Genomic DNA, 418673 nt, shown 5'->3' on the forward strand with positions numbered 1-418673 from the left:
CCGGCCTCGCCCAATTGCCTGACTACGTGACTGCCTATATAGCCGGCTCCGCCGGTTACCAGAACTTTCATGATCGGTACTCACTCCTTCCCTGAAAACAACTGCCTCCGGCGACGGATATCTGCCCGCCGTCGTGCGAAAAAATCACTGATAATACCACTGCACTGCTCGGCCAGAACGCCGCCAGTAGACTCAACACGCCAGTTCAGGTGTCCTTCTTCGAGCGTTTGCCGGGCAGATTCAACAGCGCCGGCTTTGGGCTCGGCCGCGCCATAAACAAGACGGCTGACGCGGCTGTGGACGATAGCGCCCACACACATGGTACAAGGCTCAAGGGTGACGTAAAGCGTGGCACCCGGCAACCGGTAATTTGCTACCCGGCGGGCGGCATCACGCAGCGCCCGGATTTCAGCGTGGGCAGTGGGGTCGCACCCACTGATCGGGGCGTTAAACCCTGAGCCGATTTCCTTACCGTCGAGAACCACCACGGCACCAACCGGAACCTCTCCGGCGGATGCTGCCTGCCCTGCCAGCTGCAGGGCCCGGGCCATCCAGGCCTCATCGTCATCCTTATTGATCATGATTTACTGCCTTGAAGACCCAGTAGTCGAGGCTCCGGAAAACTGCGTGGCACGGCTACAAAGATAAAAACCGTCAGGATTTTTTACATTACGCAGCCAGCCTGTAGGAGCGGCGCATGAGCAATAACTTGAATCTATTGGACTATTTTCAAGGCTGGGATCGATTGGCCCAAACCTTGCCTCATTAACTACGCATACTCATGCAGTAATGAGCCGCCGTTCTGTTACGTGAGGGTGACACAGTGCCGACAGATTTTCCCACAAACTCCGCGCAAGACAAAGTCCTGTGCGTGGTGAGTGTGGCGGCTTTGGTTATGGTGTCTGGGGGGGCAGAAAAATGAAGCATACACTTATCGTTGCCATTCTGGCCACGGCGAGCTTCACAATGTCCAGCTGCAGAACAATGGAAACTGTTTCCAAGGAGGACATCGGAACTGTGGCCGGCGCCATTGGTGGCGCCTGGGTTGGACATAGAGTCGGGGGCGACAACAAGACACTGGCAACAGCTGTTGGTGCTGCCGGGGGAGCCCTTATTGGCAGGACCATTGGTCGAATGCTTGATGAGCGTGACCGGCAACGCCTGTCGGCTTCAACCCATGAAACCATTCGCACCGGCCAGCCCCGCAGCTGGCACAACCCCGAAACCGGTGTAAGCGCGAAGACTTCTGTCAAACAGACGACAACCCAACAGGAGCAAACTCAGGTCAGAGTGCTCAAGGGTAAGGTCAAGGAAGTGCCACCCCTGGAGTTTATTGGTGAGGAATACAGCCCGGGAGGCAATGTCAATGTGCGCGGCGGACCGGGCACAGATTATGTTGTTGTCGACACGCTTCGGGCTGGAGAACACATCAATGTCGTGGGCAAGGTCAAAGACAAGCCCTGGTACATGGTATCCCGGGGGGGCGTCGGTAGCGGCTTTGTCTATTCAACATTATTGACGTCCGTGCCGGAAGAAAACCGGACTGGCGACGCAAATCAAGACCCTGTTCCGGAATCTCAAGTCCAGCGTGCAGCGGTGAGCGCCACTCGGGATTGCCGCGTGGTTACTCAGGAAGTAACACTGGATAACGGTAAAACAACCGCTGAGGAGGTTACCGCCTGCCGTGGTCCCGACGGCTGGGAAATCGTGTAACGCCCCAAAAACTGAAGGCAGGGAGCTTGCCTCAAAGACCTGCTGCCCCGCCCTGTTGTCTGTCGCAAACCGTTCCGGGGGGACCTGTCAGTGCCTTACAACAACGATATACCACTTGCAGCTGGTTTTTTTCTTTCGCTGGTTATTATCGGGCTGATCCTACCCCAGGCAGTCCACGCCAGCCAGCGACAGTTGCTGACACATCAGGGTATCCGGGTGGTGGTTGACGAGGGCGAAGACTGGTGCGGCGAATCCGTTGATGTCCGCTTGCTGTCCGATAGCAAGGCGGACTTTTCCGATAATCGTAGAATGCTGGAAAAGCTCCTGGGCGGAATACGCGCGACCATGGGATTCGAATGCCCTCAGGTTAGCCACATCAATCTGGTTGGTATGGTCGATACGCTCAGGGTTTATGAAGGTTACGCGTCCGCGACTGAGGGGTGGCGGTTAAACAGCGAGTATCTTCCGGAGCAACCCGAGCCCTCAGCCTCGCCCAGTGCTTCGTCTCAATCAGAGCCGGAGCCTGAAACCGCTCCCGCGTCTACTCAGCCCGGCGTAGAAGTTTCTCCGACGACTGCGCCACGCTCTCAGGACAACGGGCCAGGCAGCACAGGTAGTAGTTGGTGGATCTGGTTTTTTCTACTGATTCCTGCAGGTGGCGCAATCTGGTGGTACGTATTCCGAAAACCTGCAGCAGCCACCCCATCCGACACTCAACCAGGCGAACAGTCTGTTAACCAGCCCCGTTCTGCGGACGCTCGTGAGGCCCCCTCGAAAGAAATGGAGGACCTTCCGGAAGAAGAGGACGAGCAATGGGAGTCGAATTCTTCAAGTGCAACTTACCTGACAGAAGCAGACGCCGATGACTTGTTATCGGTGCAGCGAGCCAAGTACCAGGCCCGCCTGTCAGAGGCCGCGGACAAACTCACCCAGGCCAGAATGGAGTACCAGAAACGCCAGTCCGGTACCAAAGAAATTCAGAAGGCTATCCAGAAATTTGGCGATGCATTATCTGCCAACACTCGCAGCGCACTGGCGGCTCGTTTTGGCAGTGCCAGAAAGGCCTTGTTGCGCGCGGTCACCTTGTCAGCACTGTGGCGACTCTTCCGGCGCCTGCCAATTGGTTTCAAGCTCGTCATTGTTGGTGCGATCCTATGGGCGACTTACGGAACCTATGATCAATACAAGTATTATTCACCAGAATACCTCGCCCAAGAGGCACTGGGCCTGCTTCTGGTGATCCTGGCAATTTATGCTGCAACTGTCGCCCTCTTGTTCTTTTACGAAAAGCGCGCTCTGGTGACAGGAGGTTACAAGGCCATGAAGATGCATGCAGGCAACCTGAAAAAGGTTGAGCTGTGGCATTTCTATAGATCCCAGGGTTTTCAGGATCAACACTACAAGGCGATGTCCCTGTCTCCCAGCAGGAGCACCGGCCCTGAAACCGAGCGACTATTCCCGGTCAATGGAACTGTGGCAAAGCAGAGCCTTGCCGGCCGGGGCATGATTAATCTTCTGAACGATAAATCATTCTGCTGTTACGCATTGTCTGACGAAAAACTGGCTGGCGGCCTACTGTCGTGGGACACTGAAAACGAATTCATGAAAAGCTACGGCCAGGTGCTGGTCGACAGTCTTTCTGAAATTGAGTCGCAGATCCACGAAGATTACCAGCAACTGAGAGGGCTTGCGGAGGCCCTCTGGAAGATCCGGCGCCTCGAGGATGAAATCCCCCGGATTGAAAATCTCATCCGTAACGTTGAAACGCTGGAACAGATCTGGCGCAACATCAGCGTCAGTGATGACGTCTTTGATTTCCTGTTGAAACGTATCGACCTGTTTAATCTCGGCGACAAAGCTGTTCCGGCCGGCATTCTGCTTTACGGGTATCCGGGCAATGGCAAACGTTTCCTGGCAGAAATGATCGCCCGATCCGTTGGCGCCAGTTTTGTTGAGATCACGGCTTCGGATATGCGCAATGCCGATGAGGTTAAAGGCATCTGGGAAAAGTACCGCAACGCGCTGAATACGGTGCTTTTTATCGATAATGCCGAGCAGATATTTGCAAAGCCCGGGTCAGAGCATGCCGATGGCGCGTCCAAGGAAATTACCCTGGCCTGGACAGATGAATGGGCCAGACTGAACCCCGCACAGCAACGGGTGTGGATCGTGCTGTCAGCCCAGAATGAACAGGATCTGCATTCTTCCATACTATCCCGCCTGGGCAGCTCGAAGATCGAGATCAAGGCCCCGGATGAAGCTGGTCGCCGCCTGATCCTCCAGCAGGCCTGCAAGGAGCACGAGGTTCCGCTCCCGGTTCCTGACGATGTGGTGAAGAACACCAATGGCGCTTCAGTGCGTGAATTGCGCGACATCGTTGCTGAAGTCCGACTGCAATCCTATCCCGGCACTCCGACTCCGGACCAATGGAAACAATCGATCGTCAGCGTCAGGGGTGCCGATGCGTCGATAAGGGATGAAACCAAGACCTGGGACCGCCTCATACTGCCCGCCGCAATCAAGGAGCAGCTCAGGTCCATAACCAGAATCCTGGTCCAGGCCGAACAATTCAGGAAACATGGTATCGAGCCACCCAAAGGGCTGCTGCTTTATGGCCCTCCCGGTACGGGTAAAACCGAGATCGCACGGACGCTGGCCAACGAAAGCGGATTACAGTTTATTGCCGCTAGCACCGCGGATATGAAAGGCCAGTATATTGGCCAGTCCGGCCAGATGGTGCGGGAAGTTTTCGCCAGGGCACGCGCGAATGCACCGAGCATTCTGTTTATCGATGAGATCGAATCTATTGCCGCCAACCGTAGCTCCAGCGACGCTGACACTTTCACCAAAGAGATCGTAACCCAGCTGCTACAGGAAATGGATGGCATCCAGAAGAACGAACGTCATGTGTTTGTGCTGGCCGCAACCAATATTCCTGACTCTATTGATGCTGCCATCCTGTCCCGCTTTCGCAACAAGCTTGAGATCCCTTTGCCAGATGTGGAAGGCCGCCGCGAGATACTGCGCGCTATGCTGCAATCGCGCCTTAACAATCCGACTTTCGATATTGATGAGGCTGCTATCAAACTCGCCCGGCAACTCAGAAACAAAAGTGGTCGCGATCTGAGGAACTTTATTGACCGTGCATTGGAGCGCGAAGTCATGCGAGCTGGCAGCCCGGACGATATTAACCTCTCCATTGAATCGCTGATAGAAGAAGCCATTGCCATGCAGGGCGATAACGCTTTCAAGGATGCCAGTAAAACCTGGGATCGCCTGGTGCTGCCTGTCGATATCAAGGAACAGCTACAGAACATCACACGCATTCTGGTGGATGCGGAAAAGTTCCAGCAAAAGGGTGTGGAAGCGCCCAAGGCAATACTGCTATTTGGCCCTCCCGGCACTGGTAAGACCGAGATTGCGCGCACCCTCGCCAATGAGAGTGGCCTTGAATTCATGAGTGCCAGCACAGCGGATATGAAGGCGGGTTATATCGGACAGTCGGGGCAATTGGTCAAGAATGTATTTGCCAATGCGCGCGCCAATGCGCCCTGCATACTGTTTATCGACGAGATTGAGTCGATTGCTGCCAAACGCGGCTCCCGTCTTGCCGATCAGTTTACCCAGGAAATCGTGACTCAGATGCTGCAGGAGATGGATGGAATCCAGAAACAGGGCGGTAAAGAAGCGCACGTTTTCGTGCTGGCGGCGACCAATATGCCAGAGACAATTGATAGTGCCATCAACTCGCGTTTCACTGCACGGATCGAGATACCTCTACCAGATGAAGCCGGGCGCCGTGACATTCTCCGTGGGTTATTGGGGACGCGCGTCTTCAATGCCAGCTTTGATATTGACGAAGCTGCCGAAAAGCTGGCGTCGGTACTCAAAGGCAAAAGTGGCCGGGACCTCAAAAACTTTGTCAATCGAGCACTCGAACGTGAAGCATTACGCGCTGGCAGCCCCGATGAAATCAACCTGACCCTTGCGGGGCTGATGGATGAGGCCATGCCCAAGGCCAATGAAATAACCGATGATGAGCTGAGCCGGGTCTGGTCCAGGATGGTATTGCCGCCCACGGTGAAAGATTCGGTGATCAACAAGATCCGTATGTTCAACCGCGCAGACCCGGCAGCGCCAAAAGGGCTGTTGCTGTATGGCCCGCCCGGGACGGGAAAAACCGAAATTGCACGCAGGATCGCCGACTCGACCGGTGGTCATTTCATGTCATTATCGATTCCTGATCTCAAGGCGGGTCATGTCGGCGGCAGCGGCGAACGTGTTCGCAAGATCTGGGAGGAGGCCCGGGACCGTGGGCGTGCCGTGATTTTTGTTGATGAATGTGAAGGCATGTTTGCTCGGCGCGGTTCTGTGAATTCCGACGCGGCTTCTGATGAGCTGGTGCAGGCTTTCCTGGCAGAGTGGGATGGGGTCGCTTCTTCCGATCAAATCTGGGTGGTGGGCGCCACCAACCGACGTGACCTTCTGGATGAGGCCATTGTGTCGCGTTTTGGCGCAGCAGTGGAAATTGGCCTACCGGACGCGGATGGTCGCAAGCAGATCCTTAAGCTTGAGATGGAGAAGCTCGGCCGTGAACCCGATATACCCGAGCATGTCGGCAACGCCACAAACGGGTTCTCTGGTCGCAACCTGGCCACATTGGCACGCGATATATGTACCCTCGCGGCAGAGAAAGGTGAAATCGGCGACGATGACTGGAATGCCACAATCAGACAGCAGACTGGCGCGATCAGCGACAAGGTATCTGATGATGCGCATTGGGATTCCCTGATAATAGACAATGAAACTCTGGACAAGCTTCAGACCGTGTGCGGCATGCTGCAACATATTGAAGTATTGCAGGAACAAGGCGTCAAGCCGCCCCGCGGCATGTTGCTCTATGGGCCGCCCGGTACCGGAAAAACCCAGATTGCACGTACTCTGGCCAATGAAAGTGGGGTGCAGTTTATCGCTGCGGCGACTGCAGATCTTAAAGCAGGCTATGTGGGCCAGTCAGGACAGAAAGTGAAGGAAGTCTTCGAGCGGGCCCGCAGCCGTGCTCCATCCATACTGTTTATTGATGAGATGGAATCAGTAGCCCCCAGTCGTAACAGTTCGGGGTCGGATCAGTTTACCCAGGAAATTGTGACCCAGATGCTGCAGGAGCTGGATGGCGTCAAATCGAACGATGCTCATGTGTTCCTGCTGGCGGCAACCAACATTCCGGATGCCATCGACTCCGCCATCCTGTCCCGGTTACCGGAAAAAATCCAGATTCCACTGCCTGGTGAGGCCGAGCGCGAACGCCTGTTTGCACTGTTCCTCAAAGACATCAAGAACACCCGGTTTGATGTGGAAACCGCAACACGCATACTCGCCAGCCATTATTCCCGGGTCAGCGGTCGCGATATCCGCGGTATCGTGGACAACGCGCAACAGAAAGCAGTGCGCCGTGCACTGCAGGAAGGAACGCCAGATAACATTGTGGTGTTCATGGAGGATCTGGGAATTGACCAGCAAACGGCGGATGAATCATGAGTACAGAGTCTGGAGGTCGACCCAGGAATCAGGAGCGGACACGCCAGCCGGCAAAGGGTCAACGGCACCACAACCAGCAGGACAAGAGGAACCGGCAGAAGCAGGCAGCCCCAGAGCTGAAACCACTTCCCGAGACAGTATCCTCGAGCACGGCCAGCAAGAAAAGCCGGCAGGAAGCACAGGTTATCAGCGACGTTGTCAGTCAGGGCAGCAGTGGAGAGCAGAACATTACGGTGGAGTGGTATTGGGAGCAGATTGGCAACAACATGCCCTGTGGCTGGATTATCGGCACAGCAACGGGTAATGGGCTTGAGGCAACTGTTACTCAGCTTTCTTACGTTAAGGTTTATAGCGCCGCCTCAAGCCTGAAAACCGGCCTTGTGCCACTGGCGCCCGAGGGTACAAAAGGCACGGTCGAGATTATCGATACCACAACCAGCGAGAAACGCGAGATCGAGTTCTACTGGTACTCCTTCGGACTGTTCGGCATGTTGCGGCGTTTTATCAAGAAACTTTTCACCAGTAAAAAGAATTGAACGACAAAAAACGCATGCCAGACATGATCACGCGCCACTCGCTCTGGAGGTATTTGGGCTATGAATCCTCTGATGCACTGGATATCCGAAAACGTCATTCTTACGATGATCATTCTGGTGGTCATTGTGGCGGCATTATGGCGTTACCGTTTTATTACCATTGGGGGTGTGGTGCTCATTCTTGCGCTAGGCCATTATGCCCAGCTATTCAGTGGGATGGAGAAAAGGGCCAGTGAAACAGAATCCGCCTATGTGAGCTGCCTGCACAGGGAATTATGCGCAACAGGGTCAGCGCGTTGTCCGGTATGTAACGGCTTGCCCGATTCTGATCGGGAGGAGTGTCTGCAGGCACAGATTGATATGGAAGGCCTGGATACATCCAACCGCATTCTAGCCACTTGCCTGGCATCCCACGAAAAATCCTATATCAGGGATGCTCTGGATAATATCTGGAATGCCATCAAGCCATTATAGGGATGCACCACTTCAGCGCAATTCAGGCATTTATTCCACACTCCGTGATGCTCCGCTACATCATCGGCGCATAGCGCCTGGACCGGTCAGAGATGGTCACTCCCATTCGATGGTAGCAGGCGGCTTAGAGGAAATATCGTAGGTTACCCGTGAAACCCCCTCAATCTCATTGATAATACGGTTGGAAACCGTTTCCAGCAGATCATAAGGCAGATGCGCCCAGCGTGCGGTCATGAAGTCGATGGTTTCCACTGCACGCAGTGCCACCACGTATTCATACCGACGTGCGTCCCCCACAACTCCCACTGACTTGACCGGCAGGAAGACAGCAAAGGCCTGGCTGGTTTTGTGATAGAAGTCGGCCCGGTGCAGTTCTTCCAGGAAGATGGCATCGGCACGGCGGAGAATCTCGGCGTATTCCTTCTTGACCTCACCCAGAATCCGCACGCCCAGGCCAGGTCCGGGGAATGGGTGGCGGTACACCATGTCATAAGGAAGACCCAGTTCAAGCCCGATGCGACGCACCTCGTCCTTGAACAGCTCCCGCAAGGGCTCCACGAGTTTCATTTTCATGGTTTCCGGCAGCCCGCCCACATTGTGGTGGGATTTGATGACATGGGCCTTACCGGTCTTGGAGGCGGCAGACTCGATGACATCCGGATAAATGGTGCCCTGGGCCAGCCAGTTCACATCGCGAATATTGGCGGCCTCCTCATCGAATACATCAATAAAGGTGTTGCCGATAATCTTGCGCTTCTTCTCCGGGTCATCAACACCCTTCAGCTTGGACAGGAACAGGTCTTCCGCATCCACACGGATAACCTTGACGCCCATGTTACTGGCGAACATGTCCATCACCTGGTCGCCCTCATGCAGGCGCAGCAGGCCATTGTCCACGAACACGCAGGTTAACTGGTCGCCGATGGCCTTGTGCAACAACGCGGCAGTAACTGAGGAATCAACACCGCCGGAGAGCCCAAGCAACACCTTGTCTTCACCAACCTGGTTACGAATCTGCTCAACAGCATCTTCAACAATCTTGGCGGGAGTCCACAAGGCTTCACACCGGCAGATGTTCAGCACGAAATGCTCGAGAATACGCTTGCCCTGCAGCGTGTGGGTCACTTCCGGGTGAAACTGGACACCGTAAAGGTTGCGACTGACATCCTGCATGGCGGAAATGGGCGCGCTTTCTGTGGATGCCAGCAGCTCAAAGCCCTCGGGCATGACCACAACCTTGTCACCGTGGCTCATCCACACATCCAGGAGGGAATCGCCGTTAGCCGTCAGGTGGTCGGTTATATCCTGGAGCAATGGCCCCTTGGCACGCACCTTGACCTGGGAGTAGCCGAATTCACGTTTCTCGGAACTGGCCACGCGTCCTCCGAGCTGTTCCGCCATGGTCTGCATGCCGTAGCAGATACCGAGTACCGGAATGCCTTTTTCAAACAGACCTTCGGGTGCGCGCGGGCCACCCAGCTTGGTAACCGACTCGGGGCCGCCGGCCAGGATGATGCCCTGGGGATTGAAGTCCTTCAGTTCCTGATCAGTGATATCAAAAGGCTTGATCTCACAATAGACACCGATTTCCCGAACGCGACGTGCAATGAGCTGGGTGTACTGGGAGCCAAAATCGAGAATCAGAATGCGGTGGTCGTGGATGTTGTGGGCCATGAAATCCTCGGATCAGAAAGAAAAAGCGCGGCTCATACCGTGAGCCGCGCCTGGAACGACAATAATCAGCCGATACGGTAGTTGGGGGCTTCCTTGGTGATGGTCACGTCATGGACGTGGCTTTCACGCATGCCGGCATTGGTGATGCGAACAAACTCCGGCTTGGTGCGCATTTCTTCCATGGTGGCACAACCGGTGTAACCCATGGACGCCCGCAGGCCTCCCATCAACTGGTGAACAATGTTCCGCATTGGCCCTTTGCAGGCCACTCGGCCTTCAATACCTTCAGGGACCAGCTTCTCAATGCCTTTGCTGGCGTCCTGGAAATACCGGTCGCTGGAACCCTGCCCCATGGCTCCCAGAGACCCCATGCCCCGGTACGCCTTGTAACTGCGGCCCTGGAACAGCTCGATTTCACCCGGCGCCTCGTCAGTACCGGCAAGCAGGCTTCCAATCATCACGCTGTAGGCACCAGCGGCAATCGCCTTGGAAATATCACCAGAGAAGCGCACACCGCCATCGGCGATCACCGGGACACCCCGGTCTTTCAGCGCTGCGGCAACGTTCGAAACTGCGGTAATCTGGGGCACACCAATGCCGGCAACAATACGGGTAGTACAGATTGAACCAGGGCCGATACCAACCTTGACGGCGTCCGCACCAGCGTCTGCCAGGTCAATTGCCGCCGCCGAAGTGGCGATGTTACCGCCGATTACCTGAACCTCGGGAAAATGCTCCTTGATCCAGCGAACCCGGTCAATAACGCCCTTGGAGTGGCCGTGTGCGGTATCCACAACAATCACGTCCACGCCGGCCTCAACCAGTGCAGCAACCCGGGCCTCCGTGTCAGCGCCGGTACCGACTGCTGCACCGGCCCGGAGACGACCCTGATCGTCTTTGCACGCCAGCGGATAATCTTTGGCTTTCTGGATATCCTTTACGGTGATCAGGCCCCGTAACTCAAAATCATCGTTCACCACCAGCACTTTCTCGATACGGTGGCGATGCAGCAGTTCCTTGACATCTTCCAGGTCCGCCCCTTCCCTCACCGTCACCAGCTTGTCCTTGCCGGTCATGATGTCTGAAACAGGGGTATCGAGGCGGCTCTCAAAACGGATATCCCGACCGGTCACAATGCCTACCAGGTCGCGACCATCCACCACCGGCAGACCGGAAATGCTGTTGGCCATGGTGATATCGACCAGTTCACGGACAGTGGTGTCCGGCGTTACGGTGATGGGATCCTTGACGACACCGCTTTCGAATTTCTTTACCTTACGGACCGCTGCTGCCTGCTGCTCCACAGACATACTCTTGTGCATGATGCCAATGCCGCCTTCCTGGGCCATGGCAATGGCCAGATCTGCCTCGGTAACGGTATCCATCGCCGATGACAGCAGCGGAATATTCAGGGTGATAGCTTTGGTCAGTTGCGTTTGCAGGCTGACCTGGTGAGGAAGAACCTCTGAATGTCCAGGAACGAGTAGTACATCGTCAAAGGTGAGGGCTTCTTCGGCAATTCGCAGCATTGGGATCCGCCTTTTGAACATGCTAGATTGGAGGATTCCGGTGCCGCACCCTGAGGGCGACGGCAAAGCAAAATCCTTAATCGACCTATTATAAATGGGCCTTGGTTGACAGTAAACCGGCGTTGTTTGATACCCGGGTTGCATCTTTTTGAATTTTCGCTATTTTTACCCTCCACTTTCGGCTTGTGCGTATACATCAACACGGAGCACCCCTTTGGACAGCGGTTTTCAGGATTCCCGGCCCCGGGCACTGAGTGTCAGCGAACTGAATCATCAGGCCCGCCACCTGCTTGAGGCCAGCTTCATGCAGGTCTGGGTTGAAGGGGAGCTGTCCGGCTTCTCCCGACCTTCCTCCGGTCACTGGTATTTCTCACTGAAAGACCGCAAGTGCCAGATTCGCTGCGCCATGTTCCGGGGCTTTAATCAGCGGGTCAGGGAAATTCCGAAGGAAGGCGATCAGGTACGCATTCGGGGCAAGGTGACTCTCTACGAGAATCGGGGCGACTTCCAGATCATTGTGGAACATATCGAGCCGGCCGGGCTGGGAGCACTGCAACAGGCTTTTGAGGAGCTGAAGCGGAAACTGCAGCAGGAAGGACTGTTTGATACCGCCCGCAAGAAACCCCTACCCACAACACCGAGGCATATCGGGGTGGTCACTTCACCGACCGGTGCCGCCATTCACGATATCCTGACGGTGCTCGCACGTCGATGCCCGGCCATACCGGTAACCCTTTACCCGACAGCCGTTCAGGGTAAACCCGCTACCGCCGATATTGTCCGCGCCATTGACCGGGCTGTGCGCCACGGTGTCGCCGATGTACTGATTATTGGCCGTGGCGGGGGTTCCCTGGAGGATCTGTGGTGTTTTAATGAAGAAGCTGTGGCCAGGGCAATCGCGGAATGCCCGTTGCCGACCGTCAGTGCAGTGGGCCACGAAGTGGACGTCACCATCGCTGATTTCGTGGCTGACCTGCGCGCGCCGACACCGTCCGCTGCTGCCGAAAAGATCTCCCCCGACCAGAATGACTGGTTGCGACAACTCCGGGAGCGCGAACTGAGACTCGCGAGTGCGGCCAGCCGCGCCCTCAAACGCATGCAAACCCGGCTGGAGCACCTGTCTGTGCGGCTCCGGGATCCCCGCCGGGAGCTTATGGATAAAGCCCAGCGCCTGGACGAACTGGACCTGCGACTGGGCAAGGCCGTGGCACGCCGTCTGGAGCGGGACCGGGTCAGGGTTGAACATCTGGGCCAGCGCCTGGCGATGCAGTCTCCGGCCAGACAGCTCAGTGACAGCCAGGCCAATATCACCCTGCTTGCCGATCGACTGATCCGGGCCATGCGGGAAACCATCACCCGGCAACGGGAGCGACTGGAGCATATCGGCCAGACCCTCCACGTGGTCAGCCCCCTGGCTACCCTGGGGCGCGGGTATGCGATTGTCCAGCAGGAAAATGGCGACATTGTTCGCCGGGCGGAAAACCTTCGCCCCGGTGAAAAAATCACCGCCCGGGTTGCCAGCGGAGAGCTCGAAGCAAAGGTGATTTCAATCAATTCCGGCAGCCAATAACCACCAAAAAGACAGAAACTTAGCCTATGGTCTAGTAGTCCTCCACCTCAAACCGCTTACAGTTGTGGGTAGTATCAACAAAACAACAACAGCACTACGAGGTGGATGTTATGGACTACCACTCCGAATTCAGGCGATCCATCGACCGGCCTGATGAATTCTGGCGGGAAAAGGCGTCTGCCATTGACTGGATTGAGCCGCCGAAGACCATCTGGCAGCCCACTGACAACGGCCACGGCCAATGGTTTCCGGATGGCGTTCTGAACACGTCGGATATCGCACTGGACGCCAACATCCGCGCCGGCCGTGGCGAACAGAAAGCGCTGATCTACGATTCCCCGGTTACCGGCACCACCGAATCCTATACCTACAACGAGCTGACCCGAGCAGTCGCAACCTTTGCCGGTGCGCTTCAGGACCGTGGCGTCACCAAAGGGGACCGGGTCGTCATTTATATGCCAATGGTGCCGCAAGCCGTCATTGCCATGCTTGGCTGCGCCCGTATTGGCGCCATTCACTCCGTAGTGTTCGGGGGCTTTGCCTCCCATGAACTGGCGGTTCGCATCAACGACGCGACACCCAAGGCTGTGATTACCGCCTCCTGTGGCATCGAGGTAAAGAAGGTTATTGAGTACAAGCCACTGGTAGACAAGGCAATCGACCAGGCAGACCACAAACCGGAGTGCTGCATCGTGTTTCAGCGCCCACAGGTTCGGGCTGAACTCAAGGACGGCCGGGATTATGACTGGAATGAGCTGGTCGCCCAGGCGAAACCGGTGGACCCTGTTCCGGTAAAAGCCACCGACCCGCTCTACATCCTTTACACCTCCGGTACCACCGGCAAACCCAAGGGGGTTGTCCGGGACAACGGTGGCCATGCCGTTGCACTTCGCTACAGCATGCAACTGGTTTATGACGCCAGTCCGGGTGACGTTTACTGGGCCGCATCCGACGTAGGCTGGGTGGTTGGCCACAGTTATATTGTTTACGCCCCTCTCTTTGCCGGGTGCACCACAATCCTCTACGAAGGAAAACCGGTAAAAACGCCAGATGCCGGCGCTTTCTGGCGCGTGGTTCAGGACCACGGCGTCAATCTGCTGTTTACGGCGCCCACGGCCTTCCGCGCGGTACGAAAGGAAGACCCGGAGGCCGACGAGCTGTCCCGCTACGACATCAGCTCCCTCAAACGGATTTTCCTGGCGGGAGAGCGGCTCGATCCGCCCACCTACGAGTGGCTGAAGGAACATACCCGCCTGCCAATCCTTGATCACTGGTGGCAGACGGAAACCGGCTGGGCAATCTGCTGCAACCCGGTTGGCATTGAGATGATGGAGACCAAACCCGGCTCCGCCACAGTCCCCTCACCGGGTTACAACGTTCAGGTGGTGGATATGGAAGGAAGCCAGGTTCCGGCCGGCGAACAGGGCCAGATTGCTGTCAAGCTGCCGCTGCCCCCGGGGTGCATGACAACGGTGTGGGGCGACGATGCCCGCTTCTGCAAGACCTACCTGGAGCCCATCCCGGGATTCTACAGTTCTGGCGACGGTGGTTATATCGATGACGACGGCTATGTGTTCGTCATGGGGCGCACCGATGATGTTATCAATGTCGCCGGTCACCGGCTCTCTACTGGCGAAATGGAGGAAGTTGTGGCTGCACACCCTGCCATTGCCGAGTGCTGCGTGGTTGGCGCCCATGATGAAATGAAGGGCCAGATTCCCATCGGACTGGTGCTGATCAAGGATGGGGCTACCATTGATCATGACGAGCTGGAGGAAGAACTGGTCGAGATGGTTCGGGAGAAGATTGGCGCCATCGCCTGTTTTCGCCGGGCGCTGGTGGTGGATCGCCTACCGAAAACCCGGTCCGGCAAGATTCTGCGTCGGGTTATCCGCCAGATTGCCGACGGCGAACAGTATTCCGTGCCCAGCACCATTGATGACCCCTCGATACTGGAAGAGATCAGCCAGCAGTTCAAACATCGATAACACGGCAGGATCCCAAGGCGCCGTCGCCAGTTGAAGCCTGCCAGTCGGCAGCGCTTCGATTGGCGACGGTCGCATTACAACCTGTTGTTTTCTGGGCTTAAAAAACTTGAATAAAGTTTGAAAAAAAGCGTTGACGCACTCCCAGCTCGGTCTATACTGAAAATGCTGTGAAAATACAGCGGTATTTGGTGAATGCGTTCCAACGTCCTGCCCAAGCGCTCTTCGTTGCCTCTTTCCTCAGTACTTTCTGGATTTTTACAGCATCGGTAATTCCACAGGAATACCGACGGTCCCGTGAGGGCAAAATCTCGGAAATACAGGAAAGATCAATGTCAGATGATACAAAAACAGGCCACGTGAAGTGGTTCAACGAGTCCAAGGGCTTTGGTTTCATCGCCCAGGACGGCGGCAGTGACGTTTTCGTTCACTACAGTGCAATCAACGCAAGCGGATTCCGCACCCTGACAGAAGGTCAGCAGGTGCAGTTTACCGTTACACAGGGTCCGAAAGGCCCGCAGGCGGAAAATGTAACCCCGGTCTGAGGTTTACGTGTCCCCGCCCTATGCCCCTCACGGGCACAGGGAATTCGAGAAAGCCGGCAGCCGCCGGCTTTCTCTATCTCAGGCATCTGCCACGGCTGTCTCTTCACGGCCAACCCGGTGCTGGTCATCCTCACCCACCACCTGGGCGACCGCTGAAAAAAGCGCCTGGAGCGTGGCCGACGTGGTATCTTCCGCCAATGCCGCCGCACTGCAGTGCTGGCCATTAACGGTGACCCGTATACAGGCAAGTGCATTGGCGTTGGTGCCCTCTCCCAGAGCAAATTCGTCGTACGCCTCTACCGCCAGGGACAGACCATATTCGGATTCGAGCGCTGCGGAAACAGCCTCCACAGCACCCAGGCCATGCCCCTTCAGTGTGACAGGCTCCTCGGCCGAGCCAATGCTGACTGTCGCCGCAACCCCCTCATCATCACGATGCAGATCGTAGGACCTGAGTTCCCAGGCCCGGCTTACCTTCAGGTAACGATCTTCAAACAGGCGGTGAATGGTCAGTGAGTCGATTTCCCCACCGTTGGTTTCTGCTTCACGCTGAACCAGCTTACTGAACTCGATCTGCAACCAGCGCGGCAGGCTGATGTTGTAGTCACGCTCAAGTACATAAGCAACGCCACCTTTACCCGACTGGCTATTGATGCGGACCACCTCCTCGTATCGGCGGCCAAGATCCCGCGGGTCGATAGGCAGATACGCCACGTGCCAGGTATCGCCTTCCTTGCGTTTGGCCAGGCACTTGCGTATGGCGTCCTGGTGGCTCCCGGAAAACGCCGTGAACACAAGTTCGCCGGCATAGGGATGACGCGGATGGGTGGATATTTCGGTACAGGCTTCCACCACGTCGGTAATCTCGGCCATACCGGAAAGGTCCAGGGTAGGGTCCACGCCCTGGGAGTAGAGGTTCATGGCCATGGTTACCAGGTCCATGTTGCCCGTACGCTCACCATTACCCATCAACGTACCTTCCACCCGGTCAGCACCGGCCATCACCGCCAGTTCCGCCGCTGCAACGGCACAGCCGCGATCGTTATGGGTATGAACGCTGATGCTGATGTGCTCCCGGTAACGGACCCTGTCACAGATCCATTCAATCTGGTCGGCAAACACATTGGGAGTGGCCATTTCCACGGTGGCCGGCAGGTTGATCACTACTGGCTGCCCCTGGTCGGGACGCCAGACATCGTTCACCGCGTCTATCACCTCCGCTGCATACTCCAGTTCCGTGCCGGTGAAGCTCTCCGGTGAGTACTGGAAGGTCCACTCAGTATCAGGGTATTTCTCGGCATTCGCCTTGACGATGCGGGCACCGTTAACAGCGATGTCCCTGATACCGGCCCGGTCCATGCCAAACACCTGCTCCCGCTGGACTGTCGAGGTTGAGTTATACACATGGACGATGGCCTTGCGAGCACCTTTCAGGGCCTCATAGGTACGCTCGATCAGTTCCGGTCGCGCCTGGGTAAGCACCTGGATATGGACGTCCTCGGGAATCCTGTCTTCCTCAATCAGCTTGCGGCAGAAATCGAAATCCGGCTGGCTTGCAGCGGGAAAGCCGATCTCGATTTCCTTGAACCCCAGTTTCACCAGCAAATCGAACATCCGCTGCTTCTGGGCCACCGACATCGGCTTCACCAGCGCCTGGTTGCCATCGCGGAGGTCTACAGCACAAAACCGCGGTGCGCGGATGATGGTCTTGTCCGGCCAGCGACGATCCGTTTTTGCCACCGGTGTAAACGCAACGTATTTACGATGATCAAATGCCATTGGGGTGATTCCTTGCTGTTCTGACTGGGAATTCATTGATTATGCGTCAGGATAACGCGTCAACCGGGGAAAATGATTGCTTTTTTGCCTTTTAAACGCCAAGAATAGCTATATTATTTCAACAGAATCCGCTGGAGTGGCATTTTATGTCAGGTTCCGAGAAAACACTTGTCAAAATCGACAGAATTGACCGCAACCTCCTTGAGCAATTGCAACGGGACGGTTCCCTGACCAACCAGGAGCTGGCAGACAAGGTAGGGCTCTCACCTTCTCCCTGCCTGCGACGGGTTCGCGCCCTGGAAGATGCGGGCGTCATTGTCCGCAAGGTAACCATTCTCGACCACAAGAAACTGGGCCTGTCCCTCACCGCTATTATCCTCATCGGAATGGACAGGCACACACCCGAGCGATTTGCCGAATTTGAAAAACAGGTGGGCGAGTACCCGGAAGTGCAGGAGTGTTACCTGATTACCGGCCAGGATGCCGACTACATGTTAAAGGTTGTGGTACCAGACATGGACCATTATCACCACTTCCTGCTCAATCGAATTACCCGTATCCAGGGTGTCAGTGGTGTTCACTCCAGCTTTGTCTTGAGACGGGTTATCGACAGCACGGCCCTGCCTCTGGGGTATCTTTCCTGACGGGCTAGCTTACCAGCTCTGCCAGATAGGCCCGAGCCATGCACTTCAACTCCGCGACCATCGACTGGGCCTGCTCCTCGGGCAATGTGGCCGCAAGCCTGAGCACGGTCCCGGTTGACCGGGGCAGCATCAGGCTCGCTGTCCAGCGACGGTCCGCGGGTATGCCTGGGCAGTCATCCTTGAGGCGGTTGTCCAGATCCCGGGCGTGGCTGTATAACTCGCGGGTATCCAGTTCGCGCAACTCAGGCATTGATTCAACGCCACTCCAGATGGCGGAATAGGCAGGCTCAGTGCGATAGAACTCGTAGAACAGGTCGATCAGCACATCCACCGCGTCTACAAGGTCCAGGGTTTCAAGCCGTTCCCGTAATGCAGCTTCCATGCGCTCGACATGTTCCTCAGCAATGGCCTTGACGATGGCGGTCTTGTTGGGGAAGTATCGGTAAAGAGACGCGAGTGACATGCCCGAACGACGGGCAATCGCAGACATACTGGTAGCGTCCACTCCGAGTTCGTGAAAGATCGAAGCTGCATGGCGGAGAATGCTTCTGACCCGCTCCCGACTCCTGGCCTGCACGGGACGGCGGCGGGGTGTCACGTTTACGGATTCTTCGGTCATATCTCCTACTTTATTCGCCATTGTAAGGTAAAGCATAGCTGCCAGTGACGTGGGCGACCAGTTTCTGCTCCTCTCCTTCCCCGGACAGTAATCGGACTTCGCAAAAAGCAATCCTTCTTCCCCGCCGCAATACCGTGGCCTCGGCAAACAGATCGGCAGGCGCCGGCTTCTGCAGGAAATTGATGGAAAGGTTGCTGGTTACCGCCATTTCCACCCTACCGATGGCGGCCATCACGGCGGCATACATGGACGCGTCAGCCAGCGCCATCTGCACCGGCCCGGACAGGGTGCCGCCCGGGCGAATCAGCCGCTCCGAAAATACCAGTCGGGTGCGGGCATAGCCCTGGCTCCCAGCTTCGTCGACAGTAAAGCCGATATCCTCTGCCATGGGCACGCCAGCCCGTATTACTGCTTCAACTTCAGCGGCTGTCAGGGTCACTCGCTACTCTCCATATGTCCATCTGTACCTCGTGGCGATCGCTCCGTACAATAGCGGCCACTACATGATAAATAAAGAATCCTCTCTCAACTGTCTACGGATAACACAATGCGAGCAAGCCGTTACCTGATTGCCACCCAGAAAGAAACGCCTGCAGATGCCGAGATCATCAGCCACCAGATGATGCTCAGGGCCGGAATGATCCGAAAACTGGCCGCCGGCCTCTACTCCTGGTTACCGATGGGGCTGAGGGTACTGCGCAAGGTTGAACGCATTGTGCGGGAGGAAATGGACAAGAGCGGCGCCCAGGAGGTGCTGATGCCTGCGGTACAGCCTGCTGAACTGTGGCAGGAATCCGGGCGCTGGGAGCAGTACGGCGGTGAATTGCTGCGAATGAACGACCGCCATGGCCGTGACTTCTGCTTTGGACCGACTCACGAAGAGGTTATCACCGACCTGATCCGTAACGAGCTGAAAAGCTACAAGGAACTGCCAGCCAACTTCTACCAGATCCAGACCAAGTTCCGGGATGAGCGGCGCCCCCGGTTTGGCGTCATGCGCGCCCGGGAATTCATCATGAAGGATGCCTATTCCTTCCACGTGAATGCCGAGTCCCTGAACGAAACCTATCAGGTAATGCATCGCACCTATTGTGCCATTTTCGATCGCCTTGGCCTGGATTATCGTCCGGTTGAGGCAGACTCCGGAGCCATCGGTGGCAGTGCTTCCCATGAATTCCATGTGCTGGCCTCGTCCGGAGAAGACGCCATCGTGTTCAGCACTGACAGCGACTACGCCGCCAATATCGAAAAAGCCGAAGCCGTGGCACCCGCCGGTGACCGGCCATCACCCTCCAGGGCGATGGAAGAAGTCGCCACACCGGAACAACGCACCATTGAAGCCGTTGCCGGCTTCCTCAAGGTGGATGCCAGCGAGACCATCAAGACCCTGATGGTCAAGGCAGAGGAGGACGAAAATGGTGATGCCGGCCTGGTGGCGCTGATTCTGCGCGGGGATCATACCCTCAACGACATCAAGGCAGAGCAGCTAGACGGCGTGGCCGAGCCACTGACCATGGCCACAGACGAGGAAATCGAAAAGGCCATTGGCTGTAAGGCCGGCTCCATTGGCCCTGTCAACCTGCCGGTTCCGGTGATTGTTGACCGCAGTGCCGCTCACCTGGCGGACTTTGTCTGTGGCGCCAACAAAGAAGGCTACCACCTGACCGGTGTGAACTGGGAACGGGATGTCGCCCTGCCCCGTGTGGAAGATCTCCGCAATGTGGTGGAGGGTGATGCCAGCCCTGATGGCAAAGGCACCCTGGAGATCCGCCGTGGTATCGAGGTTGGTCATATTTTCAAACTGGGGAACAAGTACAGCAAGGCCATGAATGCCACTGTACTGGACGAGAACGGCAAGAGCGCGATTCTGGAAATGGGCTGCTATGGCATTGGCGTTTCGCGGATTGTTGCCGCCTCCATTGAGCAGAACCACGACGACAAAGGGATTATCTGGCCCGAGGCCATTGCTCCGTTCGAAGTCGCCATCGTGACACTCAACGCCCACAAATCACCGGCGGTCATGGCCGCCGGGGAAAAGCTCTATGAACAACTTCGCCAGGCCGGCTTTGACGTCCTGCTGGATGATCGCAACGAACGGCCTGGTGTAAAGTTTGCGGATATGGAGCTGATCGGCATACCTCACCGCTTCGTGGTCTCTGAACGGGGTCTGGCGGCAGAAACTCTTGAATACAAGGGCCGCAGGGATGAAGACAAGAAAGATGTGCCGCTGACTGAAGCCCTTCCGTTCCTCATCAACGCCTCGCCCCGCAACGGCCTCTGAGGCGTTACCCCACCGGGGGATGAGCCGGGGGCCTGATGTTACGGGCTGCCGACCACCCCCGGCTCCATTTCCAGAGCGATACCGAAGCGGGCCTCGACATCGCTGCGAATCCGGTCCGCCAGTGCCAGTATGTCCTGGCCACTGCCACCGGAGTGGTTCACCAACACCAGCGCCTGGCGGTTGTGAACGCCAACCCTGCCATTGCGGTAGCCCTTCCAGCCACACTGATCAATCAGCCACGCGGCGGCAACCTTGGCGCTGTCATCGCCCGGGTAGCCGGCAATGTCGGGATAAGACTGCTTCAGGGCATGCCAGGTTGCCAGCGGGACCACGGGATTCTTGAAGAAACTGCCAGCATTGGGTAGCTGGGCCGGATCTGGCAGCTTGCGCCGCCTCACCGCCATGACTCCATTGGCCACATCCAGTGGGGTCAGGTTGCGCGTGTCCCGACCATCAAAATAGTCCGCCAGGTCGCGATAATCCAGGGAGAATGGACGGGAACGGGACAGCCTCAGGCGGACGGTGGTGATGACGTAGCGGCCCGGCTCATGCTTGAATACGCTGTCCCGGTAGCTGAAATGGCACAAACTGTTGGTCAGCACGACTTCATGGCCGGTATGCCGGTCCAGAGCATTGACCTCCAGCAGGGTATCCCGCAGTTCGGTACCATAGGCACCGATGTTCTGGACCGGCGCTGCGCCGACCGTACCCGGTATTAGCGCCAGGTTCTCAATGCCACGATAGCCTACAGAAGCGGCATACATAACCACATCGTGCCAGTTCTCACCAGCACCCAGTACCAGCGTTGCCTCATCCCCTTCAATATGTTCCCAGCAGCGTCGGGCGATAGCCATGCGGATTACCAGCCCCGGGTAGTTGCCGGCGAAGACAATGTTACTGCCACCCCCGAGAATCAGTGGTTCCAGGGATTTTTCAGACGCCCAGTGTAACGCCTGCTGAACTTCCTCCAGGGATGACACGGAGACAAAGTATTGCGCCCTGGCGCCAATCCCCAGGCTGTTCATGTCGCCCAGAAAGACGTTCTCGCGAATCTTGACCGGACACCTCAAGCCGACCGCTCCTGAATATGATGCAGCAGCCCCTCGCTGGCCTCGGTAATCAGGTCCAGCACATGTTCGAAACCGTGATTACCACCGTAATAGGGGTCGGGCACCTCGTCATAACCGGAATTGCCGAACCGCAGGAACAGGACTGGCTCGGTGCCTCCGTTCTGGCGCCACACTTCCCGCACATCCGCCAGGTTCTGGCGGTCCATCACCAGAACATAGTCATACTCGTCCAGGTCCTCACTGCGGAACTGGCGCGCCCGGAGATCAGCAATATCAACGCCGCGCTGCCGTGCTGCCGCAATGGCGCGACTGTCGGGGCTCTTGCCCACATGCCAGTCGCCAGTGCCGCAGGAGTCGATCATGATCCGGTCATCAAGCCCGGCCTGATGAACCACCTTGCGGAAAACACCCTCGGCACTTGGTGAGCGACAGATGTTTCCGAGGCAGACAAAAAGTACCTTTACCGGCTCCGTCATGGTTTCTGGTTCTCCTTATTATCTGGCGGCCATGGTTTGGCGCAGACGCTCAAGATCCTGCTGGGTATCGACCCCTGAGGGGGGCACGCGGCAAGCCTCTTCCACATGAATGCGAGCACCGTTATAAAGAGCCCGCAACTGCTCCAGGGATTCCGTTACTTCCGTAGGCGCTGGTGACCAGTTGACGAAGTCCCGCAGAAGGCTGACGCGGTAACCATAGATACCAATATGGCGGTAATAGCCTACGCCCTCCGGTAACTGTCGATCGTAGTTCGGTTCCCCCGCCAGAGCCTGCCACGCATCCCTGGCCCAGGGAATCGGTGCACGACTGAAGTAGTGAGCCATGCCGCGGTGATCAAATACCACTTTCACCACATTGGGATTGAACACACTGGCCGTGTCCGAGATGCGTTCACACAGCGTGGCAATGGCGGCATCGGGATGGGCCTCCAGGTTAGCCGCCACCTGATCAATCAGTTCCGGAGGTATCAGCGGTTCATCGCCCTGAACATTGACCACGCGTTCGTCCGGGCCGAAATTCATCACCCGTGCCACCTCTTCAAGGCGGTCAGTGCCACTGGCGTGCCCGGCGGACGTCATCACCACTTCCGCCCCGAAGGCCTTGCAGGCGGCTTCAATACGGGGGTCATCCGTGGCGATGATAACGCGGCTGGCCTGGCTTTCCCGGGCGCGGTCATAGACATGCGCGACCATGGGTTTACCACCAATGTCCGCTAGCGGTTTCCCCGGCAGCCGGGTGGACGCATAGCGAGCCGGAATAACAACGGTATAGGACATACAGGCTTCCTGTCAGCGTTTATCCAGGCGCTCATCGGTGGTCAGTGTGCGGGCCTCGGTAGCAAGCATGACCGGTATACCCTCCCGGATTGGAAAGGCCATCGCATCCTGATAGCAGATCAGTTCGGTCCTGTCCTTATTGAGTTTCAGATCCCCTTTGCAAACCGGGCATGCCAGCAGGGCCATCAGTTTTTTATCCATGGTGTGTTCTCACAGTTTCGTTGGAATCCAGTGATTGACGACATTGGTTGACGCTGGCCATAAACGCTTCCCTGAATGCCTCTGGAAGCCTGGCTTTTACGGCCAGAACCCAGGTGTTGTCCGGAGCAAATTTGTGGCATTTGACCGCATCTTTTGCCGTCATGACCAGCCACTCTCCCTTTTCTGAGTGCAGGTCTTCCGGGGTAAAATGGTGATGATCCGGCAAGGCACGGGGCCTGACCTGTGCGCCCAGGTCTCCTAGTGTATCGAAAAAACGGCCGGGGTTGCCGATACCCGCCACCGCCCTCACCGACTTCCCTTGAAGGCGCTCCGGTGAGAGGGTTTCGCCGGTCACAAGATTACGCAGCTCGGACGGAGCCAGCGTCATGGTGAACTGGTGGTCATGTTCAATCTCATCCAGATAACCACCATTGGTGATGACAAAATCAACCGAGCCGAGCCTTTCCAATGGCTCGCGCAACGGCCCTACGGGAATCAGGGCGCCATTACCAAGGCCCCGGGCAGCATCGAACACCGCCAGCTCTATGTCTCTGGGCAAGCGGTAGTGCTGGAGCCCGTCATCGCAGACAAGGATAGTGCCCAGCTTCTGATCCAGAGCCCAGAGGGCGCCGCGCTTACGATCCGGGTCGACCACGACTGGACAGCCAGACTCGGCAGCCAGCATGACGGGTTCATCGCCGGCCACGTCGGGGTCGGTGTCCGGGGTAACCAGCAAGGGATAGCCTTCAGCCTTGCCTCCATAACCCCGGCTCAGGATCACCGGCTGCCAGCCATGCTCCCGCAGCAGACCGGTAAGCGCTGCCGTTAAAGGCGATTTACCGGTACCCCCCGCAGTGATGTTGCCCACCACCACGACCGGCACGGGAATACTTTCCTCGCGGGCCTGCCACGCCCGTCGCCGTCGGTTCTCGGCAACCGCGCGATAGAGCCAGACCAGAGGATACAATGGCCACAGGGGCCGATTGCGCCCGTACCACAACCGGTCCACCAGCCCCGTCATGCCTGCTCGCTGAATTGCATCTGGTGGAGCTGGGCATAGGCACCGCCCTGGGCAAGCAGTTCATCATGCCGCCCGGATTCGACAATCCTGCCGCCGTCCATCACCAGAATGCGATCCGCACTTTCGATAGTGGACAGGCGATGAGCAATGACCAGGGTCGTTCTGCCCTTCATCACCGTTTCAAGTGCGTCCTGAATATGGCGTTCCGACTCCGTATCAAGAGCCGAAGTAGCCTCATCGAGAATCAGCACCGGTGCGTCCTTCAGCAGCGCACGGGCAATCGCCAGACGTTGGCGCTGGCCGCCGGACAACATCACACCGTTATCACCAATCATGGTGTCGAGACCGTCCGGCATGCGCTCGATAAACTCCATTGCATGGGCCTTGGCGGCGGCATCAACGATCTGTTCCCGGCTGTGGTGTCGAAGGGCGCCATAGGCAATATTGGCGGCGATAGTGTCGTTAAAGAGCACTACATTCTGGGTTACCAGGGCTATTTGCGCCCGCAGGGCTTCCAAAGTGAACTCTTTCAGGGAGTGACCGTCCAGCCGGATATCGCCGTCGGTGTATTCATAGAATCTCGGCAGCAGACTGACCAGGGTGGATTTGCCACTGCCGGAGCGCCCCACCAGCGCCACACTCTGGCCTGCGGGAATACTCAGTGAGATGCCCTTGAGTACATCCTCAAGCTGGTCACGATAGCGGAACGACACATTATCGAACTCAATATTGCCGTCGACGCGCTCAGGTGCGTAGGTGCCCGGGTCATGCTCAGGCTCCTCGTCCATGGTGCCGAATACGTCGAGGGCTGCAGCCACCCCCTTCTGGATCTTGGCATGCACGGATGTAACCTGGCGGATGGGTTTGGCCATGGTGGTCGCGGCGGTGATAAAGGCCACCAGCTTGCCGGTGCTCATGTCGCCCCGGAGCTCGGGGGCCAGCATGAACCAGACCAGCGCGGCTATGGCAATGGCAACCAGGACCTGGATCACCGGTATGCTGATAGCCTGGGTCGAAGCCATTTTCAGGCTCTGTTCAAGGTTTTTCTCGCTCACCTTGCGGAATCTGTCGCGCTCGTAGTGTTCACCACCGAAGGTGCGGACTACCCGATAGCCGCTGATGGACTCCGAAGCCACATGGGTTATGTCGCCCATGGACCCCTGGATCCGCTTGCTGATCTTGCGGAAACGCTTGCTGGCATAGCTGACCACCAGCGCAATCAGCGGCCCTACGGCCAGAAAAACCAGCGTCAGCTTCCAGTTGGTGTAGATCATGAAGCCGAGCAGGCCAACAATTGTCAGGCCTTCCCGGAGGGTGATCGTGACCGCGTTCGTGGTGGCCTCGGCAACCTGTTCCACGTTGAAGGTGAGCTTGGATACCAGCCGGCCCGAAGCGTTTTCGTCAAAATAGCGGGAAGGCAGGTTCAGCAGGCGGTCAAATACCTGCTTGCGCAGGGCATTGATAACCTGTCTGCCGACATAGCTTATGAAGTATTGGCTCATGAAGGTGCCCACCCCACGAAAGGCGAACACACCGACAATCAGCAGGGTCAGCTGGATACGGTTCTCGTCAGTGGGGTTTTCCAGCGCGGCAATAACGTATTCCATTGCAGCAGCCATGCCGGTGGAAGCGGCCGCATAGATAACGTTCCCCACCACTGCCAGGGAAAAGGCCAGCCAGAACGGTTTTACATACCCCAGCAGGCGCTTGTAGGTTGCCCAGTTTGATGCCGGCTGCTTAACCGGCTCTGGCGTCGGGTTCGGCTCACTCACTGCCCTTGTGCCTCACGCTCGGTCGTGATGCTGAGTTTGGCAAAGCCCAGACGGCCGGCAACGTCCATGGCCCGAACCACGAACTCATGGGGTGTACGGGCATCGGCAGTAATAATGAAGGGCAAGGTGGTATCGTCACCCGCAAGCTCGCTTACGGCGCGCTCGAGTGTTTCCCGGCGGTTATTGACCAGCGTCCTGTCATTGAGGATGTACTGCCCTTCGGCATTGATGACAACGTCAATCAGCGTCGCTTCAGACTCCGACCGCTCTCCGTTGGCTTCCGGTAGTTCGATATTGAGATGGCTTTCACGGGTAAACGTGGTGGAAACCATAAAGAATATCAGCAGCAGGAAGACCACATCGATCAGCGGTGTCAGGTCAACCCCGACTTCCTGACTTCTCTGGCGCTTGAACTTCACGGTGTTCAGGCTCCTTCCACGTCAATTTCGCGGTCGCCATGCACTACCTCAACCAGTTTGATGGCTTCCTGCTCCATACCTACAACCAGCTCGTCAACGCGGCGGATAAAGTAGCGGTGACATATGAGGGCCGGGATGGCTACGCTGAGGCCTGAGGCCGTAGTGATAAGGGCCTCGGAAATACCACCGGCGAGATTGCCGGCATCACCGACACCAGCGAGCTGGATTTCGGCAAACACCTTGATCATGCCGATAACCGTGCCGAGCAGACCCAGCAACGGTGTAATGGTCGCAACGGTACCCAGCGGGTTAAGGAAGCGTTCCAGTTCATGAATGACCTGGCTGGCCTCGTGTTCAATACTTTCTTTCATGATCTCCCGACCATGCTTCGCATTCATCAGCCCGCCCGCAAGGATTCGGCCCAAAGGAGACGATGCCTGCAACGCCTTGAGCTTTCGCCCGTTAAGCTCTTTTTTCTTGATCCAGCGCCACAACTCATTGATGGTGTGTTGCGGCGTTACCCTGGACGGCCTGAGTGTCCAGAAACGCTCGAGGATGATGGCAAGTGCAAGAATGGAACAGGCAAGAATCGGCACCATGAGGATGCCACCGGCTTTCAAGAGCTCGAACACGCTTGGTCTCCCTGATTGTTAGCAAGCCGCGCTACTTTAGCATAGCTACCGGTGTAGGCCACACCCGCAATGTCACGGTTTTAAAAGGTCGATTCAGCGGATTTCCGGTTTGCTTATCCAGAAAGGCGTTTCGGCCCTTGCCTCCTTTACCGACACTCCACCCTGCCGGAATATCATCTTCAGCGCGCCGGATGTGGCGGTGTTCAGCACCTGGCTGCCAGCAGACAGGTACCGGCCCACCACATCCGGATGGGGATGTCCGAAGCGGTGCCTGTAACCGGCACTGAACACGACAAGATCCGGCGCCATCTGCCCTACCCACTGTTCCGACGACGACGTTTTGCTGCCATGATGAGGCGCAAGGATCACACGGTAATGGGCTGGCGCCTGGCCGCGATCCGCGATGAACAGACTTTCTGCCCGCCGGGTGATATCTCCAGGCAGCACCACCTCCACGCCCGTGAAGCCGGAGCGGACTGTCAGCACGCATGACGCGTCATTGCCCTCAACCTTGCCAGGACTGCGCCAGAATGACAGCTGCAGACTGCCCATGTCGTGAGCCTCGTGCCGGGTGCAGGGCTTCACTTTCGTGGCGGAACCTGCAGGCAACAGATCCGCCACCCGGCCAGGTTCACCAGCAACAACCTGCCCAACGTCGAGGCTGTCAAACAAAAGGGACAATCCGCCAGCATGGTCGCCATCGCCATGACTGATAACCAGAGTATTGATATGTCGGACACCCAGGTCTCTGAGGTTGGGCAGTAACACGGAATCCACTGCGGAATACACGCCCTCCAGCGCCGGGCCGGTGTCGTATACCAGTACCTGATCCTGATTCCGTACCATCACGGAAAGCCCCTGACCGACATCCCACACCCAGAGTTCCGGGTGATCCACCGAGGTGTTCCGGGCGTCAGTTCGCGATCCGTTAACCAGAGTCACCGCCACCCACAATGCAACCACACAGGCCGTTACCTGACGAAAACCACGAAAGGGCACCAACAGAGCCACCAGGACCACAACAGATAACAGCACGAGTGCCGGCAGGCCAGGCACCGGCATGACAACGTCAATAGCGGCCAACCTGGACAGTCCCTGCCAGAGCACCCCGAATACTCCATCAAAAGCTGCAATAACAGGACCATCGGCTACCGGCGAGATCGCCATAGAAAGCGCCCCTGCCACCAGAACCGGCATGACCACCAGGGACACCCAGGGTATGGCAAACAGGTTCGCCACAAAGCCAACAACCACCTGCGACTGCCCAAGAATCTCAAGGATGGGCCAGAGCGCGGCGAACACTGCAAGCTGCGCAAGCAGCAACCCCTGAAGCCACCCGGCCTGCCGCACACGAAGGCTAAACAGAAGCACAAGCACCGAGACCGCGCCGAATGAGAGCCAGAAGCCCTGGTCAAGAGGTGAAAAGGGATCACTTAGCAACACCAGGAAGAGCGCCCCCAGTAACCCGGTAAAGGGTCCGGTTTTCCGTGCCCCCAACACAATCCACCCGGCGATGATCACCATGATCAGCGCGCGTCGTGTGGGCACGGAAAAACCGGCCGCAAGCGCATAGGCGAGACTGGCCGCAGACACACAGACAAATACCATCCCTCGCAGTCTCCCGGGAGATACGCGGCCCTGAGGCAGGCGAAGCAGTAATCGCCGGCAGACGAAGCCGGCACCAACCGCAACAAGGCCCAGGTGCAGCCCGGAAATGGCAACCAGATGAATCGTGCCGGTCGCCTTGAGAACCTCCCAGTGACCGGGCTCCATATGCCCACGGTAACCGATCATCAGGGATGTAATAAGCGGGAAGTACCGTGCGTCGGACAACCTTTCTGACGACTTGCTGACAAGACTGTGGCGCCATTGGTGGTAGCGGCAACGGAGCCTGCACTCAATACTGTCGTCAGGGGCCAGATCACGGATGGTGCCGGTGGCACCGAACCCTTTTCGATACAACCAGGATTCGTAGCGAAAGCCCACCGGATTGACGGAGCCATGTGGTCGTTTGAGAACCACCTTGAGCCGGAGCCTTTGAGCAAGCCTGGTTGTCGCTTCATCCCCATACCAGGCGAGACGCAGCTTCCCTGGCATACCAGGCAGTTTATGACGGTCGACATGCTCTGGCAGATGCCATTGCTCAACGCAGAGGGAAAAACGCACACTACTGAAACTGCCCGCGGAAGGGACATTACAGAGGAAGCCGGAAACCTCCAGAACCTCCCCTTCCAGACTTGCCGGAAGCATGGTCTGGTGACGGATACCAGCCTGCCAAACCGCCCAGGACAGGCCGGCAAGTCCGCACGCCAGCAACACTGCCACGGCCCTGAGGGACGGGACAGTCGTTCTCACCAAGACCAGAAACGGGACCGCCATCGCGGAAATCACCCAGGGCAGAGGTGGCAAGACCGCAAGGCTATACAGTAAGATAACGCCGCAGGCGAAGCCCGCGAGGCCAACCCTGGCCACAAAACTTCCGGACAATCCTTGTCCTCCTTATTTGTTGGTTCTCTCCGGGCACTGAAAACTCCCGGAACCATTGTCCTGAGCAGGCAGAACTTCCCGATGCCAAAGAAGTTCATGAAACGATACCTACCATCGCCGGAAAAGGTGCGCGCAATCGAATCGCTGCACTTCCTTGGCGATATCCTTCATGAACCCAACCTGTGGCACATTAACCGGCACAGTGTTGCCCGCGCATTCCTTGTGGGGATTTTCCTTGCGTTCATCCCCATGCCCTTCCAGATGCTCGCCGCGGCCTTTATTGCGATCTGGTTTAACGCCAACCTGCCACTGTCCGTCGTGCTGGTGTGGATCAGCAATCCGGTGACCATGCCGCCGGTGTTCTACTTCAACTACAAGATCGGAGCCTGGATCCTCGACCGGCCAGTGCTGAATTTCGAGTTCCAGCTGTCCTGGTCGTGGCTCAGCGGCCGCATTGTGGACATCGGTATTCCTCTGTATCTCGGATCGCTACTGGTGGCCACCCTGTCGGCGTGCCTGGCCTATCTCATCATCCAGTTTCTGTGGCGACGCAAGGTTCGCTCAGACTGGCAGGAACGCCGATCGGTCCGCATCCGCCACCGCCGGCTGGCCAGGCAGACCCGGCGGGAGCAGAAAAGCGACAGTCAGAGTTCCTGAAACAGCTCGCCCTGCTCAAGCCGCAATACGCGCCCCAGGCTTTTGGCCATTTTCATATCATGGGTTACAAGAACAAAGGCAATACCAATCTGATCCCGCAGTGACTCAATAAGGTCACGAACACCCTCTCCTGTCTGCTCGTCCAGGTTGCCCGTGGGTTCATCCATCAGCACACATTCAGGCTCGTTCACCAGAGCGCGGGCAATGGCAACTCGTTGGCGCTCCCCGCCAGACAGTTCACCGGGCTTGTGGGCCAGGCGATGCCCCAGACCCACACGCTCGAGAATGGCGCTTGCTTTCTCGGAAGCCGGTTTTACCCCGAGACCTCCGAGGGCACAGGGCATCATGACGTTTTCCAACGCGGAAAATTCGGGGAGCAGGTGGTGAAACTGATAGACAAACCCCAGGTGGCGGTTCCGGAAACGGGCACGCCCGGCTTCACTCATGCGATGGATGTCCTGACCGCAGATATCAATATGTCCAGAGGATGGCTTGTCCAGCCCGCCAAGAAGATTCAGCAGGGTTGTCTTGCCAGCGCCACTGCTACCGACAATACCAACGCTTTCCCCGGCGGATATCCGCAGCGAAATATCCGAGAAAATCGTGAGCTTTCCGGGGCCCTCATTGTAGGTGCGGGTGACCTTCTCACAGTCAATCACCAGTGGCCTGTTATCGTTCAGGGATGCTGAATCACTCATAGCGCAAAGCCTCCGCCGGATCGACGCGTGATGCACGCCAGGCCGGATAAATCGTTGCCAGCAGGCTCAGGGCAAGGCCGGCTCCGCTGATAATCCACACGTCCTGCCACTGCAACTGGGACGGCAGGTAACTGATGAAGTACACATCCGCACTGAGGAACTGGTGCCCCATGAATTCTTCCAGCCAGGCGATAAACCCACTGATATTGTAGGCGCCAAACACGCCCAGGGCCGTCCCGACAATGGTCCCGGTGATACCGATAACAGCCCCCTGGACAATAAAGATGCGCATGATCCGGCCAGGTGTGGCGCCCATGGTTCGCAGAATGGCAATGTCCGCGGTTTTGTCAGTGACCACCATTACCAGGGTGGATACGATATTGAACGCGGCCACTGCAACAATAAACATCAGCAACAGGCCGATCATGGTCTTTTCCATGCGAATGGCCTGGAACAGGTTACCGTGAGTACGGGTCCAGTCCGAAATATAGTGGCGACCACTGAGTCCTGTTGCTACATCCCGGGCCACCCTGGGAGCCTGGAAAAGATCATCCACCAGCAGGCGCACACCTTCCGCCTTGCCTGCAGTTCGCATGAGCTTTGCCGCATCGTCCATATGTATCAGGGTATAGTTGCCATCAAGTTCCGCCCCGACACTGAACACACCCTTCACCGTGAACCGCTTCAGCCGCGGCAGTACGCCAGCAGGCGTCACAGAGGCCTCAGGCAATACTACGGTAACCTTGTCACCAATCTGGAGCCGTAGCGCGGATGCCATAAGTTTGCCGATGATCATCCCGAAGTCCCCTGACTTCAGATCATCCAGACTACCCTCGATCATGTGATCCTCGATAATCGATACGCTTCGCTCCTGCTCCGGCAGGATGCCATTGAGCAGCACGCCGCGCACGTCTCCGCCGCCGGTCACCATGCCCTGTCCCTGGATGTAGGGCGCCGCAGCAATCACCGACGGATGCTGTTCGACCTGACGATCAACATCTTCCCAGTCCTGAAGCACACCGTCCGCCTCAATGGTGGCATGGGGCACCATGCCCAGGATTCGCTGCTTGAGTTCGCGGTCAAAGCCATTCATCACCGAAAGCACAATGATCAGAACCGCTACGCCGAGCATCAATCCAATCATGGAGGTGAGTGAAATAAACGAAATAAAGTGGTTACGTCGTTTGGCCGCGGTGTACCGCAGACCAACATACAATGATAAGGGTCTGAACATTGGGAGGAGCCTGTCGCTACCTTCTGGTCTGTCGAAATTCCTGCCCCGATACGGAGCGGCAGGAAGCTGCTAAACTGCTATCAGGAAACAATAATACCGCGTTCTGGAGCTCCGATGGCTGCAACGACACCTCACAATAACCCGGCACATATTCCGTCTGACCGCAGAGACTATTTTCGCATCAGCGATCACATCGGCCTTGAGATTCGAAAGCTCGATTCCGATGACGCCAGCAGGGACAACCCCTTTAATGGCAGCCACATGGAAACTCTGCGCTCGGAGTACCGGCGCCTTGATCAGGACGTCCGGGCCCAACTGACCACCCTGGCCGAACGGGACCGCCTGCTGACCTCACTGATCAAGTCGCTCAACGGGAAGCTGGATACGCTGGCGCGCATTATGGCCTTTGAGCAAAATCCGTTGCAACCTGAAGACTGGCAGGACGTCACCCTCAGCGAGGGCGGCCTGGCTTTCCATGCTGCAACCAACAGCTTCGTGGCAGATGAGATTCTGGCCCTGAGAATGACCCTGCCCCCGGAGCTGTACCAGCCCATTGCCATTGCCCGGGTCGTCAGCGTTGAGCCGGACGGAAGCGGAGGTGCCACTGTTCATACGGAATTCACCGACATCCATGACAGTGACCGCCAGCAGATCGCCCGCCATGTGATGCGGTGGCAGGTTCGGCAACGGCAAAAAGAATAAACTGTCCACAAATCGCCGAATCCGGGCTGACTTTTGCTAGTCTTTATCGGATATTACGTTTTATCAATGTGGTACTAGGGAGTAAGTCACTGATGAAAAAATGCACAATGAGAGCAGTCTGTGCTTCCGCCGCCCTCGCCGCGCTGGCAATGGGGCCCTTCACCAGCACTGTCGCCGAGGAAGTCCGGGTGCCGGTCGCGGTGCACGCAGAGCGCAGCGCCCAGGAAAACCTGCCCCGCACCGGCATGACCCAGTCCAGCGTTCGCAATGGCTGGGGCGATCCCCGGGAAACCACGGGGCCGGTGGGTGAGCCGCCAATCTCCCAGTGGCACTACGAGGATTTTGTCGTGTACTTCGAGGGTGACAGGGTCATTCACGCCGTGCTAAAACCCCAACGTTGAAAAATCATTCAATTATGTCCTGACTCAAACCCGCCTGTTCGTTAGAATATCGGCTTTTGCATTAAAGGTGTTCGCAACTTGACTTCCAGACCTGTGATGCCCGCAGAGTGGGCAGCCCAAAGTGCCGTAATGCTGACCTGGCCCCACCCCGGGACCGACTGGAGCGACAGCCTCGCAGAGGTAGAGCCGGTGTTCATGGACATCGCCAGGGCCGTGCTTCGCTTCGAGCACGTCGTTCTGAGCTGTGAACACGTGTTTCGCGTGCAGGAACTGGAACGGGACCTTAACGCTTACGCCCGGGAACAAGAGCTTCCCGGCCGTGTTATCGCCGTACCCGCACCGGCCAACGACACCTGGGCCCGTGACCATGGACCCATCGCCATTTGCGGTGCGGATGGTCCGGAATTGCTGGACTTCCGATTCAACGCCTGGGGCGGCAAGTTTCCGTGGGAAAAGGATGATGCGCTGAACCGCCACCTGGCGAACTTTGGCAGTTTTGGCGCCACCCGGCTGGTTCCCGTGGAATTCGTGCTGGAAGGCGGCTCCATCGAGTCCGACGGTCAGGGGACCATACTGACCACCAGTGAATGCCTGCTAACGCCGTCCCGTAACCCCACCATGGACCGTACCGCCATAGAACACCTGCTGGCTGAAACCCTGGGAACCGAGCGAATTCTCTGGCTCAACCACGGCTATCTTGCGGGTGATGACACGGACAGCCACATCGATACCCTCGCCCGTTTCTGCGCGGTGGATCACATCTGTTACGTGGCCTGCCCGGATGTCGGCGATGAGCATTACAGCGCCCTGGCGGCCATGGAAGAAGAGCTTCAACAGTTCCATCAGCCCAATGGCAAGCCCTACAGACTTACGCCACTACCCTGGCCCGACGCCATTTACGGCGACGATGGCGAACGCCTTCCAGCCACCTATGCCAACTTCCTCATCATCAATGGGGCTGTTCTGGTTCCGGTGTACGGTGTGCCCCAGGATGACGACGCCGTGAACATCCTGGCTGGAATTTTCCCCGACCGGGAAATCATCCCGGTTAACTGTCGCCCGCTAATCAGGCAACATGGCAGCCTTCATTGCGTCACCATGCAGATACCCGCAGGAGTTGTGCAGGTATGAATCGCCCCACCCCGGCCGGTGCTCTGGCCATTGCCGCCATTCAACAATCATGCAGCGCCAACAAGGACACCAGCCTGGCCACCAGCGAGCGCCTTGTCCGACAGGCAGCGAAAGACGGCGCCCAGCTGGTTGTTCTTCAGGAACTGCACGCCACCCTGTATTTCTGCCAGACCGAAGACACTTCGGTATTTGAGCTGGCGGAATCCATACCGGGCCCCACCAGCGACCGGCTGTCTGCACTGGCAGCAGAGCTCGGAATTGTCCTTGTCGGCTCCATATTCGAGCGGCGGATGAACGGCGTCTATCACAATACTGCCGTGGTGTTCGAACGTGATGGAAGCATTGCCGGCCTGTACCGCAAAATGCATATCCCGGACGACCCGGGCTTTTACGAGAAGTTCTACTTCACCCCCGGTGACGCCAGCTTCAACGACGGCAGCAGCGGCTTCACGCCCATCGATACGTCGGTAGGCCGCCTGGGAGTGCTGGTGTGCTGGGATCAATGGTATCCGGAAGCCGCACGTCTGATGGCACTGGCTGGCGCCGAAGTGCTGATCTATCCAACGGCCATCGGATGGGATGTCACTGATGACCCGGACGAGCAGGCCCGGCAGCTGGAAGCCTGGGTCACCGTCCAGCGCGGCCATGCCGTGGCCAACAACCTGCCCGTCATTGCCCCCAACCGCGTCGGCACAGAGCCGGACCCCTCAGGGCTGTCAGACGGCATCCGCTTCTGGGGCAACAGCTTTATCTGCGGACCCCAGGGGGAATTCCTGACCCGGGCCGACGATCACTCGGAAACCATACTGTCCACAACCATCAACCGCTCGCGTAGTGAATCGATTCGACGGATCTGGCCGTATTTCAGGGACCGACGCATAGACGCCTATAGCGACATTCTCAAGCGGGTGAGGGACTGAGCCTTTCATGAAGAAGCTGACGGATACGGTTATCCGCGAACTGAACAGCATACTCCTGGGAAAGGATCACCAGGTACGCCTTGCGCTGTGCGGCCTCCTGGCGAGGGGTCACCTGTTGATTGAAGACATCCCCGGCATGGGCAAGACCACCCTGTCCCATGCCCTGGCAAAAGTGATGGGCCTCAGTTACCAGCGCATCCAGTTTACCAACGACTTGCTGCCGGCGGACGTACTGGGCTTTTCCATGTACGACAAGGAAGCCGGTAGCCTGGTATTCCATCCGGGGCCAATTTTTGCCCAGGTGGTGCTGGCCGACGAGATCAACCGAGCCTCCCCCAGGACCCAGAGCGCACTGCTCGAAGCCATGGAGGAACGGCAGGTTTCCATTGAAGGCGAAACCCGGCCGCTGCCACACCCGTTCTTTGTGATCGCCACCCAGAATCCCATTGAACAGGGCGGCACCTATCCTCTGCCAGAATCCCAGCTTGACCGGTTCCTGATGCGCATCCGGCTTGGCTACCCCGACCCGCGAGCCGAGCGGGAATTGCTTGAAGGAGAAGACCGGCGGGCAATGACCGACCGTCTTCAGCCTATCCTCTCTGCAGAGGACCTGCAGACCCTGCAGGATGCGGTCAACCGTGTGACCACCAGCCCGGCATTGCTGGACTACGTACAACGCCTGCTGGAGCAGAGCCGCCGCATGCCGGGCCTGCTTTACGGCCTGTCTCCTCGCGCCGGCCTCGGGCTGATACGGGCCGCCAGGGCCTGGGCATTGATGGACGGCCGGCACCACGTGCTGCCGGATGACATCCAGGCCGTATTTCCCGCAGTTGCAGAACACCGCCTTGAACAGGGAGAATCCGGAAAAAGCGCTGAACGAATCAGGCAACTTCTGACCTCCGTATCTGTCATTGAATAAATCGTTAACGAGAGACCACCAATGAGCGAAACCAAGCACTCCCGACTGATCATCCTCGGCTCCGGCCCGGCCGGCTACACCGCAGCGGTCTACGCGGCCCGCGCCAACCTGAAGCCGACGCTGATCACTGGCATCGAGGTGGGTGGACAGCTAACCACCACCACGGACGTCGATAACTGGCCTGGTGATAACGACGGTGTGCAGGGTCCTGAGCTGATGCAGCGCATGCTCAAGCACGCCGAGCGATTCGAAACCAACGTGGTCTACGACACCATCAACGAGGCCGACCTGCGCAACCGCCCCTTCCGTCTCAAGGGCGACAACGGCGAATACACCTGCGACGCGCTGATTATCGCCACCGGCGCCTCCGCCATGTACCTCGGCCTGGAATCGGAAGAGAAATTCAAGGGCCAGGGCGTCTCCGCCTGCGCCACCTGCGACGGTTTCTTCTACAAGAAACAGAAAGTCGCCGTCATCGGCGGCGGCAACACCGCCGTTGAAGAGGCCCTGTATCTCTCCAACATCGCCGACGAAGTCACCCTGGTACACCGTCGAGACAGCCTGCGAGCCGAAAAAATCCTGCAGGACAAACTGTTCGAAAAAGCCGAAAACGGCAACGTTAACATCGTCTGGGATCACACCCTCGACGAAGTCCTGGGCGACGGCACCGGCGTCACCGGCATGCGCATCAAAAGCACCAAAGACGATTCCACCCGGGAACTGGACCTGGCGGGCGTCTTCATCGCCATCGGCCACAAACCCAACACCGACCTTTTCCAGGGCCAACTGGACATGGAAAACGGCTACATCAGAATCCGCTCCGGCCTGGAAGGCATGGCCACCCAGAGCAGCGTACCGGGCGTCTTCGCCGCCGGCGACGTAGCCGACCACGTTTATCGTCAAGCTGTTACCTCCGCAGGTTTTGGCTGCATGGCAGCACTCGATGCAGAAAAATTCCTGGATCAAGACTGAACAACGGAATTAGATCGAAACCAAGGCAGGTAACTCCCAGGCCTGAAAAGGCGGGTGGAACCGGATGTCTGAAACTGTGCGGAGCCATGGATGGCGGAGCCCAAGCGCCACACGGACGTGCTCGAGCGTGTTTCAGACATCCGGTTCCACCCGCCGACACCCCCAAGGCCAAAACCACCAAGGCCGGACCCAGATGACCACACTTCCCTGGCTAGACCAAGACCACCTCTGGTTCCCCCCCGCCGAACAGGCCCTGGACGACCCCGACGGCCTGCTTGCCCTCGGCGGCGACCTCTCCACCGAGCGCCTGATACTGGCCTACCGAAGCGGCATCTTCCCATGGTATAGCGACGACCAACCCATACTCTGGTGGTCACCCGATCCCCGTTGTGTCCTTTTCCCGGAGGAAATCCATGTTTCCAGAAGCCTCCGACGCACGCTCAACAGGGGTTACTTCACAATCACCTCCGACAGGGCTTTCCCCCGGGTTATACGCCTGTGCGCCAACACCCGTGCAGAGGGAACCTGGATCACCCAGGACATGATCGACAGCTACAGCCAGCTTCACAAACAGGGTGTCGCCCACTCCATCGAAGCCTGGAACCCCCGGGGAGAACTGGTCGGAGGCATGTACGGGCTGGCCATTGGGCGCTGCTTTTTCGGCGAGTCCATGTTTTCACTGGAAACCGATGCCTCCAAGGTCCTGATGGTGCACCTGGCCAATCAGCTGAGAATATGGGGCTACCAGATAATGGATTGCCAGGTGGAGAGTGGTCACCTTCTCAGAATGGGTGCGCGGAGTATCCAACGTAGCGAATTTTTATCTATACTCAGGACATGCGTCGACAGTAGCCCGGACCATAGTCACTGGGACCTCCAGTGGCAGTGGCCCGGCCCGGAGGTGTAAATGAGCAATCTCAGGACCCTGGTATTTTTTGCCACGCCGGCCCATGACTGCAGCTATCTGCCCGATCGCGAAGCCACCACCATGTTCGTCGACCCACGGGCCCAGGTTGATAAAAGGCTTTACAGCCAGCTGACGGCATTGGGTTTCCGTCGCAGCGGGTCTCACTATTACCGCCCCCACTGTGAAAACTGCAACGCATGCATACCAGTCAGGCTGAAAGTGGATCAATTCCAGCCTGACCGGAGTCAACGCCGGGTAATGAAGAAGAATTCCGACCTCAGTTGCAAAATGGTCCGGGCTACATTCTCGGAACGGTACTACAGCCTTTACGCCCATTATATTGAACAACGACACGCAGACGGCGACATGTATCCTCCTTCACGGGAGCAGTTCATCTCCTTCCTGGTGGAGGGGGCCACCGACTCCTGGTTTATTGAAATCATGGATGATGAGAAGCTGGTTGGCCTTGCCGCAGTGGACAAGCTTGATGAGGGGCTTTCAGCAATTTATACGGTCTTTGATCCGGCGTACGAACGCCGAAGCCTTGGCACGTTTGCGGTACTCTGGCAAATTGAAGAGGCGAAACGGCTGGGGCTGCCCCATCTGTATCTGGGATACTGGATCAGAGAGTGCCGGAAAATGAATTACAAGACCCGTTTTCGTCCCATTGAAGCTCTCCGGGATGGTCAGTGGCGGGCGATGACAGATAACTGATTTTGCCAAATGGCGACAAATCAGGCAGAATTGCGCAATTTAAAATCACAGCAAGCCAATTTACGAGGTTTTTACTGAATGGCAAAGTCCGATGCTATTGAAATGGAAGGCGTTATTGTAGATACGCTTCCAAATACCATGTTCCGTGTTGAACTTGAGAACGGCCATATCGTTACCGCTCATATCTCCGGCAAGATGCGCAAGAATTATATCCGCATCCTGACGGGCGACAAGGTCAAGGTAGAACTGACCCCTTACGATCTGAGCAAGGGACGCATCGTTTATCGTGCCCGTTAATAGCTTGTGACATAAACTTGTGACATAAAAAAGCCCCGTTTCCGGGGCTTTTTTATTGCACGACCGAAAATACTTCGGTCTTTATCAGACGGCTTCGGCGGGCTCGTCCTCGTACTCGAATTGCAGTTCGTCGTCCTTGAGGTGAATGTGGACGTCGCCGCCATGATCCGACAAGCGACCAAACAGGATCTGCTCAGCCAGCGGCCGCTTGATCTTGTCCTGAATCAGGCGGGCCATCGGGCGTGCGCCCATGGTGACATCGTAGCCTTTCTTGGCCAGCCATTCCTTCGCGGCATCATCCACATGAAGCACAACATGCTTCTCATCAAGCTGGGCCTGCAGTTCGGTCAGGAACTTGTCCACCACGTAGGTGATGGTACCCGGCTGGAGATCACCGAACTGGATAATTCCGTCCAGACGGTTGCGGAACTCCGGAGTGAAGGTTTTGGAAATGATTTCCATACCGTCACTGCTGTGGTCCTGCTCACTGAAGCCAATGGAACGACGGGCCATGCTCTCGGCACCGGCGTTGGTGGTCATCACCAGGATCACATGGCGGAAGTCCGCCTTGCGGCCATTGTTGTCCGTGAGGGTACCGTGGTCCATGACCTGCAGTAGCAGGTTGAAGACTTCCGGATGCGCCTTTTCAATCTCATCAAGCAGCAGAACACAGTGCGGATGCTTGCTGACGGACTCTGTCAGCAGACCGCCCTGGTCATATCCGACATAACCCGGAGGCGCACCTATCAGCCTTGATACGGTGTGACGCTCCATGTACTCCGACATGTCGAACCGCACCAGTTCAATGCCCAGCACCTTGGCAAGCTGCTTGGTGACCTCGGTTTTACCAACACCCGTGGGACCGGCAAACAGGAAGGCGCCTTCAGGCTTCTCCGGTGCTTTAAGCCCGGCACGGGCAAGTTTGATGGCTGTGGACAGGGATTCGATAGCCGGGTCCTGCCCGAACACCACCATCTTGAGATCCCGCTCCAGATTGCGCAGCAGGTCCTTGTCGCTGGTGGACACGTTCTTCGGCGGAATGCGGGCAATGTTGGCCACCACATCCTCGATTTCCGATACGTCGATTGTCTTCTTGCGCTTGGACACAGCCAGCAGACGCTGATGAGCGCCGGCTTCGTCGATCACATCAATGGCCTTATCCGGCAGATGACGGTCGGTGATGTAACGCTCCGAAAGCTCCGCCGCCACGCGTAGCGCCTGATCGGTGTACTTCAGGTCGTGGTGCTTCTCGAAGTGGGACTTCAGCCCCTTCAGGATCTGATAGGTATCCTCGACACTGGGCTCGTTCACATCAATTTTCTGGAAGCGACGGGCCAGTGCACTGTCTTTTTCGAAAATGCCCCGGAATTCCTGGAACGTAGTGGAACCGATGCAGCGTATTTCTCCCGAACTCAGCATGGGTTTAAGCAGGTTGGAAGCGTCCATGACCCCACCAGAGGCGGAACCGGCACCGATGATGGTGTGGATCTCGTCAATGAACAGGATTGCGTGTTTCTCTTTCTTCAGCTCTGCCAGCAGGCCCTTCAGGCGTTTCTCGAAATCGCCCCGGTACTTGGTTCCGGCTAGCAGTGCGCCAAGATCCAGTGAGTAGACCACGGCGTCCGAGATAATGTCCGGCACCTGACCGTCCACAATGCGCTTGGCCAGGCCTTCGGCAATCGCAGTCTTGCCCACGCCGGCTTCACCCACCAGCAGCGGGTTGTTCTTGCGACGGCGAACCAGGATCTGCACCACCCTCTCAACTTCATGTTCACGGCCGATCAACGGATCAATGCGGCCCTGCCGGGCCTGTTCATTGAGGTTGGTTGCGTAGCTTTCCAGCGGGCGCGAGGCACCGCCCTCCTCACCGGCTTCCTCGTGGGAAGCCTGGTCATGACCTTCCTGATCCTCGGCACCCTGAACGCGGGAGATGCCATGGGAAACAAAGTTCACCACGTCAATACGGGCAATGCTCTGTTTCTTGAGCACGTAGACCGCCTGGCTTTCCTGTTCACTGAAAATGGCCACCAGTACGTTGGCACCGGTCACCTCTTTCTTGCCAGAGGATTGCACGTGAAAGACAGCACGCTGCAACACGCGCTGGAATCCGAGCGTGGGTTGTGTTTCCCGCTCGCTGTCGTTGCTGGGGATCAGTGGTGTGGTTGAATCCACAAACTCTACGAGTTCTTCCTGAAGCCGGGCCAGATCTGCACCGCATGCTTTCAGGACGCCCACTGCCGAATCGTTATCGAGCAAGGCCAGCAAAAGATGCTCCACCGTCATGAATTCATGACGCTTGTCACGGGCACTTTTAAAAGCCGTATTCAGTGTAATTTCAAGATCTTTGCTCAGCATGGGCCACCCCAAGGTCTATCAGTCCGCACGTTCAATCTCGCAAAGGAGCGGATGCTCGCATTCCGAAGAATACTGGTTCACCTGTGCCGCCTTTGTTTCCGCGATGTCCCGGGTATATACCCCGCATACGGCTTTTCCTTGCGTATGGACGAGCAGCATCACCTGCGTCGCCTTTTCTTCGTTCATTCCGAAGAACTTCATTAACACCTCCACGACAAAGTCCATGGGTGTGTAATCATCGTTCAGAAGCAACACTCTGAAGCGTGCTGGACGCTTGAGAGCGGGCTTCTCGGGAGCAACACTGACATCGTCCTGACGCCCGGGTTGTTCGTCCTCTCCCTGATTTAATACTAGTAGAGAATTCTGGATAGTCCGCATGATTCTTACCGGAAATCGGTGCCTTTGCCTAAAGATGGTTGTCTGCCGCCCGGTTTTCAAGGTACCGCCTGTAACCGGGCGTGCGCTGGTTATCAATAATGTCATGATACAGGCTCGGGGCCCGGTTCAACCATACATTCCCGCTATTACCGCTATTGACTCTGAGCGATTATTGGTCAACAGTACGATAGCAATGTAAAATATTGTAAATTGGCGTAAGGGCCCGTAACAGGTCTATATCCGTGTAAGGCAAAACACTCGGTAAAAATACCAACAACAAAGACACTGACAGTGAAAGAACAGGGGAGTTCATCATGCCAAGAGGCAAGGTAAAGTGGTTCAACAATGCCAAGGGTTATGGCTTCATAATCGAGGAAGGCTGCAGTGACGATCTGTTTGCTCACTTCTCTTCAGTGCAAATGGAAGGTTACAAAACTTTAAAGGCTGGCCAGCCCGTCACTTTTGACAAAAAGCCAAGTGACAAGGGGATCCACGCCGTCAACATTGTCCCTGAAGAGCAGCCCGGCAAGCAGGCTTCGTCACAAAGCGACTCGGTACAGAAACCTGCGAGTGACGGTACCCATCAGAATAAGGGTAGCGACTATCAGGACCAGCCTCGCGCCGCGAATGCCTGATCCGTAGCTCGTGGCCATAGCTACCGGACAACGCCTGACAGTTGCGAGATACTGCATCTGCCGGGCGCATCGCCACCTCTGAATAAGTGGTCATTGGCGCCGTATTGCTGAAATTCCAATCCTGAACAACGGCCGGCGTGAACGGCACAGGGTTTCCAACGGCCCACCTTTACCCCCGGCGCCCTGCTCTGCGCCTGATTCTGGCATAATATCCCCTGATCCCAATTCACTTTACCCAATACCGAAGGTTATCCGCTTCAATGGCAACGCTGATCCTGTTCAACAAGCCTTTTCAGGTACTGTGCCAGTTTACCGACGGGAAAGGCGACACGAACGGCAGTCGCCGCGCAACCCTGGCGGACTGGATCACCACCCCCAATGTTTATCCCGCCGGCCGCCTGGATTTCGATTCCGAGGGGCTGCTGCTACTGACAGACAATGGTCATTTACAGCATCGTATTGCATCGCCACGGCAGAAAATGCCGAAGACCTATTGGGTTCAGGTTGAAGGCAGGATTACTGAAACAGCCCTGAATCAACTTCGCGACGGCATAACATTGAAGGATGGGAAAACCCGACCGGCCGACGTGTCGGCCATGGCACCACCGGATATCTGGCCCAGGAACCCACCCGTGAGGCACCGGGAGTCAGTGCCGACGAGCTGGATAAAAATGACCATCACCGAAGGCAGGAACCGACAGGTCAGACGCATGACTGCAGCGGCGGGCTTCCCTACGTTGCGGTTGGTTCGCTATGGTATTGGCGAATGGACCTTGGATGGACTCTCCCCTGGGGAATTCAGGACAATGACTGTCCATACGCCGATGCCCGCGACGAGGAAATCAGCGCGGAAGCCAGTCAGATTTTCCAAACACTCATCCCGGAGAGGCACCCGCCCATGACCTGGACACCCCACGCTACTGTCGCCGTTATTGTTGAGGATAACGAGGGCCGCTTTCTCCTGGTGGAAGAACTCAGTCACGGCGAGGTGGTGTTCAACCAGCCAGCGGGGCATGTCGAGGAAGGTGAGAAGATTATTGATGCTGCGCTTCGCGAGACCCTGGAAGAAACTGGTTGGGAGGTGGAACCACAGCACTTTCTGGGGATATACACCTACACGGCACCGGCCAATGGCGTTACCTACTACCGCTTCTGTTTCTCCGCACGAGCCCTCAGCAGGGTAACCCGGGAGCTGGATGATGGCATCATCGCTGCTCACTGGCTGACGCCGGATGAAATCAGGCAGCAATCCGACAAACTCCGCAGCCCGCTGGTGATGCAGTGTATAGAAGATTACCGAAACGGGCGCCGCTTTCCCCTGGACGTGATTGTCGAGCCGCAGACGTAACCCGGCTTAGATGCTAGAATCCGCCCCTTTGAACCCGACAGACCCAGACATGACTAAAGCACCTGAAAATACCCGAGTGATTGTCGGCATGTCCGGCGGCGTGGACTCTTCCGTAGCAGCCTGGCTCCTGAAAGACCAGGGCTACCAGGTGGAAGGCCTGTTCATGAAAAACTGGGACGAGGACGATGGCACCGAATACTGCACCGCCATGACAGACCTGGCGGATGCACAAGCGGTAGCGGATTCCATCGGCATTACCCTGCACACCGCCAGTTTCGCAGCGGAATACTGGGACCGGGTGTTTGAACATTTCCTGTCTGAATACAGAGCCGGCCGCACCCCGAACCCGGACATCCTGTGCAATAAGGAAGTGAAGTTCCGCGCCTTTCTGGACTATGCCATCACCCTGGGCGCAGATTACATTGCCACCGGCCACTATGCCCGCCAGCGGCCGCTGAACGACGGCAGTGGGAAAGCCCAGCTTCTCAAGGGTCTGGATCCGAACAAGGATCAGAGTTACTTCCTTCACGCAGTCTCCGGTGAACGTATCGCCCGCACGCTGTTCCCGGTGGGCGAACTTGAGAAACCGGAAGTGCGGCGCATTGCCGCCGAACAGGGGTTCATTACCCATGACAAGAAAGACTCCACCGGGATCTGTTTTATTGGCGAGCGCAAATTCCGCGATTTCCTGAAACAGTACATTCCGGCTCAGCCCGGCAACATTGAAACCCCGGATGGCAAGGTTATCGGCCGCCACCAGGGCCTGATGTACCACACTATCGGTCAGCGCCAGGGTCTGGGCATTGGCGGTCTGAGCGAGTTCGGCGATGAGCCCTGGTACGTGGCGGAAAAGGATCTTTCCCGCAATGTGCTGATTGCGGTTCAGGGCAAGCATCATCCGCTGTTATTCTCCCGCGGCCTGATCAGCGGCCCGGTAGACTGGATTGCTGGCGAACCGCCGGCGGCAGAATTCCGCTGCAAGGCCAAGACCCGTTACCGCCAGCCGGACCAGGATTGCGTGGTAACTTCCCTGGGCACAGGCTTCCGGGTGGTCTTTGATGATGCCCAGCGGGCCGTGACACCGGGCCAGTCTGTGGTCTTCTACGACGGTGAAGTCTGCCTTGGCGGTGGCGTGATCGAAAAAACCTGGCGGGACGGTGAACAGGAACCGGCACCGACTGACAACAAGGCGGAGGGAGCCGGCGCATGAGCCGTTCAATACATGACCAGACCCTGGCTCTGGCGGGGGTCTTTCAGGCGTCGGCACTGGTGCAGCAGGTGGCCCATTCCGGACAATGCGCGGAATCCAGCTTTGAAACCTGCATGCGCTCGCTTTTCGCCACTCAACCGGAAACAACCCTGGATGTCTTCGGTGGCGAACTGAAGGACCTGCGCGAGGGTCTCGCGACCCTGGCCAGCGTTCTCAGCCAGCAGAGCAAGCAGCAGGACATCGAAGTGCTGCGCTACGCACTGAACCTGATAAATCTGTCCTCAAAGCTGCGTCGCAACAAAGACATGCTGGAGGTGATTGGCAGCCGAATTGACCAGGCCCGGCACACCGCAGGCCATTTCGGATACAGTCACGGCAACCTGATTGCCAACGTGGCATCGATCTACACGGACACCATCAGCACCTTTCGGCAACGCATCCAGGTTACGGGCGAACCCACCACCCTCCAGCGCGAGGAAAACGCCGCCAAGGTGCGCGCCCTGCTGTTGGCGGGAGTCCGCTCCTCAATACTCTGGCACCAGACTGGTGGACGCCGCTGGCAGCTCATTTTTGCCCGCCGCAAGGTCATCATGACGGCCCGGGAGCTGGCAGAGAAGGCAAACCGGTCGGTTTACGACTGAATCCCGGCCGCCGCTGGTGTATCATATGCGCCCCCAATATTTTCTTTTGACCGTATCTTTGATGACTTGAGAGGTTTTCGATGGAACTCAACGCCCTGACCGCCATTTCCCCGGTCGATGGACGCTATGGCAGCAAAGTCAGCGTTTTCCGTGACATTTTCAGTGAATATGGCCTGATCAGGAACCGTGTCACCGTCGAACTCCGCTGGCTGCAGAAGCTGGCCTCGCACCCTGATATTGCAGAGATACCGGCTTTCTCCACAGAAGCGAACCAGTTTCTGGATGCGATGATCTCCGGTTTCAGCCTTGCGGATGCCGAGCGGATCAAGGACATCGAACGCACCACCAACCACGACGTGAAGGCGGTCGAGTACTTCATCAAGGAGAAGATCTCGGAAGTGCCGGAACTGCACGCAGTTACCGAATTCGTGCACTTCGCCTGCACCTCCGAAGACATCAACAATCTGTCCCACGCGCTGATGCTGCGTGAAGGCCTGGACCACGGTCTGCTGCCGGCCATGGACCGGGTGATCGAACGGCTGGCCGAACTGGCCCATGAACACGCCGACCAGCCCATGCTGTCCCGCACCCATGGCCAGACCGCATCGCCGTCGACCGTGGGCAAGGAGCTGGCCAACGTGGTTTACCGCCTGCGCCGCCAGATAAAACAGATTCGTGCGGTTGAACTGATGGGCAAGATCAACGGCGCGGTAGGCAACTATAATGCCCACCTGTCAGCCTACCCCACCGTTGACTGGGCACAGAACGCGAAGGACTTTATCGAAGGCCTGGGTCTTGACTGGAATCCGTACACCACCCAGATCGAGCCTCATGATTACATTGCCGAACTTTACGATGCCATTGCCCGGTTCAATACCATCCTCATTGACCTTGACCGGGATATCTGGGGCTACATCTCCCTGGGCTATTTCAAGCAGAAGACCGTGGAAGGCGAAGTTGGCTCGTCCACCATGCCCCACAAAGTGAACCCTATCGATTTCGAGAACTCAGAGGGCAACCTGGGCATCGCCAATGCACTGTTCAGCCACCTGTCTGCCAAGCTGCCGATTTCCCGCTGGCAGCGCGACCTGACTGATTCCACTGTCCTGCGCAACCTGGGCGTCGGTTTCGCCCATAGTCTGATTGCCTACGAAGCCTCGCTGAAAGGCCTGAACAAACTTGAAATCAACCCGGCCCGCCTTGACGAAGACCTCGACCACGCCTGGGAGGTACTGGCGGAACCCATCCAGACCGTCATGCGCCGCTACAACATCGAAAAGCCCTACGAGAAACTCAAGGACCTGACCCGTGGCAAGGCCATGACGCCGGATGTGATCAAGGCCTTTGTCGACTCCCTGGACATTCCAGACGCCGCCAAGGCGGAACTGATGGAACTGACACCCGGCACCTACATCGGCAACGCCACTCAACAGGCACGGGATATCTGATCCATGAAACTGCCCGGCGGGATGCCCGCACAGGAGTTCCTGCGAGATTACTGGCAGAAAAAGCCGCTGGTGATCCGCCAGGCGTTCCCGGGCTTCGAGTGCCCGGTGTCGGCGGATGAGCTGGCGGGACTGGCCTGCGAAGAAGCGGTTGAGTCCCGTATTGTCATCGAGAATGACGACGGCAAACCCTGGCAGCTGCACAACGGCCCCTTCAACCCCGAGCGTTTCGAAAAGCTGCCGGAATATGACTGGACACTTCTGGTGCAGGGACTCGACCACTGGGTTCCTGACATTGCCGACCTGCTGGACGAATTCCGCTTCGTGCCCAACTGGCGGCTGGACGATATCATGGCCAGCTATGCGCCGCAGGGCGGCAGCGTGGGGCCCCATTACGATCAGTACGATGTATTCCTGCTGCAGGCCCAGGGCCATCGGCGCTGGACCTTTGGCGGCCACTGCGATCACACCTCACCCAGGGTGGACGGTACGCCATTGCGGATCCTCAGTAGCTGGGAAGGCGAGGAAACCGTTACCCTGGCGCCGGGAGACATGCTCTACCTGCCGCCAGGCATTGGCCACCACGGCGTTGCCGAAGACGACTGCATTACCCTGTCTGTAGGCTTCCGTGCGCCCACCGTTGACGATGTCCTGACCGGCTTCACCGACTTTCTCTGCAGCCACTCCGATGCCTCTGAACACCTGAATGATCCGGATCTGCAGGTGCAGGACAACCCCGGCACCATCGCACCGGGGGTTATTGACCGCCTGGAAGGCGTTATTCGAGACAAGCTTACCGACAAACGCCAGCTGGCGCTCTGGTTCGGCCAGTACGCCACCGCACCGAAAAGCCTCGACATTGTGGTTCCAGCGGACGAACCGGTAACGCCGGACTCCTTGAGTGAGTGGATTGCAGCGGGCAATCCGTTACGCTGGAACGAAGGCTCCCGTTTCGCCTACCATGAATTTACTGAGGAAACGGCACTGTTCGTCGATGGCGAGCAATTCCTGCTCCGTGGAGACGCCCGGCCCCTGGCTCCCCTGCTCTGCGCCGGCGCCAGACTGGATATGGCGGCTCTGTCAGAATTTGTCGGTGACGATGCCATCTGCGGGCTATTGAGCAATCTGGTCAACCAGGGCTCGTTGTACTTCGAGTGAAGAGCGTGAGTGAAACCGGAATGAATGTGCGGATTCGTAAATACACCTGGCAACTGGCGCCGGCCGACGTCCGGAACATACGTCAGGCTGTGTTTGTGGAAGAGCAGAAAGTGCCGCCAGAGCTGGAATGGGACGACACCGACGAGATTGCTGACCATTATCTCGTGGTACTGCCAGACAATACTCCCGTCGGAGTCGGCCGCCTGTTCTCCACTCTGGAGGAAACTGCCCATATCGGCCGCATGGCCATCCTGCCCGGCTATCGCGGAAAAGGCATCGGTGAGATCCTGCTGCGCCACCTGGTGTGTGAGGCAGCCAGCCAGTTCAGCGAACTGCAGCTTTCCGCACAGGAACACGCCATACCCTTCTATCAGCGGTGCGGCTTCCACGTGTGCTCGGACCCGTATGATGATGCTGGCATCCCTCACGTAGACATGCGCTGTCTGGCACCACAACTGGTCAGTAACACTTTCGGAACCCGTCAGAACCCCATGTTGCTTGGCGAAGACCAGGATGCGTGGCTTTTCGACAGCCAGCACTCCATGACGGCACTGATGGATTCCGTGGCCGGCCAGGCCCGTCAGCGACTCTGGCTTTACGATCGCCTGCTGGACCACGAGCTGTATGATCGCCTGCGCTTCCGTGAGCTGATCTCCAGCCTTGCACGCCGCCATCGACTCAGCGACGTGCGGCTGTTGATTCACGATGACAGACCCCTGGTAAAACGCCGGCATCAGATTGTCGAGCTGATGCGCCGTCTTCCCAGCCGCATCGAGTTGAAACTGATCAACGAGGACTACCCGATTGAAGACCAGCCTTTCCTGCTGGCTGATCGGGAAGGCGTCGTCTACCGTCACGACTTCTACAAGCCCGAGGGTTTCGCAACGTTCTCCAACAGTGGTCGGGTAAAGCTTCTTGCCGAGTCTTTCCAGCGTATGTGGGACGCCGGGAGGAGTTCACTGGAGCTGAGGGAGCTACCGCTCTGAATGATGAATGCCGGGAACCTCGGCGGATTCAAACTGGGCTCCGAACGGTGCAAACTCCGCATCCACTTCCCCGGCCACCTCTGCAATCAGCTTCCTCAGCCACTGGTGATCGGTATTGTGCTGTAGCAGCGGGCTCCAGGCCATTTTCAGTTCAAACGGCGGAATTTCAAAGGGCGGCACCTTGACCACCAGATTGGCATTGTCCTTCTGAAGCCAGGCAGCCCGCGATGGCAGTGTGGCAATCAGATCGTGCTGTTCAGCAAGCAGCATCGCCACCTGGTAATGCCGCGTAAAGACCGAGATCTGACGTTTTCGGCCCATCAGTGACAAGGCTTCATCCACCCACCCCAGGCGCTGGACATCCTTCGGATTCACCCCTACGCCGACACCAAAACCGGTTTTGCTGACCCAGATATGGCTGGCATCCAGGTATGTATCCAGTGTGAACGGCTCCTTCAGAATCGGGTTGCGCACGTTCATAAGGCAGGCGAAGTACTCGATCCACAGGGTTTTCTGGTGAAACGACTGTGGAATCTTGTCGAAACGGTTAATGGCCATGTCGAGCCGGCCCTGCTCCACGTCGAGGAAGCTCACATCACTGGGCGTCAGGACGTCCAGCGTGACATGGGGCGCTTCCTGGCGAAGCCGCCGGAGCACACGGGGCATCAGGCAGGATTCGGCGTAATCACTGGCCATGATACGGAATACCCGCTGGCTTTCCATGGCGGCAAAGGCGGTTTTCTCATGCACAGCCTGCTCTATATCGGAGAGGATGCTCCTCACCAGGGGCTGGAGCTCCGTGGCACGCTCCGTTGCCGTCATGCCCTCGCTGGTTCTGACCAGCAATGGATCACCAAACAGGTCCCGTAAGCGGCGCAGGCCATTACTCATCGCAGGCTGGGTGATGCCCAGGTGATTCGCCGCCTTGGTCACATTCCGCTCCCGGAGAAGCACATCAAGGTAAACAAGCAGATTAAGATCGACCCGGGAAATATCCATGCATCAGCACCTGGCAGAAGACCGGCATTGTTTGCGATGGGATCAAAGCCCATGGCCACAGCGCCAGCTTTATTCACAGAAATAATAGGTTTAAGCGTAACAATTCACCGGAGTGATATAAAGCGGAAATCGTTCACATTTCAAAACGGAATCGTTTCCGGTTTTCTGCTAGTCTTTCGGATACTTGCTGGATATCTCCGGTTTAATAAGGGCACCGGAGACATCAGTTGCCGCCCATTAGCCGGAGCTTTTGCAACAGAATGGATACCACAATGATTGTGCTGCTACTGGCAGCTATCGTTACCGTTTCGATCATCATTATTGTGGCCAGCCAGATGCGGGAACGGGCCCGCATTGAGCGAGCACGCAAGATCACGGCCCTGGAAGACAGCTATAACCGGGCCAGCCGCCTGCTTTCAGAGATTCCGGGCCAGTATCTGACCAGTGACCTCAAGCTGCTGTTGATCAAACGGATGGAGGAGTCCTGCAAGGAGCTTCAGGCCCTCAAATCTGACCAGCCTGTCAGCGAGTGGCTCAGCAACGCCCGGGAGCTGGAAAAGAAAGTACGGGCCAACGAGGATCAGCGCCCACCGGTCAAGATCGATTCCCCCGAAAAATCCAGCTATGTCAAAGAGCTGTTGCAGAACCTTTTCAAGATGATTGAGGGAATGCACAAAGCCGGGAAAATCGACAGCGCCACCGCCAAGAAGAACCTTAAATTTGTCCTGTTCCTGGTGCACAAGACCCATGCCGACCTTCACGTGTTTCAGGCCCGCGATTATGTGAAGCAGAACCAGATTCGCAAGGCGATTCATGCCTATCATCTGGCCAGCACCGAAATGGGTAAATCCAGCGACAATCCCATGGCCATGAAGGCAGTCAAGAGTTTCCGCACCCGAATCAAAGAACTTGAAGCCCTCAAGGGTGACGAAGTAAAGGGCAGCAGTGCTGACGGACAATCCCGCCTGGACCGCGAATGGGACACCTTCCTGCACGATGAAGAGTGGCGCAAGAAAGCAGATTACGATGATTAGTCCGGATGTTAGCGGGTTAGCGACTGGCCGACATTAACCGACACTCAGACAAACAGGGACTGTGGACATACTGTGACAACTCCATTCAAAAAACGGCTCTCCTATCGCCTGACCCGGGACACCGTTTTGATTGCAATGGTGTTGGGCCTCATACTCAATATCGCCCAGGTCACACTTGATTTCTTCAGCGCCCGGGATTCCATGGAGCAGGAAATCCGCGCCCTCATCGATATAAGCCACAGCCCCGCATCCCAGATTGCCTATAATATCGACATTCGTCTGGCGGAGGAGTTGCTCGATGGCCTGCTTCGCCATCCCGCCACCATTGATGCCCGCATAATCGATAACAATGGCCAGACCATGGCTGCAGCCAGCCAGAGCAGCCCGGACTCACGTTATCGATGGATCAGTGACCTGCTGTTCGGCGACAGCCGCGTATTCAGTCAGGAACTGGTGGTTCCGCAACTGAGTGACCTGCCCCTTGGCAACCTTACGGTCACCATTGACACCTACCACTACGGGCTGCTTTTCCTGGAGAGAGCAGCCTATACCCTGATAAGCGGATTACTGAAAAGCCTGGTACTGACAGCCGCTCTGCTCACCGTTTTCTATTTTGTGCTTACACGCCCCATGCTCAATGTGATTGGCGCATTAAGCCGGGTAAGGGCCGATTCTCCGGAGAAGGTCCGGTTGCCAGTACCGCACAACCACCGTGAAGATGAAATCGGGCAGATGGTGGGCATTATCAACCAGCACCTGGAAACCATCGATTCCAGCCTTGTCCAACTGCGCGATGCCGAAAGTGCCATGAAGAACTATTCCAGCCAGCTGGAACAGGAGGTAGAAGACCGCACACGGGAAATCTCGGCAAAAAACGAGGCGCTGCAAAGGGGTAACCGCGCGCTGGTCCGGGCCAAGGAGGATGCTGTGCGACGCGCCAGGTCCAGAGCCAACTTCCTCGCCACCATGAGCCACGAAATCCGTACTCCGCTCAACGGTGTTCTGGGCATGCTTGGGCTGGCCCTGGAAGGGGATCTGGAGCCGGCCCAACGTAATCGCATCGAAATCGCTCTTAACGCAGGGCAGAGTCTGCTGAGCCTGCTCAACGATATTCTCGACATCTCCAAGGTAGAGGCAGGAAAGCTAAGCCTTGAGAACATCCCGTTCAGTGTCCGTAACCTGATCGAGGAGTGCGCCACACTGCACGCGCAGCAGGCCCGTCGAAAAAATATCGATGTGGTGACAGATATCGAGTGCGACCTGCCTGAAACCTTCCTCGGAGACCCGACCAGAACCCGTCAGATTCTCAATAACCTGTTGAGTAACGCCATAAAGTTCACTGACCAGGGAAGCGTTCGGATTCGTGCAACCCGATTCAATGCCAATCTTCGGATCGATGTGATTGATACCGGCATTGGCATGTCCAAGGAAGGCCTGCACCGCATTTTTTCACCCTTTTCCCAAGCGGATACCGACACCACAAGGCTTTACGGTGGAACCGGGCTCGGCCTGACGCTGTGTCGACAGTTGGTAGAGCGCATGCACGGCCAGATTCTGGTGGATTCGGATGAAGGCCGGGGGACGCATTTTACCGTCAACCTGCCCCTGCCATTACACGATCAGTACAGTGGCGGGATTTCTTCGGCCGATATACCGGAGTCTGTAAGAACAGCAGGTGTGGACCTGAGCATTCCCCATGATTATCCACATCGCCTGCCCATTGAGAGTCAGTTGCGGGCCTGGAGCATTCCTGTAAGGGAAGCATCTCGCAACAACGGCGGCATCCTGCTCGTCGCTGTCGACAAAGACGATGACCCCGCACGGAAACTGGCGGACCAATGGACTGGAACCGGCGTTGTATTGGTGGACAGAAATGGCACGGTGGATGCGTCCGGTGAACAACAGGTTCTGTCTATGCCGCTGAGGCGTGACCAGCTGTTTCGTACACTCTGCGCGGCGGCCGGTCTTCGTCCGGTGGCCAAAGGCGAGAATGAGGATTCAATATCAGGCAAGGTGGTTACCAGGCCGCTGAACCTGTTGCTGGTGGAAGACAATCAGGTCAACCAGGTGGTCGCCAGCAGCATGCTCAGGAAGCTTGGGCATTGGGTTACCCTGGCGGAAAATGGCAAACGGGCTCTGGAGGCCCTGACGTCAGGCGAATTCGATATTGTGCTGATGGATTGCCAGATGCCGGTCATGGATGGTTACCAGGCCACCCGTAAAATTCGCGAAAATCCGGAATGGCAGGATCTGCCAGTGATCGCCGTAACGGCGAATGTCATGCAGGGGGACCGGGACGATTGCCTTGAATCCGGGATGAATGATTACATCACCAAGCCTTACAACCGTGCCGACCTGAAGTCGGTTATAGATCGCTGGGCTCCCCCTGAGCCTCAAGAAGACTGAGAACCGAACGCAATTCGTCACGAAGAGCCACAATGCGCTCCTGCCCTACGCCCGTGCCGCACATCAGTCGTCCGGGAATGTCCTTTGCCTGCTGGCGCATGGCCGCCCCCTTATCGGTAGGAGCCACCGTCACCACCCGCTCGTCATCGGTGTCACGCTGACGGGTCACCAGCCCCCGCTCAGCCAGGCGCTTCAGCAGCGGCGTCAGGGTGCCCGAATCCAGGCGCAACCGTTTGCACAGATCAGAGACCCTTACCGTTCTTCCGTCCTGCCCGGCTTCCCAGAGCACCAGCATGACAAGGTACTGGGGATAGGTCAGCTTGAGCTCCGCCAGCAACGGCCGGTAACGGGCGGTAATAGCCCGGTTGGCCGCGTAGAGGGCAAAGCACAGCTGATTATCCAGCGCCAGCATGTCATCTTCTGTTGCCATGGCTACAGCAGCTTCTCTATGTCGGCACGAATGGCTGAAGGCTTGGTCGTGGGCGGATAACGACCCACGACTTCGCCATCTCGATTCACCAGGAACTTGGTAAAGTTCCATTTCACGGCTTCTGACCCCAGCAGGCCCTTTGCGTTGCGCTTCAGGTGTTCAAACAGGGGGTGAGCGTTTGGCCCATTCACTTCAACCTTGGCAAACATCGGAAAATCCACACCATAGTTCAGGCTGCAGAATTCACTGATGGCCTTGTCATCTGCCGGATCCTGGTTGCGAAACTGATTACAGGGAAAACCCAGTACCTCCAGCCCCTTTTCTTTGAGGTCAGTATACAGCGCCTGCAGCCCTTCGAACTGGGGGGTAAAACCACATTTGCTGGCCGTATTAACGATCAGCAGCACCTTGCCGCGGAATTCCTCCAGTGAATGCTCCTGGCCACGAATATCAGTTGCTCTGAAATCGTAAATACTTTCGGCACTCATAGCTCTGCTCCTTTTGATTTTTCCCCATTATATTGTGCACAACCTGACTTGCAACCAATTCCGGGGCTTCAAGCTCTTCCAGTTCATGGAATCTGTGAGGTATTGCCGTTAAATCTCCGCTTCCTTGCCACAATTCATCACAATTGGCCTGTTGTTGCCGGGCTTTGCTCCGCTAGAATACAGGCTTGTGTCTTTTACTGAGGAAACCCGGGGCTTATGCAGAACTATCTCAAATCCGCCAAGCTGGATAACGTGTGTTACGAGATACGTGGAGTGGTTCTGCGTGAAGCCCGTAGACTCGAGGAAGAAGGCCACCGGGTTCTCAAGCTCAACATCGGTAACCCTGCCGCCTTTGAGCTGGACGTTCCCGAGGAGATCCAGCAGGACGTGATCTACAATATGCACCTGGCCCAGGGTTATGTTGAGTCCAAGGGGCTGTTTTCTGCCCGTAAGGCAGTGATGCACTATTGCCAGCAACGGGGCATCGACAAGGTGGATATTGACGATATCTTCCTTGGCAATGGCGTAAGCGAGATGATCGTTATGTCCATGCAGGCCATGCTCAATACAGGCGACGAAGTGCTGATTCCTGCTCCCGACTACCCTCTCTGGACCGCTGCTGTGACCCTGTCCAGTGGCAAACCGGTGCACTACCGTTGTGACGAGCAACAGGACTGGTTCCCGGACATTGATGATATCCGCAAGAAAATCACCCGCCGGACCCGGGCCATCGTGCTCATCAATCCCAACAACCCGACAGGTGCGGTCTATTCCCGGGAATTGCTGGAACAGGTGGTGGAGCTGGCCCGACAACACAACCTGATCGTGCTCTCGGACGAGATCTACGACAAGATCCTATACGATGGCACTGAGCACATTCCCACTGCCTCACTGGCCGACGACGTGCTGTTTTTCACCTATAACGGGTTGTCCAAGAACTACCGGGCTGCGGGCTATCGTTCAGGCTGGATGATTATCAGCGGCGCCAAGCACCGTGCACGGGACCTGATCGAGGGCATAGAAATGCTTTCCAACATGCGACTGTGCGCCAATGTTCCGGCCCAGCTTGCCATCCAGACCGCCCTGGGCGGCTACCAGTCTATTGACGACCTGGTAGCACCGGGGGGGCGCCTGTTCGAGCAACGGGAAACCGCCTGGAACCTGCTCAATGACATTCCCGGTGTCAGTTGCGTAAAGCCAAAGGGCGCTCTCTATCTGTTTCCGAAGCTGGACCCGAAACGCTTCCCCATCGTCAACGACGAGAAGCTGGTACTGGATCTTTTGCTACAGGAACGCATTCTGCTGGTTCAGGGCTCGGCCTTCAATATCGACGACAAGCAGCATCTGCGCGTTGTATTCCTGCCCCGGGAGGATGCCCTGGAGGATGCCATGAAGCGTCTGGCACACTTCCTGTCTTCCTACCAGCTGTAAAGGGGGCTTCATGGCGGACATTCATATTGAGGAGTTCTACAAGGACGCCGCAATCGCACTGGTGCAGCTTTACAATGCCTTTCCCCGCCGCATCAATCTGTTTGTGGAAGACATCGCAGGGCCCGATGAGCCGGACGAATTCGGGCTGCACAGCAAACGTCACATGGCCTGCTTCGGTACCCTGCTCTGGCTGGCCGAGGAAGACCTGCTACGTTATGTGGACACAATCCGCCAGGAAGCACTCGACCAGGCGGTACTGAGCCACCGGGCTTTTGTGCGGATGAGCTCTCCCGCCAGCCCGGACCTTCAGGAACAGGTAACAGCTGACAGCGGCGACGACCTGCCGCCAGCCATCCGGGAGGACTTCTCCACCCATATCCACATGCTCCGCACCGCACTTCGAAGTGGCAGTTCCGCAAAGATCAGCCGGGTGATGCAGGCAACTTTCTTCCGCGACAGCGCCGATCATTAAATTGGCGTAAGCCTGTTGAAGCCGGAAACGCTGGCCACATATAGCTGTCAGATACACACGCTGCCTGTAGCTGATGATTCAACAAGGAATTCTAGATGCGCATTCTGCTGTTTCTTGCCACCAACCTGGCTGTCATTCTTGTCGCCAGCTTCACCCTCAGGTTGCTGGGGGTCGACAGTTTCCTTGCCCAGAACGGGATTCAGTATGGCTCACTGCTGGCCTTTGCCGCTGTTTTCGGCTTCGCCGGTGCGATCATCTCACTACTGATTTCCAAGAAGATGGCCAAATGGAGCACCAAGGCCAGGGTGATCGAATCCCCGCGAACTCCTGCGGAACGCTGGCTGGTGGATACCGTACGCGAACTGGCAAAGAATGCCGGCATCGGCATGCCTGAAGTAGCCATATTTCCCGCGTCCCAGTCCAACGCTTTTGCCACGGGCTGGAACAGGAACAATGCCCTGGTGGCGGTCAGTGAAGGCCTGTTGCACCGCTTCAACAAGGACGAAATCCGCGCAGTACTGGGCCATGAAATCGGCCACGTTGCCAACGGAGACATGGTGACACTGGCCCTGATCCAGGGCGTGGTGAACACCTTCGTGATTTTTGCATCCCGGGTAATCGGCTCGTTTGTGGACCGCGTGGTGTTCAAGAATGAGAGCGGACATGGCATTGGTTTTTTCGTGGTGAGCATTGCTGCGGAAATCGTTCTGGGCATTCTTGCCAGCACCATTGTGTTCTGGTTCTCACGCCGCCGGGAATTCCGGGCTGATATTGCCGGGGCCCAGCTGGCAGGCCGGGGCGCGATGATCAATGCGCTGGCGCGGCTGAAACAGGAAAGCGAAGTGCCGGACCAGATGCCGGACAGTCTTCAGGCGTTCGGTATTAACCGGGGTGCACGTGGCGGGCTCAGTGCACTGTTCATGACCCACCCTCCCCTGGAGAAACGGATCGAAGCCCTGCAGACAGCTCAGCTGTGACCAGAAGGGACACTAGAGCTTGAGCTTGAACCCAAGGGCCCGGAAAGTATCCTGCATGGACTTGCTGGTGCCCTTTAGCTGTATCTTGACACTGGAAAACTCCCGACGAACGGGGTACTCCCTGCGCAGCCGGTCAAACGCCTGGCCGCGCTCCTCCGCAGGCAGCGCCATAGCCAGGCGCATGCGGGCATCATCCCGGCGTGGATCGTAACAGGACCGCATGGCAATATTTGCCGAATCCATTTCAACCGCTGCGCTGGTGAACGACAGCTTGCTTAACGCCGGCTCTGGCAGGAATTGACCAGCCTTCTTCCGGACGGGAAGCCCCATATTGCGGCTCAACGCCTGATAGACCAGTTCGCTGCCCTGCACTTTGCCCTCCAGGCTGTAGCCGGCAATATGAGGTGTTGCAAGCCAGACTCTGTCGAGCAATTCGGTATGGATGCGGGGCTCGTGCTCCCAGACATCGAGCACAACGGTGGGTGCATTGGGCTCGTCCAGACGCGCCAGCAAGGCCGAGGTATCGATCACCTCGCCGCGACTGGTATTGATTAGCAACTGGTGCTCCCTCAACGCGGAGAGCTTCTCCTGATCGAACATGTGAAGTGTGGCATGGCCTCCCTCCCGGCTCAGCGGCGTATGCAGCGTTACCACGTCGCAGGCCATGACTTCACTGAGACTGGCAAACTCCTGTCCTTCGTCACCCTCCCGTTCGGCCCGTGGCGGGTCGCACAGCAGAACATCAAAACCCAGTCGGTCCAGTTTGTGAGCCAGCTCTCCACCCACATTGCCAGCACCCACTATACCGACACTGAGTTTCGACCAATCGGCCACACCCCGCCTTTCGGCATGCAGCGAGATCACTGACAGCACATATTCCACCACGCTGTTGGCGTTACAGCCGGGAGCTGCGGAAAATGCGATACCACTGGATTCCAGCCATTCAAGGTCGACGTGATCGGTGCCGATGGTGCAGGTGCCCACGAAGCGGACACGACTCCCCTCCAGCAACGCCCGGTTAACCCGGGTAACTGAGCGGACCAGCAGTATATCGGCGTTCTGCACGTCTGCCGCTGTCATGGTGCGACCGGATACCGGGCGTATATCGCCGATGTCGCCGAAAAACGAATCCAGTAAGGGTATGTTCTCGTCTGCTACAATCAGCATGATCCTGCTTCCCTAACCATCAGTTCCTGCGCTGGCGCTGGTTACCACTCCGGGCACCCTGGCTGCGGCCGCCCTGGGGGCGCCGACTGCCCCGTTTGCGGGTAATCGGCGGTTTAGCGAGTTCCGTCATCAGTTCTTCATCCGGCACTGCCGTGGTGAGCTTCTGACTGATGTAGGATTCTATGGCCGGCAGTGAGAAGGCATCGTCCTCACTGGCAAAACTTATGGATACGCCGTGCTTCCCTGCCCGGCCGGTACGCCCAATCCGGTGGACGTAATCCTCGGCATTATCCGGCAGATTATAGTTGAATACGTGGGTCACACCATCAACATGAATGCCGCGCCCGGCGACATCAGTGGCCACCAGTACCTGGATGCTGCCATTCTTGAACTGTTCCAGTGTCTTGAGGCGTTTATTCTGGGCAATTTCACCGGACATCAGCGCCACCTTTATGCCCTGATTGCGCAGGTCCTCGTCCAGATCGCGACACTGATCACGACGATTGGCGAATACAAGGGCCTTTTCAACCTCGGGGCGCTGGAGGTAGTTCACCAGTACCGGCAGTTTTTCGTCCTCACCCACCAGGTAAACAGTCTGTTTAACCCGTTCAGCGGTTTTCTGCTCCGGTTCAATCTCGACAAATTCAGCGTTCCGGGTCCACATGGAAGCCAGGTTGAGAACGTCCTGGTTGAAGGTGGCACTGAATAGCAGGGTCTGGCGTTCTTCCTTGGGGGTGCACTTGCGGATAATCCGCTTTACATCCGGGATAAAGCCCATGTCCAGCATTCTGTCCGCTTCGTCGAGTATGAGAATATCGATCTGGTCCAGAAAGACGTCCTGGGAGCCCAGAAAATCAATCAGCCGCCCGGGCGTTGCCACCAGGATATCGACGATTTCGTTCTGCAACTGGTCCCGCTGTTTGTCGTAGTTCATACCGCCAACCACGGTCACCACGTTGTGGCCGGTATATCCGCAAAGCTGCTCTGCGTCCTTGGCAATCTGCATGGCCAACTCCCGGGTTGGCGCCAGTGCAAGTACCCGTGGCTCGGAAGCGAAACGGTCCTCCTCGGGGATTGGCGTTTCCAGCATGCTCTGAATGGCGGTAATGAGGAAGGCGGCGGTTTTGCCAGTTCCGGTCTGCGCCTGGCCGATCAGATCCTGGCAGGCAAGAGTGAACGGAAGGGTTTCTGCCTGGATTGGCGTGCAATGCTCAAATCCGATATCGGTGATGGCGTCGAGTACTCGCTGGTCAAGGTTCAGATCCTTGAAAAGCGTTTTTCCGGGTACGGGTGCGTCAGATGTCATATTACTTCAATCTACCTCGGTTTCTGTGGCGGAACATTCGGGCATCAGGCGCCTGGTCTCTTTCTTCCAGACTTCGTTGAAATCAGCCTCGGTTCCATAAAATGTCCTGAGCGTTTGAAAGAACATGCCAGCGCGGACCGGCAAGCCGTGCTCCAGGTAATCATTGGCCTGCGCTGTCACATTTCTGCGAAAAGCGTGTTCGTCCCATGCTCCGTTACCGGACAGGTTGTCGACGCTGACATGAAACCGGGCACCTGCGGCCACTGAAAAAAGCCATTCCAGGGCCTGGGGCTTGATCTCAGCCTTTTCAAAGGCCCGCTGTTGCTCCACGCTGCGACCATCGGGGCAGTACCAATAACCGAAATCCCTGAGTGTGCGACGGTGCTCACCGGCGATACACCAGTGACTGATTTCATGCAGCGCACTGGCATAATAGCCGTGAGCAAAGATAATCTGTGCGAAGCCGTCAGGCTCCGTCGCTGGCAAATACTCGGGTTCATCGCCGCCCCTGACCAGTACAGTCCGGTATTTTGCCCGGAACAGGTCATTAAACAGCATGATAAGATCGTCTGGATCATGTCTCATGGGACGAGTATTGTGCGACTTTAGACCGTTCAATACCAGAGGGAACTTTTGCCTGGCAACTGTGTCCACTGCAACCTGAGACAATGCTTTCCAATGTCCCTGGCGTCAACGCCGGACGGACCCGGATCCACCAACGGTAATCGATTGACTATGACAGGCAGCACAACGACCTCATGCAGTATTGCCCCCATCAGGGTTCTGAGCCGCTTATTCCTGCTTCTGGCGTTGTCCGTCTTCCCGGCAATCACCTTCGGTGCCGGCAACTCCCTGTTCGGCAATGGGAACGACTTCCTCCCCGTTGATGAAGCCCTGCCATTCAGCTTTACCACCGATACTGACGCTGTTGTATTGTCCTGGGACATAGCGCCCGGCCACTACCTGTATCAAGGGCGTATCAGCATCACAACCAATGCCGAGGGTGTCGAACTGGGCGAGCCGGCGTTTTCCTACACCGGTACCGACACGGAAGATGAGTTCTTTGGCAAGGTCACGGTCTTCTATGACCCGGTCGAGGCCCGGGTACCGGTAAATCTTCCCGAGGGGGTCCGCGAAGCAGAGCTACAGGTGACCTATCAGGGCTGTGCCAAGGCCGGGCTCTGCTACCCACCCCAGACCCGGGATGTACTCTATTACGCCAGCGCAGGAAGTGATGGCGGGCCAACGGCCGCTGGCAGCTCAGGCTCAGGGGGATCGGTATCTTCCGGCATCAGCCCGACGACGCCCGACGACACTTCCACGGCAACTGGCCTGGCCGGTTTTCTCGCCAATCAGTCCACCCTGGTCATTGCCGGACTGTTTCTGTTGCTGGGGCTCGGGCTGACGTTTACACCCTGCGTACTGCCCATGGTGCCGATCATTTCATCCCTGGTTTCCTCCCGTAACACCAGCACAACCGGCCATGCATTACTGCTTTCCGGTAGTTATGTGCTGGGCATGGCGCTGACCTATGCCGCGGCAGGTGTCATTACCGGGTTACTGGGGGCAAGCTTCAACCTGCAGGCCCAACTCCAATCCCCCTGGGTACTGGGCGTTTTTGCGGCGCTGTTTGTGTTGTTTGCTCTATCCATGTTCAATCTGTTTGAAATCCAGCTGCCACGGTTTATTCGCGAACCGCTTGATAATGCCAGTCACCGCCTCACCGGAACCCGCGTAGCCAGCATTTTTGGCATTGGGTCTCTCTCGGCCCTGATTGTTTCTCCCTGCGTTTCCGCCCCCCTTGCCGGCAGCCTGTTATATATCAGCACCACTCAGGATGCGGTGATCGGCGGTGTCGCCCTGTTCGCCCTCGGGCTGGGCATGGGTATTCCGCTGATACTGGTGGCTGTGGGTGGCCGCAAACTGCTCCCCACCACTGGCCCCTGGATGAATGTCGTCAAATCCTTTTATGGCGTCATGCTGTTGGCGGTTGCCATCTGGCTCGTGGAAAGGATGGTGCCCGCGTGGCTGGCGCTGACCCTGTGGGGCCTGTTGGTGGCAATTACCGGCGTTCAACTGGGCGCTTTTGACGCCGCAAAAGCTGGATGGGAGCGTACCCGCAAGGGAATGGGGCTGGTCATGTTTGCCTACGGCATGGCCCTGCTTGCCGGGGCTGTGTCCGGGGCAAACGATCCTCTCAAGCCCCTGGCAGCGTTTACGGCGTCGAGCCAACCCGTGGTTGGAAGCGCCTCGGCCGGGGCAGCCGCCACTCACGCGGAATTTATCCGACTGGAATCTCCGGCTGATATTCGCAGTGAACTCAGACAGGCCAGCCGGAATGGCACACCAGTGATGCTCGACTTTTATGCCGACTGGTGCATCTCCTGCAAGGTGATGGAACGCAACGTATTCAGTGACAGCACAGTTATCCAGGCGTTGGCCCCCTATAAGCTCCTGCAGCTGGATATGACGGACAATACGCCGGAACAACAGGCCTTACTGGATGAACTCGGCCTGTTCGGACCGCCTGCGATCCTGTTTTACAGAGACAACGGCACAGAAATCGGAACGGCCCGTGTACTCGGAGAAATGGACCGTGACCAGTTTCTGACCCATCTCAACACACTTGGCTATTCCTCCGAATCCTGAACACCAGGTTCAGCCACCCCGACGGATAAAGAACACGAACCCCTCTTCATCCTCGGCGCTGTAGACCAATTCGTGATCAAGAAACTGGCAGAATCGCGGAATATCCCGGGTTGTGGAAGGATCAGTTGCCACTACCTTCAACACTGCACCCGGACTGATCTCAACGATCCGGTTGTGCAGCATCATCACCGGTTCCGGGCAAAATAGCCCCCGGGCATCCAGCTCTGCGTCAAAATCCGGCTGTCCCAATGTCGTTCCTCCTGAAATTCCACCTGAAATTTACAAAATTCGTGCTAAATTATTGTTTATAGTTGTCAAAAAACAAACGAGGTAAGCAATGATCCGGGTGCTGATTGAACGCCATATCGCCGAATCACTTGAACCTGTCTATGAGGAGCGATCCCGCAGGGTCCTTCAGAACGCTGTGGCCGCGCCTGGCTTTGTGTCCGGTGAGACTCTCGTGGACACCAGTGATCCTAACCATCGGTTTACCCTTGCCAACTGGCGCTCAGAAGCAGACTGGCAACGCTGGTACCTGTCTGATGAACGCCGCGAGCTGATGGCTGAACTGATTCCGATGATGGATCGCGACGAAATCATCACCGTGCTCAAGCACAGCGACTGACAACGGAACCCGGGCGCTCAGGCCAGTCGCTCGATAAAACAGGTGATCTCCTCACGGTCATGATAGAGGTGGCGGGCCCGGATACGAAAGTTCATTTCGGTCCGGGCCAGTCCCTGCTCCAGGATATCCCGGCAAATCAACCACTCGTCATAACGCTTTTTCATTGGCAGTTTGAGGTTGAACACCGTATAGCGACACAACTTCTGATTCAGCCAGTCCACGGCAAGTGCGGCGGTACGGCGAGGGTGATCGACAATGTCGCAGACCATCCAGTCCACGCCCCGCCTGGGTTTCCACTGGTAGCCATCTGCCTCGATATGCTCAACATGGCCGGATGCCATCAGCTCACTGTTCATCGGCCCGTTATCAACCGCCGTTACCATCATGCCCTGCCTGACCAGTTGCCATGTCCAGCCTCCCGGTGCCGCACCGAGATCCACGGCCTGTTTTCCGCCACCCAAGTAATCAAGCTCCTCGCCGGGCGGCAGAAATACCTTCCAGGCTTCTTCGAGCTTCAGGGCCGAGCGACTGGGAGCCGAGGCAGGCAGCCGCAGGCGGGGAATCCCGCTGACGAAACGGGCCCGATTGCCCGATACGCTTACCCCGGCAATGACCCGGTCAAATCCCAGAAGCAGCAGTTCAAGCCTTGCCGGTGCGTCGGCCTGAGGTTCGGACTGCAGCAAACCCGCTCCCCGCAGTCCCCGTGAAAGCGGTGACACCCATTTGCGTGCAAAATTACCCAGGTCCGCATCGGCGTTGTTTTCCGGTAACCGGATTTCCACCCGGGCACAGGTCGGAAACTCCGCATCCACCGACTTCAGACTATCGATAACGGCACCCACCCGGTCGGCCGGGGGCAACGCCACGTCTGCCAGAACAACAAACCAGTCCCTGACAAACACCAGCGTGTGGACAGACAGCCGCGCCAGCAGCGTGTCCGCCAATGCCGGCCCCGGAAGATTGAAGATGACAAAGCCCTGGGCAGCGGCTGGTTCGAAGTAGCCATATACCCCCAGGGCCGCGGCTGTATCGGTTAGCTCCCGGCCTGCTTCAGTCTCGAAGCCTGGCCGGCAGAAGGCAATCAGTTGTTCCATCCATCACCTGAACAGGACCCGTTTCGGGAACCCTTAAATTTGAAACTGTTTAACATCCACACGGCTCGCAATTGACTACACTATTGGGCTTTCCGCTGGCAGGAATACCCTTAATGCTGCTGTACCTGCGTCATCTCACAATACTTGCCATGCTGCTACTCACTACCAGTGCGACTATGGCAGCCTACCCGGCAAAAACGGCAAACTGTCCGACTCTTGATGCCAGCAGCCCGGAGCAGAGAGAGGCGCTGATGGACCATGTCTGCTACCTCAGTGCCCCGCCCGGATCACCAACCCACGATGCCGGAACGCCGGCAGAACTCCCTGCCGAGGCCCAATGGAAAGCGGCGAATGGTCACGATCTGGTCTTCAGTCACACCAACGCGGTCTACTGGGTCCGCCTTAATCTGCACAACTCCAGCGATGTACGACGGCTCTGGTACCTGAAACTCAACTACCCACTGCTGGATGAAGTCACCTTCTGGCATTCCGGCAACCATGGCACTGCTGTCATTGCCACCGGCGACCAGCACCCATTCATGTCGCGGGGCATAGATTACCGGTATTTCCTGCTTCCCGTCACGCTTGGCAGCAAGGAGCATGCAACCATTACCGTCAGAGTTCACAGTAGCGGTGCGTTGAATGTCCCCCTGTCCCTGGATACTCCCGAGGCAACCATCGCCCAGAGCAATCACCTGACGCTGACTCATGGGTTGTTCTACGGTGCCCTGCTGGTGTTTGCGGCGTTCAACCTGCTGCTTTTTTTCAGCTCCGGCACCGGATACTACTTTTACAATGCCTTTTATATGGCTTCACTGGGCCTTTTCCTGTTTGCCATGGGGGGCTTTGCCAATCAGTATTTCTGGCCAGACAGTACCGGTTTTGCCAACACCTCCATTCCCATGCTTATGTCAATCAGCACCCTGGCCATGACCCTTTTCGGTCGGTCTTTCCTGGAAATCCGGCCTGACTCGGCAACAGACCGGGTACTCAAGGGGCAAGCACTGGCCAGCCTGAGTCTGATTGCCATGGCGTTTGTCCTGCCCTACAACAAGTCCATCGTGCTCAGCACCACCGTTGCCCTGATCATTATCGGCAGCCTGTTTGTAATCGGGCTTATTCGCTGGCGTCAGGGTTATCTGCCGGCCAAGTGGTATGTCATGGCGTGGTCCGGAATGCTGGCTGGCGCGCTTATATACGCTCTTGCCGCATTCGGCTACCTTGCCGACTTCCTGGCCCGTGAGATCTTTATGCAGGCTGCTGTAGGCGCACAGGTGATCCTGCTCAACTATGCCATGGTTCAACGCTGGAGGCTGTTGAACCAGAAGCTGTTGAATGTGGAGCAGAACGCCCGTACCGAGCTGGAGCTGAAAGTGCACGAACGCACCGCGCAACTCCGTAACACCATGCGGGAACTGGAGAGAGCCAACCGACAGTTGGCCACGCTTAGCCTCAACGACGCGCTGACCGGGTTACACAACCGACGACACCTGGACAACCTGCTACCTGAGCTGTGCGCCGAATCTCGCCGCAACGGCCAGCCATTGACCATCGCACTGCTTGATGCTGACCATTTCAAGGCGGTGAATGATGCCTGGGGACATGACTTTGGCGACCAATGCCTCCAGCACATCGCCGATATACTCAGACGCCATGTCAAAAGGCCAAGAGATGTGACCATCCGGTTTGGGGGCGAGGAATTCGCGATATTGTTACCTGGCACCAGCGCGGACGGAGCGATGAGACTCTGCGAGCGCATACTGGAAGACTTGGCAAGCGCTCCGGTAAAAACCGACAACGGCAAGTCGGTTACCCTGACCATGAGCGCAGGCGTTGCCGGGTTGGTGCCGGGCGAAGATGAAAGGGATCTGTTCCGCAGGGCTGATGACGCTCTTTACCGGGCCAAGGCGGCCGGCCGGAATCGGACTGAACTGTCAGCGCCTGTGCAATCCTGACTCACATCCATCGATGCATAAACCCCGCCGCCAGTCCGGCCGCCTGACGGATCATCTCCTCATGGCTTTCGGCCTGCCGCGCCAAGGGCCGATAATCGTGGTCGCCACCCTCCAGCCAGGCCAGGTGCAACGGAGCCGCCCCGTCCAGCCCCTGCTCCTCGACCTCCTGCCTTCTTCCGAATGGATCTCGCGTGCCCTGAATGATCTGCATTGGACGCCCCAGATCACCAAAATGGCCTGTCCGCCAGCGATCCGGTTTACCCGGCGGGTGAAACGGATACCCGAAACAGACCACGCCGCAGACCTCAGCATGCAGGTCCGCCTGCGCGATAACGTGACTGGCCATTCTGCCACCCATGGACTTGCCTCCGATGAAAACAGGGCCCCTCTGTCCGGCCTCAGCCAGAGACTCCGCAATGGCCTGGCGAAAATGCGCCAGCAACACGGGTTGCCGGTCGGGCGGCCTTTTTTTGCCATCCCGCCTGCGCCTCTCCATGTAGGGGAACTCGAACCGCAGGGTCGCCACACCTTCTGCAGACAATGCTGAAGCCAGCATTTCCATAAACGCCGAATCTGCCGGTGCTCCAGCTCCATGGGCCAGCACCAGCTGCGGTCCCTGGAGCTTTCCCGGTGGCTCTGCCCTGTAAAATGTTACTGAATCCACTGGACCTCCAGAATGAAGCTATAATAGGTACCGCACCCAACCACACGTCGGGAAGGTTTGCAGACCGCTCCAGAGCATTTGCAAATACTCCAATCTATTCGCCATGTTACTGATTTAGACGCATTTGACAGGGCTGCCGAGTTGATCTGTGTCATTGCAAACAGCTAATGCTTTCTCCATACTTGCGCCCGCATCTTTCCCCATTCTAAACCCATTGGTAAGGCTATGAGCACAGTAAATGCAAACCTGACATACAACTACAAGGTGGTAAGGCAGTTTGCCATCATGACAGTGGTATGGGGGATTGTAGGTATGGCCCTGGGCGTGCTGATTGCAGCACAACTGGTCTGGCCGTCCCTCAACCTCGACCTGCCCTGGACCCACTTCGGCCGTTTACGGCCGCTGCATACGAACGCCGTCATCTTCGGCTTCGGCGGAAGCGCATTGTTCGCTACAGCCTACTATGTGGTGCAACGCACCTGTCAGGCACGTCTGTTTTCGGATGCTCTGGCTGCGTTTACCTTCTGGGGCTGGCAGGCCATCATCGTGGCGGCAGCCATAACTTTGCCATTGGGGTTGACCACCTCAAAGGAATACGCAGAACTGGAATGGCCCATCGACATCGCAATCACCGTGGTATGGGTATGCTATGCGCTGGTGTTCTTCGGTACTGTCATGAAACGCAGCACACCGCACATCTATGTGGCCAACTGGTTCTATGGCGCCTTTATTATCACCGTTGCCGTACTGCATATCGGCAACAGCATGGCGCTGCCGGCAACCGCCTTCAAGTCGTACTCGGCCTACGCCGGTGTTACCGATGCGATGATTCAGTGGTGGTACGGCCACAATGCCGTTGGTTTCTTCCTGACTGCCGGCTTCCTCGGCATGATGTACTATTTTGTGCCCAAGCAGGCTAACCGCCCTGTCTATTCCTATCGTCTGTCGATCGTCCACTTCTGGGCACTGATCGCGACCTACGTATGGGCCGGTGGCCACCACCTGCACTATTCGGCTCTGCCTGACTGGGCGCAAACTGCCGGCATGGTGATGTCCCTGATTCTGCTGGCGCCATCCTGGGGCGGCATGATCAACGGCATGATGACCCTGTCTGGCGCCTGGCACAAACTGCGCACCGATCCCATCCTGCGTTTCCTGGTGGTCTCCCTGTCGTTCTACGGCATGTCCACCTTTGAAGGCCCGATGATGTCCATCAAGACCGTAAACGCCCTCTCCCACAATACTGACTGGACCATCGGTCACGTCCACTCCGGTGCTCTGGGCTGGGTTGCCATGATCAGTATTGGTGCCGTCTATCACCTGATCCCCAAACTGTGGGGCGTCCAGGCCATGTACAGCACCGCCATGATCAACGCGCACTTCTGGCTGGCAACGGTCGGCACCGTGCTCTATATCGTCGCCATGTGGGTCAACGGTATCATGCAGGGCCTGATGTGGCGCGCGGTCAACGAGGACGGCACGCTGACCTACAGTTTTGTTGAAGCACTCGAAGCGTCCTACCCGGGCTACTTTGTACGGTTCCTTGGCGGCGTGATTTTCCTGACCGGTATGCTGGTAATGGCCTACAACGTCTACATGACCGTGCGTCAGAAAGATGCCGTTGCTCAAGACAACACAGCAGCGCAAGCGGCGTAACGGGAGACATACCTGATGAAGCACGACATTATTGAAAAGAACCTCGGGATCATGATCGTACTGATCATCCTGACCATCAGTGGCGGCTTCCTTGCGGAAGTTGTGCCCTTGTTCTTCCAGAAAAGCGTCAACGAGCCGGTAGAAGGCCTCACGCCGCTGTCTGCGCTGGAGCTGGAAGGCCGGGACATATACATACGTGAGGGTTGCCACGTCTGCCATACCCAGCAGATCCGTCCGTTCCGGGCTGAAACCGAACGCTACGGCCATTACTCCGTTGCGGGCGAATTCGTTTACGATCGCCCGTTCCTGTGGGGCTCCAAGCGCACCGGCCCTGACCTCGCCCGTGTTGGTGGTCGCTACTCCGATGCCTGGCAGCGCCAGCATCTGTACGACCCGCGCAGCGTGGTTCCGGAGTCCAACATGCCGGCTTTCCCCTGGCTGTTTGAGGACCGCGTTGACCACACAGACACCGAGGCGAAGATGAAAACACTCCAGACACTGGGTGTGCCATACACTGACGAGCAGGTTGCAGGCGCAGCTGACGAAGTGCGGGGCAAATTTGAAATCGAAGCTCTGGTCGCGTACCTGCAACAGCTCGGTACCGTCATTTCAGAGAAGCGGTGATTCCCATGGATCTTAACGAGTTACGCGGCATTCAAACACTGGTCATCATGGCCATGTTCTTCGGCATCATCTGGTGGGCTTTCAGCAAGCACCGCAAGAAAGCCAATGAAGAAGCGGCCCATCTACCCTTCGATGATGATGAGGTGGAAAAGCGTACTCTTGAACAGGAAAAAACGGAGAAAAAACGATGAGTACCTTCTGGAGCATCTGGATCAGCGTGATCGTGCTCGGTACTGTGTTTGGCTGCTGGTGGCTGCTATTCGCCACGCGCAAGGGCCAGACAAGCGATACTGAGACTGACCGGACGGTGGGCCATTCCTTCGACGGCATTGAAGAATACGATAACCCGCTACCGAAGTGGTGGTACTACCTGTTCGTAGCGACCTGCGTTTTTGGTCTGGGCTACCTGGCGCTGTATCCCGGTCTGGGTAACTTCCAGGGCCTGTTGGGTTGGTCATCCACCAATCAGTGGGAAGCCGAGGTCCAGCAGGCTGAAGCCAAATACGGCGAGCTCTACGCCAAATTCGGTGACACACCGGTTCCGGAACTGGCGGAAAATGACGACGCCATGAAAATGGGACAGCGGCTTTTTGCCAACAACTGTGCCACCTGTCATGGGTCGGCCGGCCGGGGGGCCCTGGGCTTCCCGAACCTGACCGACGATGCCTGGCTTTATGGCGGAGATCCTGACTCGATCCTCACAACACTTCGTGAAGGCCGGAATGGCAACATGCCCGCCATGGGCACCATGCCGAACATGACCAACGAACAGGTCGACCAGGTTGTCAACTACGTGCTCAGCTTCAGCGGCCGGGAAAAGGACGCCGAGGCGGCAAAGCAAGGCGAAGAGGTTTATGCCCAGGCCTGCGTTGCCTGTCATGGTCCGGATGGCAAGGGTAATCAGGCTCTTGGCGCCCCGAATCTGACCGATGACGCCTGGCTTTACGGTTCCACCTATGACTGGATCCGGGAAACCGTTGTTAACGGCCGTCAGAACCAGATGCCCGCCCAAGGCGGTCGGCTTTCTGATGATCAGATCCAGATTCTGGCTGCGTACGTCTACAGCCTGTCAAACTGAGTATCGGGCCAGAGCCGCGAATGCTCTGGCCAGGTCTGCTCAACCCTGTGTCTGCCCTTGCGGGCACAGGCTTGAGAAGATCCCCTGCCCCGCACTCCACTGAGATACGGGCGACACATCATCGGGAGGTTAACGATGAACAGTGAGATTCCGGTCAAGCAGGTTGACCCATCCTCTGACGCCTCCGACAACAACAACAAAAACACCGGAACTGTCGAGTTATACGCCAGCCGCAAAAAGATCTACGTGAAAGAGGTCAAGGGCTTCTTTCAGCGTATTCGCAATGTCAGCCTGACGGCTCTGATGGGCATGTATTTTCTGTTCGTCTGGATAACCGTGGATGGCCAGCCACTGATTCACTTTGACCTGCCAGCCCGTGAATTCCATCTGTTCAGTGCCACCTTCTATCCCCAGGATTTCATCCTGCTGTCCGGGATGCTGATCATCTGTGCCTTTGGCCTGTTCTTTATTACCACCCTGTTTGGCAGGGTCTGGTGTGGTTACACCTGCCCACAGACAGTGTGGACGTTTATCTTCATGTGGGTGGAAGAGCGCATAGAAGGCGGCCGTAACAAGCGCATAAAGCTCGACAAGGCCCCCCGTTCCGCGGAAAAGATCGCCAAGAAGTCCGCAAAACACTCTGCATGGCTGCTTATCGCGCTGGCTACTGGTCTGACTTTTGTAGGTTACTTCTATCCCATCCGGGAGCTGATCGCAGACCTTTTCACGTTACAGGCCAATGGTTGGGCCTACTTCTGGGTGGCCTTCTTCACGGTCGCCACTTACCTGAACGCAGGCTGGATGCGTGAGCAGGTCTGCCTGTACATGTGCCCGTATGCCCGATTCCAGTCAGTGATGTTCGACCCCAATACCCGGATTGTGTCCTACGATCCTAACCGGGGAGAGCCTCGGGGTAGTCGCAAGAAGGGGGTAGACCCGGCAGAGCTGGGACTGGGCGACTGTATAGACTGTGGGCAATGTGTCCAGGTCTGCCCTACCGGTATCGATATCCGTGACGGTCTGCAATATGAGTGTATTGGTTGCGCCCTGTGCATCGACGCCTGTGACGAGGTCATGGACAAGATGAATTATCCGCGGGGGCTTATTCGCTACACCACAGAAAATGAACTGGAAGGGAAAACGTCAAAACTCCTTCGACCACGGACATTTGGCTACGGGCTGGTATTGCTGGCCATGATGGCGGCCATTACTGTCACCATCATGACCCGGGTTCCCGCGGAACTGGATGTAATCAAGGATCGCGGCGCGCCCTTTGGTTACAACGGCGACGGTCGCATCGAAAACAGCTATACCCTGAAAATCGCCAATATGACCGAGGTGCCGCAAACGTTTACAATTTCAGCGTCAGGACTGGAGGGTATGAGGATACTGACCGAGAACACCGTAACGGTCGATAGCGGCGAAAACCGCTCCGTGCCAACGGTAGTGGACGTCGATCCAGAAGTCATCTCGGAAAGCAACAATGCCATCGTATTCCGGATTGAATCACAATCCGACGAATCACTGGTACTTGAAACTGAAAGCCGTTTTATCGGTCCTAATCGCTGACCTTCCAACTCCGGAGTCAGCACTGAGAGACAGAACTATGACTGAAAACACCTCCGTAGGCCCGTGGTACCGTCAGCCCTGGCTGTTGTTCCTGCTGATCTTCCCGGGCGCGGCCATTATCTGGTGCACAATTGCTATCACGGTAGCACTCAACACCGACAACTCGATGGTGACCGACGACTATTCCAAGGAAGGCCGCGGCATCAACATGGAAATTGCCCGGGACCAGGCAGCAAAAGACCTCGGCCTCAGGGCGGAAATGGCCTTCGACGAACGGGAAATCAGCCTGACCGTTGACACCAACGAAGGCAGCGCTGATTACCCCTACCTGATTCTTAACCTGTTCCACCCGACCATCGCCGAGCGGGATCGTACCGTTCAGTTTCGCGCGGTGGGTGACGGTCACTATACGGCGAGCCTGAACCAGTCTATTGAGGGTCGCTGGTACTTTGACCTGCGGGGCCCGGACAACGACTGGCGGCTGAAGGGCGAGTCCAACCTGCCGGCGGAACGCCGGCTGACCCTGGGTGCAGGCACTGAAGACCGCGGGTGAAACCCTTGCATTGCTTTCACTGTGGCGAGCCAGCGCCTGGCAAGCCGGCGATTACGCTCGAGCTTGACGGTGATTTGCGCCATTTTTGCTGCCAGGGCTGCAAAGCCGTTTGCGAGACCATCCGCGCCGAAGGTCTTGATGGCTTCTATCAGTTCCGGACCGAGCCAGCTGTTACCCCCAGACAGCTGACAACCTCCGAGCTCAACCGCATAAGGGAACTGGACCATCCCCTGGTGCAGAAGTCGTTTGTATCGCCAGTCAAGGCAGGGCAGGAAGCCACTCTGCTGATCAGCGATATTACCTGCGCTGCCTGCATTTGGTTGCTGGAAAACCACATGGCCAAGCAGCCAGGGGTGATCTCTTTCTCCGTGAACCATAGCACTCAGCGGGCTCGCCTGGTGTGGAACCCGGAGCAGGTCAGACTCAGCGACCTGCTGATCGCGATTTACGAACTTGGGTACCGTGCCCGCCCCTATCAGGCCGATGAAGCGGAGCAGGCACTGAAAGCCGAACACCGGTCGGCACTGATCCGTCTCGCCGTCGCCGGTATCGGTTCCTTCCAGACCATGATGCTGGCCTTCCCGCTGTATTTTGAACTGGTCAGCGAACTGTCTCCGGAGTTTGTCAGTTTTTTCCGCTGGTTCAGTCTTCTGGTGGCGACCCCGGTGGTGTTCTACAGCGCCCGCCCCTTTTTTACCAACGCGCTGAGAGATCTGCGCAGCCGACACCTGACCATGGATGTGCCGGTCGCCACCGCCATTGGCCTGGCCTATGTTGCGAGCGCCTGGGTTACTGTGTTCGGGGGCGAGGAAGTCTATTTTGAATCCGTTTGCATGTTTACTTTCTTCCTGCAGCTTGGCCGGTATATCGAAATGCAGGCGAGGTACCGGGCGGGGCTGACCGGCAATGCCCTCGCCGGCTTCCAGCCCATGGTCGCCAGTCGTGTCAGGGGCAATGAAAGCGAGATTATCTCGACTCACGACCTGGTTACTGGTGATGTCATCAGGGTACGGCCAGGAGAAACCCTGCCAGCCGATGGCGTGATTGTAAGCGGCCACTCCACCCTGAACGAAGCCGCCCTGACCGGGGAATACCTGCCAGAAACCCGGAATCCCGGTGATGAGGTGCACGCCGGCAGCGTGAACGGTGAAAACCCGCTGGAAGTCGAGGTCCGCCGCGCTGGCGCCCAGACCCGGCTGTCGGGTATTCTTCGCATTCTTGACCGGGTTCAGTCGGAAAAGCCGCCGGTGGCGTTGATGGCGGACCGTATTGCCGGTGTTTTCGTCAGTCGTGTTCTGATCCTCGCACCGGTTATCTGGATTGGCTGGTGGCTGGCAGGAGCAGATAACGCCTTCGACATCACCCTGTCGGTGCTGGTGGTTACCTGCCCCTGCGCCCTTTCCCTGGCGACTCCCACGGCGATTACTTCGGCGACCATGCGCCTGCGCAAGCTTGGCCTGCTCCCTACTCGCGGTCATACCCTGGAATCCCTCAACACGATCGACACGGTGATTTTCGATAAAACCGGCACCCTGACAAGGGGCGAGCTCAGTCTTGTGGAAGCAAGGGTGTTCGGGGCCCTGAACCGGGAGCAGTGCCTGGAAGCTGCTGCCAGCCTGGAAAAGCATTCCGAGCATCCCATTGCAAGAGTGTTTCATGACTTCCGCGGCGACTCGGCCCGGAATGTTCAGAACCACCTTGGCGGTGGGCTTAGCGGCGAGTCAGAGGGACAGCGTCTGTATATTGGCCACAGGGATTTCGTTGAGGACAATATTGGCCATCCACCACCGGTAACAGACGAGCATCACGGCATGGAAATCTGGCTGGCAAGCGACACCCAGTGGCTGGCCCGATTCATCCTGGATGACGAACCCAGGCCCGATGCCCGTGAAGCCGTGCAGGCTCTGCAACAGGCAGGCCTTAGAACGATTCTGCTTAGCGGAGATCGCTCCGGCCATGTGGAGCAGATTGCAGAAGCATTGGGAATCGACGAAGCCATTGGCCAGGCATCGCCTGAGGACAAGCTTCAGGTACTGGAATCACTGCGGGAACATGGACGCCACATCATGATGGTGGGTGACGGACTTAACGATCTCCCTTCCATGGCAGGGGCCGGCGTGTCAGTGGCCATGGGCAGCGCCGCCGATCTCACCCAGCTCAAGGCAGATGCCGTGCTGCTTAGCGGACAGCTGACCCAACTGACCGAAGCCCTGAAAACCGCCCGGCGCACCCGGCACATCATTCGTCAGAACATGGCCTGGGCTCTCGGTTATAACCTGTGCGCCCTGCCCCTGGCGGCTGCCGGCCTGGTTCCGCCGTGGCTCGCCGCGATCGGTATGTCCATCAGCTCACTGGTTGTGGTGCTCAATGCCATGAGGCTGGGGCGTTCACCAGGCAGGACCGAATCGCCCGTACCGGCTATTGGCGCCGAGGCGACGTCCTGATACCGTGAACAACGACTCACTTACACTGCTTGAGGTAGGCCCGTGAAAATCGTAATGATCCTGGTTCCGGTCATGCTGATACTCGTAGCCTTGGGTATTGTGCTGTTTTCGTGGGCCGTGAAGAGCGGCCAATACGACGACCTGGATGGACCGGCTCATCGCATTCTCTACGACGATGACAAGGACATGATTCCGGACGACGCAAAGCAGCCCGGGCAGGAATCCGCCTCCCGTAACAAATCGTTATCCAAACGCAACGCAGCGGATGAAGATCCCGGGGACGACCAGACATCCTGATGGGCGAAGAACTGTATCTGAGTTATTCCAGTGCCTTCCTGATCGGTTTTCTGGGCAGCACCCATTGCCTGAGCATGTGCGGCGGGATCAGTGCCTCCCTGTCCATGGCGTTACCAGTGGGGCGGGGATTCCGCTTTCGACAGACAGCAATGCTGCTGGCCTTCAATGGCGGCCGCATTGGCAGCTACGCCCTCATTGCGGCGTTGATTGCCCTGCTCAGCACCAGTGCGACAGGTTACTGGACGCAACTGGGGCCGGTTCTGCGAACACTGGCGGGCGTGTTGCTGATTCTGATGGGACTTTCCATGGCACAGTGGTGGCAGGGAATACGCCATGTGGAGCGCATCGGCGCCCCGATCTGGAAACGCCTTTCGCCCCTTACCCAGCGGGTGCTTCCGGTACGGCACGCGGGGCAGGCACTGGCGTTGGGTGCGCTCTGGGGCTGGCTACCCTGTGGTCTGGTCTATAGCACCCTGGGGTGGGCCGCCCTGCAGCCCACTGTGGGCAGCGCCGCCGCCACGATGCTGTTCTTCGGACTGGGCACCCTGCCATCCATGCTGGCAACCGGGTACGCTGCCACATGGATTCGCAAGCTCCGGGACCAGAAATATTTTCGCCAGCTTGCCGGCCTGCTGCTGATCGGTTTTGGGGTATGGACACTGCCAATCACCACCATGCTGCATTCAGGACACTAACGTCACGGGGCCGGGATTTGCTCAGATGTTGAGCACGTCCAGCCGCCCGAAATCCGATGCTTCCGGCTCAACGGTTCCAACTGCCTGCCCGCCACCTGCGCGCCGGGAGCCCTCACGGAAATCATAAAGGGCGGTATCGGCCAGGTGTGACGGCTCCACGTTACACAGGGCACGGAACATGGTCTCCAGCCGCCCCGGGTGCTGCCTGTCCCAGGTCTGAAACATATCCTTGATCACCTGGCGTTGCAGATTTTCCTGGGAACCGCAGAGATTGCAGGGAATGATCGGGAACTCCCGCAGCCTGGCATATCGGGCAATGTCTTTTTCACGGCTGTAGGCCAGCGGCCGAATAACGGTGTTGCGCCCGTCGTCACTGTGCAAAACCGGCGGCATGGACTTGAGCTTGCCACCGTAGAACATGTTCAGGAACAGCGTTTCCAGCAGATCATCCCGGTGATGGCCCAGCGCGATCTTGGTCACACCATGTTCTTCAGCAAAATTATAGAGAATTCCGCGACGTAGACGGGAACAAAGTCCGCAGGTGGTCTTCCCTTCCGGCACTTTTTCCTTAACAATACTGTAGGTGTCCTTCTCGATGATGTGATACTCAATGCCGAGTGCCGAAAGGTAATCCGGCAACACCTCTTCCGGGAAGCCCGGTTGCTTCTGGTCCAGGTTTACGGCAATCAATTCAAAGCGCACCGGTGCGCTTTTCTGAAGATTGAGCAGGATATCAAGCATGGCGTAAGAGTCTTTGCCGCCGGAGAGGCAACACATGACTTTATCGCCTGCTTCAATCATCGAGAAATCAGCAATCGCCTGCCCCATTTCCCGGCGCAGGCGCTTCTGCAGCTTGTTGAATTCCAGTTTCTGCCTGCGCTCTGCTTCAGAGGACAGGACAGCATCAGAGTTGGCAGTTATTGCTTCGGACATAGAAAAAAGTCGTTCAAAGGGTCAGTGAGCGTCGGATTATACGCGTGCAAATGTTCCAGGGACAGGATACAGACATGGATATGTTAGAGACAAAAAAGGAAGCAACCGGCAAGCGGGAATACAACCGCATTCGTAACCGCAAGGCAATACTGGACGCCGCGCGGGAATGTTTCCGCCACCGCGGCTACGACAACTCCACCATTCGCGATATTGTGCGCCGCACCGGTCTGGCAGCCGGAACCTTCTATAATTATTTTTCCAGCAAGCAGGACATCTTTGCCGCCCTGTTGACGGACTTCCTCGGCCAGCTCAATCACAACCTGACCGAGAGCCGGCAGGCCGCCAACTCGGCGGAAGACTTTATCTACTCTGCCTATCTCGCACTATTCAGGGCAACAGCCAGTGACCCGCTGGTGTATGAACTGGCCCATCGCAATGACAGGGCCATTCGTGAGCTGTTCGGCTCGGACATTCTTGGCCTCACCATGCTCTCCCTTGAGGAGGACGTTAAAGGCGCAATCGATCACGGGCTGCTGCCAGATCTTGACCAGGAGTACCTGTGCGCAGCCTTTTTTGGTGTTGGCTACGAACTCAGCCTGCGCCTTGCCCGTCGTGCTCACCGGCATCCTGACAAGGCTGAAGCCGAAGCCAGGAACGCTACCCGGTTCGCAACCGATCTGTTTCTCGGGGGGCTGCGACTGGACCCCCCTCTTCCGTAACAGCGCCCTGTCACCTACCATAACGGGATGAATCAAGCTGATACGGAAACACAGACCGCTCGAACGCCCGCTGCTGGCAGACAGGAGGATAAGCTGGATTTTCAGATCCAGCACCTGTTGGTGGCCATTGAGCACATCCTCAGGCAGAACCCTGCCGGGATAAATGAACTCGGCCTTATCAAAACCCTGCAGAAGGAACCCTGGGAACTGATCGGCACGGTGAATTTCGCGGAGCCGGACAAGCTCTATCCGGTGCACTTTCTCCTGTTCCACGTGCTATACCGTCTGCGTGATCAACTCGCAGCCAGCGGAGAAACGCTCACTATTTCACCGCTCGTTATCCGGCTTCGGCAGAGCACTGTGGTGAGCGGGATCGGGGTTCCGGACCAGCCGGACGAGCTGAGAAACTTCTACCTGGATCTGTCCAAGTACGAGATGCCTGAGGACTCCATTAACCGGATGATGGAGGACTTCTGGGCCGGGCGTAGCGGTTACCGACCCGAGCTTTCAGAAACCCGGGAAGCGGCAGCCACCCTGGGCTTTGACCACATGCCCGTTGGGTTCGACGAAGTCAAACAACGGTTCCGCAGGGCGGTCATGCATGCCCACCCGGACCGCGGCGGAGAAACCGAAGCCATCCAGGACCTGAACCAGGCTTTTTCTGTGCTGAAGGCACATTTCCGGACCTGATTGTTCCGTATATTCAGATTGCAGAGGACAACCCAATGCTAAAACGATTGACGAGCCGATCACTCCTGATGGTATCTCTTGCGGTGTTTACCCTGGGCGCAAAGGCCGACCTGGTGGTTCTCCAGTATCACCACGTCAGTGATTCCACGCCTCCTTCCACCAGCACTTCAGTGTCCCTGTTCGAGGGCCAGTTGGACATGATCAGTGAACTCGGAATTGAGGTTGTACCTCTGGAGTCGGGTACGCGAGACGCGCTGGCGGGAAAGCTGGATGGTCAGAAGCAGGTCGCCATTACCTTTGACGATGCCTACGAATCTGTCTATTCCACTGCCATACCCGAACTTGAGAAACGCGACTACCCCTACACAATATTCGTTAACACCAAGGCCATAGGCAGTCATGGCTACATGACCTGGAAGCAACTGGAGAAAGTTCGCGACAGGAGCGGTGTGACCATCGCCAACCATAGTGAAGATCATGGCCACCTGGCAAAGCGCCCCGATGAAAGCCAGGACAACTGGGCACAGCGGGTGGAAAGCAGCCTGGATACCGCCCAGGAAACCCTTGCCAATCGGCTTGGTATTAATGTCCCCATGTTCGCCTATCCCTATGGAGAATTCGATAACGCACTGGAGAGCAAGATTGAGAAACGTGGCTGGCTGGGCTATGGCCAGCAGTCAGGAGCAATCGGTGCCACATCCGGCGCCACCCGCCTACCCCGCTTTCCAATGGCCAATGCCTACGGACAACTCAACAGTCTGAAGAACAAGTTGCTCAGCAAGGCGCTACCCGTAGACGCGAACGAGCTGCCTGACGGGGTTATCGACGAGAACCCACCGACACTGTCGTTCACTGTTCCTGATTCCATCAGCGTTGGCAGGTTGACTTGCTTTGCTTCAGGGCAGGGTCGCATTGACTTCGAGGCTTCCGGGGACCGAGTCTCATTGACAGCACCGGAAAGGTTCAGCAGCCGTCGTTTCCGCTACAACTGCACCCATCCCGCTCCTGACGGAAGTTACTACTGGCTGTCACAGCAATGGCTGGACCTGAGCAAGCCTGAAGACTGACCGTCCGGTTATTCTGCTTCCCGTGACAGCCCCAGTTCACCAGTGCGGGTATGAGGAATTGCCTCAGGCCCGTATTCCCCCTCAATGACGGTTTGGCCGGCAAGATCACTGTCCCTGGTGAAGATTACCATCCAGCGTTCACCCCGGCCGGGAAATACCGGAATATAAGCATGGAGATAGCCATGCCGGTGCCAGGACTCCGGCACATACTCCGCGACCAGGTCGGTGACTATGCGCAGGGGCGCGAAGGCGTCATCCAGAAAAGCGACAGAAGGAACAAAAACTCCGTCTTTGGCATAGGATCTGAGGTGAAGGATAAAGTCATTGTGCACTTTCGCTGACGGCAGCCTAACCAGGCGATAGGGGCTGTTGCCGGTACTGAAGGAATGGACGGGTGCTGTTTCGTCCATATCGACACCGAATTCCCGACCCCGCTGCCACTCTTCCAGTTCTTTCCGATCCATACTCTGACAGCACTGGCGGGACCATTTTTCAAAGAAGGATTCGCTCTCCGACTCCATGTCCAGAACCGCCAGCGCCGCGGGATCGGCACCCTCCGGAAGCCCGGCTGCCCCGGTGCCCTCTGCGGCCTGATAAATACTGGCCTCTGTCAGTTGGACAGGTGGTTTGATACGGCCTTTTTCAACCGCGGAACGGGTGTCCGGCACATAATAGCTGACGCGGAAATTACCCTGAGCATCCTGCCAGGTGAAATAGGGCTGGGGTTCACCGGGGCGAATATAGCCGTCTTTTTCCAGCTGATTGCCGTCCGGGTAGTTCTCCAGGTTGAACTCATCGTGGTCAGCCCCCGATGAGGCCGACTCAGCGTCATCAGTACCAGCCGACTTGGCGTCACTCCCCTGACTCTTGTCTCCGTTGTTATCCACGGACGCTTTCGGTATCGGGGTGTGCCTTACCTGTCCCTGCTCATCGACCCATGTGAAATACCCTTCACGGGCGCCTGATGAATCCCGCCCTGAGAGCTGGCACCCCACCAGAGGAAGGGCCAGAAACAGGACAACCAGGAAATGGCATTTATACATCGGGGCTAATCACCCTTTTCGCGGCGCTTTCGCGTCAGAATTTGGTGCGGAAACTGAGGCCCGCCATTACAACCCGCAGCGACGTTTTTACATCCAGCCCCGCGTATGGGTTATAGATAATATTGGTTATGTTGTCACAGTTCAGGTTACAACTGCCATTGGCCGGAATCGTCTCAATGGACTGCAGGTAACTCAGGTTCATGTCAATTTCGGTATCCTTGTCCCACTGATAGCCCATGCCAATACTGTAGAGATTGGCACCCCCGAATGGCGCCATGATACTGCGCTGGTCATCCGGGATGACCGAATCCCGGATTTCCACGCCCGCCCGGAGATCCAGGCGGGATGAGGCGTGGAATTCCAGTCCGAAGCCCCAGTTCCACTGGTCTGTAAAACCAAGCGGCAACCGCAAGGTGCTGGGCGTTGCGTTCTCCGGTGACAGGATTCTGGCCGCATTGAGGAACTCCAGGTTGCGGTCGAACCTGAACACGAACGCGTCCCACTGTTTGTAGTCGGTCCAGCCCACGTCTACGTTTACGGTCAATTTGGGGTGCACGTCCACGCTGATACCAGTCTGGAAGTGCTGGGGGTAGGTCAGATCCATGGAGACGTTACCCGCCTCCCTGGGCGCGCCGGAAGGCAGGCTCAGAATTGCCGAAGTGATGGCACCCAGTACCGAACCATTCACACTCTGCCAGAAACCGGACCAGTCCTCCGTGTATTCAATCTCAAAGGTACCTTTGAGATTCATGTCCGCTTCCGAGGTGTAGCTTGCGCCCCAGGTGAACCAGTCGTTAGGTTCCCACATCACCCCGAGGGCATAAGTGGGTGACAGGGTTTCCTGCACATTGATGCTGAGCGCGCCAATGTCATCCCACGGCCCGACATTACCGCCGCAAAGCGCCAGCCAGGGCTGGAGGGGTTCATCTCCGCTTTCACAGTTAAAGGCATCCTGGAGTACTTCTGCGACACCCAGCAGCATGTTGGGGGCACGCATGTACTGATCGGCGGCTATCCCCATGTGAGACAGGTGGATACCGGCGCCCACCGCCCATTCGTCATTGATCTTATAGCCGACCGTCGGAGACAGGTAAGTTGTCCGTTGAAGCGCTGTGGCCTGTGGCATGTAGCGACCCGGGTCATCCTTGTCGCGATAGAAACCGGCGGCCAGAGGCAGATAGAAGGCATTACCGAACGTCAGCTTCGAGCCCGGAGGATTGATACTGATACCGGCAGACGGCGCCAGCGCAGGGCCGGGTGGAGCCCGCAGAATACCGAACCCGGGCACATACAGCGCAACATTGTTGGTGTGGCTGTGTGTATTGGCAACCGGGTCCCGCTGTTTACCGGTCAGTGGATCCGTTTCGAGGCCATCTATGCCGAAGATCTCGTAGCCCTCGGGAGCATGGAAATCCGCATCAATGTCCAGATAGACACTCATCAGGTTCACTTCAAGCTGACGGCCATCGAGCCTTGTCAGACCCGCTGGATTGTAGTGAATGGCCATGATGCCCGGCGGATCTGCAGTAACCGCGTTCCCCAGCGCCAGGGCCTTGGGGTGAATGGTCAGGTTCTGTGCCAGCTGCGCCTCGACACCACAGGTTACCGAGGCCGCCATGATGGCACCGGCAATCCGTTTTTTGTGGCTGGTTATACCCATGAAATCTTCCCTTCCCGTAAAACGTCAGAGGCTGAATTCACTCTTTGAGACCTGAAAATCTGATGGGCAGGGACACGCCCAGCGAGAAATCAGGTGCGTCTTCGGTCAGGCCAATACCAAGGCTGGTATTAACAATGGTGGTATCGCTAACACGGGTACCCAGCGACATACTGAGAAAGCCGCTCATCTGGTCCTGGGCCACAGCCTCGGAGCCGTCACTGAAAGACAGGATGGTTTCGTCGGAATAACTCAGCTGCGCAGAAATACTGAGGGAAATGTCATAGGAGAGAGAGTAGGCAAAACCGCCAGACGCAGAGAGCCCGAAGCCTGCTTCAACCTCTTCCAGAACCCGTGCGCCGCGTACCTGCTGAAGCCCGGTTTCGGGGAGATTGTAGGTAGCACTCGTGGAACCAAACACCACCACCGGATCCAGCACTTTCGAAAAACTCAAACCACCGGCAAACGAGTAATATCCGCTGCCGGTGGAAAGCTGTTCATCGATATCGATTTCATAGGGACTGACGCCGGTCTTGGAGGTAAAGGTACCAAATACCGTGGTGGACATCTTACCCGGGACATAGGAGAACGGCTGCCAGCGAGCGGTGGCCGATATGTCTCCGAAATCGTAAACGCTGAGTTCGTCCTGGGTGTCGTGCTTGACGACGAGCGGAATGCGAGTACCCACGGTCAGGTTATCCAGCAACCCATAATCGTAGGAAAACGCGTTGGTGAAGCTGTGGGTGGCAGAGGGAACAACGTCCAGATTACGAACCGAGCCATCGGTGATAGCCAGATCCAGACGCTGGTCGCCAGTGTAGGAATAGTCAAAGGAGTAATTAAGCGCGTGAGTACCCTCCTTCTGAAGCGAATAACTCGTCTCCGCAGACTGGAAAACCTCTTCCAGCTGCTTCGAGGAGTCTTCATCACCCTCCTGTTTCGCAAGCGCCTCCCTGGCCTGATCTACGTTTCCTTCCTGCGACAGCGCCACGCTTGGGTAAAGGCCGGTCACGGAAACAAGGATAAAACCTCGCACTAACCAACGATTCATCCTGACTCCCTTATTTTACTTGTAATGGTTCCTGTGCCAGGGCTTTGCGCCCCGGACGCTAATTACGGCGGTAGAACAGCTGCTTTCTGGTGTTCTCGACACTGCCGTCCGGGTTGTTTTTCTGGCGTTCCAGCATGTTCCGGATCCGGCGTTCGGTAGATTCGTGAAATTCGGGAATCTTCTGAAGTGCCAGCAATGTCATTGTCTGGTCATCCACAAACCGCAGGTCCTCTTCCTTCAACTCAAGGTAATCCAGAGGCTTGTCGCTACCGGGAAACACAATGAAAAGGACGTTGTCGTCCCACTTTTCCTCGAACTGGGCGAGGGTAAAGGAAATGTTGCCGACTGCGGGGTCAGCCAGGTAAACACGCCCGTCACGGATGGTTCTCAGCACCACGAAATGCTTGAAGCCGGCATGTTCGATGGGCACGATAGCCGGATGGTCAAGATCGATAAGGTCTTCAATCGTGGCGCGGAAGCCTCCGGACGGGTAACCCAGAGCCGTCACCAGCCGCTTCATATCGAGCATGGAGAAGGCCCGGCGCTGGACGATGCGCTCACTTTCTCCATAATGAAGCAGGCCTTCCATCACCTGCCGCTCCCCAAGGTTCCTGCCGAGATAGAAATTGAGAACGGTGGTCAGGGCGGCACTGCCGCAACTGTAGTCATAGGCCTGGCGAACAATATTGCGGAACTGCTGTTCTACCAGTGGCTCCACTCGTGTGTCGGTTCGCAACTCAATGGGGCTGGTGTCGAAATCCTGCTCAATCACGACAGTACCCTGCTGATAAGGCTCAACAACAACTGCCTCCTGGGCCATGGTGAATGTGAGTATGGATCCGGCGAGTACCAGCAGCATGGTCAGATGAAGTCCCTGTTGTTATCAGACATGACGTTTCCCGAGTTACATCTTGTTACGGTAAGATACCGAAATCGCTAACCCCTTAAAGATAACTGTGCCTCAAATCTGCCGCTGCAGAAGAGGCCCTTCCTGCCAGTTTTGAGAACTGGTTCATGCACGTCAAAACACACCAGAGAGAAGTTGACGCCGACAGTGAAAGCCGGTATCACATCCTTTGCCATTGTCTGACACCAATTACTGAAGATCCTGATGACAACAACACTGAAGCCGGGACAACTGACGTTTATTGCCGCCAAGAACCAGAGCCCCCAACCACCCCCTGCCTTATTACCCCGGGAAAAATTCAATGACCTCCTCCATGACCTGGAGCCGGTGAGCCTGCTTCTGGTTCATGCCCCGGCCGGTTATGGCAAGACAACTACGGTGGCCGACCGGCTTCAGGCACTTGAGGCGACCACCGCATGGTATCGGCTGGAGACTGGAGACAACGACCCGGCCCGGTTCGCAGGCTATCTGGCCAATGCGTTGGAAATGGCGGTACCCGGTAGCTGTTCAGCCACACTGCGTAAATTGCAGGGTGAAGGTTACGACGACCTCGAAGAGTTCCTCACGGACCTTCTCGCGGAGCTCCAGCTGGACGAAGCTCCGCTGTACCTGGTTCTTGACGACTACCATGTGATTGACAGCCCTGAGATACACAATGCCTTGCGCTTCCTGCTCCGGCATCAGCCCGCCTGCCTCACGCTGGTACTGAATACCCGGACCATCCCACCCATTGGTGTCGCCCAGTTGCGCATGCAGGGCAGGATGTCTGAAATCACCTCCCGGGACCTGGCCTTTGGCGCCGATGAGGCACAACACTATTTCGACAGCCGACTGCCGTTCGAGATTTCCCGGGAGAGTATTGAAAGGGCTGTGAGGCGTGTTGAGGGTTGGGTGTCCGCACTCCAGCTTCTGTCAGCCTCGGCAATGACCAGTGTTGAGTTCAACGATTTTGTGGATCAACTGGAGTTCGGCAACCAGCATATCTTCGACTATTTCGACGAACTGGTTGGCCACGGTCTCACCGAGCAGCAGCGGAAGTTCCTGTTACGCACCAGCATACTGGACCGTTTCAACGCGCGAATGGTGATGCGGGTCATGGATGACAGCGACGGCCAGGCGCTACTCAGCAGCCTGCTTGCCATGGGGCTGTTTATCACACCAGTGGACAATTCGGCGCTGTGGTTCCGCTATCACCCGTTGTTCTCCGTGTACCTCCGGCATCTGCTGAGCTGCACAACCGAGGAAAACCGACATCGGCTGCACCAACGTGCCTGCGATGCCTGGCTGGAACTGGACCACGCAGAGGAGGCGGCACGGCACGCCATCGAAGCGGATGACGCGGAGCGGATTACCCGCGTATTGACCCAGCACGGGCGCAAGTTTTTCACCGAGGGGCAGTTTATCCTGCTGCAACGATGCCTCGACGCCCTGCCTCAGGACATCATTGCCCGGGATCCCACCCTGACGCTGCTCCGGGCCTGGGTGGCCCAGGGCCAGTACCAGTTCGACGACGTGGAAAACTGGCTGTCCGCGGCCGAATCCAGGCTGGAAACATCCATGACCGAGGACACCCAGCGGGCTGTCTACGGCGAGTTCAGCGCCATCAGGGCGCAAGTCGCGATGAATTATGGTGATGGTGAGCGGGCGCTTGCATTGGCGCGGGAAGCCATTGACCAGGAAGCTCGTTACCTTCCCACCTCTCGCGTTGCCGCCGCTTCGGTAATCGGAGAGGCACTGTTTGTTCAGGGCGAACTCGAGGAAGCCCTGGCCCGCATGCAGGAAACCGAGCACCTTGCCCGTGCCCACCAGGCCCACCAGAACGTGATCTGGGCCCTGTGCCAGCAATCCGAAATCAGCGTGGCCATGGGCCTGCTGCAAAAGGCCTACAATATCCAGGAACGTGGTTTCCAGTATGCCGAGGAAAACAACCTCAACCACCTTCCGATCCTGGAGTTCCTGTTCCGGATCCGCAGCCAGATCATGTGGGAATGGCACCACCTGGAAAATGCCGAACGCTGCGCTTTGCAGGGCATCGAGATTCTTGAGGCGCAGGGCGAACGCTGGCATGTGCAGAGCTACACATCCCTGGCCAAGGTCGCCCATGCCCGGGGCCGCCAGAGCCTTTGCGCTGACTACATTGCCAAGATACAGAAAATGCTGGCCTCAGGTGATTATCATCTGGACTGGGTTGCCAATGCCCACGCCACCATGCTGGCCTACTGGGACGCCGTCAAAGACTATGAGGCCATCCAGCGCTGGCTGACCATCGCACCACCGGTGAATCCCGACAGCGCCACCAACCATTTTAATCAATGTAACGGCCGCAATCGGGCCCGGGCCTATATGAGCCTTGGCCTGCACAGCAAGGCACAGCCCCTGCTGTCCGGGCTGCAGGCTGTCGCGGAGCGGGTTGGGCTGAAGACCGACCTGAACCGCAATCACATTGCACTGGCCCTGTTGTACTGGGATACCGATGATCGGGAAAATGCCCTCAGGCACATGGTGGTGGCGCTCCAACTGGCCAGCACCACCGGCGCTGTTGGTAGTTTTCTTCGCATGGGCAAGGTGCTGATTGTCATTCTTAAGGCACTGATCAATGATGACGCCATCGACGGCATGGAGCTACAACGTGCCGAACGGCTGATTCAACTCGCACAGCAGCAACGGGACTTCAGTCGCGCCATTCGCATCTCCCTGGATGAAGCGATCATTCAGGACATAATCGACCGCCCCGATGTACCAGAACTGATCCGGACGTCACCGCTAACCCGTCGCGAGTGGCAGATACTGAGCCTGATCCATGCCGGCCTGTCGAACGACCAGATTGCCGAGCACCTGAAGGTGGCCTCAACAACCGTCAAGACTCATATCCGCAGCCTCTACCAGAAGCAGAACATCAGCCACCGGTCCGAGGCTATCGAACTGGCCAAGGACCTGCTCAGCAAGATTCAGGGAGAATAGTGCCGGCGCCCCCGGCACCTGGTGGCTTACAGTGAGAACACCACCCCCAGCAACAGATAGCTGAGCCCTGTCACGACAACGATGCCAAGCACATTCAGGGCGAATCCGGCGCGGATCATGTCTTGAATGCGCATGTGGCCGCTGGAGAAAACAATGGCGTTGGGTGGGGTCGCCACCGGCATCATGAACGCACAGCTGGCAGCAACCGCGGCCGGGACCGTCAGCAACAGCACCGACAACTCCTGGGACATTGCCAGCGCGCCCAGCAACGGCAGGAACGCCGCTGCTGTGGCGGTATTGCTGGTCACCTCGGTGAGGAAAATGATAACCGCCACCACCAGGGCGATCATCACCAGAACCGGCAGATGGCCCGCCACTGACAGGCTCTCGGCTATCCATTCCGCCAGGCCTGAGCTGCTGATCACCCCGGCCATGGCAAGGCCACCACCGAACAACAGCAATACGCCCCAGGGAATACCCTGGGCCGTCTCCCAGTCAAGCACAAACACCCGCTCTTTAAGGTTCACCGGTATCAGGAACATGGCGATGGCAGCTGCAATGGCAATGCCGGTATCGCTGAGCCAGGGCATCAGGCCATCGGACAGAAGAGGCCGGAAAATCCATGTAGCGGCGGTCACCACAAACACCAGCGCCACCAGTTTTTCGCCTTTCTGCAATGGGCCAAGGGATTTCAGTTCGTCCCGTATCATGTCACCACTGCCGGCCTGGCTACCCAGGGCGAAATCCCTGCGACACAGCCACCACCATGTCAGCGTCAGCATGACCAGCGACACCGGCACCCCCAGCAGCATCCATTGGGCAAAGCCAACGGAGATACCCTGATTCTCGCTCAGGTAGGCAGCCAGCAGGGCATTTGGAGGGGTGCCAATCAGGGTAGCAATACCGCCAATACTGGCAGAATAGGCGATGGCCAGGAGCAATGCTGTGGCATAACGCCGCACACCCTCCGGGTTGGACGAATCCATCATTGCAATGACTGACAGGCCAATTGGCAGCATCATGATTGATGTGGCGGTGTTACTGACCCACATACTGAGAAAGGCCGTGGCAATCATGAATCCGGCAATCTGGCGACGGGGCCTGTCGCCCACACCTCTGAGAGTCAGCAGGGCAATGCGCCGGTGAAGATTCCACCGCTGCATGGCCAGCCCAAGCGTAAAGCCGCCAAGAAACAGGAAGATAATGGGGTTGGCGTAGGGCGTAGTCGCGTCCTTGATGCCACCCAGACCCAACGCCGGTATCAATACAATCGGAACCAGCGCCGTAGCCGGGATGGGAATTGCTTCAGTGGACCACCATGTGGCCATCAACAGCATCAAACCAAATGCCGCCCAGGCTTCCGCCCCCATTCCCTCCGGAGCCGGCAGTGCCAGTGTCATGAGCAGGAACAAGGGGCCCAGAATCAGCCCGATCACCCTGCTCCGTGGTAACCCGTCAGGTTTGTCATCGGATCTGATATCTTCAGACATCTGGTCTCCTTTTTCCGGATTATTCGTCAGCGCATTTCACACAGACAGTGGTGTAAGGAAGTACCTGTAACCGTCGCGGATCTATTTCCTCCCCGCAACGTTCGCATTCGTCCCCCAACCCGTTGGCCAGCCGATCCAGCGCGTGCTCAATCTGGGCCAGTTCACTGCGAGTCTCGGTTTCCAGAGAATCCACTACCTCATCATTCTGGGTCTGAACCGCCTGCTCTTCGAAGTCCTTCTCAAGAGCGCCATCCTGGCGATGCTGATGGGCCTCGTACTTTGCCAGTCGCGCTTTCAGATCAGCACGCAGGGTTTCCAGTTCCGACTTGCGATTACTCATAGCACCTCCCGTATCGGGGTTATCCCCGGATAATTACCGCTTACAATAAAGCATAAGCCTGACAGGCATTTGATGCTTGTCAAAATTGCCGGACCTGATCGAGTCCACAATAATGCCAGTCAACTCTGTGAAAAATGAAAATAAAGGAGTCTTAATGGGGCGGCAAATTCCCATTTCCCGCATCATGCATAGCGGCATGCTGCTCCAGTGCGCGCCCGATACCACCATTGCGCAGGCTGCAGCGCGTATGGCGGACCAGGCGGTAAGCTCCATTCTGATCGTTGAGGGTGGACAGGTTGCCGGCATCTGGACCGAACATGATGCATTGGCCGTTGACTTTTCAGACTCTGCCGTCCTCCAGCAGCCGGTGGCATCGGTAATGAGCACAACGGTTGCAACGCTGCCTCATTCCATGGAGATCGGAGCGGCAGCCGTTGAGTTCCGGGAACAGGGCCGGCGGCATTTTCTCGTTGTAGACGACCAGGACTCACCGGTTGGTATTCTCTCCCAGACCGACATGGCCCTGAACCAGGGGCTTGAGCCCTATCTTCGGCTCAGGGAAGTGAAAGCCGTCATCCCGCGCCCGGCGGTAGTCGTGGACGGAGCACTGCCGGTAACGGAGGTGGCCCGCCGCATGCACAGTCAACATACCGATGCGGTTGTGGTGAAGTGCGATACCGGGCTGGGAATACTCACCGAACGTGACATTGTCCGTTTTATCGCCCGTCATGTGGGCAATAGCCCCGCATCACAGCTTGCCACACAGCCACTGCTTTCCGTGCACGAAGCCGAGCCGCTGATCCATGCCAGGGACCTGCTGCTTGAAAAACACATCAGGCATCTGGCTGTCACCGGCAACAATGGCGACGTCATCGGGCTGATCGGCTATCACGACATGCTGTCGGGGGCTGAGCAGATGTACCTGGACGACCTGCGCACTGCCCTGGAACAGCGGGATCAGGCGCTGGCCAAGTCCCGCAGGACATTACAACTGGCTGAGCGGGTTATTGAGTCGTCGTTTGAAGGCATTATGGTGACCGATGCCAATGTCACCATCGAGTTCGTCAATCCCGCATTTACCCAGCTCACCGGCTATTCACCCGAGGAAGTTATCGGGAAGACACCGGAAATACTGTCATCCGGCCGTCACGACGCGGACTTCTACCAGCGGATGTGGCACTCGCTCACGACCCACGGCTACTGGCGCGGCGAGATCTGGAACCGTCGCAAAACCGGTGAATTGTATCTGGAATTGCTGACCATCACGGCGATTACCAACGACGACGGCGAGACCACCCATTACGCAGGGCTTTTCACCGATATTACCCAGCACCGCAGGGATGAGGAACAGATCAGACAGCTGGCCTACTACGATGCGCTTACAGGCGTGCCCAACCGGCGCCTGCTTGAAGACCGGCTCGAACACGCCATCCGTCATGCACATCGCAAGGAAATGTTGTTGGCTGTCATGTTTCTGGATCTGGATCATTTCAAACAGATCAACGACACTCTCGGCCATGCCATCGGTGATGAACTGCTTTTGCAGTTCACCCACCGGGTTCAGGATTGCCTGCGGGAAGACGACACGCTTGCAAGACTGGGCGGAGACGAATTTATCGTGCTGCTACCGGAAATAGAGCATGTGAAAGACGTACACCATGTCGCGTCCCGTCTTCTCGAGATCGCGGTCCACCCCTACCTTGTTGGTGGCCAACAGGTAACCGTTGGCGCCAGCATCGGAGTGAGTCTTTATCCGCATGACGGCACCAGTGCCGGCGAGCTGATGGAGTCTGCCGATATTGCCATGTATCGTGCCAAGCGTGATGGCCGCAACCTGTATTGCTTCTTCCACCCCGAAGCCACCGCAACCGCCTGAAGTGCCCTCTGTTTCTGAAGGCAGGTTATCGCAGCGCTTCCCGTAATGTGTCAAGATTCCGGACTTTACGACTGGCGGGGAGTACCACCATGCTTTACACCACCGTAGCTGCCCTCGCAGCTGCCCTGATTCTTTTCACCTGGCTCGGGCTGCGTGCACGCCTTGCTGATGGCGGCCTGGACGATTATGTGACTGCCCGCAACAGTCAGGGCGCCAGGGCTCTGGGGTTGTCGTTCCTGGCCTCCGGCATGGGTGGCTGGATTTTGTTCGCACCCCCGGAAGTGGGGGCTCTGGTGGGGCCCGTTGCCCTGGCCGGTTACGCCCTGGGAGCCGCACTCCCCTTCATTGTTTTTGCGTTCTGCGGCCCGGCCATTCGCCGCTACCTGCCCCAGGGCCGCAGTATCGGTGAATTTGCCCAAGCCTGCTATGGCAATGCCGTTCGCCGCTATGTGTCACTGGTTTCCGTGCTTTACATGTTGTGTTTCGTGACGGCTGAACTGACCGCTATCGGAGCCATCACCTCACTCCTGTCAGGGGTGAACGGCAACGTCGCGGTGCTGGGAGTCGCCATCGCCACACTGATTTACACGGCATGGGGTGGCCTGCGAGCCAGCATTGTGACCGATCAGTGGCAGGCGTTTCTGTTAATCGGCCTGCTGGCCATTGTCGGATTCGTGGCCATGGAGCGATTGCCCGAACTGAACACAGCCAACGCACCATCCGCCCCCGTTGGCAGCGCACTGAGTGTCGCCCTGACACTGGTTATCGCGGTAACGGCGGCCAATTTGTTTCACCAGGGATACTGGCAGCGCCTCTGGTCCGCTCGCGACACCTCGGCGTTGCGCCAGGGAGCGCTTTTTGGAGGCGTAATCACCATCGCCGTGGTTGCCGTGGTGGGTGGCCTGGGCATTGCCGCCGCCATGAGTGGGGCGGATCTGGGATCACCTCCGATTCCCTTCTTTGCCCTTCTCTCTGACGCCCCGGCCTGGCTGACCATTCCCGCCCTTGTGCTGGCATTGACACTGGTGGCGTCTTCAGTGGACACCCTGCAGAACGCCCTGGCGTCCCTGGCCGTGACTGAAAAACAGGGGCTCTCCATCACCTCGGCAAGATGGATTACCGTCATCCTGATGATTCCTGTCGTGATTGTCTCGCTGCAGGGTATTTCGGTACTGAGGCTGTTCCTGATTGCCGACCTGCTCTGCGCTACCGCGGTTATACCGGTACTGATGGGGCTGTGGAAGAAAATGACCACCACAGCAGCTGTATTGGGTGGCCTGGCTGGCCTGGTGGGCGCCATCATTCCCGGATGGGTCACCGGAGGAACCCTGATGGCCGGATTGGAACTTGCGAGCTTCCCGGGCGGCATCCCAACCCTGCTGCCCTTTGTGGGCGCACTCGCCGGGTCTACCCTTGTAAGCCTGGTCCTGGCCCTGGCTGCCGGGGAGCGGTAACCCCACCTAGCCTTTCTCCCCACCCTCTGTCGATCATGGTATCGGCAGGGGGACAGCCACTCTCCCTTGCTCCCCGGTTTTCGACTCATCCCCTCTACGCCCCCCTCATCCCCCGGGCTACGCCAACAAAAAGTCCGGCAGGAGGATGAACGGTCTGTTGCTTGATCGCACTATGCATGAAAGCAATTTCCACGGAAATCTTCCGTTCCCGACAAAAACAATCTTTCACCGCCAGGGTGTTAAGCGAGGCATGATGATCAAAAACCCGGACTGGTGGCGTGGCGCCGTCATTTACCAAGTCTATCCACGCAGCTTCTACGATTCCAACGGCGATGGTATCGGTGATTTGCCCGGGGTTACCGCCAAGCTGGATTACATCGCCAGCCTGAATGTAGATGCAATCTGGCTGTCGCCATTCTTTACTTCGCCAATGAAAGATTTCGGTTATGACGTCTCGGACTATCGTGACGTGGATCCGATATTCGGCACCATCGAAGATTTCGACGAACTGATTACCGAGGCCCACAAGCGCGACCTCAAGATCATGATTGACCAGGTTCTGAGCCACTCCTCCGACCAGCATCGCTGGTTTATTGAAAGCCGCGCCAGCCGTGACAACCCCAGATCGGACTGGTACGTGTGGGCGGATCCCAGAAAGGATGGCACGCCTCCCAACAACTGGCTGTCAGTTTTTGGCGGCTCGGCCTGGGCCTGGGACAGCCGGCGCAAGCAGTATTATCTGCACAATTTTCTGACCAGCCAGCCGGACCTCAACTTTCATAATCCTGAAGTTGTGGAGCAGGTGCTGTCGGACGTGAAATTCTGGCTGGACCGGGGCGTGGATGGCTTCCGCCTGGATGCCATCAACTTCTGCTTCCACGACCCCAAACTGCGTGACAATCCTTCCAGCGATGCCGTGGCCGAAGGCTCCATTGGCGTGCGCAAGGAAAACCCCTACGCCTACCAGTTCCACAAATACGACAAGACCCGCCCGGAGAACCTGGCCTTCCTGCAGCGCCTGCGCGCCCTGCTCGACCAGTATCCGGGCACCACCACGGTGGGTGAAATCGGGGACGACAATTCCCTGCAGACCATGGCGGAATACACCAGTGGCGGCGACAAGCTGCACATGGCCTACTCCTTCGACCTGCTGACCGAGCAACGGGGCGCCGACTTTTTCCGAAAGACCGTCGACTCCATCGAGAGGAAACTCACCGACGGCTGGCCCTGCTGGGCCATAGGCAACCACGACGTAGCCCGCGTGGCAAGCCGCTGGGAAGCCCGTTCAGCCCAGCAACTGAAAGCCTACATGGCCATGCTGCTGACCCTCCGCGGAAGCGTCTGTATCTACCAGGGCGAGGAGCTCGGCCTGACAGAAGCAGAGCTGGAATACCACGATCTGGTCGACCCCTACGGCATCAACTTCTGGCCGGAATACAAGGGCCGGGACGGCTGCCGCACACCGATGGTGTGGCATCACCGGGAAACCCACGGCGGTTTCTCCGATGCACGCCCGTGGCTGCCGGTTTATGATGAGCACTATAACGCTGCGGTTGCGGTCCAGCATGATGAAGATAATTCCATCCTGGAGGCGTATCGCGCTTTTCTGGGATGGCGGGCCCAGCAGCCAGTTCTGCTCAAGGGCGATATCCAGTTTCATAAAAGCCCGAAAGATACCCTGGTATACACCCGAAGCTACCAGGGTGAAACCCTGTTGGTGACCCTGAACCTGGCAGACAGACCCGTTCATATCACCACACTGGCTCCCGCACAACCACTGAGAGGCACCCCTGACTTTGTGGGTGGTAGCTGGAACGGCAGGCAACTGGAGCTTCAGGCATGGGGCGTCGAGATTGCAACACTCTGATCCCCGACACTGAAAAAACCGGCCCGGTCACTCTGCGCGATGATTGCCGGGCTCTTGAGCTTCCATAGATCAAACAAGAAGACATACGTTATGGCCAGCGTCACACTACGAAACATCTGCAAGAGTTATGACGAGACCCAGGTAACCCGCGACGTAAACCTGGACATCAATGACGGTGAGTTTGTGGTCTTTGTCGGCCCGTCCGGGTGCGGCAAATCCACCCTGCTACGCATGATCGCAGGGCTGGAGGACATCACCTCCGGCGACCTGTACATTGGTAACGACAGGGTCAACAACCTGCCACCCAAAGAGCGTGAAGTGGGCATGGTGTTCCAGTCCTATGCCCTGTACCCCCACATGAACGTGGCGGAGAACATGGCCTTCGGCCTCAAACTGGCCAAGACCAACAAGACCGAAATTGACCGTCGTGTTAACGATGCCGCCAGGCTGCTCCAGCTCGACAACCTGCTGGAGCGTAAGCCGAAAGACCTGTCTGGTGGGCAGCGCCAGCGAGTTGCCATTGGCCGCACCATTGTGCGGGAACCCACGGTATTCCTGTTCGACGAGCCATTATCCAACCTGGATGCTTCGCTTCGGGTACAGATGCGTATCGAAATCTCACGCCTGCACAAGCGCCTGGACGCCACCATGGTGTACGTCACCCATGACCAGGTGGAGGCCATGACCATGGCCGACAAAATCGTCGCCCTGGACAACGGCACCATCGCACAGGTGGGCAGGCCCATGGAGCTGTACCACTACCCTGCCACACGGTTTGTGGCTGGATTTATCGGTTCTCCAAAGATGAACTTCATTGACTGCACGGTTGAGAAGGCCAGCAGCCAGTCCGTTACGGTGACCCTGCCAGGCAATCACTCCCTGGAAATTGCCATCAACGGTCATGAACTGTCTGCCGGTGAGTCCGTCAGTCTTGGCGTGCGCCCGGAGCACCTGACGACCGGTGACGAAGCCGATATGTACATGGACGGGGAAGTCACTGTGGTTGAACGGCTTGGATACCAGACCCTGGTGCACATGGACGTCAACGGTGTGGACGGTGTCATCACCATGCGCACCGACGGCAGCGACCCGGTCCAGGAAGGCACCAAAGTCACCCTGGGCTTCAACGCCATCAAATGCCACCTGTTCCGCCAGGACGGCAACGCCTGCCCTCGCCTTTACCGCGAGCCCTGCATTGATTTCTGATCTGCTCTGACACCTTTCCAGGGGCCGGTTCGTCACGTACCGGCCCCTTTTTTTGCCTTTCTCCTTTTGTCTTTCTCCTTTCCGACCGCTGAGCAGGCCGGGGGGATACTCCTGAAACACCCTGTGAATACCACCCCAATTAATCGACTATTCCCCAGCTAGCTGGACAGTGGCGGCGGGCCTCCCGAAACCGTGCGGAGCCATGGATGGCGGAGCCGAGCGTACACGGACGTATTCACAGCGTGTTTCGGGAGGCCCGCCGCCACTGTTCAGCGATCAGGTAACTGTGAGGAAAAAAAGCCCGGTCAGCAGGGGGGGGGTATTAGCCTGACCGGGTCGCGAAGTGCAAAATGGAAGACGCAATGCTCGCGGAAGGGCCGCCCGGGATCATCCGTGGCGGCGAAGGAGAACTTGCAGAGTCACTCCAGTGGCATCATCCCTTGACGCCACCGGCAGTTAACCCGCCAACAATCCATTTCTGGCAGTACAGGAATATGAGTGTGATGGGCAATCCGGAGAGCACTGCTGCAGCCGCAAAGTCGCCCCACAGATAGTTCTGCTCATAAAGGTACTGTTGCGCCCCCACCGCCAGAGTCAGCTTGTCGGTGTCCACCAGCAACACGGACGCCATCGGGTATTCCATGATGGTCATGATGAACGCAAGGATGAACACGACGACCAGGATCGGCACGGACAGTGGCAGCAGGATGTAGCGGAACGCCTGCCAGGTTGTTGCCCCATCCACGATGGCCGCTTCCTCCAGGGAGCGGTCGATGGAATCGAAGTAGCCCTTGATGGTCCAGATGTGCAGCGCCATGCCCCCGAGGGATGCAACGATGACCGCACCGTGGGTATTCAGCCCCAGCCAACTGACGTGATTGCCTATCTTGTCGAACAGGGCGTACAGCGCCACCAGGGACAGCACCGGTGGAAACATCTGGAAGATCAGCATCGACTTGAGCACAAAGCCCTTGCCCGCAAACCGCATGCGGGCGAACGCGTAGGCGCTGGTGGTGGACAGTGCCAGGATCAGCACAGCAGATACCACCGCAATCTTGATGGAGTTCCACAGCCACAACAGTACCGGGAACGGGGGCTGGGTAATCGTGCCATCCTCACCTGTATAGGGAATGCCAAGCGCCAGATACCAGTGTTCCAGCGAGGGGTTCTCCGGCAGCAGGCTGCCGGAGGCGAAGTTACCGCTGCGGAAGGAGATGGAAATCACCATCAATAGCGGGAAGAGTATGATCGCAATGAACCCCAGCATCCCCAAATGGGATGCCAGAACGCGATACTTGGTGGAGCGGGGTTGTACCATCGCCATGGGAAGCTCCTTATACTTTTACTTTGGACAGTTTCAGGTTGATCAGCGACAGGGCGCCCACCACCAGGAATATGGCTGTGGCGATAGCGGCCGCCAGGCCAAAGTTCTGTCCGGAATCCTGGAACGCAATGCGGTAGGTGTAGCTCACCAGCAGGTCTGTGGTGCCTGCAGGCGTACTGGCCCCGATTATATCGGGCGCACCACCGGTCAGCAGGGCGATCAGGACGAAATTGTTGAAATTGAAAGCAAAACTTGCGATGAGCAGCGGCATCAGCGGCTTAATAATCAGGGGCAGTGTGACATTGAACAGGTTGTTCACCGGCCCTGCCCCGTCCATGGCGGAAGCTTCGTAAAGGTCCCGTGGAATGGCCTGCAGCAGACCCATGGTAAGCAGCATCATGTAGGGGTAACCCAGCCAGGTATTCACAATCAGAATCATGGTCCGGGCCAGCGCCGGGTCACTGAACCAGTCCGGGCGTATCCCGAACAGACCCTCCAGCACCAGGTTGATCTCGCCGAAGTTCTGATTGAACAGGCCTTTGAACACCAGTATCGAGATAAAGGCAGGTACGGCATAGGGCAGAATCAGCATGGTGCGATAGAAGCCCTTGCCCCGGATCTGGTCCCACTGCAGCAGATTCGCCAGCAGCAGCCCCAGGGCCAGGGTGAACACCACCGTCGCCACAGCAAAAGACAACGTCCAGACAAAGATCTCGAAGAACGGTCCGCGAATGCTCGGATCGGATACCACCTTGAGGTAATTGTCCCAGCCAATATTCACCGTCCAGCCGGGCGATAGTGTTTCACCATCGGCACTGCGATAGAACCCGGTTTCGTGATCGGGAAAATAGGTCACATCGGTCTGGTTATTGGTAATACTGCCATTGTCATGAAGCGTGAACTGGTCCCGAATGGCGGCAAACGACCGCAGGCTTGCCATGCTCAGCTCACGTCCATCCTCGGTCAGCAGGTCAATGCCGCTCAGTTCCGAACGCAGCTGGATTATGTCACGCATGGACAAGGGCTCGCCCGCTGGTTTCCGTGACGCAGGCAGAACCGGAACCTCAGCCTCGGAGCCATCCAGCTTCAGGGGCGGAGTGACCAGGTCCTGATGCTTTCCTTCAAGGTAGATCACATAACCTTCACCAGTGTCGTACAGGCCGTAGTTGTAGCGGATGGAGTCTGACTGATAGGTCCTATCCAGCAGGTTCTCCTGCACCTGCTCGAAGCTCAGCAGGTTACTGGCGCTGTAATTGGTGAAGCCAATGCCGACGGTGTACATCAGCGGGAATATGACAAACAGCCCCATGCCGGCGACAGCAGGAAAAATGTAGCGGTGGGCATACAGCTTCTTGTGAACAAAGACAAAAACTGCGGAAGCCGTCAACACCAGGAACAGCATCGCGAACACGATTTCCCGCTGGGCATAGAGTGCCAGTATCAGGTAGAGCGCCATCGCAACCAATGCGGCCAGGGCGCCCCATTTAAGAATCATTCGGATCATTGGAGGTCTGCTTTCGGGTCCGTAGGAGGACAGGGATTCCGTTATCATTGTAGTCAGCCCGTTTAAAGCCGCCGCCGCAACCGGCAACGGCAGAGTTACAACAACAGGTCGGCGCAACGGGAAACTCCGCCAGCCGGTTAGCTGACGGCATTTCCGGTTCCGGCATTATCTGGTAATGCGCTGCGCCGCGGAGTTCAGGGCATCCTCAACCGATTGTCTTCCAGAAGTGATGTTCTGCAGGGCCGGCCCCATCGATGACCAGAAAGCACCCATGGCGGGCACACTCGGCATCGGCTCACCCAACTCAGCATTTTCAAAAGTTGCTGCAATGTTGGGGTCGGACGACAACTCATCCATGAACTCTTTGTTGGCGACGGCACCCAGGGGTACGTCATTGTTCACCATTTTCAGCCCTTTGACCGACAGGGCGTAGTTTTCCAGGAACTCAACGGCCAGATCCTTGTTCGGGCTTGCGGAATTCAGGGTGGCAGCCATAACGCCGACCATCGGTTTGCTGGGCTCGCCATCAACCGTGGGCAAGGTGGCAACGCCGAAATCAATATCACTCTTCTTCAGGTTGCCCCAGGCCCAGGGGCCATTAATCATCATGGCCACTTCGCCCTTGTTGAAGCCGGATTCCATGGCGCTGTAGTCTGCACCACGGGGCATCACCTCTTCTTCAATCAGGGTTGCCAGCATGTTGGCGCCTTTCATGGCACCTTCATTGTTCACGCCGGTATCCGTTACGTCGTAGCTCCCGTCCTCGTTCTGGGCAAAGATATAGCCACCCGCTGCAGCAAGCATTGGCCAGGTGAAATAGGTATTGTTGTAGTCCCACAGAATGGCGCGCTTGCCATCTTTCGCCAGCTCCGCATGGATGGCGGGAATCTCTTCAAAGGTCTTTGGCGGCTCGGGCAACAGATCCTTGTTGTAGATCAGGCCGATAGACTCGACAGCCATGGGATAGCCATACATCTTGCCGTCGACGGTCACAGCATCCCAGGTAAAATCGAAATTGGCATCAACCACCTTCTGCGATGGCTTGATTTCGGAGATTATGCCGCTCTGGGCCCATTCGCCAAAACGGTCGTGAGCCCAGATAAAGATATCAGGGCCATTGCCGGTGGCGGCAGATTGCTGAAACTTGTCGGTCGCGCTATCCGGGTGGGCCACTTCAACCGGGATGCCGGTTTCCTCGGTAAACCAGTCTCCCACTTCCTGCAGACCATCATAGCCCTTATCACCGTTGATCCAGACCAGGAGCTTTCCCTCCTCGATCTCGGCGTGGGCAGGTGCTGACAGTCCAAAAGATGCTGCAACAATGGAGGCAGCGAGGGTGCTATGGATAAAAGTTCGACGATTCATCAGGTGATTCCTCTACTTGTTCTTGCCTTATTCTTGTTGTCCGTCCTGACACGAGGTTGGCCGGGCGGGCTTAACGCAAATCTTTCTATTGCGAGTAACCGAACTGTGTTGCAATTTGCCGTTGCTGGCATCAGCCCTGATTTCATTCCCTGAGGCGTAGAATGGGGGAGTAGGCAGGCGTAGTGAATTCCGTCTACCACCCACCGTCCGGGTCTGGTTTGATTGCGGTACGACAACAATAAATGGAACCGGAGCCCATTGCATGAATCCATACCAGAAAAAGTTCAGGTTAACCGCCAGCCTTGTGACGTGCCTCTCGCTTGTGGGCTGCGCCAACAGCCAGTTCGAGACATCCGCCCCACCCCCTGGCAACCCGGCTGCCTCAACCAGCGACGGCTTCTGTACGGCTACCCAGTCTGCAATAACAGTAAACGTGGGAGATACGTTTGCAGAGGATGAATGGGTACGGGATTTCTACAGCGGCGAAAAGGCCCGGGTGGCAAACGGCAAAGTCACACTATCCCCCGCCCCGGAAGCCGATGGCCTGTTATTGCTTGAGGCCGCGGATGCACCACGGCAAAACTTCAACTGGGCCGGCGCCACAGTCTATTTTGCCGTCACCGACCGCTTCGCCAACGGCCGCACCGACAACGACCAGAGCTATGGCCGCCAACCTGACGGCAAGGACGAGATAGGCACCTTCCACGGAGGCGACTTCGCCGGCCTGACGGAAAAACTGGACTACCTGGAAGAACTGGGGGTCAATGCGATCTGGATAACTCCGCCCTTCGAGCAGATCCACGGTTGGGTTGGTGGCGGCGATCGGGGCGATTTCCAGCATTATGCTTACCATGGCTACTACGCGCAGGACTTCACCCGGCCCGACGCCAATTTCGGTACCCGCAACGAATTCCGTACTCTGGTAGAAGAAGCCCACGCCCGCGACATTCGCGTGGTAATGGATGTTGTTATGAACCACCCGGGCTACGCCACACTCCAGGATATGCAGACCTTCGGCTTCGGTGGCCTGCGGGACGGCTTCGAGAAACACCTGCCGGAGCGGTGGGGCAGCTGGCAACCGGAATCCTGGGAGGACTTCCACGCCTACCATGCACTGATCGATTACGATCACCCGGACTGGGTCAACTGGTGGGGCAAGGACTGGGTTCGCGCCGGCATCGGCGACTACGACACACCGCCCAATGCCTCCATTGACCCGGTACGGGGATCGCTGGCTTTCCTGCCGGACTTCAAGACCGGATCCGACAAGGTGGTCGACCTGCCAGCGTTCCTCCGGAACAAGGAAAACACCCTCGCCGAGCAGCTTGATAATGCCACTGTTCGGGATTACCTGATTACCTGGCTGACGGACTGGGTGCGTGAATTCGGTGTCGACGGTTTCCGGGTGGATACCGCCAAACACGTTGAACCGGAGGCCTGGCAGGCGCTGAAAACAGAAGCCCAGAAAGCTCTGGAGAGCTATCGCAGCAATAACCCGGGGCAACCGCTGCCGGCGGAAGACTTCTGGATGGTGGCAGAGGTCTTTCCCCACACCGTCAGCCACAGCAGTTACTTTGATGCCGGCTTTGATGCCGTCATCAATTTTGACCTTCAGGAAGAGGCCCGCGCCGGTGCCTCGTGCCTTCCGGCGATGGAACCCATCTATCGCGATTATGCAGAAAAGATGGGCGGCGAAAAACCCTTCAATGTGATGAGCTACATCTCATCCCACGACACCCAGTTGTTCAGTCGTATTGTCGATAACAATCCGGCCATGCAAAAGCGAGTGGCCAGCGCCCTGCTGTTTACACCGGGCACAAGCCAGATCTTCTACGGCGACGAGAGTGGGCGCAGGTTCGGACCCACCGGTTCAGATGGTCATCAGGGCACCCGTTCCGATATGAACTGGACTGATATTGAGAGTGGTGAGGCGGAACCGGTAGTGTCTCACTGGAGGAAGCTCGGGCAGTTCCGGGCTCGCCACCCTGCCATTGGCGCGGGCGAGCACAGACGCCTAAGCGCCGATCCCTACGTTTTCTCAAGAATCCACGGCAACGACCGCGTTGTCATCGCCTTCGGCAAGGAGTAATCATGCAAACCAGCGATACTGGCGGATTTACATTGGATACCCCCCTGATACTGGGGATGATGCGACTCCACGATCATCCCCAACTGACCCGAACGGCAAGGCTTGCTGACTGGATTGCTGAGCGGCTGGATGAAGGGCTGAATGTATTTGACCACGCAGACATTTACGGAGCTGGAGAGTGTGAGCAACTATTCGGGGCCGCACTGAGAGCTTCTCCGGCGCTGGCCGGGCGAGTCCGGGTCATCACCAAGGCGGGCATTGTTCCGGCTGACCAGGATTGCTCGACATGGCGGGTAAAGCATTACCGGGCCGAAGCCGGTTATCTGCAGAATGCCATAGACAAAGCCCTCGATTCACTGGCGGTGGAGCAGATTGATACCTTCCTGATCCACCGACCGGACCCCCTGATGCAGGCTGAGGATGTGGTAAGGATTCTGGAAGCATCGGTATCCGCAGGCAAGGTACGCCAGATCGGCGTATCCAACTTCCTGCCAGAACAGTGGCGATGGCTGGCGCGAAACACCGCGCTTCCACTGGCGTGCAACCAGAGCCAGTTGTCGCTCGCCCATACCGACCCACTATTTGATGGCACTCTGGAGGCACACCTTGGTGACGGGATACGCTGGCTTGCATGGTCTCCATTAGGTGGGGGCGGCCTCACCAGCCACATTCCCGCAGACCTGCGGAACCAGGCCAGTGAGGAAACCGGGCTGGATGACACAGCGCTGGCCATCGCCTGGCTCCACCAGATACCGGGAGCGCCGGTACCGGTACTCGGCTCCTTGAACCGGCACCGTATTCATTCAGCGCTTCAGGGCGTCCGCAGCCAGCTACCCCGCCCGCTCTGGTACCGCCTCCTGGAGTCTGTTCGCAAGAGTGCTGTCGCATGAATCACAGTAGTATTGCGACAGCCATCAACGTCTGACAAATCGTTACACAACCTTCCACCTTAGTACGATTGTTACCCTTGTAGGCACCCGCGACACTGATACGCTTCACAACAACAATATCAGGGCCCGCATTTCCGGCCCGGCGCGACCATGGAGGCCTTGCCAATGCTCTGCAAGAAGCTGTTCATCTCTCTCTTACTGACCCTGCTGGTAACAACTACCGCTGCGGCGGAAGCTCTCAGGATCGGTCTCAACTACCCCCAGACCGGGCGTTACAAGGACCAGGGGCTGCAACAGCGCCTTGGTGCGTTTCTGGCGGTTGATGAAATCAACAAAGCAGGCGGCATCATGGGTCGCGACGTCGAGCTGGTGATCCGAAATACCTCAGGCGAGCCTGACAAGGGCGCAAAGAACACCGCCGAACTGATCGACCGCGAGGGTGTACAAATGGTGTTCGGCGGTGTTTCCAGTGCCGTTGCCATATCATCAGGAAGGGCGGCAAGGGACAGAGACAGGATCTACTTCGGGACCCTGACCTACTCCAATGCCACCACCGGAGCCGCGGGCCACACCCACATGTTCCGGGAACCCTACAATGCCTGGATGACCGCCAAGGCACTCAGTCAGTACCTCAATGCCCAGCATGCCAATGACGAGTACTTCTACATCACCGCGGATTACACCTGGGGCTGGTCGGTGGAAGAGTCTGTCAGGAAGTTCACCAACACAGACGACACCGATGCCCACCAGGGGGTAAAAACCCCCTTCCCCCGTGCCCTGATCACCGATTTCCGCAAAGCCCTTGAAGAGGCGGAAAAGAGCGGCGCAAAAGTGCTGATGATGGTCCTCTTCGGGGACGACATGGTGCGGGCACTGAACGTAGCCTATGAGATGGGACTGACCGAGCAAATGCAGGTAGTGGTTCCCAACCTCACACTGGGGATGGCCCGTCAGGTGGGTCCCACCATTATGGAAGGGGTCATCGGTGGCTCCCCCTGGGTATGGAGTGTGCCCTACGAATACGACTACCCCAGGGGCAAAGCGTTCGTGGAGGCCTTCTCCAGCCGCTATGAGATGCGGCCCTCTACTGCAGCGGCTTCGGCCTACAGCATTGTCTATCAGTACAAGGACGCTGTTGAGCGCGCGGGCACCACCAATACCAGCCAGATCATCCGGGCCCTGGAGGGCCACCGGTACACCTTCCTGAAAGACGAACAGTACTGGCGGGAGTTTGACCACCAGAACGTTCAGACTGTGTATGTGGTACGGGTGAAACCGCGGAACGAGATCATGGCGGATGAATACTCCAGTGACTATTTCGAGATCATCGATTCCATGCCGGGCGACGAAGCCGCCCAGACCCGGGAGGAATGGGAGGCCCGCCGCAGGGAAGCAGGCCAACCAACGTCTCTTTAGGTCAGAGGATGTAGTCGGTGGTCAGGAACCCTGAGTGCCGGCTCTTCACAATATCGTTGATCAGTTCCTTGTTGCGCTCCGTCGCTTTGGTGGCAACCGTGGTACGGATGGAGAACACCCTCAGGGCATCGGTCACCGACAGGGTGCCCTCGGCCGAATCCTTGCGCCCATTGAACGGGAGCGTGTCCGGGCCGCGCTGGCACTGGGCATTGAGATTGATCCTGCCTACCTGGTTGGCAAGCACATCCACCAGGTGGGCGACCTGCTCCGGATCGGATCCGAAAATGCTCAGCTGCTGGCCAAAATCAGACTGCCGGACATGGTCAATCACCTCACTGATATCGGAATAGCGCACCACCGGTATTACCGGCCCGAACTGCTCTTCCCGGTATACCCTCATGGCGGCGCTTACCGGATACAGCACAGCAGGGTGAAAATAGGTGCCATGCACTTCGCCACCGTTACGATTGCAGATCCTCGCCCCACCTGCGACGGCATCGTCCACCAGACTGCTGAGATACAGGGTTTTGCCCGGCTCCGGGAGCGGTGTCAGCTTGACGTCGGGGTCCCATGGCATACCTGACGCCAGCTCATCCACGGCAACCGCAAGCTTCTCCACGAAAGTATCCGCCACGCTCTCGTGAACAAACAGCAGCTTGAGGGCGGTACAGCGCTGGCCATTAAAGGACAGGGCGCCGGTGACACATTCATGGACGGCCGCGTCCAGTTCGGCGTCCGGCATCACGATACCCGGATTGTTGGCATCCAGCCCCAGTACGGCTTTCAGGCGATGGGGTTTGGGGTGCATCTGCTTGAGGGCGGAGGCGCCTCGGTGAGTGCCGATAAAGGCAAACATATCGACCTTCCCGCTTTCCATCAGCGGCCCGACGGTGTCCCGGCCGCGGCCGAAGATGATGTTGATCACCCCCGGAGGAAAGCTCTCCTGGAAGGCTTTCAACAGGGGGCCTATCAATAACACGCCGTATTTGGCCGGCTTGAACACCACGGTATTACCCATGATCAGTGCGGGAATCAGTGTGGTGAAGGTTTCATTAAGGGGATAGTTGAAAGGCCCCATGCATAGCGCCACGCCCACCGGCAGACGACGAATCTGGGCCACGACACCCCCCACCAGCTCAAACCTGTTGGAGCGGCGTTCCAGTTCCTTCAGTTCATGAATGGTGTGGGCAATGTAATCACAGGTACGGTCAAACTCTTTGCAGGAATCGTTGTAGCTCTTGCCAATCTCCCACATCAAAAGCTCAACCACTGCTTCACGCTGCTCACGCATGGCGACCAGAAAAGATTCCACATGGCCGATCCGCTCTTCCACCGACAACCGTGGCCAGTAACCACTGCCCTGCCCATAGGCTTCCACCGCCGCATCCAGCGCAGCCAACGCATGATGCCTGTTCATCAACGGCGTTCGGCCTATCACCAGCGCCTCGGGCCGGCCATCATCACCACGCAGGCATATCGGGCTGACCACATCGGCGTACTCACCCTGCCAGGGTTTCATCAATCCCGACACCAGGTAGTGATCAAGGGTCACCCCCTTCCCTGGCCGGAATCTGTCCGGAATATCTTCGATAACCGGGAAAAAATCACGCATTCGTGCTGCCATATCCAAAAGCAAACTCCTCCAATTAGTCCAGTGCGTCGCATTCGCTGTCGGGTTCCGCCAGGGTGTCTGCCAGTGCAGTCCCAATGTCGGAAAATTCGTCGGCCTGCAGAGAAGCATCGCCGATCAGACCACCGTCCACTTCAGGAGACTGGAAGAGTTCCGCTGCATTACCTGCCTTGACACTACCGCCATATACGATACGTATGGCCTCGCCCATACCCGGGTAATGGCTTTCCAGGAACTGGCGGAGAGCACGGTGCGTGTCCGAGACCTGCTCCGGGGTTGCCGTCCGTCCTGTACCAATAGCCCAGACCGGCTCATAGGCAATGATGCTGCCCTCAAGGCCCGTTACTCCGGTTTCGTCGATGACTGCCTGTACCTGGCTCTCAATCGCCGCCATCGCCTGTCCTTGCTCCCGTTCTTCGAGGGTTTCGCCCACACACAGAACCGGAGTCATTCCAGCAGAGCGAACCTGCCTGAAACGGGCGGCGACGTCGGCGTTGGATTCGTGGTAAAGCGATCGGCGCTCCGAATGACCCACAAGAACATAGCGGCAACCCATTTCCTGAAGCATGGTTGCACTTACCTCACCGGTGTGGGCGCCGGAAGTGGCAGAGCTGGCATTCTGGGCACCAAGCGCAATGCCGGTGTACCCCAACAGATCCCTGACCTGAAAGAGATAGGGAAATGGCGGGCAAATGGCCAGATCAACGGCTTTCCTGAAAGGTCTGAGCTTCGCCAGCATGCGCACCAGCAATGCCTGGTTGGCATGCAGACTGCCGTTCATTTTCCAGTTCGCGATCAGAATGGGTTTTCTCATGGTCTGCCTCCTGTCATTCCGTACATTGCTGGCTCAGGTATCCAGAGCACAACGAATTGCTCCCACACCGGGGTAGAAGGCATGGGCGCCCAGATCCTGCTCGATACGAAGCAGCCGGTTGTATTTCGCAACGCGGTCCGAGCGGCACAGCGAACCGGTCTTGATCTGGCCGGCCCTCGTTGCTACTGCAAGATCGGCAATAAAGGTGTCTTCGGTTTCGCCACTACGGTGCGAGATCACGGCGGTATAACCCGCATCCTGGGCCATGCCGATGGCTTCAAAGGTTTCCGAGAGGGTTCCTATCTGGTTGAGTTTGATGAGTACGGAATTGCCGATTTCCTGGCGAATTCCCTCAGAGATAAGACCGGTGTTGGTGACAAACAGATCATCACCCACCAGTTGAACCCGCTCGCCCAGCTTTTCCGTAAGCAGTTTCCAGCCGGCCCAGTCATCTTCGTCCATGCCGTCTTCGATGGACGCTATGGGGTACTGCATGGCCAGTGACAGAAGATAATCGGCAAAGCCGGCGGAGTCGTAGCTTTCACCGGCGCCGGTCAAACGGTAGAGGCCATCCTGGTAGAACTCGGAAGCAGCACAGTCCAGCGCCAGCACCACATCGGTGCCAGGCCGATACCCCGCCCTGGCCACGGCTTCCAGAATGAAATCGAGAGCCTCCTCACTGGAACGCAGATTGGGTGCAAAGCCACCCTCATCACCGATGGTTGTGGAAAGGCCCTTCTTTTTCAGGAGTGACTTCAACGCATGAAATATTTCAACGCCCATGCGGAGCGCTTCGCTGTAACTTGGCGCACCCACAGGCTGGATCATGAATTCCTGTATATCCACATTGTTGTCGGCATGGGCACCACCATTGATGATGTTCATCATCGGTACAGGAAGAACGCACGGGCCGGAACAGCCATAGAGTTCAGCGAGATAGCGATAGAGAGGCTGCTGTCTGTAGTTTGCAGCAGCGTTTGCAACCGCAAGCGATACCGCGAGGATACCGTTGGCACCAAAGCCCGCCTTATTGTCGGTCCCGTCCAGGTGGCGCATCAGGCGATCAATCACTAACTGGTCAAACACCACCCTGCCTTCAAGGGCTGGCGCAATATGTCGATTTACCGATTCAACCGCCCCCAGCACGCCCTTGCCGTTGTATCGGGCAGGGTCGCCATCACGTTTTTCCAGAGCTTCCCTGGACCCTGTGGAGGCGCCGGATGGTGAGCGACCGTATCCAACCACACCGTTTTCCAACGTGACATCCACTTCCACTGTGGGAAAACCCCGGGAATCCAGGATCTCCCGGGCGAACACTGACTGAATACGCTCCATAATAATAAACCTGTCTGGTCTGTTGTTTTTGTTGATGCACCGGTTCCGTGCACTATCGAACAGCAATACGATTGTAATATTCGTTTGCGAACATTAACAAGCGAAAAAGAACAATTATTCAATATGATTTTGTTATATCGAAAATCGGGATATGAATTTCCGGGCGGAACTGCTAAATCCGAAACCGGCCCATCAGCGCTTCGATATCCGCCATGGATGCCTTGAGCTGGTCGCTGGTTGCTACAAGCTGTTCGATCTGCATCAGGTTCTCCGACGACGAACCGCTGATCTCCGTCACGTTATGCGAAACCGAACGGCTGACGTCCTCCTGCTCATCCATCCCGGAACGAACATGTTCCGCGCTGTTGCGAATCTGATCCACGGTCTCGCGGATGGCTTCGACGCCCCTGGATGCGTCAGTGATCAACGTCTTCACCGACTCCAGACGATGGAAGCTGTCTTCCATGGAGCCTACAGCCTCCCCTGCCTCGCCCTGGAGTCGGGTAACCAGACCACGAATAGTCTCGGTGCTGTTGGTGGTTTTCCGGGCCAGCTGTCTCACCTCGTCTGCCACAACCGCGAAACCACGACCAAACTCGCCGGCGCGCGCAGATTCGATAGCAGCATTCAACGCCAACAGATTGGTCTGATTGGCAATTTCATCTATGGACTGGGTAATCCGACCAATGTCATGGGAAGCACTTTCCAGCCTCTTGAGCTTGCCGGACGTTTGCTGGATCTGCTCCTCCAGTTCATCCACGCACGCCATATTGGAACGTGCCGTCTCCTGGCTTTCGTCCACCCGACTGTTGACGGACTCCACCAGACGATGGGTGTCCCGGACTGCTTCTGCCACCTGATGGCAGGAGGCTTCCATCTCGTTCATGGCCGTGGCAATGGAATCGAGCTCGTCAGCCTGGCCGCCGATACGCTGGCTCAGGTCGTGGGAAAAGTTCGCATTCGAAGCTGCAACTCCGGCGAGTTCCCCACCGGTCCTCTGCAGACTACCCAGAACCTCCCGCATCGCCACTGCAAGCTGGTTGGCCGAATTCTTAAGCTCGACAAATTCGCCCCTCGCCTTGAAGGTCAGTTCACGACTGTAATCTCCTGAGGCCATGGCGGACAGATGACTGACCGTTGCCCTGAGTGGAACACTGATCATGCGCCCGAGCCAAGCCGATATTACAATGGCAATCAACAGAATCATCGGCACCAGGTAATACACCAACTGCTCGGACAAACGTGCGGTCTCATCCAGATTATCGATCGTTTGCACCGCTGCCTCGCCAGCGGCCCTGACCATGTCCTCAATGTTGGTGTTGAGAATGCCAAGCTCACGTTCCACTTCTGCCACTGTGGTGTTCACTTCCAGCAGGTTGCGGCGGTAATCGTAATACTGACTGACAATACCGGTTTCGCTGCTTACTGATTCGAAGAAGGCCTGTGCAATGGGAGCAAGGTCTGCCAGCGGGGCGATTTCGTCAATAATGGCTTCGATATCCTGCTCCACCGTCACGGTATTGAAGCGCAGGTTCTCGACCACGTCTTTCAGCCGTTGGGCATCTTCCGTGCTGACCAGCTGCATAATCAGTAATTCCATATTTGAAAGGCTGCCCATAACCGACATCAGCAGATCTTTAAGGTAAATATCAGACCCGGCCGGTGTCGCGCCCTCGCGCAGCAACAGCTGTTTCATTTCGGAAGCCAGGGCAAGAAAGTCAGACAGGTCTCCGTTAACCGAATCCGATACCCTGATCACTTCAGCCTGATGCTCGCTGAGTCTGCCCGCCTGTTGCCGCAGCACCCCCAGCTGCTGCTGGAATTTCTGCGCAGGCTGATCAAAACCCTCAAGCAACGGGATGTTACCGGCCTGTCCAGCCAGTGCAGCTACCTGAACCTCAAGCCCGGAGATCATGGAGGCGAGTTTCCCGTAGCGAGACTCCAGTTCCTCGTTATCCCTGACCCTCGCCATGGAAATAACCGCCATAACACTGGTGCCAGTCATTGCCTCAACGGACTGAACGGAACGCTGGAATGGGAATATCCTTTCCTTTACCTCGGATGTGCCATCCGAGATGGACATCATCATATTGCCATTGAACAGGCCCCAGCCGGCGATGATCGCACAGAGAAGCCCGAAGCCCAGGTAAAGACGGTGGATCACTGAAATGTTTTTCATGCCCTATAAGCTCCCTACAACATACCCGGAGGCTCCGGGTATCCAAGGACAATACAGGTACCGAAAGGCGGAAAAAGGGCCGGCAGGAATCTACCCGCAAAGCACGGGGAAACACCTGAAATGCTAGTTAGGGGGGGTATGAAAGCAACCGGCCAAGACCCACCGACCTGACGGTGTTGGATCTGCCGCTGCCCGGGAGAGCGGGGGGCAGCGGCAGAGGACTACAGGTAAGTATCGATCAACTCTCGCGAGCCTCTTCCCATGTCTTCAGTAGTTCGTCATAGCGGACGGTCTTGCCTTGCGGCTTTTCGTTGTCCAGCTTCGGTTTCGGAGCACCCGGCTGATCGAGCCAGTACTGGGGATCACGAGGCTCATTCAGCTTGGGACCACAATTGGGCATGACATTGGCGCGTTCCAGACGCTCCATCACACGATCCTGTGCTTGCGCCAGACCGTCCAGAGCTTTCTGTGGTGTCGCTTCACCACTTGCAGCCTGGGCAATGTACTGCCACCACAGCTGAGCCAGCTTCGGGTAATCCGGTACGTTGGTGCCGGTTGGTGACCACTGCACGCGGGCCGGGCTGCGGTAAAACTCGACCAGACCACCAAGCTTCGGAGCCATCTCGGTCATCACGTCCGACTCGATGTCAGATTCGCGGATGGGGGTAAGGCCAGCAATGGTTTTCTCCAGGGAGACGGTCTTGGAGACAGTGAACTGGGCATACAGCCAGGCGGCAAGACGACGCTCTTTCGGAGTGGACTTCATGAAGGTCCAGGAACCTACGTCCTGATAGCCCAGCTTCATGCCTTCTTCCCAGTAGGGTCCACGTGGCGAGGGTGCCATGCGCCACTTCGGTGTGCCGTCTTCGTTAACGACCGGCAGGCCGTCCTCAATCATGCTGGCGGTGAACGCCGTGTACCAGAAGATTTGCTGGGCCACATTACCCTGCGCAGGCACCGGGCCGGCTTCAGAGAAAGTCATGCCCTGCGCTTCAGGCGGAGCATACTTTTCAAGCCAGTCCACGTATTTGGTGGTTGCATAGACGGCAGCCGGGCCATTGGTGGCACCACCACGACTCACACTGGAGCCCACCGGATGACACTCTTCTACACGGATGCCCCACTCATCCACAGGCAGACCGTTCGGTAGCCCCTTGTCGCCGGCACCGGCCATGGAGAACCAGGCATCAGTGAAACGCCAACCCAGAGAAGGGTCTTTCTTGCCGTAGTCCATGTGGCCATAGACGCGCTCACCGTCAATTTCCTTGACGTGAACCGAGAAGAACTCTGCGATGTCTTCATACGCAGACCAGTTGACTGGCACACCCAACTCATAGCCATAGATATCCATGAACTGCTTTTTCAGGTCTTCACGCTCAAACCAGTCCGCACGGAACCAGTAAAGGTTGGCAAACTGCTGGTCCGGCAACTGATAAAGCTTACCATCCGGAGCTGTCGTGAAATCCAGACCGATAAAATCGTCCAGATCCAGTGTCGGCAGGGTCAGATCCTTGCCTTCACCGTTCATGATGTCCTCAACGGGCATAACCTTGCCGTACCGGAAATGCGTGCCGATCAGGTCGGAATCGTTAACCCAGCCATCATAAATGTTGCGGCCAGATTGCATCTGGGTCTGCAGTTTCTCGATGACATCCCCTTCCTGGATCAGGGTATGGGTAAGTTCGATACCGGTGATCTCGCTGAAAGCCTCAGCCAGAACCTTGGATTCGTATTCGTGTGTGGCGATGGTTTCGGAGACGACATTAATCTCCATACCACGGAAAGGCTCAGCAGCTTTGATAAACCACTCCAGCTCTTTCATCTGCTCTTCTTTGCTCAGGGTCGAATTCTTGAACTCCTGGTCAAGCCATTTTTTGGCCGCATCCGAATACTCATCGGCGCTGGCCTGAACGCTGAGCCCCATACTGACTGCGCCGATTGCGGCGCTGAGCAGCAGGGTTTTCGGATATTTATTGTTGTTGAACATATCCAACCTCGTTTGTCTTGTTTTGGTTTGTACGGAGCGCGACTGCGGACTGCGTCCCGATTTTCCCTGTATAGCGTTTTCGTCGCTATTCCTGTGTTGGAACCCAACCAGCATGTTCGATTCCGATCATGTTGTAAAAAATAGTTCGTTATGGAAATTTTTACAACCGTTTCAAGAGTGATTTCTGAAAGTTTTTTATTGCCATCCCTGGCAAACGAAAATGTCCTTTCCTAACCCCAGCGCAACAACACCGCAAGCCACACCACTGAAACGGCGAGTGCAACCCAGAGCGTTATGTCGGACGCTGCAAGGAACGCCAGGTGAATATACGCTGCGGACAGCAGACCGATAAACAGCCTATCCCCGCGGGTTGTCGCGATCGGCAGAAAGCCTTTGCGCTCCGTACACGGTGATACGATTTCGTAAACGGTCATCACAGCCAGTATTCCGGCAATCACTGCAAAGAAAACGGCGACGGTAGGTGTCCAGTTCATCCACGCAATCATGATAAATCTCCTTATACCCGACCCAGTGCGAAGCCTTTGGCGATATGGTTGCGAACAAACCAGACCACGAGCACGCCAGGAATAATGGTGAGAACGCCTGCTGCAGCCAGCACGCCCCAGTCAATGCCACTGGCCCCGATCGTTCGCGTCATGATGGCGCCTATGGGCTGCGCGTCCACGGAGGTCAGGGTTCTTGCCAGCAGCAGCTCCACCCACGAGAACATGAAGGCAAAGAAGGCAGCGACACCAATCCCTGAGCGGATCATCGGGAGGAAAATCTTCACGAAGAACTTCGGGAAACTGTAGCCATCAATATAGGCCATTTCGTCATACTCGCGCGGCACGCCAGACATGAAGCCTTCCAGAATCCAGACCGCCAGCGGCACGTTGAACAGACAGTGCGCGAGTGCCACGGCGATGTGGGTATCAAACAGTCCTATTGACGAATAGAGCTGGAAAAATGGCAGCAGGAATACTGCCGGGGGCGCCATACGGTTGCTGAGCAGCCAGAAGAACAGGTGCTTGTCGCCGACAAACTTGTAACGGCTGAAAGCGTAGGCAGCCGGCAGGGCAACCAGCAGGGTGATCGTCATGTTCATGGACACGTAGATCATCGAGTTGATGTAACCCGAATACCAGCTTGAATCCGAAAAGATCACGGCGTAATTAGCCAGGGTGAAGTTCTGCGGCCAGAGCGTCAGACCGCCAAGAATTTCCTGGTTGGTCTTGAACGACATGTTCAGAAGCCAGTAGATCGGGGTCAGCAGGAGCACGATAAACAGTGTCATCCCCATGCCCTTGGAACGTGAATAGTTCATCACTCTCTCCTTATTTTTCTTTGTCGAGGTGAGTTATGGCGGTAAAGAACAACCAGGACACCAACAGCACGATCAGGAAGTAGATCAGTGAGAAGGCTGCAGCCCGGCCGATATCAAACTGGCCGATCGCCATGGTAGTCAGGGTCTGGCTGAGGAATGTGGTGGAGCTGCCCGGGCCACCCCCGGTCAGTACAAAGGGCTCGGTATAGATCATGAAGCTGTCCATGAATCGCAGCAGCACCGCAATCACCAGGACGCTCTTGAGTCTTGGCAACTGGATGTAGCGGAATACGGCCCACCTGGATGCCCGGTCAATTTCCGCTGCCTGATAGAAGGCTTCGGGAATTGCGCGAAGGCCGGAATAGCACAGCAGTGCCACCAGAGGAGTCCAGTGCCAGACGTCCATTAACAGCACCGTCAGCCAGGCATCCACCGTGTTGCCGGTATAGTTGTAATCAAGACCTAGGGCGTTCAGGCCCCAGCCGAACAGGCCGATATCGCCCCGGCCGAAGATCTGCCAGATGGTTCCTACCACGTTCCAGGGAATCAGCAAGGGTATGGCCAGCAGAATCAGACACAGAGATGCCTTGATTCCCGACTTTGGCATCATCAGGGCAACGCTGATACCCAGGGGTATCTGGATAGCGAGTACCGCCCCGGAGAATGCAAACTGTCGCAGCAACGAATCCTGCAGCCGCTCATCATTAAGCACTTCCTTGAACCACTCAGTACCAACGTAATAGGCATTACCCGGACCGAAGATGTCCTGAACCGAATAGTTCACCACCGTCATCAGAGGTATCAATGCCGAAAATGCAACAAGAATAAAGACTGGCAGAACGAGCCACCAGGCACGGTTATTGGGAACCTTGTTCATTGGTTCTTCTCCTCTACCAGAAACTCGTCCACGTAAAGCTTCAGCCATTTCTCGGGAAAACTGAGCTGAACCTGACGGCCGATCTCGAATTGCTGATCCTCCGTCAGACGGACTTTCAGCGTCTCGCAATCAAGCTTTACGGTCATGATCTTGTAGGTTCCCAGGTCTTCCAGATCCAGGACCTCGGCCTCGAACGTGTCATCAGCGGGAACATCCGATGCCTGAATGAACTCCGGGCGGATACCAATCCTGATGTTGTTGGATTGAACCCGTTGTAAAACCTCAACCTGGTGAGCACTCATTGGCACAACCGTGCTGCCAAAGCACACCCCACGGGGGCATCGCTGAACTTCGATCAGATTCATGCCCGGGCTACCAATGAAGTAGCCGACAAAGGTGTGATTGGGTTGCTCAAAGAGCTCGGTTGGCGTGCCAAACTGAACAATCTGTCCGCCGTACATCACCGCGATCTTGTCCGCGAAGGTGGATGCTTCCAGCTGATCGTGGGTGACATACACCATGGTGATATCGAACTGTTCGTGGATCTGCTTGAGCTTGCGGCGCAGTTTCCACTTGAGCTGGGGGTCTATCACCGTCAATGGCTCATCAAAAAGAATGGCAGAGACATCGCCACGAACCAGGCCCCGTCCCATGGAGACTTTCTGTTTCTGGTCTGCCGAAAGATTCTTGGCCTTCTTGTGAAGCTCTCCTTCGATCTCCAGAATCTCTGCAATCTCGTGAACCTTGGCCTTGATCTGTGAGGAAGGGACACCGGTATTCTTGAGAGGAAATGCCAGGTTCTGGAACACCGTCATTGAGTCGTAGATAACGGGAAACTGAAACACCTGCGCGATATTCCGGTCGCGGGGAGACAGTTCGTTAACGCGTTTGCCATCAAACAGCACATCACCTTCGGAAGGCTGGAGCAGGCCCGAAATGATGTTCAGCATCGTGCTCTTTCCACAACCGGAAGGTCCGAGCAAGGCATAGGCACCGCCTTTCTCCCAGACATGGTCAAGATGGCGGATGGCGTAATCATCCGGCCCGGTCGGAGTATCGCTGTAACTGTGAGCCAGGGACTTCAAATGAATTTCAGCCATCAGATCGACCCTCCTGTCAGCTTTGCAGGGGTATGCACCAGGTTTTCGTTTTCATCAAAGACGAACAGCTTATTGATGGGAAGATAGATCTTGATGGGCGCCTCAGTGCGATACTGATGAACCCCCATAAGCTGCATAACCATCTCGAAATGCCGGTTACGAACATGCATGAAGGTTTCCGAACCGCTTATCTCGCTGAGCTCCACCTCCATTGACATCTCAAGGTCGTCTTCATTGGCAGGCACCAGGCCAATGTGGCTCGGACGTATTCCGAACCAGTAGTCACCGGGCTCAAGCTTTGCGAGCTCCTGGGTCAACGCATGGTGAGAGTATTCGTCAAAGGTAACTTCCGTGTCCGTGACACGCCCCTTGATCATGTTCATCGGTGGCTCGCTGAACAGCTGCGCCGCCAGGGTATTCACCGGGTTGCGGTAGACATCCATTACCGGACCGGACTGAACAATACGCCCCTCATTCAGGAGCGTTGTAACACCCCCAAGAGCCAGTGCCTCATTGGCTTCGGTGGTGGCATAGACGGCAATGCACTGGCGCTCGCGGAACAGCTCTCTCAACTCAGCCCGCAGCTCTTCCCGGAGCTTGTAATCCAGGTTTACCAGAGGCTCGTCGAACAGAATGAGCGTGGCATCCTTCACCAGCGCCCGTGCCATTGCCGTTCGCTGCTGCTGCCCGCCTGAAAGCTCAAGCGGATGCCGTTTCAGCAACGGATCGATCTGCAGCATGTTGGCAGTTTCTTTCACACGCCGATCAATCTCGCTCTCCTTCATCTTTGCCAGACGCAGGGGCGAGGCGATGTTCTCGTAGACCGTAAGGTTGGGATAGTTGATGAATTGCTGATAGATCATCGAGACGTTACGTTGCTGAACACTCTGCCCCGTCACATCGTTGCCGTTATAGATGAGGCGGCCTTCGTCGGGCTTGTCGAGCCCGGCCATCATCCGCATAAGGGAAGTCTTCCCGGCAAGAGTGCGTCCGAGCAGGACGTTGAACGAACCAGCCTCAAACGTGATATTCGCGTCCCGGATGTAATCCACACCATCCACGACACGGGAGAGGTTCTCCAGTGTTAAGGACATAGGCTTTCCTTTGTTGTTGTTGTAGCAACATCATTCACTGATGCACGCTGGCCACCAGTGAAAATTCGGTTTCGAATATTGAAAGGCAATGAGCATACCAATATAGGCAAAAACCACATGTAAAAACCCACCCAATTGTTTTTAAACACATTATTTGCTTAGTTGATTTCTAATATGAAAACCTTGATGTTCGTTATCAAACTTTTTGTTCATTCTGAACATTGACCTGAACAGGCATTGAGCACATTATTGAACAACGCCATGAACACAGACGCGCTCCAGAAGGACTCTGGTGGCAGTAAAAAAACAAAACGAAACTTCAGATTCGCGGAGGATTCAGGTGAAGCGACAGCACGAACAGCGAGAGTATCGTTCAGTTATTGCTGACTCCTGGAATCGCTGTATCGGGTACGGCCTCCATCATGACCATGAGCCAGAACCAGCCAGTCTCGATGAGACGGCCATTCTGGGTCTTGAGCAGGAGTACGAGACCCTGCTGAGCACAACCGAAACCGAGGTACTGCCTTACTACAACAACATCATGTCTAACAGTCGCTGTCTTATACTCCTTGCGGATTCCGGGGCACAGGTTCTGAAAGGATGGGGAGACCGACGAATCACCGAGACCCGCCTTCGCCCCTACTTCTGCGCGGGTTCAAGCTGGCATGAACGCTACGCCGGGACCAACGCCATCGGGACAGCAGTTGCCACCGGCTCACCAATCCAGGTCCAGAGAAACGAGCACTTTCTCAAGCTGAACCGCAGCATTATTGGTTCCGCTGCCCCGATTTTTGATACCGACCGGACCCTCATCGGAGTTCTCAGCGCTTTCAGTGATGCATACCTGCCCCAGGCTCATACCCTGGGCATGGTCAGACTGCTTTCCCAGTCCGTTGAGAACCGCCTCATTGTCAGGCAACTGGGAAGTGACCACTTCATTCTTACCCTCAACGCCACGGCTGATAATATCGATAGCCCATGGTCCGGCCTGATTGCTTTCGATCACACCGGACGAATCGCCGCATCCAATCAGCGTGCTGATCAACTGCTGGGAGATGCATTACAGGGCCGGAACCTGAGCTCACTCTTCATGGAAAGCAGGAATCTGATCCTCAACCACTCCGAAACAGCTGCTATCCAGCTGACAACTACCAAACGGGTGCGACTGTCTGGCCTTCTCAAACGACCAGGTCGAATAAAAACACCGCATCAGAAGCCCACGACACGACCCACAGAACGAACCAGGCCCACCGGGCCGCACCTTGAAACTGTCTCAATTGATGATATAGAGCATGGAGAGCCTTCAGTCCGTCGCTGCGCGGACCAGGCTGGCAAGGTGCTCGAGCGCGGTGTTCCGATACTGATCTGCGGGGAAACCGGTGTTGGCAAGGAAGTGCTGGTAAAGGCCCTACACCAGGGCAGTAAAAGACGGGACCAGCCACTGGTATCCGTAAACTGTGCCGCCATTCCACCGGAACTGGTGGAGTCGGAGCTGTTTGGTTACGAGCCAGGTGCTTTCACCGGTGCACGGGCCCAGGGCTCACTCGGCCTGATCAGGAAGGCGGATAAGGGCATCCTGTTTCTGGATGAGATTGGCGAAATGCCGCTGGCCGCGCAGTCGAGGCTGCTGCGGGTTTTACAGGAGCGGGAAGTAATGCCGGTGGGCTCTACAGAACACATTCCGGTGGACATTCTGCTGGTATCGGCCACCAACCGTCCATTGTCCACCCGCATCGAGAGTGCCGAGTTCCGTGCAGACCTCTATTACCGCATCAATGGGCTATCGGTTGAACTCCCGCCACTGCGGGAACGTGAAGACAGACGGCAACTGATTCATCGGATCTATCAACAGCACCGCGACGGTAACCAGGCAGACACCCTTAAGCCGGAAGTCATGGCAGCCCTGGAAAACCACCCCTGGCCAGGCAACATCCGCCAACTGGTGAATATAATCCGTGTCGCCGTTGCTATTGCCGATGGCGAAGAGATCGAACTCTGGCATCTTCCGAAAGAGTTCCTGGGTGAATATGGGAACCGTGAAGAGCCCGCACAAAAACCGGTATTCGACCCCTCCTCCTTCAGTGAGGCCCCACAGGCGAATGACAATTCCCGGACCGACATTATGAAGCACACACTGGTAGTCTATCAGCAGTGTATGGGGAACGTGTCCAGAGCAGCGAGGGAACTGGCTGTCAGCCGCAACACCCTGTACAAACGCCTGAGGGATCTTGGAGTGCGGTAAACCTTGCTCAAAGCTTACTGATAGCCTTGATCCAGCCTTCATAAAGACTGTCCCGCTGCGCCTTGGTCATCACTGGATCGAAGCTCCGATCGCATCGCCACATGGCACTCAGCTCATCGAGTGACTTGTAAACGCCAGCCTGCAGCCCCGCCAGGTAAGCTGCCCCAAGCGCCGTGGTTTCTACCAGAGCAGGCCTGTCAACTCTTGCTCCGAGAATGTCTGCGAGGAACTGCAATACCCAGCTGTTTGCAACCATGCCCCCATCCACCCGCAGCGTAATGGGTCTCAGGCCATCTTTTTCCATTGCCTTTTGCAGGTCCTTGGTCTGGTAACACACCGACTGCAAGCCAGCGGTGACAATTTCCTTGATGCCGGTGTCCCTGGTCAGTCCGAATATGGCGCCGCGGGCGTTGGGATCCCAGTAGGGAGCGCCCAGGCCGGTGAATGCCGGAACCAGGTACACCCCGTGGTCTACCGGCGTACCCTCCGCCAACGGCTCTGTCTCGCACGCATTCCTGATCAGCTGGAGGCCATCGCGCAACCACTGAATGGCGGCACCGGCAATAAAGATACTGCCCTCCAGCGCATAGACCGGCTTGCCGTTGAGGCGGTAGGCAACGGTTGTCAGTAAACGGTGCTCAGAAGTCAGGGCCTTGTCGCCCGTGTTCAGCATCAGAAAGCAGCCGGTGCCGTAAGTGCTTTTTGCCATGCCGGTTTCAAAGCAGGTCTGGCCGAAAAGAGCCGCCTGCTGGTCACCCGCAATACCCATAACCGGGACGCCGTCCAGGCGTCCGTTACCTACAATCTGACCGAAGTCGGCCGCTGAATCCATAACTTCAGGCAACAGCGATTCAGGAATACCGAAAAGATCCAACAGTTCCTGATCCCACTCCTGACTGTGAATATTGAACAGCATGGTGCGGCTGGCATTGGTGGCATCCGTACGATGCTCCCTGCCGTCAGTCAGTCGCCAGAGCAAAAAGCTGTCGATGGTGCCGAACGCCAGCTCACCCTTCTCTGCACGCTGCCTGGCCCCTGGAACATTGTCGAGAACCCAGCGAATTTTCGTCGCCGAAAAATAGGGGTCAATCAGAAGCCCGGTCTTGTTATTCACCGACGGCTCCAGGCTCTGTTTTTTCAGGGTTTCACACCAGCCGGCGGTTCTGCGGTCCTGCCAGACGATGGCCGGATACACCGCTTCGCCAGTCGCCCTGTCCCAGAGCACGGTCGTCTCTCTTTGATTGGTGATCCCAACTGCAACCACTTCGTCTTTTTCGCCACAGCCCTCGGCCATGACCTCATCGCAGACTTCTCTGACGCTGCGCCAGATGTCTTCAGGGTTATGCTCTACCCAGCCACTGGCGGGAAAATGCTGGGGGAACTCCTGTTGACTGGTTGCGTGTATATTGCCATCCAGAGTAAAGAGAATCGCGCGGGAGCTGGTGGTTCCCTGATCGATCGAAAGTATGTATTGAGTCATGGTTATATTGCCTCGGGTGTTCTTATTTTTTCGTATTTTTACTTTTTTGAAAACAAAAGCCAACCCTTTTCATCAGCGAGAAATTACCCGAACTCCACAACTCCCTAAAAAGGCTGCACAAAGAGACAAAACACTCTAAACTGAACACGGATGTGAGATAGCCATTTCGTTCGTTACAGAAAAACCCGATGCCGGAGGAGGTTGAATGGCACAGCGACGCAGACAGGATCTGATCATGGAGCTGATCCAGCAAAACGGCTTTGTGACTACAGAACAGCTGGTAGATCAGTTCAAAGTCACGCCGCAGACCATTCGCCGGGATCTGAATGAGCTGGCCAGCCAGAAAAAGCTCCGCCGTCATCACGGTGGCGCCGGTATCGACTCCAGTACCGTGAACACGGCCTACCAGGCACGCAAGATCATGGATCTGGAAGCGAAAGAGCGTATTGCCGAAGCCCTGGTACAGATGATTCCCGACAACTCCTCCATGTTCATCAACATCGGTACGACCACTGAAACCATCGCCAAGGCACTGCTTGAAAAGAACAACCTCCAGGTGGTGACCAACAACCTGCACGTCGCTTCCATTCTCTCCGCAAAGGAAGACTTCCATATCATTATTGCCGGAGGCGAAGTGCGTAATCGGGATGGTGGTATTGTGGGTGAAGCAACCCGGGACTTTATCAATCAGTTCAAGATGGATTTTGGCATTATCGGGATCAGCGGCATTCACACCGATGGATCACTGCTCGATTTCGATTACCGGGAAGTCCGCGTTGCCCAGGCCATTATCGAGAACTCAGGTCAGGTGCTGCTGGCAGCCGACCACTCCAAGTTTGGCCGCAATGCCATGGTTCGTCTTGGCAGCATTGCCCAGGCCGATCACGTATTCACGGACGAGCCACCTCCCGTTGAGATCCGCCAGTTACTGCGCGAAAACAACGTGGAACTGCACCTCGTCTAACCTTCCCCGCCGGTAACCCCTTTCGCTCCCTGGAACCATTCAGGGAATCCTGACTTTACTCGCTCACACTTTTTCGTTTTTTTTCTGTTTTTTCCTTTACGAATATATTTTGCTTTCGCATAATATACGCATACGTTTCTGTTAAAACCGGAAAGAGCGCCAGGAAGCGTCCTTTCGTTGGCGTCAGGAGATGACACAAGATGACTGAGGAGAACAATAAATTTGACGTTGTCGTTGTTGGCGGCGGTGTCAACGGAACGGGGATCGCAATGGATGCTGCAGGCAGAGGCCTCAAGGTATTGCTTTGCGAAATGAACGACCTTGCCTCGGCGACGTCCTCCAACAGCAGCAAGCTGATCCACGGCGGCCTGCGTTATCTGGAGCACTATGAGTTCCGGCTGGTGAGAGAAGCCCTTGCAGAGCGTGAGTCTCTGCTGCGGAACTCTCCTCACATCATGTGGCCAATGCGTTTCCGGCTACCACACCGCCCTCACCTCCGCCCCGCCTGGATGATCAGAATGGGACTGTTCCTTTACGACCATCTGGCCAAACGGGAGGTTCTGCCCGGCTCACGGTCTATCCGGTTCGATGAAAAGGATCCGCTCAAATCTGACATCACCAAGGGATTCGAATATTCCGACGGCTGGGTGGACGACGCGCGTCTGGTGGTGCTAACGGCCAAAAAGGCACAGGAGTGCGGCGCTACAATCCTCACGAGGACCAAGTGCATCAATGCCGAGCGCGGTGAGAAGTCCTGGGACATCTCGCTCCAGGACATGAACGATGACAGCATTCACCACGTGTCGGCAAAGGTTATTGTTAATGCCTCAGGCCCCTGGGTAAGCCGCCTGTTCAGCGAAAGCCTGGCCATGAAGGCCCCAAAAAACATTCGCATGGTCAAGGGCAGCCACATAGTCGTTCCTCGCCTTAACCGGGATACCGAAGCCTACATTCTTCAGAATGAAGACGAGCGCATTGTTTTTGTGATCCCTTATGAAGACGAGTTCTCCCTTGTCGGTACAACCGACGTTGATTACGAGGGTGACCCGAAGAAGGCAAAGATTTCGCCGGAAGAAACCGAATACCTGCTCAACATTGTCAACGCCCACTTCAAACGGCAGCTCACGGAAGCTGACGTGGTCTGGTCCTATTCCGGCGTTCGTCCGCTGATGGATGACGAGGAAGGCGATGCCAAGAAGGCCTCCCGGGATTATTCGTTCGAAGTCAGCAAGGAAAAAGGCAAGGCGCCGGTTATTTCAGTATTTGGCGGCAAGATCACGACCTATCGCAAACTGGCGGAGGCAGCCACAGACAAGCTCTGCCAGTTCTTCCCCCATGCCCGGGGGCCTTGGACCAAGAAGGGTATTCTGCCGGGCGGTGATTTTGAAAATCACGAGACCCTCGAAGCCCGGTTATCGGCGGACTATCCCTGGCTTCCCGAGGCCGTCTGCAGCCGCTATGTGCGCACCTACGGAACCAACGCCTACCACATTCTGGATGACGCCAAGTCGGTTCAGGATCTGGGCTACCGGTTTGCCGGAACACTCTATGAACGGGAAGTGGAATATCTGGTCAAACATGAATGGGCGATGACGTCGGAGGATATTCTCTGGCGTCGCACCAAACAGGGCCTGTATGCCACAGAAGAAGATGTCCGGGAGCTGGACCGCTATATGTCCACTCACGCAACCCCGCAACCGCAGACTGTTGCTCTCCACCACAGCGCCTGAATCACTCTCTCAGGCATTTGCTCCGGCCGGTTCTCCGCCCGGAGCTTTTTTGTGGATTCAATACAAAAAGCCGGGTGTCTTTCGACACCCGGCTTTCTGGCTGACTCCCTCTTCCCGCAAAGGAGAAAGGTATCAATGCCCTTTAGAAGGTAAGCTGTGAGCCTACGATGAAGGCATCGTATTCGCCCTGGCCGCCCTCTGTGCCCAGAGTGGTGTACTCGGCCATCAGGGTCAGTGCATCTGTTGCAGCGTAACGGGCAAAGATCATGGTCAGATCTGTGTCGTTAGCGCTTGAGTTGATGTCATCTTCACCCTCGCCATAGCTGGCACCCAAGGTGGTGCGATTGATCCTGTAGGTGGTCTCGACGTACCACTGGCTGGCATCTTCCTCATTCGGGTCGAGGCGCGCAGCGAATACCCCATTGCCAGTGCCTGAGGTCATGGAGTAGTTACCCCGGACATTCAGGTCACCAAGGGATACCGACCCGCCAAAATCAATGCCGGACATGGTGTAGTCGTCAAAGGTTCCGGTTTTCGAATCCACGTCCTGGGTAAAGGCGCTTGACCACACGGAGAACATGTCCGCGGAGTACACCACGTTGCCCTCGATACGTGGGGTGGTGTATTCGGCGTCTGCAACACCATCAACTTTGGAAGGGCTGAACACACCCACTTTGAACTGCAAACCGCCAAGGTTGTTGGAGGTGTACATCACGCGAGGCGTGAAGTTCGCGTAGAAGTAGCCATTGCCGATCCGACCGGCCGTGGCTGCCACCTGGTCAGGACCACCGATCAGGCCGACACCCAGACCACTGCCGTTATCACCGATAGCAGGCACACCAAAGATACCGAAGCCCTTACCAATATTGACTGTACCGAAGTCCCCGGCGACCGCAATTTCCGAAACCCGGCTGCGGAAGCTGGCATTGGCATCACCCGGAGCAATATCTGCGTTCATCTGGAAATGACCGGATACTTCCAGCCCGTTCTGGGTGGGGGCATAGAGGTTGGTCTGCAGAGTGGCGGGATTGAAGCCGGTTGTGATCGTGAAGGAGTCTTCATCGGTCGGATCATCATAGCTACCGAGTACGGCGAAAATGGGAATGTGACCGTTGAAACCTGCCTTCCAGCCACTATCGGACTCGAATGTCGGCCCCGCAGAAGCCGGCGCAGCAAAAGCTCCGGCAACCAGAGCAATACTGGCGGTCAGCGCAGATATCTTGAAAGATTTTGCATTCGAACATTTGTTGTTTTCGATCATGATAGCTTCCTATTATTGTTTGAGATTTTCCGGTCCATCTTTTCTGCCTCTCGTTGGCACCCGGTTTTAGCCTTTTATCTGTGTTTTAAAGCAGTTACCGGGTTCGACGGACGCTGTCATCCCGAACATTCATTGCGGTCAGAGACCGTCTTCTGTTTTCGAGACACGACAAATTTAGCGCGAGATAGAAAAAATGGAAAGTTTTAGAACATATTTTTTTCGGATTTATTATGTCATGAAATGCACCATCCTGGACCAAAATACTCTATCTACTTGTTATATATGAGCTATAATTTGTCACAGAACTTTTTCGATATTTTCGTTGACGAACCATAAAGCGAACATTAGGCTCATTTATGTAGGTAAACAAACAACAAAAACAGGTGTCACATGAAGAGTTGGCCGGTTGCTGCTGGGATTTTCTGTCTGTTTTTCTTCAACGCTGTCAGTCACGGATCCGACACTTTCAATGCGCTACCGGAAGCGCGCCAACAGATTATCGAACGATGGGTTTCAAACCATTTTCAGGCGTCTACCCTGCCACCTCAGGAGCAGACAGAGGAGCTCGCCTGGTTTGCCCGGGCGGCCGCTCCTCTGGAGGGTCTCGAAATCTCGGTGCTATCCGAGGATCTCGCAACCCATCGTTATGAAGCCAGTGTTCTCGCCCGGGCTTTTTCGGAGATTACCGGAATCAGGGTCACTCACGACCTGAAACCGGAAGGCGAAGTTATCCGGCAGGTGAACCTGCAGCGCATCATGGCCGCTAAAGGGCGATACGATGCCTTCGTGAACGATTCGGACCTGATAGGCACCCACTCCCGCACCGGATGGGCACTGTCTCTGAGCGATTACATGGAGGGAGAGGGTAAGGCCTTTACCCTCCCTACCCTCGATCTGGAAGACTTTATCGGCCTGAGCTTTGTCACCGGCCCGGATGGCAAGATCTACCAATTACCCGACCAGCAGTTCGCGAACCTGTACTGGTTCCGTTACGACTGGTTCCAGCGCCCGGAGTTGCGTGCGAAATTTCTTGAGCGGTACGGCTACGAACTTGGGGTGCCACTGAATTGGTCGGCGTACGAAGACATTGCTGAGTTCTTCACGCTTCATGTGAGGGAAATTGATGGCAAGCGTGTTTACGGGCATATGGACTACGGCAAGCGCGATCCGTCGCTGGGATGGCGTTTCACGGATGCCTGGTTATCCATGGCGGGCGCCGGGGACGCCGGCCTGCCCAATGGTCTGCCGGTAGACGAATGGGGCATCCGCATGGAGGAGTGCCGTCCCGTCGGCTCGTCTGTCAGGAGAGGAGGCGCAACCAATGGGCCTGCTGCCGTCTACGCGCTACAAAAGTACATTGACTGGCTTGAACGCTATGCCCCGCCGGAGGCATCCGGAATGAATTTCTCCGAAGCAGGCCCGGTACCTGCCCAGGGACAGATAGCGCAACAGATTTTCTGGTACACCGCCTTTACTTCCGATATGACAGAGCCGGGCCTTCCGGTGGTTAACGAAGACGGTACTCCAAAATGGCGAATGGCACCCTCTCCCTACGGCGCCTATTGGTCTGATGGTATGAAGCTGGGTTACCAGGACGTGGGCGCCTGGACTATTCCCCGCGTAATGAGCGATCGCAGGCAAAAAGCCGCATGGCTTTACGCCCAGTTTACGGTGTCGAAATCCGTCTCGTTGCAGAAGACCCTGGTGGGCCTGACCCCCATTCGCGAATCCGATCTGGATTCACCGGAGATGCAGGCGAGGAGCGCAGAGCTTGGCGGGCTGGTGGAATTCTATCGCAGCCCGGCTCGCGAGGCCTGGACGCCGACCGGCGTGAACATCGCCGATTACCCAAAGCTGGCAGAGCTGTGGTGGCCGAACATTGCCGATGCCATATCGGGAGAGCGCACAGCGCAACAGGCAATGGACAAACTGGCCGAAAGCCAGGACCGGGCGATGGCTGTTATGGAGAGAAACTTTACGGTAAACAACTGTCCACCCCGTATAACCGCGGACGGCAAGGCGAAAGGTCGTGACTGGTGGCTGGCCCAACCCGGCGCACCGAAACCGAAACTGCAGAACGAGAAGCCGCCGGGGAAGACCATCCGCTATGAGGACCTGCTATCCCGCTGGGAAGCAACCCGCTAGACCCATCAGCGTGGTAGCCGGACCTAGCGCCGGAGAATATCCCCGACCCGTTGTCGCAACTCGGGGATCACCTCCTGCTCGAACCACGGATTACGTCTTAACCACAGGTTATTTCTGGGGCTGGGATGCGGCAACGGCAGCATCCCGGGCCACACCTCCCGCCAGCGTCTTACCCGCTTGGTGACGGATGTCTTGCCTCCCGGTAGGTGCCAGGCATGGGCGTACTGGCCAATGGCCAGCGTCAGCTCAATGTGTTCCAGGCGCTCAAGCAACAGGTCCCGCCAGGCCGGCGCACATTCCGGACGCGGTGGCAGGTCGCCAGACTTCCCGGTACCGGGGTAGCAGAACCCCATCGGCAGTATGGCCAGCTGTTTTTCATCGTAAAAGGTGGCCCGGTCGATTCCCATCCAGTCCCTCAGGCGATCACCACTGGGGTCATTGAATGGCAGGCCGGTCTCATGCACTCGTCGCCCCGGAGCCTGCCCCACTACCAGAATGCGGGAGGATCGGGAAATCTGGATAATCGGGCGGGGGCCCAGCGGGAGATGAGGCTCGCAGATTCTGCACTGGCGAACCTCCGCCACAAGCTCTTCAAACGGCATTCGGGAATAACTACTGGTCATTTGTGCCAACCACTCCTGATAAAAAGGCCATTGCATAAACAGCCGGTTACCGTAACCTTAAAGCCTGTTTCCATGACCAACAAATGAGCCATTCCAGGCCTGGCCACGATATCACCACCTGCAACAGGGACTGCCCGTCATGAATGCCAAGTCAGACATTGCACCCAACCCGACTCTGGACGAGTTCCGCAAGGTAGTGCGCAGCCGGCGCTCGGTGAGAAGGTTTACCGACGAGCCGGTACCGGAACACGTCCTGGACGACTGCCTGGAGCTGGCCATGCTGGCACCCAACTCCAGCAATCTCCAGCCCTGGGAATTTTTTGTGGTCAGAACACCAAAGCTGAAAGCACAACTGGCCGAAGCCTGCCTGGGGCAGAATGCCGCAAAAACGGCGCCGGTGCTGATTGCCGTGGTCGCCCGAACGGATACCTGGCGTCAGCATTCGCGCATGGCACTGGAGCAGTGGCCAGAAGAAAAGCTGCCGGGAATAGTGGAGAAGTATTACTCTAAAATTGCGCCGATCCACTACAATCAGGGGCCTTTCGGATTATTCGGCGCTGCCAAGAAAGCCGCGGGATTGTTTGTGGGCCTCACGCGGCCAGTTCCCCGGGGGCCATACTCTCCCAATGAAATGAAAATCTGGGCTACCAAGTCCACCGCCCTGGCTGCGGAGAATCTGATGCTGGCGCTCAGGGCACACGGTTACGACTCATGCCCCATGGAAGGCTTCGATGAATGCCGGGTACGGCGCCTGCTGAAACTGCCGAAAAAGGGTCTGGTAACCATGGTACTGGCGGCTGGAAAACGTTCCGAGAGAGGGGTTTACAACCGCCAGTACCGCTTTGACAAAGAACAGCTGGTTCATTACCTGTAAGCGGCATTGCGCAGCATCCTGAAGGAACTGCGGTCGCGGCTGAATTCTACACTTCGGGGTTGGTCAGCGCTTCTGCCGCGCCCAACAGACCAGTGTACCCTTCAGTGACGATGTAAACCGGGGTTGCCTCCAGCAATGGCCGCATACGGCCCTTGTCCTCGAAGCCTTTCTGGAATGGGCTCTCCAGGAAAAAATCGATGAATCGCGGGAGGATGCCGCCACACAGGTAGACACCGCCGGTGCCGCCCAGTGTCAGCACTCCATTGCCGGCAACACGGCCCAGAATTTCGCAGAAGTGGCGAAGGGTCTGCCGCGCAAGAGCATCGGAATTGTCGAGCGCTGCCGCGGTTATCTTCTCCGGCGCATCCAGAGGTGCCGCCACGTCCTGTATCTCGGCGTGGGCCTGGTACAGGTTCAGCAACCCCTGGCCGCAGAGAATCCGCTCCACCGACACGCGACCGAACCGGGCCTTGAGAATCCGCAGTATGGCCATCTCGGTATCGTCGGTGGGCGCAAAATCCACATGGCCGCCCTCGGTCATCAGGGGAATCCAGCCGGCCTGCAACGGCACCAGGCCGGAAACACCAAGCCCCGTACCCGGCCCGATTACCAGGCGCGGCCGGCGAGCGTCACCCGGCCCCCCGCAAACATGAATCAGCTTCTCGGCGCCTACATGGGGAACGCCAAGGGCCATGGCGGTAAAATCATTGATGACCTTGAACTTGCCCCAGCCGAACTGGCGTCGAACTTCCTCACTGTCAAAACGCCAGTGGTTATTCGTCATTCTCACCTGTGTACCCGAAACCGGGGAGGCAACCGCCAGGCATACGTCCTGTACTTCCTCTACTCCCGATCGTTTCAGGTAATCGGCAATGGCGGAATCGAGGTTGTCATACTGACTGCAGGCCAGAACCTCCACGGCTTCCGGTGTTACGTCACCGGAACGAACCAGGGCAAACCGTGCATTGGTACCCCCGATATCCCCTACCAGTGAGTAATTCGTTATTGTCATGCGTCATGATTCCAGAAAAAGCTGGCTCCCTCTTCCGGGGTGCTGGCCGCTTTACGCATCCAGCCAAACAGCTCCCGGCCCAATCCATGATGATAGCTGGTCAGGTCTGCCTTTTCCGGTTCACGGGCAGCAAACTCCTCTGCAGGCACATCAACCTCAAGTTTACCGGAGACTGCATCCAGCGTAATGATATCGCCATTCTTCACCCGTGTCAGAGGGCCACCGTTGGCGGCTTCAGGATAGACGTGAATCGCAGCCGGCACCTTGCCAGAGGCGCCAGACATCCGTCCATCCGTTACCAGGCCTACCTTGAAACCACGATCCTGTAGTACGCCGAGATAAGGGGTGAGCTTGTGTAACTCCGGCATACCATTGGCTTTCGGGCCCTGGAAGCGGACCACAACGATACAGTCCCTGTCCAGATCACCTGCTTCAAACGCGGCTTTGAGTTCATTCTGATCGTTCAGAACCACCGCGGGCGCCTTGACCGTGCGATGCTTCTCGGCAACCGCGGAAACCTTGATCACACCCCGACCAAGGTTACCGTCCAGAACCCGGAGGCCACCGTCCGGAGCAAAAGGTTCTTTCGCGGTGCTCAGCACATCCGGCTTGGCACTTTTCTCGGGGGCGGGCTTCCACACAAGCCTGTCATCTTCCATCTCGGGCATCCGGGTGTACTGTTCCAGACCGCGCCCCACCACTGTCTCCACATCATTATGGAGAAAGCCGGCATCAAGCAGCTCCCGGATGAGAAACGGCGTGCCGCCAGCTTCATGGAAGGCATTCACATCTTCCTGACCATTGGGGTAAATGCGGGTCATTGAAGGCACAACCGAAGATAGTTCAGCGTAGTCATTCCAGTCGATAATGATGCCGGCCGCCCGCGCGATGGCAATCCAGTGAATGGTGTGATTGGTTGAGCCACCGGTGACCAGTAGCGCCACCAGGGCGTTCACGATGCTCTTTTCATCAACCATGTCACCCAGGCCAAGCGTGCCTCCATTGGGCTTGGAGAGACGGACCACCTGTTCGGTCGCCGCGCGGGTCAACTCATCCCGCAATGGTGTGCCCGGGTTTACGAAGGCTGCGCCCGGCAGGTGCAGCCCCATGACCTCCACCAGAAGCTGGTTGCTGTTGGCGGTGCCATAGAAGGTGCAGGTACCCGGGCTGTGGTAGGACTTTGACTCCGCTTCAAGCAGTTCGTCCTTGCCAATCTTGCCTTCGGCGTACAGTTGGCGGATACGCTGCTTTTCCTTGTTCGGCAATCCAGAAGGCATGGGCCCCGCCGGTATCAGTACCGTTGGCAGGTAGCCGAAACTGAGGGAACCAATCAGCAGGCCGGGCACAATCTTGTCACAGATGCCCAGCAGCACGGTGGCATCAAACATATTATGGCTGAGGGCAACCGACGTACTCATGGCAATGGTGTCGCGGGAGAACAGGCTGAGCTCCATGCCCGGCTGCCCCTGGGTCACGCCATCGCACATGGCGGGCGTGCCTCCGGCAAACTGCGCGACCGACCCCATACCGTGGGCTGCTTCACGAATCACATCGGGAAAATCCTTGTAAGGCTGGTGGGCGGACAGCATGTCGTTATAGGCAGACACAATAGCCACGTTCGCCTTGTTCATCAGTTTGAGCGTGTCTTTGTCTGACTGGTTGCAGGCTGCAAACCCATGCGCAAGATTGCCGCAGGACAAGGTACTGCGTTGTGGCGACTGCGCCTTGAGCTCTTCCATCCGGCCCAGATAATCCTGACGGGTTTTGCGACTGCGCTCGATGATCCGCTGGGTAACCGCGTCTACAGTCGGGTGCATAGTGGGTCTCCTGAAATGTCGTTATTAATTGCTTTTCTAATTCCCGTAAGTTTACTTACTTTTTTTACCGCTTTCACCCGCACATCATTCATTTTTCCATTTTTTGTTGTTATATTTACTACATCAACAACCGATATGAACAAAAAACAACCAGAATTGGAGCCAGAACATGACTATCCGCATCGCAATTAACGGCTTCGGACGCATTGGCCGCAATGTTCTCCGCGCACTTTACGAGAATGAATACCGCAACCAGATGCAGGTTGTCGCCATCAACGACCTGGGCGACGCCGAAACCAACGCCCATCTGCTGAAGTACGACAGCGTGCACGGCCGCTTCAGTGGCATTGTAAACCACGACTCCGAGTCCCTGTCCGTCAACGGTGATCGCATCGCCATTACCGCCATCCGCAACCCGGAAGAACTGCCCTGGAAAGACTATCATGTGGATGTGGTATTCGAGTGCACAGGCCTGTTTACCTCCCGCCAAAAGGCCGAGGGTCACCTGAATGCGGGCGCTCGCAAGGTCATCATCTCCGCACCCTCCCCGGACGCAGACGCCATGGTGGTGTACGGTGTCAACGACAACATCCTGACTGCGGAACACGACATCATTTCCAACGCCTCCTGCACCACCAACTGCCTGGCACCGGTTGTCAAAGCGCTGCACGAAAAAATCGGCATCGAGAGTGGATTGATGACTACCATCCACTCCTACACCAATGACCAGAAGCTGAGCGACGTCTATCACTCCGACCTTTACCGCGCGCGCTCAGCCACTCAATCGATGATTCCCACCAAAACCGGCGCTGCCGCAGCTATTGGCAAAGTGATTCCGGAACTGGCCGGCAAATTTGACGGACTGGCGGTGAGAGTTCCTACTATCAACGTATCACTGGTGGATTTCGGCTTTATTGCCAGCCGTGACACCACGGTGGAAGAGATCAACGAAGCCGTCCGGGAGGCCGCAGAAAGCAGCTCTGTTCTGGGCTACAATGCTGAAAAACTGGTCAGCGTGGACTTCAATCACAATGCCCTTTCCAGCATTTTCGACGCCAACCACACACGGGCCATGGGCCGTCATGCAAAAGTCATGGCCTGGTACGATAATGAATGGGGCTTCTCCAACCGGATGCTCGATAATGCCGCAGCGCTGATGAAAAAGGCGAACCAGTAACACTGGCCGCCTGCCAGGCAGTTATTGACCATAAAGCTCCACCGGAAAACAAATAAGGAAACAGGAATCATGCTAAGGCGTACCAAGATCGTCGCCACCCTCGGCCCCGCCACCGACTCGCCGGAATCACTGTCGGCGATCATCGCCGCCGGCGTGGACGTTACCCGCTTGAACTTTTCCCACGGTAGCGCGGAGGATCACATGGAACGCGCCCGCCGGGTGCGGGAAAGCGCTGCCGCCAACGGCCGCTTCGTAGCCCTTCTGGCGGACCTGCAGGGGCCGAAACTGCGTATTGCCCGCTTCTCGGCAAACAAGGTCACTCTCAAGGCTGGCCAGCGCTTCATCCTTGACGCCGCCATGGACAAGGAAGCCGGCAATGAGGAGCGGGTCGGGATCGATTACGAGCAGTTGATCGAGGACGTCAAACCAGGCGACATCCTGGTACTCGACGATGGCCGCATCGAAATGGAAGTCGAATCCGTCGACGGCACCAGCATTTCTTCCCGCGTTCTTATCGGCGGCCCCCTGTCCAACAACAAGGGCCTGAACAAGCGCGGTGGCGGTCTGTCTGCCGAAGCGCTTACCGAGAAAGACAAACAGGACATCAAGACCGCTGCCCGCCTGGGCGCCGACTACGTGGCCGTGTCCTTCGTGCGCACCGCCGAAGACATGCATGTTGCCCGTCGCCTGCTGAAAGAAGCAGGGTCGGAAGCCCGCCTGGTTGCCAAAATCGAGCGCGCAGAACTGGCCCACGATAATGCCGCCCTGGACGCAGTGATAGAAGCTTCGGATGCCGTCATGGTGGCCCGCGGCGACCTGGCCGTGGAAATCGGTGATGCCGAACTGGTCGGTGTACAGAAACACATCATCAACCGTGCACGGGCCCTCAATACGGTGGTGATCACTGCGACCCAGATGATGGAGTCGATGATTGAGAACCCCATGCCCACCCGGGCAGAGGTCTCTGATGTGGCCAATGCGGTGATGGATTACACCGACGCGGTCATGCTGTCTGCGGAAACCGCCGTTGGTGACTATCCCGTGGAAGCGGTGGAGGCGATGGTACGCATTTGTATCGGTGCGGAGAAGCAGCCTTCGATGCACCAGTCAAAGCACCGGATTCACGAAAGCATGGAGCACGTGGACGAGGCCATTGCCCTGTCTGCGATGTATGCAGCGAATCACCTGGAAGGCGTAACGTCGATCATCTGCATGTCAGAAACCGGCGCCACTCCCCTACTGATGTCCCGCATCAAGTCGAGCCTGCCGATTTTTACCTTCTCCCGCCATCATTCCACCCAGCACCGGGTGACCATGTTCCGCGGCGTGCAGACGGTGCCGTTTGATTCGGCAGCGATTCCTAATGAACAGACGAACTCGCGCGCGGTGGCAGAGCTGGTTCGTATGGGTGTCGTCAAGGACGGTGATCTGGTGGTGATTACCAAGGGTGATTACGTGAATGCCCAGGGCGGCACCAACACCATGAAGATTGTTCGTGTTGGGGCGGATATTCGCTAGTTAAGATTTGGGAGGCTTCGTCTTCGTAGCCTACGAGGTTGGTGCCTGGAGGCTGCGGGGCGGGGTGTCCCAAAACCGCTACGAGCACGTCCATGTGCGCTTGTAATTGGCCATCCCTGGCCAATTACATTTTGGGACACCCCGCCCCGCAGCCTCTGTTTGAACCTTTCTGATATCGCTGGATAACACTGTTTTTGTAGGTCGGATTAGCGAAGCGTAATCCGACGTTGTGCTTCGTATTGCTGCCATTTTGTCGGATTACGCTTCGCTAATCCGACCTACGTTTGGGGGGAAGCACCCAAGGCGTTATCTTCGGAGCCCGATCAAGCGACTGGTGGGCCGGACTTTCGGGAATGTAATTGGCCAAGGATGGCCAATTACAAGCGCACATGGAGGTGCTTGTAGCGTTTCCCGAAAGACCGGCCCACCAACCGCGCTGGCACCAAAAAAAAACAGGCTACAGAGGAAAACTCACAAGTCCAGAAGACTCCCCCGAACAATCTCCGAAATCTGCCCCCAGTCACCGGCGTCAACCGCTTCACCCGGAGTCAACCAGGTACCGCCAACAGCAGCCACGTTCTCCAGGGCCAGATAGTCTTTGGCAGTGTTGCGGCGAATACCGCCCGTCGGGCAGAAGGTGACGTCCGGGAATGGGCCGGAGAAGGCCTTGAGGGCCGGGATGCCTCCGGCGACTTCTGCCGGGAAGAACTTGAACTCCCGGTAGCCCAGGTTGTAGCCCACCATCAGCTCGGAAATCGTCGAGATGCCCGGCAGCAATGGTGCCTCGGAAGTAACACCAAATTCCAGAATCGCCTCGGTAACACCCGGGGTAATGACAAACTGGGCGCCAGCGGCTTCCACCTGGCGGTACTGGGCAATACTGGTTACCGTGCCGGCACCCACCCAGGCGTCGGGTATGGCTTTTCTTACCTGCTCAATGGCTTTGACCCCGTGGGGCGTGCGCAGAGTGATTTCCAGAACGCGGATACCGCCGTCAACCAGGGCCTGGCACAGAGGCACCGCCTGGTCGGGGTGGTTGATGGTAATCACCGGAACGAGGGGGGAGGCGCTCAGTATCGACCGGACCCGATCGCGGTGAAAGTCAGACAGTTGATTCATAATCTTCTCCGGTAAACGATTCATTGGTCGGCGACGCTCAGGCGCTCCAGAAAATCTGCAGGCCGGGCCTGAGAAAAGCGCGAATTGGCATTTCCTTAACCTGGTCGATGTCACGACAGGCAGCCTGCAAGGTCTCCAGCTTGTCATCGCCCTTCAGATGCAGTGCTGTAAAGCCAGCCTGGCCCAGGGCCCGGAGCGTCAGCGTGATGCGCTTCTGAGGCTGGGAAGGCGGCGTCATCGGGGCGACAATGGCTGCCGAATCGGTATCCAGGGCATTGTCCAGCTCTGGCGCATCCGGAAACAGAGAGGCCGTATGGCCGTCGTTACCCATGCCCAGAATCACCACATCCAGCGGCAGATGCAGGTCAGCGAGCGCCGCTTCCACGGCAGCAAGGCCATCAGCCGGTGTATCACCGGGCTGCTTGAGTGACAGGTAGTTCGCTTCCGATGCCGGGCCCTGCAACAGGTTTTCCTTCACCAGGCGAGTATTACTGGCCTCATCGTCTTCCGGCACCCAGCGTTCGTCCGCCAACAACACATCAATTCGTGCCCAGTCCAGCGGCTTTTCCCGCACGGCCTTGAAAAATGGCAATGGTGTGGAACCGCCGGAGACCACAAGGCTGGCCCTGGGGGCGATCAACAGCCGCTCGGCAAGGTGGTTGGCGACGGCATCCGCCAGCGCTACGCCGGTATCGTCAGGGGTGTCGAAAAAATGCGCATCCACCGCTTCCGGTAGACCAAGGTCATGCATCTTCATACCAGCTCCTCCCATCCCGTGTGATCATGGCAATAGAGGCAACCGGTCCCCAGGTGCCAGCAGCGTATCGCTTGGGTGGCACTCCGCTGTCCTCCCAGTTACGCATGATCTGATCGACCCACTGCCAGGCATGCTCTACTTCATCACGGCGGACAAACAGGTACTGGTTGCCTTTCATGACCTCCCAGAGCAGACGCTCGTAGGCGTCAGGAATACGGTCGGTTTCGAAGGTTTCCGAGAAGGTCAGTTCCAGCGGGCCCTGACGCAGCCGCATGCCCTTGTCCAGCCCTTGATCCTTGGTGAGAATCTGCAGAGACATGCCTTCGTCCGGCTGCAAACGGATAATGAGCTTGTTGTTGGCCAGGTGCTTCTGGTCAGGATCAAAAATATAGTGTGGCGCCGGTTTGAAGTGGATGATGATCTGGGACAGCTTCTCCGGCAGTCGCTTGCCTGTGCGGATATAGAAAGGCACGCCGGACCAGCGCCAGTTATCGATCTCGGCTTTCAGGGCCACAAAGGTTTCAGTCTTGCTACCCTTGATGGCCCCCTCCTCCTCGAGGTATCCGGGAACAGGTTTGCCGCCACTCGTGCCTGCCGTGTACTGCCCACGGACGACATGGGTATCCATCAGGTCCGGTGTAATCCGGCGCAATGCCTTTAACACCTTCACTTTCTCGTTACGGATACTGTCCGCGGACAGGTCCGATGGTGGGTCCATGGCGATCAGACACAGTAACTGCAACAGGTGATTCTGCACCATGTCACGAACCTGGCCGGCCTTGTCGAAATAGCCCCAACGGCCTTCGATACCCACACTCTCCGCCACGGAAATCTCGACATGGGAGATATGGTTCTGGTCCCACTGGGAGGCAAAAAGGTTGTTGGCAAAACGCAGGGCAATCAGGTTCTGGACGGTTTCCTTGCCCAGATAGTGGTCGATTCGGAACAACTGGTTCTCGTTGAAGACTTCACCCAGCTCGTCGTTGATCACCTTGGATGATTCCAGATCGTGGCCAATGGGCTTTTCTACCACTACCCGCGTGTCCTGATCACAACACCCCTTGCTACGAAGGTTGCGGGCGATCAGGCCGTACATGGAGGGCGGCGTTGCCATGTAAACGATCAGGTTGCTGGACTCTTCGCTGCGCCAGTCATTGAGGGCGCTGTATCCATCCGGGTCAGTGAAATCAAGGAACTGGTAATCCACACGCTGCAGGAAGCTCTCGGCAACCTCCGCATCAAACTCATCCTTCTTTACATGCTCCCTGAGCTTGTCGAGAAGAATCTTGCGAACTTCCTCTGTGTCGGCCCTGTTTCTGGCGATGGCGAGAATACGGCTGCCTTTATGCAGCAGTCCGGCCAGTTCCAGCTGGTACAGCGCGGGAAACAGCTTCCGTTGCGCCAGATCCCCCAGCGCTCCAAACATCATCAGGTCACAGCGGGTATTGATTGGGTCAGCCATCGGTTCCTTTCTCTCTTTGTTTTCGTGCTGAATGCCACATCTCGCACGATTCGAGGCGTCAATGTAGTAATTTTAGCCAAATAATGACACCGCAAACGAAATTTTCCAAGGATATTTTCCAATTAATGATACTTTTACTACCACAAATCCCCACAAAACACGCTATAATCAGCGCGGATTTTGACAAGAATGCCGATCAATCAGGGAGAATCCTAAATGGCTGCCAATCAGGCGCAACGCGACGACAATCTGCTCGAAGATATCCAGCTGCGGCTGGACACTCTCAACAAATCCGAGCGCAAGGTTGCCGAAGCAATTCTTCGCGACCCCAGCGCCGCAACCCGATACAGTATTGCTGCATTGGCCAGGGCTGCTGACGTCAGCGAGCCAACCGTCAACCGCTTCTGTCGGGGTTTTTCCGCCACCGGCTTCCCTGATTTCAAGATCCGCCTTGCCCAAAGCATAGCCACCGGCACACCGTACATCGGACAAAATGTAGAGCCAGATGACACGGTGGCAGAGTTCGCCGACAAAATCATGCTGAGCACCATTGCCAGTCTGGACAAAGCGCGCCAGGCACTGGACCCCAAGGCACTGTCTGCAGCTATTGATTACCTGATTCAGGCCAAGCAGATCAACTTCTTTGGCATGGGCGGATCGGCACCCGTTGCCATGGATGCCCAGCACAAATTCTTTCGGTTCAATATCCCGGTGATGTCCTACGATGATGCACTGATGCAGCGGATGGTCGCCGCAGGCAGCACCACGGGGGATGTTATCGTGCTCATCTCCTACACCGGTCGCACACGTGAAACGGTAGAGATTGCCCAGCAGGCCAGAGCCAATGGCGCCACAGTTATCGGAATCACCATGCCCGGCTCACCGCTTGCCGAGACCTGCACCGTGGTGATAGAGGTCACTGCCCCCGAAGACACTGAAGTCTACATGCCCATGTCATCACGCATCATCCACCTGACGGTGATCGACATTCTGGCTACCGGCGTCACGCTCAAGCGAGGAGCTGATTTCCTGGGCCACCTGAAGAAGATCAAGGAAAGCCTGAAACCAACGCGTTTTCCAGTCTAGCCGCTCTTTCGTTTCATGCCCCCGTGGCTGGGGCTCCGCCACTTCATCCTTCTACGCCCCTCCTCCCCCTGAAAACTCACCCCCCTTTTTCTTCAGGGCGGAGGATGTACTCATCTTCCGGTTACAGGACTATGACATCCGGTTTCCCAATGTCTGGTTGGCAGAAGCTGCAATCAAGGGAGCCGGAGGCCTGATCCGGAACCAGGTGTCCCCTGGCAGAAGCCCGGAACTCCGCTTCTCTGACATTCAAAAAAGACAAAAAGCACAGGACACAGACGATGCAAAACAATAAGCGCTTTTTCCCGAACAAACTCCCCCTTGCTGCCGCAGTCACAGCAGCCATCATGGCCACCCCGGCCATTGCGGTAGATTTTCATGGTTACTCTCGCGCCGGCGTATCAACAAACATCGGCAGTGGCGGCGAACAGACCTGCTTCGGCAGCGGTGCTACCGGTCACTACGTCGGCCGCCTTGCAGATGAGTGCGACACTTACGCAGAGCTGGGCCTGGGTGATGAACTCTTCAGTCAGGACGGCAAGACCTTCCGCTTTGACTCCATGCTGGCATACAGCGCCAACAATCAGGGCAATGACTACCAGGCCCTGAACGGCGGAAACAACATTAACAATGTGGACTTCGGCAGTAACGAAGTCGGACGTAACAGCTCCGACCCCTACGGTGGCGGCGACATTGCTCTGCGCCAGCTTTATGTGTCGGCCAATAACGTGATTGAGTCCCTGCCCGGCGCAACACTCTGGGCCGGTAAGCGCTTCTACAAGCGTAAGGATATCCACCAGCTCGACCTTTTCTACCTCAGCAACTCCGGCTATGGCGCGGGCATTGAGAACATTCAGGCGGGTGCCGGTCAGCTGTCTGTTGCCTACACCAACTCTGACACCAGTGATGGCGACAACCTGGTCCAGAACAACAAACTGGATGTCCGGTATGCATTCCCAGTAACGGGCGGCCACACTCTCGAGCTGATTGGCATCTATGCCATGTCGGATCTCACCGACGCCCAGCAGGACGCAGGCATTGAAGATGAAGATGGCTACTTCGTCATGGCGGAGGTTTCATCCGGCGTCATGGGCGGCTTCAACAAGTTTGCGCTTCAGTACGGCGCCGATTCCATGGGCTTTACCAATGCCGAGAACGCCAGCGGCGGTCGGGTTGATAATGCCAATGTGGCAGGCTACTTCGAGTCCAGCTGGCGCATCCTGAACCATGGCGTTATCAAACTGGGCGGCGACTGGGAACTGGGACATTCGGTCGTGTATGAAGAGGCCGAGTCTCACGATCCCGCTGCCAAAGACGGTGAACGACTGAGCATTGTTGCCCGACCGATCTATAACTGGTCATCGGTAATGAGCACCGCCATCGAAGTGGGCTACAGCGACACTGATCGTCCATGGTTCGCCGAATCCCAGGACCTTGGCAAGTTCGCAGTAGCTCAGCAGTGGCAGGCCGGCCCCGGTTACTGGGCACGTCCGGTCATTCGCGCCTACGCAGCCACTTTCTTCGGTGACGAAGCCGAGAATGCCCGTGGCGGCGAAGGCATCGACGGTGACATCCAGGTCGGTGCCCAGATCGAAGCCTGGTGGTAAGGCTCTAAACTCCACACTCTCTCGTTGGACCTCCTTGGGCCGGCTTTCAAGCCGGCCCTTTTTTGTCTTTTTCACCCCTCTTTTTTCTACTCCCCATTTGCCTCACCGACTACGCCTCCAAAAGTTGAGCGCCGAAGGATGTGCCCCGTCGCCCTTCGCGCAACCATGGATCCGGTACGTTCGTGTGCCGGCCTCGCCGGCACACGAGGTACGTTTCAAACAACAACAATGGAAAAAGGATATCCGTTATGCCTGACCATAAACGGGTTGCAGGCGGCTGGGCCCTGGCGCTTTCGCTGGCCCTTGTCGGTTGCAATTCCGGTAACAGCAGCTCGCCTTCCGATACCGACGACAGCAGCAGCGGAGACTCATCCGCCCTGCTGGAGCCCGGTGAGAACGAAGCAATCCTCTACTACAAACGCCCTGACGCTGATTACGACGGCTGGGGTCTGCACCTCTGGAACGACCCGGCCTCCGGATGTGATGGAATGGCCGAGGATGTGCCAACCGAGTGGAACGACCCTCGCGCCCACAACGGCGTGAACGAAACCTACGGCGCCTACTACATCATCCCCATGCGCGAAAGCGGGGACTGCATGAACTTCATCATGCACAAGGGCGATGACAAGGACCTGGGAGGGAAAGACCACCGCTGGCACTTCGGCGCGCTGGGCAACCGCATATTTACGATCAGCGGCAGAGAGCTGTTGTCCCCCGAGCCGATCGAAGCCGAGGGAGTGACCATTGATGGCGCCAAAGCCCACTGGCTGAATGCCAATACCCTGGTGTTTGCAGATACCGGCAACGCAGCAAGAGTGGAGCTCCGCTTCGATGCCAACGCAGGTATCACCATTGACGACGCCGATGGCAGCCTGGATGGCGGAAACACTATTGAACTGAACGCCACAACCCTATCCCCCGAACTGGAGCAGGCGTTCCCGCACCTGGCGGGCTGGCCAGCCTATTCGGTCAATGCCGACACCCAAACCAGGGCCGAAGCATTGCGCGGCCAGCTGGTGGCAGCTGCCTATAACAGCGACGATGAGCTGGTATCCGCCACTCGCCTCCAGATCCCCGGCATACTGGACGACCAGTTTGCTTACGATGGCATTCTGGGAGCCACGGTTGACGGTGCCGATACTGAGTTTGCCGTCTGGGCGCCAACCGCACAGACCATGCGCCTGCATGTGTTCAACGCAGACGGCAGCCTGGTCAATGGGTATCCGGTGGACATGACACGCAATGGCGGCATCTGGAAACACACCGGCAATACCGCTGATGTAGACCGCAAGTTCTACCACTACGAGGTCACGGTTTACCATCCCCGCACCGACGCCATTGAGACCACCATGACCTCGGACCCCTACGCCCTGAGTCTGTCGGAAAATGGTGTGTATGCGCAGGTAGTCAACCTGAATGACAGCGACCTGAAGCCGGCAGACTGGGACAGCCTGGCGCCACCCCCAATGCTCGCTCCGGAAGACGTGGTGGTGTACGAAACCCACATCCGGGATTTCAGCGCAACCGATGAAACGGTAACCGCAGCAAACCGTGGCAAGTACGCCGCCTTTACGGAGTCTGCGAGTGCGGGTGTCACCCACCTGCAGGCCATGGCCAACGCCGGCATCACCCACCTGCACCTGCTGCCGGCTTTCGATATTGCCACCGTCAACGAAGACCCGGCAGATGTGGTCAACATAGACGACGATTTCAGCAGGCTTTGTGACCTGTCAGAAGAAGCTGCGGAAAGCTACGCCAGTTATTGCAACAGTGGCGACACTATCCGTGCGGTACTGGAGTCGTTCGACCCCACAACCGGTGACGCCCAGGCGCTGTATGGCACGTTTCGGGGACTGGACGGCTTCAACTGGGGCTACGACCCAGTGCATTACACGGTTCCCGAAGGCAGCTATGCGTCCGACGCAAACGGTGTAGCCAGGATTCTGGAGTTCCGCCAGATGGTGCAGGCGGCAAGCAGTCTGGGCCTGAACGTGGTTCTAGATGTGGTCTACAACCACACCAATGCTTCCGGTCTTGCCGACAAGTCGGTTCTGGACAAGCTGGTGCCTGGCTATTATCACCGCCAGAACCCGAAAACCGGCGTGGTTGAGCAGTCCACCTGTTGCGAAAACACCGCATCCGAACACCGGATGATGGAAAAGCTGATGATTGACTCGCTGGTCACCTGGGCCTCCGAATACGGCATCTCCGGTTTCCGGTTCGATCTGATGGGGCATCACATGCTGTCCAATATGGAAAGAGCGCTGGACGCAGTAAAGGCTGTCGACCCGGACACCTATTTCTACGGTGAAGCCTGGAACTTTGGCGAAGTGGCCAATAACGCCCGTGGAACCAATGCCATCCAGGCCAATATGGCCGGCACCGGTATCGGTTCTTTCAACGACAGACTGCGCGATGCCGTGCGCGGAGGCGGCCCCTTCGATGGCGGTGATGCACTGCGAGCCAACCAGGGTTTTGCCAATGGTCTTTTCAGCATTCCCAACGATCGCAACAGCGGCAGCCACACCGAAAAAGAGCGCCTGCTACAGATCAGCGACTGGATCCGTATCGGCATTGCCGGCAGCCTCAGCGACTATGCGCTGGTGACAGCCGACGGCTCTACCCGCACCGGCACGGAGATTGACTACAACGGTCAGAACGCCGGATACACCAGCGATCCACAGGAAGTCATCAACTATGTCTCCAAGCACGACAACCAGACGCTCTGGGACAACAACCAATACAAGGCGGATTTTGCCACCACGCGCCAGGAGCGTGCCCGGATGCAGGTGGTGGGCCTGGCGGTGCCCATTCTCAGCCAGGGGATCCCGTTCATCCATATGGGCTCGGAATTGCTCAGGTCCAAGTCTATGGAGCGTGACAGCTACGACTCCGGAGACTGGTTCAACGAGGTGGACTTCAGCTACCAGGAAAGCGCCTGGAACCGGGGCCTGCCGCGGCAGGACAAGGACGGAGCCAACTGGGAGCTGATTGCAGAAATCATCGGCCAGTTTGAGACCGGCCCCACGCCGGGCGACATCGACTACACCCGCCAACAGGTGCAAAAACTGTTGGCGGTTCGCAGCGGGAGCGAGCTGTTCAGACTGCAAACAGCTGAAGAGATCAGCGAGCGTCTGGATTTCCACAACACCGGCGCCGGCCAGCAACCAGGCGTGATTCTCTTCAGCCTGGATGACGGCCCGGAAAACGGGTTGGCCGACCTGGACAGCGATGTCGAGCAGATTGTGGTGGTCATCAACGGCACTGGTTCAGAACAATCCCTGGACACCAGTCTGACCGAGTCCTTCACAGTCCTGGCTGATACCTCACCGAACGAAAATGCAGCGGCAGTCAACGGCACCTTTACGGTACCCGGTCTATCAGTCGCTGTGTTCAGCAGATAGTCGCACTACAGCGACAGTAAAGCATCCCCCGGCAGGCTGCACCATGTGCCTGCCGGGGGAGCAACCAAAAAGGGAGAAAACCATGAACAAGAAACTCATAACGCTGGCCATGGCCTCTGTGCTGGCCGTCACTGCTGGCTGCGCCACATCAGGCGGAAGAGATTACAGCGACTCACTCTATCTGCGGGGACAGTTTGCCTGGTGGGATGCACTGCCGGAATACAAGGTGAAGCAGGTGGAAGACGGCCTGTATCGAACCGAGGTCGAACTCAAGGCCGACGGCCAACCGTATGAGTTCAAATTTGGTGATGCGAACTGGTCTTCAGGCACCAACTGCGGCTACCTCTCGGAGGAGGACAAAGATGTGGAATTGAATAAACCGGTAAAAGCAAACTGCTCTGCCGTCTTCGAAAATTTCCGCTTCACGCCCCCTGAAACCAGCACCTACGGTTTCTACTTCGATACTCGAGGCGAGACACCCGAGGTGTACATCAAAAACACAAAATAAAAGGCCCGGAACATTGACCGGGCCTTGCTCACAACTGCAGAAGGGCACCCATACCGGGTGCCTTTTTCGTCAGGGGCGCTCTACGTCTGCGTTATCCCTGAGATACTGTTGATACGCACGGTACTCACGCTGCCCTTCAAGGGACGCGAGGAAACCGCGGAGCTGAAGGAACTCCTCACCATCTCTTTTGACCTCGCCTTCATTGACCTCATCCAGAGCGACAATAACCACTCTGTCTTCCGAGACCACCGAACCATAGGCGTTGCCACCGTCATCAGGACGCTGCAGTGAAAATACCTCGGACATCACAGCGCCACCAAGTACGCGGTTGCTTCGGGACTGGTCCTCATAGGTTTGCCACGCCTCAAGCCCAAGCTCTTCAGCACTCTTGCCAGACCTGAGGTCGGCGATGATGGCCTCCGCACGGTCACTGAGTGCGTCACGGGTTTTCTGACGGGTCAGTGCTGTGCGGATTTCGTCGGCAACTTCTTCCAGTGGCTGTTGCTGGGCTTCGTGGTACTCGGCAACCCTGGCCACCACGGACATATTATCGCCAACATCAATCAGCTCGGTGTTAAAACCGTCTTTCAGCACATCCTCGGAAAACAGCTGGCGAACAAGACCATCGTGGTCAAAGGGCGCCTCGCCGCCGTCCCTGGTAATGCCGCTTTTTTCCCGCACCTCAAGACCAAGCTCTTCAGCGGGCCCGGTCAGGTCATCGGCCGCATAGGCCAGATCCGCAAGTTCGGAGCGTACTTCAGCAAAGCGCTCAGTTGCCTCACGCTGCGCCAGTTCACGGCGGAGTTCATCCTCCACCTCGTCCAGCGGGGGCGGATCCACTCTCTGCACATCCTCAAGCCTGATCAGGTGAACCCCAAAACTAGTGGATACCGGATCTGATATCTCGCCTTCCTCGAGGGCAAACAGGGCATCTTCAAAGGCGGGGTCATAAACACCACGCCCTGCGAAACCGAGGTCGCCCCCCTGCTCCGCGGAGACGGTATCTATGGAAAATTCCTCCGCAAGCGAGGCAAAAGACTCACCCTCGGCCAGACGCTGCTGGATGGTAGCCATGATCTCGTCGGCATTGTCGCCGCCTTCAATCAGGATGTGGGAGGCACGACGCTCTTCCCTTGCCAACTCGGCGGAGCGCTGTTCATAGAAGTCCCGCAACTGCTCATCACTGATTTCAACGGTTTCCGCAAGCGCTTCCAGCGACAGTACGATGTACCTGGCATCCACGCTCTCTGGCTGCTGGAAAGCCTGCTGATTCTCCTCATAATAGGATTCAACATCCGCATCCGTGACCTTGACCTCGTCGCTTACCGAGTCCGCTGAGAGTGTGGTCATACGGAAGTCACGGGTCTGATTCTGAATGCGCAGAAGCTGGGCTACATTCTCATCCGTAACCACACCACTCTGTGCGATACCCGCGCGAATCTGATTGACCACATACTGCTGGCGCATGGTTTCGCGGAATTCGGAAACACCCATTCCCATGTTTCGAACCGCGGAAACAAAGCGGTCACGGTTAAACGTGCCATCCACCTGGAACTGGGGCATCTGGGTGATGAGAGCGTCAATATCCGCATCGGACAACTCCAGACCCTGGCGGGCGGCATCCTGGGTCATAACCTCCTGCTGGATCAGGGAATCGAGCACATCCTGGCGGATCTGGTCTTCGTTCAACAGAGAAGGATCAGGAGTATCCATCTCCGACAGACGGCGCTGACTCTCCAGTTGAACAACGCGGAGAAATTCCCGTTCTGTAATATCTTCTCCGTTAACTGTCGCAACCTCGGGCTCGCCGGAAAAACCGCCGACTATCGCGTCCATTCCCCAGATCGAAAGTGAAACAATCAGTAGGCCAATGATGACTTTGGCAATGGTGCCCTGGGCATTTTCCCGAATATCTTGAAGCATGTTTCTCCCGGATCCCTGATCAGAGTCTGTAAGGGTCACTTAACGTAAAAAGGCGCATTCATTCAGGAATGCGCCTTGAATTCATCAGAGCCGGCTGACTGCGGTATTGCCACCGGGCCAACCGCTCCGGCAACCCCCGTCATTCCGGGCGTTGCCAAATGAAAGATTCCGTTACTTAACGGCGTCCTTCAGGGCCTTGCCTGCCTTGAACCCAGGCACTTTGGAAGCTGGGATCTTGATCTCGGCACCAGTCTGCGGGTTACGGCCAGTACGTGCGGCACGCTCTTTCACAGAGAAAGTGCCAAAACCAATCAGAGTTACCTGATCACCTTTTTTGAGAGCACCGGTAATGGAGGTAGTCATGGCATCCAGAGCACGGCCTGCGGCGGCTTTGGAGATATCAGCGGATTCTGCAATTGCATCGATCAGTTCGGACTTATTCACACTAAACCCCTTCGATTTCAGGTTGAAGATGTTATAGGTTGGATTGTTGTTTCCTGGACGTTCCCGACTATCGCATAAGCGGTCAGAGAATTCCATTCTTCACTATTTTTATTCCTTTCGGCTACTAACCGGCGTTCGGAATAGGCATTAACTGCGCGGGAGCCCTTGATATTGGCTGCTTCACGGCGAAACAGTTATACCAATGGGCTCTCTAGCGTGTCAACAACACAGCGCGGGTTTAATGTGTATTTATGCGCTCTGCCGCCTCACCTTCATCATCCCGGGGGCTGCCTGCAGCCTTTTCCGTAGACGCATCTTCAGTGCGTGGTTCCGGCGGATAGGCCAGTGCAATGTCCAGAACTTCATCGATCCACTTCACCGGACGGATCTCCAGAGATTCCTTGATATTATCCGGTATCTCCTTGAGATCACGGACATTTTCATCAGGAATGATCACTGTCTTGATGCCCCCACGGTGGGCTGCCAGGAGCTTTTCCTTGAGCCCTCCGATGGCGAGCACCCGTCCACGCAGGGTGATCTCACCGGTCATTGCCACGTCGGCCCGAACCGGAATCTGGGTCAATGAAGAAACCAGTGCTGTGCACATGCCAATACCGGCGCTGGGGCCATCTTTTGGTGTGGCGCCCTCGGGAACGTGCACGTGAAGATCATGCTTTTCGTGAAAATCATCACTGATGCCAAGCCCAAGAGCCCGGCTTCTGACCACTGTCAGTGCAGCCTGAATAGATTCCTGCATGACATCACCGAGGGAGCCAGTCTTGATGACCCTGCCCTTACCCTTGGTCAATGCACACTCCAGGGTGAGCAACTCGCCGCCGACCTGGGTCCATGCCAGCCCGGTTACCTGCCCGACCTGGTTTTTCTCTTCAGCCAGGCCATACTTGAACTTCTTGACGCCCGAGTAGTCCTCGAGCATCTCCGGTGTCAGGGTCACAGAGGCCTTGTCACCGCTTTCAACGTGATCACGCACCACCTTGCGGCAAAGCTTGGCGATCTCCCGCTCCAGGCTACGTACGCCGGCCTCACGGGTGTAGTAGCGGATCAGGTCGCGGATCGTTTCTTCCGGCACATCAAGTTCGTTCTTGCGCAGGCCGTTGGCCTTGATCTGTTTGGGCAACAGATACTTGAGCGCAATGTTGACCTTCTCGTCCTCGGTATAGCCCGGAATACGGATGATTTCCATACGGTCCAGCAGGGCCGGCGGGATGTCCATGGAGTTGGACGTGCACACAAACATTACGTCCGAGAGATCGTAATCCACTTCCAGGTAATGGTCGTTGAAGGTGTGGTTCTGTTCCGGATCCAACACCTCAAGAAGCGCCGATGCCGGGTCACCACGGTGGTCCATTCCCATCTTGTCGATTTCATCAAACAGGAACAGCGGGTTTTTCACGCCCACCTTGGACAGCTTCTGCAACAGCTTACCCGGCAGCGCGCCAATGTAGGTCTTGCGGTGACCACGAATCTCGGCCTCATCACGCACCCCACCCAAAGCCATACGGGTGTACTTGCGGTTTGTCGCCCGTGCAATGGACTGCCCCAGTGACGTTTTACCAACGCCCGGAGGGCCTACCAGACAGAGTACAGGGCCTTTTACCTTTTTCACCCGGCTCTGGACTGCCAGATACTCCAGGATACGCTTCTTGACTTCATCCAGTCCGTAATGGTCTTCGTCCAGAATCTGCCGGGCCTTTTCAATATCATGGCGAACGCGGCTGCGTTTCTTCCAGGGAATGGCGAGCATCCAGTCAATATAGCCCCTCACGACGGTTGCTTCCGCCGACATGGGAGACATCATTTTGAGCTTGTTGAGCTCGGCTTCTGTCTTCTTGCGGGCCTCTTCCGGCAGGCCTGCTTCTTCAAGCTTCTGCTCAAGCTCTTCGAAGTCGTTATTGCCTTCGCCAAGGTTACCCATTTCCTTCTGGATCGCTTTCATCTGCTCGTTGAGGTAATACTCACGCTGGCTACGCTCCATCTGTTTCTTGACGCGGCCGCGGATACGCTTCTCAACCTCGATCAGGTCAATCTCACCATCCAGTTTGCCCAGCAGCAGATCCACACGCTGGCGGATTTCCAGCGCTTCCAACAGTTCCTGCTTTTCAGGAATCTTCAGTTCCAGGTGCGCGGCCATGGTATCCGCCAGGCGCTCAAGCTCGTTGATGCCGGTCAGCGCATTGGACACTTCCGACGGTACCTTTCTGGAAAGTTTGACGTACTTTTCAAACTCGTCCATCAGGGTTTTGACCAGCACCTCTTCTTCCCGTGCCGGCAGTGAGTCCTCGTCCATCAGCATGGCCTTGCCGGCCAGGTACTCACCGTCACTTATATCGGTGATAGTCGCACGGGCGTTGCCTTCAACGAGAACCTTGACAGTGCCGTCGGGCAGCCGAAGCATTTGCAGTACGGTCGCCACTGTGCCCATGGCAAACACGTCATCCGGGCCGGGCTCGTCGGTTGAAGCGTCCCTCTGGGCAACCAGCAGGATTTCCTTACTGCCCTCCATGGCCGCTTCCAGCGCCTGTATGGACTTTTCGCGGCCCACGAACAGCGGCACCACCATGTGCGGGAACACCACCACATCTCTCAGTGGCAACAGCGGGTATTCTTGCACAGATTCTTCAGGTATCAGGGTCATAGAAAATCCTCTGATGATATTTGTTTCAGCATATCACCCTTCATTGGGGCGACAGCAAAAATTGCAATCTTTTTACAGCTCAGGTGTCGGAACATCGCGTCATTCACAGGCATAAAAAAAGGGCGTCGCCGCCCTTTTTTAAACGCTGACATTCCGGACTCTCAGTCCTCAGGAACCGCTTTGGCGTGGTCACTGCTGTCATAGATCTTGAAAGGCTCGGACTGGCCATTGATTACGCTTTCATCAATGACAACCTTGGAGACATCATGCTCAGACGGAATCTGGTACATGGTATCCAACAGGGTTGCCTCCATAATGGAACGCAGCCCCCGGGCACCTGTTTTACGGATCATGGCCTTGCGGGCAACAGCACGAAGCGCGTCTTCACGGAAATCCAGCTCAACACCTTCCATATCAAACAGCTTCTGATACTGTTTTGTGAGTGCGTTTTTGGGCTCTGTGAGAATTTGGACAAGCGCATCCTCGTCCAGTTCCGTCAGCGTCGCTACAACCGGCAGGCGGCCGACGAATTCGGGAATCAGTCCGTACTTGACCAGATCTTCCGTTTCCACGTCCTTGATGATGTCACCGGTATTCTTGATGTCTTCCGGGCTCTTTACCGTCGCCGAAAACCCGATGCTGCTGCGATCAGAACGCTCCTGGATCACCTTGTCCAGGCCTGCAAAAGCGCCGCCACATATGAACAGCATATTACCGGTATCCACCTGCAGGAACTCCTGCTGCGGATGCTTACGGCCTCCCTGTGGCGGAACCGACGCTACCGTGCCTTCAATCAGCTTGAGCAGAGCCTGCTGGACACCCTCGCCGGATACGTCCCGGGTAATGGAGGGGTTGTCCGACTTGCGTGAGATCTTGTCGATCTCATCAATGTAGACAATGCCGCGCTGGGCCTTATCGACATCATAATCACACTTCTGCAACAGCTTCTGGATAATGTTCTCAACGTCTTCACCAACGTAGCCCGCTTCAGTCAGCGTAGTGGCATCGGCAATAGTGAAGGGGACATTGAGCATGCGCGCCAGTGTCTCCGCAAGCAGCGTCTTACCGCTACCAGTGGGACCGATCAGCAGAATATTACTCTTGCCAAGCTCCACTTCAGCCTTGCCCTCGCCATAGCGCAGACGCTTGTAGTGGTTATAAACCGCTACTGACAGCACGACCTTGGCCCGATCCTGACCAATTACGTATTCATTGAGCGTAGCGCGGATTTCGGCGGGTGTCGGAAGACGATCACTGGCTTCTTCCTGGGCATTCTCCTGGATTTCCTCCCGGATAATATCGTTGCACAGGTCGACGCACTCGTCGCAGATGAACACCGAGGGCCCTGCAATGAGCTTACGGACTTCATGCTGGCTCTTTCCACAAAACGAGCAGTACAGCAACTTGCCGTTATCGTCGCCTCTGCCGTTTCTTTCATCTGCCATTGAAATACCTCTGAGCTTGGTTTACCGACGTATTCACCTAAATACGCCGGCAGGGAATGTTGCGATTACCTTCAGTATTATTTATTCGGTACACGCTTATCAAGTATAGAATCAATCAGGCCATAGTCCTTCGCCTGCTGGGGATCCATAAAGTTGTCACGGTCCGTGTCCTTGGCGATCGTCTCCAGCTTCTGCCCGGTGTGGTGGGCGAGAATGGAATTCAGTGTGTGACGGATCTTCAGTATCTCACGTGTGTGGATTTCGATATCCGTCGCCTGACCCTGATAACCGCCCAGCGGCTGGTGGATCATGACCCGTGAATTCGGCAGGCAGGCACGCTTGCCCTCCGCACCACCAGCCAGCAGAAAGGCACCCATGCTGGCCGCCTGGCCTACACAGAGAGTCGCCACGTCCGGCTTGATGAACTGCATGGTGTCATAGATGGACATACCAGCAGTAACAGAACCACCCGGGCTGTTGATATACAGGTGGATGTCCTTGTCCGGGTTCTCGGATTCAAGGAACAGCAACTGGGCCACAATCAGGTTGGCCATGTGATCTTCAACCGGCCCCACCAGAAATATGACCCGTTCCTTGAGCAGACGGGAAAAGATATCAAACGAACGCTCACCTCGTGCGGTCTGCTCGATAACGATTGGCACCAGGCCGGAATTGGTAACCATTGCGGGACCATCGATTGGTTTCTGCGTCATGATGCGCGTGAACTCCTTCTGGACAATGGAGTGGCGTTCGTCCGCCACAGCGTTATAAATCGGCTACGTCTCATATTACCCGTTACTCTGCCAGCACCGCGCCAAGATGAAAACAGCCGGACGTGCCGGCTGTTTTCCCACTCAGGCGTGCCGGGGCCACTTTACACGCCCCTGCAGCCTTTAACGCTGCTGCTGACCGGCCTGAATAGCCTCTTCGTACTTGACCTTCTTTTCCTTGACCGTGGCCTGATCCAGAATCAGATCAACAACTGCATCTTCCAGCACAGACGACTCGATCTGCTGCTTCTGCTCCGGGCTGCTATTGAAGTGCGCCACAACCTCCTCTGGCTGTTCATACGTTGACGCGATTTCCTGGATCTTTTCATCCACTTTAGCAGGGTCTGCCTTCAGATCATTCTGTTTGACCACTTCCTGGAACAGCAGGCCGGTTTTGACACGACGACGCGCCTGCTCTTCAAAGATTTCCTTCGGCAACTGCTGCGGATCAATCTGGCCGCCAAAGCGCTGCACAGCGTCCTGACGCAGGCGATCGATTTCCTGGTCCACCAGGGCTGCAGGAACTTCCAGCTCAGTGCTCTCAAGCAGCCCTTCAACAACGTCGTTCTTGACCTTGTTAGAGACAGCCTGCTTGAGTTCACGTTCCATGTTCTTTTGCACTTCCTCGCGGAACGTCGCTTCGTCTTCCGCGTCAATGCCGAATTTCTTGAAGAATTCGGTATCCAGCTCAGGCAACTGCGGCTCCTGAACGTCGTGGATCTTGATCTCGAATTTTGCCGGTTTGCCCGCCAGATCTTCGTTCTGGTAGTCCTCAGGGAAGGTCACCTCAATCTCGAACTCTTCACCAGCCTTGCCGCCAACGATGGCTTTCTCGAAGCCGGGAATCATCTGGCCTGACCCCAAGGTCAGCTTGTGGTTCTCGGCGGAGCCACCTTCAAATTCCTCGCCGTCGACGAAGCCTTTGAAATCAATCAGCACAACATCCTTGTTCTTGGACTTTCGCTTGACAGACTTCATGGTGGCCTGCTGGCGACGCAGGTTGTCGATCATGGTGTCGACATCTTTCTCGGTAATCTCGGCCTTCGGCTTTTCAACAGAGATCTTGCTGAAATCACCGAGCTCCACTTCCGGCAACACTTCGAAGATAGCCACGAATTCCAGGTCTTTGCCCTCTTCCATGGTCTTTGGCTCAAATTTCGGCCAGCCCGCCGGGTTGATGTCGTGCTCCTGAAGCGCCTTGATGTAGTTGTCGCGCATAACCTCGCCGACAATCTCCTGGCGGACACTGTCACCAAAACGACGCTTCACCACACTCATGGGCACCTTGCCCGGACGAAAACCGTTCATCTTCACTGTGCGTGCGGTTTCCTGCAGGCGCTTCTGGACCGCCTGGTCGATTTCCTGGGCGGGCACACCAATCGTCATCCGACGTTCGATGTTGGAGGTCGTTTCAACAGACACTTGCATGGAAGATCCTCAAATTACAGGTTCGGTATGTGAATGAAAATAAAACCAAAAATCCGATTCAGGGTGAACTCCCGGAAAAGGACGCAAATTTAAAAGCGGGTAGTTTATCATGGTTTGCCATGCCGAGAGAATCACCCGGTGCAGGCTCTTTTTCCGGAACAGGATCGCAGAAAGAATCAGGAGAGGAAATCAGAGAACACAAAAAACGGGAAATGGTGCGAGAGGAGAGACTCGAACTCTCACGGGTTGCCCCACTGGAACCTAAATCCAGCGCGTCTACCAGTTCCGCCACTCTCGCAAACGGTTTGTGAACACTCTCCTGCCAGGGCAGACGAAGAATTCAGATATTGCGGAAATTAACAACGAACGATTGAGGAGAAAATTGGGGTGGACGAAGGGGATCGAACCCTCGACCGCAGGAGTCACAATCCTGAGCTCTACCAACTGAGCTACGTCCACCATATCCAGATTATTGCCAGGCAACTCCCGGCAAGTACTCCAAACTAACTTTGCTGATTCGGTGTCTCCGGGACGGATCAAACCGTCTGCGGTATGGCGCGCCCGGCAGGACTCGAACCTGCGACCACCGGCTTAGAAGGCCGATGCTCTATCCAGCTGAGCTACGGGCGCATAAACCTTTCGCCCACCTGAATATTCAGAAAGTGGTCGGGGTAGAGAGATTCGAACTCCCGACATCCTGCTCCCAAAGCAGGCGCGCTACCAGACTGCGCTATACCCCGTCTGAACTGAACAACAGATACCTCAGCAAAGTTGGCGCGCATATTACCGGCGCCGGACCTGTCCGTCAACACGCATTTTGGCTTTTCCACCTCTGATTGGCGGAGAGGCCCAAGCATGAGACAATGCGACGCCTTTATTTTCGCATAACCGACAAGACAATGACATGAGCGCCAAACTGATTAACGGAAAAGAAATTGCCGCTGCCGTACGACAGCAGGTCGCGGCGGGAACTGAAGCCCGAAAGCAGAAGGGGCTTCGCGCTCCGGGACTGGCTGTGGTGCTGGTGGGCAATGACCCTGCCTCCCATGTGTATGTAGGCAACAAGCGCAAGGCCTGCGACGAGGCGGGCATCATGTCGCTCTCCTACGACCTGCCTGAGGACACCTCACAGGAGGCACTGGAAGCCCTGATCGACGAGTTGAACGAAAACCCGGACGTGGACGGCATTCTGGTTCAGCTTCCGCTGCCGGCCCACATGGACGCTGACCCTATCCTGCTGAAAATTCGGCCGGACAAGGATGTGGATGGCTTCCACCCCTATAATATCGGCCGCCTGGTTCAGCGTAAGCCTGCCCTGAGGCCCTGCACGCCTGCAGGGGTCATCACCCTACTGGACAGCATTAACACCCCCTACAAGGGCCAGCACGCCGTTATAGTGGGTGCATCCAACATTGTCGGCCGGCCAATGACCATGGAACTTCTCCTCAAAGGCGCCACCGTGACGGTATGCCACCGCTTTACCGACGACCTGCAAAAGTTTGTCGGGGAAGCGGACATCCTGATTGCTGCGGTTGGCAAGCCCGGCCTGATCAAGGGTGAGTGGGTCAAGCCCGGAGCGACCGTGATTGATGTGGGCATCAACCGGATGGAAGACGGCAAATTGCGCGGGGATGTGGATTTTGCGGCTGCTTCTGAGCGGGCGGCCTATATTACGCCGGTGCCGGGTGGCGTGGGGCCGATGACGATTGCGACGTTGTTGCAGAATACGTTGTATGCGGCGAATGAGTTGCATAAGGATTGATCGGAAGTTGGGTTGTCGGATTACGGCTTCGCCTAATCCGACCTACATTATCACTCCGTAGGTCGGATAGAGCGTAGCGAAATCCGACAACCTCCCACAAAAAACCCCGCAAATGCGGGGTTTTTTGATGGCCGGGTGCTTACTGCCCGTACTTCTCTTTCGCCTTAAGGCGATAGGCGTGCAGAAGCGGCTCGGTGTATCCATTTGGCTGCTCGCGACCTTTCAGCACCAGATCCATGGCCGCCTGGAAGGCGATGCTGCCATCAAAGTCCGGCGCCATGGCGCGATAGGACGGGTCGCTGGCATTCTGACGATCCACAATCGCGGCCATGCGCTTCATGGTCTCGTGGATCTGTTCTTCCGTACAGATGCCATGGTAAAGCCAATTGGTCAACAACTGCGAGGCGATACGCAGGGTGGCGCGGTCTTCCATGAGGCCTACATCGTTGATATCAGGCACCTTGGAACAGCCTACACCACTGTCGATCCAGCGCACCACGTAACCCAGAATCCCCTGGGCGTTGTTGTCCAGCTCCTGCTGAATCTCTTCAGCCGACAGCGACTTCGGATCATCCATCACCGGAACAGTCAGGATGTCGTCCAGGCTGGCACGTGGGCGGCTTTCCAGTTCTTTCTGGATATCGGCAACGCTCACCTGATGGTAATGAGTAGCGTGCAGGGTGGCCGCAGTCGGTGAAGGTACCCAGGCAGTATTGGCGCCGGCTTTCGGATGGCCGATCTTGGCCTCCAGCATACCCGCCATCAGATCCGGCATTGCCCACATGCCTTTACCTATCTGGGCAACACCACGGAAACCGGTCTCCAGACCGATGTCTACGTTCCACTGCTCATAGGCCTGAATCCAGGTGGCCTGCTTCATCGGCCCCTTACGGATAAACGGCCCCAGTTCCATGGAGGTATGGATTTCATCCCCGGTGCGGTCCAGGAAGCCGGTGTTGATGAACACGGCACGTTCCTTGGCAGCATGGATACAGGATTTGAGATTGACCGTTGTGCGGCGCTCCTCGTCCATGATACCCACTTTCAGGGTAAAGGCCGGGAGACCAAGAGCATCTTCAACGCGGCCAAAGAATTCGTTGGTGAACGCCACTTCTTCCGGGCCGTGCATCTTCGGCTTGACGATATAAACCGAACCAGTGGTGCTGTTCTGCAGCTTGCCGGTGCCCTTCAGGTCATGGATCGCGATCAGCGAAGTCAGCAGGCCATCCATCAGACCTTCAGGCACTTCGCTGCCGTCTTTCAGCAGGATGGCCGGATTGGTCATCAGATGGCCGACATTGCGCACAAACATCAGGCTGCGGCCTTTCAGTACCAGCTCGCCACCATCAGCTTTCGTGTAGGCACGGTCTTCGTGCATTTTGCGGGTCATCTGCTGCCCGCCCTTCTCGAAAGTCTCTTCCAGGTCGCCCTTCATCAGGCCCAGCCAGTTGCGATACGCCAGTGCCTTGTCGTCTGCATCGACAGCAGCAACGGAGTCTTCGCAGTCCATGATGGTGGTCAGGGCGGACTCCATCAGCACGTCTTTGACGTGGGCGCCGTCGTCCTTGCCAATTGGATGGCTGGCGTCGATCTGGATTTCGAAGTGCATGCCGTTCTTCACCAGCAACACACCGGTGGGCGCATCGGCTGCACCGGTATAACCGACAAAACCGGACTCGTCTTTCAGGCCGGTGGATTCGCCGTTCTGCAGCTTGACCACCAGCTTGCCGCTCTCAACCAGGTACTGCGCGGCATCCTTGTGGCTGCCGGAAGCCAGGGGCGCAGAGCTGTCAAGCAGGTTGCGTGCAAATTCGATAACCTTGGCGCCGCGCACAGGGTTGTAACCACGGCCCTTTTCAGCACCGTCTTCCTCGGAAATGGCATCAGTACCATAAAGCGCATCGTACAGGCTGCCCCACCGGGCGTTCGCTGCGTTCAGGGCGAAACGGGCATTCATGACCGGGACCACAAGCTGGGGACCAGCCATGGTGGCCACTTCAGGATCCACATTCGAGGTAGAAATCTTGAAGTCGCCCGGCTCGTCCACCAGATAGCCGATGTCTTTCAGGAACGACTTGTACTCAGCCATGTCGAGCTTCTGGCCTTTGTGGTCACGGTTCCAGGCATCCATTTTCTCCTGGATGGCGTCGCGCTTGGCAAGCAGCTCTTTGTTGCGGGGAGCCAGCTCGTGAACAATCTTGTCAAACTCGCCCCAGAATTTGTCAGCATCGACACCGGTGCCCGGGATCGCTTCATTATTAACGAAATCGAACAGGTTCTTTGCGACCTGAAGGCCGCCGACTTGTACGCGTTCTGTCATCGTTGTTTGCCTCAGTGGGTTACTGTATTCCCTGCCCTGTCGGCGGGTTTCCCCGGAAGGGCCGTTATAATTCGAGGGCGGTATTGTACGGGAAATTCCCTACAAGGTCATTCCCGCGCCTACAACCCGACTTCTGGTTAGACCTTGCACCCCGTCAAACGGGACATCAGCCGCGGCGCCAGCTGGTTCCCTCACGGCTGTCGTCAAGAATAATGCCTTTGTCCGCCAGCTCATCACGGATACGATCTGCTTCCGCGAAATCTTTCCTTTTCCGCGCATCGGCCCGGGCCTGAATCATGGCCTCAATGTCTTCTGCGCTGAGTTCGCTGCCCGTGTCGGCCTGGAAGAAGGCTTCCGGATCCTGCTGCAGCAGCCCAAGAATGCGGCCAAGCCGAACCAGAACAGCGGCGCTTTCAGCAGCCCGCTCATCATCCCCGTCGCGACGGAACTGATTGATCTCGTGGACCACAGCATGCAGCACGGCGATGGCCCCCGCGGTATTGAAATCATCATCCATGGCCTCGGCGAATTGGCGGTCATGCGCGGTTTCCGCAACATCCTTGGCGGGCACCAAGCCCCGCAGTGCGTGGTAGAATCGGGTCAGTGTGTGTCCCGCCTCGGCCAGATTCTCTTCCGAGTAATCCACCTGGCTGCGGTAATGACTGGAAACCAGGAAGTAGCGCACCACTTCCGGCGCGTACTTTTCGAAGATTTCCCGAATGGTGAAAAAATTGCCGAGGGACTTGGACATTTTCTCCTTGTTCACCCGAATGGCACCGGCGTGCATCCAGAGATTCACAAAGGTATGGCCGTTGGCACACTCGGACTGGGCGATTTCGTTTTCATGGTGCGGAAACAGCAGGTCCGGCCCGCCGCCGTGAATATCGAAGGTCTCACCCAGGCACTGGTTGGACATGGCTGAACACTCAATGTGCCATCCCGGCCGGCCATCACCCCATGGCGACGGCCAGCTCACCTCACCCGGCTTTGCGGCTTTCCACAGCACAAAGTCGGCAGGGCTGCGCTTGGCCTCCTGAACATCCACCCGGGCACCGGCTACCAAGTCCTCCAGCTTTTTCTTGCTGAGTTTGCCGTAGTCCGGATAGGACTCCACAGAAAAGTAGACGTCGCCGTTATCTGCAGCATAGGCATGGCCACTTGAGACCAGCTTGTGAATCATGGCAACGATTTCGTTGATGTAGGCTGTCGCACACGGCTCTTCTGTTGGCGAAAGAACACCCAACTTTGCCTCATCCTCATGCATTGCCTTGATCATGCGAGCAGTGAGATCGGTATATACCTCACCATTTTCGTCTGCCCTGCGAAGAATCTTGTCGTCAATATCTGTGATATTACGAACGTAGTGAACGTCGTACCCACTGTGACGCAGATACCGCGTGATCACATCAAACGCCACCAAAACCCTCGCATGTCCAAGGTGACAGTAATCGTAGACCGTCATACCACAGACATACATGCGAACCTTCCCAGGCTCTATAGGCTTGAACTCTTCCTTCTGCTGACTAAGGGTGTTGTAGATTCTAATCACGCTTTGCTCTTTGTTTGCCTGAAGTATCGTTTTGGTGAAGGTCGCCGCCAGGGCGGGGCATCTATCCGGGACACGCCGTGAATACGTCCATGTAGGCTCGTAAAAAACATCCCTGTTTTTTACGGTCCCGGATAGATGCCCCGCCCTGGCGACTCCCCCGACTTTGTTCGTGCCTTCCGCTCTTACTTGCCCTTTCCCCAGGAGTCCCGCAGGGTTACTGTGCGGTTGAAGACCGGGCGGCCTGCTGCGGCGGTCAGTTCCTGGTCGCAAAAGAAATACCCTTCACGCTCGAACTGATACGGTAAGTCTGTCCTAGGCGTGGCCAGGCTCTTCTCTACCCTCGCACCTTTGAGGACCACCAGAGAGTCCGGGTTGATCGACTCAACAAAGTCTGTCTCTTTATCACTATCCGGGGATTCATGGTTGAACAGACGGTCGTACTGGTTGATGTCCGTTTCAATGCTGTCTGTTGCCGATACCCAGTGCACGACACCATTCGGTTTATACCCTTCAGGATTAACCCCCAGAGTATTCGGATCGTACTCACATTTGAGTTCTACAATTTCGCCACTGTCGTCGCGAATAACCTCGCGACAGGTCATTACATAACCACCCCGCAGACGCACTGCCTGATCCGGAGCAAGGCGTTTCCACTTGCGCGGGGGCTCCTCCGCGAAGTCTTCCCGGTCGATAAACAGAGTCCGGGTCCAGGTCACTTCCCGCTCGCCCATATCCGGATTCTGCGGGTGAACGGGCAACACCAGGGTTTCGGTCTTGTCTTCCGGATAGTTGGTCAGGGTCACCTTCAGTGGGCGCATCACGCACATGGCGCGGGGTGCGCGGGTGTTCAGGTCTTCGCGGATGGCGTGCTCCAGCATCCCCATATCCACGGTACCACCGGCCTTGTTAACACCGATCATGTCGCAAAAGGTGCGGATGGAGTCGGGGGTGTAGCCACGGCGGCGCAGGCCGGAAATGGTGGGCATGCGCGGGTCGTTCCAGCCGTCCACAAAGCCTTCATCCACCAGGCGCCTGAGTTTGCGCTTACTGGTGATGGTGTAGTTCAGGTTCAGCCGGGCGAATTCGATCTGGCGGGGCTGGCAGGGAGCGGAGATGTTCTCCAATACCCAGTCATAAAGGGGCCGATGGTCTTCGAATTCCAGAGTGCACAGGGAGTGGGTAATCCCCTCCATGGCGTCGGAAATCGGATGGGTGAAGTCGTACATCGGGTAGATGCACCACTTGTCGCCGGTCTGATGGTGGTCGGCATAGCGAATCCGGTACAGGATCGGGTCCCGCATGTTGATGTTCGGGGATGCCATATCGATCTTGGCGCGAAGCACCAGTTCACCGTTCTGGAACTTGCCGTCGCGCATGTCGCGGAACAGCTTAAGATTCTCGTCCACAGGGCGATCCCGGTAGGGGCTGTTCTGTCCGGGTTCTTTCAGGGTGCCCCGGTATTCGGCCATCTGGTCAGCTGTCAGCGCGCACACATAGGCCTTGCCCCTTTCGATCAACTCGACGGCAAAATCATAGATGGCGTCGAAATAATCCGAGGCGTAGCGCACTTCCCCTGCCCACTCATAGCCGAGCCAATGAACGTCCTGCTTGATGGCGTCGATGTACTCCTGGGATTCCTTCTCCGGGTTGGTATCGTCAAACCGCAGAGTGCAAACGCCATCAAATGTTTCGGCGATGCCGAAGTTCAGGCAGATAGACTTGGCGTGACCAATATGCAGGTAACCGTTAGGCTCCGGCGGAAACCGTGTCACCACCTTCCCCGTGTGCTCGCCTTTGGCAATGGCGTCTTCAATCAGGCTCTGGATGAAGTTATGGGCTTTCTTGGACTCGGCGCTCATACAATCTCAATCATAGGGTGTGGGTCTGAAACCGCGTATTATACTCATAAATCCTTGCCTAACTCATGCACGCGCTCAAACTCTTCAGTACAATACCTGCCACGTGGCTTTTTATACCCATTTGAACAGGAAACCCTGATGATTCTGCTGAAAACTTCTCACGGTGATATTAAACTGGAACTGGATTACGACAAGGCCCCTGAAACAGCAAAGAACTTTGAAGAATATGTTCGCGAAGGCTTTTATGATGGGCTGATTTTTCACCGGGTCATCAGCAATTTCATGATTCAGGGCGGCGGTTTCGAACCTGGAATGAACCCGCGTAAAACCCGTGAGCCTATCCGCAATGAGGCCAACAACGGCCTCAGCAACATGCAGGGCACCGTTGCCATGGCCCGGACCATGGACCCCCACTCCGCTACCGCGCAGTTCTTTATCAATGTTGAAAACAATGGTTTCCTGGACCATACCGCGGAAAACGCGGAAGGCTGGGGTTACTGCGTGTTCGGCAGGGTTGTAGAAGGCATGGACACGGTTAACGCCATCCGTTCGGTACGTACCACCATGCGTTCAGGTCACCAGGACGTCCCTGCAGAGGATGTGGTGATCGAGAAAGCCGAAGTTGTAGAGGATGGAGGCGCGGCGTGACCACGCTGTTTATCTCCGACCTGCACCTGGAAGAATCCCGGCCCGACATCACCAGGGCCTTCCTGGCTTTTCTGGACGACAGGGCCCGGGGCGTTGAGCAGCTCTACATTCTTGGCGACTTTTTTGAAGCCTGGATTGGTGATGACGAACGAACACCGCTCCAGGAACAGGTGGCAGAAGCCTTACGGGCAGTAACCGCGTCTGGTACGGAACTGTTCCTGATGCACGGCAACCGCGACTTCCTGATTGGTGAAGATTACTGCAACCGCATCGGCGCCACCCTGCTGGACGACCCGACAGTGGTAGATCTGTATGGCACGCCCACCCTGCTCATGCACGGTGACAGTCTGTGCACTGCCGATACGGAATACCAGAAGTTCCGTGCCAACATGCGCAACCCGCAGTGGCAGCAGATGATTCTCCAGCGGCCCCTGGCGGAGCGTCAGCAGATGGCGCGCCAGTTGCGTGAAATCAGCATGGCCAAGAACAAGGGTAAGGAAGAATTCATCATGGACGTCACCCCGGACGAGGTGGTGAAGGAAATGGAAGCCCACGGGGTACAACGCCTGATCCACGGTCATACCCATCGCCCTGCGGTTCACGAGCTCGAGGCCAACGGCAAGCCGGCAAGGCGTATCGTCCTGGGCGACTGGGACGAGAACGTCTGGTGGCTGGAAGTCACTCCAAACCAACCACCAACCCTTAAAAAGCACCGCCTATAAACAAAGGGCTTCTGCCCCATAGCTGGAACTCGGCTATGGGGCGGGGTGCCTTTTCTGCCGGGAAAAAGGTGTCTGAGCAAAGCGAGTTCTTTTTCCCGGCAGAAAAGGCACCCCGCCCCATGGCCAGCCCCCCAGGGTTAATGCTGCAGAATCTGCTCCAGGAACTTCTGGGTTCTCGGCTCCCGGGGATTGGTGAAAAATTCGTGGGGAGGTGCCTCTTCCACAATTTCGCCGCTATCCATGAATATTACCCGGTCTGCTACCGTTTTCGCGAAGCCCATCTCGTGGGTCACGCAAATCATGGTCATGCCACTACCCGCCAGCTCGATCATGACATCGAGCACTTCCTTGATCATCTCCGGATCCAGTGCAGAAGTGGGCTCATCAAACAGCATAATCTTCGGCTTCATGCACAGCGCCCGGGCAATCGCGACCCGCTGCTGCTGTCCACCGGATAACTGACCAGGAAACTTGCTCGCCTGTTCCGGAATCCGCACCCGCTCCAGATATTCCATCGCCGTAGCCTCAGCCTCCCTCCTTGGCACCTTTCTGACCCATATGGGAGACAGGCAGCAATTTTCCAGCACCGTCAGGTGCGGGAAGAGATTGAAGTGCTGAAACACCATGCCGACTTCTCGGCGTACCGTATCAATGTGGCGGATATCGTCCGTCAACTCGATGTTGTCGACAATAATCCTGCCCTGCTGATGCTCTTCCAGCCGGTTAATGCAGCGGATAAACGTCGACTTTCCCGATCCGGACGGGCCACAGATCACGATCCGCTCTCCCTGCCGGACATTAAGATTCAGATTCTTGAGTACATGAAAGTCGCCATACCATTTGTTCATCCCTTCAACACGGATGATGGCAGAGCTATTGTCGTCTTTCTGACTCGGAACAGTTTTTTTGGGATCCGTTGCCTGGGTCTGTTCTGTCATAGTGTTACCCATCAGGTCTTGTGACCGGTGTCTAGTTTGCGTTCAAGGTTCTGGCTGTAACGGGAAATGCCAAAGCAGAAGACCCAGAAACAGAAGGCCACAAACACGTAGCCCTCTATGGCAACGTTCTGCCATGCCGGGTCCGTAATCGTGGACTGGACGGTACCCAGAATATCGAACAGGCCGATAATCAGCACCAGCGTGGTGTCCTTGAACAGTGAAATAAAGGTATTCACGATCCCGGGAATGACCATTTTCAGGGCCTGGGGCAGAATAATCAGCCCGGTTTTCTTCCAGTAACCCAGCCCGAGTGCGTCCGCCGCTTCATATTGCCCCCTCGGAATAGCCTGAAGGCCACCACGGATCACCTCAGCCATATACGCCGACTGCCAGAGCGTTATGCCGATCAGCGCTCTCATAAGCTTTTCAAAGTTCATACCATCCGGCAGGAACAGCGGGAGCATGACAGAGGCCATGAACAGCACCGTAATCAGCGGAACCGCCCGCCAGACCTCAATGAATACGACGCAAATCCCGCGAATGATCGGCATTTCCGAACGCCGACCGAGCGCCAGCACTATTCCTATGGGCAGGGAAGCAATGATCCCGATGTAGGCAAGGATCAGTGTCAGCATCAGCCCGCCCCACTTGCTGCTTTCCACGGCTTCCAGGCCAAAGCTGCCGCCCGGAACCAGAAAGTAGCCGACAACCGGCAAGCCGGTCAGCCCGAACAGCCCGAACCACTTGCGCCAAGGAAAACCCTCGATAAACTGGGGAACAAAGCAGACGGCCAGCAGCCCGAACATGATGTTCACCCGCCACTGAAATTCATCCGGATAGAATCCGTAGATGAAGAAATTCAGTCGCTGGCTGATAAACAGCCAGCAGGCGCCGGTCCCGGTGCAGTCGCTGGAATCGGTGCCCAGAAACGTCGCCTCAAAAAACAGCCAGCTGAATACTGGGCCCACGCTGGTAACCACCAGATAACCCACAACAATAGTCAGCAGGCTGTTGTACCAGCTTGAGAACAGGTTCCTGCGCATCCAGTCCACGGGGCTGATCGCAATTTTCGGTGGTTTTAACATTGGCTCAGCCATCATCGCTCCTTAATTGCCACAGCCCTGTTATAGATGTTCATGAACAGGGAAATTAACAGACTGATGGTGAGGTACACCGCCATGGTAATGGCCACGACTTCCACCGCCTGACCGGTCTGGTTCAGGGTCGTGCCCATGAATACAGCCACCAGGTCTGGATATCCGATCGCAGTGGCCAGCGAGGAATTCTTTGTCAGGTTCAGGTACTGACTGGTCAGTGGAGGAATGATGACCCGCATGGCCTGCGGGATCACTACCAGCCGCAGGGTCAGCCCACCGGGCAATCCCAGAGCCTTCGCAGCCTCGGTCTGCCCTTTACTTACCGAAAGAATGCCAGAACGGACGATCTCGGCGATGAAGCTCGCGGTGTAGAGGGATAGCGCAATCCAGAGGGCCGCCAGCTCCGGAATGATGGTAATCCCACCGGCAAAGTTGAAACCTTTGAGAGCGGGCAATTCCCACTCCAGGGGTGCACCGGCAGACAGGTAAGCCACAACGGGAAGAATCACCAGAATGGCAATGCCCACTCTGAAAGTGGGAAATATCTGGCCGGTGGCAAGCTGGCGTTTCTTCGCCCAGGCTCGCAGACCGATAACTGCAACAATCGCCACGATGACGGCGCCCCAGACCAGCCCGAAGCCTTCCTGGGTCATTGGCTCCGGCAGATAGAGACCACGATTGTTCAGGAAAAAGCTGCCGCCTACCTCAACGCTCTGCCGTGGCGAAGGCAGGCTGCCGAGAACGGCGAAATACCAGAAAAAGATCTGAAGCAGCAACGGAATATTGCGAATAACTTCTATATAGACAAGCGCAAGCTTGGCCACAAGCCAGTTTCTGGACAACCTGGCGACGCCAATAATAAAGCCGAGAATAGTGGCCGTTACAACGCCCATTGCCGAGACCAGCAAGGTATTCATGAGGCCCACGAAAAACGTTCGACCGTAGGTCATGGTGGCGTCATAGGGCACCAGCGACATGATGATGCCAAAACCTGCGGTCTCTTTCAGAAACCCGAAGCCGGTACTGATGCCGCGGTTTTCCATGTTCGAAAGGGTGTTATCTACCAGTGTCCAGCCGCCCCAGAACACAAGGGCAATGGCAACGACCTGGAAAACCAGTGAGCGTACCCGTGGGTCATACCAGGGTTTGGGCCCCGCGGGTCTCGATTCAGTTGTCTGTTTTTTCATGTATTTTCCCGGAAAGCTGAACCGCGATGACACGAATCACGAATACAGCGGCGGGCCCGCGATCCGGGCCCGCCGCTGAACGCTTTCAGGCGTTAACGAAGCGGTGGCGCGTACATAATGCCGCCTTCAGTCCACAACGCGTTCAGACCACGATCCAGCCCGAGGGGGGTATCCGGGCCAACATTGCGGTTGTACATTTCGCCGTAGTTGCCGACCAGTTTGACGATCTGATAGCCAAAATCGTCAGGAAGCCCGAGTTTGGCGCCCATGTCTCCATCCGTACCCAGCAGGCGCTGAACATTCGGGTTGTCTGACTTGAGCATCTTGTCCACGTTATCGGAGGTTATACCCAGCTCCTCTGCATTGATCTGGGCAAACAGTACCCACTTGACGATATTGAACCACTGGTCATCGCCCTGACGCACCACGGGGCCCAGCGGCTCCTTGGAAATCGTGTTAGGCAGAATCTTGGCGGAACTCGGATCGGTCAGCTTGGAACGCAGAGCTGCCAATTGTGAACGGTCTGAGGTCAGGACGTCGCAGCGGCCGGCGGCAAATCCCTGAACCGTCTGTTCAGAAGTATCAAAAACGATCGGCTGGTACTCCATGCCCTTGGCACGGAAATAGTCCGACAGATTCAGCTCTGTGGTGGTACCTGCCTGAATACAGATGGTCGCCCCGTTCAGCTCTGTTGCGTCATCGACCCCGAGTTCTTTGTTGATCAGAAAACCCTGGCCGTCGTAATAGTTGGTGCCTGTGAAATTCAGGCCCAGAGACGCGTCGCGTGTCAGCGTCCAGGTGGTATTCCGGGACAGCACGTCGATCTCGCCGGACTGGAGCGCAGTCAGACGCTCCTTGGCGGTCAGCGGGGTAAACTCCACGGCTTGCGCATCACCAAAGATGGCAGCTGCAACTGCACGACAGGTATCAACGTCGATACCAGTCCAGTTGCCTTTGTCATCGGGCTGGGAGAACCCTGGCAGACCACTGGTCACACCACACTGCAAATGTCCCTTCTCTTTAACGCTTTCGAGAGTTGTCGCAGCGCTGGCGAATGGTGCAGCAAGAACGCCGCACAGCATCACGGCACCAGCAGCAATAGACTTGGTGTTGTTCATTATCATTTCTCCGAAATCCATGGGTTTGAGGCACATCGGATCTGTCGGCAATTTACAAGCCAATGATCCACCTCATTGTTTTTGTTAATTTTTCCTTTTCACGCCGCATTGGTACATGGTTCCGGGCCACAAAATCGGGCACTGAACGCCTCAGTTCGGAGCACAGGTTTTCGCCGCTCACTCACCTGCCAATACGTCTTATTACAAAGTAGAAGCGTTGAGCTGAATCAACCAGTTTTCCGACCGTTTTCTTTGCATTTTCGTTTAATTCGGAGCCAAGTCCGCCTCAAGGCTGGTCCGGCTCGCGGTAGGTATCCAGACGGTTCAACCAGCCGGGCAGCCAGCGCTCTTTCTCGATGGGTTTACCAGCGTTTTCGGCACGACGCGTCAATATCAATGCCGCTGAATCACGAAACGCCTGCAATAACGTTTCGCCCCCGTTGATGTCCATCGCCTGAAATACCTGCAGCAAGCCCCAGCCCTGCCCGTTATACCTTTCGGAGTCAGCAAGCCCTTCGCCTTTGAAACTGACGTAGTCAATCACCGCATACATACCACCCGGTGTGCTGGTTAGCGCTTCGATGGTGTCAGAAAGCCGGGATCGTTCGGAGCTGGGGGCAGCATTAACCACGCGATCAAGTCCCTTTGCTGCCCGCTGGACAAGAAACCCCGCCTGATGATCTTTGGTGCTGGAGAGGAGCTGTCGCAACTCCGCAAGTCGCCGGGTATCCGTTGCCTGGAGAAAGGCTTCCCGGTCTGCCCAGGGCGCGTCGAAGGGGACCAGTCCTGCGAGCCAGTCTGGCAGCTCAACTCCCTGCCTTGTCAGGTAATCAATCATCGCCGGAAAACTTTCGACAAACGGGCCGTCGACCGCTGTTGGATACCAGATGAAGTGTCCGATCCCCAACGAGGGGAATGCCTCTCCCTCGTTCCAGTGGACCAGACAGGCCTCTCGCCCCGCGCATTCATTCCGGAAAACCTGGTCACCAATCCAGTTGAGCTCGGCGGGACCAAGCACAATATCCAGTCCAGGAAGTGCACTGGCCTGCTGACTACCTGAGAGAAAAACCACAAGCACCAGCCCGATTAACAGAGATTCATAATCAATCCGTAACATTGCCAGCCTCCAACCGGTGGGGATACCCTGTTTTACATCAATGTTGCCACGCAACAAAGCACTGGCAGCCTGAATCCGTGGCCAGACACCGGAACACACCATGACATTTTTCTCAGGGCTTACCTCCAGGCACTTTGCGCAAACGCTGCTATTGGCGCTTTGCTGGCTGCTGATTGTGAGGGCAAGCTACATATTGCAAAGCGGTATCTGGCCACACCCAGCCGGAATGGTGGCAAGTGATCTTGCCGGTGCGCTGATTCTCGGTGTACTACTCAGTATAACCGCCGGTGCCGCAAGAGCGCTGATGGTCATCCTGTTGGGCTGCGCCGCCTTCGTGGCGGGCATGCATCTGACGGTTCATGGCACGCTTTTTCAGTTGTCGCTTATCGGCAAGGGAGTCGACCCCACTTTTGTAACCGGAAGCCTGATCAACCGGCACTCTCTGCTGCTACCGGTGTACCTTGCCTTCGCCTGGCTGCTGCACCGCATGCACCGCAGGCTGACGACCTACCCCGTAACCGGTGGCAAGGGGCTGGTAGTGTGCGCCGCCCTTGTAGTAGTGATCTACGGGGTAAGCTTTCAGAGCCTGACCACGCCCACAAACAACCTGGTGGCCAGCTTTTTTTCACAGATTCCCGGAGCTCTGGCCAGCCCTTTCACGGCTGCAGTAAGTCGGGATGATAATGTACAGGGGGAAAACGGGCAGGAGGTTCGGGACGATACCAATTTTTTTCATCAGCAGGTGGCCATTCCCTACGTGGAAAGTCCGCCCAACGTATTACTGATTATGGTTGAGGGGCTGTCCGGAGGCTATTTCCCCAGCTTGAGTGACTATCATGGACTCGCCCCCTCTGTTGAGTTGGAGAGTCTTGAGAAGAATCTGAAACGGCACGATTTCCGCATCTACCGGAATGCCTTGAGCATGGATCGGCAGACAGACCGGGGAACGTTCTCCATTCTCTGCGGTGAATACCCGGATTACAGCAGACAGTCCCGCAAAATGATTGAAGTGGCCGAAGGCCGGGCCAAGGTTGACTGCATGCCCGAGAAACTTCTGGAACATGGCTATAGCACGGCGTACTGGCAGGCGGCGCCCCTTCATTACATGCGCAAAGGGGAATTTATGCCGAGGGTCGGGTTCCAGGACGTCACCGGGGCCGAAGTCTTCACCAGCCAGGGCGACAAGGTGGAAGGCTGGGGGCCACCCGACCCAGCGTATTTCGACAATATCGGCGAACGTATCCGCAAGCTGGATGCCAGCGCGGCCCCATGGATGGTGACCCTGTTGAATGTGGGCACACACCACCCCTTCAAAGTCGAAGAAGAACGGGCAACTGACGATACGTTTGACACCCCGGACATTAAAGATCTGGCCCGGGTAGAACCTCAGGAAGCCCGTCGAAAAGCCATGAAGACCATGGAAAAGTCACTGAACCGGTTTCTGGATGGTCTGGCATCCGATGGCCTCCTTGATGACACATTGGTGATTCTCACATCCGACGAATCCGGAGGATTTATACGACAGGGCCCTGAGACACTTCCCCTGAACAACAACGTTGGAGTGCTCGCCATCCGACCTCCAGATGTGGATGACCTGAACCGGTTTGCGCCACGGAACCAGATCGTCGCACAGATAGATGTCCCTGTGACGGTACTGGATTTCACAGGACTGGGCACAATGATCGGCGACATGATCGGCCGCAGCCTTCTGGTCAAGCCGAAGAATATTGACCGCGACCTCCTGCTCGCGGACACCTACACAGGACTGAAATATTTCCTCCGGGAGTCGGGTCAGCTGCTGAGCTGCAGTGAACTGATGACCCGTTGCAGTACGTGGAATTTCAACCCGGAGCGATTGTTCGGCACACTCGAGAAGACCGATACTGAGCCCTTTCTTACATTTGAGGAACGCACCGCACTGTTCAACAACACCGCACCTACAAAAGTGGTTGAGAACCCATAATGCAGAAGCTTCAAACCGGGAGACCCTCGCCTGAATGAAGACCCTTTCACTGCAGACCCTGGCATATCTGCACATTCACCGCCGGAGCTTACTGACGTTTTACCTGTTCTTTGCTGGCCTGACCGTTGCGGCGCTGATGCCTCTTTTTTCCGGCGCACTGGCCGCTCTCCGCCCGGTGACCGGCCAGGCCGCCATCAGTACCGGCGGGCTTGTGCAGTTCGTTATCTCACCGGGAGGTGTCGTTTGGTTAGTCGCTACTGCCACCATTGCCACACTGCTGGTGATTCTGCAGCAGGCAGGCATGACCTGGATTGCTGCGGCTGGCGGGCACCGGGAATACCGGATAGCGATATCAGCACTCTGGGCAGTTGCCCGTCATTTCAGGAAACTTTCAGCTCTTGCCCTGCTACAGGTCACGGGGCACCTTCTGCTAGCAATGCCCTTTCTGCTTGGCGTAATCCTCGCCTATCAGCTTCTGCTTTCACCCCACGACCTGTATTACCTGAGTCTGGAACGGCCACCGGTGGTCTGGTGGTTCATGGGCATCTCTGCTATCGCGGCTCTTGGCATCGCTGTATGTAACGGCTGGCTCTATCTGCGATGGATACTCTCGGTTCCCCTGGTATTGCTGGATGGCCATGGGGCCAGGGAAGCCCTGAGGCTAAGCAACCATTATGTTCACGGTCAGCGCTTGCCCGCCACAGGTGCGCTGCTGGCAGGCCTTGCTGGGCTGGTGGTACTGCCTGTACTGGTTACTCTTGGATTCCAGATGGCCGGGAGCCAGATGCTACCCCGCTTGCCAGAGCGGATGGACATACTCATGCCCGTCACCCTGACGTTCGTCGCACTGTACATTCTCTTCACAATCACACTGGCATTTGCAGGCATAGCTGCCTACAGCATGCTTATCTACAGCGTCTATCGCAGGGCAACCGGCCACTACCAGCGCGTGTCCATAAAGGATCTGCCAAAACAGGCGGGCCCCAAGGCCTGGGCTGCGGAAATACTGGTCATCGTTCTGGCGGTTGGCCAGGCCTGGTTTGTACTCCAGTCTTTCGAACAACGGGACGAGGTTTCGATAACAGCACACAGGGGCAGCGCCTTCAAGGCACCGGAAAACACCCTGAGCGCCATTGAGCAGGCCATTGAGGATGGAGCTGACTACATCGAGATTGATGTTCGCATGACAGCCGATGGCGTGCCCGTGCTCTGGCACGACGCCGATATGAGGCGGGTATTCGGGCTGAATGGCAAAATATCCGATATTACTCTGGAAGAGGCCCGCGAGCGGGATGCGGGCTCCTGGTTCGGGCCCGACTTCAGTAACGAGCGAATAGCCACGCTGGAGGAGGTTATCGCCACCACTCGCGGCAGAGCCGGCCTGTATGTCGACATAAAACCTGATCCGGCCACTCCCGAACTGACCAGCGACGTCGTTCGCCTGCTACAACAAATGGATGCTGTTGAAGGCACCGTGATCGCAGCCGCCGAGTGGTACGTTCTGGCGGAAGTACGAAGCCTGGAACCCGCACTGAAAACCACACTGCTGGCGCAATTCATTGTTGGCCCACTATGGGAACAGAGCTTCGACATCCTCGGCCTGCGGCAGAACAGGGTTACACCCGCTACCGTGGCTCAAACTCACCAGTCCGGCAATGAACTTCATGTGTGGACGGTCAACAATCCCGTCGCCATGTCGCGTTTCATCGACATGGGTGTGGACAATATCATCACTGATCGGCCGGATGTCCTGGCGGAACTGCTTGAGCGCCGAAGCGAACTTACCGACGCCGAAGTGCTGGTGGTCAAGTTGCGTAACTGGTTACGCTAGTCCGGCATAGTCTCACCAGAACCACCCATCTCCGCGGGTACATCCCTGAACTTTACGATACCGTCGCGGACAGGCAAGACACGCTCCTGATAATGCACATGAACACCGGGACTGAATTTGACATCGGGAATAATGGCCGCATACACATCAACCAGACCCAATGACGGGTGGTCGGTGAGAACATGACCGCCACAGATACGACACCACTTTCGATAGCTCTGAGATGTTTTTCTATAGGTACCCAGCTTGTCCTCACCTTGAATCACAGACGCGGCTTCAGGCTTCCACAAGGTAAAAGCGTTAACAGGCCCTGCCGACCAGTGTCGACATGATTCGCAGTGGCAGTACCCCATTGCTTCGGGCACTCCCCTTACCTCAATCTCGACAGTACCGCAAAAACAGGAACCACGGGCAATCTGTTCGTTGTTCATGGATGGCACCCCCTTGCTATTCAACCCAGCAGCAAAATGCCGCCCCGGTTCATAACTCAGTGTCCTGCAGCTGGAATTGCCCGGAAAGTGGTGAAAATGACATTATTAACGGGTCATCCAGCCACAGGGAGGCAAAGCCAGTGATCAATGTCACTGTGGTACTGGTTGAGGGTGGAATGCCTTCAACAGCCGTTGCACCGGTAGAGATATTCGACAGCGCCGGCAAGCTCTGGAACACTATGCGAGGGGAGCCCGCACGGCCATTTTTCAGGGTGCGGACCGCCTCACTTGATGGTGCTCCGGTGAAAACCGGGGTTTGCCTGAATCTGACTCCCGATGGCTGCCTCGATGACATCAGATCGGCTGATGTCATCATCGTTTCTGCAGTAGGCGCAGACATTGACGCTGCGTCTCAGGCCAACAGACCGCTATATCCCTGGCTACGCTACTGGCACACCCACGGGGCAATCATCGCCGGCGTTTGTGCGGGGGTGGCCCTGGTGGCGGAAGCCGGGCTGCTTGACGGGCACCCCGCCACCACTCACTGGGGCGTTGTGGAAGCCTGCCGGCGACGATACCCAGAAGTGCAGTGGCAGCCGGAGCGGTTGCTGACCGAATCTGACAGGCGCCTGTGCAGCGGGGGAGTCTATGCCTCGGTAGACCTCAGCCTGTATCTGGTGGAAAAATTCTGTGGTCATCAGGTAGCCATGGAAACCGCGAAAGCACTGCTGCTGGAAACACCACGAACCTGGCAAATCGGCTATGCAGCGGAACCGCCACAATCCCGACATGAAGACGCCCGAATCCTGAAGGCCCAGGAGTGGCTGTTCCATCATTTTGACACCGACATACGCCTCGAAGACGTTGCAGAGCAGGTAGCCCTCACCCCCCGTACTTTCGCTCGACGATTCAAGCTGGCCACCGGAGAGACACCGATGAATTACCTGCATCGAATACGAATCAACGCAGCGCGCCATATGCTGGAAAACGACGCCCGTGGCATCCACAGCATCAGTGAAGCTGTTGGCTACGATGACACAGCCTTCTTCAGACGCATTTTCAAGCGCCATACCGGCCAGTCGCCCGGGCAGTACCGCCAGAGATTTGGGATCAGCCCACCTGAATCCGTTGCTATCAGTGCCAGGACGCCGCACCGTTGATGGGTACAAACAAGGCCATCAGGGCTCTCTCAGTCGATACCCGACACCGGTGACGGTTTCAATGCGATCAGCCTGGCCGCCCAGTTTCCGCCGCAGGGTCCTCACTACGGCGTCAACCACGTTGCTACCACCTTCATAACGAGTTCCCCATACTTCTCTGAGCAGTTCGCTGCGAGATACGGCTTTACCGCGCCGGGCAACCAGGTAGCGCGTTACCCCGAACTCCAGTGGCGTCAGTGCCACCCTGCCCTCATCAAGCACCAGTTCCCTGGCATCCACGTCAAGCAACCCGATTTCCTGTTGCACGCCAAGTTCCGCAGCTGCAAGATCCGCCAGCCACCCATCCACCGAGGCCGGGCCGAAATCGAGCACAGCGGAGTGGTATTGACGACCATCCAGCACGACCGTTCTCTCAGCCAGCACCTCAAAGCCCAGGCGCCGGGCAACGGGCGCATAGGCCTCAAGATCCGTGACCGTCAGGTAAACCCGACGTAGCCTGGGGCGCAGTTCCATGTAGGCCCTTTTCAGATCGAGCCAGACCGCCGCCTGAGCCTCGCCAGGAGAATCACCGTCACCAAGGCTCAACCAGCGGCGACAAAACAGAGCAATTGAGTCCTTTGGCATGGGGTATCGTTTCAGGTGGGAGTACCATTGCTCCATGATAGGGTCGTCCAGCATCCAGCCAGACTCCAACTCGTCTGACCGGAACTTGCAGTAGAAACCGACAGTGCGCCCCGCACTGTCGCGAACCACTGAAAATGCCCTTGGTATACGATGCCACCACCGCAGGATCGACTCAGTGGCTTCCCGGCCTTCGCAGGCATGAAGAATATCTGTCAGTGCTGTCTCATCAACCACACTTGCCATTTCCACGGTCAGGGCTGCCGGTGATCCACTGGGGAAAAAAGCTTCCCGCACAATCGGATTTTCAATCATGAAAAGCACATCTGCGGTATAACGCCAGAGGTCACCACCACCAACAGACCCTGCCTCACGGGTCAGTTGTCGCCAGGCGGCCCGCCGGTATTCGAGATAACGCTCAGGATCACTTGCATGAAGAGACCGTGCGATTGCCTCACGCACTGCATCATGAATCATCAGTCCGTCACTGGTAGCGTCCACAAACGGCAAGCGGCGCAGTCGCTCGAGGGCGTCCCGGGGCGCCAGGTCGGGAAACAGCACCTGCAGCAATGACAGGGTCACCCGACGAACGACCGCAGAACCTTCAAGCACCCGCCTGGTGACCGCATCGTTCACATCCTCCAGGAAAATGTGCGTCAACTCATCCAGGGCGTGCTGCAGTGGTGTGTCGGTTGGCCACTGTTCCGGTGTTACCTCCCGCAAGGCAGCTGCTGCCAGTTTCAGTGCCAATGGGTGGCCGTGGGTGGAACGGGCAATGATAGCCCCATGCTTCTCGCTGATTCCCAGAGTGAGCAAGAAATCCCGGGCCTCGTTTTCAGTCAGCGACGAGACGGGCACAGCACGCATCAACTGTCCCCATCCGGGGCTCGTATACCAGGCCGCAGCCGGTGGCTGACGGCCACCAAGCACAACCCTTACATTCTCCGGAAGCGATGGAATGAACACCTGTCTCAGCCATGTGTCCAACAGCCTGAAAACCTCGAACGCATCGAAAGCCAGGACAACGATACCCCCAAGACCGCCCAGGCGATCCACGACCACGCCGGTATCCTGAGCAGCTACACCGATTGCCTCACTCAGTGCACTGAGCACACCCTGCTCTGTGGGTTCCACATGGCGGCAGTCAAGCTGGATCACGGTGGCGCCATGGGTGCGGGCGATACTCGCAAAGCGAGCCAGCAGCGTCGTTTTGCCAATACCGGCGATTCCGTGAACGTGCATTACCCGCGGGCCCTGCGGCTCCAGCAGGGTTCCCAGAATGGTCAATTCGGCAATACGGCCTACGAAGTTCTGGTGAGCGCAGGCCGTCAGCAAGTCGGACATCCTTTGCGGCATGGCAGATCTCTCCCGCTACATTCTCATAATATTCTCATCCCCTCATCACCTCCAACCACGCATTCAGGGCTATAACTAACAGTAGCAGTAACAACAGACAAACCCGCAACCACGAAAGGAGCAGGATATGACTACTGAATGGAAAATGCAGGGGGAATACCTTGAAAGCTGCACATGCAAGGGCGCCTGCCCCTGTGTCTACCTGGAAGCACCGACAGAGGGTGACTGCACAGCCATGGTCGGCTGGCACATTGAGAAAGGCCATTACGGCGACGTTACGCTTGATGACCTGAACATCGCGGTGGCACTGAACTCGCCAGGGCCAATGTCTGAAGGCAACTGGAAGGCGGTGCTTTACCTTGACCAGCGCGCAAGTGAACAGCAGCAAGAGGCGCTGGGCAATGTTTTCGGCGGCAAGGCTGGGGGCCATCCCGAATTGCTGGCATCAATGATTGGTGAGGTACTTGCTGTAGAGACACAGCCCATTGGCTTCGTGGTCGAAAACGGTCGCAGACACCTCACCATAGGCGACTCCCATGAAGCCAACATTAACGCCATTGAAGGACAGGATGGCCAGGATGTGACGATCAACAACCATCCGTTTGCCGTTGCTCCCGGTTACTCACTGGTGGTTGCAAAGTCCCGGTCTCTGCGGCACCAGAATCATGGCCTGCAAATGAACCTGAGCGAACGGGCAGCTCTCTACTCGCCTTTCGAGTACACCGGCCCCTGACCCTGGAGGCAGCCGTTATGGAACTGACAATGGCGAAACTTCACTCGCTGGAACGAGCCCTGATAGCAACTGCTGTTGTCTTGCTCACGTTATTGGCATGGTCTTATATGGCCATGCCAATGCCAGCGACCGTAGCCGATGGATCGAAACCGCATCTGCCTGCTCTCATCCTGATCATGTGGACTGTCATGATGGTTGCCATGATGCTACCCAGCGCGACACCGATGATCATGACCTATATGAAAGTCTGCCAGCGGCGCAGGGCATCAAATAGGTCCATGTCACCCACCTGGGTGTTCCTGGCCGGGTATCTGACTGTCTGGACAGGCTTTGGTGTCCTGGCTGCACTGTTACAGTGGAGCCTGAACAAGACGGCCTTGCTGAGCCCGGCGATAGGGCATGTGGGGCCGGTGACAGGGGGTGTTCTGCTGATAATGGCAGGAGCGTACCAGTTCAGCCGCCTCAAACAGGCGTGTCTCGGCAAGTGCCAGTCGCCGCTGGGCTTTCTGATGACGGAATGGCGGGAAGGCCTGGCCGGTGCTTTTGTCATGGGTATTCGGCACGGTGCATTCTGTACCGGATGTTGCTGGGCCCTGATGCTCTTGATGTTCGTGGGTGGCGTGATGAACCTGGTCTGGATGATCGGACTGGCCCTCTATTTCCTGGCCGAGAAACTGGTGCCCTGGCAGCGGTTGTTCAGCCACATCACCGGTAGCATATTGATCGCCTCTGGAACACTGATCCTCGGCATCCAGTGACATTTCCGGATGCGCATGAAACCGGATGATCGGCATCCTGTTACCGTGATGCGCCGGGCTCAAACAACAGCTTGATGTAACTTCGTAGCAGCAACAGCTGGTGCGGCAGGATAGCCCGCTCTCCAGTGGCCCGTCCCAGCACAAGGCCACCTTCAATGACTGTTGAGACCATATCCGCCAGGGCATCCCGATCGATGGCATCACGGGGTTCGTAGTGTTCGTAAATCGAGTCCAGCAATCCGCGAAACCGTACGCGCCAGTTCAGGACAATGCGACGATTCAGTTCCCGCACATCCCTGTCAAACAGGCTTTCCTGATAGCAGTAGGTAGCCACCAGGCATCCGGGATGAGCCTGTGGCAGGTTCTCCATGATTTCCGCCAACAGCTTGAGTCCCACCAGGAACCCCTGTAGTGGATCCTCAGTCAGTTCCCTCCCCCTGGCAAACACATCATCCAGCAAAGAGTCTTCCCTGGCCATATAACGTAACAGTAATGCCCGGGCTAACGCGTTCTTGTTGGCAAAATGGTACAGGAAGCCACTTTTGGTTATGCCGGCCTCAGCGATCACTTCTTCGATCGACGTCGCACCAAACCCCTTCTTCAGTACTGAACTTTCAGTTATGTCAAGCAACCGCTCACGGGTAGCCTGTCCCTTCTCCATTTGCCACCTCCGGTGAACCATACCCTGAGTATGGTTTAACCTGCGGGAGCTTCGATCACCAGTGCCCAGGGCAGCACCGAACACCTTCTACACCCTTGTTTTAAAGAGACAAATTTCCCCTCAAAAAAACCACACCATGCGCTCTCTGGTTGCCGTTTGCTTCCAGACACATACTGGTTGCAACTGGAAACGACCGGTTGTCACCTATAGGGAGGATAGCATCATGACACGCAACGCTGAGACCATCGCATGCGCGGACCATGAAGCAGACCCGGCGCTGGCAGAGACATTCAGTGAACGCATGGTGGAGGTGCTCAACTCCGGGGCACTGGCACTGATGCTCTCAGTCGGCCACCGTACCGGACTGCTCGACGCCATGGCAGACATGCCTCCGGCCACCAGTGCCGGCATTGCCGAAAAGGCAGGCCTTGATGAGCGCTATGTCAGGGAATGGCTGGGCGCAATGACAGTCGGTGGGATTGTTGATCATGACCCTGTGACGGAGGACTACTACCTTCCACCTGAGCATGCCGCCAGTCTCTGCCGGAAGTCACCGACAGACAATATAGCGGTGTTCGCCCAGTATATCCCGCTGCTGGGCTCCGTGGAGGATGACATTGTTCACTGCTTTCGACACGGCGGTGGGGTCCCATACGAACGCTTTGATCGTTTTCACGATGTCATGGCCGAAGACAGCGGACAGTCCGTCGTTCCTGCCCTGGAAACCCACATTCTGCCGCTCGTGCCGGGGCTTACCGAGCGTCTGGAACAGGGCATTGATGTCCTTGACGTTGGGTGTGGCAGGGGGCGGGCCCTGAACAGGCTGGCCAGATTGTTCCCCCGGAGCCGGTTTACCGGATACGACATATCCGAGGACGCCATCAGGTATGCCGCGCAGGAAGCCAGGGCAATCAGCAACGACAACGTAACGTTCAAGGTGTTTGACGCCGGTAACCTGGAACGCAATGGCAATCCCGGCGCCTACGAGCTAATCACCACCTTCGATGCCGTGCACGATCAGAAAGATCCCCTCACGGTACTCAGGGGTATCCGGAAATCGCTTGCGGACGAGGGTGTCTATCTGGCCCAGGACATCAAGGGATCAAGCCACCATCACAGTGACAGAGACCATCCTATAGGCCCCCTTCTCTACACCATATCCTGCATGCATTGCATGACCGTTTCCCTGGCTCAGGACGGTGAGGGCCTGGGCGCCATGTGGGGGCGGGAAAAAGCCGTTGAGTATTTCAAGGCGGCGGGCTTCCGGAATATTGATGTTCATGAGCTTGACCACGATTTCCAGAATTACTGGTATGTATGCCGCCCCTGAACCGTTCGGGGGCGAACGGCTATCACTGCAGGCCCGGATATCCGGGTTTTCTGCCTGAAAGCCGGTACAAAGCCGCAAGAAGTCCCTGGAGCAGGGCAATTGTGGGCCATAACAACCAGCTGAGGATGTACAGGGCCGGAACAAGAATGACTAACCAGCCAGCGATCTGCATGATCAGCGGAGAAACGCCAAGCACATCCGCCACACCGGCAAAGAAATCATTGATCAGGCTGGGGTGGGTAACTACCAGGTACCCTGCCCCGAGAATAACCGGCCATTTCGCGTATCGGGCACTGCTGAGAATAAGTCGTCCACTGCCGGTAATACGGGCCGCCAGAGCCGCCGACCGGGTTGAAAGCCTGGCACCCTGAGTGGCCTTTGCCGCTGTGCGACCGGCACGAAGAACCTTGACGGCGCTGGCAAATACCAGCACATCCACCGAGGCCCAGCCGATATCACTGGCGGAAATGTCGTCACCAGTGCGGTAATCCGCTTCCAGTTGCCGCACACCACTGGTAAAGAACTGTGCAATACCTTCGGTCACCCGTTCGGTCTGAACCCACTGGGTCTGACCACTGGCATCCACCACAAACTGTCCCAGAAAATCGTGTCCCTCGTTACGTATGAAGTTCACCGCATACCAGCCGCGCTCCTCCGGGGAGAGCGGCTCGGCACTTTCCGGTTGACCGGGCTCCTTGCCTCTCAACTCAGCAATGTATCCCCTGGCCCGCTCGTACTGGCGGGCCGCTTTGTTCATCCATTCGATCGAGCTGACGGGGTTACGGATGAAGTAGTGAATCGGCAGCAGTACATGCTCACCGTAGGTACGTAAAACGTCACGAAATTCTGGCTCGGCGGCATAGAGCGGGAGAATGGTTCGGGCCATTTCAGGATAGGCCAGCAGAGCGGCCCTGGCCTTGAGCAGTGTCAGGGGATCATCGCCGAGGTCCAGGATTGCGGCCTGGACCTCGATCGGTTCGTGCTTGATGTTGTCAAAACCGGGCAAAGCTTCCCGGGCCTGGATCGAGATGAGCCTCTGCTCAACGGGCACAGGCCGGGAAGCATGACTGACAAGGGCAGCAACCAGTAGCGCCACCCCCAGAATCACCATCGCTTTTTTCAAACACCCACCTCTGGCTGGTGCTGATGGAGCCTTTGATTTACTGCTCCACAAACGCCCTTTCGATCACATAATGCCCGAGGTTACCATGGCGTGCTTCCTTGAAGCCCATATTGTTGAGAATGGAACAGGTATCTTTGAGCATGCTCGGGCTGCCGCAGACCATGAAACGATCGTTCTCAAGGTCAAATTCCGGCAGGCCCAGATCGCTGGTGAGCTTACCGTTCTCCATGGCGTCCGTCAGACGCCCGGTATTGCGGAACTCTTCACGCGTAACCGTTGGATAGTAGAGGAGCTTGCCCTCGACCATTTCACCGAAAAACTCGTTATTCGGCAGTTCCTCAATCTCTTCCTGATACGCCAGTTCTGACTTGTAGCGCACCCCGTGGGTTACGATGACCTTGTCAAATGCCTCGTACACCTCTGGATCCTTGATGATGCTGATGAAGGGCGCAAGACCGGTGCCGGTGCTGATCAGCCAGAGATTTTTCCCTGGCAGAAGGTTGTCCATAATCAGGGTACCGGTAGGCTTGCGGCTCACCATGATCTCGTCGCCAACCTGGATTTTCTGCAGGCGCGACGTCAGGGGACCGTCCTGTACCTTGATGGAGAAGAACTCCAGTTCCTCTTCGTAGTTGGCACTGGCAATGCTGTAGGCGCGCATCAGCGGCTTACCGTCGGTTTCCAGGCCAATCATGGTGAAATGGCCATTCTTGAACCGGAATCCGGGATCACGGGTGGTGGTGAAGCTGAAGAGGGTGTCGTTCCAGTGACGAACACTTGTTACACGCTCTTTATTCAGGTTACTCATGTACACCTCTTGCCGGTTCGTTACGCGTTTTACGGCGAATATTTCAATTCTAGACTAATTCAATTCTAACGCGGCACAACCTATCGGTAAAATGGGATATTCTCATAACCTTATTCGAGAAATTCGATTATAACTTTTCCCAGCAAGTACGGGTCGTCCCCTGACCGAAACGAGGGCCGGCATTGAATAAACACCAGCAGGAGGCTAACGTACCGACTTAATCGAACATATTAATAAATCCATTCGAGTCGATCGATTATGAGGTACAGCTTCCGACAGCTTGAGGTATTCCTCGCAGCAGCTCACTTCCAGAACATCACCCGGGCTGCGGATTCCCTGGCCATGTCCCAGTCCGCCGCCAGCAGCGCCCTTAAAGAACTGGAGAACCAGTTCAATATCCAGCTTTTTGACCGCGTCGGCAAACGGTTACAGCTCAACGAGCTGGGCCGCCTGTACCGCCCGAAAGTGGAAGCCCTGCTCGCCCGGGCTGGTGAGCTGGAGCAGGCCTTCAGCAAGCATACCGAAGTCGGAGCCCTGAAGGTTGGCGCCACCCTCACGATCGGCAACTATCTGGCCGTAGGCGTTATGGCCCAGTATATGAAAACGCCCACTCACCCCAAGGTGTCCCTTGAAGTGGCGAACACGCGCACCATTGCCAAACGGGTCAGTGACTTTGAGCTGGATATCGGGCTGATCGAGGGTGAATTACAGTCGTCGGAACTGGAAGTCATCCCCTGGCGGGGCGATGAACTGGTGGTTTTCTGCTCTCCGGACCACCCCTATGCCAACAAGGGGAGGCTTTCGGACTCCGACCTGCGATCCGCGACCTGGGTAATGCGGGAGCAAGGCTCGGGAACCCGCCAGACCTTTGAAAGGGGCATGCATGGCCTGCTACCGGATCTGGACATTCTGCTTGAACTGGAGCATACCGAAGCCATCAAACGCGCTGTGGAAGCCAACCTCGGTATTGGCTGCCTGTCACGGGTGTGCCTCGCAGATGCGTTTCGAAGAGGTAGCCTGGTGCCGCTGGAGGTTCCTGAGGAAAGACAGTTCGACCGGACCTTTTACTTCATCCTGCACAAGCAGAAGTACCGTAGCGCGGGTATCGATCGCTGGATAGAGCTCTGTGAACAGCTTCAGGACCCGCCACTGGCAGGTCCGTAACCATCAGACCGGCCCGCTGTGAAACCGGAATTCAGTATCCGGTGACTCGATCAGCTGCTTTTCCAGTGCGAGGAAAGTGGTAACACGATCAGTCACCGGGCCGGCTGCGGCCTGCTCAGCCAGGGCGAGGTAATCCCGGTAATGACGGGCCTCGGATTTCAGCAACCCGTTGTAAAAACTGGCCAGCTCGTCGTCCAGGTGCGGCGCCAGGGCGGCGAAGCGCTCACAGGAACGAGCCTCAATAATGGCCCCGACGATCAGAACATCCACAAGTCGACCGGGATCTTCCGCCCTCACCTCTTTGCGCAGGCCTGCGGCATAACGCGCCGGGGTCAGATGATCGTAGCGCACTCCACGCTTGCTCATTATGGCCAGCACCTGCTCAAAATGACGCAGTTCTTCCCGGGCCAGACGGGACATCCTGTTGAGTAGATCGGTGTTGTCCACATAGCGATACATAAGGCTCAGTGCCGTGGAGGCAGCCTTTTTCTCACAATGGGCGTGGTCGATCAGCAGCAGGTCCTGATTGGCAAGGGCATTTTCAATCCAGCGCTGGGGGGTTCTGCAAGGGAGGAATTCGTGAATGGCGCTCAACGGGTCGGTCATGGTTCACAGCGGGTCGGCTAATTGGGCCACGCAGTATACACGACCTAACAGATGCCTCCGACCTCTGTCCAACTTAACTTTGTAAGGGGTTTCCTATAGAATGCAGCGCCAACTTAACGCCTTTTCGCCATAAAACTCCCGCCGGGCAACGACGCCCAGGGCGCGGAACATTCCAACTGATGAGGGTCCATATCGTGTTAGAAGCCTATCGTGAACACGTTGCAGAACGCGAAGCTCTGGGTATTCCCCCCAAGCCTCTGAACGCTGAACAGACCGCCGCGCTGGTCGAGCTCCTGAAGAATCCCCCTGCAGGTGAAGAAGAAACGCTGGTTTACCTACTTGAAAACCGTATCCCGCCAGGCGTTGACGAAGCGGCCTACGTAAAAGCAGCTTTCCTTTCTGCCATTGTAAAAGGTGAAGCCACATCTCCGCTGATTGACAAAAAGAAGGCTGTCCAGCTGCTGGGCATGATGCAGGGTGGCTACAACATCGCCACTCTGGTTGACCTTCTGGACGACAGCGAACTGGCCGAGATGGCTGGCGAAGAGCTCAAACACACGCTGCTGATGTTCGACGCGTTCAACGACGTCAAAGAAAAAATGGACGCCGGAAACGCTATCGCCAAGTCTGTGGTTGAATCCTGGGCCAATGCCGAGTGGTTCACCAACAAGAAGAAGGTTCCCGAGAGCACCAAGATGGTGGTGTTCAAGGTTACCGGCGAAACTAACACTGATGACCTGTCCCCTGCGCCGGATGCCTGGTCCCGTCCGGATATCCCGCTGCATGCCCGCGCTGCCTACAAAATGGAGCGTGACGGCCTGAAGCCGGACGAACCCGGCGTCACCGGCCCGATGAGCCAGATCGACGAAATCAAGTCGAAAGGCCTGCCTGTTGCCTTCGTCGGCGATGTTGTGGGTACCGGTTCCTCCCGTAAGTCTGCCACCAACTCCGTGCTGTGGTTCTTCGGTGACGACATCCCCGGCGTACCCAACAAGCGCGCCGGTGGTGTGTGTATCGGCAACAAAGTTGCCCCGATCTTCTTCAACACCATGGAAGATGCCGGCGCCCTGGTATTCGAAGCTCCGGTCGACGACATGAACATGGGCGATGTGATCGAAATCCGCCCCTACGAAGGCAAGATCCTGAACGAAGCCGGGGAGACCATCTCCGAGTTCAACTTCAAGTCCGATGTGATCCTGGACGAAGTCCAGGCCGGCGGTCGTATCCCGCTGATTATCGGACGTGGCCTGACCAACAAGGCCCGTACCGCACTGGGCATGGGCGCCACTGATGTCTTCCGTCTTCCGAATGACCCGGAAGAAGGCACCAAGGGCTTCACCCTGGGCCAGAAGATGGTCGGCAAGGCCTGCGGCCTGGAAGAAGGCAAAGGCGTTCGTCCTGGCACCTACTGCGAGCCGCACATGACCACCGTGGGTTCCCAGGATACTACTGGCCCGATGACTCGTGACGAGCTGAAAGACCTGGCGTGCCTGGGCTTCCAGGCCGACCTGGTGATGCAGTCCTTCTGCCACACCGCTGCTTACCCCAAGCCGGTTGACGTGGAAATGCAGCACACCATGCCGGACTTCATCCGCACCCGTGGCGGTGTCTCCCTGCGTCCGGGCGACGGCATCATCCACTCCTGGCTGAACCGCATGCTGCTGCCTGACACCGTAGGTACTGGTGGTGACTCCCACACCCGTTTCCCCATGGGCATTTCCTTCCCGGCCGGTTCCGGCCTGGTGGCGTTTGCCGCCGCCACCGGCGTTATGCCCCTGGATATGCCGGAATCCGTTCTGGTTCGCTTCAAAGGCGAAATGCAGCCAGGCATCACACTGCGCGATCTGGTACACGCGATTCCGCTGTATGGCATCAAACAGGGTCTGCTGACCGTTGAGAAGAAAGGCAAGATCAACGAGTTCTCCGGTCGCATCCTGGAAATCGAAGGCCTTGAACACCTGACAGTTGAGCAGGCGTTCGAACTGTCCGACGCCTCCGCCGAGCGTTCCGCTGCCGGTTGTACCATCAACCTGTCTGAAGAGTCTGTAGCCGAGTACCTGCGCTCCAACATCACCATGCTGCGCTGGATGATCGCCGAAGGTTATGGCGACCCACGCACTCTGGAGCGTCGCGCCCAGCAGATGGAAGAGTGGATCGCCGATCCGAAGCTGATGCGAGCTGACAAGGACGCCGAGTACTCCCACGTGGTTGAAATCGACCTGGCCGACATCAAAGAGCCCATCGTGTGCTGCCCGAACGATCCGGACGATGCCCGCACCCTGTCCGAAGTGGCTGGCGACAAGGTAGACGAAGTATTCATCGGCTCCTGCATGACTAACATCGGTCACTTCCGTGCCGCGGGTAAACTGCTGGCACAGAACAAGGAACCCCTGAAGACCCGTCTGTGGATGTCTCCTCCCACCAAGATGGACCAGGCCCAGTTGATGGAAGAAGGTTACTTCAACATCTACGGCACCGCCGGTGTACGCACCGAGATGCCGGGCTGCTCCCTGTGCATGGGTAACCAGGCACGTGTGGCAGCGAAGAGCACGGTTCTGTCCACCTCCACCCGTAACTTCCCCAACCGCCTGGGCGATGGTGCCAACGTGTACCTGACCTCTGCGGAACTGGCGGCTGTAGGCGCGGTACTGGGCAAGCTGCCGACAACGGCAGAGTACATGGAGTACGCCAAGGACCTGAACAGCATGTCTGCAGAGATCTACAAGTATCTCAACTTTGACCAGATGGAGAACTACACCAACAAGGCGTCTGAAGCGACCGTTGCTTAAGACCTTAAAGGTTTAGCTCCATGAAAACGCCAGCCTTCGGGCTGGCGTTTTTTTTGGTTCGTTGCTGGCTTAGGAGCCTGCCAGTTTTGTGGCTGGGCCCGTCGCGGGGTACCTTTTCTGTCGGGAAAAAGAACTCGCTGCGCTCAGACACCTTTTTCCCGACAGAAAAGGTACCCCACACCGTGCCCGATCTGACTGACTGGATATATCCCGCGGCGGCCCCAGACTCCAAAAAAAAGGGGCCCCCGCAGGAGCCCCTTTTCAACAGTCCAGAGACTGTTTACGGCAGATCACGTGCTCCGCGACCCATGGCACGCTGGAACTGGTCCAGGATGGTCTGGTGAGGCTCACCAGAGAGCTTGGACACAACGATTACCGCAATGGTAGCGAAGATGAAGCCGGGTACGATCTCGTAGAGGTCAAACAGACCACCGGAGAGATTGCCCCAGACAACAACCGTCACACCACCAACAACGATACCGGCGATGGCGCCCGCGCGGTTCATCTTGTTCCAGAACAGCGACAGGATCAGTGCCGGACCGAAGGCTGCGCCGAAGCCTGCCCAGGCGTAGGACACCAGATCCAGCACCTTGCTGTCAGGGTCGAGACCCAGCAACAACGCAAGGATAGCGATGCCGACAACAGCAAAGCGGCCAACCCATACCAGTTCGGTCTGGGACGCTTCCTTGCGGAAGAGCGCCTTGTAGAAGTCCTCGGCCAGTGCGGATGAAGACACCAGCAACTGGGAGTCAGCCGTACTCATGATTGCGGCCAGGATGGCGGCCAGCAGGATACCGGCGATCACCGGATGGAACATGGCATCAACCAGCAGCATGAATGCACGCTCACCGTCATCCAGCGGCGTGTCGAAGTAGCCAATGGCAGAGAAGCCGACCAGCAGTGCACCAAGCAGACCCAGACCACTCCAGATTACGGCAATGCGGCGGGCCGCCGGCACGTCATCTTCGGAACGAATGGCCTTGAAACGCGCCAGGATGTGAGGCTGGCCAAAATAACCCAGACCCCAGGCAAGCAACGATACGATCGACAGTATTCCAAGCGCTTCGCCGTCCGTGCCGGTAAAGGCGTTGAGGAACTCGGGGTTCTTTGCCTCCATGGCAGCCTGGGTTTCGCCCCAGCCACCCGCTGCGTTCATGGCCATGATTGGTACCAGCAGCAATGCTGCAAACATTAGCAGGCCCTGAATGACGTCCGTCCAGGATACCGCGAGGAAACCACCGAAGAAGGTGTAGGACACCACCGCGAGCGTGCCGATAACAACGGCCGTGGTGTAGTCAATGCCGAATACGGTTTCAAACAGCTTGCCCCCTGCAACCAGACCGGAACTGGTGTAGAACAGGAAGAACAGCAGGATGAAGAACGCACATACCACCCGCAGGATACGACTGGTGTCGTTGAATCGATTCTCGAAGTAGGAAGGCAGCGTCAGCGAGTCACCAGCGGCCAGGGAGTAGGTCCGCAGGCGACGGGCAACAAACAGCCAGTTCAGCCAGGTGCCCGCCAGCAGACCAACGGCAATCCAGATGGCTTCGTAACCGGCTGCGTAGGCATAGCCAGGCAGACCCAGCAGCAGCCAGCCGCTCATGTCGGAAGCACCAGCACTCAGTGCAGATGGCAGTGGCCCCAGACTGCGGCCACCGAGAATATAGTCTGAAAGATTCGTGGTTCGTTTCCAGGCGACATAACCTACTCCCAACATCAAAAAGATGTATAAGATAAAGGTTATGGTCACCCCTACGCTATTTCCTATCATTTTGGTTTTCTCCCCGTGCGCTATCTGGGTTCATTATTGTTGACTTCAGACTCCTTTACCTCATCCGTTGCGCTGGATGAGGTAAGGAAGCCCCTTAATGGGTGTAAACACCCCGGCTCATCACGGCTTCCATGCCGCTTATGTTTTTCCTAAACCTTTTCAATACCAAGTGACAACAGCGATGCGTTTCCACCCACCGCTGTTGTGTTAATGGTGCGGGTTCTCTCGGTGGCAAACCGAAGCAGGTAATGAGGACCACCGGCCTTGGGTCCAGTACCGGAAAGGCCACGGCCACCGAATGGCTGCACACCGACCACAGCCCCAATCTGGTTACGATTTACGTAGGTATTGCCCACTTTTACCCGCCTCTCAATATAGGCTGCCGTGGACTCACTCCGGCTGTGAATGCCCAGGGTTAGCCCATACCCCGTGGCGTTAATCTCATCAATCACCTCATCCAGCTTCTCTGCAGTGTAGTGGACAACATGAAGAATGGGCCCGAAATGCTCGTTTTTAAGCTCATTTATGCCGGAAATGCCGTAGGCCGATGGTGGGACGAAGTAGCCTGACTGACACGCTTCCGATAGCGGTACCCTGGCAATAAGGCGCGAGCCCCTGTCCAGCTCCTCCAGGTGCGACTGCAACCCGGACAGCGCCTCGCCATCAATTACCGGGCCGACATCAGTGCTGTGTAACTCCGGATTACCGATGGATAACTCCTGCATGGCGCCTGCCAGCAGTTCTTCCATGCGTCCGGCCACATCTTTCTGGATATAGAGCACACGCAACGCCGAGCAGCGCTGCCCGGCACTGACAAAGGCAGACTGGATAACATCCCTGACCACCTGTTCCGGTAACGCACTGCTGTCCACAATCATGGCGTTCTGCCCCCCTGTCTCTGCAATCAGGGGCACAATGGCGCCCTCCCGCTGAGCCAGTGTGCGATTGAGGATATGCGCCACCTCTGTAGAACCGGTGAAGGCCACGCCGGCAATTCTGGGGTCCGGGGTCAGTTTGCCGCCGATTGTTGCGCCATCACCGGGTAAAAGCTGAATCACATCTGGCGGGAAGCCGGCCTCGAGCATCAGCTCAAAGGCACGGCCTGCCACCAGGCTTGTCTGTTCCGCCGGCTTGGCAATGACTGCATTACCTGCAACCAGAGCTGCCATGATCTGGCCAGTAAAGATGGCCAGCGGAAAATTCCAGGGACTGATGCATAGAAACACACCGCGCCCTTCCATATAGAGCTCGTTACTTTCGCCGGTCGGCCCCGGCAGTGCCATGGCATCGCCAAAGCGGGCCCTTCCCTGAATGGCGTAGTAGCGACAGAAATCAACGGCTTCGCGAACCTCATCAATACCGTCCTGCATGGTCTTTCCCGCTTCCCGGCAACAGATCGCCATGAGCTCTTCCATGTGGGATTCCATCAGGTCCGCATACCTTTCCAGGCACCGGGCGCGGTCCTCCACCGGGCGATCCCGCCAGGCGGGGAAGCCGGCGGCAGCAACACTGAGGGCTTCAGCAGCCTGGGCTTCACTGCTCCAGTAAACCTGCCCTACGGGTCGGGTCATGTCGTAGGGAGCCGTGATTTCCCCGGGGTTCCCTTCACGCCTTTTTTCCCCACCGATTACCGGCGCAGCCTCCCAACTGGTCGCTGACCACTGGGAGAGATGATTCAGTAACGGGTCGAGATCGGCAGCAACGTGAATATTCATGCCCCTGGAATTACGGCGCTCATCCCCATACAGATGGGTTGGTGCCGGAATCCGGTCATTGGGAAGGGAGTCGTATTTCTGGAGTTCGTGAACCGGGTTCTGCACCAGGTCCTCGATGGGGGTGGCGGCGTCCACCAGCCGGTGCACGAACGAGGAGTTAGCCCCGTTCTCCAGCAGACGACGGACCAGGTACGGCAACAGATCCTTGTGGGCGCCAACCGGCGCATAAATACGCACCGGAATGTCGTTCTCTTCAAGAATACCGTTGTACAGCGCATCGCCCATGCCATGGAGACGCTGGAACTCAATCCTGCGGCGCTTGTTCTTCGCCATGGCCAGGACTGAAGCGACTGTGTGGGCATTATGACTGGCCAGCTGGGGGTACAACGCCCCTTCTGTATAGTCGCTGAGCAGGAATCGAAGGCACGCCAGATACGATGTATCGGTCGCTTCCTTGCGGGTGAACACAGGATAGCTTTCCAACCCCAGTTGCTGGCAGATCTTGATTTCCGTATCCCAATAGGCGCCCTTCACCAGCCTGACGGGGATCTCATCACCCTGCTCTTTCGCCAGCTTGGTAAGCCAGCACAACACCGGAAGCGCCCGTTTGGAGTAAGCTTGAATGACCAGCCCGAATCCACCCCACCCTCTCACAGCCGGCGCTGCGAACACCTTTTCGAACAGCTTCAGGGATAACTCCAGGCGGTCCATTTCCTCAGCATCAATGGTAATGGCTACGTTTCGTTGCCGCGCAACAGTCAGGAGATCAATCAACGTGCAGTACAGTTCGTCCAGAACACGCGCTTCCTGAGATGCCTCGTATCTGGGATGGAGCGCAGAGAGTTTGATTGAAATGGAGGGGGCCAGGGTCTCGCCACCGGAATAGCTATCGCTTCCAACCGATTCAATGGCATCCAGATAGTCCTTCAGGTAGCGAGCAGCATCATCACGGGTCATAGCCGCTTCGCCAAGCATGTCGAACGAATAGGTGTACCCCATGTCCCGGTATTCACGGGCATTCCTGAGGGCTTCGTCGATATCACGGCCAAGAACGAACTGCTTGCCCATGATGGCCATGGCCTGGTACATGGCACTTCGAATGACGGGCTCGCCGCTTCGTTTTACCAGACGGCGCCAGATGCTGGACGGTGAGCCGTCCAGCCGCTTGTCCATCCTGACCACTCGCCCGGTCAGCAGAAGCCCCCATGTGGAGGCATTGACAAGTGTTGATTCACTGCGGCCAACGTGCTTTTTCCAGTCAGCATCGGACAGTTTGTCCTGGATCAGGGCATCGGCGGTGAACTTGTCGGGAATGCGCATCAGCGCTTCGGCCAGGCACATCAACAGGATACCTTCCTGTGTATCGAGACTGTATTCCTGAAGCAGCGCATCGATCATGTGGACAGAGCTGTCCTGCTCCCTGACCTTTTTGATCAGGCCGGTAGCAGCCTCGGTAACGGCGCGATGTTCTGCGGCATCGCTCTGGGCAAGAGGGATCAGTTCATTGAGGTAGCGTGTTTCATCGACGGCGTAGTTGGCGACAACTCCCTGCCAGAAGAAGGATCTTGGCTGCTCCTGGAATGCAGGCTCCAATACCTTGCTTGCATTGAACATGTTAGCGCCCCGTCGATGGCACCGGCAATGCGCCGTATACCCGAATTCGTCATTCTGTTTGGGTCAGACAACACGCACAGATCCATCCAGCGCCCTGACGATGACCAGCTACCTCCATAAGTTAGTATTACTACGGATCACAAGCTTACAAAATCCTACGATTTTTTTGTAAATTCATCCTGAAATGGGCTTTTTTTAGCAAATCAGGCGACTTTGCCATCAATTCGTAACCTGGAGGGTGTTGTGCCTTTGTGTTTTCTGAGGGCGTTGGTCAGGGCACTCTGAGAGGAAAATCCGGTCCGGTAACTCACTTCCGATACCGACAGCGGCGTCATTGTCAGTAACTGCACTGCCTGCTCAAGGCGGGTCTGCAGCAGGAACTGGTGCGGCGTAACGCCGACCACCTCGCGGAACATTTCGTGAAAACGGCTGACGCTGAGGCAGGCCACGCCGGCAAGATCGTTGACGGTGATCTTGCGCTGAATGTTTTCCATGATGTAGCGCCGGATGGTATCCGGGCTTATGGCGTGGCGATTCGGGCGCACATCCCGCCCATCGTTCAATCGCTCCGCCATACAGTGCAGGATACTGGCGCCCATATGGCGCTTCATGCCCTCATTGTCCGGCGAACGGTCAAACTCTCCGGCCACAAACTGCACCAAACCCTGCAACTTGCTGTCCAGCACCAGCGTACGAGGCTTCTCGAATAACGGGGCAAGTGTCTCGTATTCACTATGAGCAGGGCTGTTGAAGGCCGGTAGATAGGGATCCAGGTTGATCACCAGAACATGGTTCTGAAGGTCACCACAGTAATCATGCCTGGCTTCAGTGGGCACCAGACAGGCGCGCCAGGTATCGAGATGGGAGCCGGTTCCGTCCACGCTGAGATCAGCCTCTCCGCGAACGCCCACAACGATCTGGTGGTGTTCGTGACGGTGGTGATGAGAAGCCGTTGGAAGCTTGAGCAAACGTGCGTTCAACATGCCCGCGGTCCGGAAGTTGATTGAGAATATTACTCAATTAAAGCAGAACATCGCGCAACATGCACGATCAAGGCCTAGTTACCAACCCACGGATCAGGCTGGTAACGTCCCTGCTTACCACTTCCAGAGGCTGTGCGGCATCCACAATGTGGTATCGATCAGGGTCTGTGGCAGCGCGGTCCAGGTAAGCCTGGCGTATGCGCTCAAAGAAGTCCACGGCTTCCCGTTCGAACCGGTCCAGCTCGCCTCTGTGACGGGCACGGGTCATGCCGGTTTCGACCGGCGCATCCAGCAAAACAATATGATCCGGCCGAAACGCCCCCTGCACCAGGTTTTCCAGCTGGGCTATATGCTCAACGGGCACACCACGCCCTCCCCCCTGATAGGCGAAGGTGGCGTCGGTAAAGCGGTCGCACAGTACCCAGCGTCCCGCTTCCAGTTCCGGAAGGATCAGGGTCTGGAGGTGCTGCGCGCGGGCGGCGAACATCAGCAGCAGTTCTGTCATGTCATTGACCGGCTCGTCCCGGGGTGCCAGCAACAGCTCGCGAATGGACTCCGCCATTGGAGTACCGCCGGGTTCCCGGGTGACAACGACGTCAACGCCCAGTGATTTCAGGGTATCCGCCGCATTCTCGAGCTGTGTGGACTTGCCAACCCCTTCTGTACCTTCAAAGGTAATAAACTGCCCGTGACTGGTCATTGCTCGTCTTCCCCGGTCTCAGGGTCAGAATCGGGAACTGGCGCCGGGGAGGAGCGGTAGTCAGAGCGCCGGTTGAGCTGGAATTCCCGCACCGCTTTCTGATGCTCCTGCAGGGTTCGGGAAAACTTGTGGGTGCCATCACCCCGTGCGACAAAATACAGTGCATCACCGTCGGCAGGATTCAGGGCTGCATGAATGGCCTCCCTCCCGGGCAGCGCTATGGGTGTCGGCGGCAAGCCGTCAATCCGGTAGGTGTTGTAGTCCGTGGGGGTTTGCAGGTCGCTGCGGGTGATTCGCCCTTTATACTTCTCCCCCATGCCATAGATTACCGTGGGATCTGTCTGCAGCCTCATCCCCTTCTCCAGGCGGCGGACAAAAACACCGGCCACCTCTTCCCGTTCGTGGGCAGCGCCGGTTTCCCGCTCAACGATAGAGGCCATGATCAGAGCTTCATAGGGCGAATCATAGGGCAGATCATCAGCCCTGGATTGCCATTCCGCCGCCAACACCTCTTCCATCTTCTCAAAGGCGCGGCGTAACAGATCCAGATCGGTTTCGCTGCTGGTGAACAGATAGGTATCCGGGAAAAAGCGTCCTTCTGGGTGCTCGCCTTCAGCGCCCATCGCTTTCATGATCTGTTCATCACTCCAGTCGGTGGTTATCTGTTCAATGCGCTCGCTGTTGGCCAGCGCCCGGCGCATATCCTGGAAGGTCCAGCCTTCTATGAACTGGATCTGCCAGTGCTTGGTGGCTCCGGCCACCATCACGGCGATCATATCCAGGGTACTCATCCCGGAGGTAAATTCGTACTCCCCGGCCTTCAGGCGTGTCTGCTCCGGAAAGAGCCTGCCATGAACCCTCAGCCACAGGCTGTCCGCCACGAGACCATCGGCCTCCAGCTTGCGGGCAACCTGCCCGTAACCGCTTCCGGAAGGGACAGTGAACAGAACCGGCTCATCCAGTGCCACCGGTTGCTCAAGGGTCTTCAGCCCCTGCCATACCCAGAGACTACTCCCCGCAACAGCCAGAACGAGGATGCAAAACAGACTGATTAATAACTTCTTGACCAAGCGATTTATTCCAAAGTTTTCAGAGGGTCGCAGATTGTCTCAAGCCCGCCATCCACTGGCAACTCGACACCGGCCAATCTGCGAACACACACAATGCCCACAACACTGTTGACCAGATACAGCCCCCGAAAACCAGACCGGGAAACCACTGACGGAGGCACCGCTTCCTCGCGGACTTCGCTCCCTGTTTCACGAAGACAATCAATTACATACTTCCGCATTACCCCCGCCACGGCCAGACTGCTGACCGGCGGCGTGGTCCATACATTCCCGTGCCTGACAAACAGGTTTGTCCGTGTGCCCTCAACCAGGTTTCCCGAGGCATCGCGCATGATCAACTCGAACTCCCTACCGGTAAAATCACGGCTTGCCATCACCTGTTCGAGCCGGTTAAGCGTTTTTATACCGGCCAGTTGCGGATTTACCGTCAGCGGGAACTGCGAGAAGTCAGCCACAACACCGCGACTGTCAGGAAATGGTGGCATGGCCGAGACAGACACGATGAGGTTGGGCCGGCAGTTCTTCTCGGGCAATCGATACCCCCGCCCGCCGCTACCACGGGTAAGGATCAGCTTGAGCACCCAGTCTGAAGCGCCGTAAGCATCCCCGTGGATGATTCCGGCCCGCTCCACTTCCGCATCCAGTTGATCACGATGAACCGGTATTGCCAGCCGGCCGGCGTCTGCCACCATGCGGTCAAGGTGGAGCGAACGCAAGACCGCCTGACGACCGCGCATGCGTATGGTTTCAAACAGGCCGTCACCATAGGCCAATCCGCGATCGGCGGCGGGTACATCGTTGCTGTCAGCCTGGATAACGTTCAGCACGGCCCTGCTCAGTCCTCATAACGCTGGAAAATCAGGGTGCCATTGGTACCGCCAAACCCAAAGGAGTTTGACAGGGCAACGCGGATGTCGGCCTTACGGCTGCTCCCCGGTACAAAGTCCAGGTCGCAGCCATCGTCCGGATCTTCCAGGTTGATGGTAGGGGGCAGGACACCATCGCGAATCGCCAATACCGAGAAAATGGCTTCAATTGCACCCGCTGCGCCGAGCAGATGTCCTGTCATGGATTTGGTGCTGCTGACAGACAGCTTGTAGGCATGCTCTGCAAACACCGATTTCACAGCGGCAACCTCGGCAACGTCCCCCACCTGGGTGGAGGTGCCATGGGCATTGATATAATCCACAGCCCCGGGCTCAAGCCCGGCATCGCGTATTGCATTCCTCATGGACCGGGCCGCGCCCTCTCCATCTTCCGGTGGGGCTGTGATGTGAAAGGCATCGTCACTCATGCCGAAGCCGGTGATTTCACCATGAATGGTCGCGCCCCTGCGCTTCGCATGCTCAAGGTCCTCAAGCACTACAACCCCGGCGCCGTCGCTGAGCACAAAACCATCCCTGCCACGATCCCAGGGCCGGCTCGCCTTTTCAGGCTCGTCGTTGCGGGTAGACAGAGCCCTTGCCGCCGAAAACGCAGCGATGGAGCTGCGAGTGGTGGCCATTTCCGACCCCCCAGCCAGCATTACATCGGCATCCCCATAGGCAATCGTCCGGGCTGCATAGCCTATATTGTGAGTTCCCGTGGTGCAGGCAGTCACAATGGCGATATTCGGTCCCTGGTAACCAAAGCGAATAGCCACGTTGCCAGCGATCATGTTGATGACGGAGGCCGGCACAAAGAAAGGCGACACCTTCCTCGGCCCCGACTTCTCCATGGTGATCACATTCTTTTCAATGTATTCAAGACCACCGATACCTGAGCCAATGGCAACGCCGACTCTTTCCTTGTCCAGGTGTTCATAACCTTCCAGGCCGCTTGCATCCACCGCCTGCTGCGCCGCAATGAGGCCGTAATGAATAAACGCGTCCAGCTTTCTGGCGTCTTTGGTAGACAGGTAGGGTTCAATATCCAGATTCTTGATACCGCCGCCGATCCTTGTGTTGTATCCGGTGGTATCAAAGCGCTCGATCTCCGCAATGCCGCTGCGACCGGCGCAAATCCCCTGCCAGGAAGAATCCACGTCGTTCCCGAGCGGCGAAAGCATTCCCATGCCTGTTATTACAACACGTCGTTTAGCCATACCCCTTCACCTGAGTCCCTTGCTGGTAATGAACTGGAAAAACAGCCAATAAAAAAGCCGTCCGATGTCACATCACATGGACGGCTTCTTGCCTGGCTTATAAAGCGTGTAGAGTATCAGGTGTGCGCGACGATGTAGTCGATCGCGTCCTGAACACTCGCCAGCTTTTCCGCTTCTTCGTCCGGAATTTCGGTCTCGAACTCTTCCTCGAGTGCCATGACCAGCTCAACGGTGTCCAGTGAGTCAGCGCCAAGGTCCTCTACAAAAGAAGATGTGTTCTGAACTTCGGACTCTTTAACGCCCAACTGCTCACAAACGATCTTCTTCACGCGCTCTTCAACTGTACTCATAATGTCCTCACTTTTGTGTCAACCAAGCAACTTAAGTGCTGCCAGTTTAGTTTAAACCATACCTGCAGACAAGCAGGGGCTCCATTCAAACATGTTGTGCAACAAGGGTTTGCGCACACATCCCCGCAGGGACTATCCCATGTACATTCCGCCATTGACGTGAATCGTTTCGCCCGTCACGTAACCAGCGGCCTCCGAGGCCAGGAAGGCAACAACCGCTGCCACTTCTTCCGGCTCACCCAGACGACCGGCGGGTATGACTTCCATCATAGCCTCGCGCTGCTTGTCGTCCAGTTTTCGGGTCATATCCGTGTCAATAAATCCCGGGGCAACACAGTTTGCGGTGATCCCACGGTTCGACATCTCTTTTGCCAGGCTACGGGTGAAGCCCTCTACACCGGCCTTTGCCGCGCAATAGTTGGCCTGCCCCGGATTACCCATACCAGCCACGACAGAGCTGATGTTGATAACCCGACCCCATCGCGCCTTTGCCATGCCACGCAACACAGCCTTGCTGGTGCGGTAGACGCTCGAGAGGTTGGTCTCGATAACCGAAGACCAGTCATCGTCCTTCAAACGCATCAGAAGGTTATCACGGGTAATCCCTGCATTGTTGACAAGAATCACCGGCACGCCAGCCTTTTCATTCACCTCTTTCAGCCCGGCCTCGATGCTGTCCGGGTCGGCGACATTCATTACGATACCGAAACCCTTGGCATCCATCGCCTTCAGGTCGGCCGAGATTGACTCCGCACCCGCCGCACTCGTTGCAGTGCCGACAACTGTCGCACCCTGATCAGCCAACGCCCTGGCTATGGCTTTTCCGATACCGCGCGTTGCACCGGTTACCAGTGCAGTCTTGCCTTCAAGAGACATGCATTGCTCCTATCCTTTTTGTCCGAATGCCTCGGAGGCCTTTGCCAGGGCATCCGGATCTTCAATTCCATAGACCGAAAGGTCGCGATCTATCCGCTTCGCCAGGCCGGCTAGCACCTTGCCAGCGCCGCACTCTACAGCGACCTTCACATCATTTGCCACCAGTTTCCGAACCGTATCGGTCCACAACACTGGAGAGTATAGCTGTTTAACCAGATTGGACTTGAGAGTATCACTGTCCTGGGCAACGGAAGCCGTCACATTCTGTACCACGGGGATGACAGCGTCGTTAAAATCAACGTTGTCCAGTGCCGTTGCCAGCTCCTCTGCGGCGCCTTTCATCAGCGCACAATGGGACGGCACACTCACTGGCAGCGGCATGGCTTTACGGGCACCACGAGCCTTGCAGGCCTCAATGGCACGCTCCACTGCTGCGGCAGACCCGGCAATCACCACCTGCCCCGGAGCGTTGAAGTTGACGGCAGAAACCACGTCACCGTTCGCAGCCTCGGCACAGGCCGCTGTCACGTCGTCGTCCTCCAGACCAATAATAGCCGCCATTTTGCCCTCACCAGCCGGGACAGCTGTCTGCATAAGCTCTCCGCGCAGCTGCACCAGCTTGATGGCATCGAAAAAATTCAGGCTCTCGGCAGCCACCAGCGCGCTGTACTCGCCCAGGCTGTGGCCTGCGACATAATCAGGCGCTTTGCCTCCTGCCACAAACCATTGACGCCAGAGCGCCACACTTGCTGTCAGAAGTGCCGGCTGCGTCACTGTGGTCTGATTCAGATCGTCCGCAGGCCCATGTTGGCAAAGATGCCAGAGGTCATAGCCCAGTACATCCGAGGCCTCGGAAAAGGTTTTCTCTATGATCGGCCAGTTCTCGGCTGCTGTCGCCAGCATGCCAACAGACTGCGATCCTTGTCCGGGAAAAATAAAGGCTGATTTCATAGTGGGAATCTTACCGTTAATGACGGGTTACGGGAGATTAGCCAATAGTACAACCTGGGGCGCAATCCGGCCAATCTAGCAAAAATGGGGAGAGACTTTAGTCTCATGACGGGGCAGGAAGGGTGAATTCAGATCATGAGATCGTCGAGGCGTTCATTGATCCGGCTGGGAACCTCCAGCTCCACCTCGCGGACCGCCTGGCGAATAGCCGCGAGCATAGCCCGTTCGTTCGCATTACCGTGGCTTTTGATAACCACTCCCTGGAGCCCCAGAAGGCTGGCGCCATTATGACGCGAGGGGTCCATCAACCTGAGCAGGCGCCCGATAATGGGCCGGGCAAGAAGGCCTACAAACCTTCCGTACAGTGTCCGCGTAAAGGCCTGCTCCAGCAACTCGATCAACAGACCTGCAACACCCTCACCGGTCTTCAGCGCAATGTTGCCGACAAAACCATCGCAGACCACGACATCGGCTACATCCCTGAAAAGGTCGCTACCTTCAATGTAACCGATGTAGTTGATCGTATCGCACTGGGCCAGCATGTGAGAGGCGAGCCGGACCTGTTCGTTGCCCTTGATCTCCTCTTCGCCAACATTGAGCAATGCCACTCGTGGCTCGGGCTGGCTACAGATGGCCGAGGCCATCAGCGAGCCCATAAGCGCATACTGATAGAGGTTTTCCGCCGTGGAGTCTACGTTCGCGCCCAGATCGAGCACATGACAACGACCACGGAGAGACGGTATCAGTTTGGCGATGGCTGGCCGCTCAATACCCGGATACATACGGATAACGGACCTTCCGAATGCCATAAGGGCCCCGGTATTACCGGCACTGACGCAACCCTGGGCAACACCATCACGAACCAGTCCGAGGGCAACCGCCATGGAGGAATTGCGCTTATGGCGGAGCGCATGGGACGGCCGCTCATTCATGCGAACGACGTCTGCCGCTTCGACGATGCGTATTCGAGGGTGCCCTTCATGCAACAAAGCCTCGAGCTCACTCCGGATTCCCACCAGAACAAGACTCAAGGCTTCATTTTCTTTCACCGCATCCAGTGCAGCGGAAACCACCACTTCGGCTCCGCGATCACCACTCATGGCGTCAATAGCGATGGTGACCGGTTTCACCGTTCCTCCATCTGTCACTGGCGGATAAATGCTCGCGACGGCTTACTCGTCGCGAGCCTCAATTACCTGCTTGCCACGGTAGAATCCGTCCGGGGACACATGGTGACGAAGATGAACTTCACCGGTGGTGGTGTCAGTGGACAGAGCTGCAGTGCTCAGGGCGTCGTGTGAACGGCGCATGCCGCGCTTTGAGCGGGTCTTTCGGTTTTTCTGTACAGCCATGATTATGCTCCTGACCTGATAAACGTATGTTCGTGAAATTCGTGTCGATTTTCCGTGAAAAACGACACATGTTTAGTGTTTCTTTGTCTTGAGATCCGCCAACACACTGAACGGGTTGTCTCCAGACTTTTTCACCGGCTCGTCACCGGAATCAACCGGCTCAAATGCTTCCAGCTCCTCCCTGGCGGGACACTCGTCACGCTCATGAAGTGGGAACGGAGGCAGAACCAGCAGCAGCTCGTCTTCGGTCATGGACCATAAATTCGCGCTGAATTCATCCGTCAGAAACGGCTCAAGCTCTTTCGGCAACTGCTGCGCCTGCTCGTCGCTGGTTACCAGTCCCAGAGTAAATCTGGAAACCAGCGTTTTCTGCATAGGACCCATGCAACGCTGGCACTCAAGGGTTACCGGCGTTTCCAGCTCACCTTCCACCATGCGCCGGCGCTCGCTGTCCATGGAAAACGACAGCTTTACATGGCACACCGCTCCGTCCTCAAATCCGTAAACGGAATCACCAAAGCGATGCAGTGCCTTCAGAGGAATATCTCCCTCCAACACAATCTTTTGCTCTGCCAAACGGTAAGGATCGACAGTTTTGGGAAGCTCGGCGCTTGAGGCTTTTGACATAGGCGCGCAATTTTAGGGGCCCGGCACGCCGCTGTCAAAGACTTCATGAGCTTTTGCCCGGAGTTACAGGAGGGATAGGTGTAATTTACGATAATATATCAGCTAACGGCCCTGCCCTAAACAACGGCTGCACCTCAAAAAAAGGAACCCTATGGACCCGCGCCCATTGCTTCTCGCTTCCTCATCGCCATATCGGCGACAACTTCTGACAAGGCTCGGCATACCCTTCGAAGCTGTTTCGCCAGAGATCGACGAATCGCCTGCACGCCACGAAAGCCCGGAACAACTGGCCACCCGGCTGGCAACAGCAAAGGCCGAAGCGCTGGCACCGGCCTGGCCCGACCACTGGATTATCGGCTCGGACCAGGTGGCCTGCCTGCAGGATGGCACCCTGCTGAACAAGCCCGGAAACCACGAGCTCGCAGTGCAGCAGCTTACCCGGAGCAGCGGCCAGCGCGTCTCCTTCATGACCGGCCTGACACTGCTTGATGCCACTTCAGGAAAACGACAGAGCCATTGCGAACTCTTTCACGCCCACTTTCGCAAGCTTGGCGCGGAAGAAATTGAAAATTACCTGAAGGTGGAACAACCCTATGACTGTGCCGGCAGTTTTAAAATGGAGGGCCTGGGCATCGCACTGTTCACAAAGCTGGAAGGCAGAGACCCCAACAGCCTGGTGGGGCTGCCGCTGATCGCGCTTACGGACATGTTGCGGAACTGGGGGCTGAATCCGCTGCTTCAGCCCCCGGGTCGGTCAGCGAAGCTCGAAACGTGACTCGGTAACGTAGCGGGCAATACCGCTACCCACAGACACACCAAACTGGTCCACGATATCCTGGAACGGTGATTTGCGGCGGCTGTAATCCACCAGGTCTTCCTGACCAATTACCTGCCTGGCGACGTGGGATGAGCTGCCCAGACCATCCACCAGACCCAGCTCAAGCGCCTGCTCACCACTCCAGATCAACCCGGAGAAAAGGCGCTCATCATCAGCGAGCCGATCACCACGCCCCTTGCGCACACTTTCTATGAACTGACTGTGGGTGGTTTCCAGCACTTTCTCCCAGAACTGCACCTCTTCTTCCTCCTCCGGTGAGAAGGGATCCAGAAATGCCTTGTTCTCGCCGGCAGTATACAGACGGCGGTCGACACCTACCTTTTCCATAATGCCAGTAAACCCGAAGCCGCCGGCAACCACACCGATCGAACCAACGAGGCTGGCCTTGTCGGCATAGATTTCATCTGCAGCAGCGGCGATATAGTACGCACCGGAAGCACCGATGTCGGAAATGACGGCGTACAGCTTCTTGTCGGGATACTCTTCCCGCAGACGGACGATTTCATCGTAGATGTACCCTGACTGCACCGGGCTCCCCCCCGGACTGTTTATCCTCAGGATGACACCCACCGAATTATCCGCCTCAAACGCCTTGCGCAGGGCACCGACAATATTATCGGCACTTGCCAGCTCATCGGCAGCAATGGTGCCCTCGACTTCCACAATCGCCGTGTGCTTGCCCTTGGCGGCAGATTCCAGCGCTCCTCCGAGAGGAAACTGGATCATGAACAGCAGCGCGAAAAGATACCCGAACGTCAGCAACTTGAAGAAAATGCCCCAGCGCCGGCTCTTTCTCTGCTCCGACTGAAGAGACATGACAAGTTTCTCAATCAACTTCCAGTCACGGTTCGATTCCGGAGGTATCGCCGGCTTTTTGCGACTGCCGGACGCCCCACTCCCGCCTTTATCCGCTCCAGCCTCCGGCTCGCTTCCCCAGCCGGGATTCCTGTCTGACTCCCAATCGCTCATTAGTGCATCCTGTTGCTGTTACGGCTCAAAGACCAAGTACGTCCCGCAGATCCTTTACCGAATCAACGATCGCGTGTGGTGAATAATGCCCAAGCACATCTCGCTTGTGCACCCCCCATTCCACGCCGATCGAAGGCATGCCAATGCGCTGCGCCATATCGAGATCGTACCGCGTATCGCCAATCATCACCGCCTGGGAAGGCTCAATCCCGTAAAAGCGAATGATTTCACCCAGCATCGCCGGATCCGGCTTGGAGCGGGTTTCGTCGGCACAACGGGTGATGTCGAAGTGCGCGCCCAACCCACTGGAGACAAGCGCACCCTCAAGGCCACGACGGCTCTTGCCGGTGGCAACCGAGCAGCCGCGCCCGCCACTGCGGAGATCGGCCAGCACATCCGCCATCCCCTCGAAGACGTTCTGCGGTGTGGTCACCTTGGCAAAAAAATAACGGGCATATCCCTCGCGGATGGTGTTCATTTCCTGACGACTGATACCCGGATACAGTTTTTCCAGCGCCTCGATCATACCCAGACCAATAATGTCGCGATAGGCTTCGCGCTCCAGTTCCGGGTAACCCAGCTCGGTGGCTGCCTGGTGAAGACTGTCAGCGATGTGATCAACGGAATCCACCAATGTTCCGTCCCAGTCAAAGATTACGACCTTTACGTCCATTCGTACTACCCTGCTATGGTCGTGCTGCCTTTACCCGGCAACACAACCGGTTATTCGGATGCCTCCCGACGGGCTGCCAGCTTGGCTATGGTATCGCCAAACGCCTCGTCATAGGGCGCCTCAAGGTGAACAGCCTCGCCGGTAACCGGCAATGTAAAATCCAGCGCGCGGGCATGCAGCATGAGACGATGACCACCAACGGAGCGGAAAGCCCGAAGACTCACATCATCCATATACTTGTCATCCCCGGCAATCGGATGACCCGCCCAGGCACTATGGACACGAATCTGATGCGTTCGGCCTGTAACCGGCGAAGCTTCCACCAGACTGTAACCACTGTAGAGCTCCAGACACCGGAACAGCGTAAGAGACTCCTTGCCCGCACTGTCTACCCGCACCCGACGCTCACCTGAGCTCAACTCAAACCGCAATAGCGGCTCATTCACTCTTTTGACCGTCCGCGGCCAGTCTCCGGCCACCAGGGCATGATACCTCTTGCGAATGCGCTTGTGGCGAAGTTCATCCTGAAGGTATCGCAGCGCAGAGCGTTTTTTCGCCACCATCACCAGCCCCGAGGTATCCCTGTCCAGACGATGCACCAGCTCAAGGAACTTAGATTCGGGCCTGGCAGCTCTCAACACCTCAATCAGACCAAAATCCAGACCGCTGCCTCCATGAACCGCGATACCGGAGGGCTTGTTTACCACCAGCATCTCACTGTTCTCGAAAATGACCGCATCCTGCATCACACCCTGAACACGGGACCCGGGCACAACCTGCTCAGGCTTCTCCTTGCGCGTCACCGGCGGGATGCGGACTTCGTCACCCGTGTTGAGGCGGGTGTCAGGCTTGACCCGGCCCTTGTTCACCCTTACTTCACCCTTGCGAATAATGCGATAGATAATACTGCGTGGCACATCACGGATCTGCGCCATCAGGTAATTATCCACCCGCTGTCCGGCGTTGTCCTCATCCACTACCACTTTCCTTACACCCTGCCTGAGCCCGGTACTCCGGTTACCGGGAACCTGCTCGCCCGCCGCAGCCCTTGCCGAGTGGTTAGAAGGGTGAGATCGTTTGTGCCTGGGAGATCTGGACATGGTTACCTTACCGCTGAACGGTCTGCGGGATTGAAGGGTCGGGCGAATACTGTTATATTCCGGCGTGCTCTACCGTTTGTCTACGGCCTGGCCAGTATGTCAGAAGCCGGAGCGGCAGAAGTATACCGACACTATTTGAGAGTTTGAACGCCGAAAGCCCAATCATTACCGGGCACGGCGACCGAATCCTCCCGGGTTGAAACGGAAGAAGCCGATAACGGCAACTGACCGGGCGCCGGGAGAACAAGAAACCGTACGGAAAACCGACGGGCGACATCGCGAAGAATCTTTACCAGCACGCAGGGCCGGGCCGTCCAGCATACGAATACGACGTGAGACCCAGGCACCCGCGTGAACCTGAAAACGGATAACATGCGTCAACAGACATTAACCCTACACGACACCTCCCTGCCTTCGGGCAGTCGAACTGTCGGCGGTGGCCTCGGAACCCCGGGAAGACTTCCCGCAGGGATCTGATTCGTCTGGCCGCCGGCTTGCTCCCGAACCAGGGGGCCCGCGGCACGCAAGTTCTGCTTCGCTGATGCCATTCCCCGGGTTTTCTGTCCAAACCAAACGACAGGAACCACTTCTTTCCATGAAAAGAATGCTGATCAATGCAACTCATCCTGAAGAGTTGCGCGTAGCCCTGGTTGACGGCCAGCGTCTGTTTGACCTCGACATCGAATCAAGCTCCCGTGAGCAGAAAAAAGCCAACATCTACAAGGGTCGCATCACCCGTGTAGAGCCCAGCCTGGAAGCCGCATTTGTGGACTTCGGTGCTGACCGCCACGGATTCCTCCCCCTCAAGGAAATCTCCAAGGAGTATTTCAAGAAGTCGCCTGGCCAGATCGAAGGCAAAATCAACATCAAGGATGTTGTTGCCGAAGGCCAGGAAGTGATTATCCAGGTGGATAAGGAAGAACGGGGCAATAAAGGCGCGGCACTCACCACCTTCATCTCCCTGGCCGGTCGCTATCTGGTGCTGATGCCCAACAACCCACGTGCCGGCGGCATTTCCCGCCGCATCGAGGGTGACGAGCGTGCTCAGCTCAAAGAGGCCATGAATGATGTCCAGGTACCGAAATCCATGGGCATCATTGTTCGCACTGCTGGCATCGGTCGCACCACTGAAGAACTGCAATGGGACCTGGACTACCTGGTCCAGTTCTGGGAGGCCATTACCCAGGCTGCGGGCGAGCGCAAAGCACCATTCCTGATTCATCAGGAAAGCAACGTGATCATCCGCGCTGTGCGCGACTACCTCCGCCAGGACATTGGCGAAGTATTGATCGATGCCAGCACGGTTTACGAGGATGTGCTGAACTTTGTCCGCGCCGTGATGCCCTCTTTCGAGAACAAGATCAAGCTGTACAAGGACGAAATCCCCCTGTTCAGCCGCTACCAGATCGAAGGCCAGATCGAAACCGCGTTCCAGCGGGAAGTGAAACTGCCCTCCGGCGGTTCGATCGTAATCGATCCCACCGAAGCATTGGTATCGATAGACATCAACTCCTCCCGCGCCACCAAGGGCCACGACATCGAGGAAACAGCCTTCCAGACCAATCTGGAAGCGGCGGAAGAAATCGCCCGCCAACTGCGACTGCGGGATATGGGCGGCCTGATCGTTATCGACTTTATCGACATGACCCCGGCCAAGCACCAGCGGGAAGTCGAACAGAAAATGCGTGAGGCGCTGGAAATCGACCGTGCCCGGGTCCAGGTGGGGAAGATTTCCCGCTTTGGCCTGCTGGAAATGTCACGTCAACGACTGCGCCCGTCTCTCGGTGAAACCCGTAGCGAAGTCTGCCCTCGCTGTGAGGGCCAGGGCACCATCCGGGGAATCGAATCACTGGCACTGAGCATCATGCGCCTGATCTACGAGGAGTCTTCCAAGGAGAAGACCGGCCAGGTTCGCGCCGTTGTGCCTGTTGCAGTCGCGACCTTCCTGCTCAATGAGAAGCGCAAGCAATTGGCTGACATCGAAGCTCGCCAGGAAGTGGAAGTGGTGGTGGTACCAGCACCCCACATGGAAACGCCACACTTTGAAATCCTGCGCATGCGAGACGATGAGGCTGGCGTGGAGCATGTTTCCAGCTACCAGGTAGCCCAGGAATACAGCGAGCGGGAAGAGGAGATATTCGAAGCCCCTGCGGCCCAACCGCCGGTTCGCGAGCAGGCAGCCGTGAAAGCCATTCGCCCGGTTGCCCCGGCTCCAACACCGGCGCCGACGCCTGAGAAGTCGACGGCGGCCGCTCCTGCCGAACCGACTGAAAGCGTGTTCCGTAAACTTGGCCGCAAGATTGCCGACTTTTTCAGTGGTGAGGAAGTCATTGGTGAGCCGCCAGTGAAGCGCGAACAACCCAGCCGTCCAGAACGCGACGAGCGCCGCACCCAGGGCCGTCAGGAACGACGCAAGTCCCGGGTGGCAAGGGACGACAGCCGCTCTGGCAACCGCAGCGGTGCCGACCGCCAGGCCAGCAGCAACCGCAGCGACAGCGGCCGCAGCGAGGAGAGCCGAAACCGCAATCGTGGCGCAAACCGGACTCGCGGGGAAGGTCAGAGCCGAGGCAACCAGCCACAGCAGAGTGGCGCCGAGAAATCGGCCGAGGGCCGCAAGGAAGGCAGCCGCAAGGACAGCCAGCCTCAGGGCCGGAGCCAGGGCCAGGGTCGTGGCAAGCCTCAGGGACGCGACCAGAAAGATACCCGGGAGCAGAAAGACAAACCAGACCAGCAGGAGGCTACCCCCCAGAAGGCGCCTGCTGCCGAGAAGCCTGCCTCCGATGAGAAACGCCGCAAGCCAAGGCGCAATCGTAATCGTGACGGCTCGCCTGCTGAAACGCCGGCCTCCACCCCTGCGGATCGTAAAACTGCCCGCAGCGAAAAGCATCAGACAGATACCCAGCCGGAAGATCAGCCCGAGAAGCCATCTTCAGTGCAACCTGCTGGAGCGCCAGACGTAGCGCCTGCCCACGCGGCGGACAACAAGCCGGAAGAAAAAGCGGCAGAGAAACCGGTACCGGTAGAGAAACCAGCCGGACAAGAGGCCGACACCAAAGCTGGCCCGGAGGAGGCATCGCCGGAACAAACCACGGCGCAGCCTTCCGAGCCCGTCACAACAGAGTCGACCGAGTCGGTGAAAACTGATCAGCAGGATGCGCCTGCCGAGTCGCCGGTTGCGGAAGACGTGTCCGGCGCAGACAAAGCAGACGATACTGTGGCCGATACTGCGGAAAAGACCAGCCAGGGTAAAACGTCCACCGAGACCAAGGCCGACGTCGATACCCAGGGCGAGGAAAAACCGAAGCGGCCGGCTCGTCCCCGCAGGTCCTCTGCCAGAAAGCCCGCCGCGAAGAAGACAGAGGCAGCTACTGACGCGGCCACTGATTCTGCGGACAAGGCTGCCACAAAACCGGCAGAAACCGGAGTCGAGACGCCCGCCCCGAAACCGGCAGAACCGGAACAGTCCGCCACGCAGGCTCCGGCACCAGAACCGGCGACAACCGACGAGCCCGCAAAGGCCGACGCGAAGTCCGAGACTGACGCTGGCGATCGTAGCTCCGACAAGCCGAAGTCTGAGCAGGAAGAGCCCGGGCCTGAGAAGGAAGAGCCGAAGTCCGAGAAGGAAGAGTCTAAGTCCGAGCAGGAAGAGCCGAAGCCTGAGAGGGAAGAGAAAGAAAAGCCAGCTGACAAGGCTGAAGAGCCGGCTGCAGAGCCGGAAGAGCCAACCCATCAGGAAGTACCGGTAACCCCGGGACGAGCCTACAATGATCCGAGGGAAGTCCGTAAACGTCAGCGGGCAGCCGAAGAGGCCAAAAAGGCCGGGAGTAACTGACGAATGCTATCAGATTCGGATATCGAAGCGCTGGAAGACATCTTGTTCGCGGAACCCTGGGGCGACGAAGCCCTGGATTTCTTCGGTCTTCACGGGGTTGTCTGCGCCAGCGTGGTAGGCCCGACATCACTGAGCACTGAAGACATTTTCAGGCTGGCCACTGGCGCCGACCAGGCGCCTGCTGGCGGCATTCCGGACACGTTCCGGGAGGCCGTGGAAAAGCTTGGCAGGGATATGGCCCATTCTCTGGATATGGGTCAGCCCCTGGAATTACCGGAGCCCGAAGATGGCGACCCGATGAACGCACTGGAAAACTGGTGCGCAGGATTTGTGGACACATTCCTGGAAAATGAGGACGCCTGGCTGGAAGCGGGAGAGGAAGAAACAGCGGACCTGCTGGTGCCTATGCTGACGTTGTCAGGCCTGTTCGAGGATGAAGACTTCCAGAATGTCCGCAACAGCCCGAAACTGTCGCGGGATATGGCGGACGCCATTCCCGACTCACTGACGGATCTGTACCTGTTGTTCCACGCTCCGGATTAAACCGGCGCGGGAACTCCCACAGGTTGCCTGAAATGATGCCAGACCGGCTCAAGCCCGTCTGGCATTTTCATGATAGACCCAAGCTCACACCAGGGTGCTCCGGGAAAGTGAAAATCGCTGCCCTGGGAGGCCAGCAGGTTTTCGCGTCGGCATAACTCCGCCAGAAAACCCAGATCACCGCTGGACTGCCCCGAGGTTGAAACCTCAATACCGCGCCCACCGGCCTGACGGAAATCACCAACAAGTGCTCGCAGTTTGGTAGCGGTCAACCTGTACTTCCGTGGATGCGCCAACACAGCAATCCCGCCGGCCTCGGTAATCCACCGGACCACTTCCGGCAATTCTGGCCAGAAGCCCTTTACATCACCTGCCTTGCCGGCGCCCAGGTAACGCTTGAATGCCTGTGCCGAATCCTTGACCGCTCCTTCATCCACCAACACCCTGGCAAAATGCGGACGCCCCGGTACGTCGCCACCAGCCTTCTGTGTGGCTTTCTCAACCATATCTTCAATTCTTAGCTTGGCCAGCTTTTCCGCAATGGTACGGGCACGTCGCCAGCGATTATCGTTCTGTCGTTCCAGAGCCACGTTCAGGTTGTTATCTGAAGCATCAAAATCCAGTCCGACGATATGTATCGTGTGGCTTTTCCAGAGACAGGAAAGCTCGGTGCCGGCAATCAGGGAAACACCAAGCTCCTGCGCCGCGCTCGCTGCATCCTTCAGTCCGGCGATGGTGTCATGGTCCGTCAGCGCCAGATGGGTTACGCCTTTATCACTGGCCCTGTAAACAAGTTCCTGCGGCGGCAGGGCGCCGTCTGATGCTGTACTGTGGCAGTGCAGATCAATGCAGAACTCAGCTTCTTGCGTTATAGTCACATCGGTTCCGATTTCAGAGTTATCAGGATGGGGCCAGTGTATCAGCCAGGCACTGCCCCGTGTCAGCAATATCTGGAGAATGCCATGTATTACGCCATCATCAGCGAAGACGTCGAGAACAGCCTGCCACTGAGAGCCTCGGCGCGCCCTGACCATATCGCCCGTCTCAATGCCCTGAAAGATGAAGGGCGCCTGCTGGTTGCCGGTCCGCATCCGGCACTCGACACCCCGGAACCCGGTGACGCCGGCTTCACCGGCAGCCTGGTCATCGCTGAATTTGATTCGCTGGAGGCTGCCCAGGCGTGGGCGGATGCCGATCCCTATGTGGAGGCGGGCGTCTATCAGCACGTCACCGTGAAGCCGTTCAAGGCGGTTCTCCCGTGATACAGGCATCCGCGCCGCTATCCATGAGTTTTTTGTAATGAAAGCTACCTTGTATGACCCGGTATCTGTGACAAAATTGCGCCTCAAATTGCTGTTTCAGGGAACAAAACCAGTGACGCCTTTACGTCTGTTTATCTGCTTTATAGTACTGATGGTCGCAGCAGCCTCGGCACATGCGAAAACCGTCTATGTCGACGATACCCTCTACGCTCCAATTCGAAGCGGTGAAGGCACACAGTACCGAATACTTCATTCCGGTGTCCGCAGCGGCACAGCCCTTGAACTTCTGGAAACCTCCGAATCAGGCTATAGCCGGGTACGCACACCCGACGGCATAGAGGGTTGGATGGTGAGCCGGTACATCACCGAGACTCCGATTGCCAGGCAACGCCTTGAACAGGCCAACCGGCAACTTGAGCAGGCCCGCAATGAACTGGCCGAGCTGAAGGCGAAGCTGCAGGAAGTCACCAGCGAGCGGGACGAACTCAGAAAATCTGAGGAAGCTCTCCAGTCACGGGCCGGAAGACTTAGCGAAGAGCTCAGCAATATCAAGGAAGTCGCTGCCGACTCCATTAATCTTGACCGGCGAAACAGCGAACTTCGAGAAGAGAATCAGAAACTACGCAATGAGCTGGAAGTACTCACCGCAGAAAAAGAAAGGCTGGAGGCAAAGAAAGAATCCGACTTCATGCTGCTGGGTGCTGCCCTCGTTCTGCTGGGTGTGATTCTGGCGCTGATTATTCCATTGCTTAAGCCAACACGGAAGACCGACAACTGGGCATAGTCACGGACGTATTCTTTGACGCCCATGCTCCTAGCCATTATAAAGAATAAAACACAAAGGTGAGGTGCCCAGGATGTCGGAGTTCATGAAGAACTATTCAGAAAAGCGTGATTTCCATCGCATGAAGATGAACTCGGAAATTGAGCTCACCGACAGTAATGGAGTGGCATTTCCGGGTATCTGCAGGGACCTTAGCGGCACCGGCATGCAGCTGTTCGTAGAGAAACCATTTTCGGAAGGTGACGAGATTCACACCCTTCTACCGTCGACCAACGAACAGTTTCCTCCGTTCGAAACTGTCTGCCGAGTGCTTCGATGCGAGCCGGAGGGGGACGGTTTCTTGCTGGGAGTCGAGATTGTGAAGGTAAAACGCTGATCAGGGAGGTCAGACAGGAAAGCCCGGTAGTCGCATAGGACTACCGGGAATATCGTAGCATCAATCGGTCTTGAGCGGTTTCTCGGAGACGACAATACCGTTATTGTCAGCGTAGACATAGTGCCCCGGATGGAACGTCACGCCACCAAATGTCACCGGGATATTCAGGTCGCCCACCCCCCGTTTTTCAGTTTTACGCGGATGCGTCCCGAGGGCCTGGACACCCAGAGCGGTCTTGCCGAGTACGTCCACGTCCCGGATACAGCCGTAGATAATCAGCCCGGCCCACCCATTGTCCGCCGCTTTTTCGGCAAGCATATCGCCGAGCAAGGCGGCGCGCTTTGAACCGCCGCCGTCAACGACCATCACCCGGCCGTTGCCGGGAAGAGCAACTTGCTCTTTGACAATCGAGTTATCCTCAAAACATTTGACTGTCACAATCTCGCCACCAAAGGCCTTCGTGGCACCAAAATTGCGAAATCCCGGCTCTACCACGAGCACTTCCGGATAATCATCACACAGATCAGGGGTTACGATAGGCACGCTTGCGCTCTCCTTTTCTAGAAGTGGTCAGTCGATTTTCTCGTCAGCCAGGAAGAACCAGGTGTCCAGCACCGAGTCCGGGTTCAGCGACACAGAATCGATGCCCTGATCCATCAGCCATTTGGCCAGGTCCGGATGGTCTGACGGCCCCTGGCCACAGATGCCGATGTATTTGTTGGCCTTCTTGCAGGCCTGAATGGCACTGGCCAGCAACGCCTTGACTGCGTCGTTCCGCTCATCGAACAGATGCGCGATGATGCCAGAATCCCTGTCCAGACCAAGAGTCAGCTGCGTCAGGTCGTTTGAGCCGATCGAAAATCCATCAAAGTGCTCAAGGAACTGATCCGCCAGCAACGCGTTTGCCGGAAGCTCACACATCATGATCACACGCAGGCCGTTGTCGCCACGCTTGAGTCCGTTCTCCGCCAACAGGTTCACCACCTGCTCCGCCTCACCCACAGTACGTACAAATGGCACCATGATCTCTACGTTGGTCAGGCCCATCTCATTACGGACTTTCTTGAGAGCCCGGCATTCAAGCTCAAAACAATCACGGAAAGTTTCAGAGATATAGCGGGAGGCACCGCGGAAGCCCAGCATCGGGTTTTCCTCGTCGGGCTCGTACAGAGTGCCGCCGATGAGGTTGGCGTATTCGTTGGACTTGAAGTCCGAGAGGCGCACAATCACTTTCTTCGGAGCAAAGGCGGCCGCCAGAGTGGAAATACCTTCAACCAGCTTGTCGACATAGAAGTCCACCGGCGAGCTGTATCCGGAGATCCGCTTCTCCACTGTCTGTCGAATATCACGGGGCAAGCCATCGAAATTCAGCAGTGCCTTGGGGTGCACGCCAATCATACGATTGATAATGAACTCCAGACGCGCCAGGCCGACGCCTTCGTTGGGCAGTGCCTGGAAGTCAAAGGCCCGGTCCGGGTTACCCACGTTCATCATGATCTTGAACGGAATATTGGGCATGGAGTCCACGGTATTCTCTTTCAGCTCGAAATCCAGGCTACCTTCGTAGATCAGCCCGGTATCGCCTTCTGCGCAGGAGACAGTCACTTCCTGGCCATCTTTCAGCACTTCCGTGGCATCGCCGCAACCGACCACCGCCGGTATACCCAACTCCCGGGCAATAATAGCGGCATGGCAGGTACGCCCACCACGATCCGTGACAATCGCTGAGGCCCGCTTCATAACCGGTTCCCAGTCAGGATCGGTCATGTCCGTGACAAGCACATCGCCGGCCTGTACGCGGTCCATTTCCTTGATGCTGGTAATGATCTTGACGGGGCCACTACCGATTTTGTGACCGATGCTGCGACCTTCCACCAGAACAGTCCCGGTTTCATTCAGCAGATAGCGCTCCATCACATTGGCGGAGGCACGGCTCTTGACGGTTTCCGGGCGGGCCTGGACGATGTAGATACGACCATCGTCGCCGTCTTTTGCCCATTCGATATCCATCGGGCGCTGGTAGTGCTTTTCGATGATCATGGCCTGCTTGGCCAGCTCTTCCACTTCCGCATCAGTGATACAGAACCGATTGCGATCTTCCTGATCGACTTTGACGGTTTCCACAAACTGCCCGGCAGACGGGTCGGTGTGGTAAACCATCTTGATGGCCTTGCTACCCAGATTGCGGCGTAGAACCGCCGGCCGGCCGGCCTCAAGGGTCGGTTTATGGACATAGAACTCATCCGGGTTCACCGCACCCTGCACAACCGTTTCGCCAAGACCGTAGGAGCCGGTAATAAATACCACATCCCGGAACCCGGATTCAGTGTCGAGTGTAAACATGACGCCACTGGCCGCTGTTTCACTGCGGACCATTTTCTGGATGCCCGCGGACAGGGCTACCTGTTTGTGGTCAAAGCCGTGGTGAACACGATAGGAAATGGCGCGATCATTGAATAGCGAGGCAAACACTTCCTTGACTGATGTGCGAACCTGCTCGAGGCCTACCACGTTGAGAAAGGTTTCCTGCTGACCCGCAAATGAGGCATCCGGCAGGTCTTCCGCCGTCGCGGAGGAGCGGACCGCCACGGCCATATTGTCGTTGCCATCGCGCAATTTCGCGTAAGCGTCTTCCAGCGGTTTTTCCAGCGCATCCGGAAATGGAGTGTCAAGAATCCACTGGCGAATCTGCGAGCCAACCCGCGCCAGCTCGTTCACATCGTTAATATCAAGAGCATCCAGGGCGTTGTCGATCTTCTCCCTGAGGCCGTCTTTGGCAAGAAACTCACGATAGGCATGAGCTGTGGTGGCAAAGCCACCAGGCACGGTAACACCTGCATTGGCGAGATTACTGATCATTTCACCGAGAGAGGCGTTCTTCCCCCCCACCCGGTCAACGTCCGACATTCCCAGGTGATCAAACCAGATAATGTAATCTTCCAAAGCGTGTCTCCCTTAAATCGTTGTAGCAAAGAGCGAAACCGGACTGGTGGAGCTGACCTTGCCCCTGCAATTCCTGCATTCTCCACTGCGGGCTCTCGAACTTGGCGTGTATGATACTGTAACCTGTGGGAATTACCTAGGGAACCTGCCAAAAACGGAGCCTGACTGCACACCATGAAACGAACCGCTTTCTTTATATCCGATGGCACTGGCCTGACTGCCGAGGCTCTGGGGCACAGCTTGCTGGCACAATTCGAGAAAATCGATTTCGAACGCATTACGGTGCCATACATTGATGATGCTGACAAAGCCCGGGAAATGGTCAAACGTATAGAAAAGGCCGCGGAAACCGACGGCGCCAGACCGCTGGTTTTTGACACCATCGTTGACAGTAACATTCGTGAGGTTATTGCCGGGGCCAGTGGCTTCATGGTGGATATCTTCGGCACCTTCCTCAACCCGCTGGAGCAGGAGCTGCAATCTTCATCCTCGTATACGGTTGGCAAGTCCCACGCCATCAACAACGAGGGCAGCTACGAGCGGCGGATCAAGGCGGTGAACTTCGCACTGGATAATGACGACGGCGCCCGCACCCGCCACTACGACGAAGCCGACCTGATTCTGGTGGGTGCGTCCCGTAGCGGCAAAACCCCAACCTGCCTGTACCTGGCGCTGCAGTACGGCATCAAGGCGGCCAACTATCCCATTACCGAAGAGGACCTGGAGGACCAGAAAATGCCTGCTGCCCTCCGCGGGCATAAAGAAAAGATTTTCGGGCTGACCATCGACCCGGAACGCCTGGCGACAATCCGCAACGAGCGCCGTCCGAACTCCCGGTACTCGTCGCTGAAACAGTGCATGCACGAAATCGAAGAAATCGAACTGATGTATCGTCGGGAAAGGATCCCCTACCTCAACACCACGGCCTATTCGGTGGAAGAGATATCGACTCGCATCATGGTCAGCACAGGACTCAAACGGAACCGCTAGCCCGTGAATGACTGGCCCTTGAATGAAAAGGACCGGCCTCCTGTTATGGATAGCCGGTCCTTATGTGCTGCGGAAATGCTTCAGGGCTCCCGGATTTAAAGCTCCTGTATCTCCAGCCCCAGGTCAGTTGCCTTGTCCCTGTTCTCAAAGCTGGTGACAACCGCGACATTGGCATTCTCCGGCTTCAGCCACTCCCTGGCCACCCGTTTCATATCTTCCAGGGTCACGGCCAGCACCCGTTCCCGGAACCGCGCGCGCTGTTCGGGTGTACGCCCGAACAGGTGGTTATGAAAGGCATGACGGGCCGCGCCTGCGGGCGAGCGAGGACGATCCAGCTGACCTATGACACCGAGAATTGACTCCTCCAGTTCCTGGGGATCATGCTGCTCTTTCTGCAACCAGTCCAGGGCCTTGTCAAAATCCTCAAGGGTGTCTCCCAGCCGGGGGTCACGGTAGGAAAAGAACCGGAAGGTTCCATTCACGCTATCCTGGCCAGCACCACCTCCGTAGGCCCCACCTTTTTCACGTATTGCCCGGTGCAGATATCCATTGCGCAGGAAGCCACCCAGCACTGTCAACGCAGCGGCGTCGGGGTGATCAATGGCAACCGTGCTATAGGCCTTGGCACAGAAATTCACCTGGGTAGAGGTCAGCCAGGCTTGGCGTGTCTGATAGCTGACTGGCGTCAGCTTCCAGGAATCCCCACCGTCAGAGTTGGTGTCGCCCCACACGGACTTCAGTTCCCCAAGCATGGGATCAAGCTGCTCTTCCTCACCAATCAGCAGGAATTGCCGCGGCTGTTGGCGGATGCGTTCGTGCAACGCCGCCAGTTGCTCACACAGCCGGTCGAGTTCCGCAGGATCACCAAGGGATTTGTCGAGGGCCTTCACCCCGCGAATCGCCTCCAGGCCACCGAGCCGGAAAGACAGCCAGGCGCCGGGGCTGATCCCCTGGGACGCCGCCCCCATGGCCAGAGCATGTCCGCTGCCAGTGACACCCTGTTCCCTGCGGGAACGAATCTGGGCAATGAGTTCGCGAACCCGCTCTTTCTCATCAAACCGGGCGCCATTGAACACATCACTCAGCAAGCGGGTCAACGCCTCGCGATTCCGCGCCAGAGCCTTGCCATTGAAAATGATATAGCCCGACAGGTCCTGGACATCATCAATCCTTCCCTTGGCGGAGAAGGACGCGCTGATGCCGCCGGACTCCGCTGAAATACGATCCTGCATCTGCAGGTAATCCAGCTTGCCGCATCCCACTTCCGGGATAAGGGTGGTGTAGTACGGCAACAACAGCAGCTCGTCCTCAGAAAGATTCGGTACCGGCACAACCACCTGCTCATAAACCAGGCCATTGGTGCCCCGGGCATAGATGGTTGCCGACATATCCCCTGCAAATCGCGCCTCTGGTTCCGGCAGCTGCAGTGGCACATCGGACAGATCCACCTTGGGCAGGATGGAATCGTCATCCTTGCGGGTCTGACGCTCTTCCAGTGCACGGGCCCGGTCAATGATCTGCTGAACCTCTTCGTCAGTCAGAGCGGCCTTGCGGCGGGCCAGGGCATCACGGATCGCCGCCTGGCGCCGGCTTTCCAGCTTGTCGTCAGGGCGTAATGTCAAGGTTACGCGGTGTGGGTTTTCCAGCAGCTTGCGGCGAATCAGGTCAGGTACATATTGCGGATCACGGATTTTCTCGCGCATATCCGCCAGTACCGGCTCCAGGTCCAGCAGTTCCACCGGATCGCCGCCGTGCACCATGGGCGAGATTGCGGTCATGATCAGTTGCAGACCATACGGGAAGCTGTCGCCGGCAATTTCACGCTGATGCAGTTCAAGCTGGTGCAGGATGGCTTCCAGGCGGTCCTGACTGACCCCTTCTTGCACCACCTTTGCCAGAGTCTGTTCGATCAGTTGCTCAAGTTCACCCTGCTTCTCCGGCTCGCTGCCTTCAATGCCACACACGAACGTCATCTCACGATTGGAGTCTTCCAGGCCACACATAGGCGAAGGAGAATGCCCGATATCCGTGGTCTCCAGAGCGCGCATCAGTGGCGACGCGCTGTTTTCCAGCAACACGCTGACCAGCAGCTGGCCCTCCAGATTTTCCTGCAGGTCGAAACTGTGCCCCAGCAGCCAGCCCATCACGATATGGGTCTTGTGGCTGGTTTCCTCGCCTTCACTGACGGCGTAGCTCTGGTCGACCCGTACCGGGGAAAACATTCGTTTCTCATCCCGCACCGGCAATTCCACATCCAGGTGGTCAAACCGCTTGAGGGCAAGCTCTTCAAACCGTTCATGGTGTTCATGAGCCGGAATGTCCCCATAGGTGGCGAAGATGGCATTGCTGGGGTGGTAATGATGGCGATAGAAACGCAGCAGATCGTCGTAGCTCAGGTCTACGATATGGTCGGGCTCACCACCACTGTTGTAGTGATAGGTGGTCGTCGGAAACAGGTGGCTGGACAGGTTCTGCCACAGCTGGGATGTAGGCGCACTCATGGCGCCTTTCATCTCGTTGTAAACCACACCGCGGTAGACCAGATCCGTGGACGGGTCTTCCGGTGTGTCGAATTCAAGACGATGGCCTTCCTGAGCGAAATCCAGCGGATCAAGCGAGGAGAAAAATACCGAGTCCAGATACACCGTCAACAGGTTATCGAAATCCTTGCGGTTCATGCTGGCAAACGGGTAAGCCGTCCAGTCGCTGCTGGTGAAAGCATTCATGAACGTGTTCAGGGACCGGCGAATCATCATGAAAAACGGATCACGCACCGGAAAACGCTCGCTGCCGCAAAGCGCTGTATGTTCGAGGATATGGGCAACCCCGGTGGAATCCATGGGAAACGTCCGCAGGGCCACAAAAAACACGTTCTCGTCATTGTCTGCCGCCAGGTGCAGATGGCGGGCACCGGTCTTGCGGTGACGATATTCCTCGACTGTCACATTCAGCGTGCTGATCCGGTGACTGCGTAGCTTTTCAAAAGCCGGATGGACGGCGTTCTCGATCACTGCGGCCATTCAAACTATCCTGTCTTTAACCAAATGGGGATTGTAGGGTAACACGTACTTTCTATTATCATGCACTAACCCGAAGCCACAAGGCAGCACCTGATTCCATGACCACTGAACCCCATGCTGACATGACACCGGACACTCCGCCCGAACCCACCGGGCCTGGCCAGGCTTCCGCCAGCAAACGCCGGAAGATCCAGGCCCCGGAAGTGGCGGCCTACTGGGCAGAACGCCGCCGGTATCTGGATCGCATACGCCGGGTTCCCGAGATCCGCCAACGTTACTGGCGGGCCATCGGCATTTATCTGCTGCGGAGAGTATTGTGGTCTTTCGGCTTCTTTCCGGTGTTCATCGCTTTCTGGGTGCCATTTGTGCTTTCCAGCTTTAACCCCGTGGTCATGGCTTCGGACCTGATTCCCCTGCTGGAGAACTTCGTCAACGCCAACCCGGAAGTTCAGGCCAACACTATAAGTACGCTGGCTATTGCCTGGGGATCTGTCGGCTTCTTTTTTCTGGTGTTTGATTTCGTACTCACCCCTTTCAAATCTCCCTATCAGTACGAAGCAGATGTTTACATGCGCGCCTGGGAGCAACTCAACCATGATCAGCTTCCGGACAAAGTGTGATATGTCCTGCATTCTCGTTAACTTCAGTGACTTTGTGTTACATAAGATTGCCCCGACTGGGTAAGATAAGGCTGTGTAATCCCTGAATCCCGTTGAACAATGACAAGGAAACGGGCGGGGCATCGGCAGTAACACACGAATGCAGCATTGAGAGGTTGCCCATGGTCGATTTCAGACCACTTCTGTTCATCAACGCGCTGGCACTGATGCTTCTGGTAACGGCCGGCTTCGCCTCTATGCGCGATGAGCTGTCCGTGGGTACAGGTAAGGCAGTCACTGAACCGGAAATCGAAGAAACCATCGCCACCGCGTCTTCGGATTCTGCAGACACCACGACGGAAGAGCTCTACCGCAAAGACAGCACCTCCGAGGTCACTGCCCTGGAAACGCCACTGGAGGAACCCGCCACTGACCAGCCTCGCCGCCCGATCAACGCTGAGCCCTTCTCAATTCCCGAAGTGCCGGAAGACCCGAAGATGCTGGCCGTGGCCGAGCCAATGTCTGCAATGCCCGAGTCACGCACAATTGCTCCCCAGGAGTCCCCGGCTGAACCGACTACCCGGCAGAAGCCGGAAGAACCACGCCCGACAACCGGCCTGCTGGTGCTGCGCTCAAACGTGGTCGGTGATGAGGTCACCATCAATGGCAAGGACTACGGCGCCACCCGCCTCGACCTGGAGCTGGAACCCGGCAGATACGAGGTCGTCATCAGCAAGGAAGGCTACAAGCCCTGGCAACAGACGGTGGCGGTGGCCGCTGGTAATGAAAAGACACTGGTCGGCAGACTGGAGGCCTACACCCGGGTCGAATACCGTAACGGCACCTGGATTGGTGGCGTCAGGACTGGTGACGGCACCTATGAAGACGCCGATGGCCTGCGCTATGAAGGCCACTTCGTTGACGGTGAGTTTGATGGTAAAGGCACCGCCTGGTACCCCGACGGCAGCCGCTATGAAGGCGACTGGCGTGAAGGTCAGCGGCATGGCGAGGGTACCTGGCGGGGTGCTGACGACACCCGCTATACAGGCCAGTTCCGCAACAACCAGTTTGACGGACAGGGCACGCTGACCATGGCCAACGGCGACATACTGACGGGGCAATGGTCCGCAGGCCAGCTGAACGGGCATGGCTCCCTCACTACCTCGGATGGCATGCTGTATGTTGGCGGGTTCCGAAATGACGAGTTCCATGGTGAAGGCACTCTCACCTATCCGGACGGTCGCCATTATGAAGGCGGCTTCTCCAATGGCGAGTTCCATGGCAAGGGCAAGGAAGTGTTTGCCGATGGCAAGAAATACGAAGGCGAGTATATTGAAGGTTCGTTCCACGGTAAGGGGCTGCTTCGCAATCCCAACGGCAGCTCGATCGCGGCAACCTTCCGGTACGGCGAACCCTATGGACAGGTACGCCTGACAACGGCGGCCGGGGAGGTATTCACTGCCCGGACCAAGGAACCCGGTGTTTGTTATCGGGAAAAGAGCTATCGGGCAACCCAGTGCCCGAAACTGGAAGGCTGGTAAGCATCAGCCCGATGATGAACACACATGCAGTAAAGGTTGAGGTTGTGACATGGCGATCAAGAATGCACTCCTGGTAGACGATTCGAAAGTGGCTCGATTTGCCCTGAGCAAACTGCTGGAGGGCCGGGATATGGAAGTCAACATGGCCGGGTCGGCAGAGGAGGCACTGGACTTCCTCAACTCGAACCATCGGCCCGACGTGATCTTCATGGATCACCTGATGCCGGGCATGAACGGTGTGGAAGCAACGAAAGCCATAAAAGGCAACCCGGAAACCGCTGCCATTCCCATCATCATGTGCACGTCCAAGAAGTCGCCATCGTTCATGGAGGAAGCCCGCAACTTCGGCGTCTACAATATCCTCACCAAGCCACCTCACACAGAGGGGCTCAGCCTGGTTCTCGAGCAACTCGCCAGTGATGTGACCGAGGGCAACCTGCCCGAGCCGCCGGAACAGGAGCCTGGCGCACGGCCTGTGGAAGAGGAGTCTCTGGACATCCCCACCGATGCCTCCCTGGAAATGTCCCCCAAAGCCGATGACGGATCGCAGGCCGGCGATGGCGGCGGCAGTCCGCAGGTGGTTCCCCTGACCAGTGACCTGATCGAACAGATTGCCCGTTCGGCGGTAAAAACCCACATCAACAACCGCCTCCATGAGCTTCTCAGCTCTCTGTTCGACGAACAGTTCGACCACCTCAAGCGGGCACTGGACGAATCCGGCAAGAAACAGGAAGCGGTTGTCGATGAACGCCTGAACGCTGTTACCGAGATGATTGAAGAGCGTACACGCAATCTCCGTGATGATGTGGCAGCGGAAGTGAACCTGAATCTGGGCCGCGAACTGGCCGACCTGCGCAAGGATCTGTCTCGCAACACGGGCTTCACCAGCGAGCACATGGCGGAGCTGAAGGATCACATCACCAGTGTGCAGACCATCGATACCGAGTTCTGGCAGACGCTGCAATCAGAGGCCATTCAGCAGGCCCATGAGATTTCCCGGGAAACCGCCGAGGACATCGCCCAGCGCACCATCGACCTGTTTGTAGCCCAGCAGCGCTCAGCCACTTCACGCATTTACACCATGGGCCTGGCAGCAAGCCTGGGTATTTTCGCAGTGGGTATTGCCTGGCTCTCAGGGCTTTTCGGCTAGCTGACGCCTGATACGGCGCCAGTCAGCGGGTGTATCCACATCCGATCCGGCGCCGGCCATCGCAATCCTGGTCGCGCCATCTCTTGCGAGCACCGCAGCGGCTCCCCTGTCTCCCTCCAGCGCCATGACCTGAGGCCACAGGCGCCTGGGAATGTAGGCCGGCGCACCCGGTTTGCCATTGATATCCGCGGCACAAGCCTGCGCGGGGTCGCCTCTGGCCGCTTCGCCCAGCGCCACCAGTGACTCCGTTCCAATCAGAGGCTGGTCCAGCAGTACGATAAAAACTCCCTTGGCATGCGGCCCCAGACTGGCCACCCCCGCTTTTAGCGATGCTGACATACCGTCACACCAGTCCCGGGCAATAACCCAGGTGGATGGCTGAGCCCTGCAGCGAAAACGTACGATGGGGTACCAGGCACCGCTCACCACTGTGACGGGACCACCAAGCCGCTTTGCCTGACCGATGGCGTGATCCATCAGCGTACCCGAGTTCAGTGGCAACAGGGCTTTTGCGCGGCCCAACCGCCGGGAGGCCCCTGCGGCCAGCACCAACACGGGAAAGGCGTTGCGATCGTCTGTTCTGGTAGGTTCCATTGCCGCCTGCTCCATTGATTCCGCCACTCCAACCACGCGAGGCTGCTAGCGTTGGCGGATTTTTGCTAGAATTGGCCAATCAATCAACCTCTTCTTGCCAGGCGCCTCCGATGAACCACCTTTTCGTAGACAATCTGACGGTTATCGACTTCGCCTATCTGGACGCCGCACGAGGGCTCGTGGGTGAAAGCTGGATTGTGGACGTGGTTCTTGGCGGTGAACTGGATGATCAGGGCATGGTGTTTGATTTCAGCAACGTCAAACGCACGATCAAGCGGGTCATCGACGAACGGGTGGATCACCGGCTGGTGATTCCCCGTGGCTATAGCGGCCTCGAATTGAACGAAGATGAGCCGGACCGCTTCACGTGGCATCTGAAAGACGGCGCACATATTTTTCATCAGTCGCCGGACGAAGCGGTGGTCTGGCTGTCCTCCGAGAGGGTTGTACCGTCAGCAGTCGCCACCCTTCTTGAGCACGAGCTGCGAACAGTTCTGCCGGCAAATGTGACGGACGTGGAGATCTCACTGCGGGAAGATGTTATCGAAGGCGCTTACTACCATTATGTTCATGGCCTGAAGAAACACCTGGGTAACTGCCAGCGGATTGCCCACGGGCATCGCTCCCCCATCCGGATTGACCGCAATGGGCACCGGGACAGGGACCTGGAGAATCGCTGGGCGAAGCTTTGGCAGGATATCTACGTGGGGTCTGAGGAAGACGTGACCCGGCGCTGGGTGGCGGGAGATGGTATGGCGTATGTCACCTTCGAGTATGAGGCGAACCAGGGGGAGTTTGCGCTGACCCTGCCCGAGAGTCGGGTTTATATGCTGGACTCGGATACCACGGTAGAGCTGATTGCAGCACACATTGCTGAGCGACTGAAATCCGAGTTTCCGGAAGACACGATTCGGGTCAAGGCTTATGAGGGAGTCGGCAAAGGGGCTATTGCTTCGCGCTGAGTTTCCACAGGATGCAGGCCCCCGTCCATGGGGGCCTGGCCTCACTAGATCAGGTTGTCTAGATCAGGTTGTAGAGGAACACCACAGCGATGCCGGCGGGCGCCAGGTATCGAAGTACGAACATAAAGGCCTTGAATGTGCCGCCCTCCAGGCCAATATCCTCCGGCAGACCTTCCCGCTTCATGGCCCAGCCAGCAAACAGGGCAATAGCGAGTCCGCCCAGCGGCATCATCAGGTTGGAGACCAGAAAATCGAGCAGGTCGAACACCGTCTTGCCTTCAAAGAAGGCGATGAAGCCCAATGGATGCACGTTTTCCCACACGTTGAACGACAGCACCGTGCCAATGCCGATGAACCAGATCGCCAGTCCGCCACCCAGAGCACTTTTGGCCCGGCTGACCCCCCTGTGTTCTTCCAGCCATTCCACCACCGGTTCCAGCATTGAAATGGCGGAGGTGATGGCCGCTACCAGCAGCAGGGCGAAGAAAATGGTGCCGAAAAGCGCGCCGCCACTCATCTGACCGAACGCCAGCGGCAGGGTCACGAAGATCAGGCCGGGACCTGTGCCGGGTTCCAGACCGTTGGCAAACACCAGCGGAAAGATGGCAAGCCCGGCAAGCAGTGCAACACTGGTATCAAGAACGGCGATGGTCATCGCGGTTCTGGCAATATTGACGTTCTTCGGCAGGTAAGACCCATAAGCCATGAGCACGCCAATACCGATACTGAGAGTGAATGCCGCATGGCCCAGGGCCGTCAGGACCCCGCCCGTGGTCAGCTTGCTGAAATCCGGTGAGAACATGAAGTTCACAGCACGACCAAAGCTGCCGCTGTTCATGGCGTAGAACACCATGGCAATCAGCAGGACAAACAGCAGTGGCATCAGGGTGTTCACCGCTTTTTCAAGGCCGGAACGGATTCCCCGGCCGACAATAAACACCACAATTGCCATGAACACCGAGTGCCAGAGCAACAGTTCCCAGGGGTTCGCCAGCAGCCCACCAAACTGACCGCCAATGGCCTCGGCATCCGCGCCGGTAAATACCCCTGCTGCGGCCTTGCCGATATAGACCAGGGCCCAGCCACCAATGACCGCGTAAAACGACAGCACCAGGAATGAGGCGATAACACCGTTCCAGCCGATCGCTCTCCAGCCCCTGGCAGTGCCCTCGGTTCTGGTCAGGGTGCGCATGGTCGCCACGGGACTCTGACCGCCGCGACGACCAATCATGGTCTCTGCAATCAGAACCGGCACGCCGATCAGGAAGATGCATGCGAGGTATATCAGAACGAAGGCGCCGCCGCCGTTTTCTCCGGTAATGTAGGGAAACTTCCAGATGTTCCCGAGGCCGACGGCTGAGCCAGCGGCAGCCAGAATAAAGGCCATCCGTGAAGACCAGAGGTTATTGGCCTGCTGGTGTGGTTGGGTACTCTCACTCATTCTTCTCTCCGGCTAATTGTTTTTGTCGGATTGATTGGTTGTTGTCAAAAAAAGGCTTACTTGCCGAGAACTTCGCGCAGGGCTGAAGCCACTTGTGGCAAAACGCGGTCGTTCAGGCCGGCGACGTTTACGCGGCTGCTCTCCAGCATGTAGATGCCGTGTTCCTTCCGTAACCGGCCAACCTGCTCCGGGCTGATGCCCAGAAACGAGAACATGCCTCGCTGACGGGCGATGAAGTTGAAGTCGCCCACCGGTGAGAGCGCGCCGGCGAACGCATGCCGCAGGTGCAGGATGCGCTCGCACATGCCGCCAAGCTCTTTTTGCCACTGGGCCCGCAGGTCGTCATCGCCCAGGATGGCCTCCACGATCGCGGCACCATGGGCCGGCGGCATCGAATAATGAGACCGGATAACACTCAGCAACTGACTGGTGGCGGCTGCGTTCACGGTTGCGGTTCCCGAAATCAGAGCGAGGGCGCCTGTGCGCTCCCGGTAGAGGCCGAAGTTCTTGGAACACGACGCTGCGATCAGCATTTCCGGTACCGCACCTGCCAGATGCCTCAGGCCGGCCGCATCCGCATCCAGGCCTTCGCCAAGGCCCTGATAGGCCATGTCCACAAAGGGCAACAGACCCTTTCTCTGGATCAGGCTGGTCACTTCCTGCCACTGGGCCAGGCTCAGGTCCGCCCCTGACGGGTTGTGGCAGCACCCGTGAAGCAACACCACATCGCCCGCGTCGGCCTGTTCCAGGGTCTCCAGCATGGCTCCAAATTCTACCTGCAGCGTCTGTGGATTAAGGTACGGATATTCGCGAATAGTCAGGCCGGCGCCACCAAGAAGCGGCAAGTGGTTGGCCCAAGTGGGCGTGCTGACCCAGACTTTTGTGTCCGCCTTGCACAGGCGCAGAAACTCGGCGGCCATCCGCAGGGCGCCACAGCCGCCCGGTGTCTGGATGACCGATACACGGCCGTCACGGACCAGCGGGCTGTTGCTGCCCAGGATCAGCTCGGCCATGGCGCTGTTGAAGCCGGCGGAACCGGCGGGCCCCACGTAGCTCTTGGTGGTTTCCCCTTCAAGCAGGCGACGCTCCGCTTCGTGAACGGCGGCCATGATGGGTGTATTGCCCGCATCATCCTTGTAAACACCGATGCCCAGATCCACCTTGTCCGGCCGGTTGTCCTCACGGAAGGTCTGCATCAGCTGCAGGATCGGATCCTGGGGCAAGGGCTGGAGTGCTTCAAACATGGTTTGCCTCCTCATCGGCCTGTTGGGTGCGGATCAGAGTCGGGCGACCGGTGTCGAGCGCCTTGATCAGCTGCGTCTGTTTTTCACGGATACTCTCTGCCGCTTGTTCCCTGACCGGGCCATAGCCCCGGACATCAGCAGGAAGTTCGGCAAGCTGCAGGAACGTCTCGTAGTTGCTGGCGTTGAGTTCACGGCCAATTCGCGCAACCAGGTTCTGGTAGTCCTTCAGCATGGCGCGATCGAGCTTGCGGTCTGCGGAGTAGCTGAACGGGTCCACCGCGGTTCCACGCAGGCCGCGAAGCCTGGCCAGCAGCCGGAAGGCCCGGAACATCCAGGGACCGAACCGACGCTTTTTCGGGCGACCCTGGGCATCGGTTTCGCCGCTAAGCAGGGGTGGGGCCAGGTGGAAATGGACCTTGAAGTCGCCCTCGAAGGTTTCATTTACCTCTTTCATGAAGTCGGTTTCGGCAAACAGCCGGGCCACTTCGTACTCGTCCTTGTAGGCCATGAACCGGTATAGCTGCTGGGCCACTGCACGGGTCAGCAGAAGATTGGTTTCGTCGAGGGCTTCCTCGGCCTTGCGGACTCCGGCAACAGTGTCACGGTATTGGTCGGCCCAACGCTGGTTCTGGTAGTTGACCAGGTGCCTGTGACGGATGCTGATCAGTTCGTCCAGGGTTGGTTCGGGTTTGACCTCAACAACCTGGGCCTTGTTGTCGTCCAGCAGATCCGTGACTGCGCTCAGATCCACGGCCGCCAGTCGGCCCCATCCGAAGGCTTCCTTGTTCCGCTCGATGGCGACGCCATTGAGCTCGATGGCCTTCATCAGAGCCGCCTCTGAGAGAGGCAGCAAGCCCTTTTGCCAGGCGAACCCGAGCATCATCACGTTGGAGAATACGGTGTCGCCCATCAGCTTTTCGGCGATGCCATTGGCGTCCAGCTGATCAAAATGATCTTTTCCAACTGCATCCTGCAGCAGGCCAAGTCGTTTGTCGGCCTTCATATCGGCGTCCCGGAAAAGCACATAATCGGCGGTCGGAAGCTCCGCTTCATTGGCGACAATCCGGGTATGGTTTGGCCTCAGTACGCTCAGGGCTTTCTGGGAAGACGCCACCACCAGGTCACAGGCAATGACCGCATCGGCCTGGCCATTGCTGATCCGCACCTGGTGGAGCTTGTCCGGAGACGGAGCCATACGCACGTAGCTCAGCACTGTGCCGCCTTTCTGGGCAAATCCCATGAAATCCAGTACCGAGGCACCACGGGATTCCAAATGGGCCGCCATGGTGATCAGCTGTCCCACAGTCACCACGCCAGTGCCGCCAACACCGCCCACGAGCAGATCGTAGGAGCCTGTCATTTCCGGCAACCTGGGGGCTGGGATATCAGCCAGCTTGCGGGTGAGCACGGAGCCTGTGTCAACGCCCCGGGATTTGCGCAACTGACCGCCTTCAATGGTCACGAAGCTGGGGCAGAAACCGTTGACGCAGGAGAAGTCCTTGTTGCAGGAGGACTGGTCGATCTTCCGCTTGCGGCCCAGTTCCGTTTTGCGCGGCACAACCGAGAGACAGTTGGACTGAACCGAACAGTCGCCGCAACCTTCGCAGACATGGTGGTTGATGAACGCCCGTTTGGCCGGATCCGGGAACTGATTGCGTTTGCGCCGGCGGCGTTTTTCGGCGGCACAGGTCTGGTCATAGATCAGCACGGTACAGCCAGGGATGTCACGCAATTCACGCTGCACCTGGTCGAGTTCAGACCGATCGTGGAAGGTCACGTCTTTCGGGAACTGGTCTTTATGGCCATCGTACTTTTCGGGTTCATCACTGAGCACCACGACCCGGCGAACGCCCTCGGCTGCCATCTGCTGGGCAATCATCGGCACGGTGATCTGACCATCAACCGGCTGGCCGCCAGTCATGGCCACGGCATCGTTGAACAGAATTTTGTAGGTGATGTTGATGCCTGCCGCCACAGCCTGGCGGATGGCCATGGAGCCGGAGTGGAAATAGGTGCCCTCACCCAGGTTCTGAAACACGTGGGGATTGCCAATATAACGGCTCTTGCCGATCCAGTTGACCCCTTCGCCACCCATCTGGATGAGGGATTCCGTGTTTCTGCCCATCCATGAGGCCATGAAGTGGCAGCCGATGCCCGCCAGAGCCTTGCTGCCCTCAGGGACTTTGGTGGACGTATTGTGGGGACAGCCAGAGCAGAAATAGGGCATGCGCTTGACGCCACCCGGATCCTGGGCGGTGGACATGGCACTGATTTCAGCCATGCGCTCGCTGAAGTCCACCGAGAAGAAGCGACCAAGGCGGGCTGCCAGGAAGCCGGCAACCAGCTTCGGGCTTAACTCTCCAACGTAGGGGATCAGCGGACGGCCCAGCTCATCCTGTTTGCCGGTAATCAGAACCTCGCCAGGGCGGTCCGGCTCGGACATGGTTTCCTTGATCTGGCTCTCGATAATGCCGCGCTTCTCTTCAATGACCAGAACTTCCTCTTTGCCATGAACGAAGTTGAGAATGCCGCGGCGCTCCAATGGCCAGACCATACCGATTTTGTAGATATCCAGCCCCATCTCCCGGGCCCTGTCTTCATCAATGCCCAGCAGATCCAGGGCTTCGAGCAGGTCCAGATGGCCCTTGCCTGTGGTCACAATGCCGAAGCGGGCTTCAGTATTGTTAAACAGGCAGCGATCAATAGGGTTGGCCCGGGCAAACGCCTGCACGGCAGCCAGCTTGTGCTCGATACGCGTTTCCAGCTGGGGCCCGGGCAGGTCCGGCCAGCGGTAGTGGAGGCCACTTTCAGGTGCCGTAAAGTCATCGGGAGTTATAAACTCCGGTTCTGGAGGCAGCTCTACAGATGCCGCGCTTTCAACTGTTTCGGAAATTGCCTTGAAACCCACCCAGCAGCCACTGTACCGGGACAACGCGTAGCCCCAGAGGCCGAACTCCAGATACTCAGCGATGCTCGCCGGGTTGATGGTGGGCATGAAGAAACTCATGAACGCCACGTCCGACTGGTGGGGCATCGAGGACGACACGCAGCCGTGGTCATCACCGGCTACAACGAGAACGCCGCCATGGGGAGACGAACCATAGGTAGTGCCATGCTTGAGGGCGTCGCCGGCGCGATCCACTCCCGGCCCCTTGCCATACCAGAGACCGAATACACCATCCACCTGCCGGTCATCATCGGTTTCCACCTGCTGGGTACCCAGCATGATGGTGGCAGCCAGGTCTTCGTTGATGGCTGGCACGAAGTCGATGCGGTTGTCATCAAGCAGGGTTTTCGCCTGCCAGAGCGCCTGGTCGTATGCACCCAGGGGCGATCCCCGGTAACCGCTGACCAGGCCCGCCGTGTTCAGTCCCTGCTTACGATCCAGGGCTGCCTGCATCAGAGGTATTCGCACCAGAGCCTGGGTTCCGGTCAGGAAAACCCGACCAGACTCCCGAAGGTAGCGATCTTCCAGCTTGTAGTTGTCGAGTTGGGGGGTATCGGCGGACATGGCGCCCTCCTTGTTGTCGATTTTATGACCAGAATTCTAGAGGGAAGTCCGCAAAAGGTGCTTGCTTATTGGGTTAGGGTTTACGGTGTTTGCGCAAGATTGTTTGATAAATGACAATGACAGGAAAGATCCTTTGACAAATATCAGGTGTTACCAAATGAAACAGGTTGATCTGGACAAGCTTGACCGGCGGATCCTGTCGGTGCTGCAGCAGGACGGGCGTATCAGTAATCAGTTATTGGCGGAACAGGTGGGCCTGTCACCGGCAGCCTGCTGGCGACGGGTAAGAGCTCTTGAGGAAAGCGGCATCATCCGGGGATACAGTGCACGAGTGGATCCGGAACGGATCGGTCAGGGGCTGTGCGTGCTGGTCAACCTGTCGTTGCAGAGGCACACCATAGACAGCACCGAAGGCATTGAACAGCAGGTAAGCAGTTACCCGGAGGTACTCCAGTGTTTCGCGGTTACCGGTAATGCAGATTTCGTGCTCCGGGTTGTCGTACCGGATATGGTCAGCTACGACCGCTTCCTGAACGAAAAGATCTTTACCTTGCAGGGTATTGCGCAGGTGAATTCCAACTTTGCCTTGCGGGAAATAAAGAATACCGAGACCATCCCGGTGGAAGGGCTGACATAAGAAGTCACAGCACCCCACGCCGATATCCGTGGGGTTACAAACAAAAAAACCGCCCGAAGGCGGTTTTTCTGATGGCTTATCGGCGGACTAAACCGAGTAAGCCTTATTGGCGTCCCCTACCGGGTTCGAACCGGTGTTGCCGCCGTGAAAGGGCGGAGTCCTAGGCCACTAGACGAAGGGGACTAGAAATTGGTGGAGCCAAGCGGGATCGAACCGCTGACCTCAACACTGCCAGTGTTGCGCTCTCCCAGCTGAGCTATGGCCCCTCAACGGCTGCGTATATTAAGGATCGGCCCCTGAGGCGTCAACCTTTTTTCCAACGTTTTTTCAGTTTGGTGAACATCCCTGCCCAGGCCGTATACTATTTCACCAACATGGTCACTCAGCGAGCAGCGCTGCATATTCCTTTTCAACCCGCTTGGTTTCCTTCTTGGAGAAACCGCCCATCACATCAAGCGCATGGCGCAGGCGTGAGCGGGTCATGTCCGGACCGAGGATAGCCATGGAGTCCATCACTGACCAGGAGTTGGGCGTGCCGGCGATTGCCACGAAGATGGCAAACATGAAGTCACCCATTTTCAGCCCCATGGCCTTGGCAAGGGTCTTGATGTCAGCAAATATATTTTCCTTGCTCCAGTGGCGCTGGGCTTCCAGTTTCCAAAGGGTGAACTGGAGCACCCGTTTCACCTGAGCCTCATCAAGCTTGTTGTGGCTGAAGTCTTCCGGCTTGAGGTTGAGCATACCGGAGAACATGAAGGAGGCCATGGTGGCCACATCACTGAACACTTCCGCCCTGCCCTTGATGTGTGGCACCAGCTCCCTCAGGGCCTCTTCGTTGAACCACCACCGGCGCATGCGCTCGATGAACTGGTCGTCGCTGAGCTCGTCGCGAATCCACTGGCCGTTGAGCCAGCGCAGTTTCTCCACGTCGAAAACCGGGCCACCCAGGGAAACACGCTGGATATCGAAGTTCTCGATCATTTCGTCCAGGGTGAACTTTTCCCGTTCGTCGGGCATGGACCAGCCCATGCGACCGAGGTAGTTGGTCACCGCTTCCGGGAGAAAGCCCATGCGCTCATAGAAGTTGATGCTGGTAGGGTTCTTGCGCTTGGACAGCTTGCTCTTGTCCGGATTGCGCAGCAGCGGCAGGTGGCACAGCACCGGCATGTCCCAGCCAAAATACTCGTACAGCAATTTGTGCTTGGGCGCGGAGTTGATCCACTCCTCACCACGCAGCACGTGGGTGATTTCCATCAGGTGGTCGTCCACCACGTTCGCCAGATGGTACGTGGGCATGCCATCGGATTTCAGCAGGATCTGGCTGTCCACCTGGGACCAGTCGATCTCGATAGTGCCTCGCAGCATATCCTCGATTTCACAGACGCCATTTTCCGGCACTTTCATACGGATCACGTAGGGATCGCCCGCCTCCAGCCGGCGCTTGACCTCTTCCTCGGGCAGCTCCAGATCTCCCTTGATACCCGGATTCAGGCCCTTGGCCTTACGCTCTTCGCGGATGGCATCCAGCTCTTCCGGGGTGCGGAAACAGTAAAACGCATGCCCCTTGGTCACCAGATCAAGCGCATACTGACGGTATGAATCCTTGCGCTCCGACTGCCTGTAGGGCCCGTGAGGGCCGCCCACATCCGGCCCCTCGTCCCACTCGAGACCAAGCCACCGCAGGGCCTGCAGAATGTCCTGTTCGGATTCTTCGGTGCTGCGGACCTGATCCGTATCTTCAATCCGCAGGATAAACTGGCCGCCGTGTTGCCGGGCAAAGCACAGGTTAAACAGCGCCACGTAGGCGGTACCAACGTGGGGATCACCGGTGGGAGACGGTGCGATTCGGGTACGTACGGTCATGAAAGCATCCTGAAGGTTACTGCCTGATGAAGGCTGTGCGTTGAAAGCCACGCATTATACCGGCCACGACGGGATTTCGCATGGTCGAGCCACAATCCACTTCATCTACAGGCAACATTGTTATATTATAACGTATCATTAATTTTCGAGGACTTACCTACTATGTTCGCCAAACGCTATGCAGGAGCCACCGCATTCGGTCTTGCCGCCCTGCTGGGATCTGCCAGTGCACTGGCGGCCAGCCAGGTTGTCACCTCCCTCAAACCCATTGAACTGCTGGTAAAGGCCGTGGCTGCCGATGACGTGGAAGTCACTACCCTGGTGCCTCCCGGCTCCAGCCCCCACAACTACACCATGAAGCCCTCCCAGCGCCGGGCTCTGGAAAATGCCGACGCCATATTCTGGGTGGGTCCGGAGATGGAAACCTTTCTGACACGACTGCTCGGCGGTAGCGAATTCCAGGGTCGCACCTACTCATTGATGCATGGGGAAGATGTACCCGAGATTGATACCGAAGATGGCCACGACGATCACGGCCATGACGACCACGGTCACGGTCATGAAAAAGAAGAAGATCACGATGCCCATGATCACGGCGACGGCGACGACCCCCATATCTGGCTGGACCCGGCCCTGGCGCTGGGTATGACAAAGGACATACACAGGGTACTGTCACAGCTGGAGGGTGCAGACACAGAAGCGCTTGACGCCAACCTGCAACGGTTCGAACAGAACCTGTCCGCTGCTGAACGCGACATCACCACCCGGCTGAAGCCGGTAGCAGAGATCAGCCTGTTCACCTATCACGATGCGTTCACGCAGTTCGTTGAGCACTATGGCCTGAAACTGGAGGGCATTCTGACCCTGAACCCGGAGTTGTCTCCGGGCGCCCGGCATATTGCCGAAGTACAACAGAAACTGCGCAACGCCAACCAGCCCTGCCTGCTGACGGAACCCCAGTTCAATCGCCAGTGGTGGCGCTCGATCACCGAAGGGCTGAACATCACCTTCAGCACCTGGGACCCGCTGGCCACAGACATTGAGCCCGACCGCGACGGCTATATCAGCTTCCAGCACGGTCTGGCTGACGCGGTACTCAAGTGCCTACCAGAGAACACCCAGTAACAGCGGAATGGTCACCATGGCCAGCAATGTCTGGCCACTGATGATTCCCGCCATCAATGGCGCGTCGCCACCCAGCTGACGCGCCAGGATGTAGGACGAAGTGGCTGTCGGCAGGGCCGCCAGCAATATGGTCACCTGGACCATCAACCCCTCCATACCCAACAGCATCGCCAGAACGGCCGTCAGCAGCGGGAAACCCACCAGTTTGGCGGCCGAGGACACCAGAAACGGCGTTGATGCACCACGCAGTGCCTTCAGTTGCAGGCCAGCGCCAACAGTCATCAGGCCAAGCGGCAGGGCCAGGTCACTCAAGGGTTCAAGAATGCCGGCCACCAGCGGATGAAAACCTATCTGGAAATAACTCCAGACCATCCCTGCAACAGAACCGATAATCAACGGGTTGGAGGCAATTGCCTTGAGAACGGGTTTCAGTCTTGCCTTACCGTTACCTGCCACCAGCGAAAACATCAGAATGCACAACAGGTTGAGCAAAGGGACTTTTACGGCGACGGCTATGGCGATCAGCGACAGGCCTTCATCGCCGAGCAACATTCCAGCCGCTGCCAGGGCGACGTAGGAGTTAAACCGGATGCCACCCTGGAACACAGACGAGAACACCGGCCCTGGCCAGCGCCAGACCAGCTGGAGCACCCCGAGCAATAAACTCATGGTCACCAGCATGGCAACAATCAGTAAGAGGATGTCGCCATAGGCAGACGGCGGTACCCTCGCCTGCCCCAGCTTGAAAATCAGCATGGCCGGAAACAGCACGTAATAGGTAAACCGTTCCGCCTGGATCCAGAAGTCGTCCCCCGGGAAATGCCAGCGCCGGAACAGGTAACCCAGCAGGATCAACGCAAACACAGGCGTGAGTGCCTGCACCATTACCGGCATTAAAACTTACTCTCTGGTGAGGTTTTCCCGCATCAATTGCGCGGTGCTCGACGAGAGCTTACTGTAGACTTCCAGCAACGCCGAAATCAACTCCCCCACACTGCCGCCCAACTGGTCATCAACCTGCCGCCTGGCTTCCTCCAGGGTAAAGCCTTCCTCGACAGCCCTCACCGTCATTGCCATCCGCCGATCCGACTCCAGAATATGAAACGCCAGCCATCGGGCGAGAAAATCAAAAAGATCCGACATTATCTGGGCCTTGGGCTGACCGCTACTTCGGAAAGCCTGAACCTGGGCAAAAAACATCTGGTGAGAGTCGTGATGGTTACGGGCAATATCCCTGTCCCCAAACACCGAATCCCAGATACGCTCTTCTGACCTGAAATGATGGTGGGCGTACGACAACAACTCATCGAGAATCTGATCACACCGGGACTGCGGAACATCAGACACCGAGTGCCACACAAGCCGGTTGACAATTTTCACCAGGGTTTTGTGCTGCTCATCAATCTCCTCGATGCCGACTTCGAAATGTCGACTCCACGGAAAGAATTCCAATGCCGCCAATGCATCGCCAGAACCGGGCATGACTGACCTCCTGAACGCCAAGCTGTTGCAGCCCTGTCCAACCTAGCGGATTGGGAAAACCAATTCGTTGTCATAAGTCATTTCCGGGAAACTGAAGCCTCTAATCGTTTTTCCATAGCCGTTTCATCACCGCCCGGGTGACACCTGTTGGCGCAGAGCGGGTAATGGGCCACAGAGCGCGGAACTGCAAGGAAACCGGACGGTGCAACCGATGCTTGCGGACCTGCTCAAGAACCGCAACTGCAACCGTTTCCGGGGTCAGGTTAACCCCCATGCTGGCAAACAACGCCGACTGCCCCTCATTGGACTGGACCATACCGGTATTTACAAACGGCGGCATCAGGTCACCGACCTTTATATCGTATTGCTCCCACTCAATATCCAGCGCCTCGGTCATTGCACGGACGGCGTGTTTGCTGGCGGAATAGGACGCAAAGTCGGGAATTCCATAGGAGGCCGATGCAGAGCTCATGTTGACCACCTGCGCGCCAGGCGTTGCCTTGAGATAGGGAAAGGCCGCATGAAGCACATTCATCAGACCAATAACATTCACTTCCACCAGACTGCGGTGGACTTCCGGACTGATCTTTTCAAAGGGACCAACTTTCAGTATGCCGGCATTGTTATGCAGCACCTTGAGCCTCCCTCCGGTATGCGCGGCAAACTCCTCCAGCGCCAGTGTTACCGCCGACGAGTCGGTTACGTCGGCAACATGGATACTGCATCTTTCAGCCCCGAGTTCATTCCGCAAGGCTTCAAGAGCCTCGGCGTCCCTGTCTGCCGCGCCAATAAACCAGCCTTCTGCCGCAAAAAGCCTGGCCGTCGCCCGGCCGATACCCGCGCCGGCGCCGGTAATAAATATACATTCGTTCATAAAGTGCCCTGTGTTTCGCCAAAGCCCTACGGCCAGGTGCGCAGTTTTCCTGATAGAATAGCAGCTCTTTTCATTCGACCCGTTGACCCCAGCGACGAGTGACAGACAGATTCGGATTGGGCAGTAAATGAGCACGAGTATCACCACAGACATGCCGGAACAGATAGCGGACACACAGGCAGACACCCTTTACGGGCCGTCACGAAGATTCTGCGTGGCCCCGATGATGGACTGGACAACCAGTCACTACCGCTATCTGGCACGCCAGTTAAGCCGGCATGCCCTGCTTTACACCGAGATGGTCACCACTGGTGCGCTGATTCACGGCGACACTGCGCGATTCCTCCGGCATGATCCGGCGGAATACCCGCTGGCACTGCAACTGGGCGGCAGTAATCCTCAGGAGCTGGCCCATTGCGCAGCATTGGCAGAGCAATACGGTTTTGATGAAGTGAACCTGAATGTTGGCTGCCCCAGTGACCGGGTACAAAACAACATGATTGGCGCCTGCCTGATGGCCCATCCCGACAGGGTGGCGGAAGACGTAAGGGCGATGATCAGTGCCACCGGCCTGCCGGTAACGGTCAAACACCGGATCGGGATAGATGGCCGCGAGTCCTGGGAGGATCTGTGCGAGTTTATTGAAAAGGTCTCCGAGGCAGGCTGCCGTACGTTTATCGTCCATGCCCGCATCGCTGTTCTGGAAGGGCTGAGCCCCAAGGAAAACCGTGACATACCGCCGCTGAAGTACGACTGGGTCTACCGGCTCAAGGCCCTTTATCCTCATCTTGAAATCATCATCAACGGCGGCATCAAGACCTTTGACGAGTGCCGGCAGCACCTTGAACACACCGATGGCGTCATGCTCGGCCGCGAGGCTTACCACAACCCCTGGCTGCTGGCTGGTGTGGATACCGAATTTTTCGGACAGCCCGGACCGGCTCGATCCCGGCACGAGGCCCTGCGTGCGGTATTACCATTCATTCAGAGCGAACTGGACCGGGGCGTTTACCTCAGCCACATGTCCCGCCACCTGATGGGCCTGTTCCATGGCCAGCCGGGAGGCCGGCAATTCCGCCGTTATATCAGTGAGAACGCCCACAAGCCGGGTTCCGGCATCGAGGTGATCGAACAGGCCATGGCCAGGGTTCCGGAACCCGGGGACGCAGTAACAGTGCCGGCCTGAACGCCCTGATACCTTTTACTGTCTTGTTCCTGTCAGAGCAGCCCGTTATTGTAGGGATATACCTTCAACGCCCACGACACGGGCGATCAATAACAAACCTATCAGGACGACAGGACGAATGACCAGCAAGCTCGAACAACTCAAAGCCATGACCACCGTGGTCGCCGATACCGGGGACCTGGATGCCATTGCCCAGTGGAAACCGGAAGACGCTACCACCAACCCCTCGCTTCTCCTCAAGGCTGCGGCTTCGGATGCCTACCGGCCGATGCTGGATGAAGCCGTGGCGGCTGCCCGCAAACAGGGCGGCTCGGATGCCGAGCAACTGACCTATGCCACTGACATGCTGGCCGTACTGGCAGGAAAGGAGATTCTCGGTCTTGTTCCAGGCGTGGTTTCAACAGAAGTGGATGCCCGGCTGTCCTTTGATACCGGCGCAACCCTCACCCGGGCGCGACGCCTGATAGAGCTTTACGACCACCTTGGCATGGACACCAGCCGGGTACTCATCAAGATCGCCTCCACCTGGGAGGGTATCCGGGCCGCCGAACAGCTTGAGAAGGAAGGCATTCGCTGCAACCTGACGCTGCTGTTCTCCTTTATACAGGCAGCCGCCTGTGCCGATGCCGGTGCCTTTCTGGTCTCCCCCTTCGTGGGCCGCATCCTGGACTGGCACCTGGCCGCCACCGGTCGCGATGCCTTCCCTCCGGAAGAAGACCCGGGGGTCCAGTCCGTGACCCGCATCTACAACTACTATAAGGCCAATGGCTATAGCACCGTCGTGATGGGCGCCAGCTTCCGCAACACTGGTGAGATCGAGATGCTGGCGGGATGCGACCGCCTGACGATCAGTCCGGCCCTGCTGCAGGAGCTGGACAGTGATTCCAGCACATTGCCTCGCCGCCTGTCTGCCGACGGTGCACAAAGCGCTGACAGACCCGGCACTATTGATGAACGCCTGTTCCGCTGGGAGTCCAACGAAGACGCCATGGCCACGGAAAAGCTGGCGGACGGCATCCGCCGATTCACCAACGATCAGATAGAGCTTGAAAACCGCGTTCGCCGGCTGTCCCAGGCCGCCTGACGCTGGCAGTAACCTTGAGGGGAGTCGCAAGACCATGATTGAGCGCCTGAAGAACCTGTTCGGCTCGCCGGAAGATGAACCGACCCAGCCCGACAACCACCAACTGGCCGTTGCCGCCACCGCGTTAATGGTTCAGTTGTCCAGGGTGGACAATGAGCAGGATGACGAAGAGCTGAAAACCATCGTCGATTGCGCGGTCCGCGCCCATCAGGTCACCCGGGAAGAAGCAGAGGACATCCTCCAAGACGCGCTCAACCATGCTGATGATGCCACCTCCCTGTACGAGTTTACCGGCATGATCAACGAACAGCTGGACCAGGAAGAAAAACAGATCCTGCTGGAAAGCATATGGCGGGTTGCTCTCGCCGACGGCCGTATCGACAAGTACGAAGAACACCTTATTCGTCGCATGGCGGATCTGCTGCACCTGAACCACAGGGAATTCATGCAGGCCCGCCATCGCGCCGAGGGCGCTGACTGAACCTTAAGGAGCAAGTATGTTAGCCATTCTCCACCCGGATATCGCGCTGGACAGCGAAGCCTATCGTCAGACCATGCACTTTCTGGAGAATCTGCCCGGCGTATCGGTCAGAGTCCACCAGGTCCAGGGCGCAAAACAGCGCCTGACCGAGGTTTATCTTCTGGGAGAAACAAAATCTCTCAACAAGGAGGACATCGAAGCCCTTCCAGCAGTGGAGCGGGCCATTCGCATCTCCGATGATTACCGGATACTCGGTCGCCACAAGGACGACCGCCGCCAGAGTGGCTTCACCTATAATGACGTTACCTTTGACCAGTCCAACCTGAACATCTTTGCCGGACTGTGTGCCGTGGACGTGCCGGAACACGTGGAGCAGATGATGCAGGCCCTGGAGGATAACGGGCAGGTATGCACACGGATGGGTGCCTACAAGCCACGGACCAACCCCTATTCATTCCAGGGGCACGGCAAAGGCTGTCTGCCATGGGTATTCGAGAAAGCCGGCAAACATGGCATCAAGGTCATTGCCATGGAAATCACCCATGAAAGCCACATTGAGGAAATCGATCACTGCCTTGAACAGCTGGGCCGGCCCACTGGTGTCATGCTCCAGGTAGGCACCCGCAACACCCAGAATTTCGAACTGCTTAAGGCCATTGGGCGCCAGACTACTTACCCGGTACTGCTGAAGCGGGGATTCGGAATAACCCTGAACGAATCCCTGAATGCAGCGGAGTATCTGGCCAGCGAAGGCAATGCCAATGTCATCTTCTGCCTGCGCGGCATGAAAACAGAGGCCGGACAGCCACATCGCAACATGGTCGACTTCGCTCATGTGCCGGCCGTGAAACGCCTTACCCGTATGCCGGTATGCGTGGACCCGTCCCATTCGGTAGGTAGTCGTGAGCGCGCGCCTGACGGTGTTCTGGATGTCATGCATGCCACCGCTCAAGGCGTCATTGCCGGCGCCAACATGGTACTGGTGGACTTTCACCCCAAACCTGAAAAAGCGCTCGTGGACGGCCCTCAGGCCCTGCTGATGGAAGAACTACCGGCCTATCTGGAAGATATCCAGCTGTGTCATGACACCTGGAAGAAACGCCAGCAAATTTACCGTCGTCTGAAGGAATCCGCTACAGAATGATCGTTTATGGGCATAGGGGCGCAAAGGGCGAAGCTCCGGAGAACACCCTGGCCGGCTTCACTCATGCCTACCGTCATGGCGTCCGGCATTTTGAACTTGACCTGGTCCTGTCAAAAGATGGCAAACCGGTTATTGTTCATGATCTTACGGTTGACCGCACCACAGGGCATCAGGGTAGCGTCGGCAGCTATACCACCGAAGAGCTTGCGGGAATGGACGCCCGGCGCAATGGGAAGCCCTGGCCCAAAGCCATTGGCATCCCTTCACTGGAAGCATTGCTGAACGAATATCCGGATTTTGAGCACCTGCAACTGGAGGTAAAAAAAGACAACCGTCAGCGTCTGAATGTGCTCTGCAACCGCCTGATTGAAGTAATCCAGCGCAGGGATCTGTACCAGCGGGTTGCCATCACCTCGTCAGACCAGTGGTTCCTCCAGCAGGCTCGTCGAAGGGACAAGAGCGTGCGTATCGGTCTGGTAACCGACAGAAAGTTCCCGAAACCGGTCAATGTCGCCGCCCGCCTGCACTGTGACTTCCTGTGCATTGGCTGGCGCATCTGTACCCAGGCTATCGTGGAGGACGCTCACCGGCGGGGCATGCACGTGTCCACCTGGACCGTTAACCGCATCCACGACATGCTCAAGCTTGAAGCGAAAGGCGTCGACAGCATTATCACTGATTACCCAACCAGCACGCATATGTACTTCGATAACCGGTCAAAATCAGCCCTGCATCTGCCCACCGGGCAAAGCAGGACCGACAGCACCAGATCAGAAGATCCGGTTCAGACCGTTTAGCGCCGCTACCCGATAGGCTTCGGCCATGGTTGGGTAGTTGAAGGTGGTGTTAATGAAGTAGTTCAGGGAGTTCGCTTCCCCTTCCTGATTCATGATGGCCTGGCCGATGTGAACGATTTCTGCAGCCTGGTCACCGAAGCAGTGAATACCCAGAAGTTGGCGGGATTCCCTGTGGAACAGGAGCTTGAGCATACCAACCGGGTCGCCGGTTATCTGTGCCCGCGCCAGGTCCTTGAAAAATGCCTGACCCACTTCATAGGGCACCTTGGCCTCGGTCAGTTCCCGCTCGGTTTTACCCACGGAACTGATTTCAGGAAGGGTGTAAATACCGGTGGGAACGTCGGTCACAAGCCGGAAGTATTCATCCTTCACGATATCGGAAGACGCAGAACGTCCCTGGTCGTAGGCGGCGCTGGCGAGACTGGGCCAGCCGATAACGTCACCGGCTGCGTAAATGTTCTCTACCTCAGTCCGGTAGTGGTCATCAACAGCCAGCTGACCACGGCCATTGGGGGTCAGGCCTATATTTTCCAATCCCAGCTTTTCGGTATTGCCACTGCGGCCATTACACCAGAGGAAGGCATCGGCACGGATTTTCTTGCCGGACTTCAGTGACAGGACCACACCGTGGTCGTCCCCATCAACAGATTCATACTCTTCATTATGCCGGACAAGAACGCCATTATTCCGCAGATGGTAACTAAGGGCGTCGGATATTTCATCGTCCAGGAACGTGAGTAGACGGCTGCCGGGATTGATCAGATCCACTTTCACACCAAGTCCGGCAAAAATGGAGGCGTATTCGGAACCGATAACACCAGCACCGTAAATAATCAGCGTTCGTGGTGTGTGGGACAGATTCAGAATGGTGTCCGAGTTGTAAATCCGGTGGTGGCGGAAATCCACATCTGGTGGCAGATACGGGCGAGAACCCGTCGCAATGATAGCCTGTTTGAAGTGAAGAATTTCGTGGGATTTGTTACCACGGATCTCCAGACGGTTTGCATCAAGAAAGCTGGCCCGTCCGTTAATCAGATCCACCCGGTTGCGGGCATAGAACTGAGTCCTCAGCTTGACCTGTTTACCGATGACCTTCTGGGCATTCTGCAGAACGCGGGGGAATGAGAACCAGCGTGGTTCGCCAATATCCCGGAACATCTGGTTGGTGTTGAACGTGATGATCTGCTTGACGGAGTGACGCAACGCCTTGGATGGAATCGTGCCCCAATGGGTGCAGTTACCGCCAACGGTGGGTTTATCCTCGATGATCGCGACACGTTTACCATGCTTCGTCGCATTCATCGCTGCGCCTTCTCCCGAAGGGCCCGCGCCGATAACGACGACGTCGTAATGATGCTCTGCCATTCTGCAGTGACTCCTTATCTACGTCGTGAGGAAGCCTCTGAAAAACCCCGCATATGCGCGCAGGCTGGGCAGGCGCTTTTCAGAGGCTCCCGGAATTTTTATAGTATTCAGTGGACGCCGAATCAGCGGGTCTCTTTATTGGAGGCGTCGTAGGACAGCGCCTCCGCTGACTTGCCATCATTGGCAAGGCGCTCATTCTCCTCTTCACATTTCTGGGTGTTGCCGCCGCAGATATCACAGGACTTGCTGATACCCATGGCGCCAATACCCCCGCAGGTTCCACTGATAGGCTTGCGGCCAAATATAACGCCGATAGACATACCGGCAACCAGCAGTACAACAATTGTCAGAACCAGCAGAAAAGTACCCATAGAAGGTCTCTCCGTTAATTTGCCAGGTACGAGGAAAAAGCCGGTGTATAGTCCGTTTCAAACCCGTCTTCGCCCCGTACTATAAAATAGGCGGCAATGTTTTCACGTGTGGCAAGCTCTTTTGCCTGCTCAACCCCCATCACATTGAATGCAGTGGCCAGCGCATCTGCAGTCATGCAATCGTCAGCAATGACAGTCACCGAGGCCAGACTGTGGCGGATCGGTTTGCCAGTGTTGGGATCTATTGTATGTGAAAACCGCTGCCCTTCCGATTCGTAATAGTTACGATAGTCTCCGGAGGTTGCCATCGCCTGACTGTCCAGCGCAACCACCCGGTTGATCCGACGCTGCTCGGAAACCGGTTCTTCGATAGCCAGCCGCCAGGCTGCACCGTCAGGTTTGCGCCCCGAGACTCGCACCTCACCACCAATTTCCACCAGAAAGGCGGATACACCCTCGGATTCCAGAAAACGCGCAACCTCGTCCACACCGTAGCCTTTCGCTATCGCAGAGAGATCGACATACTGGTTCGGGCTGGCCCTGAGCCCCGGCGGCTCATCCCGCAGCTCAAGCTTGTCGTAGCCGATAGCTGCAAGCCTGGACGCCAGCTCATCGCTGCCGGGCACCCGGTCAGGCCGGGCATCAGGCCCGAACCCCCACAAATTGACAACAGGGCCCACGGTTACGTCAAATGCACCGTCTGTCAGCTCGGAGACTTCCCTGGCCGTTGCCAGCACTTCATGAAGCGGCCGCGAGATCTCGGTCCACTGGCTCTGGTCCTCCAGTCGGTTAAACCGGGATAGTTCCGAGTCTTCCCGCCAGGTGGACATGGAGGCATCAACCCGGGCAAGCACTTCATCGATACCGTCTGCCAGATTTTCCAGTCGGTGCTGATCTTCCTGCAATACCACATTGATATGATACTGCGTGCCGAATACCGGGCCGGAAATCTCCCAGACTTTTTCCTCTTCCTCAAACGAACAACCCGCCAGCGTGGCAATAGCCAGCGCCCAGAAGGCGCTGGCCAGAACCACCCTGACGGGTCGTAACATGCCGAATGTCATTGGAACTGATTAACCCCCGAAGTCATCCAGCATGATGTTCTCGTCTTCCACACCAAGGTCCTTCAGCATTTTGATGCACGAAGCGTTCATGATGGGAGGCCCACACATATAGTACTCACAGTCTTCAGGAGCCGGGTGGTCCTTCAGGTAACTTTCGTACAGTACGTTGTGGATAAAGCCGGTCGGACCTTCCCAGTTATCATTCGGCTGGGGGTCAGACAGTGCTACATGCCATTCGAAATTGTCGTTCTCTTCCGCCAGCATGTCGAAATCTTCCACGTAGAACATTTCACGCACGCTTCGGGCACCGTACCAGAAGCTGATCTTGCGCTTGGAGTTCAGACGCTTCAGCTGATCAAAGATATGGGAGCGCATGGGTGCCATACCGGCACCACCACCAATGAACACCATTTCGGCATCGGTCTTCTTGGCGAAGAACTCGCCAAATGGCCCCATAACAGTGATCTTGTCACCCGGTTTCAGAGCGAACACGTAGGTAGACATGATTCCCGGAGGATGGTCAGTACCCGGAGGTGGTGTGGCGATACGGATGTTGAACTTGAGAACACCCTTTTCTTCCGGATAGTTCGCCATGGAGTAAGCCCGGATGGTCTCCTCCTTGTTCACCGCCTTATAGCGCCAGATATCATGCTTGTCCCAGTCTTCGTGGAACTCTTCCTCGATATCGAAATCCTTGAAGTCGATTTCGTAAGGAGGACACTCAAGCTGGACATAACCGCCGGCACGGAAATCCACTTCCTCGCCTTCGGGAAGCTTCAGCACCAGCTCTTTGATGAACGTAGCAACGTTGTGGTTGGAGACAACCTCGCATTCCCACTTCTTGACGCCAAAGAACTCCTCCGGCACCTCGACTTTCATGTCCTGCTTCACCGGTACCTGGCAGGACAGGCGCCAGCCTTCCTTTTCCTCACGGTTGGTGAAGTGGGTCTTTTCCGTTGGCAGCATGGCGCCACCGCCTTCCAGAACCTTACATTTGCACTGGGCGCAGGTACCGCCGCCACCACAGGCGGAGGACAGGAAGATGCCGTTACTTGCCAGGGTACCGAGAAGTTTACCGCCAGCTTCCGTTGTTAACGTATGCTCTGGATCGTCATTGACTTCAATGGTCACATCACCGGTGCTTACCAGCCTGGACCGTGCCGCGAGGATGACCGCGACAAGGGCCAGCACGATAACGGTGAACATGACCACGCCGAGAATAATTTCTGTATTCATGGTCTCGCCTTTTCGTTAAACCGAATCACCGGGTTGGTTACAGTGAAATACCTGAGAATGACATAAAGCCCAGGGACATCAGACCAACCGTGATGAAGGTGATACCCAGGCCACGCAGGCCCTCGGGAACGTCGCTGTACTTGAGCTTTTCGCGAATTCCGGCCAGGGCAAGGATGGCCAGAGCCCAGCCAACACCCGCACCAAACCCGTACACCACACTCTCACTGAAGGTATAGTCACGCTCTACCATGAACAGTGAGGCACCCAGGATGGCGCAGTTCACTGTAATCAGCGGCAAGAACACACCAAGCGCCGCATAGAGCGCCGGAATGTACTTGTCCAGGACCATTTCCATGATCTGGATAAGCGCGGCAATGACACCGATATACGTAAGCAGGCCCAGAAAGCTCAGATCGACGTTCGGCAGTCCTGCCCAGTCCAGCGCACCTTCCCTCAGGATGGTGTTATAGAGCAGGTTGTTAACCGGAACCGTGATCGTCAGCACTACGATGACCGCGATGCCAAGGCCGGCGGCTGCCTCGATCTTTTTGGAGATCGCCAGGAAGGTACACATCCCCAGGAAGAAGGCCAGCGCCATGTTTTCAACGAAAATGGCCTTCAGTATCAGACTGATATAATGTTCCATCAGAAGGCCTCCTTGACAGTGTGGCGAGACATCTTGAAGTCGGGCTCTTCAACCTGCTCCGGCTTCCAGGTCCGCAGACCCCAGATGGCCAGACCAATAATGAAGAACGCGCTCGGCGGCAGCAGCAACAGACCGTTGGGAATGTACCAGCCACCTTCGTTAACGACGGGCATCAGGGACACACCAAACAGCGAGCCGGCACCCAGCAGTTCACGGAAAAACGCCACGAAGATCAGCAATACTGAATAGCCCAGGCCGTTGCCAACGCCATCCAGGAAGCTGAGCCAGGGACCATTCTTCATGGCGAAGCCTTCAGCGCGGCCCATAACGATACAGTTGGTGATGATCAGACCAACGAATACCGAAAGCTGCTTGCTGATTTCGTAGGCGTAGGCCTTGAGCACCTGATCCACCACAATAACCAGGGAGGCGATAATGGTCATCTGCACGATGATCCGGATGCTGCCGGGGATCTGCGTGCGAACCAGCGACACCGCCAGGTTTGAAAAAGCCGTTACCGCGATAACCGCAGCACACATGACCAGAGTCACGTTCATGCTGGTGGTCACCGCCAGCGCGGAGCAGATACCCAGTATCTGCAACGCGATAGGGTTGTTACTGAAAATCGGTTCGAAGAGAACCTGTTTGGCTGAAGCGTCTGCCATGTTCAGACCTCCCCTTCACGAAGTTTTTTCAGGTAGGGTTCGAAGCCCTGGTCACCCATCCAGTAGTTGACCAGGTTTTCCACACCGCGGCTGGTCAGCGTCGCACCGGAGAGCGCGTCAACCTTGTGTTCCTTGTTGGCGGCGTCGGAGCTTACACCACCCTTGACCAGTCGGATCTGGGGCTCCTCAAACTCATCGTCGTAGACTTTCTTGCCCACCCACTGACGCTTCCAGCGCGGATTGTCCACTTCCCCACCAAGACCCGGTGTTTCGGCGTGGTCATAAAATCCCAACCCTTCGATGGTATTGGCATCGCCTTCCAGCGAGACAAATCCGTAAAGCGTTGACCACAGCCCGTAGCCATGAATCGGCAGCACCACACGAACCAGTTCGCCATTTTCTTCAAGGGTGAATACCTTGGCGACGTTCGGGCGGCGTTTGATACCTGCCTTGTCGGCTGCCGACAGGATGTTGGTTGACATCTCCGGATCAGACGACGCTTTGTACATGTCGTACTTCATCGGATCTTCAACGCCAACCGATGACGGTTCTACGTACTCACCGGTGTCGAGGTCAACCAGGCGAACACTGAAACGGGAGAACATTTCTTCAATCTCGTCTGCGCTCGCACCCTGTTCCAACATGCCTGCAGCTGCGAGCATGTTGGAACGGATGTCCAGATTCTGGTTTTTGACCTGTGCCGGCCTGAGCATTACCGCGGCAGTCGAAACCACTACCGAGAAGGCAATACTCAGCACCAGCGCAACCATCAGCGTTCTGGAGACAGTTTCTTTAGCTTTAGCCACGTGCGAGCCTCCGTTTGATGTTGGCCTGAACCACATAGTGGTCCATCAGCGGTGCAAAGAGGTTGGCAAACAGAATTGCCAGCATGATGCCTTCCGGGAATGCCGGGTTGATCACACGAATCAGCACAGTCATAACACCGACCAGGATGCCAAAGCACCAGCGGCCTGTGTTGGTCATGGCCGCAGAGACCGGGTCCGTTGCCATGAACATCATACCGAACGCAAAACCGCCCATCACCAGATGCCAGTGCGCCGGCACATCGAACATCGGATTGGTTTCCGAACCAATGATGTTCAGCAGCAGCGCCATACCTATCATGCCAATCATGACACCCCCGACGATACGATAGGAGGCAATCTTCATCACCAGAAGAATAATGCCACCAATCAACACCGCCAGTGTCGAAGTCTCACCCACGGAACCCTGAATAGAACCCACGAACGCAGACATCCAGCCAATCTGGGTTTCCAGTGCCTCGAGGCCGCCGCTGGCTGCCCAGCTCAGTGCTGTTGCACCGCTGAACCCGTCAACTGCGGTCCACACTGTGTCACCGGAGATCTGTGCCGGATAGGCAAAGTACAGGAAGGCACGGCCGGTCAGCGCCGGGTTCAGGAAGTTCTTTCCGGTTCCACCGAACACTTCCTTGCCGATAACCACACCGAAGGTGATGCCCAGAGCTACCTGCCACAAAGGAATGCTCGGCGGGCAGATCAGTGCGAACAGCACGGAGGTGACAAAGAAACCTTCGTTCACTTCGTGGCGGCGCACCGTCGCGAACAGCACTTCCCAGAAACCACCCACCACGAAGGTGACGAAGTAGATGGGCACGAAATAGGCCATGCCGTACACGAAATTATCCCAGATACTGGCGGCATTGTTTCCAGCCAGAGCACTGATAAAGGCTGTACGCAGGCCGCCATCGCCCATCAGGGCATCCGGATTTTCAGCCAGATAGCTGTTGGCCTGGAACCCGATGTTCCACATACCGAAGAACATTGCCGGAAAGGTACACAGCCAGACCGTGATCATGATGCGCTTGAGGTCCACGCCATCACGAACATGGGAGGTGGTGGAAGTCACCTTGCCCGGAGTGTAAAAAATGGTGTCGACGGCTTCGTACAGCGCGTACCAGCGCTCGTACTTGCCACCTTTTTCAAAGTGGTGTTCTATGCCATCGAGAAACTGTCGAATTGCCATCTGTTAGCCCTCGATCTCGATTCGGGTCAGGTTCTCACGGAGAATCGGACCGTATTCGTATTTACCCGGGCACACGAACGTGCACAGTGCCAGATCTTCTTCATCCAGTTCCAGAGCACCGAGTTTCTGTGCCATCTCTGTATCGCCAACGATAAGCGAACGCAGTAACTGCGTTGGCAGAATGTCCAGCGGCATCACTTCTTCATACGCACCCACCGGCACCATTGCTCGTTCGCTGCCATTGGTGGTTGTGGTGAAATCGAACAGTTTGCCGCCTGTCAGCTTCGACAGGTAGATGTTCAGAATCGAGAACTTGTTCGGGCCAGGTGAAAGCCAACCCAGGAACTCCCGCTTGTAACCTTCTTCCAGCACAGAGATCTGATTGGCAAAGCGACCGAGGTAGGCGCAGGGCCCGTCACCACGGCGACCGCCGAAAACCGAACCGGAGATTGTGCGAACCTCGCAGTCTGTGGCAGTTTCGCCATCGAGAAGTTCCGTGAGGCTGGCACCGATACGGGTGCGGATCAGGCGCGGCTTCAAGGCCTTGGGACCACCCACCGCAACAATACGCTCCACCGGAAGTTCCCCGGTCTCGAACAGCTTCGCAATCCCGATAACATCCTGGTAGCCGATGCTCCATACCACCTTGTCACCTGCAATAGGATCAAGGTGATGGATATGGGTACCAACGTTGCCTGCCGGGTGAACGCCGTCAAACTGGTTCACTTCCACCTTGTCGTCTGTCGGAACCGGAACGTCTGAACCGGGCTTACCGCAAACAAAGACCTTACCGTTGGTCAGCTTGGTAAGGATTTTCAGGCCTTCCTCAAAGGCAGCGCCATTCTCACGGATGATGACCGTGGGGTCCGCTGCCAGAGGGTTGGTATCCATTACCGAGACGAAGATGGAATGCGGTGCCGAGTCAATTTCGGGCACCTTGCTGTACGGACGAGTCTTGAAGGTCGTCCACAGCCCCGATTCAACGAGGTTATCAACAACCTGCTGACGCTCAAGGCCGGCCATATCGGATGCGTTGTAGCGCGCAAAGGTCTCAGCTTCGTCACCATCCACTTCAATAACGATTGACTGAAACACACGGCGCTCGCCGCGGTTAATTTCCTTGACCACACCGGCTGCCGGTGAAGTATAACGAACGCCCTCGGTCTTCTTGTCCGTAAACAGCAGCGTGCCGCGCTTTACACGGTCCCCTTCTTTCACAGCCATCGTCGGCTTCATGCCGATATAGTCAAAACCGATCAATGCCACGTGGCGAACGGGTTTGCCGTCAGTAATGGTCTGTTCAGGAGCGCCGCTGATGGGAAGATCCAGGCCTTTTTTGATCTTGATCATTAGCCTCATCCAATCATCAGAAACTATTCGATGGATTTGTAACGCCCGACGCCTGCGGCCCAGGTATGCAGTCCGGCCTTTACCGGATGGCGGTGCCAGAGCGACGAATACACCGGCGTCGGTTACATGCCGGATATCCGACTACAGAAAGCGATGGAAAGCGAGTGTCAGACGTACCCAAAATCGCGCCAATTATAGAGATTAAGGAATACTATTTCCACCAGAAACCCTGCGGAGTTTGTGCCTGAACGTAAACAAAGGATGGTTTATTGACACGCAAAAAGAAACCCCGACCAAAAATGGTCGGGGTTTCAGTACCAGCCGAGCCTGTCAGTCGCTGGTCAGTCCCGCGCCCTTTTGGGGAAGATCGGGTAGGTTACGCCGGCCATCTGGTTTACCACACGGATAACCTGCGCGCTGTAACCCGCCTCGTTGTCATACCACACATAGAGGATCAGACGCTTGCCATTGGCAATAGTGGCCTGGGCATCAACAATGCCTGCATGACGCGAACCGACAAAGTCCGTCGAGACAACTTCCGGCGAATTGACGAAATCGATCTGCTTCTGCAGCTCCGAATGCAGAGCCATGTCCCTGAGGTACTCATTGACCCCTTCAACCGTTACCTCTTTTGACAGGTTCAGGTTAAGGATGGCCATGGACACATTCGGTGTCGGCACACGAATGGCATTGCCGGACAACTTGCCCTTCAACTCCGGCAGCGCCTTGGCAACCGCCTTGGCGGCACCTGTTTCGGTAATAACCATATTCAGGGGCGCACTGCGACCACGGCGACTGCCCTTGTGATAGTTGTCGATCAGGTTCTGGTCATTGGTATAGGAGTGCACCGTCTCGACATGACCATCCTCAATCGCGTACTCGTCATGGATAGCCTTGAGCACTGGTGTAATGGCGTTGGTCGTGCAGGACGCAGCGGAGAGGATGCGGTCTTCTTCGGTTATCCAGTCATTGTTGATGCCGTGGACAATATTCTTGATATCCCCCTTACCCGGCGCGGTCAGTATGACCCGGCTGACACCTTTCGATTTCAGGTGCAGACCAAGGCCGGCTTCATCGCGCCAGATACCGGTATTATCAATAACAATCGCGTTGTTGATACCGTAGTGCGTGTAATCCACCTGATCCGGACCCGGAGAGTAGATCACCTTGATAAAGTTGCCGTTGGCGATCAGTGCAGAGTTCTCTTCGTCCACGGTGATCGTGCCATTGAAGGGGCCATGGACCGAGTCACGGCGCAGCAGACTGGCGCGCTTCTCGAGATCGTTGTCAGCACCGCCCTGACGAACAACAATCGCGCGCAGACGAAGGTTGTTGCCGCCGCCGGCTTTTTCAATCAGGATGCGGGCCAGCAGGCGACCGATACGGCCGAAACCATAGAGGACAACATCCTTGGTATCGTTTTCGGCGTCTTCTTCTGACTGCGTCTGGTACTGGCCTACAATCGGGCCGATTTCTCGCTTCAGGAAGTCCTCAAGTGAGCCACCCTCCTCCTTGAACTTCACCGCAAGCTTGCCAATGTCGACATGGCCACGCCCAAGATCCATGCTGTCCATCGCCTGCAGAATAGGCAGGGTGTTATGGACTGACAGCTCACTGTCCTCAACCTGGCGCACAAACCGGTGCGCTCGAATGATGTCGATGACCGACTGGTTAATAATGGAACGGCCATAAACGGACGTGACCACGTTGTTCTTGCGGTAGAGGCGACCGATCAGCGGAATCATGGCTTCCGCAGTGGATTCTCTTTCCGTCCAGTTAGACAGGTGCTGGTTGATCTGTTCGTGACTCACGCTTGAACCTCTGCAGTTGAAACCTGGAAAATTGGGCGCACATTATCCAACGTTATTCTCCAGACAGCAAATACACCCTATCATTCCGTTCATCACTATCGGAAACGGCTGCCATGACAGCGTAATCTCTGGCCGGTAGAATACGCGCCTCGCAGTTTCCCGGCCCTTTATACCCAGGAGAAAGACCCGACCCATGACGCAAGGTGCCTCCCAATCCGACAGAGACCCCGTGCTGGTAGCTCCAGAAGCGCCGGCCAAGGCTGCGGACCATCGCACGTGGGGGCAACTCCATGGAAGCAGCGATGCCCTGGCCATCTGCGAAAGTGCACGGGCCCACTCGGGCCTGACTCTGGTCATAACCCGCAGCACAGAAGAGGCCATCGAGCTCGAGCAGGCCATGCGTTTCTATCTCGGCCTGCCTGCGGACGAAGACCAGCCTGCTGTTACTCCGGACGGCCTTGAGCTGCTGTCTCTCCCGGACTGGGAAACCCTGCCGTACGATCTGTTTTCGCCGCATCAGGACATTACATCTCGCCGGATCAGGGCACTTCACCGGCTGCCTTCAACCAGCCATGGCGTGCTGGTTGTTCCCGCCCGCACGCTGATGCATCGACTGCCCCCGGTCAGCTATCTGCAGGGAAACACCCTGCTGCTGGAAGTGGGCCAGTCACTGGACATCGATAACTGGCGCATGCAACTGGAAGCCGCTGGCTACAGGCATGCAGAGAATGTCTATGAGCATGGGGAATACGCGGTGCGCGGCGCTATTCTGGATATCTTTCCCATGGGCGCCACCCGACCCTACCGGATTGACCTTTTCGATGACGAAATCGAGACACTGCGCACCTTCGATCCGGAAACCCAGCGCTCCATCGACCGGATCGACAGGATAGAACTGTTGCCGGCAAATGAATTTCCCTGGCACAAAGAGGCTCGCTCCGGGTTTCGTAATCGCTGGTTCGAACAGTTCCCCCATGCCGACAAGGACGCACCCATATACCAGGATGTGTCCCACGGCATCACACCGCCGGGGATCGAGTACTACCTGCCGCTGTTCTTCGAGCAGACCGCAACCCTTTTCGACTATCTGCCGGGAGAGACCCTGGTCTTTACCGCGTCCGGACTCAACGAGGCGGCAGAACATTTCGACGCCGATACCCGGGCCCGGTACGAGGAGCGACGTCATGACAGGATGCGCCCCATCCTGCCTCCGGCTCAGCTGTTCCTGCAGAAAGATGAGCTTTTTGGCCAGCTCAAGCACTTTCCACGGGTAACGCTGACCACGGAAACCATCCAGACCGCCGGCGGCTACAACTGCCCCACGGACGTATTGCCGGACGTGTCGATGGACGGGCGTGCCGCCGATCCCGCAGGTCGCCTCAAGCGCTTTATCGACAGGTTCCATGGGCGCATTCTGATCTGTGCGGAGTCCTCCGGTCGCCGCGAGGCACTGATCGAGAATCTCACCAACCAGGGCGTCCAGGTCACCGCGCTGGAGAACTGGCGAGCGTTCACCACCGACACATCCTGCACCCTCGGCATTACTGTGGCGCCAATGGAACACGGGCTGGTCCTGCCGGAGCAGCGTATTGCCCTGATTACAGAGACGGCTCTGTTCGGTGAGCGGGTTCTGCAGCGTCGGCGGCGCGAAAAACCAACGGAAGCTGACGATTCCGGCTACCGGGACCTCTCCGAGCTGCGCATTGGCGCCCCTGTGGTTCATATTGACCATGGCGTTGGCCGTTATCGGGGCCTGGAAACCATCACCGTGGAGGGGGAATCCAGCGAATTTCTGATGCTGGAATACGCTGGCGGCTCAAAGCTGTATGTGCCCGTCTCCAGCCTGCACCTGATTTCCCGTTACACCGGTTCTGACACCGATCACGCCCCGCTGCACAAGCTGGGCACGGATCGCTGGAGCAACGCAAAACAGAAAGCACTGGAGAAAATCCGCGACACGGCCGCCGAGCTGCTGGACGTCTATGCCCGTCGGGAGGCTCGCAAGGGGTTCTCGTTCGAGGACCCGAAGGAAGCCTACCGGGCCTTTGCTGCCGACTTCCCGTTCGAGGAAACGCCGGATCAGCAGGCTGCCATTGAAGCGGTTTTTGAAGATATGATCAGCGAAAAGCCCATGGACCGGCTTGTCTGCGGCGATGTCGGCTTCGGGAAAACCGAAGTCGCCATGCGGGCAGCCTTCATGGCCACCTATTCCGGCAAGCAGGTTGCGGTACTGGTCCCCACCACCCTGCTGGCCCAGCAGCATTACGAATCCTTCCGGGACCGGTTCTCCGATACAGCAGTCAATGTGGAGCTGCTGAGCCGCTTCCGCAGCGGCAGCCAGACCACCAAAGCGCTGGCAGCCATTGAAGCGGGTAAAGCTGACATTGTGATCGGCACCCACAAACTGCTCCAGGGCGACATCAGATTCAAAAATCTCGGACTGGTGATCATCGATGAAGAGCACCGTTTCGGGGTCCAGCAGAAGGAGCGCCTGAAAGCCCTGCGGGCCGAAGTCGACATGCTGAACCTGACCGCGACCCCGATTCCCAGGACCCTGAATATGGCCATGGGGCACCTGCGGGACCTGTCCATAATCGCCACCCCGCCTGCCCGGCGCCTATCGGTAAAAACCTTTGTGCGCCAGCGGGACGAAGCCATGGTCAAGGAAGCCATCCTGCGGGAGGTGCTGCGGGGTGGTCAGGTGTATTTCCTGCACAATGACGTCGCCACCATCGAGAAAACCGCTGAAGATCTGCGACGACTGATTCCCGAAGCCCGGGTGGGTGTGGCCCACGGCCAGATGCGCGAGCGTGAGCTGGAACAGATCATGTCGGACTTCTACCATAAGCGCTTCAACGTCCTGGTGTGCACAACCATCATTGAAACCGGTATCGACATTCCCAGCGCCAATACCATAATCATAGAGCGCGCCGACAAATTCGGGCTCGCCCAGCTTCACCAGCTCCGTGGCCGTGTCGGCCGCTCCCATCACCAGGCCTATGCCTACCTTCTGACGCCGCCTCCCCGCTCGATAACGGCGGATGCGAAGAAACGTCTGGAGGCTATCTCGGAAGCGCAGGACCTGGGAGCCGGCTTCATGCTCGCCACCCACGATCTGGAAATCCGGGGCGCAGGGGAACTGCTTGGAGAAGAACAGAGCGGCCAGATAGAAAGCATAGGCTTCACACTCTACATGCAGCTGCTGGACGAGGCCGTGCAGGCCATCCGGGAAGGACGGACCCCCAATGCCGACTTACCACTCAGCCATGGCACAGAGATGAATCTGCGAATACCCGCGCTGATCCCCGACGATTACCTGCCCGATGTTCACAATCGGTTGATGCTTTACAAGCGTATCGCCAGTGTCACCGACAAGGAGGCATTAAAAGAACTTCAGGTTGAGATGATCGACCGCTTCGGATTATTACCGGAGCCGGCAAAGAACCTGATCCGCCAGTCCGAACTCAGAATCCGCGCGGAAGCCCTGGGAATCGTGAAAGTGGACGCTGGCAAGGAATGGGCCAGGCTCGAATTTGGCAGCTCAACCCCTGTAGATCCACTGGTGCTGGTTAAAAAAGTGCAATCCTCGCCGGACCAGTATCGCCTTGAAGGGGCCAACAGTTTCCGTTTCAGGCTGAACGACACCTCAACCAGTGGTAAACTCGACGGCATTTCCGACATGCTGGACCAGCTAGCCTCATAGCGCTACCGTCCCGGCCCGGAGGCCCCCTGATGAACAACAGGACTAATGGAGCAAAGCCCTTGCGAACGCCCGGTAACTCATTGCCAGGAATATCCACCTTTATCCTGGCTGCAATACTGGCCATGCCACCGGTGGTGTCCGCCCAGGAACCCGCAGAAAACGCAGCGGAACAACCTGATGCGCAGACCAGTAACGATGAGGTGGCGAAAAACGATCGTCCCCGTGAAGACTATTATCGTGCGGAATTTGTCATCATCGAGCGCAAGGCCGACCCCTCCAGTATCAACGAACGGATGGCCAGCCGGATTCCCGAGCCGCCAAACCCGGAGATAGAAGAAATCCTGCGGGCAGTAGACGGCGACGGCGCCGCTGAAACCACACTGGAACTGGTTCCGCGAGAAGAACTCCATCTGAACACTGCCGCAAATCGGTTGGAGAACAGCGGACGCTTCCGGGTGCTCCTGGCCGCAGGCTGGTATCAATCCTTTCCGCCAGACTTTGACGGTGAGCCATTACGCGTGGCCATAGGCGACTGGCTGGAGGATGCCGGCCATCGCGAGGTGGAAGGCCACATCACCATAGACCGGCAACGCTACCTGCACGTTGGGGTACACCTCAATCACTGGCAGCCTGCGCCCCCCATCGAACAACCGGTCGATCTGTTCGGTGGTGGTGCGGTCGTGGATCAGGCTTCCGGTAGCGCCAACGATGAACAGAGTGGCGCGATAGATGAAGAAAGAGTTGCGGTTGACGAGGTTTCCGAAACCATTGACGAGCAGGGGCAGGCCTTCATTTCCGGAGTGAACTGGCCCCGGGCAGAGTTACTGACCTGGATTCGCGAAACCCGCCGCATGCGCAGCGAGGAGGTCCATTTTCTGGACTCTCCCACCATCGGTGTTCTGGTTTTCTTCAAGAAAATTGAGGAGTAAGGGCACCCAGGCCACTTATTGACGCTTCGAGGATCCGCTTGACGCCAGACATCCCCTGATCGATGGCGGCCTCGATTTCCGCCATGGTAATGATGTGGTCCGATTTCCCGGCAGCGCGGTTCACCACCAGCGCAAGGCAGACGTAGTTCATCTTCAGTTCTGCCGCCAGTGCCGCCTCGGGCATGCCAGTCATCCCCACCAGATCGCAACCATCCCGTTCCAGTCGCAGCACCTCGGCCGCAGTTTCCAGTCTTGGCCCCTGGGTGGCCCCGTAAACACCGAAATCGGAAAACGCCAGCTTCTGGTCCCGAGCGGCTGAAATCAGCAGCTCACGGGCTTCTTCAGTATAAGGCCAGGTGAAATCGATGTGAGTGGTTTCATCCAGCTCGCCCTCAAAAAAAGTACTGGCCCTGCCCCAGGTGTAATCGATGATCTGGTCGGGAATCACGATGTGGGCCGGGCCCATGTCAGCATGAATACCGCCCACCGCATTGACCCCGACGATGGTGCGAACACCTGCGTCATGAAGCGCCTGAATATTCGCCCGGTAGTTGACCTGATGCGGCGGTATACGATGAGGGTTACCGTGACGGGACAGGAACATCACCGCCTGGTCTCCAAGACACCCCTCAATCAGGTCAGAAGAAGGCTGCCCCCATGGCGTCACAACCGGTCGTTCCGCCATTATCTCAAGCCCCGACAGAGTTGTAAGGCCGGTGCCGCCGATAATGCCAACCGGCGGCCTGTTTCTCGAATTGCTCATGATGACTCCCCTGTTGCCTCCGCGCTGTCGCCCTTTGTTTCGCTGGAACCTTCACTGCCGTCCACCGGAGCACGACTGCTACCGGGCTCGGCACTGGCGGGCTCACCACTGTCACTCTTACCAGCCGAATCGCTGGCAAGGCGCACACCATCCGGAAGGTGAAGAGTGCGTGTCGGGAAGGCAACCTCAGCACCATGGCCTTCAATAATGTCACTGATTTTCAGCAGCACGTCCTGTTTGACCTCGTGAAACCGAACCCACTCAATGGTTCTGGTAAAGGTGTAAATCATGATATCCAGTGAGGATGCGTTGAAGGCCAGGAAATTGACAATCAGGGTCTGGTCCTGATCGATGTCTTCATGGTTCTCCAGCATGGTTCGAATGTCCGCAACGATCTCCGCCATGCCGCTGACATCCGCATAGCGGATTCCAATGGTCTCCGAGATGCGGCGATTAAGCATTCTTGATGGGTTCTCCACGGAAATCGTGGTGAAGACCGCATTGGGGACATAAAGGGGGCGCTTATCAAACGTCCGCACGGTCGTCAGGCGCCAGCCGATGTGCTCAACAATACCTTCAATATTTCGATCCGGTGAACGAACCCAGTCGCCCACCTTGAAAGGCCGGTCCAGATGGATAATAAAGCCGCCGAAAAAGTTGGCCAGCAGATCCTTCGCCGCGAAACCCACAGCAATACCGCCGACACCACCGAAGGCCAGTACACCGGAAATACTGTATCCCAGGGACTGAAGGGCAATCAGTACGGCCGTGATAATAACCACGGCCCGGGAAAGCTTGCTGACTGCGTTGACCGTGGTGTAGTCCATCGGCTTTTTCATTTTCAGGGGCGAGGTCAGTATTTCCTCCCCCTGCTTGATAAACCGCAACACAGTCCACACCAGCAACCAGACAAAGCCTACCTGCAGCAGTGTGTCGTTGACGGAGAATATTTCTGCCTCGGAATAACGGTGGGCCACTTCCGCCGCCCAGTAGACCCCCTGCAACCAGACAAACGCGACGACCGGCTTTCTGGCCGCGTGCAGCAATGCATCGTCCCAGGCGTTGTCGGTTTTCTGGAAGCGCCGCTCAATGAGCCTCACGGTGTAACTGGCAATATAGGCAACCACAGCGGTTCCGAACACCAACGCAAACACCACAATCCCGACCCGCCAGCTTTGTGACAGCAGGTTCCAGTTCTGAATCCAGGTATTCACAATGGCAGGTGTTTCTTCGATCATCGGTTCTCTCGGTCCAGTGACGGGGTTAGCGTATCAATACCGGTGTACCCGGTGTGACCCGGCGATACAGATCGACGACGTCTGCGTTTCGCATGCGGATACAGCCATGGGAGCGCGGCACACCCATGGGCTCGGAATCCGGTGTGCCGTGAATGTATATGAAGCGACGAAAACTATCGACCCCGGGACCGCGATTTTTACCCCATTCCAGGCCGCATAACCAGAGAATCCGGGAGAGAATCCAGTCCCGATCCGGAAACTGCCGGGCCAGCTCAGGCGAATAGACTTCTCCTGTTGGCCTGCGGGCAATGAAGACCGTGTTCACGGGGAAACCGTCGCCGAGCATCGCACGCACATAATGCTTGCCACGGGGGGTACAACCACTGCTCTGGCGCTCGCCGGGTCCATTGAGCGCCGTTGAGACCGGGTAGGAGATTGAGAAGGAGTCTGCCGAAAACAGCGTCAGGGTCTGCGCCGCCAGACTGATTTCAATACCGGGCACTGGACGGGATACAGAATCACTTGGCATACGGCGTTACGCTCCCGGCTGACGAATCAAACCGAAAGCCTAACCGACGGCATGCAACTCAGGCAACCGAGCTTTTATGGGAAGGGGGCACCAGCATCGCATCCTCTGCCTGCATGCCTGCAGCGAGGAATGGAACCAGCCGCGCCGCAATTTCCTGGACCGTGGTCTCCACACCCAGCTTGTTCTGCAGGATGTCCCTCAGTGCATCGCTGCTGGACATGGTGAAGGCTGTGGCTCCGAGCATGAACTGGATGCGCCAGTAACGGTCCACGGAGGACAACTGCGGCGTCGCCTCTTTCAGCAGCCGCATGAAACGGCTGAAAGGCTGACTGTATTCCTGCTCAAGAAACTTGCGGAGATGCCCCTGGGACTGGGTATAAGCCAGACCGAGCAACCGCATGAAGATAGAGATACCTTTCTCGTTACGCTGGGGCATACGCACGGCACTTTCTGTCAGTGCCCAGAGAGTCTGATTCAACGTAGGTGGCTCACCATCACAGCGAGCTTCAAGTTCATCGAACGCATTCTCCAGTGTCGCCGAGAAAGGCGTGAGAAACCGGGCAAACACCGCATGAATAAGGGCGTTCTTGGAACCAAAATGATAATTGACAGCGGCGAGATTTACCTTAGCCTTACTGGTAATCATACGCAGCGAAGTTTCAGAAAACCCACGATCCGCGAACAGCTCTTCCGCTGCATCCAGAATTCGATCAACCGTATCAGACTGAGCCATTTTATTATCAGTGCCTCTAGCAAACGTCTGTTTGAAACATACGTTTGACCGGCAATCTTGTCAAGCTCTCCTCTCCGGGTCTGACGCCACTGACTCCCACCCCTTGTCGATAGCTCGCTGGTGGCCCTCGAAGAACGCCTGCTGAGCCCGTGCATAGGCTTTCTCGGCCTCAAGCAGATAGACAAGATAAAGACGGATATGCTCCCGGCGCGTCATATTACGAGCCAGCACCCGACGCTCGGACAACGCCAGAAGCTCACTGAAACGCATGGCTTTGAGAGCCGGGTTGAACTCGGCCATATGGGCGCACTGCCACACCAGTCCCTCCTTACCCTCTAGATGCTCAATATGCTTGCGAGCGTCCCGCAACAATTGCCGACGGCGGATAATCAGGTCCATGTATGAGGGGTGGGACGTGTACAGGCGCCGAACCGTCGGTACTCCCATCAGCAGAATAATGACAAATGCGCCAAACCCTCCGCCGGCAATCCAGGCGGGCACAAAACCGGTCATCCCGCTGAGGAAAACAATCGCCGCCAGCAAGGCACTGAAGAGCCAGAGATCGCGCCTGCGTCGCGCGGTGGATAATGTGTAATTGTCCGGCCAGTCCGGCAAAGCCAGCAGATCGAAATCCAGCAGCAATACCCGGTCACACTGCCGCAGCATCAGCCGGAGCTTGCGCTGGCGGGATTCCGCCAGTTTTTCTTCAACCCCTTCCGCGGCCTCGCCGGCAGCCGAGGTATCTGCATCCGGGCCACCCGCATCCCTGCTATCGCCGCCACCAGAGCCGGATACCTCCTGACTGGACCGGACGGCAGGAGATTCCGTCGTTGCCGTAGCTGCGGTCTCTGCCGGTCCGCCAGGCGCAGGTGCCTTGGCATCCGCGGGACGCCCCTGTCGCAGCAGGGGTTCCCCTGGATCAGTACCCCGTCTGACTGTGCTTTCGTTCTCTGCCATCACTGGTTACTCGTTGAGTGTAACCGGGCCAACACCCCTTGAAACGTCGCCCCTACTCAACGTCTATCGACCACATTTTCCGATCCTTGAGCCGGGCTCAGTGCCAGCATACTGGCAAACTTGGCTTGGCACCGCCCACTGCTATCGCTATCCTTGCTTTTTCGGTGCAGCCGGGACCGACCACAGACTCGCTTGAGAGGCATGAATGTTTACAGGCATTGTTCAGGGTATCGCCACCATTGACAACCTATCCACCGAACCGGGGCTGACCAGCTTTGCGATCCGTTTTCCGGAAGAGCAGGTTCAGGGCGTCACCATTGGCGCCTCCGTTGCGATCGATGGCACCTGCCTGACTGTTACCCGACAGGAAGGCAACCTGCTCTACTTCGACGCCATGCAGGAAACACTGCGAGCCACCACTTTAGGTGGCCTGAAGCCCGGGGACCGGATAAATTTCGAACGCGCCGCACGGATTGGCGATGAAATTGGGGGGCACCTGTTGTCTGGCCACATTCACACCACCGCCGACATCGTGGCCATTGAACGGCCCCAGAACAACTGCACCCTGGAATTCGAGGTACCGGAGTCCTGGGCCAGGTATCTTTTCCCCAAAGGCTACATTGCCATCAATGGTTGCAGCCTGACCATTGGGGAAGTCCGGGGCAACCGTTTCAACGTCTACCTGATTCCGGAAACGCTACGGGCCACCACATTTGGCGACGCATCCGTTGGTGAACGGGTCAATATCGAGATCGACAGCCAGACCCAGACCATCGTCGACACTCTGGCGCGAATGGGCTACGACCGCCCCGCCTCCTGATTGCTGGCTTCAAACACCACGAACCTGGCGTCGGCGTCCAGCTGACGCACCGTTGAAAAGAAGCGCCTCAGGCTGCGGTGATACCCCAGATGACGATTGCCCACCATCAGCATTCGTCCGCCCGGAGCAAGATGGCGGGCGACCTGCCGGAACAATCGCAGGGCGATGTGGTCCCCGACAACCCCACCCTCATGAAATGGTGGATTCAGCAACACCAGTTCGAATTGGCCGCTATCCTCGGGAATACCATCGCTATGGTGAAACACCGCCTCCACATCGGGAAAGGCACTCAGTACGTTATCGCGTGCACTGGCCACCGCCTGGCTGGATACATCTGAAAATGCCACTGCCAGCTCCGAATTTTCCGCCAGCGCCGCCAGGCCTAACACCCCATTGCCACAGGCGAGGTCCAGCACTCTGGCACTGGAACTCAGAGCCCCGGCTTCCTGCCTGACAAAAGGCAGCAGCATTCGTGTGCCCATATCCAGCTTTTCCCTGGAAAACACCGCCGGCATGGCACTGACCTGATATTCCGTATGCGGCAGCATGTATCCCTTCCACAGATCCGCCCAGTTTCTCAACGTCTGGTCACCGGGGGCTGCGACAATCACCCTTGCCTTTTTGCGGGCCGGGCATACTTCCCGGGTATGAACCAGGTCGGCAAATACGGCAGCACTGCTGTCCGGCAGATGCTTGATCATGCCGCCAGCGATAAGCGTGCCATCGGGAACCAGCACTCCGTTTACCCACCGCAACAGGCAGGTCAGGTAATCCACCTGCCTGGGAATACGCATGACCACCAGATCAAAAGGCCCTTCCGGTGGCGCCAGCCAGTTTGAAGGGGTCAGGACGCTGTGCCCCGAAGGCGTATTCGTTATCAGCGCGGAAGAAAGCGAGCAGCTGTCAGCAAAGGAAACCGGGGCGAATGACGAAAGCCCGAGTGTCAGTGCACCGAACTGGTCATCAATAATCAGCACACGGGGCCGGGAATCCGGGCTAAAGCGGGCGAGGATCTGCTCCAGCAGCTGCTCATCGGCTGCATCCCAGGCCCGCAGGGCACGGCCGCCGCCTGGGCGCTTCAACAGCAGGGAGATACCATCTACTTCCAGCACATCAGTTGTCATTTCAGGCCTTCGCTTTCCCATTTACAAGCAAAGACCATTCTAGGCTGATTATTCTAGAAATTAACCCTACTGTGGAACAACGATTTCAGGTTGCTCCGTTTTTATGGAAGCCAACCTCTTTTGCCCCTCACCCCAGGGGCTTTTTTTCGTCCCGGGAAACCCGTCACTTGGGTGCAGCGTTTATATTTTCGATAAATGCAGGGGACAGAACATCAACGACCGGCCTCTGACCCCCGGCAAACTCCGGTGCTGGCTCAGACGGTTCGGTGGCAATAATGCCCTGCTGCTCGGACCAGTGCAGAATAGCGAGCCGGCCACCCGGTTGTTCGACCAGAGCAGTACAGTGTTCAACCCAGTCGCCGTCATTGCAGTAAAGCCCTTCCTGGCCGCGCAGGAAACCTGCTGAATGGATGTGGCCACAGATAAAACCGTCGTAATGGCCGCGCTCTGCTGCTGTCAGGGCCGCCAGCTCAAACCGGCGGATAAACGATCTTGCCTTGCCTATACGGCTTTTCACCCAGGCCGCCAGTGACCAGTAGGGTTTGCCGCGCAGCCTCCGCCAGGCGTTGAACCAGCGATTCAGACGCAGCAGCACACCATGGGCGCGATCGCCCACCAGCAGCATCAGCGGACTGCATCGCACCACCTGATCGAACTGGTCACCATGACACACGACGAAACGCCGACCATCCGCTGTGGTATGAATGGCTTTCTGCTTCAGCTCGATTCCGGCAAGCGTCTGGCCACAGAAGTGTCTCAGGAAGTCATCGTGGTTACCTGGCACATAGATCACTCGCGTACCGGAGGCGGCAATGGCCATCAGCCGTCGCACAACCGCCTGATGGGTCTCCGGAAAATGCACCCTGCGCTGCATGGCAATCAGGTCGACAATATCCCCCACCAGATAAAGAGTCTCGCAGCAGACGTTATCGAGAAAATCCAGGAGGTACTCTGCCTGGCAGTCGGCTGACCCCAGGTGACTATCGGAAATGAAAACACTCCGGTACTGATGCATCGGCTTCTCCCACCGGCCTGTTAAGCACTGAGGGTACCTTGTCCGATGGCGGTGACGAACGCATTACAACGCGAAGACAGTTCAGTGACGACGTGCGGACCAGACGGTAAACCGCCTGTCGCCGGCAATGGCTCTTACCGGCCCCACGTGACGGCGGATCAGCTGTTCGTAGGGCAGGAAGCTGTTGGCAACCAGCCGTAACTCACCTCCCGGCTCCAGATGCTCTGCCACCTGCCGCAGGAATTCCTCCGTCATCGATGTGTCCGTCCGGATACCGGTGTGAAAAGGTGGATTGCTCAGTACCGCTGCGTACCTGCCACTGACATCAGCCAGACCGTCCGAGGCCTTGATATCACCGGTTGCCGAGGCGCGCTGGTAGGTGGCGCGGGCGCAGAAAACAGCCTGGGACTGGACATCCACTCCATCGACTTGAACGCATGGCTGCCCCAGCGCACGCTGATACAGCTGTAACCAGGTGCCGATAACGCCGGCTCCACAAGCGAAGTCCAGAACCGGCCCGGCGTTTATCGGGGAATCCGCCAGGGATTCAAGAAGCATGGCGGTACCTGCATCCAGCTCACCTGAACTGAAAATCCCCGGCAGACCAGCCACTTCGAAGCGAATACCCGCGCAGTCCACCTGGTGCCATTGCAGCCACTGGCGCACATCAAACGTTTGCGCCGGTTCCAGGTTGTCCGCCAGCCAGACCTGGCAATGCCGGGCACTGTCTGCCTTGAACACTTGCGGCGCCATCGCTTTAAGCTGCTTGACCGCGCCGGCAATACCTTCCTTTTTCTCCCCCACCAGAATCAGCCGGGCATCCTGGGCCGCCAGCCAGCGCGCCAGCTCAAGCCGAAGAGCCAGCTCAGCCCTGGCTTTGGGGAGAAATACCACGACAGTGTCAGCATCGGCCGGCATCAGGGCAGGATCGTCGTAACCGAACGCAACAGTCCAGCCGCCAATGGATTGCAGCCGTTGCCAAACGCCATAATGTTCGGTTAACACCAGGCCAGAGCCGTCCAGCGCCGGAATCAGGGAGATGTCTGCGGGACCCAGTATTGCCAGGCGGCCACGCAGGTATTCCCGGTTCTTCAGCAGTGCTTCATGGGAGTTGGGTAACGCTGACATCGATAGGCTGGTCCGGTATAGGTATCTGGCGGGATACTTTAACCGGAAATAGGCCCGGAGTCTCGGCCCGGGCCACTTCAAACAGACGGCTAGCCGTTGAGGAATTACTTGTAACGCGCAACCGTGTCGGCGCGCAAGGCATCTTCGGGAGACATACCCCAATCCTCAGAGGAAGCGGGCTGCGACGTGGCAACACCAGACCTGGGGCGGACCTCTGTCTCCTGCGACGTTTTACGCTGGCTCAAGACACTGAGAGCTTTCTGCATGATTTCTCGCATTTCTGACAACCTCCTCGCTTGCTACAACACCATTGTAACAAGGGGAGTAATCGCTAACTGTGATGACAGCGAGGGTCAGATAGTGACGCTTGTCACGAATATTTGACACATTTTGACACCAACAGCGTCATGTTTTTTGACGCCCCGAGCGAACCGGCCTTAAAACCAGTTCGTCAACGCTGTTCTGCTTGATCGATTCACGGTCGGACTCGGAAGCAATGGATAGCCCCATATCCCGTAGAATACCGTCGGCCACATCATAGACAAAACCGTGAACCATCAGGGATTGCCCCCTGCGCCAGGCCTCCTGAACGATATTGTTCTGGCAGACGTGTCCGACCTGCTCCACCACGTTAAGTTCGCATAGCCGGTCGACCCGGTCCTGGTCACTGGCCAGTTGATCAAGTACCGGCCGATATTTGTCGCGTACATCCTGAACATGTCGGAGCCAGTTGGATATCAGGCCAAAGCCCTGGTTATGCAACGCTGCCTTTACCCCGCCACAACCGTAGTGCCCCACCACCAGAACGTGCTTCACCTTGAGCACGTCAATGGCAAACTGAAGCACCGAGAGGCAGTTAAAGTCCGTGTGCACCACCACGTTTGCAACATTCCGGTGCACGAAAAGCTCTCCTGGCATCAGATCCACGATCTGGTTTGCCGGCACACGGCTGTCAGCACACCCGATCCAGAGATACTCAGGGGCCTGCTGCTTGGAAAGCCGGGCGAAAAACTCCGGGTCCTGACTCTTGAGACTTTCCGCCCAAGCCCTGTTTTTATCCAGCAGTTTATCGAGCTGCCCCATCAAATCTCCTCCCTGCAAATATACGTTGCGGGGATTGAACGGCAATCAGCCCGATAAAGCAATGCTCAACTGGTCGGAGCCAGAATGTCATCATGCTGTTCATGCATGGTGGTTTGCGCCAGATCCAGCAGTTCCCGCAGCGCCACCGAGAACATCGCGTATTCCGGCTCTCTGACACCCTTGAGCTCTGTAAGCATGGATTTCCAGCGGTTGATCATACTGGCGTGCCGCTGCATCCAGCTCTCGACACAAGAGTTTACCTCGGATGGCTTATCAGCCAGCTTCAGAACACCGGTGGTCAGCGCCCGTTGCTGCCAGTCAAGGTCCTCACGGAAGCTCTCCCGCGCCAGCGCCTGCCAGTGGGAAGCGGGTACCAACGCCGCGACAGCATTGGCAAACCAGTTCAGATCCAACTGGTCGCCAAGGTCATAATAGAGATTGGCAACCGTCTTCAGAGGCATGCCGGTTGCCTCCCTCGCCTCGATAATACCCAGTGACGAGTAGAGGTAGCTGGTACCGGACACCACCGAAGCCAGATCCTCGGGCAACCCGGACTCGACGAGCTCATCATGCCGCCTCTTCCAGTCTGCCCGCGCCTGCTCTCCGAGATAATCCGGCAGGTCCGCAGTGATCTTCCAGACACTGTCAGCAAAGCGTTCCATATGGCTCTGGATACTGAGTTCAGCGCGGCGGTTACGTAACAGCCAGCGTACCGCACGCCGAATCAGGCGCATCAGGTCGCCCATCAGCTCCATCTGCAAACTGGCCGGAATGAAATAATCCAGGTATTCAATCTTGTCCCACCAGGTATCCAGGCGAAACACGTCCCGGGCTATGATCCATGCCAGCGCAATAGAGGCCGCATCGGCACCCGTTGACTGCTTGAGTCGCTCGACAAAGGTAATACCCATGTGATTGACCATATCATTGGCAATCTGGGTAGCGATTATCTCCCGACGCAGCTGGTGCTCACCCAGCTCCTTCGAAAACTTGCGGGTCAGATCCTTGGGGAATACTTTGTACATTTCCCCCGCCAGCAGAGGCTCGTCCGGCAGACTACTGTTGATAAGCGTCTGTTTCAGATCGCCCTTTACGTAGGAAATCAGTACCGAAAGCTCCGGGCGTGTCAGCCCTTTCTTGTCCAGCTTCCTTTCCGAGAGAGTTTCATCGTCAGGCAGAAACTCCAGGCTGCGATTGAGTTTGCCTTCGCTCTCCATGGTGTTCATCAGGCGGCGGTATTCTTCCAACCGGGTGACCGCCCCTACGCTGGCAATGCTGATCGCCTGGGTCTGCCGGTAGTTGTTCTTCAGCACCAGAGCGGCGACATCGTCAGTCATCTCCTCCAGCATGATATTACGCTGCTTGTCGGTGAGATCGCCCATGGCGACCGCCTGGTTCAGCAGGATCTTCATGTTCACTTCGTGGTCCGAGCAATCCACGCCACCGGAGTTGTCAATGAAGTCGGTATTCAGCCTCCCCCCCTTCAGGGCGAACTCAATGCGCCCGAGTTGGGTCATCCCCAGGTTGCCGCCCTCACCGACAATCCTGCAGTTCAGTTCGGAGCCGTTGATGCGCAAGGCATCGTTGGCCTTGTCCCCTACGTCCGCATGGGTCTCGTTCTGACCCTTGACATAGGTGCCAATACCACCGATCCAGAGCAGATCCGCCTGGGTTTTGAGTATATGAGTGATCAGCATATTCGGGGGCACACGGTCTGACTTGATACCAAGCAGCTTCTTCATCTCCGGGCTGACCGGAATCGACTTGGCGCTGCGACTGAATACGCCGCCACCCTCGGAAATCAGGCTGGTGTCGTAGTCGGTCCAGGAAGAACGCGGCAGTTCAAACAGGCGCTTGCGTTCCTTATAGCTCTGAGTCGGATCCGGCGACGGATCGATAAATATATGGACGTGGTTGAACGCCGCTACCAGCTTCGTCTTCTCTGAACATAGCAGGCCGTTGCCGAACACGTCACCACCCATGTCACCGATACCAATAGCGGTGAATTCATCCAGCGCGGGGTTGATGCCCAGCTCCCGGAAGTGGCGCTCCACGGACACCCAGGCACCCCGGGCCGTGATACCCATCTTTTTATGGTCATAGCCATTACTGCCGCCCGAGGCAAAAGCGTCCCCCATCCAGAAACCATATTCAGCCGCCAAACCGTTGGCTATATCCGAGAAGGTTGCCGTGCCCTTGTCTGCGGCGACCACCAGGTAGTGGTCATCGTCATCATGGCGGATAACGGACTCCGGTGGCTGGATGCCGGCATCCACAAGGTTGTCGGTGATATCCAGCAACCCCCGGATAAAGGTCTTGTACGCCTCGATACCCTCTGCCTGGAATGCTTCCCGATCCGACATGTCGGGCAGGCGCTTGGCAACAAAGCCACCCTTTGCACCTACCGGAACAATAACGGCGTTCTTGACCTGTTGCGCCTTCACCAGCCCCAGAATCTCGGTGCGATAGTCCTCGAACCTGTCTGACCAGCGCAGGCCGCCACGCGCTACCTTGCCACCACGCAGATGCACACCCTCGACCCTCGGCGAATAGACGAAGATCTCGAACATGGGCAAAGGCAGTGGCACGTCCGGAATTTCCGATGGATCAAATTTAACGCTGATGTAGGATTTCGGTTTGCCGTCACTGTCGGGCTGGTAATAGTTGGTGCGCAGAGTCGCCTGCATCAATTCCAGAAACAGCCTGAGAACCCTGTCTTCACTGAGATTCTCCACCTCGTCAAGACCGGCATTGAACTCAATCTCCAGCTTTTGCTGCGCCGCCCTGCTCTTGCCTTCACTCTGGTAGCGCGCAGGATTGAAGCGGACCTCGAAGAACTCCAGCAACAGGCGTGTCAGGTCCACATGGTTGACCAGGGTATTGGATATAAAGGTCTGGCTGTTGGAGAATCGAATCTGACGCATGTAGCGGGCATAGGTGCGCAGCAGCGCAATTTCCCGCCAGCTCATGTAAGAGGACAGCAGCAAGCGGTTGAAGGCGTCATTTTCCGCATCGCCATACCAGACACGGCGGAACAGGTCCTCGAAGATGGGACGAATGCGGTGAATATCCACCACCTTTCCGCTATGGGCCTGCAGGGTAAAATCGTGAATCCAGACGGTATTGTCGCTGCGGTCACTGACTTCGAACGGGTGTTCCCCGATCACCCGAAAACCGAGATTGTCGAAAATCGGCATCACGTCCGACAGTGGCAAAGGCTCATCCGGATAGAAAAGTTTGAAATGCAGGGTGCTCTCATCCTCTTCCAGAGCACGGTAGAAACTCATGGTGAGGTGTTTTTCCCGGGCCGCCCCTGAAATATGCTCGAGATCTATGGCCGCCCGCCGGGGTGAAAACATGTCCTTGTAGCTGGCCGGAAAGCCGGCGGAATAAAGCCGGAACATTTCATTGCCCCGCTCTTCGCCATAGGCCTCGTTCAGCGCCTCCAAGAGGCCATCACGCCAGGACTGTGCCAGCTCGATAACCTTCTCGCGAATCTCGGAGATGGGAAGCTGGCGATTCTCCACCTGGGGAACACGGACCGTGAACTGAACCCTCGCCAGCACTGACTCGGAAAAATGGGTGACGAATTCGATGTCCTCGGCATCGAGCATGTCGTGCAATACCTGCTCCACTTTAAGGCGCAGTTCCGTGTTGTAGATATCCCTTGGAAAGAACGACAGGCAGGTCACGAACTGGCCATACACATCTTCCCGCATGAACAACTCGATGCGTCGACGCTCCTGTATGTAGAGAATGCTCTTGGCTACCGACAGCAACTCCCCGGGTTCAATCTGGAATAACTCATCACGAGGATACACGGTAAGAATCTGATCGAGTTCCTTGCCAGCGTAGTCGTTCCTGAGAAAGCCAGATCGCCTCATGACCGTCTGGAACTTGCGCCGTAGCAGGGGAATTTCATCAGGACGCTCATTGTAGACCCGGGCTGTATACAGCCCCAGAAAGCGACGTTCCCCGACAACCTCCCCCTTGCTGTTGAACTTCTTGACCGCGATATAGTCCGGATACGCCGGCCGATGTACTCGCGAACGCTGGGCAGACTTGGCGAAGATGAAAATGTCATCGGTACGGGTCATTTCATGCCGCGTGCGTTGGGGCAATTCGTTCAGCCGTACCTTGTCCGGGCGCTCATTGTTAACGCGAAGGATACCCAGCTCGGAATTTTCCACGCGACGAACCACCAGGCCCTTGTTGTCCTTGACGAAATCGTACTCATCGTAGCCAAGGAACGTGAAATGATCCCTGACCAGCCACTCCAGAAATGCCTTTGCCTCTTCCTTCTCCTCTTCGTCAATGCCGGCCGTGGTACCATCCAGTTCACGGCTGATTTCATTGACTTTGTCGGTCACAATAGGAAAGTCACTGACCGCTATCCTCACTTCATGAAGGATATTCTGCAGCGCCTCCTCAAGTGAGCTCAGATCCTCGGGGCTGCTGTGACGATCAATTTCCAGAACAATGAGCGCTTCATAGCGGGCTTTGGCAGACTTCTTCTTGGGCGGATGCAGTTTCTTTAGCTTGCCCTGATCATCCCGTTCCACCTGAAGAATCGAATGCTGAATCGAGTGCGTGCCGATTTCACGCTGGTTGATCGCGATCCTCAGGGAATCGATCAGAAATGGCATGTTGGGGTGGAGAATAAAAATAACCGTATGCGTTGATTGCCAGCCGTCACTCTCCAGATCGGGATTGAAAACCGACACCGGAGTTTCTTCGGCCGTGCGTTTCTGGAGAAACTGCCAGGCCGCAAGGATGGCGCCGTAGGTATCGGAAAAACGGCGACTCACAAGCTCTTCGAGAGGAATATGGGCATAATGCTGCTTGGCGAATTCACTGATCTTCTTCGCTTCGGTTTTCGCTATTTTTTCAGCGAAAGCCTCGTCCAGCTGGTGAAAAAACTGTTCCTTGCTGGCGACTGTCAGTGCATTCATAGTTAACCTCTATGAGTGTGAAATAAACGTAATCGACGTATTGTCACATAAGCATAGTCAAAGCCTTGATTTTTGCGCCACAGATGCGAAAACTGCGGCAACTACTTACGCGAACCGTCTCTGCACCAGGAGTAGACATTCCCCATGGCATTACAGCATACGTTTGGTGAGCTGAGGTCTCAGTTAGCAAAAAGGATCATCGGGCAGGAAAAACTGGTGGACCGTTTACTGATTTCCTTGCTGGCCGATGGTCACCTGTTGGTGGAGGGAGCTCCCGGCCTTGCCAAAACGACAGCCATCAAGGCGCTGGCTGACCATCTTGAAGGTGACTTTCACCGCATCCAGTTCACCCCGGATCTACTCCCTTCCGACGTTACCGGCAGCGAGATCTACCGCGCCGAGACCGGCCAGTTCGAGTTCCAGCACGGGCCTATCTTCCATAACCTCGTGCTGGCGGATGAAATCAACCGGGCGCCGGCCAAAGTACAATCCGCCTTACTGGAAGCCATGGGCGAGCGCCAGGTCAGTGTCGGCATGCGTACCTTCCCGCTTGACCGACTGTTCATGGTCATGGCCACCCAGAATCCCATCGAGCAGGAAGGCACCTACCCATTACCCGAAGCCCAGCTTGACCGGTTCCTGATGCATGTGGTCATTGACTACCCCTCCGCCGAGGCTGAAAAGGCCATTTTGCATCTGGCAAGAAACGACTACCGGCATGGACAGGTCGCAGCTGAAGTCCGCCTGACAGCAGATCAGGTATTTGAGGCCCGGTATGAGGTTTCAGACATTTACATGTCAGAGCCCGTTGAACAGTATTTGCTGGCGCTGGTGCTGGCAACCAGGGACCCCTCCTCTGTGGACCCGGAACTTGCCCGCTGGACTGCTTTTGGCGCCAGCCCCAGGGGCACTATTGCACTGGACCGCTGTGCCCGCGCCATGGCCTGGCTGGAGGGACGGGACTACGTCAGCCCGGATGACGTCCGTAATATCGCCTTCGACGTCCTCAGGCACCGCATCCTGCTGACCTTTGAAGCGGAAGCCGAGGGTATGACGGCCGATGCCATCATCCAGCGCCTGATCGATCGCGTTCCGGTAACCGCCTGAACACTGTGACCATGACCGCACCCGAGCCAGCCACCCATATTTCACTGCCCGGCCTGATCCGTCTGCAAGCCGACGCCCGTGCACTGAAACTGCCAGCAGCACGGCCGGTCAGATCCCGTCAGGCGGGTCTTCAGCGCTCCCCTCGCCGGGGCCGTGGAATGGCTTTTGCCGAAGTACGTCAGTACCAGCCCGGCGACGATATACGCAGCATCGACTGGCGGGTCACCGCGCGCCGGCAGTCGCCCCATACCAAGCTCTATGAAGAGGAACGCGAACGTCCGGTGCTTCTGCTCTGCGATCTGGGCCCGTCGCTGTTTTTCGCCAGCACTGGTGCCTACAAACAGGTCCGCTGCGCGCAGTTGGCTGGCATTCTGTCGTGGCTGGCCCTCGGCTCCGGAGATCAGGTGGGTGGTATTGTATTCAACGGCCACGAACTGACGGTTCAGCGCCCTGCCCGCCGCAAGAAATCGGTGCTGAGGCTCCTTGATACCGTGGCACGACAGCAGAGGATTTCACGGAGCGACGGGGAAAGCCCGCACCAGCCAACCGGGACCAGGGCGGACCTGGATACCGCGCTCCAGGAGGCCCGCCGGGTCGCCCATACCGGCAGCAGGATCTTCGTAATCAGTGATTTTCTCAACATTACCCCCGACACATCACGACTGCTCGGGTCGCTGGCACGCCACAACACTGTCAGCGCACTCAGAGTCATTGACCCGCTGGAGCTCAAACTCCCGGACAGTGGACACTTCGCTATCGCCGGCGATGATGGGCCAGTGTGGTTCGACAGCAGCAATCCGCGGTTCCAGCAGGCCTATGCCGAAAAAGTACGACAGCATTCGGAAGCACTGGGTGAGTGCTTCCGGACCGCCGGCGTGCAACCGGCCAGTGTCATGACCAGCGACCAGCCGGCGCTGGTGCTGCAGACTCTGCTCGGCCCCCGTGGCCATATCGGATAACAGGACCGCTTGAAGCCCATGATGGAACAGGATCCACTGAGCCAGCTCAGAGACATACACCTTCCACAACCGGGAGGCTTCTGGCCTCCCGCACCGGGCTGGTGGATTCTGCTGTTTGTCGCCATCGCACTGGCCGTCCTGGTATTCGTTGTGATCAGGCGGAAACGCCGCAAAAACCAATGGCTCGTCACCGCGAAGAAGGAACTGCAACGGCTGGAACAGACGGCTTCGGCGGACAATGAATGGTTTGCCGCCCTGAACCGGCTCCTGAAGCAGTCAGCGCGATTGCGTTATCCGGAACGGGTGCCGGAATCCCTGTCCGGTGAGCCCTGGATCCGCTTCCTGCTCGAGACCAGCCCGAAAGACCGGGTGGCCCAGCGGCCGGTGGTGGAAGCCATGGTCAACAGCGCCTGGCAACCGACCCCAGGGTGTCGGCCAGAGGACGCCATTGCCTTCGCACGGGTATGGCTGGGAGGCCAGAAATGCTGAATTTTGCCTATCCCTGGTTACTGTTACTGGTCCTGCTGCCGCTGTTGCTGCGCTTGCGCAGGCGCAGGGCCCCGTCGGTGGAGGCGCCGGTATTTCCGGTTGGCCACTGGCTGTCTGACCTGCCCGGCGTCAGCCGCAGCGGTAATCGGGCTCCCCTTTGGCAGCAACTGGTACTGCTACTGGTGTGGTTTCTGCTGGTGCTGGCGCTGGCCCGGCCGCAACACGTCGGGGAGCAGGTCCAGCTGCCGGTCAGCGGACGCGATCTGCTTCTGGCAGTCGATATCTCCCCCTCCATGGACGAGCAGGACATGGTCATTCAGGGCCGAAGTATCAACCGCTTGCAGGCAGTCAAACGGGTACTGGACGACTTTATCCAGCGCCGTGAAGGCGACCGGTTGGGGCTTCTGCTCTTCGGCACCGAGCCCTATATCCAGGCACCCCTGACCTTCGACCGGGAAACCGTACGAACGCTACTGAACGAAGCCGGCATTGGCATGGCGGGACGGGCGACGGCCATCGGCGATGCCCTGGGCCTGGCGGTCAAGCGCCTTCGCGACCGCCCCCAGGAACAACGGGTGGTCATCCTGCTGACCGATGGCGCCAATACGGCGGGTGAGATTGCGCCCGACAAAGCTGCAGAAATTGCCCGGGCCGCGGGCGTCCGCATTTACACCATTGGTATTGGCGCCGAATCCATGGTGCAGCGGGGGCTGCTGGGCTCCCGTCGGGTCAATCCCTCCCGTGATCTCGACGAAGAGCTACTGAAACGGATAGCCCAGCAAACCGGCGGTGAGTATTTCCGGGCCCGCAGCCTGCCCGAGCTGGAGCTGATCTACGAGAGCATCAACCAGCTCGAGCCCATAGAACTGGAGGGCAAGCACTACCGGCCGGTAACCGAGCTTTACGTCTGGCCGGCAGGCCTCGCCGCCCTGATATGGTTATTGATGCAGGGCCTCAGACTGGCTGGCCACAGGCGCACGGCCATGGCACAGGAGGCAGGCAATGACTGATTTTCACTTCCTCCGCCCGCTGTGGTTATTGCTGTTGGTGGCTGCTGCACTGTTACCGCTGATTCTGCGGCGCTTTTCTCACAGCGACAGTGGCTGGAGCCGAATCATTCCGGCAAAACTGCTGCGCCCAATGATCAGTCAGACAGGCTCTGCCGGAGCCCGCCCCAGATCACCCATGCTACCGGCGACAGCAGCCCTTGTCGTGCTGGCAATCGCGCTTGCAGGCCCCTCCTGGCGGCAGGCACCCACACCGTTACAGCAGCAGGACGACAGTCTGGTGATTGTGCTGGATCTGTCGCTGTCGATGCTGGCAACGGATGTGGAACCGGACAGATTGACCATGGCGAAACGCAAGATCCGCGACATTCTCAAGGCCCGGGAAGGGGCCCTGACAGCACTGGTGGTATATGCAGCGGATGCCCACGTGGTCACACCACTGACGGATGACCGCAACACCATCGAGGGTATGCTGGACGTGCTCGAACCCGTGATCATGCCGGCCGCCGGAAACCGCGCAGATCTGGGTATCCAACGCGGCCTGGAACTGCTGGAGCAGGGAGCCCCCGGCAATGGCAGATTGTTACTGATTGCAGACGACGTTGGAGAGCGCTTTGGGGAACGCGTCACCGAGCGGATGACAGGGAGCCGCTTTGCCCTGAGCACCCTGACGGTTGGCACACAAGAGGGTGGCCCCATACCGCTGGCGCGCCAGGGATTCATCAAGGACAACGGTGACATCGTCATTACCCGCGCCGACCCCGATGCCATGGAGGCCCTGGCCAACAGGAACGGTGGCCGGAGCCATCAGCTCACCATCACCGACGAAGACATTCTCGCGCTGGAGCTCCGCCCCATCGACTCGGCAGACTGGAAAGACAGTGATAGGGACCTGACAGTCCAACGCTGGCAGGATGATGGCTACTGGCTGCTCTGGCTGGTAGCACCGCTGGCTCTCATCGGGTGGCGCCGGGGTGCGATGATGATCATGCTGTTTACCCTGTTGCCACTGACACCCCGACCGGCCATGGCTCTGGACTGGGACAGCCTCTGGTCACGACAGGACCAGCGGGCGCCGGAACTGATTGAAAAGGATCCCGGCCGCGCGGCACAGATACTGGATGATCCCGCCTGGCGCGGCAGCGCCCTCTACCGGGATGGCAACTATGAGAGTGCGGCAAAAGCCTTTTCCCGGGCCCAGACCCCATCGGCAGAATACAATCGCGGTAACGCATTGGCGCGTGCCGGGGAGCTGAAACAGGCGCTGGAGGCTTATGAAGAGGCGCTGGAAAAGAATCCGGATAACGAGGACGCCCGATTCAATCGTGACCTGGTGAAACAGCTACTGGAACAACAGCAGAACCAGTCTGGTGGTGAGGGTGAGGAATCTTCAGACCAGGATGGGGACCAGCAACAGCAGAACAGCCAGCAGAACAGCCAGCAGAGCTCCCAGGGCGGGACGGATGGCCAGAACCAGCAGGGCGATTCGTCCGATCAGACCGGCGATCAACAACAGAGTGGCCAGCGACAGGATGGCGAGTCGGAAGGTGACCGCGACAACCAGGAGCAGGAACCATCACAAGGGCAGAAAGACCAACCCCGCGCTGAGGGAGCTGAAGGCGAAAGCCGGGACTCGCCGACACCGGCAGAACTGGAAACCTCTCCACTGAGCCAGGGCCAGGAGCAATGGCTCAGACGCGTTCCGGACAACCCCGGCGGCCTGCTGCGCCGAAAATTCCTGCAACAGTACCAGGAACGGGAAACACCATCTGACGAGGGCGATACACCATGGTAAGCCGGCTGACCTATCCGTTTGTTCTGATAGCGCTGCTTGTGGCCATAGCCGGACAGGCCATGGCTGCAAACGACCTGATTGTCGAACCTGACAGGACCCGACTGTACGAAGGTGAAGTACTGACCCTTACCGTGAAAGGCACCACGAAGATCGATATCAATCTGGGCAATCTGTTTGATTTCGACATGTCCAGCCTGCCCAAACCGGACATCGAGAAGGTAGAGGACGATTTCAGGATTCTGGCCCGCAATCAGCAGTACTCCATCCGCACCGTCAATAACGAAATGAGTGGCGAAATCACCTGGACCTATCAACTGGCTCCCAGAACCACCGGAAAGCTGACTATTCCGGCTCTCCGGTTCCGTGAGGCGGAATCCGACCCGATCACTATCAACGTTATTGGTGGCGCACCGCCCGACCAGAAGGCGGATGCGTCGAGGGACAGCTTTATCGAGCTGTCCGCAGACAAGGACGAAGTCTACGTGCAGGAGCAACTGGTCCTCACGATCAGGTTGTTCTTCAGCGGCAATCTCATACGTGGTGAACTGTCCGAACCCGAACACCCCCACGCCATTGTGGAGTCCCTGGGAAAGCAGAACGAATACACCCGCTACAGGGACGGCGTACGCTACCGGGTGGTGGAACGTCGATACGCCATCTTCCCCCAGAGGGAAGGACAACTCAGCCTGCAGCCCATCCGGTTTGAAGGTCAGGCCCGCAACTCCGAGGGCCAGCTGAAATTCCTTCGGGACAATGCCACTCTGTTTGATGTGCCGGTAAGGGGAATACCCGCCGGTTTCAGCGGAGATACCTGGTTGCCGGCACGCAACCTGGAATTGACGGAGTCCGGGCTGCCGGAAAACCAGACACTGAAGGCAGGCCAGAACCTGACCAGAACCCTCAACCTGCAGGCTGACGGACTTCCCTCTGAAACCCTGCCGCCCTTTCCGGACGAGATGCCCGACGGCATCCGTGCCTATCCGGAGAAGCCAGAACGCACAACGACCGCGGGAAGTGAGGGGCTGGCATCCCAACTGACACAGACGACGGCGCTGGTGCCGGTCCAACCGGGCCAGTTGGTATTGCCTGAAATCCGGATACCCTGGTGGGATACTGAGAGTGATACCGAGAAAGTCGCCGTGATTCCTGCCAGAACCCTGACCATTGACGCCATTCCCGGACAGATTGAGACATTACCATCAAGCTCGGCCCAAGTGCCGGACGCCTCTCCTGCAGACCGCGAGGGAGGCGAAGAGAAGGCGCCCGCAACCGGGCAGGATTCCGGCTTCTGGCCGCTGGCCACACTGCTGCTTCTGGGCGTCTGGCTGGCAACCCTGGCAGCCTGGTGGTTATCCAAACGGAGATCACGGCCAAAACCAGAAACTGAGAATCCCCGGAGCATTCGTGAAAAGGCCCTTTTCAAGGACCTGTGCGAAGCGGCCCGGGCAGGCTCGCCCAAAACGACCGAATTACTGGTGAGCTGGATGACAGCGAGGCATCCGGAACAGACATTCCGGAGCATGATGGACGTTAACCGGTTCCTTGAGGACAAGGAGCTGGCTGCCGAGGTTGAGCATCTGCAGCAGCGATTGTTTGGAACGCCAGAACAGCAGGCGTCTGCGCCATGGGATGGTGACCGCCTGGTGACAACACTGATCCGGATTCGCGGCGCTGCCCATTCGAACACTACCGAAGAGCGGCTGCCGCCGCTTTATCCGGACAGCCTGAGAACTGGTAGCAGCTGAGGGACTATTCGACGAGCTGGGTGTCGATCACCAGAGTGACCGGCCCATCGTCGCTGTCAGCAGTAACCGGTACCGGTTCGTCCAGTTTGCCTTCCCAGTCGCCGGCCTGGGCCCGCGCGTTCCCGGACCGTGACAGGCGGGCCTGCACACGAACCTCGCCGGCATCGGAAAGCTTTGCATCAGGTGACATATTGAAGCGGTCATCCAGACGCACATCCAGCGGCAACTGCCCCGCCGTCAGACGCGCAACCGCCAGCGGAGGGCCACCCCGCCCTTCGGCACTACGAGCCAGAACAAACAGGGTGGTGTCATCCGGCACCTCATCGCGGAATGCCTCTGCAATCTCGACCCGAACTGTCACGCCCGGTCCCGTTGCAACGTCCGCTCCCCCGCCGGGCGCGTCGAGCCCAAGCCGTTGATAGGCCTGATCGATTCCCTGACGAATGGAACCGATCTGGGGGTGGTCCGGTGCTACCTCAACAATGCGTTCCCAGTAACGTATAGCTTCTTCGTAGTTCTCCTGGCTGAAGGCATGGATTCCCAGCAAACCCAGCGAATTTACCTCATCGGGATTCAGCGATCTGGCTTTCTCGATGGCCTCGGAGACCTCAGGGGTAATGCCCCCCTGGCTCAGGAAAAACTGCGCCTGGGCGGACAGTCCCCAGGCCACCGCCTTGCCTTTATCATCATCTTCGATACTGTCGGCAAGGCGCTCAAAGGCCCAGGCCGCATCACTATACTGCTCCAGGCGCATATAGGTCCGACCCAGCATTGCCCACCCGTCGGTATTGTCCGGGTTTTCTTCCAGCCGCTCCCGCAACTGGGCAGTGAGTGTCTGCATCTGGCCCAGCCGGTCTCCATCCGCTGCCATCATTTCCTGCATCGCGCGGAACTGCTCAACCTTGTCCATGGCTCCCCACTGCTGATACAGATAAACCGCAGCGGCAGGAATCAACACCAGGCTGACGAGGGCAACAATAACGGAGCTCTTACCACTACTGACCTGGGCCGGAGACTCCAGCACACCCCGGTCGGCATCCGGCACGTCATCCAGCATGCTGCCTGCCAGCTCTTCCTTCAGTTGCCGGTAGCTGTCCTCATCCATGGCACCCGCCTCGAACTCGCGGTCCAGTTCCGCCATGCGGCTGCGGTAAGCCAACAGATTCTGATTACGTAGATCCAGCTCGGCGCGACGGCCCGAGCGATGGAAAAACAGCGGCGCGATGATAAAAACCAGCGCGAGTATGATCAGTGCGGCGGCGATGAGCCAGAAAGTCTGTGTCATGGAGCTGTCTAAGTCCGGTTAAAAGAGAGTAAGTGGCGATATTACGATGCTGTGGGGTCGGCTATTCCGTTCATCAGGACGTGCGGTCGGAGTTATCATCAGCAAGCATTCTCGCTGCCCGGCCACGTTCCTCTTCTGATAGCGCGGTTTCGCCTTCACCATTGCGACGGGAACGGATCACGATAACGGCAACCACCACAAACCCCACTGCGACGGCGATCGCTGGCGTGGCCCATAACAGGATTGTCCGGCGGTCTACCTCCGGCTTGTAACGGACAAACTCACCGAAACGGTCTACCAGGGCGCCGACAATGTCCTCATTGCTGGCGCCCGCGGACATCATCTGATAGACCTCATCCCGCATGTCCTTGGATATGGGGGCATTGGAGTCTGCAATATTCTGGTTCTGACACTTGGGGCAGCGGAGCTCGGAAATCAGGTTATGGAATCGCTGCTCCTCGGTCCGGGAATCGAAGCTGTATACATCACTGGGCTCGGCCATCAGTGTTGGGCCAACGACCATCAGCAACAGACTGACCAGCAGGGGACGCATCATCAGATTTTCTCCCTGTACCGCTTCACCAGAGGCTCGATATCCTCCTCCCAGACCTTTTCATTCACTACGCCAACATGGCGGTGGCGCACGATGCCATCGGCATCAATCACGTAGGTTTCAGGCGCTCCATAGACCCCCAGATCAAAACCCAACCGACCCCGGGGGTCATAAATGGATACCTGATATGGATCGCCAAGCCGATCCAGCCAGATCAGGGCATCATCGCGATTGTCCTTGTAGTTCAGGCCGACAATCCGGATACCCTTCTCTTCAGCCAGCCAGACCAGGTCGTCGTGCTCATCACGGCAGGCCGGACACCAGGTACCCCAGACATTGAGCAGGGAAACCTGTCCCTTGAATAACCCACGATCCAGCTCACGGTCCTCATCATGAAGATCCTGCAACTGGAATTCCGGTACCGGCTTGCCAATCAGTGCTGACTCCAGCTTGTTCGGATCCTTGCCGATACCGGCAAACAACACCACCCCGAGTACCACCGCCAGTATCACTGGAATGAAAAGAAAAACGCGCTTCATGTCACTGCTCCCGCCGGATCCGGGCTGCGTCTGTCACCGTTCTGGTCCCTGGCCGGCGAATGGCTCTCCGATGCCTTCTCACGAATCCGATAACGGCGATCTGCAATTGCCAGGAACCCACCGGCTGCCATAAACAGTGAGCCCAGCCACAGCCAGCGCACCAACGGTTTGTACTGCATACGTATTGCCCAGGCGTCGTCGGAAACACGTTCCCCGATAGCCACGAACACATCCCGGAACAGACCGGCGTCAATCCCGGCTTCTGTCATGGTGTTACGCTGTACCATGTATTGGCGCTTCTCCGGATAGAGCGTGGACACGACCCGGCCGGTGCTGTCAGAAACCTCGAAACGCCCGTACTCCGCGGTAAAGTTCTTGCCCCGGCGGTTGCCGATCTCGGCAAACGCAACACTGTAGTCACCCACATCCGCCGTATCACCCGGCGACATCCGCACATCACGCTCAATGCCATAATTGGACGCCACTGTGGCACCAGCCATGGTGATGGCCAGGCCAAGGTGCCCCAGGACCATGCCATAGTAGCTCCGCGACTGGCGCGTCAATCCATGGATGCGCCCCTTTCTTGAAGCGGACTTGTCCCAGATATCCCAGAAGGTTGCAACGCTCACCCAGATGGCCGCGAAGAGACCGCCAAAGGCCCAGGGTTTGAAGCTGCCATAGCCCGCTATGACCGCCGTCGTTGCGACCATGCTGAGCGCCAGGGGCCAGAGTAGCTTGCGCCCCAGCCAGCCACCGTCGGTTTTCTTCCAGCGGGAGAATATGCCGACACCGAGCAGCAGGCCAGCAGCAATGGCCAGCGGGCTGAACGTCAGGTTGAAGAACGGCTCACCAATCGAAAGCCGTCCCATGTCCAGGTAATCCAGTACCAGCGGATACAGGGTTCCGACCAGGACCAGCAACGTGGCCGCCACCAGCAGCACGTTATTGAGCAGCAGGAACACCTCCCGCGAAAGGCTGCCGTAACGTGACCGCACATGCACCACCGGCGCCCGGAATGCGTATAGCGTCAGACTTGATACGATGGTGATTGCCAGCAGCGCAAGCAGGAAAGTGCCGCGATCGGGATCAGACGCGAAGGCGTGAACAGAGGTCAGCACGCCCGAGCGCACCAGGAAGGTTCCCAGCAGGCTCAATGCAAAGGTGACAATGGCCAGCAGCACTGTCCAGCTCTTGAACACCCCCCGTTTTTCGGTAACAGCAAGACTGTGCATCAACGCAGTGCCTGACAACCACGGCAACAGGGAAGCGTTTTCAACCGGATCCCAGAACCACCAGCCGCCCCAGCCAAGCTCGTAGTAGGCCCACCAGCTACCCAAGGCAATGCCCAAGGACAGGAATGCCCAGGCCACGGTTGTCCAGGGACGGGACCAGCGCGCCCAGGCGGCATCCAGTCTGCCGTTGATCAAGGCAGCAATGGCAAAGGCAAAGGCTACAGAGAAGCCCACGTAACCCATGTAGAGCATGGGCGGGTGGACGATCAGACCAAAATCCTGCAGCAGCGGATTCAGGTCCGCGCCATCAGCAGGGACATTGGGAAGTGTGCGATCAAAGGGGTTGGAGGTGATGATGGTGAATAGCAGGAAACCCACTGTCACCATACCCAGAACCGCCAACACCTGGGACACCATCACAGCCGGCAAACGGCGACTGAATACGGCCACTGCCAGGGTCCAGCCCACAAGCATCAGCACCCAGAGCAGCAACGAGCCTTCGTGGCCACCCCAGACAGCGCTGAATTTGTAGTACCACGGCAGCATGCTGTTGCTGTTATTGGCCACATAAGCCACGGAAAAATCATCCGTGACGAACGCATGGGTCAGTATCCCGAAAGCCAGTGCAACAAACACAAACAGCCCGGCCGACAGGGGCCTGGCAAAAGCCTGCAGTTGATCGCGGCCAGTCACCGAGCCCACGAGCGGGACCACGGAAAGCAGTACTGCCAGCAAAAGCGCAAGTATCAGTGCGATCTGTCCGAGTTCCGGATACATCAGGGTTCTCCAACTATTTCAATAGAGTGGCCAGTGGGTTCAGTAACTGGCGGCCGCATCGCTTTCTGCGCCGGACATGGCTGCACGTTTACCAGCCGCTTTCTCCAGCGCTTCGTTCACCTCCGGAGGCATGTAGTTCTCATCATGCTTTGCCAGAACCTGGTCAGCAACGAAGCGGCCGTTTTCATCAAGACGCCCCATGGCAACAACCCCCTGCCCCTCGGCAAACAGGTCTGGCAGGATACCGGTATACTCCACCAGAACCGATGAAGTGAAGTCCGTTACCTTGAACTCCACTTTCAGGCTTTCCGGATCCCGCAACACGGAGCCCTCTTCCACCATGCCACCGGCCCGTATCCGCACATCCACGGGTGCCTCTCCCTCCGCAATCTGGCTCGGGTCGTAAAATAAATTGATGTTCTGTCGCAGCGCATAGGTGGTCAGGGCTACAGCCACCGACACCCCGGCAAGCAGGACAAGCACAATGGTGAGCCGTTTTTTGCGGATCGGATGCATGGTTTGTCTACCAGTCAGTCTCGTGAAGGATCAATTCGGGTAAAGCTGGCGCCCGCGGGGGTGCTATCCCGCACTGGCGCGGCGTCCATGCGGCGGCGCTGTTGCGCAATGACGAAACGACGCTGGCGCAGCGACCACAGCGTCGTGGCCCCCATTAGCAGGAAGAAAACGAAGTAACAGGCCCACACATAAGGCCCGTGCCCTCCCATAACCATAAACGCGCCAAACGAATCAAACGCCATCGGATCAGTTCCCCTGTGCCTGAACCAGTTCTTTTACCCAGCGGGTGCGGCCCTCTCGAGCCAGAATCTCGGTCTGCATCCTCAAACAGGCCAGCCAGCCGAAAATCAGATAGAGTCCAAGCACCGAGAGCAGCAGTGGCACCCACATTTCCGGGGGCATGCTTGGCTTTTCTGTCAGTTTGAAGGTCGCGGGCTGATGAAGGGTATTCCACCACTCCACGGAATACTTGATGATAGGTATATTCACTACGCCCACCAGCACCAGAACAGCAACCGCCCGCGCCGAAGACTTCTCATCCGAAATGGCTGCGCCCAGGGCAATCACACCAAAATACAGGAACAGCAGGATGAGCATGGAGGTAAGACGGGCATCCCATATCCACCAGGTTCCCCAGGTAGGCTTACCCCAGACGGCACCGGTAAACAGGGCCAGAAAGGTCAGAACCGCGCCCACCGGCGCCACGGATTTAACAAACACATCCGCCAGTTTCATACGCCAGACCAGGGTGACCAGACCTGCAACCGCCATCATGATATAGACGGACTGGGCCAGAAACGCCGAGGGCACATGAATAAAAATAATGCGGTAACTGTTGCCCTGAAGGTAGTCCTGGGGCGCAAAGGCCAGCCCCCAGCCAATACCGACAGCCAACATGGCAACGCCTGCCCAAAGCAGCCAGGGCATCAGTGTCGATGCGATACCGAAGAACCACTTCGGTGAGCCCAGCTTGTGAAAAATTTGCCACATCAGGTTGCTACCCTTCTACTTTTAACTGTTGGACAGACTGATTCTCAAAGCGGCTGCCGATGCAAAGGGAGCCAATGTCAGGGCCAGCACCAGAAACGCCCCCATCAACGCCAGTTGCCCTGCCACTGGCGCACCTTCGGAAGCCGCCATTACCGTTCCCGTGCCGAAAATCAGCACAGGAATGTACAGCGGAATGATCAGCAGTGACAAGAGCACACCCGCCGATCGCAATCCGAGCGTTAACGCTGCCCCAATGGAGCCTATCAGGCTGAGTACGGGCGTTCCGATCAGCAGCGTTAGACACAAAACCGCAACAGAGTTCCCTTCAAGATGCACCATCACCCCAAGAACCGGCGTCAGCAGGACCAGTGGCAACCCCGTCAGCACCCAGTGCGCCAGGGATTTGGCCAGCACCAGCAGAAACAGTGGCTGAGGCTGAAGCACCAGTTGCTCCAGTGTGCCATCGTCGAAATCATGGCGATACAGGTGGTCAAGTGACAACAATACCGAAAGCAAGGCGGCTACCCATAGGATACCGCTACCGGCCTGCTGCAGGAATGACACTTCCGGGCTAACCCCAAGAGGAAAAAGGGTTACGACCATCACGAAAAACAGTAGCGGATTAAGAAGATCCTGAGGCTGCCGGAAGGCGGTCTTCACATCCCGCAGGAAAACGGCTTTCATGGCAGTCGCAACGCCTACTGACAGGTCCGGAGAGCGCAGGGTGACACGGAACTCAGAGGCCATAATCATCACCTCCGCCAAGTGTGATTCTCTGCATTGATGGCAGGCGCAGCTCATGGTGCGTGGTAACAATGATCGCACCACCATTATCGACCCGTTCGGCAAGCAGCCGCTCCAGGGCAGCAACCCCGTGGATATCGATTGCAGTAAACACCTCATCCAGGATCCACAGTGGCTCATCCGCTATCAACAGTCTGGCCAGGGCGACCCGACGCTGCTGGCCAGCGGACAGGTTGCGGCAGGGTACCGTCTGGAAACCGTCAAGTCCCGTGCCCTCCAGTGCCTGCCACAGAACCTTGTCAGATAATGAGCGGCGTCCGGCCATCAGGGCACGGAGGTTTTCCATGGGAGTGAGCAGAGGCTTGATGCCGGGACGGTGACCGAGATAGAGCATGTTGCGGAGAAATTCTTCCCGGTATCCATGGCGATGTTTGCCACGCCAGAGCAGGTCACCGCTGTAACTGTCGTTCAGTCCGGCCAGTATCCGCAACAGAGTGGTCTTGCCGGAACCATTCGGGCCCTCGACACGGGTCAGAGTACCGGGCAGTATGGAAAACGAGAGGTTCCGGAACAGAATCCGGTCGTCACGCTCACACTCAAGATTGACAGCCTGTAGTAACGGCTCAGACATCGGGGCCCCAGAGCTGGCTCAACGCGGAACAATCAACCGTCGTTGGAGATATACATTACTGACCCGGCGGGTTCAGACGTTCGGGAAGGCAAACATTGCCGGCGGGGCGTATTATAACGAAAGCGCCCCGGGAATACTCTTGTCTGACATCAAATCGGTAGCAATGAAATTACCAAACGGTAACCCTGCACCACCGCAGAAAACAGAAGCACCCATGCCGGCACCCAGCCGGCCAGCAGGAGAGCGGCCGTCAGCGACAGCGGATGCAGCATCCGCACGGGCCCAGCTTGATCAGCTGAAGCTTGCCAACCGGGAAACCACGCTGGCACGGGTGGCCGAAGTGATCAACCGGCAATCCTCTGGCGGCACGCAGTTATTGCTGGATATACGAGGCCAGTCGCTGACCATTCAGGCTGCTATCGGTAAAACATCCCTGGAAACCGGCGACTGGGTAAAGGTCATGCGGGCGGGTAATGAGCTTCAGCTGATGGGCAAGCTGGCCCAGGCACCGGAAGCCGGCATTGCCCGCGCCCTGGCCCAGCGTCTGCCGTGGCAGCAGTCCATTGATGCAGGACTGGCGAAGCTCCTGACCACTCTGACACAGGGCCTCAAGCAGGATCCGTCTCCAGGCCAGCTACCCTCATCAAGGCCGGCTCAGCCACTGCCGGAAGCGGCCCGCCAGGCTATTGAACAGATAGTGGCAAGGCTCCCCTCCGGCACTACCCTGTCACCCGGCGCAGGCAGCCAGGCTGCAACCCCGCAACAGGTCCGCCAATGGCTTGCCGAAAGCGGCCTGTTTGCAGAATCCCGTCTGGCCCAGACCCCTGCCAGCCAACTCCCCGATCTCAAACTGGCTCTCGGCAGGGTGATTACTGCATTGCTGGCACAGCAGGGCAGCACTCCGGAACAGTTCAACCGGCTGACCCCCATCCCGACCCCGGAACTGATGCAGGCGCCGCTGCAATTTCCGCAACCCCTGACGACGCCCCAGGCCCCCAGTGACGGTGAGCCGCCCAGTGTCGGGCAGATGCTCCGCCTGCTGGCAGGAATGCTCAATCGCATTACGGTGAATCAGCTCCATAGCCAGGCACTCACCGCCCGGGGCGGTGGCGACGCCCCGGCGCCAACCTCCACCCTGTTACTGGACCTGCCATGGCTGACGCCCCAGAATGAACCCAGGCTGGCACAGATGCGGATTGAACAGTATCAGGAAGACAAGGGATCCGAAGGGAAGTCCCCGGCGCAGGCAACCACCGAGTGGCGGCTGTCACTGACCATGGACCTTGATGAGGCCGGCCCACTGCACTTCGATGTTGCCCTGCGGCACCAGGCAGTCAGTGCGCGGGTCTGGGCAGAAAAACAGAGCACCCTGCGCCGGGTGAATCAGGAGCTGCCCACCCTGCGGCAAAGCCTGACAGACCTTGGCCTGGAGGTCACAGACCTGGAATGCCGCCGCGGGACGCCCCAGACGAACATCACCCGCCTCGAACACAGACTGGTGGACACCCGGGCATGACAGCAAAGACACACCACAAGGACAACAGGGCGGCTATTGCGCTCAAATACGATGGCGAAAAAGCCCCTACCATCAGTGCAACCGGCACCCGTGAACTGGCAGAGGAAATAATCCGCATTGCCCGGGAACATGACGTGCCACTCTATGAAAACGCCGAACTGGCAAGCATCCTGGCCCGGCTGTCGCTGAATGAAGAGATCCCGGAGTCGCTGTACCGCGTTATTGCCGAAATTCTCGCATTCGCGTTTCATATCCGGGGTCTGACACCCGATGATCGGACGCCGGAAGCGCCGGACAACTCAGCGGATCAGTGAACGAAGTGCCCAGGCCTGCTGCCAGTTATCCCCCCTTCTGGGGGCAACGGTTGTCTCAAAGTAATGCTTCAGCCGACGACGGTCTTCCGGCTGGTCCTTCAGGGCTGAGCCGATTATGTGGTGCATCAGCTGCTCTACTGTCATGCTGCCGCCACCGTAATACCAGGCGTTCAGGCTGGCCGCATGAGCCACGGAAACCGCCTCCGCCGTGGACAGGGCGGCGCCAGCCAGACGGTCCGTACTGCGGCCATCCAGGGTCTGGCCATTACGGAGCTCGTGAAACATGGTCACCAGAACTTCGATCACCGATTTATCAAGATCTACGTCAATACCGGCCCGGGTATTGGCCTTACGGACCTCCCGGAGCACCACATCCATTTCATCCGACAGGTTGCGTATCGGTCGGATTTCTTCAAAGTCCATCCGCCGTTTCAGGGCGGCACTCATCCGGTGAACCCCCTCGTCGACACTGTTGGAGGTGGCAATCACATTAAAGCCTTCCCGGGCCAGCACCACACCGTCTTCGCCCACCAGCTCGGGAATCACCACCACCCGGTCTGATAATACAGACAACAGGGCATCCTGAAGCGCCTGCGGGCAACGGGCAATTTCCTCAAAACGGACCATGCGCCCTTCCATCATGCCCCTCAGCAGGGGGCTTGGCACCAACGCTTTCAGACAGGGCCCTTCTGCATGCAGAACGGACTCGTTCCAGCTATACAGCAGCTGCCCCACCTGATTCACCGCGCCGCCCTGAAGCGTAAGGGTGGAGCTGCCGGATATAGCCGCTGACAGCAGTTCCGACAACCAGGATTTGGCGGTACCGGGCTCGCCCACCAGCAGACATCCGCGACTGGTACACAGGGAAATAATAATCCGGACTACCATAGCCCGGTCAGCGACAAATTTCCGCTCAATACCGAGCTGGTCGTCCCCCAGCACGAATTTCTCCACAGCACGGGGTGACATCTGCCAGCCCGGGGGCACAGGGCCATGATCCATACCCTTGAGCTTCTCGAGCTCCTCTGAGTAGACAACTTCCACCGGCTCGCGCTGGGCAGCTTTCAATACCTGTTTGCTACTACTCATTCATGACTCCTGCGGCCGCCCCGGACTTCGGGAGCCATGCGTTCCCGGGGAAGAATCCGCGGCAGCTCCGAAAGCGGGATAATACCCTCAATGACATGATCCAGGGCACTGTCCCGCATGGTTACCAGTCCCGCATCCAGCGCCCTCCAGCGAAGTTCTCCGATCGGCGGCTGACTGGAGATAGCGTTGCGGATATCGGAATCCACCTCCATATACTCCACAATCGCCACCCGCCCCTGGGTCCCGCGGCCACCACACTTGTCACAGCCACTCCCCTCGAAACACCGGAAATCCGCTGGCGGACCATCCGGAAACACTTCGGACAGGATTACAGCATCGGGTTCAACGGCCTTGCGGCAGTGCTTGCAGATTCGTTTGGCCAGGCGTTGAGCAATAACCGCCAGCAACTCACCGGCGATGGAATTGGGGTGGATGCCAAGATCGTACAGACGCTGCAGCGAATCCACAGAATCATTACAGTGCAGCGTGGACAGCACCACATGACCGGTCTGGGAAGCACGAATCGCCTCCAGTGCGGTTTCCTGGTCCCTGATTTCGCCAACAAGAATCACATCCGGGTCTTCACGCACAAATGCCTTCATGGCGTCGGCAAAGCCAAAACCGATTTCCGATCGCACGCGTGTCTGCTGGATATTATCGATGGAGTATTCAATAGGATCCTCTACCGTAATCACTTTCCGGCGGCCGTCATCGGCCAGAGTCTGCAATCCGGCATAGAGAGTGGTCGATTTTCCGGAACCGGTCGGCCCCACCACCAGTACAAGCCCTGCCGGGTTGTCCAGCAGGCGTTGATACCGGGCGCCAAGCATCGGAGACATCCCCAGCTCGGAAATGGTCATGGCCCTCCCGGTCTGGGGCAGCAGCCGGATAATGGCATGCTCGCCATGGAGCGAAGGCTGTGTCTGTATCCGCAGGTCGTAGGCCATATCGCCCAGCTGCAGCCGGGAACGGCCGCCCTGGGGAAGCCGGTGTTCCGCAATGTTCAACTCTGCCCGGAGCTTGATAACGTTGATGACCCCTTTGATTTCCCGGGGCGATAACTGGTATTGGGGCAGATCGTGAAGATCGCCATCCACTCTGAGGCGGATGCGTATCCGGTCACCATACTGCTCGATGTGAATATCACTGGCTTTTTCGCTGACAGCATCCAGCAGAATAGCTTCGTAGACAGACACCAGATAGGGGCTGACATGCCCGTTTTTCGGGTCATTACCCAGCAGTTGGCCGTTGTTTACACCACTGTCCGGTTTCGGAGCACTGCCAGCATCGTGATCTGCAACAAATGTCCGTCCCTTGGCCGTCAGATCCAGTGCCGACCAGATACGCCTGAAGTCGTTGGGCGTTACCAGAAGACAGTCGACAACCTGATTGGGACTGAGGCGTTCCAACTGATCCGTGCGCGCATCCGGGTCATCGGTCACCACAGTGATTTTGCCGTCATCCTCGGCAATCGGAATCAGGCGTGACAGGTCCAGAAAGGTTCGTGAGAAACGACGAAACAGCGCCGGATGAAGGTCGGGAAGGACATCGTCTGCATCGGTGAACACCATGCCGCGCTGTCGGGCAAGAGATCGGTAGAGGTCGATTTCCTCAAGGTTCAGCTTGCGACGGAGAACGTCAAGCAGACGGCAGTTCTGCTTCGCTGCCTCTGCTTTTGCTTCCCCAAGGACCTTGTCATCGACAACGCCCAGGTCAATGAGGATCTGTTCTGCATTGCGGTTAAAGTCTACCCAGCCCAGGGTACGGACCCGCTCCAGCCGGGAATCCCTTCTGATAAACATGGCCAGGCTTGGCACCGGACCAGCACGCCCCTCCAGGCAAGCCAACTGTCCTCCCTCCCGCAGAAAGCGGAACATCCCTTTCCATTCCGTGACAAAGGTTGTACAGACAACAAGATCGCAGAGCTGGTCAGGTTCGGGAGCGTCATCCACACTGGCAATCACCACATCCACATTGTGCATGCCAAGACGGGAAAACCGGCCCCTGGCGGCTTCCGCAACGACCGGATTCTTTTCCAGATAGATTACCCGGTGCGCCAGCCCGGAGAGCACGGCGGCCAGATAGCCGGAACCGCCACCGACATGCATGACAACCTGATCCGGCTCCACCTCCGGAATCAGTGACAGGATATGGCTGACCGTTTCTTCGCGGGGGATGGAGTGGCCGGTTATGGAAGGAACCAGATCGGAACTGGAGACAAAATCATGACGGGATACAGACCTGAGGGCCTCGGCGGCCCTCGCGTAAACTCTCTTCATGCAACAGCGTCCGTAACAGCAGAGTATCAGGCCGCCTGACGTTTTCTGAGTGCTGACACCAGCTCGGCCTCGGGACGGGAAATTCCGCAGGTATTCATAAGATCGTCGATATCGGCCCCGAGATCAACCAGTCTTGACGCTTCATCGTAGGATATTCTCAGGGGGTCATTCTGGCGCATTTCATCAAGCATCCCGCGCAATTCATGAAGCTGGCGCTCGCAGGTAACCACCCGCTGCCCCACCCCCATGCTGCCACTGGCCGTCGCATGAAGCTCCCGACCCAGAATTTCGCAACGCTCTTTCAATTGCTCACGGAGTTTCTGGTTTTCCCGGCGTGCCAACAGGCCCTGAGCGAACAGCAGACCCAGGGCAACGGTGGTCAGTAGCCACGGGGCCAGGGAAGAGATTTCTGCAAACATGATGGACGTCCTCGGTTAGTTTAACCACGGGGCGTCCATCCTGCCTGCTGTCCGGTGATACCCGGTATCACAGTGCGGAGATTTCAGCCCACTCGTGGTCTGTCAACATCTTGTCGAACTCGACCAGTATGATCAGCTCGCCGTTCTTGTTACACACGCCCTGGATGAACTTGGCACTTTCCTCGTTCCCCACGTTGGGCGCGGTCTCGATTTCACTGGCTTTCAGGTACACCACCTCGGCAACGGAATCCACCAGAATACCCATTACCTGGTTGGACGACTCCATCACCACAATGCGTGTTGCGTCCGTTATTTCCGCATCCGCCAGGCCAAAGCGACGGCGGGTATCGATAACGGTCACCACATTGCCCCGCAGGTTAATGATGCCCAGTACATAGTCCGGAGCACCCGGAACCGGCGCGATTTCGGTGTACCGCAACACTTCCTGGATCTGCATGACATCAATGCCATAGGTTTCGTCATCCAGCCTGAAGGTTACGTACTGCAGTACCTGATCATCCTGGGCCTGATTTTGCTGTCCGCTCGGGGATGCCATAGCCTTAAGTCTCCTGTTCGGCTGCCCGGCGGGCAGCCTGATCGTCAAAAAGTCATCATCAGTGCCCAATACTATAGTTCAGGGCACAAACCGTGCCAGCAGAGCACGGTTTCATTCAGTAACCGGAGTTTGCTAGCTGAGATCGAGGTGTTGTTCACGCTCGGCCCGGACCAGCAGATCCGCCATGGTTTTTACGTCGATCAATGCGCACATGTGGTCAACCACCGTTCCCGCCAGCCATGGCCGCTTGCTGCGGGCCGTACGCCAGCGCACTTCATCCGGCTTCAGCGTAAAAGACTGGGCCACGTCATCGCAGGCCAGCCCCCACTCGCTGCTGTCCAGCCGGATCACAAAGCGATAATTCTCCCTGGCATCAGCGGGCGCCCGGCCGGCCATGATCCACTCTGCGGTATCCACTACCCGGAGATTGTGGTCCCGGTCCGGTCGCATGCCCATATACCAGCGGGGGCTGCCGGGAATCGGCTTTACCGGCTCTTCAATACGATGAATGGCTCCCAACAGGATCAGTGGTACCGCCAGTTGCAGTCCTGCCACCGTAAAAATAAGACACTCGAAGGGCTTGTCTGACCATTCAGGCCGGCCCGGTGGTTCCGCTTCGGGGGGCGACGGAATATCGGCAGCCTTGTTTTCCTCAACCGGCGGAGGCTCAATCTCCGGTGCCTTTTCCACTACCGGCGTCACCGGCTTCCGCGCTTCAACATCCGGTTCTGCCGTTGGCCTCACGGCAACGGACGCAGGCGGCGGTGCCACGCGGGCACGCTTTCGGGCCTGCGGTACCGGTGGCTCCGGTTTTTCTTGTCGGGCGGTGTCCGTTGCTGTGTGCAGCAACTCATCCAGATAACTGGCGATGGCCGATGTGGGATCGGTTACCTGCGTCAATTTCTTGTCAGGCATGCCGGCGCTCCGACACTGAGCCGGTCATTTCCTGCAAGTCCTTCAGCAGGTGGGCATAGGCTCTTACGCCATGGGTATCTGCTTCCAGCGAGGACGGGGTCACACCTGCCTGGCTGGCATCACGGAACTTGGTGTCCACCGGAATGGCAAATCGCCAGAGTGAATCGGCATGGGTTTTCCGCAACTGATTGAGACTTCTCACTGAAGCCTGGGTACGCCTGTCAAACAGGGTTGGCACGATGGTATAGGAAAGCTGGTTCTTCTGGGAACGCATGATCATGGCGAGCGTATGCAACATCCGGTCGAGACCCTTGATGGCCAGGAACTCGGTCTGAACCGGGATAATCAGATGTTGTGCCGCTGCCAGGGCGTTCACCATCAGCACCCCAAGCGACGGCGTGTTGTCCAGCAAAACATAGTCGAAATCGTCCCACAACTGGGCCAGGGCCCGGGATATGATCAATCCCATTCCCTCGACACCCACCATTCGACGCTCAAGGGTTGCCAGCGCGGTACTGGCCGGCAACAGAGAAAGCCCCTGGCAACTGGTTTCAGTAATCAGCTGCGCGGGCAAGCCCTCAGGCACCTTGCCCTGGTGCTGAAACAGGTCGAACACACTATGGGCAATGGAGTCCGGATCATATCCGAACCAGCTGGTCAGCGATCCATGGGGGTCCAGATCGACCACCAGCACGCGTTTACCGCTTTCAGCCAGCAGACCACCCAACGCTACAACCGACGTGGTCTTTCCCACCCCGCCTTTTTGATTGGCTACTGCCCAGATTCGCACGCTGCACTCTCCACGCTGCATTCTCCAGAAATATCAGTCCCGGAAATGCCGGAAACCATACGGAGTTATCGGCCATCATCCGGCCAACTTGAAAACAATCGGCAAGGGATTGCCGGCATTAAAGATGTACAGGAGTTAATACAGATATTGTGCCAACTTGCCTATAGGGACCTTCCGTCATCTGCACGCAAGTGGCTGAGTGTAATGCGGTTATCGCATGGCCCCGCGAATACTGGCATCCCGGGACACCAGCAGAACCACGCGCCGGTTGCGGCGGCGTCCCTCTTCGGTGTCGTTGCGGGCAACCGGCTGATGTTCACCATAGCCCACCGCTGCCAGGCGCTCCGCCTCAACACCTTCCATGGCCAGCATTCTCACTATGGCTGCAGCCCTTGCTGCCGAGAGCTCCCAGTTTGAGGGGAAGGCATCGGTTCGTATGGGACGATTGTCAGTAAAGCCCTCCACCCGGATCGCATTATCACGGTTACGAAGCACACCGGCGATTTTCTCCACCACCTCAAAGGCATCGTAGTGGGGTTCTGCATCGCCACTGCCAAACAGCAGACTGTTGCGCAGACTGAGCTCCAGCCATTCGTCACTGGTTTCCAGCGTCATCACCCCCTGGTTGATCAGCTCATCAAACTCCAGCGCTAGCTGGTCCGCCATGGCGCGAAGCGCCTCGGTGCGCCCCTGCTCATTCATCGCCGGATTCTGTGGCGCCTCTGTCACCGGGGGCGAGATGACGTCCTCCGGAGCCTGGGGTGTAGAGAGTCTGGGCCGGTCACCCACCTCAATGGGCTGGAAAGAACGCTGGGGCGCGTTGAAGACGCCGGTCAATGTCTCTGACAGCACCTTGTACTTGCCCTCGTTTACCGAAGACACGGAATACATCACCACAAAGAACGCAAACAGCAGGGTTATGAAGTCGGCGTAGGAAATCAGCCAGCGCTCCTTGTTGTGAAGGTCATCATCCTGCCGCCTGCGCCGTCTCATGATCCCGCCCCATTCCGCAATAACGGCACTACAGGAAGCCCCGCAGGCGCATCTCGATGGATTTCGGGTTCTCGCCGTCAGCGATGGCGATAATGCCATCAATCATCATGTCTTCATAACGGGTACGTTCCCTGAGGATACCCCGCAACTTGTTGGCAACCGGGAAGAACAGCAGGTTGGCCAGAGCCACCCCGTAGATGGTGGCCACAAAGGCGGTTGCAATGCCGCTACCAAGTGACTGAGGGTCCTCAAGGTTGGTCATCACCTGGATCAACCCCATCACAGCACCAATGATGCCTATGGTTGGCGAGTAACCACCCATGGCCTCAAAAACGCGGGCCGATTCCAGATCCCGCTGTTCCCGGGACTCCAGGTCCACCTCCATGATACTGCGAATGGTTTCAGTCTCGGCACCGTCCACCAGCAGCTGAAGCCCCTTGCGGGCGAAGCGTTCCGATTCCTTTTCCGCCAGCCCTTCAAGCCCCAGCAAGCCCTGCTTGCGGGCTTTGACGCTCCAGTCAATCACCTTACCGATGCCGTCTTCCAGGCTGATATACGGGGGGAAAAATACCCAGCGCGCCTGGGAACAGGCGCGCTTCAGCAGTGGCCAGGAGGTCTGCAGGATAGTCGCGGCCAGGGTGCCGCCGATAACAATCAGCGCTGCCGGCCCATTAAACAGTGAACTGACCGCTCCCCCTTCCAGCAGGTTTCCGCCGAGGATGGCCACAAATGCCAGGATTACCCCAAGCAGGCTGAGTATATCCATCAGCTCACCCCATCAACCAGACGCGGGCCGATGTCATCAAGCGCGAGCACTTCATCCGTCAGACCGGCCTTGGCCACAGCCATCGGCATACCGTAGATCACCGATGTTTTCTCATCCTGTGACCAGATATCAGAGCCACTCTGTTTCATGAGCCGGCAGCCCTCCTTGCCATCCGCTCCCATGCCGGTGAGGATCACGCCCAGGGTCTTGCCCGGGAAACTGCGCGCCAGTGAGCCAAAGGTGACGTCCACACAAGGCTTGTAGTTAAGGCGGTCATCCCCGGGGAGAATACGCACCCTGCCCTGACCGCCCCGGTTCTCTATCATCATCTGCTTGCCGCCTGGCGCCAGCAGTGCCAGACCCGGTTTCAGGATGTCGCCATCGGCAGCCTGGCGAACCTCGATCTGACAGAGCTTGTTCAACCTTTCTGCGAACGCCGGGGTGAAACTCGCGGGCATATGCTGAACCAGGACCAACGGGGCGGGAAAACCAGCCGGCAATGCCGTCAAGACCCGTTGCAGCGCCACCGGTCCACCGGTGGATGTTCCGATGGCAACCACACTGTAGTGCTTTGCCGTTACGCGGCGGGAAGTATGCCTGGTCGGCGCTTGCGGCTCTGGTGCCGGCCGCGGGACATCCCGGGCACGCTCTGGCTGCGGCCTGCCGTGCGTGGTGCGTTTTTCTGCAGACGGTGCCGGTGCCGATGATGGCGCAGTCGAAGCTGCGGGCTTTGCCCCGGGCCGGCTGCCCGCCACATCCAGTATACGATCGATCAGAATCTTCTGGAGTTGGCTGGAGTCCCTGGCAATCTCCTCGAAATTCTTGGGCAGGAAATCAACAGCACCGGCCTCAAGGGCATCCAGTGTGACCCGTGCGCCTTCGTAGGTCAGGGATGAAAACATCAGTACCGGAGTGGGAGACCGCTTCATGATCTCGCGGACGGCAGTGATGCCATCCATCACGGGCATCTCGTAGTCCATGGTGATGACGTCGGGCCGCAGTCTTTCAGCGAGCTCCACTCCCTCGCGACCGTTTGTGGCAACGCCCACAACCTTGATCTGGCCGGACGCGGTCAGAATTTCCGTCAGTCGCTTGCGGAAGAAACCTGAATCATCAACGACCAGGACAGAAACCGTCATCCATTTCTCCTAAACCCCGGGCCCTGCCAAAAAGTGTCAGCCGTAATTCTGCAGCAGGCTTGGAACGTCAATTATGAGTGCAATGCGGCCATCACCCGTGATGGTTGCCCCCGCCATGCCCGGAGTTCCCTGCAGGGCGCGGCCGAGCGGCTTGATCACCACCTCCTCCTGGCCGACCAGCTGGTCGACCACGAAGCCGACACGACGGGTGCCCATGGCAACAATCACTACGTGGGCATTCTCGGGTTCCGGCTCTCCCGCCGCTCCCTTGACCAGCCAACGCTTGATATGGAACAGCGGAAAAACCTTGTCACGAACAACGATGCATTCACGACCGTCCACAATATTCTTTTTGCTCAAGTCGAGATGGAAAATCTCCACCACATTCACCAGCGGCAAGGCGAAGGACTGATCCCCGAGCATGATCATCAGAGTGGGCATGATGGCCAGCGTCAGCGGCACCTTGATGACAATGCGCGAGCCTTTGCCCAGTTCGGACTCAACGTTCAATTGACCGTTGAGCTGGCCAATCTTGGTCTTGACCACATCCATTCCCACGCCACGACCGGAGACATCGGAAATCTGGTCCTTGGTGGAAAACCCGGCAGCGAAGATCAGGTTGTAGCATTCCGAATTGGTCAGACGGTCGGCAGCATCCTGGTCGTAAATGCCCTTTTCCACCGCCTTTCGGCGAAGCACATCCGGGTCCATACCGGCACCATCGTCCTCGATGGACAACAGGATATGGTCACCTTCCTGCTCCGCGGAAAGGGTCACCGTGCCCTGGCGGGGCTTGCCTGCTTTCTCGCGGACCTCCGGCGCCTCTATACCGTGATCAACCGAGTTGCGGACCAGGTGAACGAGCGGGTCCGACAGTGCTTCCACCAGGTTCTTGTCGAGGTCGGTATCTTCGCCGTGCATCTCGAGACTGATTTCTTTCTTGAGACTCCGAGCCAGGTCACGAACGACCCGAGGAAAGCGGCCAAATACTTTCTTGATTGGCTGCATCCGGGTTGCCATTACCGCAGACTGGAGGTCAGTGGTGACGACATCAAGATTGGAAACGGCCTTGTGCATGTGCTCGTCTTCGCTCTGCGCACCCAGGCGTTGCAGGCGGTTACGCACCAGTACCAGCTCACCCACCATGTTCATGATGTCATCAAGGCGCTTGGTGTCCACCCGTACCGAGGTCTCGGCCACCGGCGCATTAGCGTCACGAGCGGGCATTGCAGGCGCGGTGGACGTTGCGCCGCCCTTGCCTTCAGGCGCCCTTTTTTCTGTTTTGCCCGCCGGCTCAACCGGCTTGTCGGCTTTGGTGCCGGAAGGTTCCGGCTCCGGTTGCCCTGCGGCAGACGCTGACGACTCCCTGGCGGAATCCGCCGTGGGGCTGCCACCCTTGCCATGCAGATCGTCCAGCAGCTTTTCGAACTCGTCATCCGAAATCAGGTCATCACCAGTCTTCTGGTCATCGGCCCTGTTGCTGTCTCCGCCGCCCACGGCAGCACCCTGCTTGTCGTTACCTGCCTTATCAGTTTCAGGCGGGCCCGAAAACTGGCCCTTACCGTGCAACTGATCCAGCAGAGCCTCAAATTCATCATCGGAGATTTCGTCGTCGCCGGCGCCGTTGCTTTCGTCAGAGGCCGGTTTGTTGCCGGCGTTCGGCGCCGGCGCACTCTTTTTCTCGTCTTGCAGGGCATCCAGAAGCTGTTCGAACTCGTCATCAGTGATATCACCGCCATCCTCGTCCGGGCTTCCCTCGTCGGCGGTTCTTTCCTCCCGCTGACCCACGGCGGCGCTCGTCTCCGGGGCTTGCCCGGCAGGCTTGGCCAGCGCGTCCAGTGCGGCAATCAGTTCGTCCGGTGCAGGAGTGGGTTCCTCGTGGTGACGAACCTGTTCAAACATGGCATTGACATGGTCCAGAGCTTCCAGCACCACGTCCATCAGCTCAGAGTCCACCTTGCGCTTGTGATTGCGCAGGATGTCGAACACGTTCTCGGCGGAATGACAGCAGTTGACCAGGGCATCCAGCTGAAGGAACCCGGCACCACCTTTTACGGTGTGGAAGCCACGGAAAATGGCGTTGAGCAGATCACTGTCATCCGGATGTTGCTCAAGATCGACCAGTTGCTCGGACAGCTTTTCGAGTATCTCGCCTGCTTCAACAAGGAAGTCCTGCAGGATCTCTTCATCGGCATCAAACGCCATGGGTTACCCTCTTTTGCTCAGAAACCGAGACTGGACAGAAGATCATCAACATCGTCCTGGCCCGATACAACATCTGCACGTTCTTCGGCCTTGATTTGTGGCCCGACACCCTGCTCCGCGGATTCTTTTTCCTTTTCTTCAAGCTCGTGCACGGTACCTGTCATCTGGTCAACGTGGCTGGCCATCACCACCAGATTCAACAGGTGCTCCTCCACCTCCTTGACCAGCGTGGTGACCTTCTGGATAACCTGACCGGTGAGGTCCTGAAAATCCTGAGCCAGCAGTATTTCCGACAGGTTGTCGTACATGGCGCCAGCGTCTGTATTCAGGCTGACAAAAAAAGTATCTATACGGGCATAAAGTTCACGGAACTCTGCGGGAGCCATCTCGCGGCGGCGAAGTCTTTGCCACTCATCCCGGAGCTCTGCCGCCTCATCACGAATGGCGCTGGCCCTGGGCATTGCTTCTTCCACCAGGTCCATGGTCCGGTTTGCGGCCTTTCCGGTCATCTGGACAACGTATTCCAGACGGTCCGATGCGTCGGTCATCTTTGACAGCGCCTCGGACTGTTCGGCATTACGCGGATCAATCTGGAAGTTGCGGATGGCCTCGTGGAGGCTGCGGGTCAGCCGACCTACTTCCCGGTACAGACTCTGATCCCTTACCTCGCTCAGTTCATTGATCAGGGTCATGGCCCGGGCATATTCCCCGGCATTAACCTGCTCAACGAGCTCGGCAGCCTGAGTGCGGAGTTTTTCCGTAACCTCGGGGTCGAGACCCTGTTCGTTCCTGTTACTTTTGCTCATGGGAGCCCGTCCGACCTCTGGTTACTGGATTCGCTCGAAGATCTTCTCAATCTTCTCCTTGAGTACTGCGGCAGTGAACGGCTTGACCACATAACCGTTCACGCCTGCCTGGGCAGCAGCGACAATCTGGTCGCGCTTTGCCTCGGCAGTCACCATCAACACCGGCAGGGTCTTGAGGTTCTCATCCGCCCTGACCTCCTTGAGCAGGTCCAGCCCTGACATGCCGGGCATGTTCCAGTCTGTCACCAGAAAATCGTATTTACCGCTTCGGAGCATTGGCAGTGCGGTATTGCCGTCGTCCGCTTCGTCGGTATTGGTAAAGCCGAGATCACGAAGCAGGTTCTTGATGATCCGTCGCATGGTGGAGAAGTCATCCACGATCAGGATTTTCATATTCTTGTCCAATGGGACCTCCAGTTTAAAACGCCCGGAATTCGTTTTAGGCTTCCGGCTTCCAGTCTAGCAAGCCGGCAGAATAACCGCTTATTGTGTTGCCTTTCGCCCAGTTGTAAAGCGCCGGTTACCAAAAGGCTACAGTAAAGAATGCTTTGCAACGCTACGCCCGGTCACTGGGCAACGGCGCTCACTGCTTCCAGTCGGAAAGCCGCCCCCGCAGGCGGAGCGCTGCCTGGCTGTGAATCTGGCTGACGCGGCTTTCACTGACGCCCAGAACAGCGCCGATCTCCTTCAGATTCAACTCTTCCTGGTAGTACAGGCTCAACACCAGTTTTTCCCGTTCCGGCAGATCACCAATGGCCTGGGCCAGACTCTTCCGGAAGTTGTCGGATGAGAGCCCCTCCAGTGGATTATCGCTGGTTTCTACTTCTGCTATCGGCAGCTCTCCGGATTCATTGAGCTCATCGAGACTAAAAAGTCTGCCGCTATTGGCATCGCTCAGCGAGGAATGGTATTCATCAAGGCCAAGGCCGAGCTCCTCGGCGACTTCCCAGTCCAGGGCTTCGCGACCCAGACGGTCCTCAACAGCCTTGATGGCCTTGGCAATTCGGCGGGAGTTTCTATGAACGGAGCGGGGAACCCAGTCACCCTTGCGGATCTCATCCACCATCGCTCCGCGGATCCGGATACCGGCGTAGGTTTCAAAGGTAGCCCCCTTCGTGGAGCTGTAGCGCTGGGCCGCTTCCAGAAGGCCGATCATGCCCGCCTGCATCAGATCCTCCAACTGGACCGAAGCTGGCAAACGAGCCATAAGATGAAGCGCTATTTTCTTGACCAGCGGAGCCTGTTCCTCAACAAGTTGAGAGGGCCCCTGGGTGCCGGTTCGATGGTAGATTCCAAGTTCTTTCGCCAATGTCATGTATCCGGCTTTTCAGTGACAGGATCAAAATCAGACTTCGACGAGCCGCTCCACAAAAAATTCCAGGTGCCCCCGCGGAGACTGTGGCAGTGGCCAGCTGTCAACTTTTTCCGCCAGGCTCTTGATGGCAAGTGATGCCTTGGCACGGGGATAGGCATCCAGCACGGCGCGCTGGCGCTGGACCGCCTTTTTCACGGCCTCGTCGTAAGGCACTATACCCACATATTGTAGTGCTACATCCAGAAACCGCTCGGTGACTCTGGTCAGTTTTTCGAAAAGGTGGCGGCCTTCCTGCTCATTACGCACCTGGTTCGCCAGAATACGGAAGCGGTTGGTGCCATAATCACGATTCATCAACTTGATCAGTGCGTAAGCGTCTGTGATAGAGGTAGGCTCATCGCACACGACCAGCAAAATTTCCTGTGAGGCACGGAGGAAGCTGACCACAGACTCGGAGATACCAGCTGCCGTATCCACAATCAGGACATCGATCTGGTCGCCCAGTTCACTGAAGGCATTGATCAGGCCGGCGTGCTCGAGAGACGATAGCTGGGTCATGCGCTGGGTACCGGAGGAGGCCGGCACAATCTTGATTCCGCCCGGACCATTGACCAGCACATCGCGCAGATCGCATTCGCCCGAAATAACATCCTGAATGTTACGGTTGGCGGTAATCCCCAGCAATACGTCGATATTGCCGAGGCCGAGATCGGCATCAAGCAGAACGACGCGCCGTCCCTTCTGCGAAAGGGCAATACCCAGGTTCACCGCAACGTTACTTTTGCCAACGCCACCTTTCCCGCCGGAAACCGCAATCACCTGTACCGGATGTGGTTTGCTCATACTGACTCTGATCTCTTGCCACGTTTAACCGCAGGCTCTGTTGTTATGAAACAGCGACTGCCTCTTGCTGCTGGAGTTTTTTAAGCCTTTCCACGGCCAGCCGCACCAGCGGAATGGATTCGGCGTGGTGCAGGTCTTCGGGGATTTTCTGTCCGTCAGTGTAGTAGGCCACCGGCAATCCCGTTTCCATGACAAATCCCAGCGATTCTCCCAGGGTCAGCGCTTCGTCGATTTTGGTCATCACACAGCCCGTGAGATTTGCCATCTTATAGCAATGCCAGACGGATTTCATGATGCGCGGCTGACTGGTTGCGGAAACCACAAGGTGGGTGCGAATCCGGTGATGGCTGCGAGCCAGTTCCGTCAGTTGCTCCTCATACCCCTTGTCGGTACTGGTAAGGCCAGCAGTGTCAATCAGCACAAGGTGACGGTCTGATAACTCGTCCAGTATATCATCCAGAGAATGAGTCTCGTCGACCACCCTTACCGGCACATTCAGGATACGTCCGAATACGAACAACTGCTCATGGGCTGCCACCCGGTAACGGTCGGTAGTGACCAGCGCCAGGGAATCGGCACCGTGACGCAACACATAATGGGCGGCAAGCTTGCCTATGGTGGTGGTTTTTCCAGAGCCGGTAGGCCCCACCAAGGCATAAACACCGCCCTCTTCCGCCCATTCGGCGCGGGCGGTTTTTACGCCGGCAGCCAGCATTTTCAAGGATTGCTTCCAGCCATCCTCAAGACGTCCGGCACGGTGACGACGGGACAGGGAGCCCGCGAGCTCATGGCCCAGACCAAACTCCTGTAACCGTTCTGCCAAACGTTGCTGAACCGCATTCACGGCCGTTTTTTCGGGCTGGGAGCCACGATTGGCGCTGACCAGGTCCCTCAGAGAACTGATTTCCGCACGCATCTGTGCCAGTTCGCCGGAATAGTCAGACCCCGAGCTGACAGGGTCTTCCAGCGCCATTTCACTGCCGCCAAAAACTTTGTCGGCCAGACTGGGGCCAGCATCGATCGGATTTGCACCATTATTCCGACTACCCGACACCGAGCGCTTTTCCCGTACTTCGCGGATGCGCTCACGGGAACGGCCAAGCTCATCCTCCAGGCGGCGATGTTGTTCCGCCTGCAGCTCCGCCAGCCGGGAGCCGTTGGTCGACTCTCCCACCGAACTTCCCAGGCGCTGACGCGCCATATTTTCGTCATAATCCAGTGCAGTCACAATTTCGACGCCACCATCCACGCGGCGGTTGGACAGAATCACCGCCTCAGGGCCCATCTGCTCGCGCACCTGGCGCAGCGCCTCTGCCATACTCTGGGCAAAAAACCGTTTTACTTTCATGATGACTCTTCCTCCCCGGTCAGCGCTTTCCGGCGCCTTCCGCCTTGCCAGCCGCGACCTTTACTGGCCTACGGATGCCACAATGGTGATCTGTTTGTTATCCGGAATCTCCTGGTAGGACAACACGTGCAACCGCTCTACCCCGAAACTTGCAAATTTCGCCAACACCGGTCGCAGTGGCCCGGACACCAGCAGAATCGCCGGCTTGCCCATCATCTCCTGGCGCTGAACGCTGTCCTGGAGAGAGCGTTGGAGCTTCTCGACCATATTCGGCTCCAGTACCAGCCCGATGTCTTCCTGACCGCCGGATTGTTGACTCTGCTGCATAGACTTAAGCAATAACTGTTCCAGGTCAGGATCAAGTGTAATAACAGGGATTTCGGAGTCATTGCCACAAATACTCTGAACGATCATCCGGCGCAGTGACTGGCGGGCAACCGTCGTCAGCAATTTCGGATCCTGGCTTTTCGGATGCACATTCACAATGGCTTCGGCAATGGAGCGCATATCGCGGATCGGCACTTCTTCCTTCAGCAGATTCTGAAGCACCTTCAGCAACAGACTGATGGAAATGGTGGTGGGCACCAGCTCTTCCGCCAGCTTCGGAGATACTTTCTCCAGCTGGTCAAGCCACTTCTGGACCTCCTCATGGCCCAGCAACTCATGGGCATGCTTCTGAAGGATCTGATTAAGGTGTGTTGCCACCACGGTGCTGGCATCCACCACCGTGTAACCGAGAGTCTGCGCCTGGTCTTTCTTGTCTGGCTCGATCCAACTGGCATCCAGGCCAAAGGCAGGGTCCTTGCCCTCAATGCCCTCGATCTTGCCAAACACCTGCCCGGGATCGATGGCCAGTTCCCGGTCCGGATGGATTTCGGCCTCGGCAATGGTGACGCCCATGAGGGTGATGCGGTACACGTTGGGCATCAGATCAAGATTGTCGCGTATGTGGACCGAGGGCATCAGAAATCCGAGATCCTGCGAAAGCTTCTTGCGCACCCCCTTAATGCGGCTCAGCAGCTGCCCGCCTTGGGACTTGTCTACCAGGGGGATCAGCCGGTAACCCACTTCCAGACCCACAATATCCACCGTGGCCACATCATCCCAACCCAGCTCACGGGTCTCGCCCGGAGGAGGAAGCTGGGCTCCCTGGTCACCACCATCACCACCCGAGGTAATATCGCGGCCTGCAGGCCTTGCTCCGCCGCCCCTGACCGGGAAAGCCCCCTCTTCCTCGACGGTCTGACGCTCCTGCTGCCAGATATACCACGCAATACCACCGGCAATGGCGCCAAGGCCAAGGAAGGCGACATGGGGCATACCCGGAATCAGACCGAGAATAACCAGAATCACCGCAGCAATGCCCAGCGCCTTGGGCGCATTGAACATCTGCTGAAGGATCTGCCCGCCCATGTCCTGGCTGGAGGTCACCCGTGTCACCATGATCGCTGCGGATGTAGACAACAGCAGTGACGGAATCTGGGCCACAAGGCCGTCACCGATGGTCAGTAGTGCGTAGTTCTGGGTAGCGGTGCCAAAATCCAGCCCGTGCTGCACCATGCCAATGGCGATGCCACCAATGAGGTTGATCGCCAGGATCAACAGGCCGGCGACTGCATCGCCCTTGACGAACTTGCTGGCGCCATCCATGGAACCATAGAAATCCGCCTCCTGGGCAATTTCGGAGCGGCGGTGCTTGGCTTCGTCCTGGTTAATCAGGCCGGCGTTGAGGTCCGCATCAATCGCCATCTGTTTGCCCGGCATGGCATCCAGGGTAAAACGCGCGCTGACCTCGGACACCCGGCCGGCGCCCTTGGTCACCACCAGGAAGTTGATAATCATCAGAATGGCGAACACCACCAGACCAACGGCATAGTTACCACCAATCAGCACCGCACCGAAGGATTCGATGACCTTACCGGCGGCATCCCCGCCTTCATGGCCGTTGAGTAGCACGATCCGCGTGGAAGCCACGTTGAGTGCCAGCCTCAGCAAGGTGGCCACCAGCAGCACCGTGGGAAAGGATGCAAACTCCATGGGGCGCAGGGCGTATACACACACCAGAAGAATCACGATGGAGAGCGTGATATTGAAGGTAAAGAAAACGTCCAGCATGAACGCAGGCATGGGCAGAATCATCATACCCAGAAGTCCCATCAACATGATGGGTACACCCAGATTGCCCCGCGTCAGGGATTTGACATTATTGAGGACTAACGCTCGATCCATGCCGGAACTTTCTCCGATAGCCGGTTAACCGCGGTGATCCGCGAGTGGTTTTTTTGACGCTGAGGCATCAATTGGAAGGATATGGGCAAGATCCGTACCAGCCCTTACGGATTTTCTGTTCACCATGCCTGACGGGCATGACGATATACGGTATCCTTGCGCCATTTGCCGGCACTTGCGCCGCGCAGGCAACCAGACACAGACCGGAATCCCAAAGGTGAACCCATGCCAATCCACGAGGTAAAACACCCGCTGATCCGCCACAAACTTGGCCTCATGCGACGCGCTGACATCAGCACCAAGAATTTCCGTGAACTGGCCCAGGAAGTGGGCGCCCTGCTGACCTACGAGGCCACCAAGGATTTCTCCCTGCAGAAGAAAACCATTGAAGGCTGGGCCGGCCCGGTGGAAATCGAACAGATCCAGGGCAAGAAGATCACCGTCGTTCCGATTTTACGCGCCGGCATGGGTATGCTGGACGGCGTCCTGACCCTGATTCCTGGCGCCCGCGTGAGTGTTGTCGGCCAGGTACGAAATGAAGAAACCCTGGAAGCCAGCACCTACCTTGAGAAACTGGTGGGGGAACTGGACCAGCGTATGGCGATGATCGTGGATCCCATGCTTGCTACCGGCGGCTCAATGATTTCCACCATCGACCTGCTGAAGAAAGCGGGCAGTACCGAGATACGGGCGCTGGTTCTGGTGGCAGCACCGGAAGGCATCGAAAAAGTGCTGGAGAAGCATCCGGATGTGTCCATCTACACCGCCTCGATTGACGAACGGCTGAACGAGAAAGGCTATATCCTGCCCGGCCTTGGTGACGCCGGCGACAAGATTTTCGGCACCAAGCAGAAGGACGTCTGATTATGCAGGATCACCTGAACGACCCGGTCTGGAAGCAGGCCATTGCCGGCTCACAGATGTTGCTGGTGGCCTTTGGCGCACTGGTACTGATGCCACTGATCACCGGCCTCGATCCTAACGTCGCCCTGTTCACCGCCGGTATTGGCACCCTGATTTTCCACATCGTCACCGGCGGCCAGATTCCCATATTCCTGGCGTCTTCCTTTGCCTTTATCGCCCCTATCATTGCCGCCAAGGGACGCTTCGGCCTTGAGGAAACCCTGGGGGGATTGATGGCTGCGGGTATCCTCTACATTATTCTGAGTGGCGCCATCCGCCTGCGGGGCACGGGTTTCATCACCCGCCTGCTACCGCCGGTGGTCATCGGCCCGGTCATTATGGTGATCGGCCTCGGCCTTGCCCCGGTAGCCGTTCATATGGCCTCCGGCCGCACCGGTGACGGCGCTGAGCAACTGGTGCCCTACGACACTGCGGTATGGATCGCAATGATCTCACTGGCTGTAACCGTTATCATGGCCGTCTGGGCCAGCGGGATTTTCCGGCTCATTCCGATCATGTTCGGGATTATCGTGGGCTACATCCTCTCGGCTATTGCCGGCATCGTAGACCTGTCTCCCATCAGCGACGCACCCTGGTTCGCTATCCCCAACTTCGTGACGCCGGAATTCAGCTGGGCAGCCATCCTGTTCATGATTCCTGTGGCCATTGCACCGGCCATTGAACACATCGGCGACATCCTGGCCATCGGCACCGTTACCCGCAAGAATTACCTGGAAAAACCGGGCCTGCACCGTACCCTGCTTGGCGACGGCCTGGCTACCAGTGCCGCTTCGGCCCTTGGCGGCCCACCCAACACCACCTACTCCGAAGTCACCGGCGCGGTGGTGCTGACCAGAAACTTCAACCCGAAGGTGATGATCTGGGCTGCCTGTATCGCCATTGTTCTGGCCTTCGTGGGCAAGTTCGGCGCTGCCCTGCAGACCATTCCCGCGCCGGTGATGGGCGGCATCCTGTGCCTGCTGTTCGGTTCCATCGCGGTCGTGGGCCTGAACACCCTGATCCGCCACCAGGTGGACCTGTCAAAAGCCCGCAACCTGGTCATCGTAGCCATCACACTGGTCTTCGGTATCGGCGGTATGGCGATTGGTAATCTGGAAGGCATTGCCCTGAGTGCTGTAGTGGCCATTGCCCTGAACCTGATCCTGCCCGGTAGCGGTGAGGCATGGGGTAGCAAGATTCATGAGCACGACACGCTCTAAAGACAGCACAGGCATCAGCTTTACCGCCCTCTACACCGGTGCCGTCTGGCACCGGCACGGGCTCTCGGATGACGTGCTCGCCACCGGTCAGGGCCGGTGGTTCTACCACCTGATGACCCCCTTCGAAGCCGGGAGCAAGGCGCTGATCGGCGGCAACCTCCGCACCTTCCTGCTGCAGCGCCACCTGATCATCGATCATCTGATCGAGCAGGCCCTGGAGCGTGGCGTTACCCAGGTACTGGAAATCGCCTGCGGCATGTCCCCCCGGGGTATCCGCCTGCGGGACAGGCACCCCCGACTCCACATGGTGGAAGCCGACCTCCCCGACATGGCCACCAGAAAGGCCGCAAGATTGCTGGTTGCCGGCCGCCTGGGTGATAACCACCAGGTAATGCCCGTCGACATTCTGGCGGAAGATGGCGAGCAATCACTGGAAGCAGTGGTGGAAAGAGCTTTCGACAACAACGAACCCATGGTCGTGGTCACCGAGGGCCTGACCAGTTACTTCTCCCTGCCGGTCATTTCAGAATTCTGGAAACGCCTGGCCCGGTTGATGGACAGGCGCCCGGGCTCGGTGTATCTGTCCGAAAGCTACCTGATGCCAAAACAACCGCTGTTGCGGGGCAGTCTGAAGGCCCTCGGTGGCTTGCTGGGATCTGTTACCCGGAGTGATGTCAGCTTTCATTTCCTGGATGACCAGCAGGCCGCTGAGCACTTTATGGCTTGCGGCTTTCCCTCTGTAACGGTCTACAACCCTGCGGACTTTTACGGCCGACTTCCGATTCCCGAGAGCCGGAATGATCCCATGGTTCGGGTTGTTGAGGCATGGTCCTGACTTTTTTGACTGATAATTCGGTGGCAGCGGGTGTGGGGAAGGGCCTCCCAAAAAACGCCCGTGAATACGTCCCTGTAGGGCTCGGTCGCGCCATCCCTGGCGCTCCACGTTTTTGGGAGGCCCTTCCCCACACCCGCTCGAGCAACGGTAATATCGCAGGCAAGATAATTTGCATCCGTAGGTCGGATTAGCGAAGCGTAATCCGACATCGTGAGCGTATATCGATGACATTTGTCGGATTACGCTTCGCTAATCCGACCTACGTTGTGGTGTTTTGGAGTTATCTGAGAGGCCAGAATTGGCTCTGCGGGCAGGCTACAACGTCAGACTCAAACATCCCGCCGCAAATCCGAAGGAATCGGAAAGTCCGGAACATGGGGCTTCTGGCCGCGTCCCTTGCGGAACTGGCGAAGCTGGAATACGTAGGCGAGAACCTGTGCAATAGCCATGTACAGGCCATCCGGGATTTCGCCGCCCACCTCGGTATTGTGGTAAACCGCCCGGGTCAGAGGCGGCGTACGGAGGATATCCACCTTGTTCTCCCGGGCAATCTCCATAATCTTGAAAGCGGTTTCGTCAGAGCCCTTCGCCACCACTATCGGCGCGGCCATCTTCTTCTGGTCGTACTTCAACGCCACCGCATAATGGGTCGGGTTGGTAATCACCACATCCGCGCTGGGCACGTCCTGCATCATCCGGCGCTGCGCCATTTCACGCTGCAACTGACGTATCTTGCCCTTCACTTCCGGCTTACCCTCGGTGTCCTTGTACTCGTCCTTCACTTCCTGCTTGGTCATGCGCAGTTTTTTCTGGTGGTCGTAGATCTGGAACGGCACATCAATCGCAGCAATTACAATGGTGGCGCAGGCGAGGATGAAGAAGCTCCAGCCCAGGGTCCACAGCACGTGCTCCATGGCCGGTCTGGCGGCCTCCTCGGAAATGCTGAGCAGGTCTTCCGTTCGCAGGTTGAGGATCAGGATGGCCACCGCCAGAACAAGACCCACTTTCAGGATGGCCTTGACCAGTTCGATCAGCGAGCGCGCCGAGAACATGCGCTTGAGGCCCTTCAGCGGGTCCATGCGGTTGAGCTTCGGGGCAATGGCCTTGCCGCTGACGAGCAGTCCACCGATGCCGATGGAGCCGGCGATGGCGGCAACCAATAGCAGAATCAGTATGGGTGCCAGTGACAGGGCCGCTTCTTTGGTTGACGCAATCAGCTGGACGCTCATGTGCCGGGTGTCAAAAATGGCGGAGCGTTCTATCACAAAGCTGTCGCGCATGATGCTTTCCATGGACGCCCCCATGGAGGCTCCAAACATCAGCAGGCCGCCGGCGCCGGCGATCAGCACAGCCATGGTTGCCAGTTCTTTGGAACGCGCGGTCTGGCCATCCTCCTTGGCTTTTTCAAGCCTTCGGGGGGTGGCCTCTTCGGTTTTTTCCTGGCTGTTGTCGTTTTCTTCGGCCATGGTTTTCTGTCTTAGCTCTGGTGTGTCGGTCGGTGGGGATGGCTATCCCCACCGACCTCTGCGAACCCCAGTGTCAGATCTACGGCTGACCCTGCAGGTTTCGCATGAACTCGAATGTTTCCCTGGTGTACTGCTCGAAGTGCGGCAGAAAATTGGCGTGCAGCACCCATATGGCAAATAATCCAAAAATCAGGCCAATCGGGAAGCCAAGGGCGAAAATATTCATCTGGGGGGCGGCGCGGGTCATGACGCCGAAGGAGATATTGACGATGAATACGGCGGTGACGGCCGGCAACGCCAGTAGCAGGGCCGACACGAACATCCAGCTGATGCGGTGGGCCAGTTCCCAGACGCCCTGCTGTCCCAGGCCTTCGAGGCCGATGGGGAGGGTGCGGAAGCTTTCAATGAAGACTTCGAAGGCTACCAGGTGCCCGTTCATGGCCAGATACAGCAATGTAATGGTGATGGAGTAGATCTGCGCCAGTACGGGTACGTTGATGCCATTGGCCGGGTCGACCATGGAGGCGAAGCCGAGGCCCATCTGCATGGCGATCATCTGCCCGGCCACCACGAATAGCTGAAACAGTGCGGTAAGGGCAAACCCCATACCGACGCCGATCAGGATCTGCTGCAGAGTGATCACGACGGCGTCGGCGCTGAAGGGATCAACCTGGGGGACCGGTGGGATCATCGGCACCACCAGGATAGTGATCAGCAGTGCCAGCCCCAATCGGATCCTGGCGGGCACCAGTTGGGTGCCGATGAACGGGATAACCATCATGAAGCTGGCCAGCCGGAACAGCGGCCACAGGTGTTGCCCAATCCACTGGTTTATCAGGTCGGCTGATATTTCCGTGGGCATGCCCGGTCAACCGATCAGGTAGGGAATGCTGGTTATCAGCCGTTCCGCGTGATCAAGAAGCTGGGTAAGCATCCAGGGGCCGGCCACGATGATGGTGATCAGGGTGACCAGAAGGCGGGGCAGGAAGCTCAGGGTCTGTTCGTTGATCTGGGTGGCGGCCTGGAAGGTACTGACCACCAGACCGATGACCAGTCCCGGGCCGATGATGAGGCTTGCCAGCAGCACAATCATCCACAGCGCTTCCCGGAGAATGTCGATAACGGTTTCGGGTGTCATGAGTGCGCTCCCCTATATCCCGTAACTGGCGGCCAGTGTGCCCATGATCAGGGCCCAGCCATCCACCAGCACAAACAGCATGATCTTGAACGGCAGCGAGATGATGATCGGTGACAGCATCATCATGCCCATGGCCATCAGCACGCTGGCGACCACCATGTCGATAATCAGAAACGGAATGAACAGTATGAACCCGATCTGGAAGGCGGTTTTCAGCTCGCTGGTCACAAAGGCCGGCAACAGTACCCAGAAGGAAACGTCCTGGGGGGTGGCGTACTGCTCGTCAGCAATGCGCATGAACAGACCCAGGTCGCTCTCCCGGGTCTGCGCCAGCATGAATTTACGGAACGGCTGGCTGGCCTGTTCCACGGCCTCCAGCGAGCTCAGCTCTTCCTGCATATAGGGCTGTAACGCAACTTCGTTCACCTCTTCCAGAACCGGTTTCATGATGAAGATGGTGAGAAACAGGGTCAGACCGAGGAGAATCTGATTGGACGGAGTGGACTGCAGGCCCAGGGCCTGCCGGAGTATGGCGAACACGACGATGATGCGGGTAAACGACGTCATCATCATCAACATGGCGGGCAGGAAAGTAAGCGCCGTCATCAGCGCCAGGATCTGCAGTGACACCGAGTACTCCTGCACGCCCTCTTCTTCGCCGGGCGTTACCGTAAAGGCAGGAATGCCCGGTATATCTGCCAGAGCTGCGGGCGCCCAGGTGGTAAGCAACACAAGAGCCAATAACGCCAGGATGCGGCCGGAAGCCTGCGCCAACATGTCAGGAACCTTCCCTGGATGAAGAGCCCGAACCCCAGGACTTGCCAATCATACCCTGGAGCTTGCGGGCAAAATCACCGGATGCCGGCTCACCGGAACTGACGACCGGTTCGTCGAACACATGCAGTGTGCGGATCGTGGAGGGAGTAACGCCCACCAGAATCTGCTTGCCACCCACTTCGATCAGCGCCACCCTTTCCCGCGTGCCCATGGGCATGACCGACACCACCTTGATGGCGCGGGTATTGCCGCCACTCATTCCGCCCATGCGCCGTACAATCCAGGCACAACCGAAAATAAGGGCAAGAACGGCCAGCAAGCCGGCCCCGAGGGTCAGCATGGTAATCAGGGTATCCGGAGTTGATGTCACTTCCTGCGCAGGGGTGTCCTGTTCCTGGGCCGTCGCCAGGACCGGTAACACCAGCGCCAGGAACAGGCCAGTGAACCCGTTACGAGCCAGGGGACCAGAATGCAAGGCCATATTACTTCTGCAACCGTTTGATACGTTCGCCGGGGCTGATCACGTCTGTCAGGCGGATACCGAACTTCTCGTTCACCATCACTACCTCACCATGGGCTATCAAGGTGCCGTTAACCAGAACATCCAGCGGCTCGCCCGCCAGACGGTCCAGTTCAATCACCGAGCCCTGGTTCAGCTGCAGCAGGTTCCGAATCGGAATCTGGGTGTTACCCACCTCCATGGAGATGGTGACAGGAATATCGAGAATAACGTCCAGATCCGGTGCCGGCCCGCTGCCCTGACTGAAGTTTGTTCCCTCCGGAAACTCCTCCATCGGAGCTGCCCGTACGTTGTCCCGACTGGCCCCGGAATCTTCCCCGGTACCATCATCGTCGCCGGTTTCACCCGATTCCGCCATGGCGGCGGCCCACTCATCCTCACGGCTGTCTTCGTCGGCATCGCCAGACTCTTCCATGGCGGATTCCCACTCGGCAGCGAGCTTTTCGTCTTCGCTGAGCTCCTGCTCATCTTTCTTGTCGTCATCAGCCATTGTTGCGTCCCACCTTCAGTTGCTTCTTCACCTTGGGCACAGTTGCCCGCTCATGAATTCTCAGTGCCAGTTTTCCGTCGCGAGTGCCCATCGTGGCTTTGTAGATAGGGATCCCATTGGCGGTCAGGGTCAGTAATTCGGGGATTTCCACCGGAATGATATCGCCCTCCTTCAACTTGGCAATTTCGCGAAGGGAAATGCGACGCCGGCACACCGTGGTATTGATGGGAACGTTGACTTCCTTGATGTCTTCCTGGAGGGCGCTGACCCAGCGTTCGTCCACATCGTCAATATCACTCTGGACACCCGCATCCAGCACGTCCCGGATGGGTTCGATCATTGAATACGGCAGCGCCATGTGCAGCTCTCCACCGCCACCATCCAGTTCGATGTGGAAGGTGCTGACCACTACCACCTCGCTGGGGCTGACAATGTTGGCCATGGCCGGGTTCACTTCTGAGCTGAGATACTCGAAGTCCACCTTCAGTACCGCATGCCAAGCTTCCCGCATGTCGTGAAAAACCTGGTCCAGCACCATCTGCACGATGCGGGTTTCCGTGGGTGTGAATTCGCGACCCTCAATCTTGGCATGGCGGCCCTCGCCGCCAAAGAAGTTGTCCACCAGTTTGAACACCAGCTTGGCATCCAGAACGAACAGGGATGTACCGCGCAGCGGACGAACCTTACAAAGGTTCAGACTGGTGGGTACATACAGGGTATGGATATATTCCCCGAACTTCATGATCTGAACGCCACCAGTGGACACATCGGCATTGCGGCGTAGCAGGTTGAAAAGGCTGATCCGGGTATAACGGGCAAAACGCTCGTTGATCATTTCAAGCGTAGGCATGCGACCGCGAACGATGCGGTCCTGGCTGGCAAGATCGTAGGACTTGATGCCGGTCTCGTCAGCTTCCTCGTAGGTATCGATGTCGCCGTCATCCACACCGTGGAGAAGCGCATCAATTTCGTCCTGTGACAGTAAGTCCTGCATACGTATCTCTGCCCCTGATATCTGCCCTGGCCGGGCCCTGTTGCATTATCTATTGAACGACAAAGTTCCTGAACAGTACCCGCAGCAAGGGAGGCTCCCCCTCCTGTTCAAGGGCACTGTTGACGGCCTCCAGCATATCAGCGGCCAGCGCCTGCCGGCCTTCGGGTGTCTGCAACTCATCAAACTGCCTGTTCCCGAGTACACTGATCAACCTGCTCCGCAACAGCGGCATATGCCGGTTCGCAGCGGCCAACGCCTCTGGATTATTGGCTTCAAAGGCGAGATACGCCTGCGCATAACGCTGCCGCCCTTCCGCCTGTACCGTTGTGACCAGCGCCTTGTCCAGTACAGTGTAGGTACTTGGAACGAAGACCTCTGCCTGCTCTTCTGTCTCTTCGTCGCCTTCGCCGGTGATACCGGGAAAGCCCCCTCCCAGAAACCACATTGTTCCAATCACTGAGAGTCCGACGGCCAGAACAACCACCAAAACCAGCAGTATAATCAGCTTGAGCTTGCCTTTCTTCGCCGGCGCCGCAGTGGGCGCATTGTCTTCAGCCATATCGTGCTTCTGCCAGAAATCCGTCAACCGGACAGGTTATATAACAATCAAGCAAAGGGCGGGCCAGGTAGCCCCACCCTCCTTATCAGAACAGCAGTTTAGCGTTGCAGCGGAGGATGGGCAAAAGAAGAATGACCGGAGAAAGGAAATGGCGTCAGGCGAAGATATCGACTTCGCCTTTCCAGGTCAGATCCAGGGATTCCAGCGGCCGGTCCTGATCTTCAGGAGCCGCATCCGCCATGACTCCACCGCCATTTCCATCCCGCTCATCTGCGCCCTCTTCGCTGGCCTGATGTTGTGGAGAGTCTGAGACGTCGAATTGTTCAAGGGACAACCCCTGCTCGCTTAACATGTCCCTGAGACGATGGCTATGAAGTTCCAGTTGATCCCGGACTGCCGGGTTGGCCGAATGCACAGTTATGTTCGCCTGTTCCTGCTGAACCTGAACACGTACTTCCATTGGCCCCATATCCGGTGGCGTCAGGTGGATCTCCGCAACCGACATATTACGCGCCGTCAACCATGTCAGCTTGCCAACCAGTTTGTCACCCCACTCCGCGTGATTGACCGGCACATCGATAGACGTGGTATACCCCCGTAACGGCGAAGAATCCGCCAGCAACTTTGCACTGTTGGGATTGGCTATCTGCTGGTTTGCCAACTCCGCCGCCGCGTTGAAACGTATGGCACCCTGAACCAATGGTGCCTCCTGAGTCCGGGCGCCATCGGTAATCATGCCCGACATCAGCGCCTCCGTCAGGGCGGATCCGCCCCCCGCACTCTGCCCGGTTGCCTGACCCGGTTTACTACCTGCCATGCCAGGCAACCCTGCAATGACGCCGGCAAATGCCTGCACCCCTGGCATCATGCCGTTACCGCCGCCCTGGCCAACACTCTTCCCGGTAGCTAGCGGCTGCGCATTGCCATCGACGCCATCAGCCGGCATTAACAGCGCCTGAAGACCAGCAAAGGTCAGGGGAACGGCCTCTTCGGGAGCTACCTGCTCTGCATCTGCCCGGGGAGCGGTTTCTTCAGCCTGAGGACTGGTATCAGCCGTCACCAATGATTCATCCGACTCGCGCTGGGCACGGTTGTCCTCGTTCCGGGTCTCCGCAGCCGCAGATGATTCCTTGCGATCGTCCGGGCGTTTGTCGCTGCTTTGTTCCTGGCGAACCTGCTCGTTGCCGCGCTTATCTTCAGCGCGCGCCCGATCCCGTTTTTCGGCCTGTTTTCTGTCCAGTCGCTGCTGCTCAGCGCGGGAGACCGAGTCAAATTCGCTGTCACCGCTTTTCTCACGGCCGCCCGATGCCGGCTTTACACTGCTATCGGACCGCGGCCCCTGGGGGGATGTCTGGGGAAGAACCATTTGAGACATGGCAACCTCTTGCCGCTTTTTGCTGATTGGGATTCATCTGTCTGTGTTTACAGATCACTCAGCAAAAGCAGTGCCATTCGTGATGTTAATGCAGAAATTCTTTGAGACCTGCTTCAACTTTCCGGAACTCACTTTCAATGGCATCCACCAGCTCAGCGGCTTCCTGCAGGCGACTCTCACGCCCGGCCTTTTCCGCGTCAAAACACAATTCGCCCAACCGGGGTGCTCCGATGTTGATGCAACTACCCTTGAGGCTGTGTGCGGATTTGGAAAACCTGTCCGCGTCTTCATGCTCCAGAGCGGAACGCAGATGGGCAATGCGGTCCGAGGAATCCATAAGGAAGGTTTTGATGAGAATGTCGAACTCATCCTCCATCACATCCCGCAGTTCGGCCAGTGCTTCTTCATCAAGGTGTGGTTTGTCTATCATGACCAACCCCCAGTTTGTGAATTGGTATTGCCATCCCGGGCGGCAACCTCGGAAAAATGCCAATCATATACAATTTCCGCCCGGGTGCCATACTCTCTGAAGGTGAGTGAACGTCCCAGCTTGCGCAAAAGCATCAGCCCCCTCCCTGAATACCCACTCTCATTGTTGGCCGGAGAAGGGTCAAGGTAATCGAAGCCGGCGCCACTGTCTTCGCAAACAATAGTCAGTTGCCCACCCCAGTCAGTCATGGTGTGGGTCAGGGTAAAACGGATGAAATGGTCGGACACCGACTGCAAGCGCCGCTCTCTTTCTGCGTAGTAGCGCCCGAAACCATCCGGCGTCGCCTTCCAGTCTGAACTGAGGCCCAGCACACCATGCTCCAGAGCGTTGGTGTAAAGCTCCGACAACAGCGTGTATATCTCACCACTCTTGCGGCGCAACCCCGGCACCTCCATACAGATATGAAGCAGCAGGGGCAGCGGGCTGAACTGTTCCAGTGAACGGTCCTTGATTTCATAGACACATTGCCACTCTGCAGGCCCTTCCAGTGCCGACTGCGGCAAACGCTCGGACACCCCCACCAGCTCAGACTCCTCCACCATCTGCAGTGACAGCAAGGTTACGTCATCCTGTTCCTGCTGGTTGCCAGTGAATGCATGGATTCCCTCCATCACCACGTCGAAAGGTGAACCGGCAGTGCCGGCATCCGCAAGCGAGCGTTTAAGACGCTCCTCGCCGTACATTTCACCTTGGCGATTCTCGGCTTCCATAACACCATCGGTCATCATGAGCAGGGTGTCTCCCGGCTCTGTGTGGAAGACTTCCATACCGGCGTCGAAGCGTGCGGCATTGACAACACCCAGCGGCAGGTGGCGGGATGCAATGCTCTCCAGCGACCCATCCTTTCTTACCAGAACACCGTCCGGCAACCCGCCATTCCATATCTGCAACTGATTGAGATGGAAATCGGCCTGAATCATCGCCGCGCAGCAGAACATGCCCGTCGGCATGATGCGGCCAAGCTTCTGGTTGATCTCCCTGAGCACATCACTGCCGCTGAAACCCTTGCTGGTCATCCCGTAGAAAATTTCAGCCACCGGCATGGCCCCGATCGCCGCAGGCAGCCCATGACCAGTGAAGTCGCCAACCAATATCTGCATCCCCCCCGCCGGGCGCGGGCAGGCAAAGAGAACATCACCATTGAAAATCGACATGGGTGAGGCGTGATAGCGTATATTCGGCGCACTCAGACAGCCCGTATGGGCCACGTTATCGAATACCCGCTTGGCAACTTTCTGTTCTTCGAGGAGCTGGCGATTGCGGTCACGGATAAGGTCGCGATGATGGCTCAGGGTGCGATGCATCAGCCGCATGCGGTTGAACGCGTTGATCTTGGCTTCGATGATGATCCGGTTATAGGGCTTGGTCAGAAAATCGTCGCCACCGGCTTCCAGGCAACGGGCCAGTGCGTCGGCATCGGACAGGGACGTCAGAAAGATAAGGGGTACCAGGCGCTCTCCCGCCAGTGCCTTGATGTGGCGAGCCGCTTCCATGCCATCCATCACCGGCATCAAAGCATCAAGCAGAACAATGTCCGCGCCGGAGCGGCGGAAAATTTCGACAGCCTCCTCACCATTGCCTGCGTCTTCAACCTCATGGCCCAGACGCCGGAGAAGGGTTTTGAGAATCAGACGGTCACTGTCGCTATCGTCGGCGATCAGAATCCTCAGCGGCCGGTTGTCTGAGAGTGAATCATCCACAGCGAACCTCCGCGACACCGGAATGTCATGATTCAGCGAATCGCAAACAACTGCTCAAAGTTGGATATGGACAGTATTCGTCGCACGTCACTGTTGCAGTTTTCGATACGTATTTTTGCAGCGTCGCCCCCGGCATAGTCTCTCAGTAACAACAACATACCCAGAGCCGAGCTGTCGAGATAGGTGGTGTCGGAGAGGTCCACCACGAAAGCCGTTACATTTTCATCACCATGTTCATAGGCATCACGAAAGGCCTGATGGGTGCTGAAATCGAAGCGCCCTTCAATTTTGATGGTCAGGGTTCGACCATCCTCGCTGCGATGCGTCTGAATCGGCATTCCGGAGCCTCCATGAGTTGAGAGCGTGGTAACAGGAAATCAAATCAGCCTCGCGGGGCATCCTGAAGTAAAGGATAGCTCACCATACTGAATTTGCATCCATTCTACCCGTTTCGAGCGCAACGTCATCGTCGTCTTGCAAGAATCCGCCCGGCAGCCTCGTCCATCTGTTTCTGCTCTTTCAGGTCCTGCTCCCGCTGTTCCTGACGGCGGCAGGTTTCAATATACTTTTCCATACCCCGGCGTCGCTCCCAGGCTTTTTGCCACTCTTCGCGGCAGGCCTGGAGTCGCTGTTCAGCCTGAGCCAGCAGTTTCTGCTGCTGGCCGATCACCTGATCGAGCTGGGCAATGAACGCCTGCCAGCCCTGAAGCCGGGCAACTGACACCACGCCGTGCTGACTGTTGCGGATCTGTTCCCGGTACTCCGTCTGGTAACGCTCAAGGTTTTCGATCTGCTGGCGCTGGGCCTCATGGTGCTGCTGAGCCTCGGCCATTTTCTCCAGCGCAGCCTTCTCCTTGCGCTCCTCAATGGTCAGCACCACGGCCAGCCGCTGGGATCGCAACATCAGTTGCCCCCTCCGGCCGCTGCCGGCGGAGTTTTGGCGCGGTCAGGCGAGCGTCTTTCCGGCACTACCGCCAGCAACTGCTGGATACTGTCTTCCAGGGGTGCGCTTTCGTTCAGCCCCTGCTGGAGGAATTGCCCCATGTTGCCGATATGGGCAATGGCAAAGTCGGTTTCCGGATCCGATCCCTTTACATAGGCGCCTACGCTGATCAGGTCCCGGGCCTGCTGGTAACGGGAATAGACCTGCTTGAAACGCTGAGCGCGGGCAAAGTGTTCGGGTTCCGTTACCTGGGGCATCACCCGGCTGATCGAGGCCTCTACATCGATGGCGGGATAGTGCCCCTCTTCAGCCAGCCGCCGTGACAGCACAATGTGGCCATCCAGAATTGCCCGAGCGGCATCGGCGATGGGGTCCTGCTGGTCGTCGCCTTCTGTCAGTACCGTGTAGAAAGCGGTAATGGAACCACCACCGGGACGGCCATTGCCGGTCCGTTCGACCAGTTGCGGCAACTTGGCAAATACCGAGGGCGGGTAACCCTTGGTCGCCGGCGGTTCGCCCACGGCCAGGGCAATTTCACGCTGGGCCTGGGCATAACGGGTAAGGGAATCCATCAATAACAGGACCCGCTTGCCCTGATCCCGGTAGTACTCTGCAATACGGGTGGTCAACATGGCCGCACGCAGCCGCATCAACGGCGAATCATCGGCAGGAGAGGCCACCACCACGGAGCGGTCCAGGCCCTCGTCCCCCAGTATGTCTTCAATGAATTCCTTGACTTCGCGGCCACGCTCACCGATCAGCCCGACCACGGTTATATCGGCATTGGTGAACCGGGTCATCATGCCCAGCAATACACTTTTACCCACGCCACTGCCGGCAAACAGGCCCAGACGTTGCCCCTGCCCCACCGTCAGCAGCGCATTGATCGCCCTGATTCCAACGTCCATGGATTGGCGAACCGGCGCCCGGTCGAGGGGGTTGATGATGTCGCCACTGAGAGACACCCGGGCTTCTGCCTGCAGGGGCCCCTTACCGTCAAGTGGCTCACCATTGCCGTTGACCACGCGCCCCAACAGTTCAGGTCCTACCGGAACCCGACTGGCCACCGATAACGGCACCACCCTGGCGCCGGGCCGCAACCCTTCGATGGCCGTCAGGGGCATGAGATAGACACGGTCATCCTCAAATCCCACCACTTCCGCTTCTACTGTGCCAGCACCCTGCCCGGTAATAACACAGCGATCTCCCACCACCATGGGGCAACCCACGCATTCCAGCGTGAGACCAACCATCCGCGTCAGGCGACCGGATAGCTCCGGTTGCAGTTCTTCGGTGAAATGGTCGTGCAGTCTTGCGAGACGTTCAGCCAGATGTGCCGTCATTGTCCCCACCCTTGTCGGAATCAAGCACATTGTGCTGGAAGTCGGTGAGATCGCTCATCATGGCATCAAGCTCTTCTCCTTCACCGTCTTTTTCATTGTCCAGCTGCTTGTCCAGCATACCCTGCACGGCCTTCTGGAAGCGTTTTTCCACCGTGAAATCCACCAGGCTGTGGCGGGTTTCCAACTTGCAGCCACCCCGCAGCACCGAGGCATCCTCCACAATGGAAGTAGCGGCCTCGAACTTTCCAGCCACTTCACTGACCCATTGATAGTCATCAGGATGAATATGAATACGCACGTTTTCCGTGGTAGAGGGCAGCGCCGACATGGCACGCCGGACCACTTCGGCGATATGGGAAGAATCCAGAGACAGTTCACGGAACACAACCGCACGGGCGAGAACAGTGGTCAGGTTGACCAGGGCTGTCTCCACCTCATCCTCGTGACGCCTGATGGGCACCAGCAACTCACCCAACAAGTGTTCCAGCCGGTCGAGCTTGACGTCCACTTCCTTGCGGGTTTCCGCCAGACCCTGCTCGATTCCCCGCTCACGGCCCTCCGCAAGGCCGGCCTCGTACCCTTCCTGGTGGCCTTTTTCACGGCCTTCATCGAACCCCGCCTGATAACCCGCGTCACGGCCTTCTGCGTGACCATCTTCATGGGCGGCCTGGCGAATCTCCTCAATGTCGGACGCGGTCAGAGGCTTTACCTCACGCTCCTCCTCCCGTGCAACCTCGTTGCCCCGGGCATCCAGCAAAGGAAGTTCCCAGCGCTCATAGGCGGTGAGGTTTTCCTTGGGGATGCGGTCGAGGTTACGGCGGGGATCTTTCATTACATCATTTCTTCGCCAGCACCGCCGAGCGTGATTTCACCGGCTTCAGCCATCCGGCGGGCGATAGTGATAATGTCCTTCTGGGCCGACTCCACTTCGCTGACCCGCACCGGCCCCTTGGCCTCCAGGTCATCCTGAAGCAGCTCGGCGGCACGCTTGGACATGTTTTTGAAGATTTTTTCCTGAACCGCGTCGTCGGCACCCTTCAGTGCCACGACCAGCACTTCGGAGGACACCTCCCTCAATAGCGCCTGAATACCCCGGTCATCAATGTCCTTGATGTTATCAAAGACAAACATCAGGTCCTCAATGGTAGAAGCCAGATCCGGATCCATATCCTTGATCGAGTCCATCAGGCCGCCTTCAATGCTGCGGTCCATAAAGTTCATGATGTCGGCAGCACGCTTGACCCCGCCAATGCGACTGGTCTGGGCCGCGGAGCCACCGGAAAACTGCTTCTCAAGGATATCGTTGAGTTCCTGCAGGGCCTGGGGCTGGATGCTCTCCAGGGAGGCCACACGCATCATCACGTCCAGGCGCACCTTTTCATCCAGTGTACCCAGGATTTCGGCAGCCTGGTCCGGGTCAAGATAGGAAATAACGATGGCCTGAATCTGGGGATGCTCATAACGAATAATGTCCCCGACAGCACGTGGCTCCATCCACTTCAGGGTATCCAGGCCAGTGGTATTGCCGCCGATGAGAATTCGGTCGATCAGGCTGGAGGCCTTGTCGTCCCCCAACGCCTGGGTAAGCATGGTCCGGATATAGTCGTCATTGCCAACGCCCAGCCCGGTCTGCCCACCAACGGCTTCAACAAACTGGTTCAGCACATAGGTGACGTCGTCCTTGCTGACATCCTTCATCTGGGCCATGGCCACACCCACCCGCTGAACCTCTTTCGGGCCCATATGCTTGAGCACTTCGGCGGCGTCGTTTTCACCAAGCGACATCAACAGGATGGCCGCCTGCTCGACCCGCGGAATTTTCCGCTGGGGCTTCTGCGGCGCCTCAGGCTGGCGGTTGTTCTCATCACTCATCAACGTTCACCCACTGGCGCATCACCTGGGAGACCCTGGCGGGGTCTTCCGCAATCAGGCCTTTCAATGCATTCAACTGCCTATCATAGCTGTCTGTTGCTCCGGGCAAAAGCAGATCATCCTGTGAATGCATGGCCTCACGCAGCGCATCACCGCCCTCAATACCATCGAGTCCTTCGTAGCCCTCTTCGCCGCCTTCACCCCGGCGTCCACTGCGGCCACCACCGGAAAGGCTTTTCAGGGTAGGCCGCAGCAGTCCAAGCACCAACACCAGAATCACCAACCCTGCAAGAACCTGTTTCATCAGATCCCAGAACCAGGGCTGCTCCCAGAATGCCGGCGCTTCAAACTCTACCTGCTCTTCGGCGGCAAATGCCGTGTTCATTACCGTAACACTGTCACCCCTGGCCGCTGAATACCCTACCGCATCACGCACCAGCATGGTCAGGCGCTGCAACTCCTGCTCGGGCCAGGGTTCATAGCTGACTTCCCCGGTCTGGGGATCCACCACCTTCATATCATCAACAGCAAGGGCTACGGACAGCCTTTTCACCCGCCCCAGTTCCTGACGAACGTAGCTGACCGTACGGTCCATCTCATAATTACGGGTCGACTCCTCGCGCACATTGACCGGAGCTGGCTGAGCCCCTCCATCGGCATCATCACCGTTGGCCTGCTCCGGCACGGTTGCCTGGGCCGGCGGCTGGTTGGAAAGGGCACCGGGGATACCGCCAGCAGCGCCGCCTGCGCGACGCTCCGACATCTGGCGCTCGCTGCGCACAGCCTGCTGTTCAGGATTAAAGAGTTCCTCGGCCTGCTCTACCGATGAAAAATCGAGGTCCGCCGTCACCTCGGCACGGAACCTGCCATCACCAACCACCGGACGTACCAGGGATGCAACCCGGCGTGTCAGGCGGTCCTCGACTCGCGCGGTATAATCGTACTGATCTTCCATCTGGCGACTGTCGCCGCCGTCGTCGCGACCGGTGAGCAGGTTTCCGCTCTGGTCGACCACGGTGACGTTGTCCTTGGTCATTTCCGGAATACTGCCGGCAACCAGGTTCACAATGGCGGCAATCTGTTCATGCTCCAGACGGCGACCGGCAACTACCTCAAGGAAGACAGACGCCGTGGGCGTACGGGCATCACGAACGAAAACAGAGCGCTCCGGAATGGCCAGGTGAACCCGCGCCGCACGGACCGTGCGCATGCTGGTGATGGTGCGTGCCAGCTCCCCCTCCAGACCCCGGCGGAAGCTGATGGTTTCCATAAACTGGGAGGTCCCCAGCCCCTGATCCTGGTCCAGAAGTTCATAGCCGATCGTCTGCTCATCGGTCACGCCTTCGGCTGCCAGCTTCAGGCGGGCGTTATACACCTCATCGGAAGGCACCAGCAAAGCACCGGTACGGGGATCCATGCGGTAATCAATGCCATTGGCGTCGAGAATGGTGGTGACGTCCTGGGGGTTATAGCCGGACATGTCGCCGACCACCGGCTGGTAATTCGGTTCCTGGGCCCACAGGACCACGGCAACCCCAAGGGCGACACTGGCTGCAAGCCCTACCATCAGGCCTATCTGCCGGAGCAGATTCAGCCGGTTGAACCCGAATATCAGATCACTGCGGCTTTCGCCGGTGTCTTCATCCCGCGCAGCGGGCATGTTCGAGGATGAGGTTTCGGCAGGTACACTGGCCATGGGTCTGCTCCGCTATCAAACCGGCATGTTCATGATGTCTTCGTAGGCTTTGACGACCCGGTTACGAACCTGGGTCAATGCCTCAAAGGAGATGGATGATTTTTCAGAAGCAATCATCACGCGGGTAATATCCACATTGGGATCTCCCATGTCGTAGGCTGTCTTGAGATCACTGGACGCCTGCTGGAGCTCGTTCACCGACCCCACAGCCTGGCTGAGCATGTCACTGAACCTGGGGGTTTCAGGGGTTTCCTGAACCCGCGAAGGCCCGTCCACCCGGCCGCGGATATTGTTATCCTGCTCAATCCGCTGATTCTCCATCATCTGCGAGCGCATGTTGCGGATTTCTGAAAGAACACTGTTGATGTCAGCACGCTGGACCATGATTCACTCTCCCGGATCACCCATGTTGTGGGCAAGCCTTTGAACTGGATATCTCTTTGCGGGGTTAAGCAAACCACAGGCCAATATTATTTATTGCTTGTTTTTCATTATGTTAATGGGAGTTCAGAAAGAAAGGATTATGATAGCGACAGAGTTTTGACGATGGCATGAAAAACGGCACCCTGAGGTGCCGAACGAAGGAGTCTTTGACAGAGTTGCGCGGGAGCTCAGGCGGTCGCCAACTCGGCATCCAGATCAATGCCGGCATCCCGCATCTGGGCAAGTTTGTATCTGAGTGTGCGTGGGCTGATCCCCAGCTGCTCCGCAGCCCGGTTGCGACGGCCGCGCTCTTTTTTCAGGGCCTGTATTATGATCCGAAACTCACGTTGCCGCACCTCGTCACCCAGGGATGTTGGCGGCAGCCCATCAAGGCCCACCTCATCCAGTGAGTGATCAGAACCCTCAACCCCAGAATCTGCTGACTGAACGTCTGTTGCGGGTGCGGTATACTGAGGCGTCGCCGGAGCTGAGTCACTGTCCATTCTTCCGGTGATTCCCAGCTCCAGGCAGAGATCGCCGGCATGGATCACGTTCCCCTGGTGAAGCACCAGAGCCCGCTGGATCGCATTGTCCAGCTCACGGACATTGCCTGGCCATTGATGGGCCATGAGAGCGCTCCTGGCATCCGGCGCAAAGGTCACACCGGTCAGTTTCATCTTGCGACAGTGGTTTTTCAGCAAGGCACTGGCCAGAGGCATGATATCAAGGGTTCGCTCCCGCAAGGGCTGCCAGTGCATGGGGAACACAGTCAGCCGGTAGTACAGGTCTTCGCGGAACTTGCCCTCACGCACGTATTCCGACAGGTCACGGTTGGTGGTGGCAATCACCCTCACATCCAGTGAAATGGTCTTGCGACCACCCACCCGCTCAACCTCCCGCTCCTGCAACACCCGCAATAGCTTGGACTGCAGGCCCAGGTCCATTTCTGAAATCTCGTCCAGCAGGATACTGCCACCGTTTGCCTGTTCAAACTTGCCGGGAGACGACGCGACGGCGCCAGTGAAGGCTCCCTTTTCATGACCGAAAAGGATCGCTTCCAGCATATTCTCCGGAATCGCTGCACAGTTAATTGCAATGAACGGCTGATCCGATCGCGGGGACTGCTGGTGAATGTAGCGCGCCAGCACCTCTTTACCGGTGCCGCTTTCACCGGAAATCATGACCGTTGAGTCACTGGCCGCCACCTTGGCCGCAAGCTGGAACATGCGTTTACTGATCGGATCTTCTGCCACAGGCTGATCGCCACTCTTCTGACGGCCGCCCCCCACTACCCTTGTCACCGCATCCACAAGCACCGCAGGCTCAAAGGGTTTGACCAGGTAATCAATGGCGCCCGCCTGCATGGCGGAAACCGCATGGCTGATCTGGCCGTACGCCGTAATCAGCATGGTCGGCAACCCGGGATACAACCGCTGCACCTCATGCAGAAGGTCATGGCCGGACATACCCGGCATGTTTACGTCGCTGACAACCATGTCCACCGGTGATTCGGCCAGCTGTGCCAGCGCCTGCTCCGCATTGGCAGCTTCCCGCACCCGGAACCGGGCCAGCTCAAGGGTTGTTACCAACGCTTCGCGCAGATCGTGGTCATCCTCAACAATCAGAATCTGGGCCTTGGCCATGGTTGCCTCCGGTCAGTCGTTATTGTGTGCATTCTGCTGACGGCCCTTGGCCGACAGCGAACGAAGCAGTGGCAGGGAAATGGTTGCAACAGCCCCGCCTGAGGCCGGTGAATCCATCGAGAAACGCCCCTGGTGCGCTTTCACGACGGCCTGGACAACAGCCAGCCCCAGACCTGTGCCGTGGGACTTGGTGGTATAGAAAGCTTCCATAAGCTGACTCGCCTGATCACTGGTAAATCCGGGACCGTTGTCAGTTACCCGGACCACCAGCTCACCTTCCCCGGACAGAACGACAACCGATACCTCTGTTGCACCGGCCTCCACGCTGTTATTGACGACGTTGGTGCAAGCGCCCACCAGGGCGTCGCGGTTGCACATCAGCGATTCGTCATCTGCCTGACTGTCCATCTTTACCGCGACCCCGGCCGGAAGCTTTAGTCCCTCCAGTGCGGACGACAAGGCCTGTACCAGGGTGGCAGCAGACAGCTCCTCCGCCAGCCGCGTCTCTCCCCGGGCGAAGATGAGCATGTCGCGAACCTGTTGTTCAAGGTGGGTCAAACGGGACATTAACCGTGAAGCACAGCGCTGGCGCATCTCCTCATCCAGATCTTCCTGGCTGAGATGCCCGCCATACAGTATGGCGGCTGAAAGCGGGGTACGAATCTGGTGTGCCAGGGAAGCGACCATTTTCCCCATAGCCGAAAGACGCTGGGCGTGGGCGAGCTGCGCCTGCAGGTGACGGGTTTCTGTCAGGTCCGTCAGCAGGATCAACTGACCGGGCTGATTCTCCATGGTACGGATTTCAATGCTGACGCGGCGGCCATCCTTCAGGGACACCTCGTGGCCATCATCCCTTCGCGGCGCGAAACAACGGCGAATCACATCCACCCAGCGCTCACCGCCAAGAGGCTCTCCCAACAGCGTGATTGCTGCGGGATTGGTCTGCGTCACGACCCCCTGACTGTCCAGAACCACAACTCCCGCAGGAAGGGCGTGGAGCAGCGTGGACAGCCGATCTGCCAACTCCTCCTTCTGCTCCAGTTCCGCCTGCCGCTGCCGAGACTCCGCCGACAGCTCTCCGGACAACTGGTTAACACGAGACTCCAGGGTGCGATACGAATCAGTAATCTGCCGGGACATCTGATTGAAAAGATCCAGCGCCGTGCCCACAGCCTCATCATCCTGCTCCGGGAACAACGCCGTCACCTTGTCATTAACATCCGCCGCCGCATTGGCTGAAGAATCCTTTGCCGACGACAAACCAACAAATTGCACCTGACTCATAAACTCGCCCTCTGACCGGACCAAACACCGGCCCGTACCAATCGGATGGATCGTTTGGGGCAACACCAAGCCAGCACTGTGCCAACTTTAATTTTTAGTTATATTTCAAAGGGAAAGGAAAACGAAAAAAAGACGGATGACGGGTTTCCGTCACCCGGAAACAACAACGGCGCCGAAGGTTACAAACCTTTGACGCCGTTCAATGCCACCAAGGCGGGCTACTCAGCTTTCTTCAGACTCCTCATCCCGAAGCCCATACTTCCGCACCTTTTCCACTAGGGTTGTTCGCCGGATCCGCAGCTTCTCCGCCGCACGGGCCACCACACCGCCAGCCTCATCCAGCGCCTGCTGGATCAACTGCTTCTCAAGATTCGAAAGATAGTCTTTCAGGTCGATACCGTTCACCGGCAATAACGCTGGCGTGTCCAGTCCGATCAGGCCCGGAATACCCGACGGCATCCCCGACTCCTCTACCGGCCGGTTCTCATCGTAGTCATCAACATAACGGAATTTCTTGGGCAATTCCTGAACCCCGATCACCCCATATGGATGCATGATCGCCAGCCGCTCCACCAGATTTGCCAGCTCCCGTACATTGCCGGGCCAGTCATGACGGCACAGACTCATGATCGCAGCGGAGTTCATCCGTAACGAACCCCGCTTCTCCTTCTCCATACGGGAGATCAGCTCGTTGATCAGCAGAGGAATGTCTTCCACCCGCTCCCTGAGGGCCGGCATCTCAATGGGAAACACGTTCAGGCGATAGTAGAGATCTTCCCTGAAATCCCCGCTTTCAATCATCTGCTCCAGGTGCTTGTGGGTCGCCGCAATCACCCGCACGTCAGCCGACTGAGTGCGATTGCTGCCCACCCGCTCGTAGGTACGCTCCTGCAACACCCGGAGTATCTTCACCTGCATATTCAGGGGCATATCGCCGATTTCATCGAGGAACAGCGTACCACCCTCAGCCAGTTCAAAACGGCCCACACGAGCGGTAATGGCTCCGGTGAACGCACCCTTCTCATGCCCGAACAGCTCGCTTTCAAGCAATTCTGCGGGAATGGCGCCACAGTTGACCGGCACAAACGGCTTGTCACGTCGGGCTGAGTGGTAATGTAGATTGCGAGCCACGACCTCCTTGCCGGTACCGGACTCACCGGTGATCAGCACACTCACATCCTTGTCTGCAACCTGCTCCATCAGTTGCCGGACTGATTGCACCTTGCGACTGGTGCCCACAAGGCTGCGAAATAGCTGCACCTCACGCTGCCGGCCCCGTTCCCGGGACCGGGCAAACTGGTCACGGTATATCTGGGCGCGATACAGGGAGTCCACAAACTTGGTGTAGTTCAGGGGCCACTCCATACGGGCGATAACCCGGCTGGCCTGCTCATCCGACAACCCTTTCAGGTCCGGATCTCCAACCATCAGAACGGGGAGCCCTTTACCGGCGTCACACACCGCCGCAACCGTCTTCTGAACACCCTCGTCTTCGCCATTGACGACAACAACGGAGACCTCTTCCATGATTTCGGGATCAGCACTGGCAAGCAGCGAGCGGGCATCTTCACCAACTACGATGTCTTCCTCGCCGATAAACTCAAGTATGGTAGCGATATCACGTTCTCTTGAATCGTCCTCACTGAGCACCAGCACCTTATTGTTCTTCGACATCCAAACGAATCTCTTGCGGGGATTTGTGCGGTATTTAAGACTGTAAGCGCGCCTGAGTCAATTTAATGACGCTATTTCGGACGATTTAAAGAGACATTCTGGTAGGCTTTCGCGGCACTGCGGTTCTGATTAATCTCCTTCAGCGCTTTCTGGGCTTCAGCCTTGGCCTCATTTGCCGAAATATTGGCACGGTCACAATAGGTCTGAAGGGTCGCCAGTCGTTCTCTCACCGGCTCCGGACTCAGCTCACCGGCTTCCAGGGCAGCCATTACGGGCTCAATGGTTGGTTTGACCCGTTCATTCAGGCGCGAGAGCTCCTCCCAGTTCTTCTCCGCAAGAGCGGTTTTCAGATCCTCTACCAGGGTATCGACTGCTTCCAGCTGCTCCGGCACCGACATAACTGCGTCTCCAGTATCGTTGTTTGCCCCGGACAATGGCCGGGGTTCAATGAAGGCCCCGGCCCCAGTTCAAGTCAGCGGCGGGCGGCCCTGCGGGCTGCTGAAGCCGAGAACTGGTTGCCACGGAAACCAGGGTTGAAATCATAGGCCGGGAAACCACTATCCAGGCCATCGACATAATACCGTTCTGCCTTGAGGTCGTACGTCATCTCCATGGTAGTCCAGAAGACCGGCTCACTGTAATAGCTGATGTTGTGGGCTTCGGACACACGCCACAGCTCCCCGTCCCGGCCATACTCTTCAGTGGCCAGAATTTGCCAGCTGTCTTCATCCACATAGAATACCCGCCGATCATATATGTGGCTGATGCCGGTACGCAGCTTCGCCTCAACAACCCACACCCGGTGCAACTCATAGCGGGCAAGTTGCTGATTGATGTGTTGCGGGCGAATGACGTCGTCAGGCCTGACATCGCCATCGTGAAGCTTATAGGCATTGTAGGGCACAAACATTTCCCGCTTGCCTTTCAGTTCCCAGTCGTACTGGTTGGGCGCTCCGTTGTACATATCCTTCTGATCCACGGATCGCAGGGATGAGGCATTGGGCAGATCGGTTTCGTAAGCCAGGTTGGGCGACCTGCGCAGTCGCCGCGAACCTGCATCATAGCGCCATGCCAGCCTTGGCGAACGGATCTGGTCAAGCGTTTCGTGGACCAGGGTAATAGTGCCAGCCAGGCTCGAGGGCGAAATGGTGTCGGTTTTCAGATAGAAAATCTTGTTATCAATGTCTTCCAGATCCGCTCCCCTGCGGCTGTACGCAAAGAAGTAATCGTACTGGTTCACCACCTGGTTGTAGGAGCCGCTCACCTGAGGCGTTGCAGAGGCACTGCGGAACGAAAGCTCTTCGCCGCGGTACCGGAGAATGTGGTTCCAGATCACCTCCAGGCCGTTTTCCGGGATTGGAAACGGACTTGTCATGATCGTATCCCTTACGCCGTTGCCGTTGCTCAGAAGCTCAGCAGTCAGGGCATTCTCGCGGGACTTTTCATAGACATCCTCCGGAAAAGCGGCGGTACGTCGGGTCTGATATACAGGCATGACAAACTCCGGGCCATACTGCTCCAGCATACGGATATGACCCGCACTGAGTTTATCCCTGTAGATATCCACGTTGTCTGCGGTAATCACAAACAGGGGTTCGTCTTCAGGGAATGGATTGATTTCTACCTGCCCCGGCGACCATCCCTCCGGTAGCGTGGTCATTCCACCTGTCCATTCCGGGATACTACCGGAGGTGTTGCCCTTTCTCTCCGCGCCAATCGGGGTGAGCTCATTATTCAGCCGTTCGGCCTCAGCCTCACTGACCTTTGCTGACACGCCACCTGCAAACCCGAGCACTGCCATGACTGTAATACCTGCGACCAAACGGCTATGCATTCCCTAAAACCTCCACTGAAGCTGACCTGGATACCCGACAGTTACGACTTCCGGTTAACGGGAATCCGGTGCCAGGGGATCAGACGTTACTCAAACCGGGGCGCCTTTTTGCCAAATTCAAACGCTCGTTTCAAGTGAATCTTTGTAGTTTCTTGTCAAAGGCTCGCCGCATTAATACGGAGAAGAAATCCGTCACGGAAAATGTTATGCTTGGCGGCTAACTGATCGAACAGCAATGGCACCGCATACAGGTATATCCATGGCATCACCGTGGCATTCACTGGTTTCCCAGAAAATTTTTCTTGCCAGGACCCTACTGGGTCAAGTGGACGAGAACGGCAATGTACCGGTGCGCGAAGCCCTGGTGCAGGGATCGGTTGAACTTGCCCTGCGTGCCAGAAAGCTGGTTCTGGTCATGGTCGCCAGAATGTACCAGCACAAACAGGAGCGCCCCGACAGCCTGGAGGCTCTGGCTGAATTACTCGGCGACGACGTTCCCGAGCCCGCAGAGTTAAGGCAACTGGCGAGCGAATCTGATAGCTGGTGGAGCCATCTGGATCAACTGGAACAGCATCAGGGCAACCCCCCGGCGGCCAAAAAAACCGTGAGCGACGAAAACGTGATTGCCGTTTCTGCGGATCCCGGCCCAGCCAGGTCGAAGCAGGCTCTGGAACAGACCCTGAATGCGATGAAACACTTTACCGACACCCTTGAGGAACGGCATAGCGAGTGGTAGAGCCACAGCGTGCAGAGAATCAGGGGTATGAACTGAAAGGCTAACTGAATGTCACCCTCTTTTTTCGAGATTGTACAACTTAACAATGGCGATTACGCACTTCGCCGGATCGACGACGACAGTGCACCACTGGTAAAAATATCGTTCTCGGCGGAAGCCCGGGAAATGATGGAAGACCGGGATATGAGCGTTGCTAAAGCCATGATCGCTGCCGGCATAGAAGCCGTTGGCAATGTGGCCCATGATATTGACTGGGAAGAGGAAGAGCCGGATTCCTACGATATCCAGCCCTCCTATACGCTCCACTGACTCGCGTCTGACTGCCCTCTTAACGCTGGCGAAGAACCACGCCGTGGCTGTTCCCCCTGGCCGACGCCTGCTCCAGTGACGTCAGGGCTTCACGCCCAAGTTTTCGCGTCCACATCACAACGGCATGACAGGTGCCCGCGCTCAAGGCCCGTTCGGCCAGCTGCCGGGCGGGGTAGTCTGATGTGGATCGCAAAACAAGTAACTCACCCGCCACGATACCACGCATGGTCTGCCACTTGCTGACCAGGCTCTGTGGTGGGTCAATCCAGGCCAGCCAGCGCTTTTCCTGATTCAATTGTGTCAGCATTGGCAGCAACAACTGAAAGTTTTCAACCTGCCCTTCCGGCAAGATTATCTCAGTTACATTACCCGCTGGCTGGGCCGGACGCGCTCCCGGGGATGACGCCCTTTCCGCATCATGGCTGCTCAAACCGGCAGCCTCCGGGCCGACGAATCTGCCGCTCCCGTGAACGTAGGCCAGGTTCTGATTAAAGCTGAGTTGTTCCATGATAAGCCTCATCTGCCTTTAAGCTGAGCCCCTGCGGAGCTCTGCCGGAAATGTCCGGATACCCGGGTATCAGTGAAGATCAGAGCGCCGGATAACCCCGACCCCCAGCCCTTCAATAAATAATTCCTGTTCTGTCAGATCCACTTCAATAGGGGCGAACTCTTCGTTCTCAGCGATGAGATACACCCTTGAGCCTTCCTTGCGGAATCGCTTTACGGTCACTTCTTCGCCGACCCTGGCCACAACAATCTGGCCATTGTGCACATCGCTGGTCCGATGCACTGCGAGCAGATCACCGTCCAGAATGCCGATGTCCTTCATGCTCATGCCTCGCACACGAAGCAGGTAGTCTGCAGACGGCGAGAAAAATTCCGGCTGCAGGGTGCAGTGGTCCTCAATATGTTCCTGGGCAAGAATCGGGCTGCCAGCAGCCACCTGGCCTATTACGGGCAACCCCGGGTCCGCCTCGACTTCCGGCAGGCGGATACCACGACTGGCCCCGGGGACCATCTCGATGGCGCCCTTTCTGGCCAGCGCCCTGAGATGCTCCTCAGCGGCATTGGCTGAGCGGAACCCGAGTTCCGCAGCAATCTCTGCTCGGGTCGGCGGGTATCCGGTCTCGTCGACATAACGACGTATGATGTCCAGTACCTGTGTTTGCCTTGCTGTCAGCTTCATGAGTCGGTGGCCCCGGTTAGTCCTGTTTTTATATACAGTGATTTGACTATATACAGTGTTTTATCCAGTGTAAACCCCACGCCCGAATTTTTTGCCGTGCCGTGCTCTCAGGCTGATTGAGGTCGCTTTCAGCCCGGGGGACTGTGATAAAGTATCGCTAACCTCTTGTGGAGACGCATTAATGAGCAGCCGTTGCAAAATGCCGGACATCATGAAGACCGATGAAGGGAAGGAACGACGGGTTGGCGTAGAAATAGAATTGTCCGGGCTCGGTTATGAGGATCTTGTATCGCTCTGCTCAAAGCTTCTGGGAGGTCAGGCCAGACCTGTCGCCCGTTACGTTTGTGAAATCGACACCGATATTGGTGCCTTTGGCATCGAACTGGACTCCGATCCCATCAAGGATCTGAACCTGAATGATCAGCGGTTGCCGGAATCCGTACGGGGTATCGGTGGCCAGGCAATGAATGTCATCGACGCCGCTGCTGAGAAAATTGTTCCCCTGGAAATTGTCAGCCCGCCACTGCCGTTCAGTGAACTGGAACGGATCGAAACCCTGTGCGACGAGCTGCATAAGGCGGGGGCCCTGGGCAGCAGGGAGGCCCTTTACTTTGCCTTCGGCCTGCAGCTTAACCCCGAGTTACCGGACCTCAGACCCTCAACCCTGGTGCGCTACCTGCAGGCGTTTGCGACGCTTTACGAGTGGCTCAAAGCGCGGCACCAGATTGACTTCAGCCGCAAACTGACCACTTACGTAGAGCCCTGGAACAGTACCTACGTCGATCTGATGATCTCCGAGGATTATGCTCCGGGCATGGATCAACTGATCAAAGACTATCTTCATTTTAATCCGACCCGGAACAAGGCACTGGACCTGCTGCCGCTGTTTGCGCACCTGAACAGCGGTCTATTGGGGCGGTACGTGAATGATGAGCGCATCAAAAGCAGGCCCACCCTGCATTATCGCCTGCCAGACTGTGACATCGACAATCCACTGTGGCACTTCTCCACGGTATGGAACGACTGGGTGGTGCTTGAGCAACTGGCGAGCAATGCCACCGATCTCTCGGCACTGGTTTCCCGCTTCCGCGACAGTCGCAAACTGAGCTTTCACAATCTGACACACAGCTGGGTCGATACCTGCGACCAGTGGTTGCGGTCCCGGAATTATGTCTGAAGCCCTGAAGGAAAAGCCCGAACATCCGGGCATCACCATTGGCATCAGCGGCCCGGCCCGGCGCAGTCTGGCGCACCGGCTGATCAGTTTTGCACTGAGACTGCATGGAGCCCGCACCCACTTTATTCGCCCTGGCTCCCGGGTTGACGTGTCGCTACTGGACGGCCTGGTGCTCTCTGGCGGTACGCACGTTCATCCCTCGCGTTATGGCCAGACACCCCAGGTTACGGCGAACTATGACCTGCGACGGGATGAAACCGATTTTCGCCTGCTGTCCCGTGCCGAAGAATTGAACATCCCTGTCCTCGGTATCTGTCGCGGGGCCCAGTTCATTAATATTTTTCGTGGCGGCTCACTGTGCCAGAACGTGACGCCCCTGCGGAAAAACACCCGCCACCGCCCGCTTCTGCTGCCCCTGCAGACTGTCAGACTGGTCAGTAACAGCCGGCTCGGGCAACTGATGCAGGGGCCCAACATCGGGGCCAACCGCATTCACAGCCAGGCCATCAAAAAGCTCGGAAAACACCTTCGAGTGGTTGCCGTCGATAATGACCTGTTCGTGCAGGCAATAGAGAATACTCGGGGGCAGTGGCTGATGGGCATTCAGTGGCATCCGGAATACCTCCTTTATCACGGGGGCCACCGGCGCATCTTCAGTCACTTTGTTCAGGCAGCTGAGGAAAGAAAGCTGATAAGACTGGGTGAACCGAAAGAGACTGAAACTTCCGCTGACGACCTGGCTCAAAGCGGCAGATAGCGCTGCAGCACCGCCTTGATTTCCCGTATTTCGCGGGCGTCACCTGGCAAGGCTTCCAGATGAAGGGCGGCCCACTCTTTCAGTTGCTCACGGGTCGTCACATAATGAGGGTCACTCCCGGTCAGCCTGAGCAGGATGTCACGCTCCCGGGAAGTCAATCTCACCTGATTATTGTGTAACAGCATGGAGATCCTACAATGTTTCCCACCGTCCATCGATACCTGCTGATTCCAGCGGCCCTTACGTTCTTGCCCCTGGCGGTACTGGCAGGGGAAGTCAGCCTGAGCGGACAGGCCTCGGTCAAGTATACGCCAGACAGCGTGCGACTGCAGTTTACCGCCAATGCAGAACACAATCTCCCGGAACAGGCGACCCGACAGGTGAACCAGCAGATGGAGCAGTGGCGGGAACGCATTAGTGACTTCCGCGACCAGCTCGACGCCTACAGTGACGCCTCCGTTAACCTGTACAGCCGCTCGATCCCGTCCCGGGAACGTGATCAGCAACCGGAGAAAATGGCCGTCGCCTCACAGACCGTGAGCTTTACTATTGATGATCTTTCACTGCTCAACCCGATTCTCGAGCAGGCCCAGGCATTGGGCATGGACTACAACCTTGGCCCCCACCAGTTCTTTCATTCCAATGAGAGCAGCCTTCGCAAACAGGCACTGGCCGGAGCAATTGCCGATGCCAGGGCAAGGTGTGAGTTTGTTGCCAACGAACTTGATAAGCAGTGCGGTGAGGTAATCAACATCAGTATCAACGATGGCCACCAACCGCCGGTGCCGATGATGGCGGAAATGCGCGCCTCCTCTGCACCGGTATCCAGCGTAGGCCCGCGGGAGCTTCAGGCGCAGGTCAGCGCCACATTCGAACTGGAGTAGAAGCCCCCGCTCAGAAGTCCCGGGTGTAGAAAATATCGAGGGAAGCTGCCAAGCCACTGGCAGCTTCCAGATAGAAATAGCGGCCAAGGTCATAGCGCAACGCAACGGTAGTAATCGGCTCGAAAATACCCACGCCATAACGCAGGCTGAGTTCGTCGGTCAGATACCCGCTGGCAACCACTGCGGATTCTTCTCCGCTACCCTCCGCCTCGAGTGTCAGGTTCCGGATTCCGATCTCTTCACCAATTCCCCGGGTTACCTTGCTGGTCTGGGTGAGGCCCAGGGAAATCGCTGCCCGGCTCATCTGGCCTTCGTCACCCCGGGTTTGAGGAGCACGCCCCAGAATCACATAGGACAGGGCGTCGGTCTGGGGCATCTCCGGCTCCGAGAACACTTCTGTCCGGGGTGAGCTCACCGGGCCACTGAGCCGTATCCCGGCCACCACGGTATCCACCCGGCGAACAGCTTCGATATCCAGATAGGGCTCCGTCAGGGGGCCCACGAACTGCAGCCTGGCCCGGCGCAACTCCAACTCCTGACCATAGGCTTCGTACCGGCCATCTTTCAGTTGCAGCGCACCACGGGTGTCCATGTCGTTGCCGATGCGCAAGGTTCCTTCCAGATTACCGGTGACTCCAAAGCCATTGAAGGTAACCTCGTCCTCCCCCACCACAACGGTCAGATTCATGTTCAGCGTGCGCAGCCCACCCTCTTTCTGTTCGACACCGACAATCACTTCATCTTCCGAGACCGAGACCGCCTGCTCGGGCAGCTCCCTGATCTCGATCTCGCCGCGCGGAACCTCCAGACGACCGGTTACTGCCAGGTCACCTCCGCTGTAGGTGATGGTGATGTCCGGGACCAGCTCCACACGGGCATAGGGATCATAGCTGAACGGCAGCCGGTCACCCGTAAGGGTAACCTCCACCGAAGGTTCGGAGGCCCACTCCAGCTCACCTTTGAGATTGCCGGTGCTGCGATCGTTACTGCGCCAGCGCCCGGACAGCTCTGCGGAATACCCATTCAGTTCCAGGCTAACTACCACCTCTTCCAGCGGTATGGGAAGCCGGGGATCCGAGACCCGTCCCTCGGTAAGCGCAATCTCGCCGTTGACCGCCGGTTTCAATAATGGGCCGGACAGCGTCCCTTCGCCATTCAACTCGCCTTCAACCACTTCCAGTCCCGCAAACACTCCGGCCATGGAAACATCCAGGCCCTGGACGCGGAACTGGCCGTCGACCTCCCGCTCGCTATCGTTGGGATCAACCGCCATGGAGACAGCGAGATCCCCCAGTTCGGGCCCTTTCAGCCGGACGTTCAGTTCAGCCACTTCCGGCTTCAGCCGAAGCCCGGCGGTGAAAGTGTCATAGCCAAGCTTTTCCCACTGATCCCTCACCATGACTTCAAACTTGCCGGCACCGGCATCCACCGACAACTCCCCGTCCGGGCCATCCTCAGTCATCACCATCTGAAAGTCAGCATTCAGGCTGGCATCCCAACGCAGGGTTTCGGGCATCAGGGGCGATAGTGCGGTTGTCGGGAAGTTTTCCACCCGGTAGGCAATGTCCTGGTCAGGCAACAGTGTCTGATCTTCGGCACAAACCGAGGCTCGCTGCCACTGCCAGCAATGGTGACCGAATGTCAGCGTGCCGGTGGCGGTATATTCCAGTGCTGCCGGCCCGGTCAGTGTCCATTGCTGCCCCTGCTCCGGAACATTGATACGCCCCTGGTCCAAAGCGCCCCGCCAGGCATTCCAGTCCTCTGACGCATCACCTGCAAATACCAGCTCGACCTCGGCCTCCTCATGAACAGCATCAACTGTCAGCCGATGACTATCCCGGGTACCCGACAGACCAAGTGTCAAAGACTCCAGTAACTGCTCGCCGTAGCGAAGCTCACTGGCCTGAGCATCACCACGTACACTCAACCCCTCGCCAAGTGCAGCGGTAAGTTCCAGGCTGGCGAGGCTCAGTTCATCCTGCCATGCAAGGTCGGAACCCGACAGGCTCACCCTGCCCCGGGGCTGATCGGGTGTCCCGGAAGCCGAAACCGTGCCACTGAGCGAACCGGCCAGGCCCGGCAGGAAGGTTTCAGGAGATGGCATCTCCAGCGCCAGATTGCCTGCGATCTTGCGCCCCCATTCGCCGTTGCCGGTAACCCGATTGTCACCAACTTCCAGTTCAAGACCCGACAGCACCCATGCGTCCGCCTCGCTGTTAAGGGCTCCACGGATGATGGCGTCATTGGCCCGCCAGTTGCCCGACAGGTCCCACTCGGCCTGGATCGAAGGCACTCCGGTTTCCGCCAACCGCCCACTGGTGTTGATATCACCATCCAGGCTGGCCTCCAGAGCCGGCAACCAGTAGCCGGGGTTGAAGCTGTCCAGTTCCAGGCTTGCCTCCCACGCCAGTTGGTCGGCAAACGCAACGCTTCCCTGACCGCCCAGGAACCCGGCGCCAGTGTTCACTTTCAGGCGGGAGACAGCCACTGATTCCATATCACCATCCAGCTCACCGGCCAGATCAGCTTCACCAAGGGGGCCGTCGACACTGGCTTCAACGCTCGCCTGATAGGCCCCGGACTGGTATCGGACCTTACCATCCAGTTGACGCAGGGAAACCGGCGGCTGTTCAAAGTCCGGGATCAGGCTATACCAGGGGAAGGCTTCCATAGTTACCCGGGCATCCACCAGAAAGGCCTGCTGCCAGTCCATGCTTCCCGTGACCGACGCCTCTCCGATCCCGGCATCGCCGGTTCCGGGTGCGGACAGGGAGAGATCAAGCTCTTCAACACCTGCGGTTGTAACCAACCCATTGAGCGACACCGCAATGTCACCGGAGGTGCCGGGCAACGACGCATGGGAATCGGAACGGAATCCGTCTTCAAGACTCCCCTTGAGCTTCACTACCGTGTCCTGCAGCACCAGGGTTTCGGGCAGGTCTCTGACGGGGGCAAAGCTTCGGGACTCGACGGTCAGCTCTGCAGGAAGGGCACTATCCAGCGGCGCCACCCGGCCGGCCGCCGTGGCTTCCAGGTAACCGGTGCTCTGTCCCTTCACTCTCAGATCTGCAGCGCTTCCGGACAGATCAAGTGCCAGCTTCCACTCAGGCCCGTACGGGGGCGGCAGGCTTACGCCGACGTCCAGATCCAGTGGCCAGTCGCCACGGGTCTGGATACGGCCGGAGCCATTGATTTCCAGTTGATCACGGACATAGGTGAGGTTTTGCAGCTGCCAGTCGGATCCGGATCCCTCGGCCTGCAGCTGCAGCCGATCCCAGACCTTGCCATCATTCAGCGTGAAGGTGCCCAGGTTCACCTCCCTGATCGCCAGGCCCAGGGGGAGGTTGACCGCCGGGAGGCTGATGTCGTCCCGCTCCTGCTGATCGGCCGACGGCTGCAGCGTCAGGTCGATGGTTTCCGCCATCAGCGATTCAAGGCATAGCTGCTTGTTGAACAGGCAGGTGGGCGACCAGTCGACCACCGGAGCTTTCACACGAAGCCCCACACCATAACCCTGCCATGTCAGAAGCTGCGCTTCCCATTGTCCCAGCAGCGATCCCTGGGCCTGCTCCACGTCCAGGCCGGGAATCCGGTCGATCACCCAGGCCGTTCCTGTCTCTGATCGCAGGGCCAGCAAAAGCGCCCCCAGCACTATCACCGGTAGCAGAATGACGATGGCCAGTGCGATCAGTAGCCCGTTTCTAAGGCGCCTTGGCTTATGGGACTTTGCCGTTGTTTCTTCGGTCATAACTCCGGCCCCATGGAAAAGTGGACACGCCACTCACCACCAAACTCGGGGTCCAGCCCCTTTGCTATATCCAGACGCACGGACCCCACCGGGCTTATCCAGCGGATACCAAGTCCGGCACCCGTGGCCAGAGGGTCGGACAGGTCATCCATGGCGTTGCCTTCATCCACAAATGCGGCGACGCGCCAGTTCTCGGCAAACTGGTACTGATACTCGGCACTGCCCACCATCAGGTAACGCCCGCCGATGGCAACATCCTCTTCATCCCGCGGCGACAGGGTTTCATAACCATACCCCCGGACGCTCTGATCGCCACCGGCGAAAAAGCGCAACGACGGCGGCACATCCGAAAATCGGTTGGTTGCCACTCCGCCAAACTGGAAACGGGTCAGAAAACGGTGGTTGTCCGCCAACGTGTACAGGCCTTTGACCAGAAAATTGGCATGCAAAATATCAACGTTAGACAGGGCGGCCCGATGAGATCCGGTAATATCAAACTGAACCCGGTAGCCCCTGGAAGGGTTCAGGGGAGAGTCGGCATTCAGTTTGGAATAGCCCAGCCCCGGCAACAACAGACTACTCTGTTCCTTTTTATCGTCACCAATCCTGAAGCGCTCCCCTTCCCATCGGAGGGAAGCCACCTGCTGCCAGCCGTTGTCGAGCTGATGCTTCCATTGCTGGCCCAGAGTCAGCAGTTCCGACTCCACATCCTCTATCTCTTCGCGCTGGTAACCGGCCGACAAACGAATGGAGTCCGTCATCGGCGGGTCCAGAGGCAACTCATACCAGGTACTCAGGTTCTGGCGCGGCACCGAGAGCTCGGTTTCAACACCACGGCTGTGGCCCATGGGGTTAACCCAGTGTTCCCGCCAGTTACCCCGCAGACGCGGCCCTACGTCGGTAGAAAAACCGACACCCGCAGCCACCGAGCGGGGCGGGCGGGTGGTCAACCCCACTTCCACCGGAATCACTCCATCCTCGGCGTTGCCGGGTGATGCATTGATATCCACACTGGAAAAATAACCGCTGTTGGACAGGTCGTTGTTGAGCCTGGCAATCTTGTCGGCGTGAAAGGTTTCACCTGGTTCGAAACGCACAAACTTTTCCAACAGCTGCTGTTCAAATCCATGCCCATCACTGAAGCTGACTTCTCCCAGCCTATAACGTTCACCACTCCGATAAACCAACGTAATATCCGCCACCCTCTTTTCGGGGTCCACCTCCAGCCTGCGGGTAGTGAATTCGCCGTCAAAATACCCCAGCAGACTGGCGCGGTTCTGGATGGTCTGTCGCAACGAACTGTACTCGCCGTGGTTCAGCACATCACCTTCAGACGGTTTCCGTGGCAGGGAACCCGTAAACGCCGAATCCTCACTGGCGGGGCCCTCTATCTCAACGTTACGGGAACGGACATGCACCGGCTGGCCCGGCTGAACGGTGAGAATCAGACGCGGTGGTTCCTCTTGCTCACCGGACGGTTCGATAATTTCCCACTGGATACCTGGACTATAGTAGCCAAGGGCGCGAAGAGCCTTCTTTACCTGGCTCTCGGCTGTGTCGGCATAGCGCCTCAGGCTGTTGGCACTGCGGCCCTCCACCTCGCCTATGAAGGCCTCGGCATTGTCCTGTAACTGCGGAAAGTCGCCTTCAACCCTAACCTCCACCTGCTGCGCCTGAGACAACGCCGGCAGGGCCCAGAGAAGCAACCAGACAATCAGGAGCCGGCAGTTGGAACGAAAGCGAATGTGGAGATGCATCCAGCGGCGTTACTTCAGTCAGTGTGGGTTAAAAGGCTACGGCAACAGGGGGAGTGTAACGGGTTGAGGTACGGATAATCCATGGCTATTGACCATCTTGCCCGGCGGTAATGTACAAGGTGCCAATGGCGCATGCCCGGCCTGGCCCCATGATCAGCAGACACCTACAGACCCCGATCGCTTACGGTCGAAAACAGGAAGACGCCGACAAGGAGGCAGCAGATGACACGGGACCCCATGGGCCTGGCCCTCGCAATGATGAACAGACTTGCCGGCAATCCGTTGCTGGACAGGCTGGGGCTGCGCACCCCGGTAGAGAGAACGGCCTACCACGGCACCCGGACGGGCTTTCGCACCCTGGCCTTCACCGCCCGGGAATTCAGGCGCGTGAAGAACTGGCTGCCCCGGAAACACCTGCCCAAACCCCATGCCTCTGATCTGTTCGATCTTTCACTGACGGATGACCAGCGCATGATCACCGATCTGCTCGGTTGCTATGCCCGGGATGAGCTGAGGGGGGCTGCCGCCGTTGCGGACGAAGCCGGAGAGATACCGGACGGAATCAGTAAATCGGCTACCGACCTGGGCCTGGCGCTCTATGCGATACCGGAAGAATTCGGCGGCGTGGCGGAACACCAGTCTCCGGTAACCAGCGTGTTGATCGCCGAACACCTGGCCTGGGGGGACATGGGCCTGGCTACCGCCCTGTTGGCGCCTTTCAGTGTGGCCCAGGCCATTACCCGTTGGGGCACGGGAGAACAGCAAAGCCGGTACCTGCCGGCATTCTGTGGAGAGCAGCCACCGGTAGCCACAATCGCCATCGACGAACCAGCACCGCTGTTCGATCCGCTCACTCTGCAGACCGCTGCCCGGAGAACCAGCACCGGCTATGCCATAACCGGCCTCAAGAACGCTGTCATACGGGGAGAGCACGCGGAACTCCTGCTGGTTGCGGCAGAACTCGAGGGACAACCGAGACTGTTCATCATCGAGGCAGGAACCCCCGGGATCAGCATCAAGGCCGACCCTGCCATGGGACTTGGAGCGGCTGGGACAGTCCGTTTGCAGCTGGAGAACGTCAAGCTGCCGGCTGATGCCCTGCTGGGAGACGATGATTTCGACTACCAGTGTTTTCTCGACTGTGGCTCCCTGCTTCGCTGCGGTCTTGCCATCGGTACCTCCCAGGCCATACTGGATTACGTGGTTCCTTACTGCAATGACCGGGAAGCCTTTGGCGAACCCATCAGCCATCGCCAGTCCGTTGCCTTCATGATCAGCAACCTGGCGATCGAAACAGACAGCATGCGCATGCTCACCTGGCGTGCCGCCAGCCGCCTGGAGCAGGGTCTGCCAGCACGCCGTGAAACCGCCCTGGCAAGGTTGCTGTGCAACGAAAAGGCCATGGAAGCCGGCACCAATGGCGTGCAACTACTGGGTGGTCATGGCTTCGTCAAGGAACACCCCGTGGAGCGCTGGTATCGGGATCTGCGTTCCATTGCCACACAGACCGGTGGCCTGCACGCCTGACCATCATAGAGCGCCTTTGATCACCCTCTATCATCACGAGGAGACACCCATGAATCTGGAAATCCCAAGGAAATTCACTCCGCTGATCAATCAGGCTCAGCAGGTCGCCCGTGAAGTGTTCCGACCGATCTCGCGCAAATACGACCTTGCAGAGCACGAATACCCCAGGGAGCTGGACCTGTTCGCCTCCATTATGGACGGCATGAATGATGGCGCGGCCGACGGCGGCACTGGTGCCGGAAAGCTTGCCCGGTCCGACGGCAGCGGCGGAACGGGCAACCGCAACGGCACCAACATGAAAACCGTGCTGGGACTGACAGAGCTCTGCTGGGGCGATGTGGGCCTGGCCCTGTCCATTCCCCGTCAGGGCCTGGGAAACTCAGCCATTGCCGCCGTTGCCAATGACGAACAACTGGCCCGTCTTGGCAACACCTGGGCCGCCATGGCCATCACCGAACCCGGTGCCGGCTCTGACTCTGCGGCCATCCGCACCACAGCCACCGAAGACGGCGACCACTACATCATCAATGGGGAAAAAATCTACGTCACCGCCGGCGAACGCGCCGACGCCGTTGTAGTCTGGGCAACCCTGGACCGCACCAAAGGCCGCGCCGCCATCAAGTCCTTCGTGGTGGAAAAAGGCACCCCAGGCATGACCGTCGAACGGCTGGAGAAAAAACTCGGCATCCGCGCCTCCGACACCGCCGCTATCCGCTTCGACAACTGCCGCGTTCCGAAAGAAAACCTCCTTGGCGACCCGGACATCAGCGTCGAAAAAGGCTTCGCCGGCGCCATGCAGACGTTCGACAACACCCGCCCCGTCGTTGCCGGCATGGCCATCGGTGTTGCCAGCGCCGCCCTGCAGAAAACCCGCGAACTCATCGCAGCCACCGGCACCGACCTGGAGTATCGCCACCAGACCTGGACCCAACCTGCCGTCACCCGCGAACTCCAGCTCATGGAAGCCGAACTCGAAGCCGCCCGCCTGCTCACCCTCCGCGCCGCCTGGATGGCCGACAACGGCCTGCCCAACTCCAAAGAGGCTTCCATCGCCAAAGCCAAAGCCGGTCGCGTGGGCAACACCATCACCCTGCGCTGCGTGGAACTCTGTGGCAGCCTGGGATATGGCCAGACCGAACTGCTGGAAAAATGGGCCAGGGACTCGAAAATCCTCGACATCTTCGAAGGCACCCAGCAGATCCAGCTGCTGATCATTGCCAGGAGACTGCTGGGTAAGTCGTCGGCGGAGCTGAAATAAGCTAACCTGTGTGAAAGCGTCTAAAAATCAGGCAGGTGCAATAGGTTTCCGCCACAAGCACAGCGAGTAGCTCAAGGCCTGATCGCGGCGGATGTATCACTTCTCCCCAGACCGTGCATTGCCAAGGATGGCAATGCCGAGCCCCCATGGATGGGTTTACGGCGTGTCTGGGGAGAAGTGATACATCCGCCGCAGACTCCCAACATGCAGTCTTAAAGGCACACATAACTGAATGCTGAAGATAAACCGAGAAAACCTGAAAACCAGCCACCAACTCATCTGGTTCACCATAGACTTCCTGATGCTCGGCCTGCTCATCATCAACCTGGCCTTCATCATCTTCGACTCGACCTACAACTTCGTCGCCATCCAGAACCTGCTGGCCGAAAACGCCCCGGCGATCAAAGAGTTATACCACCCAATCCACGAAAACTTCATCTTCTACGACCTTATCTTCGTCAGCATATTCCTGACAGAGTTCGTTATACGCTGGGGCTACTCTATCAAGGCAAAGGTCTACGACCGCTGGTATTTCTACCCGTTCATCCACTGGTACGACATCGTTGGCTGCATCCCTGTCGGCACCTTCCGTTTCCTGCGGATACTGCGGGTAATCTCCATCATCTACCGCCTGCACCAATACAAGGTGATCGACTTCACCCAAACCAAAGTCTTCCAGTTCTTCAACTTCTACTATGAAGCCTTCATGGAAGAACTCTCCGACCGGATCGTCATCAAAGTGCTTTCCGGAGCCCAGGAAGAAATCCGCCGTGGCTCCCCCCTGTTTGACCGCATCCAGAACGACATTCTCTACCCCAGGCGGGACATGCTCTCGGACTGGGTCTCCCAGCGCGTGGCAGAAGCCGCGCAGGAGGGATATGTACCCAATCGCGGCGCTCTTCGCAGCTATCTGGAGACCCGGGTAGACAATGCGCTCAAACAGAATCTGGAACTGTCGCGGCTGAAATACCTGCCGGTGGTGGGCCCGACCATTCAGGAAACCCTGGAGGAGGCCGTAGGGGACATTGTGGCCAACGTTATCCACCAGATCCTGGAAGACCTCGCATCCGCCTCCAACCACGCGTTTATTGAAGACATCGTCAATGTCTTCCTGCCTGCGCCTGAAGAAAACCGCGAACAGGAGGCGCCCAACGAGGCCCTGATCAATCTGATCATCGAGATACTGGACGCGGTCAAGTCACAGGTGAAAGTCAAACACTGGCGCAGTGAGTTAACCTGATCTGACCCCCTCCCGCCGGATAATAACAACGAGGAAGCCATGAACCCATTGCACTACCGCTCCGCCACCGAACTTGTTGGCGACCTCAAGAACGGCAAGCTAAGCAGTGTCGAGGTTACCCGCGCCTTTCTGGACAGAATCCACCAACAAAACAGCGCCATTAATGCCGTTGTGACGCTGGACGAAGCCACTGCCCTGGAAAAAGCCCGGAGCGCCGATGAAGCCCTGGCCCGGGATGAACCCGCAGGCCCCCTCCACGGCCTGCCTTTAACACTGAAAGACACCTGGGAAGTTGCAGGAATGGTGTGTACCGCCGGTGCACCGGCCCTGAAGAATCACCTGCCGCAAAAACACGCGGACGTGGTCCGGCGACTGGAAGACGCTGGCGCCATCATTCTGGGAAAAACCAACGTTCCCATCTATGCCACCGACCTGCAGAGTTACAACAAACTCTTTGGCGTCACCAACAACCCCCACAACGCAGAGCATACCCCGGGCGGCTCCTCAGGCGGTGCTGCCGCAGCCCTGGCGGCAGGCATGACACCCCTGGAAGTGGGCAGCGACCTGGCTGGCTCCATCCGGACACCCGCCCATTTCTGCGGCATTTTCGGTCACAAGCCTTCACGGGCGCTGGTATCGTTCCGGGGCCACATCCCGGGGCCACCGGGCACCGAATCCCGACCAGACCTGGCCGAGGGTGGCCCACTGGCACGCTCTGCAAAAGACCTGGAATTGCTGCTGGGCGTGATTGCCGGTCCGGCTGAACGGGAGCGCAACAGTTGGCAACTGGCCATGGCGCCGGCAGCCATCCAGTCACTGGAACAGGCCCGCGTAGGGCTCTGGCTGAAAGACCCCCTGTGCCCGGTAGATGGCGAACTGGTGAAAGGCTACGAACAACTGGGCCGCGACCTGGAAAACCGCGGCGCGTTGGTAGCCGAAGCACATCACAACCTGTTGAACCTGGAACATATCCTGCCGGCCTATTTCAACCTGCTGGGCAGCCTACTGAGCACCTCCATGAAACCGGCCCAGCGGCGGCAAATGAAATGGATTGCCAGGCTGGAAAAATGGCTACATCTGTTTGGACCGGTGACGGCCTTTATCGGCGAATATGGCCGCGGAGTAAACCAACCGGTCTACCAGTGGATGGCATGGAATGAAACCAGGGAAAAAATGCGGGCAGAAATCATGTCGCTGTTCGAGGAATTCGATGTTCTTCTGACCCCGGTTACACCCACGACAGCCATTCGCCACGATCACAGCCACCCGGTTTTCAAGCGGCAGATTACCGTTGCCGGCCAACCCCGAGCCTACATGGACCAGTTCTGCTGGATTGCCCTGGCCACGCTACTGGGGCTGCCCGCAACCTCGGTACCCATTGGCAGAACGAAGGACGGATTGCCATTCAATGTGCAGGTGATCGGGGCACCGGGAATGGATCTGACGACCATACGGTTTGCGGAGTTGCTGGAAGCAGATGGACTTGCCGGCTTCCAGCGCCCACCGGATCTCAGCCATTAATCATGAAGTGCACCCAGATACTTGCTCCATAGCCGAGGGCAATTGCCGGTGTCCATTTCAGGTGGCTGAGAAAAGTATACTGCCCCCTCGCCTGCCCCATCAGGGCGACACCGGCGGCTGAACCGATCGACAGCAGGCTGCCGCCGACGCCGGCTGTCAAGGTAACCAGTAACCATTGGAAGTCCGGCATTGCCGGGTTCATGGTCAGTACCGCAAACATCACCGGGATATTGTCCACCAATGCCGAAATCACCCCGATCATGACGTTGGCAAAGGTAGGCCCCAGATCGCCATACAATGTGGCTGACATCATACCCAGGTAACCAATAAAGCCCAGGCCGCCAACCGCCATGATAACGCCGTAAAAGAAAAACAGCGTATCCCACTCCGAACGGGCAATGTGAGAAAACACGTCAAAGGCACGACGGCCCTGCGTCCGGTCGCCGGAACTGTCTCCGGGTGGCGTTTCAAAGCTTTCGTTCCAGTGGTACTCCTCGTGGCGCTTGAGGTAAAAACCAAAAACCTTCAGGTAACCCAGCCCCGTCATCATGCCGAATACCGGAGGGATATGCAGGAACTGGTGAAAACTGATGGCAGTGGCGATGGTCAGCAGGAACAGAGCGCAGATCACCAGCCCGCCCGGACGAATGACGTTGTCGTAGGACTCAGGCGAGGACGGTTGCCCTTTCGGCAGGGCAAAATGCATCAGCGCAGCCGGCACAAGGAAGTTCACCATCGACGGCAGCAGCAGGTGGAAAAAATCCTGAAATGGAAGAATGCCTTTCTGCCAGACCATCAATGTAGTGATATCACCAAACGGGCTGAACGCACCCCCAGCATTGGCACCCACCACGATATTGATACAGGAAAGTGAGACAAAAGCAGCGCTGTCCCGGCCCACCGCCATCACCACCGCACACATGATCAGTGCTGTGGTCAGGTTGTCCGCTACCGGCGAGATACAGAATGCCAGAATACCGGTAATCCAGAACAGGCGCCGGTATCCGTAGCCCTTGCCCAGCAGCCAGATCCGCAGTTGATCGAAAACGCCGCGCTCAAGCATGGCGTTTATGTAGGTCATCGCCACCAGCAGGAAGAAGAACAGTTCGGCGTATTCGAGGAAATTGTGACGGATCGCATCCTCGACTTCGCCACTGGCTCCTGCAGCCCGATAGGTAATGGCCACCAGCACCCAGATCAGTCCGGCGGCGATCAACATAGGCTTGGACTTACGCAGGTGGATCCGCTCCTCCAACATCACCAGAACGTAAGCCAGTCCAAAAATCGCCAGCGCCAGATAGCCTACCGGATGGTCAACAAGGTTCATGGAATCAACTCCAGTTCACGACGAATTTCATCGGCCGTTGGCCGCAACTGTGCCAACCCCCTCCCGGCTCGCCTCTGGCCCAGGTAGAACAGAATCGGTGATGCAATGAAAACCGATGAACTGGTGCCGATGACGATACCGAACAGCATAGGCAAGGCAAAACTTGCTACAGCCACACCTCCAGCGATGCCCATGGGCAGCAGAGCCAGGAATGTGGTCACCGAGGTAAAGACGGTGCGGGTCAGGGTCGAGGAAATGCTCTCATTCAGCAACTCCAGCATTGGCCGACCGGGCGTTCTGCGCAGATTTTCACGGATACGATCGAACACAACTACCTTGTCGTTGACGGAATAGCCGATGAGGGCAAGAAGCGCCGCTACGGCCGTCAGATTAAACTCTATGCCAGCCAGGACGAAGAAACCGATGGTTTTGGTGATGTCCAGCGCAATGGTCAATGTCGCGGCCAACGCGAAGTGTGATTCGAAGCGAATCCAGAGATACGCGAGCATACCGACGCCGGCCAGCAGAACCGCCAGAATCGTGGCATCACTGAATCCCCCACTGACTTTGGGCCCGACCATATCGATCCGAGGAAACTCGGCATCCGGCTGCGCCGCGAAAACAGCCGTTTTCAGCAGTGCCACCTGCGAAGCTGTTGCACCGGGCTCTCCCTGCTCAACTGGCAGGCGGACCAGGAAACGCCCGTCAGCGCCGAACTCCTGAATGGCGGCTTCATCAAGGCCATGGGACTGCAATGTGGTGCGCAACTGCTCCACCGTTGCTGTACCGGCCTGCACCTCAACCACGGTACCCCCGGTGAAATCAACGCCGTATTTCAGCCCAGGCTGGACAAGCAGGCCAATGGCAGCCACCGACAACACCGCCGATACCAGCAATCCGGCCACGCGGGCACGCATAAAGTTCACACCCCTCTCGCTGAGCCTGTCCAGCCAGGCGATGCCGGAAATCACCAACAGCTCCCGGGCCCTGCCCCGAATTCGCCACTCCATGATCAGCCGGGTAACCGCAATTGCGGTAAACAGGGACGTCAACAAACCAATACCAATGGTGACCGCAAATCCCCGCACCGGCCCACTGCCAACCAGGAACAGAAGGCAGACGGCAGACGGCGATCAGGGTGGTGACGTTGGAATCCAGGATGGTTATATAGGCCTTACCAAACCCTTGCCTGAGAGCCATCCACGCAGGCTTGCCCTTGCGGGATTCCTCCCGGATACGCTCGTTGATCAGAATGTTGGCGTCCACGGCCATGCCGATGGTAAGAATAATTCCGGCGATGCCCGGCAGTGTCAGGGTAGCGCCGAGCAGGCTCAACACCCCGAACAGCAACCCTATGTTTACCGTCAGGCCCACACAGGCGATCAGCCCCCAGCGTCCGTAAAGCCCTACCATGAAGGCAATCACCATGGCGGCTCCCAGCAAACCCGTGGTCAGCCCCATGGCAATGGCGTCACTGCCGAGGTCAGGGCCAACCGTGCGCTCCTCCGCCACATGCAGTGGGGCGGGTAAGGCGCCAGCCCTAAGCAGCAAGGCCAGGTTGCTGGCCTCCCTGGTTGTAAAGGCGCCGCTGATTTCGCCACTGCCGCCGCCGATAACACTGCGAATGACAGGTGCCGTGATTACCTTGCCATCCAGAACGATGGCAAGGGCCCGGCCGATATTGTCCCGGGTCATATCATCAAACAGGCGAGCACCTTCATTGTCCAGCTCGAAATTGACAGTCGGTTCGCTGGTGTCAGGGTTAAACGCCATTTGCGCATCCCGGATACGCTCACCGGGCATGGCGACCCGTTTCTCCAACTGATACTGGCCTTCTCCGTCAGCGCCCGGCAGGGAGAACACGGCAACCCCTTCCCCCATCTCCCGCGTCACCCAGTGGAAACTCATCTTCGCCGTGGTACCCAGTAGCTGGCGGATTTCACCGGGATCGGCGACACCCGGCATCTGCACCAGGATGCCGTCACTGCCCTGACGGGTAATACTGGGGTCCACCAGGCCGGTTTCGTCGAGCCGCCTGCGCACCACTTCCAGGCTTCGTTCCACGGCATCCCGGGACACACTCTCCCGCCAGGCTTCGGTCAGGGTCAGCACCAGACGCTCACCACTCTGGTCAACCTCAAAGCGGCGCGAGCCATCGGGGGTTTCCCGGGCCAGCTCGCGGGCAAGGTTCGCCGCTTCAGGCAACTGGTCGGATTGGCGCACCGGCACCTCAACACGGCCCCCGATCATCAGGGCCCTGCCATAGCGAATACCCGCCTCGCGCAGGGTTCTGGCCAGTTCTTCCGCTATGGCCTGGCGCTCGCCGGAAAACAGGTCTTCAAGGTCGGCCTGCAAAAGCAAATGGGATCCACCCTGGAGGTCCAGCCCCAGGGACACTGTGTTTTTCAGGTACCAGTCCGGCAACTTTCCGGAGAGGTTGTGGGAAAGAAGATTCGGTAATGCACTCAGCAAACCGAGCGCTATCACCAGGCCGTAAACCACGGCCCGTGAACGCAGGGATTTCATGGGCAATCCTCAATGAACGTCAGCTATGCTAAATGGCTGTCCTGATGAACGGCCACAACCAAATGGAGGATTACGCTGCGGGTGGGGCCCGGAGAAGAGGATGCAAAAAGCCGCGGCACGCCCTTGTGCAGCAGCGAATTGACGTGACGAAGTAGGGTCGGATAAATCCAGTAGCACCAAAAACCGGCTGATCACATGGGAACCAATCGGGGGCGTCATTGCTGTTTCCGGCCCCGGTATTGTTGCCGGCATAAGCGTCTTCAACCCGGACTTTCTCCGCGTGAGGTGCTGTGACAAGGTGCTGGAGTTCACTGACAATTCTGGGATCGAGCGAGGATCCGGGAGATAACGAGTGGCTGCCGCCGACAACGAGAGCAAACAGCAACAAAATCAATGGCAGACCGGCAGCTGGCGTCGCTCTTGCTCGGTGATTATCGGATTTTGCTACGTTCATGCCATTTCCCTCAGGCCGCGATAACAGTCTGGGGCCAGGGCATTTGTCGGTCAACGGAATCCTGACACGGCACCGGAAACTACTTAGGCTGGACCAAAACCAAAAAAGGCAGACCAGTAAATTACTGATCTGCCTTTCTATTATATGGTAGCGGGGGCAGGATTCGAACCTACGACCTTCGGGTTATGAGCCCGACGAGCTACCAGACTGCTCCACCCCGCATCAACTCTTTACTGTACTGCAAAATCTGTTGTATCCCGGGGATGCCCCCGATCAACGAGGTGCGAATACTACGGGGCGAAGAAGCCTCTGTCAAAGGGAAAATTTAATTTTTTCGCAGACTTACCGCTCCAGTATGGCGGTCACCCCCTGCCCGCCGGCCGCGCAGATGGAGATCAGCCCACGGCCACTGCCTTTTTCCTCAAGCAGCTTTGCCAGGGTAGCGACAATACGCCCGCCAGTAGCCGCAAAAGGATGCCCCGTGGCCAGGCTGCTGCCTTTGATGTTCAGCTTGCTACGGTCGATACTGCCCAGGGGCTTGTCCAGTCCAAGGCGATCCTTGCAGAAATCAGCGTCTTCCCATGCCTTGAGGGTAGAGAGTACCTGGGCGGCGAAGGCTTCGTGGATTTCATAGAAGTCGAAATCCTGCAGTGTCAGCCCGGCCTTCTCCAGCATGCGAGGCACAGCATAGGCCGGCGCCATCAGCAGCCCTTCCTTCTTGTCCACGAAATCCACGGCCGCCACTTCAGAGAACGTCAGGTAAGCCTTGATTTCCATGTTATTGGCCTTGGCCCATTCTTCACTGGCAAGCAGCACACAGGAGGCGCCGTCAGTAAGCGCCGTGCTGTTGGCGGCAGTCATGGTGCCGTTTTCCCGGTCGAACACAGGCTTGAGCGTTGCCAGCTTTTCCAGCGTGGTGTCCGGGCGCAGGATGTTGTCTTTTTCCAGGCCCGCCAGTGGCGTCATCAGATCCTTGAAGAAGCCTTCTTCGTAGGCTGCAGCCAGCTTCTGGTGGCTTTCGTAGGCCAGCTTGTCCTGCTCGTCACGGGGAATCGACCACTCATGGGCAGTAATCTGGCAATGGCCGCCCATGGACAGACCGGTCCGGGGCTCGCCATTCTGTGGAATTTCCGGTTTCAGGTGCCCCGGACGGAACCGGCTGAGAACCTTCAGGCGCTCACCGGTGGTTTTGGCCCGGTTCAGATCCAACAGGATTTCCCGCAGGCCCTCACCGACGCCAATGGGCGCATCGGATGTGGTATCAGTACCACCGGCGATGCCGCACTCAATCTGCCCCAGGGCGATCTTGTTGGCCACCAGTATTGCCGCCTCCAGGCCGGTGCCACAGGCCTGCTGGATATCGTAAGCAGGTGTCTCAGGTGCAAGGCCGCTACTGAGCGCGGACTCGCGGGTCAGGTTGAAATCCCGCGAGTGCTTGATGACTGCACCAGCCACAACCTCACCCAGGCGCTGGCCCTGAAGACCATAACGATCAACCAGGCCACGCAACGCCGCAGTCAACAACTCCTGATTGCTCACCTTGCTATAGGCCGTATTGGAGCGGGCAAACGGAACCCGGTTACCGCCGATAATCGCAACCCGGCGAACGCCACTTCTGGCTGCTGGGGCCTTTTTTGGTGCCGCGGTTTTCTGTTGGGTGCTTTTCGGTGCCTGTGCCATGATGTTGTCCTGTTTGAACGAGTGTATTCATTGCGTTGCAGTTTAGCGCCGGGGGGCCCTGGCTCATTGGCATCCCTGACATCCGCAGGAGAGCGTTGAGTCAATCCAAAAACGGCCTGATTCTTTAACCTGTACGCCGATATTCGCTTTGCAAAAGGAAAATGCCATGTCTGATCTTTATCTGAAATTCGTCAATACCCCGGTTGGCAAAACTGCTGCCCAGTCTCTCGGGCTGCCCTCGCCGGTCCCCCTGAAGCGCTGGAAGCGCACAGACCAGCCCTTTGTCGAGGGTGACGTACTGGTTGGTGCTGCCAATGGCGGCAAGGCTATTGCTGCCATTGGCAGCCTGTTGGGCGCCAGCCCCGCGAAGCTCTTCCACGCCAGTGCTGTGGATACTCTGAACGATTCTTCCAAAAGCGGCAACAAAGCTGAAGCGCTGGCCCTCAATACCGATATTGACAGGAAATTTTCCGCCCTCGTGCTTGATGCCACCGGCATGAAAGACACCACTGACCTGCGCGCTGTTTACGACTTCTTCCACCCTACCATCCGTAAGCTGGCCGGCAATGGCCGCGTACTGGTTATCGGACAGGATCCGGCGACCTGTCGCCAGCCGGCAAAAGCAGCGGCTCACCAGGCACTGGAAGGATTCGTGCGCAGTGTTGGCAAGGAAGTTGGCAAGAAAGGCTCCACCGCCAACCTGTTATGGATGGCGCCTGGCGCAGAGAAACAGCTGGACTCCAGCGTACGTTTTTTCCTGTCCCCCCGGTCAGCCTATGTATCCGGGCAGGTGGCACGTATCGGCAAGAGCTCAGAGGCGCCTGCCACCAACCCTGTCGCGCCACTGACCGGAAAAGTAGCACTGGTAACCGGTGCATCAAGAGGTATTGGCGCCTCCATCGCAGAAACCCTGACCCGGGACGGGGCCACTGTGATCGGACTGGACATACCCCCGGCAATGGAAGAGCTGCAGAAAGTCATGGATGCCCTGAAGGGGAAAGCGCTGGCCTGCGACATCACCGATGAGAAGGCACCGAAGCAGATTGCAGAGTTTGTGAAGGAGCACTTCGGCGGCATTGATCTGGTCATCCACAATGCCGGCATCACCCGGGACAAGACCCTGGGTAACATGCCGGAGCACTTCTGGGACATGACCATCGCGGTGAATCTGACGGCAGAAGAGCTGATTGACGAAGAACTGATGCACCAGGAGCTGCTGCGGGAGAACGGCCGCATTGTCTGCATTTCCTCCATCAGCGGCATTGCCGGCAACTTTGGCCAGACCAACTACTCAACGGCCAAATGCGGCGTCATTGGCTATGTCGAAGCCATGGCAAAACAGGTGAAGAACGGCGTGACCATCAATGCCATAGCCCCCGGTTTCATCGAAACCCAGATGACCGCCGCCATGCCAATAACCATTCGCGAAGCCGGCCGGCGCATGAACAGCCTGTCCCAGGGCGGTTTACCGGTGGACGTGGCCGAGGCCATTGCATGGTATTGCAACCCGGCATCCAACGGTGTGAACGGGAATGTGGTTCGGGTTTGCGGGCAGTCGTTGATTGGTAAGTAAGGCGATTGTCGCTCGCGTGGTGTCGGATTAGCGTGATGTCGGATTACGGCTGCGCCTAATCCGACCTACACCATTGCCTACGTCCGTGCACCCGTAGGTCGGATTAGCCAAAGGCGTAATCCGACAACCCAAAGCATCGGGTGCCAAGAAAAACATCGGGGAAATAAAAATGGTGGGTGGTACTGGGATCGAACCAGTGACCCTCGCCTTGTAAGGGCGATGCTCTCCCAGCTGAGCTAACCACCCGGGATAGGAAAAAAATGGCGGAGCGGACGGGACTCGAACCCGCGACCCCCGGCGTGACAGGCCGGTATTCTAACCAGCTGAACTACCGCTCCGCATCAATCCCTGCCTGAATGGCTATCGGGACCTGAAACCGGGCGGGGTGGCCCGGTGATGCTGAAAAGTGGTGGGCGGTACTGGGATCGAACCAGTGACCCTCGCCTTGTAAGGGCGATGCTCTCCCAGCTGAGCTAACCGCCCACTTTCACAGCACACTGGTGATTCAGCGTTGCTGTCTCAACCAAGTGAGACGCGCATTTTAAGCATTTGTCCGGCGGTGTCAAATTTTTTGCGGGTTTTTTCTATAAAAACCCGCAAACCATTATAAACTGTACACTTTTCAATCAGAGCTGTTTGCTGCTCACAGGTTTTTTCCACCTTTCACCGCCCTCAGTTCAGGTGCTTTCTGCCCTGCCTGCCTGGCTTTTCGATGGAGCGACAGCTCACTGACCCGAGACTTGCGATCCTCAGGCAATGCCCGTTCCGCCAGCGAGCAATTGAGATGATCCAGGCGCTTCCTGAAATCCTCAATCCGGTGGCCGGCATTTTCAAGGACACCCGGCAGCACCTCCCCGGAAATCCGGCGGAAAGTCTGTTGTAACGAGTCTCTCAGTGACATGATCCCGCCATCCTCCGATTACTGACTACCAACAGTCTAGTAACCGAAGTCGGAAACGACAATTCACCGGGGGCCATAATTACAACGTCAGAATATCCACCAGCCATCACCGGCCTCCGCCTCTTCCTTTCTCCTGCGCTCCTGCTCAAGTGCGGCATACTCCCGCTCAAGCTCACGCAACCGGCGATCGCTTTGCAACGGTTCCGTGGGCCCGCCACCGAACGGCCAGTACCAGGGGGCTTCTTCATATTTGCCCTCTGCCTTCAGGCGCTCGATTTCAGCTTCCCGCTCCTCTTCCAGTAACGCCAGGTTCCGCTCGTAGTCGCCATCCTCGTTAGTTTCCACAATGGATGCCGCAGCATGGTTCGGCGCCAGCAAGTCACTATTGAGGAAACGGGTGGAGACAATTTCACTGGCCTGCATGGCGTAATCCCGGGTGACCAGTTGCAGGTCGCCGGAGGTCAGAGGGTGGTCTTCGGCCAGCGCCGGATGGTTATTGTCGGGTTCTTCCAGTTCGTTGTAGCGCAGGTAATAGATCTGTCCCGGCTCTACCGTCAGGGTGGCATCCGCAATCAGACTCAGGCTGAAGGAGTTCAGCCCCTCAAGCCCCAGTAGCGGCCTGCGGATGGCGATGTGGCGATCACCGGGGGCCACTTCAAGCCAGGTAAAACTGTCATTGCGGATATTGAAGTAATGATGGTCGTCTATGTAGACACTGGGCGCTTCGATCTCATCAGCCGCCCACTGTGAGTGGGGACGATAGAAGTAGAGAACCGCATTGCTGCTGTCCCACTGGTCATTACCGATGTGGACAAAGTCATGACCTGACACCGGATGCAGGAACGAGCCAACGCTTTTGCCGATGGACTGGTAGACCGTGCAGCCGGAACCGAGAGCCAGCAGAGAAACAACAGACAAAGCACTCAGTAACCTGGAAAAACGGGGGAAAAGAAATCGGGTTTTCATTGTTGTTCACTCTTCATCCTTTCGCGAGTTGACCCGATCATAACAACTGCGATCTCACGGAACTGAGAGCTACCGCAAGGGATGAATACAAACTGTTACAAAGCACTGGCAGGAGCACTACTGCCCCGATAGGCGCGAACGCAAGTCGTTCACTTCCTCCGACAACCGCACCAGCCGGGATGTCAGCTGGGATCGCGACGAATCAATCACGGATACCGTCTTCTTCAGTTCCGCCAGATCCTTGCGAACCGCATTCAGCTGGCCACTGCTGGAGAGATTCTCTGTTGCCTCCTCGAGGGCGGCAATCCGGCTCTCCAGCCCGTCAATGCTCAACTTCTGCTCCCGCTCAAATCTTACCAGCTGGCGCTCAACCATCTTATCGACCCCCGAGAGGGATTCGTCCAGCCTGGTCAGCCTGGAGGCATTCTCCTGGCCGGTCTCGCGCACGGCGACGATCTGCTTTTCAAGATCTGCTCTGACCTCATCAAGCCTGGACGTGACATCGGCCTCCAGCTTATCCACTGCCGCCGCCAGCTCTTTGCGGTCACTCTTGCCGCTGTCTACGTCCGCCCGCAGGGCCTCCAGCCTCGACTCATGATCATCCAGACGTTTGCGATTGCGGTCGTTGGCCACCCCCCAGAGTTTACGGATTTCACTGTCGGCAGTATCCAGGCGCTCACCCTGGGTCTCCAGCCTGTCTTCGATAGACTGGCCCTTCTCCTGCAGGCTTTCGCCGGTTTCGGAAAGCTCACCTTCAAATCGCGCCAGCGCCAGTTTGCTCTGCCGCGCCCAGTAATCCGCCTCCTCGAGCTGCCCCTCCAGCATCTGGATCCGCTGCTCCTGCTGGTACCAGCCGGCGCCGGCGGCGCCGGCAACGATCAGCAGACCGATGGCCAACATGGTGCCCCGGCCGGAACCTCCGCCTCCGGAGGACTTGCCGGCCGGCCCCTGCGGACGGCCACCTCCGGCAGCACCCTGCCCGCGCGCATCAGGCTTTGTGCCAGTCGCCGCCTGTTCGGCGGCACCCTGTGGTTCTCGCTGCGCAGACAGCCCTTCTTCCCGCTGGTTTCGTGCGGGACCAGTGCGAACTTCATCATCATCCGGACGGATTGGTTCCATAACAGCTCCAGGATATGGACGGTAAGGGTAACAAGGCCTGATAATACCCGTACCTTGCGACTCAGCAAAATCAGGGCCAGTAAAGGGTCCCGAATGCGGCCGTGGACGATCGTCTGTTTGCATGGTCACAGGGCCTTACATACAATGGCCGGCTTTCTCACACATCAGGACTGTTGCATATGCAGCCGCTTGTAGGACTCATCATGGGCTCGAAGTCAGACTGGCCCACCATGGAACACGCCGCCGAGATGCTGGACAGGCTGGGCGTGCCTTACGAGACAAAAGTTGTCTCTGCCCACCGCACCCCGGATCTGCTGTTTGATTACGCCAAAACCGCTTCCGACCGGGGCCTGAAGGTCATCATCGCCGGCGCTGGTGGCGCTGCCCATCTGCCGGGCATGGTAGCTTCACAGACGTCATTGCCGGTGCTCGGTGTTCCCGTGCAGTCCAAGGCGCTGAATGGTCTTGATTCGTTGCTGTCAATTGTACAGATGCCCGGCGGTATCGCAGTGGGCACCTTGGCTATCGGCAAAGCCGGCGCTACTAATGCTGGCCTGTTAGCTGCACAGATTATCGGCACATCCAAAGACGATGTCCGCAAAGCAGTCGATGAGTTCAGAGCAACTCAGACACAGAGAATTCTGGACAACCCTGATCCCAGCGATCAGTGAATCCAACGCCATAGTCGGCTGAGCGGGTCGGGGCAGGCTTTCCAGAACTGTGCGGAGCCATGGATGGCGGAGCTCAAGCGCCACAGGGATGTGCTTGAGCGTGTTCTGGAAAGCCTGCCCCGACCCGCTCACAACACCGAACTTTGACAGATGCCCAATGGCAGGAGATTACAGATGAGAATTGGTGTTTTAGGGGCTGGACAGCTTGGACGCATGTTGGCGCTGGCTGGGTACCCGCTGGCCAAGACGTTTGTTTTCTATGATATGTCGGGTAGTCCCAGTGCCGGACTAGGCGAAGTGATTATCGATCGGGACGGTCAATATCTGGATGACTTCATTTCCCGGGTGGACCGGGTTACCTATGAGTTTGAACACTTACCAGTCGACGTAGCCGAGCGAATCGCAAAAGAAAAACCCGTTCATCCCTGCCCTCGTGCCCTCCAGGTTTGCCAGAACCGCGAAATGGAGAAAACACTGTTCGGCGAACTCGGCATCCCGACACCCGAATGGAAAATTGCAGACAGCGCAGAGTCTTTGCAGGCTGCCGCTGAGGCCCTTGGCTGCCCGGTTGTCGCCAAATCCAATACCGAGGGCTATGACGGTAAAGGCCAGGCCGTTCTGCGCTCGCCGGAAGAGGCTGCAGCCGCATGGCAGTCTATCGGCCACTCGCGCCTGATTGTTGAAAAGTTCGTCGACTTCCGCCGCGAGGTTTCCATCATTGCCGTGCGTGCCGAAGACGGCGAGCTGGCGTTTTACCCCATGGCCGAGAACGCCCACCACGAAGGTATCCTGCGCTACTCCATCGCCCCGGCTCCGAAGCTTGAGAAGCACGTTCAGGAAGACGCCGAGCGTTACATCAAGGCGTTACTGAACGAGCTGGATTACGTGGGCGTGCTGACCCTGGAGCTGTTTGAAACCGCCGAGGGCCTGGTGGCCAATGAAATGGCACCACGGGTTCATAACTCCGGCCACTGGACCATTGAAGGCGCCATGACAAGCCAGTTCGAGAATCATATCCGTGCGGTAAGCGGCCACCCGCTCGGAAACACCGCCCCACGCGGCGTCAGCTGCATGATCAATATCATTGCCGAGCATGGAGACATTGAACGAATCCTTGAACTGCCCTACGCTCATGTACATCTCTACAATAAAGGTGAGCGCCCGGGACGGAAGCTTGGCCATGTGACCGTTCTGGCGGATAGCTACGAAGAATTGGTATGGCGGGTTAAAAACTGCGCCCAGTTTTTGCCCGGCTGCCCGGAGTTTGACAGTACGCTCACGGCAAGGGGTTGATTTAACTCAAAGCGACCCTATATTTATGGCCTACACCCACATAAACAGAGAGAATCAGGGAGAACGACCTCATGGCATTTGAACTTCCCGCACTGCCCTATGAAAAGAACGCACTGGAACCGCACATCTCTCAGGAGACTCTTGAGTACCATTACGGTAAGCACCACAACACGTACGTTACCAAGCTCAATGGCCTGATCGAAGGCACGGACAACGCAAACAAGTCCCTCGAAGACATCATCAAGAGCGCCAGTGGCCCGCTGTTCAACAACGCAGCCCAGGTATGGAACCATACCTTCTACTGGCACTGCATGAGCCCCAATGGTGGTGGTGAGCCAACCGGCGCTGCCAAGGAAGCCATCGAAAAGGCATTCGGCTCATTCGAAGACTTCAAGAAAGAATTCAACGACAAAGCCACCAACAACTTCGGCTCAGGCTGGACCTGGCTGGTGAAGAAGCCCGACGGCAGCGTTGGCATTGTTAATACCAGTAACGCCGAAACACCGCTGACAACCGCGGACAAGGCAGTTCTGACAGTAGATATCTGGGAGCACGCGTACTATATCGATTATCGCAACTCCCGTCCGAACTATCTGGAAGCCTTCTGGAAGCTGGTAAACTGGGATTTCGTGAACGAAAACCTGGCGTAATACTGCTTCGGATAGCCATTATCCAGGACGCCCAAGAAAACGCCCGCATGATCGCGGGCGTTTTCGTATTTGGGTACTTCTCCCGATTACCGTACGTTTTTGCGGACCAGAGAGACTTGCCACATTACAAATTGATACACCCGAAGCCTGAAATATCTGGAAAAATTGCCGATACTGAATGCAGTAAATTGAAACTGAACCATACTTGAAGACCAAAGACTCTACCGAGGGCCCTTTTGCCCCCCGGAAACGGGACGGGGCCTCGCTCAGCTGGAACGGATCAAACAGGCCTCCATGCAAAATTCCTTTGAGGTAGAACATCGCCTGGGGTACCGGGTACTGAGATGGGTATTGGCTGTCGCGCTGGTCACCGGAATTCTGGTTAGCACGATCCAGGTCATCCTTGATGCCCGACGCGTATCCAGCTCTCTTGATGAGCAAGCGCAGCAGACCATGGCACTGGTCAGGGATGCCTCAACACAGGCGGTGTTCAGCATCGATGCAGACCTGGCGCAACAGGTTGTTGATGGCCTGTTTGCCCAGGAATCCATCCATATGGCTCGCATAATCCATCCGGATGGGGAACCACTTGGCAGCCGAGCCAGGCCACTCAGGGACAGCGCCTTTCGCCCATTGACCGATGCAATCTTCGGTGATGAACGATCTTACCGCCAGGAACTCTCCCGGGGCGGCCAGTCCAGTGATGTCTACGGATACCTGGAACTACATTACGACACCGGCCCGATTGCACTGACCTGGCTTGAGCGCGCCTCGGTAACATTCGCCTCCGGCATTGCCCTTGCAATTATCCTCGGCATGGCCCTGTTCGTAGTCTTTCACATGCTTCTCACACGCCCATTGCTGCGGATTGTCCAGTCCGTCAAGCAGGTTGATCCAGACCATCCGGACGATAACCTCATCCATCTGCCAAAGGGCCATCAGAGTGACGAGCTCGGCCTCTGGGTCAACGCCACCAACAACCTCCTGGTCGCCATTGGTGACAGTCAGACCCGCCACCGGGAAGCGGAGGACCGGGTCAACCGGCTCTCCCGATACGACCAGCTCACCGGCCTGCCAAGCCGGGACACCTTTATGGAGCTGTTGCAGACGGACATCGATGAGGCCCGGGAGAGCAAGTCCGTCCTGTCTCTGTTCTGCTGCGGCATTGATGATTTCAAATCCATCAATGAACAATTCGGCTTCCGCACGGGTGATCTCATTCTACAGACCGTCGCTGACCGTCTGACCCACAAACTCGGCGGCACCCGCTTCACCATTGCCCGCCTGGGCAGCGACCAGTTTGTGATCGTGGAAAAAGGGTTACGTGACGGATTTCAGGCGGCAGACACCGCAGACCGTATCCTGGCATCCCTGAGCAATCCCATGACGTTCGACGACCAGACGGTCACCATGACGGCAACCCTGGGCATTGCCCTTTTCCCGGGCGATGCTGAAAAAGCCGACAGACTTCTGCAAAGCGCCGAACAGACCATGGCGCTGGCCAAGGAAAACGGGCAAAACTACTTCCAGTTTTATGTCGCCAGCGTCGACCGGGAAATTCGCGAGCGCAAGCAGCTCGAAAAGGACCTTTCCGGAGCCCTGAACAATCATCAGTTCCACCTTGTCTACCAGCCCCAGGTCAACCTGGAGACACGCCGGATTATCGGTGCCGAGGCACTCATTCGGTGGGAACATCCGCAAAGGGGCCTGATCCCACCAGACGAATTCATTCCCGTTGCCGAGGTGAACGGCAGCATCGTCGAAATTGGCCAATGGGTGCTCGACCAGGCCTGCTGGCAGGCAGCCCGCTGGGCCAGTGACGGCATGCCCCTGAGAATTGCCGTCAACCTGTCCGCGGTTCAGCTTCGCCAGGACAACATTGTCGACGACATCATGGACACCCTGACACGACACAATATTCCAGCCGGTCGGCTGGAGCTGGAAGTCACCGAAACCAGCTTCATGACCAACCTCGAAGATGCTGTAGAGAAACTGAAACGCCTGCACAGGGCCGGTATCAGTATTGCGGTGGATGATTTCGGAACCGGTTACTCATCTCTGACTTACCTTAAGCGCATGCCGGTGCAACACCTCAAAATCGACAAGCAGTTTATTCGCGACCTGCTGATCAACGAAGAAGACACCAGGATCGCCAACACCATTATCGACCTGGGCAAGAGCCTGAACCTCACTGTTGTCGCCGAGGGCGTCGAAACAGCGGAACAGGAATACTATCTCGCCCAGAGGGGCTGCCAGCTTGCACAGGGGTATTTCTTCAGCAAACCGCTCAAACCACGTGAATTTGAGAAGTTTGTCGCCAGTTTTCACAGTAAAATCATGGAAAATAATGCCTGATTACCCATCCACCTAACTGATCCCCAAGCCCGCAAGGAGTCGCCATGGGAACCACGCTGATCGGCCTCATTGTTATTGCCGTTGCTGTTGTCTACATCGTTTTTATCTACAACCGTCTGGTCTCCCTGCGTAACCAGTTCAAGAACGGATTTGCCCAGATTGATGTCCAGCTGCAGCGCCGCCATGACCTCATTCCGAACCTGGTCGAAGCCGCCAAGGCGTACCTTTCCCACGAGCGCAACACCCTCACCGAAGTGATGGAAGCCCGCAACAACGCCGTCAGTGCCCAGAAAGATGCTGCCGGCGACCCTGCGGACGGCGGTAAGATCCAGCGCCTTGGCAGTGCCGAGAACATGCTGTCCAAGGCCCTTGCCAACTTTTATGCGGTGGCGGAAAACTATCCGGAGCTGAAAGCCAACGAGACCATCCAGCAGCTGATGGAAGAGCTCTCCAGCACTGAAAACCGGGTTTCGTTTGCGCGCCAGGCGTACAACGATGGCGTGATGAGCTACAACATCTTCCGCGAACAGTTCCCGAACAACATTGTGGCCGGGCTGTTCGCGTTCAAGCCTTCCTCCCAGCTGGAGCTGGAATCCCCTGAGGCCCGCCAGGCACCCAAAGTCGCCTTCTGAGACCGGTTGCCATGGCACATCCCGGATTTTTCCAACGTCAGGCCAGTGCCCGCCGCAACACCGGGCTGCTGGTGCTGCTGTTTCTCACTGCAGTGGCCTTAATCACGCTTGCCGTCTGTCTGGTGGGCTTTCTGGTCACCCGCAGCGAATATACCGGGTTGTCGTTTGCAGACTGGCTGCTGAGCCGCCACGGCCTGTTAACCGCACTTGCTGTCGTCGCCCTGATCGGTATTGGCTCTCTGATCCGCTGGGCGGACCTGTCGGGAGGTGGCGAACGGGTCGCAAAGATGGTCGGTGCAAGGGCCATTGCGCCGGACACCAGCGATTCCGACGAACGCAGGCTCCGCAACATTGTGGAGGAAATGTCCATCGCCAGCGGCATCAGCGTACCGGAACTCTATGTCATGGACCACGAAACCGGCATCAACGCCTTTGTGGCGGGTTATACACCTGGCGAAGCTGTCATGGTGGTGACCCATGGCGCCCTGACCCAACTTACCCGTGACGAGCTCCAGGGAGTCGTAGGGCACGAGTTCAGCCATGTACTGAATGGCGACATGCGCCTGAATGTACGGTTGATCGCCATACTGGCCGGCATCCTGATGATCGGGCAGATTGGCGCTTTCCTATTGAGAATCTCATTCCATCGAACCCACCTCTCCGCCCGGTCATCCCGGGACCGTCGGGGCCAGGCCATCTTCGGGCTGGTGGGGCTGGCACTGCTGGTCATCGGTTATGTAGGGGTGTTTTTTGGCAGGCTGATCCAGTCCGCGGTGTCCAGGCAGCGGGAAATGCTTGCCGATGCGTCCTCGGTGCAGTTCACCCGCAACCCTGAGGGCATTGCCGGAGCCCTGTTCAAGATCGGCCTCAAAGGTGGATATCTGGATACCACCAGTCATGCCAGCGACATGAACCATATGTGCTTTGGGGAAAGCACCCGCATGAAATTCGCAGCACTGCTGGCGTCACACCCACCGATACAGGAACGCATCGAAACCATTCAGCCGGGTATGTTCGCCCGCCTCCGCAGCCGTCTGCGGGACAGCGAGCCCGAAAGCACCCTGCGGACCATGGGCGCCCCCTCCCCCGCAGTCAGCGGAACAACTGCACGTGAAGCCGTATCAGGGTTCAGTGCGGGCGTCAGTGCAGCAACATCCCCCCTGAACACACAACAAGAACAGACACTTTCCAGCTCGGTTGGCACGGTCAACAGGCGCAGTGAAGACTACGCCGTGAATCTGCTCAACAGGCTGCCATCCACCTTCCGTAACCTGCTCTATACCCGGGCCGGCGCTATCCAGCTGTGCTATGCGCTGCTGGTATACCAGTTGCCCGAGCAGATCCAGCAGGAGCGGCTGTCACTGCTGACCGGCCAGTCGCCCTTCGCCCCCAACCACGATCTGCTGGAAAAGCTTGTACCGGCCCTGGCAGCGCTGGGCAACGCGGTGCGCTTTCCAGCCCTGGAGCTGGCCATGCCGGCCCTGCGCAAACTGGACCCGGAGGAGCGCCGGCTGCTGACAGGAAACACGGAAATACTGATCAGGGCAGACAATCGACTCAGCCTTTTTGAGCTGGCCATGCACACATTCCTTCGTCGCCACCTGGCGGAGGATTCCGCGCGGGTGGTTCCCGTTCGCCACCGCAGCTACCGACCAGTCGTCAAGGAACTACAGGTGTTATTCAGCCTGATGGCAAGGGCGGGTGCCGACGACGTCGCCGCCAGTCGGGCGCTCTTCAATGAGGCAATAGCGGGCTTTACAACGGGACCGACAAAACCGGAACTGCTGGAGACGGTATCCATCAAGAGCCTGAGGAAGGCACTTATCGAACTGAACAGTCTGTCACCACTGCTCAAACCAGGCATTCTCGACGCCTGTGGACACTGCGTTCTTGCGGACGGACAGATCAGAACCACAGAGTACGAATTGATTCGCCTGGTGGCGGACCAGTTGGATTGCCCGATGCCGCCACTCCAGGCCTGAATTCCAGCCTGACCAACAATCAGTTGGCCTGGGGCTGGAACAGGGAGTCCTTGGTAGGAGGGCTGTCCGGATCCGGCAAGCCCAGCTTTTTGCGAACCCCCAGGTTGATTTCCCAGAGGCTCTGGAACTTCTCATCCGTAGCCGCAATGGCATCGGCCTTGCCGAGCATAATGGTCGGGCGCAGGAACACCAGCAGGTTCCGCTTCACACGGCGCTCAGACTCAGACGAAAACAGACGCCCCAGAACCGGAATGTCGCCCAGCAGGGGCACTTTGCTTTTGTTGATCTGAAAATCGTCGGTAGTCAGGCCGCCAAGAACAATGGTTTCACCATCGTCGGCCAATACCGTGGTCTTGATCTCCCGCTTGTTGGTGATGATGTCCGAGGCAGACTCGACACTGTCGCCGATATTTTCGGTGGTTTGTTCAACCACCAGGCGCACGAGCCCGTCAGCGCTGATGGTTGGCGTGACTTTCAGTGTCAGGCCGATATCGCGCCGTTCAATGGTGGTGAACGGATTGGTGGTGCCATCGCCGGTAACGGTGGACTGTCCGGTCCGGAAGGGGACGTTCTGGCCGACGACGATCTCGGATTCCTGGTTATCCAGAGTAATGATACTGGGCGTGGACAACAGGTTTGCGGCGGCAGACGTGGACAGCGCCTGCAACAGGACACCCCAGGAAATACCATCCTCGTTGCGCTGACCCGCCCCCAGGGTAATACCCCCGACAGCAGGCTGGATGAACGAATCCGAAAGGATGGCACCAAGCACATCCCCAAGACTGCGGCCGACGTTATTGAAATTGGTGCCGGCCACTGGCGTGGACTCACCCGACTCATCCCCAACGGCAAGCTGAACACCCAGATCCTGACCCAGCTCATCGCTGATCTCGACAATGGCTGCTTCAATCATCACCTGGGCGCGGCGAACATCCAGAGCCTGAACGATCATCTCGGCTTCCTGCATCATTGACGGCTCACCGCGCACCACAAGCGCGTTCAGGCCCTCATCGGCAAACACCGTAAAGCCGGTACTGCGCCCACCCCCGGAGGCACCACTGCCACTGCTGCCTCCCGATGACTCCTTGGCAACCTCACCCATCACACCTTTGAGAATCTCGGTCAGGTTTTCGGCATCAGCATGGCTCAGGCGGATAACCTTGGTGGTGCCGCCAGTGGCAGAGGGCTGATCAAGTTTGGTGATCAGAGCGCGCATCTTGTCGCGGAAGGTTTCATCGCCGCGAAGAATCAGCCGGTTACTGCGCTCGTCTGCTGTCACGCTGTATTTGCGAGCCGCATTCTCTCCGCCGCTACGCCCGAGTTCATCTGGCGCCAGTTCCTGCAGCAACTCGACCATGTCACCAACCCAGGCCTCCTCAAGCTGGATCACTTCCACTTCGTATTTCGAAGGGCTATCCAGCTCCCTCACAATCTGTTCAATCCGGCGGATATTGGACGAGTGATCACTGACAATCAGGGCATTGGCAGCCGCCACACCGGCGAGATGGCCGTATTTGGCAACCAGGGGGCGGAGGATAGGCACCAGCTCCAGGGCGTTGGCGTTGTCAATCTGGATCACCCGGGTAATCAGTTGTTCCGAAGGTATCTCCGTAAATCGGTCCAGCGATTCGGCAGACTGCTTTGCATCCACCTGCTGCACCACCTTGATCACTTCCTCTCCGGGGATGGCCGTAAAGCCGTGCACCTGCAGTACCGCAAGAAACAGATCGTAAATTTCATCCTTGTTCATGGGGGCACTGGACAGCACTGTCACCTTGCCCTTTACCCGCGGGTCCACGACAAAGCTGTAACCGGTAATGTCTGCCACCTGGGTCACGAAAGCACGGATATCGGCATCCTTGAGGTTCAGCCGCCAGGTTTCTTCCTGCCCGTAGGCAACGGACATCAGGGGCAACAACAGGGCTACAACGAAAGCCCGGAATAATCTGGATCTGTGGTTAAGCATCTGGCGTTCTTATCCTGTATTGGTAAATCCGATCAGCGCCACTGTTCAGGTATGGCATAGCTTACGGTCAGAATGGATCCGTCCCGTTCAATTTCAATTTCAATTTCCAGTTGTGGCTCCGACCGCCAATTCTCAAGCAGCCCAACGTCCTGCTGAAGGTCTCCCAGGCGCTGGCCGTTGACGGCGGTGATTACATCACCGGCCCTGAGGCCGACAGCGTTCAGCATGGCGCTCGAGCCATCGTAAACATACCCCGAGCTGCCGTCATTGCCCGCCAGGCTCAGGCCATAAGGAGCCAGTGCAGCAGCCCCCTGGGACTCCAGCTGTTCCCGGGCACCACTCAGGAACTGCTCGGGGGACGTCGCTTCCGCCACTTCCTCCACGTCCTCAATCAGGTCGGATGACATCTCGTCATCAAATGTCAGGCTTTCATACTGGCCGTTCCGGCGAATCAGAACCCGGCCAGGCTCCACTTCGGAAAGCTCCGCGTTGCCTGGCAACACGTCCCCCACGCGATAATGCTCTGTTACGCCATTGCTTCCCGCCACTATAGCACCGGAGTCTTCCGGGCGCTCTGCTACCATCACACCTTCAAGCCTCAGGTTGAGCCTTGTCTCCGGCGCTGAACGGCGAACCACCTCAGCCACTCTCGCCTGTTCGGCAGACCTGCCGAAGAATTCGTAGGCCGCCATGGGCTGCAGGCGCCCGGAGGCTGCCTCCATTCCATTGCCGGCGGAGGGTGACGAAGCCATGGCAACCGGGCGCTCGTCCCACGCAATCAGCCAGGTAGTCTGTGCCAGCACCAGAGCAAGATAAACCACCAATCCGGTCAGGAGCAGATTGGCCAGCAGTCGCGGAATTCTGCGACTGCCTGACATGGACGCCAGGGCGATCACAGCACACCTCCCGGAATCAGGGGCTGCCTGACACGGAACACAACATCATCCGGTCCTGCGGAATCCGGCCAGGGCTGACCGGCCAGGTCCACCATGCGTTTGTATACCCGCAAATCCATCATGCCATTCCAGCGGATTTCGGCATTCGCCGCAGGGCCGTCACCGCCCTGCTCCTCGACCACCAGTGCAATGCCTGCGTCAGTGGTGTCGAGAGTAGCACGCATGGGGGGAAAGTCTGCCCGCCCGACGCTGTTACCCATCGGCCAGGTAACTTCACCGCCTGCCCAGCGGCCAACCCCATCCGCTGTGGTGATGCGGCCATCCTGCCACGACAGTACCAGCTGATCGATGGTGACATCCCCCTCAATGACCGCCCCACCACTGCGGCGAATAAGATCCTCAAACTCGGCCACGGCCAGCCTTCCCCTCGCATTCAGGGTACCGGCGCCCTGCAAGCCCAGACTGACCCGGCCATCCACCGAGGACTGTTCCGACGCCAATGAAAAGCTTACTGGCAACGACTGACCAGAGACCGAGGGGTAACCCAGTTGCCACTCAAGCTGAACTGGGTAACCGGCCACGACGGCATTCGCGGCACCAGACCAGGCCTTGCCATATACCTGCCTGACCTGGATTTCAGGGGGCAGCTGAACATGAGCCGAGGCCTGATGCCACAGCCATCCAGCGGGAACAAGAACCACCAGCGCAACAAGATAAATCAGTACACCGACAAGGGTCATAAGAAACAGCTTGCCGGGTCGGAGAAAAGCTTTTGCGGGGGTTTCGCTCATACAGTGTCACAAAGATAGATGGCCGGTTGCCGAGTCTAACAAAGCCATTTCGCAAGTTCATGACAAAAAAACAAAAAACCCCGCGTCAGTGTGAACCGACGCGGGGTTTTTATGGGTTTATGGGGCCATTCCTCAAAAAATGAGAAATGATCCGGGTCAGGCAGGCATTACATCATGCCGCCCATGCCTCCCATTCCGCCCATACCACCCATGTCCGGCATACCACCGCCGGAACCTTCTTCTTCAGGCTCGTCCGCAATCATCGCCTCGGTGGTGATGATCAGGGAAGCCACAGAGGCGGCTGCCTGCAGTGCAGAGCGCGTCACTTTGGCCGGGTCCAGGATGCCCATCTCGAGCATATCACCGAACTCTTCGGTAGAGGCGTTGTAGCCGTAGGAACCTTCGCCTTCCAGGATCCGGTTCACAACAACGGAGGCTTCGCCACCGGCGTTGGTTACGATCTGGCGCAGCGGAGCTTCCATGGCTCGGCGCAGGATGTTAACGCCAGCCTTCTGCTCTTCGTTGATGGCGTCTACTTTGTCCAGGGCCGCAATGGCACGGATCAGGGTGACACCGCCGCCCGGTACAATGCCTTCCTCGACCGCAGCGCGGGTGGAGTGCAGGGCGTCTTCAACGCGGGCCTTCTTCTCTTTCATTTCCACTTCGGAACCGGCGCCAACCTTGATGACGGCCACACCGCCAGCCAGCTTGGCAACACGCTCCTGCAGCTTTTCCTTGTCGTAGTCGGAAGAGCTGTCTTCGATCTGCTTGCGGATCTGCTCAACGCGGGCTTCGATATCACCCTGGGCACCAGCGCCATCGATGATGGTGGTGTTTTCCTTGGTGATGTTAACGCGCTTGGCAGTACCCAGGTCGTCCAGAGTGGTGTTCTCCAGAGTCAGGCCGACTTCCTCGGAAATCACAGTGCCACCGCTCAGGATAGCGATGTCCTGCAGCATTTCCTTACGACGGTCACCGAAGCCGGGCGCCTTCACGGCCGCCACTTTCACGATACCGCGCATGTTGTTCACAACCAGAGTTGCCAGCGCTTCGCCTTCGATGTCTTCAGCAATGATCATCAGCGGCTTGCCAGCCTTGGCAACAGATTCCAGCACCGGCAGCAGTTCGCGGATGTTGGAGATCTTCTTGTCGACCAGCAGGATGTAAGGGTCATCCAGCTCGGTGGACATGTTTTCCTGGTTGTTGATGAAGTACGGGGACAGGAAGCCACGGTCGAACTGCATGCCTTCAACCACGTCCAGCTCGTCTTCCAGGCCGCGGCCTTCCTCAACGGTAATGACGCCTTCCTTGCCAACTTTTTCCATCGCGTCTGCGATCAGCTGACCGATGGTCTCGTCGCCGTTGGCGGAGATGGTGCCTACCTGGGCAATGTTGCGGCTGTCGTCGCACGGCTTGGACAGATCACGAATGGCCTGTACTGCAGCGATGGTCGCCTTGTCGATGCCACGCTTGAGGTCCATCGGGTTCATGCCCGCGGTAACGGCCTTGATGCCTTCACGGACGATGGCCTGAGCCAGAACAGTTGCAGTGGTGGTACCGTCACCGGCGGTGTCGTTGGTCTGGGAAGCGACTTCCTTGACCATCTGGGCGCCCATATTCTCGAACTTGTCTTTCAGTTCGATTTCCTTGGCGACGGATACGCCGTCCTTGGTGACGGTCGGTGCGCCAAAGGACTTGTCCAGAACCACGTTACGGCCTTTCGGGCCGAGGGTTACCTTGACCGCGTCGGCCAGGATGTTAACGCCATGAACCATACGTTTGCGGGCGTTGTCACCGAATCTAACGTCTTTTGCTGCCATGTCTTCTATTCCTGTTCGTTAAACCCAATTCAATCGTTCAATCGGATTGCTGCGCAACCGAGTGTTTACTCGAGAACGCCGAAAATGTCGTTTTCGCTCATGATGAGCAGGTCTTCACCGTCAACCTTCACGGTATTTCCGGCGTACTGTCCAAAGACCACGGTGTCACCCACCTTGACCGCAAGAGCACGGGTCTCGCCATTGTCGAGGATACGGCCATTACCAACGGCGATCACCTCGCCCTGGGACGGCTTCTCCTTGGCATTGCCCGGCAGCACGATGCCACCAGCTGTTTTCTCTTCTTCTTCCTTACGGCGCACGACAACACGATCGTGTAGCGGACGAATTTTCATTGCTCGATATCTCCAATGTCAGGTTAGGTTTGGCAATGATGGTTGCGTTAAAAGCCGGGGCTTTTAACCAACTGTTTTACAGCGGTTATTGACCCGCAGCGAACTTGTGAGACCTATGTGGGGGTGGCGTATTCGTTTTCAATACTTGGCGAAAAAAATTTTCACTTTTTTTCCGGCGAATCGTCATCATCGTGGTCCAGACGCTGATGATCGTGCTCAGTCTCGTCCCGGTACTCCCCCTCAATGATGTCGCCATTCCGGTCAAAGGGGCCCTGACGGCCGAACGGGTTCTCACGGTTATCAAACGGACCCTGCCCCTCAAACGGCCCGCGTCGGCCGGCGGTAAAGGTAAAACTGCTGGATTGCCCGGCCACGACCATGCGTTTCAGGGCCTGAGCGGCAAGCCAGTGGCGGGAGCCGGGAATCAGGCACAGAAAGCCAATGGTGTCGGTTACGAACCCGGGGGTCAGCAGCAAAGCGCCGCCCACAGCCAGAATCAGGCCCTCAGCGACTTCCCGGGCGGGCAACTCGCCGCTGTTAAGCCTCTGGTTGGCCTTCAACAGGGTGGCGAGCCCCTGCTGACGAAGCAGTGCGGCGCCAATAATAGCCGTCAGCAATACCAGACCTATCGTATTCAGGGCCCCGATGACGGTTCCCACCTTGATGAGAATCGCCATCTCCACAATCGGCATGACGATAAATAACAAAAGAAAAACGCCCAAAAGAGCCTCCCGGGATGTGCTGTGTCTGATTGCGGCGGCGCCAAAAAGCTCTGGTATACTCGCCTCGCTTGTTCATTCATTACCTTAGGGCAAAACATGAAACTTCAAGATTCCGTGATCGCAATCACCGGTGGCGGCCAGGGATTGGGCCGTGCCATGGGCGAATATCTGGCTGCCAGAGGCGCCCGCGTGGCACTGATTGACCTCATGCCCGAGACGCTGGACGAAGCTGCTGAAGCCTGCAGAAAAGCCGGCGGAGAGGCCAGGACTTACGTATGCAACGTGGCGAAGGAAGAAGACGTGGAGAAGACGTTTGAATCCATCGTGGCGGATTTCGGGCACCTGAACGGCCTCATCAACAACGCCGGCATTCTGCGGGATGGTCTGCTGGTGAAGGTGAAGGATGGCCAGGTGGAAAAGCGCATGGAACTGTCCCAGTGGCAGGCGGTGATCGATGTGAACCTGACCGGGGTTTTCCTGTGCGGTCGTGAAGCTGCTACGCAGATGATCAGGACCGGCGACGAAGGTGTGATCATCAATATCGCCTCCATTGCCCGCGCCGGCAACATGGGCCAGAGCAACTATTCCGCCGCCAAGGCCGGCGTGTCGGCACTGGTTCCGGTCTGGGCCAAGGAACTCGCCCGCTATGGCATCCGCTGCATGGGCATCGCACCGGGATTCATCGAAACCGCAATGACCGCCTCCATGAAACCCGAAGCCCTGGAGAAAATGACCGCTGGCATCCCCCTCAAACGCATGGGCAAGCCAGAAGAAATCGCCTCCGCCGCCGCGTTCATCTTCGAGAATGACTACATGTCCGGACGCATGCTCGAGGTCGATGGCGCACTTCGCCTGTAGGTCGGATTAGGCTCAACGAGCCGTAATCCGACAACCTTAGCCTGCGGTCATTGGGGCTGGCCCGGGGGTGGAAGTATCTTTTCTTTGGAAAAAGAACTCGCTTCGCTCAGACACCTTTTTCTGGCAGAAAAGATACCCCCACCCCCGGACCGACCAGACTTTGCTGGTAACGTTGACAATTGTCGGATTAGGCAAAGCCGTAATCCGACAATTCCCGAAGACAACCACCAAAAATCCAAAAACACCACCAACCCATACAAGGACGTATGATGAACTACCGCCGCAACCGCCATCCTGGCGGCACCTACTTCTTCACCGTTGTAACCGCCAACCGCACCCCACTCTTCAACAACCCCACCGCCGTCCAACGCCTGAGAACCACTCTCCGGTCGGTAATCAACCGCCACCCCTTCACCATAGACGCCATGGTCGTCCTCCCCGACCACATCCACTGCATCTGGACTCTGCCGGCAGGCGACACCAACTACTCAACTCGGTGGCGCCTGATCAAAGGGGGATTCACCAACAGCTTTCACCGGCATTCACAGGATAAAACCGGCAGGTCAAAATCACTTTGGCAAAAACGCTACTGGGAACACACCATCCGGGACGAAAACGACTTCAACCGGCATGTTGACTATGTCCATTACAACCCAGTGAAACACGGCTATGTGGCACGTGCCGTTGACTGGCCGTATTCCAGTTTTCATCGGTTTGTGAGGAAGGGGATTTTGCCGGTGGATTGGGGGATTGACGAAGCAGAGCTTGAGGGGATTGGGAGCGAGTAAGCCTGTGAGTTGTCGGATTACGCTTCGCTAATCCGACCTACATGAATCCATTGCGGTAGGTCGGATTAGGCCCAACGGGCCGTAATCCGACATCAACCCGATCACCCCCCAAACCTACGGCCGCCACCCAAACTCACGCATCGAAACCCGACCATCAACAACCACAACCCCCTCCTCCCGCAAACTCTGAGCCTGAACCTCAAACGCCTCACTCCCAATGGGAAAGGCAATCTGCCCATTGCTTCGGATCACCCGATACCAAGGAATGGAATGGCCTTCAGGTAACTTGCCCAGGGCCCTGCCAATGTACCGGGCCTGTCGCCCAAGGCCCGCCATATCGGCGACCTGGCCGTAACTCGCCACCCGGCCGGCGGGGATGGCGGCGACGACTTGCCAGATTTTCTGGTCTTTTGTGGGTTCGGTCATAGGGTTTTGGAGTTTGGTTTAGGTTTGGGTTGTCGGATTACGGCTACGCCTAATCCGACCTACGACTCCGCAGGCCAATACTTCCCACGTAGGTCGGATTAGGCAAAGCCGTAATCCGACAAATACCAACGTTACCCGCAAAGCCGGAATCGGCCCGGGGGTGGGGGTACCTTTTCTGCCAGAAAAAGATGTCTGAGCGAAGCGAGTTCTTTTTCCAAAGAACAGGTACCCCCACCGCCGGGCCAGCCACCGAAGCCATCAGGCTATCAGACAGATGTCGGATTACGGCCCTTTGGGCCTAATCCGACCTACGGGGTTCTTCCTCGGCTTCTTCGTTACGGGGCGCCAGGGCATCCAGGCGTTCACCCTGGCGGATCATGAACCAGGCTAGCAGTATGGCGGGTATGCCCATCAGTCCCGCCACCAGGAAAAACTCACCGTACCCGAAGCCGGCCACCACGATGCCGGAGAAGCCGCCAATGAATTTACCGGGCAACGTCATCAGTGAGCTGAACAGCGCGTACTGGGTTGCCGTGAAAGCGGCACTGGTCATGCTCGACAGCCAGGCGATCAGTGCCACGTTGGCGATGCCGCCGCTGAGGTTATCGGCACTGACCACCAGCGCCAGGGTGGCAATGTTAGGCGGGTACTGCGCCAGAACCACAAACAACAGGTTGGTGGCCGCCGTCATGATGGCGCCGGTGAGCAATATCTTGCGAACACCATAGCGCACCACCATTACACCGCCTATCAGGGAGCCGGCGATGGTCATGAAGAAGCCGAAGATCTTGGTCACGTCCGCCACCTGGGTTTTGGAGAAGCCCATAAAGTCCAGATAGAAGGGATTGGCCATCACGCCCATGGCAATATCGGATATGCGGTACACCGCCACCATCACCAGAATCAGGACCGCCAGTTCCTTGTAACGCCGGAAGAAATCAAGAAACGGCCCTGCCACTGCCGCATAGAACCAGCCAATAAACCTCGCCAGCCGTGGGTTCAGGTGGGTTCGTTTGCTGGCCTCGTGTTCGATCTTGTCAGCAATGTCCTGGGCAGCGGCGAAGTGATTGACCGCGGGCTCCCGCACAATCAGCACGGTCGCCATACCCACGCCCACCAGCAATGCCATTACTTCGTAGGAAACCTGCCAGGACCAGAATTCCGCCAGGTAGAGAGCGCCGGCTCCGGCCACCAGCAATGCCAGGCGATAGCCAAATATATAGGTGGCAGCCAGCGCCGCCTGCAGGCGCTCCTCCGCAATCTCGATCCGGTAGGCATCAATCGCCACGTCCTGGGTAGCGGAAGAGAAGGCAACCAACAGGCCGCAAAGCGCCATCATTTCCGGCGCAACGGTGGCATTCACGTGGGCCATCAGGTACAGGCCGGTGGCGATGCCTGCCTGCGCCAGCAGTATCCAGCTACGCCGCTTGCCGAGAAGTCTATCCAGGAGGGGCAGCTTTACCCGGTCGACCACCGGGGCCCAGAACACCTTGATGGAATAGGTAATCCCCAGCCAGCTGAAAAACCCGATAGTGGCCGTTTCCACCCCGACATCCGCCAGCCGCGCATTCAGCGTGGAGAAGACCAGCAGGAATGGCAGGCCTGCGGAAAAGCCCAGGAACAGAAGCGCAATAACCTGCCAGCGGGTGTAGGTGTAAACAGTTTCCCTGAGCAGCGCCAGGTTGGTGCCGGATAAGATGGCTCAGCCCCCGGGTCAGTCGCGGAAATTGTTGAATTGCAGCGGGATATCCAGCTCGGCTTCCTTCAACAGCGCAATCGCCGTCTGCAGGTCGTCACGCTTCTTACCTTTTACCCGGACCTTGTCACCTTCAATGCTGGCCTGAACCTTCAGCTTGCCATCCTTGATCATCTTGACGATCTTCTTGGCCATATCGGTCTCGATGCCCTGCTTCAGCTGCAGGTGCTGTTTGACCAGTTTGCCGGACTTGCTCTCGCCATTTTCAGCCAATGCCCGGGCATCAATATCACGCTTGGCAAAGGCCATTCTCAGCATGTCCATCAACTGTTCCAGCTGGAACTCCTGCTCGGCGCTGATGGTAATGCCCTTGTCGTCGAGTTCGATATCCGCTTCCACGTTCTTGAAGTCCCAGCGGTTGCCCAGCTCGCGCTTGGCCTGGTCCACCGCATTGGTGACTTCGTGCATGTCGATTTCAGAAACGATGTCAAAAGAAGGCATGATGTGTTCTCACTTTTTACATTTATCCACGTCAGGGCACGCACAAAACGCTATACTGATGCCCTTCTCGTTGCACTCTGGTTTTATAAGGTGCCAAAGCATACCAAGACCGGGGCGGCACCGCATCTGACAATGGACTGGTGAGTAGTAGATAACAATGCCAAATCTTGACCTTCCCATTCTCGTGGTAGACGACGCCAAATTCAGCAGCATGGTGGTGGGCCGCACCCTCCGCAATGCAGGATACCGTGACGTACGAATCGCTAACAATGCACCCGCCGCCCTGGAGTTTATCGACCAGCGCCCGGTGAGCGTACTGATCGCTGACTGGCTGATGCCGGAGATGGACGGGCTGGAACTGACTGACCAGGTTCGCCAGCAGGACGAGCAGAACAATCACTACACCTATGTGATCCTGCTTACCGCCCGCGAGAGTGTCGAGGCCCTGTCAGAAGCCTTCGACCGCGGTGTGGACGACTTCATCTACAAGTCGGACATGACCAAACAGCTGATCCCCCGGATCTTCGCGGCCGACCGTATGGCGGATCGCCAGAACACCCTGCTGAAAGCCAATTCCCTGCTGATCGAAAACAACCGGGAACTGGAAAACAGCAGCATCATCGATCTGGAAACCGGCCTGTGCAACAACCGCTACTCCCGTGACAAGCTTGGCAAGTGTTTACGCCAGGCTGAATCCAGGGGTGGAACCTCTGCCTATGTACTGTGCGGCATCCGCAACTGGCAGGATCTCAAACGCAAGCATGCCCCTTCAGTGATGAGCGAACTGGCCGTGGGCATTGCCCGCCGCCTCAGCCACCTGATCCGGCCCATGGATTCCCTGTGCCGTGTGGGCGACAACCAGTACGCCATCATTGCCCACTTCCCCAACAGCGACCACTGCTCCACAACCGCCTTCCGGCGCGTGTTCGACGGCATCAACCACAAGGCCCTGAAGACCACGGCGGGTTATATTTCCGTCGAGGCGGGAATGGTGCTTTGCCGGGCCGATGCACAGCATGGCACGCCTTCTGTACAGGAGATGGAGCGGGCGGCGGTTCAGGGATTGGTGGATGCGTATGAGACGCGGCGGTTTACGGAGACGAGGCCGGAGATTGGGGAGAAAGTTTGAATCGGGTTGTCGGATTACGCTTCGCTAATCCGACCTACATCCCATGTTGAAGTTCTTGCCACCCGTAGGTCGGATTAGCGAAGCGTAATCCGACAACATGATCCACTTGCTCCCCCTACTCTGAATACACATTCAGTAACACTGCGACACACATCACAAACAGACTTCCCCCGCCGAAAGCCCTATTCTGAAATTGTGGATTTAAGCAGTATCCCCCATGGCGGAGGAGCCGAGTTGTACCTCCGCCGCCAAATGGGGAAAGTCCGCAGAATTAACGAATTTTTCAGGCACTTTCGTTCTTTCCTTGTTTTTAAGCCAGCTTTTTAGCTGGCTTTTTTCATTTCAAACTCCGGTATACTTCTGTCAACAACCACCCAAGAAGTTGCCGTAACCATGAAGACCCTCGGAACCGCCTCTGTTGCCGCCCTCAGACAATACGTTCGCGCCGCCGACGCCCGTGGCATTGATACCGTTCTGCTATTCAAAAAAGCCGGGCTCGATTCATCGATTCTCAAAACCGATGACGGGCGTTTAAACGGGGAACAGTTCCAGGCGTTTATCCGGCTTTTGGTAGAGGAAACCAACAGCCCCATTCTAGGCCTGGAAACCGGTGATTTCGTACAGCCCGGCTCCTACAGCGTTCTCGGGTACATCACCATGAGCTCCGCCACACTGGGCGAGGCCGTGGCGCGTATTGCCCCATTCGAAAAACTGGTCGGTGATATGGGCACCACACAACTGGCGGGCAACGGTAATCACATCAAACTGGTCTGGGCCTGCAACTACACCGACCCGGTCGTCCGGCCCCACATGGTGGATAACGTCTTTGCCTCCTGGATCAACTACGCCCGCTGGCTGGCGGACAACACCACCGCCTCCCCGGTGGAAGTGCTCCTGGAACACCCCTCTCCCGGACCGGAACTGGAAAGCGCCTACAGCGAACGCTGGGGCTGCCCGGTCCGATTCCGTGCCGGTGAAGACGCGATCGTGCTGCACAAAGACCTGCTGAATACCCCCTTGCGCCAGCCCGACCCGCTGCTGAGGAAAACACTGGAAGCCCACGCCCTGAGCCAACTCGCCACCCTGGAAACCGACACCGCCCTCACCCACAGGGTCAAAAACAGCATCCGCAAACAGCTCATGCACGGCATCACCCGCCAGGACATGGTCGCCGACCACCTGGGCATGACCAGCCGCACACTACAGCGCAAGCTCAGCCAGGAAGGGGTTTCCTATCAGCAACTACTGGACGAGGTCAGACAAGCCATGGCCGAGGATTTTCTGGCCAACAGCGACCTGGGAATACCGGAAATAGCGTTGAGGTTGGGATACAGCGAAACAACATCGTTCCACAGGAAGTTCAAAGCAGAAACGGGAAAGACCCCAGGTGAGTTCCGTCAGTTAAAAGAGGAATAGAGCAAAGCCGGAACGAGCAGGGCCGGTACAGGTTCCCAGAAACGTGGAGCGCCAAGGATGGCGCGACCGAGCCCTACATGGATGTATTCACGGGCGTTTTCTGGGAACCTGTACCGGCCTTGCTCAGGCACAAATCCAGACTTTAAAGCTTACGCCCCTTGCCAGCCGCAATCCGCAGGCGCAATGCATTCAGCTTGATAAAGCCTTCCGCATCCTTCTGGTCATACGCCCCCTGATCTTCCTCAAAGGTCGCAATCTTCTCATCAAAGAGCGAATCGTCAGACTTCCGCCCGACCACATCCACATTGCCCTTATAGAGCTTCAGACGCACGGTACCATTCACATAGTTCTGGGTCTGATCAATCAATGCCTGCAGCGCCTCACGCTCCGGCGACCACCAGTAACCGTTGTAAATCACCTCCGCATAACGCGGCATGATGCTGTCCTTCAGGTGCGCCACTTCGCGGTCCAGAGTAATGGACTCAATGGCACGGTGGGCACGCAACATCACGGTACCGCCCGGAGTTTCGTAACAGCCACGGGACTTCATGCCCACATAACGGTTCTCAACGATATCCAGCCGGCCAATACCGTTATCACCCGCCAGCTTGTTCAGGGTCTCCAGCACAACATGAGGCTTCATCTCCTGACCATCGATGGCCACGATGTCGCCTTTCTTGTAGGTCACCTCAACGTAAGTCGGCGTGTCCGGAGCTGCTTCCGGAGACACACTCCAGCGCCACATGTCTTCCTCGGCTTCCGCCCAGGGATCTTCCAGGTTCATGCCTTCGTAGGAAATGTGCAGCAGGTTGGCGTCCATGGAGTAAGGGGACTTGCCCTTTTTCTTCTCCACCGGAATGTTGCGCTCGTCACAATAGGCCAGCAGCTTCTCGCGGGAGTTCAGATCCCACTCGCGCCAGGGAGCAATTACCTTCACACCCGGCTTCAGGGCATAGGCGCCCAGCTCGAAGCGAACCTGGTCGTTGCCCTTGCCGGTCGCGCCGTGGGAAATGGCATCGGCGCCGGTTTCATTGGCAATCTCGATCAGGCGACGGGAGATCAGCGGGCGTGCGATGGACGTACCCAGCAGGTACTCCCCCTCATAGATGGTATTGGCGCGGAACATCGGGAACACGTAATCCCGCACGAACTCCTCGCGCAGGTCCTCGATGTAGATTTCATTAACGCCCAACGCCTTGGCCTTCTCGCGCGCCGGTTCCACTTCCTCGCCCTGGCCGATGTCGGCGGTAAAGGTTACCACCTCACACTCATAGGTATCCTGCAACCAGCGAACGATTACCGAGGTATCCAGGCCACCGGAATAGGCCAGCACCACCTTTTTAATATCAGACATGCCCTTGCTCCAGACTGAACAGAATGGATGTATCGAAAATAAGCCGCATATTGTACGGGACAGCGGGGGGAATGGCTATTGAGAGGAAAGGAGGGTTTTGGGTTGGCCTGCGTTTATGGCCCTACCATAGAAAATCCGGTGGAGCTCACCATCGGCTTCCATCTGCTGAACAGCCTCGCTGAACCTGCTCGCTGCCTCAGGCCGGCTTGCGGCCCGGGACATATAGAGCGTGCCCACCTGACCAGGCACATGTTCATGATATCGCAACAGGTCCCGGTTCAGGTTCAGTGACGACAGGGTACGGTAGATGTTGTGATCACTGGCGAGTATCGCTGAAATCCGCCCAAGGGAAAGCAACTCCACCGCCTGACTGATGGCGGTCACCGGCACCTTCACAACGTCCGCATCCCGCTCAAAAGCCTCCCCGAGATACGTCCCCCGAATATACGCCACACGCCTTCCTTTCAACTCACTCAGCGTGAGCGGGTACTCAGACTCGGCCATTGCGGCCAGCAGAATATTCACCCGGGTCACAGATATGACATTGATTGCCTCAACATCCAGTTGCGGATTCTGGAACAGAATGGTGAAATTCGCAGTCCCATTGCGAAGCTCCACAATGGCTCGTCTCTGTGGCCTTAGCCTGGGAACAACAGGAATACCGGTCAATTCAGAAAGCCTCTCGGCGACCTCGACAAGGCTGCCCTGAGGCTCGCCGTTATCGCCCTCGTAGGCCCAGGGCCAGACATCGGGGATAGCAAAGGTAACAACTTCCTCCTCCACCCCTGCTGCAGAGACGGAAGGAAGACCTGCGATCAGAGTCGCAACCAGAATGCATCCGGCAATCAGAACCGGAAACCGGGTAACCAAACCGAATCACACAGCCTGCTGTTGCAGCGAAGTAGCCTCTTCGCGGATGCCGTCCCAGCCATCCTTGATGGAACGGAGCAGGTCAGCTACTTCATCAAGCTTGGCAACGTCATTTTTGGCGTTCGCCTCGAACAGTGTACGCTCCATGTAGTCATAGAGTGACTCCAGGCGCACCGCCAGATCGCCTCCTTTCTCGAAATCCAGGAAGCCACGCAGGCCTCCGATGATTTCGACAGCCTTGGAGATCAGCTTCCCTTTGCCCTCGAAGTCCTTCGCCTGCATCCTGGCCTTGGCCATGTTGATGCGCTCAAGGGCTCCGTTATAAAGCAGTTGGATCAATTTGTGTGGGTCCGCATCGGTGATGCTTGTTTGGGTATTAACGCGCTGGTATGCCTGTAAACCGTTCATAGGTGACCTCTTTGTTCACTCTTCAAGCAATAATTATCAATTATTACTGCGATTATTCTGTGGCGCCAATGCTGCAAGCTGCTGGGTGACATAGTCCCGAGTGCTGTTCAGTTGTGATATCAGCGAATCCGCAGCTGAAAACTGGCTGACCAGGCGCTCGCGATAAGACTCAATCCGCTCTTCAAGCCGGACCCGATTCTCCTGGATCTGCTCCAGTTCCCGGTTCAGGCTGTCAGTCCTGGACTCGAGGGCTCCATCGGCGCCGACAAAATTGGAAACCAGGTTAACAGTGCGCTCGGCCACACCTTCAATAAAGGTGATAGATCCTCGACTGCCCGTTGCATCGCCGAGAATCCGAGCCTGCAGGCCCGAAGCATCGCCATTCCCACTACTGAGGAATAGTACCTGCCCGTCACCTTCCGCTGCACGGCCGTCAATCGTGCCGGCAACATCCACACCTGCAGTATTGGTAACCGAATCCAGTCCAAAGGTGGCGGCATTTTCCGCAGAAGTAAGAGAGACCACAGAGTCACTACCATACTTCGACGAGGTGAAGCTCAGATTGCCGCTCCCATCAAGCTCAGCCTTCACAGACGTGCCCGCAGCATTGAGAGCATTATTGGCGTTAAGCTGAGACTGAATCTCATCCACCAGATCCTGGGCGGTTGTGTAGGTCTGTTGGGTCAGCTGCAGGCTGACAGACGTTTCACCGTTGAGCTGCAATGTCAGTTCGTCATTACTGCCATCAATCACAATGCCGTCAGCCAGGGCACTATTGGCGAGAAGGTTTCCCTGAGAGGCTGCCTGTGTGACGTTAATGTCATAGGTACCCGGCTGAGTGGCGGTGCCGCTACGAACAAACTCTACCTGGCTATCAGTTGCACGCCCCTGCTCTGCAAACAGCGCGGTAACATCGTCCGGATTGTTCTTGAGCTGCTCCTCAAATTTCGTCCGGTCAAACTCAAGCCCGCCAGTTTCAAAATTGGTAGTGATACCAACATCCGCGAGGCTCCGAACACTGGAGTTTTCAAGGCCGGGTACAACACGGGTCAATACCTGGCGCAACTGGTTCTGGATGCCACGAACAGTACTGTCACCGGTAAGCAAGCTTCCTCTACCGGCTTCTGCATTAAAGCCTGCAAGGCTATCGATCGTTGACTGCAGAGAGTTGAACTTATCAACAAACCCCTGAACCCGATCTGCCACCGCTCCCAGATCCTGCTCCACCTTAATGGTAGAGGTACCGGTACCCGTAATGTCGAAGGTCAGGCCATCGATGACATTCTCAAAACTGTTGGTCGAACGAGTAATCTCGACCCCATTGATCTTCATCACCGCATCGGTGGCGGCAATTGTCTGCTGCAGCCCCGCACCAGCATCCATTCCGCTGTTAAAAGCAAAACGGGAGAGGCCCTCAGCATCCGTATCCGTGCCACCCGAATCGCCGGACACCGAAATACTGACAGCATTGGCGGTTCCTGTTTCATCGGCAGACAGGACCAACTGGAACCCGCTACCAGTATCGATCACACCTGCCGACACACCCGCATCGGAGTCGTTGATGGCATTCGCAAGCCCTTGCAGGGTATCGTTGCTGCTGTCGATGGTGACATTGGTTATCTTATCCCCAACATTAAGCGTCAGAGTACCCTGGCCCACACTGGTCGAATCACGATCGTCAAATACATCGTTGGAAGCCAATGCCTGGGCACTGGCCAGGCTGGTCACATCCACACTATAGGTGCCACGGTTAGCCTTGGCGCTGTCAACCGACACGCCAATCGCTTCGTTGGATGAGGACGCAGAAAAGGCCTTCAGGTTATCCGGTGCGCTGAGTTGACGCATGGGCAGGCGCAGCTCGGTTACAGCACTGCGAAGCTTGCCATAGGCAGACAAAAGCGCCTCTGTCTGCTCAGTCTTCTGCGTCAGGCGGTTCTCAGTCGGTTTGCGCTCGGCAGCAACCAACTGATCCACCAGATCAGAGGTCAGAACGCCGGAACCAATGCCTAATGATGAAATTGACATAACCCTGTCTCCTCAAGGGAGCGAAAATCGCTTCTGTACAGTTTATCGGCAAAAGGCGGCAAAACTTTGCCCTTTCTCCCTGCCTTTTTGTAACACCACGTAACTAACCTATTAACTTCCCCAAAACGCAGAACACCGCCGGCCCTTCTCAGGTGCGGCGGTGCTGAAATCCCGTCATTCACATCAGCTATAAAAGCGGCAAGCCCTCACACCTTGATGTTAAACAACGTCAGCGGTTCATCCTGCTGCAAATTCTCTGCCAACCTCAATGCAACCTCATCCGGAATCTGCCGGATCACTTCCCGGGTAGACTGATCGACCACTTTTACGATCGTCTGCCCCAAGTCATTATCCACCTCAAACTGCAGATCCCGCTGGACGTTCTGAACAAAGTCGTTCAGTTGCGACACCGCGTCATCCAGTTGCTCCCGCTGGACTTCGTTGCGCTTCTCAAGCCGCTCGGCTTTCGAAGGCTGCTCAGCCTGATTGGGGGCCTGACTGGGAGACTGCGCACGGTCCGCACGGCCAGCCGATGAAGGTGCAACCTGGGCTGAGGCATTCCTGCCTTCGGCCTGAGATGACGACATTGCCCTTACCGGTGTCTGATCACTGGAGCGAACCAGCTTGAGATCCGGGCTGTTCAGGTTAACGTCATTCATAGCTCACCTCGCTATCCTCAAACGGCGTTAAACCGGGCCCCGAAAGCCCCGGTTTTTACCGCTATGCCCCGATTACTGCAGGAGGGACAGAACCTGCTGAGGCCGTGCGTTGGCCTGTGCCAGTACGGAGATACCGGCCTGCTGCAGCACCTGGGACTTAGAAAGCTTTGCAGTTTCTGCGGCGAAGTCTGCGTCCAGGATACGGCTGTTGGCGGCGCTCAGGTTTTCTGAGGTGGTTGCCAGGTTTGCGATAGTAGACTCAAAGCGGTTCTGGACGGCACCAAGCTCACCCCGAATACCATTGATCTGATCCAACACTCCGTCAATTGTGCGAATGGCATCGCTTGCATTGCTTCTATCGGAAACAGAAATATTACTGAGCGATCGCCCGACGGTGTTCGCAGAATCCAAACCAAGACCAGAAGCAGCGGCGATCGTTCCGGTGCTACTAATCGTTAAGGCATCTGTATCACCGCCATTCACTCTAAGCTCGATACCTGCCTCGAACGTAGTCTCAGTGGTATAGTCAGCTGTGAAATCAGCGGCATTTGCAGTCGCGAAAGTAAAGGATTTACCTCCAGCCTGCGTAAAGGTGATGTCATTCCCATCCGCTTCTGCTGTAACTCCAGTCAGGAGCGACTTTTCGTTAATCTTTTCTACTGCAGCGTCCGTCGTTAAGTTAGTAGGGGTACCTGCCCCATCATTGAGCGAAATATCGATACCGTTAATTGTCACTGCTGCAGCGCCCGCCGCCCCGCTATTGAAGCCAGCGACTTTTGCAGATGTAGTATCCAACTGATTAGCGGAAACTTGGGGAGCACTGCCGAAATCAGCTGAGTTAATAGCGTCGACCAGAGAATCAACAGAATCAAATGAGAAGTCAGCCGAATCGTCGGCATCATTGACCTCAAATGTTTTACCGTTAACAGTAAGAACATCTCCAGTTGCAAGACCAGCAGTGTCAACAGCAGTACCTAAAGCAGTCTCGGACCCCAAAACGGTGCTGCCAAGGGCGTTCGCACTAGCATCTACCCCAGACACGCTGATGGTCTGGCCAGCATTGGCGCCAACCTGGAATTGCAGCTCAGCAAGACCACCGTTCAAAATGTTCTGGTTGTTGAACTGGGTTGTCTGGGCAATCCGATCAGCCTCCTCGACCAACTGAGACACCTCTTCGTTCAAAGCAGCTCGGTCGGACGTAGAGTTGGTATCGTTCGAAGACTGAACAGCAAGGTCCCGGATTCGCTGGGCTATGTTGGTCAATTCATCCAAGGCGCCCTCAGCAGTCTGAGCCAATGAAATACCATCATTAGCATTTCTCTGGGCCACATTAAGACCGGAAATCTGCGACTGAAAGCGAGTGGAAATTGCCAGACCAGCCGCATCGTCTTTTGCAGAGTTGATCCGCAGGCCAGAAGACAGACGCTCCAGCGCTTGATCATTAAGCCTCTGAGAACTGTTCAATTGATTCTGAGCAGACAGTGAAGCCACGTTAGTGTTAATACCGAGAGCCATATTGCTTCTCCTTCGACATGTGTCGTTATTTTATGGAAAAGGTGTGGCGCCCGTTTCAGTTGGTGACGCCTCCCTGTTGCTCTGCTTAACGGCGCCCATGTCGCATCCTTTAGGAAAAAGTTAAACGGAATTTGTAAAGGATTGTAAAAGCGGCAATTACCTTCCGACTTGTATTGCCAGGAAACCCTCATCCTGCGAACGAATCAACCCACGATAATTCTATAAAAACAACAGAAACATAACGTTAGCCAGAAATTAAGAAAACTGGCACGCACTTCGCTTCAGTCCCTGCAAAACGGCAATTCAACGAATTCCTGCCGGTAAGGCGTCCATATTGATCGGGCACCGGGTTACCGGCATCTCTAAGCAGGGAGAAAAGATATGCCTCAGGTCATTAACACCAATATCGCATCGCTGAACGCTCAGCGGAATCTGAATGCCTCGCAAAGTGACGCCAACGTGGCTTTAGAAAGGCTGTCATCAGGCCTTCGTATCAACTCTGCCAAGGATGATGCCGCAGGCCTCGCAATTTCTGAACGGTTCCAGTCGCAGATAACTGGCTTGAACATGGCGCAACGTAATGCCAATGACGGCATTTCACTGGCACAGACGGCTGAAGGTGCAATGGATGAAATTACCAACAACCTTCAGCGGATTCGTGAACTAGCTGTACAGTCTGCAAACGCCACAAACAGCATTTCGGACCGGCAGGCACTGAATCAGGAAGTTCAACAGCGTGTTGAGGAAATCAACCGGATCGCAAGCCAAACCTCCTTTAATGGTTTAAAAGTACTTGATGGCACTTTCGGAACTCAAACCTTTCAGGTGGGTGCTAATACGGGTGAAACCATTGGCGTTAGTGGGCTAGATTCCAGAGGTAGCCAACTCGGCGCGACAGTGGGCCAAACAAACAACTTCAGCTCTCAGATTGTGCCCTTTCCACCGGTCGAAACAGAGTCCTTGGGTCTTGATTACACAACCAATGTAACTGGCAGTCTGTCACTGGATGGGACCGATGTTGCTATCAGCTACACGGGCGGTGCTGGCAACGACGTCACTGATTTGGCAGCAGATATCCAATCTCAACTCGCTACTCCTTTTCCCGATATAACAGTAACAGGAGATGCTACGAATGATACGCTGATCTTCACGAATGAATCCGGTGAAATGCTCCAAGCCTCGATTGACCTGACAGATGCAGACTCACCAGCCAACACCTTCACGCAAAGTCTAGAGTTAGGTGGTGGTTCTTTGGGTGATTATTTCGACGCAAATGAGGAAGCATCCATAGATTTCACTGTGAACGGAGTGTCTTTCACAGCTGATAACGTAACCTCGCTTAACGACCTCATCGGGGCAATCAATGCACGGTCCAATGACACCGGCGTTGAAGCAAATCTTGACCGCACAAACGAAGAAATCATCTTTGCATCGCAATTCGGCGAGGACATTTCAATTCAATTCACTTCTGATCTGGACGGCGACGGCACCGATGATATCGACTTCGACGAAACATATACGGCGGCGACCAATACAGTGTCCCTTAACAATACCGATATCTCTACACCTGACGGTGCCGACCTTGCAATGATTAATGTTGATTATGCAATCGACAAAATCAACAGTTTCCGCGCAGAACTCGGCGCCGTTCAAAATCGCTTCGAATCAACTATCGCAAACCTGGCAACTACGTCAGAGAACTTGTCCGCCGCCAACAGCCGCATCCGCGATGCCGACTTCGCCGCCGAATCCGCCGAACTCGCCCGCACCCAGGTGCTTCAGCAGGCAGGCCTTTCGGTCCTGGCCCAGGCGAACGCAAGGCCACAGCAGGTGTTGCAACTACTGCAGGGTTAGGGATCGATTCGAGTTAAGTGACCAGAACAGCCGGGCTCAATGCCCGGCTTTTTTATTCTTGAGAAAGCGTTGGATGGGTTTGTCGGATTACGGCTTTGCCTAATCCGACCTACAACTCCCTGGCTCAATGACTCCCCCGTAGGTCGGATTAGGCCCAAAGGGCCGTAATCCGACAAATGCCAACGTTTCCAGCAAGTTCTGAATCGGCCTGGAGGCGGGGTTCCCTTTTCTGCCAGAAAAAGGTGTCCGAGCGCAGCGAGTTCTTTTTCCAAAGAAAAGGGACCCCGCCTCCGGGCCAGCCCCCAAACCATAGGTAGCTCAACCAATTTGCCAATGATAAACTAAGTCAAACAGACTAAGCTAAGGGAGCAACCATGGAATCCGTCAACATGCACGAAGCAAAAACCCGCCTATCGCAACTCGTTGCCCGGGCCGCCAAGGGCGAAGCCTTCATCATCGCCAAAGCGGGAAAGCCGGTTGCCCGGGTAACGGCTATCGATTCCCCCGAGGAGAGTCAGCAGAAAAGGATTGGCTTCATGGCAGGGGAATTTACAGTACCGGACGATTTCGACCGGATGGGGCAGGACGAAATCATTGAAATGTTCGGAGGCTGACGTGAACCTGCTTCTGGACACTCACATTCTGCTATGGGCAGCGGCCGAGCCGGATAAGCTTCCGCTGGAGTCGGCAAACCTGATCAGCAGTGAAAATAACCGGCTGCATTTCAGTGCAGCCAGTCTCTGGGAAGTGGTTATCAAGAATGGCCTGGGCCGAACCGATTTTCACGTTGATCCCCATCTTCTAAGACGCGGCCTTGTAGATAACGGCTATCTCGAATTGCCGATATCATCGCAACACACACTTGCCGTCAGCCACCTTCCAGACATTCACAAAGATCCCTTCGATCGCATTCTGGTCGCCCAGGCCGAGATAGAAGGCTTCCTGCTGCTTACCACTGATGAACTGGTTGGGCGCTATCCGGGGCCTGTCCGGCTGGTTTAGCCCAATCAATTGGGGTCAGACCCCAAGACATTTCACTCCATCAAATGCACCGGGGTCTGCCCCCGCTTTAGTTACCAGCAAAGCCTGAATCGGCCCGGGGGTGGGGATCCCTTTACTGCCAGAAAAAGGTGTCTGAGCGCAGCGAGTTCTTTTTCCAAAGAAAAGGGATCCCCACCCCCGGGCCAGCCCCATAGGCCAGAAACTGGCACGGGTTTCGCTACCTTTCCCTCAAAGCACTGCAAAACGTCAAAAAAACTGCAGACCATTGCCGCCTGGTTGCCGCGGCGGGTTCTATGAGGTGTCCCATGCAAGCACAGCACAATATCCACGCCACCGATGCACAAAAAGCTCATATCGCGCGACTTCTGCTGCAGGCGAATCTGGCCTATGGCGAGTCCAATACGCCGGTGTCGCTGGTTCAGCGCATCAAGGCGCGGCACGAATGCCGGGGGTATCTGGGCGAGATTCTGGCGCAGGAGCCAGGCAATGCCAACGCGCTGGGGTTGCTGGGACGAGTGGAGCTGGATGACGGCCACTTTGAGAAGGCCCATACCCTGTTTACAGACAGTCTGAGCCAGGACCCTGCGCAGCCACAGCAGTTTACCAACCTGGGCTACTGGGCCATCAAATCGGAACGCCCGGCACTGGCAGAGCAGTATTTCATCCAGGCTCTGGAGATGGACCGGCAATCCGCCGCCGCTTTCTGCGGGGTTGCCCATGCCAAGCGCCTGCAGGGCCAGTTTGATGTGGCCTACCTGCATTACCGCAAACTGCTTGAACTGGGCCTGGAGTGGCCATCCATCTACAGCGGCATGCTCACCTGCGCCGAGCACCTCGATGTGCAAAAGGCGGACTCAAAGCTGGCCCGGGACGCCATCCTGCTGTTATGCCACGATGGCCTGCCCCACCAGGAAATCGGTCGCTTCGTAGCGGCAATTATCCGCCAGCAGTACGACCTGGAAAACCCGAACGCCCAGGTAGCCCTGGACGCCGCCAGCGAAGACGAACTTCTGATCCTGGCCCTGGAAAAAACCCTGATGCCGGACCCGGCCGTGGAAGAGCTGGTCACCCTGCTTCGCCGTGCCATCGTTGCCGAAGTCGCGCAAACCGTGGAACTGCGGGATGAACTCCAGCCATTGGCCCTGGCCCTGGCTGTATACGCAGACCGCACCGGTTACGCCCTGACAGCGGAAGACGATGAAGAACGTCTGGTTTGCGCCATCAACGACAGCATCTGCGCACAACTGGCCATGGGTGAAGAGCAGGACGCCATGATCGGATCCCTGATCATCAGCGCCCTGTACGGCGCCATGTTCCACCAGCGCTTTGCGGTGCAGCTTGGCCGCTGGAACCTGGTGGACTGGCCGGTCGCCCTGCAGACACTGATGGCGGCCAGCTACTATAACCGCGCCTCGGAAGAAGCCATCAAACAGAATTTTGACGAAAAAGCCGAAGAACTGTGCCTGGAGAAAACCGACGTACCCCAGGCCTGGCCCAACTGGTCCAAACTGGCCTACCGCGCCGAAACCAGCCTGAAAACCATGATGGCCACGGAACTGGGCATGAACACCGAGCAACTGCCCGACACGCTTCGCATCATGGTCTGCGGGGCCCAGTCCGGCCAGCGCGCCATGGAACTGGCGCACTACTTGAAAGATGTTGAAGTGATCGCCGTGGACGAGTCCCTGGCCAACATCGCCAAGGCAACCCGGCTGGCCGCTGAGATGGATATCCACAACATCGTCTTCTGGCCCTGGTCCATCGCCCAGCGGTTTGTAGCCGATGACCACAAGGTGCACTGGATCGAAATCGGCCGCCTGCCCTCGGCAAAAATGGACGACGTCTCCCTGGCAGCCCTGGTCAGCTCCGCCACCGGAAACGGCGCGGTGGTGCACATGCACACCGCCGTCAACGAACAGACCGACGGCGACAAGCAGATCCGCCGACTGATCGCCCAACACAACCTCAAGCCCACCCGCACTGCCCTGCGCCAGCTCCGCAAAATGGTACTGACCAACCGCCAGGACCCAATGTGGCAGGCGCTGTTGTCAGAGACCGACTTCTACGGCCTGGGCGGCTGCCGGGACCGCTGGTTCAGCGAGCAGGACGCCAGCCAGTTAAAGGAACTGATGGCGATGGTGAGTAATGAGGTGGAGTGGAAGCTGGTCAAGGCACGTGATACCGACGGCCAGAGCCTTGCGACAAAGCCGGTGCAGAAGCAGATCCAGGCCGAGGCGCTGGGCAGTGAGGTGCAGAGTTTGATGGGCCAAGGGCTGAGTGTTTATTTTCAGCGGCGGCGGTGAGTTTTATGCTGAGGGCTTAGCCCTCGCCCCCTCTCCCCTCGCGGGAGAGGGGTTGGGGAGAGGGGGCGGGGCAATCACCCACGAACAACCTCAACCACCGCTTCTACCAATCGGTGCACCACCCCGCTTTTAAGCTCACCAATCTCCTTGAGCAAAATAGAGCTATTCGCCGTAAATAATTTGCCCGGTCGAGCATAGCTAACTCTTTGCAAAGATCCCTTTGCAAACTCCTCCTCAATTAATTCAATGGCCTCTGAATCGTAAGGCTTGCTAGTAATCTGGCACAACACATAGTCACCATGCCCTATACCGGCAATAACAACGGCTGGGCGAAGTTTTTGACTGGTCAAGTCTGAAAACGGAAACCTGATCAGTACTACACTTCCTTTTTTAAATGCTCCCATGCTTCATCTTCCTCATCCTTGAGCCAATCATCTTTCAGCGCAGACTCTGCAGCGACCAGAACCTCTTCCTGAGATTCGTCATCGTCCAACAAAGTAATCAAAACTCTACGGGATCCCTTTATAGATACCTTCTCGAGCCACTGTATATGGCCCTGCTCGTCAATCAATGCTTCCACTGTTTGCAACACCTTATGCCTCCTGTCTGGATGGCGTTTTAATCATTCTCGCACCAGGGCCGGTGTCGGGCAAATACAGGAGCAATACCAGCACTCCCCCTCTCCGATACGTCGGACCGCCCCAGCCCCTCTCCCCTCGCGGGAGAGGGGTTGGGGAGAGGGGGAGTCAATAGTCATTGCTCACGCTTCTCCACCTCCCCATATATCACCCCCAACACCACATCCGTCTGTGCCAATATCTTGTGATTCCAGAATCTCAGTACCGTGTAACCCTGACTGCGCAACCAGGTATCCCTTGCCTGGTCACTGACCGAATCATTATGTTGCCCTCCATCGGCCTCGACGATCACCTTTGAACCAAAGTGCACGAAATCAACAATGTAAGGCCCAAGGGGTTGCTGGCGGCGGAAGCGTTTGCCATTGAGGCGGTAGGCACGGAGATGGTACCAGAGGCGATGTTCGGCCTCGGTCATGTTCTGACGGAGGTGTTTGGCGAATTGTTTCTGGTGCATGGTTCTTCCTTGAATGACTGGCGGGCTTCCTGCCCGATTCACTGGATTGTACTCAGCGCCCCCTCTCCCCAACCCCTCTCCCGCGAGGGGAGAGGGGCTAAAGAGAGATGCCCGCATAACTCAAACCTATAAGCTCCCCTCCCCCCTCGAGGGGGAGGGGCCGGGGGAGAGGGGGCCAACATCCTTATACATAAGGAATCAAAGACTCCCCATACAAATGCAACTCCTCCAGAACATGCCGCTTCTCCGGCGTCAGTTCCGGATCCGCCGCAAGCCGCTGTAATTCCTTGGCAAACGCCTCCAGTGACCGCCACCCTTTTTTCGGGTTCATCAGGCGCTGGCTGCGGAATTCCTCCCAGCGTTCCATCTCCTCGCCGATCAGCGTATTCGGGTAGTTCCTCGCCCGATAGCGAAACAGCAGCTCGTCCAGCCGGCTGTCTTCAAACTGCACCTCCTGCTCCCCCAGGGTTTCCACCGGTTGCTGCAGCAGCCAGTTGAGCTTTTCACGGTCAGTCTTGCTGATAAAGCCGCCGGCGTAGAGTTGTTCGTCCGGGTCGGTCAGGTCGCCTTCGTGGGGCTGGTCGAAGGCCTGGGCGATTCTGGCCGGCAGGTCCGGGGCCTTGCGGAGGATGGCCAGGTGTTGCCGCAGTTTGTCGCCGTCCAGCTCCAGTTCCGCCAGCCGTTCCTCGGAAAGTGACTTCAACATGGTCGCCGGGGCCAGCACCGGGCACTTGTTCAACTGCACACCTTTGAGAGGAAACCGGCTGGTTCCCTCTTCCAGATCCGCCTGGGAAGTGAACACCCGCTCACGGATCCGCTCAGCGGTGGCGTGGATCAGCTCGCTGGGGTCCTCTCGCAGGTCGTAAACAATCACCAGGTTCCTGTTGGTGGGATGATCCGCCACCGGCGCCACCATGGCACAACAGCCACGGGTAGCGGGGTACTTGGCGGATACATGGAATACAGGCTTCATGCTGGCGGTATCCAGCATGGCGCGGGCGGAGTGCTTGTCCTTGTTCTGCAGCACGAAGTCGAACAGTCTGGGCTGCTTTTCCTTGATCAGCTTTGCCACGACAATGGTGGCTTCCACGTCCGACATGGCATCGTGAGCCGCTTCGTGGGCGATGCCATTGGCCCTGGTAAGTTCTTCCAGCCGGAAACTGGGGCTGCCGTCCTCTTTCTTCGGCCAGTTGATGCCTTCCGGCCGCAGGGCGTAGGTCAGCCGCACCATGTCGATAATGTCCCAGCGGGAATTACCGTTCTGCCATTCCCGGGCGTACGGGTCGCGAAGGTTACGGTACAGGGTGTGGCGGGTCACTTCGTCGTCAAAGCGCAGGCTGTTGTAACCCACGGAGCAGGTGCCGGGCTGGCTGAAGGCCTCGTTGATCTGAGCGATGAATTCCGCTTCGGGATAGCCGTCTTCCAGGGCCTTTTGCGGGGTAATGCCGGTAATCAGACAGGCTTCCGGCGAGGGCACGTAGTCATCCGCTGGCGCACAATAGATAACCAGCGGATCTTCAATGATATTCAGGTCCGCGTCGGTGCGCACGCCGGCAAACTGGGAAGGGCGATCGTGTATGGGGTCGACACCGAAGGTTTCGTAGTCGTGCCAGTAGAAAGAGCGGATCACCGAGAGGACTCCTGCATTGCGTTAATGGGTCGGATGCAGGCTAGTGTAATCAAAACATCCCGGTACCGCGATCCACATAATGGGTACGCTCCCGCTGTACCCCATCCTGCAGCGTCTGCATATCCAGCGTCATACTGGTCGGCAGGTTAAGGAACACGCCCTCCGGCCCCTGGATCGCACCGGTGCCGTCCAGATCCCGCCAGTCCACAGACTCACGCTGAAACGCCAGGAACAGGTCTTCGGTAAACCCAACGGTGCCGTCGCCATTATCCACGCCAACATCCATGGAAAGCAGGTTCGTCAGCGGGACGCAACTGCTGCAGGTGCCGTCAGCCGCTGCCAGGCCTATCTTGGTGGCCCGGTGGTTGGTAGGTGCGCCAAATTCATCGAACAGGGCCGCATCCACCGGGTTGTTATTGGCATCGTAGATTTTCAGGCCCAGGTTGCCACTGAAGCTGGCAATCTCCCCTGAGAGCGTGCCCCGCGCCTGGTTCAGGCCGAAACGAAAGCCGGAAAGCTTGCCATCCCGCTCCGCCAGTTCCAGATAGGGCTCGACACCTTCAAACGGAACCACCTCATCCACGGCGTGGGTGTTCCCGTCAATCTGCACCCGGGTATCGTCCCGGACATAATGGCCCAGCGCCAAGTGGTCGATATCCAGGTCTGCACCGGTATCATCCCCGCCCATCACTACACCGTCGACGTTGAGGCGGGTCTCGACATCAATACCAAGTGTTACGCGGGTAAACTGATGGGTATCTCCCGCCACATTATCTACCGACATCATTGCCTGCCCTTGCACCTGGCTCATTTCCTTATCGGAAATAGGCTCCATTTCTGCCAGGGCAACAGGCGAAATACCCAGGCAGATGGTGAGAGGGACAGCATACCAACAAGCATCCTGTCTCATAGTTTTGTGTCTCTGATTTATTTTGTAGGCCTTGCCATCCGACGCCCGGCCTTGCTGCCCGCGGTTATTATTGTTAGTGGCAGTTATTATTATTGTTACAGCGTGTTACCGCAGAGACACTATATCCCAGGCGCCAGGGCCAATAGAGTGAGATAGATCACAGGGCATAGAATTCGGAAGGGCCACTGCTATACTGGCGAAAAGAATAACCGGAGCATCCATGACCACCCGCGTTCTCATCTGCGACGATTCCTCCCTTGCCCGCAAGCAAATGGCCCGCGCCCTGCCCGCTAACTGGAACGCCGAGGTTACCTTCGCCGTCGATGGCCGCGATGCTGTCGAGAAGCTCCGTGCAGGTGCCGGTGAACTGATGTTCCTGGATCTCAACATGCCGGAGATGGACGGCTTCCAGGTGCTGGAAACGGTGCTGAAGGAAGATCTGCCCGTGCTGACGATTGTGGTCTCCGGCGACATCCAGCCCGAAGCCAGGGCACGGGTGCGCAAACTGGGCGCCATCGACTTCATCAGGAAGCCAACAGACACCAATCTGGTACTGAAGCTGCTGCAGGACTATGGCTTTCTTCGGCCTGAGGATCTGGAGCCAGACAGCCAGATATCCGAAGAACAGCCAGCCGATGAAGAAGCCACCATCAACCTGAATGAATACCTCCAGGAAATTGCCAATGTGGCCATGGGCCGTTCATCGGACCTGCTGGCACGGCTGTTGAAGGTTTTCGTCAGGCAACCCATCCCCCGGGTGGAAATGATCGCCCGCTCCGAACTCAGCATGGCCATCTCCGCCGCCCAGGATGACAGCAGCTACTCCGCCGTGTGCCAGGGGTTCACCGGGGCCGGGGTTGCTGGCGAGGCGCTGCTACTGTTCGCCGACGCCAGCTTCAACGAGATGGCCGAATTGCTTCACTACGAAGACCTGGAGGCCGAAAACCTCCAGGTAGAGGTACTGATGGACATGTCCAGCATCCTCTTCGGCGCTTTTCTCAAGGGCATCGGCGACCAACTGGACCTGAAACTCGGCCTGGGCCACCCCACGGTGCTTGGCCAGCACAGGCAGATAGGAGACCTGCTGGAGCACCACAGTGCACGCCAGCAAAAACTGCTCTGCATTGAGATCAGCTACGAGCTGGAAGACAGGGACATCAGTTGCGACATGCTGGTACTGTTCACGGAAGACTCGGTACCCTTCCTTGAACAACGGCTGCAGTATCTGGTGGATTAACCATGGCGATGAACGAAATAGAAGCAGGCACCTTCCACTGGCTCATCGACATGCTGGAGTCCGTCGAGGTTGGCCTGGTGGTGCTGGACCTGGACTTCCGCGTGCAGGCCTGGAACGGGTTCATGGAACACCACAGCGGCATCACCGCCAGCAGAATCCGCGAACAGGTGCTGTTTGACGTCTTCCCGGACATCCCCAAAGCCTGGCTGGCCCGCAAGGTGGACTCCGTGGCCATGCTCAATACCCGGGCCTTTACCTCCTGGGAGCAGCGCCCGTTCCTGTTCCGCTTTCGCAACACCCGGCCCATCACCGGTACCGAAGACTTTATGTTCCAGAACCTGACCATCAGCCCCCTCTCGGGGCCCGACGGCAGGGTCGAGAAAATATGCCTGATGGTCTACGACGTCACCGACATAGCCACCAGCAAACGGGCACTGGAAAAAGCCAACGAACAGCTTGCCAAACTGAGCATGACAGACCGTCTCACCGGACTGCTCAACCGTGGCACCTGGGAAAACCTCATCGACGCAGAATTCGAGCGCTACCGCCGCTACGGCCACCCCACCTGCCTGGTGATGTTCGACATTGATCACTTCAAGCCGGTCAACGACACCTACGGCCACCTGGCCGGCGACGAAGTCATCAAGTACACCGCCAGAGTCATGAAAAACAACCTCCGCCAGTCCGACAGCCCCGGCCGCTACGGCGGCGAGGAATTCGGCATCATCCTGCCGGAAACCGACCCTGAGGGGGCAGTGGTGATCTGCGAACGCATCCGCGAATCCATCCAGAACAGCACCGTACAGACCACCGCAGCACCCATCCAGTACACCGTCAGCATCGGCATCGCGCCATTAACCGACGGACCGGAAAACCACATGCAGTGGTTACAGCAAGCGGATGAGGCGTTGTATGCGGCAAAGGAAGGAGGGAGGAATCGGGTGGTGGTGTTTGGGGATGACGGATAATGTTCGTATTTTGCGGGAATTGATTGTCGGATTACGCACCGCCTGGCGGCGCTAATCCGACCTACGTAGGTCGGGTTAGGCGAAGCCGTAACCCGACACCACGGCTAAATCTAAAACCCAATCAATCCTGCTGCCAACTCTGCACAGTTTCCTTCCCATGCTTCTTCCGCCACTCATTCAGAACCTTGTGGTTACCACCACGGGTCTGAACCACTTCGCCGGTGTGCGGGTTCTTGTAGGTCTTCATGGGGCGCTTGGGACGGCTGCCCGTTGATGTGTCAGCCTTGGCGCCAGCAATGGACGGATCAATAGCACCCAGAATCTGAAGAACGTCTTTCGGCGATTTGTCATATTCCTTCATAAGATTGCGAACCTTGTTTTCAAACTCAAGTTCGCCTTTCAGGGCCTGGTCCTGTTCCAGTTTCGCCAGTTCTTCAGAGAGCTTTTCCATAAGCTGTTTTTTCTGGTAGTAATCGTTAATCTTTGCCATGGAGATAAACCCTTATTAGATTTCCTGCGATTAAAATGACCAAAAGTCGAAACAGATAATAATTGATAATGTAGTTCATGGCAAAATAATTCATTTACAGATCACCAACCCATAAAAAAACCAGCCCGAAGGCTGGTTTTTTTATTTAAGCAACAATCAGGATTACAGGCGCAAATCCGCCTCACCTAACGGCAGAACACCCTTCAGATCAAATAATACACCATTATCTTTCAGGTATTCCCGAAGTTCACCGGATGAACGCTCCGCATATTCCCGATGTGGTACCGCAAGCAACAGCGCATCGTATTGCCCTTTCTCCGGGTCCGGATGTAATGAAATACCATACTCATGCTCAGCTTCTTCATTGTTTGCCCAGCAATCCGTTACGTCCACTTTACAACCGAATTCAGAAAGCTCTTTAACCACATCAATTACGCGGGTATTACGCAAATCGGGACAATTTTCTTTAAATGTAAAACCCATAATCAGCACACGGGCACGGGCTATGGTATGCCCTGCCTTGATCATGGCCTTCACCAGTTCAGATGCCGCGTAGGGGCCCATATTATCGTTTACCCGGCGGCCCGCCAGGATGATCTCCGGGTGATAGCCAATGGCCTGGGCCTTGTGGGTCAGGTAGTACGGGTCCACACCAATGCAGTGGCCACCCACCAGGCCCGGCTTGAAGGGCAGGAAGTTCCACTTGGTGGCAGCGGCGGCAATCACTTCATGGGTATCGATTCTAAGTTTCGAAAAGATCATCGATAACTCATTCATCAACGCAATATTCAAATCACGCTGGGTGTTCTCTATTACCTTGGCCGCTTCGGCCACCTTGATGGAACTGGCCTTATGGGTACCCGCGGTAATAATACCGGCATAAAGTTCATCCACTTCCGTGGCAATATCCGGTGTCGAGCCAGAAGTGACCTTTTTAATGGTCGTCACACGGTGCTCTTTATCACCGGGATTAATGCGTTCCGGGCTGTAACCGGCATGGAAGTCCTGGTTGAAAACAAGCCCGGACACCTTTTCAAGAATGGGAACACAAACCTCTTCCGTGGCGCCGGGATAAACTGTGGATTCATAAATAACAATATCGCCGCGCTTGAGCACTTTACCCACACTCTCACTGGCTTTAACCAACGGTGTTAAATCCGGAGATTTGAACTCATCAATCGGCGTGGGAACGGTCACAATATAGATCTGGCAATCGCGGATACCTTCCAGGGAATCGGCAAATGACAATCCCTTGGAAGCGGCCAGTTCCTCCCTGGAAACCTCGCGGGTAAAGTCCACGCCGTCCTTCAATTCCGCAATGCGCTTTGCGTTGATATCAAAACCAACAATCTCGCGCTTTTCCCCGAACGCTGCTGCCAACGGCAGGCCGACATATCCAAGGCCGACTACGGCGATTTTTTTCATAGATCACATTCCGTTTACCAAAGGTTTAAAGTGTTCTGCGTAAGGCGATGATCACCTAATCATCTCCAAGCATATTCTCGACACATGCCAGCAAGTCCGACAGATTTTCTTCCACCACACCCCAAACAATAACCGGGTCCACGCTGGCGTAACCGTGAATCAAGATGTTGCGAAAGGAAATCATCTTTCTGAAATCAGGAATTTTTTCGGCTACGGCAGAATCCAGCTTGTACAGTTGGCCAATTGCCTCGCCTATGATTTCAAATTGGCGCTCTGTCCCGGACTGCAACAACTCATCAGCAAGGTAGTCCGATTCCCCTTTACTCCGCGTGAAACGCTGTATCTTCTCAGCAGCAACCTTGATGTCATAAAGATACTTCAATGCTTCATGCTGCATAGAGCGCCTGTTGCTCTGACATAACGGTATCGCGGAAATAAGGATTGGTTAGCGAGTTGACGGTTACCAAGTCCACATCTCGTCCAAGAATGGCTTCCAAGCCGGCTTTCAGGCCGAAATAGTCTGAAGAATATTCGCGAGCCGATAAGCCCTCTTCAAACTCAACAAGTAAATCCACATCACTCTCGGGGGTGAATGAGCCACTTGTAGCAGATCCAAACACAGCCAGGTATTTGACGTGGTGCTCCAGACACAAACGCTCTATACCCTGTTGAGCCTGTTCAATAATCTGATTCATGGCTATCTTTTCCAAATTCAAACGTAGTAAGTCATTCTATCTGAAGATACTGCTTCACCATAGAACTTGAAATAACGCGATTCAGCCCGGAATAAGAATGTTAGAGTTCAGGTTGCCGTTGAGTATGTTTTTTAAAGCCCGCTTAGCACCGGCATCCCCGTGAACAATCCGGATCTCCGAGGGCGGCACCTCAATACCACTCATAAACCGCACCAGATCCGACTGCCCCGCGTGGGCCGAATAACCACCCACCTGATGTATTTGTGCGCGGATATCGTACCGCTCGCAATCCAGCTCCACCCAACCGCCACGGGGCCCGTATTTCAGAATGTCCCGCCCCGGAGTCCCTTTCGCCTGGTAACCCACGAACAGCACATCATTGCGCTCATCCGCCAGCATGGCCTTGAGATAATTCACTACTCTGCCACCGGCGCACATACCAGAGCCCGTCAGCACCACGCAAGGACGGTGTGATTCTGCCAGGTAGTCGACGGCGTTGAGGTGGTCTTCGTGGGAGTTGATAACGGTGAGTTGCTCGAAAGACAGCGGGTGCCGGCCCTGGTTGACCAGCTCTATGGCTTCGGCATCCCAGAAGGGTTTCAGATCGCGGTAGATTCGGGTGAAGGTGGCGGCGAGGGGGGAGTCGACAACGATTTCGAGGTTGTTCCAGGTCTCAGTAGTTATGGGGTCTGACCCCAAGGGGTCAGACCCCTTGCCAAATTCCCCAATCAACCCCTCAATCTCATACAACAACTCCTGCGTCCGCCCAATACTGAACGCCGGAATCAACACCGTGCCGCCATCCGCAAGCGCATGCTCCAACACGGCCTTGAGCCGATAACGCCTGTCTTCCCGGCTCTCGTGATCCTTGTCACCGTAGGTGCTCTCAATCACCACCCGGTCCGCCCGCTCCGGCGGCTGTGGCTCTGGCAACAACGGCGCATGGGGTGCACCAAGGTCGCCACTGAACACAATCCGCTCGAACTCGCCGCCGCACTCCGCTTCGCATTCCACATAGGCCGAACCCAGAATGTGCCCTGCCCTCTGCAAACGCACGGAAAGCGATTCGTCCTTACCATCAAACACCGAATGCCACTGCCCGTAAGGCACCGGCACAATCCGGGACCGAATCAGCCCCAGCACCCGCTCAATCAACGCCCGGTCGCGGGTGAAGCCAATTTTCAGGGCATCCTCAAGAATCTCCGGCAGCATAATGGCCGAAGGCTCGGAACAGATAATCGGCCCCTCGAAACCGGCCGCAAGCAGATAGGGAATCCGCCCCACATGGTCGATGTGCACATGGGTAACCACCAGCGCACGGATGTGGCCGATGGGAAAATCAATGGAAAGGTCCGAGGCATTGGCGCCGTTCCCGGCTTCCTCGCCCTGGAAAAGGCCGCAATCAATCAGAATTCCGGAGTTGCCAACAACCAGTTCGTGGCAGGAACCGGTTACGCCTGTCACCGCTCCGTGGTGTTTTATGTCGATCATTACAACCTTCCTTGTTATTTAAAGACCGTTCTCCAGGTGCTTGTCGGATTACGGCTTCGCCTAATCCGACCTACAACTCCCAATGCCGACAATGCCAACGTAGGTCGGATTAGGCCCTCCGGGCCGTAATCCGACAAACGCAAAAGTCACCCACAAAGCCAGAATCGGCCCGGGGGTGGGGGTACCTTTTCTGCCAGAAAAAGGTGTCTGAGCGAAGCGAGTTCTTTTTCCAAAGAAAAGGTGCGCCTGCCGCCGGGCCAGGCTCCATACCTATCAGGCTATAGCGACAAAAGGATAAACTGAAAATATCCTCCAAAGGGGATAAACATGAAAATCACATCACCCAAACTACTCGCCCAGGCGTTAAAAAATGCACGCACCGACAAAAAACTGACTCAGCAAAAAAAACAGCTGAGCAGATCGGCATTAAACAATCAACAATCTCAGGCTTCGAAAATCAGGCGGCGTGGCCTCGCTTGGAATGTGTTTGATCGCCCTGCCCTGCCAACAAGCCCCGAACGCTGATATCTTCATCCAGCGAGTCCCAGTGAATGCCATAAACGCTCAGCTCAAAGTCATCCCGGGCGTTCTGGTCAGCGTGAAGCAGACGAGGAAACCAAGCCAGCGGAGCACCTATTGTGCGACCGTCCGAAAGCATGACCCAGAGATTGTCCTCATCGAACCAAGCTTTTTCAGGCGAAATAGTCATGCCAAGCACCCTCTAACAATTTCTGATTTTGTTCCGTCACCTCCAACAATACCCGAATCGTTCGGGCATCAAAACCATCATTCCGCGCCAAAGATACTGAAGGCGATAGCCAGAACTTTGCTTCTTTGCCCGCTGCACGAACATGAATATGAGCTGGCTCTAGCGGATTACCTTCATTCGAGTAAAAAAAGAACTTGAAACCTTGATACCTGAAAATTACTGGCATGCAGTCCTCGCAAATTTCAACAACCACTTCTGCCCGATATGGCTTCCAAGAAATTTACCACATATCCCGGGACTTGCGTGGTTGTCGGATTACGATCCGATGGGCCTAATTCGACTTATGGGAGATGCCCTCAAAAGCTCGATCGGCCCGGAGGTGGGGGTACCTTTTCTGCCAGAAAAAGGTGTCTGAGCGAAGCGAGTTCTTTTTCCAAAGAAAAGGTAGCCCTGCCGCCGGGCCAGGCTCCACACCTATCAGGCTAACGGGTGTCGGATTACGCCTTTGGCTAATCCGACCTACGGATAGCCCAGTCAAAACCCCCAGACGAAGGGGATCAGGGAGATGGCTGTTGCGCCTACCAGCAGGCTCAGTGGGAAGCCCAGGCGGACATAGTCCATGAACTGGTAGCGGCCTGGGCCGTAGACCATCAGGTTGGTCTGGTAGCCCAAAGGGGTAATGAACGAGGCTGAGGCGGCGAACATCACCGCTACCGCGAAGGGCAGGAAATTTACGCCCAACTGCTCAGACACCGCTAACGCAATGGGAAACATCAGCACCGCAGCCGCGTTGTTGGTAATCGCTTCGGTGAAGGCGGCGGTCAGTATATAAACCAGCGCCAGCGCCAGCCAGGGCGTCAACGGGCCGAAAAGGCCCAGCAAGCTGGTAGCCACCCACTGTGCCCCGCCCGTCTCGGTCATGGCGGTACCCAGGGCAAACGAAGCGGCAATCACCACCAGCACCGGCAGATCCACACTGCGGCGGGCACGGCTGGCAGTGATACAACCCGTCATGATCATCGCACCGGCGGCCAGAAAAGCGGCTGCAATAATCTGCAGCAGGCCCGAAGCACTGGCCAGAACCATCAACAACAGAATGCCAAGCGCCCGGGGCGCCCGGTGAAAATCCGGTGGCGTGGAATCGTTAAGGGCGCTGACCAGCAGAAAGTCCCGGCGGAACCGATACTGCTCCACAAACTGATGGCTGGCCTCCAGCAACAGGGTGTCCCCCATTTTGAAGGTAATATCCCCCAGCTTCCCCGGCACACGTTTACCCTCGCGGGAAACGGACAGGATTGCCGCATTGAAGCGGGTACGGAAACGACTTTCCCGCACCGTCTTGCCCAAGGCCGGGAATTCCTGGCCCAGAACCACCTCCACCAGGCAGCGCTGATGGTTGGCCAGATCCAGCTTCTGGATACTGGCCTGGGCGGGTTTCAGGCCCTGAATCCGGCGCAGCTCACTGGCGCACTCCGGCGCCCCCACAAAATACAGCTTGTCGCCAGGCTGCAGCATCCGGTCCGGCTCCACCGCCGTAATCAGCCGGCCACCCCGGTCGATCTCCGTCAGGTAGCCGTAATTCAGTGCCCGCAGACCGGCCTGGGCCACTGTCTTGCCTACAAGAGGCCCGGTAGCGTCCACTTCAACCTCAACGCCGTATTCCCGAACCTGCTCCAGCTCTTCCTTCATGCCGCCGCGGTCCGGCAGAATACGGGAAGCCACCAGAACCAGATAACATCCACCTACCAGCAACAACGGCACACCCACCCAGGCCAGCTCGAACAGCCCCAGGTTAATCCCCAGCCGTGTCTGCAGCATGCCATCCACCACCAGATTGGTACTGGTACCGATCAGCGTGCAGGTGCCCCCCAGAATGGCAGCGTAACTCAGGGGCAAGAGAAGGCGGGAGGACGGAATACCCAAGCGTTGGGCCCAGTCCTGAATGGCGGGGATAAACATCGCCACAACGGCAGTATTGTTCATAAAACCACTGAGAATACCAGTGGGTACCAGCATACGCAGTTGAGCGCCGTTTTCGGTTTTGGGGTGCCCCAGCAGCAAACGGGCAATCCACTGCACCGCCCCGGTTTCCTTCAGGCCAGCGGCCACCACATAAAGCGTTGCAATGGTAATCACACCCGGGTTACCGAAACCCGCCAACGCCTCAACCGGCCCCAGAATGCCGGTTATCAGCAGGAAGGCCAGGGCCGCCATCAACACCAGATCGGCCGACACCCGGGTAATCACCAGCGCAGCAAGAACCGTAAACAGGGTTAGCAGGGTAACAATGGCTTCCCATGCCATAGGGACTTATGCTCCGGGAGCGTGGGAGGGGGTAAAGATCAGTTGCCGATCCAGCAGGTAGCTGATTAAACGGTTCACACAGTCATCAACCGACATCTTCGAGGTGTCCAGACGAACTTCCGGGCGTTCCGGAGTTTCATAGGGCGAATCAATGCCTGTAAAGTGCTTGATCTTGCCGGCCCTGGCCTTCTCATACAGCCCCTTCGGATCCCGCTGTTCGCAGGTCTCAAGTGGTGTGTCCATGAACACTTCAATAAACTCCCCCGCCGGAAACAGATTACGCACCAAGCGCCTATCGCTGGTGAACGGAGAAATAAACGCGCTGAGCACAATCACGCCGGAATCGGTAAACAGCTTGCTCACCTCGCCAATACGGCGAATGTTCTCAACCCGGTCTTCATCGGAAAACCCAAGATCCTTGTTCAGCCCGTGGCGGACATTGTCGCCGTCCAACAGAAAGGTGTGGTAACCGCGCTCGAACAGGGCCACATCCAGCGCATTGGCAATGGTGGACTTGCCGGAACCACTCAGGCCGGTGAACCACAACAGACAGGGGCTCTGGTTCTTGATGGAAGCGCGATCCGCGCGGGTGACTTTCTGGTGATGCCAGACAATATTTTCAGACATTAAACAGCAATCCTGCTTTTAAATTTAATTATGTTGTAGCTAGTCAGAACCGTTTTTTCTCGTCACCTGACACGCCCTCCGAAGGTTCGATCGGCTCGGCGGTGGGGGTACCTTTTCTGCCAGAAAAAGGTGTCTGAGCGAAGCGAGTTCTTTTTCCAAAGAAAAGGTACCCCTGCCGCCGGGCCAGCCACCCAAAGTGCAGGCTACATGATGTCGGATTACGCCTTCGGCTAATCCGACCTACCCCTACACTGACAGGCGGCGCACCTTCGAATCATCCTGTTGCCCGGCAGCGGCAATATCCGACTGGCCGTTACACCAAACCAGGTCTTCCAGATCGCCGTTCGGTGCATAACCGGTCTTCGCGTTTTTCAGTACCTCTATCACCGCACTGCAATCGAACGTCTGGCTGGCACGCTGAAGCTGGCTGAGGAATTCTTCCACCTGCTCCCAGGCCAGAGACACTTCCCGCGCCATCATGATTCGGGGGTGCGAGGTGCCCTGGGGGTCGTCACCAATCAGCAGCTCTTCGAAAAGCTTCTCTCCGGGGCGCAAACCGGTATAGACCACTTCAATATCACCACTGGGGTCGTCCTCGGTTTTCTCTTCGAGCCCCATCAGATGAATCATCTTCCGGGCCAGGTCCGCAATTTTCACCGGCTCTCCCATATCCAGCACAAACACTTCGCCGCCCACGCCAATACTGCCTGCCTGCAGCACAAGCTGGCTGGCTTCGGGGATGGTCATAAAGTAACGGATAATATCCGGATGGGTGACGGTAATCGGGCCGCCATCGCGAATCTGATCCCGGAACAGGGGCACCACGGAACCGGAGGAACCAAGCACGTTACCAAAGCGGACCATGGAGAAAACCGTCTTCTGCTGCCGTTGTGCCAACGCCTGCAACACCAGCTCCGCCAGCCTCTTGCTGGCACCCATCACATTGGTGGGACGTACTGCCTTGTCTGTTGAAATCAACACGAACCGTTCAACACCAGCAGCAACGGCCGCTTCGGCAGTGTGCCAGGTGCCAAATACGTTGTTCTGAATCCCTTCAATGACATTGTGTTCCACCAACGGCACATGCTTATAGGCCGCGGCGTGATAAACCGTCTGAACACCAAACGCCCTCATCACAGTTTCACAACGGCGCCGATGGTTTACGTTACCAAGCAGCGGGTGCAGCTCCACCCCCAGCCCTTCAATCTGGTTGATGGAACTCAGCTCCCGTTCGATGGCATACAGGGAAAACTCGGACTGCTCGAAGAGCACCAGCGAACGCGGGCGGTGGCGAATGATCTGGCGGCACAGCTCCGAACCGATTGAACCTCCGGCACCGGTAACCATCACGGACTTCTGGTACAGGCTCTTGGCTACAACTGCAGAATCCGGCCGAACCGGGTCCCGCCCCAGCAGATCTTCAATTTCCAGATCCCGGATATCATTGATCCGAGCCTGACCGGCCACCAGCTCTGACATAGAGGGGACTGTCTGAACTGGAATCGATAACGGCTCCAGTTGCTTCAGCAACTTCTTGCGATCAATCTTGGTATCTTCGTCCAGTGCCAGCAAAATTCGCTGTACTCGATGCTTGGGCAAATGCTTGGCGATGTGATTAATGCTCATCACCGGCAGACCATTGATGGTGGACTTATGGTTTGCCCGGTCAAATGTCACGAAAACTGCCGGCCGGTACTCCGTGCCTTGCTCAAGAGCAGACGCCAACTGCATACCCGTTTCACCAGCCCCAACAATAGCAACGGCCTCTTTGGCTCTTTGTTTGGGGTGGTTAACAATCATCCGCACACCCAGACGGGTGCCACTTACAAACATGAATGCCAATGCGCCGTAAATGATAGGGACTGACCTGGGTATGAATACCTGCATCAGGTACCCAAGCACAATCATGCAAAGGGCCGAGGCCATGACCCCGTAAACGATTGTCAGGAAGGCTTTATCACTGAGATAACGAATGACTGCCCGGTACAACCCAAGCTTGATAAAGACGCCGATAGTCACAACGACGGTGACCAGACACACCAGAAACTGGTCATAGTTCGGCAACCAGTTTTGCTGCTCCAGCCTTAATGCAAAAGCCGCCCAGAACGCAAAGAACAGAAAAAAGGCGTCTGACAGTACAGAAATAACACGTTTATGCAATCGAGGGAGATTCAGGAACACCCTGATCAACGGATTGCTATTTCCGCGCATTACCAACTTGTCCCTGCTCAACCGGCAGCCTCCTCCATCACTCGCACCAGCACCTCGCATGTGAGCTGGATTTCGTCAGCTGTCAGCGTAGGGTGAACCAAAAACATCAAGCTGGTTCTCCCCAGCTCGCTAGCTACTGGCAAACGTTGCGCTGGAGCCATACCCGCCTCACTAATTGCCTTTTCAAAATAGACTTCCGAGCAGGAACCTGAAAAACATGGTACACCTGCACCAACAATTTCAGAGAGCACTCTATCCCTGTCCCAACCACGTTTCAGGGCTACAGGCTCTACAAAAACATAGCACTTATACCCAGCATGGCCGATATCCTCAGGAACATCAGGCACACGCAGCCCATTACACTCTCTTGCTGCCTGCCAAATAGATTCGCAATTCGCGCGGCGGCGTTCAGTCCACTCTGGCATACGTCGCAACTGAATCCGGCCAATGGCAGCTTGCATTTCAGTCATCCGCCAGTTCGTACCAAAACTTTCGTGCAGCCACCGAAAGCCTGGCGGATGCTCTCGCTCATAGACCGCATCCCAGCTTTTACCATGGTCTTTGTAGGACCACATGCGTGACCACAGTTCACGGTCATTTGTGGTCACCATGCCACCCTCACCGCCGGTGGTCATTATCTTGTCCTGGCAGAAAGACCAGGCCGCAACGTGCCCGAGAGAACCTACCGGTTTACCCTTGTAGGTTGCTCCATGGGCTTGCGCGCAGTCCTCTATTACCGACAGGTCATGGCGGCACGCCAGTTCATTCAGGCTATCCATATCACAGGGCCAGCCCGCAAGGTGGACAGCGATAATCGCCCTGGTCTTCTCGGTGATCAATGGGGCAACCGTCTCTGCGGTAATCACCTGGGAATCAGAATTCACGTCTGCAAATACTGGCCAGGCACCTGCATTAACAATACACGTTACCGATGCCAGGAAAGTTCGGGAAGTGACAATAACTTCATCACCAGCGCCAATACCTAATCCTTTCAGGGCAAGATCGAGTGCCACCGTGCCGTTGGCAACTGCAACGGCATAATCAGTGCCGGCAAATTCCGCGAATTCACGCTCGAATTTACGACATTCCTGGCCGGTCCAGTAATTCACTCGGTTGGAGAGCAGCACGCGGGAAACCGCATTAGCCTCTTCTTGAGTGTAGGAAGGCCAGGGAGAAAATGGTGTATTCAGCATTCTGACGCCTTTTTGATTCAAAAGTGCAACCACGGCTATAGGGGGCGGGCGGGACTCCCAACCACTGTCTGCTCGGGATCTACATCGCGAATAACAACACTTCCCATGCCAACTACCACACCGGCGCCAACGGTCACCAATTGTCTTACGCATGCGTTAGCGCCGACCCACGCCAGCTCGCCTAACGTGACGCCGCCTGCCAGCGTAGCGTTGGGACTAACGTGTGTGCAGTTATCCAAACAACAATCGTGTTCTATGACAGCACCGGTATTTATGATGGCTCCCGGTCCAACTACCGTATCAGCATTAATCACTGCGTTTGCAAATACAACAGACCCCACACCAAGCTTCACATACTGGCTAACCGTCGCAGAAGGGTGGATGACAGAAACAATGTTAGCTCCAGCAGCGTCGAGCTCTTGAAGCTTCCTTTGGCGGGTTCGGTTGTCACCAATGGCCACAACAACGCCATCGAAGCTTCTCAGGTTGTCCAGAAAATCCGCACTATTGCCAACAACAGACCAACGGCCATTAGAAGTCAGCGCGGGCCATGCATCATCGAAAAAGCGAATTGTATCCCAACCACTGCACTCAGCTGCGTCAGCGACGACTTTGCCATGGCCACTCGCACCCAGAATAGCGAGACATTTCATTCGTCAGAGTTTCCAGTGAATCTACTCATTGTTGCCTCTCCTTCGCCACTCACTCCGTCCCTCGCCAATACTTTTTTTACGGTTAGAAAAAGAATCTTTATATCCAACAAAAAGCTTTGGTGGTCCACATACCATACATCCAACTTGAACTTCTCATCCCAGGAAATAGCATTTCGGCCATTGACCTGGGCCCAGCCTGTCACCCCAGGACGCACCTCATGGCGGCGGAACTGCTCATTTGAATAAAGTGGCAAGTACTCCATCAATAGTGGCCTGGGACCAACCAGACTCATCTCACCTTTCAACACGTTCCAGAGTTCCGGTAGTTCATCCAGGCTTGTTTTTCTCAGGAAAGACCCGAAACGAGTCATTCGCTCTGCATCAGGCAAAAGCTCACCGTTTTCATTACGGGCATCTACCATGGTTCTGAACTTCACCATATTGAAGGGATCGCCGTTTATCCCGGGGCGGGTTTGCCGGAAAAAAACAGGGCGGCCCAGTTTTACAGCAATCAGAAATGAAACAACCAAAATTACTGGTGCCAGAAGTACCAAGGCAAGCAATGCGATGCAGAAATCAAAAATACGTTTAAACATGGCGTTCAGCCGCGACACCTTCAAGCACACCGATCAACTGAGCTGCAAGCTTGTCTCTTGAAAAATCCTCTGTTGCCAGACGAAGGGCATTGTGCCCCGCTTGCTCCAGACCTGGCTCGTCCTGCAGATAGTCGTACAGTTTTTCTGCGGCTGCCTTGGGATCGTCGTTAGGTACAGTAATACCCGCCTGATTATCTCTCAACAACTTGCTCTGCCAGCCTCCATAATTGATCATTACTGGACGGCCGGCAGCCAACGCATCAAAGAATTTGTTAGCGCTGTTATTCCACATCGGTTCGAGGCCAATAAACAAAGAGGTGCAAACCGTTGCCGCATTGAACAATGCAGGAATCTCGGATTTAGGGATAGCATCTTCCATAAAGAAGTTGCTTCCAAGGACACCTTTCTCCCGAGCCTTATATCTCACAAGATCGTACTCAGCACCCTTGCCAACAACCAAAAACTTCACATCTGGATCAATCACTTTCATTTCGGCCGCAATATCAACCAAGGCCCCAACCCCATTAATTCGGCCAAATGTTCCCGCATAGATAACCAGCTTGTGATTCCCAAGCCATTCCCGCTCTGCTCTAAAACGGTGGCCTTCGCTATCCGGCACACGAAAGAGTTCAACATCAGAGCTGTTAGGGATACACACCGTATTTTTAGCGGGAAAACCAGCCTTGGCCACGCCTTCACACATACCCGGAGACAGACCTATAACGCGGTCAGAGTGGCTGTAAGCCCATCGTTCCAGCCGTCGAGCAAGGCCTTTCGCAAAAGGAAAATTCAGCGCACCCATAGCGATTGGTAGTTCTGGCCATAAATCACGGACCTCAAAAACCATCGGCACTCGAAGTGCTCTACTGGCTTTAACAGCTGGAATAGCGATTGTCAGCGGTGTGCTCGTTGCAAAGACAACATCACCACCCAATTTGGTAGCATAATTACCAGCTGCACGAGCAAAACGGCTGAATGCGATAAGGCGTCGCGCATAATTCATAGTGTTGTCATACGGGACGGGAAGCCAGTGCACGTTAATGCCTTCGATCGACTCCTGTATCCATTCTTTCTCATACTCAGCTCCGTCCGTCAGCGAAGTTACCATATGCACCTCATGGCCAGCCGCCACCATTCTTCGGGCCATTTCGTAGGAACGGGTACCACCACTCATCTCAGGCGTCACAAAGTACTGATGCAGATAAATAATCTTCACACAAAATCCTCTGATCCAAAGCCGAAATGCCTCATCAGCAAGCTCAACGTTCGTGTGTTACCGTCTTCCAGTACGTTCACTTTCTCAAGCCCTTTTTCCGGCGGGCGCAACGAAGTAACAACAGGAACAAAGTGGACGCTCTGATCTTTTACCAGTCGCGCGGAATAGCCGTTTGAGGTGGTTACACACTTCAGCCACAAATCATCTGCTGTAGGTGCCAGGGACAAAAACCTGTCACGGTCATTAACACCTTTCAGAGATTCAATGGGGTAACAGACACCCGAAACCCCAACGGGCAAGAGATTGTTGCCACAAACACGCTGCCGATCTGCGAGAGCCCATTCCCTGTATGGCTTGAGCTCACCATTGCCTACAAATTCAATGATGTGCCCCCGGTAACACCAGACAAAATCGGGGTTGGATTCCGCCTTTTCCAGCAACCTCTCAAGCCACCATTTCGGGTAATAGACATCGTCGTCCGCAGTCACGACAAACCGACACCCCCTGGTTTCGGCAAGCTCAAAGGTGTGTACAATTTTTTTGTAGGAACGAAGATTTTCCCCAACAATCCGAATTGTAAGTCCCTTTTTTTCCAGTGCCTTCAAAGCTGCAGGCAAACCTTCCTTTGGAATATCTCCCTGGTAAAGCCACAGATAGATTGAGGACGGACAAACAGATTGGCGTAGTAGCGAGTAGACAGTGAGATGAACGGACGACAATCTACGTCCATAGGTTGTAAGGGATACGACTACATCGTCTCTTTTCTCAGCGGACCAGCTATCGCCTTTGCCCATTACGTGGAAAAACTTATAAAAAACGAACAACCACAAGGATTTGGCAAGAACCCAGACTTTTTCGTGAAGAGGCATAAGATCAGAGCCCTGTTAACAACAGGTCTGGTGACATGGCAAAAAGCACCAGAACAGAGATAGGAATGATTGCCACAGCAAAAACAAACCGATCGTCCCTGTTAATACAAAGAGAGAATGAGGCAAACACAACGCAGAAAAATAAACCGAACAAACGGAAGAGACGATCGCCCATTATGCCAAACGAATTAAAACCAACAAACAGCAAATAGGCGTAGAGACAAACCACCAGTATTTGAGGGTAGTACCTCAACCTGTCACGAAGCCATGGGCGCAACGCCGCAAAACACAGCAGCGCCAACGTATACAACATGGTCGATCCACGAAAAAGGCCCAGACTTTCCGAATGGGCGCTGGTTGTATACCGAATCAGCTTCCGCGATATGTAATCGAACCCGCTATATTGGATAACCAGATCTATCATCAAATTGCCAACATTGATTGCTCCAAGGGCAAGTGCAGCAACAACAATGGTCAAGGCTAACAGCCGGCTCGGATCAAAACGGATGAAAAAATAGAGCGGCAAAACACAAAGAGCGCTGACATGGAAGCTAGCGGCTAGCAAACTCCACAGCACAAACCAGGCTCGATGCCCCCGGAACAAACAATAAAGAGCGACACCGATAAGAGCAGCCGCAAGAGACTGCCGGAGGACAAACGAATCGAAGTAGAAGAAAAGTGCAAAGTAGAAAAAAACCGCAAATGCATAGTTTGGTGAAAGCCTGCGAATCACCCAAAGCTTAAGAGCTAAAGCAGCGAAAACCACAATAAACCGGAAAACACCATAATCTTGGTAGATAGTCTTGATAACAGAATTGGCAACCAAGTAGCCCGGCTCACCATAAATGGACGCCAACACCGATGGATCGGTGATAACCGCCCAGAGAGCGGGGGTATTTTGAAACATATCCTTGTACACAGGAACATCCGGCAGGTCCTGAATACTCAACACAAACAGTGAAGCGACCGTCCCGACTACAAACAATAAAACCCACTGGCCATCGCGCAAAGGCGCCAGAAACCGGGCAAGCGCCCCATTCAACAGGGCGAATAAAGCATATATATTCATAAACTGTCACTTGCTGCGCGATTCAAACCGGCCGACCTCCTTTTCCAGCACGCGCTCAAGAGCATCCGCCTGCCTTGATAACCGGAACCTGTCAGCCATTAACCTGGCCTCTTCGTTCTGGGCCAAAAACTCTGTGGAATCTGCCTTGATCTCCAGCAAACGCTTCTCCCAGGCATCAATGTCCTTCGCCGAAACAACCAGTGCTTTGCAATCACCAACTGCCTCCGGGAGACCTCCAGCATCGGACACCAGCACACAGCTACCGGCCTGAAGCGCCTCAACCGCTACGCGGCCAAACGGCTCCTGCCATTGGGAGGGCACCAGAACAACATCCATCTGGCCGAGAACTCTGGCAACATCAGGTGCCCACTCATGACAGACGAGATTGGGGATATCTCTGTCTCCGGCCACCGCATGTTCCTCGCGGTAACCAATCACGTGAAACTCCATATCCGGAAAGCGCTCTGCCAACTTTACGAAGAGCCGCCCACCTTTATGCTTCGCGTTGGAAACCATCGCAACGCGTCGCAAGGAACCATCGAAGCGATCGGTCTTTGCGGGCTCAACATTCACAGGAGGATAGACAACATATTGCCTGGGAACAGGGAACTCTTCCTTGCACACACCGGCAAAATACCTGCTATTTGGCAGTACAAAATCAAGCCTGTTGACGTTGTGTTGGTGAAAATCCCCATATAGCAGTTGCTGCAACCGCGCCCTGACATTGCTTGCTGAAAACGAGCGCCCCAACCGAAAGTTTTCGTAAGCTCTTAAAAAGCCCCCAACAGGTACCCCTCCCCATCGCCGGTAGCGCAATGCCGCACTATGCTCCAGCGTAGAAACAAGAACCACAGAGGGCTTGAGACGCAAAAGCACAACAGGCGCCAAGGTGGTAAAAAGAAGCTTCGCCAACCCACTCGCCAGAAACCCAAACCAGCGTTTGCCCAACAAAACGCTCAGATCGTAATAACGGACACCGTTTACCTTTTCGCCCCAAAGTTCCGTACCCACCGCACAGACAACGCAAACGGAGTGGGATACGGCCAACGATTCCAGCAAAAGACGATTAGAGATTTCACCGCCGCCCCGTTGTTGGGATGACTGCGGGTGACGAAACATAACCGACAGAAAAGCGATACGCATTCAGATAGCCACAATATTTCTAATTGCCGCCATTAGTTGCGCAATGCTGAGCGGACACGGCTTACAAAATCGCTCAGGAAAGCGAGCACAATTCCGAAAAATATACCGCCAATGACAGAACCCACAACTACCAGTTTGCGATTGGGACCAACAGGACGGAGACTTCGCTGGGCAGCATTAATCACCTCGGCCGGTTCCGTACTATTAAGATCAGAGGTCAACTGTGCTCTTGTGCGATACAACTCGCCCGCGTAGGACACTGAAGAATCTTCTCCCCGGCCTTCCTCAAGCAGTGCATCGATGTCTGCGATCTCTTTTTTAAGACTGGAGCGGGCAGCATCTAACAGCCGATTTTGTTCTTCCTCCAGGACAGACAACACATGGCGATGGGCGCTTTCGATCATATCGCTTTTCGAGTCCTCAGCAATCGTTACGATCGATAAAATCCCAGCTTTCTCAGGACTGGAAACCGCCATCCCAAAAGGCATCAAATGCCCCTCATCCTGCTGAAATGAGGACTCATACTGCGGCAGAATGCGGTTTTCCACCCGCGCAACAAGTGAAGCAGGCTGCTGAAGCCATTCTCCAGACGATTGCTCTGCCAACTGATAAAGCGATATAAACTCGTACTTATCGTCGGCGGTTACTGCGTAAAACACTCCCACTACCAGAACCAATAACAAGCCCAGGAAAAATGCCACCCAGTGCCTTACAAGGATAACAGCAGCATCGACCAGCCTGATATCGCTATGAGTTGGCTCCGGAGAGCGGTGTTCATTATTCATATGGAGATCCTGTGATTCAAAAACCCGTGCAATCGACATGCCCGCCGAGCGACGCGATTGTACGGAGAACCGGAAAAGAAGTCATGCTTTGCCCAAGCTAGTGAGTACTCTTAGCCAACAAGGTCTCTTAATGCAGATTTCATCCCATTGCTCTGCCGGTAGCCACCATTGACCAATAAATACATAACCCCCAGAGCTCTTGGAACGATCCATTTTCTGCGGACATCAATACGCCGCTCCTCTGTTTCAATTCTGGCCTGAATTGATTCCCTGAATTCCAACAGTTCCCTCTGATATTTAACGGGCGCTCGTTGTTCTATGTCCTGAACACCTCTCATAAATATTTTCAGTTGGTCAACGTTAGCCCGGACTCTTTCAGGCGCATCTTTTTCGAGAGAAACCTGAACCGCGTGAAAAAAAGCCTGGGACCGAGTCACTCTGGATGTTCTATTAGCGATAAACTGCGACTCGTTGGATTCGTGGCGACGGTAATACTGGAGTGTTTTCGGTTCCACAAACTTCGCATTCAAGCTTCCCGCCAGACCGACAACCCAGTCATCGTGCCCTCTGAGGCCTCCAGGTATGGGCAGGCACAAATCCAGCAGCTCCCGACGCACACAGGCACAGCATCCCATTACGAACCGTTCAAGAGGTATGCCGGCGGAACGAATCTGACCTAGCTTGGTAAGGCCGACTTCATTAAGATCCGAGTCTGTGAGCGCCGCATCGTTCATCAGGACAAGTGCATCAGGATGTTCCTCGGCCAGGCCCACCATGTGCTCGATCTTTTCGGGAAGCCACACATCATCCTGGTCGCTGAGAAATACCAGGTCACCATTTGTTTTCATTAATGCAGCGTTGAAGTTGCCGCAATAACCCAGATTTCTGTCATTGCGATGGAACTCAACCGTAAAAGGAGCTTCTTCCATAAAGCGCCTGACAATGCTTTCTGTCTCATCGCTGGAGCAATCATCCGTGATGATCAGTTCATCTGGCGGCCGGGTCTGGTCTGCAAAGCTCTGAAGTTGGGCTGCAAGGTACTGGGCACCGTTATAGGTGGCCATGGCTATTGATACTTTCATGTCTGCTTGTAGTCACCCAGTGTGAAGGCTGATTTAGTCGGAAAAACGCTTCTCTACCGTAGCAACAAAGTTCCGTGCCAGCTCCTCATTCCTCCTCTCTGATTCGGAAAGGAACTCCATGAGCTGAGGCCTCGTCTCTACCGCCCAAGGCACATCGTCCCAGCCATAGGCAATGCCATACCGGTTATATATTTCAGGACGCCACTCTTCTTTTGTTACACCGTTTTCTGGCACAACCACCGGAATACAACCGCACATCGCGGCATAACGACAATACATCGTGTAAGGGTCATAACAGATAAAGTACTTACACTCGTTGAAGATTTTTGCCAATTCCTTGTGGGAGACGCCGTCAACCCTGACGGCATTTTTGTCGTGGTAATCAAGTGCGCGGTTCTTTCCCTTACGGACCATGTAACACTGGCCGTTACGAGTGCCCGTGTTTTCGCTGACATAGGTGTCGCTCATTAATTCGGTAACGGTCAGCCGGTTGTTTGTGTCAGGGTTAAGGGCCCAATCATTAAACTTCTCCTGATAGAAAAAGAACAAATCATTTTCCCCGAAATCGACCACTCCACTGATGGCTCCTGGCTTGTTAAGAAGCCACCGGACTACCTTTGATGATCGAAGCGGATTTCCGGCAACAATTTCCGGGTACAAAACAATCGAATCGTTGATATCTTTATGTCGAGCCACACTCAACCGGTATGGGGACCTTAGATCTTTTCGGCCTAACAGACCGAGAGCCCGCCATTTAGCCCAAAGGACGGCTTTTTTCCAGCCAGGAACAGTCGCCAGTTCGTAAATTGCAGGTTTCTGCTGAGGCCAGATTTTAACATCATGGCCCATGGCTCTGAGGAGGCTTGCCAACTTGTGAAGAACAATAATACCCCCGCTATTTTCCCGGTACAGGGGGGTGTATATAACAAAGCGCGTCACCAATACCTCTCGTTTGCCAACTCAAAGAAACCTTCTGATCGGTTGCAGAAACTTAAACCGACTGACTACGTAACTGATGCCCTGAATTTTGAGCGCAATACTCAAAACCACGCCCATTGTAACGCCTGCAACTCCTCCGCATAACAACGACAAGAGCGGCTGAGCGGCGAGGAGACTCGATACCCCGAAGGCAACCCCCCCGGCAACGGTTGCAACAAGTATCGGTTTGGCCGCATCCAGCATCTGCGCGGCCAGACTGTAGTCCACCAACTTTTTGGAAAAATAGGTATTTGGAATCAGCGCCAATAATGACCCTATGATCTGCCCCACCAGAATACCTTTGACGCCGTAGGGTATCGCAAGGAATAGCAACGAAAGACTCACGGCTTTTTTGAGCAACCCCACTTTCAGCACCAGATCTGAACGACCTTTTACATTGAGAAGGTTAACGTTGAGGGCGTGCAGGGGATAGATTGCCCCGACCACACAGAATAACTGCACGTATGGCACAGCAGCGTGCCATTGGTCGTCAAACAGGATATTAAACAGGGGTGTTGCCAACCCCGCCAGCAATGCCATCACAGGGGCAATCATGATCATCATGATCTGCAGAATCTGACTGTACTTGGTCCGCAAGGCCGAGTTGTCATCTTGCAATGTTGATAACGCCGGAAAGGTAGCCTGCTGAACCGCGTAAGTTAACTGTCGGGATATCAACTGGGTAATTTTCTGCGCAAAGAAGTACAGGCCTGTCAGTTCAGCACTGAAAAATCGACCAATGACCAACACATAGGAGTTTTCAAAAAGAATCTGCAGGAAAGCTTCAGCAACCAGGTTTTTACCGAATCCGAACAACCTCGCCAGTGACTCCATGCTGAACTGTAGCGCCGGACGCCAGCTGCTTGCCAACCATAAGATAATGGCTGATACCAGGGCGGAACTTAGCATTTGTGCAGCTAGACTCCAGACGCCCCACCCGGTGTAGGCCAGATATAGGGCCAGAGCGCCAGATACCACCACTCCAGTGGTGTTTGCCTGCATCTGGGCTTTGAAGTTCATCTCACGGCTGAGTATGGCTGTCTGCACAACCTTGGTTGCGTTAATGAATACAATCAGCCCAACTACCCGGATAAGATTGGTCAGCTCTGGTTGGCTGTAAAACTCCGCTACAAAGGGTGCTCCGAAAAATAGAGCGGCGTACACCAAACTACTCAACACCAGATTCGTTATGAATACCGTGCTCAGATCTGCTTTTGTGACCGACTTACTGCGAATAAGTGCCTGACTGAGGCCGGAGTTGACCAATGCATTCGACAACTCGAACACCACGGTCGCCATGGCAACAAGGCCGAATATGTCCGGCGCGAGTATGCGAGCCAGGAAAATGGTAAAAAGCGTCGAAGCCCCGCGAGTCATGAACAAACCGGCGAAATTCCAAAGCACTCCAATCCCAATTTTCCGGTTGATGTCCTTCATATGTTGGGATTGCTCATGTTCCGTTATGCTTTTTCAACGACGGCCTGATGGAGTTCCTCCATCGCTTGTTTTGACCAATCTCCAAGAGCTTCGTTAATGTGCCCTAACTTACCAACATACTCTTCATAATTTTCCTCAAGCAGTGATATTTTTTGCAAAAGCTGCTCGGAAAACCTCTCCGAATTTATCGCCAAACTATAATCATGCAGATCCAGCTTTCTCATCAGGCCCCCATGTTTGGGATGGTTCTCCAGAGCGATAACCGGAGTGTCAAAGGCGATCGGAACAATCTGCCCATGACCACGCATGGCCAGTACAAATTCAGCCTTCTGATAAAACCCAAGACAATCCTGGGTGCGGTCAAACGCATAATCGGAGAACGGCCAGACTTCCGTATTCTGAATTCCCTGAGCTACCCTCTCACTCAGCTCAATATCCTCATAAACGTGTGGGGCGAATATAACCTTGTAGGACCTGGCGAGCTTCTCCACAACTGTTCGCAGCTCATCCACAAAGGAACTCTGCGACTCTGAGCTACCAAACCGATGTTCTGGCTTGTCATTAGCGAGTTGGATCAAGACGAAGGGATCAGGTTCGTTACACTCATATTCTCGACCAAGATTGATATGGAACCCCGGGTCCGGCACCTCTCTCACATCAACCGAGAGTTGCTGGCTGAATCTCGTTACGCTTTCGTCGTTTCTGAGCGAGAAAAAGCTGGCACGCTCAATCGTTTTGAGCAGATGTTTTTTGCCAATTTCAGGAATGCCCTGCTCATCTTCAAAATAGTTGTAGCCCGCTCCATAAACAACAAAAGGAATCTTTATACGGTCAATCAGTTCTTCTTTGATAAGCCAAAACCAGCCATTTGGCCAATGGGCACCATGAATTATGCCACCTCCACCTATTACAAGGAGGTCATATTTTTTATTAACAACATTATCAATATAATATTCGTCAAAAACCTGGCCCTGAAGATTTGTCTCCGCAATGAGATCAACAGGAAGATACCTTCTTAGAAGATTTTTAACGCCAAATCCCAGGGCATAATCACCCAAGTTATGGTTTAAGCAATATGCGTGTAATATTTTCAACTTAGTCCACCAACATTTCTATCATATCTGGAGAAAACACAGGAATCCCATGTGTTCGTTTAACTTCTGAACGCTCCGCAAACGAATCGTCAATAAATATCGAATTTTTATATTCAATAAACTGAGATTTAGGAAGCCTGTCTTTAATATGTATTATTTCATCGAATATATCAGACAATCGATGTTTTTTGAGCATTTCTTCCAGATCACCGGCATGCCGGGTTATCAATATGATCCGGACACCCTTGTTTCTGGCTTGAAATATATAACCTATAAGTTCTGAATTGACACTGTCGTCCAACAGCAAACAGTCATCAAAGTCTATATAGGCATTCTCGTAGCGAACATCCAATCGGAACCGACTGCCCAATGCCCTGTCCAGCTCGACCTTATAGTCGTTGGTGTTCACATCAACAGGAAGACCAAATGCATCAAAGGCGCTGAGCAACGCAAAATTGACACCTTTTGCACGGAAGTAGGACGACGAACCTCCAAGCCTGGCGGCAACCTCAAGAAGAGTCGGTTCGCCATCAGCGTTCTCTTTCATCTGAAAGAACCAGGCGCCTCGGGGTCTTAAAACGTCATTAATTACTCTAGCGGCTCTTTGGAATACGTCATGATGCTTTTCGGTTTCAATCGTGTTTACACTAATCCCATTACTCACGCGGATTCGTTGCCGGGCACCACAAAACAGGAGCTTACCCTGTGAAGAGCTAAAACAGTCCATCGTGTACTCTTCCCCGGGCAAGTATTCACAGAAGACAAATCGCGTATCGGGACTGCCATCAATGAACTTCTGTGCGCTTTCTTTACTGGAGGCACGAAACACGTTTCGTGACCCATACCCCTCATCGGGCTTTATGAATACCGGATACTGCCGCACTTCCTGAAGCGCATCTGACCAGCGCGGGCATGAAATCTTTTCCTGCAACCATTCATAGGTAGCTGACTTGGATGAACAAAGCTCGGTAGTTTTGGAACTAGAGCCTATAACAACACATCCAAGCTCCTTTTCATTGCTTTTGAGCGTCTTCGCTACAGAGTCCATCGCCGGAAAGATGGCGTCGATTTTCTCCCTCTCGACGATTTGTTTAAGCGCATTGATAAAGCCGGGAGCATTATGAAACGGCACATCGCCAATATAGTTGTTGAATACGAACCTGCCATGGTCATCAACACTGGAAGCGCCAATCAGGTCGAAATGAATGCTATACCGCAATGACCTGTATATTTCGAGAGCGACCTCCGAACCACAGGGAAACACCAGTAACTTTTTCTTCATTACGATTGCAACCTTACCTTTCCAGCGTTTCCAGTATGTATTGACTAATAGCCTGAACCTCAGCTTTCTGTAAATCGGCAAAAATCGGCAAGCACAGGATCCGCCGGGAAATTGAACCAGAAACAGGCTGTGGAGGGTGCACTCCCAGACTGGCTACCGATTCCAGCGACGGATAGAAATATCGGCGAGCCAGAACACCGTTCTCTTTGAGAACAGAAAGCACCCGCCTCGTCTGTTCTTCGTTCTCAAACAGCACGGGAAAGTAGGCGTAGTTGTAGCCTAGAGCCTGGTGTTTGGCCTGAAACTGCAGGCTTTGGGCCAGGGCACTCTCGTATTCCTGCCACACATTCGCCCTTGCCCTAAGATTTTCTTCCATTTCATCCAGTACACAGAGCCCCATCGCTGCCTGAAGCTCATTCATCTTGGCGTTGATACCCAGTTCTTCGATTGTCTCCGGCCCAGTTATGCCGAAGTTGATCATCTTCTTTGCTCGCTCGAGATCCTCCTTACGCTTGAACACAATCGCCCCACCCTCTCCCGTGTGGAACAGTTTCGTAGCGTGGAAGCTCAAAGTGGCAGCGTCACCATGTTCAAGTAAACTACCGCCCTTATACTTGACACCAAAGGCGTGCGAACCATCATAGATGACTTTCAGGGTATGTTTCCGGGCAATGGCATCTATGGCTTCCACATCGCAGGCATTGCCAAACACATGCACTGGAACAATCGCGCGCGTATTGTGGGTGATTGCCATTTCGATGTTTTCAGGGTTGAGGCACCAGGTTTTTGAATCGATATCCGCGAATACCGGTTCTACTCCATCCCATTTCAGGGAACTGGCTGTCGCAATAAAGCTAAAGGGAGTAGTGATTGCTTCCGGATACTGGTCTGAGCGCGAATCACTCACTCCCAGCGCCCGGTACGCAATCTGAAGCGCAAGGGTGCCGTTAGCCACCAACAGCAGGTTATCCACTTCCAGATACTCTTCAAGCCGGCGGGTCAGTTCCTGCACTAGTTGGCCATTGTTGGTCAGCCACTGGCGTTCGTATATGCCATCCAGGTATCGGTCGAGCTTCTCCCTATTGGGGAGGTAAGGCTTGGTGACAGGTATCATTCAGTAATGCTCTCTCAATTCTTCCCGGGCCTGCTCCAGGGTTTGCCCCTCCAGGTCTTTTGCGGACAGCAAAAGGGCTTCCGGGTTTTCTACGTCCCAGTCAATATTCAAGGTAGGGTCGTCCCAACGTATGGTGCGCTCATGGCGAGGCGCATAGAAATCAGTGCACTTATACTGAAAATCCGCTGTTTCACTGGTTACCAGAAACCCATGCGCAAATCCCGGTGGCACCCACAGCATGCGTTTGTTCTCTTCCGACAGGTACTCCCCTACCCACTGGCCAAAAGTGGGTGATTCCGCCCGAAGATCTACCGCTATATCGAGCACTTCGCCCCGCGTTACCCGTACCAGCTTGCCCTGGGGCTGCTGAATCTGATAATGCAAACCGCGAAGGGTATTCTTGACAGAACGGCTGTGATTATCCTGTACGAATGCGGCATTAATCCCAGCTTCACGGAAGGCTTTTTCATTCCACGTTTCCATGAAAAAGCCACGCTCATCTCCAAACACCTTAGGCTCAATGAGAAATACGTCTGAAATTGTGGTTTTGATGATGTTCATGCAGGTCACTTATTTGGCTGTTCTGGCCAGCTTTTTGAGATAGGTTCCGTAGCTGTTCTTCCTGAGGTTTTCAGCTTCCGACAGCAGCTCCTCTTTGCCAATAAAACCCATTCGGAAAGCCACTTCTTCCAGGCAGGCGATCTTCAACCCCTGGCGCTTTTCCAGGGTTTCAATGAAGCTGGCAGCGTCGTGCAGAGAATCGAAAGTACCAGTATCCAGCCAGGCAAAGCCGCGGCCCAGCAGCTCCACGTTCAGGTCGCCCCTTTCCAGGTACGCCTGATTGATACTGGTTATTTCCAGTTCGCCGCGGGCGGAGGGTTGTACCTGTTTTGCGATACGAACTACGTCATTGTCGTAGAAGTACAGGCCAGTGACGGCATAATCGGATTTCGGCTGGTCCGGCTTTTCTTCAATGGAGATGGCACGCTGATGCTCGTCAAACTCCACCACGCCGAAACGCTCGGGATCTGTCACCTGATAGCCGAACACAGTGGCGCCTTTGTCACGCTTGGCTGCAGCTTGCAGCATTTTGCTCAGGCCCTGGCCATAGTAGATGTTGTCACCCAACACCAGGCACACGCTGTCATTTCCGATGAAGTCTTCGCCAATGATGAAGGCCTGTGCCAGACCGTCCGGGCGGGGTTGGGCAGCGTAGCTAAGGTCAATACCCCATTGGCTGCCGTCCCCAAGAAGGCGTTTGAAGCCATCCTGATCTTCCGGCGTTGTAATGACAAGTATATCCCGTATGCCAGCCAGCATGAGAACCGACAGGGGGTAATAGATCATGGGTTTGTCGTACACCGGGAGGAGCTGCTTGGAGATTCCTCTCGTGATTGGGTATAAACGTGTGCCGGAACCCCCGGCCAGGATAATGCCCTTCATCATTGGTTCTCCAGATATTCGCCCAACGTGAGTGCCAACTGACTTTGCCAATCCGGAAGCTGGATGTCTAAAGCCCGCTCAACCTTGGTTACATCTAACCTTGAGTTCAGCGGCCTTTGCGCCGGCGTCGGATAGCCGCTGGTGGGTATGGGATGGGCATTGTTGGGGTTCAGGGTTAGCTCCTCTCCTGCCTCAATGGCCTGTTTGAATATTTCTGTGGCGAACCCCTGCCAACTCGTTTCACCACGTGGGGCCAGGTGATACAAGCCCTTTTCCAGTTGGCTGTGGACGGCCAAGGTGGTGACCTGTGAAATAAGGCGGGCAGGTGTCGGAGCACCAATCTGGTCCGCGACGATATTCAGTTCAGGTTTACTTTTCGCCAGTCGCAGCATCGTTTTCATGAAGTTGTTGCCACGGGCGCCATAAACCCAGCTGGTGCGGAAGATGAGGTAATCCGCCCCGCTTTGCTCTATGGCCTGATCACCCTGAAGTTTCGTCTCGCCGTAGTGACTTAAAGGACCCGTGGGACTGGCTTCCTGCCAGGGAGTTTCACCACTACCGGGGTAGACGTAGTCGCTGCTATAGTGCACCAGGCGAATGTTGTTGGCGGCGGCGTATTCCGCCAGCTGCGCTGGCAGCCCAGCGTTGAGGCTTTCAGCGGCAGCTCGCTGCTCTTCCGCTGCGTCTACGGCTGTCCAGGCGGCCGCGTTTACAATCAGGTCCGGCTTGGTATTCGCCAGATAAACGCTAACGGATTCTTCATCCATCAGGTCCAACTCTGCCCTGGCAGGGGCATTTATGATGCCCAGCGGGGACAGGTTTCGATGGAGCTCGAAGCCGACCTGGCCGGTTCTACCGAGTAGTAGTATGTTCATACGCCAGCACCCAATCGCTCCCGTTGATAGCTGCCATCCTGCACCCGCTGGCACCACTCCAGATTATCGAGGTACCACTGCACGGTTTTGCGGATACCGGTTTCAAAGGTTTCTTCCGGTATCCAACCCAGTTCTTTCTGGATTTTGCTGGCGTCTATGGCATAACGCATATCATGGCCGGGACGGTCTTTTACGTAGGTGATGAGATCCCGGTAGCTTTTGTCCCGAGGCTGCAGCTCCTGGAGGATGTCGCAGATGGTCTGTACTACCTCAATGTTCTGTTTTTCGTTATGGCCACCGATGTTGTAGGTTTCACCCCGCTGGCCCTCCGTGACCACCTTGTAGAGAGCGCGGGCGTGGTCTTCTACGTAGAGCCAGTCCCGAATCTGGTCGCCTTTGCCGTAGATGGGTAACGGCTTGTTTTCCAGGGCATTTAGAATAACCAATGGAATGAGCTTTTCCGGAAAATGGTAGGGGCCGTAGTTATTGGAACAGTTGGTAATCAGAACCGGCAGGCCGTAGGTGCGCTGCCAGGCTCTTGCCAGGTGGTCGGAGCTGGCTTTGCTGGCGCTGTAAGGGCTGCTTGGGGCGTAGGGAGTTTGTTCGGTGAATAGGGGGAGCGCACCTGGTTGTCGGATTTCGCTGCGCTCTATCCGACCTACGGGCTGTTCAGAGTCACCCCCCCTCTCCCCTGGCGGGAGAGGAGCAAGGGGAGAGGGGGATTCTGCCAGATCACCATAGACTTCGTCTGTGCTTATGTGGTGGAAGCGGAAGCTGGTGCGGCGCTGTTCGTCCATGCCTTGCCAATAGTGGCGGGCGGCTTCCAACAGGGTGTAGGTGCCGACTATATTGGTTTCAATGAAAGCTGCTGGGCCATCTATGGAGCGATCAACGTGGCTTTCAGCAGCCAGGTGCATGATGGCGTCTGGTTGATGTTCTGCCAATATGCGGTCTACTTCGGCACGATTGCAGATGTCTACCTGCTCAAAAGCGTAACGAGTGCTTTCGCTTACTTCTGCAAGGCTTTCCAGGTTGCCGGCATAGGTGAGTTTGTCCAGGTTGACCACGTTATCGTTCGTATTTGCGATAATGTGGCGGATCACCGCCGAGCCAATAAAGCCTGCCCCACCTGTCACTAATAACTTCATTCTTTCTCTCTTTGTATCTTTGCCATGAGGTGCTGATCTCACTCGCTGCCAGAGCGCTCAGGCGCAGAAAGTGCGCACTACCCGAGTCGCTACCGCCCCACCAACCAGGGTTCAGTGTACTAAGGCCGAATAGGGTTCTATATTGAAGATGCGCAATTCTACGTGAGATGCGGCCGTTATTCAGTAAGCGTCCGCCCATCACACCTTGTCAGGTATAGCCGGCTTCCAGTTGTGGGGCAATAGCTCATCGATGGCGTTGT

The 418673-nt window shown here is 56.9% G+C and carries 369 protein-coding genes and 10 tRNA genes (1 of these 379 only partly in view); 136 read left to right on the forward strand and 243 right to left on the reverse strand.

The annotated features are described in order from the left end of the window. A protein-coding gene (galE, locus tag QPM17_RS01610; RefSeq protein WP_285388217.1) for a UDP-glucose 4-epimerase GalE crosses the window boundary here: on the reverse strand, positions 1-71 show its 5' end (the start). Its footprint begins 913 nt before the window's first position; 71 of the gene's 984 nt are visible here — the first part of the coding sequence; the start codon lies at positions 69-71; its stop codon lies beyond the left edge, outside the window. Positions 72-80: 9 nt separating this feature from the next. After that, positions 81-581 (reverse strand): tRNA adenosine(34) deaminase TadA, encoded by a 501-nt coding sequence (tadA, locus tag QPM17_RS01615; RefSeq protein ID WP_285388219.1) that lies wholly within the window; start codon positions 579-581, stop codon positions 81-83. A gap of 337 nt (positions 582-918) precedes the next feature. Here tadA and QPM17_RS01620 point away from each other — a divergent pair, with 337 nt between their 5' ends. From QPM17_RS01620 to QPM17_RS01635, 4 genes are all read left to right on the forward strand, one after another. Then, positions 919-1713, forward strand: coding sequence for an SH3 domain-containing protein (locus tag QPM17_RS01620; protein ID WP_285388221.1), 795 nt, complete (start codon positions 919-921; stop codon positions 1711-1713). 90 nt (positions 1714-1803) lie between these two features. After that, positions 1804-7251, forward strand: coding sequence for an AAA family ATPase (locus QPM17_RS01625; protein WP_285388223.1), 5448 nt, complete (start codon positions 1804-1806; stop codon positions 7249-7251). After that, the gene (locus QPM17_RS01630; RefSeq protein ID WP_285388225.1) at positions 7248-7787 is read left to right on the forward strand and encodes a hypothetical protein; all 540 of its coding nucleotides are present in this window, start codon (positions 7248-7250) and stop codon (positions 7785-7787) included. Before QPM17_RS01625 ends, QPM17_RS01630 begins: the two co-directional genes overlap by 4 nt. Before the next feature lie 60 nt (positions 7788-7847). Continuing rightward, entirely contained in the window at positions 7848-8261 is a 414-nt protein-coding gene (locus QPM17_RS01635) for a hypothetical protein (protein WP_285388228.1), read from the forward strand. Between the two features lie 96 nt (positions 8262-8357). On the opposite strand, the gene guaA is transcribed toward QPM17_RS01635, so the two are convergent. Together guaA and guaB are read right to left on the reverse strand one after the other, a co-directional pair. Further along, complete coding sequence (guaA, locus tag QPM17_RS01640) at positions 8358-9935, reverse strand: glutamine-hydrolyzing GMP synthase (protein ID WP_285388230.1); 1578 nt, start codon at positions 9933-9935, stop codon at positions 8358-8360. 65 nt (positions 9936-10000) lie between these two features. Next, on the reverse strand, positions 10001-11464 hold the full coding sequence (gene guaB / locus QPM17_RS01645) for an IMP dehydrogenase (protein ID WP_285388232.1): 1464 nt from the start codon (positions 11462-11464) through the stop codon (positions 10001-10003). Between the two features lie 214 nt (positions 11465-11678). Here guaB and xseA point away from each other — a divergent pair, with 214 nt between their 5' ends. The 3 genes from xseA to QPM17_RS01660 all read left to right on the forward strand — a co-directional run bounded on the left by xseA (position 11679) and on the right by QPM17_RS01660 (position 15564). Continuing rightward, positions 11679-13034 (forward strand): exodeoxyribonuclease VII large subunit, encoded by a 1356-nt coding sequence (gene xseA, locus QPM17_RS01650; protein ID WP_285388236.1) that lies wholly within the window; start codon positions 11679-11681, stop codon positions 13032-13034. Between the two features lie 62 nt (positions 13035-13096). Continuing rightward, positions 13097-15022: an acetate--CoA ligase gene (locus QPM17_RS01655; protein WP_285388239.1), complete on the forward strand. Its 1926-nt coding sequence runs from the start codon at positions 13097-13099 to the stop codon at positions 15020-15022. Positions 15023-15351: 329 nt separating this feature from the next. Further along, a complete protein-coding gene (locus QPM17_RS01660) occupies positions 15352-15564 on the forward strand; it encodes a cold-shock protein (RefSeq protein ID WP_027832312.1) in 213 nt (70 codons plus the stop codon). Positions 15565-15642: 78 nt separating this feature from the next. On the opposite strand, the gene leuA is transcribed toward QPM17_RS01660, so the two are convergent. Beyond that, positions 15643-17343 carry a 2-isopropylmalate synthase gene (gene leuA / locus QPM17_RS01665; protein WP_285388245.1) on the reverse strand — a complete coding sequence of 567 codons (1701 nt, stop codon included), beginning with the start codon at positions 17341-17343 and terminating at the stop codon, positions 15643-15645. 146 nt (positions 17344-17489) lie between these two features. Here leuA and QPM17_RS01670 point away from each other — a divergent pair, with 146 nt between their 5' ends. Then, on the forward strand, positions 17490-17987 hold the full coding sequence (locus tag QPM17_RS01670) for an Lrp/AsnC family transcriptional regulator (protein ID WP_285388247.1): 498 nt from the start codon (positions 17490-17492) through the stop codon (positions 17985-17987). Positions 17988-17991: 4 nt separating this feature from the next. Here QPM17_RS01670 and QPM17_RS01675 read toward each other — a convergent pair whose 3' ends face one another. After that, on the reverse strand, positions 17992-18606 hold the full coding sequence (locus tag QPM17_RS01675; protein ID WP_285388248.1) for a TetR/AcrR family transcriptional regulator: 615 nt from the start codon (positions 18604-18606) through the stop codon (positions 17992-17994). A 10-nt stretch (positions 18607-18616) separates the two neighbouring features. Continuing rightward, positions 18617-19045 carry a PaaI family thioesterase gene (locus QPM17_RS01680; protein WP_285388249.1) on the reverse strand — a complete coding sequence of 143 codons (429 nt, stop codon included), beginning with the start codon at positions 19043-19045 and terminating at the stop codon, positions 18617-18619. A 108-nt stretch (positions 19046-19153) separates the two neighbouring features. Between QPM17_RS01680 and QPM17_RS01685 the strand changes: the two genes are divergently transcribed. Then, on the forward strand, positions 19154-20887 hold the full coding sequence (locus QPM17_RS01685) for a proline--tRNA ligase (RefSeq protein WP_285388250.1): 1734 nt from the start codon (positions 19154-19156) through the stop codon (positions 20885-20887). Positions 20888-20925: 38 nt separating this feature from the next. Here QPM17_RS01685 and murB read toward each other — a convergent pair whose 3' ends face one another. From murB to QPM17_RS01730, 9 genes are all read right to left on the reverse strand, one after another. Next, positions 20926-21957, reverse strand: a complete 1032-nt coding sequence (murB, locus tag QPM17_RS01690) for a UDP-N-acetylmuramate dehydrogenase (protein WP_285388251.1) — start codon at positions 21955-21957, stop codon at positions 20926-20928. Continuing rightward, on the reverse strand, positions 21954-22433 hold the full coding sequence (locus QPM17_RS01695; RefSeq protein ID WP_285388253.1) for a low molecular weight protein-tyrosine-phosphatase: 480 nt from the start codon (positions 22431-22433) through the stop codon (positions 21954-21956). The genes murB and QPM17_RS01695 overlap by 4 nt, the downstream gene beginning before the upstream one ends. 18 nt (positions 22434-22451) lie before the next feature. Further along, entirely contained in the window at positions 22452-23231 is a 780-nt protein-coding gene (gene kdsB, locus QPM17_RS01700) for a 3-deoxy-manno-octulosonate cytidylyltransferase (protein ID WP_285388255.1), read from the reverse strand. Positions 23232-23243: 12 nt separating this feature from the next. Beyond that, positions 23244-23432 carry a Trm112 family protein gene (locus tag QPM17_RS01705; RefSeq protein ID WP_285388257.1) on the reverse strand — a complete coding sequence of 63 codons (189 nt, stop codon included), beginning with the start codon at positions 23430-23432 and terminating at the stop codon, positions 23244-23246. Beyond that, positions 23425-24453: a tetraacyldisaccharide 4'-kinase gene (gene lpxK / locus QPM17_RS01710; RefSeq protein ID WP_285388259.1), complete on the reverse strand. Its 1029-nt coding sequence runs from the start codon at positions 24451-24453 to the stop codon at positions 23425-23427. Before lpxK ends, QPM17_RS01705 begins: the two co-directional genes overlap by 8 nt. Further along, on the reverse strand, positions 24450-26225 hold the full coding sequence (gene msbA / locus QPM17_RS01715; RefSeq protein ID WP_285388260.1) for a lipid A export permease/ATP-binding protein MsbA: 1776 nt from the start codon (positions 26223-26225) through the stop codon (positions 24450-24452). The genes lpxK and msbA overlap by 4 nt, the downstream gene beginning before the upstream one ends. Further along, positions 26222-26644: an ExbD/TolR family protein gene (locus QPM17_RS01720; protein ID WP_285388262.1), complete on the reverse strand. Its 423-nt coding sequence runs from the start codon at positions 26642-26644 to the stop codon at positions 26222-26224. The genes msbA and QPM17_RS01720 overlap by 4 nt, the downstream gene beginning before the upstream one ends. Positions 26645-26649: 5 nt before the next feature. Further along, a complete protein-coding gene (locus QPM17_RS01725) occupies positions 26650-27276 on the reverse strand; it encodes a MotA/TolQ/ExbB proton channel family protein (RefSeq protein ID WP_285388264.1) in 627 nt (208 codons plus the stop codon). A 93-nt stretch (positions 27277-27369) separates the two neighbouring features. Then, a complete protein-coding gene (locus tag QPM17_RS01730) occupies positions 27370-29763 on the reverse strand; it encodes a DNA internalization-related competence protein ComEC/Rec2 (protein ID WP_285388266.1) in 2394 nt (797 codons plus the stop codon). An 81-nt stretch (positions 29764-29844) separates the two neighbouring features. Between QPM17_RS01730 and QPM17_RS01735 the strand changes: the two genes are divergently transcribed. Further along, the gene (locus QPM17_RS01735; protein WP_285388267.1) at positions 29845-30420 is read left to right on the forward strand and encodes a DUF2062 domain-containing protein; all 576 of its coding nucleotides are present in this window, start codon (positions 29845-29847) and stop codon (positions 30418-30420) included. Here QPM17_RS01735 and QPM17_RS01740 read toward each other — a convergent pair. Both QPM17_RS01740 and QPM17_RS01745 read right to left on the reverse strand, forming a co-directional pair. Then, positions 30408-31118 (reverse strand): ABC transporter ATP-binding protein, encoded by a 711-nt coding sequence (locus QPM17_RS01740; RefSeq protein ID WP_285388269.1) that lies wholly within the window; start codon positions 31116-31118, stop codon positions 30408-30410. The genes QPM17_RS01735 and QPM17_RS01740 overlap by 13 nt on opposite strands. Then, on the reverse strand, positions 31111-32352 hold the full coding sequence (locus QPM17_RS01745) for a lipoprotein-releasing ABC transporter permease subunit (protein ID WP_285388271.1): 1242 nt from the start codon (positions 32350-32352) through the stop codon (positions 31111-31113). The genes QPM17_RS01740 and QPM17_RS01745 overlap by 8 nt, the downstream gene beginning before the upstream one ends. Positions 32353-32466: 114 nt before the next feature. On the opposite strand from QPM17_RS01745, the gene QPM17_RS01750 reads away from it, so the two are divergent. The 9 genes from QPM17_RS01750 (at position 32467) to infA (ending at position 39315) form a co-directional block, all read left to right on the forward strand. Further along, the gene (locus tag QPM17_RS01750) at positions 32467-33054 is read left to right on the forward strand and encodes a PilZ domain-containing protein (protein ID WP_285388273.1); all 588 of its coding nucleotides are present in this window, start codon (positions 32467-32469) and stop codon (positions 33052-33054) included. A gap of 92 nt (positions 33055-33146) precedes the next feature. Further along, on the forward strand, positions 33147-33455 hold the full coding sequence (locus tag QPM17_RS01755) for a hypothetical protein (RefSeq protein ID WP_285388276.1): 309 nt from the start codon (positions 33147-33149) through the stop codon (positions 33453-33455). A 96-nt stretch (positions 33456-33551) separates the two neighbouring features. Beyond that, positions 33552-34586 carry an agmatine deiminase family protein gene (locus QPM17_RS01760; protein WP_285388791.1) on the forward strand — a complete coding sequence of 345 codons (1035 nt, stop codon included), beginning with the start codon at positions 33552-33554 and terminating at the stop codon, positions 34584-34586. Then, on the forward strand, positions 34583-35506 hold the full coding sequence (locus QPM17_RS01765) for a carbon-nitrogen hydrolase (protein ID WP_285388278.1): 924 nt from the start codon (positions 34583-34585) through the stop codon (positions 35504-35506). The genes QPM17_RS01760 and QPM17_RS01765 overlap by 4 nt, the downstream gene beginning before the upstream one ends. A gap of 7 nt (positions 35507-35513) precedes the next feature. Then, a complete protein-coding gene (locus QPM17_RS01770; RefSeq protein WP_285388281.1) occupies positions 35514-36425 on the forward strand; it encodes an AAA family ATPase in 912 nt (303 codons plus the stop codon). Between the two features lie 21 nt (positions 36426-36446). Next, positions 36447-37397, forward strand: coding sequence for a thioredoxin-disulfide reductase (gene trxB, locus QPM17_RS01775; protein WP_285388283.1), 951 nt, complete (start codon positions 36447-36449; stop codon positions 37395-37397). A 193-nt stretch (positions 37398-37590) separates the two neighbouring features. After that, positions 37591-38304: a leucyl/phenylalanyl-tRNA--protein transferase gene (aat, locus tag QPM17_RS01780; RefSeq protein ID WP_285388286.1), complete on the forward strand. Its 714-nt coding sequence runs from the start codon at positions 37591-37593 to the stop codon at positions 38302-38304. After that, entirely contained in the window at positions 38305-39018 is a 714-nt protein-coding gene (locus QPM17_RS01785; protein ID WP_285388288.1) for an arginyltransferase, read from the forward strand. It abuts the gene before it with no gap. A 78-nt stretch (positions 39019-39096) separates the two neighbouring features. After that, a complete protein-coding gene (gene infA / locus QPM17_RS01790) occupies positions 39097-39315 on the forward strand; it encodes a translation initiation factor IF-1 (RefSeq protein ID WP_007153725.1) in 219 nt (72 codons plus the stop codon). 84 nt (positions 39316-39399) lie between these two features. On the opposite strand, the gene clpA is transcribed toward infA, so the two are convergent. Both clpA and clpS read right to left on the reverse strand, forming a co-directional pair. Further along, entirely contained in the window at positions 39400-41670 is a 2271-nt protein-coding gene (gene clpA, locus QPM17_RS01795) for an ATP-dependent Clp protease ATP-binding subunit ClpA (RefSeq protein ID WP_285388292.1), read from the reverse strand. 18 nt (positions 41671-41688) lie between these two features. Further along, a complete protein-coding gene (gene clpS, locus QPM17_RS01800) occupies positions 41689-42048 on the reverse strand; it encodes an ATP-dependent Clp protease adapter ClpS (RefSeq protein WP_285388792.1) in 360 nt (119 codons plus the stop codon). A 314-nt stretch (positions 42049-42362) separates the two neighbouring features. Here clpS and QPM17_RS01805 point away from each other — a divergent pair, with 314 nt between their 5' ends. The 8 genes from QPM17_RS01805 to QPM17_RS01840 all read left to right on the forward strand — a co-directional run bounded on the left by QPM17_RS01805 (position 42363) and on the right by QPM17_RS01840 (position 49471). Continuing rightward, positions 42363-42683, forward strand: a complete 321-nt coding sequence (locus QPM17_RS01805; protein WP_285388293.1) for a cold shock domain-containing protein — start codon at positions 42363-42365, stop codon at positions 42681-42683. Between the two features lie 260 nt (positions 42684-42943). Continuing rightward, positions 42944-43585, forward strand: a complete 642-nt coding sequence (locus QPM17_RS01810; protein ID WP_285388294.1) for a pseudouridine synthase — start codon at positions 42944-42946, stop codon at positions 43583-43585. Continuing rightward, the gene (locus tag QPM17_RS01815; protein WP_285388295.1) at positions 43582-44031 is read left to right on the forward strand and encodes an NUDIX hydrolase; all 450 of its coding nucleotides are present in this window, start codon (positions 43582-43584) and stop codon (positions 44029-44031) included. The genes QPM17_RS01810 and QPM17_RS01815 overlap by 4 nt, the downstream gene beginning before the upstream one ends. A gap of 49 nt (positions 44032-44080) precedes the next feature. Further along, positions 44081-45241 (forward strand): tRNA 2-thiouridine(34) synthase MnmA, encoded by a 1161-nt coding sequence (gene mnmA, locus QPM17_RS01820; RefSeq protein ID WP_285388296.1) that lies wholly within the window; start codon positions 44081-44083, stop codon positions 45239-45241. Beyond that, entirely contained in the window at positions 45238-45882 is a 645-nt protein-coding gene (gene hflD, locus QPM17_RS01825; RefSeq protein WP_285388298.1) for a high frequency lysogenization protein HflD, read from the forward strand. Before mnmA ends, hflD begins: the two co-directional genes overlap by 4 nt. Positions 45883-45962: 80 nt before the next feature. Further along, positions 45963-47330, forward strand: coding sequence for an adenylosuccinate lyase (gene purB, locus QPM17_RS01830; protein ID WP_285388300.1), 1368 nt, complete (start codon positions 45963-45965; stop codon positions 47328-47330). Positions 47331-47333: 3 nt separating this feature from the next. Next, positions 47334-48485 (forward strand): cupin domain-containing protein, encoded by a 1152-nt coding sequence (locus QPM17_RS01835; RefSeq protein WP_285388302.1) that lies wholly within the window; start codon positions 47334-47336, stop codon positions 48483-48485. Between the two features lie 20 nt (positions 48486-48505). Then, complete coding sequence (locus QPM17_RS01840) at positions 48506-49471, forward strand: GNAT family N-acetyltransferase (protein WP_285388793.1); 966 nt, start codon at positions 48506-48508, stop codon at positions 49469-49471. Here the strand turns inward: QPM17_RS01840 and QPM17_RS01845 are convergent. Then, positions 49460-50470, reverse strand: a complete 1011-nt coding sequence (locus QPM17_RS01845; protein WP_285388304.1) for a LysR family transcriptional regulator — start codon at positions 50468-50470, stop codon at positions 49460-49462. The genes QPM17_RS01840 and QPM17_RS01845 overlap by 12 nt on opposite strands. Positions 50471-50730: 260 nt before the next feature. Here QPM17_RS01845 and QPM17_RS01850 point away from each other — a divergent pair, with 260 nt between their 5' ends. Together QPM17_RS01850 and QPM17_RS01855 are read left to right on the forward strand one after the other, a co-directional pair. Then, positions 50731-51504 carry a hypothetical protein gene (locus tag QPM17_RS01850; protein WP_285388307.1) on the forward strand — a complete coding sequence of 258 codons (774 nt, stop codon included), beginning with the start codon at positions 50731-50733 and terminating at the stop codon, positions 51502-51504. 135 nt (positions 51505-51639) lie between these two features. Then, positions 51640-53910, forward strand: coding sequence for a hybrid sensor histidine kinase/response regulator (locus QPM17_RS01855; protein WP_422732716.1), 2271 nt, complete (start codon positions 51640-51642; stop codon positions 53908-53910). Here the strand turns inward: QPM17_RS01855 and QPM17_RS01860 are convergent. Beyond that, positions 53870-54340 carry a MarR family winged helix-turn-helix transcriptional regulator gene (locus tag QPM17_RS01860; protein WP_285388311.1) on the reverse strand — a complete coding sequence of 157 codons (471 nt, stop codon included), beginning with the start codon at positions 54338-54340 and terminating at the stop codon, positions 53870-53872. The two genes, QPM17_RS01855 and QPM17_RS01860, sit on opposite strands and share 41 nt — an antisense overlap. A gap of 2 nt (positions 54341-54342) precedes the next feature. After that, positions 54343-54828: a glutathione peroxidase gene (locus QPM17_RS01865; RefSeq protein WP_285388313.1), complete on the reverse strand. Its 486-nt coding sequence runs from the start codon at positions 54826-54828 to the stop codon at positions 54343-54345. A gap of 216 nt (positions 54829-55044) precedes the next feature. Between QPM17_RS01865 and QPM17_RS01870 the strand changes: the two genes are divergently transcribed. From QPM17_RS01870 to htpX, 3 genes are all read left to right on the forward strand, one after another. After that, positions 55045-56259, forward strand: a complete 1215-nt coding sequence (locus tag QPM17_RS01870; RefSeq protein ID WP_285388314.1) for a pyridoxal phosphate-dependent aminotransferase — start codon at positions 55045-55047, stop codon at positions 56257-56259. A gap of 10 nt (positions 56260-56269) precedes the next feature. Then, complete coding sequence (locus tag QPM17_RS01875) at positions 56270-56731, forward strand: hypothetical protein (protein ID WP_285388316.1); 462 nt, start codon at positions 56270-56272, stop codon at positions 56729-56731. Between the two features lie 95 nt (positions 56732-56826). Next, positions 56827-57708 (forward strand): protease HtpX, encoded by an 882-nt coding sequence (gene htpX, locus QPM17_RS01880; RefSeq protein WP_285388318.1) that lies wholly within the window; start codon positions 56827-56829, stop codon positions 57706-57708. Between the two features lie 12 nt (positions 57709-57720). On the opposite strand, the gene pdxB is transcribed toward htpX, so the two are convergent. From pdxB to QPM17_RS01895, 3 genes are read right to left on the reverse strand one after another with little or no spacing between them, the layout of a single operon-like run. After that, positions 57721-58875, reverse strand: a complete 1155-nt coding sequence (pdxB, locus tag QPM17_RS01885) for a 4-phosphoerythronate dehydrogenase PdxB (protein ID WP_285388320.1) — start codon at positions 58873-58875, stop codon at positions 57721-57723. Positions 58876-58894: 19 nt separating this feature from the next. After that, positions 58895-60181 carry a DEAD/DEAH box helicase gene (locus tag QPM17_RS01890; protein WP_285388321.1) on the reverse strand — a complete coding sequence of 429 codons (1287 nt, stop codon included), beginning with the start codon at positions 60179-60181 and terminating at the stop codon, positions 58895-58897. A gap of 6 nt (positions 60182-60187) precedes the next feature. Further along, the gene (locus tag QPM17_RS01895; protein WP_285388323.1) at positions 60188-60739 is read right to left on the reverse strand and encodes an elongation factor P hydroxylase; all 552 of its coding nucleotides are present in this window, start codon (positions 60737-60739) and stop codon (positions 60188-60190) included. A 177-nt stretch (positions 60740-60916) separates the two neighbouring features. Here QPM17_RS01895 and dsbD point away from each other — a divergent pair, with 177 nt between their 5' ends. Further along, positions 60917-62830, forward strand: coding sequence for a protein-disulfide reductase DsbD (gene dsbD, locus QPM17_RS01900; protein ID WP_285388324.1), 1914 nt, complete (start codon positions 60917-60919; stop codon positions 62828-62830). Between the two features lie 9 nt (positions 62831-62839). Here dsbD and tusA read toward each other — a convergent pair whose 3' ends face one another. Continuing rightward, positions 62840-63079 (reverse strand): sulfurtransferase TusA, encoded by a 240-nt coding sequence (gene tusA, locus QPM17_RS01905; protein ID WP_285388325.1) that lies wholly within the window; start codon positions 63077-63079, stop codon positions 62840-62842. An 88-nt stretch (positions 63080-63167) separates the two neighbouring features. Between tusA and QPM17_RS01910 the strand changes: the two genes are divergently transcribed. Then, positions 63168-63455 carry an antibiotic biosynthesis monooxygenase family protein gene (locus QPM17_RS01910; RefSeq protein WP_285388327.1) on the forward strand — a complete coding sequence of 96 codons (288 nt, stop codon included), beginning with the start codon at positions 63168-63170 and terminating at the stop codon, positions 63453-63455. A gap of 17 nt (positions 63456-63472) precedes the next feature. Here the strand turns inward: QPM17_RS01910 and rlmM are convergent, their stop codons facing one another. Beyond that, on the reverse strand, positions 63473-64549 hold the full coding sequence (rlmM, locus tag QPM17_RS01915; RefSeq protein WP_285388328.1) for a 23S rRNA (cytidine(2498)-2'-O)-methyltransferase RlmM: 1077 nt from the start codon (positions 64547-64549) through the stop codon (positions 63473-63475). 113 nt (positions 64550-64662) lie between these two features. Between rlmM and QPM17_RS01920 the strand changes: the two genes are divergently transcribed. After that, entirely contained in the window at positions 64663-66504 is a 1842-nt protein-coding gene (locus QPM17_RS01920; RefSeq protein ID WP_285388329.1) for a sensor domain-containing diguanylate cyclase, read from the forward strand. Between the two features lies 1 nt (position 66505). On the opposite strand, the gene QPM17_RS01925 is transcribed toward QPM17_RS01920, so the two are convergent. Continuing rightward, positions 66506-67168 carry an alpha/beta family hydrolase gene (locus tag QPM17_RS01925; protein ID WP_285388331.1) on the reverse strand — a complete coding sequence of 221 codons (663 nt, stop codon included), beginning with the start codon at positions 67166-67168 and terminating at the stop codon, positions 66506-66508. Between the two features lie 225 nt (positions 67169-67393). Here QPM17_RS01925 and ccoN point away from each other — a divergent pair, with 225 nt between their 5' ends. The 9 genes from ccoN to QPM17_RS01970 all read left to right on the forward strand — a co-directional run bounded on the left by ccoN (position 67394) and on the right by QPM17_RS01970 (position 76084). Continuing rightward, complete coding sequence (gene ccoN / locus QPM17_RS01930) at positions 67394-68824, forward strand: cytochrome-c oxidase, cbb3-type subunit I (RefSeq protein WP_285388332.1); 1431 nt, start codon at positions 67394-67396, stop codon at positions 68822-68824. A gap of 15 nt (positions 68825-68839) precedes the next feature. Then, positions 68840-69448 carry a cytochrome-c oxidase, cbb3-type subunit II gene (gene ccoO / locus QPM17_RS01935; protein ID WP_285388334.1) on the forward strand — a complete coding sequence of 203 codons (609 nt, stop codon included), beginning with the start codon at positions 68840-68842 and terminating at the stop codon, positions 69446-69448. A gap of 5 nt (positions 69449-69453) precedes the next feature. Further along, on the forward strand, positions 69454-69639 hold the full coding sequence (locus QPM17_RS01940; RefSeq protein ID WP_285388336.1) for a cbb3-type cytochrome oxidase subunit 3: 186 nt from the start codon (positions 69454-69456) through the stop codon (positions 69637-69639). Beyond that, on the forward strand, positions 69636-70526 hold the full coding sequence (gene ccoP, locus QPM17_RS01945) for a cytochrome-c oxidase, cbb3-type subunit III (protein WP_285388338.1): 891 nt from the start codon (positions 69636-69638) through the stop codon (positions 70524-70526). Before QPM17_RS01940 ends, ccoP begins: the two co-directional genes overlap by 4 nt. A gap of 135 nt (positions 70527-70661) precedes the next feature. Next, the gene (gene ccoG, locus QPM17_RS01950) at positions 70662-72095 is read left to right on the forward strand and encodes a cytochrome c oxidase accessory protein CcoG (protein WP_285388339.1); all 1434 of its coding nucleotides are present in this window, start codon (positions 70662-70664) and stop codon (positions 72093-72095) included. A 37-nt stretch (positions 72096-72132) separates the two neighbouring features. After that, positions 72133-72648: a FixH family protein gene (locus tag QPM17_RS01955; RefSeq protein WP_285388340.1), complete on the forward strand. Its 516-nt coding sequence runs from the start codon at positions 72133-72135 to the stop codon at positions 72646-72648. Beyond that, the gene (locus QPM17_RS01960) at positions 72645-75092 is read left to right on the forward strand and encodes a heavy metal translocating P-type ATPase (protein WP_285388341.1); all 2448 of its coding nucleotides are present in this window, start codon (positions 72645-72647) and stop codon (positions 75090-75092) included. Before QPM17_RS01955 ends, QPM17_RS01960 begins: the two co-directional genes overlap by 4 nt. Before the next feature lie 42 nt (positions 75093-75134). Next, complete coding sequence (gene ccoS, locus QPM17_RS01965; protein WP_285388342.1) at positions 75135-75389, forward strand: cbb3-type cytochrome oxidase assembly protein CcoS; 255 nt, start codon at positions 75135-75137, stop codon at positions 75387-75389. Further along, positions 75389-76084, forward strand: a complete 696-nt coding sequence (locus QPM17_RS01970; RefSeq protein WP_285388343.1) for a sulfite exporter TauE/SafE family protein — start codon at positions 75389-75391, stop codon at positions 76082-76084. Before ccoS ends, QPM17_RS01970 begins: the two co-directional genes overlap by 1 nt. Before the next feature lie 21 nt (positions 76085-76105). Here the strand turns inward: QPM17_RS01970 and ttcA are convergent, their stop codons facing one another. After that, positions 76106-77017, reverse strand: coding sequence for a tRNA 2-thiocytidine(32) synthetase TtcA (gene ttcA / locus QPM17_RS01975; protein WP_285388344.1), 912 nt, complete (start codon positions 77015-77017; stop codon positions 76106-76108). Between the two features lie 74 nt (positions 77018-77091). Here ttcA and QPM17_RS01980 point away from each other — a divergent pair, with 74 nt between their 5' ends. The 3 genes from QPM17_RS01980 to QPM17_RS01990 are packed head-to-tail and all read left to right on the forward strand — an operon-like array spanning position 77092 to position 79493. Next, positions 77092-77736: a TetR/AcrR family transcriptional regulator gene (locus QPM17_RS01980; RefSeq protein ID WP_285388345.1), complete on the forward strand. Its 645-nt coding sequence runs from the start codon at positions 77092-77094 to the stop codon at positions 77734-77736. 27 nt (positions 77737-77763) lie between these two features. Then, positions 77764-78426, forward strand: a complete 663-nt coding sequence (locus QPM17_RS01985; protein WP_285388346.1) for a DNA-J related domain-containing protein — start codon at positions 77764-77766, stop codon at positions 78424-78426. 35 nt (positions 78427-78461) lie between these two features. After that, complete coding sequence (locus tag QPM17_RS01990) at positions 78462-79493, forward strand: polysaccharide deacetylase family protein (protein ID WP_285388347.1); 1032 nt, start codon at positions 78462-78464, stop codon at positions 79491-79493. An 8-nt stretch (positions 79494-79501) separates the two neighbouring features. On the opposite strand, the gene QPM17_RS01995 is transcribed toward QPM17_RS01990, so the two are convergent. From QPM17_RS01995 to QPM17_RS02010, 4 genes are read right to left on the reverse strand one after another with little or no spacing between them, the layout of a single operon-like run. After that, positions 79502-80536 carry a MalM family protein gene (locus QPM17_RS01995; protein WP_285388349.1) on the reverse strand — a complete coding sequence of 345 codons (1035 nt, stop codon included), beginning with the start codon at positions 80534-80536 and terminating at the stop codon, positions 79502-79504. 34 nt (positions 80537-80570) lie between these two features. After that, on the reverse strand, positions 80571-82196 hold the full coding sequence (locus QPM17_RS02000; RefSeq protein WP_285388350.1) for an OmpP1/FadL family transporter: 1626 nt from the start codon (positions 82194-82196) through the stop codon (positions 80571-80573). A gap of 37 nt (positions 82197-82233) precedes the next feature. Then, entirely contained in the window at positions 82234-83244 is a 1011-nt protein-coding gene (locus QPM17_RS02005; protein WP_285388351.1) for a transporter, read from the reverse strand. Positions 83245-83302: 58 nt separating this feature from the next. Further along, positions 83303-84103 carry a C39 family peptidase gene (locus QPM17_RS02010; protein ID WP_285388352.1) on the reverse strand — a complete coding sequence of 267 codons (801 nt, stop codon included), beginning with the start codon at positions 84101-84103 and terminating at the stop codon, positions 83303-83305. 252 nt (positions 84104-84355) lie between these two features. On the opposite strand from QPM17_RS02010, the gene malT reads away from it, so the two are divergent. Next, positions 84356-87112, forward strand: a complete 2757-nt coding sequence (malT, locus tag QPM17_RS02015; RefSeq protein WP_285388353.1) for an HTH-type transcriptional regulator MalT — start codon at positions 84356-84358, stop codon at positions 87110-87112. Positions 87113-87138: 26 nt separating this feature from the next. Here malT and QPM17_RS02020 read toward each other — a convergent pair whose 3' ends face one another. Next, a complete protein-coding gene (locus QPM17_RS02020) occupies positions 87139-88602 on the reverse strand; it encodes an SLC13 family permease (RefSeq protein ID WP_285388354.1) in 1464 nt (487 codons plus the stop codon). Between the two features lie 19 nt (positions 88603-88621). Beyond that, positions 88622-88942: a TraR/DksA family transcriptional regulator gene (locus tag QPM17_RS02025; RefSeq protein WP_285388355.1), complete on the reverse strand. Its 321-nt coding sequence runs from the start codon at positions 88940-88942 to the stop codon at positions 88622-88624. A gap of 154 nt (positions 88943-89096) precedes the next feature. On the opposite strand from QPM17_RS02025, the gene QPM17_RS02030 reads away from it, so the two are divergent. The 4 genes from QPM17_RS02030 to malK all read left to right on the forward strand — a co-directional run bounded on the left by QPM17_RS02030 (position 89097) and on the right by malK (position 95345). Then, positions 89097-90818 carry a diguanylate cyclase domain-containing protein gene (locus QPM17_RS02030; protein ID WP_285388356.1) on the forward strand — a complete coding sequence of 574 codons (1722 nt, stop codon included), beginning with the start codon at positions 89097-89099 and terminating at the stop codon, positions 90816-90818. Positions 90819-90907: 89 nt separating this feature from the next. Continuing rightward, positions 90908-92272 carry a sodium:solute symporter family transporter gene (locus QPM17_RS02035; RefSeq protein WP_285388358.1) on the forward strand — a complete coding sequence of 455 codons (1365 nt, stop codon included), beginning with the start codon at positions 90908-90910 and terminating at the stop codon, positions 92270-92272. Between the two features lie 250 nt (positions 92273-92522). Then, entirely contained in the window at positions 92523-94139 is a 1617-nt protein-coding gene (locus QPM17_RS02040) for an alpha-glucosidase (RefSeq protein WP_422732707.1), read from the forward strand. 90 nt (positions 94140-94229) lie between these two features. Continuing rightward, on the forward strand, positions 94230-95345 hold the full coding sequence (gene malK, locus QPM17_RS02045; RefSeq protein WP_285388360.1) for a maltose/maltodextrin ABC transporter ATP-binding protein MalK: 1116 nt from the start codon (positions 94230-94232) through the stop codon (positions 95343-95345). A gap of 433 nt (positions 95346-95778) precedes the next feature. Here the strand turns inward: malK and malG are convergent, their stop codons facing one another. The 3 genes from malG to malE all read right to left on the reverse strand — a co-directional run bounded on the left by malG (position 95779) and on the right by malE (position 99538). Continuing rightward, positions 95779-96669, reverse strand: coding sequence for a maltose ABC transporter permease MalG (gene malG, locus QPM17_RS02050; RefSeq protein WP_285388362.1), 891 nt, complete (start codon positions 96667-96669; stop codon positions 95779-95781). A gap of 10 nt (positions 96670-96679) precedes the next feature. Further along, entirely contained in the window at positions 96680-98173 is a 1494-nt protein-coding gene (gene malF, locus QPM17_RS02055) for a maltose ABC transporter permease MalF (RefSeq protein ID WP_285388363.1), read from the reverse strand. Positions 98174-98338: 165 nt separating this feature from the next. Continuing rightward, positions 98339-99538, reverse strand: coding sequence for a maltose/maltodextrin ABC transporter substrate-binding protein MalE (gene malE / locus QPM17_RS02060; protein WP_285388365.1), 1200 nt, complete (start codon positions 99536-99538; stop codon positions 98339-98341). Between the two features lie 262 nt (positions 99539-99800). Between malE and QPM17_RS02065 the strand changes: the two genes are divergently transcribed. The 3 genes from QPM17_RS02065 (at position 99801) to QPM17_RS02075 (ending at position 103933) form a co-directional block, all read left to right on the forward strand. Further along, entirely contained in the window at positions 99801-101627 is a 1827-nt protein-coding gene (locus QPM17_RS02065) for an alpha-amylase (protein WP_285388367.1), read from the forward strand. 2 nt (positions 101628-101629) lie between these two features. Beyond that, positions 101630-102517 carry an aldo/keto reductase gene (locus QPM17_RS02070; RefSeq protein WP_285388368.1) on the forward strand — a complete coding sequence of 296 codons (888 nt, stop codon included), beginning with the start codon at positions 101630-101632 and terminating at the stop codon, positions 102515-102517. 165 nt (positions 102518-102682) lie between these two features. Further along, entirely contained in the window at positions 102683-103933 is a 1251-nt protein-coding gene (locus QPM17_RS02075; RefSeq protein WP_285388370.1) for a substrate-binding protein, read from the forward strand. Position 103934: 1 nt separating this feature from the next. Here the strand turns inward: QPM17_RS02075 and QPM17_RS02080 are convergent, their stop codons facing one another. The 10 genes from QPM17_RS02080 to QPM17_RS02125 all read right to left on the reverse strand — a co-directional run bounded on the left by QPM17_RS02080 (position 103935) and on the right by QPM17_RS02125 (position 116273). Beyond that, positions 103935-105563: an NADP-dependent glyceraldehyde-3-phosphate dehydrogenase gene (locus tag QPM17_RS02080; RefSeq protein WP_422732709.1), complete on the reverse strand. Its 1629-nt coding sequence runs from the start codon at positions 105561-105563 to the stop codon at positions 103935-103937. Between the two features lie 16 nt (positions 105564-105579). Then, on the reverse strand, positions 105580-106377 hold the full coding sequence (gene tpiA, locus QPM17_RS02085) for a triose-phosphate isomerase (protein ID WP_285388373.1): 798 nt from the start codon (positions 106375-106377) through the stop codon (positions 105580-105582). A 33-nt stretch (positions 106378-106410) separates the two neighbouring features. Then, complete coding sequence (gene eno, locus QPM17_RS02090) at positions 106411-107712, reverse strand: phosphopyruvate hydratase (RefSeq protein WP_285388374.1); 1302 nt, start codon at positions 107710-107712, stop codon at positions 106411-106413. 172 nt (positions 107713-107884) lie between these two features. Continuing rightward, a complete protein-coding gene (locus QPM17_RS02095) occupies positions 107885-109891 on the reverse strand; it encodes a methyl-accepting chemotaxis protein (RefSeq protein WP_285388375.1) in 2007 nt (668 codons plus the stop codon). A 238-nt stretch (positions 109892-110129) separates the two neighbouring features. Further along, entirely contained in the window at positions 110130-111878 is a 1749-nt protein-coding gene (locus QPM17_RS02100; RefSeq protein ID WP_285388376.1) for an ABC transporter substrate-binding protein, read from the reverse strand. Between the two features lie 230 nt (positions 111879-112108). Beyond that, positions 112109-112384 carry a DUF2160 domain-containing protein gene (locus QPM17_RS02105; RefSeq protein WP_285388377.1) on the reverse strand — a complete coding sequence of 92 codons (276 nt, stop codon included), beginning with the start codon at positions 112382-112384 and terminating at the stop codon, positions 112109-112111. Between the two features lie 11 nt (positions 112385-112395). Further along, complete coding sequence (locus QPM17_RS02110; protein ID WP_285388379.1) at positions 112396-113202, reverse strand: carbohydrate ABC transporter permease; 807 nt, start codon at positions 113200-113202, stop codon at positions 112396-112398. Positions 113203-113212: 10 nt separating this feature from the next. Next, positions 113213-114079: a carbohydrate ABC transporter permease gene (locus tag QPM17_RS02115; RefSeq protein WP_285388381.1), complete on the reverse strand. Its 867-nt coding sequence runs from the start codon at positions 114077-114079 to the stop codon at positions 113213-113215. Further along, on the reverse strand, positions 114076-115179 hold the full coding sequence (locus tag QPM17_RS02120; RefSeq protein WP_285388382.1) for an ABC transporter ATP-binding protein: 1104 nt from the start codon (positions 115177-115179) through the stop codon (positions 114076-114078). Before QPM17_RS02120 ends, QPM17_RS02115 begins: the two co-directional genes overlap by 4 nt. Then, positions 115179-116273 (reverse strand): ABC transporter ATP-binding protein, encoded by a 1095-nt coding sequence (locus tag QPM17_RS02125; RefSeq protein WP_285388384.1) that lies wholly within the window; start codon positions 116271-116273, stop codon positions 115179-115181. Before QPM17_RS02125 ends, QPM17_RS02120 begins: the two co-directional genes overlap by 1 nt. Before the next feature lie 340 nt (positions 116274-116613). Here QPM17_RS02125 and QPM17_RS02130 point away from each other — a divergent pair, with 340 nt between their 5' ends. After that, positions 116614-118515 carry a sigma-54-dependent Fis family transcriptional regulator gene (locus QPM17_RS02130; protein ID WP_285388385.1) on the forward strand — a complete coding sequence of 634 codons (1902 nt, stop codon included), beginning with the start codon at positions 116614-116616 and terminating at the stop codon, positions 118513-118515. A gap of 7 nt (positions 118516-118522) precedes the next feature. On the opposite strand, the gene glpK is transcribed toward QPM17_RS02130, so the two are convergent. After that, positions 118523-119995: a glycerol kinase GlpK gene (gene glpK / locus QPM17_RS02135; protein WP_285388386.1), complete on the reverse strand. Its 1473-nt coding sequence runs from the start codon at positions 119993-119995 to the stop codon at positions 118523-118525. Positions 119996-120200: 205 nt separating this feature from the next. Between glpK and QPM17_RS02140 the strand changes: the two genes are divergently transcribed. After that, positions 120201-120959, forward strand: coding sequence for a DeoR/GlpR family transcriptional regulator (locus tag QPM17_RS02140; protein ID WP_285388387.1), 759 nt, complete (start codon positions 120201-120203; stop codon positions 120957-120959). Positions 120960-121159: 200 nt separating this feature from the next. Next, positions 121160-122689, forward strand: a complete 1530-nt coding sequence (gene glpD / locus QPM17_RS02145; protein ID WP_285388388.1) for a glycerol-3-phosphate dehydrogenase — start codon at positions 121160-121162, stop codon at positions 122687-122689. Between the two features lie 142 nt (positions 122690-122831). On the opposite strand, the gene QPM17_RS02150 is transcribed toward glpD, so the two are convergent. Continuing rightward, positions 122832-123950: a porin gene (locus tag QPM17_RS02150; RefSeq protein ID WP_285388389.1), complete on the reverse strand. Its 1119-nt coding sequence runs from the start codon at positions 123948-123950 to the stop codon at positions 122832-122834. Positions 123951-124340: 390 nt separating this feature from the next. Between QPM17_RS02150 and QPM17_RS02155 the strand changes: the two genes are divergently transcribed. Beyond that, entirely contained in the window at positions 124341-126095 is a 1755-nt protein-coding gene (locus QPM17_RS02155) for an ABC transporter substrate-binding protein (protein ID WP_285388390.1), read from the forward strand. 23 nt (positions 126096-126118) lie between these two features. Here the strand turns inward: QPM17_RS02155 and QPM17_RS02160 are convergent, their stop codons facing one another. Next, a complete protein-coding gene (locus QPM17_RS02160; RefSeq protein ID WP_285388392.1) occupies positions 126119-126718 on the reverse strand; it encodes a uracil-DNA glycosylase family protein in 600 nt (199 codons plus the stop codon). 139 nt (positions 126719-126857) lie between these two features. On the opposite strand from QPM17_RS02160, the gene QPM17_RS02165 reads away from it, so the two are divergent. Next, on the forward strand, positions 126858-127592 hold the full coding sequence (locus tag QPM17_RS02165) for a nitroreductase family protein (protein ID WP_285388393.1): 735 nt from the start codon (positions 126858-126860) through the stop codon (positions 127590-127592). Between the two features lie 46 nt (positions 127593-127638). Here QPM17_RS02165 and QPM17_RS02170 read toward each other — a convergent pair whose 3' ends face one another. Both QPM17_RS02170 and edd read right to left on the reverse strand, forming a co-directional pair. Continuing rightward, positions 127639-128604, reverse strand: coding sequence for a glucokinase (locus tag QPM17_RS02170; protein ID WP_285388395.1), 966 nt, complete (start codon positions 128602-128604; stop codon positions 127639-127641). Next, entirely contained in the window at positions 128601-130421 is a 1821-nt protein-coding gene (gene edd, locus QPM17_RS02175; protein WP_285388396.1) for a phosphogluconate dehydratase, read from the reverse strand. The genes QPM17_RS02170 and edd overlap by 4 nt, the downstream gene beginning before the upstream one ends. Before the next feature lie 169 nt (positions 130422-130590). Here edd and gap point away from each other — a divergent pair, with 169 nt between their 5' ends. Continuing rightward, positions 130591-131598 carry a type I glyceraldehyde-3-phosphate dehydrogenase gene (gap, locus tag QPM17_RS02180; protein WP_285388397.1) on the forward strand — a complete coding sequence of 336 codons (1008 nt, stop codon included), beginning with the start codon at positions 130591-130593 and terminating at the stop codon, positions 131596-131598. Between the two features lie 69 nt (positions 131599-131667). Continuing rightward, entirely contained in the window at positions 131668-133116 is a 1449-nt protein-coding gene (gene pyk / locus QPM17_RS02185; protein ID WP_285388399.1) for a pyruvate kinase, read from the forward strand. Positions 133117-133587: 471 nt separating this feature from the next. Here pyk and QPM17_RS02190 read toward each other — a convergent pair whose 3' ends face one another. The 3 genes from QPM17_RS02190 to zwf are packed head-to-tail and all read right to left on the reverse strand — an operon-like array spanning position 133588 to position 136454. Next, positions 133588-134235: a bifunctional 4-hydroxy-2-oxoglutarate aldolase/2-dehydro-3-deoxy-phosphogluconate aldolase gene (locus QPM17_RS02190; RefSeq protein WP_285388401.1), complete on the reverse strand. Its 648-nt coding sequence runs from the start codon at positions 134233-134235 to the stop codon at positions 133588-133590. 37 nt (positions 134236-134272) lie between these two features. Next, positions 134273-134986 (reverse strand): 6-phosphogluconolactonase, encoded by a 714-nt coding sequence (gene pgl / locus QPM17_RS02195; protein WP_422732717.1) that lies wholly within the window; start codon positions 134984-134986, stop codon positions 134273-134275. Beyond that, positions 134979-136454, reverse strand: coding sequence for a glucose-6-phosphate dehydrogenase (zwf, locus tag QPM17_RS02200; protein WP_285388403.1), 1476 nt, complete (start codon positions 136452-136454; stop codon positions 134979-134981). The genes pgl and zwf overlap by 8 nt, the downstream gene beginning before the upstream one ends. A gap of 216 nt (positions 136455-136670) precedes the next feature. Here zwf and QPM17_RS02205 point away from each other — a divergent pair, with 216 nt between their 5' ends. The 4 genes from QPM17_RS02205 (at position 136671) to QPM17_RS02220 (ending at position 143056) form a co-directional block, all read left to right on the forward strand. Then, positions 136671-137540: a MurR/RpiR family transcriptional regulator gene (locus QPM17_RS02205; RefSeq protein WP_285388404.1), complete on the forward strand. Its 870-nt coding sequence runs from the start codon at positions 136671-136673 to the stop codon at positions 137538-137540. A gap of 278 nt (positions 137541-137818) precedes the next feature. Continuing rightward, on the forward strand, positions 137819-139144 hold the full coding sequence (locus tag QPM17_RS02210; protein WP_285388405.1) for a carbohydrate porin: 1326 nt from the start codon (positions 137819-137821) through the stop codon (positions 139142-139144). A gap of 248 nt (positions 139145-139392) precedes the next feature. After that, entirely contained in the window at positions 139393-142548 is a 3156-nt protein-coding gene (gene pulA / locus QPM17_RS02215) for a pullulanase-type alpha-1,6-glucosidase (protein ID WP_285388406.1), read from the forward strand. 82 nt (positions 142549-142630) lie between these two features. Further along, positions 142631-143056: an early set domain-containing protein gene (locus QPM17_RS02220; protein ID WP_285388407.1), complete on the forward strand. Its 426-nt coding sequence runs from the start codon at positions 142631-142633 to the stop codon at positions 143054-143056. Between the two features lie 69 nt (positions 143057-143125). Here the strand turns inward: QPM17_RS02220 and QPM17_RS02225 are convergent, their stop codons facing one another. The 10 genes from QPM17_RS02225 to QPM17_RS02270 form a co-directional block, all read right to left on the reverse strand. Beyond that, positions 143126-144979 (reverse strand): SurA N-terminal domain-containing protein, encoded by a 1854-nt coding sequence (locus QPM17_RS02225; RefSeq protein ID WP_285388408.1) that lies wholly within the window; start codon positions 144977-144979, stop codon positions 143126-143128. 171 nt (positions 144980-145150) lie between these two features. Then, positions 145151-145423 carry an HU family DNA-binding protein gene (locus QPM17_RS02230; protein WP_027832426.1) on the reverse strand — a complete coding sequence of 91 codons (273 nt, stop codon included), beginning with the start codon at positions 145421-145423 and terminating at the stop codon, positions 145151-145153. A 238-nt stretch (positions 145424-145661) separates the two neighbouring features. After that, positions 145662-148079: an endopeptidase La gene (gene lon / locus QPM17_RS02235; RefSeq protein ID WP_285388409.1), complete on the reverse strand. Its 2418-nt coding sequence runs from the start codon at positions 148077-148079 to the stop codon at positions 145662-145664. Between the two features lie 161 nt (positions 148080-148240). After that, positions 148241-149524, reverse strand: coding sequence for an ATP-dependent Clp protease ATP-binding subunit ClpX (clpX, locus tag QPM17_RS02240; RefSeq protein WP_285388410.1), 1284 nt, complete (start codon positions 149522-149524; stop codon positions 148241-148243). Between the two features lie 77 nt (positions 149525-149601). Continuing rightward, positions 149602-150237, reverse strand: coding sequence for an ATP-dependent Clp endopeptidase proteolytic subunit ClpP (clpP, locus tag QPM17_RS02245; protein WP_027832428.1), 636 nt, complete (start codon positions 150235-150237; stop codon positions 149602-149604). Between the two features lie 180 nt (positions 150238-150417). Beyond that, positions 150418-151722 (reverse strand): trigger factor, encoded by a 1305-nt coding sequence (tig, locus tag QPM17_RS02250; protein ID WP_285388412.1) that lies wholly within the window; start codon positions 151720-151722, stop codon positions 150418-150420. A 213-nt stretch (positions 151723-151935) separates the two neighbouring features. Beyond that, a tRNA-Leu gene (locus tag QPM17_RS02255) sits at positions 151936-152020 on the reverse strand. Between the two features lie 85 nt (positions 152021-152105). Continuing rightward, positions 152106-152181, reverse strand: a tRNA-His gene (locus tag QPM17_RS02260). 94 nt (positions 152182-152275) lie between these two features. Next, positions 152276-152352 (reverse strand) — tRNA-Arg (locus QPM17_RS02265). 33 nt (positions 152353-152385) lie between these two features. After that, a tRNA-Pro gene (locus tag QPM17_RS02270) sits at positions 152386-152462 on the reverse strand. Between the two features lie 164 nt (positions 152463-152626). Here QPM17_RS02270 and folD point away from each other — a divergent pair. After that, the gene (folD, locus tag QPM17_RS02275; RefSeq protein ID WP_285388413.1) at positions 152627-153484 is read left to right on the forward strand and encodes a bifunctional methylenetetrahydrofolate dehydrogenase/methenyltetrahydrofolate cyclohydrolase FolD; all 858 of its coding nucleotides are present in this window, start codon (positions 152627-152629) and stop codon (positions 153482-153484) included. Between the two features lie 139 nt (positions 153485-153623). On the opposite strand, the gene QPM17_RS02280 is transcribed toward folD, so the two are convergent. The 3 genes from QPM17_RS02280 to QPM17_RS02290 all read right to left on the reverse strand — a co-directional run bounded on the left by QPM17_RS02280 (position 153624) and on the right by QPM17_RS02290 (position 159212). Further along, positions 153624-155804 (reverse strand): malate synthase G, encoded by a 2181-nt coding sequence (locus QPM17_RS02280; RefSeq protein WP_285388414.1) that lies wholly within the window; start codon positions 155802-155804, stop codon positions 153624-153626. A gap of 166 nt (positions 155805-155970) precedes the next feature. Next, positions 155971-157353, reverse strand: coding sequence for a cysteine--tRNA ligase (gene cysS, locus QPM17_RS02285; RefSeq protein ID WP_285388415.1), 1383 nt, complete (start codon positions 157351-157353; stop codon positions 155971-155973). Between the two features lie 182 nt (positions 157354-157535). Next, entirely contained in the window at positions 157536-159212 is a 1677-nt protein-coding gene (locus QPM17_RS02290) for a glutamine--tRNA ligase/YqeY domain fusion protein (protein ID WP_285388417.1), read from the reverse strand. Positions 159213-159350: 138 nt separating this feature from the next. On the opposite strand from QPM17_RS02290, the gene QPM17_RS02295 reads away from it, so the two are divergent. Together QPM17_RS02295 and lpxH are read left to right on the forward strand one after the other, a co-directional pair. Next, positions 159351-159860: a peptidylprolyl isomerase gene (locus QPM17_RS02295; protein ID WP_285388419.1), complete on the forward strand. Its 510-nt coding sequence runs from the start codon at positions 159351-159353 to the stop codon at positions 159858-159860. Continuing rightward, positions 159857-160582 (forward strand): UDP-2,3-diacylglucosamine diphosphatase, encoded by a 726-nt coding sequence (gene lpxH, locus QPM17_RS02300; protein ID WP_285388421.1) that lies wholly within the window; start codon positions 159857-159859, stop codon positions 160580-160582. The genes QPM17_RS02295 and lpxH overlap by 4 nt, the downstream gene beginning before the upstream one ends. A 137-nt stretch (positions 160583-160719) precedes the next feature. Here lpxH and QPM17_RS02305 read toward each other — a convergent pair whose 3' ends face one another. From QPM17_RS02305 to QPM17_RS02325, 5 genes are all read right to left on the reverse strand, one after another. Beyond that, positions 160720-161430: an amino acid ABC transporter ATP-binding protein gene (locus tag QPM17_RS02305; RefSeq protein ID WP_285388796.1), complete on the reverse strand. Its 711-nt coding sequence runs from the start codon at positions 161428-161430 to the stop codon at positions 160720-160722. A 101-nt stretch (positions 161431-161531) separates the two neighbouring features. Further along, positions 161532-162617: an amino acid ABC transporter permease gene (locus QPM17_RS02310; RefSeq protein ID WP_285388422.1), complete on the reverse strand. Its 1086-nt coding sequence runs from the start codon at positions 162615-162617 to the stop codon at positions 161532-161534. Then, the gene (locus QPM17_RS02315; RefSeq protein WP_285388423.1) at positions 162617-163804 is read right to left on the reverse strand and encodes an amino acid ABC transporter permease; all 1188 of its coding nucleotides are present in this window, start codon (positions 163802-163804) and stop codon (positions 162617-162619) included. Before QPM17_RS02315 ends, QPM17_RS02310 begins: the two co-directional genes overlap by 1 nt. Positions 163805-163896: 92 nt before the next feature. Continuing rightward, positions 163897-164928, reverse strand: a complete 1032-nt coding sequence (locus tag QPM17_RS02320) for an amino acid ABC transporter substrate-binding protein (RefSeq protein WP_422732711.1) — start codon at positions 164926-164928, stop codon at positions 163897-163899. A gap of 280 nt (positions 164929-165208) precedes the next feature. After that, complete coding sequence (locus QPM17_RS02325; RefSeq protein ID WP_285388424.1) at positions 165209-166039, reverse strand: hypothetical protein; 831 nt, start codon at positions 166037-166039, stop codon at positions 165209-165211. Positions 166040-166139: 100 nt separating this feature from the next. On the opposite strand from QPM17_RS02325, the gene QPM17_RS02330 reads away from it, so the two are divergent. Together QPM17_RS02330 and QPM17_RS02335 are read left to right on the forward strand one after the other, a co-directional pair. Next, positions 166140-168002: an LTA synthase family protein gene (locus QPM17_RS02330; protein ID WP_285388425.1), complete on the forward strand. Its 1863-nt coding sequence runs from the start codon at positions 166140-166142 to the stop codon at positions 168000-168002. 34 nt (positions 168003-168036) lie between these two features. Beyond that, positions 168037-169833, forward strand: coding sequence for a glycerophosphodiester phosphodiesterase family protein (locus QPM17_RS02335; RefSeq protein ID WP_285388426.1), 1797 nt, complete (start codon positions 168037-168039; stop codon positions 169831-169833). On the opposite strand, the gene QPM17_RS02340 is transcribed toward QPM17_RS02335, so the two are convergent. Further along, a complete protein-coding gene (locus QPM17_RS02340) occupies positions 169830-170264 on the reverse strand; it encodes a GFA family protein (RefSeq protein WP_285388427.1) in 435 nt (144 codons plus the stop codon). The genes QPM17_RS02335 and QPM17_RS02340 overlap by 4 nt on opposite strands. A gap of 140 nt (positions 170265-170404) precedes the next feature. Between QPM17_RS02340 and QPM17_RS02345 the strand changes: the two genes are divergently transcribed. Next, entirely contained in the window at positions 170405-171424 is a 1020-nt protein-coding gene (locus tag QPM17_RS02345; RefSeq protein WP_285388429.1) for a GlxA family transcriptional regulator, read from the forward strand. Between the two features lie 18 nt (positions 171425-171442). On the opposite strand, the gene QPM17_RS02350 is transcribed toward QPM17_RS02345, so the two are convergent. After that, positions 171443-173401, reverse strand: a complete 1959-nt coding sequence (locus QPM17_RS02350; protein ID WP_285388431.1) for a winged helix-turn-helix domain-containing protein — start codon at positions 173399-173401, stop codon at positions 171443-171445. A gap of 127 nt (positions 173402-173528) precedes the next feature. Between QPM17_RS02350 and QPM17_RS02355 the strand changes: the two genes are divergently transcribed. Together QPM17_RS02355 and QPM17_RS02360 are read left to right on the forward strand one after the other, a co-directional pair. After that, positions 173529-174134, forward strand: coding sequence for a DUF1326 domain-containing protein (locus QPM17_RS02355; protein ID WP_285388433.1), 606 nt, complete (start codon positions 173529-173531; stop codon positions 174132-174134). Positions 174135-174151: 17 nt separating this feature from the next. Next, a complete protein-coding gene (locus QPM17_RS02360) occupies positions 174152-174892 on the forward strand; it encodes a DUF2182 domain-containing protein (protein WP_285388434.1) in 741 nt (246 codons plus the stop codon). A gap of 40 nt (positions 174893-174932) precedes the next feature. Here QPM17_RS02360 and QPM17_RS02365 read toward each other — a convergent pair whose 3' ends face one another. After that, positions 174933-175553 carry a TetR/AcrR family transcriptional regulator gene (locus QPM17_RS02365; RefSeq protein WP_285388435.1) on the reverse strand — a complete coding sequence of 207 codons (621 nt, stop codon included), beginning with the start codon at positions 175551-175553 and terminating at the stop codon, positions 174933-174935. A 223-nt stretch (positions 175554-175776) separates the two neighbouring features. On the opposite strand from QPM17_RS02365, the gene QPM17_RS02370 reads away from it, so the two are divergent. Further along, positions 175777-176883: a class I SAM-dependent methyltransferase gene (locus QPM17_RS02370; protein ID WP_285388437.1), complete on the forward strand. Its 1107-nt coding sequence runs from the start codon at positions 175777-175779 to the stop codon at positions 176881-176883. A 22-nt stretch (positions 176884-176905) separates the two neighbouring features. On the opposite strand, the gene QPM17_RS02375 is transcribed toward QPM17_RS02370, so the two are convergent. Together QPM17_RS02375 and QPM17_RS02380 are read right to left on the reverse strand one after the other, a co-directional pair. Further along, positions 176906-178006, reverse strand: a complete 1101-nt coding sequence (locus QPM17_RS02375) for a hypothetical protein (protein ID WP_285388438.1) — start codon at positions 178004-178006, stop codon at positions 176906-176908. A 37-nt stretch (positions 178007-178043) separates the two neighbouring features. Beyond that, positions 178044-178814: a ferredoxin--NADP reductase gene (locus QPM17_RS02380; protein WP_285388439.1), complete on the reverse strand. Its 771-nt coding sequence runs from the start codon at positions 178812-178814 to the stop codon at positions 178044-178046. Positions 178815-179072: 258 nt separating this feature from the next. Here QPM17_RS02380 and QPM17_RS02385 point away from each other — a divergent pair, with 258 nt between their 5' ends. Further along, complete coding sequence (locus QPM17_RS02385) at positions 179073-179978, forward strand: LysR family transcriptional regulator (RefSeq protein ID WP_285388440.1); 906 nt, start codon at positions 179073-179075, stop codon at positions 179976-179978. A gap of 3 nt (positions 179979-179981) precedes the next feature. Here QPM17_RS02385 and QPM17_RS02390 read toward each other — a convergent pair whose 3' ends face one another. Then, complete coding sequence (locus QPM17_RS02390; protein WP_285388441.1) at positions 179982-180584, reverse strand: MiaE family protein; 603 nt, start codon at positions 180582-180584, stop codon at positions 179982-179984. Between the two features lie 194 nt (positions 180585-180778). Between QPM17_RS02390 and acnB the strand changes: the two genes are divergently transcribed. Then, on the forward strand, positions 180779-183373 hold the full coding sequence (gene acnB / locus QPM17_RS02395) for a bifunctional aconitate hydratase 2/2-methylisocitrate dehydratase (RefSeq protein WP_285388798.1): 2595 nt from the start codon (positions 180779-180781) through the stop codon (positions 183371-183373). A 280-nt stretch (positions 183374-183653) separates the two neighbouring features. Here acnB and putP read toward each other — a convergent pair whose 3' ends face one another. From putP to QPM17_RS02460, 13 genes are all read right to left on the reverse strand, one after another. Continuing rightward, positions 183654-185144: a sodium/proline symporter PutP gene (putP, locus tag QPM17_RS02400; RefSeq protein ID WP_422732718.1), complete on the reverse strand. Its 1491-nt coding sequence runs from the start codon at positions 185142-185144 to the stop codon at positions 183654-183656. A 152-nt stretch (positions 185145-185296) separates the two neighbouring features. Then, complete coding sequence (gene putA / locus QPM17_RS02405) at positions 185297-188476, reverse strand: bifunctional proline dehydrogenase/L-glutamate gamma-semialdehyde dehydrogenase PutA (RefSeq protein WP_285388443.1); 3180 nt, start codon at positions 188474-188476, stop codon at positions 185297-185299. A gap of 203 nt (positions 188477-188679) precedes the next feature. Continuing rightward, positions 188680-189459, reverse strand: a complete 780-nt coding sequence (locus tag QPM17_RS02410) for an AraC family transcriptional regulator (RefSeq protein ID WP_285388444.1) — start codon at positions 189457-189459, stop codon at positions 188680-188682. Between the two features lie 67 nt (positions 189460-189526). Then, positions 189527-190159, reverse strand: coding sequence for a dTMP kinase (gene tmk, locus QPM17_RS02415; RefSeq protein ID WP_285388445.1), 633 nt, complete (start codon positions 190157-190159; stop codon positions 189527-189529). Continuing rightward, positions 190156-191229, reverse strand: a complete 1074-nt coding sequence (mltG, locus tag QPM17_RS02420) for an endolytic transglycosylase MltG (protein WP_285388446.1) — start codon at positions 191227-191229, stop codon at positions 190156-190158. The genes tmk and mltG overlap by 4 nt, the downstream gene beginning before the upstream one ends. 5 nt (positions 191230-191234) lie before the next feature. Continuing rightward, entirely contained in the window at positions 191235-192056 is an 822-nt protein-coding gene (pabC, locus tag QPM17_RS02425) for an aminodeoxychorismate lyase (protein WP_285388447.1), read from the reverse strand. Positions 192057-192064: 8 nt separating this feature from the next. Further along, complete coding sequence (gene fabF, locus QPM17_RS02430) at positions 192065-193312, reverse strand: beta-ketoacyl-ACP synthase II (RefSeq protein ID WP_285388448.1); 1248 nt, start codon at positions 193310-193312, stop codon at positions 192065-192067. Between the two features lie 116 nt (positions 193313-193428). Next, positions 193429-193662, reverse strand: a complete 234-nt coding sequence (acpP, locus tag QPM17_RS02435) for an acyl carrier protein (RefSeq protein ID WP_007154069.1) — start codon at positions 193660-193662, stop codon at positions 193429-193431. Between the two features lie 132 nt (positions 193663-193794). Continuing rightward, positions 193795-194538 (reverse strand): 3-oxoacyl-ACP reductase FabG, encoded by a 744-nt coding sequence (gene fabG / locus QPM17_RS02440; RefSeq protein WP_285388450.1) that lies wholly within the window; start codon positions 194536-194538, stop codon positions 193795-193797. 9 nt (positions 194539-194547) lie between these two features. Then, positions 194548-195489, reverse strand: coding sequence for an ACP S-malonyltransferase (fabD, locus tag QPM17_RS02445; protein ID WP_285388452.1), 942 nt, complete (start codon positions 195487-195489; stop codon positions 194548-194550). Between the two features lie 128 nt (positions 195490-195617). After that, complete coding sequence (plsX, locus tag QPM17_RS02450; protein ID WP_285388453.1) at positions 195618-196619, reverse strand: phosphate acyltransferase PlsX; 1002 nt, start codon at positions 196617-196619, stop codon at positions 195618-195620. A 42-nt stretch (positions 196620-196661) separates the two neighbouring features. Next, positions 196662-196841, reverse strand: a complete 180-nt coding sequence (gene rpmF, locus QPM17_RS02455; protein ID WP_007154073.1) for a 50S ribosomal protein L32 — start codon at positions 196839-196841, stop codon at positions 196662-196664. A gap of 72 nt (positions 196842-196913) precedes the next feature. Beyond that, positions 196914-197468 carry a YceD family protein gene (locus QPM17_RS02460; protein ID WP_285388455.1) on the reverse strand — a complete coding sequence of 185 codons (555 nt, stop codon included), beginning with the start codon at positions 197466-197468 and terminating at the stop codon, positions 196914-196916. Positions 197469-197619: 151 nt separating this feature from the next. Between QPM17_RS02460 and QPM17_RS02465 the strand changes: the two genes are divergently transcribed. Then, complete coding sequence (locus QPM17_RS02465) at positions 197620-198243, forward strand: Maf family protein (protein WP_285388456.1); 624 nt, start codon at positions 197620-197622, stop codon at positions 198241-198243. Here the strand turns inward: QPM17_RS02465 and QPM17_RS02470 are convergent. The 3 genes from QPM17_RS02470 to rluC are packed head-to-tail and all read right to left on the reverse strand — an operon-like array spanning position 198223 to position 201048. Beyond that, positions 198223-199275: a S49 family peptidase gene (locus QPM17_RS02470; protein WP_285388457.1), complete on the reverse strand. Its 1053-nt coding sequence runs from the start codon at positions 199273-199275 to the stop codon at positions 198223-198225. The genes QPM17_RS02465 and QPM17_RS02470 overlap by 21 nt on opposite strands. A 25-nt stretch (positions 199276-199300) precedes the next feature. Beyond that, the gene (locus QPM17_RS02475) at positions 199301-199948 is read right to left on the reverse strand and encodes an HAD family hydrolase (protein WP_285388458.1); all 648 of its coding nucleotides are present in this window, start codon (positions 199946-199948) and stop codon (positions 199301-199303) included. 50 nt (positions 199949-199998) lie between these two features. Next, positions 199999-201048: a 23S rRNA pseudouridine(955/2504/2580) synthase RluC gene (gene rluC / locus QPM17_RS02480; protein ID WP_285388459.1), complete on the reverse strand. Its 1050-nt coding sequence runs from the start codon at positions 201046-201048 to the stop codon at positions 199999-200001. A gap of 595 nt (positions 201049-201643) precedes the next feature. Here rluC and rne point away from each other — a divergent pair. Then, positions 201644-204880, forward strand: coding sequence for a ribonuclease E (gene rne, locus QPM17_RS02485; protein WP_285388460.1), 3237 nt, complete (start codon positions 201644-201646; stop codon positions 204878-204880). A 3-nt stretch (positions 204881-204883) separates the two neighbouring features. Continuing rightward, positions 204884-205423, forward strand: a complete 540-nt coding sequence (locus QPM17_RS02490; RefSeq protein WP_285388461.1) for a YecA/YgfB family protein — start codon at positions 204884-204886, stop codon at positions 205421-205423. On the opposite strand, the gene QPM17_RS02495 is transcribed toward QPM17_RS02490, so the two are convergent. Further along, positions 205420-206298, reverse strand: a complete 879-nt coding sequence (locus QPM17_RS02495) for a PHP domain-containing protein (protein ID WP_285388463.1) — start codon at positions 206296-206298, stop codon at positions 205420-205422. The genes QPM17_RS02490 and QPM17_RS02495 overlap by 4 nt on opposite strands. 84 nt (positions 206299-206382) lie before the next feature. On the opposite strand from QPM17_RS02495, the gene QPM17_RS02500 reads away from it, so the two are divergent. The 3 genes from QPM17_RS02500 to QPM17_RS02510 all read left to right on the forward strand — a co-directional run bounded on the left by QPM17_RS02500 (position 206383) and on the right by QPM17_RS02510 (position 207842). Beyond that, a complete protein-coding gene (locus QPM17_RS02500) occupies positions 206383-206682 on the forward strand; it encodes a YciI family protein (protein WP_285388464.1) in 300 nt (99 codons plus the stop codon). 112 nt (positions 206683-206794) lie between these two features. After that, the gene (locus QPM17_RS02505; RefSeq protein WP_285388465.1) at positions 206795-207466 is read left to right on the forward strand and encodes a TIGR04211 family SH3 domain-containing protein; all 672 of its coding nucleotides are present in this window, start codon (positions 206795-206797) and stop codon (positions 207464-207466) included. Positions 207467-207551: 85 nt separating this feature from the next. Beyond that, complete coding sequence (locus tag QPM17_RS02510) at positions 207552-207842, forward strand: PilZ domain-containing protein (protein WP_285388467.1); 291 nt, start codon at positions 207552-207554, stop codon at positions 207840-207842. Positions 207843-207902: 60 nt separating this feature from the next. Here the strand turns inward: QPM17_RS02510 and rraA are convergent, their stop codons facing one another. After that, a complete protein-coding gene (rraA, locus tag QPM17_RS02515) occupies positions 207903-208385 on the reverse strand; it encodes a ribonuclease E activity regulator RraA (RefSeq protein WP_285388468.1) in 483 nt (160 codons plus the stop codon). 27 nt (positions 208386-208412) lie between these two features. Then, positions 208413-210785 (reverse strand): phosphoenolpyruvate synthase, encoded by a 2373-nt coding sequence (gene ppsA / locus QPM17_RS02520; RefSeq protein ID WP_285388469.1) that lies wholly within the window; start codon positions 210783-210785, stop codon positions 208413-208415. Positions 210786-210959: 174 nt separating this feature from the next. Between ppsA and ppsR the strand changes: the two genes are divergently transcribed. Continuing rightward, a complete protein-coding gene (gene ppsR, locus QPM17_RS02525) occupies positions 210960-211775 on the forward strand; it encodes a posphoenolpyruvate synthetase regulatory kinase/phosphorylase PpsR (RefSeq protein ID WP_285388470.1) in 816 nt (271 codons plus the stop codon). Between the two features lie 95 nt (positions 211776-211870). Here ppsR and QPM17_RS02530 read toward each other — a convergent pair whose 3' ends face one another. After that, positions 211871-214795 carry an insulinase family protein gene (locus tag QPM17_RS02530; protein ID WP_285388471.1) on the reverse strand — a complete coding sequence of 975 codons (2925 nt, stop codon included), beginning with the start codon at positions 214793-214795 and terminating at the stop codon, positions 211871-211873. A gap of 98 nt (positions 214796-214893) precedes the next feature. Here QPM17_RS02530 and QPM17_RS02535 point away from each other — a divergent pair, with 98 nt between their 5' ends. The 3 genes from QPM17_RS02535 to QPM17_RS02545 all read left to right on the forward strand — a co-directional run bounded on the left by QPM17_RS02535 (position 214894) and on the right by QPM17_RS02545 (position 218085). Beyond that, complete coding sequence (locus QPM17_RS02535) at positions 214894-215415, forward strand: hypothetical protein (RefSeq protein WP_285388472.1); 522 nt, start codon at positions 214894-214896, stop codon at positions 215413-215415. 161 nt (positions 215416-215576) lie between these two features. Beyond that, on the forward strand, positions 215577-216935 hold the full coding sequence (locus QPM17_RS02540) for a PEGA domain-containing protein (protein ID WP_285388473.1): 1359 nt from the start codon (positions 215577-215579) through the stop codon (positions 216933-216935). 49 nt (positions 216936-216984) lie between these two features. Next, complete coding sequence (locus tag QPM17_RS02545; protein ID WP_285388474.1) at positions 216985-218085, forward strand: response regulator; 1101 nt, start codon at positions 216985-216987, stop codon at positions 218083-218085. Here the strand turns inward: QPM17_RS02545 and QPM17_RS02550 are convergent. Beyond that, the gene (locus QPM17_RS02550; RefSeq protein WP_285388475.1) at positions 218068-218679 is read right to left on the reverse strand and encodes a nucleotidyltransferase family protein; all 612 of its coding nucleotides are present in this window, start codon (positions 218677-218679) and stop codon (positions 218068-218070) included. The genes QPM17_RS02545 and QPM17_RS02550 overlap by 18 nt on opposite strands. 110 nt (positions 218680-218789) lie before the next feature. Here QPM17_RS02550 and QPM17_RS02555 point away from each other — a divergent pair, with 110 nt between their 5' ends. Then, entirely contained in the window at positions 218790-219641 is an 852-nt protein-coding gene (locus QPM17_RS02555; RefSeq protein ID WP_285388477.1) for a 6-pyruvoyl trahydropterin synthase family protein, read from the forward strand. A gap of 58 nt (positions 219642-219699) precedes the next feature. Here the strand turns inward: QPM17_RS02555 and QPM17_RS02560 are convergent, their stop codons facing one another. The 3 genes from QPM17_RS02560 to QPM17_RS02570 are packed head-to-tail and all read right to left on the reverse strand — an operon-like array spanning position 219700 to position 225837. Next, complete coding sequence (locus QPM17_RS02560; RefSeq protein WP_285388478.1) at positions 219700-221082, reverse strand: sodium-dependent transporter; 1383 nt, start codon at positions 221080-221082, stop codon at positions 219700-219702. A gap of 56 nt (positions 221083-221138) precedes the next feature. After that, the gene (locus QPM17_RS02565; protein ID WP_285388479.1) at positions 221139-222326 is read right to left on the reverse strand and encodes an amino acid aminotransferase; all 1188 of its coding nucleotides are present in this window, start codon (positions 222324-222326) and stop codon (positions 221139-221141) included. Further along, complete coding sequence (locus tag QPM17_RS02570; protein ID WP_285388481.1) at positions 222319-225837, reverse strand: indolepyruvate ferredoxin oxidoreductase family protein; 3519 nt, start codon at positions 225835-225837, stop codon at positions 222319-222321. Before QPM17_RS02570 ends, QPM17_RS02565 begins: the two co-directional genes overlap by 8 nt. A 157-nt stretch (positions 225838-225994) precedes the next feature. Between QPM17_RS02570 and QPM17_RS02575 the strand changes: the two genes are divergently transcribed. Beyond that, positions 225995-226474: an Lrp/AsnC family transcriptional regulator gene (locus QPM17_RS02575; RefSeq protein WP_285388484.1), complete on the forward strand. Its 480-nt coding sequence runs from the start codon at positions 225995-225997 to the stop codon at positions 226472-226474. A gap of 107 nt (positions 226475-226581) precedes the next feature. On the opposite strand, the gene QPM17_RS02580 is transcribed toward QPM17_RS02575, so the two are convergent. The 3 genes from QPM17_RS02580 to gltX all read right to left on the reverse strand — a co-directional run bounded on the left by QPM17_RS02580 (position 226582) and on the right by gltX (position 228337). Continuing rightward, positions 226582-226657, reverse strand: a tRNA-Glu gene (locus QPM17_RS02580). 7 nt (positions 226658-226664) lie between these two features. After that, a tRNA-Ala gene (locus tag QPM17_RS02585) sits at positions 226665-226740 on the reverse strand. 112 nt (positions 226741-226852) lie between these two features. Continuing rightward, a complete protein-coding gene (gltX, locus tag QPM17_RS02590) occupies positions 226853-228337 on the reverse strand; it encodes a glutamate--tRNA ligase (protein ID WP_285388485.1) in 1485 nt (494 codons plus the stop codon). A 162-nt stretch (positions 228338-228499) separates the two neighbouring features. On the opposite strand from gltX, the gene QPM17_RS02595 reads away from it, so the two are divergent. Beyond that, on the forward strand, positions 228500-229462 hold the full coding sequence (locus tag QPM17_RS02595; protein WP_285388487.1) for a zinc ABC transporter substrate-binding protein: 963 nt from the start codon (positions 228500-228502) through the stop codon (positions 229460-229462). Here the strand turns inward: QPM17_RS02595 and QPM17_RS02600 are convergent. The 3 genes from QPM17_RS02600 to QPM17_RS02610 form a co-directional block, all read right to left on the reverse strand. Beyond that, positions 229442-230356, reverse strand: coding sequence for an AEC family transporter (locus tag QPM17_RS02600; protein ID WP_285388488.1), 915 nt, complete (start codon positions 230354-230356; stop codon positions 229442-229444). The genes QPM17_RS02595 and QPM17_RS02600 overlap by 21 nt on opposite strands. Positions 230357-230362: 6 nt before the next feature. Beyond that, on the reverse strand, positions 230363-230944 hold the full coding sequence (locus tag QPM17_RS02605) for a bacteriohemerythrin (protein WP_285388491.1): 582 nt from the start codon (positions 230942-230944) through the stop codon (positions 230363-230365). A gap of 100 nt (positions 230945-231044) precedes the next feature. Beyond that, complete coding sequence (locus QPM17_RS02610; protein ID WP_285388493.1) at positions 231045-231818, reverse strand: SDR family oxidoreductase; 774 nt, start codon at positions 231816-231818, stop codon at positions 231045-231047. Between the two features lie 151 nt (positions 231819-231969). Here QPM17_RS02610 and dusA point away from each other — a divergent pair, with 151 nt between their 5' ends. The 5 genes from dusA to QPM17_RS02635 all read left to right on the forward strand — a co-directional run bounded on the left by dusA (position 231970) and on the right by QPM17_RS02635 (position 236510). Continuing rightward, the gene (gene dusA / locus QPM17_RS02615; RefSeq protein WP_285388800.1) at positions 231970-233004 is read left to right on the forward strand and encodes a tRNA dihydrouridine(20/20a) synthase DusA; all 1035 of its coding nucleotides are present in this window, start codon (positions 231970-231972) and stop codon (positions 233002-233004) included. A 118-nt stretch (positions 233005-233122) separates the two neighbouring features. Next, positions 233123-234088, forward strand: coding sequence for a transaldolase (gene tal, locus QPM17_RS02620; protein WP_285388494.1), 966 nt, complete (start codon positions 233123-233125; stop codon positions 234086-234088). Positions 234089-234122: 34 nt separating this feature from the next. After that, positions 234123-234569: a tellurite resistance TerB family protein gene (locus tag QPM17_RS02625; protein ID WP_285388496.1), complete on the forward strand. Its 447-nt coding sequence runs from the start codon at positions 234123-234125 to the stop codon at positions 234567-234569. Positions 234570-234585: 16 nt separating this feature from the next. Beyond that, positions 234586-235713, forward strand: coding sequence for a 3-deoxy-7-phosphoheptulonate synthase (locus QPM17_RS02630; protein ID WP_285388497.1), 1128 nt, complete (start codon positions 234586-234588; stop codon positions 235711-235713). Further along, a complete protein-coding gene (locus QPM17_RS02635) occupies positions 235710-236510 on the forward strand; it encodes a glycerophosphodiester phosphodiesterase (RefSeq protein WP_285388498.1) in 801 nt (266 codons plus the stop codon). The genes QPM17_RS02630 and QPM17_RS02635 overlap by 4 nt, the downstream gene beginning before the upstream one ends. Here QPM17_RS02635 and sthA read toward each other — a convergent pair. From sthA to QPM17_RS02685, 10 genes are all read right to left on the reverse strand, one after another. Beyond that, complete coding sequence (gene sthA, locus QPM17_RS02640; protein WP_285388499.1) at positions 236484-237875, reverse strand: Si-specific NAD(P)(+) transhydrogenase; 1392 nt, start codon at positions 237873-237875, stop codon at positions 236484-236486. The two genes, QPM17_RS02635 and sthA, sit on opposite strands and share 27 nt — an antisense overlap. A gap of 122 nt (positions 237876-237997) precedes the next feature. Then, positions 237998-238246, reverse strand: coding sequence for a (Na+)-NQR maturation NqrM (gene nqrM, locus QPM17_RS02645; protein ID WP_285388501.1), 249 nt, complete (start codon positions 238244-238246; stop codon positions 237998-238000). Positions 238247-238260: 14 nt separating this feature from the next. Continuing rightward, on the reverse strand, positions 238261-239310 hold the full coding sequence (locus QPM17_RS02650) for an FAD:protein FMN transferase (protein WP_285388503.1): 1050 nt from the start codon (positions 239308-239310) through the stop codon (positions 238261-238263). A 9-nt stretch (positions 239311-239319) separates the two neighbouring features. After that, positions 239320-240546, reverse strand: coding sequence for an NADH:ubiquinone reductase (Na(+)-transporting) subunit F (nqrF, locus tag QPM17_RS02655; protein WP_285388505.1), 1227 nt, complete (start codon positions 240544-240546; stop codon positions 239320-239322). 37 nt (positions 240547-240583) lie between these two features. Further along, on the reverse strand, positions 240584-241192 hold the full coding sequence (nqrE, locus tag QPM17_RS02660; protein WP_285388506.1) for an NADH:ubiquinone reductase (Na(+)-transporting) subunit E: 609 nt from the start codon (positions 241190-241192) through the stop codon (positions 240584-240586). Next, positions 241192-241857 carry an NADH:ubiquinone reductase (Na(+)-transporting) subunit D gene (locus QPM17_RS02665; RefSeq protein ID WP_285388507.1) on the reverse strand — a complete coding sequence of 222 codons (666 nt, stop codon included), beginning with the start codon at positions 241855-241857 and terminating at the stop codon, positions 241192-241194. Before QPM17_RS02665 ends, nqrE begins: the two co-directional genes overlap by 1 nt. 2 nt (positions 241858-241859) lie before the next feature. Further along, a complete protein-coding gene (locus QPM17_RS02670; RefSeq protein ID WP_285388508.1) occupies positions 241860-242663 on the reverse strand; it encodes a Na(+)-translocating NADH-quinone reductase subunit C in 804 nt (267 codons plus the stop codon). After that, positions 242656-243861, reverse strand: a complete 1206-nt coding sequence (locus tag QPM17_RS02675) for an NADH:ubiquinone reductase (Na(+)-transporting) subunit B (RefSeq protein WP_285388510.1) — start codon at positions 243859-243861, stop codon at positions 242656-242658. Before QPM17_RS02675 ends, QPM17_RS02670 begins: the two co-directional genes overlap by 8 nt. A 3-nt stretch (positions 243862-243864) precedes the next feature. Continuing rightward, the gene (locus QPM17_RS02680) at positions 243865-245211 is read right to left on the reverse strand and encodes a Na(+)-translocating NADH-quinone reductase subunit A (RefSeq protein WP_285388512.1); all 1347 of its coding nucleotides are present in this window, start codon (positions 245209-245211) and stop codon (positions 243865-243867) included. Between the two features lie 341 nt (positions 245212-245552). Then, positions 245553-247022, reverse strand: coding sequence for a glyceraldehyde-3-phosphate dehydrogenase (locus QPM17_RS02685; RefSeq protein WP_285388513.1), 1470 nt, complete (start codon positions 247020-247022; stop codon positions 245553-245555). 193 nt (positions 247023-247215) lie between these two features. Between QPM17_RS02685 and mfd the strand changes: the two genes are divergently transcribed. Next, on the forward strand, positions 247216-250725 hold the full coding sequence (gene mfd / locus QPM17_RS02690) for a transcription-repair coupling factor (protein ID WP_285388514.1): 3510 nt from the start codon (positions 247216-247218) through the stop codon (positions 250723-250725). Between the two features lie 29 nt (positions 250726-250754). Beyond that, positions 250755-251654 (forward strand): CsiV family protein, encoded by a 900-nt coding sequence (locus QPM17_RS02695; RefSeq protein ID WP_285388516.1) that lies wholly within the window; start codon positions 250755-250757, stop codon positions 251652-251654. Here QPM17_RS02695 and QPM17_RS02700 read toward each other — a convergent pair. Genes QPM17_RS02700 through QPM17_RS02720 form a run of 5 tightly spaced genes read right to left on the reverse strand, consistent with a single transcriptional unit; the run spans position 251635 to position 255874 of the window. Further along, a complete protein-coding gene (locus QPM17_RS02700) occupies positions 251635-252417 on the reverse strand; it encodes an S-methyl-5'-thioinosine phosphorylase (RefSeq protein ID WP_285388517.1) in 783 nt (260 codons plus the stop codon). The genes QPM17_RS02695 and QPM17_RS02700 overlap by 20 nt on opposite strands. Further along, on the reverse strand, positions 252414-253655 hold the full coding sequence (locus QPM17_RS02705) for a mechanosensitive ion channel family protein (protein ID WP_285388518.1): 1242 nt from the start codon (positions 253653-253655) through the stop codon (positions 252414-252416). Before QPM17_RS02705 ends, QPM17_RS02700 begins: the two co-directional genes overlap by 4 nt. A 25-nt stretch (positions 253656-253680) precedes the next feature. Then, positions 253681-254184, reverse strand: coding sequence for a L,D-transpeptidase (locus QPM17_RS02710; RefSeq protein ID WP_285388519.1), 504 nt, complete (start codon positions 254182-254184; stop codon positions 253681-253683). A 58-nt stretch (positions 254185-254242) separates the two neighbouring features. After that, positions 254243-254917, reverse strand: coding sequence for a TetR/AcrR family transcriptional regulator (locus QPM17_RS02715; RefSeq protein ID WP_285388520.1), 675 nt, complete (start codon positions 254915-254917; stop codon positions 254243-254245). A 60-nt stretch (positions 254918-254977) separates the two neighbouring features. After that, on the reverse strand, positions 254978-255874 hold the full coding sequence (locus QPM17_RS02720; RefSeq protein ID WP_285388522.1) for a DUF805 domain-containing protein: 897 nt from the start codon (positions 255872-255874) through the stop codon (positions 254978-254980). Between the two features lie 205 nt (positions 255875-256079). Between QPM17_RS02720 and QPM17_RS02725 the strand changes: the two genes are divergently transcribed. Next, positions 256080-256694: a riboflavin synthase subunit alpha gene (locus QPM17_RS02725; protein ID WP_285388523.1), complete on the forward strand. Its 615-nt coding sequence runs from the start codon at positions 256080-256082 to the stop codon at positions 256692-256694. Here the strand turns inward: QPM17_RS02725 and QPM17_RS02730 are convergent. The 5 genes from QPM17_RS02730 to QPM17_RS02750 form a co-directional block, all read right to left on the reverse strand. Then, positions 256673-257818, reverse strand: coding sequence for a class I SAM-dependent methyltransferase (locus QPM17_RS02730; protein WP_285388524.1), 1146 nt, complete (start codon positions 257816-257818; stop codon positions 256673-256675). The two genes, QPM17_RS02725 and QPM17_RS02730, sit on opposite strands and share 22 nt — an antisense overlap. 163 nt (positions 257819-257981) lie before the next feature. After that, positions 257982-258833: a UDP-2,3-diacylglucosamine diphosphatase gene (locus QPM17_RS02735; protein ID WP_285388525.1), complete on the reverse strand. Its 852-nt coding sequence runs from the start codon at positions 258831-258833 to the stop codon at positions 257982-257984. 81 nt (positions 258834-258914) lie between these two features. Next, entirely contained in the window at positions 258915-259961 is a 1047-nt protein-coding gene (locus QPM17_RS02740; RefSeq protein ID WP_285388526.1) for a class I SAM-dependent methyltransferase, read from the reverse strand. A gap of 405 nt (positions 259962-260366) precedes the next feature. Continuing rightward, a complete protein-coding gene (gene can, locus QPM17_RS02745) occupies positions 260367-261044 on the reverse strand; it encodes a carbonate dehydratase (RefSeq protein WP_285388529.1) in 678 nt (225 codons plus the stop codon). Between the two features lie 65 nt (positions 261045-261109). Continuing rightward, complete coding sequence (locus QPM17_RS02750) at positions 261110-265996, reverse strand: NAD-glutamate dehydrogenase (protein WP_285388532.1); 4887 nt, start codon at positions 265994-265996, stop codon at positions 261110-261112. Positions 265997-266140: 144 nt separating this feature from the next. Between QPM17_RS02750 and QPM17_RS02755 the strand changes: the two genes are divergently transcribed. Genes QPM17_RS02755 through QPM17_RS02780 form a run of 6 tightly spaced genes read left to right on the forward strand, consistent with a single transcriptional unit; the run spans position 266141 to position 273098 of the window. Continuing rightward, complete coding sequence (locus tag QPM17_RS02755) at positions 266141-267103, forward strand: AAA family ATPase (protein WP_285388535.1); 963 nt, start codon at positions 266141-266143, stop codon at positions 267101-267103. A gap of 11 nt (positions 267104-267114) precedes the next feature. After that, the gene (locus tag QPM17_RS02760) at positions 267115-268062 is read left to right on the forward strand and encodes a DUF58 domain-containing protein (protein ID WP_285388536.1); all 948 of its coding nucleotides are present in this window, start codon (positions 267115-267117) and stop codon (positions 268060-268062) included. Between the two features lie 18 nt (positions 268063-268080). Beyond that, complete coding sequence (locus tag QPM17_RS02765; RefSeq protein WP_285388537.1) at positions 268081-268551, forward strand: DUF4381 domain-containing protein; 471 nt, start codon at positions 268081-268083, stop codon at positions 268549-268551. Further along, positions 268545-269561, forward strand: a complete 1017-nt coding sequence (locus tag QPM17_RS02770; RefSeq protein WP_285388538.1) for a vWA domain-containing protein — start codon at positions 268545-268547, stop codon at positions 269559-269561. Before QPM17_RS02765 ends, QPM17_RS02770 begins: the two co-directional genes overlap by 7 nt. Then, entirely contained in the window at positions 269554-271353 is a 1800-nt protein-coding gene (locus QPM17_RS02775; protein WP_285388539.1) for a VWA domain-containing protein, read from the forward strand. Before QPM17_RS02770 ends, QPM17_RS02775 begins: the two co-directional genes overlap by 8 nt. Beyond that, positions 271347-273098 (forward strand): BatD family protein, encoded by a 1752-nt coding sequence (locus tag QPM17_RS02780; RefSeq protein WP_285388540.1) that lies wholly within the window; start codon positions 271347-271349, stop codon positions 273096-273098. Before QPM17_RS02775 ends, QPM17_RS02780 begins: the two co-directional genes overlap by 7 nt. Before the next feature lie 4 nt (positions 273099-273102). On the opposite strand, the gene ccmI is transcribed toward QPM17_RS02780, so the two are convergent. The 9 genes from ccmI to ccmA form a co-directional block, all read right to left on the reverse strand. Further along, entirely contained in the window at positions 273103-274383 is a 1281-nt protein-coding gene (ccmI, locus tag QPM17_RS02785) for a c-type cytochrome biogenesis protein CcmI (protein ID WP_285388542.1), read from the reverse strand. Between the two features lie 73 nt (positions 274384-274456). After that, positions 274457-274939, reverse strand: a complete 483-nt coding sequence (locus QPM17_RS02790; protein WP_285388544.1) for a cytochrome c-type biogenesis protein — start codon at positions 274937-274939, stop codon at positions 274457-274459. Further along, entirely contained in the window at positions 274939-275475 is a 537-nt protein-coding gene (locus QPM17_RS02795) for a DsbE family thiol:disulfide interchange protein (protein WP_285388548.1), read from the reverse strand. Before QPM17_RS02795 ends, QPM17_RS02790 begins: the two co-directional genes overlap by 1 nt. Further along, entirely contained in the window at positions 275472-277484 is a 2013-nt protein-coding gene (locus QPM17_RS02800) for a heme lyase CcmF/NrfE family subunit (RefSeq protein WP_285388550.1), read from the reverse strand. Before QPM17_RS02800 ends, QPM17_RS02795 begins: the two co-directional genes overlap by 4 nt. Positions 277485-277523: 39 nt before the next feature. After that, positions 277524-278000, reverse strand: coding sequence for a cytochrome c maturation protein CcmE (gene ccmE / locus QPM17_RS02805; protein ID WP_285388553.1), 477 nt, complete (start codon positions 277998-278000; stop codon positions 277524-277526). 14 nt (positions 278001-278014) lie between these two features. After that, positions 278015-278242, reverse strand: a complete 228-nt coding sequence (ccmD, locus tag QPM17_RS02810; RefSeq protein ID WP_285388554.1) for a heme exporter protein CcmD — start codon at positions 278240-278242, stop codon at positions 278015-278017. A 4-nt stretch (positions 278243-278246) separates the two neighbouring features. Next, positions 278247-278990, reverse strand: a complete 744-nt coding sequence (locus QPM17_RS02815; protein WP_285388557.1) for a heme ABC transporter permease — start codon at positions 278988-278990, stop codon at positions 278247-278249. A 21-nt stretch (positions 278991-279011) separates the two neighbouring features. Beyond that, positions 279012-279737 (reverse strand): heme exporter protein CcmB, encoded by a 726-nt coding sequence (ccmB, locus tag QPM17_RS02820; RefSeq protein WP_285388558.1) that lies wholly within the window; start codon positions 279735-279737, stop codon positions 279012-279014. Further along, positions 279727-280365 (reverse strand): cytochrome c biogenesis heme-transporting ATPase CcmA, encoded by a 639-nt coding sequence (gene ccmA, locus QPM17_RS02825; protein WP_285388560.1) that lies wholly within the window; start codon positions 280363-280365, stop codon positions 279727-279729. The genes ccmB and ccmA overlap by 11 nt, the downstream gene beginning before the upstream one ends. Before the next feature lie 139 nt (positions 280366-280504). Here ccmA and fliK point away from each other — a divergent pair, with 139 nt between their 5' ends. Continuing rightward, positions 280505-281881 carry a flagellar hook-length control protein FliK gene (gene fliK, locus QPM17_RS02830; protein WP_285388563.1) on the forward strand — a complete coding sequence of 459 codons (1377 nt, stop codon included), beginning with the start codon at positions 280505-280507 and terminating at the stop codon, positions 281879-281881. Further along, entirely contained in the window at positions 281878-282195 is a 318-nt protein-coding gene (locus QPM17_RS02835; protein WP_285388564.1) for an EscU/YscU/HrcU family type III secretion system export apparatus switch protein, read from the forward strand. The genes fliK and QPM17_RS02835 overlap by 4 nt, the downstream gene beginning before the upstream one ends. Here the strand turns inward: QPM17_RS02835 and QPM17_RS02840 are convergent. The 16 genes from QPM17_RS02840 to flhA all read right to left on the reverse strand — a co-directional run bounded on the left by QPM17_RS02840 (position 282181) and on the right by flhA (position 299887). Then, positions 282181-283284: an ATP-binding protein gene (locus QPM17_RS02840; RefSeq protein ID WP_285388566.1), complete on the reverse strand. Its 1104-nt coding sequence runs from the start codon at positions 283282-283284 to the stop codon at positions 282181-282183. The two genes, QPM17_RS02835 and QPM17_RS02840, sit on opposite strands and share 15 nt — an antisense overlap. Next, positions 283281-285563, reverse strand: a complete 2283-nt coding sequence (locus tag QPM17_RS02845; protein WP_285388568.1) for an ATPase, T2SS/T4P/T4SS family — start codon at positions 285561-285563, stop codon at positions 283281-283283. Before QPM17_RS02845 ends, QPM17_RS02840 begins: the two co-directional genes overlap by 4 nt. Before the next feature lie 26 nt (positions 285564-285589). Further along, the gene (locus tag QPM17_RS02850; RefSeq protein ID WP_285388569.1) at positions 285590-285982 is read right to left on the reverse strand and encodes a DUF2802 domain-containing protein; all 393 of its coding nucleotides are present in this window, start codon (positions 285980-285982) and stop codon (positions 285590-285592) included. Between the two features lie 67 nt (positions 285983-286049). Further along, a complete protein-coding gene (locus QPM17_RS02855; RefSeq protein ID WP_285388571.1) occupies positions 286050-286538 on the reverse strand; it encodes a chemotaxis protein CheW in 489 nt (162 codons plus the stop codon). Positions 286539-286670: 132 nt separating this feature from the next. After that, positions 286671-287453, reverse strand: coding sequence for a chemotaxis protein CheW (locus tag QPM17_RS02860; protein ID WP_285388573.1), 783 nt, complete (start codon positions 287451-287453; stop codon positions 286671-286673). Further along, positions 287446-288243 carry a ParA family protein gene (locus QPM17_RS02865; protein WP_285388574.1) on the reverse strand — a complete coding sequence of 266 codons (798 nt, stop codon included), beginning with the start codon at positions 288241-288243 and terminating at the stop codon, positions 287446-287448. The genes QPM17_RS02860 and QPM17_RS02865 overlap by 8 nt, the downstream gene beginning before the upstream one ends. 210 nt (positions 288244-288453) lie before the next feature. Next, positions 288454-289236 (reverse strand): flagellar motor protein MotD, encoded by a 783-nt coding sequence (motD, locus tag QPM17_RS02870; RefSeq protein WP_285388577.1) that lies wholly within the window; start codon positions 289234-289236, stop codon positions 288454-288456. A 28-nt stretch (positions 289237-289264) separates the two neighbouring features. Next, positions 289265-290002, reverse strand: a complete 738-nt coding sequence (locus QPM17_RS02875; RefSeq protein ID WP_285388578.1) for a flagellar motor protein — start codon at positions 290000-290002, stop codon at positions 289265-289267. Next, on the reverse strand, positions 290002-291141 hold the full coding sequence (locus QPM17_RS02880) for a protein-glutamate methylesterase/protein-glutamine glutaminase (RefSeq protein ID WP_285388579.1): 1140 nt from the start codon (positions 291139-291141) through the stop codon (positions 290002-290004). Before QPM17_RS02880 ends, QPM17_RS02875 begins: the two co-directional genes overlap by 1 nt. A gap of 36 nt (positions 291142-291177) precedes the next feature. After that, complete coding sequence (locus tag QPM17_RS02885; protein WP_285388581.1) at positions 291178-293346, reverse strand: chemotaxis protein CheA; 2169 nt, start codon at positions 293344-293346, stop codon at positions 291178-291180. A gap of 17 nt (positions 293347-293363) precedes the next feature. Continuing rightward, complete coding sequence (locus QPM17_RS02890) at positions 293364-294152, reverse strand: protein phosphatase CheZ (protein WP_285388582.1); 789 nt, start codon at positions 294150-294152, stop codon at positions 293364-293366. A gap of 21 nt (positions 294153-294173) precedes the next feature. Beyond that, the gene (gene cheY, locus QPM17_RS02895; RefSeq protein WP_114613228.1) at positions 294174-294557 is read right to left on the reverse strand and encodes a chemotaxis response regulator CheY; all 384 of its coding nucleotides are present in this window, start codon (positions 294555-294557) and stop codon (positions 294174-294176) included. Positions 294558-294735: 178 nt separating this feature from the next. Next, on the reverse strand, positions 294736-295467 hold the full coding sequence (locus QPM17_RS02900) for an RNA polymerase sigma factor FliA (protein ID WP_285388584.1): 732 nt from the start codon (positions 295465-295467) through the stop codon (positions 294736-294738). 30 nt (positions 295468-295497) lie between these two features. Beyond that, entirely contained in the window at positions 295498-296310 is an 813-nt protein-coding gene (locus tag QPM17_RS02905) for a MinD/ParA family protein (protein WP_285388585.1), read from the reverse strand. Positions 296311-296353: 43 nt separating this feature from the next. Beyond that, entirely contained in the window at positions 296354-297658 is a 1305-nt protein-coding gene (gene flhF / locus QPM17_RS02910) for a flagellar biosynthesis GTPase FlhF (protein WP_285388587.1), read from the reverse strand. Positions 297659-297718: 60 nt separating this feature from the next. Further along, the gene (gene flhA, locus QPM17_RS02915) at positions 297719-299887 is read right to left on the reverse strand and encodes a flagellar biosynthesis protein FlhA (RefSeq protein WP_285388590.1); all 2169 of its coding nucleotides are present in this window, start codon (positions 299885-299887) and stop codon (positions 297719-297721) included. 225 nt (positions 299888-300112) lie between these two features. On the opposite strand from flhA, the gene upp reads away from it, so the two are divergent. From upp to QPM17_RS02930, 3 genes are read left to right on the forward strand one after another with little or no spacing between them, the layout of a single operon-like run. Next, positions 300113-300751 (forward strand): uracil phosphoribosyltransferase, encoded by a 639-nt coding sequence (gene upp / locus QPM17_RS02920; protein WP_137434967.1) that lies wholly within the window; start codon positions 300113-300115, stop codon positions 300749-300751. 2 nt (positions 300752-300753) lie between these two features. Then, the gene (locus QPM17_RS02925) at positions 300754-302010 is read left to right on the forward strand and encodes a uracil-xanthine permease family protein (RefSeq protein ID WP_285388592.1); all 1257 of its coding nucleotides are present in this window, start codon (positions 300754-300756) and stop codon (positions 302008-302010) included. Next, a complete protein-coding gene (locus QPM17_RS02930; protein ID WP_285388593.1) occupies positions 301991-302845 on the forward strand; it encodes a class I SAM-dependent methyltransferase in 855 nt (284 codons plus the stop codon). The genes QPM17_RS02925 and QPM17_RS02930 overlap by 20 nt, the downstream gene beginning before the upstream one ends. 329 nt (positions 302846-303174) lie before the next feature. Here QPM17_RS02930 and flhB read toward each other — a convergent pair whose 3' ends face one another. The 23 genes from flhB to QPM17_RS03045 all read right to left on the reverse strand — a co-directional run bounded on the left by flhB (position 303175) and on the right by QPM17_RS03045 (position 325066). Next, positions 303175-304311, reverse strand: a complete 1137-nt coding sequence (gene flhB, locus QPM17_RS02935) for a flagellar biosynthesis protein FlhB (RefSeq protein WP_285388595.1) — start codon at positions 304309-304311, stop codon at positions 303175-303177. A gap of 79 nt (positions 304312-304390) precedes the next feature. Further along, positions 304391-305173: a flagellar biosynthetic protein FliR gene (gene fliR / locus QPM17_RS02940; protein ID WP_285388597.1), complete on the reverse strand. Its 783-nt coding sequence runs from the start codon at positions 305171-305173 to the stop codon at positions 304391-304393. A 6-nt stretch (positions 305174-305179) separates the two neighbouring features. Continuing rightward, positions 305180-305449 carry a flagellar biosynthesis protein FliQ gene (gene fliQ, locus QPM17_RS02945; protein WP_285388598.1) on the reverse strand — a complete coding sequence of 90 codons (270 nt, stop codon included), beginning with the start codon at positions 305447-305449 and terminating at the stop codon, positions 305180-305182. A gap of 12 nt (positions 305450-305461) precedes the next feature. Continuing rightward, a complete protein-coding gene (gene fliP / locus QPM17_RS02950) occupies positions 305462-306226 on the reverse strand; it encodes a flagellar type III secretion system pore protein FliP (RefSeq protein ID WP_285388599.1) in 765 nt (254 codons plus the stop codon). A gap of 1 nt (position 306227) precedes the next feature. Beyond that, positions 306228-306707: a flagellar biosynthetic protein FliO gene (gene fliO, locus QPM17_RS02955; protein ID WP_285388601.1), complete on the reverse strand. Its 480-nt coding sequence runs from the start codon at positions 306705-306707 to the stop codon at positions 306228-306230. Between the two features lies 1 nt (position 306708). After that, positions 306709-307236, reverse strand: a complete 528-nt coding sequence (fliN, locus tag QPM17_RS02960) for a flagellar motor switch protein FliN (RefSeq protein WP_285388603.1) — start codon at positions 307234-307236, stop codon at positions 306709-306711. Continuing rightward, positions 307229-308230 carry a flagellar motor switch protein FliM gene (gene fliM / locus QPM17_RS02965; protein ID WP_285388605.1) on the reverse strand — a complete coding sequence of 334 codons (1002 nt, stop codon included), beginning with the start codon at positions 308228-308230 and terminating at the stop codon, positions 307229-307231. Before fliM ends, fliN begins: the two co-directional genes overlap by 8 nt. 49 nt (positions 308231-308279) lie before the next feature. Further along, a complete protein-coding gene (locus QPM17_RS02970) occupies positions 308280-308789 on the reverse strand; it encodes a flagellar basal body-associated FliL family protein (protein ID WP_285388606.1) in 510 nt (169 codons plus the stop codon). A gap of 154 nt (positions 308790-308943) precedes the next feature. Beyond that, the gene (locus QPM17_RS02975) at positions 308944-310164 is read right to left on the reverse strand and encodes a flagellar hook-length control protein FliK (protein WP_285388608.1); all 1221 of its coding nucleotides are present in this window, start codon (positions 310162-310164) and stop codon (positions 308944-308946) included. An 85-nt stretch (positions 310165-310249) separates the two neighbouring features. Next, entirely contained in the window at positions 310250-310594 is a 345-nt protein-coding gene (locus QPM17_RS02980; protein ID WP_285388610.1) for an Hpt domain-containing protein, read from the reverse strand. Continuing rightward, positions 310591-312354, reverse strand: a complete 1764-nt coding sequence (locus QPM17_RS02985; RefSeq protein ID WP_285388611.1) for an ATP-binding SpoIIE family protein phosphatase — start codon at positions 312352-312354, stop codon at positions 310591-310593. Before QPM17_RS02985 ends, QPM17_RS02980 begins: the two co-directional genes overlap by 4 nt. Before the next feature lie 32 nt (positions 312355-312386). Next, positions 312387-312692, reverse strand: a complete 306-nt coding sequence (locus tag QPM17_RS02990; RefSeq protein ID WP_285388612.1) for an STAS domain-containing protein — start codon at positions 312690-312692, stop codon at positions 312387-312389. 125 nt (positions 312693-312817) lie between these two features. Then, the gene (fliJ, locus tag QPM17_RS02995; RefSeq protein ID WP_285388613.1) at positions 312818-313258 is read right to left on the reverse strand and encodes a flagellar export protein FliJ; all 441 of its coding nucleotides are present in this window, start codon (positions 313256-313258) and stop codon (positions 312818-312820) included. Then, positions 313258-314640 (reverse strand): flagellar protein export ATPase FliI, encoded by a 1383-nt coding sequence (gene fliI, locus QPM17_RS03000; RefSeq protein WP_285388616.1) that lies wholly within the window; start codon positions 314638-314640, stop codon positions 313258-313260. Before fliI ends, fliJ begins: the two co-directional genes overlap by 1 nt. Next, positions 314621-315472, reverse strand: a complete 852-nt coding sequence (locus tag QPM17_RS03005; protein ID WP_285388618.1) for a flagellar assembly protein FliH — start codon at positions 315470-315472, stop codon at positions 314621-314623. Before QPM17_RS03005 ends, fliI begins: the two co-directional genes overlap by 20 nt. Next, positions 315472-316512: a flagellar motor switch protein FliG gene (gene fliG / locus QPM17_RS03010; protein ID WP_285388619.1), complete on the reverse strand. Its 1041-nt coding sequence runs from the start codon at positions 316510-316512 to the stop codon at positions 315472-315474. Before fliG ends, QPM17_RS03005 begins: the two co-directional genes overlap by 1 nt. Next, complete coding sequence (fliF, locus tag QPM17_RS03015) at positions 316505-318208, reverse strand: flagellar basal-body MS-ring/collar protein FliF (protein WP_285388620.1); 1704 nt, start codon at positions 318206-318208, stop codon at positions 316505-316507. Before fliF ends, fliG begins: the two co-directional genes overlap by 8 nt. Positions 318209-318223: 15 nt before the next feature. Continuing rightward, on the reverse strand, positions 318224-318592 hold the full coding sequence (fliE, locus tag QPM17_RS03020; protein WP_285388622.1) for a flagellar hook-basal body complex protein FliE: 369 nt from the start codon (positions 318590-318592) through the stop codon (positions 318224-318226). Between the two features lie 227 nt (positions 318593-318819). Beyond that, positions 318820-320274 carry a sigma-54-dependent transcriptional regulator gene (locus QPM17_RS03025; RefSeq protein ID WP_285388623.1) on the reverse strand — a complete coding sequence of 485 codons (1455 nt, stop codon included), beginning with the start codon at positions 320272-320274 and terminating at the stop codon, positions 318820-318822. A gap of 12 nt (positions 320275-320286) precedes the next feature. Then, complete coding sequence (locus QPM17_RS03030) at positions 320287-321558, reverse strand: sensor histidine kinase (RefSeq protein WP_285388624.1); 1272 nt, start codon at positions 321556-321558, stop codon at positions 320287-320289. Between the two features lie 222 nt (positions 321559-321780). Continuing rightward, positions 321781-323232 carry a sigma-54 dependent transcriptional regulator gene (locus tag QPM17_RS03035; RefSeq protein WP_285388625.1) on the reverse strand — a complete coding sequence of 484 codons (1452 nt, stop codon included), beginning with the start codon at positions 323230-323232 and terminating at the stop codon, positions 321781-321783. 71 nt (positions 323233-323303) lie between these two features. Further along, entirely contained in the window at positions 323304-323630 is a 327-nt protein-coding gene (locus QPM17_RS03040; protein WP_285388626.1) for an SOS cell division inhibitor, read from the reverse strand. Between the two features lie 74 nt (positions 323631-323704). Continuing rightward, a complete protein-coding gene (locus tag QPM17_RS03045; RefSeq protein WP_285388627.1) occupies positions 323705-325066 on the reverse strand; it encodes a DUF1329 domain-containing protein in 1362 nt (453 codons plus the stop codon). Between the two features lie 259 nt (positions 325067-325325). Between QPM17_RS03045 and QPM17_RS03050 the strand changes: the two genes are divergently transcribed. Together QPM17_RS03050 and QPM17_RS03055 are read left to right on the forward strand one after the other, a co-directional pair. Continuing rightward, a complete protein-coding gene (locus QPM17_RS03050; protein WP_285388628.1) occupies positions 325326-325802 on the forward strand; it encodes a DUF6586 family protein in 477 nt (158 codons plus the stop codon). Between the two features lie 48 nt (positions 325803-325850). After that, complete coding sequence (locus tag QPM17_RS03055; protein ID WP_285388629.1) at positions 325851-326111, forward strand: hypothetical protein; 261 nt, start codon at positions 325851-325853, stop codon at positions 326109-326111. A gap of 19 nt (positions 326112-326130) precedes the next feature. Here the strand turns inward: QPM17_RS03055 and QPM17_RS03060 are convergent, their stop codons facing one another. Together QPM17_RS03060 and lexA are read right to left on the reverse strand one after the other, a co-directional pair. Further along, positions 326131-326619, reverse strand: a complete 489-nt coding sequence (locus QPM17_RS03060; protein ID WP_285388632.1) for a cell division inhibitor SulA — start codon at positions 326617-326619, stop codon at positions 326131-326133. Positions 326620-326688: 69 nt separating this feature from the next. Beyond that, the gene (gene lexA, locus QPM17_RS03065; protein ID WP_285388633.1) at positions 326689-327297 is read right to left on the reverse strand and encodes a transcriptional repressor LexA; all 609 of its coding nucleotides are present in this window, start codon (positions 327295-327297) and stop codon (positions 326689-326691) included. A 181-nt stretch (positions 327298-327478) separates the two neighbouring features. Between lexA and QPM17_RS03070 the strand changes: the two genes are divergently transcribed. After that, positions 327479-328474, forward strand: coding sequence for an amidoligase family protein (locus QPM17_RS03070; RefSeq protein ID WP_285388634.1), 996 nt, complete (start codon positions 327479-327481; stop codon positions 328472-328474). Beyond that, complete coding sequence (locus QPM17_RS03075; RefSeq protein WP_285388636.1) at positions 328467-329231, forward strand: gamma-glutamyl-gamma-aminobutyrate hydrolase family protein; 765 nt, start codon at positions 328467-328469, stop codon at positions 329229-329231. Before QPM17_RS03070 ends, QPM17_RS03075 begins: the two co-directional genes overlap by 8 nt. Here QPM17_RS03075 and QPM17_RS03080 read toward each other — a convergent pair. Continuing rightward, positions 329216-329416: a hypothetical protein gene (locus QPM17_RS03080; RefSeq protein WP_285388638.1), complete on the reverse strand. Its 201-nt coding sequence runs from the start codon at positions 329414-329416 to the stop codon at positions 329216-329218. The two genes, QPM17_RS03075 and QPM17_RS03080, sit on opposite strands and share 16 nt — an antisense overlap. A 12-nt stretch (positions 329417-329428) precedes the next feature. Between QPM17_RS03080 and QPM17_RS03085 the strand changes: the two genes are divergently transcribed. Continuing rightward, positions 329429-330115: an SIMPL domain-containing protein gene (locus tag QPM17_RS03085; protein ID WP_285388639.1), complete on the forward strand. Its 687-nt coding sequence runs from the start codon at positions 329429-329431 to the stop codon at positions 330113-330115. A 10-nt stretch (positions 330116-330125) separates the two neighbouring features. On the opposite strand, the gene QPM17_RS03090 is transcribed toward QPM17_RS03085, so the two are convergent. After that, positions 330126-333863 (reverse strand): translocation/assembly module TamB domain-containing protein, encoded by a 3738-nt coding sequence (locus QPM17_RS03090; protein WP_285388641.1) that lies wholly within the window; start codon positions 333861-333863, stop codon positions 330126-330128. After that, on the reverse strand, positions 333860-335620 hold the full coding sequence (locus QPM17_RS03095) for an autotransporter assembly complex protein TamA (protein ID WP_285388642.1): 1761 nt from the start codon (positions 335618-335620) through the stop codon (positions 333860-333862). Before QPM17_RS03095 ends, QPM17_RS03090 begins: the two co-directional genes overlap by 4 nt. A gap of 222 nt (positions 335621-335842) precedes the next feature. On the opposite strand from QPM17_RS03095, the gene QPM17_RS03100 reads away from it, so the two are divergent. From QPM17_RS03100 to QPM17_RS03115, 4 genes are all read left to right on the forward strand, one after another. After that, positions 335843-337147 (forward strand): acyl-CoA dehydrogenase family protein, encoded by a 1305-nt coding sequence (locus tag QPM17_RS03100; protein WP_285388645.1) that lies wholly within the window; start codon positions 335843-335845, stop codon positions 337145-337147. 49 nt (positions 337148-337196) lie between these two features. Continuing rightward, on the forward strand, positions 337197-338405 hold the full coding sequence (locus QPM17_RS03105; protein WP_285388647.1) for an acyl-CoA dehydrogenase family protein: 1209 nt from the start codon (positions 337197-337199) through the stop codon (positions 338403-338405). A 232-nt stretch (positions 338406-338637) separates the two neighbouring features. Continuing rightward, positions 338638-339645: a hypothetical protein gene (locus QPM17_RS03110; protein WP_285388649.1), complete on the forward strand. Its 1008-nt coding sequence runs from the start codon at positions 338638-338640 to the stop codon at positions 339643-339645. Between the two features lie 39 nt (positions 339646-339684). Continuing rightward, on the forward strand, positions 339685-341166 hold the full coding sequence (locus QPM17_RS03115) for an amidase (RefSeq protein ID WP_285388651.1): 1482 nt from the start codon (positions 339685-339687) through the stop codon (positions 341164-341166). On the opposite strand, the gene nhaD is transcribed toward QPM17_RS03115, so the two are convergent. From nhaD to QPM17_RS03140, 5 genes are all read right to left on the reverse strand, one after another. Further along, positions 341156-342493, reverse strand: a complete 1338-nt coding sequence (gene nhaD / locus QPM17_RS03120; protein WP_285388653.1) for a sodium:proton antiporter NhaD — start codon at positions 342491-342493, stop codon at positions 341156-341158. The two genes, QPM17_RS03115 and nhaD, sit on opposite strands and share 11 nt — an antisense overlap. Further along, positions 342490-343410 carry a protein translocase subunit SecF gene (gene secF / locus QPM17_RS03125; protein WP_285388654.1) on the reverse strand — a complete coding sequence of 307 codons (921 nt, stop codon included), beginning with the start codon at positions 343408-343410 and terminating at the stop codon, positions 342490-342492. Before secF ends, nhaD begins: the two co-directional genes overlap by 4 nt. Then, a complete protein-coding gene (secD, locus tag QPM17_RS03130; RefSeq protein ID WP_285388655.1) occupies positions 343316-345019 on the reverse strand; it encodes a protein translocase subunit SecD in 1704 nt (567 codons plus the stop codon). Before secD ends, secF begins: the two co-directional genes overlap by 95 nt. A 599-nt stretch (positions 345020-345618) precedes the next feature. Continuing rightward, positions 345619-345695, reverse strand: a tRNA-Met gene (locus tag QPM17_RS03135). Between the two features lie 120 nt (positions 345696-345815). Next, complete coding sequence (locus QPM17_RS03140; protein ID WP_285388656.1) at positions 345816-347153, reverse strand: acetyl-CoA C-acetyltransferase; 1338 nt, start codon at positions 347151-347153, stop codon at positions 345816-345818. Between the two features lie 166 nt (positions 347154-347319). Between QPM17_RS03140 and QPM17_RS03145 the strand changes: the two genes are divergently transcribed. Next, positions 347320-348726, forward strand: coding sequence for a 3-oxoacyl-ACP reductase (locus QPM17_RS03145; RefSeq protein ID WP_285388659.1), 1407 nt, complete (start codon positions 347320-347322; stop codon positions 348724-348726). A gap of 170 nt (positions 348727-348896) precedes the next feature. Here QPM17_RS03145 and QPM17_RS03150 read toward each other — a convergent pair. From QPM17_RS03150 to QPM17_RS03175, 6 genes are all read right to left on the reverse strand, one after another. Next, positions 348897-348972, reverse strand: a tRNA-Val gene (locus QPM17_RS03150). Between the two features lie 15 nt (positions 348973-348987). Next, positions 348988-349064: transfer RNA gene (locus tag QPM17_RS03155), tRNA-Asp, on the reverse strand. A gap of 69 nt (positions 349065-349133) precedes the next feature. After that, positions 349134-349209 (reverse strand) — tRNA-Val (locus tag QPM17_RS03160). 160 nt (positions 349210-349369) lie between these two features. Continuing rightward, positions 349370-349627 (reverse strand): hypothetical protein, encoded by a 258-nt coding sequence (locus QPM17_RS03165; RefSeq protein ID WP_285388662.1) that lies wholly within the window; start codon positions 349625-349627, stop codon positions 349370-349372. Between the two features lie 87 nt (positions 349628-349714). Beyond that, positions 349715-350593 carry a DUF2846 domain-containing protein gene (locus QPM17_RS03170; RefSeq protein WP_285388663.1) on the reverse strand — a complete coding sequence of 293 codons (879 nt, stop codon included), beginning with the start codon at positions 350591-350593 and terminating at the stop codon, positions 349715-349717. A 117-nt stretch (positions 350594-350710) separates the two neighbouring features. Next, the gene (locus QPM17_RS03175) at positions 350711-351712 is read right to left on the reverse strand and encodes a hypothetical protein (protein ID WP_285388666.1); all 1002 of its coding nucleotides are present in this window, start codon (positions 351710-351712) and stop codon (positions 350711-350713) included. A 179-nt stretch (positions 351713-351891) separates the two neighbouring features. On the opposite strand from QPM17_RS03175, the gene purE reads away from it, so the two are divergent. The 6 genes from purE to QPM17_RS03205 all read left to right on the forward strand — a co-directional run bounded on the left by purE (position 351892) and on the right by QPM17_RS03205 (position 359295). Next, complete coding sequence (purE, locus tag QPM17_RS03180) at positions 351892-352383, forward strand: 5-(carboxyamino)imidazole ribonucleotide mutase (RefSeq protein ID WP_285388669.1); 492 nt, start codon at positions 351892-351894, stop codon at positions 352381-352383. A gap of 174 nt (positions 352384-352557) precedes the next feature. Further along, on the forward strand, positions 352558-353676 hold the full coding sequence (locus tag QPM17_RS03185) for a 5-(carboxyamino)imidazole ribonucleotide synthase (RefSeq protein ID WP_285388670.1): 1119 nt from the start codon (positions 352558-352560) through the stop codon (positions 353674-353676). A 71-nt stretch (positions 353677-353747) separates the two neighbouring features. Continuing rightward, complete coding sequence (locus QPM17_RS03190) at positions 353748-354326, forward strand: Fe-Mn family superoxide dismutase (RefSeq protein ID WP_285388672.1); 579 nt, start codon at positions 353748-353750, stop codon at positions 354324-354326. A 294-nt stretch (positions 354327-354620) separates the two neighbouring features. After that, a complete protein-coding gene (locus tag QPM17_RS03195; protein WP_285388674.1) occupies positions 354621-356681 on the forward strand; it encodes a putative bifunctional diguanylate cyclase/phosphodiesterase in 2061 nt (686 codons plus the stop codon). 44 nt (positions 356682-356725) lie between these two features. After that, entirely contained in the window at positions 356726-357313 is a 588-nt protein-coding gene (locus QPM17_RS03200; RefSeq protein WP_285388677.1) for a LemA family protein, read from the forward strand. An 11-nt stretch (positions 357314-357324) separates the two neighbouring features. Next, complete coding sequence (locus QPM17_RS03205) at positions 357325-359295, forward strand: M48 family metallopeptidase (RefSeq protein ID WP_285388678.1); 1971 nt, start codon at positions 357325-357327, stop codon at positions 359293-359295. A gap of 19 nt (positions 359296-359314) precedes the next feature. Here the strand turns inward: QPM17_RS03205 and gspD are convergent, their stop codons facing one another. The 6 genes from gspD to QPM17_RS03235 form a co-directional block, all read right to left on the reverse strand. Continuing rightward, positions 359315-361261 (reverse strand): type II secretion system secretin GspD, encoded by a 1947-nt coding sequence (gspD, locus tag QPM17_RS03210; RefSeq protein ID WP_285388679.1) that lies wholly within the window; start codon positions 361259-361261, stop codon positions 359315-359317. Positions 361262-361293: 32 nt separating this feature from the next. Beyond that, positions 361294-362157, reverse strand: coding sequence for a type II secretion system protein N (locus QPM17_RS03215; protein WP_340365829.1), 864 nt, complete (start codon positions 362155-362157; stop codon positions 361294-361296). Next, the gene (gene gspN / locus QPM17_RS03220; RefSeq protein ID WP_285388680.1) at positions 362154-362948 is read right to left on the reverse strand and encodes a type II secretion system protein N; all 795 of its coding nucleotides are present in this window, start codon (positions 362946-362948) and stop codon (positions 362154-362156) included. The genes QPM17_RS03215 and gspN overlap by 4 nt, the downstream gene beginning before the upstream one ends. Before the next feature lie 167 nt (positions 362949-363115). Further along, entirely contained in the window at positions 363116-364768 is a 1653-nt protein-coding gene (groL, locus tag QPM17_RS03225; protein ID WP_285388681.1) for a chaperonin GroEL, read from the reverse strand. Positions 364769-364833: 65 nt separating this feature from the next. Then, a complete protein-coding gene (gene groES / locus QPM17_RS03230; protein WP_007155569.1) occupies positions 364834-365121 on the reverse strand; it encodes a co-chaperone GroES in 288 nt (95 codons plus the stop codon). A 161-nt stretch (positions 365122-365282) separates the two neighbouring features. After that, positions 365283-365843 carry an FxsA family protein gene (locus QPM17_RS03235; protein WP_285388683.1) on the reverse strand — a complete coding sequence of 187 codons (561 nt, stop codon included), beginning with the start codon at positions 365841-365843 and terminating at the stop codon, positions 365283-365285. A gap of 96 nt (positions 365844-365939) precedes the next feature. On the opposite strand from QPM17_RS03235, the gene QPM17_RS03240 reads away from it, so the two are divergent. Together QPM17_RS03240 and QPM17_RS03245 are read left to right on the forward strand one after the other, a co-directional pair. Next, positions 365940-366701 carry an SDR family oxidoreductase gene (locus tag QPM17_RS03240; RefSeq protein WP_285388686.1) on the forward strand — a complete coding sequence of 254 codons (762 nt, stop codon included), beginning with the start codon at positions 365940-365942 and terminating at the stop codon, positions 366699-366701. A gap of 266 nt (positions 366702-366967) precedes the next feature. After that, positions 366968-367489 carry an REP-associated tyrosine transposase gene (locus QPM17_RS03245; protein ID WP_285388688.1) on the forward strand — a complete coding sequence of 174 codons (522 nt, stop codon included), beginning with the start codon at positions 366968-366970 and terminating at the stop codon, positions 367487-367489. A gap of 114 nt (positions 367490-367603) precedes the next feature. Here QPM17_RS03245 and QPM17_RS03250 read toward each other — a convergent pair whose 3' ends face one another. The 3 genes from QPM17_RS03250 to QPM17_RS03260 all read right to left on the reverse strand — a co-directional run bounded on the left by QPM17_RS03250 (position 367604) and on the right by QPM17_RS03260 (position 370112). Further along, positions 367604-367915, reverse strand: a complete 312-nt coding sequence (locus QPM17_RS03250; RefSeq protein WP_285388691.1) for an MGMT family protein — start codon at positions 367913-367915, stop codon at positions 367604-367606. Positions 367916-368213: 298 nt separating this feature from the next. Next, positions 368214-369614, reverse strand: coding sequence for an AmpG family muropeptide MFS transporter (locus tag QPM17_RS03255; RefSeq protein WP_422732719.1), 1401 nt, complete (start codon positions 369612-369614; stop codon positions 368214-368216). Positions 369615-369629: 15 nt separating this feature from the next. Next, on the reverse strand, positions 369630-370112 hold the full coding sequence (locus QPM17_RS03260) for a YajQ family cyclic di-GMP-binding protein (RefSeq protein ID WP_285388693.1): 483 nt from the start codon (positions 370110-370112) through the stop codon (positions 369630-369632). A gap of 157 nt (positions 370113-370269) precedes the next feature. Here QPM17_RS03260 and QPM17_RS03265 point away from each other — a divergent pair, with 157 nt between their 5' ends. Next, positions 370270-371241 (forward strand): response regulator, encoded by a 972-nt coding sequence (locus tag QPM17_RS03265; protein ID WP_285388695.1) that lies wholly within the window; start codon positions 370270-370272, stop codon positions 371239-371241. A 393-nt stretch (positions 371242-371634) separates the two neighbouring features. Beyond that, the gene (locus QPM17_RS03270; protein ID WP_285388698.1) at positions 371635-372657 is read left to right on the forward strand and encodes an AraC family transcriptional regulator; all 1023 of its coding nucleotides are present in this window, start codon (positions 371635-371637) and stop codon (positions 372655-372657) included. Between the two features lie 142 nt (positions 372658-372799). Here the strand turns inward: QPM17_RS03270 and QPM17_RS03275 are convergent, their stop codons facing one another. From QPM17_RS03275 to QPM17_RS03300, 6 genes are all read right to left on the reverse strand, one after another. Next, the gene (locus QPM17_RS03275) at positions 372800-374011 is read right to left on the reverse strand and encodes an argininosuccinate synthase (RefSeq protein WP_285388700.1); all 1212 of its coding nucleotides are present in this window, start codon (positions 374009-374011) and stop codon (positions 372800-372802) included. 75 nt (positions 374012-374086) lie between these two features. Next, positions 374087-374881, reverse strand: a complete 795-nt coding sequence (locus QPM17_RS03280) for a substrate-binding periplasmic protein (protein ID WP_285388701.1) — start codon at positions 374879-374881, stop codon at positions 374087-374089. A 6-nt stretch (positions 374882-374887) separates the two neighbouring features. Further along, a complete protein-coding gene (fliS, locus tag QPM17_RS03285; RefSeq protein WP_285388702.1) occupies positions 374888-375289 on the reverse strand; it encodes a flagellar export chaperone FliS in 402 nt (133 codons plus the stop codon). A 36-nt stretch (positions 375290-375325) separates the two neighbouring features. Beyond that, positions 375326-377314, reverse strand: coding sequence for a flagellar filament capping protein FliD (fliD, locus tag QPM17_RS03290; RefSeq protein WP_285388704.1), 1989 nt, complete (start codon positions 377312-377314; stop codon positions 375326-375328). Positions 377315-377520: 206 nt separating this feature from the next. After that, positions 377521-377973, reverse strand: a complete 453-nt coding sequence (locus QPM17_RS03295) for a flagellar protein FlaG (RefSeq protein WP_285388706.1) — start codon at positions 377971-377973, stop codon at positions 377521-377523. 72 nt (positions 377974-378045) lie between these two features. After that, on the reverse strand, positions 378046-379488 hold the full coding sequence (locus QPM17_RS03300) for a flagellin N-terminal helical domain-containing protein (RefSeq protein WP_285388708.1): 1443 nt from the start codon (positions 379486-379488) through the stop codon (positions 378046-378048). 381 nt (positions 379489-379869) lie between these two features. On the opposite strand from QPM17_RS03300, the gene QPM17_RS03305 reads away from it, so the two are divergent. The 4 genes from QPM17_RS03305 to QPM17_RS03320 all read left to right on the forward strand — a co-directional run bounded on the left by QPM17_RS03305 (position 379870) and on the right by QPM17_RS03320 (position 384647). Beyond that, positions 379870-381342 carry a flagellin gene (locus QPM17_RS03305; protein WP_285388710.1) on the forward strand — a complete coding sequence of 491 codons (1473 nt, stop codon included), beginning with the start codon at positions 379870-379872 and terminating at the stop codon, positions 381340-381342. Positions 381343-381716: 374 nt separating this feature from the next. Further along, the gene (locus QPM17_RS03310) at positions 381717-381956 is read left to right on the forward strand and encodes a type II toxin-antitoxin system Phd/YefM family antitoxin (RefSeq protein WP_285388713.1); all 240 of its coding nucleotides are present in this window, start codon (positions 381717-381719) and stop codon (positions 381954-381956) included. 1 nt (position 381957) lies between these two features. After that, entirely contained in the window at positions 381958-382344 is a 387-nt protein-coding gene (locus QPM17_RS03315; RefSeq protein ID WP_285388716.1) for a type II toxin-antitoxin system VapC family toxin, read from the forward strand. Positions 382345-382649: 305 nt separating this feature from the next. Further along, positions 382650-384647: a tetratricopeptide repeat protein gene (locus QPM17_RS03320; RefSeq protein WP_285388718.1), complete on the forward strand. Its 1998-nt coding sequence runs from the start codon at positions 382650-382652 to the stop codon at positions 384645-384647. Positions 384648-384721: 74 nt separating this feature from the next. Here the strand turns inward: QPM17_RS03320 and QPM17_RS03325 are convergent, their stop codons facing one another. The 5 genes from QPM17_RS03325 to QPM17_RS03345 all read right to left on the reverse strand — a co-directional run bounded on the left by QPM17_RS03325 (position 384722) and on the right by QPM17_RS03345 (position 388279). After that, positions 384722-385051 carry a type II toxin-antitoxin system PemK/MazF family toxin gene (locus tag QPM17_RS03325; protein WP_285388720.1) on the reverse strand — a complete coding sequence of 110 codons (330 nt, stop codon included), beginning with the start codon at positions 385049-385051 and terminating at the stop codon, positions 384722-384724. Then, complete coding sequence (locus QPM17_RS03330) at positions 385024-385227, reverse strand: hypothetical protein (protein WP_285388721.1); 204 nt, start codon at positions 385225-385227, stop codon at positions 385024-385026. Before QPM17_RS03330 ends, QPM17_RS03325 begins: the two co-directional genes overlap by 28 nt. A gap of 173 nt (positions 385228-385400) precedes the next feature. Next, positions 385401-385739 (reverse strand): endonuclease domain-containing protein, encoded by a 339-nt coding sequence (locus tag QPM17_RS03335; RefSeq protein ID WP_285388724.1) that lies wholly within the window; start codon positions 385737-385739, stop codon positions 385401-385403. A gap of 184 nt (positions 385740-385923) precedes the next feature. Beyond that, positions 385924-387369, reverse strand: a complete 1446-nt coding sequence (sbcB, locus tag QPM17_RS03340) for an exodeoxyribonuclease I (RefSeq protein WP_285388727.1) — start codon at positions 387367-387369, stop codon at positions 385924-385926. 49 nt (positions 387370-387418) lie between these two features. After that, on the reverse strand, positions 387419-388279 hold the full coding sequence (locus QPM17_RS03345; protein WP_285388728.1) for a hypothetical protein: 861 nt from the start codon (positions 388277-388279) through the stop codon (positions 387419-387421). Between the two features lie 220 nt (positions 388280-388499). On the opposite strand from QPM17_RS03345, the gene QPM17_RS03350 reads away from it, so the two are divergent. Together QPM17_RS03350 and QPM17_RS03355 are read left to right on the forward strand one after the other, a co-directional pair. After that, positions 388500-389516, forward strand: coding sequence for a response regulator (locus QPM17_RS03350; protein ID WP_285388729.1), 1017 nt, complete (start codon positions 388500-388502; stop codon positions 389514-389516). A gap of 2 nt (positions 389517-389518) precedes the next feature. Continuing rightward, positions 389519-390484, forward strand: a complete 966-nt coding sequence (locus QPM17_RS03355; RefSeq protein ID WP_285388732.1) for a GGDEF domain-containing protein — start codon at positions 389519-389521, stop codon at positions 390482-390484. 121 nt (positions 390485-390605) lie between these two features. On the opposite strand, the gene QPM17_RS03360 is transcribed toward QPM17_RS03355, so the two are convergent. The 5 genes from QPM17_RS03360 to QPM17_RS03380 form a co-directional block, all read right to left on the reverse strand. Further along, positions 390606-390974, reverse strand: a complete 369-nt coding sequence (locus QPM17_RS03360) for a histone-like nucleoid-structuring protein, MvaT/MvaU family (RefSeq protein ID WP_285388734.1) — start codon at positions 390972-390974, stop codon at positions 390606-390608. Between the two features lie 162 nt (positions 390975-391136). After that, complete coding sequence (gene tviB, locus QPM17_RS03365; RefSeq protein WP_285388737.1) at positions 391137-392399, reverse strand: Vi polysaccharide biosynthesis UDP-N-acetylglucosamine C-6 dehydrogenase TviB; 1263 nt, start codon at positions 392397-392399, stop codon at positions 391137-391139. A gap of 55 nt (positions 392400-392454) precedes the next feature. Next, complete coding sequence (locus tag QPM17_RS03370) at positions 392455-392796, reverse strand: HepT-like ribonuclease domain-containing protein (protein ID WP_285388738.1); 342 nt, start codon at positions 392794-392796, stop codon at positions 392455-392457. Continuing rightward, complete coding sequence (locus tag QPM17_RS03375; protein ID WP_285388740.1) at positions 392786-393094, reverse strand: nucleotidyltransferase family protein; 309 nt, start codon at positions 393092-393094, stop codon at positions 392786-392788. The genes QPM17_RS03370 and QPM17_RS03375 overlap by 11 nt, the downstream gene beginning before the upstream one ends. 81 nt (positions 393095-393175) lie before the next feature. Continuing rightward, a complete protein-coding gene (locus QPM17_RS03380) occupies positions 393176-394585 on the reverse strand; it encodes an MBL fold metallo-hydrolase (RefSeq protein ID WP_285388742.1) in 1410 nt (469 codons plus the stop codon). 327 nt (positions 394586-394912) lie between these two features. Here QPM17_RS03380 and QPM17_RS03385 point away from each other — a divergent pair, with 327 nt between their 5' ends. Next, positions 394913-395110, forward strand: coding sequence for a hypothetical protein (locus QPM17_RS03385; protein ID WP_285388809.1), 198 nt, complete (start codon positions 394913-394915; stop codon positions 395108-395110). On the opposite strand, the gene QPM17_RS03390 is transcribed toward QPM17_RS03385, so the two are convergent. From QPM17_RS03390 to QPM17_RS03500, 23 genes are all read right to left on the reverse strand, one after another. Further along, positions 395043-395294 (reverse strand): DUF2442 domain-containing protein, encoded by a 252-nt coding sequence (locus QPM17_RS03390; RefSeq protein ID WP_340365853.1) that lies wholly within the window; start codon positions 395292-395294, stop codon positions 395043-395045. The two genes, QPM17_RS03385 and QPM17_RS03390, sit on opposite strands and share 68 nt — an antisense overlap. After that, positions 395278-395520, reverse strand: a complete 243-nt coding sequence (locus tag QPM17_RS03395) for a DUF4160 domain-containing protein (RefSeq protein ID WP_285388743.1) — start codon at positions 395518-395520, stop codon at positions 395278-395280. Before QPM17_RS03395 ends, QPM17_RS03390 begins: the two co-directional genes overlap by 17 nt. Before the next feature lie 308 nt (positions 395521-395828). Continuing rightward, complete coding sequence (locus QPM17_RS03400) at positions 395829-397598, reverse strand: SLC13 family permease (protein ID WP_285388745.1); 1770 nt, start codon at positions 397596-397598, stop codon at positions 395829-395831. Positions 397599-397604: 6 nt separating this feature from the next. After that, positions 397605-398225: an adenylyl-sulfate kinase gene (gene cysC / locus QPM17_RS03405; RefSeq protein ID WP_285388747.1), complete on the reverse strand. Its 621-nt coding sequence runs from the start codon at positions 398223-398225 to the stop codon at positions 397605-397607. Positions 398226-398471: 246 nt separating this feature from the next. Further along, positions 398472-400436: a polysaccharide biosynthesis protein gene (locus tag QPM17_RS03410; RefSeq protein ID WP_285388749.1), complete on the reverse strand. Its 1965-nt coding sequence runs from the start codon at positions 400434-400436 to the stop codon at positions 398472-398474. Between the two features lie 17 nt (positions 400437-400453). Beyond that, a complete protein-coding gene (locus QPM17_RS03415) occupies positions 400454-401629 on the reverse strand; it encodes a DegT/DnrJ/EryC1/StrS family aminotransferase (protein ID WP_285388751.1) in 1176 nt (391 codons plus the stop codon). A gap of 35 nt (positions 401630-401664) precedes the next feature. Next, complete coding sequence (locus QPM17_RS03420) at positions 401665-402282, reverse strand: acetyltransferase (RefSeq protein WP_285388753.1); 618 nt, start codon at positions 402280-402282, stop codon at positions 401665-401667. Then, positions 402279-402878, reverse strand: a complete 600-nt coding sequence (locus QPM17_RS03425) for a sugar transferase (RefSeq protein ID WP_285388755.1) — start codon at positions 402876-402878, stop codon at positions 402279-402281. The genes QPM17_RS03420 and QPM17_RS03425 overlap by 4 nt, the downstream gene beginning before the upstream one ends. Further along, positions 402871-404094 carry a glycosyltransferase family 4 protein gene (locus QPM17_RS03430; RefSeq protein WP_285388756.1) on the reverse strand — a complete coding sequence of 408 codons (1224 nt, stop codon included), beginning with the start codon at positions 404092-404094 and terminating at the stop codon, positions 402871-402873. The genes QPM17_RS03425 and QPM17_RS03430 overlap by 8 nt, the downstream gene beginning before the upstream one ends. Further along, on the reverse strand, positions 404091-404963 hold the full coding sequence (locus tag QPM17_RS03435; protein WP_285388757.1) for a glycosyltransferase: 873 nt from the start codon (positions 404961-404963) through the stop codon (positions 404091-404093). The genes QPM17_RS03430 and QPM17_RS03435 overlap by 4 nt, the downstream gene beginning before the upstream one ends. Before the next feature lie 4 nt (positions 404964-404967). After that, positions 404968-406032, reverse strand: a complete 1065-nt coding sequence (locus QPM17_RS03440; protein ID WP_285388760.1) for an EpsG family protein — start codon at positions 406030-406032, stop codon at positions 404968-404970. Positions 406033-406038: 6 nt separating this feature from the next. Beyond that, positions 406039-407175, reverse strand: a complete 1137-nt coding sequence (locus QPM17_RS03445; protein WP_285388762.1) for a glycosyltransferase family 4 protein — start codon at positions 407173-407175, stop codon at positions 406039-406041. 32 nt (positions 407176-407207) lie between these two features. Continuing rightward, positions 407208-407960 carry a hypothetical protein gene (locus QPM17_RS03450; RefSeq protein WP_285388763.1) on the reverse strand — a complete coding sequence of 251 codons (753 nt, stop codon included), beginning with the start codon at positions 407958-407960 and terminating at the stop codon, positions 407208-407210. Between the two features lie 110 nt (positions 407961-408070). Next, on the reverse strand, positions 408071-409024 hold the full coding sequence (locus tag QPM17_RS03455; RefSeq protein ID WP_285388765.1) for a glycosyltransferase: 954 nt from the start codon (positions 409022-409024) through the stop codon (positions 408071-408073). 51 nt (positions 409025-409075) lie between these two features. Then, complete coding sequence (locus QPM17_RS03460; protein ID WP_285388766.1) at positions 409076-409981, reverse strand: hypothetical protein; 906 nt, start codon at positions 409979-409981, stop codon at positions 409076-409078. 21 nt (positions 409982-410002) lie between these two features. Continuing rightward, a complete protein-coding gene (locus tag QPM17_RS03465; protein WP_285388767.1) occupies positions 410003-411457 on the reverse strand; it encodes a lipopolysaccharide biosynthesis protein in 1455 nt (484 codons plus the stop codon). Between the two features lie 23 nt (positions 411458-411480). Continuing rightward, positions 411481-412551 (reverse strand): polysaccharide pyruvyl transferase family protein, encoded by a 1071-nt coding sequence (locus QPM17_RS03470; RefSeq protein WP_285388770.1) that lies wholly within the window; start codon positions 412549-412551, stop codon positions 411481-411483. A gap of 1 nt (position 412552) precedes the next feature. Next, positions 412553-413833, reverse strand: a complete 1281-nt coding sequence (locus QPM17_RS03475) for an ATP-grasp domain-containing protein (protein WP_285388772.1) — start codon at positions 413831-413833, stop codon at positions 412553-412555. A 13-nt stretch (positions 413834-413846) separates the two neighbouring features. After that, positions 413847-414947, reverse strand: coding sequence for a DegT/DnrJ/EryC1/StrS family aminotransferase (locus QPM17_RS03480; RefSeq protein ID WP_285388774.1), 1101 nt, complete (start codon positions 414945-414947; stop codon positions 413847-413849). Beyond that, positions 414948-415508, reverse strand: coding sequence for a dTDP-4-dehydrorhamnose 3,5-epimerase (gene rfbC, locus QPM17_RS03485; RefSeq protein WP_285388775.1), 561 nt, complete (start codon positions 415506-415508; stop codon positions 414948-414950). A 9-nt stretch (positions 415509-415517) separates the two neighbouring features. Continuing rightward, entirely contained in the window at positions 415518-416390 is an 873-nt protein-coding gene (rfbA, locus tag QPM17_RS03490) for a glucose-1-phosphate thymidylyltransferase RfbA (RefSeq protein WP_285388807.1), read from the reverse strand. Next, on the reverse strand, positions 416390-417265 hold the full coding sequence (rfbD, locus tag QPM17_RS03495; RefSeq protein ID WP_285388776.1) for a dTDP-4-dehydrorhamnose reductase: 876 nt from the start codon (positions 417263-417265) through the stop codon (positions 416390-416392). Before rfbD ends, rfbA begins: the two co-directional genes overlap by 1 nt. Then, on the reverse strand, positions 417262-418413 hold the full coding sequence (locus QPM17_RS03500; protein ID WP_285388777.1) for a dTDP-glucose 4,6-dehydratase: 1152 nt from the start codon (positions 418411-418413) through the stop codon (positions 417262-417264). Before QPM17_RS03500 ends, rfbD begins: the two co-directional genes overlap by 4 nt. Between the last annotated feature and the right edge of the window lie 260 nt (positions 418414-418673).

The organism is Marinobacter azerbaijanicus, assembly GCF_030250645.1.
Classification (GTDB): Bacteria; Pseudomonadota; Gammaproteobacteria; order Pseudomonadales; family Oleiphilaceae; genus Marinobacter; species Marinobacter azerbaijanicus.

Bases quoted from the DNA above. Each gene is read 5' to 3' on its own strand.
- tadA (WP_285388219.1), bottom strand. From the start codon at position 581: ATGATCAATAAGGATGACGATGAGGCCTGGATGGCCCGGGCCCTGCAG.
- QPM17_RS01620 (WP_285388221.1), top strand. From the start codon at position 919: ATGAAGCATACACTTATCGTTGCCATTCTGGCCACGGCGAGCTTCACA.
- QPM17_RS01630 (WP_285388225.1), top strand. From the start codon at position 7,248: ATGAGTACAGAGTCTGGAGGTCGACCCAGGAATCAGGAGCGGACACGC.
- QPM17_RS01635 (WP_285388228.1), top strand. From the start codon at position 7,848: ATGAATCCTCTGATGCACTGGATATCCGAAAACGTCATTCTTACGATG.
- guaA (WP_285388230.1), bottom strand. From the start codon at position 9,935: ATGGCCCACAACATCCACGACCACCGCATTCTGATTCTCGATTTTGGC.
- guaB (WP_285388232.1), bottom strand. From the start codon at position 11,464: ATGCTGCGAATTGCCGAAGAAGCCCTCACCTTTGACGATGTACTACTC.
- QPM17_RS01660 (WP_027832312.1), top strand. From the start codon at position 15,352: ATGTCAGATGATACAAAAACAGGCCACGTGAAGTGGTTCAACGAGTCC.
- leuA (WP_285388245.1), bottom strand. From the start codon at position 17,343: ATGGCATTTGATCATCGTAAATACGTTGCGTTTACACCGGTGGCAAAA.
- QPM17_RS01670 (WP_285388247.1), top strand. From the start codon at position 17,490: ATGTCAGGTTCCGAGAAAACACTTGTCAAAATCGACAGAATTGACCGC.
- QPM17_RS01675 (WP_285388248.1), bottom strand. From the start codon at position 18,606: ATGACCGAAGAATCCGTAAACGTGACACCCCGCCGCCGTCCCGTGCAG.
- QPM17_RS01685 (WP_285388250.1), top strand. From the start codon at position 19,154: ATGCGAGCAAGCCGTTACCTGATTGCCACCCAGAAAGAAACGCCTGCA.
- QPM17_RS01695 (WP_285388253.1), bottom strand. From the start codon at position 22,433: ATGACGGAGCCGGTAAAGGTACTTTTTGTCTGCCTCGGAAACATCTGT.
- kdsB (WP_285388255.1), bottom strand. From the start codon at position 23,231: ATGTCCTATACCGTTGTTATTCCGGCTCGCTATGCGTCCACCCGGCTG.
- QPM17_RS01705 (WP_285388257.1), bottom strand. From the start codon at position 23,432: ATGGATAAAAAACTGATGGCCCTGCTGGCATGCCCGGTTTGCAAAGGG.
- lpxK (WP_285388259.1), bottom strand. From the start codon at position 24,453: ATGACGGGGCTGGTGGACCGGTTGTGGTACGGGCGCAATCGGCCCCTG.
- QPM17_RS01735 (WP_285388267.1), top strand. From the start codon at position 29,845: ATGCCAAAGAAGTTCATGAAACGATACCTACCATCGCCGGAAAAGGTG.
- QPM17_RS01740 (WP_285388269.1), bottom strand. From the start codon at position 31,118: ATGAGTGATTCAGCATCCCTGAACGATAACAGGCCACTGGTGATTGAC.
- QPM17_RS01745 (WP_285388271.1), bottom strand. From the start codon at position 32,352: ATGTTCAGACCCTTATCATTGTATGTTGGTCTGCGGTACACCGCGGCC.
- QPM17_RS01750 (WP_285388273.1), top strand. From the start codon at position 32,467: ATGGCTGCAACGACACCTCACAATAACCCGGCACATATTCCGTCTGAC.
- QPM17_RS01755 (WP_285388276.1), top strand. From the start codon at position 33,147: ATGAAAAAATGCACAATGAGAGCAGTCTGTGCTTCCGCCGCCCTCGCC.
- QPM17_RS01760 (WP_285388791.1), top strand. From the start codon at position 33,552: ATGCCCGCAGAGTGGGCAGCCCAAAGTGCCGTAATGCTGACCTGGCCC.
- QPM17_RS01765 (WP_285388278.1), top strand. From the start codon at position 34,583: ATGAATCGCCCCACCCCGGCCGGTGCTCTGGCCATTGCCGCCATTCAA.
- QPM17_RS01770 (WP_285388281.1), top strand. From the start codon at position 35,514: ATGAAGAAGCTGACGGATACGGTTATCCGCGAACTGAACAGCATACTC.
- trxB (WP_285388283.1), top strand. From the start codon at position 36,447: ATGAGCGAAACCAAGCACTCCCGACTGATCATCCTCGGCTCCGGCCCG.
- aat (WP_285388286.1), top strand. From the start codon at position 37,591: ATGACCACACTTCCCTGGCTAGACCAAGACCACCTCTGGTTCCCCCCC.
- QPM17_RS01785 (WP_285388288.1), top strand. From the start codon at position 38,305: ATGAGCAATCTCAGGACCCTGGTATTTTTTGCCACGCCGGCCCATGAC.
- infA (WP_007153725.1), top strand. From the start codon at position 39,097: ATGGCAAAGTCCGATGCTATTGAAATGGAAGGCGTTATTGTAGATACG.
- clpA (WP_285388292.1), bottom strand. From the start codon at position 41,670: ATGCTGAGCAAAGATCTTGAAATTACACTGAATACGGCTTTTAAAAGT.
- clpS (WP_285388792.1), bottom strand. From the start codon at position 42,048: ATGCGGACTATCCAGAATTCTCTACTAGTATTAAATCAGGGAGAGGAC.
- QPM17_RS01805 (WP_285388293.1), top strand. From the start codon at position 42,363: ATGCCAAGAGGCAAGGTAAAGTGGTTCAACAATGCCAAGGGTTATGGC.
- QPM17_RS01810 (WP_285388294.1), top strand. From the start codon at position 42,944: ATGGCAACGCTGATCCTGTTCAACAAGCCTTTTCAGGTACTGTGCCAG.
- QPM17_RS01815 (WP_285388295.1), top strand. From the start codon at position 43,582: ATGACCTGGACACCCCACGCTACTGTCGCCGTTATTGTTGAGGATAAC.
- mnmA (WP_285388296.1), top strand. From the start codon at position 44,081: ATGACTAAAGCACCTGAAAATACCCGAGTGATTGTCGGCATGTCCGGC.
- hflD (WP_285388298.1), top strand. From the start codon at position 45,238: ATGAGCCGTTCAATACATGACCAGACCCTGGCTCTGGCGGGGGTCTTT.
- purB (WP_285388300.1), top strand. From the start codon at position 45,963: ATGGAACTCAACGCCCTGACCGCCATTTCCCCGGTCGATGGACGCTAT.
- QPM17_RS01835 (WP_285388302.1), top strand. From the start codon at position 47,334: ATGAAACTGCCCGGCGGGATGCCCGCACAGGAGTTCCTGCGAGATTAC.
- QPM17_RS01840 (WP_285388793.1), top strand. From the start codon at position 48,506: ATGAATGTGCGGATTCGTAAATACACCTGGCAACTGGCGCCGGCCGAC.
- QPM17_RS01845 (WP_285388304.1), bottom strand. From the start codon at position 50,470: ATGGATATTTCCCGGGTCGATCTTAATCTGCTTGTTTACCTTGATGTG.
- QPM17_RS01850 (WP_285388307.1), top strand. From the start codon at position 50,731: ATGGATACCACAATGATTGTGCTGCTACTGGCAGCTATCGTTACCGTT.
- QPM17_RS01855 (WP_422732716.1), top strand. From the start codon at position 51,640: ATGGTGTTGGGCCTCATACTCAATATCGCCCAGGTCACACTTGATTTC.
- QPM17_RS01860 (WP_285388311.1), bottom strand. From the start codon at position 54,340: ATGGCAACAGAAGATGACATGCTGGCGCTGGATAATCAGCTGTGCTTT.
- QPM17_RS01865 (WP_285388313.1), bottom strand. From the start codon at position 54,828: ATGAGTGCCGAAAGTATTTACGATTTCAGAGCAACTGATATTCGTGGC.
- QPM17_RS01870 (WP_285388314.1), top strand. From the start codon at position 55,045: ATGCAGAACTATCTCAAATCCGCCAAGCTGGATAACGTGTGTTACGAG.
- QPM17_RS01875 (WP_285388316.1), top strand. From the start codon at position 56,270: ATGGCGGACATTCATATTGAGGAGTTCTACAAGGACGCCGCAATCGCA.
- htpX (WP_285388318.1), top strand. From the start codon at position 56,827: ATGCGCATTCTGCTGTTTCTTGCCACCAACCTGGCTGTCATTCTTGTC.
- pdxB (WP_285388320.1), bottom strand. From the start codon at position 58,875: ATGCTGATTGTAGCAGACGAGAACATACCCTTACTGGATTCGTTTTTC.
- QPM17_RS01890 (WP_285388321.1), bottom strand. From the start codon at position 60,181: ATGACATCTGACGCACCCGTACCCGGAAAAACGCTTTTCAAGGATCTG.
- QPM17_RS01895 (WP_285388323.1), bottom strand. From the start codon at position 60,739: ATGCTGTTTAATGACCTGTTCCGGGCAAAATACCGGACTGTACTGGTC.
- dsbD (WP_285388324.1), top strand. From the start codon at position 60,917: ATGACAGGCAGCACAACGACCTCATGCAGTATTGCCCCCATCAGGGTT.
- QPM17_RS01910 (WP_285388327.1), top strand. From the start codon at position 63,168: ATGATCCGGGTGCTGATTGAACGCCATATCGCCGAATCACTTGAACCT.
- rlmM (WP_285388328.1), bottom strand. From the start codon at position 64,549: ATGGAACAACTGATTGCCTTCTGCCGGCCAGGCTTCGAGACTGAAGCA.
- QPM17_RS01920 (WP_285388329.1), top strand. From the start codon at position 64,663: ATGCTGCTGTACCTGCGTCATCTCACAATACTTGCCATGCTGCTACTC.
- ccoN (WP_285388332.1), top strand. From the start codon at position 67,394: ATGAGCACAGTAAATGCAAACCTGACATACAACTACAAGGTGGTAAGG.
- ccoO (WP_285388334.1), top strand. From the start codon at position 68,840: ATGAAGCACGACATTATTGAAAAGAACCTCGGGATCATGATCGTACTG.
- QPM17_RS01940 (WP_285388336.1), top strand. From the start codon at position 69,454: ATGGATCTTAACGAGTTACGCGGCATTCAAACACTGGTCATCATGGCC.
- ccoP (WP_285388338.1), top strand. From the start codon at position 69,636: ATGAGTACCTTCTGGAGCATCTGGATCAGCGTGATCGTGCTCGGTACT.
- ccoG (WP_285388339.1), top strand. From the start codon at position 70,662: ATGAACAGTGAGATTCCGGTCAAGCAGGTTGACCCATCCTCTGACGCC.
- QPM17_RS01955 (WP_285388340.1), top strand. From the start codon at position 72,133: ATGACTGAAAACACCTCCGTAGGCCCGTGGTACCGTCAGCCCTGGCTG.
- QPM17_RS01970 (WP_285388343.1), top strand. From the start codon at position 75,389: ATGGGCGAAGAACTGTATCTGAGTTATTCCAGTGCCTTCCTGATCGGT.
- ttcA (WP_285388344.1), bottom strand. From the start codon at position 77,017: ATGTCCGAAGCAATAACTGCCAACTCTGATGCTGTCCTGTCCTCTGAA.
- QPM17_RS01980 (WP_285388345.1), top strand. From the start codon at position 77,092: ATGGATATGTTAGAGACAAAAAAGGAAGCAACCGGCAAGCGGGAATAC.
- QPM17_RS01985 (WP_285388346.1), top strand. From the start codon at position 77,764: ATGAATCAAGCTGATACGGAAACACAGACCGCTCGAACGCCCGCTGCT.
- QPM17_RS01990 (WP_285388347.1), top strand. From the start codon at position 78,462: ATGCTAAAACGATTGACGAGCCGATCACTCCTGATGGTATCTCTTGCG.
- QPM17_RS01995 (WP_285388349.1), bottom strand. From the start codon at position 80,536: ATGTATAAATGCCATTTCCTGGTTGTCCTGTTTCTGGCCCTTCCTCTG.
- QPM17_RS02000 (WP_285388350.1), bottom strand. From the start codon at position 82,196: ATGGGTATAACCAGCCACAAAAAACGGATTGCCGGTGCCATCATGGCG.
- QPM17_RS02005 (WP_285388351.1), bottom strand. From the start codon at position 83,244: ATGAATCGTTGGTTAGTGCGAGGTTTTATCCTTGTTTCCGTGACCGGC.
- QPM17_RS02010 (WP_285388352.1), bottom strand. From the start codon at position 84,103: ATGCTGCTGGTACTCGCCGGATCCATACTCACATTCACCATGGCCCAG.
- malT (WP_285388353.1), top strand. From the start codon at position 84,356: ATGACAACAACACTGAAGCCGGGACAACTGACGTTTATTGCCGCCAAG.
- QPM17_RS02020 (WP_285388354.1), bottom strand. From the start codon at position 88,602: ATGTCTGAAGATATCAGATCCGATGACAAACCTGACGGGTTACCACGG.
- QPM17_RS02025 (WP_285388355.1), bottom strand. From the start codon at position 88,942: ATGAGTAATCGCAAGTCGGAACTGGAAACCCTGCGTGCTGATCTGAAA.
- QPM17_RS02030 (WP_285388356.1), top strand. From the start codon at position 89,097: ATGGGGCGGCAAATTCCCATTTCCCGCATCATGCATAGCGGCATGCTG.
- QPM17_RS02035 (WP_285388358.1), top strand. From the start codon at position 90,908: ATGCTTTACACCACCGTAGCTGCCCTCGCAGCTGCCCTGATTCTTTTC.
- QPM17_RS02040 (WP_422732707.1), top strand. From the start codon at position 92,523: ATGATGATCAAAAACCCGGACTGGTGGCGTGGCGCCGTCATTTACCAA.
- malK (WP_285388360.1), top strand. From the start codon at position 94,230: ATGGCCAGCGTCACACTACGAAACATCTGCAAGAGTTATGACGAGACC.
- malG (WP_285388362.1), bottom strand. From the start codon at position 96,669: ATGGCGATGGTACAACCCCGCTCCACCAAGTATCGCGTTCTGGCATCC.
- malF (WP_285388363.1), bottom strand. From the start codon at position 98,173: ATGATCCGAATGATTCTTAAATGGGGCGCCCTGGCCGCATTGGTTGCG.
- malE (WP_285388365.1), bottom strand. From the start codon at position 99,538: ATGAATCGTCGAACTTTTATCCATAGCACCCTCGCTGCCTCCATTGTT.
- QPM17_RS02065 (WP_285388367.1), top strand. From the start codon at position 99,801: ATGAATCCATACCAGAAAAAGTTCAGGTTAACCGCCAGCCTTGTGACG.
- QPM17_RS02070 (WP_285388368.1), top strand. From the start codon at position 101,630: ATGCAAACCAGCGATACTGGCGGATTTACATTGGATACCCCCCTGATA.
- QPM17_RS02075 (WP_285388370.1), top strand. From the start codon at position 102,683: ATGCTCTGCAAGAAGCTGTTCATCTCTCTCTTACTGACCCTGCTGGTA.
- tpiA (WP_285388373.1), bottom strand. From the start codon at position 106,377: ATGAGAAAACCCATTCTGATCGCGAACTGGAAAATGAACGGCAGTCTG.
- eno (WP_285388374.1), bottom strand. From the start codon at position 107,712: ATGGAGCGTATTCAGTCAGTGTTCGCCCGGGAGATCCTGGATTCCCGG.
- QPM17_RS02095 (WP_285388375.1), bottom strand. From the start codon at position 109,891: ATGAAAAACATTTCAGTGATCCACCGTCTTTACCTGGGCTTCGGGCTT.
- QPM17_RS02100 (WP_285388376.1), bottom strand. From the start codon at position 111,878: ATGTTCAACAACAATAAATATCCGAAAACCCTGCTGCTCAGCGCCGCA.
- QPM17_RS02105 (WP_285388377.1), bottom strand. From the start codon at position 112,384: ATGATTGCGTGGATGAACTGGACACCTACCGTCGCCGTTTTCTTTGCA.
- QPM17_RS02110 (WP_285388379.1), bottom strand. From the start codon at position 113,202: ATGAACTATTCACGTTCCAAGGGCATGGGGATGACACTGTTTATCGTG.
- QPM17_RS02115 (WP_285388381.1), bottom strand. From the start codon at position 114,079: ATGAACAAGGTTCCCAATAACCGTGCCTGGTGGCTCGTTCTGCCAGTC.
- QPM17_RS02120 (WP_285388382.1), bottom strand. From the start codon at position 115,179: ATGGCTGAAATTCATTTGAAGTCCCTGGCTCACAGTTACAGCGATACT.
- QPM17_RS02125 (WP_285388384.1), bottom strand. From the start codon at position 116,273: ATGTCCTTAACACTGGAGAACCTCTCCCGTGTCGTGGATGGTGTGGAT.
- glpK (WP_285388386.1), bottom strand. From the start codon at position 119,995: ATGACTCAATACATACTTTCGATCGATCAGGGAACCACCAGCTCCCGC.
- QPM17_RS02140 (WP_285388387.1), top strand. From the start codon at position 120,201: ATGGCACAGCGACGCAGACAGGATCTGATCATGGAGCTGATCCAGCAA.
- glpD (WP_285388388.1), top strand. From the start codon at position 121,160: ATGACTGAGGAGAACAATAAATTTGACGTTGTCGTTGTTGGCGGCGGT.
- QPM17_RS02150 (WP_285388389.1), bottom strand. From the start codon at position 123,950: ATGATCGAAAACAACAAATGTTCGAATGCAAAATCTTTCAAGATATCT.
- QPM17_RS02155 (WP_285388390.1), top strand. From the start codon at position 124,341: ATGAAGAGTTGGCCGGTTGCTGCTGGGATTTTCTGTCTGTTTTTCTTC.
- QPM17_RS02160 (WP_285388392.1), bottom strand. From the start codon at position 126,718: ATGACCAGTAGTTATTCCCGAATGCCGTTTGAAGAGCTTGTGGCGGAG.
- QPM17_RS02165 (WP_285388393.1), top strand. From the start codon at position 126,858: ATGAATGCCAAGTCAGACATTGCACCCAACCCGACTCTGGACGAGTTC.
- QPM17_RS02170 (WP_285388395.1), bottom strand. From the start codon at position 128,604: ATGACAATAACGAATTACTCACTGGTAGGGGATATCGGGGGTACCAAT.
- edd (WP_285388396.1), bottom strand. From the start codon at position 130,421: ATGCACCCGACTGTAGACGCGGTTACCCAGCGGATCATCGAGCGCAGT.
- gap (WP_285388397.1), top strand. From the start codon at position 130,591: ATGACTATCCGCATCGCAATTAACGGCTTCGGACGCATTGGCCGCAAT.
- pyk (WP_285388399.1), top strand. From the start codon at position 131,668: ATGCTAAGGCGTACCAAGATCGTCGCCACCCTCGGCCCCGCCACCGAC.
- QPM17_RS02190 (WP_285388401.1), bottom strand. From the start codon at position 134,235: ATGAATCAACTGTCTGACTTTCACCGCGATCGGGTCCGGTCGATACTG.
- pgl (WP_422732717.1), bottom strand. From the start codon at position 134,986: ATGCATGACCTTGGTCTACCGGAAGCGGTGGATGCGCATTTTTTCGAC.
- zwf (WP_285388403.1), bottom strand. From the start codon at position 136,454: ATGGCTGACCCAATCAATACCCGCTGTGACCTGATGATGTTTGGAGCG.
- QPM17_RS02205 (WP_285388404.1), top strand. From the start codon at position 136,671: ATGGCTGCCAATCAGGCGCAACGCGACGACAATCTGCTCGAAGATATC.
- QPM17_RS02210 (WP_285388405.1), top strand. From the start codon at position 137,819: ATGCAAAACAATAAGCGCTTTTTCCCGAACAAACTCCCCCTTGCTGCC.
- pulA (WP_285388406.1), top strand. From the start codon at position 139,393: ATGCCTGACCATAAACGGGTTGCAGGCGGCTGGGCCCTGGCGCTTTCG.
- QPM17_RS02220 (WP_285388407.1), top strand. From the start codon at position 142,631: ATGAACAAGAAACTCATAACGCTGGCCATGGCCTCTGTGCTGGCCGTC.
- QPM17_RS02225 (WP_285388408.1), bottom strand. From the start codon at position 144,979: ATGCTTCAAGATATTCGGGAAAATGCCCAGGGCACCATTGCCAAAGTC.
- lon (WP_285388409.1), bottom strand. From the start codon at position 148,079: ATGACCCTGATACCTGAAGAATCTGTGCAAGAATACCCGCTGTTGCCA.
- clpX (WP_285388410.1), bottom strand. From the start codon at position 149,524: ATGGCAGATGAAAGAAACGGCAGAGGCGACGATAACGGCAAGTTGCTG.
- clpP (WP_027832428.1), bottom strand. From the start codon at position 150,237: ATGACGCAGAAACCAATCGATGGTCCCGCAATGGTTACCAATTCCGGC.
- tig (WP_285388412.1), bottom strand. From the start codon at position 151,722: ATGCAAGTGTCTGTTGAAACGACCTCCAACATCGAACGTCGGATGACG.
- folD (WP_285388413.1), top strand. From the start codon at position 152,627: ATGAGCGCCAAACTGATTAACGGAAAAGAAATTGCCGCTGCCGTACGA.
- QPM17_RS02280 (WP_285388414.1), bottom strand. From the start codon at position 155,804: ATGACAGAACGCGTACAAGTCGGCGGCCTTCAGGTCGCAAAGAACCTG.
- QPM17_RS02290 (WP_285388417.1), bottom strand. From the start codon at position 159,212: ATGAGCGCCGAGTCCAAGAAAGCCCATAACTTCATCCAGAGCCTGATT.
- QPM17_RS02295 (WP_285388419.1), top strand. From the start codon at position 159,351: ATGATTCTGCTGAAAACTTCTCACGGTGATATTAAACTGGAACTGGAT.
- QPM17_RS02305 (WP_285388796.1), bottom strand. From the start codon at position 161,430: ATGAACAAATGGTATGGCGACTTTCATGTACTCAAGAATCTGAATCTT.
- QPM17_RS02310 (WP_285388422.1), bottom strand. From the start codon at position 162,617: ATGGCTGAGCCAATGTTAAAACCACCGAAAATTGCGATCAGCCCCGTG.
- QPM17_RS02315 (WP_285388423.1), bottom strand. From the start codon at position 163,804: ATGAAAAAACAGACAACTGAATCGAGACCCGCGGGGCCCAAACCCTGG.
- QPM17_RS02320 (WP_422732711.1), bottom strand. From the start codon at position 164,928: ATGATAATGAACAACACCAAGTCTATTGCTGCTGGTGCCGTGATGCTG.
- QPM17_RS02325 (WP_285388424.1), bottom strand. From the start codon at position 166,039: ATGTTACGGATTGATTATGAATCTCTGTTAATCGGGCTGGTGCTTGTG.
- QPM17_RS02330 (WP_285388425.1), top strand. From the start codon at position 166,140: ATGACATTTTTCTCAGGGCTTACCTCCAGGCACTTTGCGCAAACGCTG.
- QPM17_RS02335 (WP_285388426.1), top strand. From the start codon at position 168,037: ATGAAGACCCTTTCACTGCAGACCCTGGCATATCTGCACATTCACCGC.
- QPM17_RS02340 (WP_285388427.1), bottom strand. From the start codon at position 170,264: ATGAACAACGAACAGATTGCCCGTGGTTCCTGTTTTTGCGGTACTGTC.
- QPM17_RS02350 (WP_285388431.1), bottom strand. From the start codon at position 173,401: ATGCCGCAAAGGATGTCCGACTTGCTGACGGCCTGCGCTCACCAGAAC.
- QPM17_RS02355 (WP_285388433.1), top strand. From the start codon at position 173,529: ATGACTACTGAATGGAAAATGCAGGGGGAATACCTTGAAAGCTGCACA.
- QPM17_RS02360 (WP_285388434.1), top strand. From the start codon at position 174,152: ATGGAACTGACAATGGCGAAACTTCACTCGCTGGAACGAGCCCTGATA.
- QPM17_RS02365 (WP_285388435.1), bottom strand. From the start codon at position 175,553: ATGGAGAAGGGACAGGCTACCCGTGAGCGGTTGCTTGACATAACTGAA.
- QPM17_RS02370 (WP_285388437.1), top strand. From the start codon at position 175,777: ATGACACGCAACGCTGAGACCATCGCATGCGCGGACCATGAAGCAGAC.
- QPM17_RS02380 (WP_285388439.1), bottom strand. From the start codon at position 178,814: ATGAGTAACCTGAATAAAGAGCGTGTAACAAGTGTTCGTCACTGGAAC.
- QPM17_RS02385 (WP_285388440.1), top strand. From the start codon at position 179,073: ATGAGGTACAGCTTCCGACAGCTTGAGGTATTCCTCGCAGCAGCTCAC.
- QPM17_RS02390 (WP_285388441.1), bottom strand. From the start codon at position 180,584: ATGACCGACCCGTTGAGCGCCATTCACGAATTCCTCCCTTGCAGAACC.
- putA (WP_285388443.1), bottom strand. From the start codon at position 188,476: ATGTTCAATGCAAGCAAGGTATTGGAGCCTGCATTCCAGGAGCAGCCA.
- QPM17_RS02410 (WP_285388444.1), bottom strand. From the start codon at position 189,459: ATGTTGAACGCACGTTTGCTCAAGCTTCCAACGGCTTCTCATCACCAC.
- tmk (WP_285388445.1), bottom strand. From the start codon at position 190,159: ATGACCAGTCACGGGCAGTTTATTACCTTTGAAGGTACAGAAGGGGTT.
- fabF (WP_285388448.1), bottom strand. From the start codon at position 193,312: ATGGCTAAACGACGTGTTGTAATAACAGGCATGGGAATGCTTTCGCCG.
- acpP (WP_007154069.1), bottom strand. From the start codon at position 193,662: ATGAGTACAGTTGAAGAGCGCGTGAAGAAGATCGTTTGTGAGCAGTTG.
- fabG (WP_285388450.1), bottom strand. From the start codon at position 194,538: ATGTCTCTTGAAGGCAAGACTGCACTGGTAACCGGTGCAACGCGCGGT.
- fabD (WP_285388452.1), bottom strand. From the start codon at position 195,489: ATGAAATCAGCCTTTATTTTTCCCGGACAAGGATCGCAGTCTGTTGGC.
- rpmF (WP_007154073.1), bottom strand. From the start codon at position 196,841: ATGGCTGTACAGAAAAACCGAAAGACCCGCTCAAAGCGCGGCATGCGC.
- QPM17_RS02460 (WP_285388455.1), bottom strand. From the start codon at position 197,468: ATGTCAAAAGCCTCAAGCGCCGAGCTTCCCAAAACTGTCGATCCTTAC.
- QPM17_RS02465 (WP_285388456.1), top strand. From the start codon at position 197,620: ATGGACCCGCGCCCATTGCTTCTCGCTTCCTCATCGCCATATCGGCGA.
- QPM17_RS02470 (WP_285388457.1), bottom strand. From the start codon at position 199,275: ATGAGCGATTGGGAGTCAGACAGGAATCCCGGCTGGGGAAGCGAGCCG.
- QPM17_RS02475 (WP_285388458.1), bottom strand. From the start codon at position 199,948: ATGGACGTAAAGGTCGTAATCTTTGACTGGGACGGAACATTGGTGGAT.
- rluC (WP_285388459.1), bottom strand. From the start codon at position 201,048: ATGTCCAGATCTCCCAGGCACAAACGATCTCACCCTTCTAACCACTCG.
- rne (WP_285388460.1), top strand. From the start codon at position 201,644: ATGAAAAGAATGCTGATCAATGCAACTCATCCTGAAGAGTTGCGCGTA.
- QPM17_RS02490 (WP_285388461.1), top strand. From the start codon at position 204,884: ATGCTATCAGATTCGGATATCGAAGCGCTGGAAGACATCTTGTTCGCG.
- QPM17_RS02500 (WP_285388464.1), top strand. From the start codon at position 206,383: ATGTATTACGCCATCATCAGCGAAGACGTCGAGAACAGCCTGCCACTG.
- QPM17_RS02510 (WP_285388467.1), top strand. From the start codon at position 207,552: ATGAAGAACTATTCAGAAAAGCGTGATTTCCATCGCATGAAGATGAAC.
- ppsR (WP_285388470.1), top strand. From the start codon at position 210,960: ATGAAACGAACCGCTTTCTTTATATCCGATGGCACTGGCCTGACTGCC.
- QPM17_RS02530 (WP_285388471.1), bottom strand. From the start codon at position 214,795: ATGGCCGCAGTGATCGAGAACGCCGTCCATCCGGCTTTTGAAAAGCTA.
- QPM17_RS02535 (WP_285388472.1), top strand. From the start codon at position 214,894: ATGACCACTGAACCCCATGCTGACATGACACCGGACACTCCGCCCGAA.
- QPM17_RS02540 (WP_285388473.1), top strand. From the start codon at position 215,577: ATGGTCGATTTCAGACCACTTCTGTTCATCAACGCGCTGGCACTGATG.
- QPM17_RS02545 (WP_285388474.1), top strand. From the start codon at position 216,985: ATGGCGATCAAGAATGCACTCCTGGTAGACGATTCGAAAGTGGCTCGA.
- QPM17_RS02550 (WP_285388475.1), bottom strand. From the start codon at position 218,679: ATGGAACCTACCAGAACAGACGATCGCAACGCCTTTCCCGTGTTGGTG.
- QPM17_RS02555 (WP_285388477.1), top strand. From the start codon at position 218,790: ATGAACCACCTTTTCGTAGACAATCTGACGGTTATCGACTTCGCCTAT.
- QPM17_RS02560 (WP_285388478.1), bottom strand. From the start codon at position 221,082: ATGAGTGAGAGTACCCAACCACACCAGCAGGCCAATAACCTCTGGTCT.
- QPM17_RS02565 (WP_285388479.1), bottom strand. From the start codon at position 222,326: ATGTTTGAAGCACTCCAGCCCTTGCCCCAGGATCCGATCCTGCAGCTG.
- QPM17_RS02570 (WP_285388481.1), bottom strand. From the start codon at position 225,837: ATGTCCGCCGATACCCCCCAACTCGACAACTACAAGCTGGAAGATCGC.
- QPM17_RS02575 (WP_285388484.1), top strand. From the start codon at position 225,995: ATGAAACAGGTTGATCTGGACAAGCTTGACCGGCGGATCCTGTCGGTG.
- gltX (WP_285388485.1), bottom strand. From the start codon at position 228,337: ATGACCGTACGTACCCGAATCGCACCGTCTCCCACCGGTGATCCCCAC.
- QPM17_RS02595 (WP_285388487.1), top strand. From the start codon at position 228,500: ATGTTCGCCAAACGCTATGCAGGAGCCACCGCATTCGGTCTTGCCGCC.
- QPM17_RS02600 (WP_285388488.1), bottom strand. From the start codon at position 230,356: ATGCCGGTAATGGTGCAGGCACTCACGCCTGTGTTTGCGTTGATCCTG.
- QPM17_RS02605 (WP_285388491.1), bottom strand. From the start codon at position 230,944: ATGCCCGGTTCTGGCGATGCATTGGCGGCATTGGAATTCTTTCCGTGG.
- QPM17_RS02610 (WP_285388493.1), bottom strand. From the start codon at position 231,818: ATGAACGAATGTATATTTATTACCGGCGCCGGCGCGGGTATCGGCCGG.
- dusA (WP_285388800.1), top strand. From the start codon at position 231,970: ATGCCGGAACAGATAGCGGACACACAGGCAGACACCCTTTACGGGCCG.
- tal (WP_285388494.1), top strand. From the start codon at position 233,123: ATGACCAGCAAGCTCGAACAACTCAAAGCCATGACCACCGTGGTCGCC.
- QPM17_RS02625 (WP_285388496.1), top strand. From the start codon at position 234,123: ATGATTGAGCGCCTGAAGAACCTGTTCGGCTCGCCGGAAGATGAACCG.
- QPM17_RS02630 (WP_285388497.1), top strand. From the start codon at position 234,586: ATGTTAGCCATTCTCCACCCGGATATCGCGCTGGACAGCGAAGCCTAT.
- QPM17_RS02635 (WP_285388498.1), top strand. From the start codon at position 235,710: ATGATCGTTTATGGGCATAGGGGCGCAAAGGGCGAAGCTCCGGAGAAC.
- sthA (WP_285388499.1), bottom strand. From the start codon at position 237,875: ATGGCAGAGCATCATTACGACGTCGTCGTTATCGGCGCGGGCCCTTCG.
- nqrM (WP_285388501.1), bottom strand. From the start codon at position 238,246: ATGGGTACTTTTCTGCTGGTTCTGACAATTGTTGTACTGCTGGTTGCC.
- QPM17_RS02650 (WP_285388503.1), bottom strand. From the start codon at position 239,310: ATGACATTCGGCATGTTACGACCCGTCAGGGTGGTTCTGGCCAGCGCC.
- nqrF (WP_285388505.1), bottom strand. From the start codon at position 240,546: ATGAATACAGAAATTATTCTCGGCGTGGTCATGTTCACCGTTATCGTG.
- nqrE (WP_285388506.1), bottom strand. From the start codon at position 241,192: ATGGAACATTATATCAGTCTGATACTGAAGGCCATTTTCGTTGAAAAC.
- QPM17_RS02665 (WP_285388507.1), bottom strand. From the start codon at position 241,857: ATGGCAGACGCTTCAGCCAAACAGGTTCTCTTCGAACCGATTTTCAGT.
- QPM17_RS02675 (WP_285388510.1), bottom strand. From the start codon at position 243,861: ATGGCAATTCGACAGTTTCTCGATGGCATAGAACACCACTTTGAAAAA.
- QPM17_RS02680 (WP_285388512.1), bottom strand. From the start codon at position 245,211: ATGATCAAGATCAAAAAAGGCCTGGATCTTCCCATCAGCGGCGCTCCT.
- mfd (WP_285388514.1), top strand. From the start codon at position 247,216: ATGACGCAAGGTGCCTCCCAATCCGACAGAGACCCCGTGCTGGTAGCT.
- QPM17_RS02695 (WP_285388516.1), top strand. From the start codon at position 250,755: ATGAACAACAGGACTAATGGAGCAAAGCCCTTGCGAACGCCCGGTAAC.
- QPM17_RS02700 (WP_285388517.1), bottom strand. From the start codon at position 252,417: ATGAGCAATTCGAGAAACAGGCCGCCGGTTGGCATTATCGGCGGCACC.
- QPM17_RS02705 (WP_285388518.1), bottom strand. From the start codon at position 253,655: ATGATCGAAGAAACACCTGCCATTGTGAATACCTGGATTCAGAACTGG.
- QPM17_RS02710 (WP_285388519.1), bottom strand. From the start codon at position 254,184: ATGCCAAGTGATTCTGTATCCCGTCCAGTGCCCGGTATTGAAATCAGT.
- QPM17_RS02715 (WP_285388520.1), bottom strand. From the start codon at position 254,917: ATGGCTCAGTCTGATACGGTTGATCGAATTCTGGATGCAGCGGAAGAG.
- QPM17_RS02720 (WP_285388522.1), bottom strand. From the start codon at position 255,874: ATGGCAGAGAACGAAAGCACAGTCAGACGGGGTACTGATCCAGGGGAA.
- QPM17_RS02725 (WP_285388523.1), top strand. From the start codon at position 256,080: ATGTTTACAGGCATTGTTCAGGGTATCGCCACCATTGACAACCTATCC.
- QPM17_RS02730 (WP_285388524.1), bottom strand. From the start codon at position 257,818: ATGACAACTGATGTGCTGGAAGTAGATGGTATCTCCCTGCTGTTGAAG.
- QPM17_RS02735 (WP_285388525.1), bottom strand. From the start codon at position 258,833: ATGCATCAGTACCGGAGTGTTTTCATTTCCGATAGTCACCTGGGGTCA.
- QPM17_RS02740 (WP_285388526.1), bottom strand. From the start codon at position 259,961: ATGTCAGCGTTACCCAACTCCCATGAAGCACTGCTGAAGAACCGGGAA.
- can (WP_285388529.1), bottom strand. From the start codon at position 261,044: ATGGGGCAGCTCGATAAACTGCTGGATAAAAACAGGGCTTGGGCGGAA.
- QPM17_RS02750 (WP_285388532.1), bottom strand. From the start codon at position 265,996: ATGAATGCACTGACAGTCGCCAGCAAGGAACAGTTTTTTCACCAGCTG.
- QPM17_RS02755 (WP_285388535.1), top strand. From the start codon at position 266,141: ATGGCATTACAGCATACGTTTGGTGAGCTGAGGTCTCAGTTAGCAAAA.
- QPM17_RS02760 (WP_285388536.1), top strand. From the start codon at position 267,115: ATGACCGCACCCGAGCCAGCCACCCATATTTCACTGCCCGGCCTGATC.
- QPM17_RS02765 (WP_285388537.1), top strand. From the start codon at position 268,081: ATGATGGAACAGGATCCACTGAGCCAGCTCAGAGACATACACCTTCCA.
- QPM17_RS02770 (WP_285388538.1), top strand. From the start codon at position 268,545: ATGCTGAATTTTGCCTATCCCTGGTTACTGTTACTGGTCCTGCTGCCG.
- QPM17_RS02775 (WP_285388539.1), top strand. From the start codon at position 269,554: ATGACTGATTTTCACTTCCTCCGCCCGCTGTGGTTATTGCTGTTGGTG.
- QPM17_RS02780 (WP_285388540.1), top strand. From the start codon at position 271,347: ATGGTAAGCCGGCTGACCTATCCGTTTGTTCTGATAGCGCTGCTTGTG.
- ccmI (WP_285388542.1), bottom strand. From the start codon at position 274,383: ATGACACAGACTTTCTGGCTCATCGCCGCCGCACTGATCATACTCGCG.
- QPM17_RS02790 (WP_285388544.1), bottom strand. From the start codon at position 274,939: ATGATGCGTCCCCTGCTGGTCAGTCTGTTGCTGATGGTCGTTGGCCCA.
- QPM17_RS02795 (WP_285388548.1), bottom strand. From the start codon at position 275,475: ATGAAGCGCGTTTTTCTTTTCATTCCAGTGATACTGGCGGTGGTACTC.
- QPM17_RS02800 (WP_285388550.1), bottom strand. From the start codon at position 277,484: ATGTATCCGGAACTCGGACAGATCGCACTGATACTTGCGCTTTTGCTG.
- ccmE (WP_285388553.1), bottom strand. From the start codon at position 278,000: ATGCATCCGATCCGCAAAAAACGGCTCACCATTGTGCTTGTCCTGCTT.
- ccmD (WP_285388554.1), bottom strand. From the start codon at position 278,242: ATGGCGTTTGATTCGTTTGGCGCGTTTATGGTTATGGGAGGGCACGGG.
- QPM17_RS02815 (WP_285388557.1), bottom strand. From the start codon at position 278,990: ATGTGGCAAATTTTTCACAAGCTGGGCTCACCGAAGTGGTTCTTCGGT.
- ccmB (WP_285388558.1), bottom strand. From the start codon at position 279,737: ATGGCCTCTGAGTTCCGTGTCACCCTGCGCTCTCCGGACCTGTCAGTA.
- ccmA (WP_285388560.1), bottom strand. From the start codon at position 280,365: ATGTCTGAGCCGTTACTACAGGCTGTCAATCTTGAGTGTGAGCGTGAC.
- QPM17_RS02835 (WP_285388564.1), top strand. From the start codon at position 281,878: ATGACAGCAAAGACACACCACAAGGACAACAGGGCGGCTATTGCGCTC.
- QPM17_RS02840 (WP_285388566.1), bottom strand. From the start codon at position 283,284: ATGAGTAGTAGCAAACAGGTATTGAAAGCTGCCCAGCGCGAGCCGGTG.
- QPM17_RS02845 (WP_285388568.1), bottom strand. From the start codon at position 285,563: ATGAAGAGAGTTTACGCGAGGGCCGCCGAGGCCCTCAGGTCTGTATCC.
- QPM17_RS02850 (WP_285388569.1), bottom strand. From the start codon at position 285,982: ATGTTTGCAGAAATCTCTTCCCTGGCCCCGTGGCTACTGACCACCGTT.
- QPM17_RS02855 (WP_285388571.1), bottom strand. From the start codon at position 286,538: ATGGCATCCCCGAGCGGACAGCAAAATCAGGCCCAGGATGATCAGGTA.
- QPM17_RS02860 (WP_285388573.1), bottom strand. From the start codon at position 287,453: ATGCCTGACAAGAAATTGACGCAGGTAACCGATCCCACATCGGCCATC.
- motD (WP_285388577.1), bottom strand. From the start codon at position 289,236: ATGAGACGGCGCAGGCGGCAGGATGATGACCTTCACAACAAGGAGCGC.
- QPM17_RS02875 (WP_285388578.1), bottom strand. From the start codon at position 290,002: ATGGATATACTCAGCCTGCTTGGGGTAATCCTGGCATTTGTGGCCATC.
- QPM17_RS02880 (WP_285388579.1), bottom strand. From the start codon at position 291,141: ATGACGGTTTCTGTCCTGGTCGTTGATGATTCAGGTTTCTTCCGCAAG.
- QPM17_RS02885 (WP_285388581.1), bottom strand. From the start codon at position 293,346: ATGGCGTTTGATGCCGATGAAGAGATCCTGCAGGACTTCCTTGTTGAA.
- QPM17_RS02890 (WP_285388582.1), bottom strand. From the start codon at position 294,152: ATGAGCAAAAGTAACAGGAACGAACAGGGTCTCGACCCCGAGGTTACG.
- QPM17_RS02900 (WP_285388584.1), bottom strand. From the start codon at position 295,467: ATGACATTGGCGAAAGAACTTGGAATCTACCATCGAACCGGCACCCAG.
- QPM17_RS02905 (WP_285388585.1), bottom strand. From the start codon at position 296,310: ATGAGCAAACCACATCCGGTACAGGTGATTGCGGTTTCCGGCGGGAAA.
- flhF (WP_285388587.1), bottom strand. From the start codon at position 297,658: ATGAAAGTAAAACGGTTTTTTGCCCAGAGTATGGCAGAGGCGCTGCGC.
- flhA (WP_285388590.1), bottom strand. From the start codon at position 299,887: ATGGATCGAGCGTTAGTCCTCAATAATGTCAAATCCCTGACGCGGGGC.
- upp (WP_137434967.1), top strand. From the start codon at position 300,113: ATGCCAATCCACGAGGTAAAACACCCGCTGATCCGCCACAAACTTGGC.
- QPM17_RS02925 (WP_285388592.1), top strand. From the start codon at position 300,754: ATGCAGGATCACCTGAACGACCCGGTCTGGAAGCAGGCCATTGCCGGC.
- QPM17_RS02930 (WP_285388593.1), top strand. From the start codon at position 301,991: ATGAGCACGACACGCTCTAAAGACAGCACAGGCATCAGCTTTACCGCC.
- flhB (WP_285388595.1), bottom strand. From the start codon at position 304,311: ATGGCCGAAGAAAACGACAACAGCCAGGAAAAAACCGAAGAGGCCACC.
- fliR (WP_285388597.1), bottom strand. From the start codon at position 305,173: ATGCCCACGGAAATATCAGCCGACCTGATAAACCAGTGGATTGGGCAA.
- fliQ (WP_285388598.1), bottom strand. From the start codon at position 305,449: ATGACACCCGAAACCGTTATCGACATTCTCCGGGAAGCGCTGTGGATG.
- fliP (WP_285388599.1), bottom strand. From the start codon at position 306,226: ATGTTGGCGCAGGCTTCCGGCCGCATCCTGGCGTTATTGGCTCTTGTG.
- fliO (WP_285388601.1), bottom strand. From the start codon at position 306,707: ATGGCCTTGCATTCTGGTCCCCTGGCTCGTAACGGGTTCACTGGCCTG.
- fliN (WP_285388603.1), bottom strand. From the start codon at position 307,236: ATGGCTGATGACGACAAGAAAGATGAGCAGGAGCTCAGCGAAGACGAA.
- fliM (WP_285388605.1), bottom strand. From the start codon at position 308,230: ATGCAGGACTTACTGTCACAGGACGAAATTGATGCGCTTCTCCACGGT.
- QPM17_RS02970 (WP_285388606.1), bottom strand. From the start codon at position 308,789: ATGGCTGAAGACAATGCGCCCACTGCGGCGCCGGCGAAGAAAGGCAAG.
- QPM17_RS02975 (WP_285388608.1), bottom strand. From the start codon at position 310,164: ATGTCTCAAATGGTTCTTCCCCAGACATCCCCCCAGGGGCCGCGGTCC.
- QPM17_RS02980 (WP_285388610.1), bottom strand. From the start codon at position 310,594: ATGATAGACAAACCACACCTTGATGAAGAAGCACTGGCCGAACTGCGG.
- QPM17_RS02990 (WP_285388612.1), bottom strand. From the start codon at position 312,692: ATGCCGATTCAGACGCATCGCAGCGAGGATGGTCGAACCCTGACCATC.
- fliJ (WP_285388613.1), bottom strand. From the start codon at position 313,258: ATGTTGCGATCCCAGCGGCTGGCCGTGGTGCTGACCATTGAGGAGCGC.
- fliI (WP_285388616.1), bottom strand. From the start codon at position 314,640: ATGACGGCACATCTGGCTGAACGTCTCGCAAGACTGCACGACCATTTC.
- QPM17_RS03005 (WP_285388618.1), bottom strand. From the start codon at position 315,472: ATGAAAGATCCCCGCCGTAACCTCGACCGCATCCCCAAGGAAAACCTC.
- fliG (WP_285388619.1), bottom strand. From the start codon at position 316,512: ATGAGTGATGAGAACAACCGCCAGCCTGAGGCGCCGCAGAAGCCCCAG.
- fliF (WP_285388620.1), bottom strand. From the start codon at position 318,208: ATGGCCAGTGTACCTGCCGAAACCTCATCCTCGAACATGCCCGCTGCG.
- fliE (WP_285388622.1), bottom strand. From the start codon at position 318,592: ATGGTCCAGCGTGCTGACATCAACAGTGTTCTTTCAGAAATCCGCAAC.
- QPM17_RS03025 (WP_285388623.1), bottom strand. From the start codon at position 320,274: ATGGCCAAGGCCCAGATTCTGATTGTTGAGGATGACCACGATCTGCGC.
- QPM17_RS03030 (WP_285388624.1), bottom strand. From the start codon at position 321,558: ATGAGTCAGGTGCAATTTGTTGGTTTGTCGTCGGCAAAGGATTCTTCA.
- QPM17_RS03035 (WP_285388625.1), bottom strand. From the start codon at position 323,232: ATGTCGAAGAACAATAAGGTGCTGGTGCTCAGTGAGGACGATTCAAGA.
- QPM17_RS03040 (WP_285388626.1), bottom strand. From the start codon at position 323,630: ATGTCGGTGCCGGAGCAGCTGGAAGCAGTCGATACCCTGGTAGAGGAT.
- QPM17_RS03045 (WP_285388627.1), bottom strand. From the start codon at position 325,066: ATGCATAGCCGTTTGGTCGCAGGTATTACAGTCATGGCAGTGCTCGGG.
- QPM17_RS03050 (WP_285388628.1), top strand. From the start codon at position 325,326: ATGGCATCACCGTGGCATTCACTGGTTTCCCAGAAAATTTTTCTTGCC.
- QPM17_RS03055 (WP_285388629.1), top strand. From the start codon at position 325,851: ATGTCACCCTCTTTTTTCGAGATTGTACAACTTAACAATGGCGATTAC.
- QPM17_RS03060 (WP_285388632.1), bottom strand. From the start codon at position 326,619: ATGGAACAACTCAGCTTTAATCAGAACCTGGCCTACGTTCACGGGAGC.
- lexA (WP_285388633.1), bottom strand. From the start codon at position 327,297: ATGAAGCTGACAGCAAGGCAAACACAGGTACTGGACATCATACGTCGT.
- QPM17_RS03070 (WP_285388634.1), top strand. From the start codon at position 327,479: ATGAGCAGCCGTTGCAAAATGCCGGACATCATGAAGACCGATGAAGGG.
- QPM17_RS03075 (WP_285388636.1), top strand. From the start codon at position 328,467: ATGTCTGAAGCCCTGAAGGAAAAGCCCGAACATCCGGGCATCACCATT.
- QPM17_RS03080 (WP_285388638.1), bottom strand. From the start codon at position 329,416: ATGCTGTTACACAATAATCAGGTGAGATTGACTTCCCGGGAGCGTGAC.
- QPM17_RS03085 (WP_285388639.1), top strand. From the start codon at position 329,429: ATGTTTCCCACCGTCCATCGATACCTGCTGATTCCAGCGGCCCTTACG.
- QPM17_RS03090 (WP_285388641.1), bottom strand. From the start codon at position 333,863: ATGACCGAAGAAACAACGGCAAAGTCCCATAAGCCAAGGCGCCTTAGA.
- QPM17_RS03095 (WP_285388642.1), bottom strand. From the start codon at position 335,620: ATGCATCTCCACATTCGCTTTCGTTCCAACTGCCGGCTCCTGATTGTC.
- QPM17_RS03100 (WP_285388645.1), top strand. From the start codon at position 335,843: ATGACACGGGACCCCATGGGCCTGGCCCTCGCAATGATGAACAGACTT.
- QPM17_RS03105 (WP_285388647.1), top strand. From the start codon at position 337,197: ATGAATCTGGAAATCCCAAGGAAATTCACTCCGCTGATCAATCAGGCT.
- QPM17_RS03110 (WP_285388649.1), top strand. From the start codon at position 338,638: ATGCTGAAGATAAACCGAGAAAACCTGAAAACCAGCCACCAACTCATC.
- QPM17_RS03115 (WP_285388651.1), top strand. From the start codon at position 339,685: ATGAACCCATTGCACTACCGCTCCGCCACCGAACTTGTTGGCGACCTC.
- nhaD (WP_285388653.1), bottom strand. From the start codon at position 342,493: ATGAACCTTGTTGACCATCCGGTAGGCTATCTGGCGCTGGCGATTTTT.
- secF (WP_285388654.1), bottom strand. From the start codon at position 343,410: ATGCGTGCCCGCGTGGCCGGATTGCTGGTATCGGCGGTGTTGTCGGTG.
- secD (WP_285388655.1), bottom strand. From the start codon at position 345,019: ATGAAATCCCTGCGTTCACGGGCCGTGGTTTACGGCCTGGTGATAGCG.
- QPM17_RS03140 (WP_285388656.1), bottom strand. From the start codon at position 347,153: ATGGCACAGGCACCGAAAAGCACCCAACAGAAAACCGCGGCACCAAAA.
- QPM17_RS03145 (WP_285388659.1), top strand. From the start codon at position 347,320: ATGTCTGATCTTTATCTGAAATTCGTCAATACCCCGGTTGGCAAAACT.
- QPM17_RS03165 (WP_285388662.1), bottom strand. From the start codon at position 349,627: ATGTCACTGAGAGACTCGTTACAACAGACTTTCCGCCGGATTTCCGGG.
- QPM17_RS03170 (WP_285388663.1), bottom strand. From the start codon at position 350,593: ATGAAAACCCGATTTCTTTTCCCCCGTTTTTCCAGGTTACTGAGTGCT.
- QPM17_RS03175 (WP_285388666.1), bottom strand. From the start codon at position 351,712: ATGGAACCAATCCGTCCGGATGATGATGAAGTTCGCACTGGTCCCGCA.
- purE (WP_285388669.1), top strand. From the start codon at position 351,892: ATGCAGCCGCTTGTAGGACTCATCATGGGCTCGAAGTCAGACTGGCCC.
- QPM17_RS03185 (WP_285388670.1), top strand. From the start codon at position 352,558: ATGAGAATTGGTGTTTTAGGGGCTGGACAGCTTGGACGCATGTTGGCG.
- QPM17_RS03190 (WP_285388672.1), top strand. From the start codon at position 353,748: ATGGCATTTGAACTTCCCGCACTGCCCTATGAAAAGAACGCACTGGAA.
- QPM17_RS03195 (WP_285388674.1), top strand. From the start codon at position 354,621: ATGCAAAATTCCTTTGAGGTAGAACATCGCCTGGGGTACCGGGTACTG.
- QPM17_RS03200 (WP_285388677.1), top strand. From the start codon at position 356,726: ATGGGAACCACGCTGATCGGCCTCATTGTTATTGCCGTTGCTGTTGTC.
- QPM17_RS03205 (WP_285388678.1), top strand. From the start codon at position 357,325: ATGGCACATCCCGGATTTTTCCAACGTCAGGCCAGTGCCCGCCGCAAC.
- gspD (WP_285388679.1), bottom strand. From the start codon at position 361,261: ATGCTTAACCACAGATCCAGATTATTCCGGGCTTTCGTTGTAGCCCTG.
- gspN (WP_285388680.1), bottom strand. From the start codon at position 362,948: ATGAGCGAAACCCCCGCAAAAGCTTTTCTCCGACCCGGCAAGCTGTTT.
- groL (WP_285388681.1), bottom strand. From the start codon at position 364,768: ATGGCAGCAAAAGACGTTAGATTCGGTGACAACGCCCGCAAACGTATG.
- groES (WP_007155569.1), bottom strand. From the start codon at position 365,121: ATGAAAATTCGTCCGCTACACGATCGTGTTGTCGTGCGCCGTAAGGAA.
- QPM17_RS03240 (WP_285388686.1), top strand. From the start codon at position 365,940: ATGAAACTTCAAGATTCCGTGATCGCAATCACCGGTGGCGGCCAGGGA.
- QPM17_RS03245 (WP_285388688.1), top strand. From the start codon at position 366,968: ATGATGAACTACCGCCGCAACCGCCATCCTGGCGGCACCTACTTCTTC.
- QPM17_RS03250 (WP_285388691.1), bottom strand. From the start codon at position 367,915: ATGACCGAACCCACAAAAGACCAGAAAATCTGGCAAGTCGTCGCCGCC.
- QPM17_RS03260 (WP_285388693.1), bottom strand. From the start codon at position 370,112: ATGCCTTCTTTTGACATCGTTTCTGAAATCGACATGCACGAAGTCACC.
- QPM17_RS03265 (WP_285388695.1), top strand. From the start codon at position 370,270: ATGCCAAATCTTGACCTTCCCATTCTCGTGGTAGACGACGCCAAATTC.
- QPM17_RS03270 (WP_285388698.1), top strand. From the start codon at position 371,635: ATGAAGACCCTCGGAACCGCCTCTGTTGCCGCCCTCAGACAATACGTT.
- QPM17_RS03275 (WP_285388700.1), bottom strand. From the start codon at position 374,011: ATGTCTGATATTAAAAAGGTGGTGCTGGCCTATTCCGGTGGCCTGGAT.
- fliS (WP_285388702.1), bottom strand. From the start codon at position 375,289: ATGAACGGTTTACAGGCATACCAGCGCGTTAATACCCAAACAAGCATC.
- fliD (WP_285388704.1), bottom strand. From the start codon at position 377,314: ATGTCAATTTCATCATTAGGCATTGGTTCCGGCGTTCTGACCTCTGAT.
- QPM17_RS03295 (WP_285388706.1), bottom strand. From the start codon at position 377,973: ATGAATGACGTTAACCTGAACAGCCCGGATCTCAAGCTGGTTCGCTCC.
- QPM17_RS03300 (WP_285388708.1), bottom strand. From the start codon at position 379,488: ATGGCTCTCGGTATTAACACTAACGTGGCTTCACTGTCTGCTCAGAAT.
- QPM17_RS03305 (WP_285388710.1), top strand. From the start codon at position 379,870: ATGCCTCAGGTCATTAACACCAATATCGCATCGCTGAACGCTCAGCGG.
- QPM17_RS03310 (WP_285388713.1), top strand. From the start codon at position 381,717: ATGGAATCCGTCAACATGCACGAAGCAAAAACCCGCCTATCGCAACTC.
- QPM17_RS03320 (WP_285388718.1), top strand. From the start codon at position 382,650: ATGCAAGCACAGCACAATATCCACGCCACCGATGCACAAAAAGCTCAT.
- QPM17_RS03325 (WP_285388720.1), bottom strand. From the start codon at position 385,051: ATGGGAGCATTTAAAAAAGGAAGTGTAGTACTGATCAGGTTTCCGTTT.
- QPM17_RS03335 (WP_285388724.1), bottom strand. From the start codon at position 385,739: ATGCACCAGAAACAATTCGCCAAACACCTCCGTCAGAACATGACCGAG.
- QPM17_RS03345 (WP_285388728.1), bottom strand. From the start codon at position 388,279: ATGAGACAGGATGCTTGTTGGTATGCTGTCCCTCTCACCATCTGCCTG.
- QPM17_RS03350 (WP_285388729.1), top strand. From the start codon at position 388,500: ATGACCACCCGCGTTCTCATCTGCGACGATTCCTCCCTTGCCCGCAAG.
- QPM17_RS03355 (WP_285388732.1), top strand. From the start codon at position 389,519: ATGGCGATGAACGAAATAGAAGCAGGCACCTTCCACTGGCTCATCGAC.
- QPM17_RS03360 (WP_285388734.1), bottom strand. From the start codon at position 390,974: ATGGCAAAGATTAACGATTACTACCAGAAAAAACAGCTTATGGAAAAG.
- tviB (WP_285388737.1), bottom strand. From the start codon at position 392,399: ATGAAAAAAATCGCCGTAGTCGGCCTTGGATATGTCGGCCTGCCGTTG.
- QPM17_RS03370 (WP_285388738.1), bottom strand. From the start codon at position 392,796: ATGCAGCATGAAGCATTGAAGTATCTTTATGACATCAAGGTTGCTGCT.
- QPM17_RS03375 (WP_285388740.1), bottom strand. From the start codon at position 393,094: ATGAATCAGATTATTGAACAGGCTCAACAGGGTATAGAGCGTTTGTGT.
- QPM17_RS03380 (WP_285388742.1), bottom strand. From the start codon at position 394,585: ATGATCGACATAAAACACCACGGAGCGGTGACAGGCGTAACCGGTTCC.
- QPM17_RS03385 (WP_285388809.1), top strand. From the start codon at position 394,913: ATGAAAATCACATCACCCAAACTACTCGCCCAGGCGTTAAAAAATGCA.
- QPM17_RS03390 (WP_340365853.1), bottom strand. From the start codon at position 395,294: ATGACTATTTCGCCTGAAAAAGCTTGGTTCGATGAGGACAATCTCTGG.
- QPM17_RS03395 (WP_285388743.1), bottom strand. From the start codon at position 395,520: ATGCCAGTAATTTTCAGGTATCAAGGTTTCAAGTTCTTTTTTTACTCG.
- QPM17_RS03400 (WP_285388745.1), bottom strand. From the start codon at position 397,598: ATGGCATGGGAAGCCATTGTTACCCTGCTAACCCTGTTTACGGTTCTT.
- cysC (WP_285388747.1), bottom strand. From the start codon at position 398,225: ATGTCTGAAAATATTGTCTGGCATCACCAGAAAGTCACCCGCGCGGAT.
- QPM17_RS03410 (WP_285388749.1), bottom strand. From the start codon at position 400,436: ATGCGCGGAAATAGCAATCCGTTGATCAGGGTGTTCCTGAATCTCCCT.
- QPM17_RS03415 (WP_285388751.1), bottom strand. From the start codon at position 401,629: ATGCTGAATACACCATTTTCTCCCTGGCCTTCCTACACTCAAGAAGAG.
- QPM17_RS03420 (WP_285388753.1), bottom strand. From the start codon at position 402,282: ATGAAATGTCTCGCTATTCTGGGTGCGAGTGGCCATGGCAAAGTCGTC.
- QPM17_RS03425 (WP_285388755.1), bottom strand. From the start codon at position 402,878: ATGTTTAAACGTATTTTTGATTTCTGCATCGCATTGCTTGCCTTGGTA.
- QPM17_RS03435 (WP_285388757.1), bottom strand. From the start codon at position 404,963: ATGCCTCTTCACGAAAAAGTCTGGGTTCTTGCCAAATCCTTGTGGTTG.
- QPM17_RS03440 (WP_285388760.1), bottom strand. From the start codon at position 406,032: ATGAATATATATGCTTTATTCGCCCTGTTGAATGGGGCGCTTGCCCGG.
- QPM17_RS03445 (WP_285388762.1), bottom strand. From the start codon at position 407,175: ATGCGTATCGCTTTTCTGTCGGTTATGTTTCGTCACCCGCAGTCATCC.
- QPM17_RS03450 (WP_285388763.1), bottom strand. From the start codon at position 407,960: ATGAATAATGAACACCGCTCTCCGGAGCCAACTCATAGCGATATCAGG.
- QPM17_RS03455 (WP_285388765.1), bottom strand. From the start codon at position 409,024: ATGGCCACCTATAACGGTGCCCAGTACCTTGCAGCCCAACTTCAGAGC.
- QPM17_RS03465 (WP_285388767.1), bottom strand. From the start codon at position 411,457: ATGAAGGACATCAACCGGAAAATTGGGATTGGAGTGCTTTGGAATTTC.
- QPM17_RS03475 (WP_285388772.1), bottom strand. From the start codon at position 413,833: ATGAAGAAAAAGTTACTGGTGTTTCCCTGTGGTTCGGAGGTCGCTCTC.
- QPM17_RS03480 (WP_285388774.1), bottom strand. From the start codon at position 414,947: ATGATACCTGTCACCAAGCCTTACCTCCCCAATAGGGAGAAGCTCGAC.
- rfbC (WP_285388775.1), bottom strand. From the start codon at position 415,508: ATGAACATCATCAAAACCACAATTTCAGACGTATTTCTCATTGAGCCT.
- rfbA (WP_285388807.1), bottom strand. From the start codon at position 416,390: ATGAAGGGCATTATCCTGGCCGGGGGTTCCGGCACACGTTTATACCCA.
- rfbD (WP_285388776.1), bottom strand. From the start codon at position 417,265: ATGAACATACTACTACTCGGTAGAACCGGCCAGGTCGGCTTCGAGCTC.
- QPM17_RS03500 (WP_285388777.1), bottom strand. From the start codon at position 418,413: ATGAAGTTATTAGTGACAGGTGGGGCAGGCTTTATTGGCTCGGCGGTG.